Annotated in this window: 335 protein-coding genes, 3 tRNA genes, 2 pseudogenes and 1 riboswitch (2 of these 341 running past the window's edge); of the genes and pseudogenes, 177 read left to right on the plus strand and 163 right to left on the minus strand. The window is 36.3% G+C overall.

The features are described from left to right. The 9 genes from ACY0M5_RS06625 to ACY0M5_RS06665 all read left to right on the plus strand — a co-directional run. Window positions 1–843, plus strand: the 3' portion of a protein-coding gene (locus tag ACY0M5_RS06625; protein WP_461631208.1) for a cellulase family glycosylhydrolase. 840 nt of this gene lie to the left of the window's left edge; only the last 843 of its 1,683 coding nucleotides appear in the window; its start codon lies beyond the left edge, outside the window; the stop codon is at window positions 841–843. Between the two features lie 83 nt (window positions 844–926). After that, window positions 927–3,782: a TIM-barrel domain-containing protein gene (locus ACY0M5_RS06630; RefSeq protein WP_461631209.1), complete on the plus strand. Its 2,856-nt coding sequence runs from the start codon at window positions 927–929 to the stop codon at window positions 3,780–3,782. Between the two features lie 67 nt (window positions 3,783–3,849). After that, on the plus strand, window positions 3,850–4,017 hold the full coding sequence (locus ACY0M5_RS06635; RefSeq protein WP_154675806.1) for a hypothetical protein: 168 nt from the start codon (window positions 3,850–3,852) through the stop codon (window positions 4,015–4,017). A 92-nt stretch (window positions 4,018–4,109) separates the two neighbouring features. Beyond that, window positions 4,110–4,337: a hypothetical protein gene (locus ACY0M5_RS06640; protein WP_461631210.1), complete on the plus strand. Its 228-nt coding sequence runs from the start codon at window positions 4,110–4,112 to the stop codon at window positions 4,335–4,337. A 28-nt stretch (window positions 4,338–4,365) separates the two neighbouring features. Beyond that, window positions 4,366–6,543 (plus strand): beta-glucosidase family protein, encoded by a 2,178-nt coding sequence (locus ACY0M5_RS06645; protein WP_461631211.1) that lies wholly within the window; start codon window positions 4,366–4,368, stop codon window positions 6,541–6,543. A gap of 67 nt (window positions 6,544–6,610) precedes the next feature. Next, window positions 6,611–10,708, plus strand: a complete 4,098-nt coding sequence (locus ACY0M5_RS06650; protein WP_461631212.1) for a two-component regulator propeller domain-containing protein — start codon at window positions 6,611–6,613, stop codon at window positions 10,706–10,708. Window positions 10,709–10,815: 107 nt separating this feature from the next. Further along, entirely contained in the window at window positions 10,816–12,207 is a 1,392-nt protein-coding gene (locus tag ACY0M5_RS06655; protein WP_461631213.1) for a sialate O-acetylesterase, read from the plus strand. Between the two features lie 19 nt (window positions 12,208–12,226). Continuing rightward, window positions 12,227–13,312, plus strand: coding sequence for an SGNH/GDSL hydrolase family protein (locus tag ACY0M5_RS06660; RefSeq protein ID WP_461631214.1), 1,086 nt, complete (start codon window positions 12,227–12,229; stop codon window positions 13,310–13,312). Between the two features lie 221 nt (window positions 13,313–13,533). Continuing rightward, on the plus strand, window positions 13,534–15,612 hold the full coding sequence (locus ACY0M5_RS06665; protein ID WP_461631215.1) for a beta-galactosidase: 2,079 nt from the start codon (window positions 13,534–13,536) through the stop codon (window positions 15,610–15,612). Window positions 15,613–15,860: 248 nt separating this feature from the next. On the opposite strand, the gene ACY0M5_RS06670 is transcribed toward ACY0M5_RS06665, so the two are convergent. Beyond that, on the minus strand, window positions 15,861–16,133 hold the full coding sequence (locus ACY0M5_RS06670; protein ID WP_461631216.1) for a transposase: 273 nt from the start codon (window positions 16,131–16,133) through the stop codon (window positions 15,861–15,863). A gap of 576 nt (window positions 16,134–16,709) precedes the next feature. Here ACY0M5_RS06670 and ACY0M5_RS06675 point away from each other — a divergent pair. The 4 genes from ACY0M5_RS06675 to ACY0M5_RS06690 all read left to right on the plus strand — a co-directional run bounded on the left by ACY0M5_RS06675 (window position 16,710) and on the right by ACY0M5_RS06690 (window position 29,803). Continuing rightward, on the plus strand, window positions 16,710–26,213 hold the full coding sequence (locus ACY0M5_RS06675; protein WP_461631217.1) for a T9SS type B sorting domain-containing protein: 9,504 nt from the start codon (window positions 16,710–16,712) through the stop codon (window positions 26,211–26,213). A 32-nt stretch (window positions 26,214–26,245) separates the two neighbouring features. Next, entirely contained in the window at window positions 26,246–27,301 is a 1,056-nt protein-coding gene (locus ACY0M5_RS06680) for a PorP/SprF family type IX secretion system membrane protein (RefSeq protein ID WP_461631218.1), read from the plus strand. An 86-nt stretch (window positions 27,302–27,387) separates the two neighbouring features. Next, a complete protein-coding gene (locus ACY0M5_RS06685; RefSeq protein WP_461631219.1) occupies window positions 27,388–28,746 on the plus strand; it encodes a choice-of-anchor Q domain-containing protein in 1,359 nt (452 codons plus the stop codon). 1 nt (window position 28,747) lies between these two features. Continuing rightward, a complete protein-coding gene (locus ACY0M5_RS06690) occupies window positions 28,748–29,803 on the plus strand; it encodes an endonuclease/exonuclease/phosphatase family protein (protein ID WP_461631220.1) in 1,056 nt (351 codons plus the stop codon). A gap of 48 nt (window positions 29,804–29,851) precedes the next feature. On the opposite strand, the gene ACY0M5_RS06695 is transcribed toward ACY0M5_RS06690, so the two are convergent. Continuing rightward, complete coding sequence (locus tag ACY0M5_RS06695; protein ID WP_156196408.1) at window positions 29,852–31,300, minus strand: monomeric [FeFe] hydrogenase; 1,449 nt, start codon at window positions 31,298–31,300, stop codon at window positions 29,852–29,854. Between the two features lie 123 nt (window positions 31,301–31,423). Continuing rightward, on the minus strand, window positions 31,424–32,872 hold the full coding sequence (locus ACY0M5_RS06700; protein ID WP_461631221.1) for a CCA tRNA nucleotidyltransferase: 1,449 nt from the start codon (window positions 32,870–32,872) through the stop codon (window positions 31,424–31,426). A gap of 193 nt (window positions 32,873–33,065) precedes the next feature. Here ACY0M5_RS06700 and trxA (ACY0M5_RS06705) point away from each other — a divergent pair, with 193 nt between their 5' ends. The 6 genes from trxA (ACY0M5_RS06705) (at window position 33,066) to ACY0M5_RS06730 (ending at window position 39,562) form a co-directional block, all read left to right on the plus strand. Further along, window positions 33,066–33,425, plus strand: a complete 360-nt coding sequence (gene trxA / locus ACY0M5_RS06705) for a thioredoxin (RefSeq protein WP_461631222.1) — start codon at window positions 33,066–33,068, stop codon at window positions 33,423–33,425. A 259-nt stretch (window positions 33,426–33,684) separates the two neighbouring features. Next, entirely contained in the window at window positions 33,685–34,128 is a 444-nt protein-coding gene (gene trxA, locus ACY0M5_RS06710) for a thioredoxin (RefSeq protein ID WP_124992299.1), read from the plus strand. 88 nt (window positions 34,129–34,216) lie between these two features. Next, window positions 34,217–34,313: riboswitch (TPP riboswitch) on the plus strand. 63 nt (window positions 34,314–34,376) lie between these two features. Further along, complete coding sequence (locus ACY0M5_RS06715; protein WP_461631223.1) at window positions 34,377–36,842, plus strand: TonB-dependent receptor; 2,466 nt, start codon at window positions 34,377–34,379, stop codon at window positions 36,840–36,842. 54 nt (window positions 36,843–36,896) lie between these two features. Continuing rightward, complete coding sequence (gene pnuC, locus ACY0M5_RS06720) at window positions 36,897–37,487, plus strand: nicotinamide riboside transporter PnuC (RefSeq protein ID WP_461631224.1); 591 nt, start codon at window positions 36,897–36,899, stop codon at window positions 37,485–37,487. A gap of 53 nt (window positions 37,488–37,540) precedes the next feature. Then, window positions 37,541–38,158: a thiamine diphosphokinase gene (locus ACY0M5_RS06725; RefSeq protein WP_461631225.1), complete on the plus strand. Its 618-nt coding sequence runs from the start codon at window positions 37,541–37,543 to the stop codon at window positions 38,156–38,158. 144 nt (window positions 38,159–38,302) lie between these two features. Further along, window positions 38,303–39,562, plus strand: a complete 1,260-nt coding sequence (locus ACY0M5_RS06730) for a hypothetical protein (RefSeq protein ID WP_461631226.1) — start codon at window positions 38,303–38,305, stop codon at window positions 39,560–39,562. Window positions 39,563–39,614: 52 nt separating this feature from the next. On the opposite strand, the gene ACY0M5_RS06735 is transcribed toward ACY0M5_RS06730, so the two are convergent. The 5 genes from ACY0M5_RS06735 to ACY0M5_RS06755 are packed head-to-tail and all read right to left on the minus strand — an operon-like array spanning window position 39,615 to window position 45,401. Continuing rightward, the gene (locus tag ACY0M5_RS06735; protein ID WP_461631227.1) at window positions 39,615–41,480 is read right to left on the minus strand and encodes a sensor histidine kinase; all 1,866 of its coding nucleotides are present in this window, start codon (window positions 41,478–41,480) and stop codon (window positions 39,615–39,617) included. Window positions 41,481–41,519: 39 nt separating this feature from the next. Then, window positions 41,520–42,944 carry a D-alanyl-D-alanine carboxypeptidase/D-alanyl-D-alanine endopeptidase gene (dacB, locus tag ACY0M5_RS06740; protein ID WP_461631228.1) on the minus strand — a complete coding sequence of 475 codons (1,425 nt, stop codon included), beginning with the start codon at window positions 42,942–42,944 and terminating at the stop codon, window positions 41,520–41,522. Further along, window positions 42,937–43,137 (minus strand): exodeoxyribonuclease VII small subunit, encoded by a 201-nt coding sequence (xseB, locus tag ACY0M5_RS06745; RefSeq protein WP_124992293.1) that lies wholly within the window; start codon window positions 43,135–43,137, stop codon window positions 42,937–42,939. The genes dacB and xseB overlap by 8 nt, the downstream gene beginning before the upstream one ends. Window positions 43,138–43,147: 10 nt before the next feature. Beyond that, window positions 43,148–44,548 (minus strand): exodeoxyribonuclease VII large subunit, encoded by a 1,401-nt coding sequence (xseA, locus tag ACY0M5_RS06750; RefSeq protein WP_461631229.1) that lies wholly within the window; start codon window positions 44,546–44,548, stop codon window positions 43,148–43,150. A gap of 52 nt (window positions 44,549–44,600) precedes the next feature. Then, complete coding sequence (locus tag ACY0M5_RS06755; protein ID WP_461631230.1) at window positions 44,601–45,401, minus strand: toxin-antitoxin system YwqK family antitoxin; 801 nt, start codon at window positions 45,399–45,401, stop codon at window positions 44,601–44,603. Between the two features lie 328 nt (window positions 45,402–45,729). Between ACY0M5_RS06755 and ACY0M5_RS06760 the strand changes: the two genes are divergently transcribed. Beyond that, window positions 45,730–46,416, plus strand: a complete 687-nt coding sequence (locus ACY0M5_RS06760; protein ID WP_461631231.1) for a hypothetical protein — start codon at window positions 45,730–45,732, stop codon at window positions 46,414–46,416. Window positions 46,417–46,582: 166 nt separating this feature from the next. Continuing rightward, on the plus strand, window positions 46,583–47,338 hold the full coding sequence (locus ACY0M5_RS06765) for a hypothetical protein (RefSeq protein ID WP_461631232.1): 756 nt from the start codon (window positions 46,583–46,585) through the stop codon (window positions 47,336–47,338). Here ACY0M5_RS06765 and dcm read toward each other — a convergent pair. Continuing rightward, window positions 47,335–48,315 (minus strand): DNA (cytosine-5-)-methyltransferase, encoded by a 981-nt coding sequence (dcm, locus tag ACY0M5_RS06770; RefSeq protein WP_461631233.1) that lies wholly within the window; start codon window positions 48,313–48,315, stop codon window positions 47,335–47,337. The two genes, ACY0M5_RS06765 and dcm, sit on opposite strands and share 4 nt — an antisense overlap. A gap of 193 nt (window positions 48,316–48,508) precedes the next feature. After that, window positions 48,509–50,410: a molecular chaperone DnaK gene (dnaK, locus tag ACY0M5_RS06775; RefSeq protein ID WP_124992287.1), complete on the minus strand. Its 1,902-nt coding sequence runs from the start codon at window positions 50,408–50,410 to the stop codon at window positions 48,509–48,511. A gap of 357 nt (window positions 50,411–50,767) precedes the next feature. Between dnaK and panB the strand changes: the two genes are divergently transcribed. Together panB and ACY0M5_RS06785 are read left to right on the plus strand one after the other, a co-directional pair. Beyond that, on the plus strand, window positions 50,768–51,586 hold the full coding sequence (gene panB, locus ACY0M5_RS06780; RefSeq protein WP_461631234.1) for a 3-methyl-2-oxobutanoate hydroxymethyltransferase: 819 nt from the start codon (window positions 50,768–50,770) through the stop codon (window positions 51,584–51,586). 120 nt (window positions 51,587–51,706) lie between these two features. Continuing rightward, window positions 51,707–52,405: an RluA family pseudouridine synthase gene (locus ACY0M5_RS06785; RefSeq protein ID WP_191991597.1), complete on the plus strand. Its 699-nt coding sequence runs from the start codon at window positions 51,707–51,709 to the stop codon at window positions 52,403–52,405. A 71-nt stretch (window positions 52,406–52,476) separates the two neighbouring features. Here the strand turns inward: ACY0M5_RS06785 and cdd are convergent, their stop codons facing one another. Continuing rightward, a complete protein-coding gene (cdd, locus tag ACY0M5_RS06790; protein ID WP_461631235.1) occupies window positions 52,477–52,962 on the minus strand; it encodes a cytidine deaminase in 486 nt (161 codons plus the stop codon). A 320-nt stretch (window positions 52,963–53,282) separates the two neighbouring features. Here cdd and ACY0M5_RS06795 point away from each other — a divergent pair, with 320 nt between their 5' ends. Together ACY0M5_RS06795 and ACY0M5_RS06800 are read left to right on the plus strand one after the other, a co-directional pair. Then, a complete protein-coding gene (locus ACY0M5_RS06795; protein WP_461631236.1) occupies window positions 53,283–54,218 on the plus strand; it encodes a glucosaminidase domain-containing protein in 936 nt (311 codons plus the stop codon). Between the two features lie 313 nt (window positions 54,219–54,531). After that, complete coding sequence (locus tag ACY0M5_RS06800; protein ID WP_461631237.1) at window positions 54,532–54,867, plus strand: hypothetical protein; 336 nt, start codon at window positions 54,532–54,534, stop codon at window positions 54,865–54,867. Between the two features lie 260 nt (window positions 54,868–55,127). Here ACY0M5_RS06800 and ACY0M5_RS06805 read toward each other — a convergent pair whose 3' ends face one another. From ACY0M5_RS06805 to ACY0M5_RS06815, 3 genes are all read right to left on the minus strand, one after another. Next, window positions 55,128–55,508 carry a hypothetical protein gene (locus ACY0M5_RS06805; protein WP_461631238.1) on the minus strand — a complete coding sequence of 127 codons (381 nt, stop codon included), beginning with the start codon at window positions 55,506–55,508 and terminating at the stop codon, window positions 55,128–55,130. A gap of 21 nt (window positions 55,509–55,529) precedes the next feature. Continuing rightward, the gene (locus ACY0M5_RS06810) at window positions 55,530–56,111 is read right to left on the minus strand and encodes an RNA polymerase sigma factor (RefSeq protein WP_461631239.1); all 582 of its coding nucleotides are present in this window, start codon (window positions 56,109–56,111) and stop codon (window positions 55,530–55,532) included. Between the two features lie 446 nt (window positions 56,112–56,557). Then, window positions 56,558–57,541: an NAD-dependent epimerase/dehydratase family protein gene (locus ACY0M5_RS06815; RefSeq protein ID WP_461631240.1), complete on the minus strand. Its 984-nt coding sequence runs from the start codon at window positions 57,539–57,541 to the stop codon at window positions 56,558–56,560. A gap of 334 nt (window positions 57,542–57,875) precedes the next feature. Between ACY0M5_RS06815 and ACY0M5_RS06820 the strand changes: the two genes are divergently transcribed. Next, on the plus strand, window positions 57,876–58,247 hold the full coding sequence (locus tag ACY0M5_RS06820; protein WP_124992279.1) for a hypothetical protein: 372 nt from the start codon (window positions 57,876–57,878) through the stop codon (window positions 58,245–58,247). A gap of 356 nt (window positions 58,248–58,603) precedes the next feature. Here the strand turns inward: ACY0M5_RS06820 and ACY0M5_RS06825 are convergent, their stop codons facing one another. The 9 genes from ACY0M5_RS06825 to ACY0M5_RS06865 all read right to left on the minus strand — a co-directional run bounded on the left by ACY0M5_RS06825 (window position 58,604) and on the right by ACY0M5_RS06865 (window position 69,819). After that, entirely contained in the window at window positions 58,604–60,388 is a 1,785-nt protein-coding gene (locus ACY0M5_RS06825; RefSeq protein ID WP_461631241.1) for an acyl-CoA dehydrogenase family protein, read from the minus strand. Between the two features lie 118 nt (window positions 60,389–60,506). Beyond that, entirely contained in the window at window positions 60,507–61,682 is a 1,176-nt protein-coding gene (locus ACY0M5_RS06830; protein ID WP_461631242.1) for an acetyl-CoA C-acyltransferase, read from the minus strand. Window positions 61,683–61,713: 31 nt separating this feature from the next. Continuing rightward, window positions 61,714–64,116 carry a 3-hydroxyacyl-CoA dehydrogenase/enoyl-CoA hydratase family protein gene (locus ACY0M5_RS06835; RefSeq protein WP_461631243.1) on the minus strand — a complete coding sequence of 801 codons (2,403 nt, stop codon included), beginning with the start codon at window positions 64,114–64,116 and terminating at the stop codon, window positions 61,714–61,716. 21 nt (window positions 64,117–64,137) lie between these two features. Next, entirely contained in the window at window positions 64,138–65,907 is a 1,770-nt protein-coding gene (locus tag ACY0M5_RS06840; protein WP_461631244.1) for an AMP-dependent synthetase/ligase, read from the minus strand. A 287-nt stretch (window positions 65,908–66,194) separates the two neighbouring features. Further along, a complete protein-coding gene (gene fmt / locus ACY0M5_RS06845; RefSeq protein ID WP_124992274.1) occupies window positions 66,195–67,160 on the minus strand; it encodes a methionyl-tRNA formyltransferase in 966 nt (321 codons plus the stop codon). Between the two features lie 6 nt (window positions 67,161–67,166). Then, entirely contained in the window at window positions 67,167–67,334 is a 168-nt protein-coding gene (locus tag ACY0M5_RS06850) for a DUF5522 domain-containing protein (RefSeq protein WP_160463433.1), read from the minus strand. A gap of 1 nt (window position 67,335) precedes the next feature. Continuing rightward, on the minus strand, window positions 67,336–67,806 hold the full coding sequence (locus ACY0M5_RS06855; protein WP_124992273.1) for a nuclear transport factor 2 family protein: 471 nt from the start codon (window positions 67,804–67,806) through the stop codon (window positions 67,336–67,338). Continuing rightward, window positions 67,799–69,259, minus strand: a complete 1,461-nt coding sequence (locus ACY0M5_RS06860; protein ID WP_461631245.1) for an LptF/LptG family permease — start codon at window positions 69,257–69,259, stop codon at window positions 67,799–67,801. Before ACY0M5_RS06860 ends, ACY0M5_RS06855 begins: the two co-directional genes overlap by 8 nt. Window positions 69,260–69,444: 185 nt before the next feature. Then, window positions 69,445–69,819, minus strand: a complete 375-nt coding sequence (locus ACY0M5_RS06865; RefSeq protein ID WP_124992271.1) for an START-like domain-containing protein — start codon at window positions 69,817–69,819, stop codon at window positions 69,445–69,447. 367 nt (window positions 69,820–70,186) lie between these two features. On the opposite strand from ACY0M5_RS06865, the gene ACY0M5_RS06870 reads away from it, so the two are divergent. From ACY0M5_RS06870 to tsaA, 4 genes are all read left to right on the plus strand, one after another. After that, window positions 70,187–70,260, plus strand: a tRNA-Met gene (locus ACY0M5_RS06870). Window positions 70,261–70,650: 390 nt separating this feature from the next. Further along, window positions 70,651–70,724 (plus strand) — tRNA-Met (locus ACY0M5_RS06875). Window positions 70,725–70,827: 103 nt separating this feature from the next. After that, window positions 70,828–71,340 (plus strand): DUF4494 domain-containing protein, encoded by a 513-nt coding sequence (locus ACY0M5_RS06880; RefSeq protein WP_225441361.1) that lies wholly within the window; start codon window positions 70,828–70,830, stop codon window positions 71,338–71,340. Window positions 71,341–71,491: 151 nt separating this feature from the next. After that, the gene (gene tsaA, locus ACY0M5_RS06885) at window positions 71,492–71,989 is read left to right on the plus strand and encodes a tRNA (N6-threonylcarbamoyladenosine(37)-N6)-methyltransferase TrmO (RefSeq protein WP_321318281.1); all 498 of its coding nucleotides are present in this window, start codon (window positions 71,492–71,494) and stop codon (window positions 71,987–71,989) included. A 141-nt stretch (window positions 71,990–72,130) separates the two neighbouring features. On the opposite strand, the gene ACY0M5_RS06890 is transcribed toward tsaA, so the two are convergent. The 10 genes and pseudogenes from ACY0M5_RS06890 to nifH form a co-directional block, all read right to left on the minus strand. Beyond that, window positions 72,131–73,249: a homocitrate synthase/isopropylmalate synthase family protein gene (locus ACY0M5_RS06890; protein ID WP_461631246.1), complete on the minus strand. Its 1,119-nt coding sequence runs from the start codon at window positions 73,247–73,249 to the stop codon at window positions 72,131–72,133. 32 nt (window positions 73,250–73,281) lie between these two features. Further along, a complete protein-coding gene (locus ACY0M5_RS06895) occupies window positions 73,282–73,587 on the minus strand; it encodes a (2Fe-2S) ferredoxin domain-containing protein (protein ID WP_156195217.1) in 306 nt (101 codons plus the stop codon). 57 nt (window positions 73,588–73,644) lie between these two features. Then, entirely contained in the window at window positions 73,645–74,904 is a 1,260-nt protein-coding gene (locus ACY0M5_RS06900; protein ID WP_461631247.1) for a radical SAM protein, read from the minus strand. 54 nt (window positions 74,905–74,958) lie between these two features. Continuing rightward, window positions 74,959–76,356 carry a nitrogenase component 1 gene (locus tag ACY0M5_RS06905; RefSeq protein ID WP_156195219.1) on the minus strand — a complete coding sequence of 466 codons (1,398 nt, stop codon included), beginning with the start codon at window positions 76,354–76,356 and terminating at the stop codon, window positions 74,959–74,961. Between the two features lie 5 nt (window positions 76,357–76,361). Then, a complete protein-coding gene (nifE, locus tag ACY0M5_RS06910; RefSeq protein ID WP_461631248.1) occupies window positions 76,362–77,693 on the minus strand; it encodes a nitrogenase iron-molybdenum cofactor biosynthesis protein NifE in 1,332 nt (443 codons plus the stop codon). Between the two features lie 183 nt (window positions 77,694–77,876). Further along, window positions 77,877–79,258: pseudogene (nifK, locus tag ACY0M5_RS06915) on the minus strand (nitrogenase molybdenum-iron protein subunit beta). A gap of 14 nt (window positions 79,259–79,272) precedes the next feature. Next, a complete protein-coding gene (gene nifD / locus ACY0M5_RS06920) occupies window positions 79,273–80,904 on the minus strand; it encodes a nitrogenase molybdenum-iron protein alpha chain (protein ID WP_321318272.1) in 1,632 nt (543 codons plus the stop codon). 10 nt (window positions 80,905–80,914) lie between these two features. Next, the gene (locus tag ACY0M5_RS06925; protein ID WP_101310081.1) at window positions 80,915–81,295 is read right to left on the minus strand and encodes a P-II family nitrogen regulator; all 381 of its coding nucleotides are present in this window, start codon (window positions 81,293–81,295) and stop codon (window positions 80,915–80,917) included. Window positions 81,296–81,313: 18 nt separating this feature from the next. Further along, window positions 81,314–81,640: a P-II family nitrogen regulator gene (locus tag ACY0M5_RS06930; protein ID WP_101310082.1), complete on the minus strand. Its 327-nt coding sequence runs from the start codon at window positions 81,638–81,640 to the stop codon at window positions 81,314–81,316. Window positions 81,641–81,697: 57 nt separating this feature from the next. After that, window positions 81,698–82,522: a nitrogenase iron protein gene (gene nifH, locus ACY0M5_RS06935; RefSeq protein ID WP_101310083.1), complete on the minus strand. Its 825-nt coding sequence runs from the start codon at window positions 82,520–82,522 to the stop codon at window positions 81,698–81,700. A 519-nt stretch (window positions 82,523–83,041) separates the two neighbouring features. Here nifH and ACY0M5_RS06940 point away from each other — a divergent pair. Together ACY0M5_RS06940 and ACY0M5_RS06945 are read left to right on the plus strand one after the other, a co-directional pair. Further along, window positions 83,042–84,598, plus strand: coding sequence for a sigma-54 interaction domain-containing protein (locus ACY0M5_RS06940; RefSeq protein ID WP_461631249.1), 1,557 nt, complete (start codon window positions 83,042–83,044; stop codon window positions 84,596–84,598). 47 nt (window positions 84,599–84,645) lie between these two features. Then, entirely contained in the window at window positions 84,646–85,131 is a 486-nt protein-coding gene (locus ACY0M5_RS06945) for a GNAT family N-acetyltransferase (RefSeq protein ID WP_461631250.1), read from the plus strand. Between the two features lie 444 nt (window positions 85,132–85,575). Here ACY0M5_RS06945 and hemH read toward each other — a convergent pair whose 3' ends face one another. From hemH to ACY0M5_RS06965, 4 genes are all read right to left on the minus strand, one after another. Further along, window positions 85,576–86,589 (minus strand): ferrochelatase, encoded by a 1,014-nt coding sequence (gene hemH / locus ACY0M5_RS06950; protein WP_461631251.1) that lies wholly within the window; start codon window positions 86,587–86,589, stop codon window positions 85,576–85,578. Window positions 86,590–86,715: 126 nt separating this feature from the next. Further along, window positions 86,716–87,609 (minus strand): oxygen-dependent coproporphyrinogen oxidase, encoded by an 894-nt coding sequence (gene hemF, locus ACY0M5_RS06955; RefSeq protein WP_461631252.1) that lies wholly within the window; start codon window positions 87,607–87,609, stop codon window positions 86,716–86,718. A gap of 37 nt (window positions 87,610–87,646) precedes the next feature. Beyond that, window positions 87,647–87,958 (minus strand): DUF6787 family protein, encoded by a 312-nt coding sequence (locus tag ACY0M5_RS06960; protein WP_461631253.1) that lies wholly within the window; start codon window positions 87,956–87,958, stop codon window positions 87,647–87,649. A 186-nt stretch (window positions 87,959–88,144) separates the two neighbouring features. Then, on the minus strand, window positions 88,145–89,788 hold the full coding sequence (locus tag ACY0M5_RS06965) for a peptide MFS transporter (RefSeq protein WP_461631254.1): 1,644 nt from the start codon (window positions 89,786–89,788) through the stop codon (window positions 88,145–88,147). A 307-nt stretch (window positions 89,789–90,095) separates the two neighbouring features. On the opposite strand from ACY0M5_RS06965, the gene ACY0M5_RS06970 reads away from it, so the two are divergent. Together ACY0M5_RS06970 and ACY0M5_RS06975 are read left to right on the plus strand one after the other, a co-directional pair. Then, entirely contained in the window at window positions 90,096–91,607 is a 1,512-nt protein-coding gene (locus ACY0M5_RS06970) for an NAD(P)H-hydrate dehydratase (RefSeq protein ID WP_461631255.1), read from the plus strand. 76 nt (window positions 91,608–91,683) lie between these two features. Then, the gene (locus ACY0M5_RS06975; RefSeq protein WP_461631256.1) at window positions 91,684–92,826 is read left to right on the plus strand and encodes a DUF4831 family protein; all 1,143 of its coding nucleotides are present in this window, start codon (window positions 91,684–91,686) and stop codon (window positions 92,824–92,826) included. 86 nt (window positions 92,827–92,912) lie between these two features. Here the strand turns inward: ACY0M5_RS06975 and ACY0M5_RS06980 are convergent, their stop codons facing one another. From ACY0M5_RS06980 to ACY0M5_RS07005, 6 genes are all read right to left on the minus strand, one after another. Then, complete coding sequence (locus ACY0M5_RS06980) at window positions 92,913–94,184, minus strand: adenylosuccinate synthase (protein ID WP_124992253.1); 1,272 nt, start codon at window positions 94,182–94,184, stop codon at window positions 92,913–92,915. Between the two features lie 245 nt (window positions 94,185–94,429). Next, window positions 94,430–94,888 carry a Fur family transcriptional regulator gene (locus tag ACY0M5_RS06985; protein ID WP_101259429.1) on the minus strand — a complete coding sequence of 153 codons (459 nt, stop codon included), beginning with the start codon at window positions 94,886–94,888 and terminating at the stop codon, window positions 94,430–94,432. A gap of 101 nt (window positions 94,889–94,989) precedes the next feature. Continuing rightward, entirely contained in the window at window positions 94,990–97,236 is a 2,247-nt protein-coding gene (locus ACY0M5_RS06990; protein WP_124992252.1) for a RelA/SpoT family protein, read from the minus strand. 182 nt (window positions 97,237–97,418) lie between these two features. Further along, a complete protein-coding gene (locus ACY0M5_RS06995) occupies window positions 97,419–98,735 on the minus strand; it encodes a M16 family metallopeptidase (RefSeq protein ID WP_461631257.1) in 1,317 nt (438 codons plus the stop codon). 2 nt (window positions 98,736–98,737) lie between these two features. Then, window positions 98,738–99,976: a M16 family metallopeptidase gene (locus tag ACY0M5_RS07000; protein ID WP_461631258.1), complete on the minus strand. Its 1,239-nt coding sequence runs from the start codon at window positions 99,974–99,976 to the stop codon at window positions 98,738–98,740. A gap of 34 nt (window positions 99,977–100,010) precedes the next feature. Continuing rightward, entirely contained in the window at window positions 100,011–100,964 is a 954-nt protein-coding gene (locus ACY0M5_RS07005; RefSeq protein WP_461631259.1) for an NAD(P)H-dependent flavin oxidoreductase, read from the minus strand. Window positions 100,965–101,336: 372 nt separating this feature from the next. Here ACY0M5_RS07005 and ACY0M5_RS07010 point away from each other — a divergent pair, with 372 nt between their 5' ends. The 3 genes from ACY0M5_RS07010 (at window position 101,337) to ACY0M5_RS07020 (ending at window position 107,131) form a co-directional block, all read left to right on the plus strand. Beyond that, window positions 101,337–103,112 carry a chloride channel protein gene (locus ACY0M5_RS07010; RefSeq protein ID WP_317163318.1) on the plus strand — a complete coding sequence of 592 codons (1,776 nt, stop codon included), beginning with the start codon at window positions 101,337–101,339 and terminating at the stop codon, window positions 103,110–103,112. A 306-nt stretch (window positions 103,113–103,418) separates the two neighbouring features. Beyond that, window positions 103,419–105,227 (plus strand): chloride channel protein, encoded by a 1,809-nt coding sequence (locus ACY0M5_RS07015; RefSeq protein WP_124992248.1) that lies wholly within the window; start codon window positions 103,419–103,421, stop codon window positions 105,225–105,227. A gap of 128 nt (window positions 105,228–105,355) precedes the next feature. Then, on the plus strand, window positions 105,356–107,131 hold the full coding sequence (locus ACY0M5_RS07020; protein WP_124992247.1) for a chloride channel protein: 1,776 nt from the start codon (window positions 105,356–105,358) through the stop codon (window positions 107,129–107,131). A 37-nt stretch (window positions 107,132–107,168) separates the two neighbouring features. Here ACY0M5_RS07020 and ACY0M5_RS07025 read toward each other — a convergent pair whose 3' ends face one another. From ACY0M5_RS07025 to ACY0M5_RS07035, 3 genes are all read right to left on the minus strand, one after another. After that, window positions 107,169–107,729: a hypothetical protein gene (locus tag ACY0M5_RS07025; RefSeq protein WP_461631260.1), complete on the minus strand. Its 561-nt coding sequence runs from the start codon at window positions 107,727–107,729 to the stop codon at window positions 107,169–107,171. Window positions 107,730–107,865: 136 nt separating this feature from the next. Further along, window positions 107,866–108,372: a hypothetical protein gene (locus tag ACY0M5_RS07030; protein ID WP_461631261.1), complete on the minus strand. Its 507-nt coding sequence runs from the start codon at window positions 108,370–108,372 to the stop codon at window positions 107,866–107,868. A 34-nt stretch (window positions 108,373–108,406) separates the two neighbouring features. Next, window positions 108,407–108,889, minus strand: a complete 483-nt coding sequence (locus ACY0M5_RS07035) for a hypothetical protein (protein ID WP_461631262.1) — start codon at window positions 108,887–108,889, stop codon at window positions 108,407–108,409. Window positions 108,890–109,310: 421 nt separating this feature from the next. Between ACY0M5_RS07035 and glyA the strand changes: the two genes are divergently transcribed. Together glyA and ACY0M5_RS07045 are read left to right on the plus strand one after the other, a co-directional pair. Next, window positions 109,311–110,591, plus strand: a complete 1,281-nt coding sequence (glyA, locus tag ACY0M5_RS07040) for a serine hydroxymethyltransferase (RefSeq protein WP_124992243.1) — start codon at window positions 109,311–109,313, stop codon at window positions 110,589–110,591. A gap of 204 nt (window positions 110,592–110,795) precedes the next feature. Continuing rightward, window positions 110,796–111,566, plus strand: coding sequence for a sulfite exporter TauE/SafE family protein (locus ACY0M5_RS07045; RefSeq protein WP_156195239.1), 771 nt, complete (start codon window positions 110,796–110,798; stop codon window positions 111,564–111,566). 1 nt (window position 111,567) lies between these two features. On the opposite strand, the gene tolA is transcribed toward ACY0M5_RS07045, so the two are convergent. The 5 genes from tolA to ACY0M5_RS07070 all read right to left on the minus strand — a co-directional run bounded on the left by tolA (window position 111,568) and on the right by ACY0M5_RS07070 (window position 119,706). Next, window positions 111,568–112,515, minus strand: a complete 948-nt coding sequence (tolA, locus tag ACY0M5_RS07050; RefSeq protein ID WP_461631263.1) for a cell envelope integrity protein TolA — start codon at window positions 112,513–112,515, stop codon at window positions 111,568–111,570. A gap of 9 nt (window positions 112,516–112,524) precedes the next feature. After that, window positions 112,525–112,917 (minus strand): ExbD/TolR family protein, encoded by a 393-nt coding sequence (locus ACY0M5_RS07055; protein WP_461631264.1) that lies wholly within the window; start codon window positions 112,915–112,917, stop codon window positions 112,525–112,527. Between the two features lie 7 nt (window positions 112,918–112,924). Further along, window positions 112,925–113,635 carry a MotA/TolQ/ExbB proton channel family protein gene (locus tag ACY0M5_RS07060; RefSeq protein WP_156195242.1) on the minus strand — a complete coding sequence of 237 codons (711 nt, stop codon included), beginning with the start codon at window positions 113,633–113,635 and terminating at the stop codon, window positions 112,925–112,927. 121 nt (window positions 113,636–113,756) lie between these two features. Then, window positions 113,757–115,145, minus strand: coding sequence for a sodium:proton antiporter NhaD (nhaD, locus tag ACY0M5_RS07065; protein WP_461631265.1), 1,389 nt, complete (start codon window positions 115,143–115,145; stop codon window positions 113,757–113,759). 163 nt (window positions 115,146–115,308) lie between these two features. Beyond that, window positions 115,309–119,706 carry a translocation/assembly module TamB domain-containing protein gene (locus ACY0M5_RS07070; protein WP_461631266.1) on the minus strand — a complete coding sequence of 1,466 codons (4,398 nt, stop codon included), beginning with the start codon at window positions 119,704–119,706 and terminating at the stop codon, window positions 115,309–115,311. Between the two features lie 191 nt (window positions 119,707–119,897). Between ACY0M5_RS07070 and tsaD the strand changes: the two genes are divergently transcribed. Further along, window positions 119,898–120,920 (plus strand): tRNA (adenosine(37)-N6)-threonylcarbamoyltransferase complex transferase subunit TsaD, encoded by a 1,023-nt coding sequence (gene tsaD, locus ACY0M5_RS07075; RefSeq protein ID WP_461631267.1) that lies wholly within the window; start codon window positions 119,898–119,900, stop codon window positions 120,918–120,920. 34 nt (window positions 120,921–120,954) lie between these two features. Here the strand turns inward: tsaD and ACY0M5_RS07080 are convergent, their stop codons facing one another. The 6 genes from ACY0M5_RS07080 to ACY0M5_RS07105 all read right to left on the minus strand — a co-directional run bounded on the left by ACY0M5_RS07080 (window position 120,955) and on the right by ACY0M5_RS07105 (window position 128,980). Beyond that, complete coding sequence (locus tag ACY0M5_RS07080; protein WP_124992235.1) at window positions 120,955–121,392, minus strand: hypothetical protein; 438 nt, start codon at window positions 121,390–121,392, stop codon at window positions 120,955–120,957. Between the two features lie 85 nt (window positions 121,393–121,477). Continuing rightward, window positions 121,478–122,020 (minus strand): class IV adenylate cyclase, encoded by a 543-nt coding sequence (locus ACY0M5_RS07085; RefSeq protein WP_461631268.1) that lies wholly within the window; start codon window positions 122,018–122,020, stop codon window positions 121,478–121,480. 124 nt (window positions 122,021–122,144) lie between these two features. Beyond that, window positions 122,145–122,711 carry a chemotaxis protein CheB gene (locus ACY0M5_RS07090; protein ID WP_461631269.1) on the minus strand — a complete coding sequence of 189 codons (567 nt, stop codon included), beginning with the start codon at window positions 122,709–122,711 and terminating at the stop codon, window positions 122,145–122,147. Further along, window positions 122,711–123,553 carry a CheR family methyltransferase gene (locus ACY0M5_RS07095; RefSeq protein ID WP_461631270.1) on the minus strand — a complete coding sequence of 281 codons (843 nt, stop codon included), beginning with the start codon at window positions 123,551–123,553 and terminating at the stop codon, window positions 122,711–122,713. The genes ACY0M5_RS07090 and ACY0M5_RS07095 overlap by 1 nt, the downstream gene beginning before the upstream one ends. 3 nt (window positions 123,554–123,556) lie before the next feature. After that, entirely contained in the window at window positions 123,557–125,152 is a 1,596-nt protein-coding gene (locus ACY0M5_RS07100) for a response regulator (protein ID WP_461631271.1), read from the minus strand. Window positions 125,153–125,233: 81 nt separating this feature from the next. Beyond that, window positions 125,234–128,980 carry a response regulator gene (locus tag ACY0M5_RS07105; protein ID WP_461631272.1) on the minus strand — a complete coding sequence of 1,249 codons (3,747 nt, stop codon included), beginning with the start codon at window positions 128,978–128,980 and terminating at the stop codon, window positions 125,234–125,236. Window positions 128,981–129,291: 311 nt separating this feature from the next. Between ACY0M5_RS07105 and ACY0M5_RS07110 the strand changes: the two genes are divergently transcribed. From ACY0M5_RS07110 to ACY0M5_RS07120, 3 genes are all read left to right on the plus strand, one after another. Beyond that, complete coding sequence (locus ACY0M5_RS07110; RefSeq protein WP_461631273.1) at window positions 129,292–129,828, plus strand: hypothetical protein; 537 nt, start codon at window positions 129,292–129,294, stop codon at window positions 129,826–129,828. Beyond that, complete coding sequence (locus ACY0M5_RS07115) at window positions 129,812–130,357, plus strand: PepSY-associated TM helix domain-containing protein (RefSeq protein ID WP_461631274.1); 546 nt, start codon at window positions 129,812–129,814, stop codon at window positions 130,355–130,357. Before ACY0M5_RS07110 ends, ACY0M5_RS07115 begins: the two co-directional genes overlap by 17 nt. A gap of 191 nt (window positions 130,358–130,548) precedes the next feature. Continuing rightward, a complete protein-coding gene (locus ACY0M5_RS07120) occupies window positions 130,549–131,592 on the plus strand; it encodes a tetratricopeptide repeat protein (protein WP_461631275.1) in 1,044 nt (347 codons plus the stop codon). A gap of 64 nt (window positions 131,593–131,656) precedes the next feature. Here ACY0M5_RS07120 and ACY0M5_RS07125 read toward each other — a convergent pair whose 3' ends face one another. Next, the gene (locus tag ACY0M5_RS07125) at window positions 131,657–132,163 is read right to left on the minus strand and encodes a LytTR family DNA-binding domain-containing protein (protein ID WP_124992226.1); all 507 of its coding nucleotides are present in this window, start codon (window positions 132,161–132,163) and stop codon (window positions 131,657–131,659) included. A 522-nt stretch (window positions 132,164–132,685) separates the two neighbouring features. On the opposite strand from ACY0M5_RS07125, the gene ACY0M5_RS07130 reads away from it, so the two are divergent. Further along, complete coding sequence (locus ACY0M5_RS07130; protein ID WP_461631276.1) at window positions 132,686–133,768, plus strand: sensor histidine kinase; 1,083 nt, start codon at window positions 132,686–132,688, stop codon at window positions 133,766–133,768. A gap of 31 nt (window positions 133,769–133,799) precedes the next feature. Here the strand turns inward: ACY0M5_RS07130 and ACY0M5_RS07135 are convergent, their stop codons facing one another. After that, a complete protein-coding gene (locus ACY0M5_RS07135) occupies window positions 133,800–136,145 on the minus strand; it encodes an ABC transporter permease (RefSeq protein WP_461631277.1) in 2,346 nt (781 codons plus the stop codon). Window positions 136,146–136,177: 32 nt separating this feature from the next. Then, window positions 136,178–136,891, minus strand: a complete 714-nt coding sequence (locus ACY0M5_RS07140) for an ABC transporter ATP-binding protein (protein ID WP_461631278.1) — start codon at window positions 136,889–136,891, stop codon at window positions 136,178–136,180. 225 nt (window positions 136,892–137,116) lie between these two features. Here ACY0M5_RS07140 and ACY0M5_RS07145 point away from each other — a divergent pair, with 225 nt between their 5' ends. The 9 genes from ACY0M5_RS07145 (at window position 137,117) to ACY0M5_RS07185 (ending at window position 147,601) form a co-directional block, all read left to right on the plus strand. Further along, the gene (locus ACY0M5_RS07145; protein ID WP_461631279.1) at window positions 137,117–138,490 is read left to right on the plus strand and encodes a sigma-54-dependent transcriptional regulator; all 1,374 of its coding nucleotides are present in this window, start codon (window positions 137,117–137,119) and stop codon (window positions 138,488–138,490) included. Window positions 138,491–138,500: 10 nt separating this feature from the next. Further along, window positions 138,501–139,859 (plus strand): sensor histidine kinase, encoded by a 1,359-nt coding sequence (locus ACY0M5_RS07150; protein WP_461631280.1) that lies wholly within the window; start codon window positions 138,501–138,503, stop codon window positions 139,857–139,859. Between the two features lie 83 nt (window positions 139,860–139,942). Next, window positions 139,943–140,521 carry a TetR/AcrR family transcriptional regulator gene (locus tag ACY0M5_RS07155; RefSeq protein WP_124992220.1) on the plus strand — a complete coding sequence of 193 codons (579 nt, stop codon included), beginning with the start codon at window positions 139,943–139,945 and terminating at the stop codon, window positions 140,519–140,521. Between the two features lie 129 nt (window positions 140,522–140,650). Then, entirely contained in the window at window positions 140,651–141,328 is a 678-nt protein-coding gene (locus ACY0M5_RS07160) for an efflux RND transporter periplasmic adaptor subunit (protein WP_461631281.1), read from the plus strand. Window positions 141,329–141,375: 47 nt separating this feature from the next. After that, window positions 141,376–141,723 (plus strand): hypothetical protein, encoded by a 348-nt coding sequence (locus ACY0M5_RS07165; protein WP_461631282.1) that lies wholly within the window; start codon window positions 141,376–141,378, stop codon window positions 141,721–141,723. Continuing rightward, a complete protein-coding gene (locus ACY0M5_RS07170) occupies window positions 141,720–144,776 on the plus strand; it encodes an efflux RND transporter permease subunit (RefSeq protein WP_461631283.1) in 3,057 nt (1,018 codons plus the stop codon). The genes ACY0M5_RS07165 and ACY0M5_RS07170 overlap by 4 nt, the downstream gene beginning before the upstream one ends. Window positions 144,777–144,883: 107 nt before the next feature. After that, window positions 144,884–146,248: a TolC family protein gene (locus tag ACY0M5_RS07175; RefSeq protein ID WP_461631284.1), complete on the plus strand. Its 1,365-nt coding sequence runs from the start codon at window positions 144,884–144,886 to the stop codon at window positions 146,246–146,248. 92 nt (window positions 146,249–146,340) lie between these two features. Then, on the plus strand, window positions 146,341–146,529 hold the full coding sequence (locus ACY0M5_RS07180) for a hypothetical protein (protein WP_101310128.1): 189 nt from the start codon (window positions 146,341–146,343) through the stop codon (window positions 146,527–146,529). Then, on the plus strand, window positions 146,522–147,601 hold the full coding sequence (locus ACY0M5_RS07185; protein ID WP_124992216.1) for an adenylate/guanylate cyclase domain-containing protein: 1,080 nt from the start codon (window positions 146,522–146,524) through the stop codon (window positions 147,599–147,601). Before ACY0M5_RS07180 ends, ACY0M5_RS07185 begins: the two co-directional genes overlap by 8 nt. Here the strand turns inward: ACY0M5_RS07185 and ACY0M5_RS07190 are convergent. From ACY0M5_RS07190 to ACY0M5_RS07225, 8 genes are all read right to left on the minus strand, one after another. After that, on the minus strand, window positions 147,578–150,415 hold the full coding sequence (locus ACY0M5_RS07190; protein WP_461631285.1) for an ATP-binding protein: 2,838 nt from the start codon (window positions 150,413–150,415) through the stop codon (window positions 147,578–147,580). The genes ACY0M5_RS07185 and ACY0M5_RS07190 overlap by 24 nt on opposite strands. A gap of 201 nt (window positions 150,416–150,616) precedes the next feature. Further along, window positions 150,617–151,189 (minus strand): electron transport complex subunit RsxA, encoded by a 573-nt coding sequence (gene rsxA / locus ACY0M5_RS07195; RefSeq protein ID WP_101310131.1) that lies wholly within the window; start codon window positions 151,187–151,189, stop codon window positions 150,617–150,619. 12 nt (window positions 151,190–151,201) lie between these two features. Further along, the gene (locus tag ACY0M5_RS07200) at window positions 151,202–151,786 is read right to left on the minus strand and encodes an RnfABCDGE type electron transport complex subunit E (RefSeq protein WP_101310132.1); all 585 of its coding nucleotides are present in this window, start codon (window positions 151,784–151,786) and stop codon (window positions 151,202–151,204) included. Continuing rightward, window positions 151,779–152,399 (minus strand): RnfABCDGE type electron transport complex subunit G, encoded by a 621-nt coding sequence (locus ACY0M5_RS07205; protein ID WP_124992214.1) that lies wholly within the window; start codon window positions 152,397–152,399, stop codon window positions 151,779–151,781. Before ACY0M5_RS07205 ends, ACY0M5_RS07200 begins: the two co-directional genes overlap by 8 nt. 2 nt (window positions 152,400–152,401) lie before the next feature. Beyond that, a complete protein-coding gene (locus ACY0M5_RS07210) occupies window positions 152,402–153,397 on the minus strand; it encodes an RnfABCDGE type electron transport complex subunit D (RefSeq protein WP_461631286.1) in 996 nt (331 codons plus the stop codon). A 77-nt stretch (window positions 153,398–153,474) separates the two neighbouring features. Further along, on the minus strand, window positions 153,475–154,803 hold the full coding sequence (rsxC, locus tag ACY0M5_RS07215) for an electron transport complex subunit RsxC (RefSeq protein ID WP_461631287.1): 1,329 nt from the start codon (window positions 154,801–154,803) through the stop codon (window positions 153,475–153,477). 15 nt (window positions 154,804–154,818) lie between these two features. Beyond that, the gene (locus ACY0M5_RS07220; RefSeq protein WP_461631288.1) at window positions 154,819–155,769 is read right to left on the minus strand and encodes a Fe-S cluster domain-containing protein; all 951 of its coding nucleotides are present in this window, start codon (window positions 155,767–155,769) and stop codon (window positions 154,819–154,821) included. A 3-nt stretch (window positions 155,770–155,772) separates the two neighbouring features. Further along, entirely contained in the window at window positions 155,773–156,201 is a 429-nt protein-coding gene (locus ACY0M5_RS07225; RefSeq protein WP_124992210.1) for a SoxR reducing system RseC family protein, read from the minus strand. A gap of 666 nt (window positions 156,202–156,867) precedes the next feature. Here ACY0M5_RS07225 and ACY0M5_RS07230 point away from each other — a divergent pair. Continuing rightward, window positions 156,868–157,293 (plus strand): HIT family protein, encoded by a 426-nt coding sequence (locus ACY0M5_RS07230; protein ID WP_461631289.1) that lies wholly within the window; start codon window positions 156,868–156,870, stop codon window positions 157,291–157,293. Between the two features lie 142 nt (window positions 157,294–157,435). Here ACY0M5_RS07230 and recG read toward each other — a convergent pair whose 3' ends face one another. Further along, window positions 157,436–159,541 carry an ATP-dependent DNA helicase RecG gene (gene recG / locus ACY0M5_RS07235; RefSeq protein WP_461631290.1) on the minus strand — a complete coding sequence of 702 codons (2,106 nt, stop codon included), beginning with the start codon at window positions 159,539–159,541 and terminating at the stop codon, window positions 157,436–157,438. Window positions 159,542–159,793: 252 nt separating this feature from the next. Here recG and ACY0M5_RS07240 point away from each other — a divergent pair, with 252 nt between their 5' ends. The 3 genes from ACY0M5_RS07240 to ACY0M5_RS07250 all read left to right on the plus strand — a co-directional run bounded on the left by ACY0M5_RS07240 (window position 159,794) and on the right by ACY0M5_RS07250 (window position 161,499). After that, entirely contained in the window at window positions 159,794–160,561 is a 768-nt protein-coding gene (locus tag ACY0M5_RS07240; protein WP_461631291.1) for a hypothetical protein, read from the plus strand. A gap of 95 nt (window positions 160,562–160,656) precedes the next feature. Next, entirely contained in the window at window positions 160,657–161,217 is a 561-nt protein-coding gene (locus ACY0M5_RS07245) for a cob(I)yrinic acid a,c-diamide adenosyltransferase (RefSeq protein WP_124992206.1), read from the plus strand. 60 nt (window positions 161,218–161,277) lie between these two features. Further along, window positions 161,278–161,499 carry a DUF2795 domain-containing protein gene (locus tag ACY0M5_RS07250; RefSeq protein WP_054714819.1) on the plus strand — a complete coding sequence of 74 codons (222 nt, stop codon included), beginning with the start codon at window positions 161,278–161,280 and terminating at the stop codon, window positions 161,497–161,499. A 19-nt stretch (window positions 161,500–161,518) separates the two neighbouring features. On the opposite strand, the gene ACY0M5_RS07255 is transcribed toward ACY0M5_RS07250, so the two are convergent. The 6 genes from ACY0M5_RS07255 to guaB form a co-directional block, all read right to left on the minus strand. Then, on the minus strand, window positions 161,519–163,099 hold the full coding sequence (locus ACY0M5_RS07255) for an OstA-like protein (RefSeq protein WP_461631292.1): 1,581 nt from the start codon (window positions 163,097–163,099) through the stop codon (window positions 161,519–161,521). Between the two features lie 6 nt (window positions 163,100–163,105). Then, complete coding sequence (locus ACY0M5_RS07260) at window positions 163,106–164,071, minus strand: AAA family ATPase (RefSeq protein WP_124992204.1); 966 nt, start codon at window positions 164,069–164,071, stop codon at window positions 163,106–163,108. Window positions 164,072–164,149: 78 nt separating this feature from the next. Further along, window positions 164,150–165,502, minus strand: a complete 1,353-nt coding sequence (locus ACY0M5_RS07265; protein WP_124992203.1) for a peptidylprolyl isomerase — start codon at window positions 165,500–165,502, stop codon at window positions 164,150–164,152. Between the two features lie 10 nt (window positions 165,503–165,512). After that, window positions 165,513–166,355 (minus strand): peptidyl-prolyl cis-trans isomerase, encoded by an 843-nt coding sequence (locus tag ACY0M5_RS07270; RefSeq protein ID WP_124992202.1) that lies wholly within the window; start codon window positions 166,353–166,355, stop codon window positions 165,513–165,515. Continuing rightward, the gene (locus ACY0M5_RS07275) at window positions 166,348–167,967 is read right to left on the minus strand and encodes a peptidylprolyl isomerase (RefSeq protein WP_461631293.1); all 1,620 of its coding nucleotides are present in this window, start codon (window positions 167,965–167,967) and stop codon (window positions 166,348–166,350) included. Before ACY0M5_RS07275 ends, ACY0M5_RS07270 begins: the two co-directional genes overlap by 8 nt. Before the next feature lie 83 nt (window positions 167,968–168,050). Further along, window positions 168,051–169,520: an IMP dehydrogenase gene (gene guaB, locus ACY0M5_RS07280; RefSeq protein WP_461631294.1), complete on the minus strand. Its 1,470-nt coding sequence runs from the start codon at window positions 169,518–169,520 to the stop codon at window positions 168,051–168,053. Between the two features lie 179 nt (window positions 169,521–169,699). Here guaB and ACY0M5_RS07285 point away from each other — a divergent pair, with 179 nt between their 5' ends. The 8 genes from ACY0M5_RS07285 to ACY0M5_RS07320 all read left to right on the plus strand — a co-directional run bounded on the left by ACY0M5_RS07285 (window position 169,700) and on the right by ACY0M5_RS07320 (window position 179,317). After that, window positions 169,700–171,607: a RecQ family ATP-dependent DNA helicase gene (locus tag ACY0M5_RS07285; protein WP_461631295.1), complete on the plus strand. Its 1,908-nt coding sequence runs from the start codon at window positions 169,700–169,702 to the stop codon at window positions 171,605–171,607. A gap of 99 nt (window positions 171,608–171,706) precedes the next feature. Continuing rightward, window positions 171,707–172,336 (plus strand): DUF5063 domain-containing protein, encoded by a 630-nt coding sequence (locus ACY0M5_RS07290; RefSeq protein ID WP_124992198.1) that lies wholly within the window; start codon window positions 171,707–171,709, stop codon window positions 172,334–172,336. 43 nt (window positions 172,337–172,379) lie between these two features. Next, window positions 172,380–172,964: a 3'-5' exonuclease gene (locus ACY0M5_RS07295; protein ID WP_461631296.1), complete on the plus strand. Its 585-nt coding sequence runs from the start codon at window positions 172,380–172,382 to the stop codon at window positions 172,962–172,964. Window positions 172,965–173,114: 150 nt separating this feature from the next. Then, window positions 173,115–174,302 (plus strand): class I SAM-dependent rRNA methyltransferase, encoded by a 1,188-nt coding sequence (locus ACY0M5_RS07300; RefSeq protein WP_124992196.1) that lies wholly within the window; start codon window positions 173,115–173,117, stop codon window positions 174,300–174,302. Window positions 174,303–174,426: 124 nt separating this feature from the next. Then, window positions 174,427–175,635: a DEAD/DEAH box helicase gene (locus tag ACY0M5_RS07305; protein ID WP_461631297.1), complete on the plus strand. Its 1,209-nt coding sequence runs from the start codon at window positions 174,427–174,429 to the stop codon at window positions 175,633–175,635. A 19-nt stretch (window positions 175,636–175,654) separates the two neighbouring features. Further along, a complete protein-coding gene (locus ACY0M5_RS07310; RefSeq protein WP_461631298.1) occupies window positions 175,655–176,860 on the plus strand; it encodes a protoporphyrinogen/coproporphyrinogen oxidase in 1,206 nt (401 codons plus the stop codon). Between the two features lie 51 nt (window positions 176,861–176,911). Further along, window positions 176,912–179,041 carry a Tex family protein gene (locus ACY0M5_RS07315; RefSeq protein WP_461631299.1) on the plus strand — a complete coding sequence of 710 codons (2,130 nt, stop codon included), beginning with the start codon at window positions 176,912–176,914 and terminating at the stop codon, window positions 179,039–179,041. 39 nt (window positions 179,042–179,080) lie between these two features. Further along, window positions 179,081–179,317, plus strand: a complete 237-nt coding sequence (locus ACY0M5_RS07320; protein ID WP_124992192.1) for a hypothetical protein — start codon at window positions 179,081–179,083, stop codon at window positions 179,315–179,317. A gap of 142 nt (window positions 179,318–179,459) precedes the next feature. Here the strand turns inward: ACY0M5_RS07320 and ACY0M5_RS07325 are convergent, their stop codons facing one another. From ACY0M5_RS07325 to ACY0M5_RS07350, 6 genes are all read right to left on the minus strand, one after another. Continuing rightward, complete coding sequence (locus ACY0M5_RS07325; RefSeq protein WP_461631300.1) at window positions 179,460–180,185, minus strand: head GIN domain-containing protein; 726 nt, start codon at window positions 180,183–180,185, stop codon at window positions 179,460–179,462. A 194-nt stretch (window positions 180,186–180,379) separates the two neighbouring features. Beyond that, window positions 180,380–181,198: a uroporphyrinogen-III C-methyltransferase gene (gene cobA / locus ACY0M5_RS07330; protein ID WP_461631301.1), complete on the minus strand. Its 819-nt coding sequence runs from the start codon at window positions 181,196–181,198 to the stop codon at window positions 180,380–180,382. A gap of 113 nt (window positions 181,199–181,311) precedes the next feature. Continuing rightward, entirely contained in the window at window positions 181,312–183,015 is a 1,704-nt protein-coding gene (locus ACY0M5_RS07335) for an NADPH-dependent assimilatory sulfite reductase hemoprotein subunit (protein WP_461631302.1), read from the minus strand. 81 nt (window positions 183,016–183,096) lie between these two features. Further along, complete coding sequence (locus ACY0M5_RS07340) at window positions 183,097–184,872, minus strand: assimilatory sulfite reductase (NADPH) flavoprotein subunit (RefSeq protein WP_461631303.1); 1,776 nt, start codon at window positions 184,870–184,872, stop codon at window positions 183,097–183,099. A gap of 33 nt (window positions 184,873–184,905) precedes the next feature. Beyond that, window positions 184,906–185,388, minus strand: a complete 483-nt coding sequence (locus ACY0M5_RS07345) for a precorrin-2 dehydrogenase/sirohydrochlorin ferrochelatase family protein (protein ID WP_101310162.1) — start codon at window positions 185,386–185,388, stop codon at window positions 184,906–184,908. A gap of 11 nt (window positions 185,389–185,399) precedes the next feature. After that, window positions 185,400–185,630, minus strand: coding sequence for a DUF2061 domain-containing protein (locus tag ACY0M5_RS07350; RefSeq protein ID WP_101310171.1), 231 nt, complete (start codon window positions 185,628–185,630; stop codon window positions 185,400–185,402). A 754-nt stretch (window positions 185,631–186,384) separates the two neighbouring features. Here ACY0M5_RS07350 and ACY0M5_RS07355 point away from each other — a divergent pair. The 7 genes from ACY0M5_RS07355 (at window position 186,385) to ACY0M5_RS07385 (ending at window position 190,069) form a co-directional block, all read left to right on the plus strand. Then, window positions 186,385–186,603, plus strand: coding sequence for a hypothetical protein (locus ACY0M5_RS07355; RefSeq protein WP_461631304.1), 219 nt, complete (start codon window positions 186,385–186,387; stop codon window positions 186,601–186,603). 107 nt (window positions 186,604–186,710) lie between these two features. Beyond that, a complete protein-coding gene (locus tag ACY0M5_RS07360; RefSeq protein WP_101310164.1) occupies window positions 186,711–186,965 on the plus strand; it encodes a hypothetical protein in 255 nt (84 codons plus the stop codon). Between the two features lie 21 nt (window positions 186,966–186,986). Then, a complete protein-coding gene (locus ACY0M5_RS07365) occupies window positions 186,987–187,175 on the plus strand; it encodes a PspC domain-containing protein (protein WP_101310165.1) in 189 nt (62 codons plus the stop codon). A gap of 278 nt (window positions 187,176–187,453) precedes the next feature. Beyond that, window positions 187,454–188,167, plus strand: coding sequence for a hypothetical protein (locus ACY0M5_RS07370; protein ID WP_461631305.1), 714 nt, complete (start codon window positions 187,454–187,456; stop codon window positions 188,165–188,167). Between the two features lie 129 nt (window positions 188,168–188,296). After that, window positions 188,297–188,677, plus strand: coding sequence for a pyrophosphohydrolase domain-containing protein (locus ACY0M5_RS07375; RefSeq protein ID WP_124992183.1), 381 nt, complete (start codon window positions 188,297–188,299; stop codon window positions 188,675–188,677). 16 nt (window positions 188,678–188,693) lie between these two features. Next, window positions 188,694–189,479: a PhzF family phenazine biosynthesis protein gene (locus ACY0M5_RS07380; protein WP_461631306.1), complete on the plus strand. Its 786-nt coding sequence runs from the start codon at window positions 188,694–188,696 to the stop codon at window positions 189,477–189,479. Window positions 189,480–189,496: 17 nt separating this feature from the next. After that, window positions 189,497–190,069 carry a pentapeptide repeat-containing protein gene (locus ACY0M5_RS07385; protein WP_461631307.1) on the plus strand — a complete coding sequence of 191 codons (573 nt, stop codon included), beginning with the start codon at window positions 189,497–189,499 and terminating at the stop codon, window positions 190,067–190,069. Between the two features lie 60 nt (window positions 190,070–190,129). Here the strand turns inward: ACY0M5_RS07385 and ACY0M5_RS07390 are convergent, their stop codons facing one another. After that, window positions 190,130–191,800 (minus strand): alanine/glycine:cation symporter family protein, encoded by a 1,671-nt coding sequence (locus ACY0M5_RS07390; protein WP_461631308.1) that lies wholly within the window; start codon window positions 191,798–191,800, stop codon window positions 190,130–190,132. Between the two features lie 265 nt (window positions 191,801–192,065). On the opposite strand from ACY0M5_RS07390, the gene ACY0M5_RS07395 reads away from it, so the two are divergent. The 3 genes from ACY0M5_RS07395 (at window position 192,066) to ACY0M5_RS07405 (ending at window position 196,079) form a co-directional block, all read left to right on the plus strand. Continuing rightward, entirely contained in the window at window positions 192,066–192,692 is a 627-nt protein-coding gene (locus tag ACY0M5_RS07395; RefSeq protein WP_461631309.1) for a hypothetical protein, read from the plus strand. Window positions 192,693–192,810: 118 nt separating this feature from the next. Beyond that, window positions 192,811–193,488, plus strand: a complete 678-nt coding sequence (locus ACY0M5_RS07400) for a tetratricopeptide repeat protein (RefSeq protein WP_461631310.1) — start codon at window positions 192,811–192,813, stop codon at window positions 193,486–193,488. A gap of 98 nt (window positions 193,489–193,586) precedes the next feature. After that, window positions 193,587–196,079 carry an endonuclease MutS2 gene (locus ACY0M5_RS07405; RefSeq protein WP_461631311.1) on the plus strand — a complete coding sequence of 831 codons (2,493 nt, stop codon included), beginning with the start codon at window positions 193,587–193,589 and terminating at the stop codon, window positions 196,077–196,079. A gap of 555 nt (window positions 196,080–196,634) precedes the next feature. Here ACY0M5_RS07405 and ACY0M5_RS07410 read toward each other — a convergent pair. Then, window positions 196,635–197,813, minus strand: coding sequence for a CD0519/CD1768 family membrane protein (locus tag ACY0M5_RS07410; RefSeq protein ID WP_124992176.1), 1,179 nt, complete (start codon window positions 197,811–197,813; stop codon window positions 196,635–196,637). 243 nt (window positions 197,814–198,056) lie between these two features. On the opposite strand from ACY0M5_RS07410, the gene recQ reads away from it, so the two are divergent. From recQ to ACY0M5_RS07445, 7 genes are all read left to right on the plus strand, one after another. Then, window positions 198,057–200,171 carry a DNA helicase RecQ gene (gene recQ / locus ACY0M5_RS07415; protein ID WP_461631312.1) on the plus strand — a complete coding sequence of 705 codons (2,115 nt, stop codon included), beginning with the start codon at window positions 198,057–198,059 and terminating at the stop codon, window positions 200,169–200,171. A gap of 262 nt (window positions 200,172–200,433) precedes the next feature. After that, window positions 200,434–202,551: a S9 family peptidase gene (locus ACY0M5_RS07420; RefSeq protein ID WP_461631313.1), complete on the plus strand. Its 2,118-nt coding sequence runs from the start codon at window positions 200,434–200,436 to the stop codon at window positions 202,549–202,551. An 81-nt stretch (window positions 202,552–202,632) separates the two neighbouring features. Then, complete coding sequence (locus ACY0M5_RS07425) at window positions 202,633–203,400, plus strand: LytR/AlgR family response regulator transcription factor (protein ID WP_461631314.1); 768 nt, start codon at window positions 202,633–202,635, stop codon at window positions 203,398–203,400. A 472-nt stretch (window positions 203,401–203,872) separates the two neighbouring features. Continuing rightward, on the plus strand, window positions 203,873–206,422 hold the full coding sequence (locus tag ACY0M5_RS07430; RefSeq protein ID WP_461631315.1) for a hypothetical protein: 2,550 nt from the start codon (window positions 203,873–203,875) through the stop codon (window positions 206,420–206,422). Between the two features lie 183 nt (window positions 206,423–206,605). Continuing rightward, window positions 206,606–210,610 (plus strand): tetratricopeptide repeat protein, encoded by a 4,005-nt coding sequence (locus tag ACY0M5_RS07435; RefSeq protein WP_461631316.1) that lies wholly within the window; start codon window positions 206,606–206,608, stop codon window positions 210,608–210,610. A gap of 36 nt (window positions 210,611–210,646) precedes the next feature. Then, a complete protein-coding gene (locus ACY0M5_RS07440; RefSeq protein WP_461631317.1) occupies window positions 210,647–211,879 on the plus strand; it encodes a nucleoside recognition domain-containing protein in 1,233 nt (410 codons plus the stop codon). 44 nt (window positions 211,880–211,923) lie between these two features. Then, window positions 211,924–212,130, plus strand: a complete 207-nt coding sequence (locus ACY0M5_RS07445; protein WP_156196232.1) for an RNA-binding S4 domain-containing protein — start codon at window positions 211,924–211,926, stop codon at window positions 212,128–212,130. Window positions 212,131–212,213: 83 nt separating this feature from the next. Here ACY0M5_RS07445 and ACY0M5_RS07450 read toward each other — a convergent pair whose 3' ends face one another. Then, complete coding sequence (locus tag ACY0M5_RS07450; protein ID WP_124992166.1) at window positions 212,214–212,597, minus strand: SRPBCC domain-containing protein; 384 nt, start codon at window positions 212,595–212,597, stop codon at window positions 212,214–212,216. 219 nt (window positions 212,598–212,816) lie between these two features. On the opposite strand from ACY0M5_RS07450, the gene ACY0M5_RS07455 reads away from it, so the two are divergent. The 26 genes from ACY0M5_RS07455 to ilvA all read left to right on the plus strand — a co-directional run bounded on the left by ACY0M5_RS07455 (window position 212,817) and on the right by ilvA (window position 248,668). Then, window positions 212,817–214,115: a dihydrolipoamide acetyltransferase family protein gene (locus tag ACY0M5_RS07455; RefSeq protein ID WP_461631318.1), complete on the plus strand. Its 1,299-nt coding sequence runs from the start codon at window positions 212,817–212,819 to the stop codon at window positions 214,113–214,115. A 3-nt stretch (window positions 214,116–214,118) separates the two neighbouring features. Beyond that, a complete protein-coding gene (locus tag ACY0M5_RS07460; RefSeq protein WP_461631319.1) occupies window positions 214,119–216,215 on the plus strand; it encodes an alpha-ketoacid dehydrogenase subunit alpha/beta in 2,097 nt (698 codons plus the stop codon). A 100-nt stretch (window positions 216,216–216,315) separates the two neighbouring features. After that, window positions 216,316–216,825 (plus strand): flavodoxin, encoded by a 510-nt coding sequence (locus ACY0M5_RS07465; RefSeq protein ID WP_124992164.1) that lies wholly within the window; start codon window positions 216,316–216,318, stop codon window positions 216,823–216,825. Between the two features lie 160 nt (window positions 216,826–216,985). After that, on the plus strand, window positions 216,986–218,515 hold the full coding sequence (locus ACY0M5_RS07470) for a hypothetical protein (protein WP_461631320.1): 1,530 nt from the start codon (window positions 216,986–216,988) through the stop codon (window positions 218,513–218,515). Further along, entirely contained in the window at window positions 218,515–219,000 is a 486-nt protein-coding gene (locus ACY0M5_RS07475; protein WP_461631321.1) for a GNAT family N-acetyltransferase, read from the plus strand. Before ACY0M5_RS07470 ends, ACY0M5_RS07475 begins: the two co-directional genes overlap by 1 nt. A gap of 365 nt (window positions 219,001–219,365) precedes the next feature. Further along, window positions 219,366–221,546, plus strand: coding sequence for a S9 family peptidase (locus tag ACY0M5_RS07480; protein WP_461631322.1), 2,181 nt, complete (start codon window positions 219,366–219,368; stop codon window positions 221,544–221,546). 344 nt (window positions 221,547–221,890) lie between these two features. Next, the gene (locus ACY0M5_RS07485) at window positions 221,891–224,689 is read left to right on the plus strand and encodes a hypothetical protein (RefSeq protein WP_461631323.1); all 2,799 of its coding nucleotides are present in this window, start codon (window positions 221,891–221,893) and stop codon (window positions 224,687–224,689) included. Between the two features lie 1,092 nt (window positions 224,690–225,781). Then, window positions 225,782–226,687 carry a hypothetical protein gene (locus ACY0M5_RS07490; RefSeq protein WP_461631324.1) on the plus strand — a complete coding sequence of 302 codons (906 nt, stop codon included), beginning with the start codon at window positions 225,782–225,784 and terminating at the stop codon, window positions 226,685–226,687. A gap of 196 nt (window positions 226,688–226,883) precedes the next feature. Further along, window positions 226,884–227,813, plus strand: coding sequence for a restriction endonuclease (locus ACY0M5_RS07495; RefSeq protein ID WP_461631325.1), 930 nt, complete (start codon window positions 226,884–226,886; stop codon window positions 227,811–227,813). Between the two features lie 893 nt (window positions 227,814–228,706). Further along, the gene (locus ACY0M5_RS07500; protein WP_101311442.1) at window positions 228,707–229,084 is read left to right on the plus strand and encodes a NifB/NifX family molybdenum-iron cluster-binding protein; all 378 of its coding nucleotides are present in this window, start codon (window positions 228,707–228,709) and stop codon (window positions 229,082–229,084) included. A 362-nt stretch (window positions 229,085–229,446) separates the two neighbouring features. Next, on the plus strand, window positions 229,447–231,408 hold the full coding sequence (locus tag ACY0M5_RS07505; protein WP_461631326.1) for a GNAT family N-acetyltransferase: 1,962 nt from the start codon (window positions 229,447–229,449) through the stop codon (window positions 231,406–231,408). A 120-nt stretch (window positions 231,409–231,528) separates the two neighbouring features. Further along, a complete protein-coding gene (locus tag ACY0M5_RS07510) occupies window positions 231,529–232,068 on the plus strand; it encodes a hypothetical protein (RefSeq protein ID WP_461631327.1) in 540 nt (179 codons plus the stop codon). An 87-nt stretch (window positions 232,069–232,155) separates the two neighbouring features. After that, window positions 232,156–232,755 (plus strand): hypothetical protein, encoded by a 600-nt coding sequence (locus ACY0M5_RS07515; RefSeq protein WP_461631328.1) that lies wholly within the window; start codon window positions 232,156–232,158, stop codon window positions 232,753–232,755. Between the two features lie 354 nt (window positions 232,756–233,109). Further along, a complete protein-coding gene (locus ACY0M5_RS07520) occupies window positions 233,110–233,376 on the plus strand; it encodes a YtxH domain-containing protein (RefSeq protein ID WP_124992155.1) in 267 nt (88 codons plus the stop codon). A 69-nt stretch (window positions 233,377–233,445) separates the two neighbouring features. Continuing rightward, entirely contained in the window at window positions 233,446–233,814 is a 369-nt protein-coding gene (locus ACY0M5_RS07525) for a hypothetical protein (protein WP_461631329.1), read from the plus strand. Window positions 233,815–233,905: 91 nt separating this feature from the next. Next, on the plus strand, window positions 233,906–234,109 hold the full coding sequence (locus ACY0M5_RS07530; protein ID WP_124992153.1) for a hypothetical protein: 204 nt from the start codon (window positions 233,906–233,908) through the stop codon (window positions 234,107–234,109). 858 nt (window positions 234,110–234,967) lie between these two features. Beyond that, complete coding sequence (gene ilvD, locus ACY0M5_RS07535) at window positions 234,968–236,803, plus strand: dihydroxy-acid dehydratase (protein WP_124992152.1); 1,836 nt, start codon at window positions 234,968–234,970, stop codon at window positions 236,801–236,803. A gap of 92 nt (window positions 236,804–236,895) precedes the next feature. After that, entirely contained in the window at window positions 236,896–238,632 is a 1,737-nt protein-coding gene (gene ilvB / locus ACY0M5_RS07540; RefSeq protein WP_156196243.1) for a biosynthetic-type acetolactate synthase large subunit, read from the plus strand. A gap of 97 nt (window positions 238,633–238,729) precedes the next feature. After that, complete coding sequence (gene ilvN, locus ACY0M5_RS07545; RefSeq protein WP_101311018.1) at window positions 238,730–239,245, plus strand: acetolactate synthase small subunit; 516 nt, start codon at window positions 238,730–238,732, stop codon at window positions 239,243–239,245. A gap of 104 nt (window positions 239,246–239,349) precedes the next feature. Then, window positions 239,350–240,396 (plus strand): ketol-acid reductoisomerase, encoded by a 1,047-nt coding sequence (gene ilvC / locus ACY0M5_RS07550; RefSeq protein ID WP_101311017.1) that lies wholly within the window; start codon window positions 239,350–239,352, stop codon window positions 240,394–240,396. Window positions 240,397–240,851: 455 nt separating this feature from the next. Continuing rightward, window positions 240,852–242,345 (plus strand): 2-isopropylmalate synthase, encoded by a 1,494-nt coding sequence (locus ACY0M5_RS07555; protein ID WP_124992151.1) that lies wholly within the window; start codon window positions 240,852–240,854, stop codon window positions 242,343–242,345. Between the two features lie 178 nt (window positions 242,346–242,523). Beyond that, a complete protein-coding gene (gene leuC / locus ACY0M5_RS07560; protein ID WP_461631330.1) occupies window positions 242,524–243,924 on the plus strand; it encodes a 3-isopropylmalate dehydratase large subunit in 1,401 nt (466 codons plus the stop codon). Window positions 243,925–244,012: 88 nt separating this feature from the next. Then, window positions 244,013–244,597, plus strand: coding sequence for a 3-isopropylmalate dehydratase small subunit (gene leuD, locus ACY0M5_RS07565; RefSeq protein ID WP_101311014.1), 585 nt, complete (start codon window positions 244,013–244,015; stop codon window positions 244,595–244,597). Window positions 244,598–244,611: 14 nt separating this feature from the next. Then, window positions 244,612–246,177 (plus strand): alpha-isopropylmalate synthase regulatory domain-containing protein, encoded by a 1,566-nt coding sequence (locus tag ACY0M5_RS07570; protein ID WP_225441360.1) that lies wholly within the window; start codon window positions 244,612–244,614, stop codon window positions 246,175–246,177. Window positions 246,178–246,252: 75 nt separating this feature from the next. Beyond that, a complete protein-coding gene (gene leuB / locus ACY0M5_RS07575; protein ID WP_124992149.1) occupies window positions 246,253–247,323 on the plus strand; it encodes a 3-isopropylmalate dehydrogenase in 1,071 nt (356 codons plus the stop codon). Window positions 247,324–247,408: 85 nt separating this feature from the next. Then, window positions 247,409–248,668 (plus strand): threonine ammonia-lyase IlvA, encoded by a 1,260-nt coding sequence (ilvA, locus tag ACY0M5_RS07580; protein WP_461631331.1) that lies wholly within the window; start codon window positions 247,409–247,411, stop codon window positions 248,666–248,668. A gap of 290 nt (window positions 248,669–248,958) precedes the next feature. On the opposite strand, the gene ACY0M5_RS07585 is transcribed toward ilvA, so the two are convergent. Then, window positions 248,959–250,446 carry a TIR domain-containing protein gene (locus tag ACY0M5_RS07585; protein ID WP_461631332.1) on the minus strand — a complete coding sequence of 496 codons (1,488 nt, stop codon included), beginning with the start codon at window positions 250,444–250,446 and terminating at the stop codon, window positions 248,959–248,961. Between the two features lie 212 nt (window positions 250,447–250,658). Next, on the minus strand, window positions 250,659–251,498 hold the full coding sequence (locus tag ACY0M5_RS07590) for a hypothetical protein (protein WP_461631333.1): 840 nt from the start codon (window positions 251,496–251,498) through the stop codon (window positions 250,659–250,661). 708 nt (window positions 251,499–252,206) lie between these two features. Here ACY0M5_RS07590 and ACY0M5_RS07595 point away from each other — a divergent pair. The 3 genes from ACY0M5_RS07595 (at window position 252,207) to ACY0M5_RS07605 (ending at window position 256,822) form a co-directional block, all read left to right on the plus strand. After that, window positions 252,207–253,742 (plus strand): TldD/PmbA family protein, encoded by a 1,536-nt coding sequence (locus tag ACY0M5_RS07595; RefSeq protein ID WP_156196249.1) that lies wholly within the window; start codon window positions 252,207–252,209, stop codon window positions 253,740–253,742. Window positions 253,743–253,786: 44 nt separating this feature from the next. Further along, the gene (locus ACY0M5_RS07600) at window positions 253,787–255,103 is read left to right on the plus strand and encodes a TldD/PmbA family protein (protein ID WP_461631334.1); all 1,317 of its coding nucleotides are present in this window, start codon (window positions 253,787–253,789) and stop codon (window positions 255,101–255,103) included. 111 nt (window positions 255,104–255,214) lie between these two features. After that, entirely contained in the window at window positions 255,215–256,822 is a 1,608-nt protein-coding gene (locus tag ACY0M5_RS07605; protein ID WP_461631335.1) for a DUF6377 domain-containing protein, read from the plus strand. Window positions 256,823–256,942: 120 nt separating this feature from the next. Here the strand turns inward: ACY0M5_RS07605 and ACY0M5_RS07610 are convergent, their stop codons facing one another. Then, the gene (locus ACY0M5_RS07610; protein WP_124992141.1) at window positions 256,943–257,545 is read right to left on the minus strand and encodes a hypothetical protein; all 603 of its coding nucleotides are present in this window, start codon (window positions 257,543–257,545) and stop codon (window positions 256,943–256,945) included. A 392-nt stretch (window positions 257,546–257,937) separates the two neighbouring features. On the opposite strand from ACY0M5_RS07610, the gene ACY0M5_RS07615 reads away from it, so the two are divergent. The 6 genes from ACY0M5_RS07615 to ACY0M5_RS07640 all read left to right on the plus strand — a co-directional run bounded on the left by ACY0M5_RS07615 (window position 257,938) and on the right by ACY0M5_RS07640 (window position 270,920). Further along, window positions 257,938–260,013: a glycoside hydrolase family 97 protein gene (locus ACY0M5_RS07615; protein ID WP_461631336.1), complete on the plus strand. Its 2,076-nt coding sequence runs from the start codon at window positions 257,938–257,940 to the stop codon at window positions 260,011–260,013. Window positions 260,014–260,197: 184 nt separating this feature from the next. Further along, window positions 260,198–263,473: a S41 family peptidase gene (locus ACY0M5_RS07620; RefSeq protein WP_461631337.1), complete on the plus strand. Its 3,276-nt coding sequence runs from the start codon at window positions 260,198–260,200 to the stop codon at window positions 263,471–263,473. A gap of 421 nt (window positions 263,474–263,894) precedes the next feature. Further along, on the plus strand, window positions 263,895–264,482 hold the full coding sequence (locus ACY0M5_RS07625; RefSeq protein WP_461631338.1) for a hypothetical protein: 588 nt from the start codon (window positions 263,895–263,897) through the stop codon (window positions 264,480–264,482). Window positions 264,483–264,506: 24 nt separating this feature from the next. Next, window positions 264,507–265,925 (plus strand): flotillin family protein, encoded by a 1,419-nt coding sequence (locus tag ACY0M5_RS07630; RefSeq protein ID WP_191991596.1) that lies wholly within the window; start codon window positions 264,507–264,509, stop codon window positions 265,923–265,925. Window positions 265,926–266,245: 320 nt separating this feature from the next. Then, the gene (locus ACY0M5_RS07635; protein WP_461631339.1) at window positions 266,246–269,077 is read left to right on the plus strand and encodes a M16 family metallopeptidase; all 2,832 of its coding nucleotides are present in this window, start codon (window positions 266,246–266,248) and stop codon (window positions 269,075–269,077) included. Window positions 269,078–269,219: 142 nt separating this feature from the next. Further along, window positions 269,220–270,920: an SWIM zinc finger family protein gene (locus ACY0M5_RS07640; RefSeq protein ID WP_461631340.1), complete on the plus strand. Its 1,701-nt coding sequence runs from the start codon at window positions 269,220–269,222 to the stop codon at window positions 270,918–270,920. 84 nt (window positions 270,921–271,004) lie between these two features. Here ACY0M5_RS07640 and ACY0M5_RS07645 read toward each other — a convergent pair whose 3' ends face one another. From ACY0M5_RS07645 to ACY0M5_RS07670, 6 genes are all read right to left on the minus strand, one after another. Beyond that, window positions 271,005–272,306: a S28 family serine protease gene (locus ACY0M5_RS07645; protein ID WP_461631341.1), complete on the minus strand. Its 1,302-nt coding sequence runs from the start codon at window positions 272,304–272,306 to the stop codon at window positions 271,005–271,007. A gap of 44 nt (window positions 272,307–272,350) precedes the next feature. Further along, entirely contained in the window at window positions 272,351–273,733 is a 1,383-nt protein-coding gene (locus ACY0M5_RS07650; RefSeq protein ID WP_461631342.1) for an aminopeptidase P family protein, read from the minus strand. Window positions 273,734–274,128: 395 nt separating this feature from the next. After that, window positions 274,129–274,734, minus strand: coding sequence for a LysO family transporter (locus tag ACY0M5_RS07655; protein WP_461631343.1), 606 nt, complete (start codon window positions 274,732–274,734; stop codon window positions 274,129–274,131). A gap of 115 nt (window positions 274,735–274,849) precedes the next feature. Further along, on the minus strand, window positions 274,850–275,134 hold the full coding sequence (locus ACY0M5_RS07660; RefSeq protein ID WP_156197158.1) for a LysO family transporter: 285 nt from the start codon (window positions 275,132–275,134) through the stop codon (window positions 274,850–274,852). Window positions 275,135–275,315: 181 nt separating this feature from the next. Beyond that, window positions 275,316–276,326 (minus strand): aldose epimerase family protein, encoded by a 1,011-nt coding sequence (locus ACY0M5_RS07665; protein ID WP_156197159.1) that lies wholly within the window; start codon window positions 276,324–276,326, stop codon window positions 275,316–275,318. Between the two features lie 177 nt (window positions 276,327–276,503). Beyond that, on the minus strand, window positions 276,504–276,776 hold the full coding sequence (locus tag ACY0M5_RS07670) for a DUF493 family protein (RefSeq protein WP_124992132.1): 273 nt from the start codon (window positions 276,774–276,776) through the stop codon (window positions 276,504–276,506). Between the two features lie 262 nt (window positions 276,777–277,038). Between ACY0M5_RS07670 and ACY0M5_RS07675 the strand changes: the two genes are divergently transcribed. The 4 genes from ACY0M5_RS07675 to ACY0M5_RS07690 all read left to right on the plus strand — a co-directional run bounded on the left by ACY0M5_RS07675 (window position 277,039) and on the right by ACY0M5_RS07690 (window position 284,751). After that, entirely contained in the window at window positions 277,039–278,160 is a 1,122-nt protein-coding gene (locus ACY0M5_RS07675) for an efflux RND transporter periplasmic adaptor subunit (protein WP_461631344.1), read from the plus strand. A 6-nt stretch (window positions 278,161–278,166) separates the two neighbouring features. After that, window positions 278,167–281,331 carry an efflux RND transporter permease subunit gene (locus tag ACY0M5_RS07680; RefSeq protein WP_461631345.1) on the plus strand — a complete coding sequence of 1,055 codons (3,165 nt, stop codon included), beginning with the start codon at window positions 278,167–278,169 and terminating at the stop codon, window positions 281,329–281,331. A 75-nt stretch (window positions 281,332–281,406) separates the two neighbouring features. Then, window positions 281,407–282,705, plus strand: a complete 1,299-nt coding sequence (locus ACY0M5_RS07685) for a TolC family protein (protein ID WP_461631346.1) — start codon at window positions 281,407–281,409, stop codon at window positions 282,703–282,705. A gap of 474 nt (window positions 282,706–283,179) precedes the next feature. Continuing rightward, window positions 283,180–284,751, plus strand: coding sequence for an ArnT family glycosyltransferase (locus tag ACY0M5_RS07690; protein ID WP_461631347.1), 1,572 nt, complete (start codon window positions 283,180–283,182; stop codon window positions 284,749–284,751). Between the two features lie 194 nt (window positions 284,752–284,945). On the opposite strand, the gene ACY0M5_RS07695 is transcribed toward ACY0M5_RS07690, so the two are convergent. From ACY0M5_RS07695 to ACY0M5_RS07715, 5 genes are all read right to left on the minus strand, one after another. Further along, entirely contained in the window at window positions 284,946–285,407 is a 462-nt protein-coding gene (locus tag ACY0M5_RS07695; RefSeq protein WP_321317994.1) for a PaaI family thioesterase, read from the minus strand. Between the two features lie 189 nt (window positions 285,408–285,596). Next, a complete protein-coding gene (locus ACY0M5_RS07700) occupies window positions 285,597–286,067 on the minus strand; it encodes a PPC domain-containing DNA-binding protein (protein WP_461631348.1) in 471 nt (156 codons plus the stop codon). A 234-nt stretch (window positions 286,068–286,301) separates the two neighbouring features. After that, on the minus strand, window positions 286,302–287,255 hold the full coding sequence (locus ACY0M5_RS07705) for a glycosyltransferase family 2 protein (RefSeq protein ID WP_461631349.1): 954 nt from the start codon (window positions 287,253–287,255) through the stop codon (window positions 286,302–286,304). 3 nt (window positions 287,256–287,258) lie between these two features. Next, a complete protein-coding gene (locus tag ACY0M5_RS07710; protein WP_461631350.1) occupies window positions 287,259–288,842 on the minus strand; it encodes an ArnT family glycosyltransferase in 1,584 nt (527 codons plus the stop codon). Then, window positions 288,805–289,536, minus strand: coding sequence for a phosphatase PAP2 family protein (locus ACY0M5_RS07715; protein WP_321317987.1), 732 nt, complete (start codon window positions 289,534–289,536; stop codon window positions 288,805–288,807). Before ACY0M5_RS07715 ends, ACY0M5_RS07710 begins: the two co-directional genes overlap by 38 nt. Window positions 289,537–289,924: 388 nt before the next feature. Here ACY0M5_RS07715 and ACY0M5_RS07720 point away from each other — a divergent pair, with 388 nt between their 5' ends. Then, complete coding sequence (locus tag ACY0M5_RS07720; RefSeq protein ID WP_461631351.1) at window positions 289,925–290,674, plus strand: phosphatase PAP2 family protein; 750 nt, start codon at window positions 289,925–289,927, stop codon at window positions 290,672–290,674. Between the two features lie 214 nt (window positions 290,675–290,888). Here the strand turns inward: ACY0M5_RS07720 and ACY0M5_RS07725 are convergent, their stop codons facing one another. From ACY0M5_RS07725 to ACY0M5_RS07755, 7 genes are all read right to left on the minus strand, one after another. Continuing rightward, a complete protein-coding gene (locus ACY0M5_RS07725; RefSeq protein WP_321317983.1) occupies window positions 290,889–291,158 on the minus strand; it encodes a sodium ion-translocating decarboxylase subunit beta in 270 nt (89 codons plus the stop codon). Window positions 291,159–291,383: 225 nt separating this feature from the next. Continuing rightward, window positions 291,384–292,721, minus strand: a complete 1,338-nt coding sequence (locus tag ACY0M5_RS07730; protein ID WP_461631352.1) for a DUF1593 domain-containing protein — start codon at window positions 292,719–292,721, stop codon at window positions 291,384–291,386. 555 nt (window positions 292,722–293,276) lie between these two features. Beyond that, window positions 293,277–295,328: a DNA replication/repair protein RecF gene (locus tag ACY0M5_RS07735; protein WP_461631353.1), complete on the minus strand. Its 2,052-nt coding sequence runs from the start codon at window positions 295,326–295,328 to the stop codon at window positions 293,277–293,279. Continuing rightward, a complete protein-coding gene (locus tag ACY0M5_RS07740) occupies window positions 295,321–295,797 on the minus strand; it encodes a hypothetical protein (RefSeq protein WP_461631354.1) in 477 nt (158 codons plus the stop codon). The genes ACY0M5_RS07735 and ACY0M5_RS07740 overlap by 8 nt, the downstream gene beginning before the upstream one ends. Before the next feature lies 1 nt (window position 295,798). After that, a complete protein-coding gene (locus tag ACY0M5_RS07745) occupies window positions 295,799–296,728 on the minus strand; it encodes a hypothetical protein (protein ID WP_461631355.1) in 930 nt (309 codons plus the stop codon). 283 nt (window positions 296,729–297,011) lie between these two features. Further along, on the minus strand, window positions 297,012–297,626 hold the full coding sequence (locus tag ACY0M5_RS07750; RefSeq protein ID WP_461631356.1) for a hypothetical protein: 615 nt from the start codon (window positions 297,624–297,626) through the stop codon (window positions 297,012–297,014). 2 nt (window positions 297,627–297,628) lie between these two features. Continuing rightward, the gene (locus tag ACY0M5_RS07755; protein WP_461631357.1) at window positions 297,629–297,979 is read right to left on the minus strand and encodes a hypothetical protein; all 351 of its coding nucleotides are present in this window, start codon (window positions 297,977–297,979) and stop codon (window positions 297,629–297,631) included. Between the two features lie 718 nt (window positions 297,980–298,697). Between ACY0M5_RS07755 and ACY0M5_RS07760 the strand changes: the two genes are divergently transcribed. Next, window positions 298,698–299,408: a DNA-binding domain-containing protein gene (locus tag ACY0M5_RS07760; RefSeq protein WP_461631358.1), complete on the plus strand. Its 711-nt coding sequence runs from the start codon at window positions 298,698–298,700 to the stop codon at window positions 299,406–299,408. A gap of 436 nt (window positions 299,409–299,844) precedes the next feature. Here the strand turns inward: ACY0M5_RS07760 and odhB are convergent, their stop codons facing one another. Together odhB and ACY0M5_RS07770 are read right to left on the minus strand one after the other, a co-directional pair. After that, window positions 299,845–301,092: a 2-oxoglutarate dehydrogenase complex dihydrolipoyllysine-residue succinyltransferase gene (gene odhB / locus ACY0M5_RS07765; protein ID WP_461631359.1), complete on the minus strand. Its 1,248-nt coding sequence runs from the start codon at window positions 301,090–301,092 to the stop codon at window positions 299,845–299,847. Between the two features lie 92 nt (window positions 301,093–301,184). Continuing rightward, window positions 301,185–304,040, minus strand: a complete 2,856-nt coding sequence (locus ACY0M5_RS07770; protein WP_461631360.1) for a 2-oxoglutarate dehydrogenase E1 component — start codon at window positions 304,038–304,040, stop codon at window positions 301,185–301,187. A 248-nt stretch (window positions 304,041–304,288) separates the two neighbouring features. On the opposite strand from ACY0M5_RS07770, the gene ACY0M5_RS07775 reads away from it, so the two are divergent. The 4 genes from ACY0M5_RS07775 to ACY0M5_RS07790 are packed head-to-tail and all read left to right on the plus strand — an operon-like array spanning window position 304,289 to window position 311,033. Beyond that, window positions 304,289–304,957, plus strand: coding sequence for a YiiX/YebB-like N1pC/P60 family cysteine hydrolase (locus tag ACY0M5_RS07775; RefSeq protein ID WP_461631361.1), 669 nt, complete (start codon window positions 304,289–304,291; stop codon window positions 304,955–304,957). Window positions 304,958–304,998: 41 nt separating this feature from the next. After that, window positions 304,999–307,869: a PD-(D/E)XK nuclease family protein gene (locus ACY0M5_RS07780; RefSeq protein WP_461631362.1), complete on the plus strand. Its 2,871-nt coding sequence runs from the start codon at window positions 304,999–305,001 to the stop codon at window positions 307,867–307,869. Between the two features lie 45 nt (window positions 307,870–307,914). Further along, window positions 307,915–309,861 carry an OmpA family protein gene (locus ACY0M5_RS07785; RefSeq protein WP_461631363.1) on the plus strand — a complete coding sequence of 649 codons (1,947 nt, stop codon included), beginning with the start codon at window positions 307,915–307,917 and terminating at the stop codon, window positions 309,859–309,861. 11 nt (window positions 309,862–309,872) lie between these two features. Continuing rightward, entirely contained in the window at window positions 309,873–311,033 is a 1,161-nt protein-coding gene (locus tag ACY0M5_RS07790; RefSeq protein ID WP_461631364.1) for a cysteine desulfurase family protein, read from the plus strand. A 114-nt stretch (window positions 311,034–311,147) separates the two neighbouring features. Here the strand turns inward: ACY0M5_RS07790 and ACY0M5_RS07795 are convergent, their stop codons facing one another. After that, entirely contained in the window at window positions 311,148–311,690 is a 543-nt protein-coding gene (locus tag ACY0M5_RS07795) for a hypothetical protein (protein WP_461631365.1), read from the minus strand. A 473-nt stretch (window positions 311,691–312,163) separates the two neighbouring features. Between ACY0M5_RS07795 and ACY0M5_RS07800 the strand changes: the two genes are divergently transcribed. Further along, window positions 312,164–315,274, plus strand: a complete 3,111-nt coding sequence (locus tag ACY0M5_RS07800; RefSeq protein WP_461631366.1) for a glycoside hydrolase family 3 N-terminal domain-containing protein — start codon at window positions 312,164–312,166, stop codon at window positions 315,272–315,274. Here the strand turns inward: ACY0M5_RS07800 and ACY0M5_RS07805 are convergent. The 3 genes from ACY0M5_RS07805 to ACY0M5_RS07815 all read right to left on the minus strand — a co-directional run bounded on the left by ACY0M5_RS07805 (window position 315,245) and on the right by ACY0M5_RS07815 (window position 317,504). Then, entirely contained in the window at window positions 315,245–315,703 is a 459-nt protein-coding gene (locus tag ACY0M5_RS07805) for a CYTH domain-containing protein (protein ID WP_461631367.1), read from the minus strand. The two genes, ACY0M5_RS07800 and ACY0M5_RS07805, sit on opposite strands and share 30 nt — an antisense overlap. A gap of 18 nt (window positions 315,704–315,721) precedes the next feature. After that, window positions 315,722–316,489 (minus strand): type III pantothenate kinase, encoded by a 768-nt coding sequence (locus ACY0M5_RS07810; protein WP_124992100.1) that lies wholly within the window; start codon window positions 316,487–316,489, stop codon window positions 315,722–315,724. A 64-nt stretch (window positions 316,490–316,553) separates the two neighbouring features. Continuing rightward, window positions 316,554–317,504 (minus strand): NAD(P)-dependent oxidoreductase, encoded by a 951-nt coding sequence (locus ACY0M5_RS07815; protein WP_461631368.1) that lies wholly within the window; start codon window positions 317,502–317,504, stop codon window positions 316,554–316,556. 199 nt (window positions 317,505–317,703) lie between these two features. Between ACY0M5_RS07815 and ACY0M5_RS07820 the strand changes: the two genes are divergently transcribed. Then, on the plus strand, window positions 317,704–318,873 hold the full coding sequence (locus ACY0M5_RS07820) for an ATP-grasp domain-containing protein (protein WP_461631369.1): 1,170 nt from the start codon (window positions 317,704–317,706) through the stop codon (window positions 318,871–318,873). Window positions 318,874–318,890: 17 nt separating this feature from the next. Beyond that, window positions 318,891–319,415 (plus strand): GNAT family N-acetyltransferase, encoded by a 525-nt coding sequence (locus tag ACY0M5_RS07825; RefSeq protein ID WP_461631370.1) that lies wholly within the window; start codon window positions 318,891–318,893, stop codon window positions 319,413–319,415. A gap of 14 nt (window positions 319,416–319,429) precedes the next feature. Here the strand turns inward: ACY0M5_RS07825 and ACY0M5_RS07830 are convergent, their stop codons facing one another. Then, window positions 319,430–319,981 (minus strand): GNAT family N-acetyltransferase, encoded by a 552-nt coding sequence (locus ACY0M5_RS07830; protein WP_461631371.1) that lies wholly within the window; start codon window positions 319,979–319,981, stop codon window positions 319,430–319,432. 289 nt (window positions 319,982–320,270) lie between these two features. On the opposite strand from ACY0M5_RS07830, the gene ACY0M5_RS07835 reads away from it, so the two are divergent. Further along, window positions 320,271–320,726, plus strand: coding sequence for a cold-shock protein (locus tag ACY0M5_RS07835; RefSeq protein ID WP_124992095.1), 456 nt, complete (start codon window positions 320,271–320,273; stop codon window positions 320,724–320,726). An 85-nt stretch (window positions 320,727–320,811) separates the two neighbouring features. Here ACY0M5_RS07835 and ACY0M5_RS07840 read toward each other — a convergent pair whose 3' ends face one another. Next, complete coding sequence (locus ACY0M5_RS07840) at window positions 320,812–321,003, minus strand: cold-shock protein (protein ID WP_101260024.1); 192 nt, start codon at window positions 321,001–321,003, stop codon at window positions 320,812–320,814. Between the two features lie 441 nt (window positions 321,004–321,444). On the opposite strand from ACY0M5_RS07840, the gene ACY0M5_RS07845 reads away from it, so the two are divergent. Continuing rightward, window positions 321,445–321,825: an ISAon1 family transposase N-terminal region protein gene (locus tag ACY0M5_RS07845; protein WP_156197417.1), complete on the plus strand. Its 381-nt coding sequence runs from the start codon at window positions 321,445–321,447 to the stop codon at window positions 321,823–321,825. Beyond that, window positions 321,800–322,783 (plus strand): ISAon1 family transposase, encoded by a 984-nt coding sequence (locus ACY0M5_RS07850; RefSeq protein ID WP_461631372.1) that lies wholly within the window; start codon window positions 321,800–321,802, stop codon window positions 322,781–322,783. The genes ACY0M5_RS07845 and ACY0M5_RS07850 overlap by 26 nt, the downstream gene beginning before the upstream one ends. Before the next feature lie 134 nt (window positions 322,784–322,917). Here the strand turns inward: ACY0M5_RS07850 and ACY0M5_RS07855 are convergent, their stop codons facing one another. From ACY0M5_RS07855 to ACY0M5_RS07865, 3 genes are all read right to left on the minus strand, one after another. Continuing rightward, window positions 322,918–323,109 (minus strand): cold-shock protein, encoded by a 192-nt coding sequence (locus ACY0M5_RS07855; RefSeq protein WP_101260022.1) that lies wholly within the window; start codon window positions 323,107–323,109, stop codon window positions 322,918–322,920. Window positions 323,110–323,463: 354 nt separating this feature from the next. Further along, window positions 323,464–324,219 carry a DUF4197 domain-containing protein gene (locus ACY0M5_RS07860; RefSeq protein WP_461631373.1) on the minus strand — a complete coding sequence of 252 codons (756 nt, stop codon included), beginning with the start codon at window positions 324,217–324,219 and terminating at the stop codon, window positions 323,464–323,466. Between the two features lie 120 nt (window positions 324,220–324,339). Further along, a complete protein-coding gene (locus ACY0M5_RS07865) occupies window positions 324,340–325,227 on the minus strand; it encodes a hypothetical protein (protein WP_461631374.1) in 888 nt (295 codons plus the stop codon). A 359-nt stretch (window positions 325,228–325,586) separates the two neighbouring features. Here ACY0M5_RS07865 and trhA point away from each other — a divergent pair, with 359 nt between their 5' ends. Next, complete coding sequence (gene trhA, locus ACY0M5_RS07870) at window positions 325,587–326,270, plus strand: PAQR family membrane homeostasis protein TrhA (protein WP_461631375.1); 684 nt, start codon at window positions 325,587–325,589, stop codon at window positions 326,268–326,270. A gap of 113 nt (window positions 326,271–326,383) precedes the next feature. On the opposite strand, the gene ACY0M5_RS07875 is transcribed toward trhA, so the two are convergent. After that, complete coding sequence (locus tag ACY0M5_RS07875) at window positions 326,384–326,710, minus strand: hypothetical protein (protein ID WP_101309332.1); 327 nt, start codon at window positions 326,708–326,710, stop codon at window positions 326,384–326,386. Window positions 326,711–326,930: 220 nt separating this feature from the next. Further along, a complete protein-coding gene (locus tag ACY0M5_RS07880) occupies window positions 326,931–328,310 on the minus strand; it encodes a tryptophanase (protein ID WP_461631376.1) in 1,380 nt (459 codons plus the stop codon). Window positions 328,311–328,794: 484 nt separating this feature from the next. Between ACY0M5_RS07880 and ACY0M5_RS07885 the strand changes: the two genes are divergently transcribed. The 3 genes from ACY0M5_RS07885 to ACY0M5_RS07895 all read left to right on the plus strand — a co-directional run bounded on the left by ACY0M5_RS07885 (window position 328,795) and on the right by ACY0M5_RS07895 (window position 331,537). Beyond that, window positions 328,795–330,426, plus strand: a complete 1,632-nt coding sequence (locus ACY0M5_RS07885; RefSeq protein WP_156197406.1) for a DUF3078 domain-containing protein — start codon at window positions 328,795–328,797, stop codon at window positions 330,424–330,426. Window positions 330,427–330,540: 114 nt separating this feature from the next. Further along, the gene (locus tag ACY0M5_RS07890) at window positions 330,541–331,008 is read left to right on the plus strand and encodes an HAD family hydrolase (protein ID WP_101309329.1); all 468 of its coding nucleotides are present in this window, start codon (window positions 330,541–330,543) and stop codon (window positions 331,006–331,008) included. Window positions 331,009–331,102: 94 nt separating this feature from the next. Next, a complete protein-coding gene (locus ACY0M5_RS07895) occupies window positions 331,103–331,537 on the plus strand; it encodes a rhodanese-like domain-containing protein (protein ID WP_461631377.1) in 435 nt (144 codons plus the stop codon). Here ACY0M5_RS07895 and ACY0M5_RS07900 read toward each other — a convergent pair. Next, window positions 331,534–332,031, minus strand: a complete 498-nt coding sequence (locus ACY0M5_RS07900) for an O-acetyl-ADP-ribose deacetylase (RefSeq protein WP_156197404.1) — start codon at window positions 332,029–332,031, stop codon at window positions 331,534–331,536. The two genes, ACY0M5_RS07895 and ACY0M5_RS07900, sit on opposite strands and share 4 nt — an antisense overlap. 239 nt (window positions 332,032–332,270) lie before the next feature. Between ACY0M5_RS07900 and ACY0M5_RS07905 the strand changes: the two genes are divergently transcribed. Next, the gene (locus tag ACY0M5_RS07905) at window positions 332,271–333,365 is read left to right on the plus strand and encodes a 6-phosphofructokinase (RefSeq protein WP_124992087.1); all 1,095 of its coding nucleotides are present in this window, start codon (window positions 332,271–332,273) and stop codon (window positions 333,363–333,365) included. 72 nt (window positions 333,366–333,437) lie between these two features. Here the strand turns inward: ACY0M5_RS07905 and ACY0M5_RS07910 are convergent, their stop codons facing one another. The 10 genes from ACY0M5_RS07910 to pheT form a co-directional block, all read right to left on the minus strand. Next, window positions 333,438–333,860 carry a thiol-disulfide oxidoreductase DCC family protein gene (locus ACY0M5_RS07910; protein ID WP_461631378.1) on the minus strand — a complete coding sequence of 141 codons (423 nt, stop codon included), beginning with the start codon at window positions 333,858–333,860 and terminating at the stop codon, window positions 333,438–333,440. 43 nt (window positions 333,861–333,903) lie between these two features. Continuing rightward, window positions 333,904–334,941, minus strand: coding sequence for a permease (locus ACY0M5_RS07915; RefSeq protein ID WP_156194991.1), 1,038 nt, complete (start codon window positions 334,939–334,941; stop codon window positions 333,904–333,906). A 15-nt stretch (window positions 334,942–334,956) separates the two neighbouring features. After that, complete coding sequence (locus ACY0M5_RS07920) at window positions 334,957–335,661, minus strand: aromatic aminobenezylarsenical efflux permease ArsG family transporter (protein ID WP_461631379.1); 705 nt, start codon at window positions 335,659–335,661, stop codon at window positions 334,957–334,959. A gap of 109 nt (window positions 335,662–335,770) precedes the next feature. Continuing rightward, a complete protein-coding gene (locus ACY0M5_RS07925) occupies window positions 335,771–336,238 on the minus strand; it encodes a nitrophenyl compound nitroreductase subunit ArsF family protein (protein WP_156194992.1) in 468 nt (155 codons plus the stop codon). A gap of 11 nt (window positions 336,239–336,249) precedes the next feature. Then, on the minus strand, window positions 336,250–336,486 hold the full coding sequence (locus tag ACY0M5_RS07930) for a thioredoxin family protein (RefSeq protein ID WP_101309321.1): 237 nt from the start codon (window positions 336,484–336,486) through the stop codon (window positions 336,250–336,252). Between the two features lie 93 nt (window positions 336,487–336,579). Further along, window positions 336,580–336,876 carry an ArsR/SmtB family transcription factor gene (locus ACY0M5_RS07935; protein WP_461631380.1) on the minus strand — a complete coding sequence of 99 codons (297 nt, stop codon included), beginning with the start codon at window positions 336,874–336,876 and terminating at the stop codon, window positions 336,580–336,582. Window positions 336,877–337,209: 333 nt separating this feature from the next. Continuing rightward, on the minus strand, window positions 337,210–337,953 hold the full coding sequence (locus tag ACY0M5_RS07940; RefSeq protein ID WP_461631381.1) for a hypothetical protein: 744 nt from the start codon (window positions 337,951–337,953) through the stop codon (window positions 337,210–337,212). Window positions 337,954–338,554: 601 nt separating this feature from the next. Continuing rightward, window positions 338,555–339,100: a DUF4395 domain-containing protein gene (locus ACY0M5_RS07945; protein WP_461631382.1), complete on the minus strand. Its 546-nt coding sequence runs from the start codon at window positions 339,098–339,100 to the stop codon at window positions 338,555–338,557. A 288-nt stretch (window positions 339,101–339,388) separates the two neighbouring features. Continuing rightward, on the minus strand, window positions 339,389–341,089 hold the full coding sequence (locus ACY0M5_RS07950) for a DUF5018 domain-containing protein (RefSeq protein ID WP_156194995.1): 1,701 nt from the start codon (window positions 341,087–341,089) through the stop codon (window positions 339,389–339,391). 225 nt (window positions 341,090–341,314) lie between these two features. Beyond that, complete coding sequence (gene pheT, locus ACY0M5_RS07955; protein WP_461631383.1) at window positions 341,315–343,765, minus strand: phenylalanine--tRNA ligase subunit beta; 2,451 nt, start codon at window positions 343,763–343,765, stop codon at window positions 341,315–341,317. Between the two features lie 345 nt (window positions 343,766–344,110). Here pheT and surE point away from each other — a divergent pair, with 345 nt between their 5' ends. The 3 genes from surE (at window position 344,111) to lpxB (ending at window position 346,400) form a co-directional block, all read left to right on the plus strand. Beyond that, window positions 344,111–344,893, plus strand: a complete 783-nt coding sequence (surE, locus tag ACY0M5_RS07960; RefSeq protein ID WP_124992077.1) for a 5'/3'-nucleotidase SurE — start codon at window positions 344,111–344,113, stop codon at window positions 344,891–344,893. Further along, window positions 344,877–345,176 (plus strand): hypothetical protein, encoded by a 300-nt coding sequence (locus ACY0M5_RS07965; RefSeq protein ID WP_461631384.1) that lies wholly within the window; start codon window positions 344,877–344,879, stop codon window positions 345,174–345,176. The genes surE and ACY0M5_RS07965 overlap by 17 nt, the downstream gene beginning before the upstream one ends. A gap of 96 nt (window positions 345,177–345,272) precedes the next feature. Continuing rightward, window positions 345,273–346,400 carry a lipid-A-disaccharide synthase gene (gene lpxB / locus ACY0M5_RS07970; protein WP_124992075.1) on the plus strand — a complete coding sequence of 376 codons (1,128 nt, stop codon included), beginning with the start codon at window positions 345,273–345,275 and terminating at the stop codon, window positions 346,398–346,400. Between the two features lie 23 nt (window positions 346,401–346,423). Here the strand turns inward: lpxB and ACY0M5_RS07975 are convergent, their stop codons facing one another. Next, on the minus strand, window positions 346,424–347,167 hold the full coding sequence (locus ACY0M5_RS07975; protein ID WP_461631385.1) for a GIN domain-containing protein: 744 nt from the start codon (window positions 347,165–347,167) through the stop codon (window positions 346,424–346,426). Then, window positions 347,157–348,266 carry an acyloxyacyl hydrolase gene (locus tag ACY0M5_RS07980; protein ID WP_461631386.1) on the minus strand — a complete coding sequence of 370 codons (1,110 nt, stop codon included), beginning with the start codon at window positions 348,264–348,266 and terminating at the stop codon, window positions 347,157–347,159. The genes ACY0M5_RS07975 and ACY0M5_RS07980 overlap by 11 nt, the downstream gene beginning before the upstream one ends. 196 nt (window positions 348,267–348,462) lie before the next feature. On the opposite strand from ACY0M5_RS07980, the gene gldF reads away from it, so the two are divergent. The 6 genes from gldF (at window position 348,463) to ACY0M5_RS08010 (ending at window position 355,869) form a co-directional block, all read left to right on the plus strand. Continuing rightward, window positions 348,463–349,194 carry a gliding motility-associated ABC transporter permease subunit GldF gene (gldF, locus tag ACY0M5_RS07985; RefSeq protein ID WP_461631387.1) on the plus strand — a complete coding sequence of 244 codons (732 nt, stop codon included), beginning with the start codon at window positions 348,463–348,465 and terminating at the stop codon, window positions 349,192–349,194. Between the two features lie 12 nt (window positions 349,195–349,206). Next, entirely contained in the window at window positions 349,207–350,919 is a 1,713-nt protein-coding gene (gldG, locus tag ACY0M5_RS07990) for a gliding motility-associated ABC transporter substrate-binding protein GldG (RefSeq protein ID WP_461631388.1), read from the plus strand. 297 nt (window positions 350,920–351,216) lie between these two features. Then, complete coding sequence (dnaN, locus tag ACY0M5_RS07995; RefSeq protein ID WP_461631389.1) at window positions 351,217–352,347, plus strand: DNA polymerase III subunit beta; 1,131 nt, start codon at window positions 351,217–351,219, stop codon at window positions 352,345–352,347. A gap of 101 nt (window positions 352,348–352,448) precedes the next feature. Then, on the plus strand, window positions 352,449–353,216 hold the full coding sequence (locus ACY0M5_RS08000; protein ID WP_124992069.1) for a 3'-5' exonuclease: 768 nt from the start codon (window positions 352,449–352,451) through the stop codon (window positions 353,214–353,216). 10 nt (window positions 353,217–353,226) lie between these two features. After that, window positions 353,227–353,838 carry a fumarylacetoacetate hydrolase family protein gene (locus ACY0M5_RS08005; protein WP_156195004.1) on the plus strand — a complete coding sequence of 204 codons (612 nt, stop codon included), beginning with the start codon at window positions 353,227–353,229 and terminating at the stop codon, window positions 353,836–353,838. A gap of 234 nt (window positions 353,839–354,072) precedes the next feature. Beyond that, window positions 354,073–355,869, plus strand: coding sequence for an AMP-dependent synthetase/ligase (locus tag ACY0M5_RS08010; RefSeq protein WP_124992067.1), 1,797 nt, complete (start codon window positions 354,073–354,075; stop codon window positions 355,867–355,869). A 71-nt stretch (window positions 355,870–355,940) separates the two neighbouring features. Here the strand turns inward: ACY0M5_RS08010 and ACY0M5_RS08015 are convergent, their stop codons facing one another. From ACY0M5_RS08015 to ACY0M5_RS08035, 5 genes and pseudogenes are all read right to left on the minus strand, one after another. After that, window positions 355,941–356,810: a class I SAM-dependent methyltransferase gene (locus ACY0M5_RS08015; RefSeq protein WP_461631390.1), complete on the minus strand. Its 870-nt coding sequence runs from the start codon at window positions 356,808–356,810 to the stop codon at window positions 355,941–355,943. 117 nt (window positions 356,811–356,927) lie between these two features. Next, on the minus strand, window positions 356,928–357,353 hold the full coding sequence (locus tag ACY0M5_RS08020) for a GNAT family N-acetyltransferase (protein WP_461631391.1): 426 nt from the start codon (window positions 357,351–357,353) through the stop codon (window positions 356,928–356,930). Then, window positions 357,334–358,320: an NfeD family protein gene (locus ACY0M5_RS08025; protein WP_461631694.1), complete on the minus strand. Its 987-nt coding sequence runs from the start codon at window positions 358,318–358,320 to the stop codon at window positions 357,334–357,336. Before ACY0M5_RS08025 ends, ACY0M5_RS08020 begins: the two co-directional genes overlap by 20 nt. After that, window positions 358,294–358,773, minus strand: a pseudogene (locus ACY0M5_RS08030) (NfeD family protein); the annotation flags it as partial. The pseudogene ACY0M5_RS08030 and the gene ACY0M5_RS08025, both read right to left, overlap by 27 nt. A 97-nt stretch (window positions 358,774–358,870) precedes the next feature. Then, window positions 358,871–359,677 carry an EI24 domain-containing protein gene (locus ACY0M5_RS08035; RefSeq protein WP_461631392.1) on the minus strand — a complete coding sequence of 269 codons (807 nt, stop codon included), beginning with the start codon at window positions 359,675–359,677 and terminating at the stop codon, window positions 358,871–358,873. Between the two features lie 169 nt (window positions 359,678–359,846). On the opposite strand from ACY0M5_RS08035, the gene purB reads away from it, so the two are divergent. The 3 genes from purB (at window position 359,847) to ACY0M5_RS08050 (ending at window position 363,402) form a co-directional block, all read left to right on the plus strand. Continuing rightward, on the plus strand, window positions 359,847–361,184 hold the full coding sequence (gene purB, locus ACY0M5_RS08040) for an adenylosuccinate lyase (RefSeq protein ID WP_461631393.1): 1,338 nt from the start codon (window positions 359,847–359,849) through the stop codon (window positions 361,182–361,184). Window positions 361,185–361,288: 104 nt separating this feature from the next. Then, window positions 361,289–363,115, plus strand: a complete 1,827-nt coding sequence (locus ACY0M5_RS08045) for an ABC transporter ATP-binding protein (RefSeq protein WP_461631394.1) — start codon at window positions 361,289–361,291, stop codon at window positions 363,113–363,115. 131 nt (window positions 363,116–363,246) lie between these two features. Beyond that, window positions 363,247–363,402: a hypothetical protein gene (locus ACY0M5_RS08050; RefSeq protein ID WP_154675800.1), complete on the plus strand. Its 156-nt coding sequence runs from the start codon at window positions 363,247–363,249 to the stop codon at window positions 363,400–363,402. 76 nt (window positions 363,403–363,478) lie between these two features. On the opposite strand, the gene ACY0M5_RS08055 is transcribed toward ACY0M5_RS08050, so the two are convergent. Beyond that, window positions 363,479–363,551 (minus strand) — tRNA-Trp (locus ACY0M5_RS08055). A gap of 256 nt (window positions 363,552–363,807) precedes the next feature. On the opposite strand from ACY0M5_RS08055, the gene ACY0M5_RS08060 reads away from it, so the two are divergent. Then, entirely contained in the window at window positions 363,808–364,251 is a 444-nt protein-coding gene (locus tag ACY0M5_RS08060; RefSeq protein ID WP_124992060.1) for a (4Fe-4S)-binding protein, read from the plus strand. A gap of 34 nt (window positions 364,252–364,285) precedes the next feature. Here the strand turns inward: ACY0M5_RS08060 and ACY0M5_RS08065 are convergent, their stop codons facing one another. From ACY0M5_RS08065 to ACY0M5_RS08130, 14 genes are all read right to left on the minus strand, one after another. Beyond that, a complete protein-coding gene (locus ACY0M5_RS08065) occupies window positions 364,286–365,152 on the minus strand; it encodes a DUF4249 domain-containing protein (protein WP_461631395.1) in 867 nt (288 codons plus the stop codon). A 4-nt stretch (window positions 365,153–365,156) separates the two neighbouring features. Next, window positions 365,157–367,739 (minus strand): TonB-dependent receptor, encoded by a 2,583-nt coding sequence (locus tag ACY0M5_RS08070; protein WP_461631396.1) that lies wholly within the window; start codon window positions 367,737–367,739, stop codon window positions 365,157–365,159. Window positions 367,740–367,747: 8 nt separating this feature from the next. After that, window positions 367,748–368,698 carry a FecR family protein gene (locus ACY0M5_RS08075; protein WP_461631397.1) on the minus strand — a complete coding sequence of 317 codons (951 nt, stop codon included), beginning with the start codon at window positions 368,696–368,698 and terminating at the stop codon, window positions 367,748–367,750. A gap of 143 nt (window positions 368,699–368,841) precedes the next feature. Continuing rightward, window positions 368,842–369,390, minus strand: coding sequence for an RNA polymerase sigma-70 factor (locus ACY0M5_RS08080; protein WP_461631398.1), 549 nt, complete (start codon window positions 369,388–369,390; stop codon window positions 368,842–368,844). A gap of 142 nt (window positions 369,391–369,532) precedes the next feature. Then, window positions 369,533–369,826 carry a ribosome hibernation-promoting factor, HPF/YfiA family gene (gene hpf / locus ACY0M5_RS08085; RefSeq protein ID WP_225441357.1) on the minus strand — a complete coding sequence of 98 codons (294 nt, stop codon included), beginning with the start codon at window positions 369,824–369,826 and terminating at the stop codon, window positions 369,533–369,535. Window positions 369,827–370,181: 355 nt separating this feature from the next. Further along, a complete protein-coding gene (gene bglX / locus ACY0M5_RS08090; protein ID WP_461631399.1) occupies window positions 370,182–372,455 on the minus strand; it encodes a beta-glucosidase BglX in 2,274 nt (757 codons plus the stop codon). A 32-nt stretch (window positions 372,456–372,487) separates the two neighbouring features. After that, on the minus strand, window positions 372,488–373,948 hold the full coding sequence (locus tag ACY0M5_RS08095; protein WP_461631400.1) for a glycoside hydrolase family 30 protein: 1,461 nt from the start codon (window positions 373,946–373,948) through the stop codon (window positions 372,488–372,490). 93 nt (window positions 373,949–374,041) lie between these two features. After that, window positions 374,042–375,577 carry a RagB/SusD family nutrient uptake outer membrane protein gene (locus ACY0M5_RS08100; RefSeq protein ID WP_461631401.1) on the minus strand — a complete coding sequence of 512 codons (1,536 nt, stop codon included), beginning with the start codon at window positions 375,575–375,577 and terminating at the stop codon, window positions 374,042–374,044. A 103-nt stretch (window positions 375,578–375,680) separates the two neighbouring features. Then, a complete protein-coding gene (locus ACY0M5_RS08105; RefSeq protein ID WP_461631402.1) occupies window positions 375,681–378,746 on the minus strand; it encodes a SusC/RagA family TonB-linked outer membrane protein in 3,066 nt (1,021 codons plus the stop codon). A 360-nt stretch (window positions 378,747–379,106) separates the two neighbouring features. Further along, a complete protein-coding gene (locus tag ACY0M5_RS08110) occupies window positions 379,107–380,840 on the minus strand; it encodes a glycoside hydrolase family 9 protein (RefSeq protein WP_461631403.1) in 1,734 nt (577 codons plus the stop codon). 13 nt (window positions 380,841–380,853) lie between these two features. After that, entirely contained in the window at window positions 380,854–383,286 is a 2,433-nt protein-coding gene (locus ACY0M5_RS08115; protein WP_461631404.1) for a GH36-type glycosyl hydrolase domain-containing protein, read from the minus strand. Window positions 383,287–383,349: 63 nt separating this feature from the next. Further along, the gene (locus ACY0M5_RS08120; protein WP_461631405.1) at window positions 383,350–384,954 is read right to left on the minus strand and encodes an MFS transporter; all 1,605 of its coding nucleotides are present in this window, start codon (window positions 384,952–384,954) and stop codon (window positions 383,350–383,352) included. 9 nt (window positions 384,955–384,963) lie between these two features. Next, window positions 384,964–385,704: an NUDIX hydrolase gene (locus ACY0M5_RS08125; RefSeq protein ID WP_124992048.1), complete on the minus strand. Its 741-nt coding sequence runs from the start codon at window positions 385,702–385,704 to the stop codon at window positions 384,964–384,966. A gap of 691 nt (window positions 385,705–386,395) precedes the next feature. After that, complete coding sequence (locus ACY0M5_RS08130) at window positions 386,396–388,792, minus strand: response regulator (RefSeq protein WP_461631406.1); 2,397 nt, start codon at window positions 388,790–388,792, stop codon at window positions 386,396–386,398. A 490-nt stretch (window positions 388,793–389,282) separates the two neighbouring features. On the opposite strand from ACY0M5_RS08130, the gene ACY0M5_RS08135 reads away from it, so the two are divergent. The 4 genes from ACY0M5_RS08135 to glpC all read left to right on the plus strand — a co-directional run bounded on the left by ACY0M5_RS08135 (window position 389,283) and on the right by glpC (window position 395,228). Next, window positions 389,283–390,746 carry a hypothetical protein gene (locus ACY0M5_RS08135; RefSeq protein WP_124992046.1) on the plus strand — a complete coding sequence of 488 codons (1,464 nt, stop codon included), beginning with the start codon at window positions 389,283–389,285 and terminating at the stop codon, window positions 390,744–390,746. 335 nt (window positions 390,747–391,081) lie between these two features. Then, entirely contained in the window at window positions 391,082–392,707 is a 1,626-nt protein-coding gene (glpA, locus tag ACY0M5_RS08140) for an anaerobic glycerol-3-phosphate dehydrogenase subunit A (protein ID WP_461631407.1), read from the plus strand. 12 nt (window positions 392,708–392,719) lie between these two features. Beyond that, window positions 392,720–393,961: a glycerol-3-phosphate dehydrogenase subunit GlpB gene (glpB, locus tag ACY0M5_RS08145; protein WP_461631408.1), complete on the plus strand. Its 1,242-nt coding sequence runs from the start codon at window positions 392,720–392,722 to the stop codon at window positions 393,959–393,961. A 7-nt stretch (window positions 393,962–393,968) separates the two neighbouring features. Further along, window positions 393,969–395,228, plus strand: a complete 1,260-nt coding sequence (glpC, locus tag ACY0M5_RS08150) for an anaerobic glycerol-3-phosphate dehydrogenase subunit GlpC (protein ID WP_461631409.1) — start codon at window positions 393,969–393,971, stop codon at window positions 395,226–395,228. Between the two features lie 353 nt (window positions 395,229–395,581). Here the strand turns inward: glpC and ACY0M5_RS08155 are convergent, their stop codons facing one another. From ACY0M5_RS08155 to ACY0M5_RS08165, 3 genes are all read right to left on the minus strand, one after another. Further along, window positions 395,582–395,785, minus strand: coding sequence for a hypothetical protein (locus ACY0M5_RS08155; RefSeq protein ID WP_124992043.1), 204 nt, complete (start codon window positions 395,783–395,785; stop codon window positions 395,582–395,584). A gap of 44 nt (window positions 395,786–395,829) precedes the next feature. Beyond that, a complete protein-coding gene (locus ACY0M5_RS08160; RefSeq protein WP_461631410.1) occupies window positions 395,830–397,344 on the minus strand; it encodes a Do family serine endopeptidase in 1,515 nt (504 codons plus the stop codon). A 117-nt stretch (window positions 397,345–397,461) separates the two neighbouring features. Then, window positions 397,462–397,905: an Hsp20/alpha crystallin family protein gene (locus ACY0M5_RS08165; RefSeq protein ID WP_124992041.1), complete on the minus strand. Its 444-nt coding sequence runs from the start codon at window positions 397,903–397,905 to the stop codon at window positions 397,462–397,464. A gap of 521 nt (window positions 397,906–398,426) precedes the next feature. Between ACY0M5_RS08165 and ACY0M5_RS08170 the strand changes: the two genes are divergently transcribed. Further along, window positions 398,427–399,323 carry a hypothetical protein gene (locus ACY0M5_RS08170; RefSeq protein ID WP_461631411.1) on the plus strand — a complete coding sequence of 299 codons (897 nt, stop codon included), beginning with the start codon at window positions 398,427–398,429 and terminating at the stop codon, window positions 399,321–399,323. Window positions 399,324–399,420: 97 nt separating this feature from the next. Here ACY0M5_RS08170 and ACY0M5_RS08175 read toward each other — a convergent pair whose 3' ends face one another. Together ACY0M5_RS08175 and ACY0M5_RS08180 are read right to left on the minus strand one after the other, a co-directional pair. Beyond that, window positions 399,421–400,116: a hypothetical protein gene (locus tag ACY0M5_RS08175; RefSeq protein ID WP_461631412.1), complete on the minus strand. Its 696-nt coding sequence runs from the start codon at window positions 400,114–400,116 to the stop codon at window positions 399,421–399,423. A 914-nt stretch (window positions 400,117–401,030) separates the two neighbouring features. Beyond that, the gene (locus tag ACY0M5_RS08180; protein ID WP_461631413.1) at window positions 401,031–403,421 is read right to left on the minus strand and encodes a hybrid sensor histidine kinase/response regulator; all 2,391 of its coding nucleotides are present in this window, start codon (window positions 403,419–403,421) and stop codon (window positions 401,031–401,033) included. Window positions 403,422–404,006: 585 nt separating this feature from the next. Between ACY0M5_RS08180 and ACY0M5_RS08185 the strand changes: the two genes are divergently transcribed. Further along, window positions 404,007–405,539 carry an alpha-N-arabinofuranosidase gene (locus ACY0M5_RS08185; protein WP_156195033.1) on the plus strand — a complete coding sequence of 511 codons (1,533 nt, stop codon included), beginning with the start codon at window positions 404,007–404,009 and terminating at the stop codon, window positions 405,537–405,539. A gap of 285 nt (window positions 405,540–405,824) precedes the next feature. On the opposite strand, the gene ACY0M5_RS08190 is transcribed toward ACY0M5_RS08185, so the two are convergent. The 6 genes from ACY0M5_RS08190 to ACY0M5_RS08215 form a co-directional block, all read right to left on the minus strand. Beyond that, on the minus strand, window positions 405,825–407,432 hold the full coding sequence (locus ACY0M5_RS08190) for an alpha-N-arabinofuranosidase (RefSeq protein ID WP_461631414.1): 1,608 nt from the start codon (window positions 407,430–407,432) through the stop codon (window positions 405,825–405,827). 27 nt (window positions 407,433–407,459) lie between these two features. Next, on the minus strand, window positions 407,460–408,494 hold the full coding sequence (locus tag ACY0M5_RS08195; RefSeq protein WP_461631415.1) for a family 43 glycosylhydrolase: 1,035 nt from the start codon (window positions 408,492–408,494) through the stop codon (window positions 407,460–407,462). Window positions 408,495–408,516: 22 nt separating this feature from the next. After that, entirely contained in the window at window positions 408,517–410,130 is a 1,614-nt protein-coding gene (locus ACY0M5_RS08200; RefSeq protein WP_461631416.1) for an arabinan endo-1,5-alpha-L-arabinosidase, read from the minus strand. A 233-nt stretch (window positions 410,131–410,363) separates the two neighbouring features. Then, a complete protein-coding gene (locus tag ACY0M5_RS08205) occupies window positions 410,364–411,941 on the minus strand; it encodes a RagB/SusD family nutrient uptake outer membrane protein (RefSeq protein ID WP_461631417.1) in 1,578 nt (525 codons plus the stop codon). A gap of 25 nt (window positions 411,942–411,966) precedes the next feature. Continuing rightward, window positions 411,967–414,981: a SusC/RagA family TonB-linked outer membrane protein gene (locus ACY0M5_RS08210; protein WP_461631418.1), complete on the minus strand. Its 3,015-nt coding sequence runs from the start codon at window positions 414,979–414,981 to the stop codon at window positions 411,967–411,969. A 137-nt stretch (window positions 414,982–415,118) separates the two neighbouring features. Beyond that, window positions 415,119–419,489 carry a two-component regulator propeller domain-containing protein gene (locus ACY0M5_RS08215; RefSeq protein WP_461631419.1) on the minus strand — a complete coding sequence of 1,457 codons (4,371 nt, stop codon included), beginning with the start codon at window positions 419,487–419,489 and terminating at the stop codon, window positions 415,119–415,121. Between the two features lie 293 nt (window positions 419,490–419,782). Here ACY0M5_RS08215 and ACY0M5_RS08220 point away from each other — a divergent pair, with 293 nt between their 5' ends. From ACY0M5_RS08220 to ACY0M5_RS08245, 6 genes are all read left to right on the plus strand, one after another. After that, window positions 419,783–420,463 carry an NUDIX hydrolase gene (locus ACY0M5_RS08220; protein ID WP_124992032.1) on the plus strand — a complete coding sequence of 227 codons (681 nt, stop codon included), beginning with the start codon at window positions 419,783–419,785 and terminating at the stop codon, window positions 420,461–420,463. A gap of 167 nt (window positions 420,464–420,630) precedes the next feature. Beyond that, entirely contained in the window at window positions 420,631–422,115 is a 1,485-nt protein-coding gene (gene araA / locus ACY0M5_RS08225; RefSeq protein ID WP_124992031.1) for an L-arabinose isomerase, read from the plus strand. Window positions 422,116–422,196: 81 nt separating this feature from the next. After that, window positions 422,197–424,053, plus strand: a complete 1,857-nt coding sequence (locus tag ACY0M5_RS08230; protein ID WP_160463425.1) for a sodium:solute symporter family transporter — start codon at window positions 422,197–422,199, stop codon at window positions 424,051–424,053. 91 nt (window positions 424,054–424,144) lie between these two features. After that, window positions 424,145–424,831: an L-ribulose-5-phosphate 4-epimerase gene (locus ACY0M5_RS08235; protein WP_156195039.1), complete on the plus strand. Its 687-nt coding sequence runs from the start codon at window positions 424,145–424,147 to the stop codon at window positions 424,829–424,831. Between the two features lie 38 nt (window positions 424,832–424,869). After that, window positions 424,870–426,582, plus strand: coding sequence for a ribulokinase (locus ACY0M5_RS08240; protein ID WP_461631420.1), 1,713 nt, complete (start codon window positions 424,870–424,872; stop codon window positions 426,580–426,582). 180 nt (window positions 426,583–426,762) lie between these two features. After that, window positions 426,763–427,884, plus strand: coding sequence for an aldose epimerase family protein (locus tag ACY0M5_RS08245; RefSeq protein ID WP_461631421.1), 1,122 nt, complete (start codon window positions 426,763–426,765; stop codon window positions 427,882–427,884). Window positions 427,885–427,963: 79 nt separating this feature from the next. Here the strand turns inward: ACY0M5_RS08245 and ACY0M5_RS08250 are convergent, their stop codons facing one another. After that, complete coding sequence (locus ACY0M5_RS08250) at window positions 427,964–429,022, minus strand: M24 family metallopeptidase (protein ID WP_461631422.1); 1,059 nt, start codon at window positions 429,020–429,022, stop codon at window positions 427,964–427,966. A gap of 271 nt (window positions 429,023–429,293) precedes the next feature. Here ACY0M5_RS08250 and ACY0M5_RS08255 point away from each other — a divergent pair, with 271 nt between their 5' ends. The 14 genes from ACY0M5_RS08255 to ACY0M5_RS08320 form a co-directional block, all read left to right on the plus strand. Further along, entirely contained in the window at window positions 429,294–433,331 is a 4,038-nt protein-coding gene (locus tag ACY0M5_RS08255; protein ID WP_461631423.1) for a hybrid sensor histidine kinase/response regulator transcription factor, read from the plus strand. A gap of 594 nt (window positions 433,332–433,925) precedes the next feature. Next, window positions 433,926–437,087, plus strand: a complete 3,162-nt coding sequence (locus ACY0M5_RS08260) for a SusC/RagA family TonB-linked outer membrane protein (protein ID WP_461631424.1) — start codon at window positions 433,926–433,928, stop codon at window positions 437,085–437,087. 18 nt (window positions 437,088–437,105) lie between these two features. Then, entirely contained in the window at window positions 437,106–438,878 is a 1,773-nt protein-coding gene (locus ACY0M5_RS08265; protein ID WP_461631425.1) for a RagB/SusD family nutrient uptake outer membrane protein, read from the plus strand. Between the two features lie 81 nt (window positions 438,879–438,959). Further along, on the plus strand, window positions 438,960–442,028 hold the full coding sequence (locus tag ACY0M5_RS08270; protein ID WP_461631426.1) for a SusC/RagA family TonB-linked outer membrane protein: 3,069 nt from the start codon (window positions 438,960–438,962) through the stop codon (window positions 442,026–442,028). 17 nt (window positions 442,029–442,045) lie between these two features. Next, a complete protein-coding gene (locus ACY0M5_RS08275; RefSeq protein ID WP_461631427.1) occupies window positions 442,046–444,220 on the plus strand; it encodes a RagB/SusD family nutrient uptake outer membrane protein in 2,175 nt (724 codons plus the stop codon). Between the two features lie 37 nt (window positions 444,221–444,257). Further along, window positions 444,258–445,691 (plus strand): DUF1735 domain-containing protein, encoded by a 1,434-nt coding sequence (locus ACY0M5_RS08280; protein ID WP_461631428.1) that lies wholly within the window; start codon window positions 444,258–444,260, stop codon window positions 445,689–445,691. Window positions 445,692–445,895: 204 nt separating this feature from the next. Then, window positions 445,896–447,797, plus strand: a complete 1,902-nt coding sequence (locus tag ACY0M5_RS08285; RefSeq protein ID WP_461631429.1) for a DUF6055 domain-containing protein — start codon at window positions 445,896–445,898, stop codon at window positions 447,795–447,797. 190 nt (window positions 447,798–447,987) lie between these two features. Then, window positions 447,988–450,126, plus strand: coding sequence for a family 43 glycosylhydrolase (locus ACY0M5_RS08290; RefSeq protein ID WP_461631430.1), 2,139 nt, complete (start codon window positions 447,988–447,990; stop codon window positions 450,124–450,126). A 256-nt stretch (window positions 450,127–450,382) separates the two neighbouring features. After that, window positions 450,383–452,794, plus strand: coding sequence for a glycoside hydrolase family 127 protein (locus ACY0M5_RS08295; protein ID WP_461631431.1), 2,412 nt, complete (start codon window positions 450,383–450,385; stop codon window positions 452,792–452,794). A 38-nt stretch (window positions 452,795–452,832) separates the two neighbouring features. Next, window positions 452,833–455,238 (plus strand): glycoside hydrolase family 127 protein, encoded by a 2,406-nt coding sequence (locus ACY0M5_RS08300; protein WP_461631432.1) that lies wholly within the window; start codon window positions 452,833–452,835, stop codon window positions 455,236–455,238. Window positions 455,239–455,279: 41 nt separating this feature from the next. Further along, window positions 455,280–457,643, plus strand: coding sequence for a beta-L-arabinofuranosidase domain-containing protein (locus tag ACY0M5_RS08305; RefSeq protein ID WP_461631433.1), 2,364 nt, complete (start codon window positions 455,280–455,282; stop codon window positions 457,641–457,643). Between the two features lie 167 nt (window positions 457,644–457,810). Next, entirely contained in the window at window positions 457,811–459,022 is a 1,212-nt protein-coding gene (locus ACY0M5_RS08310; RefSeq protein WP_461631434.1) for a glycoside hydrolase family 27 protein, read from the plus strand. Next, window positions 459,019–459,843 (plus strand): M90 metallopeptidase family protein, encoded by an 825-nt coding sequence (locus tag ACY0M5_RS08315; protein ID WP_461631435.1) that lies wholly within the window; start codon window positions 459,019–459,021, stop codon window positions 459,841–459,843. Before ACY0M5_RS08310 ends, ACY0M5_RS08315 begins: the two co-directional genes overlap by 4 nt. An 86-nt stretch (window positions 459,844–459,929) precedes the next feature. Beyond that, on the plus strand, window positions 459,930–461,373 hold the 5' portion of the coding sequence (locus ACY0M5_RS08320) for a S9 family peptidase (protein ID WP_461631436.1). The gene runs 827 nt beyond the window's last position; the window shows 1,444 of its 2,271 coding nt (coding positions 1–1,444); its start codon is at window positions 459,930–459,932; its stop codon lies off the right edge, out of view.

Genomic DNA, 461,373 nt, shown 5'->3' on the forward strand with positions numbered 1-461,373 from the left:
ATTTCAGATGCTTGGTTCGCCAGAGTAAAAGAAGTAGTAGATTATTGTTACGAAAATGAAATGTATGCCATCTTAAACATTCATTGGGATGGGGGATGGTTAGAGAACAATCCAACTTTCGATAAACAAGACGAAATAAATAAAGAACAATATGCCCTTTGGCAGCAAATTGCTGTGTATTTCAGAGAATATGATGAGCACTTACTATTTGCAGGAACCAATGAAGTACATGCTGATTATGGCACACCTTCAACCGAAAATATTACTGTTCAGCAATCATTTAATCAAAAATTTGTTGATGCTGTTCGATCTACAGGAGGAAAGAATGCCTACCGAAACTTAGTGGTTCAAACTTATAATACCAATATTGCTCATGGAGTTAATTTTCATGAAATGCCTACGGATGAAGTTGCAAATCGGTTAATGCTTGAAGTACACTATTACGATCCTTGGGATTTTTGCGGACAGGAAGAAAGTGGTTTCAAAACCCAATGGGGAGATGGATATACAGATGTTTCCAGTTACGGTCAGGAAGACTATTTAGATGAACAATTTGGAGCCATGAAAACCAACTATGTGGATAAAGGTGTTCCTGTAATCTTAGGCGAATACGGAGCCATGTTACGTGCTGATCTTACAGGAGATGCATTAGCAATCCATATCGAATCAAGGAATAATTATTTGAAAACAGTAACAAGCGCAGCTAAAGCAAATGGGATGATTCCTTTTATTTGGGATAATGGAGGTACTGGTAATAATAGTTTTGGATTGTTCGATCGTAATACCGGTAATGAAGTACATTCTGATGCTATTGACGCTATAATTGAAGGTGCGATAAATTAAGAATACTTGATATATAGAAATTATTAATCTCAGTTTTTTCGATGTGAAAGAGTAATATAATAGGTTATTTAAAATAAGATTTTATGATTTTTAAAAATAAGAAATTAACTATATTTTTCGCAGGTCTGGGGATGTTGGGAGTTCTTGCTTCCTGTTCGCAGCCAAAATATGAAAAGTTAGAGAATGGAGTAGTTGTTTCCCTTAATAAGAAGGAAAATACAGAAGCCACATTGGTGAAACTGGAAGTAGTTTCTGATGACATTATTCGCGTTAGTTCCACTCCTGAAAAATCGTTTCCTACTAGGGAGAGTTTGGTTGTATTGTCTCAATCAATCACACCAGATTATACTGTAGAAGAGAATCAAGACCAAGTAACACTTTCCACAGCAAGTATTAAAGCAAAAGTATCTCTTTCAACAGGAGAGGTGTCATTTTATGATTTAAACGGGCACTTGTTACTGAAAGAAGCAACAGGAGAGTCAAAAGGATTTACGCCAATTGAAGCCGATGGTTTTAAAGGATATTCTTTTCAACAGGTTTTTGATTCACCTGATAATGAGGCTTTTTATGGTTTAGGACAACACCAAAGCGATGAATGGAACTACAAAGGTAAAAATGAGGAGTTGTATCAGTACAATACCAAAGTATCTATTCCTTTTGTAGTCTCGAATAAAAATTACGGTATTTTATGGGATAACTATTCGTTAACACGTTTTGGCAACCCTAATGATTACGGTCAATTGTCACAATTTAAGTTGTACAATAAGGAAGGAAAAGAAGGTGCTTTAACTGCAACATATACAACAGGAAAGGGTGAAGAATTTACAAAAAGGGATGAAGCAGATATTGATTATGAAAATTTGGAAACGGTGAAGAAGTTTCCTGCAGATTTTCCCTTTAATAATTCCAAAATTGTTTGGGAAGGAGAGATTGAAGCCAAGGAATCAGGTATTTATCATTTTAAATTGTATTATGCCGGATATACCCGTGTTTCGATTGGTGGTAAAGAAGTAGTTGGGGAACGTTGGAGAACAGCATGGAATCCGAATACTTATAAGTTTACTGTTGAGCTTAAAAAAGGAGAACGTGTGCCTGTTAAATTGGATTGGAAACCGGATGGTGGTATTTCTTATGTCAGTTTGAAAGCATTAAGTCCTCGTCCGGCTGAAGATCAAAATAAATTGGCTCTTTGGTCAGAAATGGGACAAGAGCTTGATTATTACTTTATTCATGGCGATAATATGGACAAGGTGATTAGCGGATACCGTCAATTAACTGGGAAAGCAACTATTTTGCCTCGTTGGGCATATGGTTTTTGGCAAAGCCGCGAACGCTATAAAACCCAGAAAGAAGTAGTAGGTACTTTAGCCGAATTTCGGAAACGTAAAATTCCTATCGATAATATTGTAATAGACTGGTCGTACTGGGAAGAGGATCAGTGGGGAAGTCATAAATTTGATGCTTCACGTTTTCCCGATCCGCAAAAAATGATGGATGATATTCATGCTATGAATGGACATGCTATGATTTCTGTTTGGCCTAAGTTTTATACAAACACAGATAACTATAAGGAACTCGATGCAAAAGGATTCATGTATCAGCAAGCGGTAAAAGATAGTGTACGCGACTGGATTGGGAAAGGACACATTGGCTCATTCTACGATCCATATTGTAAAGAGGCACGCCAGCTTTTCTGGAATCAGATGAAAAGTAACATTTATAATTTTGGAATGGATGCCTGGTGGATGGATGCTTCTGAACCTGATATTGTATCTAATTCGAGCATGGAATATCGTAAGAAGCTAATGACACCAACTGCTATTGGTTCATCAACAGAGTTTTTTAATACCTATGCGTTAATGAATGCAAAGGCCATTTATAACGGACAGCGTAGTGTAGATCCAAATAAAAGGGTCTTCTTATTAACCCGTTCAGGTTTTGCCGGATTGCAGCGATACAGTACAGCAACCTGGAGTGGTGATATTGGAACACGATGGGAAGATATGAAAGCGCAGATTACAGCAGGAATGAATTTTGCTATTTCGGGTATTCCTTATTGGACGATGGATATTGGTGGCTTTTGTGTTGAAAAACGTTACGAAAAAGCTAAAGAAGGAAGTGAAGATTTAAAAGAATGGCGCGAATTAAATACCCGTTGGTATCAGTTTGGATCTTTTGTTCCATTATTCCGTGCTCATGGACAGTACCCATACCGCGAGATTTATAATATTGCACCCAAATCTCATAAAGCATATCAAAGTATATTATACTACAACAAGTTAAGATATCGATTAATGCCATATATCTATTCTTTGGCAGGACATGTATATTTTGACGATTACACCATTATGCGTGCACTGGTAATGGATTTTACCAAGGATACCAAGGTAAATGATATTGATGATCAATACATGTTTGGGCCTTCAATAATGGTGTGTCCGGTTTCTAAATTTAAAGCACGTGAACGTCAGGTTTATTTACCTGAGGGAAGCGATTGGTATGATGCATACAATGGCTCACTTTTAAAAGGCGGACAAACAATTAATGCTGATGCTCCTTATGAAAAGATGCCTCTTTTTGTAAAAGCAGGATCTATTTTGCCTGTAGGACCAGAGATTGAGTACACCAGCCAAAAGTTAAATGCACCGATAAAGTTGGTTGTTTATACTGGTGCTGATGCTCAGTTTGAATTGTATGAAGATGAAGGACTAAACTTTAATTACGAAAAAGGCAAGTACAGTACAATCTCAATTAAATGGTCTGAAAATGACCAAAAGCTGACTATTGGAGAGCGGAAAGGTGAGTTTGATGGAATGCCGCAGGAACGAATATTTACTATTGTGTTTGCCTCTGAAACCAAAAAAGTAGATTTTAATTTTGATGACTACAAAGGCAAAGAAGTTAAGTACAATGGAAAATCAGTTCAAGTTGAATTGTAATAAGCCATAGCAAGTAATATAATCCCGGCAGGCAATTGTTTGCCGGGATTATTTTAAGGTAAGTATAATGAATATCAGAATAATATTTTTGTTATTGTTGGCAATACTAATTCAAGTGTCAACTTATGCACAAAAGGAAAGTGTACCCGAAAAAGGATTTGTAAGTTGGCTGCCTGCAACCAAATGGGAAGATGCCTCTTTAATATGGATATTAGTGGGGGTTTTCCTTCATTAATCACACTTATGATTGTGAATAGCAGGCCGGGATATATGACAGTATTTTCTACTTTGCTTAATGATTGAGAAAATGGCGAGATTACAGGTGTTTTGGCATGGGGGAACATTAAAATAAAGCGCATTAAATGGGATGACCGACAAGTTAAAATCCAATTGTCATCAAAAAACAAACAGAAGGTAACATTGGAAATTGGAAATGGTATTCAATTAACAAATAGTAAAGTAAATGGAGCAAAATATAAAATTAAAGATGGTAAATTAATGCTCTATTTAAGTAATGATAAAATTGTCGAAATTGTGGTTTCCCGTTTAAAGTAAACGAAAGAAGAAAATTAAAGGAACGAATATGAAAAAAATACTATTATATGTAGGATTAACACTTGGAGTGATGACCAATGTAAATGCACAAAGTAATGCAAAAACAGAAAAGAAAATTGATGAAATAATCAATCAATTGACTCTTAAAGAGAAAATAGCGATGTGTCATGCGCAATCAAAATTTAGTTCTCCGGGTATTCCTCGTTTGGGTATTCCAGAGTTGTGGATGTCTGACGGACCTCATGGAGTTAGAGGTGAAATAAACTGGGATGATTGGGGCTATGCTAATTGGACAAACGATTCGATAACTGCATTTCCTGCACTAACTTGTTTGGCGGCAACATTTAATCCTGAACTTTCGCATGAATATGGTGTAGCCATTGGAGAGGAGGCGCGATTTAGAAAAAAGGATGTTTTATTGGGACCTGGCGTTAATATTTACCGGACACCACTTAATGGACGTAACTTCGAATACATGGGAGAAGATCCTTATTTGGCATCGGTTATGGTTGTTCCTTACATAAAAGGAGTTCAGGAGAATGGCGTTGCTGCTTGCGTTAAACATTACGCACTTAATAATCAGGAAGAATGGCGCGGACATATCAATGTAAACCTTAGCGACAGAGCTCTTTATGAGATTTATCTGCCGGCATTTAAAGCGGCAGTTGAAAAAGGTCATGTATGGTCCATAATGGGAGCTTATAATCAGGTTCGGGGCGAGCATTGTTGTCATAGCAATTTGCTGCTTAATAAAATATTGAAAGGAAAATGGAATTTCGATGGAACTGTAATTACGGATTGGGGTGGAACTCATGACACCAAACAAGCCGCTTTTAATGGATTGGATATTGAAATGGGAACATGGACCAACGGATTAACAGCTTCTGCTAAGTTTGCTTACGACAACTATTTTTTAGCGGATCCATTTTTGAAAATGATTCAAGATGGTGAAATTGACGAATCGGTTGTTGATGACAAAGTACGACGAATCCTGCGGTTGATGTACAGAACCAATATGAACTTAAATCGTTCGCTTGGCCGGATGAATAATGTTGAACATACTCAGGCAGCACGAAAAGTTGCCGCAGATGGTATTGTATTATTGAAAAACAAGAATGGGTTTTTTCCAATTAATCCGGACACGAATATCAAGATTGCTGTAATTGGTGAAAATGCTACTCGTTCAATGACTGTTGGTGGCGGTTCATCAGAATTGAAAGCTAAATATGAAATATCACCATTGGAAGGCATTAAAAACCGCTTCAAAAATGCGACCATTCTTCATTCAATAGGTTATGCTTCCGGACCATCAGCTTATGGACGTGAAATACCTTCCAAATTGAATGCCGATTCATTGGTAAAAGCAGCCGTTAACGTGGCTTCAAAAGCAGATGTTGTTTTATTTATTGGAGGACTCAATAAAAATCATTTTCAGGATTGTGAAGGTGGTGACCGCAAGCATTTCGAATTGCCGTTTGGGCAAAATGAGTTGATTGATAAATTATTAAAAGTAAATAATAATCTGGGACTTGTATTGGTTAGTGGAAATGCAGTTGAGATGCCATGGTTATCGCAGGTTAAAGGATTAATGCAGTCGTGGTACAATGGTAGTGAGGCCGGAAACGCTTTGGCTGATGTTATTTCGGGAGATGTGAATCCTTCAGGAAAACTTCCCTTCTCATATCCGGTTAAATTAAATGATAATGCAGCTCATTATTTTGGGGAGCTTTCATATCCGGGCGATAGTATTAATCAGTACTACAAAGAAGATATTTTAGTTGGTTACCGTTGGCACGATACAAAAAAAATTAAGCCTTTGTTTGCCTTTGGTTATGGTTTGTCCTATACGGATTTTAAGATATCCGATCTTAATACAGACAAGCAGATTTACTCTAAAGGTGATAAGATAAAAGTTAGCTGTATGCTGGCAAATACAGGAAAAATAAAAGGATCAGAAGTTGTTCAGGTTTATATCGGTAAGCCAAAATCAAAAGTTGATCGGGCTTTAAAAGAACTCAAAGGTTTTAGTAAAGTATATTTGAATCCCGGGCAAGAACAACAGGTAAAGATTGAAATTTCTGTTGATGATTTAGATTTCTACGATGAATCAATATCCGGTTGGAATTTGGAAAAAGGCACTTATATTATTTATATTGGTAATTCCTCCGACCATATTATTCAAAAGCAGAAAATAAATATAAAATAGAGAATTAGGGATGGGTTTTACTGTCCCTTTTGTATTTAACTTTAAAATAAATTCACAAAACTTATTTATGTATCGACTAATTGGCATAATCCTGCTTTTTGTTTTATCAAGTTTTTCAATTCATGCAGAAAGACAATATTCTTTTCTGAAGGTTAACAATGTTGATGGATTAGTTAATAATCAGGTAACCTGCATACACAAAGATGCAAGAGGGTTTATTTGGATCGGAACAACAGCAGGTTTAAGTCGGTATGATGGTTCAAGCTTCGTCAATTATAAACACAAATCTTCCGATTCAACATCAATTATTGATAATTATATTGTAGGTATTCAGGAAGATGCGAATGGAAATTTATGGATTAAAACAGGGTGGGGTAATATTGTTTATGATATCAATAAAGAGAAATTTCATAGTGATTTGTCATTATTTTTAGGACAAAAGGGTTCTGAATATAATATTGAGAATATCTACATTGATAAGAATAAGAAAATTTGGGTAAAGGAATTTGAGAAACTGTATTATCAAGCTATTGATTCAGTTACAGGTAGGCTTAGGAGTAATTTTCCAGAGTTAAAAGAGGAATCTTATATGGTTGTAAATTTCGTGCATGCCAATGGCGATTATTATTACCTGTTGAGCAATGGCTGTGTCGAATGTTTTGATGGGCAGGACTATAAACTTAAGTTTAAAAATGATTTCCTTGCAGGAAAATTAGGAGCCGATAGCTTAAATACAGCCATTTTTATTGATGCAGAGAATGATATTTGGTTTTATGGAAACAATGATGGACTTTATCAGTACCAAATAAAAAATAACAAGTGGAATCATTATACCGTTCATTCAGATAAAATACGTTTAACAAGTAACATCGTAAAAAAAGTTATTCAAGATGACAAAGGATTAATTTGGGTAGGTACTGACCATGGAGGTATTGATGTGATTAATAAATTCTCAGGAGAAACCACTAAGATTTATCACCAGTCAGATAATGATAAAAGCTTGTCTCAGAACTCGATAACGGAATTGTATATGGATAATAATAACGTTATCTGGATTGGGACATTTAAGAATGGAGTAAGTTATTACCATGAAAGTATTCATAAATTTCCACAGTATAGGAATTTTCTGTCCGACGAATCGAGTTTGCCGTATAATGATGTTAACTGTTTTGTTGAAGATAAAAAGGGAAATTTATGGATTGGTACGAATGGTGGTGGTCTCATTTATTTTAACCGCAGGAATAATACTTTCAAAAGCTATAAGGTTGATGAAGCCAATTCTAATTCCTTAATTAATAATGTTGTTGTAAGTTTATTTATTGATAGTAATGATGAATTGTGGGTAGGAACATTTACGGGAGGATTAAATCGTTTTAATGGAAAAACCTTTAAAAGATATCAATATTCACCAAATGGAAATAATGGTCTTACGAGCAACAATATATGGTCAATTAATGAAGATGATCAGCAAAATTTATGGATCGGTACCCTTGGCGGAGGTATCGTAATATTCGATCGTAACAATGAAATTTTTAAACCTGTTCCAAATAAAGGCAATGTGAAATTGCCTACGGAATATGTGAATCAAATCTGTAAATTGGATAACGGTAACATGTTTATTGCAACAGCTAATGGAGTGACATTTTATGATGTTAAAGAGCAGCGGTATAAAAATTACCCCTTAGTTACAAGATCAGGAGCACCGCCTTTAAATAGTAAAAATGTGAATGGAGTATTTGAAGATTCAAGAGGTCTTTTATGGATTGCTACAAGAGAAGGATTAATTATGTTTGATCCAAATGCAAGTTTCTCGAAACATTTTACCAGCGAAGATGGATTACCTGAAGATGTATTTAACTGTATACAAGAAGATGAATTTCAGTCAATTTGGGTCAGTAAATCAACAGGATTAAGTCAGATTATTGTATCGAAAACAGCTCCTGATAAGGAGTATTCTTTTCAGATTTATGATTTTACAGAAGAGGATGGATTGCAAGATAAAGAATTCAATCCCAATGCAAGTTATAAAACAACAAATAATGAATTGATTTTTGGCGGGCGCAATGGTTTTAATCTGTTTGAATCAAAGAATATAAAATACAATCAGATTTTACCCAAAGTAGTATTTACTGATTTTCAGGTTTACAACCAAAGTGTATCTCCTGGGTCAAAAGTGAAAAATGTTAAATTACTGGAATCTTCAATAGTATCAACAAAAAGTATTGAGATTAAACATTCTATGAATGTTTTTTCCATTGGATTTACGGCACTTAACTTTTTTATTCCGAGTAAAATTAAATATCAATATAAATTGGAGGGATTCGATGATGATTGGGTGTCGCTGGATGCGAATCGAAATCGGGTAACCTACACCAATCTTAATCCGGGAGATTATTATTTTAAAGTGAAGGCATCCAACAATGATGGAATTTGGAATGAGGATTATGCAGAATTACGTATTATTGTATTACCACCTTTGTATGCAACGCCATTGGCTTATTTTATATATATCCTTTTAGTTGTTGGAATTCTTGTGTATTTCAGATATTCAATGTTGCGTAAGGAACGTGTAAAATTCCAAAAAGAGCAAGAACAAATACAGGCCAACCGTAATCATGAGATGGATGAGATGAAACTGAGGTTTTTAACGAATGTTAGTCATGAATTTCGTACGCCATTAACGCTGATTTTAACGCCTTTGGATAAATTGTTAAAGCAAACCAGATCCGAATCGGATAAAAGATTGCTTGATACCATTGAGCGAAATGCCAAACAACTCCTTAATCTGGTAAATCAATTGCTGGATTTTCGTAAGTTGGAGTTGCATGGATTGCGATATAATCCATCTTACGTTGATATTGTTACTTTTTTAAATGAAGTGACTCATAATTTTGAGGATGCCTTTAACAAGAAGCGAATCAAATTCACATTTGAGCATTCAACAGAACTTTTTATATTCAATTTCGATAAAGAAAAACTGGAGAAGGTAATGATGAACCTACTATCCAATGCTTTAAAATTTACTCACGAAAAAGGGAATGTAAAATTAAAGTTGGAGATAAAAGATGAAGATGGACTTGTTAATATTATTATTCAGGATAATGGTGTTGGAATAGATGAAGAGGATATCGACAAAATATTTGTTCGTTTTTATCAGTCCGAAAAAAATAAGAAATTGGGACTGTCCGGAAGTGGAATTGGATTGAATCTCGCCCGTGAGATGATTCAGCTGCACAATGGCATTATTGAAGTGGAAAGCGAACGAGGTAAAGGAGCCAAATTTAAAGTGAGTTTGCCAATTGATAAGACAGTTGTAGTAGATAATGAAGATTTGGAAAGAGTAGATGAAGATTTTGCCAGACCTCAGCAAGAGTCTGAAAGTAGCGAGAAAATCAAAAAGCCAATTATTTTATTGGTTGAAGATAATATTGATTTCAGATCGTTTATGAAAGAAACACTGCAGGAACAGTTTAAGATCTACGAGGCTCAGGATGGTCAAAAAGGATACGATACAGTTCATAAGGTACTTCCTGATTTAATTATTAGCGATGTGATGATGCCCAATGTGGATGGCCTTGAATTGTGTACAATGCTTCGTAAAGATATCCGGACATCCCACATTCCGTTTATCCTTTTAACTGCGCGAACTGCTGATGAGGATAAAATTAAAGGGCTGGAAATTGGTGCCGACGATTACATAACAAAACCCTTTAATATGGATTTACTTCTTTTGCGGGTTCGTAAATTATTGGAAAAAAGAAGTCAGTTCCAAAAGCAATTTCAAAAAACGGTTGATATAAGTCCAAGCGAAGTTCAAATTACTTCAATGGATGAAAAATTGATTAAAAAAGCCGTTGCAACAGTTGAAAAAAACATTTCAGAATCTAAATTTTCAGTTGAAGATTTAAGCCGTGAACTGGGTATGAGTCGTGTCTATCTTTATAAAAAATTAATTTCGATTACGGGTAAATCTCCTATTGAGTTTATTAGAATTATCAGATTAAAAAGAGGACTGCAGCTTTTGGAAAAAAGCCAGATGAATATTGCAGAAATTGCCTACGAAGTTGGTTTTAACAGCCCGCGTTATTTTAGTAAGTATTTTAAAGAAGAGTATGGTATTTTACCAACGGCTTATGCGAAAAGGTATAAGGAAGATGGAGAATAACTGCATTTAATTCGGAATAAATACATTTAGTTACCCTTTTGGAAACATTTGGTAAGTAAAAATATTGCATTTGTAATTATTTTTAGCCTCTAAATTGAAATAGAGTTATGAGTTCAAAATTTTTAGCTAAAGTAAGCCTTGTGCTTTTTTATTTATTTCCTAATACTGCTTATTCCAATGTTTCATTGCCTGCTATTTTTGGCAAACACATGGTGATGCAGCAAAATTCTGAGGTGAAACTATGGGGTTGGGGCAAGCCGATGGAAAAAATTAGAGTAACTACCTCTTGGGACAATGATACCCTAAATACTGTGACCACTAACAATGCAAAATGGTCGGTAATGTTAAAAACTCCTGAAGCAGGAGGTCCATATTCAATAAAAATAGAGGGATACAATTCTGTAGTTATCGATGACATATTAATGGGTGAGGTGTGGTTACTTTCGGGACAGTCGAATATGGAATGGAAAACCAGCTTTGGAATTAATAATATAGGAGAAGAGGTTGAAAATGCTGACAATAATGAAATTCGTTTTTTTTCAGTAACGCTTAAAACATCACCAACTAAATGTATTGATGTTTCAGGTCAGTGGATGAAATGTACGCCCGAAAGCATGAATGATTTTAGTGCTATAGGTTACTTTTTTGGAAAGGAACTGAATAAGGAACTTAAGATTCCTGTTGGGTTAATCAGCTCTAATTGGGGTGGAACGCCAATTGAAACATGGGTTCCGGAGCAAGAAATTTTGGCTTCGAATGAGTTAACAGAATCTGCTCAAAAGGTACCTTATTTTCCTTGGGCACCCAATATGCCTGGTTGTGTTTACAATGCAATGATAGCACCGATTATGCCTTTCCCAATGAAAGGAGTTTTGTGGTATCAGGGAGAAGCTAATGTCGATAATTCAGCAACATATACCAAAACCCTTGAGACTTTAGTGAGAAGTTGGAGGAAAGGTTTTAAAACTGATCTTGCTTTTTATTATGCACAAATAGCTCCTTTTATTCACTATGCTAAAGATGCAGGAGTAAAAGTCCGCGAAGCTCAACGCCGTGCTTTAGAATCTATTCCAAATTCGGGAATGGTTGTAATGAGTGATATTGGTGATACTCTTGATATTCATCCACGTAATAAAATTGACGCAGGGAAGCGGTTTGCACATCTGGCACTTAATAAAACCTATAAGTTGAGTGATTTTCCAGCATCAGGGCCTCTTTTTAAGACTTTTTTGATTAAAGGATCAGAAGTCGAAGTAATTTTTGATTGTGCAGAAGGATTGCATTGTGAGAAAGCTGATTTGCCCTATTTTGAATTAGCAGGAGAGGATGGAATCTGGTTTTCTGCTCAGGCTTTTATTAAGAACGACAAAGTACTTGTGAAATCAGAGGAAGTTAGGAATCCCGTTAATGTGAGATTTGCCTGGGCCAATTCAGCCACACCAAAACTTTTTAACAAGGATAATTTACCGGCTTCCTGTTTTACTACAATTGATTTTTGAAAACCATATAATTTTATAAATGAGAACTATAGTAAAGAATATCATTTTATTGTCCTGCGTGTTTGTTTTTGGATTTTGTAATGTTCAAAATCAGGATATTTCATTCGATCAGCCAAATTTAACTTATGAAGGCCGAATTAGGTTTCGACCCGATGCTGCGGAGCTTTCATGGTCGGGTTCTTCGGTAAGTATCCAATTTAAGGGAAGCAGTATTTCAGCTACTCTTCAGGATTTGGATACGGCAAATTATTACAATGTGATTGTGGATCGTAAGGTGATTTCGAAATTGCATACCGATACACTGAAAACAAAATACATACTAGCCTCAGGCTTATCCGAAGGAATACATCAAGTACAATTGTATAAACGTACCGAATGGGATAAAGGGAAAACATTGTTTTATGGTTTTGAATTACCCGGTGATGCAAAACTTCTGCCGGCGGAAACACCAAAAAAGAGAAAAATAGAGTTCTACGGAAACTCCATTACCTCTGCGTATGGAAATGAAGATACTAGTGGAAAAGATCGTCCGTATGGTTATTTTCAAAATAACTATGAATCATACGCAGCTATTACAGCAAGACATTTTAATGCTCAATACCATTGTATTTCTAAAAGTGGTATCGGAGTATTGGTTAGTTGGTTTCCATTGATTATGTCCGAAATGTATGATCGAATCGACCCAAATGACTCAGTTTTAAAATGGGATTTTTCCAAATATACACCTGATGTAGTAGTAATTAATCTTTTTCAGAACGATTCATGGATCGTAAATATCCCCAAAAATGAGCAGTTTAAAAATAGATTTGGTAAGGATGCACCCGATTCAACAACTATTATTGCAGCTTACAAAGATTTCGTCACTTCCATTCGCGGTAAGTATCCACATTCGTCTATTATCTGTACCCTTGGCAGTATGGATGCAACCCAAAAAGGATCTCAGTGGCCTGGATATGTACAAACAGCAGTAAGTCAATTAAAGGATGATAAGATATTCTCTTGTTTTTTCCCGTTTAAAAATTCAGGCGGACATCCAAACATTAAGGAACATCATGCAATGGCTGACCAATTAATTGAGTTCATTGAAGAAAATATTGAATGGTGATTTAGAGCCTAATATAAAAAACTGCACTTAAATTGATATCATTAGCGTATTATTAAGGACCAAATGCAGTTGAGAGGTAGTGTTAGGAAACTAGTACTACCTCTCTTTACAAAAAATATCCTGTTAATACTCGATTTTTGATCTCTTCAGAAGGCATTGAAAAAAATAGCTTACGGTTTGGGCAGGACACCAAAATTGAGAAGATCTAATAAAGAAAAAATATGGCAAAGAAAATTAGCTTATTGGCATTACTAATAAGCAGTTGGATTGGTGTTTTATCTGCACAGGATTTTTTTCCTAAAAAGGATTTGATGTCTGTTGGTGTGTATTACTATCCTGAGCAATGGTCGGAAGATCAATGGGAAAGGGATATTGAGAATATTGCCGGTCATGGATTCGAATTTATTCATATGTCTGAATTTGCCTGGGCTCAGATGGAACCATCTGAGGGCAAGTATGATTTTACCTGGCTTGATAAAGTAATTGAGTTGGCTGATAAAAATAAGCTGAAAGTGATTTTGGGAACACCTACGCCATGTCCTCCGGTATGGCTCGGAATTAAGTATCCCGAAATATACATACAAGATGGTAACTATCAATCTAAAGAACATGGCACCCGTGCAAACATGTCATTATCCAACCCGATTGTTTTGGAGTATACACAAAAAATTGTTGATGAAATGGCTAAGCATTATGCACACAACAAAGCTGTAATGGGATGGCAAATTGACAATGAGCCAGAGGCTAAAGAAGATTACAGTCCGTCTGCGCAATTGGCATTTCGGGAATGGTTACAAAATGAATATGCAGATATTACAGAACTGAATAAGGCATGGGGAACGGCATTTTGGAGTCAGTTGTATTCGGCTTTTGATGAAGTTAGAATTCATAATGCTCAGAATGTTGGTTGGTGGGGTGCAAATCCTATTGCTTTATTGGATTTTAAGCGTTTTACAGCGGATACGCAAGCATCTTTTTTAGATTTTCAGGCAGAAGAATTGCGGAAATATATTGATGAGTCACAGTTTATAACTACAAACTATGTGGCAAAAGGCAGCCAGACGGATCCGAAAAGAAGTAAAAAACTTGATTTTGCTTCATTTACAGCTTATCCCAATTATGGGAGCAATAATCTGGGAGACTTGGGTTTTCGTTTAGGTGATCACACCGTTTTAATGTATGCCAATGATTATTATAAGTCGGTAAATGGCATTGCAGGAGTTATGGAACTGCAGCCCGGACAGGTAAATTGGGCCAATTACAATTCATTGTTACAGCCCGGAACCGTTCGTATGTGGCTGTGGCATTGTTTTGCAGGAGGTAGTTCTTTTGCATGTACCTATCGTTACCGACAAGTACTTTATGGTGCCGAGCAATATCATAATGGTGTGGTTCGAACCGATGGTGTTACTTTGAGTCAGGGAGGAGAGGAGTATGTACAGGTGATCAAAGAGATGAATGAATTGAGGAAAAAGTACAGCAAGAATACTCAAATGCCTGAAGCTGTTCAGAAGAGAAAAACTGCCATCATGTGGTCGTTTGACAACCTTTGGAATCTGGAAAGACAGAAGCAAACCAACCAATGGAATACATGGAAGCACATGCAGCGTTATCAGCAGATATTGCATTCATTTGGTGCTCCGGTGAGTTTCATTTCAGAGGAAGATGATTTTGATGATTATGAATTTATTATAGTTCCTGCTTACGAAATGGTAGACGAGGCGTTGGTTCAGAAATGGAAAAAGTTCGTTTCAAAAGGAGGTAAGCTTATTGTTTCACCAAGAACCGGAGCTAAAGATAAAAATGCTCATTTATGGGAAAATAATTTATCGGGCATTATGAATGAACTAATTGGAGGAAAGATTTATTCATTTGATATGCTTCCATCCGGGAAACAAGGTAATATTTTAATGGATGGGAAAAATTACAAATGGAGTTCATGGGGAGATTTAATTACCCCGGAAGATAAAACTGAGGTCGTAGCTAGTTATACCGATCAATTTTACAAAGGAACTGCCTGCATTTTAAAAAATGAAATTGGTAAAGGGCAAGTTTGGTATATTGGAACAGAATCTGTTGATGGGGATTTGGAACGCAATCTTCTGAAAAACATATACCAACAAAATAATGTTGGGGTAGAAAATTATCCTGAAGGTGTTTTTGTTCAGTATCGCGATGGTTTTATGGTGGCTGTTAATTATTCTTCCGATGAGTATATTTTAAATTATAATGGAGATTACCTGATAGGAGATAAAGTGTTAAAACCAGCAGATGTTGCCGTGTGGCGGATTGAGAAATAGCTTGGTGATTTCTAGTAACTGTTCTTATAAAATTTCAACCATGTAAAATATTTACGTGGTTTTTTTATAGTTTGTTGAGGATCGAGGAATAACTTTTTATATTTCTGTTGCTGAGATGGGGTAAATTGGCTCTATTTCTTCTTTTCGGATAATTATGAAAACGCTGGTCTATCATCAGCCGCTTTAAAGTTATGGTGTGAGTTTGACGCAATATTATTCCTTCTTGTTTTGCTGTTTTGTTAATCCACTCAATTATAAGTTTGTGTAGTTTTGTTTGCATCTGTTGGGTAAGTGATATTCTTTTCTTGTACGGTACTGTCAATTAACACTTCTTTTTCCTGAGCCTCTTTGCCAAATAATTGGATTGATACTTTCAATAATTTTTCTACCTCGTCTTTACCGATACGCTTTCTAAAATGTATAAATTCTGTTGGATTAAAGGGTTTTTGTGTTTGAAAAACATTCTCTCTGCTAAAATATTGCCAGTAGGGATTCTTAATCCATCTGTCAACTTGCCACATCACTTAAATTATAAATGTGTTTTAGCAATAGCAAACCTACCATTCTACGGAACGGATAGGAACTGACGGGCATTCTATCTCTGAATAATAAACAGAGAACCCTTTCTCTATCTAGTCCCAATCTATTTTTCAGGATAAAATACATAACTCATGCTTTAAATTGATGAACCTTTCCATGGGTGTGTCAAAAATACTTAACTGAGATGTTTTATCTTGTTTTCCAACCTTATCAGCAAGCTTTATGTCTAAAATAAATATTTACTTGCAAATTTAGAAACCTAAACAAAAAGTTTATCTATTGGTTATCAGAATTATAATGCTTTTTTAAAGTCCGATTAGTTATGCTTATTAGTGTCTAAAATTATTTAAACGAAACTCTCACGAATATAATGTGTTAAAATAAGATTTTGGCTGAAAGAAATATTCTAGGGTAATAAATAATATGTTGAAATTTTTTGCCAAATTTGAAACTTATTTATTTTTCTTTCGTCAAAGCAAAAGATTCTTTAACGCAAAGGAATATATGTTTCTACCTAAGGTCAATTAAGATGTCGATTCATAGGAAAACCGATTATTATGAAAAGAAATGGAGCAAGTCTACTACTAATATTATTTTTACAATTAACATATTTATCTGTAAAAGCAAGTGATTTCTACTGGATTGGCGGTTCGGGTAATTTTAATGATATAGAGCATTGGAGTGATCAGCCAGGTGGAAAGGTAAACCCTGGTGCCCTCTTGCCGGATAAAGATGATAATGTGTATTTTGATGAATTTTCTTTTCCAGATCCGGGAGCAGAAGTGGTAATTACTAGTGTAGCGCGTTGTTTGAATATGTATTGGGGCAATGTACAAAACACGCCTGCTCTGAAAACGGATAATAATATTGCGCATTATTTGGTAATTTACGGAGGAGTGAAATTTAATACCCAGATGATCATTGACCTTGATCGTCCTCTTTATTTTAGAGCGAATACTCTTGGCAATGTTATTGATTTTGGAGGAAATTCATTTAATGGAGATTTCTATTTTGACAACAATGGAGGTTGGAGAATTACCAGTGAAATGAATCTGCTTGATAATACGGTTTATTTTAATCAGGGAACCTTAAGTATTGAAGCAGAATTAACCTGTGGAAGTCTTGTTGCTGAAAACCCGGTATCCAGAGAGCTCTATTTAAATTCTTCAATAATTAATCTTCAAAAAAGCGGAACATCCGTTTTGTCTGTCCAAACAGATAATTTAAATCTGTATCCGGGAAATTCAAAAATAATTGTTAGTTCAGCAAATTCAACAATTGAAACAACCGGAACTAAACGAGTTGATTTTTATGATGTTCTTTTTCAAGGGAACAATGGAGCAATAGAAAGTAATGTTACTCTTACCTCTTTTAACGATATAACATTTGAGCTGGATGGAAGTTTAAAAGGGGAAAACGATATTCAGAATTTGATTTTTACTGCTGGTCACAGTTATTCCATTTACGATGGCACTCAAAATATAAAAACTAAGTTTGAGGCTCTGGGAGAATGTTATGCCTATATTTATATTACAGGAGATGTTCTTGGTGGAAATATTTCGGCCGAATTGGTTAATCTAAATTATTTAAAGGTTAAAAATATCAACGCAAGTGGAAATGCGGTTACATTTTTGGCTAATAACTCCTATAACTTAGGCGGGAATAATGCGAGTTGGAATTTTGTTGCACCATCTTCCGCAGATTATACCTGGACAGGAGGAGCAGGTGATGGTATGTGGGGAACACCAGGCAACTGGGATTCGGGTTGTGTGCCATCCAGAAATAATAGTGTAATAATACCAGCCACCTTTGTAGTAGCTATTGATATTCCAGCAGAATGTAAAAGCCTTACTATTGATGATAATGCGACTTTAGAAGGATCAAATAATTTAGCAATTTTTGGATCTCTGGCAGCAGGAAACTGTACCTGGGTTTTTGATGGAGAAACACAGTTTGATGGAGGTAACATAACAAACACAATAACAATAAATTCGGTTCTTACAGGATCTGTATCTTTTATTGGCGATGGAGAATGGACTCTTAATACAAACATTACTGTTGCAAATAATCTGGAGTTGTTTAAAGGTAAATTGCATGTTAATGGAAATCGATTAATCGTAGGACAATTCGTTTCTACAAGTACTTATAACCGGGAATTGGATTTACTTAATTCAAATGTGGATATTACCGATGGGGTTTCACGTTCATGGAATATTTCGGGCAGCAATTTTACACTTATCAGTAACAACTCTGAAATTCGATTCCTATCGGACGGAGCAGAACTCTACAATAATTCTTCCGATTTTATTATTTATGGAAGAGTAGTTTTTAATTTTCCTGATGGTCAGACATTTTTAACGAATGAAGGATTTGAGCCGACTTTTGAGTCTCTTGAGTTTAAAGGGAATGCTAAATTATTTGGTAATCATCAGTTTGATCAACTAATTTTCACCAAGGGTAAATCTTATCTTTTTAATGTTGGCAGTAAACAGAAAATTACAAAAGCGGATGGTTTGATTGCTCACGGTACATGTTCCGAATACATTTCTTTTAAAGGAGAAAATGGTGTTGCTTATTTTGATTGTGACGTGTCGTCATCTGATCTTTTTAGACTAAGAATTGAGGATATAAACGTTATTGGAGGAATTGGTTCGTTAACAGCAAATGAATCGATAAGTATTTCTGGATATGATGGATGGGTTTTCCCTGACGATTTAACCGGAGGCACTGTTTATTGGACGGGAAATGTTGATAATGACTGGTTTAAGGCTGGAAACTGGTTGGGAGGATGTTTACCAAACCGAAAAGATGTGGTTATTTTCGAAGATGCGAAAGTCTTAAACAGTTATGAAGTAAATATATCTAAAAAAGGGAGTTCAGCAGAGTGTTTGGATATGATCTGGACGAATGCCAGTTTAATGAGTTTCACAGGAGATCAGCCAATATGTATTTTTGGAAGTCTGGATTTTTCGGGCATGGTAAATGCCAATTATTCATATTCAGGTGATTTTTATTTTAAATCAGAGAATCCTTCCAATATTAATGCGGGGACAGTAGATTTACTTAGCGATCTCGTTTTTGAAGGAACTAAACAAGATGATGATTCCTGGCTTGCAGGAAGCTGGACTTTGAATAGCGGATTGAAGACATCAGGTACAATTCTTTTAGAGAATGGAGATCTGAACTCTAATAACCAGGATATTGAGGCTGTTGGTTTTATTTCTAATTTTGGTGTAGCTAATACAAGATCATTAACATTAGGATCTTCGACATTTAAATTGGAACAATTTGAAATTTCTCCTGACGGATTTACTTTTGATGCTGGTACTTCGGAGATAATATTTACTACAGGAGGCGATTTGATTGTTTCAAAAGGAGCTGTTCCGGTAACATTCTATAATGTTACTTTCGATGATGCTGATGGAAATGCCTACATAGATACTTACTCAGACGACATTTATTTTAACAATATAGTATTAAATGGAAATACTTATTTTAGAAAAAAGAATGTTTCTGAAATAAGTTTTGTTGCCGAAAGTATTCAATTGGCTGTTGGGAAAACCTATGTGTTTGAAAGTAGTCAGACCTTTGTGCTTGGTAATGTAATTGCTAACGGAGCCTGCGAAGGAACTATTGATATAACAGGCTCGCGTGCCGATCCTGCAATTTTTAAAGCGAAGACTGGTGCAACTAATATAACAGTAAATTCGGTTAATATTTTAAATGTAAATGCTGAGCCTGCAGATACATTTGTTGCAAATGCTTCAATAAACCTGGGGGGCGCTGACGGTTGGAAATTTGAAAATGAACCATCAGGAACCAATTTGTATTGGGTTGGCGGAACAGGAAATTGGGATGATCCAAATCATTGGTCAACGGTTTCCGGTATTAAATCGGGAGGTTGTGTGCCAACAGCAAAAGATAATGTATTTTTTGATGACGGTTCATTTACAGATACAGAACAAACAGTATATACAGGAGCCAGTGATATTCGTTGCCGAACAATGGATTGGACTGGATCTGAAGCTGCGAGACCGAATTTTGAAATGGGCGCAACTGATATTTCAGGTGTTTATATTTATGGTTCTCTTATTTTCAATTCGGCTGTAGATATTAATCTATCTGCAGTGGTTAATTTTTACTTTAGAGCAACCGAACTTCAGGAGATAAATACATTTGGATATGTGTTTCCAAATATTGTTGAGTTTGATGGTAATGGCGGAGAGTGGAAATTAAGGGACGATATGCTCATGGAAGGTGATTGTTTCATCCGTTACGGTAAATTAATAACCAATGGTTTCGATTTGGAATGCAAGAGTATCACATCTACAGATCCAACTGAGGGAGTTAATTCAAGGGGTTTAGATATTCAGAATTCTAGTGTAACCATTACCGGAAAGGAAGATGTATTGGGACGCTCGATTTATTTTAACCTTGCCGATGCATATTTGGATTTAGGATTTGAATTTTTATCTGCGAACAGTACAATTACATTTACAGATAATGCTGAAGTATTTATCGCAGGAGCCACAACACACAATATCTCATTTGAAAAATTAATATTTGAGAAGGATGGAGAATTGGATTCAGGCTTTTCTGGTATTACTCCTTATGTGAGTTATCTGCAGTTTAAAGAAAATGGTACCGTAAATGGAAAAAATAAATTTGGAACAGTCGAATTGGGTAGGGGGTTTGAATTCAAGTTTCAGAATGGCAAAACGTATGAAATGGATTACCTTCTTGCTGAAGGAAGTTGTTTCGCTCCAATATCGTTGCATTCTACGAAAGATACTAAACAAACTACCATACTTGCGGCAAATAATGTGACAGGTAATTTCCTTGAACTGAAAGATATTAATGGCGATGGCTCAAAAGGAGCAAATTATACTGCAGCAAATTCATTTGATTTAGGGAATGTTACAGGTTGGATAACTGATGGAGCAATTGCTCCAATCGCTTTATACTGGGTTGGAAAGGGAACCGACGATAGCTGGAACAATCACGAGAACTGGAGTCGTACCCAGGATGGCAGCGAAGAAGGTTGTGTGCCTACCTTAAACGATGATGTTTTCTTTACTGCGAATTCATTTTTAGGAAGCAAATTTGTAGAGCTAAGCGTTGCCGGAAAATGCCACAGCATGACCTGGAATGATGATGTAGATCCTGGTGCAAGCTTTACTGTTGACGCGACTCTTCAAATTGGCGGATTCATGGATTTAACAGAGACGATGTCATTGAGTATGCGAGGTGTTTTTGACTTTGTTGGAGATGGATTGGCAGGTGATAAATTTGTTGATTTTGCCAATAAATCGATGAATGGTGATGTAATCTTCAATGGAGATGCACAGTCATGGGTTTGGAATTCGAGTTTGATCACTTCCGGTGATTTGTATTTGGAGAGTGGTTCTGTTACAACAAAAGGTAATGATTTTACTGTCGGACGATTCAGCTCATTGTCTTTGGGTGATCCTGATGCGGTTCGTAAGTTTGATATGAGCGGTTCTATCGTAACTGTTATTTCCGATCAGCCAACAGGCTGGAACATGAAGATGAATACTACAGGAGGATTGAATTTTATTGCAGCAAATACAAAAATTACATTTGCCAATGGAGGCGGAATTTATTGTGAAACCAATACTGATGTGACGTTTGGTTTTGTTGATTTTATGAATAATGGGATTATAAGAATAAAAGGAGCAGGACAAGGATATTTTGGTTCTGTGACTTTCTTTGAGCAAGGACAGATTTATGGTGATAATACTTTTACCAATTTGGAATTCACGCTTGGATATGAAAACAATACCATTGAATCAGGAAAAACGATTACCGTTATTTATGATTTAAAAATGGAAGGTGTACGTTGTTCTTATGCTTTCCTAAAAGCAAGTACTCCTGGGGTTAAGGCGTTTATATATAAACCATCAGGATTGTTTGGTAAAATTTACAATGCTGCCTTAACAGATATTGCGGGAACATCAGGTTCTGGGGGAGATCATCCTGTGAATTACCATTTTGATAATGATAACACTACAGGTTTCGTTTTGGTACCGAGTGCCCCCGGAGGAAGTGAGGATCCACCGTCTTTTGAAGGTAGCTTCGACCAGCCTCGTGAAGAGTGGTGCAGTGATGTTGCCGTTTTGGATCATGTAAAGGGTTTTCCTATTAACAGCAATACAACATTCCAATGGTATTATAGTGCAAATGGAACGGTTGGAACTTATACAGCCCTGTCAGGTGAAACCAATGCTGTAATTGAAGTTACTATTTCAGGATTCTACAAAGTTGAAGTGATTTATGGTTATAATACTGTAGCGAAAGATGGTTCTTTGTGTAAAATTGAATCTGTTATTGAGGTTCAGTTAGGAACCAAATCGAATGTTTCCCTGGAAATTACAGCCAATAATGTAAAATGTTTTGGGCAGGGAAATGGACGAGTTGTTGCCAAAGTCGCAAATATTCAGTATCCGGAATATAAATTTTTCTGGAAAGATGAGGCAGGAATTGATTTTTCAGCATCAACATCAACCAACAAAACAACTTGGGAAAGTACAGCATTAAACTTAACACCTGGTAAGTACAATATTACTGTAGCCGATGGAAAGAATTGTGAATTTGATACTATCGTAAATATATTTGATGCTTATGAATTGCTAATCGATAGTATTGCAACAAAGGATTTGACTTGTTTTACGATTCCAGAAGGAGAGATTTTAGTTGCAGCCTCCGGAGGTACCGGGAACCTATCTTACTTTTTAGATAATGTAGTTCAGGCAAATGAAAATATTACAGGATTGTATTCCGGTGACTACAAAGTTCATGTTTCGGATGAGAACCTATGTCTAACTCCTGAGCAGGATATTACTTTGAATTCAAATCCTGAGATTGTAATGGATCTGAACGGAACTGACTTGCTTTGTTATAACGATAATAATGGATTGTTTAATCCAATTGTTACCGGAGGTGTAGCTGATTATACTTACGCTTGGACGGGGCCGGCCGGATACACGGCAACAACAGCTAATATTTCAGGCTTGGCAGGAGGAACTTACGAATTAACAGTTACTGATGCAGTTAATTGTCCTTCGGTTTTGAGTCAGGAATTGATTGAACCAAAGGAATTAATTACGAACGAATTAACAATTGAAGCTGCAAATTGTAATGGAGAAAGTTCAGGTGAGATTTTTGTTGAAGCAGCTCAGGGGACTTCAAACTATCAATATTATTTAGATGGAGTTGAAAGTCCAACAGGTATTTTTTCTAACCTGGCTCCAAAAGATTATGCACTTCGAATTGTTGATGCAAACTCATGTGTGTTTGAACAAAATGTTACTGTTACTGAGCCGGGGGAAATAGGATTCTTAATTGAAGATATTGTATTGCCAACATGTAAGAATATCAATGATGGTATTGTTAGAATCACACCTTATGGTGGTAATAGTGGCTACAGGTACAGCTGGTCAGGACCAAGTGATTATCGGTCATATTCTCAAAATATTGAAGATGTTGTTGCCGGTGATTATAGTTTGCTGATTACTGATAAGAATAACTGCTCTTCTGAGAACGGTGTAGACTTAAATTTAGGTTTGAGCATCCAGTTGGGCTTAGTTGTAGAACAACACATTAAAGTTGCAGGAACCAAAAATGGTATTCTTTCTATTGAAACTTTGGAAGGTACAATTCCTTATAGTTTTACCGTTACAGGGCCAGGAGGATATTCATCTGTTAGTCCTGATAATTACGATGACAACAGTTTCTTGATTGAGAATCTGGCAGGAGGTGTTTATACCGTTGTCGCAACAGACGCTTCCGGATGTTCAACAGTGAAAAAATCGATAATAATTGAAGAACCGGAAATGGCCTTCGCTTATATTGAGGAAAGACAAGCTGTGGGTTGTGCAGGAAGTCCTGTGGGAGAATTAAGGGCACATGCCAAAGGAGGTAATGGAACATTTACTTATACTTGGTCTGGGCCTGCCGGATACAGTGGAACAGGAGAAACAATTTCGGGATTAGCCGCAGGCATTTATACTGTTACAGCAACTTCGGCTGGTCAATCGGCAACTAATACTTATGAATTATTAGCTCCGGATCCTTTGTTGGCCAGTGTGGCAAATGTTGAAAATGTAAGTTGTAACAATGCCGCTGATGGTGAGATTGAATTGGATGTGAATTTTGGATCGGCAGATTACACAATAGCATGGACTAATGGAGCTGGATTTTTATCGTCGGCAAAACATATTTTAGATCTGGAGCCTGGCACATATGATTATGCCATAACTTCAGAATATGGATGTCCTCCTGTTTTAGGAAGTCAGGCTATCACAGAACCAACTTCACTTGCATTGACTGTAACTCCGATTGATATTTCTGTCGTAGGTTTGCGTGATGGAGAGATTTCGGCAACAGTTACCGGAGGAACCCCTCCTTATATTTTCTTGATATCAGGACCAAATGGATATTCTTATGCTGAATCAAACGTATCTGAAAAAATTTCAGTTGATGGCTTGGAGATGGGCGTTTATGACGTTGTTGTATTAGATGCGAATGAGTGCAGAATTGAAGATTCTAAAAAGGTTCATGAACCGGAGAAATTGCTCTTGTTTGTAACTTCAAATACAGATATTACCTGTCCTGGAGGAAATGATGGTGCTGTAACCGTGGATGTTTTAGGGGAAAGTGATCCTAAAAATTTAACTTATTCATGGACAGGAGATAACTATTTTAGAAGTACAGATAAAGATGTTTCCGGTTTAAAAGCTGGTACTTATACTGTTACAGTATACGATTCGGCTGGCGATCCCGGCTATGAAAGTCAGAGTTTGCAGGTTGTGGTTAATGAACCAGACAAGCTTGTTGCTGAATTCTGGAAGAAAGATATTTCCTGTTTTGGAAGGACTGACGGTTACATTAACCTGCATCCGAAAGGAGGAACTCCGGGTTATACCTACTTATGGGGAGGAACGGGTGTTATCGGGACAAATGAAGATCAGCAAGGACTTTCGGAAGGAACATATTCGGTTCAGATAACAGACAGCAAGGGATGTAAATCAGAAATAACACCAATTAGTATTGTGGAGCCTAAGCAGGTTTTTGTTACAGTTTCAGATTTTTTAGAGCCAACATGCTATGGTTTGGAAGATGGCTGGATTAAATTGGATATTTCGGAGGGTACCGAACCCTATTTGGTTAACTGGGATAATTATGGTAGTATCACTAAGGATATTTTTGATGTTGAATCCGGAGATTATTCTTATGTGGTTGTTGATAATAATGGATGTGAAACTTCGGGATCTAAGTTGTTGAACCAGCCGGATACATTGATCGCTGAAATTAATGATTATCAAGATATATTGTGTTATGGAACAAATTCAGGAAGTGCAACCGTTGATATATCAGGAGGAACACCAAACTATATAATCGAATGGTCGGATGGTCAGGAAACAGATATTGCTTCTGATTTAATTATTGGGACTTACGATGTTAAGGTTGTTGATAAGCATGGATGTTCAGATGTCGCCAGTGTGGAGCTTGTTCAGCCAGAGGCTTTGAATTTGGAAGCCGAAGCCAGTCGCCCAACTACAGTTGATGCCAATGATGGTTCCATTCGAATTGATGTTACCGGAGGAGTTTTAGATTATACCATTAATTGGTCTGATCAGGATTTGAATCCATATTATGGAACAAGTATTGAGGATTTGGGAAGAGGTACTTATATAGTAAGTGTAATTGATAAAAATAATTGTCAGTTAGATTCAACAATTGTACTTGAATATTTATATGAAAACAGAATAACAATACCAAAAGCATTTACGCCAAATAATGACAGCTATAATGATTATTGGGATATTGACAGAATCGAGTTTGTACAAAACCTTAAGATTGTGATTTACGATCGATGGGGAAAAGCAGTTTATAAATTTAGTGGAACTGGTAATCAGTATCGCGGTACCCCATGGACTGGTGCCGATGGAAATACTAATTTACCAATAGGTTCATACTATTATGCTGTAGAACTTGATGATGAAAAGCCGATACTGGGAACTGTAACAATTCTCCGTTAATTAATAATATTAAACCTGACCCTTAGATTCTAATGAGAATAACAATAATTCTAGGAGTGTTACTATTTGCATTCACTCAAGGAAAAGCTCAACAATTGCCACTTTATAGTCAGTATGTGGAGAATGGATTTTTACTCAATCCTGCCATGGCAGGAAGCCGGATGTATTCACCTCTGCGATTAAGTTTGCGTCAGCAATGGTCGGGAGTAGAAGGGGCCCCGGAAACACAGGCATTGAGTTTTAATAAAAATATGAATAATAAATGTACCACTTGTAACGTAAAAGGAAATCCATTATCACGACGGAATAAACAAATGGGAGTTGGCTTGGGAGGATATTTTTTTAACGATAAAGCAGGTGAGGTTGCCAGAACAGGAATTGAGTTTTCTTATGCCTATCACTTGCAATTATCAAAAAGTAAACTGGGGCAAACAGGAACAAAGCTTTCATTCGGATTGGGGGGTGTTTTTTATCAGTTTAAGTTTGATAAAAGATACATCCCGGTTAATGATCCAAAAGCAGGGCCGGATGAAGTATCTTATGTGCCGGATGCAAACTTTGGTGTTTATTTGTATAATGATGATTATTTTGTAGGGGCATCAGCAGCGCATTTATTTGAATCTTCTGTTAAAATGGGAGATAACAATATCAATGATAATATTATGATGCGTCATTTTTATGCAACAGCAGGTTACACATTTCATTTAAAAGACCTTGTTGATTTGGAACCTTCGGTAATTGTTCGTAAAACAATGGATTCTGATATTTATTACGATCTGTCAGCAAAGTTGTTTATCAATCATTTTTGGATGGCTGCATCTTACAGAACAAACGATCAGATTGTGGGAATGGTAGGGGTAAATTACAATCAATATTACATTGGGTATTCATACGATTATTACACAAACAATTTAATTGCTGACAGCAGTGACGGAACTCATGAGATCACATTAGGAATCAATTTCGACATTCCAAATAAAATGAAGAGGGAAAGTAGATTGAGAGAAAGAAGAGCTGCCGATCGAAATTTCAGTAAAACAAAAACTTCCCGATACAAGAGAAACAGTAAAAGTTACATTTTCTTTTAAAAAAATTTAGAAGAACTTGAATCTGGTATTTTTACATAAAATACCGGATTTTTTATATCTTCAAGTTCGATTTAAACAAGTAAACCATGCAATTCTATCGTCTTCTGTTTTTTATTGTCATCTCATTTCTCATTATTTCTTGCGACCAAGATGAGAATTTTACGACCGATCCAAATTTTAGATTGACATTTTCAGCGGATACAATTGCATTTGATACATTATTCACTGGCTTTGGTTCAACAACCAAGCAGTTAAAGGTGAAGAATACTTCATCCAACGCAATTAATATCTCGCACTTATACCTTCAAAATTTAGAATCACCATATCGACTAAATGTGAATGGAATTCAGTCGAACAATTTGATGGATATTGAACTTGATGCCAAAGACAGCCTTTTTATTTTTGTTGAGGTAGGTCTTGAAGCAAAAGATGAGGATGCTCCCCGGTTATTAGAAGACCAATTGAAGTTTGAACTGAACGGGCAGGTGCAGGAAGTGATTTTAGAGACTTTTGCGCAGGATGTTTATATAGTTGATGGTGACATTACTGAAAATACGATTTGGACGGCAGATCGTCCTTATTTTGTTACGAAACCTGTTTGGATTGATGAAGGTATTGACCTGATTGTTTATGAGGGAACAAAGGTTTATTTCAAGAAGAATGCGGCACTTCATGTTAAGGGTAATTTTGAAGTAAAAGGAAGTTTTCAAAAACCTGTTTATTTTGGAAGTTCACGATTAGAGGAATTGTACAAAAATGTTCCCGGCCAATGGAATGGAATCTACTTTTACGATGAAAGTACGACTCACCTTCTCAGTCATTTTATTCTCGAAAACGGCATTAATGGATTAAGTTTTCCTAAAACCATATTGGATAACAATCCAATATTGATTGAGTATGGAATTATTCGGAATTTTACCGGGATTGGATTACTGGCATCAAATTCCATTATTGAAGCTCATGATATGCTGGTCAGTAATTGTGGCGGGGAATGTGTCCGATTAAAAGGGGAGGGTTCTTACCTGATATCACATTCCACATTTTACAACTCTTGGTTTTTCTCAGCCAGATCGGAACCTGTGATTTCATATAAAGGCATTGGTGAAAATGGCCTGACGATACGGAATTGTATTATTTATGGAAATAAAACTGATGAATTGGAATTAGATTCAGCAGAAAATGCTTCTGTTCAGAATTCTCTTTTAAAATTGAGCAATTCAGCCCATATTGATTATGCCTCAATATTCACTGAATGTTTGTTTAATGAAGATCCTGGTTTTCTTGATTTGGAAGAGCTTAACTTTAGCTTGAGTGAGAAATCGTCAGCCATAAATAAGGGAAGTATTGAATTCATATCGACCTATCTTTTTGATTTGGCAGGCAATCGCAGAGATAATGATGCAGCCCCGGATATGGGATGTTATGAATTTTCAGAAATTAAATAATATGAAGTTTTCTCTAATCCTAATCATTTGCCTGTTCTTGTGTGCGAGAATTAGTTTGGCGCAATCTGTCATCGATGGATCGGAGGAAGGAATACGAGGTGATTTTAGGTTGATGTTTTACAATGTGGAGAATCTTTTTGATTGTTTTGATGACAGCCTTACGCTGGATAATGAATTTCTTCCAAGGGGAGAGCGAAATTGGACATGGGAAAAATATCAGAAAAAATCACAAAAAGTGGCTAAGGTAATTTTAGCGGCAGGTGGCTGGGAGTTTCCCGATTTAATTGGACTCTGTGAGGTTGAGAACCGATTTGTTTTAGATGGTTTGTTTAAAATTGGATATCTGAACAAAGCAGGATATCAAATTATTCATCGCGAATCGCCGGACAGGAGAGGGATAGATGTGGCATTAATTTATCAGCCTGAAACGTTTCATCCCATCGATACGACATTTATTAAATTGATTTACGATGGAGATTCAATCTCAACTACCCGGGAAATCCTCTATGTAAAGGGGAAAACAAATACAGATGATACTTTGCATGTCTTTGTAAATCACTGGCCTTCGCGTTGGGGAGGCCAGCTGGAGTCCGAGAATAGAAGAATATCAGCATCACATTTGTTGAAAGGAAAAGTATCTGAAATTGTTAATCATAACGGCAATCCCTTGATTATAATAATGGGCGATTTTAATGATTATCCGGATAACAGATCTTTACAAACTGAGCTGAATGCTCTATCCCCGGAGAAAGAAATTTGCAATAATAAATTGTACAATTTGGCTTATTCATTTTTAAACAAAACAGGAATAGGGAGTCATAAATATCAAGGGAAATGGGGAATGCTCGATCAATTTATTGTATCAGGAGCTTTGCTTAATAAGTCTGGTTTTTTGTATTGTGATCCAGATAATATGAGTCTTTTTAAACCCGAATTCTTATTGGAAACAGACAATACTTATTTTGGAGAAAAACCTTTTCGAAGTTTTATTGGATATAAATTTAATGATGGTTTTAGTGACCATCTTCCTATTATTCTTGATTTGTGGAGGAAATAAAAATGGCTGTCAATTGATGTTGGCAGCCATTTTAATAATTTATTTATTTTATTCTGCAGAAATAATTTCAGCAAGGTTCTTTTCATATAATTTACTACCTGTTTTCGGATCGAAATTTGAACTTGGACCGGAAATACAACCACCTTCACAAGCCATTACCTCTATAAAATTACCGCTTGTTTTGCCTGTTTTAGCAAATGCTTTCAGCATATTAATCTTCTTTTTGTCAAGACCATTTACAATTACAGGTTTAATGTTTACGTAAGGCTTAAGTTCAAGTACCGATTGCGCCACACCACCACTTGCGGCGTAAGCTCTTCCGTGATTTAAAATACTTTTGTCAAGATTTATTGAATTTTCCATTTCCATCTCAACTTTCCAACCTTTAAAAAGAGCCGATAATTCTTCAAACGTCATTACGTAATCTACGTTCGGATCATTCATTCCTTCCCGGCGTTTGGCAATACATGGTCCAATAAATACAATTTTTGCCTTTGGATATTTTATTCGGGCAATCTCTGCTGCATAATACATCGGACTCTTGGTATGCGAAATGTATTTTTTCATTTCGGGTATATGCTTGTCTACAGCAGAAACATAAGCAGGACAGCAGGAAGTTGTCATAAAAGGGGCTTTTGCAGCCAGACGTTCCAGTAATTCGTCGGCCTCATTTTCAGTAGTTACATTTGCACCTTTAGCGACTTCTATTACATCTGTAAAACCCAATCTCTTGATAGCTCCTAATACATTTTCTATTTTAGAGTGGAATTGTCCAAGAACAGCAGGAGCAACTATGGCAACGGTTTCTTGCTCTTCCTCTTTTATGGATTTCATCACATCTATTATCTGAGAATTCTCCATGATTGAACCAAAAGGACAAGCCGTAATACATTTGCCGCAATCAATGCATTTATCTTCATCAATCCGTTCAATACCATACTCATCTTTGGTGATAGCGCCAACAGGACAAGCATTTTCGCAAGGTACAGGCATGTATATAATGGAATGATAAGGGCAAACACTCATGCAAATACCACAATTAATACAGGTTTTGGGATTGATTTGAGCTTGACCGTTTGCATTCCAGCTGATGGATTCCTTAGGACAGTTCATCATACACGGATGTGCAACACAACCTTTGCAAAGATTGGTTACGATGTAACTATTCTTTACACAAGAAGTACATGCCTCATCAACAACCGTCAATATTTTGTTGATTGGGTTTTTTCTTTCAAGTGCTTCTTCAGCATACGAAGCCAAAGTTTTAAGTTCGTCTGTGTATTCATCCAAATCGAAACCTAAAAGTGGAATCAATTTTTCTTTAATGATTACACGTTCCTTAAAAATACAGCAACGATCAGATTTAGGGCTTCTGCGTGGGGCCATTTCAAGAGGAATTCTATCAAGTCCTTCCATTAATTTCCCTTCATTAAAAAGATCTGCCATTCTTGCCAGAAGATCTCTTCTGATTATCATTGTATTGTCAACGTATGCCATTCCTGAATACTTTATTAGTGGGGTGTTTTCTTCTTTTTTTCAGGCCGCAAAAATAGATATTATTATTGTATTATATGATGCTGTTTAGCATGCAAAGGTTGTAAGTTTAAAAAAACCTTTGGACTAATCCAAAGGTTCTTTTTTGTTGCTTTTTTTTATGGGTTCAAGTCCCAGTTCTTTTCCTTTTTTCAGCATAAACTGATAGGCTGCATCATGTTCATTGGGAATTACTCCATCAAGAATAGCCTCTTTTATAGCCATTTTAATATCGCCAATTATTCTGCATGGCGATAAATTAAAAATATCAATAATTTCCTGTCCGTCAATTGGTGGCTGAAAGTTACGAACAGAATCCTTTTCCTCCACCTCTTTTAGTTTCCTTCGTACCAATTGAAAATTATCGAGAAACTTTTTCACTTTTTCTTCATTTTTAGAAGTGATATCGGCTTCGCATAATTTCATTAGTTGATCTACATCATCGCCGGCATCAAACAGCAATCTTCGGATTGCAGAATCGGTAACCACCTCTTGTGCCAATACGATGGGACGCATATGAAGAAGTACCATTTTCTGAACAAATTTCATTTTCTCGTTCAAGGGTAATTTCATTTTCTTAAAAATACCAGGCACCATTTTCTCGCCAATAAAATTATGAGCATGAAACGTCCATCCAATTCCATCCACAAATCTCTTGGTATTCGGTTTGGCAATATCGTGCAGTAAAGCCGACCATCGCAACCAAAGATTATTTGATTTTGGAGCTAATTGATCAAGAACCTCAAGTGTATGGTAGAAATTGTCTTTATGACTGATTCCTTTTCTGGTTTCCCGTCCTTTTAGTCTAACAAATTCAGGAAATATTAATTTTAACAAGCCTGTTTCATCCAGCAGCTTAAATCCGATAGAAGGTTTATCTGAAAGAATTATCTTATTTAATTCCTCGATAATTCTTTCTTTTGTGATGATATTAATTCGATCCTTATTGGTGCGAATAGCTTCAAGAGTTTCCTTCGATATTGTGAAATTAAGTTGGGTCGCAAAACGTATTGCCCTCATCATTCGCAAAGGATCATCAGAGAATGTTATTATTGGTTCCATTGGTGTTTTAATGATTTTATTATTTAAATCATTAATTCCATTAAATGGATCGAGCAACTCTCCAAAATTATTCTGATGCAGGCTAAGAGCTAAAGCATTAATGGTGAAGTCCCGTCTTTTTTGATCATCTTCGAGTGTGCCGTCTTCAACAATAGGGTTTCTGGAATCCCGATTGTAAGATTCTTTTCTGGCACCAACAAATTCAATTTCCAGATCTTTGTACTTTAGCATTGCCGTTCCATAGTTCTTAAAAACAGAAACTTTTGATATGCCGGCTTCTTTTGCTGCTTTTTGGGCTAGTTCAATACCGCTTCCAATAACTACAATATCAATATCTTTTGATTCCCGGTGTAAAAATAAATCTCTTACAAAACCTCCAATTACATAACTCTCGAGATTTTCACGGGTTACAATTTTGGAAATAATTGAAAATATAGGGTGTTTTAAATGTTCTTTCACTTTACTTTTTTTCAAACAGTTTACTCTAAATCATGTGCTTCAGGAGCCTAAAATCATAAATCCCTGATTCATTGCGCTGACAAAATTACAATTATTTAGATGGAATCTATAAAAACAAGCATTTTTTGAATCTGGCACACAAATTGTAAGATGTAAATATATATATTTATACATGTAAAATGATTGTGTTATTTTAATATTATAAGTTATGGTAGAACATTTGACAGTAGAGACATTTAAAGCGAAAGTATTTAATTTCGAAGAAAATAAAGATTGGAAGTTTGAAGGGAACCGACCTTGTTTGGTTGATTTTTATGCGGATTGGTGTGGTCCATGTAAAGCTGTTGCTCCTATTTTAGAGGAATTACAGGAAGAGTATGGTGATAATCTGGATATTTACAAGATTGACACTGAAAAAGAACGTGAGTTGGCATCAATGTTTGGAATTCAGAGTATTCCCTCTTTGTTGTTCATTCCTACAGATGGGCAGCCACAAATGTCACAGGGTGCTATGTCAAAAGAATCCTTTAAGCAGGCGTTTTCCGAAGTTCTTGGTGTAGGTGAATAATATTTGAGACTTAAAGTTTTGTTAAAGCTCCTGAATAATAATGATGGTTTTGAAAAAAGTATCATTTTTGTAAGAGAGTAATAATAAAAAAAGAAGTTGAACTAGGGGGTGTTCTTTTGTTGGGTTACCTTTGTAAAGAAACAAAGATGAAACGCGCCATGAGAAGACTTTTCTCACACATGAGGATGACTAAGTTGGCGAGTTCTCCCGAAACAAGTTCGGGACAGGCTATTTGGCAATAAAAAACAAATTTAGACACATGAAAAAAATATTTTTTGCATTTTTTGTAACAATGATAAACTTAAGTGCATTTTCCCAGGCAGCAAATGAAGTCATCCACTTGGATGATAATAGTTTTAAGGAGAAGGTATTTGATTTTACAAATAGTAAAGAATGGAATTTTAAGGGGGATAAACCTGTAATCGTTGATTTTTATGCAACATGGTGTGGTCCGTGTAAACGTGTTGCGCCTGTGCTTGAGGAGCTTCAAAAGGAATATGGCCAGGACATTCAGATTTACAAAGTTGACACCGATAAATCGCCAATGGTTTCCGGGGCATTTGGAATTAAAAGCATACCAAGTTTTTTGTTTATTCCTGTTAAAGGAAAGCCAACAATGGCACAGGGAGCTTTACCAAAAGAAACATTCGTAAAAGCTATAAAGGATGTTTTGGGTGTTAATGCACCTGAATCAATTAAATAGGGTTGAAAAAAGAAAGTTTAGGTTTTAGAAAGAGCCGGCATTTAGCCGGCTCTTTTGTTTTTGAACTATTTCCGATTACCTTTGTCGCAAAATCACAGTGGGGTGCCTTAAATAACAGGCTGAGATCATACCCTTTAAACCTGATCCGGATAATGCCGGCGTAGGGAAAATTGCGAATTAACTTTTCGCTAACCTGATCTTATTACAACCTCATTGCAATATATTATTAACGTTTTAACTTATAAACAATGTTTACAAGAAAGATGAACTGTGTTTTGCGCAGAGCTGCAGTGTTAATTTTATTGCAATTTGTATGTTTTATCGGATTCTCTCAACTTACCGTAACTGGTAAAGTTACCGATAAAGCAGGAAAAGCACTTCCGGGTGCCACAATAGCAGTAAAGGGAACTTATTTAGGAACCGTTGCCAGTTCGAATGGTACATACAGGTTTCAGAATTTAAAAGAAGGAAACTACAGTTTTGTGGTTTCATTTTTGGGTTATGAAAGTGCTCAAAAAGAAGTGAAGCTGGCTAAGTCAGAAGAAATTGACTTTAATTTGGAAGCATCTGCCATTATGGCCGATGAGGTTCTTGTTGCTGCTACCCGTGCAGATCGTAAAACACCAGTAGCTCTCACCAATGTGAAAAAGGACGAAATTGTTGCTCGAAATTTAGGGCAGGATATTCCCATGATTTTATCGTCTACACCTTCGTTTGTAACGACATCGGATGCCGGATCGGGAGTTGGTTATACTGGATTTAGAGTAAGAGGAACTGATGCGAATCGAATTAATGTAACCATTGATGGTATTCCTTTGAACGATTCTGAATCTCATGGTGTTTATTGGGTAAATATGCCTGATTTTGCATCTTCGGTAGAAGATATTCAAATTCAGCGTGGAGTGGGTACATCTACGAATGGAGCAGCTGCTTTTGGTGCAACAGTAAATCTTCAAACTTCGAAAGTTGCTTCGGAAGCATATGCTGAAATTGCAAGTTCTGCCGGATCATTTAATACGTTTAAAAATACGGTTAAAGTTGGAACAGGACTAGGAAAGAATGGATTTTCTTTCGATGCACGTTTATCTAAAATTACTTCTGATGGTTACATTGATAGAGCGAAAACTGATTTGCAATCTGTTTTTCTTTCAGGAGGATACTATGGCGAAAAAACAAGTATTAAAGCCAATTTTTTTGCAGGAAAAGAGCAAACTTATCAAGCATGGAATGGTGTTCCTAGTGTGAGATTAAACAATGATGAGGCTGGAATGCAGGAATATGCAGATAACTGGTTACTAAGTCAGGAGGCTGTTGATTTTATGAAAGCTTCAGATAGCAGAACTTACAATTTGTATACCTACAAGAATGAAACCGATAATTATTGGCAGAAACATTCGCAATTATTCTTAACTCATTTGTTATCAGAAAACACAAAACTGAATATTGGCTTGCATTATACGCATGGTGAAGGATACTATGAGCAGTTTAAACCAAACGATAAATTGAGTAAATATGGATTAGATCCAATTGTAATTGGAAGTGAAAGTATCACCAAAACAGATGTGATCAGAAGAAAATGGTTGAATAATGATTTTTATGGAACTGTTTTTTCTTTGAGTCATTCTTTCTCTACTGTTGATTTGGTTTGGGGTGGTGCTTTGAATAAATATGAGGGTGATCATTATGGTAAAATTCGTTGGATGAAAAATGCCGGTGATACTTTCCTTGATCATGAGTATTATTCAAGTACAGGAACCAAAACAGATTACAATACATATTTAAAAGCCAACATTGCAATCTCCGAACAGTTTAGCATTTATGCAGATATGCAGGTACGTGGTATTAATTATGAAATTGAAGGAATTGATGATGATTTTCGCGATCTGACTCAGAAGCATGATTTTGTGTTTTTTAATCCAAAATTGGGTTTAAATCTACAATTGAATAATTCTAACAGATTTTTTGCTTCTCTTGCAGTTGCAAACAGAGAGCCTAACAGAAGTAATTATACCGATGCTGAGCTAGGAAAGACACCAACAAGTGAACGTTTATTCGATTACGAATTTGGTTATAAATTTACTCGTTCAAATGTATTCTTTGAGGCAAACCTTTACTACATGGACTATAAGGATCAGTTGGTACTTACCGGACAAATTAATGATGTTGGAAGTGCCATTATGGTAAATGTTGCGGATAGTTACAGAATGGGAGCTGAGTTTAGTGGGGGAGTGAAGATTTCTAAAGAATTTGACTGGAGTGGAAATATCACTTTAAGCAGAAATAAGATTAAGAATTTTACAGAATATGTTGATGATTGGGATAACGGAGGTCAAATTGCAACAAGTTTAGGTACTACAAAGCTTGCTTTTTCTCCTGAAGTAACTGCTAATTCGATGTTTACATACCAAAAATCAGGATTTACCGCTCAGTTATCTTCTCAGTTTGTTGATGAGCAGTTTATCGATAATACATCAAGTAGTGATCGTAAATTGGATGCTTACTTTGTTTCAAACCTGAATTTATCATACGATATAAAAAGTAATATATTCAAAAGTATGAGAATACATCTTCAGGTAAATAATTTGTTCGATGAGGAGTATGAGTCGAATGCTTGGGTTTATAGTTACAATACAGGAGGTACACGTTATAAAATGGATGGGTATTTTCCACAAGCAGGAATTAACTTTCTTGCTGGCGTAACAGTAAGATTTTAAATAAATTTGCAGGGACACAGCATATTGTGTCCCTGCAAAATATATTCTAACAGCATGAATTGGATTGTTGATAATATCATTGAAATAATTGGAACCGTTGCCGGTTTAATCTTTCTTTTTTTAGAAATCAAACAGAATAAATGGTTGTGGCCGGTTGGGCTTTTAACCTCGGTGATGTACATTTATGTGTTTTTTATTGCCAAGTTGTATGCCGACATGTCTCTTCAATTCTACTATGTTTTTATTAGTATTTACGGTTGGATTGTTTGGTCGAAAGGAACTAGTCAGAAAGAACTTCCAGTAAGCAAATTATCGAAGGAATTGTTTTTAATTCTTTTCGGAGCCAGTATGTTAATTTATGTGGTAATCTCATATATATTGGTAACTTTTACCGATGGTTCTATTCCATATTGGGATGCTTTCACAACAGCCTTGAGTATTGTTGCTACCTGGATGCTGGCGCGGAAAATTCTAGAGCAATGGCTGGTTTGGGTAATTGTAAATGCGGTTTCTTTGGGGCTGTATATCTATAAAGGATTGTATCCAACCTCTGTTCTTTTCTTTTTTTATACTGTTTTGGCAGTGGTAGGATATATTCAATGGAAAAAAGATATGCTTAATACTGAAGCAATTTCCCGCGAATAATTACTTTTGTGTTTGATAAAATTCAAATTCTGAAAGATTTAGATTAAGTAAGCATGCAAAAGAAAGCGGTAATTCTGGCTAATGGTTCATTCCCTACACACAAAATTCCTTTAAACGAATTAAAATCCTCAAAATATATTGTTTGCTGCGATGGAGCAATTAATAAATTGGATGAAGCGGGAATTGAGCCTTTCGCAATTGTAGGCGATCTGGATTCTTTAAATCCGGAAATGAAATGGAAATACCGCGATATCATTCACCATTTTGCCAATCAGGACAGTAATGATTTAACCAAAGCCATTAATTGGTGTCTGGAAAATAAATTTTCTCAGGTTACTATTGTTGGAGCAACCGGACAGCGTGACGATCATATGATTGGAAATGTGTTTCTACTGCCACAATATGCAAAAAAAATTCGTGTAAAAATGCTTACCGATTATGGTTGTTTTACACCTATTCTCCGCTCAAAAAACTTCGACAGTTACACCCGTCAGCAAGTTTCAATATTTTCTCCAAACACGGAGACTCTAATTTCTACAGCCAACTTACGATATGCATTAACAGAGCAAAAACTGGAACTGATGAATCAGGGAACCCTAAATGAATCGATGGGGGACAGTTTCCGAATTGAATTTGAAGGCGGTCCGTTAATAGTTTATCAGGAATATTAATATATCTAACTGATTAGTAGTTGTTTTTTTGATTTTATTTTGAAGTCCTTTTGTTCTGGATACAGGAATGAAAAGCTGTTTTATAATATTCTTATAAACTAATATTCCTGTATATCTTTGTGGCGCAAAAAACTAATAAGATCTATGAAAAAAATTAACTACCTACTACTTTTAATGCTTTTCTTTGTTGGCATTCCTACCGGTAAAGCACAAGAGAAAAAACAAGACATTTCAGTTAAATTTGGAGGCTATGTGCACTCTTTATTTACCTACGATACCCGTCAGACGGTTAGTGCCCGTGAGGGATTTATCTTGCTATATCCAAAAGATGAACTTTTAGATGGAAGCGGAAAAGACATGAACAAAGGCGGCGTTTATAATATGGCTGTTATTCAGTCGCGTGTAAATGCAAAAATTGCAGGGCCTGAAATTTTAGGAGCGAAGACCAATGGTTTATTGGAAGCAGAGTTTATCGGCAATGCAGAATCGGATGTGAATGGATTGCGTTTGCGTCACGCTTTTGTAAATTTGGATTGGGGAAAGACTTCTTTGTTAATAGGACAAACATGGTCACCATTATTTGATGCTGAAATCTTTCCAACGACAGTTGGTGCCAATGCCGGATTGCCATTCAAAGCTTTTGCCCGTAATCCTCAGTTGCGTTTCACTTACAAAACGGAGCATTGGAAATTACTGGCCGCTATTGCATCGGAGCGTGATTATACAAGTACCGGACCCGATGGAGCGAGTAACAAATATTTAAGAAATTCAGGATTGCCTATTCTTCAGGGACTGGTTCATTACTATGCAGGAAAGCATGTGTTTGGACTAAGTGGAGAGTTTAAAAACATCAAACCATCTTTAACAAGTACAACCGGATCGTTAGAAGATGGTAATTTAACTAAATGGAAGAATGATGAAACTCTTTCGTCGTGGGCGGTGGTTGCATCTTATAAATTGAATTTAAAACCAATTACTTTTAAGACTCAAGCTACTTATGGAACCAACTTAACTGATGTGTTAATGTTAGGTGGATATGCAGCGAAAAGTTTAAATCCTATGACTAATGAGGCCAGTTATACTGGAATAAAGGTTTTAGGTACATGGACTGATATTTCTTACCTTAGAAATAATTTTGAGTTGGCTTTACATGCCGGTTATTCCAAAAATATGGGTGCCGATGATAAGGTTATTTCAGGTATGATTTATAGCCGGGGAAAAGATATTGGAGAATTGTATCGTATTGCGCCACGGGTTGCGAAACGTTTCGAGAATTTAAAGATGGAATTGGAAGTAGAATATACAGCCGCCTCTTACGGCGACGTTACTGAGAAAGCAGAAGTTGAGAATACCCATTGGGTAGGAAATACAAGAATTTCGGTAGGCTTGTACTATTTCTTTTAAATTAGGAATTGAATTAGATACAGAAGGCGGGCAGAAATGTCTGCCTTTATTTTTAAAACGGAATGGTAAAGTAGAAAGTGGTTCCCTCATTAAGTTTCGAGGTAAACCATATTTCGCCTCCTAAAAGTTCAACCAGACTTTTACTGATTGCCAATCCCAATCCGGTACCTCCGTATGTTCTTGTATCTGCATTTAAATCAGCCTGACGGAAACGGTCGAAAATAATTTTTTGTTTGTCTTCAGATATTCCGATTCCTGTGTCTTTTACAAAAAACCGGAGGAAGTCTCCTTTAATATCATATCCAATTTCAATTGTTCCGATGTTGGTAAATTTTATAGAATTTTCGATTAAGTTATTGAAAATCTGAACCAAGCGCATTGTATCAGTATTGAATTCAGAAATGCTTTTATCGTCAGGAACTGTAGTTATGATGGAAAGATTTTTATTATCATGCAAGTCAAGTATGGCTTCGTAAATTTCATTCAGATTTACGAATAGATTATCCAGAACACATTTGTTTTTCACAATTTTTAATTGATTGGTCTCAATTTTCGAGATATCCAATATATCACTGATTAAGCGAAGCAAGTGTTTTGTGTTTCTTTGAATAATTGAGATAAAGCGGGTACGTTTTTCTTTTTCTACATCATCCCCGGCCAATAGATCGGTAAAACCCAAAATGGCATTCATTGGAGTTCGGATTTCGTGCGACATATTGGCTAAAAATGCCGATTTCAATCTACTTGATTCCTCAGCTGCTTCTTTAGCAATTTTTAGTTCTTCGTGATTGGCTTTTATTTCCAGCAAATGAGCTTTTTCTTTTTGAGCACGAACCTTCCGTAAATGCATATTAATAGTCATCACAATGATAATAATTGTAAGAAGAATCAATACTGTTAGGGTTAGAATAACAATTTCTTTGTTTTCGCGGACAAAACTGTATGGTTCATTTATAATACGGGAATCTTTAGGGAGTTTCGATCTGTCAATATTGAATTGAGTAAGTTGTTTGTAGTCAAAACAATTCTCGTATTTTGCCTTTTGCGAAGGAATATCATCTATACTAGTACCTGATAGGACTCTTTTTGCCATTTCAGCAACTTGTTTTCCTTGATTTCTACCGGTAATTAATGTGCCTCCTACAGCCCCGTGACCCATGTAAAAATCCCAAACACAGTAAATTGGCACCTTGCAATAAGGTATTACTTCTCTAAAACTATCTTCGTAAGTATAATACTTCCCTTCAGAGTCTCTATTGTAAAGCAGATATAAAACAATCGAATTTTTATCCAGCGAGGAGAGTTCTTTTTGAAGATTCGGCATATTATCCGGTTGAATGATTCTGTAAGGAATCAATTCTTCCATGTTTTTGATATCATCTTCAACAAATTGTGCCATGACTTTTCCTGTGGTGGTTTTGTCGCTGACGATAACAAGTTCTGAAAATTTAGGATGATTTTCCTTAATGAGATGAATGGTAGAACAAAAATTCATATTTTCGAAAACTCCGCTGTATCCTTTCGGAACGTCAATAGTTGAGTTCAAACCGCAAAACAATACAGGTACAGATCCAAAAATCTGATTCTTATATTCTAATAAGAAATCATAAGCATTGTTGTCTGTAGATATAATTAAGTCGAATTTTTTATTCTTATATTTTTCCTGATAAAATTTGGCAAGCAAATTCAAATAATTTTGCGGGAAATATCTTTTTGTATCCATATCCTCTATGTAAATAGAATAGGATAATTTGGTTGAAAATTCCCGCTTGATACTTGATACGATGGAGTCGGTCCAACTTAAACCATTGTGGTAGGAATTTAAGACTAAAATATCTTTCTGATTAGCGGAAAAACCTTTAAAACAGAAGATGAAAAGAAGGAGTACAATTGAAAAATATTGCTTTGTAATTCTCATAAACATCAAATTAAATCAGTAAACAGATGCAATCTGAAGTTAGGAATTATAAAGCTGATTTAAAAGAGTTAAAAGTTTAATATTTACAGCAGATAATGAGCAGGAATAATTATTAATTAAAATTGTTACTCCATATTCTTTCCCTGATTTTGTTGTCAGATAGCCGCAATAGGTTCTTACGCCGGTCATCGAGCCGGTTTTAGCCTTCCAGTTCCCTTGCAGATCGCTATTCCGGCCAAATGATTTTAAAGTCCCTGATATCCCGGAAACAGGCAATGAAGAGCTAAACTCATTTGAATACCTGCTCCGATACATGATTCTTAAAACCTGATCGAAAAAGTCTGCAGAAACAGCGTTGAAGTGGGAGAGTCCGCACCCATCATACAGCGACAGGTATTTTGTGGGAAGACCTTTTTGATTCCAGAAATTTTTAACAGCTTCAATCCCGTTTTCCCAGCTTGCCTTTCCTGATTCTTTTGCTCCAATCTCGAAAAGCAGATGATCGGCAAAAAGGTTGATGCTTTTTTGATTGGTAAGGGTTATAATATCTTTCAGCTTCGGAGAATTCAAATTAAGAAGCAAACTTCTTTCTTTAGCCGGAAAAACCTTGTTTTCGATTGAGATTCCTACTTTCAGAAATGATTGATTCAGAGATTCGATTAAACAGTTTTTTGGCTGCAAAAGGGCACCTTTCACTTTAAACTGGGCTCTGTTTTGTGGAATGCTGCCTTCAATTCTTCGCTGATTACTGGTATTTCCTCCAAAAATATAGGCCAAATCGCGATTAACAGCTGAGCTGATTACCTGATTGTCGAAAAACAATCCTGTGTTTTGCGGTTCTGTTTTTGTCAATTGTGTTGCAGTGCCGGCTTTTCCCGATGAAAAAAACAGGCTGTACATATTATCATGAAAGCTAAGTCCGTTGGGAATTGCACCGTAGTAATTTCCAATATCTTCCCAGATCCATGTTGCTGGTATTTTGGCTTCAATATAAGAGTCGTCAGCCAGTATTTTTCCTTGAATTTTTCGGATGCCAAGAGCTTTTATCTTTTCCACAATAAGTTGCTCAATTGGTTTTTCGTTCTCAAAATATTTCGATCCCAGTGTTGGATCTCCAAAACCTTTTACAATCAGGTTTCCGGCAAGAGTTCCGTTTTTAAGAAGTTCTCCGTTGGTTTCAATTTGCGTTGTAAACTGATAATTGCTTCCTAAAATCTCCAGGGCAGCAGCTGTTGTAATTAATTTTTGTGTTGATGCGGGAGTCAAGGCCAAATGAGCTTGGTTCGATGCTAAATTTTTACCTGTTTTCACATCCGAGACTACAATTCCTATTCCGGCCGAATAAAAACAGCTGTCCGATACAAACTCATTCACGTAAGTCTGTAATTTATTAGACCCGGGTTTTTGAGCTTCACAAGAAATTTCCAATAAGGAAACAATGAAAACAAGCAGTAATTTATTCATCCATCTCATTTAAAATTTTCTCAACTTCTTTTTCTGTATTGTGAAGCTTCTCTTTGCAAATTACAAGAAGTTCCGAAACCCGTTTCACCTTTTCCGATAAATCATCCACATCCAGCTCGTCATTTTCGATGGAAGCAATGGTTTCTTCAATTTCGGTAATTGCATCGCGGTAGCTTGTCTTTTTTTTAGCCATTTGTATTTAATTAAGTCGTTTTAGTTTTCTTTTTCCGATTGATTTTTTGAACCTGACTTTCAACGCTTCCGTTGGCAAACCGGGTTTCAATAATGTCGTGGGGCGATAGCTGATCAATATCCTTTATTATTTTTCCTTCTTTCAAACTCAAGGTATATCCTTTTTTCAGAATATGATCAGGATTAAGATATTTTACCGATTGCCCGAATAATGACAGATGGTGTTTCTGCTGCTCAATCTGTCTTTTAATCTTGGTTTTAAGTTTTATCTGCAACTGACTGATAAGTGTTTTTTGATTTTCAATTCTTCGTTCTGTAGAATACTGAAATTGTGAATTCAGTCTTTGCTGATAATGAAATTGATCACCCAGCAAATGAGTACCGGCAGTTTTTAGTCTCTGTTTGGCTGCACTCAGCTGATTCGATTTCCGTTCCAGTATCTGACTCACCATGGGCGAGAATTTGTTGGTTAAGTGCACCAGTTTTTCCGATGAGGATAAAAGAACTTCATTCACCTCTTCTAAAAACTGCTCGCGTAAACCATTCTGATATTCTCTGCATTCGTCAAAACAATCAATTAAGAATTCGGCTGCTGCAGTTGGTGTTTTTACTTTGGTATGAGCCACCAAATCAACAATCGTTTCATCTCTTTCGTGTCCGATACCCGAAATTACCGGCATTGGAAATTGAGCAATGTTAAAAGCCAGCCAATAGCTGTCAAAACAATTCAAATCTGCCTGCGAGCCGCCACCACGAATAATCACGGCAGTATCAAATACATCTTCGTACTCATTTATTTTATCGAGAGCAGCAATTATCGATTCTTCGGCATTATTTCCCTGCATAACAGCCGGAAACAATTTGTAGTGGAATTTGTAGCCGAATGAGTTGCTGTCAAGCTGATTTGTGAAGTCGTCGTAGCCTGCAGCCGTAGGCGAGGAGATGATGGCAATGCATTTTGGAATCTCAGGAAAAACCAGTTCCTTATTCATTTCCAACACACCTTCTTCATCCAGCCGCGCAATAATTTCTTTTCTCCGCCGGGCCATGTCACCCAAAGTGTAGGTAGGGTCAATGTCTTTGATATTTAAGGAGAAACCATAAATTTCCTGAAACTCAACACTTACATTTACCAATACTTTTATTCCTGATGAAAAAGGCTGACCTGTTGTTGTTTCGAAGTAAGGTTTCAGCATTCGAAAGGTGTAGGACCAAATGGTAGCTTTTGCTTTCGCAATAATCTGATCGCTGTTTTCATCTTTTTCAACCAGTTCCAGATAACAATGTCCGTTTTGATTGTAACGCAGTTCACTAATTTCAGCCACAATCCAAACACCCGAAGTAAATGTTTCGGAAAGGATATTTTTTATTTGCTGATTCAGCTGAAAAAGACTGATTCCTTTTTGGCTCATCTACTTGTAATTAATGAAGTTGTGTTTCGGAGAATGGTAAATATGCAGGTGTTTATCTCATTTGCAGGCGAAGATAAGAATCCGGATCATCAACAAACTTTTCCGGATCAACCAAATGATCCTTTTGTTTTTCCATATCCTCTAATTTTTTCTGTTGGATACTATCCAGTTCATCCTGATTGGCGGCGATGCCGTTTTTGTATTCTATATTGAAAAGAAGCTCCCCTTTTTCAGAATAAAAATCCCATTTCCCGTCGCGTCTGTTATTTTTGTAAGTGCCGCTAAATTCAATCACTCCATTTGGGAAGTACGATTGAGTGATGCCATCTAAATTTCCGGAGCTGTAATTTGCCTCCAAATATGTTTTTCCATTTTCAAAATAACGTTTCCAGATCCCATGTCGTTTGCCATTTAGGAAGCTAAGAGTCTCGGCAGGTTTGCCGTTTTTAAAGTAGTACACACTTTCACCATTTTTTATTCCCCCGGTAAATGTTTCGCTGGCGCGGATGTTTTTATTCTTATCGAAATACACCCAAATGCTATCTTTTTTCGATTGTATGAAATTTCCTTTTGCAATTAGCCCTGCAGATTCATTGTAAAGAATGGCTTTCGCTTTTTGTCCTTCACTGGTGAAAAATAATTCAGCTTTTAAATTGCCGTTGTCGTGATAACGTTTCATTTCACCAATCGGGTAATTATCTTTAAAAGTACCGGAGTATTTAAGTCTGCCATTGGTGTGTGATTTTTCCCATACACCTTGTTTGTTCCCCAGCTCATCGGTTTTGTTAATTTGCTGAGCAAAGTTTAGCAGTGGCAAAAGGATAAAGGCGAATAATAGTATTTTTTTTGTCATCTTATTTTTATTGGGTCTATACAAAACTAATAAAAGATTGATTGATGCTAAAAAAAACAGATGGCTTTTCCCGTTAAAATCAAGACCTTTTACTGAGCGACTCTAAAAACATGTTGTACATCATTTTTAATATTTTTACGATCGTGCTGATTTTTTGTATTTTATGAGTCGGAAATGATCGAATATTGTGTAATTATGTTATGAATTACAGAAAGATTATTTCTTTAATTTTCGATGCTGTTTTATAAAAGATTCTGTAAGTGGTGAGATAGAATAACAGCAAAGAAAGAGAGTGTAAAATGTATGCATAACTAACAAAAATGGTGGTATGGAAACAATAGATTTTCCTTTTAGTTTTGATGAAATGCCGGTGGCGGCAAAATTCTTGCTGGATAGTTACACCCGGGATATGGCAGATTTCAACAGAATGTATCCTATATTCGATGAGACTTTTAAAGCCCGTGTAAGTGAACAAATTCAGCGGGCAAAAGAATATGTGAATTGTGGTCCCGAGGGAGTACAGATTCAAAACCTTCGTTCTGGAATTTATAAACGGATAGAATCTCTGAACAACATGATACTTGAGGTTCAGGATAACTTCCCGGTATCCCGGATAAAAGAATTTGATCAAATTGTAGAAATCATTGAAAAGAAGGATTTGAAAGCCATTCTCACAGTGATTCCAAAATTTATAGTGCAGTTGGAAGCGAATATTCCCCGCGAAAATGCCGAGGTAACCCAAACGATTATAGAGAAAATTTTGACACTTTTTCAGGTGCTCAAATTAAATAGAATAGAACTCAATCGTTTGCTTAACTCCAGAGGTTTGCTTAAAGAAGAAGTATTTCGCTGTTTGAATCATTTGTGGGCAACCATGCAGGATATTATGGAGATAGGACAGGATTTGTATAGAAAATCAGATCCTATGAAATGCGTGGAGTACGAATCGAACTACTTAAAAATGAAAGTGAAGAGTTTTTGGTTGCATACCAGTCAGGATTTGGTAACAAAGTAACACTTCACGATTCGTTAAACTCTAAATAAAATACAAAGCCCGTTTTATCATTCAAAACGGGCTTTTTGCTTAAATACAAATTTGATTTAGCCTGTTTATTGCGGGTAGTGCATCAGTTACTTTTACCACTGCGATTACAATTTGTCTTTATCATCAATCTAAAACAATGAAATTAGAGCTTAAGAATTCCTGTGAATATTTTATTACTGCTAAAAGAGAATTTAAAGCAGTTGCAATTGATCGCACTACAATTGTCGATTGCTGTGATTTTGCGTGGCGCATGGTTTTTGGGGAAGGTCATCATCGAAAGCATCGCTCAGGAGGAAAGCAGGAAAGGAATAAGGGCGAATTGTTTGCGAATACTTTTCAGGGGAAATTGGCCGAATTTGTTACCTACAGGGAGCTGTTGAAAAGAGGTTTTACAGACATTAATAAACCTGACACCGGTATTTACGGCAAAGGCATTTGGGACGATGCAGATTTAGAATGCCGGGGCAAAAGAATCAATATTAAATCGGCGGCATTTTTTTCCAATTTGTTACTGCTCGAAGCAAAAGACTGGAATAGGAAAGGGGAGTACATTCCTAATTTGGAGAACGGCACCAACCAACACTACGATTTCTTTTTACTGGTGAGGAGTAAGCCGGATATTAAAAAACTGTTGAAACGTCATCTGTTTTTTTACACGAACGAATTCGATTCTGAGCAGTTGAAAGAGATAATATTGGGTGAGAAATGGACTTTCGATTTTGCGGGTGTTTGCACTCAGCAAACCATCAGGTACATTATTGGTGAAGGTTATTTGTTGCCTCAAAATTCTTTGTTGAACGGCAAAATAAAAATGGATGCAGCCAATTACTACATCCAGTGCGGTGATTTAAAAGAATTTGATTTCCTGTCCGGTGAATTGAAAAAGCTCTAGTTAGGGCTCATTTTGCAGTCTATTCCCTTAATTGCTTTCAATATGTTTTCGGCAATTTTCTCGATAACGGGGACACTCACCGAGTTGCCAGCTTGTTTGTAGAGGTGTGAGTTGGCAATTTCGGGCAAAATGTAAGTTTCGGGAAAGCCCTGAAACTTAAAACACTCTTTGGGCGTTAATTTTCTGATTCCGAACTCTGTTTTTATTAAGGGTACATTGTGTCCGCCAGTGCCCATATTGGCCGTTAAAGTGGGGCAGACATCCGATTTGTTCTCTCTTACATATTGTCTTCGGAACTGATATACGGTATCTTCTCTTGTGATATCGTTCTGCAGCATTTCAAACATGTACTTGTCTTCGCGGTAATAAAATTTCTCATCTACTTTACCTTTCAGGAATACACTTTTTACCTTTCGGGTTAATGTTTCTTTGGCCGGAAAATCGAAGTATTTATAGTTTTCGGGGTACACATTTTTATCGAATCCGATGATGAAAATCCGTTCCCTGTTGTGTGGAATGTTGCCGTAATCTTTTGTGTTCAGTACTTTGGAGTGAAAAGAATAGTTTCTCTTTTCGATTTCGTTCTGAATTACTTTAAAGGTATTCCCCTTATCGTGCCCAACCAGATTTTTCACATTTTCGAAGAACAAAACTTTGGGTCTCATTTCGTCTACAAAATCGAGCATTCTAAAAAAATGATTTCCCCGGTTATCGCCGAATCCTTTTCTGTAGCCTGCCACCGAAAAAGGCTGACAAGGAAAACCTCCGGCAAGCACATCTACTTTATTCAGGCTGCTGATATCAATTTCCATGATATCGCCTTCAATCAGTTTGTGAGTGAAATTTTCACGATAGGTAACACAGGCGTTTTTGTCATATTCATTGGCCCAGGAAACAGCAAAACCTGAGTTTTTAAATCCCAGACAAATTCCGCCAACACCCGCATATAAACTCCCAACCGTAAATTTGTTCTTCATAATTCTGATAATTGTAGTTTGCGAAAATAGGGGTTTTTATTGAAAAATGAGAACAGAAACAGGATAAAGGAGAGTGGAAAATAAGAATGAGTAACCGGCCTGCAGGTGAAAGTAAGAATCAGTTACAATCTGTACAAATAAAAAATGGCGGTCAAATTAATTTGACCGCCATTTGCTTTTATCTGAAGTTGAATTATTTCACTTCTTCGAAGTCTACATCAGTAACTTCGTCATTTTTGGCTGCACCTTCAGCTTGTGGTTCGCCTTGTGGCTGACCAGCCTGAGCATCTTGTGCCTGAGCGTTGTACATCTCCTGAGAAGCGGCCTGGAAAACAGTGTTCAATTCTTCAACAGCAGCATTACATGCATCAACATCCTGAGCTGCGTGAGCAGTTTTCAATTTAGCCAAAGCATCTTCGATAGGTTGCTTTTTGTCAGCAGGAAGTTTATCGCCGATTTCTTTCAATTGCTTTTCAGTCTGGAAAATCATACTGTCAGCTTTATTCAGAGCATCAACTTTTTCTTTTGCAGCAGTATCTGCAGCTTCGTTTTCTTTAGCTTCCTGTCTCATTCTTTCGATTTCAGCATCAGATAATCCCGATGAAGCTTCGATACGAATACTTTGCTCTTTTCCAGTTCCTTTGTCTTTTGCAGAAACATGAAGAATACCATTCGCGTCAATATCAAAAGTAACTTCGATTTGAGGAATTCCACGAGGTGCTGGTGGAATGCTGTCTAAATGGAAACGGCCAATTGTTTTGTTGCCGTTAGCCATCGGACGCTCACCCTGAAGAATATGAATTTCTACAGAAGGCTGGTTGTCAGCAGCAGTAGTAAAAGTTTCAGTTTTCTTTGTAGGAATTGTTGTATTCGACTCAATTAATCTTGTCATTACACTTCCCATTGTTTCGATTCCCAATGAAAGGGGAGTAACATCTAAAAGAAGTACATCTGTTACATCACCGGAAAGAACACCACCTTGAATTGCTGCACCAACTGCAACCACCTCATCAGGATTAACACCTTTTGAAGGAACTTTTCCAAAGTAATCCTCAACCAGTTTCTGAATAGCAGGAATACGGGTAGATCCACCCACTAAAATTACTTCGTTAATGTCGGATGTTGAAATACCAGCATCTTTAAGTGCCAATTTACATGGTGCAAGAACAGCTTGAATCAATTTATCTGACAATTGCTCGAATTGTGAACGTGATAATGATTTAACAAGGTGTTTTGGAATACCGTCAACCGGCATAATATATGGCAAATTGATTTCAGTACTTGTAGAACTTGAAAGCTCAACCTTAGCTTTTTCAGCAGCTTCTTTCAAACGCTGAAGAGCCATTGGATCTTTACGTAAGTCAATTCTTTCATCAGCAAGGAAACTTTCAGCCAACCAGTCAATAATCACCTGATCGAAATCATCACCACCAAGGTGAGTATCACCGTTAGTTGATTTTACTTCGAATACACCGTCACCTAATTCAAGAATAGAGATATCGAAAGTACCACCACCAAGGTCAAATACAGCGATTTTCATATCCTGAGCTTTCTTATCAAGACCATATGCCAATGCAGCTGCAGTAGGCTCATTGATAATACGTTTTACTGTAAGACCGGCAATTTCACCAGCTTCTTTAGTAGCCTGACGTTGTGAATCGTTGAAATAAGCAGGAACAGTAATTACTGCTTCGGTTACTTCTTGTCCTAAATAGTCTTCAGCAGTTTTCTTCATTTTTTGAAGAACCATTGCTGAAATTTCCTGTGCAGAATATTTACGGTCATCAATTTCAACACGTGGAGTGTTGTTATCACCTTTGATTACTTTATAAGGAACGCGACTAATTTCTTTAGTCACTTTATCGTAACTTTCTCCCATGAATCTCTTGATAGAAGAAATTGTTTTTGTTGGATTTGTAATAGCCTGACGTTTTGCAGGATCTCCAACTTTTCTTTCACCGTTTTCTATAAAAGCAACAATAGATGGTGTTGTTCTTTTACCTTCGCTATTAGGAATAACAACAGGCTCGTTACCCTCCATTACAGAAACACAAGAGTTGGTTGTTCCTAAGTCAATTCCAATTATTTTACCCATTTTTAGTATTTATTTAATGTTTTAATTCTATTACTTGTTTGGGATGTTTGTTTCATCCGATATCAATTTATCAAAGCCTGTGCCATTAGTTATTTTGCCAAAAGAAATGTTATTCTGGCATCGGCGGCCGAAATTTTACTCATTCGTCTGACATGTTTTCTGCCAAAAAGACAGAACAGTCTGATTATGCATTAAGAATTATTAATGACGAATTGAGGGCTGTCCGGAAATAATTTTTACGCTTTTGCCTTTCTTCTTTTATCTTGTTGCTTTTGCCTTATTTTATAACTTTGCAATTCAATATTCATTATTGTTGGTTAGATTTGATTAACCAAACTAATATCAAAAAATTTAAAAATGTCAATCCATAAAGAATCCGCAAAGAGAGTAACTACACATGTACTTTCTGAAATGAAGTTAAAGGGCGAGAAGATCTCCATGCTTACTTCGTATGATTATTCCATGGCACTAATTGTTGACAGAGCAGGTGTAGATGTAATTCTGGTTGGCGATTCGGCTTCAAATGTAATGGCCGGACACGAAACTACTTTGCCAATTACCTTGGATCAGATGATTTATCATGGTGCATCGGTTGTAAAAGCTGTGCAAAGAGCATTGGTTGTTGTCGATCTTCCGTTTGGAACTTATCAGGGAAATTCAAAGGAAGCTTTGAACTCATCCATCCGAATTATGAAAGAGGCCAGTGCCGATGCCGTGAAGCTGGAAGGTGGCCGCGAAGTTTTGGAATCGGTGAACCGGATTCTTTCTGCAGGAATTCCGGTAATGGGGCATTTGGGCTTAACCCCGCAGTCTATTCATAAATTTGGAACCTATGCGGTTCGCGCCAAAGAGGACGAAGAAGCCGAAAAATTGGTTGAAGATGCTAAACTGTTGGAGGATGCAGGATGTTTTGCCATTGTTTTAGAAAAAATTCCCGCCGCCTTAGCTGCTAAGGTCGCTCAGAGTGTTGCAATTCCAATAATTGGAATTGGTGCCGGTGGCGGTGTTGATGGTCAGGTTTTGGTGATTCATGATATGTTGGGAATTACTCAGGAGTTTTCTCCACGTTTCTTACGAAGATATCACAACTTATTTGCTGAAATACAAGGAGCTGTAGAGACTTATATTGGTGATGTAAAATCAAGGGATTTCCCGAATGAGAGAGAGCAGTACTAAAAGCAGAAGGAACGGGAATAAAGTACAAGGCATCAAGTATCAGATCCGATGATAAGTATCAAGTCTTTTTTCTTATCTTTGCGCGCTTTCATTTGAAAATTAAATAAATAAGGAGTACCAATGGCGAAAGAACAATTGGATATATTATTCGAAGACAATCATATAATTGCTGTAAATAAAAAGTGTGGTGATATTGTGCAGGGTGATAAATCGGGCGACGAACCTTTAAGCGAAAAGGTAAAAGCCTATATAAAGGAGAAGTACAACAAGCCCGGAGATGTTTTTTTAGGTGTTCCGCATCGTATCGACAGACCCGTTAGTGGTGTTATTGTGTTTGCCAAAACCAGCAAGGCTTTAACCCGTTTAAGTCTGATGTTTCAGCAAAAGGATAAGGAGATCAGTAAAATATATTGGGCAATTGTTCAAAACTGTCCAAGACTCGAGGAAGAAACATTAACTCATTACTTGTTGAAAAACGAGGAGAAGAACAAAACCAATGTTTTCGATAAATTGAAACACGGAGCTAAGGAAGCAACTTTAGAATATAAGTTACTGACTCGTTCTCAGAAATATTTTATGCTCGAAGTTAAATTGCACACCGGTCGTCATCATCAGATTCGTGCGCAGCTGGCTAAAATTGGTATTCCAATCCGAGGTGATTTAAAGTACGGAGCTCCACGGTCTAAAACCGGTGGTGGAATTGGTTTGCACGCCAGGGAAATATCATTTATTCATCCTGTAAAACAAGAGCCGATTCGAATTGTTGCTCCTGTTCCCAAGAATGATAATCTTTGGAAAGATCTGGCGAATCAGCTATAAGCAAAAGACCAGTTGAAAAAAAAATAAATGGCTAAATCGTCAGCAAGTGCAGATGATTTAGCCATTTTTTATTATTCATCCAGCATTTCTTTTTCAAAATACAAGGGAAGCATTTCTTTTATGGTTTCAACAATTCTGATCTTTTTCTCACCATACAAAATCAATTTGATAGGCTGATTGAATCTTTCTTCTGTTTCCAATAATACCTGTCGGCAAGAGCCACATGGAGGAATCGGATTTCCTGAAAATGAGCCATTGGTGCGTGCAGTAACTGCAATTGCTTTAACGGCTGAATCGGGAAATTTTGAATTGGCATAGAACATGGCAACACGCTCGGCACACAGGCCGGAAGGATAAGCTGAATTCTCCTGATTGTTACCTTGGATAATTTCATCGTTTTCGAGGAGAATGGCAGCACCGACACTAAATTTTGAATAGGGTGAATAGGAGCGGAGAGCTGCTTCTTTGGCATTTTTAACCAATTCTTGTTCTTTCAGAGGTAATTCATCTACCGAATCGTATTCGAATACAGTTGTAATTATTTGGGTTTTCTTCATTTGTTATTCTGTTTGCTCAGATTGTTTTTACGAATTGTTGGTATTCCCGCTTAAAGAAATGGAAGCTTGTATCCATTATCAAACGGCAATTAAATCAATACTTTCTGAAATTTAAACATTTTTTTAATAATTATAATAAACAAGCAAGAATAGGCGTTTCCATACATCAGAAACAGATTGTTAATTAAATTAATTGTTTAAAGTAACGGAGGATAACAGGATTGTTATATTTTTATGGTTGTTTTGGAAATCGCGACTAATATATACATAAATAGATTGATTTCCCATTTTTCACACACGATTCAAAAAACCTAAAGCGAATGAAGAGAGTTTTCCTATATATCGTACTGAGTTTTGTTCTTGGTACATCTGTATTTGCAAAAGACTTAACCCGAAAACAATACATCGAAAAATATAAGGATTTAGCTGTTCGCGAAATGCTGCGAACAGGAATTCCGGCTAGTATTACTTTGGCTCAGGGTTTACTTGAATCCGGAAACGGCAACTCAATACTGGCAAAAAAAGGCAATAATCATTTCGGAATTAAGTGTCACGACTGGACCGGTCCGAGTATGAAAATGGACGATGACCGCAGAAATGAGTGTTTTAGAAAGTATGATCATGCCTATGATTCTTATAAAGATCATTCTCAGTTTTTAACCACCCGCTCGCGTTATGCATTTCTGTTTAAATATGGTTCCAATGATTACAAACGTTGGGCTCATGGCTTAAAAAAAGCAGGATACGCTACCGATCCTCAATATGCTCATCGATTGATAAAAATTATTGATGAGGAGAATTTGCATCAGCTTGATCAAAAAGGGAAAGGGGAAGATCTGATTATTGAAAAACCTACAGGAACCGATCTGGCAGATATTGATTCCTATTTGGAAATTGATCCGTTTGGAGCACGCTTGGAAATTGCGAATGGAGTACATTATATAATCACCAAAAAAGGCGATACATTCTATAGTATTGAGAAAAATTTAGGGGTAAGCCGAAAGAAACTTCTGAAGTATAATGATCTTCCCAGAAATTATATTCTGCAGCTCAATCAACGTTTGTATTTGCACAACAAGCGCGGAAGAGCAGCCAGAGGTTACAATTTCCACAGGGTGAAAGAAGGGGAAAGCTTGTATAGTATTGCGCAGGAATACGGAGTTCGGTTGAAGAGAATCCGAAGATTTAATGGAGTAGATAAGAATTACAAGCCCGAGCCTGGAGAAAGAATCTGGTTAAGAAATAAAAAGAGATAGGCAATACCAAATTAAGATCAAAATTGATCTTATAAAATAGTGCTTATAGAATCAAGTCATAGCCTGACAAGAACGGCTTGTATATAGTCATAGCCTGACAAGCTGATATTTTAAGCAGGCTGTTGATATTAAATTGGTACAATTAAATCCGGTTCGAAAGAATCGGATTTTTAATTGATTAGGTTTTTCCTTATGTTTTACATAAATTTAAAATGCGAAAGAAAGGTAATGGAGTACCCATCGACCTAAGGGAAACCGTGGATATTTGCATCAGTATTTTGCATTTTTAATTTTTTAACTAAATCGAAAACAAATGAGACAGCTTTTTTTTATTGTTCTTTTAGCAATTTTTGCCGGTAGTTGTGCAATAACTCAAACTACTGTTACGCCGCCACCTAATGCAAATGTGCCCAAGCATGCTGTTTTTATTTCGCAATCGGGAACTCAGAATTATTTAATGCAAACAGTGCTGGATTTGAAGAACAATGAAATGGTGGTGTTGAGTTATAATTATCTGTCAACTGTAATTAGAACAGGTATTTATTTAAATCCTGATGATTACAAAGGGGGGCAGCTTATAGGAACAGATGCACCCTTTAAAGAAGAAGTGGAAGAAAACAAAACAGAAACTTCAGAGAAAAATAAATAAATTAAAAATGGGGCAATCCAATAGCAGATTGCCCCATTTTATTTTGAACTATTTTAAGTTTGAAATTCTCAACACTCAAAGCTTAGATTGCAAACTTGGATTTTCAAATTTCATCTATTAGCTCATCCTATCCTTCTCTTGAAGTAGAAGAGAACGCATCTTCGATTTTAATTGTGAGTATAAACAAGATTTTGTTGATCCAGTATTTATTTGGAATGTTGCTCCCCTTCACATTTAGAAAAAGGGATTGTGGGATGGTTTTATTCTTCCAATTGATCCTTTGTGCGGCTCAGCAGCAGTACATCGGCTAACTGAATCGAAAGAATACAAAGCACACCAAACAGAAGAGGATATTTGTACGTGAAAACCAGTTCGAGAATGACATCCACTTTCGCCGATTTTAAATAGTAAAGCAGGCCAAAAGCGATTCCGGGAATGCCAAGATATCCTAAAGTCATCATTAACATACGCAGCAATGCCTCTTTAACCGATTTTTGTTTTTCCACCTTTTCGGTCACTAAATCGGCAAAATCATCAGGAATCGAAACCGAAAAATCCTGCTCAAGACTTTCGGTAAGCAGTTCATCAATCAGTTTTAATTCATCTAAATTCCAGTTTTCTTCAGCATTTTCGAAATTCATATTCATATCTGTATTAAAATATCAAAGTTCTTTCCTCTCATATCTTGAATCTCTTTTCAATTCGCTTTTCACCAACATTTCTTTCAGCATTTTCCGGGCTCTAAAAATATAGTTCTTCACCGTACCTTCCGGCAACTCTGTAATTTCAACAATCTCATTGTATCCATATTCCTCCAAATGATACAAACTCAAAACCGTTTTGTATTGAGCCGGCAGTCTGTCAACCATTTGCCGAACCATCTCCTTTAACTCTTTTTTCTGCGTCAATTGCTCCGGATTTTCATCTGAAACTCTGCTGTGTTGAAGCGATTCGTATTGCGATTCTCCAATATCTACATCGGGCTTTCGCTTTTTTAAATGATTCACCGATACCCGGTAAGCGATGGTTGCAATCCAGGTCGAAAGTTTCGAATCACCTCTAAATTCAGGCAGTTTTTGATGCACTTTTATAAAAACTTCCTGCGCTACATCCTCCAAATCTTCCTGCTGATTCAACAATCTTCCAGCTACATGAAACACCAATCGCTCGTACTGCTTCACCAAGTATCGGAAAGCTTGAGGATTGCCATTACATATTTGTTGTATCAGCTCGGTTTCGTTCATCTTTGATGGAGTAGACAAGCACTCTCATTTATTTGTTGCATGATATCGCAATTAAATTTCATTTTCTTTTGGGCGTTCCCCTTCGGGTCGGGTCATCCGCTATTACTCCTCGTTCGTACCTCACTGCGGGGTATGCGCTTCTACCCCTAACGCACCCCACACACGAAAGCAATTAGTTATAAATATAAAACAATTCCGGTCCTGATCTGTTGAAATGCCTCATCCTATCCTTCTCCTGAAGGAGAAGAGAACACATCTTTAATTTTATTGGTGAGAATAAGAAGATTTTGTTGATCCAATCTTTATTTGGAGTGAGACTCCCCTTCACCTTTAGGAGAAGAGGCCGGGGGATGAGGTCTTTTTGACGAATTTTAAATCCTAAATCCCAGATTGCAAATTCGGGACAGTTGATTTCCTCATCCTATCCTTCTCCTTTAGGAAAAGGATTATAAGGCCTTATAGGCATTTAAAATATTATCAATCTTGGCATTGGTTTCAGGATTAATAAATTTCATATCCGGATTTTGATTCAGCCATTTTAAGGTTCTTTTTATTCCGGTGGAAAAAGGGATTGAAGCCTTAAATTCCGGCACAAAAGTTTTGATCTTTGTATTATCAAAAATGACACTTTCACTTTTATCGGCGAGCAGCGTTCCTGTAAAAGAAGGTTCTGTTTTACAAATAAAATCAGAAGCAATATGCACCACCTTTGCTTCACAGCCCAAACTGTCAGCTAAAATTTTATAAATCATGTTCCAACTTAAAATTTCGTCGGAAGTAATATGAAAAGCATGTCCTATGGCTTGAGTTAAACCTAATAAGCCAACCAATCCTTTTGCAAAATCATCAGAATGGGTTACAGTCCATAATGAAGTTCCGTCGCCGTGAATAATAATACTTTTTCCTTTTAAAATTCGGTCAGCAGTTGTATATTCTTTAAATCCCCCAATGGCAATAGGAATCACAGTATCATATGTTAATGAAGGGCGCACAATTGTAACAGGGAAATTTTCTTCCTGATAAGCTTTCATTAATCGCTCTTCACATTTAATTTTGTTATTAGCGTAATCCCATAAATTATTACTTAAAGGAGTCGATTCAGTAATTACAGGGTAACTTAGAGGTGTTTGATAGCACGAAGCAGAACTTATAAAAATGTATTGTTTGGTTTTTCCTTTAAAAAAGGCAATATCACGTTCAATATCATCTGGTGTAAAGGCAATCCAGTTTACAACAGTATCCCAGTTGTGTTTTTTCAGGTCGGTTACCTCATTAATTTTATTAATATCACCTACCAGAACTCTAGCGCCTGATATTTTCCGGATTGTATTCCCTCTGTTCAGGTGATAAATTTCAATTCCTTTTTCAATGGCTAATTGGGTGGATGAAGTACTTATGTTTCCTGAACCTCCTATAAATAATACTTTCATTTTTGGCTGTTGAAAGGTTAATAAAATCTTGATTAGCAAGATAAAAATAAATTAATAGTAAAAGTCACACCTTTAATCTTTCTTATTTCTGTAATTTAAATTAGGTCTTTTATTTTCTTCTGCGTTGAGGTTGGTAATGATGTGGGTTTTGCTTCGGGTTCCCGTTAGCATTTATAAATAATAAATACACTCAATAGGTAGTTTTTGAGTGAAGATTTATTTTTCGGACAAGTCCTGGGGAATGAGGTGTAAAAAACAAAAACTTTTTGCAACATTCTTTTAAGCACCATGGTCTAATAGAGCAAACACATTCAGAAACTTAAAAATTTTAAATATGAATTTAGGAGAATTGTTAATGGCGGCAGTGGTGTTCTTTAGTATCATCACCTTTGTGAAAATTTTATCGGCACACTTTTTAAAGCGTAAAATTATTAAAACAGGACACTTCGAGAGAGCAGGTATTTTGGAGCAAGATGCTGAAATAGAAGTAAAAAAACAAGTAAAATATGATTTGTATCCAGCTTTAAAATGGGGCCTGGTTGCATTTTTTGGCGGACTTGGATTCATTGTTATGGAATTGTTGGCGGCTTCAAATCCAATGTTTAAGCAATATGATAGCGCAATGCCTTACGGAATCTTTTTTGTTTCGATATCAATTGGTTTCTTGTTGTATTATTTAATTATGAGCAAAAAAGTAAAAGAGTAAACTTCTTTATCTATCATAGTCAAAGTAAAACCTCCGGGGGCAAGATGATTTGCTGGCGGAGGTTTTTTTAATATGCTAATATTATTTGAGAGGATTAAAACTCGTCTGTTTCAGGTGACGAATTTAGTTTGGGACTATAAGGTTTACCCTTCTGTCAAAAAGCAAGTCCCGGCATTAAAATTCCCGGTACTTAAAAGTGAACTCCCTATGCTTAAAAGTGCTTTCCCAGTACTAAAAAGTTCCTCTACATTTAAAAGAGTGTTTTTCTCAATGGATATTTCGGTGTAAAGGTTAAGAAGAGGCATATTGCAAATCCATCCAATATCTCATTCCTAACATCTAACGATCTACTGTTATCAGAAACAATATTTGTTTTCTTCAATCAATTTACCCGCGATTAACCGGCGCTTTTCTTTGCTGTTGAGTCCGGAGTGTTTTGTGAATCGTTTCAAACCCAAAAGCATCATTCTTAATTCATCGCCCTGAGTTATCGAATTTGCTGCATCTTTGGCATTTTTATGAATGCGATCGGCAGCATCATAAAAAAAGACCTCACACATGGCTACTTGTTCAGTACATGCTTCTTCGCCTTTTAACTCAATCAGCTTTTTCACGCGCAATAAAAGTGATTCTGCCTGATAGCAATCGGTAATGATATCAGAAATATTCATTAGTATTTCCTGTTCACTGCTTAGTTTTTGCATGAATTTTTGCGTCGCAGCTCCTGCAATTAACAGGGCACTTTTCTTAAAACCGACTATTAATTTGCTTTCTCTGGCCAACAGAGATGTATCTTCTTCGCCAAATTCAGGAATTGCCATTAATTCTTTCACAACGTTTTGGGCTGCCGATAAAAGAGGCAATTCATTTTTGAATGCTTTGCGCAATAAAAAGTCAACAATCAGCATTCGGTTTATCTCATTGGTTCCTTCAAAAATCCGATTGATACGCGAATCGCGGTAAGCGCGCTCCATTGGTGCTTCGGAAGAGTAGCCCATTCCGCCATAAATCTGAACACCTTCATCGGTTACATAGTCCAAAGCTTCGGATGCTGCCACTTTTAGAATGGCAGCTTCGGCAGCAAATTCTTTTTGAGCCTGAATAACAGCTTTTTCTTTCGGTATTCCTTCTTCAAGTAAATGAAGCATTGCATTTTGTATGTCGTTGCTACAGCGGTAAATGGCCGATTCAACCGTATAAGTTCGGATTGCCTGTTCTGCAATTTTGTATTGTATGGCACCAAAATTAGCAATGGCCTGTCCGAATTGTATGCGCTCATTGGCATAGGTAATTGAATGGGTAATTATTTTTTTGCCTGCACCTAAAACGGCGGCAGCCAATTTTATTCTGCCGTTGTTCAGAATATTTAAGGCGATTTTAAAACCTTCGCCACGTTCGCCAAGCAGATTTTCTGCCGGAACTTTACAATCTTCAAAAAACATCATGCAGGTCGATGAGCCTTTAATCCCCATCTTTTTTTCTTCCAGTCCGAGCTTGATACCGTTAAAAGTTTTCTCAACAATAAACGCACTAAGGTTTTTATCATCATCGATCTTGGCAAAAACGGTGTAGATGTCCGCAAAGCCGGCATTGGTGATCCACATTTTTTGCCCGTTTAAAACATAGTGAGATCCGTCAGCCGAAAGTATGGCTTTACTTTTTCCTGAATTGGCATCCGAACCCGCTCCGGGTTCAGTTAAACAATAGGCTCCTTTAGCTTCACCGCTTGCCAGCAGTGGTAAATACCTTTCTTTTTGTTCTTTGGTTCCGTAATACAAAATTGGAAGGGTGCCAATACCCACATGTGCGGCGTAGGCAACAGCAAAAGAGCTGTAGGTTCCCATAATTTCGGTACTCAGCATCGAGGTATTCAGATCCTGACCGAAACCACCGTATTCTTCCGGAACGGCAATGCCTAAAAGGCCTAACTCACCTGCTTTATCCATGAGGGAGGTCATTAATCCTTCTTTCTGACTGTCGATTTCATCCAATAGAGGAAGAATTTCTTTTTCTTGAAAATCATGACAAGTTTCCATGATCATTTTTTGCTCTTCCGAAATTTCTTCAGGAATAAAAATATCCTGAGGACAGGTTTCTTTCACTAAGAATTGTCCGCCTTTTACTGTTTTTATCTTTTCCATCTTTAATGAGTTTAGAGTTATTTTTCTCACTCCTAAATCCCCTAAAGGGGACTTTGAAAAAACAATGTCAATTATCTTTGAAGAAGAACTAGCCCCTTTTAGGGGGTTGGGGGTAGTTTTACATCATCTCAAAAATTCCCGCAGCTCCTTGTCCCGAACCAATACACATGGTAACCATGCCGTATTTTTGCCTGCGCTTTTTCATTTCGTGAAGCAGCTGCACGGATAATTTCGTGCCTGTGCAGCCAAGGGGATGGCCAAGAGCAATGGCACCACCATTTACATTGATGATTTCAGGATTCAGGCTCAATTCTTTTATCACGGCAAGTGCCTGTACTGCGAAAGCTTCGTTCAGCTCTATTTGCTCAATTTGATTCATTGCTAAACCAGATCGTTTCAAAACCTTTGGAATGGCCTCTACGGGACCAATCCCCATGTGTTTTGGTTCCACTCCGGCAACAGAATAGGAAACAAAGCGAGCTATTGGTTCCGCATTCAGCTGTTTCAGCATTTTTTCGGATACCACCAAAACAAATGCTGCACCATCCGAGGTCTGCGATGAGTTGCCTGCGGTAACACTTCCCCCTTGAGCAAAAACAGGTCTTAATTTATTTAAAGCCTCTTCTGTTGTTCCCAATCTAGGTCCTTCGTCCACATTAATAATGTGTTCTTTGGTTTGTGCTTTGTCCTGTCCATTTACAAAAGTCTCCAGCACGTGAATGGGAACAATTTCGTCCGAAAAACGATTATGAGCCTGTGCTTCCAGCGCTTTTCGGTGAGAGTGAAATGCAAATTCATCCTGCTCTTTTCGGGATATGTTGTATTTCACCTGAAGAGCTTCAGCAGTAATTCCCATGTTCCAGTACCAATCTGGATGAGATTTTGCAATTCCAAGATTGGGCACCAAGCGCCATCCGCCCATCGGCATTAAGGACATCATTTCAACACCACCGGCAAAGATGCAATCGGCCAGACCGGCCTCAATTTTCGAGGCCGCAATGGCTATGCTCTCCAATCCCGATGAGCAATACCGGTTCACGGTCATTCCTGGCACCTGCACATTGTCCAATCCCAATAGGGCAATCATACGGCCAACATTTAATCCCTGTTCTGCCTCAGGAGTTGCATTTCCAACAATCACATCATCTACCATTGCTGTATCCAAATTTGGCACCTCTTTCATGATGTGCTGAACTACCTGGGCTGCCATATCATCCGGACGAATAAATCTCAGATTTCCTTTTTTTGCTTTGCCTACAGGGCTTCGGTAGGCGGCTACTATATATGCGTTCATATTTTTGCTTTTTGTTGTGAGTACCGGGTACTTAGTTTCGAAGAATTTTGCCTTTTTGCAACAGACTTTGCATTCGCTCCAGGGTTTTCTTTTGCTGACATAGTTTCACAAAAGCAAGCCGTTCTAAATTCAGCATGTAGTTCTCCGAAACTTCTGCAGGTTCGCTCAGTTCTCCACCACTCAATACTTTCCCAAGTTCAATGGAGAGATATTTATCGTACTCCGAAATGTAATTGCCAACTTCCATTCCGTCGGCTCCCGAATAAACCAAGGCCAGTCCTTCTGCACCCAATACTCTAATGTCTTTGACAGGCAGAGGAGGAGTGTAGCCTTTTTCGCACATCAGCAGAGCTGCTTTTTTAGCGTAAAGCAACTGGTGCTTTCTGCTCACAATCACTTCATCTACATCTTTTCGCAGGTATCCTAATTCGAAGGCCTCGTACCCCGATGTAGATACTTTTGCTTGTCCGATAGTCAAAAATTTATCCCGGAAACGGTTGGTTCTAATGTCATCTGCAGCCATTTCTTTCGAAAGGCGATAGGCAAATTCTTTGGTACCTCCGCCCGCAGGAATTACGCCAACGCCCAATTCTACTAATCCCATATAGGTTTCGGCGTGAGCAATTACCTTATCGGAGTGCATGCAAACTTCGCATCCGCCGCCCAAAGTCATTCCATGAGGAGCGGCAATCACCGGAACTGATGTATATTTCAGTTTCAGCATGGTATTTTGAAAGGTTCTGACAACCATGTCCAGTTCTTCAAACTCCTGTTCGATGGCCAGCATAAATACCAGACCGATATTTGCCCCGGCAGAGAAGTTTTCCCCTTCGTTGGAGATGATCAGTGCTTTGTATTCCGTTTCGGCCAGTTCAATGGCTTTGTTAATTCCCTGAATAATCTCACTTCCAATGGTATTCATTTTGGTGTGGAATTCCAGATTAATAACGCCATCACCCAAATCGATAATACTGCAGCCTTCGTTGCTCCATATGCTGTGAGTAGGGCGAAGATTGTTGAGTACGACTAATTCTTCCGTTCCCGGGATGGTCATGTAATTTTCAGAATCAACATCAAAGTATTGTTTGTTTCCAGCTTTAAGCTGATAGAATTTCTGATCTTTTTCTGCCATTTTATAAATCCAGTCTGCAGGTTTATATCCCAGTTCTTCCATCATGGGAATGGTCTTTTTCAATCCCAGGGCATCCCATATTTCGAACGGCCCCATTTCCCATGCAAAACCTGTACATATGGCTTCATCAATCTTGTAAATTTCATCTGATATTTCTGGGATTCGATTTGATACGTAGGCGAATAAACCTAAAAATAATTTGCGGTAGAATTGACTGACTTTTCCGTCTCCTTTTAACAGCAGTTTAAATCTGTCGTTCAGATGAGGAATGGCCTTGGCAGCCTCAAATTCTGCAAATTTTATTTGTTGTTTGCTTTGATATTCAAAGTTGGATAAGTTCAGACTAAGGATTTCACTGATTCCCTCTTCATTCTTGATCTTTTTATAAAACCCTTGTCCGGTTTTTGCCCCCAACCATTGGTTTTCCATTAATTTTTGAATGAAATCAGGAATCTCAAAAACATCTTTTGATTCATCATGAGCAAGTGCTTTTTTTAGGTTTTGAGCCACGAGAACTAAAGTATCCAAACCAACAACATCGCAGGTGCGGAATGTGGCTGATTTTGGCCTTCCGATAATAGGGCCGGTCAATTTATCTGTTTCTTCCACCGAAAGGTCGAATTCTTTCATCAGATGAAATACCGACATCATGGAGTACACGCCGATTCTGTTGGCAATAAAGGCAGGTGTATCTTTACAAATCACTACTGTTTTTCCCAGATGCTTTTCTCCAAATTCGGTAAGGAAACCGATTACTTCCTGTGATGTGTGTGTTGAAGGAATGATCTCCAGAAGTTTGAGATATCTTGGAGGATTGAAAAAATGCGTACCGCAGAATGATTGTTTAAAATCATCCGATCTTCCCTCCAATAACATTTCAATTGGAATTCCTGAAGTATTGCTTGTAATTAAGGAGCCTGCTTTTCTAAATTCCTCAATGCGGGTATATAATTTTTGCTTGATTCCTAAATTTTCGATGATGACCTCTATCACCCAATCACAATCTTGAATTCTATGAAGATCGTTTTCAAAATTTCCGGTTAAAATCCGTTTTGCAAAACTCTTTAAATACAAAGGGGCTGGGTTCATTTTTAAGGTTTTCCCAAGCATTTGGTTTACAATTCGATTCCTTACTTTAGGATGTTCAAGAGAGTAACCTGCTTTTTCTTCTTCAGCATTTAATTCCTTTGGAGGCATATCCAACAAAAGAACTTCCAGACCAATATTTGCAAAATGACAGGCGATTTGGGCACCCATAACACCGGCTCCCAAAACGGCAACTTTCCTTATTTTACGATGCATATATAGTGTTTTAAGTGTGTGTTAGGAATAAATTTCTTCAATTATCAATTGATATTTAATTTTTAAAACGGTACGCTTTAGCTTTAGAGTAGGCGAGAGTTCTCCTGTTTCAGGAGTCCAAACATGAGGAACCAATCTGAAACTTTTAATTTTTTTCGGACGATCCAGATTAACATTCATTTTTTGAATTTCTTTCCAGATACGAACTTGAATTTTCTGGTTGTAAATGATCTGATCAGCACTCTCAAATGGTATTTTCTTACGTCTGCAATATTCTTTTAGAAATACAAAGTCAGGTGAAATGATCACGGAAGGGAATCTTTTAAATTCACCACAAACAATACTTTGATCAATAAATGGAGATTCTTTAAGTCTGTTTTCAATTTCCTGCGGAGCAATATATATTCCTCCGGATGTTTTAAACATTTCTTTTTTTCGATCAGTAATTTTTAAAAAACGTTCATCCTCCCAACAACCAATATCTCCCGTATGAAACCAACCATCTTCTTCCAGAACTTCCTTTGTTAGTTCAGGATTTTTATAGTAGCCAAGCATTACGTTCGGTCCGCGGACCAAAATTTCACCATCCTCCGCAATTTTAACTTCTACACCTTTTAATACCGGTCCCACAGTACCAAACCTCACGTTAGGATAAGAATTCTGATTTGCCGAGATAATTGGTGATGTTTCTGTCAGTCCATATCCCTCTTGAACAGGAATTCCCGCAGCCCAAAAAAGCCGCTCTAAACGAACTTGCAAAGGGGCACCTCCAGAGCACATGAATTTGATATTTCCGCCTAAGGCTTCCTGCCATTTGCTGAAAACCAGTTTACGCACAATTTTCAATTTGAATTCATACCACCAGCCATTTGCCCGATTCAACTCATATTTTTGGCCGAGGTTAACAGCCCATAAGAAAATTGCTTTCTTTAAAAAAGGCTGACTTTTCCCCTTTGCCATGATTTTATCATATACTTTTTCGAGCAAACGAGGAACAGTAGCAAAACCATGAGGCTTTAGTTCGCGTAAATTGTCACCAATGGTATCCATGCTTTCGGCGTAGTAAATACTAATTCCTTTGTATTGATACTGGTAATTTACCATTCGTTCGTAAACATGGTTAATTGGCAGAAAACTCAAAGTTTTGTGAGATGAATCTAAATTTAAACTGGCAGCAGACGCCAAAACATTACTTATAAAATTGCTGTGAGAAAGCATAACACCTTTAGGATTTCCTGTAGTTCCGGATGTATAAATAATGGTCACTAAATCATCAGGCTGAATACTATCTTTTATCGCCAACAGCTCTTTTTGCATTTTGTTTTCAGCCTTTTCGCCAATTTCCAATAAGCTGCTCCAGTGAGCAACTGATTTTATTTTTTCAAATGAATACACAAATTTTACTGATGGATGATTGTTTAGCAGAGGTGCAATCTTTTCATATAAAACATGATTAGCTACAAAAATGGCAACTGGCTGGCATTGCAGAATAATGTAATCGTAACTTTTGGTATTTATTGTTGGATATAAGGGAACATGCACAGCACCAATTTGTGCCAGCCCCATATCAACAAAATTCCATTCAGGTCTGTTGTTGGTTATTGTAATAACGCAATCATTCTTTTTAATGCCATTTTCCAGCAGAGCATAGCTTATATAATCCGAATAAGTAAGGTATTGCTCAGTTGAAAACGGTATCCATCCGTCTTTTTCTTTTTTAGCAAAGGCATCTCTTTTGTCCGGAAAGTTTTTTCTGTAATTTTCCAGTAAATCAAAAATGCGCGTTATCATAAATTATAAGTTTATCTAGGTAAGATATTATAGCATATCAAAATGTAGAATTGGCACATGATGAAGCGCAAAAGAATATAGTCTCTATGGGGAAGAGGTGAGAGGATGAGAATATTATTCCGGCAGCTGTGTGAATATAATCTAATCGGGAATTTAACTTGTTGAAAACCAAACTAGAGCTATAGAGAATTTACGAAAATGTTTTCGAAAATAAAAGAATAATTGGGGAGTCTGCTTTTTTATTTGGTGAGCGTAAAAAAAGGAAGCTGAAAAAGCTTCCTTGTATTTTATAAATGATAGTTCTTTATTTGTTGAAATCCCCGGAGGAAATCCTCAGTTTTCATTCGTTTTTTACCTGCCTGCTGCAACATTTTAATGGAAATAAAACCTCCGTTTACTGCTACCTTTAAATAGGATTTGCCATCAGTAACGATACGGCCGATTTCTTCACTGTGATTTGTTTTTTCTTTTTCTGTTGTGAAAACTTTAAGTCCAATTGCTTTTCCTGTTTCATTAGGAATTAACTCGGTCCATGATGCCGGATAAGGGCTTAATCCGCGAATCAAGTTATGAATTGAGTCCAAATCTTTAGTCCAATCAATTTTACAATCTTCTTTGAAAATTTTTGGTGCCGATTTTAATGCAATTACTTCATCAGATAAATTTTCCTGAGGAATCTGAGGATATTCTCCTGCTTCTATGGCATGAACAGTTTTAACAACCAGTTCAGAACCAACAGTCATTAATTTATCATGAATAACTTCTACGTTATCATTATCTCCAATCGGAATTTTTTCCTGAAACAGGATATTGCCAGTATCAATTTTATGCTGAAGCAGGAAGGTTGAAACACCTGTTTCTTTGTCTCCGTTAATAATAGCCCAATTGATCGGTGCAGCGCCTCTGTACTGAGGAAGAAGTGATGCGTGAAGGTTTAACGTTCCGTATTTTGGCATATTCCATACCATTTCAGGAAGCATTTTAAATGCAACTACTACTTGAAGGTCAGCTTTTAATGCTTTTAATTCTTCCAGAAATTCTTCATTTCGAAATTTTTCGGGCTGAAGAATTTTTAGTCCTTTTTCTACTGCGAATTTTTTCACTGCAGCTTCCTGAATTTGTTGACCTCTGCCGGCAGGTTTGTCAGGGTTTGTAATTACACCGACAACATTGCATCCTGCATTTAGTAAGGCTTCAAGAGGAGCAACGGCAAATTCGGGTGTACCCATGTATACAATTCGAAGTTTATTCATAATTCCTTACTCTTTTAATATTCTGTTTCCTTTGTTGTGTTTTGGGAAATAGGGGCAGTTTTTGCATCCGTTTCCACAGCAATATCCTCTTTCCGTCAAATACTTTTTCGAAAGTATTCTATATCCGTCGGGACTCATCGTATAATCTATATCTGGTTTTAAGTCGTCGAACATGCTATTCCTGATTGATTAGTAAAAATTCGTTCATCTTTTCATTCTTAATAGTGACTGACAGATGATAATGTGAAATTTTAAGTTCTCCATTTTCAAGAACAATTACGCCTGATCCCCGACAAACGCCCATCCATGTATTTAGTAATTCATCAAACCAGATGGTTTTGTTATCGTCGGAGAAATATATTTGTCGGTCGAAAGGTTTAAAATCCCAGGTTTTTCCTTTTAAAAAGTGAGGTTCGCAGAATGCGAAAAATTCTTTTTTAGTCCAGCGTTCGCCTGCATCTGTGCCAATATAAATGGCATTTTCACTCATCATATCAAAATAGGATGTTAATTCTGCCTCAGCTGCAGCTTTGTGCCATTTATTAATGAATTCATCTACTTCCTTATTTTGCGGTGGCTCTGAAGTGCTGCAGGAACCTGATATAAGAATAAAAAGTAATCCTAAAATGAGGGATAGTTTATGCATCTTTTTTCTTAAAAAATTTAAGAGGATTAATTTTCTTAAAGAAATCAATATAATTCTCAATATTGAATACCGTGGAGTCGGTTGTTGCCTTATAAGTAAGAATTATTCCTAAAGGCAGAACGATTAGTGAAGACATCCACATGCCCCAAACCGGTTCAAGAACCAATTCTTTTGAAAAACGTTCTGCTGTCATCGAAATAATGTAGTATACAATAAAAAATAAAATCGAGATAATTACCGGCATACCCAATCCGCCTTTTCTGATGATTGCTCCAAGAGGCGCTCCAATAAAGAAAAAAATAAAGCAGGCAAAAGGCAATGTGAATTTGCGATGCCATTCGTTGGTGTATTTTCTAATCCATTTAATTTGACCTGAAAATTCGCCGTCTTTTCTGGAAATATTTTCACGGGCTTTTCTGCCTTTGTTTAAAGCATAACTAATTGTAGTAAGCTTTTTTGATAAGGAAAGTTTATTGAACAAGGAATCAGCATCTTGTATCTTTTCTGTAATCAAGACGGATTTTATTGAGTCCCTTAATAAGTTCTTAGGTTCTTTTTGAAAATAATGTCTGGCAAGCAAACTTTTAGTAAAATTATCTTTTTCCTTTTTTAGGTTGAGTTCAAGAGAGTCTTCCTGATTTACCAATTGTCCCAAATTCAGCATTCTGTAACTGTTTTTGTAAACATTTTCGTCAGTTCTCTTTAAATCTGTGCCCGGCAACGAAATATTTTGTTTAAATACTCTAAATTTTATTCTTCGGGAAGGATGATTTTTGTTTCTGTTTCGGGGTCTTTGTTTTACTTCCTGATAAATGTTACCACTGTAAAGCGTAAGATTCATGGTTAGCTTGTCAGCTGAAGTTACCATAGTTCCCGAATCAGCTACGGTTACATCTGTATTGCCTAGATTTTCACGATGATCATAGATCAAAAGATCATACATCATTCCTGTATTTTTATTTATTTTTCCAACCTTAACACTAAATTTTGGTAAGTCGTTAGTGAATATTCCCTCCTTAAGAATTAATTCAGGGTTTTGTCTTTTAATATCGCGCAGTAAGGTTGTTGTTTTAAGGGAAGCAATAGGCATTATATTGTTGGAGAAATAGAACGCACCTAAACTAATCAGGATAATTAGAATGGTTAATGGTTTCATGATCCTTTGTAAGGATATTCCAGCCGCTTTCATTGCTATAAGTTCGTAATTTTCACCCATATTGCCGAAGGTCATTATGGAGGCTAATAGAATAGCCAAAGGAAGTGCCATTGGCACTAAAGTCGCCGAAACATAAAATAGAAATTCTGCAATAACAGTCCAGTCCAGACCTTTTCCTACCAATTCATCTATGTAGCGCCATAAAAATTGCATGAGTAACACAAACATGCAGACGAAAAAGGTAAATGCCAGAGGCCCTAAAAAGCTTTTTAAAATAAATGAATGCAATCTTTTCATTCCTTGCCATTTTGGTTGATAAATGGAATCTAAAATATCTTTCAACCAGATTAGTAAATCATGTTTGTTGAAACTTCACGATTTGTTCCATACAAAACAAGACCAATAACACGATGAGACTGGTCTTGAGGAATACAAAAATAAGGTATTTTAATTAGGTTTCGTAAATGTGGAGTGTTAAAAAATCATATACCTAAAACTTGTTTTAGCTCTGAAATCTGAGAGTCCCATAATTCTATCCCTTCATCAACCTCATCTTCTTCAGCATAATCTGTAATGATTAGAGATAAATCGTTGGTTAAAGCATCTATTTCAATTTTGAATTCGAAGAAGCTATCATCATCATCACTGTCTAACCAATGAAAACGCACAAGGCGATTGTCTTTTTTCATTAGTAATTCTGCTTGTTGTTCGGAACCTTCCCAAATGAAAGTAAAAATTTTTCCTTTTTGATTAACATCATCAGCAAACCATTCTGATAAACCACTAGCACTGCTTAATCTATCGTAAATTACTTTCTGTGAGGCATGGAGCACATATTCGAGTTCAAATTGTTGCATTGGACGGGCTTTGATTTAGTAAAATAATTAGATGTAAATATGTAAAAACCATTTATACAAGTTTATAGCTTTTTCATATAACCCAAAATACTGGATTTTTTCTAACTAAAAACGTGAATTGTAAGTTACTACTGAAATTTTTCGCAAGATACTTAAGAATATGGAATAAAAAAAAACAGGATTAAAACTTGCCGGATTCTCATATTGCTCTGTGCTTTTTATTTTATCAATAGTTTAATTCTAGTAATATAAGGAAAATTTAAGAAATAAGTTTTAGAGATTGCAATTCTAAACTTTTTAGAAAAAAAAGGGTGAGGATTTTTTTTAAATGAAAAAGGATTTTATATTTGCACCTCGTTAGAAAAACGGCGAGGTAGCTCAGCTGGTTAGAGCGCGTGATTCATAATCACGAGGTCGGCGGTTCAAGCCCGCCTCTCGCTACAAAAAGGGAATGACTGAAGAGTTATTCCCTTTGTTTTTTTATTAAAATGCAGAACCAAACGGGATTTGATTCTGACATATTTCCAGTCTTCGAGAATTGATTTGAATCGGGATATTTCGATATTTAACGGGAGGAGGCTGTTTTACGATTAAATTGTGGCAGGCAGACTACTTTTAGATACGAAATTGGTTCATATTTTTGGCCTGTTTTTTTTAATTGAGTAAGGATTATTTGCTTTTTTGGAAAAAAATAAAATAAATTTTAAGTGTAATATTTCTGTTATTGAGATAGTTTGCCCTATTTAAACCGAAGCTTGATTCAATTTCCAATTAAAAGATTTTTTTTAGAACTAAAATGCAATTATATTTGCACCGCAATCCAGCAAAAACGGCGAGGTAGCTCAGCTGGTTAGAGCGCGTGATTCATAATCACGAGGTCGGCGGTTCAAGCCCGCCTCTCGCTACAAAAAGGGAATAACTGAAAAGTTATTCCCTTTGTTTTTTTTAATCAGACTAAAATTAGCGGATGATTATTTTATCTTTGTTAATCAAAAAAAATAATAGAATATGATGACAAATAATTGGTTCGAGTGCAAAGTAAAATATGTGAAAATTGATGAAGCATCTGGCAAGGAAAGAAAGGTGTCTGAGCCATATTTGGTTGATGCTGTATCTTTTACAGAGGCTGAAGCAAGAATTCACAAGGAATTGGAACAAATGATCAGCGGAGATTTTAACGTTACAAACATCAGTAAATCGAATGTAACAGAATTGTATCCAAACGAGAATGGCGATCGTTGGTTTAAGGCGAAGGTTTCCTTTGTAGATGTTGATGAAGCTTCTGGAAAAGAGAAAAAAGCGACTCAATATATGCTTACTCAGGCTAATAATGTAAAGCAGGCATATGAGTTTTTGGAAGAGTGCTTAAGTACAATGATTGTTCCTTATGAAATTCCTGCAATTTCAGAAAGTCCACTAATGGATGTATTCCCATATTTTAGCGATGAGCTTAATGAAGAGGTTCCTGCACATTTAAAACCAATTGCAGAAATGGAAGTAAATAGTGATGAATTTGAATAGACCGGAATTTTTACGGATAATGAGATTTTATTTAATCTGTAATAATTGAAACAGATTTAGCATACAATAGAGGTTGCTTCGTTTATCGGGGGCAACCTCTTTTATTTTGGTGAGAATTGTTAATTTTAGTGTTCATTTTAAAATTGTTACGATGTCAGAAATTAAATTTGAAACCATAGGAACTATCCGAACTTCATATAAAACCCTTGAAAATATGCCGATACAGCCAATGGGAGCGAAGGGGGTGAAGGCCAGTGTTGAATTAAAATCTGAATTTGTTGATGGATTAAAAGATTTGGAGGAGTTTTCTCATATTACTTTGCTTTACCATTTGCATAAAGTAACAGATTACAAATTAAGAGTAATCCCCTTTATGGATACAGAAGAGCATGGTGTTTTTGCAACCCGTTCGCCTCGCAGACCAAATGCAATTGGTATTTCAACTGTGAAATTGATAAGTATAGATGGGAATATTCTTCATGTTGAGGATGCGGATGTTTTGGATGGCACACCTTTGTTGGATATTAAACCATTTTTTGGACAGTTTGATAATCGCGAAAATATAAAATCCGGTTGGTTAGATCGGAAATGGGATGAAAAGCACAAAACATTGAAATCTGATGAACGTTTTAAAACATCAATGGACTAGATGGAGATTTTTTAATCAGAAATAAAAAAACTGCCAAACTTCCTTTTTGCAGGAAGCCTGGCAGTAACCTAATTTACCACATATTACCACAGAATTGACTTTTGAATGTTTGTTTTGTGATTTGGTCTTTTTGTGTTGAAATTAATTAGAGCAGCAAAATAAGTTATTGTATAATTGCTTTAATTCATTCCTGTTTAGGCCTGATTTTTTTCTGGCTGAGAGCTTTTTTACAGATTCAATAAATAATTGACTTTGCTTGTTGTTTAAATGAATTCCCATTTCTTTTAAGGTGTCTTTTAGAACAGCCAAACCGGAATGTTTACCTATAATAAATTGACTTTTTTGCCCGATTAACTGCGGGTCAAAAGCATGATAACTCATTGGATCCTTGAGAAGGCTGTTGCAATGAATTCCCGATTCATGACTGTAAACTTTTTCGCCTGAAATGGGTTTTGATTCTGAGTTTCTTCGTCCGGAAGCCATTTCTACAAATTCGCAAAGCTGAATACAGCTTTTTAAATTAATTCCACTGGATTCGGAAAGTGAAAATGCCATAGCCGCCACAACTTCTTCCAAGGCGGCATTGCCAGCTCGTTCTCCAAGACCGTTCACGGTTACAGAAACGGCATTGGCTCCTGCACTTAAAGCGGCAATGGTATTGGCTGTTGCCATTCCCAAATCGTTGTGAGCGTGAAATTCCAATTCTGTTCCGTCTAAACAATGTTGATATCTTTCAAACAGTTTTTGCACCGACATGGGGTTCATAATGCCTACCGTATCAGCCAGTCGAATTCGATTCACCTTTAGCATTTCAGCAGCAAAAACAAAATCATCAAGCAAATCAGTTTGGCAACGGGAAGCATCTTGTGCACCGACAGCAACGAATTCAAACATATTTTGAGCTTGTTTAACTATTGTTGATAAGGTGCCAAGCATCCAATTCCGGTCTTTTCCAATCGATGCCAGATGAATTGCTGAAACCGGGAAAGAGATATTGATTCTTGAAACACCCGTTCGGGCAGCGGCCTGCAGATCGTTGGTGCAGGCCCGCGCCCAACAGGTGGCATTGAAACGAAACCTTTGATCGTTGATGATTCTAATGTCTTCTTCATCCGCTAAGGAAATGGCGGGTGTTCCTATTTCCAATTCTTTTACACCAGCCTCATCCAACAGAGCTGCAATTTTCAGCTTTTCTTCAAGAGAGAAAACTACTCCGGGTGCTTGTTCTCCATCGCGAAGAGTGGTATCGATGATGTGCATGGTGTTTTTTATTAAAGTGTTATACGTAAATTTTATTCGGCAATTAAATATTCGGTAACAGCTTCGCCTTCTTCCAGAGCATCCAGAATTTCATCAATTCGATCCGGTGTTACGCCTCCATACCATAGGTTGTTTGGATGAACTACCATTACCGGACCTTGTGAGCAAACATTTAGGCAGCCGGTGGTTGAAACTGTCGCGTCTATACCTCTGTCTGCACATTCTTCCATAAGATATTGAACCATGTCTACTGATCCGTTTTTATTGCAATATCCTTGCGCTTCTCCTGCAATTCGAAATGAATTGCAAACTAAAATGTGAAATTCAGGTTTCTTCATGATGATAAAGATTTTATGTGTTTTTAATTGATCATTTGAATTTTGGCTGTTGTTTTATCAACCGCATCCGGTAGCAGAACCAGTACATCCTGTTCCACATTTTGTCATTTCGGTTTTGCATAGGGAACGAAGTTCGGTGCCTTTGTAAACAGAATCCAAGCCTTGGTCGATTAGTCCGCTCATCTCGATGATTTTAATTCCGCTTCGACCTAGAATACCTGCTGGTTTTTTGCCGATTCCTCCAACTAAAATTGCTCTGCAGTCAGCCAAAGTTTCCGCTAGTTTTTCCCAACGGGAATCGCCTTGACCCGTGTCGGGAGTTGCCCTAACATTTACCAGTTTGTATCCTTTGGGTGTTTCCCTGAAAACGTGAATTCGATCTGCTTCACCCAAATGTTGATTCACCAAAATTCCTTCCATAGAGGTGACTGCAACACAAGGTCTTTCTTCTCCTTTTTCAACTGTAAGAAGAGCTGTTTCGGAAAGTAACTTGGCGGCTTCTGCAGAATCTTTTCCGAGTAATCCTGCCGCGTCGGCTCTGCATCGTGCGCAATGAGACATCGGAGGAAGAAATACTTCTACTTTTTTACGTAAGGATTTCATAAAATCAGGAGTAGGTTCCTCCATGTGTTCCATGGCGGTATCTTTTACCGGAAACAATGGAATTGTATTCATTAAATCCACTCCAAGTGATGCAATTTTTTCTGCAATTTCTGCAATTTCATGATCGTTGATTCCCGGCATTATAATGGTATTTACCTTTACAGTAATGCCGGCTTCCTTTAGTTTGGCTATTGCTTCCAATTGTCTTTGAAGTAGATATTCTCCGGCTTGCGCTCCAAAATATCCTCTTTTGTCGTGTCGTACCCAACTGTAAACTTTTGCTAAAGTTTCGGGGCGTAAGCTGTTTAAAGTGATTGTAACATGAGATACGTCCAGCTCTTTTAATTCATCGATATAAGGAGCTACATTTAAGCCATTTGTAGATAGGCAAAGCAGCATATCCGGAAAGTTATCCCGAACCAAATGAAGCGTTTTCATGGTTTGGGTAGGATTGGCAAAAGGATCGCCAGGTCCTGCAATTCCAACCACTTTAAGCTCCGGCATTATTTTCACCAATTTAATAAGATAGCTTAATGCCTGATCGGGTGATAAAACGCTGCTGGTAACTCCGGGTCTGCTTTCGTTTACACAGTCGAATTTTCGATTGCAATAGTTGCATTTCACATTACAAGTTGGAGCTACGGGCAAATGTACCCGGGCATATTTATGATGTGCGTCTTTGTTGAAACAAGGATGAGTTGATAAATCTTTCATGATGCGACTTTTATGTGAGATTTCTTAACTTTTATTAATTGTAAATGCTCTCTTTTACATGTATTTATATCCGATAGGAGAATTGTTTTGTTTGTATTCAATCATGGCATTTACTACCTTGTCGAATAATTCCTGAGTCCCCTGATAACCAAGAAGAGTAATCCGTTGTCCTCCAATTCGATCGTGAATAGGAAAGCCAACTCTTATCAGCGGAATATTGAAATTGCCGGCAATGTAATTTCCCTTGCTGTTTCCGATTAGAAAGTCTGGTTTAATTGTATTGCACGCCTCATTGATTTGTTCAAAATCAGAATCACTAATTACTTTGATGGTTTTTCCATGTTCCGGACAATGTCTGATGATTTCTTTTTGAAGCTTTCCGCTGTTTGCTCCCGAGGCTGCCAAAACAACTTCGACTCCTATTTCATCAAGAAATGAACACAAGGCCAGAACTAAATCTTCTTCGCCGTAAACCACAGCCTTTTTTCCAAAAATGTATTTGTGTCCATCGGCATAAGAATCCAGTAAGCGACCTCTCTGCATTTGATATTTCACAGGAATGTCTTTCCCGCTTATTTTACTTAGAATATCAAATAAAGAATCACTATTGCTCATGCCAATTGGTAAAAGGCATTGGTGGTTTTTTACGCTGTGTTCACTTTCCAGCCACGATGCTCCGCTGACTTCAGTTCCTCCATTTTGCCCGCCTTGTTTTACTGCAGTAAAAACACCCAATTCAACCGATGCGTAGGCTTCTCCCATTTTTTCAAGCTCTGATATTGGAGTACCTCCTTTTGGTACGCGATAATATTGATCCCAAACGGGGTTGTCCAAAGTATCCGAGTAATCGGGTAAAATTGTTGTTGTAAGATCAAAGTCAGCTACTATTTCTTTGATATGCCGAATATCTGAAGGTGAAACAAAGCCTGGGAAAAAATTGATCTTGTCAGCAGATGGTAATTTTTTCGCATAGTTTTTGACAACAGCTAATACTGTTGCATGAAATCCATCCATGTGAGTTCCCTGATAACTTGGTGTTGAAACGGTAAACAAACTAGGTAAATTGGAACTGGTGCTGTCGTTTCTTATGTGACTTAGTTGTGATGCAACGTCTTCCCCAATGGTTTCGCTCAGGCATGTTGTAGCAACACCAATTGCCATTGGCTGATATTGATTGGTAACATTGGTTAGTGCAGTTTTTAAATTTGCCTCTCCTCCAAAAATGGTAGTTTCTTCGCTAAAATTGGAAGATGCAATATCTACAGGCTCCTTGTAATGACTAATCATGTAACGGCGAATGTAGGTGGCGCACCCTTGAGAACCGTGAATTACAGGAACGCAACCTTCAATGCCCTTTATCGCAATACAGGCACCCAAGGGTGAGCACAGTTTACACGCATTTCGTGTTGATACAAATGGTCTGATATATGATAAAGTTGGGATTTTTTCCATGTGAGTTAGCGTTTAAAGAATTTCCAAACAGGACTGGTTACCGAGGCGTAAACCTCGTTTGCAAAGTTTAGCATGCCTTCAAAGCCGGCTAATGCTTCTTTTCTTTCGTGATTGTGATCGCAGAACCCAATTCCTAATTTGTAGGCAATCGGACGTTCTTTTACGCCGCCAATAAAGAGGTCGACTCCTTTTTCTTTTACAAATTCTGAAAGTTCATTCGGATTCGAATCATCAACAATAATGGTTCCCTCATCGCACAATTTTTTAAGCAAATTGTAATCGTCTTTGTTTCCGGTTTGTGATCCTACCATTACGGTTTTCATTCCAATTAACCGAAGGGCTTTCACCAAGCTGATTGCCTTAAAGGCACCACCAACATAAATCGCGGCCTTTTTGCCTTGTAATTTTTCTTTGAATGGTGCCAAAGCAGGTAGTAGAGTTTTAATTTCAGATGAAACTAATTCTTTTGCTTTTTGAAGCATTTCATCGTTCTTAAAAAAGCCGGCTACTTCGTAAAGGGCATCAGCCATATCTTCTATTCCAAAATAGGATACTTTAATGAATGGAATGCCGTATTTTTCTTCCATTTCTTTGGCCAGATGCATCATGGAGCCGGAGCATTGAACCACATTAATAGAGGCTTTGTGTGCCTGACGAATTTCATTTATTCTGCCGTCGCCGGTAAGGCAGGTAATGATGTTTACGCCAATTTTTTCGTAATATTCCTTTAGCATCCACAGCTCCCCGGCCAAATTAAAATCTCCTAAAATGTTTATGCTAAAAGGAGGTGCCTGAAATTCATTATCTGTGCCGACAAGTTTGGCCAAAGCATCGCAGGCAGCTTTGTACCCGTCTTTTTTTGTGCCTTTAAAACCTTCCGCCATAACCGGCAGTACATCAATTTTTTGTTCTGCAGATACTTTTCGGCAGACTGCTTCAACGTCATCGCCAATAACACCTACAATACAGGTGGAGTAGACAAATGCTGCTTTCGGTTTGTAGGCTTCAATTAATTCAGTAAGTGCAGTATAGAGTTTTGGTTCTCCGCCAAAAACCACATCACGTTCGCGTAAATCGGTCGAAAAACTTAAGCGGTGCAATTGTGGTCCGGAGGATAATGCACCGCGGATATCCCAGGTGTAAGCGGCACAACCTATGGGGCCGTGAATCAGGTGCAGTGCATCGGCAATGGGATAAAGTACAACCCGAGAGCCGCAAAATACACAGGCGCGTTGGCTGACACTTCCGGCTAAGCTTTTCTTCTCACAATCTAAATCATGGGCTGATGTTCCTATTGTGTGTACCTGAGTGGATCGTTCTTTGATTATTCTCTCCATTGTCGTTAGTTATATATGTGTAATGCACAGGTTTATATTGAGAGGGAAGAAATTTTTCTTCGTATTGGTTTTTATTCAAAACGAGTGATAAAAATGAAGGAGGTGGGAGACGTTTTATCCTAGCTATGAGAAAAGGGTATGATTTGCAAATTAGCCAGTAACCTCCTTCATTTCATCGCATCACTACATTACCAACTCGAATGATTCTTCAGGGCAAGTTGCATCCTGCTGATCCATAAGTACTGAAAGAATTTTTTCAAGAATTCTCAATCCTCCCATATAACCTAGTGTTGGAAAATAACTGTGTCCAACGCGGTCGATAATAGGGAAGCCCATTCGTACAAATGGAATCTTTTCATCTCGCGAAATGTATTTTCCATAGGTGTTTCCAATTAACAGATCCACAGGATTTTCTTTGATCCATTGGTGCATTAAAAGCATATCGGCATTGGCACCATTTTTATATTTGGCCTCTGGTACACTTTTGCTTAGAATCTTTTCCATTCTTTTTTCGAATGTTTTACCGGGAGTTCCTGAAACAATGTAAACTGGTTCATATCCATGTCTACCAAAAACTCTGCTAATGGAATCAATTGATCGGGATCACCCCATAATGCTACACGTTTACCATACAGGTATTGGTGCATATCAGTAATCACATCAATTAAGCGTCCACGTTCATCGTTAATGGATTCAGGAACAGAAACAGATCCAAGTTTTGCCAGTGACTGAATAAAACGGTCAGTTGCCTGAATACCAATTGGCAGATCCTGTATGCTGAATTTTACTTTACACTGATTGTCGAGATTGATAGCTGCTTTTTCCGTTGCCCATTCACCCAAGGCAAGGGTATGAAGGCTGTCACCCATGCTTACCATTTCAGGAATTGTAGTTCCTCCTTTCGGATACATTTCAAATTTCCCGTTCATAGGCGAATCCAAAACATCTGAAGTGTCAGGAAGCAAAACATTTTTCACCTTCATTAGTTTTAAAATTCTTTTTAATTCTCTCATATCAGAAGGTTCTACCCAACCAGAGAGAATATTCAGCTGATTTTTAAGACTATCGCTTTTTTTAGCGAAATATTTTACAATACCTTCCAGCATATTGGCATAACCAGTTACATGACTACCTACGTAACTTGGAGTTGGAGCCTGTATCACGTGCTTTCCTTCCGGAATTTTACCATCCGATGCAGCCTTACTTACAATCTGACCTAAGTCATCGCCAATTGTTTCTGATAAACATGTGGAATGCACTGCAATTATATCCGGCTCGTATATGGTAAAAATATTTGTGATTGCCTGCAGTAAGTTTGCTTGTCCGCCAAAAACAGATGAACCTTCGGTAAATGAACTGGTTGCAGCCATTACGGGTTCTTTGTAGTGTCGGGTTAAAGTACTTCTGTGATAAGAACAGCAGCCTTGTGAGCCATGACTGTGAGGCAAACATCCGTGTATTCCTAATGCGGCATACATTGCACCAATAGGCTGACAGGTCTTCGCCGGATTTACCGTTAAGGCCTTTCTCTCTACTATTTTACTTGTTGTATGATTTAATAACATCTATTTGTCCTCCTTTATTCGTTAATGGCAAAACTTCCAACAATTTCAGGGTCGGTTTTCCAAGGTGTAGTCACCATTTTCCAGATTCTTGTGCAGAGCATGCGCTCCATTTCCAGATAGAAATTGATTGCTCCTTCAAAACCGGCATAGGGTCCACCGTAATCGTAGCTGTGTAATTGTTTCAATGGAACTCCAGACTTTTGTACCACATATTTTTCTTTAATACCGGCACAAAAAATATCAGGTTTATAGTACTCAATCAGCTTTTCAGTTTCCCAATGGTTGATGTCATCAATAACCAGTGAGTTCTTTTTCATTTCGGACATCATACCGTCATAGTTGCTGAATTCGTAACCATTTTTAAGAAGTTTTTCTTTTTTTACAGCTAAGTCTTCACGGTATAATTCAAGATCTTTCTCAACAGTCAGATCTTCAATGTTTCGGGTATCGGCATCAATTTTTATGCTTGGAATAACATCTCTGCCTTCGTAATCGTCACGGTGAGCAAATTCATATCCTGCCGATACTGTGGTTACACCTATTTCCGAGAATAAATCCTGATAATGATGAGCTCTTGAACCTCCAACAAACATCATGGCTAATTTGCCTTCTGTTTTTGCTTTTACAGCTTCTCTTACCACTTCCACTTTCTTCATCTCGCGTTCTATAATCTCTTCCACTTTTGCACTTAGCTCAGCATCATCAAAATACTCAGCGACTTTACGAAGAGCTTTTGCACTGCCTTCTGCACCAATGAAACTAACTTTCACCCAAGGAATACCATATTTCTCTTCCATCATCTCAGCAATGTAATTGATGGAGCGGTGACACATAATCAGATTAAGGTCAGCGGTATGAGCATATTCCATACTTTCGATCGTAGAGTTACCACTAAAAGTGGACAGCAAAGTGATTCCAGCTTCATCAAACAATCTTTCCAATTCAAAAGCGTCACCACCAATATTGTATTCGCCAAGCAGATTGATTTGGAATTTGCCAATACGGTCTCTGTTGTTGTTGCCGATTACATTTTTGAATACACCATTGTTTGCAATGTGGTGACCCGCCGATTGAGATACACCGCGGTATCCTTCGCAGCTAAAACCGAAAATATTAATTCCCAATTCCTCTTTCATCTCGCGGGATACTGAGTGCACATCATCTCCGATTAAACCAACAGGGCAGGTTGAGAAAATGCCAATTGCTTTGGGTTTAAAAATCTCGAATGCTTCGCGAACGGCATCTTTTAGCTTAGCTTCACCACCAAATACAATGTTAGAATCCTGTATGTCGGTAGAAAAACTGTAGGTAATAAAGTTATCTTCTCCTTCAGCAGGTCTGGTTTGGTTTCTTCTTGTAAGCCAGGCGTAAAAACTGCAGCCAATTGGCCCGTGAACCAAATTAATAATATCTCTTGTTGGGCCTAATACTACCCCTTTACATCCTGCGTAAGTACATCCTCGTTGAGTAATAATTCCCGGAATGGTTCTTACGTTGGCTTGAATTTCTTTTCCTTCGGCAGGATCATTAACCACCAATGATTTTTGACGTTTTTTAGCAATCTTTGTCGGGTATTTTGCCATGATCTCATCCATCACTTTCGATGGATCCGGCAAACCCTGTGTTATATCTAATTTTTTTACCATAGCTTTTCGTTTAATTATCCAGAACTTGATCACCGCTTTCTGCAGTTCTTACACGTATCGCTTCATTTACAGGCAAAACGAAAATTTTACCATCTCCTGGGCTTTTTGATTGATTGGCTTCGATTATTGTTTCGATACATTCTGATACCTTATGGTTCGGAACAACAACTTGAAGCAGGCGTTGAGGGCGAAGTCTGGGTTCTTTTCCTAAAAGCTCCAATGCTTCAGGCTGATCATTCTTTACACCTTCTAAAACTTTAGCATCCCAAAGGCCTTTGCCGCGTCCGAATACACTACCTGTTGCAGTCATCGAAGAAAATCCGGCATCACGCAAAGCCCGTTTGGTTTTGTTCATTTTATTAATCTTGATAATGGACATTATACACTTCATACCTTCGAGTTTTTAGGTTTATAATTCTTTGGTACCTCTGCTTATTGTATAGGCTTCATCAACTGGAGATACGAATATTTTTCCATCACCGAAGGCTCCTTTTGGAGTGGATCGGGCAGCATCCAAAATAGTATTGATGGCGAAGTCTTTGTCTTCATCTTTAATAACCATCATCAGCATTTCTTTAGGCAGTTCATCGTAAGTAACATCACCTATTTTGATTCCCCGCTGCTTACCGCGGCCAACCACCGGCATTTTTGTTACAGCGATGTATCCAGCTTCAAACAGAGCTTTTAAGACCTTATTGGTTTTTTCAGGGCGGATTATTGCTTTTATCATTAACATAGTCTGTATTGTTTTAAATGTTTGGAATAATGTGTTTTGTAATTTGGGTAGGATTTATTAGGCGTCAATACCAAAATCGATTAGAAGTTTTTCCAGTTCTTCCATTTCCAGAGGTGTAGGAATTACAAACATTTCATTATCATTGATCGCATTGGATAATTTACGGTATTCATCGGCCTGACCATGTTCCGGTTCATATTCAATTACTGTTTTACGATGAATTTCAGCTCTTTGAACAACATTGTCACGGGGAACAAAGTGAATCATTTGTGTGCCCAGTTTTCGTGCTAATTCTTCAATCATATCACTTTCGTGATCAACATTACGTGAATTGCAAATTAAGCCTCCCAAACGAACAACTCCGTTCTGTGCATATTTTTGAATTCCTTTACAGATATTGTTTGCAGCATACATGGCCATCATTTCACCAGAAACAACAATGTAAATTTCTTCCGCTTTACCTTCACGGATTGGCATTGCAAAACCTCCGCAAACCACATCACCAAGCACATCGTAGAATGTGTAGTCTATTTCGTATTTGTCATCCCAGGCACCTAACTGTTCCAACATATTAATCGAAGTAATAATTCCACGACCGGCGCAACCAACTCCTGGTTCAGGTCCTCCTGATTCAACGCATCTTACTCCACCGTAACCAGGACGAACAATATCATCCAAATCAACATCTTCTCCTTCTTCGCGCAGTGTGTCAAGAACTGTTTTTTGAGCTAATCCTCCTAATAATAATCTTGTGGAGTCGGCTTTGGGATCACATCCAACAACCATGATGTTTTTTCCAGCTTCAACTAGACCTGCTACAGTGTTTTGGGTTGTAGTTGATTTTCCAATTCCACCTTTTCCGTAAATGGCAATTTTTCTCATGTCTGTTATTTTTATTTGGGTTAATAGTTGCCAAGCCGTATTCATAAAGCGTACCATTTGCTTTTTTAGCTTTGTTGTTTTTGTTGTTTTGTGGTTCTTAAGTGTTTATTGCAGAGGTGTTTATTGTTGTTTTGTCCGTATTTGTTTTGCATTGCAGGCACTTCGATTTCCTACAAATTTGTAGGAAAGATGGTTTTGGAGTACATATTTGAATTTAAGTGTGTAATCGTTGGTTCAGTAAGGGATTTCGATCTGTTTGATTATTTGATTCATACAGAAATGTATTTTAAACAAAATTTGAATTTAGGATTCAAATTGTTCCAAAATGGTTTTGTAAGTGATGGGAATTGTTTAAATGGGGGTGTGTTGGTTTTTTATATATTTTTATTTGCGCCAGGCTGTATTTTTAATGGGGTGTGATTTGCAATATGTATAAATTACTAAATGATTTGTATATTTTGTAGGGGTGTTGTTGCTTTTTTTATAATTTTGCAGATGTACCCCCTTAAATATTCGCTTATGAGTTTAAAATGCAAAAAAGCAGGCGACGAATGTTATGGTTTTAATGAAATGTCTCTTCTTTTCGATATAAGCCAAAGACTTTTGAACAGTAATGAATTAAAAAAGGATTTATCTCCGATATTAGCTTGTTTGGTGAAACATTTGAATGCCGAAAGAAGTTTTATCACGATTTTTAATCGGCAAACAAACCGGATGATGATTGAGGCTGCCTATGGATTAAGTGCATCGCAGCAAGCAAGGGGAAAGTACAATTTGGGTGAAGGAATTATAGGTAAGGTTGTTGAATTGGCCAGGCCTGTTGTTATTTCTGAAATATCAAAATCGAAACTTTTTATCAACAAAATTAAAACGGAACTTACAAAAGACGGACACGAGTTAACTTTTATTTGTGTGCCGCTTTTGCTTGATAATGTTGTAACGGGTGCCTTAAGTGTTGTGAGAATTTACAATTCCAACATTTCTGTTAATGAGGATATTCAGCTATTGAGTATTGTTGGATCGATGATTGCAAAAACGGCCCGATATAAGCAAGCTAAGCTTGAAGAATTAGAAGCATTACGAGAACAAAACAGAGAATTGCAAAGTCAGCTCGATAGCCAAAAACCGCATAACATTATTGGTAACTCAGGCAAAATGTGTGATTTGTATGCATTGGTAAGTCGGGTGGCCCAAACAAACAGCACGGTTTTGTTGCGTGGCGAAAGCGGGATTGGAAAAGAACTATTTGCTGAGGAAATACATGCCAAAAGCAAACAAAAGGATCGTAAGCTCATTAAAGTAAATTGTTCTGCATTGCCGGAAAGCTTAATTGAAAGTGAACTTTTTGGACATGAAAAAGGAGCTTATACAGGTGCCGATCAAATGCGAAAGGGGAGATTTGAATTGGCCGATGGGGGAACAATATTTCTCGATGAAATTGGTGATTTGCCTTTATCTACGCAAGTAAAATTGTTACGGGTTTTGCAGGAAAGAGAGTTTGAACGTGTGGGGGGATCTAAAACCATTAAGGTTGATGTGCGAATAGTGGCAGCAACAAACCGTAATTTGGAGGAGCTAATTGAGAATGGTGATTTTAGAGAAGATTTCTATTACAGAATTAATGTTTTTCCAATATTTATTCCTCCTTTACGACACAGAAGAGATGATATTCCAATTTTGGTTGATCATTTTATCGATAAGTTTAATCGGAAGAATAATTTTCAAATTAAAAGAATTACAACATCTGCAGTAAATATGTTGATGGTTCATCGTTGGCCGGGAAATATTAGGGAACTGGAGAATGTGATTGAACGATCGTGCATAATGACGAAAGATAATGTTATTCATAGTTACGATTTACCTCCAACTCTTCAAACTGCCGATTCAACAAACAGTGTAATGGAAGGTGGAATGATGGTTGTGGTTGAGCAGCTTGAAAAACAATTGATTCGGGACGCACTCACGACTACGGCCGGGAATGTAACAAAAGCAGCTGAATTGCTTTGCATTACAGAGAGAATGCTGGGGACAAGAGTAAAAAAATATGAGATTGAAACCTGGCGTTTTAAAGTGTAATTTTAAAATAGATTTCCAAACTGTAAATGCTTTTACAAACCGAAAACATGACAACACTTCCTTTTTCCTTTGTAGAGCTGAATCTTGATGATTCGGATCATCAGACTGCATTGTTCAATTTAATGAATGCGTATATGTTGGATCGGATGGGCTGTGAAAAGCCATTACACCCCGATTCATTTCAAGAATTAGTACGTGGATTGCAAAAACAGGCTAATTATATTGGGGTTTTAGTGCAAAATGAGAATGAATATATTGCTTTGGCAAATTGCTTTGTGAATTTCTCAACTTTCAAGATGTCTTCCCTCATAAACATTCATGACTTAATAGTTTTACCTGATTATAGGGGGAAAGGTGTAGGGCGGTTCTTAATGCAATCTGTTAAAGCCATTGCCAGGAAGATAGATTGCTGCAAAATAACCTTAGAGGTTCGAAACGACAATCAAACAGCTCAAAACCTTTACCTTTCGGAAGGTTTCAAGGAGTGTAATCCTCCAATGTATTTTTGGGAAGCAACTATTGATCGGGCTTAAAATTAGAAACTGTTTAAAAATTTATCCTTTAGCTCTTTCATAAGCCAAAAACCTCATAATTGCGTTAAATAGAACCACTATCCGCATCAAATTTGCCTTATTCTGAGTCTTTTTTCTTCGATAAAAATTTCTAAAAATAAATTTAAACAGCTTCTAAAGATACTTTTGAAATTAAATTGGTATTAACAACTAATAATTGCCTGCCTAATGTATTGCCCTCGCTTTTATAAAATTATAATTGTGATTTTTTCATTTAACGAAGCCGTTAACATATTATAATGACTTGCCTAAGCCTTTGGTGGAGGTATTAACAAATAATAATGGACGTTTAAGCCTTTGGTGAAGGCATTAACAAATAATAACGACCTCCCTTATTTTTGATATTTCTCTGCAAATGCTATTAATAAATTTAAACAGCTTCTTAGGCGAATTAATAATTTGGGATTATGAATTAATTACCAAATCCTTCAAGGTCGCAATCCACTTTGGATGATCGTTTAGGCTCTCAACCAAGGCTAATTTTTCGCCCCCGTTTTCCTCGAAAATTTCTCGATATTCTATTCCAATTTCTACTGTTGTTTCTAAGCAATCAGCAACAAAAGCAGGGCTGAAAACCAAAATCTTTTTAGCTCCGTTTTTTGCTTTTTCTTCCACTACTTTATCAGAGAAAGGTTCCAGCCAGTTTTTGTCCAATCGGGATTGAAAGGAAACGGTATATTTTTCTTTAGGAATAGATAATTTTTCAGCCAATAAGCGACTGGTCTCAAAGCAGGTTGAACGGTAACAATAATAATCTGTTTCCGGAATAAATTTTTTGTGACAATCGCATTTAAAACAATTCCGGTTAGGATGAACTTTGTTTATTTGGCGGATTGGCAGTCCATGATAAGAGAATATAAAATGATCAAAATCGTTTAAATCATGCTTTTTGGCATTTTCAGCAATAGTATCCAGGTATCCTTCATGGTCGAAGAATTGGTTTACAAATTTCACTTCAGGAATTACTTCCCAGGATTTGATAATTTCCATTGCCTTCTGGAAGGTAGAACCTGTTGATGAGGAAGCATATTGCGGATACATTGGAAGAATAATCAACTTCTGAGGCATATCCTTTTGTATTTTATCCAAAACGTTCTTCATCGATGGTTGCTGATAGCGCATGGCCAGCTCTACAGTAAAATTGGAATCCAGTTCCTCTTGAAGCAAGCCTTTTACTTTTTCTCCGTAAATCATCAATGGAGAACCTTCTTTGGTCCACAATTTCTTGTAGATTTTTGATGAACCTTTTGCCCGAAAAGGAACGATAATAAGGTTTACTAATATTTTACGTAACAACCAGGGAATATCGATTACTCTCGGATCGTTTAGGAATTCGAAAAGATAGGTGCGAACATCTGATACATCAGGACTTTTTGGCGTTCCTAAATTGAGTAGTAAAACAGTCGTTTTTTTTGGCATAGTGTTCGTGTTGATTATTTAGATAAAAAGGGAGTGTTTAGCTGTTTCCCAGTTTAAAGTAATAAAAATTAATTCATTTTAATTAAAGTCTGTTTTGAAATAAAATTGGTATAAACAGGATTGTACTTATTCCACCCAGTTAATTCCTTTTTTTAGAAGAGAAAGTGTTAACTCTTCTTTGGAACCACTTTCAATCGGGTACTGATAAGTCCATTTTACTTCGGGTGGCATGCTGACCAGTATTGATTCAGTTCTTCCATTGGTATCCAGTCCAAATTTGGTTCCTTTATCAAGTACCAGGTTGAATTCTGCGTATCTTCCTCGTCGGTGCAATTGCCAGTCTTTTTCTTTCTCCGAATAGCTTTCCCCCTTGTTCTGACTCATTATTCGGCAGTAAAGAGGTGCAAATAAATTGCCTACATCCATTGTGAAATTAAAAATTTCCTCCTTGCTTAAACCATCTGTGCCATTTAAATGATCGAAGAATATTCCTCCAATACCACGGGTTTCTTCCCGAAAGGGAAGAAAGAAGTAATCATCAGCCCAAGTTTTAAATTTTGAATAATATTCCGGATGATGACGATCGCATACTTCTTTCAGTTCCTTGTGAAAATCTTTGGCTTGATCCACATTTATATAAATGGGAGTAAGATCAATTCCTCCACCGAACCAAAACGTACCATCCTCTAATTCGAAGTAACGAACATTCATGTGTACAATTGGCACATGAGGGTTTTCGGGATGCATGATTAGTGAGACTCCGGTTGCAAAGAAATTTGAATTGGAAAGATTTAATTTGTGTTTGATTTTTTCTGGTAATTTGCCGTGAACTGCTGAGAATTGAACTCCACCTTTTTCTATAATGTTACCATTCACTATTACTCTACTTCTACCGCCGCCACCTTCTTTGCGTTCCCAAGTATCTTCCATAAAATTTGCTTTTCCATCGGTTGTTTCAATGGCTTTGCATATTCTGTCTTGTAACAGGCGAAATTTTTCGGCGATTATTTCTTTATTCATGTAAGTGTGATTGTGTTCTTGGTCCATATCGCTTTTTCTAGGATAGAGGTTGTTTTTTCTTTTTAGGGATAAAACGGCTCAGCATTTTCTTCTCAAATTTCCAAAAGAATCGAAATTGGCCCAATAAACTACCAACAATGATTAAAAACACTTGGTAGGTTGGAGTGATTATTAAAATGCTCATGAAAATTTTAATCAGCAGGTTTGTGTCAGAACCCATTGACAAGTAGGAAAAAACAAGTTTGCGTACCATAACCGCTAGACTTCCGGTAACCGAAAAGGCAATAAAAATAAGTATCAATTGGATGTTAGAGGTGATCTCCCAACGCTTTTTAAGTTTCTCAAACATGAGATTTTATTTAGAATTATTTTGAATAAGAACAAATATAATATAAAATACCTTTATGTCTTAAATAGGATGCAAAAATTCTATTTGATTTTATTGATTGGTGCATCGAATATTTGACTGGTGAGTTGCGGGCATAAAAAAAACCGCCTCAAATTGAGGCGGTTTCTAATAGGTTATATCTTAGTGCTAGGAAACTTTTTCCAGTTTTTTCATGATAGAAAAAATAAAAGAAGCAGCAATAAAGCACAGAATAATGAAAATTGTCCATACTTGCCAGATTGCAACGCGTTCGTATAAATAGCTGCCAACGCTTAAGAACAAGTTTCCAACTGCGGTTGCTCCTAACCAACATCCTTGCATGATTCCCTGGTATTTTGGAGGGGAAACTTTTGATACAAAAGAAATTCCCATCGGACTCAAGAATAATTCAGCGATAGTTAAAGTAAAATAAGTACTAATTAACCAGCCTGTACCAACACGAAGATGGTTTGGGTCTGCCTGCATAGCATTAAAAGGATCTAAACCTAAAGATCCAATTAACAGGATTAAGAAACCTACTGATGTTATAATCATACCGATACCAATTTTTCTTGGTGCTGAAGGTTCTATGCCCCTTTTGTTTAACCAAGCAAATATTCCAACAATAATAGGAGTAAGTAATACAATCATAGTTGGATTAAAATGCTGGAATAACTCAGGAGAGAATGCATTTACTTCAGGGTTCTGAGTATAAAAATAATAGGTGGAAAACACTGAAACAGCAAGAACTCCAGCTCCAATTAATTTGTTTTTTGCTGATGCTCCTTTGTTAAATATAGAGCTTAAAGCAAGTATTCCAATTACAATTGAAAGTAAAGACCAAATATTGAAAACCAAATAGGTTGCAGGTCCTACACTTGTTACTGTGTAGTCACGGGCAAAGAAACTCATGGTTAAACCATTTTGGTGAAAAGCCATCCAAAAGAAGATAACTACCCCAAATACAAGAAACAATGCTGTAAGTCTTTGTTTCGTTTCTGCTTTAGACATTTCAACAACTTCGCCTTTTTCGTTATCGGCTTTTTGAACATCAGGAAGGAGCTTCTTATATATAGTATAGATTACAAGAGATAAAATCATTGTTAGTCCAGCTACACCAAATGCATAATTAAAACCGGAACCGTAAGCGGAAAGGTAATTTGTTGCAAAGTCAGATAAATCAGCAACATGAGCTCCGGACACTTTATCTGCAAGTGTTTGTAATTCAGAGATAACTCCAGTATCTGAAGGAGTGGCTTGAAATTTATGGATGATTGCAGGTAAGGCATCATCGCGTAAAAATCCTTTTGATTTTATAAACCAGTTAATGATTCCGGCAGCGGCACTAGGGGCAAAAAGAGCACCAACATTGATACCCATATAGAATACGCTAAACGCTGAATCTCTCAAATGAGAATATTTGGGATCATCGTAAAGTTGACCAACAACAGCTTGTAAATTTCCTTTGAACAAACCATTTCCGAATGCAATTACGAATAGAGCAAGAACAGTAAAAATGAGACCAAAGCCTGGAATAGCCATTAAAACATAGCCGGCCAGCATCGTAATAAGCCCGATGTAAATGATTCCTTTGTAGTTTTTAGTTCTATCAGCCAGAAAACCTCCAACAAGAGCTAAACCATAGATGGAGCCATAAAAAACACTGTAAATCATACCTGCTTTAGTTGCAGATAAACCATATTTTGCGGTAAGGTAATATACCAGAATTCCCATCATGGTGTAGAAGCCGAAACGCTCCCCCAAGTTGGCGAAAAATGCAACGTATAGTCCTTTAGGATGTCCTTTAAACATAAATGTTAGTTTTTAATTAAAAGTAAAGTTTTAGTTTTAAGATTGACAAATATATAGAAAAAAACAGAAGGTAGTGACGATTTGTTATCAGAATGAATCTATTTAAAACGTTTTCGTAAGCATATTCAATTATTGAAAGTTTAGTATCTTTGATAAAGGCATTCGATACATAAGGAATTAAAAAAAAAAAGATTACGATAGCAAGCCTAAATTAGATACTTGAACTGTTTAGGTATTATAAGATTGTGATGTTTTGTTTATTAACTTTTGTAGAGCCTATCATTTAACGATTCAAAACCCGATAACAATGAAAATATTTACTGCTAGACAAATTGCTGAGATTGATGCCTACACCATAGAGCATGAACCAATATCTTCCATCGATTTAATGGAACGAGCCGCGGGGCAAATTTTTAAGTGGATTATTTCACATTTTCCTGCTCCTCAAAGTTGCAAGGTTTTTGTTGGTCCGGGAAATAATGGAGGAGATGGATTAGCCTTGGCACGCATGTTGGCTGATAAGAATTATGCTGTTGAAGTGTTTGTGCTTCGAATAACCGATAAGATATCGGATGAAGCTGAGGCGAATCTGGAGCGGATAAGAAATTTGAATACATTGGATTTGTATGAAATGACTTCGATTGAATCGATGCCATGGCTTTTTAAGGATGATATAGTTGTTGATGCAATTTTTGGCTCGGGTTTGTCAAGGCCTCTGGAAGAATTGTCGTTGGATGTTGTGAAAGCAATAAATGCCAGTGATGCAAAAGTTATTGCCATTGATATTCCATCGGGTTTGATGGGAGAGGATAACTCTAAAAATAATTTGAGAGGAATTGTTCGGGCAGATTATACTTTAAGTTTGCAATTTCCCAAATTGGCATTTCTTTTTCCCGAAAATGCTGAATATGTTGGTGAATGGGAAGTTTTGCCAATTGGGTTGCATCCCGAAATAATTCAAACAGAGCCCACTGCCTACAAGTTATTAACTAGAGAGTTTGTGAAGTCTTTATTGATGCCCAGGAAAAAATTTGATCATAAGGGAACCTACGGTCATGGCTTGCTTATAAGCGGCAGTTATGGGAAAATGGGCGCTGCAATACTGGCTTCCCGTGCAAGTCTGCGTTCGGGAATTGGTCTGTTAACTACCCATATTCCGCGTTTGGGATATCAAATTATGCAAACAGCCGTACCTGAAGCTATGGTTAGTATCGATCGTTCAGATATTATTTTTACAGAATATCCCGATTTGAGCCAATTTAAGGCGGTTGCTATCGGTCCCGGAATAGATAAAAAGCAAAATTCTTTTAAGGCAATGATTGATCTTTTAAAGGAAGTAAAAGTTCCGATGGTAATAGATGCCGATGCAATTAATATCATTGGAGAGCATCCTGAACTAAAAGAAGAATTGCCGCTTGGAAGTATTTTTACTCCACATGTTAAGGAGTTTGAGCGTTTGGTTGGGAAAAGCGGTGATAGTTATACCCGCAATTGCATGCAGCGGGAGTTTGCAAAAAAACATGGACTAAGCCTGATGTTAAAAGGAGCATATACGGCTATTTGCTGCCCGGAAGGAACTTGTTATTTTAATCCTACTGGTAATCCGGGAATGGCAACAGCTGGCAGTGGTGATGTGTTAACTGGAATAATATTATCTTTGTTATCGCAGGGCTATTCATCACATATCGCGGCAATAATTGGAGCGTATCTGCATGGTTTAGCGGGCGATTTAGCTTCTGTAGATGTCGGTGTAGAAGCACTTACTGCCAGCGATATAATTGACTATTTACCGAAAGCATGGTTACATTTAAAAAAATAGTGAGCTTTGTATATTAGTTAGGTGATAATTACCGTTAGTTTTATTAGCCGATTTTAAACAAAAAATTCAGATTATAATGAACCGAATGATTCTAAGAACTTTATTGGTATTACTTGTTGTAACTTCTTGTCAGTGGTATGCCGGTGCTCAAAAGAGAAAAACGCTTGATACTCCTAATACAGTAGTGTATGCATTGCCTCAAACCGTTTTAAAACTTAATGTGATTGCAGAAAAAACGATTTTGAAAAGAGGTCCTTTTGCCGAATATGCAAAGAAATATCTGAATATTTCGGATGTTGTTTCTGCCGATGGAGTGGAGTGGGAACTAAAATCAATTGATGTTTCCTCTCATGGTGAGGTAGATCCGGAAGAATATCATAAAATTACCACTTCCGTGGATTATGAACCTAGTTTAATTTCGTTGACTCCTTCCGGATTAATCAGAGGTTTTAATTTGGAGAAGAAAATGATATTGAAAGAAGAAAAAGAATCGGTTTTCATTACCGATGATAAGATTGATATAGAATACGGGAAATTTTCAATCGATCCAATAATAAAATATAAAGAGGATACCATTTTTAAAGTGGTGGAAACGGATACAGCTTTTGTAAAAGTTCCGGTTCTGGAAAAGCAGGCCTTGGTAAAATCTTTGGAGGAGAAAGCGGAAGAAGCGGCTCATCAGATATTTAAGTTAAGAAAAAGAAGATTTAAAATATTAACTGCAAATTATGAGGTATTGCCTCCGGATGGAAAGGCTTATGAGATCATTATTAAAGAATTGGAAAAATTAGAAAATGATTACTTATCTCTGTTTGTTGGCAAAAGAGTTGGATTTACAGAGAATTTTCAGTTTTTATACACTCCTAAAAATGGTGAAAATGGCGGGGTAATTTTTCGAATGTCTCCGCAAGCTGGCCCGGTTGGAGTGAATGATTTGGGTGGAAAACCAATTCGTGTTGATTTTAAAAATTTAGAGATAACAAGAGAGTTGGCAATTATTCCAACAGTTGGACTTGTTCCTCAGAAGCAAATATTTTACAGAATTCCGGGAATGGCTGATGTATCTATTTCTAATGGGAGAGAAATTTTATTTCAGAATAGAATGCCGATTGCACAGTTTGGAAAAATTGCGAATATGCCTGCTGAAGTATTGCTGAATGAAAATTACAGCATTGAATTTTTTCCTGATTTAGGATCAATCAAAAATGTAAGTAAATAATGTTTTTACAGAATTAAAAAAACCTGTTTGATTTTCAAACAGGTTTTTTTTTGTGAGTCTTAACAGACTTTTATTGTTGTGCTTGATTAATCAAGCATTCTTTCAATAGTTTGAGCTCTGTTTGGACCAACAGAAACAATTTTAACAGGTACTCCGGTTTCTTCCTCAATAAAATTAATGTAAGCATTAAATTCTTCAGGGAACTCATTCTCATGAGTAACAGCAGTCATATCAGTTTTCCAACCTTTAAACTCTGTGTAAACAGGTTTGATATCGTCAGTCATTTCGTAAGGAACATGCTCAACTTCTTCACCATTTACAAGGTAAGATGTACAAATTTTAATGGTGTCAAAATCGTCCATTACATCCGATTTCATCATGGTTAATTCAGTAACGCCGTTAATCATGATCGAATACTTAAGAGCAACCAAATCTAACCAACCGCATCTTCGGGCACGACCGGTTGTCGATCCAAATTCATTTCCTTTAGCTCTTAGCAAATCTCCATCAGCATCAAAAAGCTCAGTTGGAAATGGTCCCATACCAACTCTTGTGCAATATGCTTTGAAGATACCAATAACTCTGCCAATTCGATTCGGTGCAATACCTAAACCAGTACAAGCTCCGGCACAAACAGTGTTCGATGAAGTTACAAATGGATAGGATCCAAAGTCAACATCCAGCATAGTTCCCTGTGCACCTTCAGCAAGAATTGATTTACCATCTTTAAGAGCATCATTAAGAAATTGTTCACTGTCGATTAACTGAAATTCAGCTAAAACTTTGATGCCTTCAAACCATTCGGTTTCATATTCAGAAATGTCGTAATCAAACTCATAAAGTTTGTCAAGCATTAAACGGTGCTTGTCAACTAACGAGTCGTATTTTTCTTTGAAGTTTAATTTGATATCTCCCACACGCAAACCGTTTCTTCCGGTTTTATCCATATAGGTTGGTCCAATTCCTTTAAGGGTTGATCCAATTTTTGATTTCCCTTTAGCCGCTTCGGATGCCGCATCAAGAATTCTGTGAGAAGGTAAAATTAAATGAGCCTTCTTCGAAATAAATAAGGTTTTGGATAGATTGATTCCAAGTTTTTTTATTCCTTCAATTTCTTTCTTGAAAATTACCGGGTCGATAACAACACCATTTCCAATAACGTTAATCTTATCATCGCGGAAGATACCGGAAGGAATTGTATGCAGAACGTGCTTTATTTCATTAAATTCCAAAGTGTGTCCTGCGTTGGGGCCACCCTGAAAACGGGTGATAAAATTGTACTTTGGGGTTAGTACATCCACAACTTTTCCTTTACCTTCATCTCCCCATTGGAGGCCTAAAAGTACATCAACTTTCATCTGTCTAATAATTTGATAGTAAATCTTAACAAGTAATTATCCAAACCAATTTTACGATTGGATTTATAAAATTGGTTCGGGTACGCTGTTAAATCTTGAAGAATGCTTGCAAGTTTTAACAGTCAAAGGTAATAAATATTTTTATTTCGGGCAGTTGAAAACAGGTCTTGTTGATAAGTCATTTTTGGGCATAAAAAAACCTCTTATTTAAAGAGGTTTTTGAAAGATATTGATTGTTGATAAACTTAGTTGTTTTCTAATTTTCGACATTCCTGGCAAATTCCGTAGATATATAAGGAATGATGAGAAACTTTGAAGTCCATATCATCAGAAACATTTTTACGAACATCTTCTAAACGGGTGTCGCAAAATTCAAGAACTTTTCCACAACGGGTACAAATCAAATGATCGTGTTTGTTGCTGTCATATGCTTTTTCGAACTGAGCGATATTTTTACCAAATTGATGCTTAACTACCAATTTACAATCTAAAAGAAGATCTATAGTATTGTAAAGTGTTGCTCTGCTGACACGATAGTTTTTATTTTTCATAAAGATATAAAGAGATTCAATATCGAAGTGACCTTCCCGGGAATATATCTCATCTAGTATTGCGTATCTTTCCGGAGTCTTTCGATGTCCCTTTTTCTGAAGATATTCTGTAAACATCTTCTTAACAATTTCTTTAGTGTCTTCGTTGCTCATATCAAAAAATAACCTAGGTGTTATCTAATCTAATTTAAAATAATGGGTCTAAAATAGTGATTTTTTTTAGAACTGGAAGCTTATTTAGAATAAATTTTAATTTAGCTGTATTCTTCAATATTTTCGATACGTTTCACATTATCAAGACCTTTGATCTTGATAAGTTTCATAATTAAATTGTTAAGATCTTCAGTATTGTGAACATAGAGGTGGATTAAGCCCTCAAACACACCATCATGGCTTTCAAAGTGCAGCGATCGCATATTTACATCATGATCTTTTGAGATAACATTGGTAACTTCATTAACAATGCCAATTTTATCAATTCCTGTCAATTCAATAATGGCGAGAAAAGACATTAATCTATGACTGGTCCAATCTGCAGCAAGAATCCGATCGCCCTGACTTGACATTAATTTTAATGCGTTGGGGCATTTCCTTTTGTGTATGGTTACATTATTAGCCATATCCAGATAGCCAAGAACTTCGTCTCCAGGTATTGGTTTGCAGCAGGCTGCAATTTTATAACTCTCATTAGCTGCCAATTCTGTAAGCATAAGAGTTTTCTTTTTATCAAGTTCAGGTTTTGCATTAGGAGTTTCAAGGATTTCTTCGTCCTCATTTTCCTCTGAATTGCCAAAAAACTGAAGTTTCCAGTACTTAATGAATTTACTTTTTGATTTTTTTCGAACAACACCATCAATTTCGTTGATGTTGATGTTTCCTATACCAACTTTATAAAATAATTCTTCTTTATTCGAAAGTTTGTAGTGCTCCAGCATTTTTCGAAATGCTTTTGCATTTAGGAGAAGACCGCTGTCAGATAATTGATCTTCTATCATTCTGGAACCTTTTAAAGTGTATTCTTTTCTTTCTTTTTTAAAGGCAGATTTAATTTTAGACTTTGCCCGGGCAGTGATGACAAATTCAATCCATTCATATTTGGGTACTTGTTTTTCAGAAGTTAGAATTTCCACTTGATCACCACTTTTTAATTCATGGCTTAGTGGCACCAGCCGATGATTTACTTTAGCTCCAATACAATGATTTCCGATATCTGTATGGATGTCGTAGGCAAAATCAAGAGTCGTGGCTTTTTTGGGTAAAGTGCGAATGTGTCCTTTAGGTGTAAAAACCTGAATTTCCTTTGAAAATAAATTCAATTTAAATTCGTCGAGGAATGCCATAGCGTCAGCTTCCGGATTATCTAAGATTTCACGAACATCGTTCAGCCACTTATCTAATTCAGACTCTCCACTTCCACTGGTATTGTATTTAGAATGAACTGCAAAACCTTTTTCTGCTATGTCATCCATTTTCTCTGTTCTTATCTGAAATTCGACCCACCTTCCCTGAGGTCCCATGGCTGTTACGTGCAGCGCCTGATAACCGTTGGCTTTCGGTGTACTAACCCAATCCCTGATACGTTCTGGTTTAGGTTTGTAAATATCAGTAATAAGAGAATAGATATTCCAACATTGGTTTTTCTCAGAAACACCTTCCTTGGGTGTAAAAACGACCCGGACGGAAATGAGATCGTAAATTTCTTCAATACTGGTATTTTGAGTTTCAATTTTATTCCAAATAGAGAAAATTGACCTTGGTCGGTTTTTAATGGAGCATTGAATATTTGCTTCTTTAAGTTTCTCCTTAATCGGAGCAATTATGCTCTGTATTATTTTTTGTTGTTTTTCTTCTTGTTCTATTATCTTTTTGGAAATGTTGTCAAAGTCATCCGGGTGTTCATATCTCAGACTTAAATCTTCCAATTCAGATTTAATAGCATACAATCCCATTCGATGTGCTAGGGGAGCAAAAAGAAAAAGTGTTTCGCCGGCAATTTTCATTTGCTTGCGCAATGGCATAGAGCTCAAGGTGCGCATGTTGTGCAGTCTGTCGGCCATTTTTATCAGAATCACCCTAAGATCATCGGATAGGGTTAACAGCATTTTTCTGAAATTCTCTGCCTGCATTGAAGTTTGTTGATCAAATACGTCCGAAATTTTAGTCAGACCATCAACAATTTGGGCAACTTTTTCACCAAAATGATTTTGGATATCTTCAAGGGTGTATTCGGTATCTTCAACAACATCATGCAGTAAGGAAGCTACAATAGATTTTGTTCCCAGCCCCATTTCTTTTGCTGCAATTTGAGCTACAGCAATTGGATGCAAAACATAAGGCTCTCCTGATTTGCGACGCACCTCTCTATGAGCTTCCCATGCAAAATGAAAAGCCTTGTCTATCATTTGTTTACTTTCCGGCTCACGACTCCTTTTGCAATGTTTCAAAAGTTCCTCGTAGGCGTCAAGTATTAGTTGTTTGTCTTTTTCGGTTTCACTACTCATAAAAACCCCTTTGTTCTGTATATATTGTTGCTACGATTAAAAGTAGCAAAATCTTATAATTTTAAGATACTAAATGTAGTACATGTTTACCTTTTTTTAACAGGTAATCATTAATATGCGAATTTTCACAACAAATTACCATACATTAAACTGAAATATCATCCAGTTTGGTAAAAAAGGAATTAATTTGAAAAGGCAACGGCTTCTTCGCATTCCTTCGGTCCACAGACTATAAGGTAAAGATCATCAAGCTGTAAATACTCATTCGCCAATTCCATTATTTTTTTTGCAGTAACAGCTTTTAAATCCTTAATAAATTGTGCAAAATAGGTATTGTCTAATCCAAAAGGTAGATTTCCTTTTAATCCATCCGACAAGGCAAAAGGACTGTCTAAATTTCGAAGCAATTCACCTGAAATATAATTTTTCACTAATGTCAACTCATCTTCGGGGACCAATTCTTCCCTTAACCGCTTAATTTCGATGAATATTTCTTGAACTGCAGCCTTACAAACCTCAGCACCAACTTCAGTAACAATCGTAAAATGGCCATCTTTTAGATGAGAGATCAGGATAGAGTTGATTCCATAGGTATACCCTTTTTCTTCTCTGATATTTTGCATCAGCCGTGATCCGAAATAGCCTCCTAATATTAAATTTAAAAGTTGCATTCCCGTATGATCGGGGTGAGTTTTTGTGAATAATTTGCGGCCAATTCGGATTGTCGATTGAACAGCATCATCTTTACATACGAAGGCTGACTTTTCTTTTGAACTTATTATTTTATGGTCGAAATCAATTGACGGACTTTGATTTGTCCATTTATTTTTACCAAATAAATCTTCAACCTCAGATAGCACATTATCATCCACCTTACCAGCTATTATAATATGGCAGTTGTTGGGCGTGTAATGTTCTTTGTAAAATTCTTTAACATCCTGCAGACTGCAATTGTCAAATTCACTGCTATCATAGATGTTTGCATAAGGATGATTTTTTCCATAAATCATCTCTGTGAATTTTTCTTTAGCTAAAACATTTGTTTTTTGATGATCAATTTGATATTGCTGTTTCTTATTGGTTAAAATTGTTTTGAATTCTTTCTCGGGAAAAATGGAATTCTTGATTAGATCTGCAATTAATGCAAGAGTCTCTGAAAAATGTTTTTTAAGGCTGTACAGCGTAACACTTGCATCATGTTTGCTCGCTGAAAACCCAATGTGAGCCCCAAGGAAATCAAATTTCTCTGCAATTTCAGATGCTGATAAAGAAGAGGTTCCCTCGTTAAGCATTGTGTTGGTTAAAGTAGCAATTAACGGTTTTTTCTGTTGCCAGATTCCAGCATTAAAAATAAATTCAATTTTTACAACATCCTGACTACCACCATTAATGATGTGAACGGGAATGTTGTTGCTCAACGAATGTTTTAGTGAGGGCAGAATTTCAACGCTATCTACTGTTTTGAATTCTGGAGCTGTGTTTCTGTATAAGTTTTCCATTCCTATTTTTTTGAGTAGTAATAAAGTGTAGAGCAATTTTCTTTTCTGAAAATTTTAGCGGAACTGTTTAAAATGTCAGCAACACTTACTTTCTGATATTTTTCCACTTCTTTATTAATGTCGTCGGCATCACCTAATAATTCATGGGTAGCCAGGTTCATAGCCTTGTTTAAATAGCTGATTTCTGAAAACACTAAGCTTGACTCCACCTTATTTTTCACTTTCTGAAGTTCGTACTCATCAACTTTTGTTATGGTCATTTTATTCAGTTCTTCCCAAATGGCAGCTTCTGCTGTTTCCATGGCTACACCTTCAACCAGTTTTCCTGTTATCAGAAACAATCCAGGTTCAAATTCACCTGTAATATAAGCGTCGATCGAAGAGAATAAATTCTTTTCTTTTACCAAAGATTGAAAAATACGTGACGATTGTCCGTTAGACAAAACATCCGAAACCAAATCTATAATATAAAAATCTTCGTCCATTCTTTTTCCCATATGAAAGGCCATATAGATTGCATCGAACGGTACGTTACTATCTATTCGTTTGCTCCGGAATTCATTTTGAGTTGGTTCAACAGGAAGATTTCTTTCTTGAATTTCTCTTCGTTCAATTGGTCCAAACCATTTTTCCGATAGTTCTTTAACTTGTTGAGTATCCACATTTCCTGCAACAACCATAATTGCATTATTGGGTGCATAATGGTGAAAAAAGAAATCTTTAACTTCTTCTAAAGTAGCTTTTTCAATGTGTTCGATAGATTTTCCAATTGTTGGCCATTGGTATGGATGTTCTTTATAGGCCAAAGGGCGAAGGTGTAACCAAACATCGCCGTAAGGCTGATTGAAATATCGTTGTTTAAATTCTTCAATGACTACACTTCGCTGTACTTCCAGACTTTTTTCGCTGAAAGCAAGACTCAGCATTCTGTCGGATTCCAACCAAAAAGCGGTTTCTAAATTTGCTTTTGGAACAGTAAGATAGTAATTAGTGATATCATTATTGGTCCATGCGTTGTTGTCGCCTCCGACCATTTGCAGGGGTTCGTCGTAATTTGGAATATTTATCGATCCTCCAAACATGAGGTGCTCAAAAAGGTGAGCAAATCCGGTTCGTTCAGGATTTTCATCTTTTGCTCCAATATTGTATAATATATTTACGGCAGCCATTGGAGTGGTCTCATCGCGATGCACAATTACCCGCAAGCCATTCTTAAGTGTAAATTTATCAAATTCAATCATAGTTTCTTCTGTGTAATTTAAGAATGGATACGCCTTAAAATTTATATTTTTCGGATTGTAATTGAGTCAGGCTCTCTTGATATTCCTGTTCTATTTGGGATATAATTTCAGAAACGGGTTGGATTTTATTGATTAGTGCAGAAATCTGACCAATCTCCAATTCTCCTTCATCCAAATTTCCTTCAAACATGCCGCTTTTTGCACGACCTTTTCCTAAAATTTCCTTCATTTCTTTTGGAGATGCACCTCTGCATTCAGCTTCATTCACTTGATTGAAAAAATTATTTTTAACCAAACGAGTAGGGGCTAACTTTTTCAAAGCCAGTTTTGTTCCGCCTTCACCTAGTTCCAGTACCGATTTTTTGAAATTTTCATGAGCCGATGATTCTTCAGAAATGGCAAAACGGGTTCCCATTTGAACGCCATCAGCTCCTAATATCATTGCAGATAACATGCTTTCTCCGGATCCAATTCCACCAGCCGCAATCAAAGGCAATTGAATGGCTTTTCGAACTGAAGGAATTAATGTCATTGTAGTTGTTTCCTCTCTTCCGTTATGTCCTCCCGCTTCAAAACCTTCAGCAACAACTGCATCAACACCAGCTTCTTCGCATTTTTTTGCAAAAAGAGCACTTGATACAACATGCACCACCGTAATATCATGTTCTTTTAAAAATGGAGTCCATTTTTTAGGGCTTCCTGCCGATGTAAATACAATTTTAACACCTTCTTTTACAATGATGTTCATGATTTTATCCATTTCAGGATAAAGTAATGGAACATTAACACCAAATGGTTTGTTGGTTGCAGTTTTTGCTTTTCGAATATGCTCCTGAAATGTATCAGGGTGCATCGATCCGGCGCCAATTAAACCTAATCCTCCGGCATTACTAACAGCCGTTGCCAACTTCCAACCTGAGCACCAAACCATTCCCCCTTGAATAATTGGGTATTTAATATTGAAAAGAGATGTTATTCGATTTGTCATTTTCTTTAGAATCTAATGTTATTCAATCAAAAAAAGACACAAGAACAAAGATTGTATGCTTGTGTCTGTTAATATGAATCGGTGATAATGCAAATTTAGAAAAATTCTTGATAAGAATAAGACGTGGAAGTATGATTTTAAGCATACCTATTCAACTTGTTACTCTTTTGAACGTAGTAATGTGATCTGACAGATGTTCTTTAGATCTATTATATATATCAGATTGCATTGGATTATTTTTTCGATTAGGGAGTTGCTTCTTGTATCTTAAGGAAGATATTCTTTATTTTAAGCTTCGAATGAAGGAATTTGGTGAATGATTGGCAATTGGTTGCGTTAGAATCATGAGATTGGTTTTATTTAAATTTTAGAGTGAAAAAAAAATCATTATTAGGTCGTTTTTTGGTTTGGCGTTTAAAGCACATAAATAATCGTCAGTTTATTTCAATGTTAGCCATTATTATTGGTGTAACATCGGGAATAGCAGCAGTAATTATTAAAAATTCTGTGCATTTTATTAGTTCTCTTCTTCACCGTAATTCTTCACCGGAATATGAAAATATTCTGTACGTTATTTATCCCACTATTGGAATTTTAATGGCCGTTTTATTTATAAAATATGTAATCAGACGTCCGGTTCGGCATGGTATACCTAATGTACTGTATGGCATTTCAAAATCCAATGCTCAAATTAGCCGCCACAATATGTTCTCATCAGTTGTAACATCGGCTCTAACAGTTGGATTTGGTGGTTCTGTTGGTTTGGAAGGACCAAGCGTGGCGACCGGAGCTGCTCTTGGTTCAAATATTGGTCGCTTATTCCACTTAAATTACAAGCATATTACATTGCTTTTGGGGTGTGCCTGTGCGGGAGCAATGGCTGCCATTTTTAAAGCGCCGATTGCCGCAATTGTTTTTGCTTTGGAAGTAATTATGCTTGATCTTACTATGTGGTCTTTAGTTCCGCTTTTGTTAGCATCTGCATCAGCTATTATTACCTCTTATTTCTTTCTGGGAATGGATGTTTTGTACCCTTTTAAGGTGCAAAACGGGTTCATTATGTCGGATTTACCTTACTACATTGTTTTGGGGATTTTCACCGGTCTGATTGCCACTTATTTTACAAAGTGTTACATGTTTATACATGGTATTTTTGAGAAGATTGATTCGATTTATAAGAGATTAATTTTTGGAGGATTATCACTTGGAGTTATTATCTTCTTTTTTCCTTCTTTATTTGGTGAAGGTTACGATGCGATAAATTCCTCTCTGTCTGGAAATTACTCTTATTTGTATAATAATTCATTTTTCTATTCTTTTCAGGATAGTTTTTGGATGATTATTGTTTTGTTGGTCATGGTGATATTTTTTAAAGTAATTGCCTCTTCAATTACTTTTGGAGCAGGTGGTATAGGTGGTATTTTCGCACCAACACTGTTCATGGGTGTTAATGCAGGAGTTTTGTTTGCTAAACTTGTGCAGCATCTGGGACTACGGAATTTAGAGGTTAATAATTTTGCTCTTATTGGTATGGCAGGAATGATTGCGGGAGTATTGCATGCGCCGTTAACCGGATTATTTTTGATTGCCGATATATCAGGAGGATATCAATTGTTTGTTCCTCTGATGATTACAGCTACGGTTTCATATGCTACCGTAAAAACCTTCGAAACACATTCTGTTTATACAATACAGTTAGCCAGACGCAAGGAGTTAATGACACATGATAAAGACCAAAATGTGCTGTCGTTGATGCGTGTTACCAGATTAATAGAGAAAGACTTTAGTACCGTAAATTCAGATGCCACATTAGGTGAATTGGTGAAAATTATTGCTAAAGCACATCGAAACATATTTATTGTAATTGATGAAGCTAATAATTTTCAAGGCATTGTAAAACTGGATGATATCCGGGAGATCATGTTTCAGCCGGAGAAGTATGATGACGTATTTGTTCGGGATTTGATGGTTGTTCCTGAGGTTGTTATTCAGCACGACGAGTCGATGGCTGATGTGGCCAGTAAGTATCAGTATTCCGATAAATTTAACTTAGTTGTTCTTAATGAAGGTAAGTATTGTGGATGCGTATCGAGGGCACAAATTTTTTCTACTTACCGTCGTATGTTAAAACATTTTTCAGAAGATTAATAAGATCGAAAATTAAGATTGTTTCTTATACTGTGATATAACAAACGTTTGCTTTGTTTGTGCTGATTGTCAGTGATTTAATTTGCATTGGGAAAAGTTTATAAAATTTCCTGTCAAAAGGTTTTCTCCTTACTAATTATCTGTTACTTTTGCACTCCATTTGAAGAGCTGTTATATAAATGTATAGTCTAATAAGTTCAGATAATCAATGGGATACATAAGATTAATAAAATCGCTGGATTTTTTTATGTAATTCTCTATAGGGTCGCCTGACTTCTTCAGCCATCCGACCAATACGTATTAATAATGTCGTTAGACATAAACGTTGATTTTTTAGAAATGAAGAATAAAAGCTTGCTTTCCCGGTTTTTAATTTGGAGAGTGAAGAACATCAAGGAACGACAGTTCGTTCTACTTTTAAGTTTTTTAGTGGGTCTTGTAAGTGGTTTGGCTGCGCTTCTGTTAAAGAATGCAATTCATTTTACACACCATTTTTTAACGCATCGATTGCATGTTGATTCTGCCAATCTACTGTATTTGGCTTATCCGGCAATTGGAATTTTATTGACAGTTTTGTTCGTGAAGTTCTTTGTTAAGGATAATATTGGTCATGGTGTGTCGCGGATACTGTACGCAATTTCGAAGAAGAATTCTCAGATAAAATCTCATAACAACTACTCTTCAATTATCGCCAGTACTTTAACAATTGGTTTTGGTGGATCGGTTGGAGCTGAGGCACCGGTAGTACTTACAGGAGCATCCATTGGTTCGAATCTGGCTCGCTTATTCCACATGAATTACAAAATTGTAACTTTAATGATTGGATGTGGTGCAGCAGGTGCAATTGGCGGTATTTTTAAAGCTCCTATGGCAGGAATGATTTTCACATTGGAAGTTCTCATGCTCGATTTAACCATGGCTTCTTTAATTCCTCTTTTAATTTCATCGATTACCGGAGCCAGTGTTACCTACTTTTTTATGGGAAAAGCTGTCTTGTTAAGCTACGATGTTACAACTCCTTTTGTGATTAATAATATTCCTTACTATATCATTTTAGGTGTTTTCGCAGGTTTGGTTTCTCTTTATTTTACCCGCTTTTCAATGTATCTGGAATCTATATTTGGAAAGATTACCAACTGTTATCGAAAAATGGTTGTTGGAGGTATTTTGCTGGGGATAATGATTTTCTTATTTCCTCCGCTTTATGGAGAAGGTTATAACACCATTCAATCGTTGCTGAATGGCAATCATACTGATTTAGTAAATAATAGTATATTCTATTTTCTGAAAGACAATTATTGGCTGTTGTTAGGATATGTGGTGCTGGTTATTGGTTTTAAGGTGATTGCCTCAACTGTTACTACTGGTAGTGGAGGGGTTGGAGGTATTTTTGCACCTTCTTTATTTTTGGGAGCTGTTGCCGGATTTTTTGTGGCCCGGGTAATTAACGGATTTAATTTTATTAAGCTTTCCGAAAGCAATTTTACCCTTATCGGGATGGCAGGGATGATGGCAGGTGTTATGCACGCGCCTCTTACAGCAATATTCCTTATTGTTGAAATCACCGGTGGCTACGCATTGTTTGTACCAATCATGATTACAGCAACCATAGCTTATCTTACAATCATGTATTTTGAGCCGCATTCAATTTACACCAAACGATTGGCAAAACGCGGCGAGCTGATTACTCATAATAAGGACAAAGCGGTTCTTACACTTATGAAAATGGGTAAAGTGATCGAGACGGATTTGAAACGAGTGAATCCGAACGCAACTTTAGGAGAATTAGTGAAGATTATTTCGCATTCACAACGAAATATTTTCCCTGTAGTTGATGAGGATGAGAAATTGTTGGGAATAGTGTTGTTGGATGATATCAGAGACATCATGTTTAGTCCTGAGATGTACGATGATACATACGTGTGGAGTTTAATGATTATGCCACCTGCAATTTTGGATGTTGATGCACCTATGGATAAGGTGATGCGAAAATTTGAAGAAACAGGAGCCTGGAACCTTCCGGTTGTACAGGATGAAAAATATTTGGGGTTTGTCTCAAAAGCGAAAATATTCAATGTCTACAGAAGAGTTTTGGTGCATTTCTCGGATGAATAGATATTTACGAATGGTTATTAGATTCGTTAAAGTCCATTTTGCAATTGCGAAATGGACTTTTCTTTTTTTTGTAAATAACTGATATTAAGATTCAATTTATTAAATTAGGACTAAACCAATTGAATTTCATGATCGGAAACACGCGATGGCGTCGATTTCTAATATGGAGACTGCGTCACATCAACAATCGGAGTTTTATTTTAATTCTGAGCGTACTTATCGGTATTGCTTCCGGAATGACTGCACTTGTATTGAAAACAGCAGTCTATCGCGGACGTGAGTTTTTGCTGGAAGGAATCAATTGGAGTTATCAGAATTATTTGTTTTTTCTGTACCCGATGATTGGAGTTGGCCTTACTTTGGTATTCAGGAAATACATTCTTCGCGATCTCGCAAAACACAATCTCACATCACTATTACATGCAATATCAAAAAGAAATAGTATTGTTAAATTGCACAAAACCTATTCATCCGTTATAGGAGCCATTATCACTGCAGGATTTGGAGGTAGTATCGGTCTCGAGTCTCCAATTATTTCTTCGGGAGCGGCTATCGGATCGAATATGGGGCGTAATTTTCATTTAGACTACAAAGAAATTACCCTGATGTTGGCTTGTGGTGCATCGGGAGCAATTGCTGCTATTTTTAATACTCCTATTGCAGCCATTGTATTTGCTTTGGAGGTATTGTTAATCGATTTGTCTCGGTTTTCCTTAATACCCTTACTAATGGCCTCGGTTAGCGGGGCAATAACAACAAAGCTTTTTTTGGATGAGGATATATTGATTGAGTTTGCTATCATTCATCCTTTTGTGATACGGGATATTCCCTTTTTTATTTTACTGGGCATTCTCTCAGGACTTGTTTCTGTTTATTTCACCAAAACATTTCTTTGGATTGAAAAACGATTTGAACAATTTAAGTTTCTGAGAAACAAAATGCTGATTGGAGGACTTTCTTTAGGAATACTCATATTTTATTTTCCCGCTTTATATGGAGAAGGTTATAACACAGTAAAAGCATTGGTGGGTGGAAATCTTGCAGAGGTTTTTCGTTCAAGTTTATTTGAAGATTATACTGATGTTTGGTATATGGTAGTCATTTTTATTGGAGCTTTGGTTTTTTTTAAAGTGATTGCTGCCTCAATTACTTTAGGTGCAGGTGGAATAGGCGGGATTTTTGCTCCTTCGGTGTTTACAGGAGCGATGCTGGGTTTTTTGTTTGTATTTGTATACAATCATTTCGAGTTGGGGGAGCCACTCTCAGAGAGTAATTTCACATTGGTTGGTATGGCAAGTGTTCTTGGCGGCGTTTTACATGCACCACTAACCGGAATCTTTTTGATAGCAGAAATAACGAGTGGATATGAGCTCATTGTTCCACTGATGTTGTCAACTACTATTTCTTTTATTACCGTAAAAAGTTTGCAAAAAGAGTCAATTATTACTGCTCAGTTGGCTAAAAGGGGAGAGTTGATTACTCACAATAAGGATCTGGCTGTTTTACGTTTTATGAAACTGTCAAAAGTGATTGAAACGGATTTAATAAGCATTTCGGAAGATGGGAATTTAGGTGATCTGGTGAAAGTTATATCTAAGTCGAAGAGGAATATATTTCCAGTGCTTACTGAAGAAGGTTATTTAATTGGGATCATTTTGCTCGATGAAGTTCGTGAAATCATGTTCAACAGCGAATTGTATTCTATGCCAATTAGTAATTTTATGATTATGCCACCCGCTTCAATTGCTTTTACAGACTCAATGGAAAAAGTGTTGGCCAAATTTAAGGAAACAGGAGTCTGGAATTTACCGGTTTTGGATCAGGGCAAATACGTAGGATTTGTTTCAAAATCCAAATTGTTTTCTGCTTATCGGCAGCACTTGTTAGATATTACTGCCGATTAAGCATTTTCCTGTAAAGGAACTGTTCTTGCTGCAAGGTTTACAAATCGATAGATTTACTTTTATCGTTCTGATGCTTCCAATATATAGAATCTCTTTGTTGAAAATATCTTTTTTGCTTTTTCATAAAATCATTGTGCAATGAGTCAAGATTTCGATGCATCTTTTCATTGTGTCCCTTAGAAAAATTCATGTGCTCTTCCATCATTTTCTCCATTTTTTGAAGAATATCATTGTGACTGGAATCACGGGAGAAAAAATCATCATTAAAGAAATCTTCGTTGAAAAATGGATGGAGAAACTGGTTGTTTCCCGAACTGTCCTGATTAAAAAAATGCTCCAATTGTTCCTGCATCTTTTTTCTCATCTCATGGATGTCCGAAAAATTATGAAAGGCAGAGTCGGGAGTAATCTGGTGGCAGCTATCCGATGACCAAGTATAAACATAGGTGGAATCATATCGAATCAGGTTTCCATCTTTATCAAATTCCTTATTGACTTTAATGTCCTCGTTGGGTTTTGTTTTTTTATTATTGTTTTGAGAAAATCCGGAAAGGGAAAACAGTAAGATCAAAACAAAAAATACATATTTAGTTCTCATTTTAAGTAAAGTTTAGTTTCCAATATCACTGTAAATTTACAAAAAGAGTGATTTTATTCCGAGTTAAATAATTTTAAAAAGTATTAAAAAAGCCACTCGAAATGAGTGGCTTGTCTATAAAACAGTAATGGATTTATTATTCCATATGTTTAAGGTTTACGGCGTACATAATTACAAATACGGCAGTTATAATTGCACCTATAATTGTCATAGATAACATTGCATCAAAATCAATTAAAGCAAGAGGAACTAATAGCCAGAAAAGATTAGCAATTAGGTACAGATAGAAACCGTTCTTTTTCAATTTAAACATCATGAATATTCCTACCAAACTTAGTATTGCAAATAAACAATTTACTCCAGTTATCAATTCCAGATTTTCAGACAATGCGTTTAGTTGTATAATACCATTTTCTGTCATACTGTAAAAAAATCCAGATTCCATTCCAGCTTCTTTCATTTTTTCAAGCCCTTCAGTTGCTTGTTCAATTTTAGCTGGGTAAGAACTTTCAAAAGTTACGTAGGTGTATAAAGAGTTTAATAAACCAAATCCACCACTACCAATAAATGAGAGTATACAAAGAACGGTTAAGAAAGTTGGTCTTTTTTTAGGGGCTTCCATAGTTGTTACATTTTCTTCCATAATAGTTTGGTTTTTTAGGGATAATAATTATTAATTAATTCATTTTATGAAGGTTGATAGCATAAAGGGCAATAAATAGTATGGTGAATATACTTCCAAATAAGATTCCAATATTAACAAATAAGTTAAATCCAATAAACACAGGAGCTACAAAGAGAAGCAACACCTGAGCTGCCGAATAGATGTAAAACCCTGTCTTTTTTAATTGAAACATTAGAATGGCACCTGTTAAGCTTGCCGCATACAATATGAATTGAGTCAGTGAAATTTCAAAAATATGTTGAAGTGCTTTTTGTCCCATTGCCACTGCCTGTTCTACAAATTTTCGGGCATACTCATCATGAACATTGTCCAATGCGTTTTCAAAGAACTCAGGATCGAGCAGATTTTGGAGAGGAGACATAATCATCCCAAGGATATTTTTTAAAACACCGAATCCACTTCCAATAAAGGTAAGAATGCACAAGGCAGTTAATAGTCCTGGTCTTTGTTTAGGGTTAATGTCTACGATTTCCATGATAGTTTGGGTTTGGGTTTGGGTTAATTGCAATGTTAAATTTACAATAAATGCCTTAAGTTGCGAAATGAAAATTTAGAATTTAGATTTTATGCGCTTATTGAAAGGTGAGTTGGGATTTTTACAAGATGATTATTGGTTTTTACAGCTTCATGAGTTTTGGGATTTTAATTGGTCAATTTTCTATATGCTTTATAAATATTCATTTAAGGATGAATTATGCAGGAAATAATTTTTTTAATATGCTGATTTGTCTAATTTTGAACCTGCACTTTCGGGAATCTGTAATTTTATTTTTTTTTGTGGTGCATCATCTTTTCAAGGGGGAGTAAATACTTTATCGACAAGGAATTATATTCCTTCTAAACGCTAACAAATCATTAATTCATTTCGATTAATTTCGGAAAAAAGACAAACAACAATGGAAAGAGATATTCAAATTTTCGACCTAATTGATCAGGAATACCTACGTCAAAAGAATGGTATTGAACTAATTGCTTCTGAGAACTTCGTGAGTCAGCAAGTAATGGACGCAATGGGCTCATGCCTGACAAATAAATATGCTGAAGGATATCCAGGAAAGAGATATTATGGTGGTTGTCAGATAGTAGATCAAACTGAACAATTGGCTATTGACAGAGCATGTGAATTGTTCGGAGCAGAATATGCTAATGTGCAGCCACACTCTGGAGCACAGGCAAATGCAGCGGTATTTTATGCATGTATGCAACCAGGAGATACATTCTTGGGATTGGATTTGTCACATGGAGGTCACTTATCACACGGTTCTCCGGTAAATCTTTCCGGTACTTTGTATAATCCTGTTGCTTATCATGTAAAAGAGGAAACAGGTACAGTAGATTACGATGAATTAGAGCAGTTGGCTTTGGAACACAAACCAAAAATGATTGTTGCCGGAGCATCTGCTTATTCCCGCGATTGGGATTTTGTTCGTTTGCGTGAAATTGCAGATAAGGTAGGTTGTTTGCTTATGGCGGATATCGCTCACCCTGCAGGATTAATTGCAAAAGGGTTACTTAGCAATCCAATTCCTTACTGTCACATTGTGACTACAACAACTCATAAAACTCTTCGCGGACCACGTGGAGGATTGATTTTGATGGGAAAAGATTTTGAGAATCCTTGGGGACAAACAACTCCAAAAGGGGAAGTGAAAATGATGTCTCAGGTAATAAATTTTGCTGTATTCCCAGGACAACAAGGCGGACCTCTTGAGCATGTTATTGCTGCTAAAGCGGTTGCTTTTGGTGAGGCTTTAACCGATTCATATAAAGAGTACGCTATTCAAATGCAGAAAAATGCAAAGGTAATGGCAGCAGAATTTATGAAATTAGGATATAAAGTTATTTCTGGTGGAACAGATAACCACTCAATGTTGGTTGATCTTCGTTCTAAATTCCCTGAAATTTCTGGTAAGAAAGTGGAAAATGTATTGGTGCAGGCTGATATTACAATTAATAAAAATATGGTTCCATTTGATACTCGTTCTCCATTTGCAACATCCGGTTTGCGTGTCGGAACTCCTGCAATTACAACTCGTGGTTTAAAGGAGGAGCACATGCCAATTATCGTTCAAATGATTGATGAGGTAATTAGTAATATCGAAAGTGAAGAGGTTATTGCTTCTGTTCGCGAGCGCGTAAACGAAATGATGTGTGAGCGACCAATGTTTGCTTGGTAGGCTTATGTCACAAATATAGTAGAAGAGGAGGATTTGATTCTCCTCTTTTTTTTGTTTAAGATTCTGAGAAATGTTTCGCAACTATTGGTTTTCTATTTATGATTAATATGTTTAATCAGATTAATTTCTAAAAAGTATTTTGTTTTTTAACATGTTTTGTTTCAATTTTTATATTTAGTTTAAACGCCTAAAAAAGATAAAATTATGGAGTGGTATTATTATATTTTAATTGTAATTGTCGGCGTTTTTTGTGGGTTTCTAAATACGTTAGCGGGTAGTGGATCAATTATAAGCCTGGCTATGTTGATGTTTATGGGACTTCCTGCAAATGTTGCCAACGGAACCAATAGAATTGCCATTTTAATGCAGAATATTGTTGGGGTCAGTAGTTTTAAAAAACAAAAAGTTTTTTCCTTTAAAGAAGGGATATGGCTGGCACTTCCTGCCATTGTCGGATCGGTAATTGGAGCAGGTCTGGCCGTTGAAATCAATGAGGATATGATGCAGAAGACCATTGGTGGCTTGCTAATTTTCCTCTTTTTTATTGTGCTTTACAAACCGGATGCGTGGGTGAAAGGACAAGCTGGTTTAATTCGATCTAAGCCTAGTATAATACAAATTGTAATTTTCTTTTTTATAGGATTGTATGGTGGATTTATACAAGCAGGGGTTGGATTTTTTCTTCTTTCAGGATTGGTGTTGGGAGCAGGTTTTGATCTTGTTAAGGCAAATGCAATTAAGGTATTTATTGTTCTTCTTTATACTCCATTTGCTTTGGGCGTTTTTGTTATGAACGGACAAGTTGACTACAAAATAGGTTTAATTCTTGCTGCAGGAAATATGATTGGTGCTTATATTGCGGCTAATTTTGCTGTTAGTTTAGGAGCTAAATTTGTCCGTTACATTCTTTTAGCGGTAATTATTTTCGCCTCTCTCAAGTTTCTTGGCGTTTATGAAATGCTTGGATTGATATAAATCAATCCAATTGAAAATGATAAGTGATTGATCCTTGCTGAAATGCAGCAGCTTTTGGATCAGAATTGAAAACGGCTTTCATTGCGGCCTTTCTGGCTGCTTCGAATAGAGTAGAATTACTGGTTGTAGAACCTGGCATCCCTGGTCGTGCATTAACAACTTTACCATTTCTGTCAACAGTTATTTCAACTACCACTTTTCCGCTTTCTTGCAGGTTGTATTGTGGTTTAGGGATAGACATAGAGTTTCTGCCTTTTAAATCGTACGAAACACCTTTATTTCCTAATCCGGAACCACTGTAATTATCGGAGTCAGGAGATCCGTTAGGATCACCTTGATTACCCGATGGAAATGTTTTGCCTTGCGATGAATTTGAGGAAGTTCCCTGACCAAAAACGTTTTTTGCCTTGTTGTTGATGTTGGCAATTTTTTCCTGTCTTTCCGCTTCTTCTTTTTTAAGTTTCTCTATTTCAGCCAAACGTTGTCTTTCAGCCTCGGCTTCTTGTTGTTGTTTAATCTCTTCCAGCCGTTTCTTTTCGGTTTCGATTTTTTTCAGTCGATCTTGTTCCGCTTTTATTTTTTTATTTTTTTCAACTTCAGCCTTTTTTTTCGCAATTTCCTTTGCCGAAGGAACAGAAGGAGCTTCTTCGCTGTCTTGAGTAAGAATTTTTTCGTTGGCTGAACTTGCTGATTTTTCCGGTTTCGATTGAGAAACATGTGGTTTTCGTGCAGGTTTTGAAACAGCAGTAACAGCTTGAGTCGACTGGGAAGGAGCCGGATCTTTTTTGCCTAATCCCTGATTCGTATTCCCAAAATTCACCAAAATACCTTCTTCTTCCGGTAGAGGAAGTGGCGTATGAAAGCCTAGATAAAATAGTATAGCAAGCAATCCAATGTGGAAAATTATTGTCCCAACAAATCCAATTCGTTTACCCTTAGAATTACTCATCTAATAAAATTATTTAGCTCTTGTTGCCAATATTAACTTGTACTTGTTGTTTTTCGCAATATTCATTACTCTAACAACTTGCTCCATAGGTACAGATTTATCAACATGTAATGAGATGGTTGGATCCTCTTCTCTGGCCAAACGTTTTTGCAAACGATTTTCAAGTTGAGAAAATGGAATAGGAGTGGTTTCAATAAAAAAGTTAAACTCCTTATCGATAGAAACTGTAGTTATTGGTTTTGCCGAAGTTTGATTCTTACTTTGCGGCAAGAGTAATTTTAGTGCGTTTGGTGCGATAAGGGTTGATGTTACCATAAAGAATATAAGCAACAAGAACACAATATCTGTCATTGATGACATACTAAAATTAGAATTTACCTTGTTTCTGGTTTTTAATGCCATGAGCTAATTACTTAATTGGTTCGTTCAATAAATCCATAAACTCGGTAGTGGTTGCCTCCATAGTGAAAACGACTTTTTCAACCTTTGCTACCAAAATATTATAAGCAAAATAAGCAATTATCCCTACAATAAGACCAGCAACCGTTGTTACCATTGCAGTATAAATACCGTGCGACAGAAGGGATACATCAATATTATTACCAGCAGTAGACATATCGTAAAAAGCTTGAATCATACCCATTACAGTACCTAAGAATCCAATCATAGGAGCTGCGCCGGCAACTGTAGCAAGAGTAGGCAGGTTTTTTTCAAGTTTAGAAACCTCAAGATTGCCGATGTTTTCAATGGCAGCATTAACATCATTTAGTGGCCGTCCAATTCGCTTAATTCCTTTTGAAATCATTTTTGATACAGGAGTGTCATTCGATTCACAAAGAGCTAATGCTGAATCCATTTTTCCTTCATGAATGTAATCTCTGATTCTGTTCATGAAATTTGAATCTACTTTTGTTGCTTTTCGTATGGCATAGAATCTCTCAAAAAAAATGTACATCGCAATACCCGAAAGTACTATGATTGGAACCATAATCCATCCTCCTTTAAAGGCCAGATCGATAAAATTAAGAGAAATTTCGGTGGCTTCCGTTCCTTGTCCTTCAAGTAAGGCTTCATTTTGTGCCGCAGTTTGAATCCCAGCTAAAATCAAAAGATAATTCATATTTACTATTTTCAAGTTAAATCTAACACATAAAAAAACGAGATATAATACAGAATATTATATCTCGCTAAATTAATATTATTGTTTTTGATTCTCGATACAAAAACAGGAAATTCTAATTTTAATGCAATAAGACCGCTTCGAGGTAGTAAACCCCGGCACCAGCAAGGTATCCGGCTAAAGCCAGAAGTGAAATCTTTTTCAAATACCAGATAAAATCTATTTTTTCCATTCCCATAGCAGCAACACCGGCGGCAGATCCAATAATCAAGATACTTCCTCCTGTACCAGCACAATAAGCTAAGAATTCCCAGAATAGACCATCCTGAACAAAGTTGGATAGATATCCTACAGCTCCTGCACCTTCAATAGAATACATTCCCATCGCTCCTGCTACCAATGGCACATTATCCACAACAGATGAAAGTACTCCAATAATTAGGTTGATAATGTAAATGTTATGAATATTTTCATCCATGTATCTGGCTAGAATATCTAAATGCCCTGCGGATTGTAAACTTGATACGGCTGACAATATACCTAAAAAGAAAAATACAGTAGGTACATCAACTTTTTTAAGAACCCCAATAACAGTTAGTTTTCTCTTATCTTCATGAGTCTTGTTTTTATGCATAATTTCAGTAACCACCCACATTGTACCTAATCCAAATAACATTCCAAGGTAGGGAGGTAAATGGGTTATGGTTTTAAATACAGGAACAAATAGTAAGGCTGACACACCCAGACAAAGAATGAAAACTCTTTCCTTATGTGTAGTGTATTCTTTTTCATCTCCATTTACATCAGTAGGACGCTTAATGATTCCTTTCATTGAGAAGGAAACGATGATTAGTGGTACAATCATTGTGAACAAAGAGGGAAGAAATACTCCGGTGACAATTTTAAGAGTTGTTACCTGTCCTCCAATCCAAAGCATAATTGTTGTGACATCACCGATGGGAGACCAAGCACCTCCTGCATTTGCGGCAAGTACGACCATAGAAGCAAAAAACCATCTGTTTTCTTTTGATGAAATTAATTTTCGGATCAAAGCTACCATTACGATAGTCGTTGTAAGATTATCCAAAGCCGCTGACATGAAAAAAGTTAAAATACTTAGTACCCAAAGCAGTTTAACTCTATTCGTGGTTTTTATTTTATCAGTAATGATTTTAAATCCTTGATGCTGATCTATGATTTCAACAATTGTCATTGCTCCTAAAAGGAAGAAGAGAATGGCTGATATTTCAGATAAATGATGAAGAACCTCATGATGCACAATAAAGTCAAGCATTCCTTCATGAGAATCAGCACTCGGGTTTATTGCAACATATTCATTCCAGGCTCTGCTAACGCCGGTGGAAAGAATATCTACTCCTCCAAATACGTAAAGAACCCAGGTTATAACTCCGATTAATAGAGCAGAAGCTGCTTTGTCAATTTTTAGGGGATGTTCCAGAGCGATAGCTGTATATCCGAGAACAAAAACCACAACCATTAGTGTAAACATAGTAATAGATTATTTTTGAGTGAATTAATTTTTATTCGATAAGATGCTAATATAGCAATATTTGCTATTTAATATCCGAGGTAATTAAAGAAAAAAACCTCTAACTAATTCTGCTGAAAAACATTGAACTTACAATTTAAAAACACATTTCCGCTGATAAAGGCTAGTTTTCTTTTTTGCCTTTGTTTGATTTGAGGAAATTGAGGTATTTTTTTACTAATCCGGAAAACGTGTTGAAGTCTTCTTTGTAAAAAATACCAATTCCTTGAGTATTTCTCGTTTCCTCGTATACCAAATATTCATTTGAACGGGTGAAAGCTTTGAGTTGTAATTTCCCTTTTTTGTCCAATCTGAAGTTTACATCAACATCACCAACAATATCATTATTGCTTGTCTGATTATTTCCCGTTCCAATATTTCCATTAATAGTTACCCTGTCGTCAAAAACCTGTGTGGACAGAGCCAGATCAATCTCATCACTGGTCAGATTGTCTCCGGGTCGGTAACTTACACCAATATCAAAATCGTTACTGATTTTACTAAGCCAGTTTGATAGTTGATTGGAAAGCATTTCGCTTGCGGTAACTCCAACGGCATAGCTGGAATTTTTATTTTCAAAATCAGGATCAGTGGATCTCAGGTATTCGGGAGTGAAAAACCGGTTTAAAACAAGTAAGGATAAAATCTGCTTATTCATTTCATCTTCAGTTGAAAACAGGCCTTCCAGAATACTTTGTGTTTGCTGATCCAAAGTAGGGAAATTAATATCAAAGCGAATAAGCGGATTTTCAAGATTCTGGCTTAAGTTCATATTACAATCAACAGGAATCTTCTTGGAATTATCAATGTAAGGAGTATTCAAAAGCAGATCGTACAATGTTGTTTTAACACTATATACTGCATCAATATTAAGTGTTGCGTTGTAAGGGTCACCGTCCCATTTGATGTTTCCTCCGCTTGCTAAATCAAACTTTTTATTGATGACATTTTGTAAGGTGAAAAGGTAACTACCTGTTTGAATTGTATAATCTCCAAAAATTTTAAAATCGCCCTTGGTGTCAATTTGCAGTTTTAAATTTCCCCCTCCTTTGGCTTTTAAAACATCACCAATTTTCGAATCAAATATAATTTGAACTTCAGTTTCCGGAGTAATTTCCAAATCGCAGTTTAATCGGATACCTGATAGATCAATTTTGTATTCTTCTTCCAAATTTGAATCAGCATTCAAATTTGAATTAACAAAGGTGATAAAATTACTTTCTTCGATATCTCCGCTGTTGTTAAGAGGAACATATAATTTGGTGTTTTTATTTGTTTTCACTCTCGCCTCAATATCCAAATCATTCACCGGACCGAACAGAGTTGTAATTCCGGTAACATTGGCTTGTCCGTAAAATAGTTCGTTATCTGTCGGTTTTGTATTCAGGACATTAAAATTAAGTGCATTTACAGCTAAGTCTAAATTGAAGTTGTTGAATTGCTCATGAGAAATCACTCCGTAAATAATAGCTGAGTTTTTATCTGAATCGATAAGTTTAAATTGATTAAACTGCAACTCTGACGGTGTTATTTTAATGCTGTCATTGCATGAATAAGTTGTTTGCAGCTCGTTTATTGTGAAATTTGCATCTTCCAATTTAAGAAAACCTGTCGATTTTGGTTTACTGGATGAACCTTCTATATGTACGTGACCAGAGGCATTACCCTTTATGTTGGAAATATTTTCCTGCAGGTAAGGATTTAATAACCCCAGACGTATTTTATCAATATTAATATCCATATTCAGGGAGTCCGACTCGGGGAAGTAACTACCGTGTAAATCAATCTCTTTATGAGTGTTGTAATCAGTAAATGAGGAAAATGAGAGTTTTTTGTCAAACTTATCCCAATCGCTGATCAAGTAGAAATTCCCTAAGGTATCATTATTAAGAACAAGATTCTCGAGCATGAGATTGGAGTTGGATAATCTGTCGCCATAAAAGTCGGAAATTTGCACGTAGCCGCGAACTGTCCCATCAATTCCAATGTTTTGTTCTCGGGTTAAATCATTTAAATTCTTTAAACTAATGTTCTGAATTTGAAAGTTGATACTGTCAGCAGGATTGGAGGAGATTTTTCCATCTAAGCCAAAGTATTGATTCTCTCTACTGATTCTGAAATTATCAATCGCAAAACTTGTGCTGTCAATAATCAGGTTGGATTGTTGAATAGACCAAATACTATCGGCCATAATGATGCTGCTGGGAAGTAAATTAATATTCCAGACAGGACGATCTGATTCTTTTGACTTTTTGACACTCCCTTTGGCGCTAACAAAACCACTGTAGGTAACAGCATCCCAGTTATTCCAAAGCAGATCCAAGTTGATATTGTTATTACTGGCTGTAATTTTTTCTGAAAGATTGTACAATTTAAATTGATCCGAAAAGTTAAATTTATTTGTGCGTCCCTTTATAACAAGCTCTTTATTATCGGTAGAGAGATCTAATTTGAGTTCTTCAAACGATTTATCTTGTATTGTAAGAATTGGTGAAGTAAAGTGCATTTCGATTAACTGTTCTTTTGCATTTAAACTTCCTGTTAAGTTGGTATTTGGAGCAAATTTAATATCTGGATAAAAAAGCTTTGTAATGGGCTCTGTTTTTTTTAAATCTATTTTGAATTTGAAATTATTTGTACTGTCAGTATTTACAAATTCTTTTTCCGGAGCATAGGCTGGAAAATAGACATAGGCCAGGTTCGCAACAGAAGAAATTAATTGATCAATTTCATAATTTCCTTCTATTTTGGCATCCGAAATATCCGAGTTCAGGATGATTCGTTTAAACGTTGGAGAGGAAAATGAGTTAATTGTAAATTTGTTGAGAACAAATTCCCCCAAACTGTTTTTGTATTCTGTATTTGTAAGTTCAATAATACCATTTGCGTTATCAAATTCGCTTCCGGAAAAATTTGCATCCAGAGATAAGCTAAGTTCTGATTTTGGATCTTTTGTATTTAAATGAAGGGGAAAAAGTTTAGCATTACGAAGATGAGAACTAAATTTCATGGTTGGAATTTCCTCTGAAAAATCAATGTTACCAGTAAAATTAAACCCTATATTCGGATCTTCAATAGAAATTTGACCATCAAAGCTTGAATTAGTGAAAAATCCATCTAAGGAAAGGTTTTTATATTCGTAATCGTAGAAATCCACTTTACTAATATTTCCTTTCATTTTACCTTGGGTTGTATTTGTTTCAGTAAAACCGTTTACCGAAACATTTAAGGAAACATTTCCAACTTTCTCCTGTTCAATTAAACCTCCGAGATAGAAGTTTGATGCTTTAATGTCTCCCGTAAAATTTAATCTGCTGCTTCCAGGGTTGGGTTTAAATAATATATCCGTTTCTATTTCTCCCAATTCAGTTTTAAAATCTCCATAGAAAACAAAGTCATTTAAAAAACCATTAAATTGACCGTTGTAATGGATTAAGCCTAAATTGTCGAAGTATTCAGGCAAATTAAAGAATTCTTTTTCATAACCAGGAATGTAAACTTTTTCAATATCAGAAATTGTAGTTGTGAGTTCTTCAAAATCGGCTTCTAAATAAGCATCTTTTAAGTAAGGAAGACCATTCATATAAAATCGTCCTTTAAGAACCGTATTTGCACCATATACAATATCAATATCACGACCTCTTAAATCGTAAACAGTGCCGTAAATATGCCCGGAAAGAAATCCTGTCTCCCGAAATCCCAAGAGCAAACTATTAAAATAAGCTACATCTAAAAAACTAACCCGAGAGGAGATTAATTGGAAATCCAGCTTCATTTTCTTAGTAAAATGCTGCCAATATTGTTTGCCCGGCTCGTAGTTGAAATATAAATGCTCTGCTTTAAGCTTACTGTTTGCTGATGTGATATTTACATCTTTTAATCCCCACTGATGACTTGTTATCCATGTTTTGGCTGTAAAATCTTTCAATTCGAATCCTGATTTTTCAATACAGCTTAAATGCTGCAGTTGAAAATCTACCGAATCGCCAATAATTTGAATGTTTCTGGCTTGAAGATTCAATCTTGAGACATAAATATTGTTATAATTCATGCCAAATTCCTGAGGTATAGTATCAGGTGCGCTATATCCAAACTGAGAATTGATAAGATCAACGTTGGTAACGGTAATTTCCCATGATTTCTGAATTGTATCAGTTGTATTTCCTTTTTTACCACTCGATAGTGAGTCCAGAAAAACATCATAGTTAAATAATCTGTTCTCATCTTCGCGAAGGTTTACATAGGCTTTGTCTAAAGTCAGTTTGTTGATGAAAATCTTTTGTTTTCTGATATTAAAAGAATCAATTTTAGCTGTCAGGTTACCCACATAAACCAAAGTGTCCTTCTGATAATCTTCAATATAAAGGCCTTTAAGTATTATGCTTTTAAAGGGAGAGATGTTAACTCCTTCAATTCTGACAGGAGTATTTGTTTGTTCTGAAATATAATTGGCAATTTTTTGGCTTGCGTAGGTTTGTACACGACTATTCAAGAATATCAAATAGGTTAAAATGGGTATCATAATGATAACCACAAGCGTCCAAATTGATATTTTGAGAAATTTTTTGATAATTTTGCTTTTTTATGAGATGCACAAAATTAGCTAAAAAGAAGAAGATTTTTACACCTTAATATAGTGTTTCAAGAGATTTTTGATTTTTTTAACCATTTAAGTGTGTAAAGCCATTTTTATTCTGATTTAAATAAAATTTAATGAGTATTACTATATTAGGAATTGAGTCGTCATGCGATGATACTTCTGCTTCAATATTAAAGGATGGAGTAATTTATTCAAATGTCACAGCCAACCAGGATGTACACATGGATTATGGCGGAGTGGTTCCGGAGTTAGCTTCCAGGGCACATCAGCAGAATATAATTCCGGTGGTTCATCAAGCCATGCAAAAAGCAGGAGTTACTGCCGATGAGATTGATGCAGTTGCTTTTACAAGAGGACCGGGTTTGCTGGGGTCATTAATGGTTGGAACTTCCTTTGCCAAAGGTTTTGCTCTTTCTAAAAATATTCCTCTAATCGAGGTGAATCATCTTCAGGCACATATCCTTGCACATTTTATTGATGATTTAAAGAACAAATACGAACATCCTGACTTTCCTTTTTTGGCTTTGCTTGTGTCCGGCGGTAATTCTCAAATTATTGTGGTCAAAGATCATCTAGAGATGGAAGTAATTGGGGAGACCATTGATGATGCAGCAGGAGAGGCTTTTGATAAATGTGCCAAAGTGATGGGATTGCCTTATCCGGGAGGTCCGATTATTGATCGTAATGCAAAATCAGGCAATCCTCTTGCGTTTGAATTTAGCCGGCCAAAAATTCAAGGCTTAAACTATAGTTTCAGTGGTCTTAAAACATCATTTTTGTACTTTGTTCGCGATCGGATAAAGGAAAATCCGAATTTTATAGAGGAAAATAAGAATGATTTGTGTGCATCGCTGCAATACACAATTGTTGATGTTTTAATGAACAAAGTTAAAAAAGCAGCAAAAGAAACCGGGATTAAGCAAGTGGCTATTGCCGGAGGAGTTTCAGCCAATTCCGGATTGCAAAAAGCATTGACAGAGGCAGCCGTAAAGTTCAAGTGGAAAGTTTTTATTCCTCAGCTTGGTTATTCTCTCGATAATGCTGCTATGATCGCAATTACCGGGTATTTTAAATTTCTTAAAAAGGAATTTGTGGAGCAGGACACCGCTCCTTTTGCCAGAATGACCATTAAATAACATAGAAAACGGAAGAAATTAAAGTTTTCCGTTTTTATACATTCAAATAGTTTTTTAGTACCGTAATTGCATTATCACTAAAATAGCAGAGATTGATTGGTATTTTTTCTTTGCTTTTTAGAACAATAATTAGTTTGTGATCTGTAATTGTAAAATCTTTAATATCCTTTAAGTAAATTTTCAGCTCTTTATTTCCCCACCCGGTTTTATAAGTTAATTTTCTGGCGTTAATAGTTAAATATTCTTTCGGGTAAAGAAATTTACAACCTAAAAGTAAACCAATAAAATAAAGCGAAGCAATTATCAAAACAAGTACAAGATATTCGCTAAAAGGAAAGAAATCAAGATAGTTGATAAATACAAAAAATAATGCGGTGCAAATCAAAAAGGAAATACCCAAGGCAAGTTGTATTCCTCTCGATTCGTTATTGTTAATTTTATGGTTCCGTATATCAAATTCAAATTGGAGCATCAATACGCAGCTTTAGATTCTATTTTAAAGTTACTAAATTGTTCTATGATATAAGTAAAAAAATACTACTGATTCGGTAGAAATATTATTCATCAACTAAAATCTGACTAAAAAGATTATTCTGTTGTAACAGATCGGAGTATGATTCTGATATTAAATGTTTTGCATTGATTTCTAGGGTTTTAATATATTGATTGCATTGTTCCTGCAATTTATCTATTGATATGCTGCCATCATTATCTTTGGCTATGATTTCAACAAAATCACCTAAACCTTTAACAGTGTCAATATGGCATGTCACATTATCTTTAGTATAAATTTCTCTTGTTTTTTCGACTACAGACCTTGTACCTAAAGTCTTTGCAAGAATTTCTTTTAAAGTAGAATCAGGATTTGTTGGATAAAGGTGAACCTGACTTTCAGTAGATCCTTTTTTGTCTTCCCTAATGTAATGGATTAGCATATTTTCGATAGATCCTTCTTTGAGCTTTAGTATGCCTGATTTGGAATGGAAGTAAGTGTCTGTTTGGGGATCAGTTCCGTTGCACCCGGCGCCAATTGACAAAAGTATTTTTCTAATTTTCTCCTTGTTTTCACAATAAGCTTTAATCTCTATATTAGTTGGCATTTTCTTCGAATTAGTTATTGCGGAAAGTTCGGGAAAAATAATGATTTATATCTTACTCCAATATAATCTGAAATATTTTGGAGCTTATTTATAAATAAATCCGGCTATAGGTTCTATTATCAGCTTAATATAGTTCACTTAATTCGATTATTTTTTTTGAAATCTGGTCTAAGGGTAAGATGTAGTCTGGTTTCATTATTTCAATGGCCGAAGCAGGCATTATTGTAGCAGTAGCTGTTTCTGGATCTTCAACGATAGTAATTCCAGCATATTTTTGAATTTCTTTTATTCCATGGGCACCATCCCTATTTAATCCGGTTAAGAGAATACCAATCAATTGATTTTTAAAGTGCCAGGCTGCCGATTCAAACAAAACATCAATTGATGGTCTCGAATGATGTATTTTAGGATCAGCAGATAAAGCAATGGTAGAATCATTTTCTATAAGTATATGATAGTTTGGGGGGGCAAAATAAACCGTTCCGGGTTTTATTTCTTCCTTTTCTTCGGCCTCTTTTATTTTTACTTTACTCTGTTTTTTTAGGTATCGAATGAAGGAATCGTTTTTATTATCACCAATATGAAGTACAATAAAAACAGCCAAAGGAAAATCTTTTGACAGATGGGGAATAATGGCTTTTAAAGCATCTAAACCTCCATAAGACGTACCTATAACAGCAGCTCTAAACATTAATTGATTCTCTTTTTATATATTTTTTGTGAGGAATCGATATTGGCAAAATTGCTTTCTAATTGCGTAAAACGAAGGCTCTCTTTTGTACCCAAACACAAAAATCCGCTTGATGATAAACTTTTGTAGAATAAGTCGATCACTTTATTTTGTAAATCTTTATTAAAGTAGATCAAGACATTTCTGCATAGGATTAAATTAACCTCAGCAAAAACATTGTCGGTTACTAAATTGTGATCAGCAAAAACGACTTTTTTTGAAAGAGATTGATCCAGTTTAAGAGAACCGTATTTAAGAGTATAATAGTCCGAAAGTTTCCCCTTACCGCCGGATTCGAGGTAATTTCGACTAAATTTTCCAAGATCTTGAGTTGGGTATATTCCTAATTTAGCAATATCCAAAACTCTTCGATTAAAATCTGTAGCATAAATCTGACATCTGTCAAGCAGATTTTCTTCTTTTAAAAGAATTGCAAGCGAGTAAACTTCTTCACCGGTTGCACATCCTGCATGCCAGATTTTAATAAACGGGTAGGTTCTTAAATTTGGCACAACATGCTCACGAAAGGAGGAATAGAATTCCGGATCGCGAAACATTTCGGTAACGTTTATGGATAGATCTTCCAGTAAGCTGATAAAAAAGCTTTTATCCCGAAGAATTTTATCCTGCATCTGAGAAATTGTTTCAAATCTTCCAATTGCCATACGATGCATTAAACGCCTTTTGATATGTGCGGTTGAATAATCTCTAAAGTCGTAACCATATTTCTGAAATATTGCCTCAAGAAACAAAGGAATTTCTATATCGATATTTTCGAGATTTTCAAGTAGGTTTGGATTCATATCTTATTGTGCGATGCTTTTCGAAGCCTGACTCAAAATTTTTCTAAGATCAGCTTCTTTAAATGGTTTAGTCAGGAAATCGTTCATGCCGGCTTCAGTACATTTTTGTTTGTCTTCGATAAAACTATTGGCTGTAAGAGCAACAATATATGTCGGTTCATCAATAGTTTCAGAAATTTCGAAGCTTCTAATTTTTTCGGTGGCGCTAATTCCATCAAGAACAGGCATCTGCATGTCCATAAGAATAATTTGATGTCGGTTTTTTTTATACAACTCAAGAGCTTCAACGCCATTTTTTGCAATGTCACAAGTTAATCCCATCATTCGAAGGGTGAGTGTAACCACTTTTTGGTTTATTGGATTGTCCTCAGCTACGAGTATCGATAAGTTAGAAGGGAGTGTAATGTTTTGATGAATGGGCATATTTTCTTTTCTTTCTTTGCATCCAAATTTCAATTCGAACATGAATTCTGAACCAACTCCCAGTTCGCTTTCTACAATAATTTTTCCGCCCATTAATTGAGTAATATTTTTTGAAATGGCAAGGCCAAGACCTGTTCCTCCATATTCCCTGGTGATTGAACTGTCTGATTGGGTGAATTCTCTAAATAGTTTTTTTTGTGCATCCTTTGATATTCCAATACCGGTATCTTTAATGGTGAAGAATAAAGATACATGCTCTTTCGATTTTTCAATGCATTTTATAGATAGGGTAACAGAACCGTTTTGTGTGAATTTGATTGCATTATTTGTCAAATTCATGAGTACTTGATTTAAACGAAATGAGTCTCCTATTAAATTTTCAGGAATGATTTCATCCACCTCAATTTTAAATTCAATTTCTCTTTCAATGGCTTTATAATTTAAAAGATGAAAAATTGTGTCGGTTACTTTTCGGATATCAAAATCAATCTCCTCAATTTCAATTTGTCCTGCTTCAATTTTCGAGTAATCTAATATATCATTAATAATTTGAATTAAATTTTCACCTGATCTAGCCATCACATCAAGCATGTCTTTTTGCTCAGAATTGAGTTCGGATTGCAGTAAAAGTTTTGAAAGACCTAAGATTCCATTCATCGGAGAACGAATTTCATGTGACATGTTTGCCAAAAATAATGATTTTGATCGGGTCGCTTCCTCAGCTTTATTTTTTTCAATGATAAGTTCCTCATTCTTTTTTTCTAAATACACCAGCAGCAAATCCAATTCTTTACGCTGACGATATAAATCCAGAAATACACTTACTTTTCCTTTCAAAACTTCAGGAATAATAGGTTTCGGAATAAAATCGACAGCTCCGGTTTCTATTCCTTTAATGATGTGTAAATCGCTTTGATGAATTGCAGAAACAAAGATCACCGGTAAATACTTGGTTTTCTTTCGTTGCCTCATTAATTCGAGGGTTTCATAGCCATCCATTTCTGGCATTTGCACATCAAGAACAGCCATTGCAAATTCATCTTTCAGAGTATATTTTAGGGCATCTTCTCCAGATGATGCACGAACAAATTCAACATCAAAATCGCTAAGAATTCTTTCAAGGCTTATCAAATTTTCTTCCTTGTCATCAACGATTAATATTTTGTCTTTTTTCATTTTCCTGTTATTGTTTGTTGTCCAATTGTATTTTTTTGGTACTGATTTTCTGCTTTAATTAAATCTATTTTAAAAGTATAGTTAGTTGTAAAGCCAAATTTTTAACATTGAAAACAATTTATTTTCATCTATTGGTTTTGATAAATAATCATTTGCTCCCGATGAAATTGCCTTTTCATAATCTTCTTTCATTGCCTTGGCAGTCAGGCAAATAATCGGAATATTTTTAATTCCCGGAGTTTTGCGAATTATAGTCATGGCTTCATAACCATCCATTTCCGGCATCATAATATCCATAAGTACTAAATCTACGTTTTTGTTTTCTTTTAAAACATCAACTGCAATTTTACCATTCTCAGCTTCAAAAACCTCTATTTCTTTATCTTCAAGTATTTTGCCCAGTGCAAAAATATTTCTGATTTCATCATCAACAACCAGTACTTTTTTTCCTTTAAAAATAGAATCATCTATTTCGGTAACCTTAATTTTAGGATTATCGGGAATTGTTGTTGCAACATGATGCAGAAAGAGGGTGACTTCGTCCATTAATCGTTCATCGGATTTTAATCCTTTTAAAATAATCGAATTGGTGTATTTGCTTAGTTGCCGGTGTTCTTCCCGTGATAATTCTTTACCTGTATAAATAATTGTGTTTGGTATAATTATATTGGCTTCGGACAGCTTGGTCAGCAGTTCATTCCCTGTGAAATCAGGCAGACCTAAATCTAATATTACGCAATCGTAACTATTTTCTCTAATTAGCTTAAAGGCTTCAATTCCAGTAGAAACTTCTTCTATTTCAGCATTTGTTGATTTTAAAAGTGTTCTAATAATTTTTCGGGTAAACGAATCATCTTCAACGATTAAGATTTTTTTAGATTCTGAAAATAGTTCTTTTTGAATTTTTTTAATGGCACTCGAGAAATCTGTAGCTTTAACAGTTGGCAGTACATTTTTTTCCCTTTCTCTGATTCCCTCTACAGGATTTACGATATGAATTGGCAAATTAGATGCGAACGGGTGTGATCTTAACCGATCCAATTCTGTTTCGCCATTTTTCATCAGTAATTCTACTCCTATGATTATTGCTGAAGGTTGATGAGCTTCAATGAGTAAAATTGCATCTTCAACATTTGAGGCAGCCAAAGCGTGAAAACTGCTTTCGTGAATTTGGTAGTACAATAAACTTGCTTCTTTTTTGTCGGGATGAATAATTACTACAGTAGAACCTGTATGTGGAATATCTCGATCATCATCAATGAAAAGAGGAAGAACAATATGTTTTTCTTCATCAGGCTGCAAGTCTTTCTCCTGCAACTCTAAAGCAGAGTTTTGAACGGTTTTAACGGATTGTTTCACCGGTAATAGTAAAGTGAAAGTAGATCCTTTTCCAGATTCACTTTCCACATGGATTTCGCCACCCAGCATTCTGGCCAATTCTTTTGAAATAGACAAGCCTAATCCTGTGCCGCCATATCTTCTGGAAGTACTCCCGTCGGCTTGTTGAAATGCTTCAAAAATAGCATCTTTCTTTTGGTCTGGTATTCCTACTCCGGTATCAGTAACAACAAAAGCACATGTTTCAATTTCTTTTAAATCATCTCGTCGCACTATTTCCTGATCAGCAAGCTTTCTCATAGTTACAGAAATAGTACCTTTCGAAGTGAACTTGAATGCATTCGATAAAAGATTTTTTAAGATTTGAGCTAAACGCAATTGGTCTGTTTCTATTGTTTTTGGGAAATCCTCTTCAATATCGATGGCGAAATTTATTTTTTTCTTTTCAGCCTGATGTTTAAAATTCATTAATATTTCCTGCGCGATACTGTCGGAACCCAGATTTTCGAAATGAACAGTCATTTTCCCTGCTTCAATTTTCGAAAGGTCCAGAATTTCATTAATAAGCTGAAGCAGATCCTTGCCGCTTTTGTTAATAATTTCGATTGATTCAATATCTTCATCATCTAAATTACCCTTTTTGTTTTTCGCGAGAAGATTTGATAAAATAAGTAAACTATTTAATGGGGTTCTCAATTCGTGAGACATATTTGCAAGGAAATCAGTCTTGTACTGACTTGTTTGCTCCAATTCGCGTGCTTTCGTTTCTAACTTTTCATGTGTTTGGGATAAGCTAATGTTCTTGCTTTGAATTTCGTCTTTTTGAATCTCCAATTGGTTGGTTCGTTCCTCCAATTCCTCGTTGGCAACTCTCAACTCTTCCTGCTGAACCTGAAGTTTTTTTTCGTTATCAATTAGTATTTTAGTTTGTTCAGCTAATTCTTCGTTGGCCACCCGAAGTTCTTCTTGCTGAACCTGTAATTCGCTTGCTTGCTTCTGAGTAGTATCTAATAAATTCTCCAGTCGGACGCGAGCTAATGTTGAGGCAATTTTCACAGTAATACTTTCACGAACAGCTTTAATGAATTCAATTTCCGATTCGCTGATCTTTTTAATCGATGCTAATTCCATTACACCCCAAAGGGTGCTGTTAAAAATTAATGGAACAATAACAATGTTGGTAGGTTTTATTTCCCCCGTTCCAGAGAAAATTGTAAAATAATCTTCAGGAACATCTTTAATGTGTTTTAGTTTTTTTGTTCGAGCTACCTGACCAAGTAAGCCATGCCCTAATCTAATATTTTTGTATTGATTTTTATTGGGTATACCAATGGAAGCAGTAAGTGATAAATTCTGATTTTCTTCCTGATAAACGTAAATTGCACCAAGCTCAGCACTTAAAAATTCAGTCATGAATATAAGAGAGTTGTCCGAAACTTCATTTAAATTTTGATCCCCTTGAAGAACTCCATTCAATTGATTCACACCAGATTTAAACCATGACGTTTCATCATTTATGGTTTTTGCATCCTTAAGGGTTTTCACCATCTGATTTAAAGAGGTTGATAATTCATCTTCTTTGGATTTAGGCGTAAGACTTACGCTTAAATCTCCATGTGCAACTTTTTGTGTGTAGTTAACAACATTCTGAAAATCTTGTTGAATAATGTCGAAAGAATTAGCTAAAGCACCAATTTCATCTTTTGAATTAATACTTAAAGGAGTGCGAAAGTTACCTTTGGCAATAAGTTTAAAATTGTTCACCATTTGTTGAACAGGAACAGAAATTGATTTGGAAATATATCTTGACAATAGCAGAATTGTAATTGCCAGGAGTAAAGCAATTCCGAGCATCACCCACATTAATGCAGAATTGGTTTTTTCCGCTAAATTACTAAGAACAGAACTAATTTCTGTATAGTGTTGTTTAATCTCGCTTAGCTGTATTTTTGTTGTATCAAGGTTTATATTTTCTCTTTTTGTAAGTAATTCATTTTTTATTTTTTCAACAAGATCAAGGGTTTTTTTTGCATAAATTCTCGTGTCTTTAATGTTGCTGTTGTTTAGTGTTTTCAGTATTTTTAAGCGATTCACTAAAAGTCTGGCATTATTAATCTCATTATTATAGATTTCAGGAAAATTCTTGAACAGATCGTTTGCTATTTCATCATCGCTTTTGAATGTGAAGTCATTGTTGATTTGTATAAAGTCTTCAGCTAAATGGTTTGCCCGGGTTAAATATTCGGCAGATCTTTCAAGATGTTCAACGTCTTTCGAAATTTTGAAATTATAAAGTTCCTCAGTGGCATTTTGGAGTAGAGTTTGATGAACACGTACACCATTAATTATTAAATCAAGAGTTTTGTTTGTGTTGAAAAAATAGTTTGAAGTCAAACTTAAGAAAAGGATACTTAAAAGTGTTAGAAGAGTCAGCAAAAGCAGCTTGGATTTAATCTTCCAGTCTTTAAATCGTGTAAATCTTGTGAGCATAGTGTTTGAACCGTATTAAATACTTTATGAACAATTTTGTTTGTGTGTTCTTGTTATCCGTAATATTACGGTATTGTGCGCGAATGGTTACTAAAGTAGTTCGAATGTTACTTTTTATTACTTCAATTTCTAAAGTAGTGATTTTTTCAATTACCGTCATCAAAACCAATGGATATTTAATTTCATTTTTTTCCATGTATTATGGAAAGAAATATTGTTAATGAATTGTTATTTTGTTAGGATTTATTCCTTGGTAATCATAAGTTTGTGTGAATCAAAACAAACAATTAATAATCCTAAAAAGTAACACAATGAAATACGTAAGCATCATTGCAATTTTTCTTTTTTGTATGTCTTGTAATTCAAAACAAAAAGAGGCAAAAGAAGGTAATATTGAAAAAAATCAGTTAGCACAAATCAAAACAGCTGTTGTAACCATTGATCAGTTAATGGTAAATGCTGAAGAATTGGTTGGTAAAGAAGTACATTTTACAGGATTGGTAAATCATGTTTGCGCACATTCGGGCAAACGCTGTATTTTAAAGAATTTGGAAGGTAACTTATCTATTCGTGTCGAAGCAAGTGGGAATTTGGAGGGATTTGATAAAGAAATGGCCGGACAGGATATTACGGTGTCTGGAATTTTAAGAAAGACACGACTAGAAGAAGCGGCGATAGATGAATGGGAGACAGAAATGAAGGCTAAGGATGCTTCGGAAGACGGCGGAAAACATTGTAGTTCGGAAATGGCAAATATTAAGGAAATGCGCAACTGGATGAAAGAGAACAACAAAAATTATTATGCAATTTATTATGTAGACGGAAATAGTTATGAAGTTGTGGAATAATGTAAAGATTAGAAAATGGCTCCGTTTTATACATCGTGATCTGGGATATTTTTTTGTTGGAATCACTATTATTTATTCCGTGTCAGGTATTATTTTAAATCATAAAAAGAATGGGGAAGATCCGGCTTACCATACTGAGTCTAAAACAATACAGTTGGCTTCAAATTTAACACCAAATCAGTTAAAGGTTTATTGGGACAAAAACATTACGAATTATCCTTTAAACCGAATAATTCCTGATGACAGTAAATACAATGTTTATTTAAAAGGGGGATTGGGAAATTACGATCCGGTAAACGGACGCTTGTCATTTGAGGTGTATGAGAAAAAAGAATGGGTCTATTTTATTAATAAACTTCATTACAATAGTAGAAAAGGATGGACACTAATGGCAGATATTTTTGCCGTTGTACTGATTGTGTTCGCTTTATCCGGGATGTTTATGGTTCCTGGTAAAAAAGGGCTTACCGGAAGAGGGAAGTGGTTGATTGTAATTGGAATAGTCATACCATTTTTGTTTTTTCTGTAAAAAATATAATTAAACAAAGAAGAGTTCATTGAGAAGGTTAAAAATACTTTTGAAATGAACTTTTTTTTTTGTAGTTGTTTTTATATGCAAGTTGTGGAACGATAATTGACTAATCAATAGAATTCTTTAAATACTCATTTTGTTAATCAATTTATTCCTGTAAATTGCTAGCTCTAAATCTGATTTATGCCATGAATAGAATATTTGTTACACTACTACTGATCATTTTCCATATTAGCTCAATGAGTCAAAATAAGGAGCTGAAAAAATTGTTCTCGAAAGGAAAATACGATCAGGTAATTGAGAAAGCTCATTCTATGTTGCAGGGAAATGCAGTAGATCCGGATTTAAATTCGATTTTAGGTCGGGCTTACACAGATTCCAAGCAGTTTACAATTGCAGTCCCTTATTTGGAAAAAACGATCGCATCGGCAACAGTTTCGAGTGATGTAAAAGAAATCAGTAAGGCGTATTTGGCAAAATGCTATTTTATAAATGGCGAAGAACAAAGAGCTGTAAAACTATTAAAAGAATGTCAGAATGACAGAAAATCAAAAGAGGCTGCTAATTATGCGGATAAATATTTGAATTTGTTTCAAACCGGGATTTATTATAAAGCATGGGAAGTTGTGGAATCAGAGAATATTCGATTTCATTTTCAGGATAAAAATAAATTGGAGAATGTGGGTGCATTCATGGCAAGAAACGATCTTAACTATAAAAGAATTACAGAAACCCTCGGTGCTGAACCAATTAAAAAAGTAGATTTTTTTGTATGGAGCGATAGAAATGAGGCATTTAGAAAGTTTAATCGTCCTCTTGGGTTCTCAAATTCGGATCTTCGTATAGTGAACGTACTATATAATGCTCCTAATGACTACGAACTTTGCCATATGCTTTGTCAGATGGCAGTGCAGACAAAGTTCAGGACAATGTTGATTAAGGAAGGTTTGGGAATGTATTTCGCCCAAATGGACCAGAATTTATTGAGAATTGCACGGCTTAGAGTTCCAAAGGATAAATTTTCATTACTGCAGTTGTGGGAAGAACCCACTAAATATGAAAGAGATCTAAGTTATCCTGTTGGAGCGGCTTTTATTGAATTTTTAATCAATAAAGGAGGAAAGCAAAAATTGAAAGAGTTCTTAAAAATACAAACCATAAAACATGCCGTGGAAGTTTATCCAGAGTTTCATAAATGGGTGAAAACTTTTGAAGCTATGTTGATGAGGTGAAATTGTCCTTTACTGGCTGATGGTATTTTACATAATAAAACTTGCTTCTGAATAGCGGCAAGAGCTATTCAATTCCTTCTGTAATTTCATTGAAATTAGGTATTTTTTTAATCCATTTATAAAACTCCCTCTCTTTACTGTTTGTAATAGAAACTATTTTGTCTTTAGGTATTTTTAATCTCACCGAAATTTTACCATTCGAAGAGGTAATTTTTTTGATATTGTTTTTGTTGACAATACATTGTCTATTGATTCTAAAGAAGCTATCGTTAAGTAATTCCTCGTAATGATTAAGAGAATGTGTTAACACAAAATTGTTTCCTGAAAAATTGATCAACGTAACTATTTTGCACTCAATATACATATAAGCAATAGTACTGCTGTTTATAGTTAAAGTTTCACCTCGTTTTTGAATTTGTATGTGTTCTTCAGTATTGATACTCGCTCTGTTTAAAATTTGCAATGTGTTCGACGAGGTATAATGAAAGGGAGTCCCTTCTATCGTGATTTTATATTCTTGTTGATCTTCTACAGCTTGTTGGTATTTCTTGCAATTCTCTTTACAATTCATGTTTGTTGTATATGTGTTTTAATTATTACCATAAAGGAGGGAACTGGATAATCAGCTTAAATCATGAAAATTATTAACATATAAATAAAATACTGAGTTGCTAATGTTTTGCTTGGAATTTCCGGTCTATTATTATTATAGATTAATTGAATTTTAATAATTATGTAGTATATGGATAATAGCTAGCAAATATATAGAATTGAGATGATGAATTTCAATGGAGGATTTAGATTTGTTGACGAATGGTTGTTTATTGTATGTTAATCTTGCTTTGTCAGGAGATATTTTCTGTCGATGGAGTAGAGTGATTGATAAACAAAGATTCGATTTCAATCATAATTTTATTTGTCATTTTATCATGTCGATGAAGATTGTGAGTAAAAGGTTGTGGATATTTATTTTTTTTAAGGGGGGATTAGTATAATAAGTGATTTTCAAGTTTGGAAGTTTAAGCGTAAGAAGGCATTTTTACTATGATATTGGGAAGAGGAATATTGCCAATAGTAAAATCTTGATATAATCATGAGAGAAAACAAAAAGAAAGCTTTGCTATTTTGTGTTGACAATAAAGAGCGGGAGATGCTATCCATAATATTAGATGCTTTTTCGGTTGAAGTATTTGAAGAAACATGTATGAATCGGGCAATAAATGTAGTTAATGAACACGGTATTGATTACATTCTTGGGAATGAGGAGGAAGAGAAATTTATTAGTGCAAAAAGCATTTTTACAAGACAAGCGAATACTTCTTTTCAATTTATTTGTTTTCATAAAAGTGCATTTTACTTTTATTTAAAAATTTTTAGGAATGAGGAGGATTTTTTTGATTTAAAAATCGATATAAATTATTTTTTTGGAAATCAAAAGTCACGTGAAATATCGAATGACAATCTTCTCTCTATTTTAAGTCATGAAATGTTCACACCTCTTAATTCGGTACTAGGATTTTCTAAGTTGCTTCAGGAATATAGTTATACAGAAAAAGATGTGAAAAAGTATTCAGGGTATATTTATAAATCTGGACAGAAAATACATAATAAATATCGATTACTATTAGATTTTATTGCATTAAAAGAAGGAGGAAGAGATTGTCATTTTTCTTATTTTTCCATTGTCTCTCTTTTTTGTGATCTTTTGGAGAAATATAAATTTAAGAAGGAATCTATTCTGCTTGAAGTTGAATATAATTATGATCTAAGTCAGGTTGAAGTTTTTACGGATAAAACCAAAGTAGAAAAAATACTTGAAAATCTTTTAGATAATGCAATAAAATTCACGGAAGAGGGAACAGTTGTTTTTGGCTTTGCAATTAATAAAAATAAGTCATTGGTTCTTTTTGTGAAAGATACTGGTATTGGAATTTCAAAAGAACATCTGAATTCTGTTTTTGATGCCTTTTGGCAAGTGGATAACTCTGATTCAAGAAGATATGGTGGTTTGGGGATTGGATTGTATTTGGTGAAGGAATTTCTAGATCAGTTGAATGGAAAAATAATATTGAATTCGGAGGAAAGTAAGGGCACTTGTATTCAAATAGAAATACCTCTTCCCGAATCAATTCAGTCTGAAACGATTCAATTGGAAGAGGCATGTTCTTTTAAATAATAACTGCTAAAACATTACAATTATAATATTGCTATTCATATTTTAAACTTTTAATAGGGTTTTGGGTGGCTGATTTCCAGCTTTGATATCCTACTGTAATAATGGAAATTGCAAAAACTAACATGGCAACCGATAAAAATACCCACCAAGGCATATTAATCCGGAAGGCAAATTTACTTAGGTAATTGTCCATAAAATACCAAGCCAAAGGCCAGGCGATAATATTTGCAAGAACTACCCATTTGGTAAATTCTCTGGAAAAGAGTGTTATTAAATTGCTGACAGTGGCTCCTAAAACTTTCCGAACGCCAATTTCTTTTGTTTTTTCTTCGGCCATAAATGAAGCTAGTCCGAAAAGTCCCAGACACGAAATTAAAATGGTTAAAATTGAAAAGTATTTTAGAATAGCAATTGTACTCTCTTCCTCTTTATATTGGGACGTGTAATTATCTTCTAAGAAGTTAATAATTGTAGGAAATCCAGGATTGTATTTTTGACATACTTTTTCGATATGTGCCAAGGCTCTGCTGTTACTATTTGTTTCGATTTTAACTGCCAAAAAATTATAATATTTATAAGGAATAAAAGCCATTGGACCAATTTTTTGCTGTAAACCTCTATAATTGAAATCTTTTATAACACCAATTATTCGTTTGTTTGATCCCCAATGCACAATGGTCTTATCAATAACTGAATTCTTATCAATCATTTTAGCAAATGTTTCGTTTATCACTAACGTAAGAGAATCGGCATCAAAGTTATCTTTGTTAAAAAAACGACCTTCAACTAATGGGGTTTTGTATACATCTATAAAATCAGGATCTGAAAAATACATGTGAACCAAAACATCTTTAGTTGATTCGTCATTATTCCATTCATATCCGCCACCATTACTGCCAAGATTTATTGGAAGATCAGAACCAAAAGTTGAGCTTAGAATACTAGGATCAATCATTAACTCTTCTTTTATGCTTTTAAGATTTTCATTCATATTTCCATTTAATACCACGAAAGCAACGTTCGATTTATCGATGCCAGTCAAAGCTGTTTTCAAATATTTTGTTTGAAGAGTAATGGTAAGAGTGCTGATAAGTAGAAAAACAGTTAATGTAAATTGGAGAACAACTAATACTTTTCGGAAAGCCGTAGCTTTTTTTCCAGAGCTTGTAACTCCTTTCAGAACTTCAATTGTTTTATACGAGGTAATGTAAAAGGCAGGATATGCTCCGGCAAATAGTCCTGTGAATAATACTACAGAAATCATGATGCTTAAAAATCTCCAATCTGTATAATTTAATTGCAGGTGCTGTCCCAGAATGTTATTGAATTCAGGAATAAATACCCGAACCAATATAATTGCAAAATTGATTGCGATCAATGAAACCAGTACAGACTCAAAAAGAAATTGCCAGATTAATTGTGGTTTAGAAGAACCTATAGCCTTTTTTAAACCTATTTCCTTCGCCCTTTTGGATGCTCTTGCAGTAGAGAGATTCATAAAGTTAAAACAAGCAATCAGCAATATAAATAAGGCAATAATTAAAAATATGCGGATGTTTTTTAAGTTGGTTTCTTTTCCTTCCAAAGAGTATAAATGTGTTTTACTTACCGGAAAAAGAGATATTCTTTCGGTAGATTCAGCCTCCACATTATCAACATAGAAAGTACTTAGTTTTTCACTTACTGCATCAGGGTCTGTACTTGCATCCAATTCTACAAATCCCGAATAGGAATGATTACCCCAGCTTTCCCAGCTGGTCCAGTCTTTCTTTTTAAATTCGAATGACATTAGCAAATCAAAATCAAAAATAGTATTGGATGGGAGGTTTTTTAATACGCCTGTAATAGTAATATCGTATTTTTCGTTTAATTTAATTACTTGCCCAATGGGATCATTATTACCAAAGTATTTTTTAGCGAATTTCTCTGAAATAACGATTGAATATGGATCTTCAAATACTTTCTCGGCTGTTCCTTTTAGTAACGGGAATGAAAACATCTGAAAGAAATCAGCGTCTGCATGAAAAATTCGCTCGTAATTCTTTTTCCCGTTTATACTCAATAAACTTTTCTCTCCCCAAGGATCGTAGTTTGTTGCATGTACAATCTCAGGTGTTTTTTCTTTCATTAAATCGACAAGTTTCCCCGGTATGTTAGGCCATCCGTATTCTTGTCCGCTATAGGTTTGCCAGTTTACAATCTGAAAAAGTTGTTTTTCTTTTTTGTGAAATTTATCGTAGCTAAATTCATGATTTACCCATAACAATAGAAGTAGAGTACAGGCCATACCAATAGCCAGCCCTGATATATTAATAAAACTATATCCTTTGTTGCGGATTAAATTTCTATAGGCAATTTTAAGGTTGTTGAAAAACATGATATGGGTTTTAATATTTTGAATTGTCTAAATTATAAAAAGGAAACGGCATTGGCAGGCGTTGCTATTTTGGATTTGTTGTTTTCACTCACAATTTGTCCGTCGAATAATTGAATTATTCTGCTTGCCCTTTCTGCATCGGAGCTCGAATGCGTAACCATCACAATGGTTGTATCTTCATCATTAAGCTGTGAAAGCAAGTTCATAACTTCATTGCCGTTAGCAGAATCAAGATTTCCTGTGGGTTCATCAGCTAAAATTAGATTCGGATCAGCAACTACAGCTCTTGCGATGGCAACTCTTTGCTGTTGTCCGCCAGATAATTGTTGAGGGAAATGCTTGCTTCTATTTTCGATCTGAACTCGTTTCAAAACTTCATTTACTTTTAATTTTCTCTCAACAGCAGGCACTTTTTGGTAAATCAATGGAAGTTCTACATTTTCATAAACGCTTAATTCATCGATTAAATTAAAACTTTGAAAAACGAATCCAATATTTTCTTTCCTTAGTTTCGTTCTTTGTTTTTCTGAGTAGTGAGATACTTCATTCTCAATGAATCTAAAATTGCCTTGGCTTGGGTTGTCCAATAATCCAATAATATTTAATAATGTTGATTTTCCGCAACCAGATGGCCCCATTATGGCAACAAATTCACCTTTTTTTATTTCTAAATTCACATTCGAAAGAGCCGAAGTTTCTACTTCTTCGGTTCTGAATGTTTTACATAGATTTTCAGTTTTTATCATGGTTTTGTGTTTTTAATAATTATTGATGCTGGAAGCTATTTTCATACCAATATTCATAATTATATAATAGTGAGACTTTTATGGTTATTTGTAGTCGTTGTTAAGGTTTCAAAGTGTCACAAAATCATCCAAGAGATGTATCAGAATGGAACAATTGGTTTTTTAGTTGATCAATTTGATTTACTTTTAAATTTGTAATAACGAAAGAGTAAATCTTTTTGAAAAATGAAAAAAGCAGGTAACGTATTAATTGTTGATGATAACAAGAGTGTTCTGGAATCTCTTCAATTGTTTTTGAAGCGCAAATTCGATGAGGTGATTATTTGCAGCAATCCGAATAGAATCCCCAATCTACTTTCCTGTCATAAATTTGATGTTGTACTTCTTGATATGAATTTTTCAACAGGTATTAACAATGGGAATGAAGGCTTGTTTTGGATGAAGGAGATATTGAAGATTGATTCGACTTTGGTAGTAATACTTTTTACAGCTTATGCCGAAGTTAATCTGGCAGTGAATGCAATGAAAGATGGAGCTGCTGATTTTATTTTGAAACCTTGGGATAATAAAAAACTATTTGCAACACTTAAAAGTGGTGTGGAATTGCATCAAACAAGACAAAAAGTTGAAAGTTTAGAAAATCAAAAACAGTTTTTGGAACAGGATTTAAATCAGAGTTTCGAGAAAATAATTGGTGATTCTGAAGCCATGAAACCTGTTTTTGAAACAATTAGAAAGGTAGCAAATACAGATGCTAATGTTCTTATTCTTGGTGAAAATGGTACAGGAAAAGAATTGGTTGCCAGAGAACTTCATTTGATGTCTGCCCGGAGAAATGAAATTTTTATGGGGGTAGATTTGGGATCTTTAAGTGAATCAATTTTTGAGAGTGAATTGTTTGGTCATTTAAAAGGTGCTTTTACCGATGCAAAAGAAGATCGGAAAGGACGTTTTCAATCTGCCTCCGGAGGAAGTCTCTTTTTGGATGAAATTGGTAATTTGTCGTTAGCCATGCAGGCAAAGTTGTTGACTGTATTGCAAAACAGAAAAGTTACCCCTTTAGGTTCAAACCGGGAAGAGCATGTAGATATTCGCCTGATTTGTGCAACCAATCAAAATGTTCAGGAAATGATAATTGCAGGAAATTTTAGAGAAGATTTGTTGTATCGTATTAATACCATACAGATTGAGCTGCCACCTCTTCGTAACCGGGGGAATGATATCATTACAATTGCAGAGCACTTTTTAAAACGCTATACTGATAAATATGGAAAATCAGAGTTAAAGCTAAGACCTGAAACGAAAGAAAAATTACTAAACTATTTGTGGCCGGGAAATATTCGTGAACTCCGGCATTGCATGGAACGGGCTGTTATTTTAAATGATAAGGGAGAACTGAACCCGGAAGATTTTCTTTTGGAAAAACAAAATTCAGGTATTGAGCTAGGAGACAGTCCTATAAGTTTGGATGAAGCTGAGAGGTTGATTATTGTAAATTCAATAAAAAGGAATCGTGGAAATATTAGCAGTGTCGCTAAAGAATTGAATATTGGCCGGCAGACATTGTATCGTAAAATTGAGAAATACAATATTTCTTAAAATCTAAAATATGATTTATCCAAAATTAACGATTGTAATAATTGTTCGGGTATTTGCTTTACTAGTTAACTGTATTTTTTTGGCTTTGGCTTGGGTGTACTATAAAGATGTACTTGTAATTGTGAATTTACTAATCATTTTAAGTATTCAGATTTACTTCTTTATCCGAAAGTTAAATGCTGTAAATCAGGATTTAGAAAATTTTTTTAAAGCAATTCGAAATAATGATACCAGTATTAAATTTCAAAACAGGAGATCAAACTTAGGTTATAATCAATTATTCACTCAATTCGATCTGATTAATAAAAGCATACAAAATATTAAAATTGAGAATGAAAACAGAAATCAATATTTCAAAGTATTGGTAGAGCATGTTGGAGTTGGATTGGTTTCTTTCAACGAAAAAGGAAAGGTGTTTTTATTTAATGGAGCAGCAAAGGAAATATTTAATAAGGCTAATTTATTTCATATCCAGCATTTGGATAGAATTCAGGAAGGAATTTCGGATTTGATATTAAATTTAGAGCCATCTGAACAAAAATTGATTTCTCTTTACCGAAATTATGAAATGATTCAGCTTTCTGTGAAAGCAACTAAATTGAAAATGTCCGGTCAAAACTTAACGCTCGTATCTTTTCAAGATATTAAAAATGAGTTGGATGATAAAGAGTTGGACTCATGGCAGAAATTAATTAGAATTCTAACTCATGAGATTATGAATTCTATCAGTCCGGTAAATTCATCTCTTTCTACTTTAATTGATTTCTATCGCGATGACGATACAAATAAGCTGATCTCCAATAAAGAGGTTGATGCAGAGATGATATCAGATACAGTTAGCGGACTGGAAATTATCGATGAACGAATTAAAGGTTTGTTGGATTTTGTTCATCGGTTTAGAGATATTGCCATAATTCCAAAACCAAATATTCAGCGAATTGATATTCTGGAACGAATCGTAAAGATTTCTAATTTATTTTCTGAAAAGTTTAAAAGTTCAGACATTAAATTCGATCTGATTTGCAGGGAAAAGAAAGTTGATTTAAATGTTGATCCTGTTTTATTAGATCAGGTTATTATCAATTTGCTGACGAATTCTACTCAGGCATTTCGAGGAATTGAGAATAGGAGGATAATTCTTCGCATTGGTAGAAATGAAGAAGACAGGAGTTTTATCGAAGTTGAAGATAATGGATGTGGAATCGAAAAAGATCTTCAAGAAGAGATTTTTGTTCCTTTTTTCACTACAAAAAAGGATGGATCAGGAGTAGGGTTAAGTCTTTCAAGACAGTTAATGAGACTTCATGGAGGTACGATATCTTTTAAATCAATACCAAACAAACAAACTCTGTTTAGATTGCAATTTTAAATAATCGTTAAAAATCAATAAAGTATATTGGATGAATATATTTTTATATATATTTGTACTCAAAATACTAAAATAGTTCACTTATGGCAAAATCAGATAAGGTTGAGATTCAAGAGAGAGTTACTAAGGTAGCGATGGATATGATGCTGAAATTTGGACTTAAAGGTTTGAATATGGTGGAGTTGGCTCGTGAATGCGGGCTGGCAAAAGCTACATTGTATAAGATTATTGGAACAAAAGAAGATTTGGTAAGAGAAATTGCTTTTGAAATATTCAATGTGAATATAATTAAAATTTTAGAGCCTTATAAATCTAATAATGATCCTGCAAAGGCAACACAGGAATTTTTAGATAACTATTTGAGTTATGCTATTGCAGGACAGAAGGTTCTAATACAACAGATTTATAAAGAATATCCTTTGATTGAGAAAGATGTTGATGAAAAATATGAAGATGAAATAAATATTGTTTATGGTAAATATACTGAATGGCAGGAACAGGGCTTAATTCGTCAGGATATTAATGTTGAGTATTGTATTGATGCATTACAAAGTCTGAATGATATTTATATTACAAGACATTACTCTGAAGAAGAAACGATTAATAGATTACGTGCAGCTTTTCGATGCATGATTATGGGAATGGGAATTCCTTTAAAGTAGAAAATAAAACAAATAGTCTTTTTGGAAATAGTATAGAGTGTGTAAAACTGTTGAGGTAGATATACTTCAATATTTTTTTGAGGAAAATGAACCTAGTGAACGAAAATAGTTCAAAGAAACAAAATGAAAATGATGAAACTAATGAAAATGGTGATTCTTACTACAATTTTGTCAGTAGGAATTTTTGCATGCAAGAAACAAGAGGAATCCAAAACGGAGATTATTCAGCCAGTTAAGGTGTATAAAGTAAGTGATAACCCCAATGGTACTTCAGTTAAGGTTTTTACGGGTTTGGTTAAAGAATCCAGAGAAGTGAAATTAGCCTTTCAAATTGCAGGACCACTGGTAGATTTAAAAGTGAATGAGGGGCAGTTTGTTAAAAAAGGAGAGCTTGTAGCGGTATTAAATGATCGTGATTATTTGGTGCAATTGGAATCTGCTAATGCAAATTTTGAAAATGCAAAATTACAAGCAGAAAGATATACTGCATTGTATGAGAAGAAAAGTACATCAAAAAGTACTTATGATCAAATTCAGGCAGTATATAAATTGGCAAAAGCACAAAAAGAAGCTGCAGAGAATGCTTTAAAAGATACTAAAATTTACGCGCCATTTTCAGGATACGTACAAGCTATGTATGTTGAAAATTTTGAAAAAATTGGTGCCGGTCAGCCTATTGTTTCTCTTTTGGATTTGAATAATTTAGAAGTTACAGCCGCTTTAAGTGAAAATGATTTTCTTCAGCATAAATTATTTACCGAATTCAGTGCGAATTTTGAAACTTTCCAAATATTGATTTTAATCTGAAATTAATTGAAATTGAAAGAAAGCCAAATGGTGATAATTTTTTTAGAATGAGATTGAAAATCGATACTCAGAATAAACAAATTGTTCCGGGAATGGTGGCAAGTATTACGGCAAAATTAAAATCGACAACTATTACAGGTTGTAAAGTGCCGGTAGAATCTGTTTTTAGTAAAGAAGGAAAATCGTATGTGTGGGTTTACAATGAGAGCACGAATTGCGTAAAAAGAAAAGAGGTGCAGATGAAAGGTTTTGATTCAATGGGAATGATTAACATCACTAAAGGTATTTCAAGTGGAGATTTGATTGTGTCGGCTGGTATTAATAGTCTTCGCGAAGGTCAAAAAGTAAAGCAATTACTTCAAAAGTCAAACTCTAATATCGGAGGTCAGTTATGAATTTTACAGAGGCTGTATTGAATCATCGGAAGGTATTGCTTTTTGTGCTGATTGCGATTGTGTTTGGCGGAGTTGTGGCCTTCACTAAAATGTCGAAGCTTGAAGATGCCGAAATTAGTGTGAAATCAGCATTAGTAATTACTAAGTATCCGGGAGCTTCTCCCCACGAAGTGGAATTGCGCGTTACAGATATTTTGGAGACAGCCATTCAATCTATGGATAATATAGATTTTATTGAATCCAGATCTATGGCAGGATACTCAGAGATTACTGTGGAAATTGCTTCATCTGTGCGAACTAAAGATCTTCCTCAAATATGGGATGTTCTGCGTCGAAAAGTGAATGATGTAAGTGTTTACTTGCCATCAGGAGTATCTCATCCAATGGTATTTGATGATTATGGAGATGTTTATGGGATTTTCCTTGCTTTAAGCGGAGATGGTTTTTCTGATGAGGAATTAAAGGATTATTCCCGATACATGAAGAGAGAGCTGCTGCTTGTGCCAGGAGTGAAACGAATTAACTTATTTGGAGAACAGCAATCTTGTGTTAATATTGAAATCTCTCAGGAAAAAATGGCTTTTTTGGGTATTCATCCTTACAAGGTGATTCAAATTCTTGATGCTCAAAATAAGATTGTTGATCCCGGAACTTTTAAAGTGGGAAGTAATAGGGTAAGAATTGCTTCCGATGGCAGTTTTCAGCAATTGGATGATTTAAAGAATTTATTGATTTCGGGCAGTGGTAAGAATTCGGTTTTTCTAAAAGATATTGCTGACATTAAGAAAGATTCCTATACGCCGTACACCAATAAAATGAAGTACAATCAAACTCCGGCAATTGGTTTGGCTATAGCCATGGATAAGGGCGGGAATGTGATTAAATTGGGAGAACTTGTTCAGGATAAGATCGATAAATTAATGACGAATGTTCCTGTTGGGATACAGATCAACCGTGTTTTTTATCAGCCGGATCGTGTAAGTATTGCTATAGAGCAATTCATGGTGAATTTAATTGAATCGGTTTTAATTGTGGTGATTGTATTGCTTCTGGTTATGGGATTCAGAACGGGTCTTTTGATTGGGAGTGGTCTGATATTTACCATATTAGGAACTTTTATTGTAATGCTTAGTTTTGACATTGCATTACAGCGGGTGAGTTTGGCTGCGATTATTGTTGCAATGGGAATGTTGGTAGATAATGCTATTGTTATTGCTGATGGTATTTTGGTTGATCTCAAAAAAGGGATTCCGCGAAAAGATGCTATGGTAAGGACATCTAAACAAACTGCCATGCCATTACTTGGAGCTACTTTAGTGGCAATACTAGCTTTTTTGCCAATTTATTTATCGCCAGACAGTACAGGTGAATTTTGTGCCAGTTTGTTTCAGGTAATTGCAATTTCTTTGTTTTTAAGTTGGTTGCTGGCATTAACTCAAACACCTTATTTCTGCGATTTATTTTTGAAAGGTAAGAAATACAGTAAAAAAGAAGGGGACAATACAGACCCATACAGTGGAAAATTCTATCAGTATTTCCGTGGTTTTGTTAAATATTCTTTGCGACACAAAACGTTAATTATTTCGCTTACCTTATTGGTATTTGTATCATCAATATTTGCTTTTAAAAATGTGAAGCAACTGTTTATGCCAAATTTGGAGTACAATCAGTTTATTGTAGAGTATTATTTACCTGTAGGTTCTGATATTGAAAATGTAGAAAAGGATCTTGGCGAGGTTGAGGAGTATTTACTTAAACAAAAAGATGTACTAAATGTAACAACTAGTTTAGGTGCAACTCCTGCCCGATATACATTGGTTCGTCCTTTTATAAATAATAATTCAAATTACGGTGAATTGATAATTGATACAAAGGATTATGAAGCAACAAAAAGATTAGGGAAAGAGGTTCAGGAATATTTAGATGCAAATTACTCCTCGGCAAGATGTCGTGTAAAATACTATTCTCCGATATTTGCAGAATATATGATTGAGGCTAAGTTTTCAGGACCGGATCCTAAGGTTTTAAGAGATTTGTCCGATCAGGCGGAAAAAATTATGGCGGCAGAACCTACAGCAGCTAAAGTAACCAATAACTGGAAAAATCCTGTTAAGGTTTGGAATCCTGTTTTTTCGCAGGCACAATCACGGGTAACTAATATTTCCCGCTCCGATGTGTCGAATGCATTGGCTTGCGCCACTGATGGTTTACCAATAGGACGTTTTTATCAGGGTGACGATATGATGCCGATTATTCTGAAAACAAAAGCGAAGGCGGACAATTACATCGAGGCTTTGGAGAATACGCCTGTTTGGGGGAATGTAGCGCATAGTATTCCTTTGCGTCAGGTAGTTTCGGATATTAAAATTGATTTTGAAGATCCAATAATTAAACGTTACGACCGTCGAAGAGCAATTAAGGCTCAATGTGATCCGGCATCAGGCTATAATGCACCAGATACATTTAAGAATCTCCATAAAAAGATTGAAGGAATTCCTTTGCCCGAAGGATACGATTTAGAATGGTTAGGAGAACATAAAGATAGCGTTGATGCAGAAGATAGTATTAATAAATTTATGCCTTTGGCATTTTTGTTAATGGTAATAATTATCATGATGCTGTTCAATAATTTCCGACAACCAATTATTATTTTAGCCATTCTTCCACTCGCTTTTATTGGTGTGAGTTATGGTTTATTATTTACCGGGAAACCTTTTGGCTTTGTGGCAATAATTGGTACGCTCGGACTGATGGGGATGATGATTAAAAATGCTGTGGTTTTACTGGATCAGATAAATCAGGATATAAGTGAGGGAAAAGAAATTTTAATGGCCATTATCGATTCAGCAGTTTCCAGACTGCGTCCGGTACTAATGGCGTCTTTTACAACCATACTTGGTATGATTCCTTTAATCAGTGATGAGTTATTTGGAGGAATGGCAGTAGCCATCATGTTTGGATTATTGATTGGTTCCCTTATTACATTGATTGTTGTACCTGTTTTGTACGCGATTTTTTACAGGGTTTCAACAAAATGCGTAATGGAATTATAAGTGTTAGCAGATATGAAACGTTCATGCCAAAGCGATTGCGACACACGAGGAGATGATTATCCGGGCAGGATAAGTTCCATATGGCAAGAACATACAACTATAATCATATGAAAAATAAAATATTTTGTCTTTTGATCTTTTCCCTGACAGCTTTTCAGGGAAAAGCTCAGGAGTTGTCACTGAGCGAGAGTCGCACATTGGCATTGGAATACAATCAGAAAATTAAAATTGCTGATGAAATGATTGCTGAAAATGAGTCGAATGTTCGATTTGTATTCACACAGTTTTTACCGAATTTAAAAGCAAGCGGTTCGTACAATTATTATCATGATATTGATGATATTAGTTTACCTGGTTCATTTTTGCCTACTGCGAACAGTTTGGCTGAAGCGCAACAGGGAATTTATAGTGGTACCAGTGATGTTTATTTTCCTGGCTTTAATTTAGAGTTAAGAAATATCGATTATTTTTCTTCTAATTTAACGCTTACTCAGCCAATATATATGGGAGGAAAAATAAGAAGCTCCTATCAAATGACTAAGATGGGAAGAGAGATTTCCATCTACAACAGGAAGTTGCAGTCATCGGATGTTTTGCTGGAAACTGATCAGGCATACTGGAATCTTGTTTCCATAAATGAGAAAGGTAAATTAGCTGAGAAATATGTGAAGATGCTTTCAGCTTTGGTTCAGGATCTGCAAAATGCATTTGATCTGGAGATAACCACTAAAAATGAATTATTAAAGGCTCAGGTACAATTGAATCAGGCAAAATTGGATTTGTTTAGGGTGCAAAACCTGATGGTGTTGTCTAAAATGTCTTTGTGTCAGGTAATTGGGAGGGATTTGATGAGTGATATTACCGCCACAGACACAACAATTACAATCACACAAAATGCAATTGATGCAGATTACATGCAAAAAGCATTAAATCAAAGACCTGAGCTATTGATGTTGGGTAAACAGGTTGAAATTTCACAGGAACAGATTAAAAACACTCAGGCTGATTATTTACCTCAGTTAGGAGTTGGTGCATCTTACTCCTATATAAGTAGAATTGAAAGTTTGATTGGGTCATCTAAAATTCTGGCTGTTCAAGCGAATTTGTCTGTTCCGGTTTTTCATTGGCAGGAACGCAAGCATAAAGTTGCATCTGTGCGGTTTAGAAGTAAACAAAAGGAGTTGGAAATGGATCGCACCAGAGATCTGATTAGTCTTGAAGTCCAGCAGTCTTACTTCAAATTACAGGAAGCATATCAGCAAATTGAATTAGCAAAAGTGTCAATGGATCAGGCAAATGAAAACGTTGAGCTTACTCAGAACAGTTTTTATGAAGGCTTGGCCAATACAACAGAATTGCTTGATGCACAGGCTTTTTGGCAAAGAGCACATGGTGAGTTGATTGATTCAAAGATAAATTACAAGCTAAGGGAAATTAGCTTCTTGAAATCAATAGGAGAATTGGCAATCTAATAGTGGGGTGGACGTGACCGAATTAACCAGTAGGATGGGATTGATGTGTAATCGTCAATTTTAATTCGGTCACTCCTTTTTTATATAAAGGTATGATTAGCAGGTATCAGGACAGAGAGAAATTATATCAGTTTGGAATTACCAGATTGGGTAACACATCTCAGGAAAATATTAAAATATTAGAGAACCATTTGTTTCATCTTAAGATGAATGAGGATTATGTAATAAATTCCTATAAAGAGGTGGAGGAGTTGGTTCAATTTATTAATAGTAATGAATAAAACTTTATTTAGAATTAATAGCAAATCAGTTGGTATTTATTTTCTCACAATAATACCAATTTGGGTACTTGCATTTTTCTTTTTAATGATTTTTCAGGTGGATGAAACAAGTCATCTGTCTGTTTATAAGGTGCAAAATCTTATAAATTTATTGTGGTTTGGTATCATGGCTGGAATAATCTGGGGCACGATATTCAAACTGGCAAAATCTCTTCGCAATCAAATTCCTACTTATCTATTTACGATTATAGTAAGTTTATTGGTAAATGTAAGCAGTGCTTATTTGCTGGTTTATTGTATGTATCACATGGGAGATTTTTTTCCAATAGATAATTTTCCGGCGACCTTTCCTCAATTGTTGTCTTTGTATCAATCCAAGTTGTTTTACGCCATATTGGCTTATTTTTTTATTGTTGGAGGTTTAATCGAAATTTTCCACGAAATAGATCGAAAATTGGGTAAAGGTATACTTGTTAAATTTTTGCTTGGGCGTTATTACAAACCAAAAGAAGAGAAACGAATTTTTCTGTTTATGGATCTGAAATCGTCCACCTATTATGCCGAAAAGTTAGGGCATTTTAAATACAGCAGATTAATTCAGGACTGTTTTAAGGATATTTCTGATGCAGTAAGGATAAATCATGCTCAGATCTACCAGTATGTTGGTGATGAGGTTGTATTGACCTGGAAAATAAACGATGGAATAGAAAATTTGAGATGTCTGCAGGTGTTTTATGACTTTTTGGATATTCTTGAGAAGAAAAAGGAGTATTACCAAAAGACTTATGGAATGATACCCATTTTTAAGGCTGGGGTGCATTCAGGTAAAGTAATGGTAGCAGAAGTTGGAGAGTTGAAATCTGAAATTGCTTATCATGGCGATGCAATAAACACGGCTTCAAGAATTCAGGGACTATGTAATTCTTATAAATCGAGACTGCTGATTTCCGGAGATTTGTTGGCAGAGCTGAAAAAGAAGAAAAAGGAGGTAGATGTGTATACTTCTTTGGGAGAAGTTTTGCTGACAGGAAAAAAAATACCAACAGAATTATATTCCTGTTTGGTTAAGTAACCGATTTCCTTTTTTAAGGTGTTTATTAATAGTAGCAAGTAACTTCTTTTCATCAAAAGGTTTGGCTATAAAATCATCACATCCGGCTTCAATACTTTTACTTCGGTCTTCTCTAAAGGCATTTGCAGTTTGAGCAATAATAGGTAGATTGTCTCTCATTTTTTTGATAGACTGAGTTGCTTCCAAACCGTTAATGTCAGGCAATCTTAAATCCATTAGTACCAAATTAATAGTTGGGTTTTTAAGACTTAACTCAATGGCTTTATTCCCTGATATAGTGTGTAATATTTTAACTTTTGTTGGTTTTAAAGCAGCTTCAATGTATTTAAAATTGGTTTCATCATCTTCTACAACGAGAATTAGTTTATCATCCCATTTGTAGTTTTTTTTATTCGTGCTTTTTATAATTTTCGCCTCTGAACCTACAGGTTTATAAGGAATGGTAAAGTAGAAGGTTGTTCCTTTATCTTCTTGAGTTTCCATTCTTATTTTACCGCCCATTAATTCAACAAAGCCTTTCGAAATTGCTAAGCCAAGCCCTGTACCTCCATATTTACGGGTAAAAGTTTCTTCTACCTGTCGAAAACGTTCAAATATAATTTCTTGTTTTTCCTTTTGAATTCCAATTCCGGAATCCTGAACATAGAATTCCAGAAAATTATTATCAATTAAATGGTATCCATATTCAATATAACCTGAAGAAGTGAATTTAAAAGCATTGTTAAGTAAGTTGGAAAGTATTTGACGCAGCTTTCGTTCTTCTGTTATCACCAATGTTTCTTCATCCGAAAGTGTTTTGTTAACTCTAAAATCAATTCCATCGTCCGCACTATTCTCTTTAGAGAACTGGGCATACAATTCGTCTAAGATAACATTAAGGAAGCATTTTGTTTCTTTAATAAAAGTTTGTCCGGAATCTAGTTTTGAGATATCAAGAATGTCATTAATTATTTTCAGCAACTGATTCGAACTTTTATAAATAATGTTGATGTAAGTATTACTCTGAGCTTCGGTTTTGTCTGGTCTGCGAAGCATATCTGCAAAACCAATAATGCCATTCATTGGTGTTCTTATTTCATGAGACATATTGGCCAAAAAGGCAGATTTTAAGTGATCACTTTCTTCGGCTTTTTCTTTGGCTTTCACCAATTCTTTTTGTGTAGATATAATTTTCGAAATGTCATTAATGATAATCATTGATGAGTTATCAAAAGGAACCATAAAGAATTCACAATGACGAACTTCACCATTTTTAATTGTCATATGAAATTCCTGTTTCCCTATGTCGGTATGCTCTTTTTTTGCTTTAGCGATAGCCTCTTTCCAAATGTTTTTAACTTCTTCCCGGTATTTTCGATCAGGGAAACACGATTTATACCAGTCATCCGAAGTTTTTATGTCATCTAAAGTGTATTCAAACAGCTCTATAAACTTATCGTTAAAGTATTCAATGTTTTGTCTTTCATCAGTAATAACAATAGGAAGGGGAGATTGATGAATCATTTTTTTCAACCTTTTCTCGCTCTGTACAATTGCCTGCTGAGCATGTTTACGTTCTGTAATATCTCTTGATGTTGATAAAATTACATGTTTTCCCTGCAGAGTCACAAGTTGGCTAACGGTTTCCATCGGAGTCTTTTTTCCATACTTGGAAACGAAGGTTTGTTCATGAGTGAATTGTTTCTCTCTTGTTAACCTTTTTATGGAGTTAATGATATAATCATCAGGAAGATCTTCAATGTAATCGGCTGGAGATAAAGTAAAAAGCTCATTTCTTGAATAACCCAGAACTACACAGGATGTATCATTTGCTTCTATTAATTTAGAACTGCCGTCACCAATATATTCATTTACCAGAATGATATCGGTACTGCCGTTAATCAGGTTGCGATATTTTTCTTCACTTTCGGCTAAAGCCATTGTTCGTTCAGTAACTCTTTCTTCCAATTTATCATTAAAGAGTCTTAATTTTTCCGAGTATTCGTGAATTTCCTGATACTGAACACGAATGGTATCTTCACCACGCTCCCGTTCTTTTATTTCATTCTGAAGTTTAGTATAGGTTTGAGTTAATTCGGTCATGGAATGATCCAGAAGCTGTTCTTCACTAATATGACGGACAGAGCCTTTTCCTTGATAGATTGCCTGCGCTTTGTAAATAAATTTTTTAATGGGTCTGGAAATACTCTCCGAAATAATATAGGTAATAAATAAACTTGCAAGAACAATTAATATGGCTATACCAATAAATATATATAATTTTTTTGTGTGTGCTAAAGTTGCTTCCTTATAAATACGATTTGCCTGCTCTTCGGCGAAATCAGTCATTACTTTCGTTTTTTCTTTTAATTTATTGAGGTGTTCAGCCGCAATTCCATCAACCATTTTTTTTGCACTCACCTCTTTGCCGCTAACTTTTAAATCGATGATTTGGTTTCGAAGTTCTTCCCATTCTATAAAGGTATGATAGGCAATTCCAACATCTCTCTTATCGCCTAAAAAGCGATTGAAAACAGTATCGAATTGAGTCATCACTTTTAGATGATATAAATTGATGGTATCAATAGCCTGATCGAATTCTTGTTGTGTTTTGGCAAGAAGAATATCCTTCATGGCGCTTTCCATGGTTTGGATATGAGTGTTGATATCCCTAACAGCGTTACTTACCGTATATGTGTGAGTATAAATGAATTCGGACTCGTTGCGAAGATTTTTTACCTGGAAAATAGAGAGGATAACAAATGATACCGTAAACAGTAATATTAAACCGAATCCGGCGATTACTCTGGTGCGGAATTTCATTTTATTTAACATGAAATCTCAACGGGTTTAAGTGTGTAACATAGTGGTAGTTGATTCCAATTAATCGCATTTGACACCAAGTTAATTATTATTACGGATTTACACAATAAATTTGATTAAAGGTAGATATTGACCCATGTAGAGGCGATAATATGCAATAAAAAAAGCAGCTCAAAATGAGCTGCCTGTAAAATATAATGATGTGTTTTTTAATTACACAATACCGGAAAATCCCATAAAAGCCATCGCTAGTAATCCTGCTACAATTAGTGCTGCGGGAGTGCCTTTTATTCCTTTTGGTAAGTCAACAAGGTCGAGATGCTCTCGAAGACCTGCGAAGATCACTAAAGCAAGACCGAAACCAATAGCTGTAGATCCTGAGAAAACAACTGCTTCTAACAGATCATAGTCTTTCTGAATTGTTAAAATAGCAACACCCAAAATTGCACAATTGGTTGTAATTAAAGGAAGGAATACTCCTAATGCCTGATACAATGCAGGACTAACCTTTTTGAGAATGATCTCAACCAATTGTACCAAAGCTGCAATGATCAGGATAAAGGTAATGGTTTGCATAAAGCCAATACCAAAAGGATCCAATACCAATTTTTGCAGCAGATAAGTTACAATAGTAGCCAGAATCATTACAAAAGTAACAGCACTTGACATACCTACTGCTGTAGATACTTTCTTCGATACTCCAAGGAAAGGACAAATTCCAAGGAATTGAGCCAAAACAACGTTGTTTACGAAAATGGCAGATATAATGATTATAATATAATTCATGATGATTTCTCTTTAGGCTTTTTTAATGCGGTTAATAATAGCAATAAGGTATCCTAATGCGATAAAAGCACCAGGAGCTAATACAAAAATCAGCATACCATAATTATCACTAAATATAGAAATGCCAAAAACTTTTCCACTTCCCAATAGTTCACGAACAGATCCCAAAAGTGTTAAGGCCATTGAAAAGCCTAAGCCCATTCCTGCTCCGTCCAATATTGAAGGTAAAATTTTATTTTTGGAAGCAAATGCTTCTGCACGCCCTAATACAATACAGTTTACAACGATAAGAGGAATAAATACACCCAATTGTGCATGTAAGGCAGGAGTGTATGCCTCCATTAAAAAACTAATGATCGTAACAAAAGCTGCTATGATTACGATGAAGGAAGGTATTTTTACTTTTTCAGGAATCTGAGAACTCACCATTGAAATAACCATGTTTGACATGATTAAAACGAAAGATGTAGCCAGACCCATTCCCAGGCCATTAATTGCCGAGGAAGTAACACCCAGAGTAGGGCACATTCCAAGCAGTAATACAAAAATGGGATTCTCTTTAATAAGTCCTTTGGTGAAATTTTGAATGTTACTCATTGCTTATCTCCTCCTTATTGTTGTTTTTTTTCATGTACTCGTCATAACCAGTTTTAATGGCATCCAGAAATGCTCTTGAACTAATAGTTGCTGCGGTAATTGCATCAATATCTCCACCATCTTTGCTTACCGTGAAATTTATAGAGCCAGGGTTTTTATTGATAACACTGGATTTTTCACGTGATGGTTCTGTTGGTTTAAACCAACTTACCATTTTTGTTCCTAAACCTGGTGTTTCCGTGTGTTCCAATACAGAATAATTGTGAATTGTTCCATCAGGTTCAAAACCAACCATAATCCAAACATTACCGCCAAATCCTTTAGTGGTTAGAGTTTTAACTGCCGTACCAACTAATATTCCATCTTTTTTAGCTGGATAAAATTCCAAAGTATCCTTTTCGTTCAATCCAACTTTGTACATCTCATCGCTGGGATTGTTATTAAATTCAGGAACAACTTCTTTAATGGCATTGAGTTTTTTTGCCAATTTTGCTTTAGCAATAGGTTCTTTGGTGATTTCGTATACCGCACCTAAAGCAGCAGAGGCTATAAGTGTTATTACAAACAACACCAAAACCATATTTGTAAATGTAGATTCTTTTTTCCCAGCCATGATTATTTCCTTTTTTCGCCGAAACGCTTTGGTTTAACATACACATTAATCAGTGGCACAAATGCATTCATAATAAGAATCGCAAAAGATACACCTTCCGGATAAGCTCCGAATACGCGAATTATAACAGTAAGTAAACCAATACCAATACCGTAAATAATCATTCCCTTATTCGACATGGGAGAGGTAACATAGTCGGTTGCCATAAAAATAGCACCAAGTAGTAATCCACCTGTTAAGATATGGAATAAAGGACCTGCATATGCTTCTGGATTAGACATGTGAAGAATACCTGAAAAAATGGCAACAGTTCCAAGTACAGCAACTGGAATATGCCAGGTAATGATCTTTTTAAATAACATGTAAGCCAAACCAAGAAGTAAAGCAATACCTGCTACTTCTCCCATAGATCCACCCGTATTACCCATAAGCAAATCCATATTGCCTGGTACATCATGCATTAACTGCGATAATGGCTCACCTTTCTTTAATCCTTCCTTGATAAGTGCTAAAGGAGTTGCTCCTGTTTGCGCATCAAAATAAGCAGTATCAAAACCTAAAGGTTTTGGCCAGCTGGTCATTTGTACTGGAAACGAGATTAAAAGAAATACACGACCAACTAAAGCCGGGTTGAAAACATTGTTTCCTAATCCGCCAAAGGTCATTTTGCCAATACCAATTGCAACCAAGGCTCCAATCAGAATAATCCAGATTGGAAGGTTGGCAGGAAGGTTAAAGGCCAAAAGAATACCTGTAATTAATGCAGAACCATCAGTTATGGTAGGAACTTTTTTAAGAAGGTATTTCGAAATTAGAAATTCGAAAAGATAACAGGATGCTACGGCGGTTAGGGTTACGATGATTGCACCCATGCCAAAGTAAACGAATGAAAAAACAAGCGCCGGAAGCATCGCAAATACCACTCCATACATGTTCTTTTGTATGGAATCTCCACTATGAACGTGTGGAGATGGGGCGACTAGTACTTTGGTGTTCATATGTTAAATTTATTAATTAATTTACTGGTTTATTGAAATTTGAAATACTTATAAGTTGTTGTGTACACTCTAAGTACTTACTTTCTAGATCTCATAATCTGACCAACTTTTCCTTTTCCCAATCGGATGTAATCCAATAAAGGACGGTTTGCCGGGCATGTAAAACTACAAGATCCACACTCAATACAATCCATAACGGCATCGTTTTCCAAACGGTCGTATTCTTTTTTATCAGCCAAAACCATTAATAGGAATGGTTCAAGTCCCATGGGGCAAACAGAAACACATTTACCGCAACGGATACAAGGTTTTGATTCTTTACGAACAGCTTCTTCGCGAGGCAACAGCAATAATCCAGAGCTGCCTTTGGTTAATGGAACATCAACAGTCGTTAAAGCTTTACCCATCATTGGGCCACCGCCTACAATCTTACCTGTATCTTCAGGTAAACCACCTGCGGCATCAATCAAATCTTTTACCGGAGTTCCAATTCTGAATTTCCAGTTCGAAGGATTTTTTAATGATTTACCTGTGATGGTTGCAACACGCTCGAAAAGAGGTTTGTTTTTCTGAACCGCCTCATAAACAGCAAGTGCAGTTCCAACATTTTGTACTACAGCGCCAACTTCAATAGGTAGTGCCCCCGACGGAATTTCACGTTTAATAGTTGCTGAAATTAATTGTTTTTCACCACCCTGAGGGTATTGAGTTTTCAGCGGGCAAATTTCAATTCCTTTATAGTTTCCTGCAAGCTTGGTTAAATGAGCTATAGCATCAGGTTTATTGTTTTCAATTCCAATAATGGCTCTGTCAACATCTAAAGCTTTCATTAAAATTTGAGTTCCAACCAATACTTCATCGCCTTTTTCGAGCATAACCCTGTGGTCAGAAGTCAGGTAAGGTTCACACTCCACAGCATTGATGATCAAAACTTCGGCAGTTTTTCCCGGAGGAACCGACAATTTCACATGAGCAGGAAAAGTTGCTCCACCCAAACCAACAATTCCGGCTTCGGCTATCTTTTTTATAATTTCTTCTTTGCCTGCGCTGATTTCTTTTACCAAATCTTCGCTTCGATCAATTGTTTCCATCCATTCGTCACCATCAACTTTAATGATAATAGATGTTTTACGGAAACCACTTGCATCCATAATATCATCCACTTTAAAAACGGTTCCTGAAACCGAAGAGTGAATGTTTGCGGATACAAATCCTGATGATTTCGCAATCAATTGTCCAACTTTAACTTCGTCGTTTTTTTTAACGACCGGAGTAGCAGGAGCGCCAATATGTTGAGAAATTGGAATACTTACTGTTTCGGGTATTGGCAATACCTGGATTGCGCTGCTTGCCGATAATTTGTTTTCGGCAGGATGAATACCTCCTAATGAGAATGTTTTTAACACTGATGATCCTCCTATTTATTTGTTCTCAGTTGTGTCGTCATTTGCTGTTGGCTCTATCTTTGGAGCCTCTTCCGCTTTCACCTCAGCTTTCGGTGCCGCAACAGGTTTTACGCTTGCTGCAGTAGGTTTTTCGGCTGGTTTTTCTTTTCGAGGCGGAAAATTTAATTCGTGAATTGCATTTGTAGGGCAAACAATTACACACTTTCTGCAAAGTTTACATTTATTGTAATCGATGTATGCAAGGTTGTTTTCCAAAGTGATTGCATCGAAAGGACACTCCTTAACGCATTTACCACAACCAATACAGGCAACGTTACATGCTTTTTTAGCAATTGCTCCTTTATCTTTATTTACACAAGACACAAAAACTCTTCGACTTTTTGGTCCTTTTTTACGAAGCTCGATAATATTGTTAGGACAAGCTTTTACGCAGGCACCACAAGAAACACATTTGTCTTCAATAATTACAGGAAGGCCGGTTTCCTTGTCCATATACATTGCATCAAAATTACATGCATCAACACACTCGCCTAATCCTAAGCAACCAAACTGACAGCCGGTTTCACCGCTGTAGAGTGAGGCTGCAATTGTACAAGATGGTGCGCCATCGTACTGATTGGTTTTAGGTCGGTTTTCGCAGGTTCCGTTGCATCGGACCACAGCTACGGTTGGTTCGGCAGCTTTAACTTCGTGTCCAAGAATGGCACCTACGTGCGACATTACAGGAGCTCCACCCACAGGGCAAAGAAAGTTGTCGATGTTGTCGGCCTTCACCAATGCTTCGGCAAAACCTCTACATCCGGGATAACCACAACCACCACAATTTGCGGCTGGTAATGCTTCTTCTACCTCGTCGATGCGAGGATCTTCATACACTTTGAATTTTTGCGCTACAAAAAACAGTATAATTGCTGCCGTTACTCCAATAGCACACAAAGCCAGAATAGTGATAACTATAATGCTCATAGTTTAAATGTTTACGATTTTCTCGATTGTAAATGAAAAAGTTTTCTTAAAATGACCTTTATAAAAGGACAGCACTATATAATAGGGAAGTAATATGGCTAATGCCGAAATCCCGCTTATTAATTCATTATTAGTAATTGCTGTGGCAATGATTAGTGTAAGTATTACCAATACAAACGGCAACACGTAGGCAAGGAACATTGCCAACCATCCTAAAGATTCCCGATAGCTTAGGATAACCTTTTCTCCAACTTTAAATTTGTTACTGTAATCAATAACATCAATTGATTTGTCTTTCATGTCAGACATGGTACAAGCACTTTTTGCATGACAACCTGCACAAGCAGAAATATTAACAATGCCCACCGTAATCTTACCATCCTCTATTTCAAGGATAGTCCCTTCGTGATCAATTTTTTTGTGATCCTGCATGTACTTTTCCCTATTAATTGTTGTTTCTAAGTGAAAACTCCTGCGAAAGCAAATGAGTTTCATTCATGTAACATTCATCTAGTCAATTTGGTAGTGAATGGATGCTGTTTAACACAACGCAACAAAAATAACACTTTCGGTTACATTCGATTCTGGCAAAAGTCAATTTATAGTGTGTTTAAATAGAGGCAGTTCCCTACTTTTGTAAAGTAGAGATTACAATTTTTTTTGTATCTCTATTGAATACAGTTAGTTTGGGCTATTCCTGAAAAAAATCAGTAATTTAAGTCTGTTTTGCAATCGAGTTAATTTAGATTCATTATGAATAAAATAAGGATTGCAGGATTCTATTCAAAGAATTAATTGATGCTAATCTGACTAACTTTAAATTTATGCGGTAATTCTTTGATAGTATGTGTGATTAGTGTTTTTTTTATAGTTTTCCTGTTAAATAAATTATTTTGTTAAAATTGTCTTATTTGTGATAATAGAATTGAGAATTTTAAAGAATGTTTTTTTGTTATTTAAGAGCAATAATTAAAAAAACTTCCAAAACAATAGTACTTCAATCCAGTCAATCTTGTGCTTTTTATATATTTGTTGCCTTACAAGTAGCATAAATATCAAATACATGAAAACCAATTATTTATATAAAATAAGCTTATTATGTTAACTTCTATTTCGGAATGTTTGTATTGCCAAGACAATGAATTGCTGCACAGTTTAATGATTAAGATTTGTGATTTGGAAGTATCGCAATTATTTTTGTTTAAAGAACAATCTTATTTGGGGCGCTGTAATGTTGTGTACAAGGATCATGGTGTAGAATTTCATGAGTTGAGTGACAAACAGCGAAATGCATTTATGAACGATGTGGCTAAAGTTGCAAAGGCAATAGATACTGCGTTTCAACCTGCAAAAATTAATTATGGTGCTTATGCCGATACTTTATCGCATTTGCACATGCATATTGTTCCAAAACACAAAGATGGATATGGATTTGGTGGTGTTTTTGAGATGAATCCACAAAAAACAACTCTTTCCGAGGCGGAATATATTGAGTTAATAGAAAAAATTAAAATGGGATTGTAGTTTTAGATCGAAGATCATTTAATTTGAAATTAATCAACAACTAACTTGCATCAAGTAATGAAACATGCAATATTTTCACTATAAAAAACAGCGAAATTCCAAAAAGGGTTTCGCTGTTTTTATGTCTCGATGTATTTGTTTTTTAGCTGATTACACTCCAGTTTATTTTGGTTTTGCTCAATCGTTTAACCTGTTTTGCAAGAGTGAAATTTTCTTCTTTGTCCAGTAGGGGATCATTGTCCAGTATTTCCTGAGCAACATCTCTTGCGTATTGAAGCAACTGTCCATCTTTACCAAGATTGGCAATTTTTAGGTTGTAAGAAATTCCGCTTTGCTGAGTTCCTTCAATATCTCCGGGACCACGAAGTTTTAAATCTACTTCGGCAATTTCAAAACCATCGTTGGTTCGAACCATTGTTTCAATTCGCTTTCGCGATTCGTTAGAGATTTTGTAGGAAGACATTAGTATGCAGTACGATTGTTCGGCTCCACGGCCAACCCGACCACGTAACTGATGAAGTTGGGACAAGCCAAACCGTTCTGTACTTTCAATTATCATTACTGATGCATTTGGAATGTTAACTCCAACTTCGATAACCGTTGTCGCTACCATTATTTGAGTTTCTCTTTTTGCAAAACGCTGCATTTCAGCTTCTTTTTCAGCTGGTTTCATTTTCCCATGAACCATACTTATTCCATATTTTTCGGGAGGGAAATATTGAGAAACACTTTCATATCCTTCTTCCAGATTTTTGAAATCCATTTTTTCAGATTCTTTAATCATTGGATAGACCAAATAAATTTGTCTTCCCAAATCAATCTGTTTTTTCATGAAATCGTAAACCTGTTTTCTTCTTTTCTCGAAGTAGTGAACTGTTTGTATTGGTTTTCTTCCGGGCGGTAACTCATCTATAACCGAAACTTCCAAATCACCATATAAAGTCATGGCAAGAGTTCTGGGAATAGGTGTAGCAGTCATCACTAAAATATGAGGGGGAATATTATTTTTTTTCCACAATCGGGCCCGTTGCGCAACACCAAACCGATGCTGTTCATCAATAATTACCAAGCCCAGATTATTGAATTGAACAATGTCTTCAAGAAGAGCGTGAGTGCCAATCAAAATTTGCAGCTCACCACTTAGTAATTGTTCATGAATAATTTTTCGGTCTTTCTGTTTTGTTGATCCGGTAAGCAAAGCCACTTTAATATTGAGCCCCTCGAGAAATTCAGTGATTGATTCCATGTGTTGTGTGGCTAAAATTTCCGTTGGAGCCATCAAACAAGACTGACAACCATTGTCAAGTCCCATTAGCATGCACATTAGTCCAACCATTGTTTTGCCACTGCCCACATCGCCCTGCAAAAGACGATTCATTTGTTTTCCCGAACCAACGTCTTTTCTAATTTCTTTGATAACTCTTTTTTGAGCATCCGTAAGTTCGAAAGGAAGATTGTTTTGAAAGAATTGGTTAAAGTTTTCCCCTATTTTAGTGAACTGATGACCACGATAAAGCACCCTGCGCTTCATCTTCATTTTAAGAATGTTTAGCTGAATGTAAAACAGTTCTTCAAATTTTAATCGGTAGGTGGCTTTTTTTAGTATTTCTGCATTACTTGGGAAATGAATCTGCGTAAGCGCTTCGTGAAGATTAATTAATCCTAATTTACTCGTCAAACTTGCCGGAAGCGTTTCCGGAATTTTCCCATTTAATGATTGTAAGGCATTTTCCTGAAGTTTGTGAATTGCTTTAGAGTTGATAAAACTGCTTTTCATCTTTTCGGTAGTTAGATAAAAAGCTTGAAGGGAGGCATTCAATTTCCCATTTTTGGCCTCACTCTCTTCCAATTCAGGATGAACTACATTTATTTTCCGGTTAAATTCGGAAGGTTTACCAAAAATGATATATTCAGTCTTGGGTTTAAGGCTTGCTTTAATGTATTTAATTCCCTTAAACCAAACCAATTCCATTACACCTTTTCCATCAGTAAAATATGCTACCAGTCTTTGTTGTCTTTTTTCTCCAATTACCTCAATACTGGTTATCTCACCTTTTACCTGTATGTATGGTAACTTAGAGTGAATTTCACTGATTTCGTAGAACTTAGTTCTGTCGATATATTTGTAGGGAAAATGATACAGTAAATCTTCGTAACTGTAAATTGATAATTCCTGATTAAGGATGGAAGCCCTTTTGGGGCCAACGCCTGCTAAAAATTTTATGTCGAGTCCAGCTAATTCTGACATTCTTACGGTTCTAATTCTATTTTATATGGAGGGGATAAAATTTCACCCTTTTGTGAAAATGCTTTAAAAATCTAAAAGTACAAACAAAAGTAAATTGAAAAACTTTTATTTTAAAGAAATGATTGCTTAATCTTATGCCATATTATCATTAATATTATCAGGATAATACCTGTGACAGGTGATATCTTGGCTTAAGAATTTGAAGAAATTCAAATTTACGATTAAATTCGCCAATTCTAGTTTATTGTAATTATGGGTCGAATCCGCTACAAATTAAAGAAACGTTTATATCGCTTAAAGGCCTTTCGCCGAAAAGGATTTGGGATTCATTCACCCTTTACTTTTCACCTGATTGTTAATGTAATTGAGGCAAAATTGTCTTACTATGCATTTGGTCAGTTATTTCCTTATCGGAAAATTATTGTGAATGCGTTAAAATCAAAATTGGAAGATGGTGAGATTAGTAAGGATTTGGCAAAGAAGTACAAAGAGGAAATTCAAATTATTAAATCGACAGAAGCATTGGATCGATTGCTGTTTCGCCTGATGAACTTTTGGCATGCTGAAAAATCAGCTTATTTTGGTGAAGGAATAGGATTTACTCTTGCTTATATGGCAAAGCTTGATTCCCGAAAAAGTGTTGCATGTCTGGATCGGGGAGGTGTTTTATCGGAATATTCGGATGATATTCTTCGGAACTATATGGGAATTCAGAATTATAAGAGTTTTAACTATAATGAGATTTTGAAGCAAAATCCAAAATATGATTTTCTTGTTTTTTCTGAAAATACCAGAAAAGAAATTCTGTCTGATTTTATCCTGAATTATGAATTGCTGCTCGCAGATAATTGCATGATTGTTATTCAAAATCCACATAAAAACGATACGATTAGCCTCTTTTGGAAACAGATGAAGAAATTGGAGAGAATTTCCGTGAGTCTGGATTTATTTCATTTGGGAATTCTTATTTCGAAAGACGGAATGCAGAAACAAGATTATGTAAGAAAGTATAGGTTCTAGCTATTGCATAGATTCTATGAAATTTTATCTTTGTAGTAGCTCTGCTGAAGGGAATAAAAAGATCCCAAATGTTGGAGCTAATTAAAACACACACAATGACTAAATTTAAAGTATATACAAAAACAGGAGATTCCGGCACAACAGGTTTGATTGGAGGAACAAGAGTTCCGAAGCATCACTTGCGATTGGAAGCCTATGGTACCGTCGATGAATTAAACTCTTATATTGGGTTGATTCGATCGCATGATATTGAGTCTAAATCAAAAGAGATTTTATTAGAGATTCAAAATAAATTGTTTATGATTGGTTCAAGGTTGGCAACCGATGAAGAAAAATCTGATTTAAAGGAGAAGTTACCTATTGTGGAAGCAGACATTCTTTTATTGGAAAAAGAGATGGATCGGATGGATGAAGAGTTGGCTGAACTTAATAATTTTGTATTACCGGGAGGTAGTTTGGCCAACGGGTTTTGTCATGTTGCAAGAACGGTATGCCGAAGGGCAGAACGCCGGGCAAATCAACTATCAAATGATGTAGATATAAATCCACTATTGTTGAAGTATTTAAATCGTCTTTCGGACTATTTATTCGTGCTTTCGCGTAAGGTTTTACATGATGCTGGAGCTGATGAAATTAAATGGAAGCCTGACTTGTAAATTCAAAAAAAAAAATTATATTCGCAGAATAATAAAAGAACCTAATAAAATATTAAATATATGTACTGGACACTTGAATTAGCCACTAAATTAGAAGATGCGCCTTGGCCTGCTTCCAAAGATGAATTAATTGATTATGCGATCCGTTCCGGAGCGCCATTGGAAGTGATTGAAAACTTGCAGGAAATTGAGGAAGAAGGTGAAATTTTCGAAAGTATTGAAGATATTTGGCCTGATTATCCAAGCAAAGGAGATTTTTTATTCAACGAAGATGAATATTAAGATATAAAAAAAGGGACTTTTATAAAGTCCCTTTTTTTATTGGTTTTTTTACGGATGAATTTAATTCTCGAATTGGCGTATACTCTTTCCAGATAAATATGTCTTCCTTTGATTTTGGTTGGTATTCTTCAAGCCATTGAAAGTCTTTAAGAAATTTCATTTCCTTTTCTACTTCGAAGAGAGGATACATATTGCCGTCAGGTTTTTTAAGAAAGATAATTTTATCAATTTTATTGTTTTCGATAAGAATACTGATATTGCTGCTCTTGGCAATATTCATTCCCATAATTATCTCCTTGTCAACAGGATAATATAAAGTTTCCCCATTTCCTTTAATGTCAAGTTTGTAAAGTTTGTTGTCTTTAACATGCCCGAGCATATTTCTACCTTTTATCTGATTGAAAAAAGTGGTGTCTTCTTTCGCCGTTAAAAAGGAAGATCCTCTAAAATGCAGATAACGAATTGCTTCATTTTGGGTTTCAATGCCAATTGTATCAGCTACCATTTGGTTTTGTTGTGCCCAAAGAACGGGATCATTGAATAATCTGATGGTCGAATCCTGCATGGTATAAACCAACGAATCGCAGATTCCCTGCAAATCTGTACGGTAAAATTTCACATGATGAAAAGCCTTAATCCGTTCAAATTTGGCACTGTCTTTTTCAATTTTCAGACTGTCTGAATGAAGAAACAGTGAATCACGGTCAGTAATCTGAATAAAGACTGCAGAATCGGTCATAAGAGCTTCCTCTGTATTCTTGAACGTTTCAAGATAATTGCCCATCAATATTAAATTATTCACCGTGTCCCGCAACTCAACATTTTTAAAAATCCGGGCCAGTTCATTGTTTCGATCCAAATAAATACTGTCACCTTTAATTTGATACGATTTACTGTCAAGAGTTGTGTTTTTAAAGAACTGAGAGATATTTGATTCTGTATTGTACCAACCATCTTCCGAATATAAGGTTTCTTTCTCCCCAACAATTTTAGTTGGTCCTAAAATAAAAGCAACCTTGCTAACTGTATTGTATTTTAAAGTATCTGAATACAGCGTGTAATCAGTAGTTACAGCTTTAACACTATCTTTAAAAAACAGCAGTTCTTGTTTTGTATAATACCTTCCAATATCACTGGTAAGAGTATTTTCTGCGTCAACAATTTTGCCGCCGTTAAAATAGTATCCTACGCTTTCGTTCATGTCAAAATCAAGAAATTGTGTGGTAACGGTAACCGATTTGTTTTTTAGTTTCACGTTATCTCTCATTTCAGCAAATTTTGTGTTGCCATAATATTTTAGGTAGTCTCCGTAAATATGAACGGTGTCGGCATTAATAATATGAACATTACCAAAAGCCTCTAAAGTGTTTAGCTTTTCGAATTGATAAGCACTGTCACAATACATCTTTATATCGCCATGTGTAATAAAAACATTGCCTAAAAATTTATTGAGTAGAGGATCTGAGTTTCTCACAAACTGTACCTCGTCTGAGTTTTTGATCAGTACTTTCGATTTCTTTTGAGCAGAAGACGAAAGATTTGTCAGACAGATAATGCCTGTAAGTAATATAAATATGTATTGATTAGCTTTGCTAAGCATTCTTTTTTACTTTAATAGTTCTTGTATGATGTTTTCAATACTGATTCCTTCAGCCTCAGCTTTGTAATTCTTCATGATTCTATGCCGAAGAATTGATACTGCAACCTCTTTCACGTCTTCAATATCCGGTGAATATTTCCCAGACAGCAAAGCGTTGGTTTTTGCGCCGACCACTAGATATTGTGATGCTCTAGGTCCTGCTCCCCAGTTAATATATTCTTTAGCCATTCTGTGAGAATGCTCTGTATTTGGTCTTGTTTTAGCGGCTAAATTAACAGCATATTCCAATACATTTCTGTTAATCGGGACTTTCTGAATTAATTTTTGATAATGTAGTATCTGATCTGCCGACATTATTTTATCAAGAGCAATTTCTTTGCCGGAAGTTGTGTTCTCAACAATTGCCAATTCGTCTTCAATTTTTGGATAGTCCAGATAAATGCTAAACATGAATCGATCCAACTGTGCTTCAGGAAGAGGATAGGTTCCTTCCTGTTCTATTGGATTCTGCGTAGCGAGAACAAAAAATGGTTTTTTAATTGGGTAAGTTTTACCGTTTACAGTAACCATTTGTTCCTGCATTGCTTCTAAAAGTGCCGACTGAGTCTTAGGAGGAGTCCGGTTTATTTCATCAGCAAGAAGAATGTTTGCAAACAATGGGCCTTGAATAAAGTTAAATTTTCTTTCATTGTTCAATATTTCAGTTCCAATGATATCCGAAGGCATTAAGTCAGGAGTAAACTGAATTCGCTGGTATTTTAAATCAAGAACCTGAGCTATTGTATTTACCAGAAGTGTTTTAGCTAAGCCGGGAACACCAACAAGTAAGCAGTGCCCATTGCTGAAAATGGAGATTAATACTTTTTTGATAATATCATCCTGTCCATATATTTTTTTCCTGATTTCAGCAGTTAATTTTTGGTAATCTGCTTGCAGGGCATTTGCAGCTTCAACTTCAGTTTTAAAATTCATAGGATTCCTTCTTGATTATTGCCGTTAATAAATCAGACACAGCTTAGGCTGTGTCTGAGAATTGTATCGGTATTTTATTTACTTTATCCAGCCTTTGAATCGGAATTTAGCATTTTTATAGGTGTCATCAACATGAACATAGGTCTTTTCTTGTTTTTCAGAAATCCATTTGTTCAGAATTTTTTGTTGCTTCTGGTTGGTCAGCATGTTTTCAAATATGCTCCAATCGTCAGATAGATTTGCTTTATGTGCTTTTGTTTCCGATTTTATTTTAATCACCTTATAAGCTTCCTTGCCGCCTGTAACATCCAGAAAAGCTGAGGATATTTCATTTAGTTTAAGATCGTTTACAGTTTTAGATACAGCCGGAGGTAAATTATCCCTTTCGAATTTAGAGGCTCCGGTATAAGGATTTACAAGTAATCCCCCGTTATTTCTGGTGTCTTTATCATCTGAGAAATAAAAAGCCGCCTCATCAAAATCCATTTTGTCCTCACGAATTAAATTGGCAATACTATCCAGCTTATTGATAGCGGCGGTTCTTTTTTCCTCTTCAATTTTAGGTTTTAGAAGAATATGACGAACATTAATACGTTCTCCTTTTCTGTCAATTAGTTGAATAATATGAAATCCATATTCAGTCTCAACAATTTTCGAAACTTTATCTGTTTTTAAGTTAAAAGCCACATTTGCAAATTCCGGAACTAATGAAGATCTGGGTGTATAACCAAGTTCTCCACCTTTTTGCGCACTTCCCGGATCTTCTGAATAAAGAACTGCAAGTGTTGCAAAGCTATCGCCGTTTAGCACTCTTTCCCGATATCCTCTTAACTTGGTTCTGATTCTGTCTTTTTCATTATCCGAAATCTGGGGGTATTTTACAAGTTGCTGAATTTGAAGTTCTCCTGGAATAGTTGGCAAACTATCCTGAGGAATTGAATTGTAAAATTCCCGAACTTCGGCAGGAGTAATATGTATGTCTTTTGTGATTTCAGCCTGCATTTTTTCTTTGATACGTTCGTCGCGGGTGTCATCACGAAGATCGTTTTTCATATCAACAATACTTTTGTTGAAATATTGTTCCAGTTTTTCTTTCGATCCAATGCGTTGAATATACATTTCCATCTTACGTTCCAACTGATCTTCAACTTCCTGGTCTGTTACCTCGATACTATCAACTTGCGCCTGGGCAATCATCAGTTGTTGAATCAAAAGATCTTCAAATATTTCAGTCTTTAAATCAACACTCCCGGAAGTGTATCCCTGAGCCTGCATGCTTAAAAATCTGTTTTCTACATCCGATTTTAGAACCACTTGATTCCCAACAACAGCAATTACTTTATCTACCACATTATCTTGAGCATTGGCAGAAAAAACGCCAATTAAAATCAAGGCTAAAAGAGTATTGAACTTCTTGAAAATGTTATGCATATTTTATGGATTAATAAATTTTGAATTTGTTTTTGGATTCAGCATCTCTGTAAATGTTCTCTTCCAAATTTTTAATAAACTGAATTTTACGTTTGTTTAATAATATTTTTTTAATGTCTTCCTTAACAAAAGGCAAAGGAGCAAGATTGTCTTTTAGTTCAAATTCCTGAATTTTCACAAAGTAATGATGTGTTGAATCGCTTGTTTCATAGTATTTTGTGCGCTTCAGAAATTTAACTTCATCATTTATATTACCTGGAAGTTTATCCAAAAGTTCTTGAGCATAAATCCAACGATCGCTAAAATTATCAAATTTTGTCGCATTCTGAAAACAGTAGTCCTCCAATTCAGCCCAATCGTCTTCTTTTTCCGATTTGTAAAGCTTTTGAATTTTTGAAAGATTAGGGACCGGAATAGGTATTTTTATATATAATGCTTTAAGAATGTTTCGGTTTAAAATGAAGTTAGCCGAATAACTTCTATAATAATTTTCGATTTCGAATTGACTAATCAGGGTGTCAATTTTCTGTTCTATTAATTGTTGTTGGTATTTGTGAATTATTAGTGACGATCTGTAGTCTTCAACCATTTTACTAACATCTTTGTCTTCCTCAGACAGATTGAGTTCTGCTTTTGATATGATAAGTTGTTTTTTTATCCACTGATGTGTGTAGTTTTGGGCAATAAGAAGGCTGTCATCCTTGCTGATGCCATTTGGAATTACCTCTTTAACTGTACTTAAATAAAGAATGTTGTCGTTTACTTTTGCTACTGGCTTATCGTTTTCACTTTTATTCGAGTTGCATGAATAAAGAATTACAAAAAGTAGTAACAGTAAGGAATATTTAGTCATTTTGTTGTTGAACAATTTTGTTTAATGTTGATTGTGAGATTTCAATTTTGTAATTGTTTCGCAATTGATCTTCCCAAACTTCTTTTAAATACATTTTGTAATCAGAAGTGACCTCTTGTTTAATACTTTCAAAATCAACATTGTTGTTGTACCTATTTATTTGGTTTTGATAGAATTCCATCAAACCTTTATTATTTTGTTTTGCCGGCAACCAAACTTTTTGTTTTGTAATGCCCAAAACCAACACTCTGTTTTCATAATTTTGAATCAGATTTATGAGATCGGTATTGCTCTCAAGTAACTGATTTTTGTAAAAGGCTAAGATACTATTGTTTGAGAAATTATCGTAAATTCGGTTGATGTATTCTATAAAATTTTCATAAATATCCTTAGATGCCTGCTGGCTAAGATAATTTGCAAAATCTTCCTGGGTATATTTCTTTCCGTCTATTGTGAAAAGTGGCTCCCATAAATCAGCATAGGCATAATCTAAAATGGAATAAAAATTAGAAAGAAGCTCTCTGTTTTCTTTAAATTGATAGTCTTTTTTGATTTTAGCAATCAATTCTTCAGTACTTAGTTTTGAACGACTATCTGATGCAATTAGTCGTTGAATTTCTTCTCTGCAATCGTCTAATGAAGAGTAGTTTTTTTTATCGGTTAATTGTAAAATATGATATCCGAAATTGGTTTTAACGGGTTTCGATATTTCTCCAATTTCTTTTAATTGAAATGCTGTTTTTTCAATTTTCGGGTGTGTTTCAAATAATCCGAACCAAGGAAGAATGCCTCCTGATGGAGCTGATCTTTTATCTTCGGAATAATCTTTTGCTAATTGTGCGAAATCAGCACCTTCCATAAGTATTGTATAAAGCGAATCAATTTTTTGTTTTATTTCCGATTCATTTTCAGGTTGATACTCGAGTAGTATGTGTCTGATTTTTACTTTTCCAGGATTTGGTATTTTTTCCAGAATTTGAATTATATGGTATCCAAATTGTGTTCTTACGGGTTTCGAAAATTCGCCGACCTTCAATTTGTAAGCAGCAGATTCAAACCGGTATTCCATGTCAAACGCGGTAAAATAACCTAATTCTCCATTGTTTTCTTTTACAGATTGATCATCCGAATTTTTTCGTGCTGTTTTTTTAAATGATTTTCCTTGTAGCAGATCCTGATAAACCTCCTGTGCTTTCTGATAAGCGACAAGTGTGTCGTTATCTAGTTTGCTGATTTTCACTAAAATATGTCTCGCTTTAAGAAAGTGTTGGATCCGGTTGAAAGCTTCCTGAATTTTTTCTTCGGTTATAACTGTAGGATAAAGAAACGAGTTAAGGGCAACGTCTCTGCTGATTTGTAACTCGTGTTTTACTTCGGGAAGTGTATCAATCCTTAACCTTTTTGCCTCGGCTAATTTAATTTGAAACAGGATGTAAAGATTCAGAGCTTCTTTTATAGATAACTGATGGTTTGCCTGGTATAATTCTTTAAACTCCTGAGAAGAGAAAGGAATATTGTTTATTGTAAAAAGAGTATCTGTTGGATGTGATTGTCCAAAGCTTGCCATTTGGCAACACAGCATTATTGATAGATAAAAGAATACTCTCTTCATTTAGCAGATTTAATGTGATCATTGAACCGCAAAAAAAAATGATAACCTGTACGCGACAGGCTATCATGAAATATCAGATATGACTATCTGCTGTAATTTGGAGCTTCACGGGTAATTGCAACATCATGAGGATGACTTTCTGCCATTCCCGAAGCAGTTATTTTTACAAATTTAGCATTGTGAAGTGCTTCGATATTAGGAGCACCACAATAACCCATTCCGGCTCTTAGTCCGCCTACCAATTGATAGATAACTTCATAAAGAGTTCCTTTATAAGGTACACGGGCTACAATTCCTTCCGGAACTAATTTTTTAATATCATCTTCAGCATCCTGAAAGTAACGGTCTTTTGATCCTTGCTGCATGGCTTCAATGGATCCCATACCTCGGTACGATTTAAATTTACGACCATTGTAAATGATCGTTTCTCCCGGAGATTCTTCAACACCTGCAAATAAAGAACCTGCCATAATTGAATCTGCACCGGCAGCAATTGCTTTTACAATATCACCGGAGTAACGTAAACCACCATCTGCAATAACAGGAACACCTGTTCCTTCAAGGGCTTTTGCAATTTCATAAATCGCGGTAAGCTGAGGAACACCAACACCTGCAATTACACGTGTGGTGCAAATAGAACCAGGACCAATCCCAACTTTTACAGCATCAGCACCTGCTTCAACTAAAAATAAAGCGGCTTCAGGAGTTGCAATGTTTCCAACAACAAACTGCATGTCGGGAAATCTTTTTTTCGCAATTTTAAGCAGATCGGCTACACCTTTTGTGTGTCCGTGAGCTGTATCGATAATAATTGCATCGGCATTTGCATGCACCAATGCTTCAATTCTGTCGAGAGTATCGCCGGAAACACCTACAGCAGCGGCTACTCTCAGTCTCCCTTTTTCATCTTTACATGCCAAAGGCTTGTCTTTTGCTTTGGTGATATCTTTATAAGTAACCAGACCAATTAATTTATTGTCGGAATCAATTACTGGTAATTTTTCAATTTTATAGGCCTGAAGAATTGCTGCTGCCTTTTCGAGGTCGGTTGAAACCGAAGTCGTCACCAGATTTTCTTTGGTCATTATTTCAGAAATAGGGCGATCCATATCCAACTCGAAACGAAGATCACGATTGGTTACAATACCTTTTAATGATTTGTCTGATTCAACAACAGGAATACCACCAATTTTAAATTCTTTCATTAATACCAATGCATCTTTAACTGTTTTGTAGGAAGCAATAGTAATAGGATCATAAATCATCCCATTTTCTGCTCTCTTTACAGTCATAACTTGTTTGGCCTGAGATTGAATACTCATGTTTTTGTGGATAACGCCAATCCCACCTTCACGGGCAATAGAGATGGCTAAAGCCGATTCGGTTACAGTATCCATTGCAGCTGATACAATTGGAGTGTTCAGAGTAATGTTACGGGTGAAACGGGTTTTTAGATTTACATCTCTAGGTAATACTTCCGAGTATGCAGGAACTAAAAGTACATCATCAAAAGTCAGGCCGTCAGAAATAATTTTATCAGAAACAAATGACATTATGCAATAATTTTAGATTTAAATTGCATGCGAAATTACAAAAAAATAGTGGAACAGAGATTGTTCTGAATTCTAAAAAGTGTTAATTAGTTGATTCATTTCAAAAGTTACTATTTTTAATTTGTTATTTATCTTTCAAAATCATGTTTTTTTAATCAAATTACTTGTAATTCAGTTCAATGGATCGTTTTAATGGGATTCTAAAAAAATATTGGGGCTATGTAGGTTTCCGACCTTTGCAGGATGAGATTATTAAATCTGTTGCAGAGGGGAAGGATACGCTTGGTTTAATGCCAACAGGAGGAGGGAAGTCATTAACTTTTCAGATTCCGGCATTGGCAATGGAAGGGATATGCCTTGTTGTTTCTCCTCTGGTAGCTCTAATGAAAGATCAGGTGCAAAACCTAAAAGACAAAGGCATTAAGGCTGAACTTCTGTATTCAGGATTGACACATAAAGAAATTGAAATTATTCTGGATAAATGTTTATTCGGAAATATTAAGTTTCTGTATATCTCGCCCGAGCGGATAGGTTCAGATTTATTTCAAATAAAATTAAGGCAGATGAATGTTTGCCTGATTGCTGTTGATGAATCGCATTGTATATCGCAATGGGGTTATGATTTTCGGCCTGCTTACTTAAAAATCACACACTTGCGGGAGTTGCTTCCCGAAGTGCCGGTTTTGGCTTTAACAGCCACGGCAACCCCTGATGTAGTTAATGATATTCAGGATAAACTGGGATTTAAGGAGAAGAACGTTTTTCGAAAGAGTTTTGAACGTAAGAATTTAATTTATCTGGTTAGGGAGGTTGAAGATAAAAAGAGATATCTGCTTAAAATATTCAGCAAGCAGAGGGGGAGTTCGGTTGTATATGTTCGAAGCAGAAAAAGGAGTAAGGAATTAGCCGATTTTTTAAAAACAAACAATATTAGGGCGGAATATTATCATGCCGGCTTATCAAATGAGGTGAAGGATTTCCGTCAGGACAGATGGAAAAGGGGCATTTTTCAGGTTATGGTTGCGACCAATGCTTTCGGAATGGGTATTGACAAAGCGGATGTGCGGACAGTGGTACATATGGATTTGCCTGATTCGCTGGAGGCTTATTTTCAGGAGGCGGGTCGTGCCGGTCGCGATGGGAAAAAAGCCTTTGCTGTATTGCTGTATTCGAAGCCTGACAGAGTACAATTGTTGAAACGGATTTCTACTTCTTTTCCTGAAAAAGATACGATCAAAAGAGTATATCAATCGGTGGGGAACTTTTTGCAGGTTGCCGAGGGGGCAGGAAAGGATGCAGTTTTCGATTTCGATTTAGCTTTGTTTTGCCATAATTTTAAATTTAATGTGCTTCAGGCTTTTAATAGTTTAAAGGTTTTGCAAAGAGCTGGATATTTAGAGCTTACAGATGATTTGGAACACGAATCGAGAATACATTTTCGAATTGAAAGAGATGATTTGTATAAATTTCAGGTGGCCAATAAAGATTTTGATGCGTTTATAAAAGTTCTTCTTCGGTCTTTTACCGGTTTATTTACCGATTTTGTTCCAGTTAATATAGATTTGCTGGCAAAACGGATAAAAACTTCCAAGGAGTTGATCATTTCTTATTTGAAAGAATTATCGAAATACAAGGTGATTCAATACATTCCCAGAAAAAAGACACCGTTCATTATTTATACACAGGAACGGTTACCGCTTAATTTTATAAAGTTTACGAAAGAAGTTTATCAGGATCGGAAGGAAAATTTATCTCAGAAAATTAATGCAGTAATTAATTACGCTGAAACAACAACCATTTGTCGGTCGAAATATTTGTTGGAGTATTTCGGACAAAAATATGCTCCTGAATGCGGGCAGTGTGATATTTGCAAAGAGGCGGAAGGAAATGACTTAAGCAAGGACGAGTTTGCTAAGATTTGTAATGAAATTTGCGCCACATTGGGCAAGGAAACTTTATGTGTTGATGAGATTATTAAAGTATCGAAATACTCGGAAGAATCTGTTTTGGAGGTGATTCGTTTTTTGAAAGACAATGAAGAGCTTGAGTCCTTAGATGGCAATCGTGTTCGTTATATCTCCTTTTAACTCTTGTTTTTATTCTTTTATAAGCAGTAGTATATTACTATTCTGCCAAATATTCGTAAAATCTTGTTATTTTTGCATGCTTATAGTATTAGATAGAAGATGAAAGATCAGTTTGACCATATTGTTTATTCAAAAAATGTTATCGAGTTTGTAGCAGTTGCCAATGAGTTTTGTTTGCTGTTGGAAAACTGTGCCAAGATATCAAAGATTGAATTTATTGAAACAGCTCAGAAGTTATTGCCTTTGCTTTACCTTAAGGCATGTTTGCTGCCTAAAAATGAAACAGACTTAGAGGAAGAGATTGAAAAATTTGTTTCTGAGTCGGATTGGGAATTTATTCATTCTTCGGTTCAGTCAAAAATGGGAGCTCACGATCAGTATCTTGAAGTGTTCGAAGAAGATATGGAATATAGTGAAACACCAGTTATTGCTTCTATATCAGAAAATTTTGCCGATATTTATCAGGATGTAAAAGATTTTCTTACCTCCTACAGAATTGGCACAATGGATGTGATGAACGAGGCATTGTGGGATCTAAATAATAGTTTCTATCAACATTGGGGACAGAATTTAGTAAATTCATTGCGGTCAATTCATAATTTGATGGCAAAAAACGAAAATCTTGATGAGGAGATTGAAGATTCTGATCGCTCCAAATTAGATAATATCGACTTAAGTAACTCAATCTTTTCGCAGAGGAAAAGAGAATGGGGAGAAGAGGATCAATAGATGGGAAAATAAATTCATGTTTTCCTTAGAAAAAGAGTAATAGATGTTACCATTTCAAAAATCAATTACAAAGGAAGAAGTAAACGAATTGCCATTGCAGGGCTTTGATGGTGAAATTGTTCTGGTCGATCAAGACTTGGAATTGGATAATGCTGTTCAGTATTTGAAAAAATTTCCAATTTTGGGATTCGATACAGAAACGCGACCGTCATTTAAAAAGGGAAGAGTCAACGATGTAGCTTTGCTGCAGTTGGCGGCTAATTCCAAGACTTTCCTTTTCAGGATAAATAAAATAGGATTGCCTGAGCAATTGCTTGATCTTCTTGCTGATCCAAAAATTATGAAAGTTGGGGCAGCAATAAAAGATGATATTCGGGGATTGCAAAAATTGAATGATTTTGATGCCAACGGTTTTCTTGAGTTGCAGGAATATGTCTCAAAATTTGGGATTGAAAGTTATTCTCTGAAAAAGCTGTCAGCTATTGTTCTTAATTTCAGAATCTCGAAGCGCCAGCAGGTTTCCAACTGGGAAGCTGAAGAGCTAAGTTCCGGACAATTAAAATATGCAGCTACCGATGCTTGGGTATCCCTTAAAATATTCGAAAAATTAAAGGCTTCAATAGCATAGTAAACAAAACTTTAATTAAGAGAATTCTTCATTTAGTATCTGTCCTGAATTATAAAAGTTTGAATTGTTATTTTTAAAGAGAGAATCGGCGGGGAAAATTATTTTTCCGATTAGATTTCTCTCTGTTCAAAAAGAAAAGAAATTTCCAAAATGATAAATTATCCAAAAGTTATCCTTAAGCAAGGGAAAGAACATTCTATTAAACGATTTCATCCCTGGATTTTTTCGGGAGCGGTAAGTAGAGTGGACGAAGGGCTGGAAGAAGGAGATTTGGTTGCTGTTTATTCGGCAAGAGAAGAGTTTTTAGGGATCGGGCATATTGCCATTGGATCAATTGTGGTGAGAATTATTTCCTTCGAAAAAGTAGAGATCAATCTTGATTTTTGGGTGGGAAAATTCGAATCGGCCTGCAAAATGAGAAAAGCAATTGGTTTGTATGGAACTGCAGATAATAATGTTTGTCGTTTGGTGCATGGCGAGGGAGATGGGTTATCTGGATTAATCATCGATTTTTATGCAGGAACTGCTGTAATTCAATGTCATTCGGTTGGGATGTATTTGCATCGCGAAGAAATTGCGAAAGCGTTATTAGCCGTTTTGGGTGATGATTTAAAAGCTGTTTACGATAAATCGGAAGGAACAATTCCTTTTAAATCAGGAATTGAACCAAAGAATGAATATTTGTATGGAAATACAGATTCGTTTGTTGCTTTAGAGAATGGATTAAAATTCAATGTTGATTGGTTAAAAGGACAAAAAACAGGATTCTTCATTGATCAGCGCGAGAATAGAAGTCTTTTGGAGCAATACTCGAAAGGACGATCGGTGCTGAATATGTTTTGCTATACCGGAGGGTTCTCCTTTTATGCAATGCGTGGTGGTGCAGACTTGGTGCATTCTGTAGACAGTTCGGCACGGGCTATTGAGATTACAAAAGAAAATGTTGAATTAAATTTCCCCGGAGATTCCCGTCATGAGGCATTTTCGGAGGATGCATTCAAATATTTGGATCGATCAGCAGGAAAATACGATTTAATTGTACTGGATCCGCCTGCTTTTGCCAAACACAAAAATGTGCTCGCGAATGCTTTAAAAGGATACAAACGATTAAATACAATAGGTTTCGAACAGATAAGGAGTGGTGGAATCCTATTTACTTTTTCTTGTTCGCAGGCGGTAAGTAAGGAGGATTTTAGAAAAGCCATTTTTGCTGCGGCTGCGAGTGCCGGAAGAACGGTTCGGATTCTTCATCAGTTAACACAACCGGCAGATCACCCTGTAAATATATACCATCCAGAGGGAGAGTACCTGAAAGGACTGGTTTTATATGTAGAGTAGTATAAATATTTTCACAGAGGAATTAGTAACAGAATTATCAGTTTTTTGTATCTTCCCTGTCGCTTGATATTTAGTTGGTTTTCAAATTTGAAAATCCAGTAATCAATAAGTAAATCGAAAAAAATTGAAGTTTTCAGAATTTAACTTTACACCTGAATTAATGGACGGGCTTGCAGCCATGGGGTTCGAAACTCCTTCTCCTGTTCAGGAACTTGCTATACCGCAAATCATCGACAATAAGGATTTAATTTGTTGTGCACAGACAGGTACCGGAAAAACCGCAGCCTATTTGCTGCCAATAATGGATAAAATACAAAAGAATAAAATTGATGGTTTTAGCACTTTAATTTTAGTGCCAACCCGTGAACTGGCGATGCAAATTGATCAGCAAATGGAAGGTTTTGGCTATTTCGTATCGATTACATCGCTTTCGGTTTATGGAGGTGGAGACTCTTCAGTTTGGGATCAGCAGAAAAAGGGATTAATGGAAGGCGCTGATATTGTAATCGCCACTCCCGGCCGAATGATTTCTCATTTGAGTCTGGGCTATGTAAACACATCTAAATTAAAGCATTTAATTTTAGATGAGGCGGATAGAATGCTCGATATGGGGTTCTTTGACGATTTAATGCAAATCATTGGTCATTTGCCGAAAGAGCGTCAGAATTTAATGTTTTCGGCTACTATGCCATCAAAAATTCGCGAATTGGCAGGAACTATGATGAATAATCCTGAGAGCATTAATATTGCGATTTCTAAACCGGCCGAAGGAGTTTTACAAGCGGCATACATGCTTTATCCTGAGCAAAAAATACCTTTGATAAATCATTTGTTGAGAGACAAGGATATTAAGAGTATTATTATTTTTTCTGCTACAAAGTTGAATGTAAAAGCAATTACCAAAGATCTAATAAAGCATAAATTTAAAGCCGCAGGGATTCAATCTGATTTGGAGCAAAAGGAACGGGAAGATGTTCTTCGTGATTTCAAAAACAGAAAGTATCAGATTTTGGTGGCCACAGATATAATTGCCCGGGGAATCGATATCGATTCAATCGACTTGGTGATTAATTTTGATGTGCCTCATGATGCGGAAGATTATGTGCATAGAGTTGGCCGGACAGCAAGAGCCGAAACCGAAGGTGTTGCAATTACATTAATTACTCCCAAAGATCAAAACGATTTTAAAAAGATTGAAGATTTGATTGAATCCTCAGTTTATAAAATTCCTGTGCCCGAAGAATTAGGAGAAGCTCCTGAGTACAATCCAAAGTCATATAGTGGAGGCGGGAAGAAGAAATTTTTCAAGAAAAAGAATTTCAAAAAGAAATAAACGTAAACGAACCCAAATCATGAACCATTCTAAAGTATACGACATGATTGTTGTGGGCGCCGGTATCAGCGGATTAAGCCTCGCCTGTCAAGTAGTTGCCCAAAAAGGAAAACAAGTTCTTGTATTAGAAGGTGATAATAGAATTGGCGGTTGTTTAAATACTCACTACCACGATAAAAATGATTTTTGGGTGGAAATGGGAGCGCATACTTTCTATGCTTCCTATACAAACTTGATTGCGTTGATTCAGTCTGCAGGATTGGAACCAAGTATTGAGCCAAGAGCCAAGGTGGGAATGAAAGTGTTTACCGACCGGCACGAGAAAATCATGTCGGGGGTAAGTAAATGGGAATTGTTAACATCCGGGCCAAAATTGTTTTTCTCGAAACGAGATGGCAAAACGGTGAAGGAATATTTTGGGAATATTGTTGGTAAAAAGAACTACGACAAGGTTTTTAACCGGATGTTTAGTGCAGTAATTGTTCAGAATGCTGATGACTTTTCTGCAGAATTTTTCCTAAAACGAAGGAAAACAAAAAGTAAAGGGCATCCTAAAAGCTTTATCCTTAAAAAGGGAATGCAGAGTTTTATGAATGCTTTGGCCGAAACAGAAAATATTACTTTGCTTACAGGGCAGAAAGTGGTTTCGGTTCAAAAAAAGAATGAGGTAAGTGTTACAACAGAATCAGGAGAGGAATTCAACGCGAAAGACATTGCTTTTGCTGTAACTCCATCGGTTGCCGGAGGTTTACTTGCTGAGATTAATTCCGATTTGGCTGCTAAGCTGAAAGAATATACAACCAAAAATATTTTATCGAGAACCGTTGTCCTGCCAAAGGAAAAATTGTCCTTCGATCCGGTTTCTTTTATTATTCCCTTGCAAGGGTCTTGTTTTTCGATGGTGACAAGAGATGTAATGGAGCACAAAGAATCAAGAGGATTTGCTTTTCATTTCGAAGAAAATAATATCCGAAAAGAAGAACAAGTGGCTTTAATGGCTGAAATGCTTGGTGTTGATGAATCTGATTTGGAAGAGACAATTGTGGCAAATCACAGGTTGCCGGTTTTGGATTTGGGACATAAAGAGCGAATTCAGGAAATTCAAAAATTGGCGGAACAAGCAGGAGTTTATCTAACCGGCAATTATTTTAACGGACTCTCGTTAGAAGATTGTGTAGAGCGTTCGGGGAACGAATGCAAAAGATACCTAAGAAATAATAGTTAACAGGCAGGAGTGCTCTCAAATCTCAGGTCTAATATCTCATATCTAAAATAGATGAAAAAATACATAGATCATATAAAGAAAAGCTTGCAGTTGCAGGCTTTTCAGGTTGAAAATACCTTGCAGCTATTGAGCGAAGGTGCCACTTTGCCATTTATTTCCCGTTATAGAAAAGAGATGACGGGTAGTTTGGATGAGGTGCAGATTGGCAATATAAAAGACGAAATTGCCCGTTTAACGGAGCTGGATAAACGTCGCGAAAGCATTCTTGATTCCATTGAGAAGCAGGATAAGCTCACCGATGAGTTGAGGCAACGCATTATGGCTTGTGGAGAGCTAAATCAGTTGGAAGATTTGTACCTGCCGTACAAGCAAAAGAGAAAAACCAAGGCGGTAAAGGCCAGGGAAAAGGGACTGGAACCCTTGGCAAAAATCTTAATGAAGCAGGAAGAACGTGATGTGGAAAGCAGAGCATCGCATTTTTTGACAGATGAAGTGCCAAACACCGATGAAGCTTTGCAGGGGGCACGGGATATAATTGCCGAGTGGGTAAACGAAAATGAGGTGGCCAGAAATTCGGTTCGCAGCATATTTCAGCGTCAGGCGGTAATTCGTTCTAAAGTAGTAAAAGGAAAAGAGGAAGAAGGAGAGAAATTCAAAGATTATTTTGAGTCGGAAGAGCCTTTAAAAAAAGTAGCCTCGCATAGAATACTGGCTTTGCGAAGAGGCGAGGCCGAAGGAGTTTTGCGTGTAAGTATTGCTCCCGATGAGGAGGAAGTATTGGATCGGTTGAACCGGCTTTTTGTGAAAGGAAATACTGCAGCTTCCCAGCAGGTAGAACTTGCAGTAAAAGATGCCTACAAAAGATTGTTGGGATCATCATTGGAAACAGAATTTGCAAATGCTTCGAAAGAAGCTGCCGATAAAGAAGCCATTCGGGTGTTTTCAGAGAATCTAAGACAGTTGCTTCTATCATCTCCACTGGGACAAAAACGTGTTTTGGCTTTAGATCCGGGTTACCGAAGTGGATGTAAAGTGGTTTGTTTGGATGCGCAGGGAAATTTACTGCACAACGAAACTATTTATCCGCATCCTCCGCAAAATCAGGGAAGTATGGCGGCTAAAAAGCTGACCAACATGGTCGAGACTTATAACATTCAGGCCATTGCTATTGGTAACGGAACAGCCAGCAGAGAAACAGAACGTTTTGTAACCAATCTTCATTACGATCGAAAAGTGCAGGTTTTTGTAGTGAGCGAGGCCGGAGCTTCTATTTATTCAGCATCGAAAGTAGCCCGCGAAGAGTTTCCCGAATATGATGTTACCGTGCGTGGTGCAGTTTCCATTGGCCGCCGGTTAATGGATCCATTGGCCGAGTTGGTGAAAATTGAAGCCAAATCGATAGGTGTTGGACAATATCAGCACGATGTAGACCAGAGTTTATTGCAGCAAAGTCTCGATCAGGTGGTAGAGTCTTGTGTAAATAAGGTGGGTGTTAATTTGAACACGGCCAGTAAGCATTTGCTCAACTACGTGTCGGGTTTGGGCCCGCAATTGGCTCAAAATATTGTTGATTACCGTGCCGAAAACGGAGCTTTCAATACCCGCAAAGAGATATCCAAAGTGAAACGAATGGGCGCGAAGGCATTCGAGCAATGCGCAGGTTTTCTTCGTATTCCCAATTCTGAAAATCCATTGGATAACTCAGCCGTACATCCCGAATCCTATGGCATTGTAAAACAAATGGCAAAAGACCTAAAGTGTTCGGTGGCCGATTTAATTGCCGATCAGGAATTGCGGAAGCAAATCGACTTGAATAAATATGTTAGCGGCGAGGTCGGATTGCCTACCCTGAAAGATATTATGGAGGAATTGGAAAAGCCGGGCCGCGATCCGCGAACCATTATTAAGGTATTCCAGTTTAAAGAAGGAATTTATAAAGTAGAGCAGTTGGAAGTGGGCATGGAGTTGCCGGGAATTGTAACCAATATCACCAATTTTGGCGCCTTTGTTGATGTTGGCGTAAAACAGGATGGTTTGGTTCATATCTCGCAGCTGGCAAACCGGTTCGTGTCCAATCCGGCCGATGTAGTTCAATTGCATCAGCACGTAAATGTAAAAGTTACCGAGGTTGATGTTGCCCGAAAAAGAATTCAATTATCAATGAAAGATTGCGAACAGTAAATTTCCTACCATTTTTACAAAATCAGAAAACGAGAAATTATGGAATTTAACGATCAGGAAGTAATTGTTGATTGCCCGCATTGCAAGGGTGAAATCATTGTGAATATTTTAGAAATCACAAATCATCATACAGTAAGTTGTCCAAAGTGTGGGAAGAAAGTAGATTTATCGGCAAATGATCCTTCTGCAAAATTAGGCATTCCTAAAACGTATATGCCTTTTGAAGGATTAGGTGATTATCTGAAACAGGTTGAGGAGAAGAAAAAGAAGAAATAATTCATAAACCTCTGTGTCCCTCAGTGCTCTCTGTGGTGGAAAAAATAAAAATAAATTTTGACCACAGAGTACACAAAGTATCGCAGAGAAAAAGGTGAGAATTGAAAGAGGCATTCCCGAAAAGAAATGCCTCTTTATTGCTCTAACGACGATTAACATCTCCACCGCTCGAGTCACTTACGTTTATTTTTGCAGGATTTCCATAGTAGTTAACATCACCACCGGAACTAGCACTGGCCTCAATTTCTTCTTCTGCATATACAGTAACATCGCCACCACTTGACGCTTTTGCTTTACAAACTTTTGCGATTAATTCTTTCGCTTTTAGATCGCTGCCACTGCTTGCTTTACCAGCAAAAAAATCAGCTTTTCCTCTTAGTGTGGCATCAGCACCAGAGCTAACACTGCAGCTTAATTCTTTAGCATTTAATTCCATTTTGGCATCGGCGCCGCTGCTTACCGAAATATCTAATTTCTCTGCGTTTATCATGTTTCTGGTTTTGAAATCTGCTCCGCTTGAAACGTGTATTTCGGTAACATTTACCAGAGTAAGGTAAATATCCATTTTAGTTGCCCTGCGGATATTACCATCTACTTTAAGAATCAGTTCGTTTCCTTTTACACGCGTAATAATGTATTCCATAAGATTTTCGTCAGCTTCAACACGTAAAGATTCTTTGTCGCCCTGAGTCACATATACGTTCAATCCACTACTTGCCGAAATTGCAGAGAATGATCCAATTTCACGATCTTGTGTTTGAACATTACCGTTCCCTTTTTCGCCCCAAAATTGGGCACTTGTATTTCCTGTAAGCAGAAAAGTAAGACCTACAATTAGAAGGGAGGCCTTTTGGATAATTTTTTTCATAGGTATTTGTGTTTTAAGTGAAAATGTTAATCAGTATATAAGACGCCGTGAACGTGAATTAAGTTACAGCTTAAATAAAAAAAGCAGAAATTCATAAGAAAGTCTGCTTTTGATATTTTGAAGAAAAGACGAGTAAATTGAGTGGAGTGTTGCACAGAATTTATTTGTTCAGCATTACATATTCATCTGAATTTTTAAAACAGGTTTAAAAATGGTTGTCTGATAAAGTTTTTAATTCTACTCGAAACGGCTGCTTTGCCTCTTAAACTGACTTCTCTGCTTCCAGGAATTTGAGTGTGATTTCCCAATACAATTACTGCTGGTGAAGCCGGCAATTCGCTGTTTTTTATTTGGCTGAAAAATTTTGTGTTCCCGCTTATCACATCACTGTCTGTATAGCTAACCTTCGATACCACATTGATATTGGTTTCCTTCGATAATTTTTTGTGAAGCTCATCAGCCATGTCTTTTAAATGTTCAAGCCCCATATAGATTACAACTGTATCATCGTTCTCAATTTCCCTGACAATTTCGTTTAAAGCACTTTTTTCACCACCAACTTTTACGGCAGAATGAAAATGAATGCCCGATGATTTCCCTCTTTCAGTAAGGGGAATCCAAAACTCACTGGAGGCGGCCATAGCAGCGCTGATTCCCGGAATCAGTTCAAACTCTAAACCCGCTTCCAGCAGGAAACGAATTTCCTCAACACCTCTGCCGTAAACCATTGGGTCGCCTGATTTCAATCTCACTACCTCACTGCCCAGCAAGTAATACATCAGCATCTGATCATGAATATATTCTTGTCTGCATACCGGATTTTTACCATCGCCTGATCGCTTCCCTACATCAATAAGAATCGCTTTGTTGGGAAACAGAGCACGAACTTCATCGGTAATTAAGGCATCGTATAAAATAACATCTGCATTCTGAATGCTTCGTAAAGCTTTTATTGTGAGCAGATCGGCAGCACCGGGTCCGGCACCAACAATCCATATTTTTCCTTTTTTCATATAATGATATTTTTAACCACAAAGGGAACACAAAGGACTTCTCAAAGTCCCCTTTAGGGGATTTAGGGGTTTCTAGACTTTCGACCTTTCAAGACCTTTTGACTTTCCTATGTTTAATGCTTAAAATCCTTGGGATTCACAATTTCTGCTATGTATTGTTTGCGGATCACAAAATCACCAAATTCTTCACCTTTTGTTCTGTTTTCGGAATAATCTTTAAGAATCGGACGAAGCTCATTCAGTATTTCTATCTCGTTCACATTTTCGCGATACAGGTTGTTCAGGCGTGTTCCCTTAAAATTTCCACCCAAATAGAAATTGTACCTTCCTGGAGCTTTTCCGATAAAGCCTATTTCGGCTACGTAAGGTCTTCCACAACCATTGGCACAGCCTGTCATTCGAATCACAATTTCATCCTTGGTTAAGCCAAATTCCTGAAGGCTGTCATCAATTTTATCGATCAAGAAAGGAAGATATCTTTCTGCTTCAGCAAAAGCCAGACTGCATGTGTTTAGAGCAACACAGGCAATAGAGTTGGCTCTTGTCCCGGAAATTGTCTGAGGCAAAAGCTGGTGTTTTTTCAGAATCTGACTGATTTTACCTTTGTTTTCTTCCTCAATCTTGCCTAGAATCAGGTTTTGATTCCCCGTTAACCTGAAATCTGAAATATTCAAACTTGCAATTTCCTGCAGAGCTGATTTTATGGTGATCTGCTCAACATCTTTTACTCGTCCGCCTTCAATAAAAAGACCCAAATACCAAAGGCCATCTTTGGCTTTTTGCCATCCGAATTTATCACCGTTGCGTACTAAAGCATAGCTTTTTTCAGGCTCTAATGAATAACCAAGCTTCTCATTCAGTAGTTCTTTAAATGCATCAACCCCAATTCTGTCGATGGTGTATTTTAAACGGGCATTCTTTCTCACTTTTCTATTTCCCAACTCCTTTTGCAAGAGTACTACTTTTTCAGCAACATCCACAGTATTCTCTGCCGAGGCAAAACCCAGAACATTTCCCAATCGGGGATAGGTTTCCGCATCGCCAAAAGTTGTTCCCATTCCGCCGCCAACAACAATGTTGAATCCTTCCAGAACACCATTGTTTTCAATGGCAATAAATCCCAAATCCTGAGTGAAAATATCTGTATCGTTAAAAGGAGGAGTGGTAAATCCAATTTTGAACTTTCGTGGCAGATAAACAGGTCCGTACAAAGGCTCTACTTCGCCGGCACTCCCTTCGGCCACTTTCTTTTGGTCTAGCCAGATTTCGTAGTAGGCCGGAGTTCTTGGGGTTAAATGATCGCTCACTTTGCCAGCCAATTCCTGTACCTGATCGAAAACTTCGGATGCATACGGATGAGGACTAGCCATTACATTTCGGTTTACATCACCACAGGCTGCAATGGTATCGAGCAATGCCTTGTTTATGGATTGGATACTTGGCTTTAGGTTTCCTTTTAAAACACCATGAAACTGAAATGCTTGTCTGGTGGTTAATTTGATGGTTCCGTTGGCATATTCATCTGATATTTGATCGATTTGCAGCCATTGCTTTGCATTTACAACACCGCCAGGCACTCTCACCCGAATTAAAAAGGAGTAATCTGGTTCCAGTTTGGTTTTCTTTCTTTCCCGTTCGTTATCCCGATCGAATTGTTGGTAAATGCCATGAAATTTAGAGACTTGTCTGTCATCAAGAGCAATGGCTCCTGTAATTGGATCGGCAAGACTTGCCTCCAGTGTTCCGCGCAAATAGTTGCTTTCGGTTTTTATTTTTTCGACTTCGGACAATTCTGCCCAGTTGATATTATCTGACATAGGTTTTTTAATTATGAGTTGAGTAAGATCGAAATTGAATGCTTTGTGTTGTAAAAATTCATAATTTTTAACTCAGAATGATTAATATACATCGAGCAGTAATCGCTTTTCTTTTTTCAGGTTTTTTAGATATTCTTCTGCTTTTTCAGAAGTTATTCCACCTTCCTTCTGAATAATTTCCAGCAAGCTTGTCTGAACATCTTTGGCCATGTATTTTTTGTCTCCGCAGATGTAAAAATGAGCACCGTTTTCGAGCCATTGAAATATTTCTTTCCCATTTTCCTTCAGTCGGTGCTGCACGTAAGCTTTTTCTTCCTGATCTCTTGAAAATGCAACATCTAATTTTTGAAGTATTCCTTTTTTAAGGAATTTCTGCCACTCAAGTTGATATAGAAAGTCTTTTTTGAACCGTTGATTTCCAAAGAATAACCAGCTTTTTCCTTTTGCCTTATTTTGTTCCCGTTCTTGCAAAAAGCTTCGGTAAGGAGCCACGCCGGTTCCTGCGCCAACCATAATCAGCGGTTTGTTTTCATCATCCGGCAAACGGAACGACTCGTTTTTATCAATGTAAATGGGCAAATGATCGCCTACATTAATTTCATCGGTGATGTAAGAGGAACAAGCACCGTTTCTGTCGCGTTTTTTACGATTGTATCTTACCGAAGCAATGGTGATGTGAACTTCCTCAGGATTTGCTTTCGGACCTGAAGAGATAGAGTAGAGGCGTGCATATAAAACCCGAAGAGTAGATAAAAATTGATCGCTGGTAATTTCTCCAGGGTAATCTTCCAATAAGTCATATGCATCAGCTCCGTGAAGATAGTTTTCCAATTCATCCTCATTATTCAATAGCAGTTCAAGATCCTTATTCTGAGTTATGGCTTTGTACTTTTCAAGAACCTCGCGGTTCAAAACAGTGATCTCCAGCTTGTTTTGTAAGGCCCGAAATAAACTGATTTCTTTCTCATCAATTGTAACTATTCGTTCCGGATCATCTTCCAATTTGTCAATTATCAAGTCCACCAAATCAATAGGATTATTGGGCAAAATACCAATGCTGTCTCCCGCTGTATATTCAATGCCCGAATTTTCTAATGAGATTTCAACATGGTAAATTTCTTTTTCAGAATCAGTCGTTGTGATTCTCACTTTTTCCAAAACTTCGGCATAGTATGGATTGGCGCGGTTAAATTTCTTCTTTGGCACAGAAGCGCTTGCAGATTGGGTTGAAGCAATAACTTCCGGCACCAAGCTCTTCAATTTACCAGTCACTTTTTCGATCCATTGTTCGGCGACTTCTTCGTAAGCAACATCACTGGTTTGAACCGGCAAAATTGCCTGCGCACCTAATTTTGTAAAAGCTAGATCGAAATCAATTCCTGTCTGGCAATACTTCTTGTAGGTTTTGTCACCCAAAGCAAGTACCGCATATTTGGTATCGGGTAGTTTTGGTGCTCTTTTGCCGTGCACATATTCGTACAAATCTTCAGCCTGAATAGGAGCTTCACCTTCACCATGTGTACTTACGATCAGGAAAAGGTATTTTTCCTTTTTTAAATCATTTTTCGTGTAAAAGTCAAGGCCTTGTATCTTCGCATCGAAGCCCAGTGCTAAAACTCTATCGTGAAGATCCATAGCTATTTCCTTGCTGTGTCCGGTATGCGTGCCAAATAAAATAGTGATACTTTCGGAAGATTTTTGATCGGAAATTATCGGAACATCAATTGCATTCTTTTTTCCATTAATAATCCCCGATAGGTATCCATTTACCCAAACCAATTGCTCGGCAGATAAATCTTGAATCAGCTTATTTAGCTGAGATAATTGTTCTTGATTGATTTGAAATTCTTTTCCCATGTTCTTTCAGTTATAGAAAATGTTATGCCACTATTAGTTAGCAATTAGTTGTTTTTGAAGCTGGTAATTTTCAAAGTAATCTTTCAGTTGATTTCTCATGCGAATCGATTCGTAAACATCTTCACCATTAGAACTTACAGCAACACTAATGTTTGAATGTTTGTAAATGGCGGGGGAAACGAACTCACAAAAATCTGGTTGATCGTGTACATTTAGTAATACCCCGGCTTCTTTTGTGTCTCGCATTAATTGTCTTACAAAAGCAGGATCTTCAACACAGCTGTAGATTAAAAAATAATCTTTTAGCACTTCCTTGCTGTATTGTTTCTCGTGATAAACAACACCTGAATTTTTAATCCAGCTAATGATTTGAGGAGCAATCACCTCAATTAGATTTGTGCTCCGTTGTAATATTTTAAGTTTTTTATAGGCATCTTCATCGCCTCCAATAATTAAGATTTTTTTATCTGTTATATCTAAGGCTATTGGTAAAAATTGTTTTTTCTGTTTCGACATGATTGCTCTTTTTAAATGTGATAATCAATGGGATGTTCTTTTTCTTTTCCTAATTGGATTTTATTCCATGTTCTTTCATGGATAAAATAGAGTCCCATTTTTGTAAACAACTCAACCCCTCCAATCGACATGGCCCATTTTAAATCTCCAATCACTAAATAGGAGATTAAGATGGTATCAATGGTTCCAATCGTTCTCCACGAAATGGTTTTTAGTACACTTCGGTATGTTTTTTCCTTCATTTTAATCGACTTACAAGAATAAAAAAAGTCCTTCTGCGCAGCAGAAAGACTCGATATGTAATGTTCATTTAGGTACATAACGAATTCTGCTAGGGTGGATTCCATAACATACACATACAACAACATGTTGCTGAATTGGTTCTGTTTGTTGTATGATTTGAATTTATATTCATCCTTGTGCGAAAAATATATTCTTGAATTGATTAAGTCTGTTGTTGAGATCATTTTGTCGAATAAAAAAAGCCTTTTTGCTGTTGCAAAAAGGCTCTTGAGAATATTCTGATATCTAATTCGTCAATTTAAGCTGTTCCTTTTTGCATAACAATACTTTCCATACACATACAACATGTTGTACACATACACAAAGACATTTTGTTATTTTGAAGAAATTGACTCATTGCTAAATAGGATATTTTGATCTGTTTATCGGATACAAGTTTAGGAAGATATATTGATGATTCCAACAAAGAGATAATAAAAAAGACTGTGTTGTCTTTTTATTATTTAAAAGAAACGTTTGCATGAAGAATGGCATCTATTGCTCAATTAGGCTTTTTATCAGTGTGTTACGCTTGTTTTTGTTGGGGAAGTAATTTAAACTGTATTTTTTAAGAAGACAACATCTTTGAGATCGGAAGAAAAAAATAAGATTTATTTTACATTAAATTATTCATTTAGTAGTTCTGTCACAGTAAACTTGTTATATGAATATTCAATTATGACGAGAAAAAACAGAATTATAAGCTTTCATAAGATGAAGCGGGAAGTTGTACATCTGATTCATGAAAAATATCCTTTTGGTTACGATGATGAGATTAAATTTCACAATTTAGGAGCCGGAAAAAGTTTTTATGCTTTTAATTTTATAACAGAAGAGTATAATTATTTGGTTAAAGTCGATATGAATGTTGATTTTTTGGTGGCTGAGATTGGGTTTGAAGAAGCTAAATATGAGGAGGCTTATTCATATTAAGTTTACTTGAGAAATAAAAAATCAGATTTTATAAATAGTTAAGTCTATTTTGTTGCTTGGAGTTCAATCTCTTCCTATATTTACATCACAAAATTAAATCAAAAATTATGCTCCCAAAGTTTTTATTAGCAGACAATTCACAAGAGTTACCAGACACTCTTTTTATCGTTCACACACGTTCACCAAAGTGTATTATCGAATGTGATGTTGAGGATTTCAACTCTAACCAAACTGTTTATTGGCTGGAGAAAACTCCGGAAGATCAAAATCTGATTGAAGATTTGATGGATGAGGCTGAAACCTTCTATAACGATGAGTTAGAGAATCAGGAAGATCTTTACGATGAAGAGTTTGATGATTAATTAATTTGTAAAACACAGATCATGAGTAAGAAATTAAAACGATCATCGGATAAGATGATTGCAGGTGTTTGCGCAGGTATTGCAGAATATTTAGGATGGGAAATTAGTCTTGTTCGGGTTGCTTATGTATTGCTATCAATATTTAGTGCAGGATTTCCAGGTTTGTTGGTTTACATTATTCTTTGGTTCGTATTGCCTGAAAATAATTAGAGAATACATTGTTAGTATATACAAGGGGAAGAGCGATAGCTTTTCCCTTTTTTTATGTGTAAATCCGCGCAGTTTATCGGAGATAATAGTGGACAATTTGCAGTGTTTAATAACAGTTGACATAGGAGATATTTATCATGATTTCCGTTTTCTATTTCTTCTATTTTTGCACCTATTTTAAACAAGCAGGAGGGAATGCTGACTAAAGTAAAATGGAATTTTATTTTAAAATGCAATCTCTTTTTATACTAACAACAACACCTTAATTTTTTTTACTGATGAAGTTTTTTAAATCTATCGTATTGATAGGATTAGTACTTATCTGCGGGGGAGTAAAAGCAGACAATTTACCATCTAAAACCAGAGTGAATAGTAGCATTGATTTGGTTAGCCGTCATTTGTGGCGGGGGTTTAACAGTGGCACGGCACCAACTATCGAACCTACTTTAGAATTCCAAACCGGCAAGTTCACTGCAGGCGCCTGGGGGGCATATTCTTTCGATGAGAGTTATCAGGAAATTGATTTGTATTTACAGTACAACACACCATTGTTTCAATTTAGTTTATTCGATTTTTATTGTCCTGCGCCTGACTTTTCAAATTCAAAGTTTTTCGATTTTGACAGTAACGAAAGTGTTCACTTATTTGATGTTTCGGCAAAGTATAAAGGCTGTGCTAAATTTCCAATTTCAATTATGACTTCCGTATTATTTTATGGAGAAATGGATCGTGATAAAAACAATGACCAACGTTATTCAACCTATTTTGAATTTGGATATTCAAATTTTATTGGAGGAAAGAAATTCTCATGGGCTTTGGGTCTTACACCTTTTAAAGGGATGTATGATGACAAAATGAATGTAGTTAATGTGAACATGACCATGTACGATAAAATTAAACTGAGCGACCAGTTTTCTTTACCTGTAAGGGGTGGTCTTACTTTGAATCCTGTTACTGAAAAACTATTTCTGACATTTGCTATCACATTATAATTACAATGAAATATATTTGAAAAGGCTGCCATGTGCAGCCTTTTTTTATGCAATCTGCCCGAAAATTATAAAAGAATTGGTGATATTTAAACTTTAAAGTCGTTTTAAGGAAAATTGAATGAAAAAAGTATGACAGCATTAGAAAAGGTGAATGAATTTCACGAAGCATTTGGTGTAAATGTTGAAAATACACCGGTAATTCCCGCCAAGGAAAGATGTGAATTAAGACAAAATATCATTCAGGAAGAAGTTGATGAACTGAAAGTTGCCTGGGAATCGGGGAATTTGGTTGAGGTGGCAGATGCTTTGGCAGATATTCACTACTTGATAATGGGCACTGTGCTCGAATTTGGTCTTCAGGACAAATATGCTGAGATTTTTAGCGAAGTTCATCGAAGTAACATGAGTAAGTTGGATGAAAATGGGAATCCGATCTATCGGGAAGATGGGAAAGTGATTAAGTCGGAACTGTACTCAAAACCAGAGATTGCAAAAATTTTAAACCGTTAGAACAAATTACTACACTATGAAACTTCAGAAATATCATGTAGATGCCTTTACAAATAAATTGTTTGGCGGAAATCCTGCTTGTGTTATCCCATTAAAAGATTGGTTGCCTGATGAAATCATGTTTTCCATAACCAAAGAGAATAATTTGGCTGAAACAGCTTTTTTTATTGAGACAAAAGATGAATTTCACATTCGTTGGTTTACTCCTGAAGTGGAAATGGATTTATGCGGGCACGCAACATTAGCAACGGCGCATGTGATTAAAAAGCATCTTAATTATAAAGGTGATGTAATTCGGTTTCAATCGGCAAGCGGAGAACTGCAAGTGAGTTTTGAGGCTGATAAATATGTGTTGGATTTTCCTTCCCGTATGCCTAGAATTGCTGAATTGCCCGAAATTATAAGTGCAAGTTTAAATATTCAGCCCAAAGAGGTTTATTTGGCCAGAGATTATGTATTGGTTTATGAATCGGAAGAGGAAGTAAAGGCATTAAATCCTGATAAAAATAAATTGGAACAAATTGATTTGGGACATGGAGGAATAATTTGCACTGCATTAGGTAATGAAGCCGATTTTGTGTCCCGATTTTTTACTCCGGGAGCAAGCATTTTTGAAGATCCTGTAACAGGATCAGCGCATTGCAGTCTGGTTCCATTTTGGAGCAACCGCCTGAATAAAAATGATTTGTTAGCTTATCAGATATCTGATCGACATGGTGTTTTGAATTGTACAAATATGAATCATCGTGTGATGCTTCGAGGAAATGCAATAACGTATAGTGTTGGTGAAATTTATTTATAGAAGAAAGAATTGTAATTATGCCAAAGGTGTATATAGAGGATCAGGTTTTTGAAAAGAAGAATTATTCCTTGGAAGCTTTGCCAAAAGGAGAGTATGAGAATTGTCGTTTTGTGAACTGCTCATTTGCCAACAGCGATTTGTCTGAGAATATATTTCTTGAATGTGAGTTTGATCAATGCGATTTAAGTCTGGCGAAACTAAATTACACGGCTCTGCGCGATGTAGTTTTTAAGACCTGTAAAATGCTTGGGCTTGGCTTTCAGGATTGCAATCAATTATTACTCTCGGTTCAGTTTAATGATTGCCAGTTAAAACTGGCATCGTTTTACAAGTTAAAACTAAAAGCAACAAAGTTTATTAATTGCAATTTACAAGAGGTCGATTTCTCTGAAACTGATCTTTCCGGATCAATCCTGGACAATTGCGATTTGAGTAGAGCCGTTTTCGAATATACAAATATTGAAAAAGCAGATTTACGAAGCTCCTTTAATTATTTGATTAATCCTGAAATCAATAAAATTAGAAAGGCAAGGTTTTCTTTACAGGGAGCGGTTGGTTTATTAAGTCAGTACGATATTGAGATTGAATGAAAGAAATTCATTACAGCAAAAAAAGAGACTCAGTTGAGTCTCTTTTTTTTAACTGCTTATCTAAATTTCTCCGGGATGTTCTTTTGAAAATTTATCAAGGTAATTGTTCATGGTTCCTTTCATATCTTTTCGCAATAGTAGAATACCAATAAGGTTGGGAAGTGCCATAAGTGCAATGGTAATTCCCGAAAGAGTCCAGATAACTGTTGTATCGGCAAACGAAGCGATAAAGAAGCCAATGCAATAGATGATTCGGTAGGGAAGAACACCTTTTGCACCAAACAGGTAGGTTACCGACCTACCGCCGTAGTAGGCCCAGGCAATAGCTGTTGAAAAGGCAAACAGAAGCAATCCAAGGGAGACAATCCATTTGCCCCATTCTCCAAAATAACTTCGGGTGAAGGCTTCTGCGGTTAAGGGAGCCGAATGCATTAACGAATTGCCTTGAAAATATTCCCCATTTTCATTTACGTACTTTCCGTTTTCAATGGGAAGTGTTCCGCTGTACAATTCTTCATCGTTTTTGTAAACTTTCACTTCTTCGGCAAGTGAGCGGGAGTTGATTATAGAAACTGGATTTTGAATAATTCCATTTTTCACTTGCAATTCACCAGAGAAAACGGGCAAATCTGTTTTCCCATTTAAAAAATTAAAAAGTTTATCCTGATCTTTCGTATTCGAATCGTTATACTGATCAGCCATAATCACCATATCAGTATTTTGAAATCGATTGGAAAGTTTTTCTTTCCAAACACCAGACGATAATATCACCAATCCGGTTAAAGAGCAAATGACAATGGTATCAATAAATGGTTCCAGAATAGCAACCATTCCTTCGGATACGGGTTCTTCGGTTCGGGCAGCAGCGTGAGCAATTGGCGCGGATCCCTGTCCGGCCTCGTTACTAAATAAACCACGGTTTACACCACGGTTAAATGCATAAGCAAAACCAGCTCCCAGGAAACCACCTGTGGCAGCTGTTCCTGTAAATACATTTGCGAATACCGAAACCAGCGAAGGGATGATATTTTCGTAGTTATAAAGAATTACAGATATTGCACCAACAAAATAGATGATAGCCATTGCAGGAACCAGTTTGTCAGTAACCTTTACAATTCTTTTTATTCCTCCCAAAATTACAAATGCGAGCAATACAGCCAGAACACCGCCGGTAATCATTTGATCGAAGCCAAAAGTAGAATAAAGTGAACTGGATATGGAATTAATTTGAGGCAAGCTACCTGTACCAAAAGAGGAAACAATTGTCATGGCAGCAAAAAATCCGGCAAGCCAAGGCATTTTTAGTTTGTTTTTCATGTAGTACATCGGTCCGCCGGATATAAAACCTTTTTCATCGGTTTCACGATATTTATGCGATAAGGTAACTTCAACAAATTTGGTGGTCATACCCAAAAATGCGGTTACCAACATCCAGAATAATGCAGCTGGACCTCCTAAATAAATAGCAAATGCAACTCCTGCAATATTACCGGTACCAACAGTGCCCGAAAGTGCAGTGGCTAAGGCTTGAAAATGAGAAGCATCTCCTTTTTCGCCGGGTTTGTCGTATTTTCCCCGAACTACTTTAAGAGCGTGTTTAAAAAATCGGATTTGTGGAAACTTAAGGTAAATGGTGAAAAATATACCAGTGAATAGGAGCAAAAGAGTAAACCAATTGCTTCCTCCTAAATAGATTTCAATTCCGGCTAAAAAGTCGTTTAATTTGTGCATAAAATAGGGGATTAGTAGTTTTTGGGTTAATAGATTTATTTTAAAATCTTTCTAAGATAAAGGTTTATTTTTAATAGTCTAAAATTGAAATTAAGAATATTCTCTATTGGGAAGTTACACGAGCAGTGTGGTAAGGAATAATGCGATGCTTTATTCATGATAAAATATATTCTTAATACTTTATATAGTTTGTTTTTAAATAATAGTTATATTAAATTCATTGAGTTTTTGATTTAAATTATTTATTAATTAAATATTAATTAAAATGAAAAAAGTACTTTTCACAACTTTGGCAGTTGCATTTTCCTTGTTGGTAATGGCACAGGAAAAAACGAAACAAAAAGAAGTCGGACTTTCCTTTAGTAATCTGGATGAATTTGGAATTACCTACAAAGTAGGTACACAAAAAGCGATGTGGAGATTTAATACTCTTCTTTTAACCGGAGGAAAGACTACCATGAAATATCCGGAGCAATATCGGCAGGTTCGAGATGAGTATTCAGATAAAGACTTTGGCTTAAACTTAATGGTAGGTAGAGAGTATAGAACATCGATTGATGATAACTTCGAGTTTAGATGCGGTTTCGATTTGTCTTTTAGCAACTATAAGCTAACGCATGAGGATAAAACGATGGAAGACTCACATGATTGGAGAAAAACGGTAAGTAAAGAGTCGAGCTATGGGTTTAATTTGGTTTTCGGGTTTAATTATGTGTTTAAAAATAAGCTTGTTGTTGGAGTGGAAGCACTTCCAAATGTAAGTATTATAGACGGTGAAATTAAGAAAAGTGCTTACTATGGAGATTTTGAGACGGAGAAATCGGATATTTCAGGTTCTAGATATGGATTGAAGAATAGTTCTGTTCTATTAACTCTCGCCTATCGATTTTAAGAAATAGAATAATTCTTATTTTTAATGCTGAATTGGACGGTTGTTCGATTCAGCATTTTAATTGATTCTTAACCTTTTGTTATAACATTACAAGTGGTTAATACCTAAATTTTAATTTATGAAATTAATAATACCTTTTCTCTTATTATTAGTTGCTCTTCAATTTACTGTGCAAGCACAAGTTTACGACGTTTCTCTTGCTGATAGAAACAAAGCGATCGAATTATACAATCTTGCAATTGAGAATAACAGGAATAGTAAGGTGAGCGAAGCATTTGAACAGTTTACTAAAGCAATTTCAACAGACTCAACTTTTCGCAATCCATATTTGCAATTATATACTGTCGCTATGAACGATTCTACTAAAATCGACACAGCTATATCCATTTTGCAGAAATCTAAAAAAATATTTCAGCAAGACGATGAGATCTGTTACTATTTGGGCGAAATGTACAAGGCTAAAGGAGAAGTAAAAAGAGCAATGGCAGAGTATAGTATGGCAATTGCTTACAGTAAAATGAATGGTGAGGATTTCTATCTGGTGCATAAGTATTATTTTAACCGGGCTAATATTTGCCTGGAAAAAAATATGATTAGTACTGCAGTTTTAGATTATACCTACGCACTTAGTTTAAAGCCCGATTATGGTGTCGCTTTTGCAAACCGAGGCATTTGTTTCTTTAAGATGGGAGAGATAGAAGCAGCATGTAAAGATTGGAAACAAGCCGTAAGCTTGGGAGTAAGTCAGTCTGAAGAATATGTCGGGAAAAATTGTAAAACAGAAGTTCCTCAATAATATCAAGGAATAGCACAAGTGTGTTGTTCCTTTCTTTTTGTGCATCCAAGTCTTTTATTAATTTTGCAGAAGAAATAATTAAGATTGTAGAGCAGCGCGTGATATATCCGGAAAATTTTGAAGCAAAAATACGGTTCGACAGAGTAAGAGAACTGGTTAAAAAACAATGTTTAAGTTCATTGGGACGCGATTTGGTGGATGCCATTCAGTTTTCCTCTTCTTTTAACATGGTAAATCGTTTGGTGAATGAAACCAACGAGTTTAAAACCATTTGTTTAGATGAGGATAGCTTTCCTTTAGGATATTTTATTGATGTTCGTCAAAGTCTCGAAAAAGCAAGAATTGAAGGAACTTATCTGGAATTGGAAGAACTCTACAATCTAAAAAGATCTCTGGAATCTATTTCTGCCATACTTCGCTTTTTTCAGAATACAGAAGAAAAAGAATATCCATATCTGAAAAAGTTGACAGGGAATGTGAAAATGTATCCCTTCATTTTTGATCGGATCAATGCGATTATCACTAAAAACGGCAGAATAAAAGACAATGCATCGCCGGCACTGCAGCAGATTCGCAGTAGTCTGATTCAAAAACAATCGACCATTTCGAAGCGGATGCAAACTTTGCTGCGTGCAGCACAAAAAGAGGGTTGGGTCGATCAGGATGTAGCCCTTTCTATTCGCGATGGAAGGGCAGTTATTCCTATTCCTTCGGCTCACAAACGAAAAATTAAAGGAATTGTTCACGATGAGTCAGCAACAGGTAAAACCAGTTATATCGAGCCATCGGAAATTGTTGAAACAAACAATGAAATTCGCGAGTTGGAATATGCCGAACGCCGTGAAATTATTAAAATACTCCAGGAATTTACAGCGCAGCTTCGACCTTATATAGGTGATTTATTTAAGGCATTCGAGTTTTTGGCAAAAATGGATTTTATTCGTGCCAAGGCCATGTTTGCCATACAGGTAAAAGCGGTACTGCCTAAAATGGTGAAGACGCCGACTGCCCTTTGGGAGAAAGCCGTTCATCCCTTGCTTTACCTTACTCTGCAAAAAGAAGGACGAAAAGTAGTTCCTCTTAGCATCGAGATTAGCGATGAGCAGAGAATGGTGCTGATTTCCGGACCAAATGCCGGAGGTAAATCGGTTTGTCTTCAATCCTTGGGGCTGATGCAGTATATGTTTCAGTGCGGTTTGTTGGTTTCTATGGGCGAGGAATCTAAAATTGGAATTTTCGACAACATTTTCATGGATATGGGTGACGAGCAGTCCATCGAAAATGATTTGAGTACCTATAGTTCTCATTTGATGAACATGAAGCATTTTCTTCGTCACTCGAATACCGATACAATGATTTTGATTGATGAATTTGGTTCAGGAACCGAGCCCGCATTGGGGGGAGCCATTGCCGAATCAATTTTAGATAAGCTAAACCGCAAGAAGGTACGAGGTGTAATCACAACTCACTATTCGGGCTTAAAGCATTTTGCATCAGAGGCCGATGGGATTGAAAACGGAGCCATGTTATACGATTCGCACCAAATGCGGCCTTTGTTCCAGTTGGCGGTGGGGAAACCGGGATCATCTTTTGCATTCGAAATTGCGCGTAAAATTGGTTTGCCCGAGGAGATTTTGAAAGATGCTACGGAAAAAATTGGTGAAGATCATATCAATTTCGACAAGCACTTGCGTGATATTGTCCGCGATAAACGATACTGGGAAAGCAAACGCGATAACATCCGTAAAAGTGATAAGAGACTGAATGCATTGGTAGAACAATACGACAAAGAGTTGAAAGAAGCCAGCAAGCTTCGAAAAGAGATTATAGAGAAGGCAAAAGAAGAAGCCGCTCAGTTATTGAACAGCGCAAACAAATCCATCGAAAAAACCATTCGGGAAATTAAGGAGAATAAGGCTGAAAAGGAGCGTACCCGCGAAATCAGAAAAGAATTTGAGCAGGTTAAAATTCAATTGACTGAGGGCGAATTGGAAGAAGAGGAGAGAATCAATAAGAAGATTCAGAAGCTGAAAGAGCGCTCAAATAAAACAAAAAAAGAGAAAGCAGGAGATGAATCCAAAGCTCCGGTTACAGCAAAAAGTAAAGCTCAGTTCAATCCTGATGTGATCGAAAAAGCCGATTTGGTGAAGCTTGACAATCAATCCGCCGTAGGCGAAGTAATCGAGATCAACAAAAAAACTGCGGTGGTGGCCTTTGGCAGTATTCTAACTTCGGTTAAAGTGAATCGATTGACGAAAGTGAGTCGGTCTCAGGTTAAAAAGGAGGAAAAGACTTATAACAGAACCTCTTCTTTAATTCAGGAAAAAATATCGAAACGCAAGTTAAGCTTTAAAGCCGATTTGGATGTAAGGGGAATGCGTGGCGAAGAGGCATTGCAGGTGGTGATTGATCACATTGATGATATCATCATGCTGGATGTGCACGAATTTCGTATTCTGCATGGAACAGGAGGAGGAATTCTTCGCCAAATGATTCGCGAGTACCTACAAACTGTAGATTTGGTGCAGCACTTTCGTGATGAAAAAATTCAGATGGGTGGTGCTGGAATCACTGTAGTTACCATGGAGTAAGCTTTCCGCAAGTATTTAAGACCTAAAATTTGTTCGTAGTTTGGTGTCCTGCACTAGCTTGGAGCCCCAAATTAAACAGTTGGTAGGTTCCATGCATAGCTTGGAGCCTCCAATTAAATAGTCTGAAGGTTCCCTGCAAAGCTGGGAACCCTGTTTCGGTATTGGAATTGTGCTCTCGCAAGCGTGTTTACCTGCACCGTAAATGTAATTTTGTGTCCTGCACTAATGAAATACTCAAAATAAGCGGTGATGGGGCCATCTGCAAGTGTGAAGGGCAGCATCCGACTATTTTTGGCGAGGCTCTCGGCTTTGCAGGGAGTGCTCATTCTGTCGCTGGCAAGGCTTTTAATACATGTATGATCATGTTTTTTCAGTTTTGCGGTGATTCCAACAAGGTTAAAAGATACAAAATACGAAGTCAAATAAGGCTTTCACCATTGTTAAAGGCCAAATCGAAAACAATTTGAGGGTAAACAGATTCGCAGATCAATCCCAATTATAAAAAAAATGCCATCTACAGGAGATGGCATTAATAAATATAGGTGTGAAATATATTTATTGAAATAAACTTACAAGTACATAGAGGTAATGGGCAAACGTACCCGCGATTATTCCTCCAATTGTGTGTGACAGTAGGGCTTTCGATGTTAATTCCCGATAGTTAAGTGTGTCAAGCATGGCCGTGTGAGTGCTTAAATAACCACTCCAGCACATTCCCATTGCAGTAAATACAGCAATAACATTTCCGTCAATAATTCCCTTGGCAATAAATGCTTTTACCAATGACATTGCCGCACCAACAGCACCCAATGATGTTACAGGGAATGCAATTAATTCAGGATGCTTGAACCCAAACAAACCTTCAAACAACCACCAGATGTGTCCTGCTAATTCAGGTAGTAATGGAACTCCTTCGTAAGCAATTCCCTGATAACCTAAAGCCGCATCTTTAGGGCCGAAGGTCAGCATCATTACCATGGTCGAAATAATAAGTACGCCAGGAATAATAGCCAATCCTAAATCAACACCCGATTTTCCTCCATCCAAAATAGAGTTCAGAAACCGCAGAAATACCCCACCTTCCGATTTAAAACTGATTTTTTCAGCGGCCCCTTCAAAATCTGTATCTTTTCTTACAGGAATGTGACCTTTTATTAAGCGCTGCATCAATCTGGTCGAAACAACTGCGCCAGCCAAAGCTCCTGCCAGTCCTATCAATGCTGGTACAAATAGGTTTTCTTCGCTTCCTGGTATTTTAAGAGTCGACATAAAAGTGATTACGATCAAACCCATTCCAAAAGCAGTACCAAAATTGGTTAAAGAAACCAGTTGATAATTTTTAAAATACTTGCTGAAATTTTTATCCTTTGCCAAACTGATAATAGCAGGGTTGTCGGATAGAAAAGTTAGAACTCCGGCCAAAGCAGCAACACCAGGAAGATTAAACAGCGGCTTCATTAAAGGGGCAAGAATTTTCTCGAGTAAACGAACCACACCAAATTCAATCAGCAGCTTGCCTAAAGCTCCCGAAAGTACTGTGATTCCCATAATGTAGAATACGGTATTCATTAATAGATCCCATGCCGTATTCATAATGGTGTTTAGCATATTGGCAACACCCATTTGGTGGCCAACATAACCAAAAATTCCGAAAAAAGTAAGCAGAAACATTGCTGCCTCATACCTTCGTTTCTTAAGGAAATCAGTTTCCCTAATCGACTTAATTGCGTTCATAGTTTTTGTTTGTGTGTTTGTTGTTTGTATTTCGCTGCAAAAGTAATTTTTTGGCTAATGATGATGTTTTTTTTGTGTATGATCTTTGTCAGGTTTAAGATATCATTGATATGTTTAAAAAAAGCCACCCGGAAATCTTGTTTTACTTGTATTATTAATGAATTGAGATCTGTTGTGTTGATAAAATCATTTTTTAGCTATGCACAATTGTAGTAGCTTTGTTGTCCCTTTCAAAATTGATCCATGACAACAGCCAAACGCGCATTAAAAAAATATTTTGGATACGACCATTTCCGGCCCTTACAGGAGGAAGTGATTAAATCAGTACTTCAGGGTGAAGATGCCTTGGTAATTATGCCAACAGGTGGTGGTAAATCCATCTGTTATCAGATCCCTGCTTTAATTATGGAAGGAGTTACTGTGGTAGTTTCTCCTTTGATTGCTCTAATGAAGGATCAGGTGGAAGGTTTGCATGCCAACGGAGTGGATGCAGCTTTTTTGAACAGCTCACAGTCCGCGAAGCAACAGGCAGATGTCATGGAAAGAATCACGGAAGGAAGTATAAAACTGCTGTATGTTTCTCCTGAGAAATTGCTTAGTCACGAATTTTATTACTTGCTTTTACAGCTTAAGGTAAATTTATTTGCCATTGATGAAGCTCATTGTATTTCTGTTTGGGGGCACGATTTTAGGCCGGAGTACGCTAAAATGGCCTATTTGAAAAAACAATTTCCTCATGTTCCGGTAATTGCTTTAACCGCTACTGCTGATAATCTAACGCAAAAAGACATTGTAAATCAATTGGGTCTGGTAAATCCAAAAAAATATAATTCTTCATTCGATCGTCCCAATTTAAGCTTGAATGTGGCACCGGGTAAGGATAAATTTAAAACCATCCTTGGATTTTTACGTCAACGGCCACATCAGGCAGGAATTATTTATTGTTTAAGCAGAAAAGCGACGGAAGGCCTGTCCGAAAAATTGAAAAATGCCGGGGTAAATGCTTCCTACTATCATGCTGGTTTATCAGCTGAGGAAAGAGCACGCCGGCAAGAGGATTTTATTAATGATGAAGTTCCTATAATCTGTGCTACCATTGCCTTCGGAATGGGAATTGACAAGTCAAATGTACGTTGGGTGATTCATTACAATCTACCGCGGAATATAGAATCTTACTATCAGGAGATTGGTCGTGCAGGCCGGGATGGATTAAAGGCTGATACGCTTTTATTTTATAGCTTTTCGGATGTAATCGTTCATCGGAAATTTATCGAGGAATCGGCACAGAAAGAAGTTTCACATGCCAAATTGGAGCGAATCCAGCAATTTTGTGATGCTCAAATATGCCGGAGAAAAATTTTACTGAATTATTTTGGTGAACATTTAGAGGAGAACTGCAACAATTGTGACGTATGTAAAAATCCTCCCCGCGTATTCGATGGAACAATAATAGCACAAAAGGCATTTTCAGCCATTGTTCGGTTAAAAGAAAAAGTCCCCGCAGGAATTTTAATTGATGTGATTCGGGGTTCATCACGTCAGGAAATTTTGAGTAAGGGATATCATAAAATAAAAACTTATGGGGTTGGTAAGGATATCGCGCATCAGGATTGGCAGCAATATATGCTTCAACTTTTAAATTTAGGTTTCATCTCGGTTGCCTATGATGAAGGGAATGCTTTAAAGTTAACAGCTCAGGGCCGGGAAGTTCTTTTCGGTGAGCGACTTGTAAATTTGGTTCATTTGGCTTCTATGAAGTCCGATCCGGAGGTAAAACCTATCCTGAAAACCGGGAAGCAAGAAGCCAGAGAGGGTTTGTTCGAAGCATTGCGAAAATTGCGTTTGCAAATTTCAAGAGAAGAGAACATTCCTCCGTATTTAGTATTCTCTGATGCCAGTTTGCAGGAAATGGCTCAGGAAGAACCTACAAGTGAATTTGAGATGAAACTGATATCGGGAGTTGGAGTTCGAAAATATCAGTTGTATGGTGACTTATTCATTAATGAAATTGTAGAGTTTAGCCAGAAGAAGAATCAGGAAGCCAAAAAGAGCGGCGAATCTTTTTATCAGACTTATGAATATTACAAGCAGGGTTTTTCGGTAGAAGAAATTGCAAGTATCCGTAAAATAAACCCGGTAACCATTTATTCTCATTTGGCGTCACTCTACGAAAAGGGTGCAGATATCGATTTAACAGAGTATCTGAATTCTTCAGAATTGGAACAAATAGAAGACGCTTACCGGTCTTTGAATGAGACTGGTAATGTTAAGGATCTCTATTTATTTATGAAAGAAGAGGTTGAGTATTATAAAATACGACTTGGAATCTCCTATCTGAAAGTTCTTTCGTCCAGTTAATTTTAGTCTTAATCGTCCATATATCCACTGCATCGAAAATATTCGTATACTATAGTTATTTTTGTTAAATTAGTTCTGGTTTATTAACAAAATACCTGCAATTATTTTTTTATAATTGCAGGTGAAGTTTACACCTTTAAATAACCTACTAATATGAAACGTCCATAATAGATAATTGTGACTCACAGAGGAATGATTCTTCCAGCATGGTAATCCCGAAAGATTTCGGGACCATATGACAAAAACTTAAAATTATAAACATATGAAATTTAAATTGTTTTTTAGCATTGCTGTAACTGCACTTTTAGCAATGTCTTGTGGTCCAAAGGCAACAACGCCGAAACCACCTGTTGCAAAAAAAATAGCGAAAGAACTTACAATCCATGGTGATACCCGGATTGATAATTATTATTGGATGAATCAGAGGGAAGATACAGCCGTAATTAATTATTTGAAGGCAGAAAACAGCTATACTGATGCTATGATGAAGCATACAGAAGAATTTCAAACAAAGTTGTTTGATGAAATGATTGCCCGTATTAAGAAAACAGATGAATCCGTTCCTGCTAAATCCAATGGATTTTATTACTACAGCAGAACAGAAGGTGATGCAGAATACCCTTTGTATTGCAGAAAAGAAGGGGATTTAGATGCAGAAGAACAAATCATGCTTAATGTTCCTGAAATGGCACAAGGCTATAGTTTCTTTAGTATAGGAGATTATTCGGTTAGTGAAAACAATAAAATTCTTGCCTATTCTGAAGATACTTTAAGTCGTAGAAGATATACCATAAAGTTTAAAAGCCTGGTTGATGACAAAGTTTATTCTGATGAAATTGTAAATACAACAGGAGGTATTACATGGGCAAGTGATAATAAAACAGTTTTTTACACGGTAAAACACCCTGAAACCTTATTGCCTTATAAAGTATTTAAGCATGTTTTGGGTACACCAGTTGAAAAAGATGAATTGGTTTACGAAGAAAAAGACAATACTTTCTATACATTTTGTTACAAAACAAAATCCAGAAAATATATTATAATTGGTTCAACCAGTACTCTTTCTGCTGAATACAGATATATCGATGCAAGCAAGCCTAATAGTGAATTCAGTATTTTTCAGGCCCGCGAAAAAGATTTAGAATATAGCATTGATCATTTTAAAGGAGATTTTTACATCAGAACTAATTATCAGGCAAAAAACTTTCGTTTGATGAAAACTCCGGTGACTAAAACAACGAAAGAGAATTGGATGGAAGTGATTCCGAATCGTGATGATGTGTATTTAAGTAATTTTGAGATTTTTGAAAATTACCTTGTTGTCGGCGAAAGAAAAAATGGTTTGAATCAGCTGCGAATCAGACGTTGGGCAGATAATGAGGAACATTACCTCGATTTTGGTGAAGAAACCTACGATGCCTGGATTTCGACAAATCCTGAATTTGAAACAGATGTTCTTCGTTACGGTTATACTTCTTTAACAACACCATCGTCTACTATAGATTACAACATGACTACGAAGGTGAAAACGGTAATGAAACAGCAGGAAGTTGTTGGTGATTTCGATAAGTCTAATTACGAGGCCAAAAGAATTTGGGCAACAGCTGAAGATGGAACAAAGGTGCCTGTTTCGTTGGTTTATCGTAAAGATAAATTCAAAAAAGGAACCAATCCGCTGTGGTTATCTGCTTATGGTTCTTACGGCAGTAGTTCCGATGTATATTTTAGTTCTGTTCGGTTGAGCTTATTGGATAGAGGATTTGTTGTAGCTACGGCACATGTACGCGGAGGTCAGGAAATGGGACGCTATTGGTATGAAGATGGAAAACTTTTAAAGAAGAAAAATACTTTTACTGATTTTAATACCTGTGCTGAGTACATGGTAGCCGAAGGATATGCTGCAAAAGATAAAGTTTTTGCGTGGGGTGGAAGTGCAGGGGGATTGCTGATGGGAGCAATTTGTAATATGCGGCCAGACCTTTATAAAGGAGTTATAGCTGCAGTTCCATTTGTTGATGTTGTAACAACAATGCTGGATGAATCGATTCCATTAACCACAGGGGAATTTGATGAATGGGGGAATCCAAAGAATAAGGAGTATTACGATTACATGCTTTCCTATTCACCTTACGATAATGTGGAAGCGAAAGATTATCCTGCTATGTTGGTTACAACAGGTTTGCACGACTCTCAGGTTCAATATTGGGAACCTGCAAAGTGGGTAGCTAAATTGCGCGATATGAAAACAGATCATAATCCTTTGCTGATAAAAATTAATATGGATTTTGGTCACGGTGGTGCTTCCGGGCGCTTTGAACGCTATCACGAAGTTGCATTAGAATACGCCTTTGTTCTTGATCTGGTAGGAATTACTAAATAATTAGACATAAATATAAAAAAAGCTCTCTATATAGAGAGCTTTTTTTATATATTTAGGTTCATATTAACCTAATAAAGGCTGATGATAAAGACGCTAATTGTTGATGATGAATTAAAAAGCCAATCAACTCTACATAAATTGTTGGAGATGTATTGTCCTGGAGTAGATGTTATTGGCTTTGCGCATAATGTTGAAACTGGGATAGAAGCAATCAATACTTTAAAGCCGGATTTGGTTTTTTTGGATATTTCAATGCCGGATGGAGATGGATTTGAAGTTCTGGAAAGAGTCGGAAATCGTAATTTTGAGGTGGTTTTCACAACTGCTTTTAATGATTATGCAATTAAAGCTTTTCAGTTTGCTGCATTGCATTATTTGTTAAAGCCTATTAATTATATTGAATTACAGAGTGCTGTTAAACGTTTTAAACAAAATCATCAGGATGTTGATCTAAATGAGAAAATAAAGATTTTGTGTGATAGTTTAAGTAATCATCATCAGAAAATAATTCTCCCCACATCAAATGGACTGCGAATTATAGAATTGAATCAGATTCTTCGATGTGAAGCAGATGGCAGTTATACCAATTTCTATTTGAGTGATAATACCGTATTGATGGTTTCTAAGGTATTATCCAATTTTGAGGATATATTGCCGGAAGAAATATTCTGCAGAGTTCACAGTAAGCATCTGGTAAACCTAAACTACATCAGCCAGTACATCAAAGGAAGAGGCGGACGTATTATTTTATCTTCCGGAAAGGAAGTTGAGGTTTCAGAAAGTAAGAAAAAAGACTTTTTAAAAAGACTGAAGCACTTGGCTCATTCATTAACTAATGTGAAGAAATAAAAATATCGGCTATTGTTGGTGATGGTGAAAAAAAATGGAAAAAGTTGATTGATTGAAAGGAGATAGAACCAGCTATTACTGATTCTTCAGAACATGAATTTAAGGATAAAATCAATATACAAACTCCAGGTATTTATTGTTTTGGTTGCAGATATAAACTCAAGTGATTTTTAATTTTTTAAAAGAATAAGTCCCATCGTTTCAAGATCTTTTCAAGTCCGGAAAATGATTTATAGATATAGGCTGTTTAATGTTTTTGGCTTATGATTCCTTTTTGAATAATAAACAGACCTGTTTTCCCCTTTTTAAGTGGTTGTTTTAATAGTTAGTTTTATAAACACCATTATAAGCTAAAACAACGCAGATATAAATTTATTGTCCCTGAAGATAAATTGGTGATTGCCTCCGTAATATTTCTTGCCTATTTTCACTCGAAATTTGATTAAGATCACTACAATATACTATTACGACAATGATTGAACGACTGAAATCGGAAGTTTTAAAGAAGTTTGGTTCAGAGCTATTGTATACTAAAGCGTGTCGTATTTTGGCTGATGAAATTTGCGAGGAAACCGGATACCGGATTAGTACTACCACTATTCGACGAATTTATGGATTCTTAAAAACAAGGACTACCCCAGCAAAATTTACATTGAGTACGCTTTCCATTTATGTTGGTTATGCAACTTGGGAGCAATTTTGTGCTTCACAGGGTGGTACTATAAAATCTACTTATAAGAAGAAAAGAAATTGGAATGATTTATATCAAAAATCACTCGAACTCAGTAAGGAAACGTATAAATTAGTTGCCGGACAATCAGGTATTCCATTTCATTCAGTTGTTAGTCGGTTTCATGCCGAAGAAAGAATTAGATGTTTTTTGAATTCATCGAAAATGGCAACTGGTTTTATTGCTCCTGGAGGTTTCGGTAAATCAAGTATGTTAGCCAAGTGGTTCGAGAAAAATTGGATTAGAAAACAAAGTGATGATGTCATTTTATATCTGAATGCATCATTCATGCTTAGTTTTTTAAATAAGGATTTCAGCTTGGATCGTTGGATTCAGGATCAATTAGATTTTACAGAGAAGGATACTTTGAAATATTTTCTTGAAAATCCTAAAGATTGTGACGCTCGAATAATATTTGCCATCGATGCGCTTGATGAAATCACATATGATAATATTAAACTGGAAAGGCTGTTTCTTCAGATAAAACAGTTTATATCAAATTATAAGGATTCTGATAAGATAAAACTAATAATAACTTCACGTTGCTCAACTTGGGAGAAATTTGCCTTACCATTTGTAATAAAAGGAAATGCTATTCAAAATAGTTGGTACGAGCTAGGTTTGAAATTAGATTCTCAGGATTATCAGAATCTATATCCTTTAACAAATGATGAAATTGAATATGTTATTGATCGAACAATCAATAATAGTTTTTCGACTAAATTTTCAGTTAAGGAATTGTCCTTCCAACAAAAGAAAATGATTTCTAATCCTTTTTATCTGGAATTATTCGTGAAATTATACAATCCGAATAAGCATTATGGCAATAATCAGGGGCAAGAGTTGTTAAATGAATTTTTAAGAAACAAAGTGTTTTATTCCAGATTTTCGGAAGAGAAGATGGATATTTTATATGGTATTTTGAAATTGATTGAACATGGGAAGAATGGAGTTGCTGCAAAAAAAATGGAATTGCGGGATGCTTTTCCAATCCATCTGAAAACTGCTGGGAATTATTTTTATGCCTATGAGGAATTAATTTCATATGGATTATTAACCGAATTTATCACCATAAATGAACACAATAGTTATTGTAAGTATGTGAAAATTACCAGTGAGTCCTTACGTGAGACTTTGATTGGTTTTAATCTTATTCAGCAAAACGGAGGGGTTGATTTTCAGCTGATTAAAGTTGTTGAAGATGAGTATTCTGGTTTTGACATTAAAAATAGACTAATTAGCTTTTTATACACGAATGCTTTCTATAATGGGAAACATCTGGAATTAAAAAACTTTTTTGAATTAAGTGACGAGACACTTTCAGATCGTGAGGTGATTGATACCGTTCTTAATTCAGCGATTTATTCAGATGATCGGAAAATAGAGTTAATGGAGCATTTTGCAACACAGAAACGAGCTGAAAAGTATCTGTTTAAGGATTTTCCAGATATCTATAATATTAGTAAGGGAGATAAGGCTATATTAGAAATATTTGCAAAAAACGGACAATCTAAAAGTGTACGAATAAAGTCATATTCATTGTTGTTGTTGAATTCTGTATTTACAATGGATATAGAGAACATAGAGCATCATTATCAGGAATTAAATGCAGAAGAGATTGATTTGTCATGCACAGGAATTGATATCTCAATGAGACTTAACAGTATTTTGATTTACAATCATTTCATCAGTAAGGAATCTAATGAAATTGAGATTTTAATGATGTTTTATCACAGGGAAATGGCTTATAATCATCTGGATGATAATTATTCACTTAATGGTGAATTTGAGCTTGTTATTTGTATGGTATTGATTTATATGAAATCCTTTCATAAGGTTCTTCAATTAATTGATGATGTTGAACATTTGTATAAAACAACAGAGTCGAAAAAATCAAATCTAAATTACAGAATTCTGCAATGCTATAAATTATCTGCGCAGCATAGTTTAGGTATGGAAATGACTAAAACTCAAATTGAGTTTTTAAAATCATGCGAAAGTGAAATATTAGCTTCAAAAAATTATTTCTTGCAAATATATTATCATTCGTTTCTTAGTTCTGTTCAGTTTTCAGAAGGGAATCGCGTTCAGGTGGAAAGACATTTTAATTCAGCTATGGAAATTTGTGATGAAGCTAATTACAGATTGTGTTCTTTAGGAATCCTAAAAAAAATGGTAATATATTATAATGAATGGGGTGAGAAAACAAAAGAAAGCATTTGTTTATCGGAAGAAAGGGATATTTTAAGAGATGTTAGCTCAATATTTGATATGGAAACTCTTTTTGTTTAGAAGTTTAGAGAAATATTTATAAAGCTATTTGCAAGTGCAAATAGCTTTATTTAGTTTATAATCCTCTGTTTTCATTTCAAAATTTTAACTTTACCATTATTGCATTAGATTTTATTAGTTTGCAAGAAGAAGTGGCTGATAAGCCTATTTTTTTTATGATAAAGTAAAAGCGTTTTTTTTGATATGAATAATTCTTCAAAATTTCACATATTAACAGTTTTTTCTATTTTTTTATTCTTTCTGTGTTGTTTTCCTGATTTCGCGGTTGCTCAGGATAAATATTCAATTTTCGGAAAAGTAAAGATTGAAAACGGAAGTATTGAGAATACTCGAATTACCATTTTAAAAAATGCAGAAAAGATGGAGTCGGGAATTGTTGATAATAGTGGTAAGTTTGAATACGAATTGGATTTTGGAAATGAATATATTTTCGAGTTTTCGAAAGAGGGATTTGTTACCAAGAAAGTAAGTATTTCCACTTTTGTGCCATTAGATATTCTTAGTAGGGACAATCAATTTCCACCCTTTAAATTTATGGTTTCCTTATTTCCAGCTTATGAGGGGCTTGACCTTTCTGTTTTTGATCAACCCATGGGAATGATCATGTACGATAAGGAGTTAGATGATTTCGATTATGATCGGGATTACGATGCGCAAATTAGAGATGCAATTAAAAAAGCTGAGGAAGAAGCCAAAAAAAGAGCGGCAGAGTTAGAGGCGCAAAGATTGGCGAAAGAAAGAGCTTATAAGGCTGCGATTCAAAGAGGTGATGTTAATTTTGATGCAAAAAAATATGATCTGTCGAAAGCAGGTTATAACGAGGCTTTGGCGATTATGCCTGATGAGGATTATCCAAAAGCACAATTGCAAAAAATTGATGAATTGATAGGGCAGGAGCTGGCCAATGCGGAGGAAAGAGCCCGTCTCGAAGCAGAACGAAAAGCATTGGAGGAAAGGTATTTAGCATTAATCACTAAAGCTGATAATCAATTTGAGACAAAGGATTATAAACTTTCTAAAGCGAACTATACAAGTGCTTTAGAAGTGAAGCCAAGCGAAGCATATCCTAAAAACCAGATTCAAAAAATTAGTGATTTGTTGGTGCAACAAGCACAGTTAGAGGCCAATAAAAAGGCTATGGAAGAGAAGTATGCATCAATAATTGCAATTGCAGATTCTCAGTTTTCATCGGGCGATTATCAGTCCTCGAAAAACAGTTATTCAGATGCTTTAAGTTTGAAATCTGAGGAGGAGTATCCCAAATTGCAAATTCAAAAGATTGATGGGATCTTGGCAGACCAGCAAGCTGAAGCTGATGAGGCTGCTCGTTTGGTTGCTGAAAAGAAAGCTTTGGATGAAAAATATGCATCGATCATTAATTTGGCTGATTCTCAATTTTCTTCTGGTGACTATCAGACTTCAAAGTCTACTTATTCAGATGCATTGAGTTTGAAATCTGAGGAGGAGTATCCAAAATCTCAAATACTGAAGATTGATGGGATCTTAGCAGACCAGCAAGCTGAAGCTGATGAGGCTGCTCGTTTGGTTGCTGAAAAGAAAGCTTTGGATGAAAAATATACATCGATCATTAATTTGGCTGATTCTCAATTTTCTTCTGGTGACTATCAGACTTCAAAGTCTACTTATTCAGATGCATTGAGTTTGAAAGCAAACGAAACATATCCAAAATCTCAAATTCAAAAAATTGATGGGATAATAGCAAAACAACTGGCTGAGGCTGATGAGGCCGCTCGCTTGCTTGCCGAAAAGAAAGCTTTGGATGAAAAATATGCATCGATCATTAATTTGGCTGATTCTCAATTTTCATCCGGTGACTATCAGACTTCAAAGTCAACTTATTCAGATGCATTGAGTTTGAAAGCAAACGAGACATATCCAAAATTTCAAATTCAGAAGATCGATGGAATATTGGCACAGCAATTAGCTGAAGCTGATGAAGCCGCAAGATTGGCATCTCAAAAGAAAGCCTTGGATGAGAAATATAAATCTGTTGTTGCGTTGGCCGATTCACAGTTTTCAGCCGGAGATTATGATTCTGCTAAAAACACATACAAGGATGCTTTAAATTTAAAGTTGGCAGAGGCTTATCCAAAAACTCAAATTCAAAAGATCAATGAGATATTGGATGCTAAGCAAGTGGAAGCTGATAAGGCTACTCGTTTACTTGCTGAAAAGAAAGCCTTGGACGAAAAATATGCATCTATAATCAAATTAGCCGATTCTCAATTGTCATCTGGTGATTATCAGGCTTCTAAAACAAGTTATACCGATGCTTTAAGTTTGAGGGTTGACGAAGTTTATCCTAAATCTCAAATTCAAAAGATTGATAACATATTGGCAAATCAGCAAGCCGAAGCGGAAAAAGCAAAGCGCTTGTTAGCTGAGAAAAAAGCCCTGGATGAAAAATATGCATCTGTCATCAAATTGGCTGATACCCAATTTTCATCAGAAGAATATCAATCAGCCAAAACCAATTATACGGAAGCTTTGCGTTTAAAAGCTGGCGAAGCGTATCCCAAAACTCAAATTCAAAAAATTGATGTGTTATTGGCGAATCAACAGGCAGAGGCTAATGAAGCAGCTCGATTGGCATCTCAAAAGAAAGCTTTAGATGATAAATATGCATCAATTATTGCATTGGCAGACTCTCAGTTTTCCAGCAGTGATTACCAATCGTCTCGAACAAGCTATAAAGATGCTTTAGAATTGAAGGGGAAGGAATCTTACCCAAAGGCACAAATCCAAAAAATTGATGATATTTTGTCTGAACAGAAACGTTTGGCCGAGGAAGAAGCTAGATTGGCTATAGAGAAAAAGGGACTGGATGAAAAATACAATTCATTTATTTCTTTAGCCGATTCTCAATTTTCTTCAGAAACTTATGAATCAGCGAGAAAAAACTATACTTTGGCTTTAGAAATCAGGAGTAATGAAAGTTATCCAAAAACTCAGATTCAGAAGATTGATGAAATAGTGAAACAGCTGAAAGCCAAGGCTGAAGAAGAAGCCAGAATTGCTGAGGCTTTGCGAGCCACTGAAAGAGAGTATAGTAATTGCATCGCTCTTGCTGATAAATATTATGAAGGAAAAAGATGGCAATCTGCAATTGGGGAGTATGAAAAGGCTCAAAAGCTGAAACCTAAGGATGTTTATCCTCCTAATCAAATAGAAGAAATTAAATTGATATTGAAAGAGCTGGAGAAGTTGGAAGAGGAAAAATCAACATTACTGTATCAGTACAAAGCTTTGCTTGAGGAAGCAGATCAGTTTTTTGGTCGGGAAGAGTACACATCAGCAATTGGAAAATATCAGGGAGCATTGGATTTAAAACCAGCCGAATCTTATCCTAAAAATCAGCTAAAGAGAATTGAAGTATTACTGGAGCAGCAAGCAAGAGAAGCTGAAAAATTGAAAGAGTTGAATCGTTTATATGGCGAGGAAATAAAATTAGGAGATAAATTTCTGAAAGAAGAGCAATTTAGTGTTGCACGTCATCATTTCAATTCTGCACTTAGTATGAAGCCGGAAGAGGAGTATCCTAAGCAGAAATTGGAAGAGATTGAGAAATTAGTGGAAGCTTTAAAGCTGGCTGACAAGGAGGTTGTTTCAAACAACCCAACTAATTTTGAGAAAAAACTATCTATTGCAAAGGAACGGGAATATGCATCAAAAATTGCAAAGGCTGATGATTCATTTAACGCATCGCATTTTACGGTAGCGAAGGTGATGTACGAAAGAGCTCTTGAATTATTCGATAGAGATTATCCTAAAAAGAAATTAAAGGAAATTGATAAATTGATAAGAGAAGGTAAGAATTCTGAACTAACAGAGGAATATCGTAAATTAATTGCCCGGGGTGATGAAGAGTTGACTAAAAAGAATTATTCCGTAGCAAAATTCTATTATCAGAAAGCCAAGGGCTTAGATACTTCTGAAAAGTATGCCAATAAGCAATTGGATAAAATTGAGGAGTTTATCAATTCGAAGAAAAATCAGAAGCTTGAGGCTGAGTATAAAAAAGTTGTTACCCAGGCAGATGAAGCATACGATAAGGGAAATTATTCTGTTGCCCGTTTCTATTACAGAAAGGCTAAGAATCTAAAATCGAATGAGTCTTATCCAAAAGAGAGATTGAAATTGATACAGGAAAACCAGAGCAACAAGTAGTATTTAACCACATTTTAATATATTAAAAATAAGTTTATGGCCTTAAATTACCTTTGGATTTTCTTTTTTGTTGTTGCTTTTGTTGTTGGATTGATCAAGTTGATCATTTTTGGTGATATGGAGGTATTCCCTAATATGGTAAACTCCACATTCGATATGGCAAAAACAGGTTTTGATATTTCTCTTGGCTTAACAGGTGTTCTAACCTTGTGGTTAGGAATAATGAAAATCGGAGAAAATGGAGGAATTGTAAAAGTTTTTTCCCGTTTGATTGGTCCGTTTTTCAACAAGTTGTTTCCTGAAATACCCAAAGGACATGCTGCACACGGTTCGATAATGATGAATTTAGCTGCAAATATGCTCGGTTTGGATAATGCAGCTACGCCATTAGGATTAAAGGCGATGAAGGAAATGCAGTCTGTTAATCCATCGGAGGACACCGCATCCAATGCACAAATTATGTTTTTGGTGCTGAATACTTCCGGATTAACGATTATTCCAATATCTATTATGGTTTACAGGGCACAATTAGGAGCTGTGAATCCTTCTGATATTTTTATCCCCATATTACTGGCAACTTATTTTTCTACACTGGCCGGTTTGATTAGTGTTGCAATTGTACAGAAAATAAAACTTTGGGATAAAGTTATTTTGGCTTATCTGGGAGGATTAACTGTCTTTATTATTGGGTTGATAACTTATTTCTCAAGCTTGGAAAAGGATCAGATAACTCAGATTTCTACTGTAGTTAGTAACGTATTTTTATTTTCAATTATCATTGCATTTATACTTTTGGCAGCACGAAAAAAGGTGAATGTTTATGAGAGTTTTATAGATGGAGCAAAAGAAGGATTTTCAATTGCCATTAAAATTATTCCTTATTTGATTGCTATTTTGGTTGCAATTGGTGTATTCAGAGCTTCCGGAACAATGGATTTAGTGATTGAAGGAGCGCGGCGGTTTTGTCTTTTTGTTGGTGTAAATTCCGATTTTGTAGAAGCCTTGCCTACCGCATTAATGAAACCATTGAGTGGTAGTGGTGCCAGAGGAATGATGGTGGATGCGATGCAAACGCACGGGGCAGATAGCTTTGTTGGCAAATTGGCATCAACGCTGCAAGGTGCCACAGATACAACTTTTTATATTATTGCCGTGTATTTTGGAGCTGTGGGAATTAAGAATACCCGATATGCTGTTACTTGTGGATTAATTGCTGATTTTGCCGGTATTGTTGCCGCCATAGCAATTGCTTATTTGTTCTTTCATTAAGAGGCGAAAAAGATTACTTTTGCGACTCAAATTACTAGATAACTATGATAAAATTTAAGATTGAAACTGAATATATTGAGTTGATTAAGTTGATTAAAGTAACTCGTATTAGTGAAAGTGGCGCTCAGGCTAAGATTTTTGTTGAAGATGGAATTGTATTTCGAAATGGAGAAGTGGAAACTCGTAAAAGAGCAAAAATTCGTCCCGGTGATAAAATTGAAATTTTCGATGAAGTGATTATCGTAGAATAATTCTTCTGAAAAAACAGAAAAAGCGCAGGCACTTTTAAAATGTCTGCGCTTTCTTTTGGATATAAGCTAATGGCTAAAATCTATTAATAAAACTCTAAAAAGTTTTTAACCGACCCTAAATAGTAATCTTTCCAACCTTCAACTATCTCATCGTAAGCTTCATCGGGTATGTTGGTGTGAGTCAGTTCAATTCGAGATCTTGAACCAGCTTTTTTTATCAGCAAGGTCACGATAGACGGACTTTCGGTTTCTCCAAAGAACCACTCCTGAACAATCTTATAATCTTTAACAATTTCCAGATTAACACCCGTAATATCTCCTTCCCAAAGAGAGAAAACAGTGCCGGGGTTTTCATCCATTACTGCAGGATAACCAGTCCAAAGTTCAATTTGAAAAGAATTGGTTAGGGCGTTATATACTTCTTCCTGCGAGGAAGTGATTTCTAGGCTAAATGTGAATTCTTTCATTTCATGTTATTTTTCTGTCTCAAAATTAATCTGAATAATAAGAATGTAGTACCTTTTATAAAATAATTTTATTCATATCAAGGAAATCTATACGATAATAAAAAATTGTAATGTGGAGATTGCAATTATTGTAAGCTTTAATAAATCTAAATAAGAATAATTTTTTATATTTGTATCGAAACATTTAAATATGATTATAAATATTAAACTATAAGTTATATGTCTAGCTTTGAAATCATAATGCCTAAGTTGGGCGAGAGCGTACAAGAAGCTACTATCACGAAAATGTTCGTGAAGTTGAATGATCAGGTGGAAGAGGATGATATGCTTTTTGAAATTGCAACTGATAAAGTGGATTCTGAAATACCTTGTCCGGTAGACGGAAAAGTAATTGAAATCCGATTTAAAGAAAATGATGTTGTTCCTGTTGGCGAGGTTGTTGCGATCATTGCCTTGGGTGATGCAGATGATGTGGAAGAGCCGGTTAAGGCAAGTGCTGGTACTTCTGTATCCGAAACAATACCTCAAGAAGCTGCAGGAAGTGTAAGTATCTCTGATATTCAATCTGCTTCAGGCCGATTTTATTCTCCGCTTGTGAAAAGCATTGCGAAAAGTGAAAATATTACTGTTCAAGAGCTGGAAACAATTACTGGACATGGTACCGAGGGAAGAGTTCAAAAACAAGATGTTTTGGATTACTTGTCCAGTCGCAATGGAACAACTGTTTCTGCTCCTGAAGTGAAAACAGTTTCTGCTCCCAGTCCGGCTCAGGCAGCTGAAAAACCAAAAGTATCCATGTCGATTGGAGCACAGGATCAGATTGTGGAAATGGACCGTATGAGAAGAATCATTGCCGATCATATGGTGATGTCGAAGCAAACATCTCCGCACGTCACCGCAATGGTAGAAGCTGATGTTACCGATATGGTTAATTGGAGAAATAAAGTAAAAGATGAGTTCTTTAAAAAAGAAGGAACCAAGATTACTTACATGCCAATTATTATTGAAGCCGTTTCTAAAGCTTTACGTGATTTTCCAGGTGTGAATGCTTCTGTTGACGGATACAATGTTATTCTGAGAAAGAATATTAATGTTGGTGTTGCAGTAGCTCTTCCTAGTGGAAACTTAATTGTTCCCGTTATTAAAAATTCAGATCAGAAAAACTTAATTGGTTTGGCAAATGATATGAATCGTTTGGCAACCGATGCACGAAATAATAAATTAAGTCCGGATGATATTCAGGGCGGGACATTTACAATATCAAATTTTGGGTCCTTCAAAAATGTAATGGGTACACCAATTATCAATCAGCCACAGGTTGCAATTTTAGCTGTTGGAACCATTGAAAAGAAACCTGCAGTAATCGAAACTCCGGCCGGAGATGCAATTGTTGTTCGTCAGAAAATGTTCCTGTCTCTTTCCTACGACCACCGGGTTGTTGATGGAGCTTTGGGGGGAGCTTTCTTACGGAAAATTGCAGACTATTTGGAAGAAATTGATAGTAACAGAGCATTTTAAATCATGGAAACACTGGAAATAACATCCGTAGAAAGTACTACGGACAAAACTAATAAGATGACTGAAAGTAAAAAGTTTAGCATTAAAAAAACCTCGAAGGAATTGCTTGGTCGTTGGTTTCATTTGATGACTTTGGGTAGAGCATTGGATGAGAAAGCACCCAATTACCTAAAGCAGGCAATTGGCTGGTCTTACCATGCTCCTTATGCCGGTCATGATGGAATTCAATTGGCTATTGGGCAGGTATTCGATCGTAAAACAGATCACTTATTCCCTTACTACAGAGATATGCTGACCTCTATTTCGGCGGGTTTAACTGCTGAAGAGATCATTTTTAACGGGATATCAAAAGATACAGATGTAGCAGGTGGCGGTCGTCACATGTCGAATCACTTTGCAAAGCCGGAATGGAATGTTCACAATGTATCTTCCTGTACAGGAAATCATACTTTGCATGCAGTAGGTTTAGGCCGCGCAGTAAAAAAATACAAGCACAAAGGAGTTGTAATTAGTTCTCAGGGAGAATCGTCGGTATCGGAAGGATATGTTTACGAGGCCATTAACGGAGCAACCAATGAGCAGCTTCCTGTAGTATTTGTATTTCAGGATAACGGATATGGAATTTCGGTTCCTAAGAAAGATCAGACGGCGAACAGAAAAGTTGCTGATAACTTCCGTGGAATGAAGTACCTGAAAATTATTCATTGTAACGGAAAAGATGTTTTTGATTCGATGAATGCAATGACTGAAGCAAAACAAATTGCATTGGAGACTTCAACTCCGGTAATTGTTCAGGCCAACTGTGTTCGTATGGGGTCGCATTCCAATTCCGATAAGCATGAATTGTACCGCGATAATGCTGAATTAAACTACGTTACAGAATACGATCCATTGGCGAAGTACCGAAGGTTATTGGTTCGTTACAAGCGTTTTACCGAAGAGGAACTGTTGGCTATTGAAGCAGAAGTGAAACTGGAAGTTAAAAAAGCGCATAAAGCAGGTTTAAGTGCACCGGATCCTGATCCGGCATCCATTCACGATTTTGTGATCCCGGAACCTTATGTTTCCGAGAAATATCCAGAAGGACTGCACAATTTCACCGGCAACAACAAAAAGTTGATTGAAGGATTGAATGAGACACTAAAGGCAGAATTCCGTCTTAATCCAGATACTTTTATTTGGGGACAGGATATTGCCAATAAAGATAAAGGCGGGATTTTCAACGTTTCCAAAGGGATGCAGCAGGAATTTGGTAAAGACAGGGTATTTAATGCTCCAATTGCCGAAGACTATATTATGGGAACAGCAAATGGAATGAGCCGTTTCAACGATAAAATCAGAATTGTTGTTGAAGGTGCTGAATTTGCTGACTATTTTTGGCCTGCAATGGAGCAGTTTGTAGAAACAACTCACGAATATTGGAGAACAAAAGGACAGTATTCGCCGAATATCACAGTGCGTTTAGCATCTGGTGGATATATTGGCGGCGGATTGTATCACTCGCAAAATATTGAAGGAGCCTTGGCAACTTTCCCAGGTGTTAGAATTGTTTACCCATCGTATGCCGATGATGCCGCAGGATTGTTGCGTACCAGCATCCGTTCGAAGGGAATGACTGTATTTATGGAGCCGAAAGCTTTGTATAACGATCCGAAAGCATCGGCGGCAGTACCAGAAGACTTTGAAGTTCCGTTTGGAAAAGCAAGAGTACGAAGAGAAGGTGCTGATTTAACGATTGTGACTTATGGAAATACAACTCATATGTGTGTTGAGGTTGCTGATAAGTTAGCCGAAGATACAGGCAAACAGGTTGAAGTTATTGATCTTCGTTCATTGGTTCCGATGGATATAGAAACAATACTAAAATCGGTAGCGAAGACCAATAAAGTAATGGTTGTTCATGAAGACAAAGTATTTTCTGGTTTTGGAGCTGAAATTTCGGCAACAATAACCGAACAGGCTTTCAATCAATTGGATGCTCCGGTAAAACGTGTTGGATCTGAATTTACACCGGTTGGTTTTAATCGTATATTGGAAAAAGCAGTACTTCCGAATAATGATAAAATTTATGCAGCAGCAAAAGAGCTGATAGAGTATTAATATCAGATTAGGAGATATAAGCTATGAGATTTAGGACATTTTTAAAGCGCTCAATTTTTTCCTCATTTCTCAGTTCTCACATCTAAAACCCAAAGATAAAATGAAAAAAATAGGTTTATTCTATAGTTTCAATACGAACAAAACAGCTAAGAATGCTGAAAAAATAAAAAAAGCTTTTGGATCTTCAGCAGAAGTGGAAAGTGTAAATGTTGAGGACGTTGACGAAGAAATGTTTCTTGCTTACGATAATTTAATATTAGGTGTTCCAACATGGTTCGATGGTGAATTACCAAACTACTGGGACGAGTTTATGCCTGCTATTGAGGATCTAAAGCTAAAAGGCAAAACAGTTGCTTTGTTTGGTTTAGGCGATCAGGTTGGATATCCTGAAAATTTTGTAGATGCAATTGGTCTTTTGGCAATTGCACTGGAAGAACGAGGAGCAAAAGTAATTGGATTGACTTCTCCGGAAGGCTATAAATTTGAAAAGTCTGTTGCTTTACGCGATAGCAAATTCTTAGGTTTGGCTCTCGATATCGAGAATCAGGCAGGTTTGTCAAACGAAAGAATTGAAGCTTGGGTAGAGCAATTAAAAAAAGAGTTTAAATAGATTCCTTTATTGTAATTAAATAGTTGACAGGCTTCTCCGAAAGGGGAAGCTTTTTTTGTGGATAGAATCACGGAATAATTTTTTCAAATTATTTTTTTGTGATATTATTATGTTTTTCTATTTTTAAAAGCTTCTAACTTTAATTTCAAGTATTGTCCCAATGAAAAATATTAATCAATGTCCTTCAGGATTAATTTATAATGGTTTATCCATTGTCTATTTACATTCCTTTTCGATAGGAAATAAAGTAAAATTTGATGATCAACATGTATTTGTTGAAACCCTTACTAATTCTATTGACCATCAGATTTTTAATTTGCAGGGACTTGGTGATGAGAAGTTAATTTGCAGGTATAAATTGAAAGGTTTCAGAACCATTATAAAACTTGAAGATAATGGCCCTGAGATCAATGGATATGTGCATGTTGAAGCATCTTTATTTTTTAATAATACAGTATGTATTTCTTATCGGTTGGTGATTGATTCAACCAAAGATTTAGACTGGGATCATGAAGGTTTTTGTGAATCAAGTACTTCATTAAATACTGATGAGCTAATTGCGCTTGCAGGAATCCCATTGGCTACTGAGCATTGGTCGCAAAATGGAGATTTGGATTGTTCTGATATAGATAACGATGTTGAAAGCATCAGTATCTCAGAATTGTATCTTGATGAATCGACCAACTGGTTAGATATTCCTGTTGAAAAAACGGGTAAGAAAGAGGTATTTTTAAAAGTTCTTGAGCAATACAAATTTTTGTTTACTAAGAGCGATTCTGAAAGTTCGATAGTTGATCCAATATATGTTTTTATTGATGTTTGGGAGAATGTTGGTCATCAGCAGGGAATAAGCTTTGCAAAAATGGCTGAAGATGAAATTATCGAACACATCGAAAATCATCATCAATCTGAAATGATAGGCTTGCTTACTCTTTATCCGTATGAATGGCCCTATCGGTTGAGTTCTGATTTTGAAGAGATATGTGGAAAGAATATTGCTATTGACACAGATGATCTTGTTTTAGCAAATCAAAATATTTGTATTGTATTTGGAACTTATGGTTTAAGAGGGAAGGATTCGCCAACCGATTGGAAAGAGCATTTGGCCGAAAGAGCAAAATATCATGTGTCTTGGCCTGAATATTTGTTGATTGTTGAAATGATAATCGCTAAGAAGCAAGCAATAAATAATGCTCTTTCTCATTTTATCAATAACACAATTAAGGTGTCCCGACAAAAAAACACACGCAAATTGATCGAAGAAAATGCCTTGCTGACACTTGAAATATCAAATACCTTATTAAAGCTTGATGCAGTAAGATTTTCCCGATTTGTTTCTCATAAAATTATGTATGAGCGTACGGAGAAAAGACTTGGTTTGGAGAGAGATTACAATCAGTTACAGAATGCAATTAGTCAAATTGACCAATCTTTAAATAATGTGACAAACAGCAGGGAGATAAAGCAAGCCAATTTATTAAATCTCATTTTAGGAATTATTTCGGTAGCCTCTCTTTTTAGTATTTTACTGACTCCGGCAGAATTGCCGTTTTTTAAGGCAATTGCTGCCGATGAAAGGCTTGCATTCAATGGAGGTGTAACAATTATCATCCTTACATTTTTATTAATATTTTTAAGTGTCGTGTTTGGTGCATTCAGACTGATTAGAACTATTTTTTATAGAAAATAATGATACGTAAAGCAACAGAGCACGATAAGGAACAGATTGTTAATCTGTTTTGTGAAAACATAAAGAAGCAAAAATCTTATATCTCTCATGGTGAAATACAAATGGGAATTGCTTTGGATACAGGAATATTGGCTGAAAATTATTCTTTGCTATGGAAAGAATATTTAGATGCCCAAATGAATGAGTTTAAGGATACGGTTTTAGTTTCGGAAGAAGACGGGACTGTAAATGGGTTTATTATAGGAGAAATTGCGAAGGATCGAAATGAATGTTTTGGTGTAATTTGTGATATTGTGGTTGATCAATCATGCCGGAATATGGGCGTTGGAGTCTTGTTGTTGGAGTCATTAATAAGCACTTATCAATCTAAAGGTGTTACCGATTACTATTTAGAATCTGGAATTAATAATCATGAGGCTCATCAGTTTTTCGAAAAGATGGGATTCGGGAAAGTTTCAGTTATTTATCGGAGGAAGGATACGTGAAATTGCAATCGGAATTGTAGTGAAATTTAATTAGAACCTTTTTAAATCAGTTGCATAAGCTGTCATCTCCAATTACAGGTCCGAAAAAAATTATAGATTTACCACGTCGAGAAAAACTTATGAATAGAATTATTCCCATACTACACAAACATTCCTACAAAGGCCTCTACGAATGCTGGATTTGTTGATCCAGCCTTTTCCATTTTTATTCAATCCGAAGTTTTCTTGTTTAGTCTAACTACCTAAAATTCATACTTGTTTGATGATATTCTGCACGGTATCAATTGATGTGACGTTTACTATTTTAATGTGGCATCAGTAAATTGCGGTATTTGACTCAAAACTCAACAAACACTAAAAAAAACATGAAAAAACTGACACTTATTTTATTTGCTCTGTTAAGCCTGACTCTGGTGCAGGCACAAAAGAGTTTCACACTTGAAGATATCACCAATAATGGAACCTTCCGCGCCCGTTCGGTTTACGGATTACGGTCTATGAACAGCGGAGAATCTTATACCGTTTTAAAACAGGGAATTAGAATTGAGAAATTTTCTTACGCTACAGGCGAATCTGAAGAAATAATTTTCGATTTAGCAGAAGTTGGCACTGATAAAATTAAAAGAATAGATTCTTACCAGTTCTCTTCCGATGAGCGTAAGATTTTGATTGCAAGTAATCGTCAGAATATTTACCGACATTCTTATTCAGCAGAATTTTATGTGTACGACCGCGATAAAAAGACTTTGGAAGCTTTGTCGGCAGGCAGACAGCAATTGGCTGATTTTTCACCTTCCGGCGATCAGATTTGTTTTTTTAGAGACAACAATCTCTTTATAAAAGATCTTCAGAAGAAGAAAGAGGTTCAGATTACCTTCGATGGAAAATACAATTACATTATTAACGGAGCGCCAGATTGGGTTTATGAGGAAGAGTTTTCCTTCAGTCAGGCATACCAATGGTCGCCCGACGGCAAACGAATTGCCTTTATGCGTTTCGATGAGAGCAAGGTGAAACAGTTCAATATGACTGTTTTTAAAGGAACCAATCCTGAGAAAACAGAGAATGCCTTGTATCCCGAAAATTATACGTTTAAATACCCAAAAGCAGGAGAAGACAATTCTATTGTGAGTGTTCATGTTTACGATTTGCAATCAGCAGTAACTAAAACAATGGATATTGGAGAAGAAACTGACCAATACATTCCGAGAATGCAATGGACACAAGATCCAAAAGTGTTGAGCATTGTCAGAATGAACCGCCATCAGAATCATTATGAGCTTTTGTTGGCTGATGCAGCAAGCGGAAAATCCAAATTATTGTACGAAGAGAAGAACAAAGCCTGGATTGATATTAACGATGACTTGAGCTTTTTGAAGGATGGAAAGCATTTTATTTTCACCAGTGAAAAGTCAGGATTTAATCACATTTATTTGTACGATTTGCAAGGAAATCCGGTTAGACAAATAACCAGTGGCGATTGGGAGGTCACCCGGTTTTTAGGTTACGATGAGTCAAGCAAACTATTTTATTATCAGGCGGCAGCAGTATTTCCTTTGCAACGCGAAATTTATGCTGCAGATATCAAAGGAAAGAAAACCACTTTGCTTAGCGCGGACAAAGGAAGTAATACTGCAAATTTTAGCAAAGGGTTCAAATATTACATCAATTATTATTCGAGTAATGAGCAACCTACTTTGGTGACTTTGCACAATGCAAAAGGAAAATTGATCCGTACGTTGGAAGAGAACCAGGATCTTCAGAAAAAAATGCAGGAGTATCAGTTGCCAAAACGTGAGTTTTTTAGCTTTACAACCTCCGAAGGTGTAGAGTTGAACGCCTGGATGATGAAGCCGGTTGGTTTTGATAGCAGCAAGGAATATCCTGCTTTACTAACCTTTTATGGTGGTCCGGGCTCTCAGGAAGTATTGGATCGCTATAGTTTCGATTGGTCGGATTATTTGGCACAAGAAGGATTTGTAGTAGTTTGTGTTGATAACCGGGGAACAGGTGGCAGAGGAGAAAAATTCAAGAAGTGCACCTATATGCAAATTCAGAATCTGGAAGCCATCGACCTGATTGAAACAGGAAAGTACATGGCAAAACAGCCTTTTATTGCTGCCGATAAAATTGGCGTGTATGGCTGGAGTTTTGGCGGACAAATGTCCTCTTTGTGCATGTTTCGCGGAGCAGATGTGTTTGCTGCAGGAATTGCTGTTGCGCCGGTAACTACCTATCGTTATTACGATAGTGTTTATTCGGAAAGATACTTGCGCACACCGCAGGAAAATCCGAAAGGATACGATGAGTATGCGCCCATACATTTTGCGGATCAGTTAAAAGGAAAATTCTTGTTGGTTCACGGCACCTCCGATGACAATGTGCACATGCAGAATACTCTGGAGCTGGCCGAAGAGCTGGTTCAACACAACAAAAAATTTCAGATGCATTTGTACACCAACCGAAATCATGGCATTTATGGCGGGAATACCCGTTTGCACCTGTTTGGCATGATGACCGATTTTTTAAAGGAGAATCTTAAGTAAGAACGAGAAAGTGTGATATGCAATCGTGTTTCTTACCACAAAGGAAAACGAAGTGCTGCACAAAGAAAGTGAGCCTGAATGGCTTAAATATTTATAGCCCGTGGCATCGCCACGGGTTAATTGCATCATATAAATCTGTCGCATGAAATTGTGTTGATTAATGAGTTTAAGATTCCTGCGACGGAATTGCACCGCAACCCGGCACGGGAACCAAAAGGAGAAAAGGAAAAGAATCGGTGGCGTAAAGGTATAAAAGCGACCAGCAACTAAGTTTTTTTTTATTTCGTTTGAATAGTAAGTAACTTACATATTGTGTAAGTGAGCTAGTTACTAATCAGTTCGATATGGATGATTTCTACCTCCCCAAAATGAAACGGTTTTTTGGAGTGCTTCTTTTATTGTTGGGCTTTCTCAGCAGCAACAGTCTTATTGCTCAGGAAGACGATGTTTGTATGATGTGCCACGACGATCCTTATCTTATAAAGGAAGTGAATGGTAAAACACAATCTGTATGGGTCGATTTACCTGTAATAACGAATTCTATTCACGGGAAAATAAGCTGTATCGAATGTCATCCTGAAGCTGCAGTAGAGGACTGGCCACATCCTGAAACAATGTTGCCTGTAAATTGTGGAAATTGTCACGAACAGGCAGCAGAAAAGTATAATATGGGTGTTCATGGCAAAGCACATCAAAAACAAGCCAGGTATGCGCCCGATTGTAAGGAGTGTCATGGAAAACACGATATTCTTTCTCACAACAATATTAGTTCGCGAACCTATAAAATGAATATTCCCGTGTTGTGTGGAAGATGTCATCGCGAAGGAGCACCTGTTGCACGAACCTATCAGATTACAGAACACAATATTTTAGAAAACTATAGTCAGAGTATCCACGGCAAAGGATTGTATAAAAGCGGTTTGATTGTTACAGCAACCTGTAACGATTGTCATGGAAACCATTTGATATTACCCCATGCCAACCGGCTTTCGAGCATTTCCCTTAAAAATATCGCAGCTACCTGCATGAAATGCCATGCCCGAATAGAGCAGGTTCATACGAAGGTGATCAATGAGCAGTTGTGGGAAAAAAAGCCGGGAGCTATTCCTGCCTGCACCGATTGCCATCCGCCTCATATTGTAAACATCCAGAATATTGTCGAGAGTATTTCTGATCGTTCTTGTCTGCTGTGTCACGAAAAAAGAGATATTCATAAAATTGTTAAAGGGGATACCATCTCACTTCAGGTTGATGTGAATGATCTTACAAATTGGGCTCATAACAACATTACCTGTGTAAAATGTCACTCTGATGTATCCGCAAAAAAATATCGCCCCTGCGAAACGGCGGGAAAAGTAGATTGTTCCGGTTGTCATGCTGAAGTTGACGAAATATATATGGCAAGCGGGCATGGTGCAGCCTATTTGGAGGGAAAAGAATCGGCGCCCTATTGCACCGATTGTCACGGTACTCATATTGTCAAACCTAAAAAGGATGAGACTTCGCCTGTTTACCGGCTCTCTATTCCAATACTTTGTGGAGGATGTCACCGGGAAAATGGCCGGGCAATTCAGCAAACAGAGCTCAAAGAAGTAGATGCATACCACGACTACTCCATGAGTGTTCATGGTCGAAGCATGATCCAAAAAGGATTGCTTTCGAGCGCTGTGTGTACCGATTGCCACACCACCCATTTTATGCTGAAAGACAGTGACGTGAGATCCTCGGTTTATCCGAAAAATATCCCCGCTACTTGTGGCAATTGTCACAAGGGAATTTACAATGAATACATACGGAGCGATCATGCAATTTCAAAAAACAATGAAGAACAAAAATTCCCGACCTGTACGGTTTGTCATTCGGCTCACCTTATTTCCGAGATCGACAAAGATGAATTTATGCATGAAATTACTCATCAATGTGGCCTTTGTCACAAACATTTGTCTGAAAGCTACATGGATACCTATCATGGGAAGGCCTATCAGCTGGGTTATTTAAAAGCAGCCCGATGTTCCGATTGTCACGGCGCTCATTCCAATATGAATGTGAAGGATCCAAATTCAGCCGTTGGCTACGACAATATTGTGGCAACCTGCCAGAAATGCCACGAAGATGCAAACATGCGGTTTACCGGATTTTTAACTCACGCAACACATCACAACCGCGATAAATACCCGGCTCTGTATTTCACCTTTTGGGGAATGTCCTCCTTACTGATTGCTGTGTTCGGCTTTTTTGGTTTGCATACCCTTTTATGGTTGCCCCGATCCTTGCGCGAACGAAGGCGGAAGAAACTGATGCCTCATTTTGGCAAGGCTGTTTATATCCGGCGATTTACCGAAAGCCAGCGGATTACCCATGTGTTTGTTATTTTAAGTTTTGTGATATTGGCCCTAACCGGTATGATGCTTAAGTTTGCAAATATGCAATGGGCCAGACATTTGGTTGATTTGTTGGGTGGTGTTGAAATGGCAGGTACATTGCACCGTTTGGGGGCCGTAGTTACTTTCGGATATTTTGTTTTTCATCTTTTTTCACTCATTAAAAACAAGAAAAAAATGGGTTTTGGATGGTCGCAATTTATATTTGGCAGGCATTCTCTGCTGTTCAACCGTCAGGATGCTAAAGATTTTTGGGCAAGCATGAAGTGGTTTGTAGGAAGGGGAGGACGACCAAATTACGGGCGATGGACTTATTGGGAGAAATTCGATTATTTAGCCGTATTTTGGGGAGTGGCCATTATCGGTTTTACCGGATTGGTCTTATGGTTTCCCGAGATGTTTACCAAGTTTATGCCTGGCTGGCTGATTAATGTGGCTCAAATCATTCATAGCGATGAAGCTTTGCTGGCAGTAGGTTTTATCTTCACCATTCATTTTTTCAATACGCATTTTCGTCCGGAATCCTTTCCCATGGATACTGTAATTTTTACAGGTCATGTGCTGTTGGAGGAATACAAGGCCGACAGGCCAAGAGATTATGAAGAATTGGAAAAATCGGGCAAGTTGAACGAATTAATCGTCGAAATGGAGATTCCTGAAGAGAAAAGGCGGATTGTGAAAGTATTTGGTTTCTTTTTCCTTTTCGTAGGATTTCTTTTGATTGCTTTAATCATCTATTCCTTGCTTTTTGGATCCAGTTAAATGCCTGATTTTGTAAGGGAATCTAATATAGAAAAGGAGTCAACGCTAAGGAGCACAAAGAATACAGAGTATTAAGGGCTCAAACATCAATAGACTGAGGTAAAACCCTAGGTCTAATGAATCATGAACATCCGTCGCAAAGGAAGTTGACAAACTAGAATTTCTGTTGGCAAAATGCTCCCGACGATCAAATTTGGCTAAAACCACGCGGCAAAATGCTCCCGACGATTAAATTTGGCTAAAACCACGCGGCAAACTGCTCCCGACGATCAGATTTGGGTAAACCCACGCGGCAAATTGCTCTCGACGATCAGATTTGGGTAAAACCACGCGGCAAACTGTAGCCTGTTAATTTATCCAATCCATAAGGTTTGTATAGTCAAGCTTAATGTGATTAATATCGTATTTTAGTAATGATTAATCGATCAATAAAGGTAAACTAGTATCCAATCAAGGAATATGTTGTTGGAGTGCACTTGCTTGAGGGCTCTTTTTTTATTGTTGGTTTTTACAGCAGGTAAGCTCTCGTTAATTGCCAAAGCTGTTTTTGGTGTTCAAATTATCTCTTCTTATAAAAGATCTGTTTGGCTGGCGGGATTTCTTCCTTTTCCCGGTCAGATCTTTCTGTTTGCAAAACAGGCTCATTTGTGCGCCAAATAGCTGTCACGGAAGGGGTGTTGGAGCATACGAAAAAGCAAACCTGTGTAAATGAACAGACAAAGAAGCGAAAGTTTGGTGTGTTTTTCCAGAAAGTAAATAATGTCTTAGCATCTGAAAAGTGCTTAATTTTTTCCTCTTAATTTTAAAAAGAAATAGGGACATAGTACTATTATTAAGTTTATCTTTAACACTTAATTATTTGGAACAAGGGAATCGTTTTGCATGATTCAAGTAAAACAATTGGGATTTACGATTGAAGAAGCGAAAGATCTCTTGCAAAAATAGAAAGTTTATAATATCTGATTTTGAGGGATAGAAGACACAATAACAACAACTTACACAAGACAGCAGATAGGTGATGTAAGACGCATAGCGTCTTATCCACTTGTTGTAGCCATTAAAGCCAACGTCCGAAAATAAAACTAACATTATATGATACCGAAAAAGATTCAAGCACTTTTTGATTTTATTGATTACTTAGACGGTAATAAAAAAGAGTACGTTGAGAAATATTTACCATTATGCGAAGAGTTAATTAAACTCGACACGCAGAGACATAAATTAAAACCTAAACAAAACTATAATGACAAACAAGAATATGACAAAATTAAAGAAATAATTGCGACTAAATTCTCTCCGATTACTGCAAAAATTTATAACCCGATTACTGCAAAATTACGAGAGCTTAATATTTGGACTGGTGATGACACCTTTAATAGTATTTGGAATTCAAACTCAGCAGCAATTATTGATTTTAAAGAAAATTTTAAGCAAGAAGATATACCCGTTGTAATGAAGTATAAGAATAAATATTTGAGTTTTAGAAATGATACAAATACCGATTTTCTTTGTTTGTCGTTTGCTTTTCATGTTTTAGATGAGACATTTAAAGAGTTGTTTGATTTCTTCAAAGACTCAGATAAAAATGAATTCGACAGTTTTGAAACTAAGACAATTGAGGTAGATAGTATTGAAGAAGCATTACATGGATTTTTGAAAGACAAAAAGAAAAATATTAAGTTTTCAATTCCGACAGAAAACATTCTTGCTAAACCAACTGACAAACCAACAAAAAACGAAGTCACAAATATCAAAAACGAGTTATACATGGGAAATAAATATGAAGTTGGAGATATCAAAAACAATAATGGACAAGTTATTATTGGAGATGCAAACGAGACAAAAATGAATAGTACTATAACTGACAAAGGCATTGATAATAATGAAAAAAGTGACTTACCACAAAAAACGTTTAAATGGCAAAGAACAGGAATAATTATTGCGACTATTTTAGCGATAACGACAATTATTCTAATGATTATATTTAACAGTTTATGATTAAAAATTCAATAATGGCTGCTAACATTTTATAAATTCCATGGCGGCCTCAGTGGTATGCAGCGACGGATTCCCGCATGTTTTCCTTGTCCGTATGCGGACAGGAAATCACCCGAAATCCGCCACGTAACTTATGATTTTTCGTTGTGAGTTATTAAAATGAACATTAATTGAGTTAAATAAATACTGGTTCTAGATGAAAATTACAAGAACAACCAACCCAATTCATTTTGAGGATTTAGAACCCATGAGATTTGAGGATTTGTCTTTTAACTTACTTTATCGTCAAAGTAAATGGCATTCCATTAATCATCTTGGACGATCTGGAAGTGATGGAGGAATAGACATTGAAGGAACAGAAATACTTTCAAACAATGATTTAAAAGATTGGATAGTTCAGTGTAAAAGATATAAGTCCTTCAGTCCAGGTGAAGCTGAAAAAATTATTAAAGACCTAAAAAATAAGTATCCAAAAAATAACAACTTCCTACTTATAATTTCTTGTCCTTTTAGTAAAACTGGACATGATAGATTGAAGTCACTTAAAGAAGAACTCAGAATTGAAGAATTAGAAATATGGACAAACTCTAATTTAGAAGCTGAACTGTATCATAATCATCCTGATCTCTTAAATATTTATTTCGGTATTTCCATTGGAACCTCATTTGATTTAAGACTTGAGTTGATTGAAAAAAGGAAAAAATTCAGGAATGATTTAAATAGAGAACTATTAAAGGAATTTGATCCTACCAAACCGATTATTGGAGCCCATAGATTTCAACACAGAAAATTCATTATTCGATCGGTAATGGATGATGATCATGAAACATATCAAGATAACTTCGGTTGGTACAGTTATTTCGGAGTACAGCCATATTACATTGGTGATTTTGGTATAACAGTGAATTTAGAATTAGATTATGGCTACTTAAATGACGATAATGAATTTATCAAAACATCAGATACTGGTAATCGAGAAAAAAGGACTATAATAAAGAAAGGTCATTTACCTTATGAAAACATTTTGACATATGATTTAGATAATGGAGAGTGTAGACCAATGTTTTATTGTGTATACAAAGGAGAAAATGGCCCTTTCGACAAAATAGAATGGGAAGTAGAATAAAAACAACTCACAACACGCGCTCATATAACATAGGCGGGGAGCTGGTTTTCGAAGGTTTAGTGCTTTTAATGAGCAACGGCAAGGTAGCCATTTTAGAATAGTTATAGTTAAATGTAATCCTAAAATAGCTACCTTGCCTTTTTATAAAATTTGAAACATAAATCAACTAAAGCGCCTACTTGCCATAGTGTGCCAAGAAGCAGTACATCGGCATAAAATAGTACTGCATGTTTTATTTGAGATGGTGGAATCGACCCACCAATGTCGCATTTCAGGATGAGGCATCAAACCACCTAAAGGTGCTGAGGTAAAGAGCCATGGTGCTGAGCGTTTAGGAGAATCTGTGCCATGAGCATAGCAGGTGTTAATAGAAGAGATGAACTAAAGTGAACCACTGATGAGGTGTCGGGAAGTGGCAATATTCTGTCAAAAGTAGCAAAGTATGTTATGCGATGAAGAGTACAACGGGAGCCTGTTTATTGGTTGTACGGCAGGCGGGTTATTCCCTTCGGTCATGATCTCCACTTCGTTACGGTACAGGTGGCATGACTTCTATTTAGGCTCAGATAAGGAACTTGGGAAGCTGTTTTATCATGTTAAGTGAAAGGCACAATAAGAACAACTTAGAGGTCAAATAACGATGGATAAAAGCAGTGGCGGATCTATCGTAGTTTCTGTAATGGAGATTGAGCAAAGGGATAGAGTCGTATGGTTTTAGAACAGAAATCAACTCGAATGAGGATGAATCTATGGAATGAAACAAACAGGAAGGTTTTATTCCTTATTTGGAACTAATCTGAGAATCAAAGCCCAATGTTCTAAATAATGTTTTGCTAATTTTAACAAACAAAAGGATAAAATACCTTTGTGTAAAATCAATCAATAAAAAAAAAATGAAAATAGCAGTACCAGTAACAAGCAGCAGAGAAATCGATGGTCATTTTGGTCATTGTGAATTTTACAATGTGTTTGCAATTTCAGAAAATAAGGAAATTGTTGATGTACAAAAGATGGAATCACCACAGGGTTGTGGCTGCAAATCGAACATTGCATCGGTTTTGGCTGAAGCAGGCGTAACAGTAATGCTTGCCGGAGGAATTGGCAACGGAGCAATTAATGTGTTGAACAATTCAGGAATTGAAGTGGTACGTGGCTGTTCGGGTAATGCCGAGGAAGTGGTTAAGCTGTATGTTGCAGGCCTGGTAAGTGATAGTGGCTCGAGTTGTCAGCATACTCATGGCGAAGGAGAAGATCATCAATGCAGTCACTAAAATTCTTTGTTTAAGAAGAAAATTACGGGAGTAGAAAGAACATATTTTGCAGTTTGGCCGGCAACATACTCAAAAATCAGTTTAACGATAAAGTAGCTGTATTTAAATAGCGGTCAATGCAACTGTTTTTTTTAATTAAAGAGGTTTATAGTCAGTGCTGTAAACCTCTTTTTTGTGATGGAACAAGTGCCGTTTATACAATGTCTTTTTAACAGATTATACAAGTGAAAATATTTGCAAAATTGCAAATCTTCAATCACTTTTATTATTTAATTTGTAGTAGTAAATGTGATTTGTATTTAAATTAAGAAGTAAGATTAGTCCATTATTAATCAGTGTTATAAACGACTGTAAGAAGTGTTATGAATGTTAAGATAAGAAAGTCCGACATCAATGATTTTAATTTTTTAGTAAAATTAGAAGAGGAGTCTTTTCCTGCTTTTCAACAAAGTACAAAGCAGAGTATCAAGCATGGTATTCAAAGTGATTTTCAGGAGATATTAATCGTTGAAACAAAGGATAAGAACAGAGCGCCGATTGGAGCTTTGGTTTTGTTTAAATACAGTAAATCATTACGCATATATTCTATTGCTATATTGCCCGAATACCAAAATCTGGGATATGGTGATTATTTACTTAAACATGTATTTGAATTTGCCAATCGTCAGAATTATGAAAAAATATTGATTGAAGTAAGTACCAGAGACACAAAACTAATAGACTGGTATAAGCAAAGAGGATTTAATTCTTTTGAAAGAATAGCTGACTATTACGGCGAAGGAGAGGATGCTGTGAAAATGGAATTTAAAACCAATATTGCTTCATGTTCTCATAAAACAACCAATATTATTGTAATTAACCAACCTTATAAATGGACATTCCCAGATATAAATGCGAAGATTATTACCGTTAAAGAATATATAAATAATCCAGTATATCAGACAAATACAGATTTCAGAATCTTTAACTTGTGCAGCAGTTATAAGTATCAAAGTTACGGTTATTATGTTTCTTTACTTGCTTCGGCCCGTGGGCAGCGGATTATACCAAGTACGATTACGATTCGTGATTTTCGTATCGTGAACGTGATTCATTCCATTGCTTATGATATTGAGGAATACACCAATAAATCACTGCATAAGGAGAAGGGAAATACTTTTTCCTTACATGTTTATTTTGGACAAACAAATACCAAAGGTTATAATGCGCTGGCGGCTAAGCTTCATCAATTGTTCGAAGCACCTTTGTTCAAAGTGGATTTTATTAAGCATGATGAAAAATGGATTATTAAAAAAGTACAGGTTTTAACCCTGAATAAGGTGGCAGAGCAGGATTTAAATTCGGTGTATGAATTTGCCAAAAAGTATTTCAATAAAAAAAGATTTCACAGCACTAAACTGGTTAATTACAAGTATGATATAGCTGTACTTGTAAATCCTAAGGAAGAGAATTCACCTTCTTGCCCTAAAGCATTGCAGAAATTTAAAAGTGCGGCCAATCGCCGAGGATTATATTTGGAGTTTATAACAAAGCAGGATATTGATAAAATAAATGAATTCGATGCTTTGTTCATTCGGGAAACAACAAGTGTAAATGATCATACTTATGAATTTTCGCGTACAGCTTATGCCGAAGGTTTGGTTGTTATTGATGATCCCTGGTCTATTTTAAGGTGTTCCAATAAGATTTATCAGAATGAAATATTTAAGAAGCATAAATTATTAACGCCTGAAACAGAGGTATTCACCAAGAATTTATTTGACCCTAAAGTTTTGAATCAAATGAATTATCCTTTGGTGTTAAAACAACCCGACAGTGCTTTTTCATTAGGGGTGATAAAGGTTGAAGATAAAGTTGAAGCCCGTGCCGAAATAAATAAGCTTTTTAAAATTTCGGATATGGTTGTTTGTCAGGAATTTCTTTACTCCGACTTCGATTGGCGAATTGGAATTATTGATAATATGCCACTGTTTGCTTGCAAATATTACATGTGTAAAGATCATTGGCAAATATACAATTGGAAAGGCGAAGAGGAAGATAAAACGGGTAATTCCGAAACTGTCAGCATCGAATCGGCTCCTGAAATTGTGGTGCAAACAGCCTTAAAAGCATCAGCTTTAATAGGAGATGGTTTGTATGGCGTAGATTTAAAAATGATAGATGGTAAAGTTTATGTTGTTGAGGTAAATGACAATCCAAATATCGATGATGGCATTGAGGATTTTGTGTTAAAGGATCAACTGTACGATACAATTATCGATTCGATATATCAGCGAATAGAGATTGCTAAAAATGTGCAGCGAATAGATTTCAGACGAAAATAAGCATCAAAAAAAACAGGTTATTGTGTTTGTATTGATATAAATTGGAGACTATGTTTTTCGCTTCTATCTTGATGTTTACAAATTCAATAAAAAATAATATGAATCAAAAAACAGATTAAAATGAAAACAAAATTTTTGCTGATCATTCTGTTCATTGTCTGTACTATATCAGGCAACTGTCAGCAATCGCCTAAAGGGTATTTTGAAATTTCGGTTGATGATTTGATTGCTAAGGCAGATCTATACGAAAGCAAAAATGTTGAGGTCATTGGACTTATTGTGCACATGTGCGGAGTTGATGGAAAGAAGATGAAATTGAAATCTCCAAGTGGTGCAATTTTAAAGATTGTGCCTAATGATTCTGAGGAAAGTTTCGATCCGGCATTTAAAAAGCAATTGGTTTGTGTGCAGGGAGTGGTTGAAATCACACGCATAGAAAAGGCTTATGTTGACAAAATGGAAAAAGAGGGAACATTGCTTTGTCATATTGATCATACTCCATGCAAAGACAAACCTTGGGTGAACAATAAAATTGAATCTGGTGAGGATATTGAGATAGTAAAAAAAGACATTGCTAATCTTAGAGAACAATTGCAGGAAAAGGATTATATCAATTTTGTTACTATTCGTTCCGTGAAAGTGAAATTGTTAGACGAATAACTTAATAAACCATTATTCCCGTTTAAAAGATATGAAGCGTCTATGACAAGGATATTTTGACACACAGGAAGATAATTCTATAATCATATGAAAAATAAGAAAGAGGATAGCATATTGCAAACGGTAATTAAAGGACCGTCCCACGGTTATACTGATAATTATTCAATCAGGGAAATGTGGAATGAGATTGCAAATGAGCATAACGGTGAATCTAGAATAAGTCATAATTCTGGATATGAATTAGAAATTCAGACTGTGAAGATTCCTTATAAAAAATGGATTTTTACGATCACTATCTCCGATACAAGACCACTTAAAATTAGTACCGCAGGATTTCCACTGCAAGAATTTGAATTGTTGATAAGCTGGGAGGATTTTATTGAGAGAATTATCAAGAAATTTGGAAAGCCGGAGATTGAATTGGGTAATCCAGACTTTGATAAAAAATATTTAATTAAAAGTGATCGGCCTGAATTGGTTGTCAATATTTTCACTCCTGAAGTCCAAAAAATATTCCTTAAAAACAACATTTATTCTTTTTCATATCAAACAAAAAGAGAATGCGAAAAAGCCGAAATTCTAAGTGTAATTAGTCGGAAAGTTGAGGATAAAGAATTGGTTAAAGAAATAATAAAAGCACATCAACTGATTATTGATAATCTGGAAGCATTAAAGGTTTTTAAGTAAGTATTGAATTATAAAGCGTTAATTAAAAGGTTCATTTTTGAAGAAGTGTTTTGAAATGCAGACTAATGAAGAAAGAGAGCCGGTTTCTTCTTTCAATAAATACTCAAAAGATTAAAAAAAAATACAGGAACTGTCTATATGCCAATATCATCGCGATATTGGCATATTTTATATGTAAAATCCAATGTGTAGATAGTTTTTAATAGTATGATCGGACAAAATATACTTATAAAAAAATTGCCTGATGCAGAATGAAAAAATTGACTACTGAAGTAAAAATCCTTAACTTGATATAAGGTGTTATACATCAAATCTTTATAATATATTTATTGTTTCATTTTAAAATTTTATGATATGTCAAGTACAGGAGGAATTGTTGCGGGCTTGCTAGTTGGCTGTGCAATTGGTGTTGGTTTAGGTGTTTTATATGCTCCCGATAAAGGGGAGGTAACCCGTAAAAAAGTGAAAGCGAAGGCAAAAGAAAAGGTTGAAGAATTAGATGCTGTTTTCGATAAAAGTGTAGAAAACATGCGTGTTAAAATGGACGAACTAATTGTGGCGTTAGAGAAGAAATTAGAAGACTTCAGAAGAAAAGAAAAGGAAGAAGAAGAATTAGCATAATTCTTTCTGACGTCTGTTTGTTATTGAAATCAAATTATTGAAGTTTCAGTTTGCTAAAACAAAAAGATATTGGGAAAAATCGCCGAACAGTTCACACAATTAAAGGAGCTGCTTATTGAGTATTTCGATTCTAATGTTGAATACTATAAGTTTGCTGGTTTCGAAAAATTAATGCGCTTCGTTGTTGCCATGACGTTTGCTGCTGTGTTTTTCATATTGCTTATGCTTGCATTGTTTCTTTTTGGATTTAGTGCTGCCATATGGCTGGGCGATTTGCTGGGAAATGAAGCTGCAGGTTACCTGGGCATAGGTTTCTTTTATCTCTTTTTGTTGTTATTGGTTTATCTTCTTAAAAAAAACCTGATTGAGCGCCCATTGATCAAATTCTTTCATCGATTCCTTTTCAAAAAGGAAAATAAAAATAATGAACCAAGCTGAATTCTATCGATTCTAACGCCAAAGCTATGGGTTTATTATTCCAGACATTTCACAAATTACGGTAACACTGTAAAAATAAAATAGATACTAAATGAAGCGCTTTCGGTCACTTAAGGATATTGAAAAAGAAAGATACCGCCTTTATCTGGAAAAGGAATTGGCTGGTTACAAGCTGGAATATTTTTTTCGAAATACCAGAAAAAATTTTAGTGCTGAAAATTTTTTGGAGAACAGTGTTGGAAATTGGTTTGGAAGAACGATTGGACGATTCATCAGGAAAAAAACCAATCCTTAAATTTCCATAGAGGGAATACTCTGGAAAGAAAGGAGTATTACTAAAAAAAACGCAGAAAAATCCGAAGTAAAAAGTGATTAAAATTGGAGGCTGTTGAGAAATTAAATATCAATAGTCTCTTTTTTTTTGCAGAATAGTAGATGGAAACTAAGAAAGAGGGATCGGATATTTTGTCTCGAATTAGGCTAAAAGCAAAGGGTGCAAAGCTTTGCATAAAATTATTTTCGGTTTATTTTATCTGTTTTTTGACAATTGAAAGTTACATTTAATCGCAATCGCTGTAAAAATTATAAGTATTGATAATCAGTGCTTAATGGCAGTTATTTAGATTATTATCAGATTAAAAAAAGCAATTGGGAATCGTAAGATTTGCAAATAAGGGATTTTTCCTCTTATATTTGTCGCATAGATTTGTCAACGTAATCAGATCGAAAGAGAGATTGTAGATGTTCGTTGACAAAATTAAAAACAAATTATGAATCTTTAGAGGTTCGAATCAACAAAAAGAATATGCAATTTAATTCAGTAATTATTATTAGCGTCATTATTCGCGTCCTTCTGGACACGATTCGAGGCTGAGCATATTTAAATTAAACGAATTTAATTTTACAAAATATCTAAGGCCTCTTCAAAACGAAGGGGCTTTTTTTTTGATCCGGTTATTGTATGTTATCATTTAAGGTAGTCATTATCGTCATTATTATTTCAATTGTCATTATTAGAATGACAAGGAAGGAAAGCGTGCACAGACAATAACTTTCGATAAAACGAAATTATTAGCGCTCTTTCCAACGAAAGGGCGCTTTTTTTGACGCAAACTGAAACAAACAAGAATAAACTATTAACGAATTAACCAAAATGTATAAAAATAAATTACGCAGTGATCAGACCACACAAGGCCGAAGAATGGCCGGAGCGAGAAGCTTGTGGCGGGCAAACGGAATGAAAGAAGAGATGTTCGGAAAGCCGGTTATTGCGGTGGTGAACTCTTTCAGCCAATTTGTACCGGGACATGTGCACTTGCAAAATGTAGGGCAAATGGTGAAGACGGAAATTGAAAAGGCCGGCTATTTTGCTGCTGAATTTAATACGATAGCTATCGACGATGGAATAGCAATGGGTCACGACGGAATGCTCTACTCTCTGCCTTCACGCGACGTAATTGCCGATAGTGTTGAATATGTTTGCAACGCTCACAAGGTTGATGCCATGATCTGTATTTCCAACTGTGATAAAATTACTCCTGGAATGATGATGGCTGCCATGCGATTAAATATCCCTACTGTTTTTGTTTCGGGTGGACCAATGGAAGCCGGTGAGTCGAAAGGCGAGAAGCTTGATTTGGTGGATGCCATGGTAAAAGCCGGTGACGATAGTGTCAGCGATGAGCGCATGCAGGAAATTGAAGAATCAGCTTGTCCTACTTGCGGCAGCTGTTCGGGAATGTTCACCGCCAATTCTATGAACTGTTTGAATGAAGCATTAGGTTTGGCTTTGGCAGGAAATGGAACTTTACTGGCTACTCATAAACTTCGTAAAGATTTGTTTACTGATGCGGCGCAATGCATTGTAGATATTACGAATAAATACTACAAAGAGGGTGACGACCGGGTTTTACCTAGATCAATTGCCACAGTGGATGCTTTTAGAAATGCAATGACATTGGATATTGCAATGGGAGGATCAACAAACACTGTGCTTCATTTGTTGGCAATTGCCCATGAAGCCGAAGTTGATTTCACCATGAAAGATATGGATGAACTGTCTCGTAAAACACCAAATTTGTGTAAAGTAGCTCCAAATTCGCCTAAATATTACATCGAAGATGTGAACAGGGCGGGAGGAATCATGAGTATACTTGCAGAATTGGATCGTGGAAATCTTTTAAATACTGATGTGTATCGTGTTGACTCTGCCAACCTAAAAGAAGCTTTGGAATTGAATGATCTTTTTTCTGAAAAGCTGACTGCTAAAGCGCTGGAAATATATCATGCTGCACCAGGTCAATCGGGTAGGAACTTAACGTTTGCTTCTCAAAATACTGCTTTTAAGGAGCTGGATAAAGACAGAGAAGCCGGTTGTATCCGAAGCATGGAAAATGCCTACACTCAAGATGGTGGATTGGCCGTTTTGTTTGGAAACATTGCTCCAAACGGGAGCATTGTAAAAACGGCAGGAGTAGATTCGTCAGTTTTCAATTTTACAGGTACGGCAAAAGTATATTATTCACAGAAAGATGCTTGCGAAGCCATTCTTACAAAACAGATTAATGCTGGCGATGTGGTTGTGATTCGTTACGAAGGACCAGCTGGCGGACCCGGAATGCAGGAAATGCTGTATCCAACCTCTTACCTGAAATCAATGGGATTGGGAGCAAAATGTGCTTTGATTACCGATGGACGTTTTTCTGGTGGAACTTCCGGATTATCAATCGGTCATGTGTCTCCTGAGGCAGGAGCCGGAGGAGCAATTGCTTTAATTCAGAATGGTGATAAAATTGAAATCAGTATCCCTAAAAGAAGCATTAATGTCTGTATTTCTGATGAAGAATTAGCACAGAGAAGAAAAGACGAAGAAGCATTTGGTCAGGAAGCATTTGTGCCCCGAGGACGTAACCGTCAGGTTTCAAAAGCTCTGCAAGCCTATTCAAGACTTGTGTCTTCGGCAGATAAAGGAGCAATTAGACAATTATAAATTATTAATTAAGAATTAATAATAGAGTCAAAGGAGTCAAAAAATTTTAAGGAATTCACTGCTTTCGACTTTTGGCTAAAACAACAAACACAATGGAAGTAGCAGCAAAAACAAAAAATACAAATGGAATGATTAAAACCATTGAAAGAATATCGGGAGCCGAGATTTTGGTTCGAACGCTTATTCAGGAAGATGTAGATACCATGTTTGGATACATTGGTGGTGCAATCATGCCTGTTTACGATGCTTTGTACGATTATCAGGATGAAATGAAACAGTACATGTCGAGGCATGAACAAGGAGCAATGCATTCTGCTCAGGCTTATGCACGAATCAGTAAAAAACCAGGTGTGTGTTTTACGACTTCGGGTCCTGGCGCAACAAATGTAATTACCGGATTGGCGGATGCATATCTGGATTCGACTCCTATGGTTGTAATTACCGGACAAGTAGCCAGTGGTTTATTGGGAACAGATGCTTTTCAGGAAACCAATATGGTTGGTCTGTCAATGCCTGTAACAAAATGGAATTATCAAATTACAAGTGCTGATGAAATTGCCAAGGTAATTGCTAAAGCATTCTATATTGCCCGTTCAGGTCGTCCGGGTCCGGTTTTAATTGATATCACTAAGGATGCTCAGATTGCCACAGCAGATTACGAATATAAAAAATGCGAAAGGGTACGTTCTTATCAGCCGGTTCCAAAAATAAATCAGTCGGAGATTGAAGCCGCCGCCGCATTAATCAATGGTGCAAAAAAACCATTGCTTTTGGCCGGACAAGGAATTTCTCTTTCGGGAGCTGAAAAAGAATTGATGGAATTTGTTGAGAAAACTCAGGTTCCTGTTGCTTGTACTTTGTTAGGATTGTCATCATTCCCTACCGATCATCCGTTGTATGTTGGAATGCTGGGAATGCATGGAAATTACGGACCGAATATGAACACCAACGAGTGCGATGTTTTGATTGCAGTTGGTATGCGTTTCGACGACAGAGTAACCGGAGATACAGCAAAATATGCCAAACAGGCAAAAATCATTCATATCGATATAGACAGATCAGAACACAACAAGAATATTATAGTTGATGTACCTGTATTTGCTGATGCCAAGCAAGCTTTAGCCGAACTGAATAAGTTGGTTAGTGGTGGAGAAAAAGCAGCATGGATGAAGACTTTTAAAGATTACTATCAGCTTGAATTTGATAAAGTAATTAGTAAGCAGGCTTATGCCAATAAGGAAAACATTAACATGGCCGAGGTAATTCGATTGCTGTCGGAGCAGACTAATGGCGAAGCTATTTTGTGTACCGATGTTGGACAGCACCAAATGACAAGTGCCAGGTATTATGAGTTTAAAAAACCAAATACTCAGATTACATCAGGAGGACTAGGAACCATGGGATTTGGTTTGCCTGCAGCCATTGGAGCTCAAATAGCTGATATGGATGCAACGGTTGTATCTGTTTCCGGAGATGGTGGATTCCAAATGACTTTACAGGAGCTTGCGGTAATCAAACAGTATAACCTGCCGGTTAAAACAATTGTATTAAACAACTCGTTTTTAGGAATGGTACGTCAGTGGCAGGATTTGTTTTTCGAACAACGATTTTCAAATACTCAGCTGGAGAATCCTGATTTTGTAAAGATTGTTGATGGATACGGAATCAAAGGAAAAAGAGTATCGAAGAGAGAAGATTTGGATGCTGCAATAAAAGAAATGCTGGAAACACCGGGAGCTTTCTTTTTAGAAGTGATTGTTGAAACGGAGTGTAATGTTTTGCCAATGATTGCACCGGGAGCTGCAGTATCGGATATGCGGTTGGAATAAGTTTAAAGTAAAAGGAGAAGGTTTAAAGTGAAGAGAATAAACCATTTTATTGAGTTTTATCTCGTATCTCATTTCTCACATCTAATATCTAAATAAAATGAAAGAATATACAATTACGGTTTTTTCTGAAAACGACATCGGTTTGTTGAATGAGGTAACCATTGTTTTCTCGAGAAGAAAAATTAACATAGAAAGCTTAACTGTTTCCGAATCGGAAGTAAAAGGGGTTTCACGATATACCATTGTTGCTTTTATGGATGAAATGAAAGTTGAGAATGTGGTTCGTCAAATCGAAAAGATCATTGGGGTATTTAAGGCCTTCTTTTTTGAGGCTGATGAGATTGTTCATCAGGAAGTGGCATTGTTTAAAATTGCAAATTCTCCCGATTTAAATGGAAATCTGGAAGCATTAATGAGAAGTCAGAATGCAAAAATTCTTACTGTTCATCCGGATTTTCTGGTGATTGAAAAAGTTGGGTATAAGGCTGATAACCAGGAATTGTTTAATGAGCTGGAACAGTTTGGTGTATTGCAGTTTGCCCGTTCGGGTCGGGTTGCAGTATCCTGTCAACAGAAAGAATTTACAAGTTATTTAAAAGAATTATCAAATTAAAAATAGATGTAAGATGATAGAAATGAGATGTGAGAAAATAGAATCGTTCACATTTCACTCTCAAAATCTAATATCTAAAATCTAATATCTAAAAAATAGAAAAAATGGCAACAATAAACTTTGGTGGCGTTGAAGAAAAAGTAGTTACACGTGAAGAATTTTCGTTGGAAAAAGCACGTGAGGTAATGAAAGATGAAACCATTGCGGTTATCGGATATGGTGTTCAGGGACCAGGTCAATCATTAAATTTAAAAGATAATGGTTTTAACGTAATCGTTGGTCAGCGTAAAGATTCTAAAACCTGGGATAAAGCTGTCGCTGATGGTTGGGTTCCAGGAGAAACTTTATTCGAAATTGAGGAAGCTCTTGACAAAGCTACCGTTATTCAATATTTGTTATCAGATGCCGGACAGATTGCTGTTTGGCCTACAGTACAGAAATACTTGAAGCCAGGTAAAGCACTTTACTTTTCTCATGGTTTTGGTATCACTTACAAAGAGCGTACGAATATTATTCCTCCGAAGGATGTTGATGTAATTTTGGTGGCTCCAAAAGGATCAGGAACCAGTTTGAGAAGAATGTTTTTGGAAGGACGTGGTTTGAATTCTTCGTATGCGATTTTTCAGGATGCAACTGGAAGAGCTTTCGACCGTGTTGTGGCATTGGGAATTGGTGTTGGTTCAGGTTACCTGTTCGAGACTACTTTTAAAAGAGAAGTTTACTCGGATTTAACTGGTGAGCGTGGAACATTGATGGGATGTATTCAAGGAATTTTTGCTGCACAGTATGAAGTTCTTCGTTCTAACGGACATTCTCCTTCTGAAGCGTTTAACGAAACTGTTGAAGAGTTAACTCAGAGTTTAATGCCATTGGTTGCTGAAAATGGAATGGATTGGATGTATGCAAATACTTCAACAACAGCACAACGTGGAGCATTAGATTGGTGGAAGCCTTTCCGTGATGCTACCAAACCGGTTTTCGAAAAATTGTATAAAGAGGTTGCTGCGGGTAACGAAGCACAACGTTCTATTGATTCCAATAGTCAAAGCGATTATCGTGTGAAATTAGATGCTGAATTAAAAGAACTTCGCGAAAGTGAAATGTGGCAGGCGGGTACTGCTGTTCGTAAATTAAGACCTGAAAATAACTAGAAATACATTCAAAACCTGACAGATTTTTAAAACCTGTCAGGTTTATTTCAAGCTTGGATATCCCATTAATTAGAAAACAAAGATTGGCTTAGTTTGCAGGTTAATAGGGTTTTGTGTTTTAGTTTGTGTTTCGGGAAATGTATTTGAATTAGTTTGAAGATCGTAGTTGCAATTGAATAATTGTTTTTCCCAAAGGCCATAAGTTTTTAGGTTTGTCAGGGATTGGGAGATTTCTCCCATTATTCTAAAATAGTCCAAAACTTTAGTAAGATGATTTATGATAGTATCCTTATTGGTTTTAACCTGATTATTGATCTCATTATTGGAGAATCAACAAGGAAGACTGTATAATATTCTAACTAATGTAAGGTTATCATGCAAGGTTCTTCCAAAGACAGGGAGAATTTTTTTTTGCAGCAAAAACGAGTAATAGCATACGTAAAAACACAAATACAATGAGTGATAAAATATTTATTTTCGACACCACACTTAGAGATGGTGAACAAGTTCCGGGATGTCAATTGAATACAATTGAAAAAATTGAAGTTGCCAGAACTTTAGAGGCTCTTGGAGTGGATGTTATAGAAGCAGGTTTTCCTGTTTCAAGTCCGGGAGATTTCAATTCAGTCGTCGAAATAGCCAAAGCGGTTAGTAATCCCATTATCTGCGCACTTACCCGCGCTGTTGAAAAGGATATCGATGTAGCTGCCGAGGCTCTTAAATTTGCAAAAAGAGGGAGGATTCATACCGGAATTGGTACTTCTCCTTATCACATAAAATCAAAATTAAATTCAACCCCCGAGGAAATACTCGATCGTGCTGTTCGCGCAGTAAAGTATGCCAAGCGTTATGTCGAGGATGTTGAGTTTTATGCTGAGGATGCCGGGCGTTCAGATAATGAATATTTGGCCCGCGTAGTTGAAGCGGTTATTAAAGCCGGAGCTACAGTTATTAATATTCCTGATACAACAGGATATTGCCTTCCCGGAGAATATGGTGCGAAAATTAAGTACCTGATGGAAAATGTCTCCAATGTTCACAAAGCAATTTTATCAACCCATTGCCATAATGATTTGGGTATGGCTACTGCGAACTCTTTAAGCGGCGTAATTAATGGAGCCCGTCAGGTAGAGGTTACCATAAACGGAATTGGAGAACGGGCAGGAAATACTTCATTGGAAGAGGTGGTGATGGCCATTAAAACGCATCATGCCTTGCCTTTCTATACCGATATCAAGAACAAGGAAATTTATGCTGCCAGTCGTTTGGTTTCGTCTTTAATGAACATGCCTGTTCAGGCAAATAAAGCCATTGTTGGAAGAAATGCATTTGCTCATTCATCAGGAATCCATCAGGATGGATTCTTGAAAAACAGAGAGAATTACGAAATTATCGATCCTGTTGATGTTGGGATTAAGGAATCAGCAATTGTTTTAACAGCCAGAAGTGGTCGTGCAGCATTAAATCATCACCTAAGTCAAATGGGCTATACATTAACCAAAGATCAGCTGGATGATGCCTATAATCGATTCTTGGTGATGGCTGATCAGAAAAAGAATTTGACAGAGAAAGATCTTTCGGAATTAATGGGTGATGCCAATGATTTGCAGAAATCAGTGGAATTGGAATTACTGCAGGTTGTTTCCGGTAAATCAACCATTCCGATGGCTACGGTACATCTGAAAATAAAAGGAGTCAGCTGTGCGGCAACCGCTGAAGGAAACGGGCCGATAGATGCTTGTTTCAATGCGGTTAAAAAACTGATAGAACAAAAATTCACTTTGGGTGAATTCCTTGTTCAGGCGCTTACCCGCGGAAGCAATGATTTGGGAAAAGTTCATGTTCAGGTTGAACACAAAGGTCGTACAGTCTACGGGTTTGCGGCGAATGTTGATATCATTACAGCTTCTGTTGAAGCATTGGTTGATGCGCTTTCCAAAATAGTATAAGACAGATTTAGATAAAAATATTCAGAAACTATTTGAATTTGTTTTTAGAATTTTTTTCGGTGAAAGATGAAGCGTAACAAGGCAAATTAAGGCAGTTAGGCTTTATTTATTCATATAAAAAAACTGAAGGATAAATTAAAACAGTTTCTCAAATACATAATCGTATTAAAAGAGTAATATGGAACCAAAAACACTATTTGATAAAGTATGGGATGCTCACGTGGTTGAGAAAATTGAGGGAGGCCCCAGTGTATTTTATATTGACAAGCATTTGATTCACGAGGTAACCAGTCCGCAGGCATTCTCCGGATTAGAGGCAAGAGGAATGAAAGTTTTTCGTCCTGAAAATACCATTGCAACTCCAGATCATAACATTCCGACAGAAAATCAGCATTTAACGATTAAGGATGAATTGTCGAGAAAGCAAGTTGAAACTTTAACGGCTAACTGCGAGAAAAATAACATTACACTTTATGGTTTAAATCATCCATATAATGGGATTGTTCATGTTGTTGGTCCGGAGCTTGGACATACACAACCGGGAATGACTCTGGTTTGTGGTGACAGTCATACTTCAACACACGGTGCTTTTGGAGCTGTAGCTTTTGGTATTGGTACTTCGGAGGTAGAAATGGTTTTGGCAACTCAGTGTATTTTGCAGCCGAAGCCTAAAAAAATGCGGATTACTATTGATGGCCAACTGCAAAAAGGCGTTACCGCAAAAGATCTTACACTTTATGTGATAGCACAGCTGGGAACCGGCGGTGCAACCGGATATTTTGTTGAATATGCAGGATCGGCAGTTTGTGCTTTGAGTATGGAAGGTCGAATGACTGTTTGTAACATGAGTATCGAAATGGGAGCCCGCGGAGGAATGATTGCTCCCGATCAAACTACTTTTGATTATGTGGAAGGTCGTGAATTCGCACCAAAAGGCGAGGACTGGACAAAAGCTTTGGCCAAATGGAAAGAGTTAAAAACTGATGAAGGAGCTAAGTTCGATAAAGAATATACATACAAAGCTTCGGACATTGAACCAATGCTGACTTATGGAACCAATCCAGGAATGGGAATTGGAGTTTCCGGAAGTATCCCAACTGCAAAAGATGTGGATCCAACCGAATTGCCAACTTTCAAAAAGTCATTGGATTATATGGGATTTGGTTTAGGAGACAAACTATTGGGTAAGAAAGTTGATTACGTTTTTGTGGGTAGTTGTACCAATGGTCGTATTGAAGATCTTCGAATTTTGGCTGCTGCGGTTAAAGGAAAGAAAAAGGCAGATTCAGTTACTGCATGGATTGTTCCCGGATCAAAACAAGTTGAAAAACAGGCTATAGAAGAAGGCTTGGTTGAAATTTTGGAAGAAGCAGGATTTAAAATGCGTCAGCCTGGCTGTTCTGCATGTTTAGCCATGAATGACGATAAAATTCCGGCAGGAAAATACAGCGTTTCTACATCAAATAGAAATTTTGAAGGAAGACAGGGACCCGGCGCAAGAACAATGTTGGCCAGTCCGCTTACGGCTGCAGCTGCTGCAATCACCGGAGTTGTTTCTGATCCTAGAGAATTGTTTTAATCAAATTCAGTTATCAGTAAATAGTAATTAAACAGTATTTGGTTAGCGTAACGATAGCTATCGGCTAACTGCTAAAAGTGAAATAATTATGCCAATAGATAAATTTACCACATTGGAATCGACATATGTACCGCTTCCCGTTGAAAATGTGGATACAGATCAAATTATTCCTGCACGTTTCCTAAAGGCGACAAGCCGTGAAGGATTTGGTGAAAATCTTTTCCGCGATTGGAGATATACTTCTGACGGAAAAGAAAACCCTGATTTTGTTTTGAATAAATCTGAATATTCAGGCGAAATTTTAGTGGGAGGAAAAAATTTCGGAAGTGGTTCATCAAGGGAACATGCAGCATGGGCAATTCACGATTATGGTTTTAAAGTTGTTGTGAGTAGTTTCTTTGCTGATATTTTCCAAAATAATGCGTTGAATAACGGAGTGCTTCCTGTTATGGTTTCGCCTGAATTTTTAGCGAAAATATTCGATGCCGTAGAGAAAAATAAGGAACAAAAAATCGTAGTTGATTTGGAGAAGCAAAGCATTAGTCTGAATGGAGAAAGCGAAAGTTTTGCAATTAATCCTTACAAGAAAAATTGTTTACTGAACGGATTCGACGATATCGATTTCCTTCTCGCAAGAAAAGAAAAGATAGAGGCTTTTGAAGCCAATAACTAATAGAACATGCAAAGATGAACGAACTGCGTAGCTTAGAAATAATGGACACCACTCTTCGGGATGGTGAGCAGACTTCTGGGGTAAGCTTTAATTCCGAGGAAAAGTTAGGCGTTGCAAAATTATTACTGCAATCCTTAAAAGTAGATCGGATAGAGGTAGCCTCAGCCAGAGTATCTGAAGGAGAATTTCAAGCAGTAAAGCGAATTACCAAATGGGCAGAAGAGAACGATTGTCTGGACAAAATTGAAGTTCTGGGTTTTATTGACGGAACTGCCTCTCTTGATTGGATTCATGCAAGTGGTGCAAGAGTAGTGAATTTGCTGTCGAAAGGTTCATTAAAGCATTTACAGGGACAGTTGAAAAAATCACCGGGACAGCATGTTCAGGATATAAAAGACGCCGTGGCCTATGCATCAAATCTGGGAATCAAGGTAAACCTATATCTTGAGGATTGGTCGAATGGGATGATTTCTTCAAGAGATTACGTTTGGTATCTGATGGATGAACTTCAACATGAAAACATTCAGCGTTTCATGTTGCCCGATACTTTAGGTGTATTAAATCAGGTGCAGGCTTTCGATTTTTGTTATGCTTGCCGCGAAAGATATCCAAAACTGCATTTCGATTTTCATGCTCATAATGATTACGATTTGGCAGTGGCTAATGTTTATTCTTCAATTTTAGCTGGTATTAATGGCATTCATACAACAGTGAATGGTTTAGGCGAACGAGCGGGAAATGCTCCTTTGGCTTCCGTAATAGGAGTAATAAACGATCATTTGGCTCGTAAAATAAATGTTGATGAGAACAAAATCAATATTGTTAGTCGAATTGTAGAGACTTTCTCAGGAATTCGGATACCCAGAAATAAGCCTTTGGTAGGAGAGAATGTTTTCACACAAACCTGCGGCGTTCATGCCGACGGCGATTCAAAGGATGATTTGTATTTTAACCGTTTAATGCCCGAAAGATTTGGACGTGAACGCAAATATGCCCTTGGCAAGACATCGGGTAAGGCGAACATTAAAAAAAATCTGGAAGAGCTGGGGATTACTTTGGAAGAAGAAACCATGAAACTGGTTACAAAGCGGGTCATCGAACTGGGAGATAAAAAAGAAGTAGTTACCATAGATGATTTGCCTTACATTGTTTCTGATGTTTTGAATCAGACAATGGATGAGATGCCAATTCAGATCAAACATTATTCTTTGTCTTTATCCAAAGGAATGCGTCCGTTTGTTTCTATTAATCTGGAAGTAAATGGGAAAATGTACGAAGGAACATCGTCTGGAGATGGTCAATTCGATGCTTTTATGAATGCCATTTGGAGCATTTATGACGAATTGGGCAGAGAACGGCCAATATTGACCGATTATCTGGTTCGAATTCCTCCGGGAGGAAAATCAGATGCTTTGGTGGAAGCTTTTATTGCATGGAATTATAAGGGGAAGGAATTTAAAACCCGGGGATTGGATCCTGATCAGATAGAAGCAGCAATAAAGGCTACTCTTAGAATGCTGAATTTAATTGAGCAGCATGACAATGTACTCGCAGGGCAATTATCAGATAACAATAAATAAAAACATAAAATGTGTAATTGGATTTTGATAAAGTTAAATCTTCTCAAATCTGATATCTAAAGATCTTACAACAAAATGAAGTACAAAATAGCAGTATTGGCCGGAGACGGAATCGGACCTGAAATAGTAGCACAGGCAAGAAAAGTTACCGATGCAGTTGTTCAAAAATTTGGACACGAATTTGAATATACAGAAGCTTTGGTAGGAGCTGTAGCCATTGATGAAGTTGGTAACCCTTATCCTGACGAAACACACGAATTGTGTATGAATTCGGATGCCGTTTTATTTGGCGCCATTGGTCATCCCCGGTTCGATAACGATCCAAGTGCAAAAGTTCGTCCTGAGCAAGGTTTGCTGGCCATGCGTAAGAAATTGGGCTTGTATGCTAATCTTCGTCCGGTAAATACGTTTAAGTCGCTGATTCATAAATCTCCTTTAAAAACCGAATTGGTTGACGGTGCCGATTTTATGTGTATTCGTGAGCTAACCGGAGGAATCTATTTTGGCCGTCCGCAGGGACGTACCGAAGATGGACAAACTGCTTACGATACATGCGTGTACTCCGCCGATGAAATTGAACGAATTGTTCGTTTGGGATTTGAATATGCAGGAAAACGCCGCAAAAAACTAACCATTGTTGATAAAGCAAATGTATTGGCTACATCAAGATTGTGGAGAGAAGTTTCTCAAAGAATTGAGCCTGAATTTCCTGAAATTGAAGTGGAATATATGTTTGTTGACAATGCCGCTATGCAGTTAATTACCTGGCCAAAACGTTTCGATGTAATGGTTACCGAAAATATGTTTGGAGATATCCTTACCGATGAGGCGAGTGTAATTTCCGGTTCAATGGGAATGCTGCCTTCAGCATCAATAGGTGTTCACACTTCGGTATTTGAGCCAATTCATGGTTCTTATCCACAAGCTGCGGGTAAAAATATTGCCAATCCTTGTGCTACGGTTCTTTCTGCAGCCATGATGTTCGAATACGCATTTGGCTTGATGAAAGAAGGAGCTTTAATTCGCGAAGCAGTTGACAAAGCATTGGAAGCAGGTATTGTTACTGAAGATATTGCTGATGGCAAAAAGGCTTACTCAACGAGTGAAGTTGGTGATTGGTTGGCAAATTACATTCAAAATGCATAATTAATACACATCATATGTAAGAATAAGCCTGAAGGAATTGGTTACTTTCAGGCTTATTTATTTTAACAAAAAAAAGGGGGACGAAATGTCAGAAGAAATTTATTATCCGCTAATGGCGGATATTGTTAAGGCAAACAGGCGGGTTCAGGAGGTGGTGTTGGAAACTCCTTTACTCAAAAACTTAAATCTATCATCAAAAAACGAAGCAAATATTTATTTGAAAAGGGAAGATCTGCAACAGGTTCGTTCCTATAAAATAAGAGGTGCATATAATAAAATATCCAGTTTGTCGAAAGAGGTGCTGGCAAAAGGAATTGTGTGTGCAAGCGCGGGCAATCACGCTCAGGGAGTTGCCTATTCCTGCAATAAACTGAAATGTTTCGGAAAAATCTACATGCCCGAAACAACCCCTCGTCAGAAGATTAAGCAGGTGAAAATGTTTGGCGGCAATCAGGTGGAAATCATTCTTACCGGTGATACTTTTGATGATGCCTCGGCCAAAGCAAATGCGGATGCCAAAGAACTCGGACAAACCATTATTCATCCGTTTGATGATCCAAAGATTATTGAAGGACAGGGAACCATTGGCTTGGAAATACTGCGGCAGCTTAAAGAGTGCATTGATTATCTGTTTCTGCCGATTGGCGGAGGCGGTTTGGCTTCCGGAGTAGGAGCATGGATCAAGGAATTTAGTCCGAATACAAAAATTATAGGTGTTGAGCCCGAAGGGGCTGCTTCCATGAAAATGGCATTTGAAAAAAAGGACAATGTGGCTTTGGAGACAATTGACCGCTTTGTAGATGGTGCTGCAGTAAGAAAAGTGGGAGATCTTACCTGGAAAATATGCGAAAAGGTTTTGGATGGAATCGTGGTTGTTCCGGAGGGACTCATCTGCTCAACCATTTTGCAGATGTACAACGAGGATGCAATTGTGGCAGAGCCTGCAGGAGCCTTATCCATTGCCGCTTTGCAATTAATGAAAGAAGAAATAAAAGGGAAGAATGTGGTTTGCGTACTAAGCGGAAGCAACAACGACATTACCCGAATGGAAGAAATCAAGGAGAGAAGTCTGTTATACGAAGGCTTAAAGCATTATTTCATGGTGCGTTTTCCGCAGCGTTCGGGAGCTTTAAAAGAATTTGTAAACGATGTGTTGGATGCGGGTGATGACATCACGCATTTTGAATATTACAAAAAGAGCAGCAGGGAAAAAGGCCCGGCAGTTATCGGAATCGAAGTACAGAATCCTTCCGATTTACAGCGCCTGCAGCAACGAATGACCGAGCGCAATTTTATTTTTGAATACCTGAACGATAAAACCGATTTGTTTCAGTTCATAGTTTAGCTTTATATGATTTTAGATGTAAAATTAAACACTCATATAATGCCGATAGATATCTAAAACTAAATCATAAGCCCGATTTATCGGGAGCAATGATTGAGTAAATTTAGATACTAATCGGTATTAGTTGATAACAATCAGAAAAGCGATAGCCAGTAATTGGTTATCGCTTTTTTGTAAGTATCTGTCTAACAGGCGCCGTATGAATTGAGAGGTCCGATTTTTTTCGGGATACTGTTCTGTGAGAAGTTAGGGGTGAAATTCCCCTAGCTTACTCGACTGTGTATAGGTTTTTATCCTTTTGCCTCATTCCTATGGTCAGATAGTTTTTGAATTATTATATCGACAATCTCTTTAGCTTGTTCGTCAAGGTCTTTTGAAGGGTCAAAATTTAGACCTCCTAGTTTTTGAGTTTCATCAAATAAACTTGGATAATTATCAGAATACCAAATTGGAATTATTGAATTAGTTCCAAATCGTTCTTTAAAATTATCAGATTCAAATTTGGTCCAAATCTTTTTTGGATAATCTTTGCTTAATAATACTACAACAAAATATGCCTCTGATTTATATATTGGAGCCAAATACTCTTCAACATTTTCCGCTAATATTCTGGATTGTTCATTTTTATCATAGAACACAGATATTTCTCTATCAAGTAGTAAATCATTAATTTTTGACGCGAGCTCTCTGTTTTCTCCCGCAAAAGATAGTGCAAAGTCGTATTTATTTGAGAACGTAAGACTAATGTAGCCGACTTTTTCAGCGAACTTAGACCAAAGAACATTTCTCAAATAAAACATAAATTTGGGGTCTTCTACTGCTAATACTCTTGAATTGGTGTCATAATGGACTACATCTTTTAATTCTTCATTATCTCGTATAATTGCTTCAAGGAATCCTTTATCGACAATTTGCGTTATACTGAGTTTGTTTTCAGGGTATTTTAAGTATAAGTCATCAATTTGGATTGCCCATTCTTCAGATAATGAAAGCCAGTACAAAAGGTGTAAATAAGGAGCTCTTCCTTCTCTTCGTAATCTGTTCCCAATTGCGAATTTTCTAGCTTTAGGGTAAAAAATTCTATCAAAATCCGATAATACTTTTTCTCTTATAACCTCAATACTTGATTTTATATCTTTTGTTTCTTCACAAGTTTCTAAAACTTCGGAGTCTATACAGGTTTCTTTTGACAATAACTGTGCTATGTGAAAACTACCTTTTGCCAATTGGGCAATGTCCTCTTTTGTATTTATTCGGATATTAAGTGCTTCTTCACCTAGTCCAATTAGTTCGGTTATTTTATTTGGAGGATTTTGTTCAAATTTGATTGTGTCAATTCTATTATTTAAGTCACCAGCTATTTGAACCAATGAATCACCAGCTTTATTTATTCCTATGAGAATCAATTTATCGTTCACTCTTTCTTCATCTGCTAAAACCTTCATATAGTCGGCAATTGATGATTTTAAATCAAACTCTAACAAATGAAAGTCATCAATAATCACAGTACCCATACCCTGAAAATCAGGTAGAAGTTTTATCATCTCAAGGTCATCCTTTTTTCTTGCAGTTAAAGCAGTAACGTTTTTATTAAGTCCCAATTCTTCGATAACTTTTATTACACAAGTGGTTTTACCAATACCTGATGGTCCCTCAACGACTAAGCACCTTCCTTTCGTTCTAAGCGAAACTAAAATTGTGTTGTACTCATCGGGTCTAACAAATGTATGTTTTGGAATTCCGGAAGTCTTAAATACATCTTCTAAATATGCTTTCATAGTTTAATTTCTAATTCTAACTAACGGTTTATATGAGTGGAGTTCGGGATTAAAAGTGATGAACTTTCAATTTCGCACTGATCCAATTTTTTTATTCGTATTTTCGTTTTATAGCTAAATCGACAAAGACGAATTGGCGGTGTTACAACGGAGAACTGTGGTTGGATTACCCACTAAAAACCGCATTGTATTTACCCTTTGTGTAAAGTATTTCATATTTTCATTTTATTCATTTTTATATTTTCAAGTATGTGTTGCATTTCAGAAATCATCTTATGTTCCAAATCTGAACCTACAGAACATTCCATTCTTGCAATTTCATAATATTTCAACATCTCCTCAAAATCTTTCATTTTATACGATTTCATGAATTGATCAAAGAACATTTCAATATTTGGTTTTCGTTCTAAAATCATTTTGTCTGACCTATATCTGCTAGAGTACGATTTTTCTTTATTTCTAAAAGATCGCAATTCAGAACTAATATCATCCATTTGCGAGGACATTTGAAACAACTGCATTTTAAATTGTTCATTAGGATCATCTATCGTTTTAATTTGTGCGCTTTGTGAAAGTGATAGAAGTTTTATTACAGAATTAAAACCTTCTCCAGTAACAAAAGCTTTTTCGGTTCCTTTTAACATTTTCGATATAGCTTCTTGATCATTAAGTACATCATTGTATCGTAGTTCTTTACAGTAATCATATGCTCTTAAAATTGAAACATCAAATATTCGTTCAGTCCCTTTTTCTTGTATTAATACAACTGGCTTATCAAAAGCCTGTCTTAGTCCAAGTTCAAACAGTACGTTTGGGTTTCTTGTAGACAAATCACAAATTGCCATTGGGGCTTCAATTAATTTTTTCAAGATACTTAAATGGATTATATCTGTTTCTTCCACTTCATCCGCTCTTACAGCTTTATAATCTGCTTTATCACAAGCTGGTGTTATAATGTCTTCATAAACTCTTTTAAAATGTCCTTTGTCATAATCTTTTGGATCAGAAATCGGCATTATAATGAAACATTCTTGTTGACTATTTTTTGCCATAATTATATTGGATTAGTTGTTTTTATATTTTGCTTTATTTCGTTTCTATTTTTAGTAAAGTGTATTTACCGATCCACATCGGACGATATTATGCGTACTAAAGTAGTAAATCGAAACAAAGATTTAGCCTGTCAAAGTTGCCAACTTGCAGGGATGTGAGTAATTGCACAAAAAACAGCTTTCCTATTTTGGAAAAGAGCCAAGAGGAGAGCCATTTTATCTATTGCAGTTTGGCTTTAGCCAACTGAAATTAAAATATTCTGAGTGTCTTTATTTAAAATTTAGTTCTCTGCTTTACCCATTTAGTTTTTTCGAAATGTCATTTTTTGCTTTATCTATTTGGGTATTGATCAAAAAAAGGAACATACCTATGAAATGGTATAAGACTACTATTAGTCCGACACATGGACTAGTAGTGGTCCGACACCCGGATAAGTAGTGGTCCGATACCCGGACTAGTAGTGGTCCGACACCCGGACTAGCAGTTGTCGGATCAGCACGACAGTAAAGAAGCAATAGCCAGTAATTGATAATCGCTTTTTTTAAAAGCTTGAAAGTATATGAAGCTTTCTTGCATTGTTCAGCTTCAGGATTTTGTCTGTTTATTTGTGATTTTCACCAATAAGGTTTTGTTATGATAATGAAAAGTCTTAACTTTTTGGTCACCAAAGAATTCAAAGAAAACCCAAACCCTAAAAAAACTTTTATATGAACAATGAATTTTCAAGAAGAGAGTTTATCCGAACAGGGTCTTTCTCTCTAGCGGGAATGGCAATTTTGCCCTCATTTTTAAGCATGGGATGTAATCGCCTTACCGAACAATCGGGCTTAGAGGAGTATTACTCTCATTTTAATGTGAACAGAGAAATGCTTCAAAAGGTAATTGCCGAAGCCTTATCAAGAGGAGGAGATTATTGTGATCTGTATTTTGAACATTCTCTTTCAAACTATGTTGGACTTCAAGACAAGCAAGTAAATCGAGCCGGATCTAACATTGACTATGGAGTAGGTGTACGCGTTTTAAAAGGCGATCAGACCGGTTATGCTTTTTCGGAAGAGATTTCTTTGGATGCTATGAAAAAAGTAGCCAAAACTGCAGCAAGTATTGCAAATGAAAGCAAAGACTATCCACCTATTAATTTGCAGGAAAGAGTACATCCTGAATTCTGTAAAATTAAAACTTCCTGGGAGGATGTATCTATCAAGCAAAAAATACCATATCTCCAAAAATTGAATGATAAGATTTTCGATTTGGATGGTAAAGTGGCTAAGGTTCAGGTGTATTTGGACGACAGTTCTTCTTATATTCTTTTTGCGAATTCCGAAGGCGTGGTAAGTTTTGATTATCGCCCTATGGTGAGTTTTATTGCTGTTTGTGTTATGGAGAAAGGAGATCGGAGAGAAGATTTCTTTGCATCCCGTTCCATGAGAATAGGATATGAATATTTGAATGAAGAGTTAATGGATGAAATCGCAAATGAAGTTGTTGTAGGCGCCAATAAACAATTTGAAGCTGTGAAACCGAAAGCAGGACAAATGGAGGTGGTTTTGGCTGCCGGCGGAGCTGGTATTCTATTGCATGAGGCAATGGGACACGCATTCGAAGCAGATTTTAATAGGAAGGAAACCTCAATCTTTAGTGATAAAATGGGGCAAAAGGTAGGAGAAGATTTTGTGACTATTATTGATGATGGAACCAACCCAAATTATAGGGGGACTCTGAATATTGATGATGAGGGAATCCTTACCCAGAAAACAAAAATGGTTGAAAATGGCGTGTTAACCAGTTATCTGCACGACAGAATTAGTGCAAAATATTACAATGTGGCACCAACAGGAAATGGCCGCCGGGAATCTTTCCGTTATGCCCCAATTCCGCGTATGAGAAATACATATATGGAAGCCGGACCTCATAGCAAAGAAGATATTATTGCCAGTGTTAAGGATGGAATTTATGTGGATACATTTACAAATGGAGAAGTGCAAATTGGAGCAGGGGATTTTACTTTCTATGTGAAATCGGGTTATTTAATTGAAAATGGTAAACTGACCCAACCAATAAAAGATGTAAATCTGATTGGTAATGGGCCGGAAGCTCTTCGTCAAATCTCAATGGTAGGTAAGGACCTTAAAATTGATTGTGGAACTGGAACTTGTGGTAAAGGCGGACAAGGAGTTCCTGTATCTATGGGATTGCCGACGGTTAAAGTAGCACAACTGACTGTTGGTGGGGTTAATGCTTAATCATGCATTAGAGTTTACTTGTAATCAATTAAAAAGAAGTTTCGATGAAAGACAATAAAAAAGTGGAATTGGCCCAATGGGCTTCCAAATATGCCACAGAAAATGGCGCAAAAGAAGTTTCAGTTTCAGTTTATGATTCTAAAGAATCAGAGGTTGAAGTGAGAAAGCAGAAAATTGAAAAAATACAGGAATCGATTCAAAGTGGATTAAGCCTTAAGCTTTATGTGAACGGTAAATACTCAACACATTCTACAAATCGATTGGACAGGAACGATCTTGAAAAATTTATCAAGGAGGCTATTCTGGGTACGAATTATTTAGCCGAAGATCAATATCGTTCTTTACCAGATCGTCATCTTTGTTATGATGGAACCGAAAAGGATCTGAAATTATTTGATTCAAATTACGACTCGATAGATCCTCGTCAGAAAATCGATTTGGCCATGCAGGTTGAGGCTGAAACGACAGGTATGGACGAAAGAATTATCAGCGTTACCGGATCTTATAGTGATGGATCGTACCGTAGTTATTTAGTGTTGAGTAATGGCGTTGAGGGGTTTAAAGAATCTACGTCTTATTCTATTGATGCAAGTGCGTCAATTAATGGAGGTGATAGTCGCCCAAGTGATTATCATTATAATGCCGCAAGATTTTGGGATCAGTTATCTGGAGAAGGTGTTGGGAAATATGCTGTTGAAAGAGCTTTAAGGAAAATTGGAGCCAAGACTATTCAATCGGGAAAAATGGAAATGCTGATTGAAAACAGATCAGTAGGCCGTGTATTTAATTCTCTGCTTCAACCCATGTTTGGTTATAACCTTCAGCAAAAAAGATCCTTTTTAGAAGGAAAAATTGGCAAAAAAATTGCTTCTGATTTATTGAGTATTACCGACAATCCATTTATTGAATCGGGACGTAATTCACGATTGTATGATGGTGATGGTTTGGCTTCCCGTAAAATGACGGTAATAGAGAATGGTATACTTCAGACCTACTATATTGATGATTATTACGGTAAAAAGTTAGATATGGAACCAACTACAGGCTCGTCATCTAATTTGATTTTTGAACTGGGAGATAAAGACTTATCAGCTTTGACCAAAGATATGAATGAAGGTATTTTGGTAACTGGTTTTAATGGAGGTAATTCCAATTCTGCAACGGGTGATTTTTCGGTTGGAGTAGAGGGCTTCTATGTTAAAAAAGGAGAAATACTTCATCCTGTATCAGGAATGAACATTACCGGAAATCATAAAGAGATTTGGAACAATTTAATTGCGATTGGTAACGATCCATTAACTGATCGTTCGTGGCAAACACCAAGTATGCTGTTTGAAGGTGTCGATTTTAGTGGATTATAATATTGCGAAAATAAGTTTAACTCAGCCCTGTCAATTTGATAGGGCTTTTTTGCTGCAGAAAATATTAATCTTACTTTTACCCCTTGTTCAGCAAACCCATATTCAATAAGCATGTACAGAAGTGTCATTCTAACATTTTTTGTTTTACTAAGTCTGAATTCTTTCGGACAAAATGATTCTCTTGCATTTCAGTTTGCCGAGGCGAATAAATATATTGAAGCGAAAGACAGCATTGTTCAGGTAAAAAAGAACAAAATCGCCTTGCTGACAGATTCCCTGCATCATTCAAATTTTGAGGACCGAAGAAACGAGGAGTACAATTTATTGGTGAGATTGACCAAAGAATACGAGTATTTTGTTTACGATTCGGCTTTTTATTATGGGAATTTGGCATTGAAAACGGCTTATCGGTTAAAGGATGCATCAAAAATTGCTGAAGCCAAATCAAATATTTCCCTGATTCTTCTGCTTCGGGGATTATACAAGGAAACCATCGACAGCATTCAGACCATCGATCCGATGGCTTTGGATCAAAAAAAGCGCATTGACTTTTATTCTGTAGCTTATCGTGCCTATTACGATTTATCCAATTCCCGTTGGGGATATTATGCGCCCAAATACCGCGAAAGCGGGAATTTATATGTGAAGAAAATTGCAGCAGAGGGTGATCCAGATTCTTTCGAATATATTCTGGCTTTGGCATTAAAAAGTCAGAATAATAACGCCAGTTACGATGTTAAAAAGTATTGCACATCCTTATTAAATAAAAAGGATTTAACCCCGCATCAGGCTGCGATAACCAATTGTATTTTGGGCATTTCGTATTTAAAACTGCAGGAGAAAGAAAAAGCAAAATATCATCTTTGTAAAGCTGTTGTAGGTGATATTCAGTCTATCACAAAAGAAACTTTGGCGGCGAAAGTATTGGCAGAACTACTTTTTCACGACGGAGATTTAGAGAAAGCAAACCGGTTTATCTCCGAAGCTCAGAGGGATGCGGTATTTTACGGCAGCAATGCGCGGCAATTGGAGATATCATTTATTCGGCCCGATATTGAAGCTGCTGTTTTGAATAAAGTAGAAAAGGAAAAAAAGATCATATCCAATATTTCTCTGATCGTGTCTCTTCTGGCCTTGCTGTTAATTTCTTTTTCCATCATTATCTACCGGCAGGTAAAGGAATTGAAAAAAGCCCGTAAAGAGATTTTGGAGAGCAATAGTAATCTTCGGCAATTGAATGAACAGCTTCGTGAGGTAAGTAAAATTAAGGAAGAGTATGTTGGTTACTATTTCAATTTCAGCTCGCAGTTTATCGAGAAACTGGAAGCGATGAAAAAAGCCGTTTCGCGCCAGCTAATCACGAAGCAATATGATGCCATCGAATCGGAATTAAAAAAATACAATTCGAAGAAAGAACGCGAGAATTTGTTTCAAGACTTCGATCGGATTTTCCTGAAATTGTTTCCTGATTTTGTGAATCGATTCAATCAATTGTTCGAAGAAAAAGATCGAATCAGTTTAAAAGATTCTCCATGTTTAAATACCGATTTACGGATTTTTGCATTGATCCGATTAGGCATAAACGACAATGAGAAAATAGCCGGTATTCTTAATTTTTCGGTGAATACCATCTACACTTATAAAACTAAAATTAGGAATCGTTCCATTTATCCAAATGAAGAATTTGATTTAAAAGTGATGGCGATAAAGTCGGTTTAACTGTAATTAATGCCTATTTTATAACAAAGCACTACAAATTTTCTTATACGAAAAACTCCCAACTTGCCATAAGCAGTTTGGGAGTTATTTCTCTTAAAAAATCAAAGTTGAATCAGAGAATTAAAAGCGATAAGCTAAGGATAATAAGACAGAAGAACTATCAAAACCATATCTAATATCGGAATGGTCTACTTTGTTACTATACTCTGGAATCCTTCTTTCTTCCGATGTTTGTCCAAATGTATATTTAAGGTAAGGCAGAACTTCTGCACCTAATATTAATTGATCACTAATTATATAATTTAAACCAAACACAAGATTAAGTCCAGGTGTAAATAAATTACTTTTTCTTTTACTTGGATCAGTGGTAGATCCATTGTTTTCTTTTGAGTGATTATATCCAAATGATAAATCGAGGCCATATCTGTATTCAAGATTTTCTGTAATAAGTTTTCTGTATTCTTTTCCAGCACTAAAACTTAATCCGAATTGTTGAGAATCACTATCATTAAATGCTTTGTCTGAATTTCTATCTTCATTCATCCCTGATAAAAAAATGGTATTGAATCTCCATAATGACTGTTCTGTACCAATTTTATAGCCGAAGCCAAATTCATCCAAATTTCTAAAAGTGAGACCAACCTCTTTTATTTTAGTTTTTTCTTGAGCCATTACAAAAGTTGATAGTGTAAGGGCGATTAATAAGATCACCGTTTTTTTCATGTTCTATAATTTTAGTAAATATTATTAATTATTTATAATTGTTGTTAATTAACAATATTTATGCCAATATATATTAATATGTTTTTTTTATTCAGGAAAATAAATTGTCAAAGTTCAATTATTCACTTTGCTGAAGATTCAAGTTCTCAAATTATTGTATGTGTAGCTTATAAAGGATATTGTATTTCATCTATATTTTCAAGAGTTTCGTATTTTATTAATGCATAGACTGTTAGGTTTTTAGGTGTTTTTGGGTGATGTTTTAATCTATATTTTCAATTAGTATTTAGTTATTGAGCTTATTCTCTGGTTACTTTGATAATTATTCAGAACTTATAGGAATTAACTATAGTTTGAACTTAATTAATACTAATCTTTTGATTCAATTAACTATGAATTTTAAATCAACACTGTGTTTTATTGCTGGTCTTGCAATGATATTGGCATCCTGTGCCAATGACAAATTAGTCCGGAATGTTGAATCGCCCGATGGAAAAATTGGCGTTCAATTCAGTATGGTCGAAGGACAGGCCACTTACGAGGTTTTGTTCAATGGTAAAAAAGTAATTGAGCCGTCAACTTTAGGCTTCGATTTTCAGAATATGCCATCTATCAAAAAAGGATGGAAGATTGTTGACTCACAACTTTCATCAAGTAACTCAACTTGGGAAATGCAGTGGGGCGAGAAAAGAGTGGTTGTGGATAATTTCAATCAATTAGTATTGAATTTAGAAGAAGAACAGTCTCCAAACCGAAAAATGAATTTGGTGTTTAAAGTATATAATGATGGTCTTGGATTTCGGTATGAATTTCCGGAACAGGAGGCTATGAAAGAGGTGATGATTACCGATGAAAATACACAGTTTAATCTCACCGGCGATCACAAAGTATGGTGGATTCCGGGCGATTGGGATATTTACGAACACTTATATCATACTACCTCACTTACCGGTATCGATGCAATTGCATTGCGTTCCAACGACAATCTGGCTCAAACTCATATACCGGAAAATGCGGTGAATACTCCGGTTACTATGAAAACAGCTGAAGGTGTTTACTTGAGTTTTCACGAAGCCAACCTGACGGATTATGCGGGGATGACTTTGAAAGTAAACAAAGAGAAATTGATGCTGGAAAGTGAATTGGTTGGATCGGACAGAACGGGTTACAAAGTAAAGAGAGCTGTACCTTTTAACACACCTTGGAGAACCATTCAGATTTCTGAAAATGCAGGCGGTTTAATTGAATCTGATTTGATTGTAAACTTGAATGAGCCCAATAAAATTGGATCGGTTGATTATTTTAAACCGATGAAATATGTAGGCATCTGGTGGGATATGCATTTGGGAACCAAATCATGGGATATGGCCAGTGGCAAGCACGGTGCTACAACCAAATATGCTAAGGAGCTAATCGATTTTGCTTCAGAAAATAAGATTGGTGGTATTTTGGTTGAAGGATGGAACACCGGTTGGGAACACTGGATTGGTTTTGAGGATCGCGAAGGTGTTTTCGATTTTGTTACTCCTTATAAAGATTACGATTTAAAGGAAGTGGTTCGGTACGGAAAAGAAAAAGGAGTAGAGTTGATCATGCATCATGAAACTTCGGCGGCTCCGAGAACTTACAATCAGCAAATGGATACAGCCTATCAATTGATGAATTCGCTGGGAATTCATTCGGTGAAAACAGGCTATGTTGGCAAAATTATCCCGAAAGGAGAATATCATCACGGACAATGGATGGTGAATAACTACAGAAGAGCTGTGGAAACAGGTGCGAAATACAAAGTGGCAGTTAATGCTCATGAACCAATAAAAGCAACGGGTTTGCGTCGAACTTATCCGAATGTAATTGCCCGTGAAGGATTGCGCGGACAGGAATTTAATGCCTGGGCAAGCGATGGAGGAAATCCTCCGGAACACCTTCCAATTGTAGCATTTACACGAATGTTGGCAGGGCCTATCGATTACACGCCGGGTATTTTCAATATCAAGTTAACACCTCACAAGCCAAACAATCAGGTAAATACTACTTTGGCGCAGCAATTGGCATTGTATGTGGTAATTAACAGTCCAATTCAGATGGTTCCCGATTTAATTGAGAATTACAAAGGAAACGATGCATTTCAGTTCATTCGGGATGTAGCCGTAACCTGGGAAACCAGCAAGGTGTTGAATGGTGAAGTAGGGGATTTTGTGACCATCGCACGTAAGGATCGTAATTCTGAAAATTGGTTTGTCGGATCAATTACGGATGAAAATGCCCGCGATATGAATATAGATTTGAACTTTCTTACTCCAGGAAAGAAATACAAAGCAACACTCTATTTGGATGGTAAAAATGCTCACTGGGATAAGAATCCAACTGAGTTTCAGATCCTAAATAAAGAGGTAGATAACACGTCGAAAATAGAATATCATTTGGCTGAAGGTGGCGGAGCAGCCATTAGTTTGATCGAATTATAAGGCTTAGAATTATTATTGTGTTAAAGTGGCATTCCTTTTTTTAGTAATGTCACTTTTTTTGTAGCTTCACGGAAAGTTTTTTATGAAAATAAATTGATATGCTACTTAAAGCCAATACTTTCTGTAATTAAGGAAGGATTTGTTTTACACCAAATAATATTCACACACTAACTTATAAATTGAAATGTTAAAATTCAATCTTAAAATTGTGGCATTTTGTCTTATTCTATTTGGGACAATGAAAAGTGCTCAGGCCGAAAAGGATGTTCGTTTAATGAGATATCCTGATATCAATAAAAATTTAATTGCCTTTGTTTATGCGGGCGACATTTGGACAGTAGATTCCGATGGAGGTGATGCCAAAAGATTGACTTCGCACAAAGGAATGGAATTGTTTCCTAAAATCTCTCCTGATGGGCAATGGATTGCTTTCTCGGCTGAGTATTCGGGGAGCCGTCAGGTTTATGTAATGCCTTCAACAGGAGGAACACCTAAGCAGTTAACTTATTACAATTCGGTTGGAATGATGCCCCCTCGTGGTGGATTTGATGATGCAATACTAGACTGGAATCCGGATAGCAAATCCATTTTGGTGCGTATGAATCGTACTCCTTTTGGAGAGCGAAACGGAACCTATTATCAGGTAAGTATTGATGGTGGCTTGGAACAGGCCTTACAAATTCCTGAAGGGGGATTTGGAGTGTTTTCACCGGATGCAAAAAAAATATGCTATGCCCCAATCAGTCGTGAGTTTCGTACCTGGAAGCGTTACAAAGGAGGTAGAGCTGCCGATTTATGGATTTATGATTTGGAAAAGGATCAATCGGAGAGAATTACAAAATTTGTAGGTTCCGATCAAATTCCTTCCTGGTATAAAAATGCCATTTATTTTGCATCAGATCGAGATTTAAAGTTGAACATCTATAAATATGATGTGGACAGCAAAGAGATTACTCAGATGACTCATCACAAAACATTTGATGTAATGTGGCCATCGGGTGAAAACGGACAGATTGCTTATGAGAATGGTGGTCAATTGTTCAAACTAAATCTGGAAACAGGGAAAGAGGAACGCGTTGTTGTGAACATCAATTTCGATAATCCGAATACATTACCTTATTATAAGAATGTAAAAGATTTTATACAAAGTGTTGCCGTTTCTCCTTCAGGGAAAAGAGCTCTTTTTGATGCTCGCGGCGATATTTTTTCGGTCCCTGCCAAGAACGGACCAAGTATCAACTTAACACAAACTCAGGGAGTTCGGGAAACTGCACCAAGCTGGTCACCAAACGGGAAATACATTTCTTACTATTCAGATGCTACAGGTGAATACGAAATTTATCTTTTGGAGAACAAAAAGGGAGCAAAAGCGAAACAAGTAACTTTTGGTTCTTCGGCCTGGATGTATGATGCCAAGTGGTCGCCGGATAGCAAATACATGCTGTTTTTCGATCGTACTTTAAAGCTGAAATGTTTAAATGTTGAAAGTGGAGAAGTTAAAATAGTTGATGTTGCCAGACGAAATGAAATTACTGATTTCTCATTTTCACCTGATTCGAAATGGATTGCCTATGTGAAAGACAGTAATAATGATCAGGGAGCAGTTTGGGTTTACAATATCACGACCGGAAAGAATTATCATTTAACGGATGATACTTTTGGTGATTCATCTCCGGTATTTTCGAAGGATGGAAACTTCATCTTCTTTTTATCAAACCGTGATTTCAATCTTGATTTTTCAAGCTTCGAGTTTGATTATTTGTACAACAATGCAACCCGGATTTTTGCCATGTCGTTAAAGGCAGACGGACCTAAATTGTTTGCTTTAAAAAATGATGTTGAAGAGGTGAAAGAAGATAAACCTGCTGTTGACGAAAAGAAAAAAGTGAAAAAGGATGATGCTAAACCTGAAGAGAAGGTCAAAGTTGAAATTGATTTTGAGGGCATCTCCAATCGCATTACAGCTTTTCCTTTATCATCAGGAGATTACGATAATCTGGAAGCTGTTGAAGGAGGAATCTTGTACACCAGCGATAGAGTTTTACATCATTATACCATAGAAAAAGAGAAGGATGAAGTGATTTTAGATAAGGTTTCCGGTTATTCTTTAGCCGGAAATGGTGATAAATTATTGTATTGGGCAGGTGCTGCATATGGAATTACCGATTTGTCTGCCGGTCAGTCGGCCGATGCCGGCAAACTCCAATTGGATGATTTGGATATGAAGATTGATCCTAAAAAGGAATGGAATCAGATTTACACCGATGGGTGGCGTATTTTTCGGGACTTCTACTATGTGGATAACATGAATGGTGTAGATTGGGCGCAAATTAGAGCCAACTACAGTCAGTTGATGCCATATGTAAGTCATCGTGCCGATTTGGATTACATCCTGGGTGAGATTATAGCGGAAACCAACACCGGACATTGCTACGTGAACTATGGCGATTTCGAAAAGGTGAAAGCTGTGGAAACAGGTTTGTTAGGAGCAAAATTAAAAGCTGATGCAAAAACCGGTAAATACATCATCTCAAAAATTTATCAGGGCGAAAACTGGACTCCTAACCGACGATCACCGTTAACCGAGCAAGGTGTTGATGTAAAGGAAGGTGATTACCTGTTAAGCATTAATGGTCATGCTTTAAGTACAGACGTGAATCCTTATCTTTATTTGGAAGATCAGGTGGATAAAATGGTGGAGATCACCGTGAACAGTCTGCCCGGTTTTGAGGGAGCAAAAACCTATACCATTAAACCAATTGAAAGCGAATTGGAATTGATGTATCTGAATTGGGTGAACGAGCGCCGCGAGATGACAGACAAATTATCCGGAGGAAAGATTGGATATATCCACGTTCCAAATACCGCAGTGGAAGGCAACAGGGAATTGAACCGTGGCATGTATGCCTATCACGATAAACAAGCCTTAATTATTGATGATCGTTACAATGGCGGTGGATTTATTCCTGATCAAATGGTCAGCCTTTTAGATCGTAATGTATTGTCTTATTGGCACCGCAGAGGTCTTGAGGCGAATCAAACACCTGCAGTTGCCCACGATGGACCAAAGGCAATGCTGATTAATTCTTACTCATCTTCAGGGGGAGATGCTTTCCCATATTATTTCAAGAAAAAAGGTCTTGGCAAATTGATAGGAACCCGCACCTGGGGTGGATTAGTGGGTATGTCGGGTAATGCCGGATTAGTCGACGGCGGCTACATTGCTGTTCCCCGCTTTGGTATTTTCGATGAAAATCAGAAATGGATCATCGAAGGAGTTGGCATGTATCCTGATGTAGAAGTGTACGATGAACCACATTTAGTAGCTAAAGGGATTGATCCTTCCCTGCAAAAAGCAATAGAAATACTGCTAAAAGAATTGGAGAATCAATCGGAAGAAAAAGTAGTAGCTCCGGCGGATCCAAACCGTTCCAATTGGATTGAAGTGGATGTGAAATAATAGATGAACAAAGTCTTAAACTATAAAAGGAGCATCATTTGGTGCTCCTTTTTGTCTGCATAAAATTTGGTAAGATAATTTCAGGAATCAACACCCTTTCGTATTATTTCAAATTGCTTTCACGATCTTCACTGCGTTGCGGTATCCTTCCTAGGGAAGATTCAATGTAAAAAACACATACAAAAGTTAAAAGTGGTGAATTCTCACATTTTAATGGGAAAATGTTCGAAGAACAGAGGGGCGCTTGTATTTACAAAGAATCCTTTTCTTTAGGAGAAGTGAAAAAGATTTTTCACCCCCCAAAAAACACTTAAAAACATGTAAAAATAAGAATACGGCAAAAAAGATAATAACTGGTAAGCATAATGGATAATAGGTCGATATTTATTATTATTTTCATCCTAAATAAAAAACAATAATTATGATACTACAAATTTCAGATTGGTGGAGTTCAATGGAAATGGTGGAAAAGATCTTCTGGAGCATTTCAGTCCCATTTTCTCTCCTGTTTCTAATTCAGATCGCACTTACTTTTGTTGGTGGTGATATTGATGATCTGAGTGCTGAAGGAGATGCAGATACTGCAGTGGAAGGCGATACTGGAATTGATTTTCAGTTTATAAGCTTAAAAAACCTGATTGCCTTTTTTGCTGTATTTGGTTGGACAGGTATAATTTGTTTGGATATGGGCTTAGGAGCCGGTGTCTCGACATTAATTGCTACTCTTGCTGGTTTAGCAATGATGTTAATTATGGCTTCTATTTTGTATTTCATGGGAAAGCTGGTAGAAGAAGGAACCTTAAATATAAATAATGCCAAGGGGAAAATCGGCAATGTTTATTTGTCTGTACCGGCCAATAGAAAAGGAATGGGAAAAGTACAAATTGAAGTGCAGGGGCTTCAAACTTTGGATGCGGTTACCGATAGTGATTCAGATATTCCTACCGGTGCAGTAATTCAGGTTGTAGATGTTTTAAATGATCAAATTTTAATTGTAAAACCTTATTAAATAAACTATTAATAATAAGTTATCATGGGAGAATATGTTGTTCTATTAATTGCGGTCATTGTAATTGCCGTTTTTTCTTTAATTGTATCGTTTTTTAAGAGATACAAAAGGTGTCCGTCCGACCGCGTTTTGGTTGTGTATGGAAAAGTTGGTAAAGGAGTAGATACCGAATCGCGTTCGGCCAAGTGTATTCATGGTGGTGCAGCCTTTATTTGGCCAATCATTCAGGATTATGCTTTCCTGGATTTAACACCGCTTTCGATTGAAATCAATTTGAAAAGTGCTTTGAGTAAGCAAAACATTCGTGTGGATGTACCTTCTCGTTTTACTGTAGGAGTTTCTACAGAAGGAGGAGTAATGACTAATGCTGCTGAGCGACTATTAGGATTGTCTCAGGCAGATATCAGTAATTTGGCTAAGGATATTATTTTCGGTCAGTTACGTTTGGTAGTTGCTACCATGGATATTGAGGAAATCAATAGCAACCGTGATAAATTCCTTGCAGCTGTATCAAATAATGTTGAGGCTGAATTGAAAAAGATTGGTTTGAAACTGATCAATGTGAATGTTACGGATATCAACGATGAATCGGGATATATTGAAGCATTAGGTAAGGAAGCTGCGGCTAAGGCAATAAATGATGCCAAGAAAAGCGTTGCTGAGAAAAACCGTGATGGTTCTATTGGTGAGGCAAACGCCCATCAGGCACAACGTGTGCAGGTTGCTGCTGCTGATGCATCGGCAGTTGAAGGAGAGAATACGGCAAAAATTACAATTGCCAATTCGGATGCGCGCAGAAGAGAGAGAGAAGCAGAAGCAGAACGTTTGGCTTCGGCTGCAGAGAAAGTAACTCAGGCGCGTGCTTTAGAGGAAGCTTATGCTGCTGAACAATTGGCTGAAAATGCCCGTGCAACCCGTGATAAAGCAACACAGACTGCTAATGTTGTGGTACCTGCCGAGATTGACAAGCAAAAAATTGAGATTGCCGCTGAGGCGATTGCAGAACAAACCCGTCGTCATGCGAAAGGGGAGGCTGATGCGATCTTCATGAAAATGGAAGCAGAAGGTAAGGGTATTTATGAAATTTTAAGCAAACAGGCTCAAGGTTTCGATAAACTTGTTCATGCAGCCGGAAGCGATGCTAAAGATGCAGTAATGTTAATGATTGCTGATAAGTTACCGGAATTGGTTAAAACCCAGGTTGATGCTATCAAGAACATCAAGATTGATAAGGTTACTGTTTGGGAGAATGGAAGCGGAAAAGATGGCAAAACATCTACCGCTAACTTTATGCAGGGCATGATGGGATCTATTCCTCCGATGGAAGAACTTTTCAAAATGGCTGGAATGGAACTGCCAAACTATTTGGGTAAAAAAGTAGAAGAAGGTGAAACCGTTGAATTCGACGATGTTTCGGATACCAAAGAAAAAGAAGAGAAATAAGCATATTTATTTTTAATATTGGAAAGGAGTACCGGTTGGTGCTCCTTTTTTATGCTTATCTCGTTGTTTTTATTCATAGGATTTGACCCTATGTGGATACTGTATTTCTTTTCATTGATTCTAAATCGATCAAGTTTTAGATTAACCACGGAAATGTTGACAGATAGGTAAATGATATCATTTTAAAGGTGAAAGAATAGTAAATATATTGTGTTAAAAATCATTAAGTAAATTGTTAAATAGCTAATTATTTCTTTAATTTATAAGAATTACACTTATGTTGTGTATTTTGTACTACAAATCACTAAAACAAATCACAAATGATTAAGAATTTATTTAGCAAAATGAGTCTTTGTACTGTTTTGGCACTGACCGGCACTGGAATGCTGTCCGCTCAAAACAATATGGATGCTAAACTTCCTATGGATCCGAATGTGAGAACCGGGAAATTAGACAATGGATTAACCTACTATGTTCGTCACAATGAAGAGCCTAAAGATCGGGCTAGTTTCTACATTGTTCAGAATGTAGGAGCAATTTTGGAAGATGATAATCAAAATGGATTGGCTCATTTTTTGGAGCATATGGCCTTTAATGGGACGGAACATTTTCCAGGAAAAGGTGTCCTTAATTATTTAGAGAAATACGGCGTAGCATTCGGTCGTAATATTAATGCTTATACCAATGTAGATGAAACGGTTTACAATCTAAGTAATGTCCCAACTACGAATGAGAATTTGTTGGATTCTACTCTTTTGGTTTTACACGATTGGTCGAATTATTTAAGTCTTACTGGTGAGGAAATCGACAGCGAACGTGGAGTAATTCATGAAGAATGGAGAACCCGCCGATCTGGAGGAATGCGTGTTTATTTAGAAAAAAACAAACTCGTTTATCAAGGCTCTAAATATGAAAAACGTGATGTTATTGGAGATCTTGATGTCATTGATAATTTTGACCATCAGGTAATCAGGGATTTTTATCACGATTGGTATCGTACCGATTTGCAGGCCATTATTGTAGTTGGAGATATTGATGCAGAGAAATTTGAACAAAAAATAAAGGACATGTTTGCACATATTCCTGCTGTTGAAAATCCGGAGGAAAGAGTGTATTTCGATGTTCCTGAAAATAAGGAACCAATTGTTGGTGTAATTACAGATCCTGAAACCAGCAGAATTAGTTTTGAAATTGTTTACAAACACAACGCAACTCCTTTTTCCGAAAAAAATCTAAACTATTATCGCAAGCTTTTAATCGAAGATCTTTATTCAAGTGTATTGGGAGATCGTTATAACGAACTGCTCCAAAAAGGGAATGCACCATTTATAGCCGGTTATGCCGCATATTATAATAAAGCCCGAAAAATGGATGTTTTTCAAAATGGAGTTACCCTTAAAGAGGATAATATTTTGGGCGGAATTGAAGTGCTTTTGAAAGAAACAGAAAGAGCCAAAAGATATGGTATAGTGGCTTCAGAATTGGAACGTGCTAAAACGGCTATGTTGAGTAAAATGGAAAGAGCTTATAAGGAAAGGAACAAACAGAACAATGATCGCTTGGTTCGTGGCTATCAGCAAAATTATTTAACCAATGAGCCTGTTCCTGGAATTGAGTTTGAGTTCGAAGCAATGAAACAATTATTGCCTGGTATTAGCGCAGAAGAAGTAAATGCGGTTTCAAAAGGATGGATTACGGATGAGAATGAGGTGATTACCTTATCGGCTCCTGAAAAAGAAGGATTACAATTGCCGACTAAAGAACAATTACTTGCAGTGGTTGCAAAAGTGAAACAAATGGAGTTGGCGCCTTATGAAGATAAAGTGATAACTGAACCTTTACTTTCAGAACAACCTGCGGCCGGAAAAGTTGTAAAAGAATCAAACTTGAAGAATTTAGATGCTGCAGAGTGGACATTGGCGAATGGTGCAACAGTTGTTGTGAAAAAAACAGATTTCAAAGAGAATGAAATTAGTATGCAAGCTTTTAGTAAAGGAGGAAATTCAATATACAGTGTTAAGGATCTGCCTTCGGCTGAACTGCTTGGAGGTTTTGTTTCAAATTTTGGATTGGGCAAATTTGACAAGATTAGCCTGCAAAAATTATTAACGGGTAAAGAGGTTAAGGTAGCACCATATGTAGGTGAATTATCAGAAGGACTTAACGGGAATTCATCCATAAAGGATTTTGAGACCTTATTGCAGTTGGTGCATATGTATTTTGAGCAACCACGTTTCGATCAGGAAGCTTTTAATGCATTGAAAGGAAGATATATGGCTTATGTGGCCAATATGGGAGCTGATATAAACAAAGCGTTTAGTGATTCCGTATCAATGACTTCTACCAATCACAATCCAAGAACAATTCTGTTTGATACAGATATGATTGACAAATTGGATTTTGAGACAATGAAACGCATTTATCAGGAGCGGTTTGTTGATGCCAGCGACTTTACATTTGTTTTTGTAGGCAATATAGATGCAGAGGAAGCAAAACCAATGATAGAAGAATACTTGGGAAGCATTAAGGATATAGACCGTGAGGATAACTGGAAAGACAATGGTGTGGATTATCCTGAAAAAGATACTTATACCCATTTTGACAGAGAGATGGAAACTCCTAAAACAACCATCGAAATTGATTTTCATGGTGATATTGAATATTCAAAAGAAAATTCAGTATTGATGGATGTTGTTGCCAAACTTTTAGATAAAAGATATCTTGAGGTGATTCGTGAAAAAGAAGGAGGATCTTATGGTGTGGGAGTTGGTGCTTCGGTTGATAAATTTCCTCGGGAAGAGTATAAATTAGTGATTCGTTTTGATACAGATCCTGCCAAGGCTGAAAAATTAAAAGGAATTGTTTATAGTGAGATTCAGGCTCTTTTCAACGAAGGTGTTAAAGAAGATGACTTGCACGAAGCGAAGGAAAATTTCATTAAGGTTCGTCAGGAGAATCTTCGTAAAAATGGTTATTGGTTAAATGCGATCAATCGTTACTATGTGTACGATGAGGACATGATGAGTACTGAAGATTTCGAAAGAATGATCAACTCAATTTCAAAAGAGAAGGTTGAGAATTTTGCTAAAAAGTATTTTTCAACACCAGCAAAAATTGAAGTGGTGATGTCTCCAACGCAGAAAGAGATTTAATTCCAATTCATTAGTATAATAAAAAGGATGCTCATAAATGGGCATCCTTTTTTGCGTTCTAAATCTCTTTCATAAGTGAGAGTGTTCTATTCAATTTCCTTGAATTTATATAAATTGCAGGGGTGTAAATAAAACAGAGATAATGGAAATATCATTTAATGAATTTGAGCAATACATAGATGACAAAATTTTAAAGCGCGGGTTGTCGTATTTTAAGAATAACAAAGTAAATCAGCCAATAGAAATAGGAATAGGGGAATATGAGGCTACAGTTGAAGGAACTGAGGATTACACGGTAAAATTGGTAATTAAGAACGATATGATTTTGGAACATGTTTGTAACTGTCCGTATGATATGGGACCTTTCTGCAAGCATGTTGTTGCTGTTATTTTTTATTTGCAACAAGATCAATTGAATTTGAAAAGAAATCCACTTACTAAGGCATCTGAAATACCTGCAGTGAAAAAGAAGCGCAAAACTTTGGCGGATAAAGTAATTGCAATGCTTGAAAATGCATCTCATGATGATCTGAAACAATTTGTCCGAATAAAGGCAGAGGAAGATAGAGGATTCCGAAATCAATTATTGGCTTACTTTGCTCAATACAATACTTCAGAATCGAAAAGTTTTTATGTAAATCAAGTGAAATCGATTGTGAGTTCAGCTTCGGATAGATATGGTTTTGTAAGTCATTCATCTTCACGAGATGTTTATTATGAAGTAAATAATCTTCTCGAATCGGCACAAAATCAATTTGATAGAGGCAACTATAAAAGCACTTTTTTTATATGTACAGCTATTATGGAGGAGATGGTAAAGGCTGTTAATTATGGTGATGACAGCAGTGGTTATTTAAGTTTTGGCATCGATTCATCTTTTGACTTATTAGTGCGTATTGGAACATTACAATTGGATGAATCGATTCGAAAATTGTTGTTGGATTATTGTTTGAAAGCATACGGAAACAATACTTTTGGGGGTTGGGACTGGCATTTAGGATGTCTCCATATAGCATCATTATTATTAAAAACAGAGGCCGAAATAGAAAGTTTTTTCGTGTTGACAGATCATTCAGAAGTGTCGGAATATTCGTTGGAGGAAATGCAGGCAATAAGATATAATGTGTTGCTGAAGTGTAAAGGAGAAAATCAGGCTGCCGAATATTTAGAAGCACACATATCCAATTCGAAATTACGAGGCATAGCAATTGAGAATGCTTTGAAAACGGAATCGTACGAAAAAGCAATTGGCATTGCTGTGGATGGTATTAAATACGATAAGAAAGACAGGCCTGGATTGATTCATGAATGGTATGATTGGTTATTGAGAATTGCGCAGAAGCAGAATGATACCGAGAAAATTATTGAATATGCCCGTTTTTTATTTGTAGATAATTTTAGATCAAAACAGGATTATTATCAGATATTAAAAGAAAATATAGCTCCTGAATCATGGTTTTCATTTGTGAATGAATTGGCAAAAGACTTAAGAAAATCAAGTAGGTGGGATCATAGCGGTTTGTTGGCAAAAATTTACATAAAAGAGGAATGGTGGGATAAACTTTTGGTTTATTTGCAGAAGAATCCGGACTTCCCAACCATTGATACTTACAGTGAATATTTAATAAGTAATTATTCTGGTGAAATCATTAATTTATACGCTGTTGCAGTTAAGAAATATATGGAAGATAACATAGGGAGAGGTCATTATCAGAGTATTTGCAGATACATAAGACGAATGATTAAGCTTGGCGGAAGAGATGAGTCGAACGATCTGATTGCATATTTAAGAAAAGAATATCCAAAACGGAAGGCTTTATTGGAAGAATTAAATATGATTTAAAAGATAAAGAGACCATCTGAATTCTCAGACAGTCTCTTTTACTGGTTTTGTTTTTCCTTTTACAGATGCTTGTCCCTCAAATAATTACTTTTCATTGTTAACGGTTAATTGTACATCCATCCATTTTTCCAAAGTGTTTAAAATTTCTTTCTTCATTTCAGGAGGAAAGCTGTTGATTCTTGATCTGTGAGATCCTTTGGGATTCACAAACTTTTTGCATTTGTCATTTCCTTTCAGATCAACTGAAGTTGCCGACCATGTATCGTTCTCACCATATATGAACAATATTTTTTCCGCATCAGTCTGCAGCCATTTGTTGATTTTAATCATCGATGAGGCATCAAATTTCCGGATAGGTTCATTGGGGAAAGTAAAATCGAAAGTGATATCCTTTTCATCGTTCAGGTATTGTTTGAAAGGAGCAATTTCGTAGCTATACATTCCAATCTCGGTTAATGCCTGATGATAAAATGCAAGAAGCGGTTTGATGTTGCTAACATCGAAAAAATCGATACTTGATACTTTAAACAAATGCTCGAAAAGCTCTTCAGAATTGGCATTTTTATCGGGAATGCTGTCAATTCCGCCCCATTGCCAATAGGCAAATGGATATTCCAGAATACTTAAATCAAGTGCCTTTTCCAGGCCCATTGAGAAAGAATAGTTCTTCTCTTTTGCATAGGCATCAGCAAGAGGAAGTAATTTTTCTCTGTTATTAAAGCAAGCCAGCTGAAATTGATAAATCTGATCTCTGGTTTCTTTGCTGCCAACACTGGCAAGGCGTTCGTGGATTCTTTTGTCTTCACGAGCCAGATTAAGTGGTGCAACATAAGGAACACTAACATCAACATCATCAGGATAAAAATACCTGTGAAAAATAGTTGTTTGCCCTCCTTTACTGATTCCGGTCGACAGCCATTTTTTAGGATATATTTTACGCAAAGCCTGAATGATTACATGCTGATCGGCAGCCGCTTGTTTGATGTTTAGGTATTGCCAATTCAAACTATCGGGCATTGAATTTTTAAAGTAACGGTGCTCAATGGTCAATTGATTTGCATTCAGTAATTTGCTCAACTCCGCAGCCTTTTCAGACCAAATCTGATAACCTTCCAGTTCCACAACCATAGGCTGATCGAAAGACTGATGACCCAATAAGACCCGTTGTTGAAATGTTCCAGCCTTGGGATTTTGATGATCGAGATCTTGTGTAAAATAGAGTTCGTAATACGCTGCAAAAGTAGAGTCTCCGGCAATCTTTTTTACACTTACTCCTGGGATTTCTTCAAGTTGGGTCAGCAGATCTTTTGGTTTTGTTTGTCCGCAGGAGATGCTGCCAACGAAAAGAAATCCAATCAGAAGGAATGTAATTTGTTTAAGTTTCATTGATTAGTAATTTTAGAAAATATAGGGCGTGTTAATGATAATTTTTAGATTCTTTCTCTTTCTACATCAGCAATGCTTTTAGGAATAGGTTTTCCTAACAAACGGGCACCATCAGGAGTAATTAAGAAATCTTCTTCATTCCTAATGCCTCCAAAGTCTTTGTATTGTTCTACTTTATCGTAATTAATGAATTCCTCGAATCGTTTTTCGGCTTTCCACATGTCTATTAATTCAGGAATAAAATAGATTCCCGGTTCAATGGTTAATACAAATCCCGGTTCAAGTTCTCTTCCCAGACGCAATGATTTTAGTCCAAACAGAGTACTTTTTGCTTCGCCGTTGTAACCAACACAAACCTCGCCTAAATTTTCCATATCATGAACATCCATTCCCATCATATGACCAGTACCGCATTGAAAGAATAAGGCGTGTGCTCCTTGTTGAACAGCATCTTCAACATTTCCTTTCATAAAACCCATTTGCTTCATTCCTTCGGCAACAGTTCGGCATGCAGTAAGATGAACATCTTTAAATTTAGTACCGGGCTTCAATTTTGCAATGGCCGCATTGTGAGCATTCAAAGCAATCTCATAAATTTCTTTTTGGCGGGTTGTAAATGTTTTATCTACAGGAAATGTACTCGACATATCACCCGAGTAATGCATTCCATTTTCAGCACCACAGTCAAGTAATACCATATCGCCGCTTTTTAATGTATTGCCATGATAATGGTTGTGAAGTGTTTGTCCGTTTATAGTTGCAATTGTTGGGAAAGATGGTTGTCCACCCATGCTGATTGCTATTTCCTGAACTTTGGCAGCAATTTCATATTCTTTCATTCCCGGGCGAGCCATACGCATGGCTGCAAGATGCATTTCTGCTGTAATGTTAACAGCCTCTTCAATTTGAATGATCTCTTCGGCTGATTTGTAATTTCTTTGATTTACAACCGCCTGAATGAATTCAGAAGATGCATTTTTTACTGAAATATTGGGATGAACATTCAATAGGGACTGTAATTTAATTTGATGTTCAGGACGGTAAGAGGGCAGGTGATGAACTCTTTGTCCTTTTGTTAAGGCTTTTTCAAGATATGTTTTTAATTCTGACTGGGGAGCTGTCTCTTTAATTCCAACAGTTTCGCTTTTTTCTTTTATGGTAGGCTGGGTACCCATCCAAACAATATCATCAATGGTTAATTCATCGCCGAAAATAATTTCACGATTTTCATCGATATCTATAATTGCATTTAGTCCGGCATAATCGGAACCAAAGAAATATAGAAAGGTACTGTCCTGACGGTAATGATAAGTGTTGTCAGCATAGTTCATTCCACTTTCGTCGTTGCCAAGAAAAAGCAGGATTCCTGATTTTACGTCAGATTTAAGTTTGTTTCTTCTGTTGATATAGGTTTCTTTTGAGAACATCATTATGGGTATTTGGTTAATTAATATATACTATTGAGTATTTGTTTAAGTACCTTAACAAATTGGTAAATTTAAACTGGATGTAATTTATTTGTTCAATGAGGAAACTATTAAATTATGCCTGCGGGATACAAGAATCTCACTAAAGGACATTATCAGTTAGAATGCACAGAACAAAATAAGTTGTGAAAAGTGATATTGGGGAGATTTAACAAATCCAACATTCGAACAAACCTTTGTACGAACAATTGTAAAGAAGTATAAATTCGTTAAAACAAAACATGATAAGCTTGTTGATTCGGAGTAAATTTATAAAAAACAAATTAGTTTATTGGTGTATTATTTTTAAAATGAGTTTAAACTGCAGTAAGTTCCTTTTTAAAGCCGAAAAAAAATTATACGAATTTTAGTATGATTGGAATAATTACAGGGACTAATATGGTAAGTACTATTCCACTAAAAACGGCAATGATAGCGTACTCTTTTCCTGAATAGCGTATAATAATCGGCAGGGTCGTATCCATTGCAGTTGCACCACCAGATGCAATCCCGGCTAATTTTCCAAAGTATTTTACAAATAAAGGAGTTGCTAAAAGAGTCAGTATTTCCCTGATGATGTTTGAAAGAAGAGCAATAACACCCAGCGTATCGCTATGAAATTCTGTAATAATAACGCTGGATAAACTATAATAGCCAAATCCGGCTCCCACAGCCATTGCTTCACCAATACCAATATTCGAAAGCAAGGCAGAAACAGCAGAAACACCAAGAAGAGATCCTACAATGACTGATAGAGGAACCAAAATAATCTTGATGTTCACCTCACGGATTACTTTCCACGAACCGCGATCGGTTCCAATTCCCATACCCACTAAAAACATCAACAAATAAAGAGCATATATACTGAAATCACCTTCTAAAAGAGAGGAAGGTAAAAAGCGTGTTAGTCCAAGGATTAAGCCCAGAATAAAGAAGCCAAGAATTATTAAACTGCCTTTCATGTGTCTAAATTTGTTTTTTATTGCCACATGTAACTTGCCATGCTGGAATAATAATCTTCCTATGTATTAAAATCTCTTTGGTTTGGATGTTCATAGTTATCGTTGAAATAGAGATTTATTTCTTTTTGAAAAATAGGATATAGGTAAAATAGGCACAAATTAAAGAACCTAAAACAGCTCCGATTGTAAGGATCAAAGCTTGAATTCCGATAGAATCAAGATTGTTTAGTATTTGTTTATTGGTTCCAACACCTATCCCCAAAAGAAAAAGCAATAGAAAAATAGAAAATGATGTTAAAACACCAATAACTTTTATGATTTTTGGGCGGTTGCCAATAAGAAGACCAATTCCGATTCCTAAAATCATTATGGATAAAACAATGATGATGTCCGTTAGCATAGTTGTGACAATCTTATTAAAATAAGTTTTGAAATCTGAGCCTGCAAGATTGGTTTTTTCTTTCAGATAATAAAATTGTAATATCAGATAGTTTGTTTTTTATTGCCGTGCTATTTCAGGAGGAGACATTTACAGTTAATAAAAAAGGCTGCATCTTTCGAAACAGCCTCTTATCTATTTTTTAGAAAATAAGTTTGTAGTTTGTCTGATGCTGGTACACTTCGCCAGGTTGTAACCACCCCTGTTTAAAGTTTGTATGATTGGGAGCATCGGGATAACCTTGAGCTTCTAAAGCAACACCTGAGAAAGAACCGAATTTCCCAGCTGCGATATATTTTCCTGTATAAACCTGTAAACCAGGGAATGTGGTTGCAATTTCCATTGTTACTTCACCATTTTTATCAGAAAGTTCAGCTATTTTTCTTGGTGTTTCAGTCGATTCTCCAAACGCAAAACAGTCGTCGTAGTTCTCAATATCTTCGATGTCTCTGTCTATTTGTTTTTTTGTTCTAAAGTCGAAAAGAGTGTTCTTGATATTGTATATTTTGCCGCTTGGAATCAACAAATCGTCTGTTTCTAAAATGAACTCAGTATCAATCTGAAGTTGATGGTCTAAGATACTCTCAAAATTGTTTGATAAGTTAAAATAGGCGTGTTGAGTTAGATTAACCGGGGTTGTTTTATCCGTTACAGCTTTGTAATGAATCTGCAATTCGTTATCATCAGTCAACTTATAAATTACCTCAGTATTTAAATTTCCGGGAAAATTTTCTTCTCCATCAGGACTCAGGTAAGTTAATTTTAAATCAGTATTGTTCCCGATTTCTGCTTTCCATACTTTTCTGTCAAACCCAATATCACCACCATGCAAATGGTGCATTCCATGGTTGCAGGGAAGCTGGATTTCTTTTTCATCAAGTGTAACTAATCCTTTGTTAATTCGATTTCCAAACCGACCGATTAAAGCTCCAAAGTAAGGATAGTTTTTAAGGTATTCCTCATTTGTATACTCTTCAAGCGAATCAAAACCCAGAACAATCTCTCTTTCCTCGTTGGGCAAAGGAAGAGTAAATGAGGTAAGAATACCACCATAATTGGTGATTTTTGCTGTCAGGCCATTTTTATTTCGGAGAGTGTATAGTTGTACTTTTTCTCCATCACGAGTCAATCCAAAATCAATTACATCTATCATTTAAAAAATTGTTAGTTTTATTCAGAAGCCCGAAAGTAAAACAAAATATCCATTTTTCATTTTAGAAAGGGAATTTTTAACAAATTAATTAACGTAAAGGCAATCAGAGGAATGGAGAGTTTAATTAGCTCTTTAGCATAATCAGTTTTTTAATAAGGATGTAAACAGTGGCTTTTGTTAAAGTATCATTATGCCTTCAATGCGCTGTGCTTTCATGTAAATATCGATTACGGCATCAGCTGATTCCATCTCTTTTTTCAAAGTAATTCCTATGAATTTTAAGTCTTTGGAAGTTTTAAAAGAAAATTCAGTATCTGCAGGGAAAAGTTCCTTAACAGCCTTTACTTTTTCATCTGAATTGGGAATGATAAATTTAAACATATATAATGAAGGCCAGGTTAATGACTCCATGAGCTGATATCTAAGTTTCGTATATTTTTCTTTTTCCATTTTGTGTTCAAATATAAATTGGAGGTCAAAAATCGGAATTTATTTTGAATTTATCGGTTTTTGAAAACTGAATGTTCAAATGGAAACGAATAAAACCCGCTATTTGTTTCACTGAAAGTTTAAATCGGGAGGTTTGTCGAAATCCAAATGAAAATTTTAAAATTGGTTAAGATTATCTCATAAATATCTATCTTTATGCGTTATAAATAAAAATTATTGATCGTAAAAATTCTTGTTAAGAAACTCCAAATAAATTTTATAGATGAATCGGAAAATAACCATCGTTTTACTGGTAATTGCAACATTGGCAATTTCTTTTGTTGCAATGAAAGGCTTAAGCAGTTTAAAAGAATCTCCTAAAAAGAATTTAGATAAAAAAAAGCTGCCATTTGTTAAAGTTGAGGCTGTAAAGTACAATGAAATATCTTCTCCAATAGTTGAGAAAGGACGATTGGCTTCTAATCTGGAAGTGAATTTGAGTTCGGAAGTTGCGGGCAGAATTGTTGAGACAGGAGTCCCTTTGAAAGTGGGACAGAAGTTTAAAAAAGGACAATTGCTGATTCGTATTTACGAGGAAGATGCAAAAATGGATTTACGCGCTCTTAAAAGCCGTTTTCTGAATAAACTGGCTGAGAATTTGCCGGATATTAAAGTTGATTATGCAGATAATTTTGAGGCGTGGATGAATTTTTTCAATGCGATCAATTTGGAGGAAAGTATTCCTGAATTGCCAAAGGTAAAATCCGATCAGGAAAAGGTGTTTATGGCAAGTAGAAATATTTTAGGCGATTATTATGCCATTAAGAGTGCTGAAGTTAAGTTAGATAAAAGAAAAATATATGCACCCTTTGATGGTTCTTATGCCGAGGTAAATACGCAGATCGGATCGGTTGCCGGAATGGGCACTAAGCTGGCCGGCATCATTGAATCAAATAATCTGGAACTTCAGGTTCCTATTGAATCGAAAGAAATTTCATGGTTGAGTTTAAATGAAAAGGTAGATATTTTGGATTCGGATGGAGAGGTTGTTTTTACCGGAAAATTGGTGAGGAAATCTGATTTTGTTGATGAGGGAACGCAGTCCATTTCAGTTTTTGTAAAGTTGGAGAAAACCAATGGGAATGAATTGTATCAGGGACAGTTTTTAACGGCTCGTTTTAATGGGAAAAAGATTGCCAATGCGATGGAAATTCCCAGAAACGCAGTTTTTAGCTCTAACAAAGTGTTTGTTGTTGAAGGCGGTACCTTAAAAGAAAAGGAAATTAAGGTGATCAAACGAAATGAGAACACCTTGGTTTTTAATGGTTTGAAAGAGGGAGAGATATTGGTTGTGGAACCTCCTGTTAAAGCAACTGAAAACATGCAGGTACAAATCAAGAAATAGCGTATAATGAGAAATATAATATCACAATTTGTAAGATATCCGTTTTACGGGAAAATGATTATTGCGGTGCTTGTTATTGCAGGATTTGTTTCTTTGGCTTTTATGAAGAAATCATTTTTCCCCGAGACCGAGTCTAAAACGATCACAGTTTCTATGGTGTTTCCGGGCGCTTCACCAAAGGAGGTTGAAGAGGGCATAACCTCTCGGATTGAGGATGCTGTTCGGGGAATTGTTGGAATCAAAGAAATGAATTCCGTATCATCGGAGGGCTTTTCCCGATTAACCATCACCACAACCGGCGATTACGATTTAGATGAAACATTAGCCGATGTAAAAAACTCGGTGGATGGAATTCCTACTTTTCCATCGGGAGCCGAAAAAGCCGTTATTGCCAAGCGCAGGGCTACATCACCTGCCGTGCGCATGGTGGTTACCGGCGATATCGATTTAATCAGCCTGAAAAAATATGCCGATCTGATTTACGACGATTTAATGCGTTCGAAAGTCATGTCGCAAATATCTCTGTCGGGTTTTCCAAATCTGGAATTATCAGTAGAGGTGAAGGAAGATGATTTGCGAAGATACAATCTGACATTTAGTGAGATCTCTGCAGCGATCGCCAATAATAATATCGATATTTCGGGAGGAACAATTAAGAATGAGGTGGAAGAAATTCTAATTCGTTCGCGCAACCGATCTGTTGATCCGGATCAAATCGGCGAAATTATTTTAAAAGCAAATCCTGACGGAAGCTACATCCGGATTCGTGATGTCGCGAATACTCATTTTCAGTTTCAGGATGTTCCGAATTCAACCTATGTTAATAAAAATCCGGCGATCTCAATTCAGGTGAACAAGCTGAATAATGAAGATTTGGACGATATATCGGTATACTGTAACAAATATGCCAAAGAGTTCAATGAAAAATATGATGATGCCCGACTGGAAATCAGTTTCGATTTCATTAGTCTGTTGCAGTCAAGATTGAATCTGCTGTTTAAAAATGGCGGGTATGGTTTGTTGCTGGTGATTATTTCATTGGCGCTTTTTCTGAGTTTCCGATTGTCTATATGGGTTGCGTGGGGAATTCCAGCGTCTTTTTTAGGGATGTTTATTGTTGCCAACTTAATGGGAATTACCATCAATATGATTTCTCTTTTTGGGATGATATTAATAATTGGTATTCTGGTGGATGACGGCATTGTGATCGGGGAGAATATTTATTCTCATTTTGAAAGTGGTAAAAGTCCCCGAAGAGCGGCAATAGATGGTACAATGGAAGTTGTTCCTGCAGTGCTTACTTCGGTAACTACAACCATGGTGGCTTTCTCACCGCTCTTGCTGGTTACCGGGAATATGGAATTTATGTACGAAATGGCATTTGTAGTGGTGGCTTGTTTAAGTCTGTCGCTTTTCGAAAGTCTTTTTGTATTGCCTGGTCATATTGGAAACGAAAAAGTATTGCATCGAAATCGGAAGGATAACTTTTTTAACCGGTTTAGAGGAAAAGTTGAAAAGGGAATTCTTTTTGTCAGAGACAACGTTTATGCAGGGACTCTGGATCGTGTAGTTCGTTGGAGATGGTTTGTTGTTTTTATTCCTGCAGCTCTGTTCTTTATTACTATAGGTTTATTTAGCGGCGGATTTATTCAAAGTACATTTTTCCCCAATGTGGCTTTCGACACCTTTGCTGTGAACATAGCTTACAAGCCTGGAAGCAATAAGGAAATCACAATAGCCAGATTAAAGCAGTTCGAAAAGTCAGTTTGGGAGGTGAATGATGAATTGATGAACGAATTTCAGGATACAGCAAATTTTATCAAATATACAAGACTTTCATCAGGTAATGCATTTGGCGGACAGGAAGTGGGGCCGCATGCAGGAAACCTGTCTGTTACTTTGCGTGATATGGAAGGAGCCCCGGTTTCAAGTTTTGATATATCAGACAGAGTAAAGAAGAAATTGGGAGATGTTTCCGATCTTGAGAAATTTACCATTGGAGCCAGCAACCGTTGGGGAGCTCCTGTTTCTATTAGTTTGCTTGGAAACGATTTGGAGCAGCTCAATCAGGCCAACGATTATTTTCAAGGGGAGTTACGCAAAATGTCCTCTTTATACAATATCAACGACAATAACCCATTGGGAAGCCGTGAGGTAAGGTTGCAATTAAAACCAAAAGCCTATTACCTGGGGATGAATTTAAGTTCCATTACATCGCAGATCCGGCAAGGCTTTTTCGGAGGACAAGCACAGCGCCTGCAGGAAGGAAAAGATGAAATAAAAGTGTGGGTTCGGTATCCGAAAACCGACCGGGTTTTTATCGGTCAAATGGAAGACATGAGAATCCGTACACCAAAAGGGGAATTTCCATTGTCGGAATTAATCGATTATGAAATTTTACGCGGGCCTGTTAGCATACAGCGTTACAATGGTGCACGGGAGATTCGTGTTGATGCGGAACTAATTGATCCGAGTGAACCGGTACCACCTATTTTAGACTACATTGAAACCACAATTTTACCCGATTTGGAAGCGAAATTTCCAAGTGTTCGTCCGGAATATCAGGGGCAGCAAAAACGCTCTGCCGAAGATATTCATGAATTGAAAATTTATTTTAGCATAGCATTTATGCTGATCGTTTTTATTGTGATGATTCATTTCCGAAGCTTTACACAAGGAATAATTATATTACTGATGATTCCTTTGGGCTGGATGGGATCTGCCTGGGGACATGGAATTGAAGGGTATCCTGTTTCCATGTTAAGTGTTTGGGGGATGGTTGCTCTTTCGGGGGTAATTATAAACGATGCTGTGGTCTTCCTGTCCAAGTACAATTCGCTGATTGTAGAGGGAATGGAACCTGAGCCTGCTGTTAAAGCTGCTGGCAGAGCCAGATTCAGGGCTATTATTCTAACCACAATAACAACCTCAGTTGGTTTGTATCCATTGATATTGGAGAATTCATTTCAAGCTCAATTCCTAATACCAATGGCTATTGCCCTGGTATACGGAGTTTTAATCGGCACCTTGTTTCTTCTGTTGTTCTTCCCGGTATTAATTTTAATCCTGAATGATATCAGAAAAATAACAAAGGGCATATGGGAAGGTGAAAAAATTTCACCCAGAGATGTTGAGCCTAAGGTGAAAGAATCAAAGGTAAGTTTGGATTAAAAAATATGAATTGCCCTGTATAAATTACCCCGGATTATGATCCGGGGCTCGGGGGTCAAATAAAGAACAAAACAAATGATCAGAAAAGTATCATTATTCATAGTCTTCATTTTGTGCAGTCAGTTTATTGTGCAGGCACAGAAAGAACTAAGTTTGTCCAAAGCCATCGAGGTGGGATTGGAAAACAATTATCAGTTAAAGATTTATCGAAAATCAGAAAAGGTATCTGAATTGAATAATACCTGGGGAAATGCCGGAGCTTATCCCAGCCTTGAATTTAATCTTGGGTATCGAAATACAAAAGATTATAACGAAGAAAAGGATTTCATGAGAAACAGTTTAATTCCTTCTTTGGATGTAAACTGGACTTTATTTGATGGGTTTGCGGTACAAATTCGAAAAGATAAATTCGATGATCTGGCTCAGTTATCAAAAGGAAACACCATAATTGCTGTCGAAAACAAAATAGAACTGATCATTCTTTCCTATTATAAGGTATTGTTAGAGAAAGAGCGCATGGAGGTTGCCCAAAAAGTGATGATTTTATCGTCGGATAGATACGAGAAGGTGAAAGTTGGAAAAGAGCTGGGAAGTTCGGTTACCTATGATGTTTTACAGGCGCAAAATGCATGGTTGCAGGATCGTTCCTCCTTCCTGATTCAGGAAGTGAATTTCAACAATTCTGTTCGGGATTTAAATTTTCTTCTGGGTGTTAAAGAGAGCGAAACCTATACTTTCGCAGATGAGTTCTTACCCGTAAGTGAAGAATTTCAGATGGCAGCATTGCTGGATAAAATGCTTTCGGGAAACAATACTCTTAAAAACAGATACATACAGGAAATGTTGCTGAAAAGGGATGTAGATATGGCACGAAGCAATTATTATCCCCGTGTTTCATTGGGTGCCGGTGTGCAGGGAAATTCAGTAAGAACGAAATTGGATGGTCTGCCTGCTTCAACTGCTGATTCGCATAATTTTTATGCCAATGTGAGCTTGAATTTCATGATTTTTAATGGAAATTCGAATCGAAGAGCCATGCAGATTGCAAAAATTCAGGAAGAAATAGGAAAGGTTGAAACGGAAGATGTAAAACATTCTTTGACGAATTTACTGGTTCAGCAATTTGAGTTGTATGAAGTGCGGAAAGAACTGTATCAGCTTGCCGAGGAGAATTTAGCGGCAGCAGAACTCAACCTCAGCATTTCAAAGGATAAATATGAGTCTGGCAGCATCAATTCGTTCAACTACCGGGACATTCAGATCACCTATCAGAATGTGGCTTTGTCAAGAGTGAATGCTATTTTTAATCTGATTCAATCGAGAACAGCATTGGTACGAATGACGGGTGGAATTTTAAGCGAACAGACGAAATAAATACTGCGGATGTAAACAGTCTTACAAAAACAGGGAATTGTCATTCTAAGCAAAGCCGAAGAATCCATTTTTTTAATGTGGTGTTTCGTGAAGCTCAACCTGCCATTTGTACCAAGGAATGATCCCGATTTTTCCGAAAAGATTTAAACGATTAAAAGCTTGCTGGTATTTGTGTTGCATCACAAATAGCAGCAAGCTTATTTTCTGTATATATAAGATTGCTTTTGATGTTAATTTGGTATTGCAAGCATAGGATAAAGTTTTGCAGAACTATACAATAGAAACATAAAAATTTCCCTCTAAAAGATAAAGTACTATTAGAACAATTGCATTTTCGACCTGCACCATTTTTTTTATGGAAACAGGTAAAAAATGTCTGTCTCACTTATATGGAATGTTGTATATTAGACTGATATACTGGATTTTTTGTAATAAATGTCCAGATCTTCATCGTTGAATTCATATTCTTAATTTATGGCTGGGCATTCACGATTTGGTATTTCTTTTTTATTTGAATTTATTGAGGAGAAATGCTCAATTTTACGTGATGCGGTATATTCCAGATTCACCATTCTGCTTGCCTTTCACCTTTTAATAGTCATAATCAGGATTTTATACGTGCAGTTGAGTTCTTTGGAAATTTATTCAGAAGAAGCACAATATTGGATCTGGTCTCGTCATCTGCAGCTGTCCTACTACTCCAAACCACCTTTAATAGCTTATTTAAACTGGTTCTCCACTTCACTTTTGGGGAATACTCCTTTAGGCATTCGGATCAATGCCATTCTTATTGGATTCGGCATTGCAATGACTTGCTATTATCTTACTTTGGAACTCTTTCACAATCGCAGGACAGCCGCAATCGCATCTTTTCTAAGTTATGTTCTGCCCTTTATTTGGCTTCCCTCATCTTTCTTTACAACCGATAGCCCTCTTCTGCTGTTTTGGCTTCTCTCTCTTTTTTTATTTTGGAGAGCTGTAAATAACAATTTCATGAAAAATTGGATTTATTTTGGCATCTGCCTTGGGTTGGGCATCATTTCAAAGTATTCCATTCTTTTAATACTGCCTTGTTTATTTGTATTTTTATTGCGAAGTCATTCTCATGTTTTTCGAAGCCGAAAGCTCTATGTTGGAGTGAGTATAGGCTTACTGTTTTTTTTGCCTGTTGTTATTTGGAATATAAAAAATGACTTTGTAGGTCTGCGTCACGTTCAATATCTTGCGGGAAATACGAAAGAAGCTGTCCAAATAGAGAAGCTGGCTTTTAATTTTTTGGAATATATTTTCGGGCAGATTGTCATTTTATCTCCATTCTTTATAGGTTTTTATATTAAAATCCTAAAATCATGGATCCATAAGCAGCTTTCAGATGAAATGGTATATCTTATCCTTCCGGGTATTATGGTATTCTTTGTTTTTATGCCCATTGCATTCGTCAGAAGATCGGGCGTTGAAGTAAACTGGCCCATGTTTGCCTACGCCACAATTCCGGTTGCTTTGGCTCATTGGGCTGTAACGGGAAAAAAAACCGGCAGATTAGCGGCGGGTGCTGCAGCAACTTTTATGCTGGTGTTACTCATTACCAATCTATCCGTTCTTGATAAAGTGGAAATTCAGAAAATTATCCCCGTTAAATTCGATCCGACAAGTAGGTTAGCAGGCTGGAAAAGCCTAGCCCAACATGTTGATTCATTGAAAAGAAGGATTCCTTCTACGAACTGTTTTGTATTTTCAAATAACTATCACATTAGCTCCGAGATGCAGTTTTATCTTGAAGAACAACCAGTAACTTATTTTTTAAATCACAACAACCGCATGAATCAATTCAGCCTTTGGCCGGGACTGGAACAGTTTGTCAACAAAAAATATTATGGAATTTTCATCAGTACAACACCAATAAAGGACAAATTGAAAGATAGTTTTGAGGAGATGGGCTCCTTTACTACCCGAAAAACTCTTTATCGCGGAACAGAAATCAATAATTTCAATATTTATGTTTTAAAGGATTTCAAGGGATTTGAGGAGAACAACAGTCACTACTAACTCTTTGGCTCAGTTTTATTAGGCGGATGAATCTATTAAACGCTCTTAAAAGCGTGATTTTATGCCTTGCAGTCATCCCTGCTTTTTCGAAAAAATTTAAACTGTAATCAGCTTGCTTATCAGCCTGTTCAAAATTTGTTTAGCAATACGATTTTAAACTCCCTGTTAAAAAGTTTCTTTTCGGACAGTATTTTTTACTGCCCAAAATGATCAGGAACTAAAACCGAAACAACTTCACCAACAACGCAAAGCACCCCGTTTGCAAACAGTTCCGCTTCCACAATTACTTTTCGAGCTCCAACTTCCTTAATTTTCCCTTTAATTACTATTTCGCCGCCAATGGGTGTGGGTTTTAAATATTTTACCTGTAGCGAGGCTGTAACGCAACGGGGAGCGTTGGTTTCCGAAAGCTCAATTCCCTGTGCTTTAGCCAAGGCCAATGCCGCCGAGCCGGTTCCGTGGCAATCTATCAGCGAGGCCAGCAGTCCGCCGTATACAAAACCGGGAATAGCCGTGTGATATTCTTTGGGCACAAAGCGGGTAATCGTTCCTTCACCCTCCCAAAAAGTTTTAATCTGATGTCCGTGTTCATTTAACCTGCCGCAACCGTAACAATGCGCAAAATGGTCCGGATAGTAATCCTGTATTCCTTTCATTGTAAATATTTTTAAAAACTTTTTTTGTTATCTGACATGAAGATACCAATAAGATCGGTATGCTGAAAAATTTGTTGGGAAATCCATGCCGTCACATGGAGATTAACACTGTATGCAAGCCGTTTTGGTCAGGGTATGACTTGATTCTAATCACTATTTTATAAGATGAGTTTTGATCTTAATTCGGTATTAGTTTCCCACAACTTCTAATTCGTAAAATGTTGTTTCAGGATCAACAACACGTGTAAAATTCAGGTCTTTATTATTGAGAAGCACGACTTCTGCAGTCGTGTAAATGATATTGCCATCTACCAGATGACCACCAATCGTATTGCCTGTGCTATCCGATACCGAGATATGAATATGATTGTTTTTACCATGGTCTGCAAATGTTCCGGTCAAAGAAACAATTTCGTAATGACCCTTTAAATGCAAAAGCTCTTTTTGATTCGCCGGCCGAATAATCAGTTCTCTCAAACTTCCCACACAGGTAGAAACCGATGCCGATTGCAGCTGATTGGTTTCAACAAATTGTGCCATTTCCTGTTTCAGATCCATCCCCGGTTTTAAGCGCAGGGCATACATTTCAACATTATTTTGCTGGCAGGAAACCAAACTGATAAAACCTGCAAGAAGCATAAAGGCATTTAATTTCAACATAGACATATTTTTAGGAAAATGTAAAATTAGAAAATATAAAAATGGTAAGAGCCAACAGGGAACTAAAAGTTTTCGCAAAAAAAGAGGGGGGCAATGCCAATTGAAGAGAAGAATTTGCCAATGGAAGGGGCACCTAGGCCAATTGGAGGGTGGTACATGCCTGGGGGATAGTGTTTATTACAGGCATTTTGGTGAGAGTGTTCATATAATGGTGTCATTTTTTTTGTTCTCTTTCTATTTCACAAGCGAATTTACTTTGCTCGAAACGATTCTTTTAATTTTAAAGGGACTTTTTTGCTGCGATTCGTAGTAGGTCCGCATTTGTATTTCGGATATAATACCAATGGTAATCAGTTGAATTCCCCCAAGCACCATAAGCAAGGCTAAAATAAGGATGGGTTTCCCCCAAATGTCTTCTCCCATTATTTTAAGGCTTAACAAATAAACATTTAGAATGGCTCCGACTGTAAATATCAGAATGCCCAAACCGCCGAAAATATGCATGGGTTTTTGCATGTATCGGGTAAGAAAAACCATTAAAATAAGATCGCTTGCAACTTTAAAGGTTCTTGATAAATTGTACTTTGTTTTTCCAAATTGCCGGGCATGATGTTTTACCGGTATTTGAGTAATGCTTGCCCCGTTCGAGCTGGCAAGAATAGGAATAAACCGGTGCAGTTCTCCATAAAGGCCAAGTTCTTTGGCAATTTCATTTCTGTAAACTTTAAGCGTACAGCCATAGTCCTTTATATTCACTTTAGTGAGCAAACGAATTAGGTAATTGGCAATTTTGCTGGGAATTAAACGCAAAAGCAAGCCATCTTTTCTATTGCTTCGAATTCCTGCTACCAAATCCCAGTCACCGTATTCGGCCAATTGCACCATCATGGGAATATCTGCCGGATCGTTTTGCAAATCCCCGTCAAGGGTGACAATGTATTCTCCCGTGGCCACCGAAATTCCGGCCGCCAATGCTGAGCTTTGTCCGTAATTTTTTCGAAGTTGAACCATTACAAAGCGTTCATCATTAATATTCAGAATGTTGTTTCGGGTTGCATCTGTTGAGCCGTCATCTACGAAAATAACTTCATATTCGTAATCGGTTAATGATTGAATAATTTTCTCGCTTAAGGGAGCAATATTTAGTTCCTCATTGTAAACACAGATAACAAGACTGAGTTTTTTCATGCTTTAGTTCTTTGTGAGTTTATTCTTTAAGAGTACAGTGGTTCTGTTCTCGAAAACATCTTTTTGTTCAAATATTTTTACGGCAAATTCAGAGTAGTTTGCATCCTGCAGACTTTTACTTGTACTGATAACACAGGCATCAGGATGATTCTGCAGGAAATCTTTAATGCTTTCAATACTTTCCAGTTTTATAATTTTTTGCTTTAGATAAAAAGGATAGGAAGGATTGAATTTTTTATAGCAGGCAATGGGTTCATCTTTATTGATGTATGGCAGCGACAGGGTGACCGGGTTTTGTTTGGCAATTTGAAAAAAAACAATCTCCGAAAGGAAAAAGGAGAGAAGAATAAAAGAATAGCTGATTAGATGAATCGTGAAATTTAACGCTCTTTTTTTATGGAGTTTCAAAGCAAATCCGGCTCCAATGATTCCGGGCAAAAGCAGTAATAGCTGTGGTTTTAAAAAAGTGTATTGTTTTTCAATATCCAGAGCGAAATAACCTGCTGTAACAATCAGAATGGCAACAATAAACAGCACAATGAGCTCCCACCTGTATGCAGGCTGTTTTTGTTTGGCGAGCAAAGAACCAATAAGAATCGCAAAAAACGGGTAGGCAGGTGCAGTATAGTTTGGCAATCGAGTTGACGACAGACTAAAAAACAGGGTGATTGTAAGTCCGGCAACAAGAGCAAACAGCAATACATCCTTCTTTTTATTTCGATAAGCATGCGATAGGGCACGAACCAGAAATATTGAAAAAGGGAACAAACCCATCAGTACAAAACCAGATGCCATTAAAAAGCTTCCTCCATGACCTTCCTTGGTGCTGGCAAAGCGTTCCAGATTGTGTTCAAAGAAAAATCCATACGTCCATTCTCCATGAGTTTCCCGATGGACCAAAAGGTACCAGGGTAAAGCTATTGCAGCAAAAATGAGAAGTCCGGATATGGGTTTTAATCCCCAAATAGTAGAGAATTGTAATTTTTTGCTGAGCAGTAAATAGAGGAGCATAATGAATCCGGGCAGTAAAACCGCAATAGGGCCTTTCGATAAAGCGCCCAGAGCCAGGCAAATATACATGCCCATTGCAGCAAATCTGTTTTTTTCCTGAAGAGATTCAAAAAACAGGAATAAGGAAGCGGTAAAGAAAAACAGGAGGTACGGATCGGGTACTGCCATGTGAAAGAAAACCCCAAAATGAAGGGAAGATATCAGAACCAATGAACTGAAGTAGGCTGATTTAATGCCCAGCCATTTTTTCACAAAAAAGTATGTGATTAGTAAGCTTAAGGCTCCAAAAACGATCGAAAAAAAACGTGCTGACCAGGATGAAACACCAAAAATTTTGTACGATAAAAGCATGAAAAAGTAGTGTAGCGGAGGTTTATCGGTGCGCAATTCATAATTGAACCCGGGAACAATATAATTTCCGCTTTCCATCATTTCGCGGGCACACTCAGCATTTTTGGCCTCGTCTAAAATATAAATTGAGCCGCTAATTCCAGCTGTTGCAACAATAACATACAAAAGCAGAATAAGAACAGGGATTTTAATTTTTGGGTGGATACTTATAAGGAAGCTTCTCATTACTTTTAGGGTTTATGGATGGCAATGGAATTTTAGTTTTTGTGATAAGAAATGAATATAAGGATGAATTTAATTTGCTGTTTTGAAGCCGGTTTAATTTGGTTTCTATTATCCAAATGAAAAGAGCCGATTCAAGAACACCCAGAATAGCCCCAAAATACACATCGATAAAAAAATGCTGCAAAAGATAGACTCGTGAGATACAAACCAGACTTGCTATGGTTAAGGACATGTAACTAAGAAGGAATTTCCGATAAATCCAGATGATTAGGGTGGTTGCAGCAAATACGGTCATTGCATGACCCGAAGGGAATGAATTTTTATAGTAAAAATGAATTCCTTCGGGGATGTGAATTTCACTTTTCGACAAGTAAAACAATGGCCGCATTGAATTTACAAATATCATTTTTTTAAACAGATAGGAAATCAGACCCGAGGATATCAATAGCAGCACACTAAGTATTGCGTAATAGTATTTTTTGAAAAGGAAAACAAAGGCAAGAACCAGAAGAAAGCTGCCATCTCCAAGCAGGGTGATCCAGAAAAAAAACTGATCGAGAAAAGGAGTATGGAGCGCATTAATAAATAAGGAGAATTCAATTTCGGAAAAGGCCAATAGAATATAGCCTCCGGATACAAGTAAGAGGCAGAAAATAAGCATGCTGTAAATTAGCTGTTTTGAAATAATCCTCATAAGACAAAGTGTTTTTCTACTTATGATATAAGTTGTTTGTTAGAGTTATTGAAGTAGCAATTGCACAAGTTTTTCGTTTTTATTCAAACGAACATGGCCTGAAATGCATTTATTTACATACAAGTTATTGTTTTTATTTGTTAAATAATCTAACTTGAAATTACTTTTTTCTATCTAATTTATTTTCTGTCATTTTGTTTGCTTCTAAATAAACAAGTAATTTCCAGATGTTTGGATGAAAAATACTTCTGTAGAAATAAGATAAGCTTCAAATTTTCTTTAGGGTTTTGGATTGCATTTAGTTCCTAAATTGAGCAATTGGAATCTGCTCTTTTAAAATAGTTGAGTTGGAGTAGAAGGATTCATTAACTTAAATTATAAAAGAATTATGCGATTCTATTTCCTTATTATTTTTCTTCTTCCTCTTCAGGTTCTGGCCAACTCTTCGGCAATAGATTCTTTGAATGCAAAGTCCGATGATAAATATGAGTACGGCTTGAACATAAAAAAAACAATTATCCCTATTTCCCTAATCTCTGTTGGTATAATTGGTTTTGAAAATAATGGTTTTGAGATCTTTAATGAGGAGATTCAGGAGGAAGTGGCCGAGAATATTGACAGGCGTTTTACGATTGATGATTTTATGCAGTATGCTCCGGCAGGTGTGGTTTATGCGAATAACTTACTGGGAGTAAAAGGAAAACACAGCTTTTCAAATCAGTTGCTAATACAAGGAACTTCTTTATTTATTATGGGAGCGGTAGTTAATACTTTAAAATATTCAGCCAAAGAGGAGAGGCCCGATCATTCCGGATTTACATCTTTTCCGTCGGGACATACTGCTATGGCTTTTGTGAATGCAGAACTCCTTTGGCAGGAATATAAAGATGTTTCAGTTTGGTATGGAATTGCGGGATATTCTATGGCAGCTTCAGTTGGGATATTTAGAGTTGTGAATAACAAACATTGGGTGACTGATATTGCTGCAGGAGCAGGAATTGGAATACTAAGCACAAAAATATCCTATCTGATTTATGAAAAAATACTTACCAGAAAAAAGAACAGAAAACAAACTTCTCTGATGATACCATTTTACAATACAAAGCAACTTGGTCTTAGCTGTTCAATTACATTTTAAGAATTTAAACAATGATTAAATTCTAAATTTCCTGTAAAATTTACAGATGTCCTCCTGGTGGCATCTCTGTCCATTGTACGATGTTCAAGTTTTTCTCTGCCCATTCTTTTGGGGGGTAATAATAAGTCTTCTTAAAGTTTAATTCCAAATCTTTCATAACTTTTCATTGATTGTAGTTGTAACCGGCAAGCTTGCCGCTGCTATTCAGCGGAGTTTATTTCTTCTTCAAATGAGTCAGTAACAAATATATTCCACATATTATCTCTAAAGCAACCAAAACAACTATATACCAATTAATTTGTGATGATATAAATATTGCGGTTGGTCCATCTATTCCTCCAATAATTCCAATTGCTCCTGCTTCTTGTTTTGTAAATAAATCAATCATATCTCGAAAAGGAAAAATATATGATATGATTAATAGCGAATTAATAATGAACAATATCCAAATAACATTTCCTATTTTAAAGTGTATTTTATTCATATTCTGTCTTGTTTCATATTTGTTTTTTGCTATTCTCAGAGTTTAATTCCAAATCCGTCATATGTAAACGTTCCGCTTCCGTGTTTTAATTTTCCGTTTTCGTACAATTACTCTTTCGGATAACTTAAATTCTTATCTAATTTAATAATGTAAATATAAAGGTGGTGTGAGAGGTGTATCCCGGCTATTCTAGTCGGGACCATCTACTCGATTGTGTGCTAGCATTTATTCTTCTTTATCTACATTTATTACAATTCGTCTATAACCAGCCAAAGCCGGAATACCTTTGTCTGTTATTTCTAAAATAAGATGAATTGTCTTTCCTGAAGCATCAGAAGGTACAAGTATTTTACATTTAGGGGAAGAATTCTCTTCTATAGTTATTGCACCTTTATATGTACTTGGTTCATTATAAACAAACCATTTATAATCTAATTGATTTCCATCAGGGTCTTTTGATTCAGTGGCATCAAAAATCAAAGCATTTCCAGCTTTAGCTCTTTTATATAAACATTTTAAAGAATTATCACCATCTACAATGGGTACAGGGTGATGGTTTACAGCAGAATAATCATCTGTAGTAGTCCATATCATACGAGCTGCAAAATTATTCCAGATATGTTGTTTCCATTTGTTTATGGCTTCAATTCCCTCTTCTGTACTGCCATACATGTAATAAGGGTCATATTGAGTTTCATCTTTACCACTTTTGACAATGAAATTCATGCCTCGAATTCCACTTTCTTTATTAGTGGAGAATCGTCCGCCCCAGCCACCATAGTCGATGTGGTCCGGAACGTTTAAACCATTGGCGTAAACATAAAGAAAAGAAGGAGAGTCGCCTTCTGTTGCCCAAATTCTATTTGGGTAATGCACACCAAAGGGCTTGATGTTCTGAATATTGTTCTTCGCCCAATCGTCAGATGGTGCCCATCCATAGATTTTTTTGTTGCGTATATATACAATGTCAGGAAAGTTTTTCGCAATCCAAGCACCCGCATCATCTTGCCCAAGCACGTCATAAAGTCGTATTTTCTTTACGAATGCGTTTAATGCTTTTTTGTTTCGAGTATTTTTTACTTTCCAGAGTGCTTGTGCAACAGTATTCATGCCACCCCATCCGGCAATCCATACCGGGCGGTTATCCCCTTTCTTGTCTACCGCTGAAATAATTAATTCTGACCCCTGAGAATCTTTACCCTCTCCCACGCCGGACATATTGGATTTTGCCTGCCCTTGCATTGTGATTGACCTTAAATAGTCGGCTTCCGGATAACCGGTTGCTTGTTTCTTCAAACAAGGTAACACTTCTTCATACCAATTGACAACTTCAATTATCTTTGCGGTTTTGTCTGGGTCGTCTACCCAAACCTGTGAACTTACAAGCCCTTCAATGTCAATCGCATTGGAACAGACCAAAAGGTGAATCATGGATTGGATATCATCGGGGTCACTACCACCAAGGTCTGTAGTGACAATGAGTCTTTGTTTGTCGCTCTTATTTACTTGCGCAGAAGAAAATTCTACGCATAAAAGAAATGTAAAAATTAGAATGTATTTCATTTTTTTAACTGTATAAAATTTTATTTACTCTCTTATTCGCTGTTGCTCTACTGACCATCTTGTGTAATGCTTGCACACAACGGCAGTCTGTCTAAAAACTCATCAAACTGCTCAATTAAGTGTTAAATATAGCGGTTTTAAGGATACATAAAAATTGAAAATGCTTTAAGCGTAGCAAGGTGAAAGCTGTGAGATGGTTAAGGCGTATCTGTAATTGTTATCGCAATCTATTTTATCATTGGACATTAGGCTGTCAGTTAACCTAAAATTGAATTGACTCATAATAAGAGCCGTATGAAACGAAGTTCGGCGAAGCCAATTGAGAGATTTATTGCCTGTCCCGATTTTTTTCGGGATACGGTTCTGTGAGAAGTTAGGGATGAATTGAAAATCGACGAAGTCAAATTCCCCTAGCTTACTCGACTAGGTTTTCGTGCATTATTCTATGCAATCTGTCCGTGTGTTAGGGCAAACATACTCTTTGCCAAGTTTTGGTTTGTGTGTCTGCCATTTTGAGCGACTTGGCAATGTGCATGATTGCCGTGCGTTAGGCTATCAATTGGTTAATGGTTTTATTAATTTTTTATCTATATAATTGATTTTAAAGTCCAAGCCTTCTGTTGCAGTTTTAAATGAGTCATCTGAGTTTTCAAATGAAGCAAACAACAATGTTTGAACATCCTTATAACCAGATAACTCAGTCAAGAAACTGCGAAAATGACTAATTGAGATATCTTGTTGCTTTGGCTCATCAAACATTAAAAGGTTTGGATGATTTCCACCAAACTTGTTTGAAGTTAAATGTAAACTACAAGTGTAAGCCCAAATACATCTAATAAAATCACTTGCTCCAGAATCAAAACGTAAATCGTAGCTTTTTAGGTCATCACCAAACTGAGTTTGCGCCACAGGAAGATAATTATCCATTGAAATATTAATTAAATCATTCGATTTACTAGTATATTCAAATTTCGCCAAGAGTCTCTTAAATTCTTGAAGTAAATACCCTAGTTTTTTTCTATCACTAGTCGAAAAGTAATCTTTAGGGAGATTTTCAGCATCTCTTAATAATTTTTCATGCTGTGCTGATAGATGTTCTATTTCATCTTTATAATCATTGAACTCTTCGAAATATTTAGAGTAGAATTCTATACGTTTCTTGATGTTTAGTTTACGCTCAATTTCAACTTCAGAGGGTAATCTATCATCAGAAATAAGCTCTTTCTTAATGTCTCTTAGTAATTGGCGTTTGTTTGATAAATTCATTTTTATGCGAACCAACCTATCTGTCTTTGATTTGATTTTAGATTCGAGTCCTTCAATGTACACTTTTATCATTTTGATTTGTGCATCAATAAATGCAATATTATCCTCAATCAACATCGGTGTCTGCGTTATTTCCGTAGGTAAGAGTGAGTCTTTTACTGGCTGTTCACAGGTTGGACATATATCTTGAGCTATTTTACTGTCAATTTCAGCTCCTAATTTCTTTACTTTTTGAGCTCCTTTATTTTTTCTTAAATCTTCATATAAAGATTGTAGTTGAATATTATAACGAGTTAATTTGTCCTTATCAAAACCCAACTCTTCTGATAACATTTCATAGTTTAAAGTATTAGCATTAATACTCTCGTTTAAAGAGTCAAGTTTTGCCTCATTTTGCTCAATTTTCTCGGAAACTTTTGGAATAATTATATTCTCAACTAATTCTAATTCTTCTGATTGTATTTCTATAAAATCAGGTATAGTATACTGCTCTTCATCCTTAGAAAGTAAAATAGAAATACTATTAATATCATTTATAATCGTTGGCTTTGCTGCGAAGCCAAATAATTTACCACCACCTTTCTCAGCAAAACGAGATAATTGCTTATAAAGATTAGACCACTTTTCCTCAAGTATCCGTTTAGAGGTTGTAAGCTGTTGTTTTATCTGCTTATTATCATATACATCAAGGGCTAACAAGAATTCAATAACCCTTGCTTCTTTATTTGTTAAGCCATAGAAAGGCATGGTTGCTAAAAAACCAGACCAACCAGATTTTTGCTCTATAATAAAAGAAGGGGCAATCTGCTGAAGATATATTTTCCTTTTATCTCCTGATTTATTAAATACACTTGGAAGATTCCAATCTAGAAATTTTTCTAGAAATAAATGATACCCGTAGGTATCATCTGATGCACCACCTTTGTCATGTATATACATTGGTTGAGAATCTAAAGCCTTATTGTTACCCGTTAATAATGGTCCTAAAAAAACATCTATTAATTGAGAAGCTCTCGTTGTATTTTTAACACTACGCTTAGCAGTAACAATTTCTTTATGTGAGTTTTCAAACTCCAAAAATATAAACGACTGCAATACTTGATGAAAAGAGTTTTTGGGATATTCAACTATATCTTTTAGGACAGATTGCATGGTTTTTTCATTCTTTCCTCCAATTAATTCTTCAAAACCTAAGCAATAAATTATTGATTGAAATAAACTACTCTTACCAGATGTGTTATTACCTCGAATAATATTAAATCCATTCGAAAATTCGTATTCTGCTCCGTATAGACCAGAACTAGTATTAATTTCTATTTTAACTGCTTTTATATTAATCATTGAATAGAGTCCATTGGTTAGCTAATTCTTTCAATCTAGTATCTGTAATTTTCTTCTTGCCTATTTGCTTTAATAAAGATATTTCTTCAGAGAGTATTTCTTCATCAGCTTCAATATTATCACAAAACAAAAATCCTTTTTCTTCAAGTTTATATGTGCCTTTAGAGTAAGAACAATATTTTTCAGCTGTGGCAATGTGCAAAGCTCTATTTAGTGTTGGCTCTATACTCCACACTGAAAATTCAGACTGAAAATTACTGTTAACATATTTAAGCAATTCATTTCGATTATCAATCCTTTTGAAAGCCCATGAAAAAAGATGTAATTTTAATAACCCTGATTTACTTCCTATACACGAGTATTTTAGTGTGAGGCAAATTTGAGCAATTTTATAGCTTGGTCGATAATCTGCAGGAACAGAAATAGGTCTTTTGGTAAACGATAAATGTTTTATATTTGATTCACTCATATTATTCGAAATCTATAGGACAACGTAAAATCCAATCAGCCATAACTTGATTACACAAATTTTGAATCATTGCTTGGTCTAAGTAAGGAAAACTCTCTTTAATTTTAGCTTCTACCATAGCAGAAAACTTTTGATGAAGAATATTATTGTCTGGATTTGGGAACATGCATTCTTCAACTACACGCTCTTCCACTTGGCTAATAATTTTTATAAATTTTTCGTAGTCTTCGGGGTAATCACTTTGCCATTTTTTTAGAATTTCGCTACCTTCTAAAAAATGGCTCACACTCTTTTCTGTTAAACTATCTACTTTTTTATCCAGATTATTTGTAGAAGATTCAAATCTAGCCTTATGCTTTCTTTGCGCATTTTGAACTAATGAAATTTCTTTCCCTTTCCACTTTAACTTTTCATCTTCAGTTGTTGGATTAGCAGGAGAAATATCAATCTTTTGCTCATCAATCTTTAAAATCTGATGGATTTCAGGTTTTAAGAAGTCTAAATCTACTGGAATTACTTCGAAGTTGACATTATCGATTATTGAAAGTCCCCAAGATTTAACTTCATCTCGTTTAACTGTACAATGATCAACGATATCATTTCTACTATAGCTAGGAGATACAAAATACCATTTATTGATAAGCGAATTACCTAATTTCTTATACAATTGCTTCTCATAAGTTTTTAGTTTTTTTAAATCCTTTGTTATTTTATCGCGTTGTTTTTCATATAATTCACTCTGAGTGTAATGTTCATTAGGACAATAGCATTGAAAAGCCTTACCTGCTCTTGTAAATCCTTCGATTCCATAATCGCCTGGGCTAGCAATGATTTCAAAATATGATTCAGCTTCGTATCTTCTTTTAAAGACTATTTGACAAACTTTTTCCCATCTGTCACCATCAAAATTTCCATATTCTGTTTTTATCATAGTCGAACGTTCTTTGTGTGTAGGCAAAAAATAGCTCTTTTGTAAGCTGAAGAATCGGCTTGTGAGTTGAAGCTTGCAAATGTGCTATTTGTGCGCTGGCTTTTCATTGGTTTAATCGATGTTACTTCTGTCTTTTTGCATGAAACCTAACGTTAAGTATAAGAATAGTAGCCGACTGCGTGGTACTTTCTTGTCAAGTTACAGGAAAGTTGAAGCGGGCTAAAACCCTTGAATTTACTACTATCCCGGCTATTATTTTTATACATTGTTAGCAAACGTAATTTTATATCAATCCGTTTATCATTTCTATTATAGTCGGGGCGATTGCATTTCCTACAACACCTTCAATTAAGTTTCTAATTGTCTTTAATGATTCCGTAATTATTATTTTTTTCGGCTTTGGAGATTTTGATTGTGATTTAATTGTAGCTAATTCAGACTCCAATTCCTCTGCATCTTCTTTCTCTAAATTCAAGTCATTTTTAATTCTGTCTATTTCTAAAATTAGCTTTTGTAAGTCATCAAATTTTGCTTGTTCAAATAAAATATTTTGAGTTGAGTTAGTATTTCCCTGCTGTATTGCTGAGTTATTCATATTCTCAACATGTATCACATTTATTGCTGGAAAATGATCAGTTGGCACATCTGGCGAATTATGTAATTCTTCAATTTCGAGGATACCTTCATGAGTTATTGAAATACCTCCACCAAGAGTTTTTGGTTCAATCAAATATTCTCCTTTTAAATAGTCAACAATATTTGAGATGTCTTTTCTTTCAATGTTTATTTCTTTTCCAAGCTCCCACATATTTACAATCAAAGAAGAATCCCCATCAGTGACCTTGTAAAGCTTATTTAAAAAATCATACCTTAGTTTTTTCTTTTCAGATATATTCATAATCAATCAAATTTATCACATTTAGGGCATTTCCATGAAGCTCCTTCAGGTCTGTCTGGATGGATTTTATTATCAAGACTATCCGTTCCTCCAAAGTCATGAAAGTTTTCACATTCCTTTTCAAAAGCAGCTTTTGGAGATGAAGCATAACTAAACTTAAATCGCTTATAACTACCAACCCACTTTTTAAGTCTACCGTTTACATCACTATCTGCTCTTCCAACATACTTTACGTAAAATGTACTTTCTTTCACATATCCAAGGGCGTAATTTCCCGCAGACTTTCTTGTAACAATCTCATCGATTTTTTCATTCGTAAGTTCATAGGAACCTTTCATGTTTAAACTTGCCATATCTTAAAATATTGGTTAATGTCGATAATGTTATGTTTGCTAACTTCTTAAATTGTGCACCATAGGTGCACTTATTTCTACTATATCAAATGAAAAGGTGCACAATACATACCCATATGGCGTGTATTGTGCACCTTTTGGTTAAGTTTTGTTCCATAGTTCATCAAGAGGATTCACATTTTGTAGTTTTTCACAGTCGCTTCTAAAAGTAAGCATAAAAAATAAACAGAAAAGTAGCTTCGCTTATTAATTATCAATATAAATAGTGAAGAAAGGATTCGCAGTCAGGGGTTTGTGTCTTGTGTTGCCTGCTTGGCTTTATTAAGGAAAATTGATTTATTGAGGATTTAGTGTTGTTAGTCAGGAATAAATGTCTGTTTATGTGCTGTGAGCTGTTGTGTTGTATTTTTGAGAATCTGATAAATTTAACATTTTTTACAGTTTTCCTCAAAAGCCCTGCAAACAGAAAGTGTGCCACGGGTTGAAATGTTTTTTTAGCATAAAAATGGATCTGTTTTACCAATTATGGTTTTGATATGTGGGGATAATTAAATAGTTTCAGTCTGTTTTTGTTACGTGGGGAGGGGGTTTGGCAACAAATAGCCGCCTTTTAACAATGCAAAAAAAACAGGCAACCCATTGGCCGAGCATCTTCAACTTTTGCGGGTAGGAAATGCAGCCAACGGGCCCTGTCCCTTTTATATAATTTTTTCAAATTATGACGTTAAGATACGGATTAATTCCCAATCATCTAACTGATGATCCTGATGATTACATGGGCATGGTAACCGATAACGAAACCATTGGCACAGAGCAAATTGTTGAGCAAATGATTGGCAAAGGCTCAACCGTAACCAAGGCTGAGGCCTTATCGGTAATCGAAGAATTTAATTACGCTGTGGTGCAGGCCGTGGCCAGTGGCAACAATGTAAACACCGAGCTGTTTAAGGTGTATCCGAGTATTTCGGGGGTGTTTGTTAACCAGAGCGATAGTTTCGATAAAACACGCCATTCTATTCGTTTGAAGCTGAATGCCGGCCATCGTTTGTCCGAAGCGATTGGGAATATCGAATTGCGTAAGGTGGAAATATCTGTAGTACAGCCAGTGATTCAACAGTTCACCGATTTAAAAACCAAAGCCGTAAACGAGACCTTTAGTCCGGGTCAGATTGCTTCCCTAAAAGGATCGCTTTTAAAATTTGATGAGGAAGATGCTGATCAGGGAATCTTTTTTATTGCCGGTGATGGTGTGGCAACCAAAGTAGTTAATGTGGTAAAAAACAAACCCTCTGAATTGTTGTTTTTTGTGCCTGAAGCCTTGAAAACAGGAAGTTTTCAGGTAGAGGTGAGAACAATTTTTAAGAACTATAAAAGTATGAGAGCAGGTCGTTTTTTAACAGATTTGGTTCCTGTAGGTTCGGGAGATTAAGTTGTACAATTTTACGGTGAAATTGTATTCAGGAGTCGATTCAAACGAATCGGCTCTTGTTTTTTCACGACTGTTGCAGTCGCAGCACCACGACCGTTGTAGTCGCAGCACCACGACTGTTGTAGTCGCAGCACCACGACCGTTGTGGTCGTAGTAGCACGACCGTTGTGGTCGTAGTAGCACGACCGTTGTGGTCGTGGATATGGAAAAAGAAATGTTGGTTTGCGATCCTGACCAGAGGTTAGGAACTGCACAATGTTTCGATGTTGAGTGGGGTGGCATTGTTCCTGCGATTCTTACATCGCAGGTATTCTTATAAAAGTGGAGAGTCCGACCTTAAAAATAAATTTGATTTCCGATCACATTCACATCTTATAAATTTTCACACAAAAAAGGACACGCCATGGCGTGTCCCTGCGGTAAGGTATATTGTATTTTATATCTCCAATAACAATGAATCCGGATCTTTGCCTCCGAACAGCATTTTCTGAGGATTCTCAATCATCTCTTTAATCTTCACCAAAAATCCAACTGAATCTTTTCCATCAATTACCCGGTGATCGTAAGATAGGGCGATGTACATCATCGGGCGGATTTCTACCTTGCCGTTTACAGCAACCGGTCGTTCCACAATATTGTGCATGCCCAAAATACCCGATTGCGGCGGATTGATAATTGGAGTACTCAACAGCGAACCAAACACACCGCCATTGGTAATGGTAAAAGTGCCGCCGGTCATTTCGTCCAGACTAATTTTACCCGAACGGGCTTTGTTGGCCAAATTCATCAGTTCCTTTTCTATTTCGGCTAAGCCCAAGGTTTCGATGTTTCGGATGACCGGAACCATCAAACCTTTTGGTGTTTGCACCGCAATGGCAATATCTGTGTATTCAGGACTTACAATTTCGTCACCATCCATCATCGAATTTACCGCAGGGTGCAGTTGTAAAGCCTCCGAAGCTGCTTTGGTAAAGAAGGACATAAAACCCAGTTTAATATCGTGGGTTTCTACAAATTTCTTTTGATATTTGCTGCGCAGTGCCATTACTGCACTCATGTCAACTTCATTAAAAGTAGTCAGCATGGCCGTTTCATTTTTTACGGAAACCAAACGGGTGGCCAGCTTTTTCCGAAGATTCGACATTTTTGTGCGTTTCACTTCTCTCGAAATGCTTTTGCTTTGCGCTGGAATTGCTGCCTGATTGCCCGGATTACTGACCACCGCCTGAATGTCTTTTTTCGACAAACGTTGAATGCCTGCAATTACATCATCAACCGAAAGGTGATTTTCTTCCATCAGTTTTTTAGCAATGGGCGAAATCTTAACATCCTTGTACGTTTCAGAATTTGTTGACTTGGATGCAGTAACAACTGCAGGAGCTGTTTTTTCAGCAGGAACTTCTTCTTTTTTAGCTTCTTTAGGAGCAGAGGAAGCAGATGCTTCTCCGGCAAAACTGGTGTCTATGCTGCAGGCAACCGATCCAACAGCAACTGTATCGCCTTCCTGCGCCATAATCTGAATTTTACCACCTTCATCAGCAATAAGAGTCAGAGTGGCTTTATCCGATTCAATTTCTGCAATTTCCTGATCCTTTTCAACAATATCACCATCTGCTACAAACCAGTTGGCTATTTCTACTTCGGAAATGGATTCTCCGGGACTAGGTATTTTTATTTCGATCATCTTTATTGTATTATTGTTTTTATCATCGGGTAAAAGCAACTAAACCTGTTGCATGTCTTGATATTTTGTACTTTTTACAAGGGTCTTTTGATTTACATCAGCAATTTACTTTTCTTCTCTTCGAAATATTCGTGCTGAACGAGGATGTCTGCATGAGAACTGCCTTCCACACATTGTAATCCGCAATATTTCAATTTTCGATCGCAATTGCATTTTCGAAATACTTTGTTAATGATTTCGTTTTGCCCTGCCAGATGAATTTTATTCAATCCGGTTGCCGGACTGCCACTGGCCTGGCGTGCTACAGGAACCAATTTAATATCTTTGTTTTTAAAGTTGTAGTTGATAAACTGCCAGGCTCCCATGTTTTCCGGTTCTTCCTGAACCCATAAATGAAGAAGGGCATTTGGATATCGATTCAAAATCTGATCAATCTGTTTATCAGGAAACGGATACAGCTGTTCCACCCGAACCAAGGCAATATCCTGAGCAAACAGTTCCTCTTTTCGGGCCAGTAAATCGTAATAGATCTTTCCGGAACAGAATACAACGCGGCGAACTTCTTCTGCAATTATATTGTTGTCGTCAATCACTTCCTGAAACTGACCTTTGGCCATGTCATCAATTTTCGAAACACATTTTGCATGACGAAGCAGACTTTTTGGCGTAAAGCAAATTAACGGAACCCGTATGTCACGTTTCACTTGTCTTCGTAACATGTGAAACAGGTTGGCAGGTGTAGTCGGGTTGGTAATCTGCATGTTGTTGTTGGCACATAGGGTAAGGAAACGCTCCATTCTTGCGCTCGAATGTTCTGCGCCTTGTCCTTCGTATCCATGAGGAAGATACATCACTAAGCCATTTTTTATGCCCCACTTGTCTTCGGCAGCACTGATGTACTGGTCGATAACTGCCTGAGCCACATTGTGAAAATCTCCAAACTGAGCCTCCCAAATGGTAAGGCCGGAAGGATGTGCCAAGGCATATCCGTATTCAAATGCAAGTACACCATATTCACTAAGCAATGAATTGTAGATATGGAAAGGGGCTTGCTTGCTGCTGATGTTTTTCAGCGGGAAATATTTCTCGTCTGAGTTCTCAATCACCAAAGCTGCATGCCGGTGCGAAAAAGTACCTCTTTCCGAATCCTGTCCGCTTACACGAACACTGTTTCCTTCTTCCAGCAGACTGGAATAGGCAAGCAGTTCTCCCATGGCCCAATCCAACTCATCATTCGCGATCATGTTTTTGCGATCGGTCATTAACTTCCCAATCTTTTTGAAGAAAGTAAAGTCACCGGGCAAATTGGTAATGTTTCCGGCGAGCTCAAGCAAAGTCTTTTTTGCAACTCCTGTTTTAGGAGAAGATTCAAAATCTTCCTGAGTTGAGTATCGGATGTCTTTATAGTAATCCTCCAGAAAAGGCTGTATAATTACCTTCTTAAATGTTTTAGATAATTCAAAATCTTTATCTAAAAGTTTGTTGTATTCGGAGTTAATCGCTGCAACTTCTTCTTTGGTATAAATTCCTTTTCCAATCAGGAATTCGGCATAAATATCCCGTGGATTTTTATGTTTGGCGATTTCTTTGTACAGAATTGGTTGGGTAAAACGGGGTTCATCCCCTTCGTTATGACCAAATTTCCGGTACGAAAGAATATCTATGAAAACATCAGAATTAAATTCCTGACGGTATTCCATAGCCAGCTTGATCGTGAAAATCAAAGCTTCCACATCATCACCATTTACATGAAACACAGGAGAACGGGTTACCTTTGCAACATCGGTACAATATGTACTCGACCGGGCATCCAGATAATTGGTTGTGAAACCTACCTGATTGTTGATGACCAAATGGATGGTTCCTCCTGTTTTATATCCTTTCAATTGCGACATTTGAATTGTTTCGTACACAATTCCCTGTCCGGCAACAGCAGCATCTCCATGAATGATAACAGGAACCAGTTTGTCCTGATCGCCGGTGTAGTCGTTATCAATTTTCGAGCGTGAAATTCCTTCAACAACAGCACCAACGGTCTCCAAATGTGAAGGGTTGGGTGCCAAATGAAGTTTTACTTTACTGCCATCATCTGTTTTTACCGTATTTCCATATCCCAGGTGGTATTTTACATCCCCCAAAGCAATGTCTTCTTCGAACTCTTCGCCCATAAATTCTTTGAAAATATTGGCGTAAGGTTTCTCTAAGATATTGGCCAGGACATTTAATCTTCCCCGGTGAGCCATCCCGAAAATAAATTCCTGAACACCAAGCTCAGCACCACGTTCAATCATGGCATCCAAAGCAGGAATTAAGGTTTCTGTTCCTTCGAGGGAAAAGCGTTTTTGACCGACAAATTTTTTGTGGATATAGTTTTCGAAACCAACGGCAAGCTTTAAATGATAGTAGATGTGTTTGCGTTGCTCATCGTTAAAGTCAGGAGTGTTTTTAGTGCCTTCCATCTTGTTCTGCAGCCATCGCATCATCTGAGGATGACGTACAAAAACATATTCTGCACCTATCGATTTGCAGTAGGTTTCCTGCAAATGGGAGACAATATCTTTTAATTTGGAAGCACCCAATCCTATTTCAGTGCCGGCATGGAAAACAGTTTCTAAATCTGATTCTGACAGATCAAAGTTTTCGACGTCGAGTGTAGGGAAATATTTCCGTCGGGTCCGAACCGGATTTGTCTTGGTAAAAAGATGTCCGCGCTGACGATAGGCATGAATCAGATTCATAACATTGAATTCTTTACTCGTCGGACTTGCGGCAGGAATATTTTCGTTGGCCGTTTGTTCCTTAATTGGAAATTTGGCTGTTGCAAAATCAAATCCCTGGAAAAATTGTCTCCAACTTTCTTCAATGGATTCAGGATCATTCTTATAGGATTGGTAAAGTTGGTCGATAGATTCGATTTCACTGTTACCTAAAAAGCTAAATTTATCCATATAATTGTTCGTTGTACTTAGTCTGATTATCGTTGTTACTTAAACAAATGTATTAATTTTTAAGCCTTATGGTGATATCAAAAACGAATAATAGATAAAAAGATCATTTTTTTTACAGATATAGATATAGAGTTTTTCTATAAGATGTTTTGGTTTAACATTACTAAAAATAAACAGCACAATTCTTTTATTTGATGCCTGTTCGAATTACTTTAGTTTTTTTAAGACAAACATGTAAAATCTCACAGATGTATTTTCTCCGTATTTTAATTGTTTTGGCACTTGGTGCTCAATTCACGGCCTGTCATAATTTACAAAAAAAACCTCGGTTTGCTCTCGAAAAAGGTGATCTTCTTTTTCAGGATCTGGATGCGGATTCTATTTCAGATGCGATAGAATCAGTAACAGGAGGAGATAAGAATTTGAGCTTTTCGCATGTTGGGATTGTTGATATTCATTCAAACGGGGATACCTTGGTTTTAGAAGCCATCTCAAAAGGAGTTACCTACACCAAACTCACTGATTTTTTGCAGCGAAGCACAACTGCTGACCAAAAGCCAAAAGTTGAGGTGGGAAGGCTAAAGCCTGAATTTACTGCTTTTATTGATAAGGCTCTGGAGTCGGGAGGGAAGCTGATTGGAAAACCATACGATGATATTTACATCATGGGAGATTCAACTTACTATTGCTCGGAGCTGATTTATGACCTATTTGCAAATGCCGGAGATTCTATTGAAATCTTCCGGTTAAACCCGATGACTTTTAAGGATGCTAAAACCGGTGATTTTCTTCCTTTTTGGATTGAATATTACAAAAACTTAGGGGTAGATATCCCGGAAGGAAAACCGGGTTTGAATCCCAATGGGATGCACGGGTCTCCGAATATCGAGATTGTATTTTCCTACTTGCGGCAATAATCTCACATCTTTCATCTCATATTTCAAATCATACTTAAACAATGAATTCATTCTTACGCGAATTAACCAGCGAGCTGTACGAAAAATACGGCAGTAATTTATCCAATTGCATGTTGGTGTTTCCAAATCGCCGTGCAGGTTTATTCTTTTCAAAATATTTAAATGAATTGATTGAAAAACCTGTTTGGGCGCCCAGAATTTTAACCATTAATGATTTTTTTAAAACTCATTCTCAGTTGCAGACCGAGGATAATCTGGGTTTGCTTTTCCGTTTGTATAAAATCTACATTCAAAAAATGGATGTCTCGGAAAGTTTCGATGAGTTTTACCATTGGGGAGAAATGCTTTTGGGCGATTTCGACGATTTGGACAAGTACCGGGTGAATGCAAAGCATTTGTTTCAGAATTTAGCGGAAGAAAAAGAGATTGATAATCTGTTCGATTACTTAACGGAAGAGCAGATTGCTGCTATACAATCATTTTGGAGTACATTCCGTCCCGAGAAATATTCGGAGCATCAAAAGGAGTTTGTGAAACTATGGGAAAATCTGTATCCTATTTATTCTGATTTTCGGGATGTATTACAATCTGAAGGATTGGCATACGAAGGAATGGCTTCCCGAAAATTGGTTGATGAGTTGGAATCGGGGAAGATTGAAATCAAAGAAGATCGGGTCATTTTTATAGGTTTTAATGCATTAAACCGTTGCGAACAGAATTTGTTTGATGAATTGAAGAAGCAGGATAAAGCCGATTTTTATTGGGATTACGATGAATCCTATCTTCAGAATCCTTTTCATGAGGCGGGTTTGTTTTTACGCGAAAATATCAAACGGTTTCCGTCGCCAAAAACGAATATCAGGTTCGATAATATCAAGAATAATCAAACCAAAGTTGAGTTTGTTTCACTTTCCTCGGAAGTGGGACAGGCGAAGTATGCCCACGCAGTGGTTGAAGAATTCTGCAGGAATTCGGAGGATGCCTTAGAGGAAACGGCTATTGTTTTGGCCGATGAGGAGTTGCTTCTTCCGGTATTGCATTCCATTCCTAAAATTGCAAAGAATGTGAATGTAACCATGGGATATCCAGCCAAAAATACGCCTGTGGCAAGTTTGCTGCGTTTGGTGATCGATCTCCAGAAAAGTGTGAAAAAATCCAATGGAGAGGTATCGTTTCATCACAAACAGGTATTGTCTCTTCTGAATCACCAATATTTGAATTCTGTGAATCCTGAATTGGCACATTCCATAACACAGGATATTCTAACAACCAATAGAATTGAAGTTCCACAACGTTTAATTAAGGGGGATCCCGTTTTGGAAAAACTTTTTTCTCCGGTGAGTAGTGTAGAGCAATTTTCAATATATCTGCTTGAATTGCTTCAGGGAATTTATCAGAAACTAGAAACTACTGATGAGGAAAAAACCTTGGTTGATAAAATTGAACAGGAATACATCTATCATTTATTTTTGGCAATAAAACGTCTCAATTCTTTATTAAATCAGCACAAAATTGAACTAAAGCAGGATACTTTTTATAAGATTCTGGATAAAATGATTCAGAGTTTGAGTATTCCATTCGAAGGAGAACCTTTGGCAGGTTTGCAGGTAATGGGAATTTTGGAAACACGATTGCTCGATTTCAAAAAGATTGTCGTGCTTTCGATGAACGAAGGGAAATTGCCTAAAACAGGAGCTGCAAATTCTTTTGTTCCCTATCATTTGCGTAAAGGCTTTGGAATGCCGACAATCGATCATCAGGATGCGATTTTCGCCTACTATTTTTACCGGTTGATTCAGCGTGTTGAAGATCTTAAATTGCTGTACAGCACTCAAAGTGACGGGATTCGCACTGGTGAAATGAGTCGTTTTTTGTATCAGCTGAAATACGAATCAGATTTTGAGATTGTTGAGAACAGTCCGTCCTACAATATTTCTTTGCAGGAAACCAAGTCAATTAGCGTGGCTAAAAATGAGCGGATTCAAACTCGGTTGAACGAATATTGTGGGGATGGGATAAAGAGTTTTTCGCCGTCAGCCTTAAATACCTATATGAATTGCAGTCTAAGCTTTTATTTTAAATATTTAGCTGGTTTAAAAGAACCCGATGTGGTTTTGGAAGAGATCGATCCGCCAACTTTCGGGAATTTATTTCACTCGGTTTTGGAAGAATTGTACAAGCCTTTTAGTGGCAATACAATTCGGAAAGAAGATTTGGAGGGATTGCGGAAAAACAAAGTTTTACTGGATCAGGTTTTAAAGGATGCTTTTCGGAGCATCTACTTTCAGCTGAAAAAGGAGCAGCCAATGGAAATTGGTGGAAGAAATCTTCTTGTTTTCGATATCCTGAAGAAGTTTATTGATCGGATATTGATTTTGGATCAGAAATATGCACCCTTTGAAATTGTTTCTTTGGAGGGTAAATATAAAATTCAAATGCCAATAGGAGAGAAAGCCGATCGAAAGGTAAACATTAGCGGGTTGATTGACAGAGTAGACAAATTGAATGATACCATTCGTATTTTAGATTACAAAACAGGCAAGGCCGATCTGATTTTTAAGGATATCGCTTCTCTTTTCGAAAAAGAAGGGAAGAATAAAAATAAAGCGGCATTTCAAACTTTGCTTTATTGCTTGTTTTACGATGAAAATTACAATCCAGGTGCAGCAATTTCCCCAGGAATATACAGTCTGAAAGAGTTTTTTAACGATGGGTTTGATTGCACCTTAGCTCAAAAAGAGGGGCGCGGAAATGCCGTTCGTGTTGATGATTACAGAATGTTTAAAGCTGAATTTGTTGAAGGCCTGCAAGAATTACTGGAAGAGATTTTTAATCAGGATATTCCTTTTTATCAGGTAGAAAATAAAGATATTTGCCGAACTTGTGTGTATGCCGAAATTTGCCATCGGTAAGTTGTGGCTCATTTTGTGCCTTAGAAATTGAATAATATCAATAAAATGTATCGATCAGTTATCTTATTCCTGTGTTGTTTATTGTTTGGATTTACTTCCAATGCACAAAAAAAATACCGTATCAAGTCGAAGAGAGCCATCAAAAATTATGAGTTGGCTTCAGAGGCTTATCGGCAGATGGATAATTCCAAAGCTCTGAAATATTTGGATGTCGCAATTGAGCAAAGCCCTGATTTTATTGAAGCATGGCTTTTTAAAGCTGATGTTTTGCACGAAAAGGGCAAGACTGAATCTGAAATTGAAGCTTATTTGGGGGCGATAAATATTGATGCCAATTTTTTTCCGAATGTGCATTTTAATCTCGGGAATGCTTACCTGAAAATAGGAGAATATCAAAAGGCATTAACGAAATATGAAGAGTTTCTATCCCTTTCAAATAGTTCCGACAGAAATAGAAGGTTGGCAGAAAAAAGACTGGAAAGTTGCCGGTTTGCGATCAAGTCGATGGCAAATCCTGTCGATTTTAAACCGGTAAACCTTGGTGATAATGTGAATTCCGAATTTGATGAGTATTGGCCGAGCCTTACGGCAGATGAGGAATTGCTTGTATTCACCAGATTGTTGACAGAGAAGAAAGAAGGAACTGAAGTGAAAATCAAAAGACAAGAGGATTTTTATGTGTCTCACCAAGAAGATAGTTTATGGATGCCGTCTGAACCATTATCCTTAGTTATCAATACGGAAAAGAACGAAGGAGCACAAAGTATTACGGCAGATGGCAAATACATGTATTTTACGGCTTGCAATCGTACCAACGGATATGGCCGGTGCGATATTTACTATTCAGTTCGGGAAGGAGATATTTGGTCGGCACCGATAAATGTTGGCAAACCAATTAATTCGAAAGCTTGGGAAGCTCAGCCAAGTATATCTGCTGACGGACGGGAACTGTATTTTGTGAGCAACCGAAAATCAGGAAAAGGGAAAATGGACATTTGGCATTCCAGATTAATTGAAACTTTGGAAGATGGAAAGCAACGATGGACGCAGCCAACTAATCTTGCTGTTAATACAGCAGACAATGAAATGTCACCATTTATTCATGCCGGAAACCGGTATCTGGTATTTTCCTCTGATGGTTTAACCGGAATGGGTGGATATGATTTGTTTAAGACAGAACGCGATAAAGATGGGAAATGGAGTGATCCTGAAAATTTGGGTTACCCAATTAATACATTTAACGACGAAATAGGATTGATTATCAATGCGAAAGGTGATAAAGCTTATTTTTCTTCGGATCGCCTAAAAGGCAAAGGAAAAGATATTTTTAGTTTTGAGATGCCTGTAGATTTGCAGCCACAGTCTGTGTCGTGGTTAAAAGGCAATGTGTTGGATGCTAAATCTAAAAGTCCCGTGCTAGCTTCGCTTTTATTAATTGATTTGATGAGCAATGATACAATTATTCAGATAAAATCAGATCGGACGGATGGCAGCTATTTGGTTTGTTTGCCTTCGGATAGAGAATATATTTTTTCTGCTGAGGCCGGTGACTATCTTTTTTATTCCAAACATTTCGAGATGTTGAATGATAAGAAGAAATCGAATCCTCAACAATTAGATATCTTTTTAGATAAAATTGAAAAAGGAAAAGAAATCGTACTTAGGAATGTGTTTTTTGATATCGACTCCTGGGATATTTTGTCGAAATCTGAAATTGAATTGACCCGCTTGTTTGATCTGTTGGCAGCTTATCCTAAATTAAAAATTGAAATTGCCGGTCATACCGATAATACCGGAACTGAAGATTACAATCTGAATCTTTCCAATAACCGGGCAAAGGCGGTTTGCGATTATTTAATTTCAAAAGGAATAGAAGCAAAACGGCTAAGCTTTAAAGGATATGGTGCTTCACATCCTATTGCAGCCAATGAAACCGAAGAGGGAAGAAGTTTAAATCGAAGAACAGAATTCAAAGTTGTTGAAAATCAATAATAACCAATAAAATGAAACCGATATATCTTGATTACAATGCGACTACACCTATCGCACCGGAAGTTGCTGATGCGATGATTCCTTACTTAAAAGGTTTTTTTGGCAATCCGTCAAGCTCACATTTTTATGGACGGCAATGCAAAGAGGCTGTGGATAAGGCAAGAAATCAGGTAGCTTCATTGCTGAATTGTGATGCTGAAGAATTGATATTTACCAGTGGCGGATCTGAATCAAATAATTATGCATTAAAGGGCTATGCTTTTGCAAATCAGGATAAAGGCAAACATATTATCACTTCTTCTATCGAGCATCCTGCGGTTACAGAGGTTTGTAAATTTTTGGAAACAGAGGGCTTCGAGGTTACCTATCTGCCTGTTGATGAAACAGGACGAGTACAATTGTCTGATGTGAAAAAGGCCGTTCGACCAGATACTATTTTAATTTCGATCATGTATGCGAATAACGAGGTTGGAACTTTACAGCCAATTTCTGAAATTTCGAAATTGGCGCAGCAGAATAATATTATTGTCCATACTGATTGTGCTCAGGCTGTGGGTAAAGTACCTGTTAATGTTCAGGAACTGGGTGTTGATTTACTGACTCTTGCAGGTCATAAATTCTATGGCCCGAAAGGAATTGGAGCCTTGTATATTCGCAAGGGAATTAAATTGCAGAAATTGATTCATGGTGCAGATCATGAAAGGAATTTACGGGCGGGAACCGAAAATGTATTGGAAATTGTTGGTTTGGGAAAAGCCGCCGAATTGGCCATGGAGGAGGAAGACAAACGAATGAGGCATGAAATGAATTTGATTCGGATTTTACGCAGGAACTTATCTAAACTTTCAGATGTTCAGTTTAATGGGAATAATGATTTTTGTTTGCCAAATACCTTAAGTGTTTCCTTTAAAAAAATTCCGGTAAACGAGATTCTAAGTCGGTTGAAACATGTGGCGGCATCAGCGGGTGCCGCATGTCACACTGATTGTGTAAGTGTTTCTGCAACCCTGGATGCTATGAAAGTTCCTTTGGAATATGCAATGGGCACAATTCGTTTTTCTGTAGGCAGATATACCACTAAAACTGAAATCGATTTAGCTTCAAATGAAATCATTGAGGTGATTAAAAGTTTACGCAGAGATGCCAATCAAAAGAAAAGTAAGTTGATGTAAAGTATTTGAAACGACCAATGACAAATATATTTTGATACACAAGAACAAGCTTATTGGTTCATGGTAATCCCGAAAGTTTTCGGGACCATACAGCAACTAAAAAATAAATTATAATCAGATGAAAAACTCATTTCCACCTGCCAGCAATTCTTCAGCTTTGGAAATGGTGTTTTCTTTAACCAAGCTGTTTAGCCAAGGCAGATTGCCTGTTTTTTTGCGCAATTTTGCTTTGGAGTACCAATCTTTAGGATAGGAAATTATGGCTGGAGTTCCTTGCTTCCCATATTCCGGATAGGATTGATAATAAATATCACCAATGGTAACAATTAATTGGTCTTTCGCACTGTGAATTGAAAGTGTGAAATGCATTTCAATCTGGAAAACGGAAGGTCTTTCGCTTAAAGAAATAGGAACCTGGCCTTTGTATCGAAATTCGCCTGAATTTGAATTAATATATTCAATCTTACCATTTACTTGATCCGGAAATGAGGAAATCCATTCTCGAATTTGCTGATCTGTTATTGCTGTTTGCAGATATTTTGTTTCCAAACTAATATTTCCGTCATCATCTAAAAACAAGTCGATGTTCTTTGTCTGTTGGGCAACTATGAATGAGCTAAAAGTAAAGGACAGTAGAACAATGAAGATTTTTTTCATAATGGGTAGCTTAAGAATTGAACATATGATTTGGCATCATCTCAATTTTTAATTTAATCCTTTTTATCGATTTTTCAAAAAGAATAGTTTTCCTTACAATTAAGTTGTAAGCCCTTTTTTGCGGGTAATCAGATAAATAAGGGTCTATCATTATGTTCAATGCGAAGAAAGTGGCACATTTGACACTTGTTTTATCATACCTATTGCAATATTTTTACTTGTGTAGTGAAGGTTTAAATTCCTTCAATTTTCATATTTGACTTGATAAGTTTCAGCTCTTTTTAAGTTTTAAGTATGGTTTTAGTTGTTAGTAATTAAAAGAGGGGCTTTGCCCCTTTTTTATATCACCATAAGTATTCTCTCCTAAATAATTTATTAATTCTTCATTTTAAGTGATGAATCATTCTGTTAATTGACAGGGTATTTATAATTTTGTTGCACTTCACTGTTTTTATAGCCAAAGAAAGATTTTCATGACACATATATATTCTCTGAACAGATTGTTTATTATTCTTATTTTTCTTGTAAGTCATTTTTTTGTATCTGCACAAGATATTGATTTAGAAGATGATAGGTTGGTTTGTAGATTGTCTCGACCCAATATCTGGGCAGATTCCATTCTGTCGACTTTAAGTGATGACGAGAGAATTGCTCAATTGTTTATGCTTGCAGCATATTCGAATAAAGGAGATGAAGAATCTGAGAGAATTGCCGGCTTAGTGAGTAAATATCAAATCGGAGGAATTATATTTTTTCAAGGAGAACCAGGGAAGCAAGCCGAGTTGACAAATAGGTATCAAGCTTTGGCAAAGGTTCCTCTTTGGATTGGAATGGATGCAGAAATTGGACTCGGATCCAGATTAAAACAAACGATAAGTTACCCAAGGCAAATTATGCTGGGTGCAATTCAGGATAATGAATTGATTTTTCAGTTGGGGAAACAGATTGGGAAAGAGTGTAACAGGCTTGGTGTTCATGTGAATTTCTCACCCGTAATGGATGTGAATAATAATCCGCGAAATCCGGTAATTAACAGCCGTTCCTTTGGCGAGGATCGTTACAATGTAACCAACAAATCGTACGCTTTTGCTTCAGGAATGCAGAAATCAGGAATTATTGCTGTAGGCAAACATTTTCCGGGTCACGGAGATACCGAAACCGATTCGCATTTTGACCTTCCTTTGGTAGATCATCCTATTGAAAGACTTGATTCTATTGAACTATTTCCTTTCCGTCGTTTAATAAATAATGGTTTGGGGGGGATTATGGTTTCTCATTTAAATGTACCGGCGCTTGATCCTTTGCAAAAAGTAGCGACACTTTCCCGTCCGATCGTTTCTCAATTGCTGAAAGAGGAAATGGGTTTTAAAGGTTTGGTATTTACGGATGCTTTAAATATGGAAGGCGTTCGTAAATTTTATCCGAAGGGTGTGGTTGATGCTAAAGCTTTGGTTGCGGGCAATGATGTTCTTCTTTTTACCGAAGACGTTGCAATAGCAATTAAAGAAATTAAATTGGCGCTAAAAAGCGGTGACCTTTCCTGGGATGATATCAACGAGAAGTGTTTGAAAATTTTGAAAGCAAAGTATTGGCTCAATTTGAATGAGTACAAGCCAATTGATCAGAATAGACTGTGGTCTGGATTAAATACACAGCAAGGATTTATTTTAAGACGAAAGTTGACCGAGAAGGCAATTACATTGGTGAAAAATGATGAGCAGTTGTTGCCGTTAAAAAGATTAGATACCCTGAAAATTGCTTCTGTTGCTATGGGTGTCCCTATCCGAAACAGATTTCAGGAATATCTTGGCAGGTATGCAGATATAGATTTTTTTCAGATCGGGAAAAGTGCTTCGATTGAAAGTTATTATCAATTATTGAAAAAACTTGATGAATACAATTTGGTGATTGTAAGTAAGCACGACAGTGATATGCGGGCATCAAAGAATTTTGGAATTACGAGTCAGACTATTGAGTTTCTTTCTGAGCTTTCAAAAAACAAGAAGGTGATTTTTGATCTGTTTGCAAACCCTTATGGTTTGGATTTATATGAAGGGACTGATCGGCTAAAAGGGATTTTGGTTTCGTATGAGGATAATATTGAAACTCAGATGGCTTCTGCTCAAATAATTTTTGGAGGTTTGGCTTCTCAAGGGCACTTACCGGTTACAGTTAATGGGCATTTTCCGGTTGGTACTGGTTTTGAAACCAAACACAACCGTCTGGGATTTTCTTTGCCCGAACAAGTTGAATTAAATACACTTAAATTGAATGTTATTGATTCGATAGTAAATGATGCCATTAAAAAAAAAGCAACCCCAGGATGTCAAATTCTGGTAGCTAGAAAAGGAAAGGTTGTATTTCATAAATCATACGGTCATTATACCTACAAAGGAAAAGTAGAAGTTCGTAATCCTGATATTTACGATTTAGCATCACTTACAAAGATTACAGCTGCACTTCCGGCAATAATGCAGTTAAGTGACGAAGGGTGGATTAATGTTGATCATACATTGGGTGAGTATTTTTCAAAAGCCAAAGGCACCAATAAGGATACTCTTATTTTAAAGAAAATTTTAGCTCATGAAGCGAGATTGTTGAGTTATAAACCATTTCAATGGGAGGCTGTTGATTCGGCGAGCTTCGATGGAGATTTATTCAGTGGGAATTATTCGAAACGTTATAGTCTAAAAGTGGCTGATAAATTGTATCTGGATCGAAATTATAAATTTAGAGAGGGGATTTTTTCCAATCAAAGCTCTGAAGAATACCCGGTTCAAATTGCGAATAACCTTTTTATACATAAAGGTTATCACGATACAATAATCAATCAGATATTGGCAACCGAATTTAGAGAATCAAATGGTTATAAATACAGCGATCTTGGTTTTATAATGATGGGAGAGATGATTAAGGATATTTCCGGCGAAAGTTTGGATGGCTATGTGAAAAGACATTTGTACGACATGTTGGGAGCCTCCAGTTTGGGGTATCATCCTTTGAAACGCTTTAGTGCCGATCGGATTGTACCAACACAGGATGATAAGTTTTTTCGAAAACAATGGCTTAAAGCTTATGTGCACGATCCAACTGCAGCAATGCTTGGCGGCGTTTCGGGACATGCAGGAATGTTTGGTAATGCTGGCGATCTGGCAAAATTAGCTCAGATGTATCTTCAGGAAGGAACTTATGGCGGTGAAACCTACATAAGTGCTGAAACGATGAATCGATTTACTGGACGTGCCTACCCAAATTCAGAAAACAGAAGAGGAATTGGCTTTGATAAACCTTTTTACGATCCCGAAGAAAAAGGTGGTCCAACATGCAGTGAGGCTTCCGAATTAAGTTATGGACACACTGGTTTTACCGGCACTATGATTTGGATTGATCCCAAATATGATTTGCTGTATATTTTTCTGTCGAACCGAATTTGTCCTGATGAGTCGAATACCAAATTGATAGAAATGGATGTACGAACTAAAATTCAGGAACAAATATATAAATCAATTATTAGAGAGGAAAAAGTTGATCCTGAATTCATAAGCCTTCCTTTTTCACCATTTGGAAAAGGGATGTTTTATTAGTTCCACATTTAAAAATTTACTTTCATTTGTGACTTCCCGATCAATCCATTGTGGCAGTTCAAAGTCTTCATTTTCAGAACTAAGCTCAATTTCGGCTACAATTAAACCCTTGTTGTCGCCTTCAAATACGTCTATTTCCCAGAATAAATTATTTTGAGGAATCACGAATCGTGTTTTTTCAATCTTCGAATCACAAAGAACTAAAAGATCCTGAGCATCTTTCAACGGAATCTCGTATTCAAATTCAGATCTGCTCAACGGATTATTTCCGGTTTTAATGGTTAAAAAAGATTGATCTCCCGCAATTCTAATTCGTAAACTTTTATCCGGATCACTCCAAATGTATCCTTGAATAAGTTTCTTTCCCTCTGGAGGAAGATCCAGTAAATTTGATTTTATGAGGAATTTTCTTTCTATTTCTAAAGGCATATGTTGCTGAGGCTTGTCTTATTTGTAAAATTTATTTCCAACGATTTTAAGTCCGTCGAGGGTTAACATTGGCTCATGATGATCGAAACTGTTAAGAATAGGAAGCATCACAGTGGCCAATCCACCAGTGGCAATTACAGTAGTTTTTCCTTCCATTTCCTTTTTCATTTCAGTCAGAAGTGATTCAACAAGACCTTTGTAACCGATTACAATACCAGCCTGCATTGCATGAACCGTATTTTTTCCAATGCAGGAGGGAGGAACAACCAAATCGACATTTGGTAATTGAGCTGTTTTTTGAGAAAGCGATGCCATGGCAGTTTTAAGCCCGGGAGCAATTGTCACACCTAACAAATTTCCATCTGCTTTTATCACAGTAAAAGTAAGAGCAGTACCAAAATCAACAACAATGCAATTGCCCGAATATTTGTTGTGAGCAGCAACGGCATTGGCAACCAAATCTGTTCCTATTTCATAAGGATTACTGATTCCAATATCTAAACGCGGATACAATTCCGGACCGAGAACTAAAGGCTCTTGGTTGAACAGTTTTCGAATCATCTCACGGATAGGAAGTATCAGCGAGGGAACTACACTACTCAGAACTACCCTGTTAATCTCTTTCAAATCGATATTCCGACTCGCAAGTAAAGTTCTGTAAATGACTTCGTATTCATCAGATGTTTTGTTGGCAACTGTATGAATTCTAAATTGTTCGGCCCAATGATTATTGCTGGATAAACCGCAGACCACATTTGAATTTCCTATGTCGATGGCTAAAAGCATATGTTGGCTTGTATTTATTGCTTAAACTAAAGATAAAGATCGGCAAAAGCTTTAAAAGAAAAGCCTAATTAACCCTGTTTTTTGTAATTCCATTTTTTAAATACTCAATAATATTCTGACAGGCTTCCCGGCTCATTTCAATTCTGGTTTCGATTGTTGCAGTGCCAATATGTGGTACTACAAGAGCTGTTTTCTGCGTTAATAATTTTGGATGAATAATGGGTTCGTTCTCAAAAACATCCAGTGCGGCACCGGCAATTTCACCTTGTTCCAAAGCTATGGCCAAGTCAGCTTCATTAATAACTGCACCCCGGGATGTATTAATTAAAAAGGCCGTTTTTTTCATTTTCAGGAACTCCTTTTCATTTAATAAATGATGCGTTTCAGGGGTTAAGGGGCAGTGCAGGGAAATTACATCCGATTTTTCAAGCAGATCCGGCAAATGCATATAAACTGCATCCTTCCATTTAATCTCAGAAATGGGTTTTCTATTGTGATAAGCGATATTCATACCAAAAACCATTGCCTTTTCGGCAACCGATTTACCAATATTGCCCATGCCTACAATTCCTAAGGTCTTTCCTCGCAGTGTGCTTCCTAAATTTTTCATTACTCCCCATTCAAATTCCGGATTTGTTTTTAATCCATAATTGCACAACGAAATTTGTCTGCTCAGCGATAATAAAAGTCCCATACACAATTCGGCAGTTGGTTCGCAAACAGCTTCAGGAGTATTGCATACAATAATTTCTTGCTCATTTGCAGCATTCATATCGATATTATTAAAACCAACTCCGTAATTGCTGATAATTTTCAGATTTTTTCCAGCTTTTATTATATCTGCAGAGACTTCTCGGTTAAAAATAGACAGCAAACCAATACAGTGCGGAATCAGTTCAATTAATTCTACTTTTGTGAAGAATTCCTTTTCGGGGTAAATCAAATCAAAATGAGTTTCCAATTCAGTAAGTCCCTCTTTTGGAATTGAATAGGTGATAAGTATTTTATTTTTCACAGAATTAACAGTATTAATTTTTATAGCCTAAAAGGTAGGGATTTAATAAAAATGAGCATTATTAAAAGCTTTGGAATTTAGCAAACTTTTTAATTGCTTATTTGATTTGTTGAGTTTCCTCCATTCTTTTATATTAATAGATTACTATAAACATATTTTGTAGCTTTGTACAAGATTTGATACTTAACATTACTATCGCATGATTTTATTAGACAAACCTTACGTTTCCAAGTTTCTTAAAGAGACAATTGAAAAATATAATTTTCCAACTCTGGATACGGGTAATGTTACCGAAAAGGGGGAGCTTGCATTGATTAGTTCAGAGCAGATTGTACAACATTTTCGTGATAATACAAATAGTCGAATTTATACTAATTCCGAGAATTCTATCAATTGGGTACTGAACCATTTAAGTTTCACCAAACTACCTGAATACATTAATGTGTTTAAAAATAAAATTGAGTTCCGAAAATTGATTCAGGGAATGTATCCTGATTTCTATTATAAGGAAGTGCTCCTTAAAGATTTGGATAAAATTCAATTGGACGAATTACCAATGCCGTTTATAATTAAGCCGGCAGTAGGTTTTTTAAGTCTTGGAGTTCATAAGGTTGTAGATGAGAATGATTGGTCAAGAGTGAAGCAATTAATTCGCAAGGAATTTACAAATGCTCAGGCTTTATTTCCTATTGAGGTAGTAAACGCATCTTCCTTTTTAATTGAGGAAGTAATTGCTGGAGAGGAGTTTGCTTTTGATGCTTATTTTGATGAGAATGGCGAAGCGGTTGTGTTGGGAGTATTGAAGCACCTTTTTGCTTCCGAAAAGGATGTCAGTGATCGGGTTTATTACACTTCAAAGGAATTGATTAAGGCATACCTTCCACAATTTAAGCAGTTTGTGCAGGATCTCGGAGAGCAGGTTGAATTGAAAAATTTTCCTGTTCACATCGAAGTTCGTGTGGATGAAGTGGGTAAGTTAGTCCCTATTGAAGTGAACCCAATGAGGTTTGGTGGCTGGTGTACTACGGCAGATTTAACTTATTTGGCCACTAAATTGAATCCGTATCATTGTTTTTTAAGCAATATTAAACCCGATTGGAATCAGATCTTAAAAGAAATGGATGATGAGATTTATTCTTTGATTATTTTGGACAATTCGACTAAAATACCATCTGGTAAAATTACACATTTTGATTATGAAAAATTATTGACGCAATTTTGTAATCCACTGGAATTACGTAAAATTGATTATAAAATGTATTCTATTTTTGGGATGCTGTTTACCAAAACTCCAAAAGATAAGTTCCATGAAATTGAAGAGATATTAGTTTCTGATTTATGTGATCTTGTCATTGAAGAGTCTCATTAAAATATCATTGCATCGATATGATTACCGATTTTATTATTCGTAGAGCCGAAACTTCAGATGCTCTTTGTATTGCGATGTTTAAAATTCAAGTTTGGCTTGATACCTATGCTGCGGGAGGAGTAAATAACGAATATGCGGAATATTTGGCTTCTGAAATTACCAAAGAAAAAACGGAAACTATACTTCGAAATCCGAATAAAAAAATATTTTTGGTCGAGAGGGATTCGTGCTTAATTGCGTGTTCTCAACTGGATTACGATACTTCTTGTCCTGTAAAAGATATTACAGATCCAGAACTATCCGTATTATACGTATCAAGACATTTTCATGGACAGGGAGTTGGTTATAAACTTTTGCTGCATGCTGAAAATGAGGTGAGAAAAAATAATGGTTCAGGTTTATGGCTCACTGCTTATTACAAAAACCAAAATGCTCTTGATTTTTATCATCGCCGGAATTATTTGGTGGCCGGCAAGTGCTTTTTCGAAATGGGTGAAAATCAATACGAAAATTGGGTGTTCTATAAAAAGATAGGAGCTTAGAAAAAGTGGAGAAATTAATCATTTTGGATTTTATTGATCCACTCGTCTTTAAGAATTGCATAAATTACATCATCAATCCATTCTCCATCTACAAAGATGCTTTTTATAAAATGAGCTTCTTTTCGAAAGTCTAAACGTTCAAGCATAGCTATCGATTTTATATTTGCCGGATCGACCGAAGCAGTAATACGATGTTTGTTTAAATCAGTAAAAAGAAATTTAATTACTTCTGATAAAGCTTCGTTAGCAAAGCCTTTTCCATGATAAGATTTTGCCAGGGTACAACCAAGTTCGACTTGTTTTTCGTCTGCATCTAAAAAATGAATTCCAATGTCACCAATCACTTTCTGATCTTCTCTGCAGATAATTACCAATTGATACCACGTGTCAATCTGGTCGATGCTTTTGGAAACTTTATTGTTGATGAAATCATAAACATCATCAATGTTTTTTGGGATCCAGCCTTGGTACTGATTGGTCTTAGCATCTGAACGATAATCGAATACTTCTTTAGCATGTTTATTTTGGATTGTTTGTAGGCATAATCTTTTAGAGTGTAATTCCATAATAAATCTATTTGTTTCGAATACAGGAAAGATATTTTTTCTGGGTGGATTTTACAAATATGAGTTTAAATCTTATAAATTTGTTTTTTTATATAAAATAGATGATTGGAATTACAGCTTAAATTTGTCATATTCAGGTGCATATTATACCCTTAAGGATAAATAATTAGCAATTTGTTGAGAATAATTCCGTACATTGCAGAACCTTTAAGAAATGATCAGATAGTAGTATTAATTATCGTGTTTATTTTTTGAAGGATTATAATGAATTTCGAATCTTAAAAAAGCTATGGCAAGACCAAAAGAAACTTACAACAAAAAAGAGAAAGAGAAGCAAAAACTCCAGAAAAGAAAAGAAAAAGAAGCGCGTAAAGAAGAACGTAAATCCAGTCCAGGTCGTACTTTCGAAGAAATGCTTGCCTATACAGATGAGTTTGGCAATTTGAGTGATACGCCACCAGATCCAACCAAAAAGAAGAAAGAGATTAACGAAGAAGACATTGTTCTTGGTGCACGAAATAGTGATGACGGTAATTTTGAACAACCTTTAAGAGAGGGGATTGTATCTTTTTTCAATACTAGTAAAGGATATGGATTTATTAAGGATTTAGAAACCAAGGAGAGTATTTTTGTGCATATCAATGGTCTTGTAGATTCAGTAAGTGAAAATGATAAAGTTAACTTTGAAACTGAGCGTGGTCCTAAAGGGATGAATGCTGTAAATGTTACTTTAGTTAAAAAATAAACAGCCTTTTCGGTTGTTACAATTTTAAGAAATAAAAAACCACCCCAAAAGGGTGGTTTTTTATTTTGTATGAAAGTAATATGAACTAGTCGATTACTCTTACATTTACTGCGTTCATACCTTTTCTTCCTTTTTCCATATCGTACTCAACTTTATCGTTTTCACGAATTTCGTCGATAAGACCCGATGAGTGTACGAAGATGTCTTCACTTGAATCTGCTGGTTTAATGAATCCAAAACCTTTAGATTCGTTAAAGAATTTTACTGTTCCTTCCATTGTAATGTTTTTTAAAATAATAAGATGTTTGTTTAAAGTCTGTATTCTCATTTAATTGCCAGTAACAGTTCTATTATTTTTTATTCCTAAATGGAATGAATAGTAATGAATGATATTGAAATTATTATTTAATAAGACTTTCGAACAAAACAAATATAAAAAAAACAATTTTTCAATCCAAAAATAACCGGCAAAGTTTTGAGTTCTGTAATGATACTTGTTGTGAGGTGATTATGGATTTAGTTTGGTTGGATTTTCACAGTTTGGTTTATGTAGATTATTCGGGAGAAGGAGTGAGTTGATATGGAAAAGAGATGGTATTTATTCTTGCTGAGTTAATTCTATAGCATAGAAATGCAAAGCTGATATTTATAAAGGATCAATTCAAAAAGTAGGTGGATCAAAAGGAATAATTTAATTTTGTTGTCTAAAATTTAGACGATGGATTCAACAAAAGATCACTACACCCTCTTACTTCAAGCAATTTTACCAGAAGAGATATTTTCCTACTTTGAGATCACTCAAGTTATTATTGATGAAAATCGATTGGATGTTCATCTGGATGAATTACATCAATTCCCAGAAGAATTTTCATCAGAAAAGCTGACTTCAAAAGGTTTTCAGTCAGCAGTGGTGATTCAAGATTACCCTATTCGGGAACGCATGGTTTACCTGCATGTTCGCAAAAGGAAGTGGCTCGTTTGTTCTACGGGTCAGATTGTAAGCAGAGATTGGGATTTGATAGCAAAGGGAGCTCGATATACAAAAGGGTTCGCTTCTTTTTTAAAAGAATTATTTGGACAAATACCCGATCAGCAGTAAAAGCCTTGAAAAACATTATCATATCAATGGGAATCAATTTTCTCAGCAATACAAAGAACACTTAAGTGATTTTAATCAATGGGATCAGAAATCTCATGCTCACAAGTGGATGGTTTTTCCTGAAAATATTGGTACTAAGCTAAGTATTGATGAAACAGCCTTAACCAATGGAGAGCTTTATACAATAATTACCAATAAGGCAGCAAAAGGCCGAAAAGGAGCATTGGCTGCCATGATTCAAGGGACTCGATCTGAAAATATCATCTCCATCTTAAAGAAGATTCCCAAGAGTATTAGAGGTTTAGTCGAAGAAGTAACTCTGGATATGGCGGGAAGCATGAATAAAATCGTACAAAGCAGTTTTCCCAAAGCAAGCAGGGTAATTGATCGTTTTCATGTTCAGAAATTGGCTTATGACGGTTTACAGCAAATGCGGATAGCTCATCGTTGGGATGCTCTAAATGAAGAATCTAAAGCGATCAGAGAAGCTAATTACAGGGAAGAGAAATATCAGCCGGCCGTATTTGATAATGGGGATTCTAAAAAGCAACTTTTGGCAAGAAGCAGGTATTTACTTTTTAAATCTGCAAACAATTGGACAAGAAGTCAGAAAAAACGTGCAAAAATTTTATTTGCCCAATATCCTGATATGAAAGAAGCATACATGTTAACTCATAACCTGAGATTGATATTTACACAAACCAAAGAAAAGGGTATTGCTTATACAAAATTAGCTCATTGGTTTAGAAAGGTTGAAGAGACTGGATTTAAATCATTCAGAAGTATTAAAAACACTATCCAAGATCATTATCAAGGTATTTTAAACTACTTTGATAATCGCAGTACGAATGCTTCGGCGGAATCTTTCAATGCAAAACTGAAAGCATTCAGGGCATCACTTAGAGGGGTGAGAGATATTAACTTCTTCCTTTTTAGGGTAGCTAAAATATATGCATAAAAAAAACTTACTCCACCTTATATTTGAATTGATCCTTTATAAATAAGAGCTATTTAGACGTATTTACCGATTTACAGACACAAAAAAAACCATCCTGTTGGATGGTTTTCTATTTTGTATAAAAGTAATACGAATTAGTCGATAACTCTTACGTTAACGGCATTCATACCTTTTTTTCCACGTTCTGAATCGTACTCAACTTTATCGTTTTCACGAATTTCGTCGATAAGACCTGTTGAATGTACAAAGATGTCTTCACTTGAATCGTCTGGTTTAATGAATCCAAAACCTTTAGATTCGTTAAAGAATTTTACTGTTCCTTCCATTGTAATGTTTTTTAAAAATAATAAATTAAACGTTTAAAGACTCTAATTTAGTAATTAACAGTAACAAACCTATTATTTTTATTCAAAAAGAAACAAATAGTAATGAATGATATTGAAATTATTGGTGGAGATAAATCTCCCTTAGTACTTTTAAACACTGCAAATTTATATAAAACTTTTATTCTATCCTAACTTCAGGCAAAATAGTTTTAGTTTGTGGCCTATAATTAACGAATATATCTTTTAAATAATCATATCCTTGTATAATGTGTCTGATTATTAGTTACATATGTGTTTGTTTAAAAAAAGATGTTTGTTAAATTAGTTGTGTTTAGATACGAGAAATCTGTATTATTATTTATCCAGTTCACCAAATACTCTTTTTAAGAGATCATTAACCCTCTTTAAAGGGTCTTTTCTGATTAGTTTTTCTTCATCTGCAACTTTGAGAAATAAAGCACTAAGCGCTTTTTCGGTCACATATGCATCAAGCTTGGTATTTATTGGCTCTAAACTGGCTAACTTTCCGGCAAAGCTTCCGGCCACCGCATTGTAATTTTTGGTTAATAAACTCCACGATTCATTCGTAGATAAATTTGCAACCAGTTTTTTATCTAAGGACGCCTTTACTTTGGGCATAAACAGCTCCTGTAGTTTATTTTGAGTTTTGTTTTGAAGATATATGGTTGCCGCATTATTCCCTCCTTTAAGAATACCGAATGCATCTGCAATTGTCATTTCTGTAATAGCAGAAACAAATATTGGTGTTGCTTCAGAAACCGCATCTTCAGCAGCACGGTTAAGTCTAAGAACTACTTTATCTACTAATTCTGCACCTCCTGGTATCAGATTGATGTTCTTTGTAATGCTTTGTGCCTCCGGAGGCAGCAATATTTTAATCAACTCGTCTTTGTAGAAACCATCCTTCTTGGATAGCAGGCTTGACGCATTCTTACTGCCAATTTTTAATGCCTCTTTTAATCCGGAACTTACTTCAGTGCTGGATAAAGGTTTTGGTTGTGAGAGTGCATACTGATCCATGAAAGGCTGCAGCTCAGCGCAAGAAGCAATTAGGAAACAGATTAATAGGATTGAGATCGTCTTATTCATAAATTGTTGCTTTAATGAAGCTGTTTGTTTTTAAACGCAACAAGGTATCAAAAAATGATAGGAAATTCAATAATAAAAGCCTGCAGAAAATTATGCAGGCTTTACAATTTATAGTTGTATTTACTCAGTTATTGCTTTCATAAAATCTTCCACATCCCCAGGGGTGCTCATTATTCTCATAAATGTTCCCATAGTTAGTTCCGGCCAATACAAGGCAAAACGATATTTACCATGCAGCATACTTGCCTCTTTTCCTTGCAGGATAATTTCATAAGGCATGGCAGCAATATGATCTTCTCCAATTATTGGAAGGAATTGTTTTTCCCCATCTTCAGGATCTAATAAACCAATTCCAAACACGGCTATGTTTTTGTCTTCAAATACTTGTTCGTAAATTAAATTGGCATTTCCTTTTTTTGCTTTTAAATTTTTACGGATAGTTGTTAGTCCTGCTTCGAATGATTCGAACTCACTTAAATCAACAGGATCACTGAAATATGGCATCATCATTTTGTAATGATACTTTTTTAGTGAACTTTCTTTTACTTCTCCGCCAAATGGAGAAAATTCATCACCTATTGCTGATAAGGATTTTTTCACATCAGAAGTAATCTTTGAAAGCAAAGGTTTGTCCGTTTCGTAGTTACTTAAATAGGCGCAAAAAACATAGTCTGGGTTAAGCATACTTACTATAGTGCTTTCTCCTTTTTTAACCAAACCTATTTTAAGCACACTGGCCAAAGTACCTCTGTCTGCTGACTTTAGACACAATTCCCTTAGATCATTTCGCGTGAAACAAATTACGTAGAGTTCTTGGCTGGCTTCAGGCTGGTATTCTCCTATTATTGAAAATTGATTTGTTTCAAGATTTTGTTTTATGCTTGAAATCAGTAAACTGATATCCGTTTGTGATGTTCCGGCTTTAATGAACGGAGACATTTTATTTTCTTGTGCATTGCTAATCTGGATCCAGGCAAAGCAAATCAGAATTAGGACTATTTTCTTCATAGTAATATTAGTTTGTAGTTATTAAGATGTTTAGAACTCCTAATATATAAATATGAAAATAGATAGACTATATTATAGGAATTGTTTTCTGTCTGAATTTTTTGGACTAAAGGCATTTGCGATCCAAAGCTTCAATCAATACAGCACTTTTTATTCTATTTTAAATGATTGTAAATTGTGGTATTATTAATTTTGTGGCGTCGAATCTTTTCCTGAAATTTGATTTTCTTTCCAAAAGGAAGTAGGAAGCGGATATTTAAACTGAATGATATGAAAAGACCATGTAAAAAGTGTTGCATACAGGAGAATGAGTGTAATTTGGGAGTTATATCTGACCTTAATCAAAAAATTATAAACAGATGAAATGGATTTTATTGCTGGCGAGTTGGACTAAAGAGGAGAAGAAAAGATTTTCATCCGATAAGGAAGCAATTCATGAGTTTACCAACTGGCTTTCTCATGGGCTGGGATTAATTTTTGGTATTCCGGCAGGATTGTGGTTGTTAAGTATAGCCTACGAAACGCAGAATATTTACGGATTTACAGCATGCTTACTCTTTGTGGCCGCATTTAATTTGCTCTATGCTTCATCAACTGTTTACCATTATATGGTAGGAAGTCCAAATCGTAAATTGTTTCGAAAGTTCGATCATATCAGCATTTTTTTTATGATTGCTGGAACCTACACGCCTTTTCTGGTTATTTATTTGAATAATCAGGTTGGCAGACTTTATTTGATGATTTTGTGGGGATTGGTAGTTGTTGGAATATTTTATAAAATATTTTTGCTGGGCAGATACCGCTGGATCTCTCTCATGTTATACATATTTATGGGCTGGATTCTGTTTTTTAATTTCTCTGCATTTAGTTCATCTCTGCCTGCTTTGTGTTTGCAGTGGATAATTGCAGGTGGCATCTTTTATATGTTGGGTGTGGTCTTTTACATGTGGAGAAAGTTGCCGTTCAATCATTTTATATGGCATTTATTTGTGTTTGCAGGTAGTATTTCTCACTTTATTGCAGTGTATTATTGCATTATATAGCAGAGGCTGACTCAAAATAAGAAGGGGCATCTTTGATATACAGATGTTTCTATTTTTTGAATCAAAAAATGGTTTGTGCTTGAGGCAGCCTCAGGATAATTTTATTTCTGTTGCTAACAAATTCTGCAGTTCTTAACATACCAGGAAACAGAATGCTCATTGTTGTCAACCAATTCTTTTATAATTTTTCGATCATCCCAAACAGCACAACAAGAGGTTGATTGATTTAGGGCCTTAGTCAATTTTGACCAACGATCCATGATTTCCATGGTTAGAAAACTTTCGTACTCTTTGAATACTTCGATAGCACATGAACCACAAAAATGTAATTGATCTTCAAGCGGTTTAAGATTTTCATTTTTTGTAAAAATGTGTTCGCCTACCTTAAAAAATTCATTCTCTTTTAATTGAAGAGTTAATTTTAAATCAATTGTAGTCATAGGTTTGGAGATTAGGGTTTGCTTCTTTTTTTCTCTATTTAAACATTTATGGTTTTTCTTTTATTGTCTGATAATCTGCTGATTCTAATGCACAATTAAAAATACGCAATTTTGAAGTCCCGAAAAAATAAAAAATCATTAAGGATAGAATTCTTTATTTAGATCAAAAAAAAAGCTCCCCGAAGGAAGCTTTACGTTCTGATGTTTTTTTGATTTTTTATTAGTCTATTTTTTGCAGTTGAACAGTGAAATGTCTCATAATTGGAGCTTCGTCAATAATTTTAAACCCATGTTTAATTTCATTTCTTCGATCATAAACATTTTTCAGAGCTACTGCAACAACATCCATATGGTTGTTGGTATAGGTTCTTCTGGGAATTGCCAAACGCAGTAGCTCTAAGGCAGGATAACGGTTTTCTCTGGTTTCAGGATCTCTATCCGCTAAAATTGTACCGATTTCAACCCCGCGAATTCCTGCTTCCAAGTACAATTCACAACCTAACGTTTGTGCCTGATACTCTTCTTTTGGTATGTGAGCTAAGATCTTTTTTGCGTCAACAAAAATTGCATGTCCTCCAATTGGTTTTTGGAACGGAACACCAAATTCCTCTAATCGGCTACCTAAATATTCTACTTGCTTAATGCGTGTTTCAAGATATTCAAATTCAGTTCCTTCATCAAGGCCTTGTGCCAGTGCATTCATATCACGTCCCGACATACCTCCGTAGGTAACATATCCTTCAAACATGATATTGTAGGTAGATGCTTGTTTCCAAAGGTTTGCATCTTTCATCCCAATGAATCCACCCATGTTTACAATTGCATCTTTTTTGGAACTCATCGTTGCCATATCGGCATAAGTATACATCTCTTTAACAATCTCTTTAATTGTTTTATCCTGATATCCTTCTTCACGAGTTTTAATGAAGTAAGCGTTTTCGGCAAAACGAGCGGAGTCAAAACACACAGGAATTTCATATTTTTCGGCCAATTTTTTAACTGCTTTCATATTAGCCATTGAAACAGGCTGACCACCCGAAGTATTGCAGGTAACAGTCACAATAATCATTGGAACTTGTTCTTTTGGATAAGTAGAAAGAACCGATTCAAGCTTAATAAGGTCAAGGTTTCCTTTAAAAGGATGATCGATTACTGTATCAAAAGCTTCATCAATTGTACAATCAACAGCTTTTGCTTTTCTAAATTCAATGTGTCCTTTTGTTGTGTCAAAATGTGAGTTTCCCGGAACAATATTGCCTTCTTTAACCAATACCGAGAACAATACATTTTCTGCAGCCCGGCCTTGGTGAGTAGGTAGAAAATGATCAAATCCCATGATGTTTTTAATAGCTTCCTTCATTTTGTAGTAGGAGCGTGCACCAGCATAACTTTCATCTCCCAGCATCATTGCCGACCATTGTTTATCACTCATTGCACCTGTACCGGAATCGGTAAGCAAGTCAATAAATACCTGATCGCTTTTTAGATTAAAAAGGTTGTAATTAGCCTCTTTAAGCCATTGTTCCCTTTCTTCGCGAGTACTTCTTTTGATGGTTTCAACCATCTTGATTTTATATGATTCTGCGAATGGTAATTTCATAATGTTTCGTTGTTTGTTTTATTGTGGTATATAGCTGTGTAATTATCTATAGGATATAATTCTCCCATATCAATTATGTGCTCTTTGATAAATGTATACGTAAAAATTTGAGGTAGGATGCCTCAGGCGAATCTAGAAGTGAAACTCGTCTCTGTTTTTAATATTAAGGTAGACCTTGTGTGTCAGTTTTGGAAGTTGATATTTTGTTTCCATAGTTTCTGATTTTCTACTTCTGCCAAAAATAGAATAAATTCTGCTGAATAAAAAGGGAGACCGGATATTTTATGCAAACGTTTGTTTTTGAGAGCAGTTTGTTAGAGCTCCAAAAACTCACAATTTTTAACCTAAATGAACAGCATTATTCTTTTTATAAAGAAATAATTTCAACAAATTTGCATGTGCCGTATTTAGTTGGCATTTTTCTTATTCAATAAGATTTTCCATTAGCCATTTAACTATTTAAAGAAGTAAAGATCATTGCCCTATGATTCGAGTTTTTTTTGTTTTGCTAATTTTGCTTCAGTCATTAATTTCTTTTTCTCAACGAAATGTTAAGAAAGATTTTGTTTTTCCTGACAAAATAAAATTGGATAAATCTGCTTATAGATTGAAGCAAAATAAGGCTGATTCAATCAAGTATTGTTCCAATGATACTGTTTTAAACGGACTCGTTGATCCATTGCACCATATAGATAATGTGGGTTTTCGATTTATCGTTCGTGAATTGGAAATGAATTATTCAAAAAAGAAACATCAGACTGATTCTGTGCAGGATGCAGTAAATACTTTATTACAATACGTAAAAAATGATAGTATTCGGGATATGGTTTACTACCTGAAGAAATACATTGAAACACGAAAGACTGAAGAAGCACTCCGAAAAGTAAAAAAACAAATGAAGTTGGAGAAGGTGTTGAGTTACCAGCCGGAATTATTAAAACCTGATGAGCTGGATACAGATGATTCTTGGAAGGCTCATGCATTGGAGGAGTTGTTTGAGTATGTTGAAAATGATCCGGTTCATCAATGGATCAGGGAAATCAGCAGAGATTCGGTTCTGTTAGGCGTGAAAAATTATCAGAACGATTCAATTAAATTCTGGATTAATAATGGAAAACAGGATTTTAAACGTTTTTGGTTGAAGAAAAACAAAAGGGATTCTATCGGGATATGGGTTCAGAATACCAAAGATCGATCGGTTCGTATTCTTGTTGATGACGATGTATACCAGCAGTCAGTTCAGAAATCAAAAATGAGAGGAACGAGGGTGAAACTGGAAGAGAAAATTTCAAGCGATCAGTATAGTTTAGCGAAACTAGGTAAGTACAAACGCTATTCTCAAAAATGGAAATTGGGTGCTACTATTGGATTCTATTTTAATCAAGGTCATGTAAGTGATAGTTGGGCCGGAGGAGGCGAAAGTTCAATTGCTACCATATCAACCATAGATGCATTCGCAAACTACAAAAACGGAAATCATACCTGGGACAATAAATTAGCTGTTAAGTATGGTCTTTTAAAGTCGGGAGACAATGGATTTCGAAAAAATGAGGATCGTATTGAATTTGAGACGAAGTATGGTCAAAAGGCTGTTAGGAAATGGTATTATTCAGCACTGTTTAATCTGAAAACCCAGGCTGTAAGAGGATATACATACCCAAATAATGCTGAAAAAATATTAAAATCATCCTTTTTTGCACCTGCTTACATTATTGCATCGATTGGTATGGACTATAAACCAAGTAAAAAATTGTCAGTCTTATTGTCTCCGGTAGCAGCAAAATATACAATTGTAAGAGACACAAGTAATATTGATCAAACGGCCTATGGAGTAGATGCCGATAAAAAAGTTAAAAAAGAAGTCGGATCATATGTTAATGTCTACCACAAGTTTGTATTTTGGGATGAAATGAGTGTTGAAAATAAACTGACCTTATATTCTAATTACTCGGATAAGCCTAAGAATATTGATGTGGACTGGGAGATGATTCTGGTAATGCCAATTAATCAATACATATCTACAAAATTATCAACTCATTTGATATCAGATGATGATACAGGTTCAAAAGTCCAGTTCAAAGAAAATCTTGAGGTGGGAATCAGCTATCGCTTTTAGGGAAGTAATGTACTGGCAATTAATTTTTTTTATTGATATAAAAGATGTTTTAAAACCTTTTTTACTTACTATAAAAAGTACTAATTTTCTGATCTAAATTTAAAGTATAAATCGATGAGTTTAATTTATAGAGTACCTGGTGTTGGAAAGATTGAGATTGACACATTAGTTGTTGATTCGAATGGAACATTAACGGTTAAAGGTGAAATTGTTTCTGGTGTGATTGAAAGAATACAGCGTTTGCAATCCTTTGGAGTAAATGTTGTGATGATTTCTTCTGATCAAAGAGGAAACGCACGTGAATTATCTGATTCTACCGGAATTACCTACTACGAAGCTAATAACTCGAGAGAAAAAGAAGATATATTGCTTTCATTAGGAAGTAACAAGGTTGCTGCAATTGGAAATGCTCGTATTGATATTGGGCTGTTTGTGCAGTCGGTTGTTTCTATTGCTACATTGCAAGGCGAAGGAATTCATAAAGATGTGATTGATCATGTGGATGTAATTGTTCCATCTATTAATGATGCCTTAGACTTCTTTTTGGATGAAGACACATTTATAGCAACAATGAAACGTTAATTGTTTTGTGCTAAAATATTTAGAATCTCCTTATGGGAGATTTTTTTTTGTTTTGCTGAAAATAAGGGGTGCTTTTTGCAAAAATGATATTTATATGGATATGTTTTTATTAATAGTTTCAATTGTTGCGATAGTTTTTGGAATCTATTGGTATTTTATTCATACTCCTGATTATACAGGATATATTTCGGTTGATGGCGGAGAATTAAAAAAATACAGCATAGCTGAAGAATTATTTGCTTTAACTCAAAGTCCTGTTGATGATATTTGGATAGTAGATACCCGGGAGGAAGAATATTTTCTATTGGGCCACATTCCCACTGCTCTTAATTATCCTTTTGATGAAATTGAAAATAGATATTCCGAAATGCCATTGGGAACCAAACTGATTTTTTACTGCGATTTAACATTGAAATCTCAAAATGTCATCAACTTTTTAGAGGAAAAGGGACATACCCAAATGCTGAATTGGGGCAAATACAAATACTGGACTTATCCTGAAATTGTAGAGGAAGATATATTTGTTTAAAGTAAATTTTGATAGATGTTAAGATTTTCATCATCGAAAATGCAAAAAATAATTTTGCGAATGGATTTTAGCTGTTTCGCTTCTTCCTTAATTGTTTTAATTGCTATCTCTGCGGCATCTTTTTTCGGGAAACCATAAACTCCAGTGCTGATGTTCGGAAATGCAATGCTTTCTAAATTTAAATTTTCGGCCAATCGAATGCTGTTTTTGTAGCAATTCTTGAGGAGTTGTTTTTCATTGCAATTTCCTCCTTTCCAAATTGGGCCAACAGTATGAATAACATGCTTTGCCGGAAGAAGGTATGCCTTTGTTATTTTTGCTTCTCCCGTTGGACAACCATTTAATTTTTTACATTCTTGTAACAATTCAGATCCTGCTGCCCGATGAATAGCTCCATCAACACCACCTCCGCCAAGTAGACTTTCATTAGCTGCATTCACAATTGCATCAACATGTAATTTGGTCAGATCTGATTTTTCAATTAAAATTTCCATTATTGCAGCGGCTTATCGTTTAAATCATGTTTTTTTAGCGTATAATTTCCAAAACAGGCTTTCAATTTTTAAATTTAGAGATTAGCTTAAAATTAATAATTCAAATTCATTATAAAAAATGACCCCGAAATCGATTGCAATTCATTGATTGTGAAATTGTTTGTTCGAGATTGAAAAAATATTTTTACTTTAGCCGAGCTAGCCAAGCAAATTGATTGAAATATATTAAATTGACAATTATGAAAAGAGTATTAGTTGCAACCGGAGGTGGTGATTGCCCAGGGTTGAATGCTGTAATTCGCGCCGTTGTGAAACGTGCAGCTCAGGAAAAAGATTGGGAAGTAGTAGGAAGTATTCAGTCTTTCGATGGAATATTGAAAGAACCAACTGAGATAAAAATATTAGATGATGCTGCTGTAAAAGGAATCCACTACCAAGGTGGTACAATAATTGGAACTACCACAAAGGGTGGTCCATTTGCTTGGCCGGTTAAAAATAAAGATGGCTCTTGGGGTTCTGCCGATCGTTCAGACGAAATGATTCGCAAATTACAATACTTGGGAATCGATGCTGTAATTAGTATTGGTGGCGATGGTTCTCAGAAAATTTCACAAGCTCTTTACGAAAAAGGATTGAACATTATTGGGGTACCTAAAACCATTGATAATGACCTTTCTGCAACAGATTTTACTTTCGGTTACCAAACTGCAGTACAGATTTGTACTGAAGCTGTTGATAAATTAAAAACTACTGCGGCATCTCATAACCGTGTTTTTATTTTGGAAGCTATGGGACGTGATGCGGGATGGATTGCTTTAAGTGCTGCTATTGCTGGTGGTGCAGAAGCTTGTTTGATTCCGGAGGTTCCTTACGATATTAAAAAAGTAAAGGAAAAATTAGATACTCGTTTCCTAAAAGGAAAGGGTTTTGGTATTATCGTTGTTGCTGAAGGTGCTATGCCTATAGGTGGTGCTGCTTTAGCTGCTGAAAGTACTGAAGTTGGAAATCCTAACCTGAAATTAAGCGGTGCTGCTGATCGTTTGTTGGTTGAATTGAAAGAAGCTGGTGTTGAGGCTGATATTCGTACCACAGTATTAGGTCACTTGCAACGTGGTGGTATTCCTTTGGCTTACGATCGTGTTTTAGCAACTCAATTTGGTGTTAAGGCATTCGAGATGGTGTTGGAAGGAAAATTTGGTCAAATGGTGGCTTATCGTCATCCTGAGGTTGTTGGTGTTCCTCTTCCGGAAGCTATCGGAAAACAAAATCTTGTTGATCCAAAAGCTAATTTGGTTAAAACTGCAAAAGGTGTTGGTATCTGTTTCGGAGACTAATTCTTTTGCTAAGATATATAACCGGAGTCCTTATGGATTCCGGTTTTTTTATGCTTTAAGAGTTTTAATTACTCAGAAAAACCGATGTTTCCACTTTGGTTTTGGAATCATACATTGGTTTTTTTTACCAAACCAATTGTATCGGTTTCTTGAAATTAGATTGTATACCCAATCGGTAATTATTCTTGGTACGAACTTAAAGAAGTACAATGCTCTCCAAGGATAAATTAAGTGTTTCGTTACTTCTAAAACGGCGGAGCTTTTTGTGTAAATCTGCTTGTTTTCGATGAAGATTATGGTGCTAAGTTCTTCATTGGTAAGTTTGTATTGAACCAGTAAATCTTTGGCAAAGTCAGACTGAAGTGATGCAAAATGAAGATTTTCTTTTCTGTTACAGGCAAGTAAAAATCGAACGGAAGTAGTACATAAATTGCAAACCCCATCGAAAAGTACGATAGGGTCTGAATAATTTTGATCTGATTTGATATGTTGCATATAACTATTCCTAAAACAGTTTGCAAGACAAATTGTTCATCCCTTAATAGATAAAATTAAAAATAAATCCAACACAAAGAATTCCTGCAGCAACTATTCCTACAAATGCCAATATCAAAGGCATTTTTAATACCTTTTTAAGGATAATAATTTCGGGCAAGGACAAACCAATTACCGACATCATAAAGGCAAGTGAAGTTCCCAGCGAAGCTCCTTTTTCGATTAAAACACTCACAATTGGAATGATGCCTGCTGCATTTGAATACATGGGAATCCCGATAAGAATAGATAAAGGAACAGAGTACCATGCTGATTTTCCCATTAGTGCAGCCATGTAATCTTCAGGAACGTAACCATGCGCCGCCGCGCCAATTGCAACACCAATAACTATGTAGAGCCAAATTTTACCGACAATTTCTTTAACTGTATCCAAACCAACCTTAATACGATGCGAAAAGTTCATTTTGGTTTCATCTGTTCCTGCTTGTCCGGTTTTTACATCAAAAACCCAGGCTTGTATATATTTTTCAAGCTTTAAAACTCCTATTAGATAGCCGGCAAAAACCGCGATCAATAAACCTGTTAGTGTGTAGATAATTGCAGTTTTCCATCCAAATAAACCAACCAGCATAATAAGTGCGATTTCATTTACCATTGGTGCGGCAATCAAGAAACTGAAGGTAACGCCTAAAGGTACGCCTGCCTCCACAAATCCCAGAAATAAAGGAATTGCAGAACAAGAGCAGAAAGGAGTCAAGATACCAAGCAATGCTGCCAGAATATTTCCCATGAAAGTGGATTTTCCAGCCAAAGCGTTTCTGGTTTTTTCAGGTGAGAAATAGCTGCGGATAATACCTACACCAAAAATAATGAGGACTAATAACAGGAGAACCTTAGGAACTTCGAAAATAAAGAAGCGCAAGGTTTCTGAAAGGTGCGTGCCTTTTTGCATCTGAAAAACGGTATCGATTAAAAAATCGGATATATTTTGCAGATTGGCATACAATAAATACCATACGGGAAGTAAAAGAAAAGCCAGAAGAAGTTGCTTTCTATTTGTGATTTGTATTGATTTAATCATAGTGATTGATAGCCTTTAAGCAATAAAAAAGATGTAAGTGAAATAGAGACCGGATAGAATGAAAATGACAGCAGCCACTTTTCTAAACCAATACTCGAAACTTTTAACCTTGTTGTAAAAACTGCCTACACCCGATAGTGTGAAAGCAAGCAGATAAGCAATTATTATAACCGGAAGACCGGTTGCAATGGCATAAACTATTGGGAGAAACAATCCATCGGGTTGAGAAATGCTTAAAGGAATTAACATTCCGAAGTACAAAATGCCGCTATAAGGGCAGAACGCCAGTGCAAAAACAATACCTAAGAACAATGCTCCCCAGTAGCTTCCTTTAATTTTCTCACCATTAATTTTATTCGTTAGTTTTCCAACTCCTGGAAAATTGATCGAAATTATATCGAGCATAAATATTCCAACCAGAATTAAAATCGGACCCAATAATCGTTCCCCATAGGCGTTGAAGAATGAGGATATGTTAAATTTACTGGCCCCAAAATACAAAATGATGCCCAAAACAGTATAGCTAACGGCTCTGCCCAGTGTGTAAATCAGACCACTGATAAAAATCTTTTTCCTGTTCCCCAAATTCTTACTGATATATGCAGTTGCAGTAATATTTGTGGCCAAAGGACATGGACTAATTGCAGTCATAAGGCCAAGCAGGAATGCTGAAAGAACAGGTAAGTTGCTTTGGGATAAAAGTTGATCTAAATATTCCATTTTGCAATTGTTTCTGAAAATAAAAACGGCAATATATCTTAATCACATCACAATTTATATTGCCGTGTGTCATCAATATTTCTTCAATCAAGTCAATATTGAATAGAAATTACATATCGGCTTTTAAGGTAGATTCCAGTTTTTCAACGTAAGCTTTGGTGTCGTTAATAGCAGTACGGAATGCAAAATTGGTTAAGTTTTCAATTTCACCTGATTTGCTGTGCTTAATGAAAAGGGAAGAGCCCGATGCCTGAAATTCTTTAGCCAAAGCTTCATTTCCTTCTTCATCCAGATTAATATCGAAGAATTTTGCATTCATTTTTTCTGCAATCTCCTTTGCTTTTTCGCCTACAGCTTTACACGTTTTGCATTTTCTGTCGCCATGAAAATAATAGATACCTGCGTTTTCAACGTTTTGCGTGGTTAATTTACTTTCTGCAGATTTTTCACATTTACTGCAATCATTAGTGCAGGCAACTTTGGTTTCTGCTTTTGCAGTTTCTTTTTTTGTATTCGATTGACAAGAAGCAAAGCTAATACCAATTGCCAGTAGACTATATAATGCCAGGTTTTTCATTTTATAAATGTTTATGCGTTTTGAATAAATTCTTTGATTTCAGATACTGAAGGGACTTTTCCGCTCACTACCACTTTTTCGTTGATAACAAGAGCAGGAGTTGACATCACACCATAAGATAGAATCTTTACCATATCATCCACTTTCGTGATGTTTGCATCAATTGCAAGTTCTTCTACTGCTTTTTTGGCTGCTTCGGCTAATGTGCCGCATTTTTTACAGCCCGGACCTAATACTTTAATTTCCATAATAATATTTTGTTTGTGTTAATAGTAATTTGCTTTGAAGAGAGCGGGAGAGGAGATTGAGTCTGAAATCTCATATCCGGTATCTCACATCTATTATTTGAAAAATTCTTTAAATAATTTTTGAGCCATAGCCCAATTTTCTTTGTTCAGGCAGTATTTAATTTTAGGAGGGGTAATTTCGCCCTGAATTAAACCTGCATTTTTTAGTTCTTTTAAATGCTGAGAAAGGGTTGATCTGGCAATGGGAACTTCCTCTGCCAAATCGCCGCTGTAGCAGCAGGTTTGTTTCGAAAGTAAATCGCAAATGTAAATGCGCACAGGATGCGACAAGGCTTTGGCAAATCGGGCCAATTGTTTTTCTTCAGTAGAATAAAACTCTTTTACTTCCATTTGTTTCGTATTTCGTAAAACTACGAAACGAAGGTAAAGGGAAATTTTAAAAGAGCAAAATTTTGATGGGAGAAATTAATGTTTATCTGTTTTTTTTTTGTCACAGTACTATAATATGTAGAAAATGATTCCCATTGGTTGAATTCATATTTCTGTTGGAGTTTTTGATATTCCTGATGTAAATTTTAAATATCTATCGGATTTTTTTATATCCCTGATGCTTAAATTGATTCTCCTGATTGTTAAAATTGACTACTGATTCGTATAAATGTGCTTCTGATATTTAAATTATATTCCTGATGCAAATTAGGCCAGCAGATTTAGGCTTTTTAGCTAGTTATTTATTTCAGTTAACTTGTTATTCCTTTTGTTTTTACTTCTTATATACTCACTCGAATATCTTTTTTGTTTTTCTTTGTCGTCCCAGAAAGCATATTTCCCGTAGGCACGAATTTCGTCAACCAATTGTTTCAGATAGGTGTAGGCTCTGTCGCGAAGCTGTTTTTCCGGTCTTTTTTTGCTGTTTTTCACCCCATTAACCCGGTTCATTAGTTCGTGCAGCTCATGCGACAGTTGTTTCGAGCGGTCAATTTTAGTCGTATCAAATAGAATCGCGGCCAAAGGTTCTGGATATTGTTTGGCAAATGCATAGTAGTCGCTCATGTCCTGAATCAAATTCATATGACCACGGCCTCTCAATATGTTTTGCAGTTTTTTCAGAATATCCGGGTGGTTTCTGTAGGCAAACTTAAAATCGAACTTTAATTCCCGATGCAATTGGCTGGCTTCATTAATTTTTGCTTCCCATTCTTTGTTGCTGGTTAAGGCTGATTGATAAACTGCAGTCCATATTGATTGCCGTTCTTGTAAAAATTTAGCTCTCAAAGGAAGCTCATTAATTGAATCTTCGCTTACCCCTTTTGCCAAAAGCTCTGCTTTGTCTTCTATTGCATTTTGGTGAAGTATTCCGGCCTCGCCAATGGTAATATCTACAGGAATAGTTGGTGAAATAATCTTGTTTTCAGAAATTTCAAGAACCAATTCATAAATTGTTTTTGTCGTTGTCACGTTTGCCATTTATTAAATTTTTTTCGGGTTGAATTATCAATTGGCTTGTTAAATAAAACATTTTGGTTTTTGAAATTAGAAAAGATATGTTAAAAACAAAAGCTTGTGCCAATAAATTATAGCTTTTTATGATCAGGCTTTAAGGCTTTGGTGTTCGCAGGAGGGAACAGGAGCGAAAAATTATGGGCAGCAAGTGTTTATTGCTCTTCTTTTGAACCCGATTGCAAGTGATTTGTTAAAATTATTGAAATGCACAAGTCTTACTTTGTTTACGTTCTACTGGCTTGATTGAACCTCTATGCACATCATATTAAATAGGTGCGATTTTTTGCACAAACTTAAATTTTGAGACGGATTTGCGTGAAGAATTGAGAGACACGCCCTTAAATAATTAGCAATAATAGAGGGGTAAGGCAAAATTAATCTGGAAATAAGCTTTTTAAAATGTTTTTGTTCTGTGATATCTTGGTTGAAAAAGATGCGAACTAACTGGTTCTGTTTTACTTTTCAGACTCGATCGTTCTAAAATTTAATTAAAGCGGATTTTGATAATAAACAAAGCCGGTCTCCCCAAAAGGAAACCGGCTTTCTATCGTCGTTTAATTTGTATTTATTCTGCAGTTTGCACTTCGCAGGAATTGCCCATGCAGTTCGGTTTTACATCCGGTTGTTTCATCAATTTTAGTTTAACGGCCAGAAAATAAAGCTGACAGCCAACACAAATACCAAATGCGGTTTCAACAAACATTAAAAGCATGCAGAGCAGACAAAGCATGCAAACCGATTCAAAAATTGTTGGGTCGCTTTGCAAAGGAATTGATAAAAAGAATACGACCGATGAAATGGCCAATCCTAAACTCCATGCAATTTTTTTTTGCACGGCTCCAATGTATATTGGTTCTTGTTTTAGCACAATTAATCGGGCTATAGCATTTGATGGAGCGTATTTAGGATTAATAAACACGCTTATCAGGAAGCTTAGCATCATAAATCCCGATACGTAAGGAATTGGCGTATAATTTTGAAAAAATACTCCGGCAACAACAGCAACCAATCCCATTATGAATAGGATACCTGCACTTGCCCGAACTTCCCTCTCGTTTAAAACTTTGTAGCCAATTCCGTCTACATGTTCTCCAAAACTCACTATTGACATCTTCTTGTATTTTTATTTATAATCGATCTGCAAAATAATAAAAATACCTGTAGGTATTAAATGTAAATAGTTAAGCAAATGTTAAAGTAGCTTTTTAATTGTTGTGGAATTTATCTTAGAAATAGGAATGAATGCTGCAGATTATAATTCATTTCAGGAATAAAAAAGCCGGCTCCCAAAAGGAAACCGGCTCTATAAATATTTGTGTGAGACTATCTAATCTGAGCTCCCAATTGTTTTTCGTAGCTCTTAATCAGTTTCTGCAATTTTTTTTTTTGAAATTATCGTTTAGTCTTCAATGCTTATATTGTATAGTACATTACTAAACTTAAGATCATAATCGATGTACATCTGCAATGAAATCTCATAGATTCCTGAGTTTAGGTCTTCTGGTATCACATACTCAACCTGAGTGTCTGATAGAACTTTTACATTTCTAACAATTGAACCATTGTTACCTATAATGCTGATCTGTATAGGATTTCCAGTTAAATTAGCTCCATCAACAATGAGCTTTTCACCTCTCTTAAGATGAGCCTTGTTTACAGCTGTAATAATTGGATTTGTTGTAGTTGGTGCAGTGATTTCAATAGTTTTGTTTGATGTAACTTCTTTATCATTAACTTTTACTTTCACATTGTAGCTTCCTGGAGTTAATAATGGATTAAGAATAACTTGTATACTATTGTCTCCATCCTTTTTTATATAAGCCTCATGTTCTTGGTTGTTCAATACAAAGTAGACCATATTGTTCCCTTTGCTAAAATTATCGCCAGCAATTGTAACAATCACATTATCGTCGGTATTACTTGTTGATAGACCTGTAATAATAGGAGCAGGAGGTAGAATGGTTATGTCCCCCAGGCTATATTTTACATCGCGTATATACATTGTTAATTCAGCCTCACCTAATTTGGTACTACTTGGAAGAGTGAAACTAACCTCTGATGTAGTTTGTTCATCTATGGTCATTATATAACTTCCCGAACTATAATTTAAAGAAACTTCACAATCACTAAAATTAGTTCCCTTAATGGTGATTTGCTCACCTGCCGAATAAGTTGTTTTCGTTAGAGCTTCAAGAGTAGGCTCAGGGGCTTCTTCTATACTTACGGTTGCGGTATATATTTTAGTACTGTTGTCTTCAGCAGTTACTGTGTAGGTTTGAGATACCTTAAAGTTGTTTTCTTTACCTGATTCCGGATTTACAGTTGCCAATTCTGAAACAACAATGCTTGGTTTCATTGAATAAATGTCAAATTTCTCTGCCCAAGGAACTGTTACTTTAATAGTGTTATTTTCATGATCAATAACGCCAATTAAAGTGGGAGTAAACTCTTCGAATTTGAATTCCAGTATTTTGTTTTCTGAACTTTTGGCAAAATTTACAGTAACAACATATTTCTGTTCTGTTTTGTCTTCTGCTGTTACAGTGTATGTTACAGGACTACTAAAATCCGTTTCTACATCGGTTTTTGGTGATATGCTTGCATCGTCAGAAATAACTATATTAGGAATGAGTTTTTTAAGGTCGGTACCAATTGGCACTGTTAATTCAATAGTGAAGTTCGAGATTAATCCAGTTACTATTGGGTCGAACTGTTTGAATAAAAACTCAGAAATTGTACAATTTTTTGATTTTTCAATTTCTACGCTAACAGTATAATCCTGTTTACTACCATCTTCAGCGGTTACAGTATAGGTAACAGGCTTTGTGAAATCTTGAACTTTATCTGCAAGAGGAAAAATTTGAGATTTAGCTGATATTTTTATTGTTGGTGTTAAAGACGATAGATTCACGTCTTTTGGGACAGTAATACTAATTTTAAACTCATTAATAACTGCTTTTAAATTACCTGCCGAAGTCGTTATTGAGAACTCAGTTATTTGTTTTAGTTTACTTTTTTGAACGATGTCTTCATCTTTATCGCAATTTGTAAATAAAAACATAGCGAGGATGAACGCTAAACTCTTGTAAAATTTAATCATTGTTTAATTAATTTAGTTTTATATTGTTTGATGTTAATATTAATTAAACTTAACACTAGTCAACTTATATTTGATTATGTTTTTAAACATGCAATAAAAACCTAATGATGTAAATTCCTATTGGTAAGCGTAATTGTTATCAAATAAAAATTTATTATTAAGATGTAAATCAATAAAAAAGCCGGTTCCCAAAAAGAAACCGGCTCTATAAATATTTGTGTGAGACTATCTAATCTGAGCTCCCAATTGTTTTTCGTAGCTCTTAATCAGTTTCTGCATAATCTTATCAATCTGCTTGTCTTCCAATGTTTTTACAGTGTCCTGAAGAATGAAACTCACTGCGTACGATTTTTTATCTGCGCCCAGTTTTTCACCTTCGTAAATATCAAACAGAGAAACAGATTTTAATAAGTTTTTCTCGCAGTTGAAAGCGATGGTTTTAATTTCAGCAAAGCTGGTTGATTTGTCAATGAGTAAAGCCAAATCGCGTTTTACGGCAGGATATTTTGGTATCTCGGTGTAAGCAATTTTGTTTTTAGTTGCTTCTCCAATTAAAGTTTCCCAATCGAAATCAGCATAGTAAACAGGAACATCAATGTTCATTTCTTTTAGAATTTTACCGCTTACCATTCCAACTTCAACCAATACCTTTTTCTTAACGCCGTAGCTTAAGCCTTCGGTAAACTGGTCGTTTTCAATCTCGTTAATTCTTAATTTGTCGATCTTAAATCCCAAACGTTTCAGAACATTTTCAGTAAATGCCTTTATGTGGAAGAAGTTAGTTGGCTCTTCTTTTAAATTCCAGTTTGCAGCAGTTTTATTTCCACACATGAAAACACTCAGGTGTTCTTTTTCGAAATAGTTGTCAACCGGATTTTCATTTTCTTCATTCTTAAAGTGTTGGTACGATTTACCAAACTCATAGAATTTTAGATCCATATTTCTACGGTTGATATTGTAAGCAATGCATTCCAGTCCACCAAAAAGGAGACTCTGACGCATCGCATTTAAATCGGAACTAAGTGGGTTGAAAATACGAACAGTATTCTCTGGTTTCAAGCTTTCCAAGTTCTCGTAGTAAGATGCTTTGGTCAGCGAGTTGTTCATGATCTCGTTGAAACCAGAATACGACAACAGATCTGCAATGGTATTTCTTAATTTGTGCTCGTCTGGTTTTGGAGCATAGCTTAATGATGCATTTACCTTACCGGGAACTTTAACATTGTTGAAACCATAAATACGCAATACTTCTTCTACAATATCGGCTTCACGTTTTACATCCACACGGTACGGAGGAACCAACAGGTTCAATGTATCATCATCTTCTTTTTCGATACCGATTTCAAGAGCTGTTAAAATGTTTTTGATCGTTTCCTTACCAATTTTCTTACCGATTAAACGCTCGATACGATCAACGCTTACCTCAACTTTAAAATCGGCAACCGGGTTCGGATAAATATCAATCACTTCCGATGAAATGCTTCCACCTGCAATCTCCTTAATTAAAAGAGCGGCACGTTTCATCGCATAAATGGTATTGTTGGGATCAGTTCCACGTTCAAAACGGAAAGAAGCATCAGTATTTAAACCATGGCGACGAGCCGTTTTACGAACAGATACTGAATCGAAATAAGCACTTTCAAGAAATACAGAAGTAGTTGATGCGCTAACACCCGATTCTAATCCTCCGAATACACCTGCAATACACATCGGCTCTTCAGCGTTGCAAATCATCAGGTCGTTTTCGTTCAATTCCCTTTTTGTTTCGTCAAGAGTTGTAAATTGCGCTCCACCAGCCAGTGTTTTTACAATTACTTTATTCCCTGCTATTTTCGAGTAATCGAAAGCATGCAATGGCTGACCGGTTTCAAACAATACAAAGTTGGTGATATCCACTATGTTGTTAATCGGTTTTAAGCCAATTGCTTTCAAACGGTTTTGCAGCCATTCCGGTGATTCTGCTATGGTAACACCACTTACACAAACACCTGAGTAACGGTGACAAGCTTCGGGGTTTTCAACAACAACCTCGATTGGAGTACTGTTGTTTTCAACTTTAAAAGCTTCAACCGAAGGCATTTTATATTCTATAGCTTTTTGCTGCTTTAAGTAAGCAGCCAAATCTCTGGCAACACCAATGTGAGATGCACCATCAATACGATTAGGAGTCAAGTCAATTTCAATGGCAATATCGTCTTCCACATTGAAATACTTAGCTGCAGGTGTTCCTACAACTGCGTCCAAAGGAAGTTCCATAATTCCCTCGTGACCTGTACCAACACCAATTTCGTCTTCGGCACAAATCATACCTAGTGAAACCTCGCCTCTAATCTTCGATTTCTTAATGGTAAAGCTTTCATCACCATCGTACAAAACAGTTCCAACTGTGGCTACTACCACTTTTTGTCCCGCTGCAACATTAGCTGCACCACAAACAATTGGTAATAATTCTTCGCCATTCACATCAACACTTGTTATGCTCAAATGATCCGAATTTGGATGGGGAATACAAGTTTTCACTTCACCAATAACCAAACCTTCCAAGCCACCTTTAATGGATTGGATTTTTTCGATTCCACCAACTTCCAAACCAATTTGAGTTAGAATGTCATCCATTTCAGCAGGTGTAAGATCAATATCAATGTAATCTTTAAGCCATTTGTACGATACCTTCATTATATGTGTATTTTATCAGATAGTTTTCAAATTTATGGATAAAGTGATGCATTTACTTCACCTTATTCTACAAGCTTACAAAAGTAGAAATTTTACCTCCAAGTAACAAGCGGGATAGAGGCTTTAAATTAGTAAGCTTTAAGAAAATGAATTAAGCACTAAGACATTCGTTTTACTCATTATACTCAAAGTAATGCATAGGGAATGTAAAGACATTAAGAGACCTTCTTTGTGTTCCTTTGTAAAATCCTTCGCGTTTCCTTTGTGGTTAAAATATTTATCGTTCCAGGAAATTGATTATTGCCCCTATTTCGAATATATTTGTAGAATTATCAAAACAAAACTATGAGCGAACTGAAAGAGAAACCAATCATACTTGTAACGAATGACGATGGCCTTAATGCCAAAGGAATAAAGGCTTTGGTGGCTATGGTTAAAGATTTTGGAGATATTTATGTGGTAGCTCCAAACCGAACAAATTCAGGCAAATCGAATTCCATAACTGTTGAGATTCCTATTCGAATTAAAAAAGTTCGGGATGAGGAGAACCTTCATATTTATAGTTGTAAAGGAACTCCTGTTGATTGTGTTAAGCTCGCATTGAATAAGATTTTGCCAAGAGTACCTGATTTTCTGGTTTCAGGGATTAATCATGGCGCAAATACATCGGTAAGTGTTTTGTATTCCGGTACAATGGGCGCTGCTATCGAAGGTTGCATCAATGGAATTCCATCCATCGGATTTTCCTTAAATGTATTTGATGCTGATGCTGATTTTACCCAATCAGTAAAGTATGGCCGTAAAATATTCGCTAATTTGTTGCAGCATGGGTTATCAACTGGTGTTTGTTTAAATGTGAATTTTCCTAAAGATGAGATCAAAGGCATTCGTGTGTGTCGGCAGGCTGCCGGCAGGTGGAATGAGGAATTTGACCACAGACAAGATCCTTTTGGAGGAGATTATTACTGGTTGACCGGACATTTTAAGAATGCAGAGCCTAATAATGAGGAAACCGATGAGTGGGCCATTAAAAATGGATATGCATCGGTGGTTCCAACTCAAATTGATATGACAGCACACGCTTTATTAGAGAATTTAAAAAAATGGAATTATGAAGTCCAGGATTAATTCAACCCCTTTGGGATTGATTATTGGGATTTTGGTTCCTATTCTCTCAATTCTTCTTGTCTTTGCTGTCAGATTTAAAGCCGAGATGAGCTTAGAGACGTTTATCGATAGCTTGTTAGTTCATAAAATTTACACAAAGGTAATGGCACTTGGAGTGTATTTTGGGAACATTGTTTTCTTCTTTCTTTTTATCAAAACGGATCTGCTAAAAGCGGCCAGAGGAGTATTGCTGGCAACTATTTTGTATTCATTCGCGATCATGATTTTCCGTTTTGGGATGTAATTTGTATAGATATAAGATGTTAGAAGTGAGATATGAGACAGTGACGTGTAAATTATTTCAGTTCTTAAATCTTACTTCTCAAATCTATTTAGAAAAATGAAATACTATATCATCACAGGGGAGGCATCGGGAGATCTTCACGCATCGAATTTAATGAAAGAATTGAAAATTCAGGATCCGGAAGCTGAATTTCGATTTTGGGGAGGTGATTTAATGTTGGCACAGGGTGGCGAACTGGTAAAGCATTATCGCGAAACAGCTTTTATGGGGTTTTTGACTGTGGTGAAAAACCTGGGAAAGATAAAAGCGAATTTTTCTCTTTGTGAAACAGATTTGCTGAGATTTAATCCGGATGTTTTGATTTTGGTTGATTACCCAGGATTTAATTTGCGTATGGCAAAATTTGCCAAAAAGCATGGGATTCGTGTTCATTATTACATTTCGCCTAAAATCTGGGCTTGGAAAGAATCCCGGGTGAAGAAGATTAAAGCCTATGTAGATCGGATGTTTACCATTTTTCCTTTCGAGACTGAATTTTATCAGAAGCACAATTTTGAGGTGAGTTTTGGTGGAAATCCACTATTAGACGCCATTGAGAATCGTCCGAACAAAGAGGAAGGTTTCCCTGATTTTATTAAAAGGAACAAACTGGGTGAAAAACCAATTATTGCTTTACTTGCCGGATCGCGTAAGCAGGAAATTGAGCGGGTGTTGCCTGTAATGTTGGAATGTGTAGATTCTTTTCCTGATCATCAGTTTGTAGTTGCAGCAGCTCCATCAATTGATGCGGAATTTTATGCTTCTGTGGTTGGCGATCAAAATGTGCAATTTGTTTATGGGCAAACCTATGATTTACTGCAGCAAGCGAAAGCCGCTGTTGTTACTTCGGGAACTGCAACTTTGGAGACGGCATTGCTTCGTATTCCTCAGGTAGTTTGTTATCTAACTGGAGGAGGGAAGTTGTTATTTACAATCGGGAAGCGGCTTTTAAAGGTGAAGTACATTTCGCTCGTTAATTTAATTATGGATCAATTGATTGTAAAAGAGCTGATTCAGCATACTTGCAATAAAGAGATGATAACACAGGAACTGAATCAAATCCTTTTCAATAAAGAGTATCGTATTCAGATGCTTTACAATTATCAGCTGTTAAACGAAAAATTAGGTGGCGCAGGAGCATCAGCACGTTTTGCTAAAATGATTTACGAAGATCTGCAGCGGTAGAAAGGCTGACAAATTGTAGCATGCTATTCCGGCAATACCTTAGCTGTAGGACTTTGGTTGTTAACTTGTATCCGACTGATTGTAACAGCAGGATTTCCTTTGTAATACATGTCTCCACTGCTGTAAATGGTCACGTTTAGTTCGTTTTCGGCCCAAACATGCGCTTCGCCAATTCCATTTTGTGCCAGATTTACTTTTTTGCTTTGTAACTCAGAAGCTTTAATGTTGATAATGCCGTTCAATACATAATTTGAAGTTGGGCAAATGCCTTTAAATTCATATCCTCCTGCTGCCGTTCCAAAAGAATGAAAATCGAGGAAATCATACTTTAAATCCAGCTTCATTTCTATCAGTTCACTTTTTGAAGTGATGTCGATATCCAATCGATTTCCACTTAATACTCCTTTGCTGGAAAAAGAAGCTGGAGCATTTGCTGTAATTAGTTTGAGTTCTTTTAAATGAATTTCAGCTTCGATTAAATCAAAAATTTTAAGATTGTTTTTATGAGAATGATCAATAGTAAGGTTTTGATCGCTTATAACAACAGACGCTTTCGAAATAATGTTCTTACCACCTTTTAACAGAAGAAATTCTTCTTCATCTTTCACTAATGTTATTTTGAATGTGTTGAGATTTTTAATACTGGAAATCTCAGGCAGATCAATCCTTTTTACCGTGTACTCTCCTTCATTCTCAAAGGGATTCAGGGTTTCACAAGATGTTAGTGTGAGAAGTAATAAAACGAATATGTAAATTTTATTTTTCACTTTTGTCTTTTTTGATTCGATACCCGATTCCCCATTCTATATAATCGGCTTTTCCCATATGTGCTTTTAAGCTCAAACTGGTTATTAAATGCTTATTGAGTATGTAACGAATGCCAAGTCGCGTATAAATAGGTTTCTCAGGCTCAGTTTTATAATAGGTGTAAACACCGATGTTGGCAATGATACTAAATTTCTCTATAACAAGATCATGAGAAATAAAAATTGCTTGACTAAAACGATTCTCAAAGTCTGTCTCAGGTTCAAAATCCCATTTTCCTCTGTTGGCTGCTTTATTGTAAAATAAATCAATTCCAAAGCCTATTTTTTGTTTTGCATTAATTCCGAAAGAATAATTCCCTGTTAAGCTGGATGTGTAATATTTGTGATGATCTTTCTCCGAAGCCTGCTTAATTCCATTGCCCCAAATCAATACAAATTCATTGGGCAATTTCTCTTCTATTACTGCCGGGGTGAATGATTTTCGGCTTTTTTCATTCCAATAGTACTTTACCCCAAAATTACTTGTTAAAATATTTAGTCCCTTGTTGGGAGCACTAATTGCACCATTTGAAATGTGATTGAATCCAAGTCCCGCATTAATTCCCCATTTAGAATTGATTGAATAGCTTCCCTGAGCAACTAATTTAAAAAAAGCATTGAATTTGGTGCCGATGGCCAGGTTTGTGTAGTTTTTAACCGGATCGAAGTGTTTTTTTGTATAACCAAGTCCAATTCCTAATTGTGTATTCACTTCCCATTTATTACCTCGCGATAGGGGGAAATTTATGTATGGAAAAATAGCGGTTACATTCCCCAATACCTTATTGTTACCCAAACTGCCATGATACAATCCAAGGCCAACTTCAGGTTGTTTGTACAACTTAGCCCAGTTCTTTTCATTTGATGGTATGTAACCCATATTTAATTCTACGGCAGAAATTTGATCATTTATTAAATAACTGATGGATTTATGATGAGGCATAACCACTCCGTAATGATATCGAATAGTAGTAGTGAATATGTCCTTATTGTTTTTTTCCTGGGTAAATGCAGTTTTACAGAAAAGAAAAAATATAAAAAGGAGAAAGTAGTTTTTCATTTTATGGTATTGATTTCATCAAAGCTCATTGTTAAAATGTTAACTTAGAATTTATCCGAAAAAGTATCGTTTTCAATTGAATTTTGTAATCACGGATCAAATTTATGTAAGTTAAATTGATTTCGCAAAGAGTTTTTTCAACTGGAATAATTTTGCAAATTTGTAGAATAAGAATTTTTAACCAGAACCTAAATATATGTTGCCACTGCTTAGCAAGGAAATCAGGACTTTTTTCAGTTCAATTTCCGGGTACTTAATTCTTTCCATATTTTTAATTGCAACAGGATTATTTGTTTGGGTTTTTCCGGGCAATTCAAATCCTTTGGATTCAGGATATGCGAATTTGGATGTTCTTTTTGAAATGGCACCCTGGATTTATTTGTTTTTGATACCGGCAGTATGCATGCGATTTTTTGCAGAAGAGAAAAAACAGGGTACAATTGAACTTTTAATGACTCGTCCAATATCCGATATGGGAGTAGTGTTGGCAAAATATTTTGCAGGTCTTGCTGTTGTTACATTTTCTCTATTGTTTTGTCTGGTTTACTACTACTCCATTTACTATTTGGGCAGTCCTGCTGGGAGTATTGATTCCGGAGCATTTTGGGGATCTTTTATTGGCCTGTTCTTATTGGCAGGAGTTTATGTTTCGATAGGTGTGTTTGCCAGTTCATTAACAGATAATCAGATTGTTGCTTTCTTATTGGCTTTGGTGTTTTGTTTCATTTTCTTTATTGGTTTCGATTATTTAGGTGAGATTAACAGCATGCAATATTTGCAAAACCAGATTGTTTCGATGGGAATTAATGAACATTACAGATCCATTTCAAGAGGAATTGTTGATTCCCGGGACCTGCTGTATTTTATAGGAATTATAGTGGCTTTTCTTTTGCTGACGCGGACAGTTCTTAAGAGTAGAAAATGGTAATTGAATTTAGATATGGTACGAAATAGAAAATTAAAAGACCTTTTTCAATTGCTGATATCACTGTTGGCTTTGGTAATTGTTATTCAAGTTTTACAAATGTATTTTTTTCGTTTGGATTTGACTTCCGAAAAACGATATTCTTTATCGGATAATACAAAAGAGTTGGTGTCTCATCTAGAGAAGGACTTATATTTTGAAGTGTACCTTTCTGGAGATTTACCTTATGGATTCACAAAACTGCAAAAGGCCTGCCTGGAAATGATTGATGAGTTTTCGTCTTACTCCAATGTTAATATATCGTATTCTTTGATCAATCCTAATGATGTTTCTAATCCGAAAAAACGAAAAGAATTTCTTGATCAATTGGTGAGTAGAGGCTTGAAACCAATTAATCTGCAGGAGAAAACCACTGACGGCAGCTTAAATCAGAAGTTGGTGGTTCCTGGAATTATTGTTCATGACAGAGAGAAGGAGACTAGTGTTCATTTGTTAAAAAGTGTGGCTGGTTTATCATCCGACCAAAATTTAAATCATTCCATTGAGGAGCTGGAGTTTGAACTGACCTCGGCCATTCGAATGTTACAGAATAATATTCCAAAAAAAATAGCATTTCTTACCGGACATGGTGAATTGGGAGAGTATGAAGTGGCTGATTTTACAGCTTCTCTTCTGCAGCGTTATGAAGTGAATAGAATTAATGCTAAGGATTTAAATATTAAAAAAAATAGGTATTCTGCCTTGGTAATTGCACAACCCCGTAAGGAGTTTTCCGAAGAAGATAAATATCAGATCGATCAGTACGTGATGAATGGCGGACGCGTGATGTGGCTGGTTGATGAGGTGATTGCTTCGATGGATAGTTTGGTGACTAAGGAGAGTACAATGGCCTTTTTTCAGCCATTAAATATGGAAGACCAATTGTTTAGATATGGTGTGAGAATTAATCCTGATTTGGTAATGGATGTTCAGAGTCAGCTGATTCCTGTGCAAACAGCTTTACCTGGTCAGCCAGTTAAGTTTACGCCGGCTCCTTGGTATTACTCACCGCTTTTGGCAGCTCCCGATTCTCATCCAATCACACGAAAATTAAATGTGATAAAAGCTGAGTTTGCAAATTCGATTGATTTTGTAGGTAATAACAAACAGATAAAAAAACAGGTTTTGTTGGCCAGTTCAGAATATACAAGACTTGAAAAAGTTCCTAAACCAATTAGTCTGAATATTGTAAATCAAAAAATGGAGGCATCCGACTTTCCTGCCGGACCAAAGAATATTGCGGTTTTATTAGAAGGGATATTTCCATCTGTTTTTCAGAATAGAATCTGGAAAGGAATCAATAAAAATGATTTTAAACCGGAAAGTGTTCCAACTAAAATGATTGTAATATCGGATGGTGATGTAATTAAGAACAGGGTAAGAGGAGTGGGGAATAATCGCCAGATTGAAGCTTTGGGATACGACAGATATAGTAAGTCAACATATGGCAATAGAAATTTTTTACTTAACTGTGTTGATTATTTGTGTGATGATAACGGATGGATGCAATTACGGTCAAGGGAAGTGAAATTAAGAATGCTGAACAAAACCAAAATTAGATCGGAAAGATTGTTTTGGCAGCTTGTGAATGTGTTACTACCTCTAATTCTACTTCTTGTTTTTGGGCTTGTTCGTTTCTATGTCAGAAAACGAAAATTTGCATCATCGGGTGATTCAAATATTGCTTAGAAATACTATTTTTGTCGCCTCTAAAATAAAGTTTAGGAAGGTCTTCTTTCATTCTGAGTTTTATTTTTATGATTTTTATTGTGATGAATAATGTGTTTTAATGGTAAATAACATCCATTCAATTAAATACTGGTTTTATTTACTGGAGCCAGCTTTGTTTTTTGAATGAAGATTGTCAGGATTCCTTAATAAATTTGTATATTCACCACTTGTTATTTGCCCTTTGCCGCAATTGAATATTTCTTGTGTAAGGGTTCCTGATTTTGAATTTTTGGTTAATTTTAAAATATTATGCAAATGAAATTTGTAGTATCAAGTACAGAATTGTTAAGTCATTTACAGGCAATTAGTCGTGTTATTAGTAGTAAGAATACCTTACCTATTCTCGACAATTTTTTGTTTGAATTAAAAAATGATCAATTGGTAGCTACTGCTTCGGATTTAGAATCTACCTTAATTACTACAATTCCATTAGAGACTTCGGTAGGCGAAGGGGTAATTGCTTTTCCAGCTAAAATTTTGACTGATACTTTAAAAGAATTTCCAGAGCAACCACTTACATTCGATATTGATCTGACTTCTTTGGCAGTGAAAATTACTTCCGAAAACGGGGTGTTTAGTATTGTTGGTCAGAACGGAGAAGATTTTCCAAAACTTCCTGCAAAACAGGAAACTAATTTGGTGAATATTTCGGTTGAAGGTTCAGTTCTATTAACTGGTATCAACAAAACATTGTTTGCAACGGCTGATGATGAACTTCGTCCGGTGATGAACGGGATTTTTGTAGAATTGGGAAATAGCGACCTTACTTTTGTGGCCTCTGATGCTCATAAATTAGTTCGTTACAAAAGACTGGACGGAAGATCAGAGGTTGAATCATCGTTTATTTTGCCAAAGAAACCAGCATCGCTATTGCGTAATATTCTTCCGAAAGAAACGAATCCTGTTCGCGTAGAGTTTGATGAGAAAAATGCCTTTTTTACTTTGTCGAATTACAAGTTGATTTGTCGTTTGGTTGAAGGAAACTATCCAAGTTACAACTCGGTTATTCCTAAAACCAATCCTAATAAATTAACGATCGACAGGGTTGAACTATATAATACATTAAGACGGGTTTCTGTATTTTCAAATCCGGCAAGTAACCTAATTAAATTTGAATTGAAAGCAAATGAATTGGTTGTTTCTGCTCAGGATATTGATTTTTCAATATCAGCAAGAGAAAGATTACAATGCCAGTATGAAGGACAGGATCTGGAAATCGGATTTAAATCGGTATTTTTGTTAGAGATTTTGTCTAATATTTCGTCCTCAAATGTTATGGTCGAACTATCTGATCCAACAAGAGCAGGTATTTTCCTGCCTTACGATAATGATAATGCCGACGAGGATGTGTTGATGTTGTTAATGCCAATGATGATTAATGCCTAAGCAAAAACTTATATGATTACGAAATAAAATAACCCAACAGAACGTAAAGCTCTGTTGGGTTTTATATTTTTGTTACACAAGCTAAATTTCATAAGAATCCCATGAATTTGAATTTAAAGAATCCAATTGCCTTTATCGACCTTGAAACCACAGGAATTAATGTTGCGAAAGATCGTATTGTAGAAATGTGTATTGTAAAAGTGAATCCCAATGGTGATGAAGAGGTGAAGACCTTTCGGGTAAATCCGGGAATGCCAATTCCGGCACAGTCAAGTGCTATTCATGGCATAACTGATGAGGATGTTAAAAACGAACCATTGTTTAAAGAAGTAGGTAAAACTATTGCAAAATATTTGGAAGGGTGCGATTTGGCTGGATACAATTCCAATCGATTTGATTTTCCGTTACTGGCAGAGGAGTTCTTACGTGCAGATATTGATTTTGATATGAAAAAAAGAAAGTTTGTGGATGTACAGACTATTTTTCATAAAATGGAACAACGCACACTTGTTGCAGCCTATAAATTTTATTGCAATAAAGAACTAGAAGGAGCACACGGTGCCGAGGCAGATACAAAAGCGACTTATGAGGTTTTAAAATCACAGTTAGACAAGTACGACAATCTTGAAAATGATATCGATTATTTGTCTAAATATTCATCTCAGAATAATAATGTTGATTTCGCCGGTTTTATTATCAAGGATGAAAATGGGATTGAAATGTTTAATTTTGGAAAAAATAAAGGTGTGGCAGTAGAAAAAGTATTGGCTGATCAACCTGGTTATTACGGTTGGGTGATGAATAGTGATTTCCCATTGTACACCAAAAAAGTACTTACAGAGATTAAATTGAGAGGGTTTAATAAGTAATAGATTATTGATGAAAATTTTAGCAATAGGAAGAAATTACGAAAATCATGCTAAGGAGCTTAATAATCCGGTTCCTGAAGAGCCTGTGGTGTTTTCGATGCCCGATTCTGCACTTTTAAAAAACAATAATGATTTTTATTACCCTGACTTTTCCAAAGACATTCACCATGAGGTGGAAGTGGTGGTGAAAATTTGTAGAGTAGGTAAGAATATACCTTTGGAATTTGCTCATCGGTATTATGATGAAATCGGTTTGGGCATTGATTTTACCGCCCGGGATATTCAAGCTGAATGTAAAAAGAAAGGCTTGCCATGGGAAAAAGCAAAGGCATTTGATGGTGCTGCGCCAATCAGTAAATTTATATCGAAAGATAAGTTCAGGGATGTTAATCAGTTGAATTTCCATTTGGATATCAATGGGAATAGGGTGCAGACAGGTAATACTTCAAATATGATTTTTTCAATTGATTATCTGATCTCGTATTTGTCACAATATTTCACGCTGAAAATCGGAGATCTGATATATACAGGAACACCGGAAGGTGTGGGCCCGGTTAAAATCGGCGATCATCTGATTGCTGAGCTGGAAGGGGAGAAAATGATGGATTTTAGCATTCGCTAAGTAAAATACTGTATTATTTCTTTATTTAAATATATGGAACGACCGGAACACTTATGTTTACGGTCGTTTTCTTATAACCTGTTGAGAGGTAACTACTTTGATGATGTTTTGTTTGAGGGATGTTCTATTTCTATGATATTTAACACTTTAGCTTATTGGCTTTGCTTTCGAAAACCTTTTAATAGTAAGGAAACATCACTATCTTTGCGCCAATATCACAACTAAATAACTTTTATGGAATATCAACATTGGGGCAAATTAATTCGAGATCGTATTGAAAAATATTCAGATCGAATTGCTATGCACTATAAGGATGAAAAAAGTGGGGAATGGGTTGGTGTAACCTGGACTGAATTTGGATTGGAAATTCGGCAAATATCAAAAGCGCTGATAAAAATGGGTGTTGAGGAAAAGCAAATGGTTGCTATATTCTCACAAAATATGCCGGAGTGGATTACGGCCGATTTGGCGATTATGTGTGTGCGGGGCGTAACTGTTCCAATCTATCCAACGAATTCAACAGCAGAAGCAAAATATATCATTGAAGATTCTGAAACGCAGGTTATTTTTGTTGGAGAACAAGAGCAGTATGATCGCGCAGTGGAATTAATTAAGACAGTTCCTCATGTTAAAATGATTGTTGCTTTTGATAAGGATATTGTATTGTCCGATTTTGAAAGATCAATGCATTGGGATGAGTTCTTGATTTATGGAAAGAATGCTATGAATGGTGCTGCTTTTGAAGAACGGTTTGGAAGAGCAGAATTAGATGATCTTGCTACTCTGATATATACTTCGGGAACAACAGGAGAACCAAAGGGAGTAATGATCGATCACAACAATATTTCAAGTGTACTGGTCTCACATGATAAGGAATTGAATGTATCTGATAAAGATGTTTCTCTTAGTTTTTTGCCTTTAAGCCATGTTTATGAACGAATTTGGTGTTTCTTCTGTTTTCATCGTGGAATAGAAATTTATTTCAATCTTGATCCTAAAAAGATTGGTGATGCGATGAAAGAAGTGAAACCTACTCTAATGTGTACGGTTCCCCGAATTTACGAGAAGATTTATGCGGCCATTCAGGAGAAAAGTAAAGGGGCCTCAGCTGTAAAGAGATCTTTAATGAATTGGGCGATTAAAATTGGCGGTAAATATTATAATGAATACCTCCTGTTTGAGAAGAAAGTTCCAGCTGGTTTGAATTTCAAGCATAAGCTTGCTGATCAATTAGTGCTGAGGAAACTTCGTGATATATTTGGTGGCAGAATAAATTTTATGCCTTGTGGCGGAGCTCCGTTAGATTCAAATATTATTGAATATTTTCATGCTGCAGGTTTAAATGTAAAGATGGGATATGGCTTAACCGAAACCATGGCAACTGTATGTTTGTATGGTGATAAGTACATAGATTTTAACACAACAGGACGTATAATTGTTGGAACTGAGATTAAAATTGGTGATAACGATGAAATTTTAGTGAAAGGACCTGGTGTTATGCGGGGATATTACAAGAAACCTGAAGCTACTGCTGAAGTAATAAAGGATGGTTGGTTTTGTACTGGTGATGCAGGTAGAATTGATGAAAATGGTGCTGTAACCATCACCGATCGGATTAAAGATTTGATGAAAACTTCGGGGGGAAAATATGTTGCTCCTCAAAAGCTGGAAAAAACCTTGGTTAACGATCAGTTTATTGAGCAAATAGCTGTAATTGGTGATTGCAGACAATATGTAACTGCTTTGGCAGTTCCGGCAATGGAACCTCTCCAAAAATATGCAATTCAGAATAATATTGGATTTGAAACTATTGAAGAGTTATTGGGTAATTCTCAAATAATAGAGTTTTTTGAAAAACGTTTTGAGGAAATGCAAAAAGAATTTTCGCGTTTCGAGAAGATAAAAAAATTTACATTATTACCGAAAGAGTTTTCAATCGAGGCAGGCGAGATAACTTCAACGCTGAAATTGAAACGAAAAGTAATTCAGGAGAAATACAAACATCTTATTGATAAGATGTATAAAGAATAATAAACCCACCAGTTTATTTAGTAAACTCCGGCAGAATTAATTTTCTGACGGAGTTTTTTTTGTTTTACTCATCACGTTTTTTGTGCAACAAATCCAATCCATGGACTGTTTTCCTCGAAAGGCACTCCTTGAAGATCCGACCAGTAATCTTTCACACTAAATCCACTTTCTTTTATCATAGAGATAGCTCGTTCCAGTGAAAAATAATGTTTCCATATGTTATGAGTCCGGATTTCGCCGTTTTTTAAAATCAGCGTGTACTTATCCAATCTAACCTTATCTTTCTTGTATTTGTAATGAGATTGTAACAAAAGGTGTTCTTCCTCACTCCAAAATCCATCTTCTTTGCTAATGTACCACGATTGGTCTGGTTCTTCATTCTCGAAATAATGCTTTGTGAATACATCAAAAATCAAGTAACCTCTTGGTTTTAATGCTTTTTTAACTTTTTGCAGGAGTAAGCTTCTGTCATCATGAGATAACACGCATAAATCGCCGTAAATGAGAGTGATTACATCGAATTCTTCTTTGTAATCCATTTCCATATAGTCCTTGCAGATGTATTTAATACGATAATTAAATTCCTCAGCTTGTTCTTTTGCATAATCAATAGAACTCTGCGAGAAATCAATTCCAGTTACAGCAAAACCCTGTCCATAGAAATTTTCGCTGTACAAACCGGGGCCACAGCCCAAATCAAGTAATTTACTATCTTCCGGAAGTTTTAGGTATTCGCTCAGCCAAAGTACAGATTGCAGTATGTCCTGATATTTTCTGGAACCCTGATCCGATTCATCGTCAAGATGAGCATTTAGCAGATGCTCCGAAACGTATGGGTCTTGCCAAAAATTCCCATCGTCTTTTGCAAACAGTTTAGGTTTCTTGGTAATCTTTTCAAGAAGGGAGAAATCGATTAACCCCTTAGGTGAAATTAAAGTCATAGTTTTCTAAAAAATATATTACTGATTTTGTTGCAATTTTACTCTTTTAATTCCTGAAATACTAAAAACAGAAGTCAAATCAGTTTATTTTACAGAGTGTTATGCATAATTTTGTTTTTAATGCCTTCGTTTAATCATTACTTCGTATCCTTCAAGGATATTAAATCCTAGTTTTTTATAAATATTTAGTGCCGTTTTGTTTGAATGATGAACCTCCAGTTTAATTTGCATGTTTAAGCTTTTAGCATGCGCCAATGCTGTTTCAGTAAGAAATTTTCCATATCCCCGGAGTTGATATTCAGGATGAATTCCCACATGATGCAGATACAATCGTCTGGAATCATTTGTGACCCAACAAGAACCAATCAGTTTTCGGGTTTTGGAATCTTCAAGAATCCAGAATTTGCCTCCGTGCAATAAGCTTGTCTCGATTGTTTCTGCATTGTCGCCACGTTCTTCACCTCCCAAACTGGTTATTTCCCATAACTTAAGAACGGACTGGTAATCGTCTGATTTATAATTTCTAAGCTTGATTGAGCTCATCATCTTCTTTTTTTATAACATATACCTGACCGGATTCAAAACGGATTACTTCTATAAGTGTGTCTTTGTCTATAAAACCGTCCTCCGATTTAGCATCGTAAATTTGATTTTCGATAAATACTTTGCCCGAAGGACGAAGAACGCTAAGAACGGTTCCTGTTTTCCCTATTAATGATTTGCCTTTCATATCAACACTAACGTAACCATCTTCTGATTTTTCTATTGTGCCAAGAGCTAAATGTCCTAAAAAGGAATTGGAGGCAAACAGCCTTTTGCTTGCATAAATTGATCCCAGTATGGAGGCTAGCATAGAAAAGACAACCAGCATAATTGCACCAAGCAAAGCTCTTACGTGACGGGGCTCAAAATCAAAAGCAACATTGTCAACCAAACTTAAAGCTAGGCCGGTAATAATGAGAATGATTCCGGAAATACCAGCAACACCAAAGCCTGGAATAACAAATATTTCCAGAGCGAGGAGGATGACACCGGCAACAAATAAAAGAATTTCCCAGTTTTCGGCCATTCCTTCCAAATAAAGGGGCGAGAAGTAGAGAACCGCTGCAATTGCGGATGCCAGTATCGGAAATCCGATTCCCGGAGTTTGTAACTCAAAATAAATTCCTCCAATAATAATCATGATTAAGATACCTTGTAAAATAGGATTAATCATGAAATCAATCATTTTTTCAATTCCAGTTGGTTCATATTTTTTAATCGTATATTCTTTTATTCCAGCCTTAGCAAGGACTTCTTCCACACTATTTGCAATTCCTTCGCAGTATCCGTTTTTAATTGCTTCAGCCGGAGTGAAAGTTAAAACTTTTCCGGTGTCAATCACATTTTCAATATAAGTTCGGGGATCAACCATCGCTTCAGCAATTAACGGATCTCTTCGCCATTTGTAGATTGTGTCACCTTTTTGAATTAATGTGTCTTTGCCATGCGATTCGGCTGTTGCACGCATTGTCGATCGCATGTACGATTGATATTTATCGGGCATTGCCGCACCTGTTTGATTTACAACAGTTGCCGCTCCAATATTGGCTCCGGTTCTCATGTAAATACTATCGCAGGCAATGGAAATAAGAGCTCCGGCAGATGCAGCATTGTTATCAATAAAAACATAAACAGGAATCTTGCTGTTTAAAATGGCTGTTCGAATTGAATCTGCATGAATCACCGTACCGCCGTAGGTATTCATATGAATAAGAATGATATCAGCATTCCATTCAACGGCTTCCTGAAGTGCATCTTTTGTCTGTCTCCAGGCGGCAGGCCCAATCTCCCGTTTAATATCAAACTTGTAAACCTGTGTTTTGTTAATTTCCGGAATACTGTCAGCAGGCTGATTTGCCATAAGCTGGAAAGTCAGCGATAAAGAAAAAATGATAAGAAGAAAGCGACGAATGTTATTCATGTTTGTATTTGTTTTTACTGTGTCTGATTGTATTCAAAACCTAAGCCTGACAATTAACAGGAGGAATTTGAACTTATATGTAAGATAGCAATTAAGTTTAAATTTTGTTTGATTTTCTATTTAGGTATTTGTCATCATCCCAAATTTCATTTACTGCTAAAGCTCCTGCAACAACTGAAATAATAGCTGCAAAACTTGAAAAAGAAACGCCGCAAAATGGAACGATCAGGCAGAGTGAAAAAATAAAACCATTGGCAATTACGATTCCTTTGTTTTCTCTCATGAACAGAACACTTTGTGTAATGCTCATTTTTTTGCGTTCAATTGCATAATCCAGAAATGAAAATCCGTAGAAATACGCTGAAATAAAAAACAGTAATATAGCGGCAATCCAACCTATTATCGGAATAAAACTTAAAATAAACATGAGTATCGTTAAAGCCAGTTCTATTAGCAAGTTTCGAACAGCAATAAAAACGCCGCGTACAATGTCTTTTAGAAATTGTTTTATTTCAAATGGATAGTCATTTCCTGTTTTTATTTTTTCTGTTCGTTCTGATAAATAGGAGAATACAGGTGACATAAGAATGATGATGATATAGCCTCCAAAATATGCGAATATCAAAAAGAATAATAATTTGAATATTACCCAAATAAATCCCCCAAGGGTCGCTTTTAAGAAACCGGAACCCCAAAATTCAGTATTTTTTAAATCCAACCATCCTTCAAGATAGGTTTGCGATTGTTGAGCCAAATCACCAATGTAATCCCAGCCAACCCAAAATAAAATGATATTGAGAAGAATTGGGAATATGAAAAACCAAGCCAATCGTTTTCTGAAAATATATTGAATGGCTTCGGTGTAAGTTCGTAAGCCAAAGCTGAAATCTGTAATGAATTTCATTGATTCTTTTTTAAGTTAAGTGACTTAACAAAAATAACATTTATCGATAAAATGCGAAATATAAGATTCATTGTTTCATCAGATCATTCTATGAAAACTTTCGCGACTCATCGCTTTTAATTACCTTTGGGCTTCTAAATAACCATTATTGACATTTAATTTTTTTGAAATGCAGAGTTTGACAGCAATTTCGCCGGTTGACGGACGTTACCGTGATAAGGTAGACGTTTTAGGAGAGTATTTTTCGGAATATGCTTTGGTGCGATACAGAGTTTTGGTAGAAGTAGAATATTTTATTGCTTTATGTGAGGTTCCTCTTCCGCAATTAAAAGATTTCGATAAGGATTTATTTGCAGATTTGCGTAGTTTATATCTCGATTTTACAGTTGAAGATGCGCAAAAAGTTAAAGATATTGAAAGCGTAACAAATCATGATGTTAAAGCTGTTGAGTACTTTATTAAGGAAAAATTTGATGCTTTAAATCTTCACAAATACAAAGAGTTTATTCACTTCGGATTAACTTCTCAGGATATTAATAATACAGCAACACCGTATTCATTGCGCGATGCTGTGCATGATGTATATTATCCTCTTTTAGACGAATTGATTAATAAACTGGACAGTCTTTCTGATGATTGGAAAGAAATTTCAATGTTGGCCCGTACTCATGGTCAGCCGGCATCTCCAACTCGTTTGGGAAAAGAAATTCAGGTATACGTATATCGTTTAAAGAAGCAGTTGGATCTCTTGAAAAGTGTTCCATGTTCGGCTAAATTTGGTGGGGCTACCGGTAACTTTAATGCTCATCATGTAGCATATCCTAAAACCGACTGGAAAGAATTTGGGAACCATTTTGTAAATGATATTTTGAAATTGGAACGTGAGGAATTCACTACGCAGATTTCCAATTATGACAATATGGGAGCTATTTTCGATAATCTAAAACGAATTAATACCGTTTTGATTGATTTGAATCGTGATTTTTGGACTTATGTATCCATGAATTATTTCAAACAAAAAATTAAAGAGGGTGAAGTAGGATCATCGGCTATGCCTCATAAGGTTAACCCAATCGATTTTGAAAATTCGGAAGGAAATCTTGGATTGGCAAATGCTACTTTTGAGCATTTATCGGCAAAATTACCAATATCCAGATTGCAACGCGATTTAACAGATTCTACTGTTTTAAGAAACATCGGAGTTCCTTTTGCACATACTATTATTGCTTTTAAATCTTTATTAAAAGGTTTGGATAAATTGATTATTTCGAAAGAAGCTTTTCAGGCCGATTTGGATGCGAACTGGGCGGTTGTTGCCGAGGCAGTTCAAACCATTCTTCGCCGCGAAGGATATCCAAATCCTTATGAAGCATTAAAAGCTTTAACCCGTACCAATAGTCATATAACAAAAGAAAGTATTGCTGAGTTTATCGATACTCTTGATGTTGACGACAGCTTAAAGGTTGAATTAAAGGCGATTAGTCCAGATAATTATACTGGAATCTAAAATATTAAATCTTGTTAATACTTTGTAAATAGGCTGTAAGAGTTGTACTTTTACAGCCTTGTTTTTTTACAGCTTATTGATAATTTTTACACACTAATTACTTGATGAAAAATTTTATTAAGGTTCTTAAACGATTCTTGCCTCCTTACCGATTGGATTTGGGAATGATGTTTTTTTATAACTTGCTATCTGCTTTGTTTGGTGCATTTTCATTTGGAGTAATGATTCCGGTACTGAATATCATATTTGGTATTTCAGGAGACCCTGTAACTGAAAAAGTTGCATGGGAGTTTACTACAGATGCCTTAACTAATAATTTTTACTATTATACTTATTTATTGACTCAGAATTATGGTGCCGATGCTTCCTTGATGTTTGTTGGGCTTGTTCTTTTGGTTATTGTTTTGTTTAAGGTTGCTTTTGCATTTTTAGGATCTTATCATAGTGTAAGCATTCGAAATGGCGTAGTGCGTGATATGCGTCAGATTATCTATAGTAAGATTGTGAATTTGCCATTGCCTTATTTTACAGATGAAAAGAAAGGTGATATTATGTCCCGTTCAACAGGTGATGTATCTGAGGTTGAAAACTCTATTATGAGTTCAATAGACATGTTTTTTAAGAACCCGGTTATTATTATGGTCTACCTTGTAGGAATGATTATTATGAGCCCTCAACTTACTCTTTTTGTTTTTATATTACTACCTATAGCTGGGTTTATAATAGGCAGAGTTGGCCGGAATTTGAAGAAAAGTTCACGGTCGGGACAGGATAAAATGGGTGATATTCTTTCTACGATTGAAGAAACTTTATCCGGCCTTCGGATCATCAAAGCATTCAATGCTGAGGATAAAATGAACGATCGGTTTATGGTTGAGAGTAATGATTACCGAAAGATCATGAATAGCATGATGAGACGTTACGTTCTGGCTCATCCTTTAAGTGAACTTTTGGGAACGATGGTGATTGTAATTGTTTTATGGTACGGAGGACGATTAATTCTTAATGGTACAGGTAATTTGAATGCGTCTGCCTTTATTGCCTATTTGGCTATGTTTTATTCTGTGATTAACCCTGCAAAGCAATTTTCAAAGGCTGCTTATAGTATTCAAAAGGGATTGGCAGCAATGGATCGTATCGATCAATTATTGGATGCCAAATCGACAATTACAGAAAAGGAGAACGCAAAAAGTGTTGGCGTTTTTCAGGAATTAATTGAATACAGGGATGTATCTTTTTCCTACAATGGAGAACGTAATGTTTTGAAAGAGGTTAGTGTTACTATACCAAAAGGGAAAACAGTAGCATTGGTCGGTCAATCAGGTTCAGGTAAAACTACATTTGCGGATTTATTACCACGGTTTTACGATGTAAACAAAGGTGGTATTTTTGTGGATGGTACTGATATTCGGGATTATAAAATGAAGGATTTGAGAAACTTGATGGGAAATGTGAATCAGGAATCCATTTTGTTTAATGATACTATTTTTAATAATATTGCTTTTGGTGTAGAAAATGCCACATTGGAAGAAGTTGAGGCCGCAGCTAAAATTGCTAATGCTCATGATTTTATCACAGCAACTGAAGATGGTTATTATACTAATATTGGAGATCGTGGCGGTAAACTTTCCGGTGGTCAGCGGCAGAGGTTGAGTATTGCCAGAGCTGTTCTTAAAAATCCTCCTATTATGATTTTGGATGAAGCTACTTCAGCTTTAGATACGGAATCAGAGCGATTGGTACAGGATGCTTTGGATAAATTGATGCAGAATCGTACTTCAGTTGTAATTGCTCACCGCTTGTCAACAGTTAAAAATGCCGATTTGATCTGTGTTTTTCATGAAGGAGAGATTGTTGAACGTGGCAAACATGAAGAGCTTATTGCAAAAAATGGTACGTATAAAAAATTGTATGATATGCAGCTTTTGTAGGTATTCAATTCTGAAAAAATAATAAGAAGGATGAATCAATTAAGTGGTTCATCTTTTTTTTGTCACTTATTTTATTTTTTTGCGTAGAAAACAAATAATAGTAAACACTTAGTTTTTTAAAATTTAAAGTTATGTCGAAAACTATTAGATCAATTCAGCCCCAAAAGGAGAAGAAAAAAAGGTTTCATTCAAAAAAATCAAAAAGAGAGATTCCAAACTATAAATTGAGAGAAGGAATTGTAGAGATGGATGCAAATGAAAAGTATTACTTAAAGGATAATTTATAAAAAGTGAAAAGCGATCAGAAATGGTCGCTTTTTTTATAAAATAAAAAACTTTCCTAAATAATTAGAAAGGTTTTTGCACGGGTGGAGAGACTCGAACTCCCGACACCTGGTTTTGGAGACCAGTGCTCTACCAACTGAGCTACACCCGTCTGTAATTAGTCTTTTCAAAAATGTTTTCCCGAAAAGTCTGCGACAAAAGTAGGATATTTTTTTTGATGTGCAAGCCCTTTTTTTATCTGGATTTATTTTTTCACAGATGAAACTTTCCTTTGGTTTTGCAGGGGTTTCAGAATGAGATGATTGCTGTTGAAAGAGTAATTTTATTTGTTGGAAAATAATTTAATAATATTCATGAAAATGTAGTAAATTAATAGGTGAAGTAAAAAACATCAAAATTAATGAGCCATGATAAAAACGAAAAAAGAATATTCCAATGGAGTGGTTACAGTAGTGTACGAATCTGATTTATGTATTCATTCCGGTGTTTGTTCTAAAGGATTGCCAGATGTTTTTCAGCCGGGGACAAGACCTTGGGTTAAAGCAAAAGGAGCTGGTACTGAAGAGATCATTAAACAGGTGCAAAAATGTCCGTCCAGAGCGTTGTCTTTTTATATGAATAGTCCCGATCGTGAAGACGGTGAAAAAGGTCCGGTTAAAGCAATTGAAGCCGGGCACAAAGTAGAAGTATTTAAAGATGGTCCTATTATGATGGAAGGACCAATAACTCTTGTTGGTTCAGATGGACAGAGAAAAGTAATGGCAAATGCTTGCTACTTTTGCCGTTGCGGTTCTTCTAAAAGTAAACCATTTTGCGATGGTTCCCATAAGGACATCGGGTTTAAAGAATAAAAAAAGAAAAGAGCACCTTTGGTGCTCTTTAAATTTATTGTTCAGTTTTAACCGTGATGGAATTGCGTGTGATGGAATAAACTGCAAAAAAGCCAACTGCATCATTCGAAATATTGCTTCTTATGTTGGCAGGCGGACCTGAAAACATGGGCGTTTGTTTTTGGTCCATAGTTTGAAATTCATTAACAAAGTCAAAATAGTCTTCAGTCATAGCATAAGTTTCTAAAGTAATTTTGTCATTATCATAAATTATTTCGTCGGGTTTTTCCTGATCGAAAAATCCAACGTCAACACCTTTTGAATCGCCTCCATTAAAGAAAGTGTCTTCGGCTATCACAACTTCAGTTATGGTATCTTTTACCAATATATTATTAATTTGGCAGGCAAAACCATAATAATTTTCTGTTTCGATATCATCTTGTAAATACAAGGAAAGAAGCCAATATGCTTTTCTATCACCATCGTCATTCATGTATCTTTTGTCGTAATTCATCTTAATTGAATCAACATCATATGGGAATGGCATCACGGATTGAGCTTGGTATATTTCCTTTTCACCATTCTGATCGATATCAATATTGGATATTGATAAAGAGTATGTTGTGCCTGGTATTCCCGAAAATTTGGTAACGCTTTCGTAATATCCCCGGCTTGTTTCTTCATAAAGATAATCGGATGTGCCATCGCTGACTTTTATATTCGCTTTAGTAACAGGTATTGCTTCTTTGTTAAAGAATACGTCGCTCGATTCACTTAATTTCACGAAATGCTTTTTGAAATCATTTGTGATTTTGGCTTCAACACATAAGCGGGTAGAAGTGCTGTCTAATTCTACATCCATCTTCTCGGTGCAAGAGCTTAGTATTAATATAGATGTGATAAGATATATTATTCGTTTCATTATTTTAAAATTTAAAATTATAGGTCACTGAAGGAACAAAAGTGAACAGATATGTTTTTTCTGCATAAATCTTTTTAGGATCATTTTCATCCTGAACGAAATTTACAACCCAAGGATTTTTTCTTCCGTAGGCATTGTATAAGGAAAAGTTCCATTCTCCTTCCCATTTTCTATTTGGTTTTTTCTTATTCTTAACGGTTAAAGCCAAATCCATTCGGTGATAATCCGGCAAACGGTAGGAATTTCTATCCGAATATATTTTTATAAATGCACCTTGATATTCTGCCCGCCCTGTTGGGAAGGTTATTGGTTTCCCTGTTGAATAGGTAAAATTAGCAGAGATGCTTGTTCTTTTCGTTAATTGATAACTTAGGGCAGCCTTAATATCATGAGGTACGTCGTAGGGTGAGCGATAGGTGTTGCCTTTATTAATACCTGCAACAGTTCGTTTGGTGCTTGCATAGGTATACCCAAGCCATCCATCCAGACGATTTAAATTAAGCTGTGCCATAAATTCTATACCGTAAGCTTCAGAGGAACCAAATCGTAATTCGCCTTCCAATTCTTTGTTTAAGAGCAGATTGGCAAAATCTTTAAAATCAACAGTGTTTTTCATTTTTTTATAGTACAGCTCCACTGATGTTTCTATTGCGTTGTCTTTGAAGTTTCGGAAATAACCTATGGCATATTGATCTGATTTTTGTGGTTTAACATTAGGCGAAGAGGGAAACCAAACATCCAAAGGCATTCCCCCTGAAGAATTCTGAGCAAGCTGCATGTATTGTGAGGTTCTGGAATAGCTTATTTTAACAGAAGAAACCTCATTTAAAGAATATTTTGCTCCAAGTCGTGGTTCCCAGTTGGTATATGTATTATATATATTTCCTGATTTGTAAATTGTAGAATCAGTAACTTCATAATTGTTATTAAAATCATAAACGGTACCTTTTCCAATATTATTAAACATCGAAAAACGTATTCCATATTTTAATGTTAATCGTTCTCCTATTTTTTGTTCGTTAGAAACGAACAGGGCTTCTTCCAACGCATTCGAATTATTAACCTTGTATTCTGATATAAAGGATTCCTCACCAATTCCGTGTGCATAACCAGGTTCAAATTTATGGTAGGTGAATATTCCTCCGAATTTGATTGTGTTGTTTGAATTTAAAAAGTAATTGAAATCTTGCTTTACGGACAAATCTTCAAGTTTAGAATCCCACATAAAGGCATTAGCTCCACTGCTATTAGACAATTCATAATTGTATTTGCTCCAAAGTAGAGACGTGTTTGAGAATAGTTTGTTTGAAAATAAATGATTCCACCTAAGAGTTAAGGTTTGATTTCCAAACGAAAGTTGGTTATCGTTGTTTTTAAACTTGTCTTTCCCAAAATAGGTCGAAATAAATATTCGATTCTTACTATTAATCCGATGATTAATTTTAGCGTTTAAATCGTAAAAATACACGATGTTGTCATTTACATCTTCATTTGAAGAAAGACGAAGAAATAGATCCAAATAACTTCTTCGGCCACTTAAAATGAATGAGGTTTTATCATTTTTTCCAATTGGTCCTTCCAAAGTTAAGCGCGACGAAATGGTTCCTATTCCACCGCTTCCAGAGAATTTTTTAGAATTTCCATTTTTCATTCTGATATCTAAAAAAGAGGATAACCGGCCTCCTATGTTTGCAGGAATATCTCCCTTGTAGAGTTTTAAATCGCTGATGGCATCGTTATTAAAAATGGAAAAGAAACCTAAAAGATGAGAAGCGTTGTAAACGGGAGCTTCATCCAAAAGAATCAAATTTTGATCCGGATTTCCTCCACGAACGCTAAATCCAGTTCCTCCTTCGGCCGCAGGTTTTACGCCGGGAAGCATTTGAATGGCTTTGATTAAATCAACTTCACCCATTAGTGCAGGAAGTTTTTTTACCGTTGAAACAGGAAGTTTTACAACGCTCATTTCATTGCGCTTGATGTTTTTGGCAGCACCTTCTCCCGTTATCACAACTTCATTTATTTGCTGACTTTCATTATCTAATTCAACAGTTAAAACTTTATCTTCTTCAATTTCGATAATCGATTCTTCTGTTTTGTTGCCTAAAAAGGAATAGCTAATCGTGTATTTCCCGGAAGGGATACTGAGCGAATAAAACCCGTACACATTACTAACTGTTCCACTTGCTAATTCCTTAATGTAACATGCGGCTCCAATTAAGTCTTCACCCGTTTTCTTATCACGAATATATCCACTAATGGTTACTGTTTTTTTTTGTATAGTTTTAAATGATATCTGCTTCTCAATTATCCTGTATTTAAGTTGCAATTGAAGAGATATTTTGTCTAACAGAAGATCCAGTGCATATTCCTTTTTACCCAGATTAATTGTTTTCTGACTGAGATCATTATCTGTTGGATACGTGTAATTGTATCCGGATTGAGTCTTTATCAGGTTCATTAATTCATTTAATGTATAGGAATTCTTTTCTGTTTTTATAATATTATTGATTCTATTTTGTGACAATAGATTTGTACTCCCCAACAACATTATTATGCAGCTAAGGGTAAGAATGATGTGCTTCATTTATTAATTTACTTTAGTAGGATTATATTTTCTTTTTGTTCGGATTCGAGATTAAGAGTGAAGCAAAGAGATTTTATTATGCTTTCCAGATTTTCATCCTCAAATACCGCAGAAAGCGAAAGTTGAGATTTTGGTATATTTTGGATCTGAATTGTGGTATTAAAAAGTTCGCTTAAATCTTTGCAAATAACTTCCAACCTCTCGTTATTATATTTTAATAGCTTTACAGTAAAATCAATTTCATTAGATTCAGAATCCTTTTTTAGAACCACTTTTTGATTGTTTACAAATTGCGCACAATCACCTTTCAGTAATCTGGTTTTATTTTTCGGATTTCCTTTTTCCATAAACTCCACAATTCCAGTCCGAACTTTTATCGTTGTTCTGTCAATTTCTTCTTTTATTCTAAAAGATGTGCCAACTACCATTGTTCGGGTTTGCCCAGATAAAATAATAAAAGGTTTTTCTTTGTTTTTGGCAACATTAAAAAAAGCTTCTCCCTTTAAAGTAATGAGTCTTTCATTCTTCGAAAAATGATTTGGATATTCAATTCTGGATCCTTCTGCAAGAATAATGGATGTACCATCAGGAAGTACCAAAGTTTTTTCAGTTTGTTCCATGTTCGAAACAATTAAGTTTGAATTTTCAGGAGCAATAAAAAGATATCCGAACAAACTGGTTGAAATAAAAGCAACTATAAGGGCAGCATACCGAAGTGTTCTTTTTAGATATTGTGATTTTATTTTTGATTTTTTTGCTAATAAATTTTGAAATCCTGCTTCAGAATCGAATTCGATTTTTGCAGTTATGGATTCTTTCGCATCCCAATATATCTTTAGTTCATTAAGATACTTCTGATTATCAGGATCTTTATTTAGCCATATTTCTAGCTTTTGTTTTGTTTTGTCGTCACATTTTTCATTTAAATAATCGGTTAATATTTCGGTGTTTACCTTCATGGTGCATGATATTATTGGCATTCGAAACAAAAAAATTGCAATTTTAGTTGTCAGAGTTTCTACAAAATGTAAGGTGTTTCTTTAAACTCTATTGGTAAGACAATGATTATGCATTTTACCCCTAGTTGAAAAGTGATTTTTTTTTATTTTTTTTCGAGAAAGAAAAAATAGATTAGAAAATCGGACTTGCTTAATTGAGTTCTCAACTTTTTAATTGCTGAATTCATATGATTTTCAATGGTCTTTTTCGAGATATTCAATTCAATTGATATTTCATTATAAGACATTTGAAAATTACGGCGAAGCAAGAAAATCTCTTTGCATTTTGGAGGGAGTGAATTGATCGCTTTTTCAACTTTTTTGTTTAAAGCTGTCAGGTCTTTTTCGCGGTTTAATTCATAAGGGGAATCAATAGGATCTTCAATTTCTTCAATTGGAATAATCGACTGCTTATAACTTTTTCTCATATGGTCAAAGCAGGAATTTTTAACAGCTTGGTATAGGTAAGACGATATGGAAGTGTTAATATCAGGAGACTTATCCCATATTTTCAGGAAAACATCTTGTACCAGATCTTCGCATAAATCATGGTCAGAAAGGAAGGAGTAGGCAAAATTGCACAATGGAGAATATAACTCTTTGAATGTTTTTTCAAAATCAAGATTCGTTTTTGTTTTAGAAAGCGCAAGCATAATATCTCCGTTTTAAAAATCAAAAATAGAAAAATAATTTTGTATTAAAGATTTTTTATGTTTTTGGGATGGGTTTTGACGACGGGATGAGTCTGGGGAAGGGGAAAAAGAAAACCCTCTGCGAATGCAGAGGGTTGATATTTTATTTGCTGGCTTTTACTTCTTTGTATTTTAATATTTGAGTTCGTAAAGCTTCTGAAACTAAGTCGGCAGCTTCTTCAAACGAGGTGCTTTTCTTTTTTGCAAAAAGCTCACTTCCCGGAACTTTAATTTTCACTTCAACTACTTTATTGTCTTTTGTACTTGATTTGTCAACATTAAGTATTATATCGTAACCAGTAATTGTACTTTCCAACTTTTCAAGTTTCTTAAATTTTTGGTTAATAAAAGCTTCTAATTTGCTATCTGCCTTAAAACCTACGGATTGCATTTTCATGTTCATCACAATTCCTCCTATATTTTAATATGCAACTTATTGCACAAGTTAATATTCTGTTAAATATAAACCGGTTCTTGTTATTCGCGCGTTAATGACTTTTAAAGCCATAAATGATTAATCTTTCTAGATTGAAAATACGCAAAAAAACTAAGGAAAAGAAATGAAAAAGATGAATTTAAATGTCTTTAACAATTTTAATTTCACAATAGCTTAAGGATAAGGTGTATAATTTTTATTGAAAATTTAACTTTTAAAATTCTATTGTTCCAATTTATCAAAAGGAGTTTGTTTTTTACAGAAAAAGGCGAAAAACAGGATTGTTTTCCGCCCTTTTAAAATCAACTAATATTAACTAATTTATAAGTGTAAAATTAACTTGCCTAACTTCTTGCGAATTTCCACCAACATAAATGTGATATTCTCCCGATTCTATCAGGAATTCTCCTTCCGGGGAATAATATCCCAGGTCTTCAGGTTTTAATGTGAATGATACCATTATATTTTCGTCTGGTTTTAACTTGATTTTTTTGAATTGTTTTAGTTCTTTAACCGGACGGGCATAGGTTGCTTTAGGATCCTGAATGTATAGCTGAACAACTTCTTCACCTTCATATTTTCCTGTATTGGCAAGCGAGATTTTAATCTCAATGGTTTCATCCTTTTTTATTTCACCGGAATTGATTGATGCTTCCCCGTAGGCAAATGTGGTGTAGCTTAAACCATAACCAAATGGATATAATGGTGTATTTGGTGCATCGGTATAGTGTGACCAAAATACATTATTCGTAGAAGTAGGTCTGCCTGTGTTCATGTGATTGTAGTAAATCGGACATTGGCCTACATTTCTTGGGAAAGACATGGTTAATTTACCTGATGGATTGTAATCTCCAAAAAGAACATCTGCAATTGCATTTCCTGCTTCGGAACCACCAAACCATGTTTCCAGAACAGCATCTGCATTTTCAGCTATTTCGGGAATGGCAAGAGGCCGGCCATTCATTAATACAACAACAATGTTCTTGTTTACTTTTTTTACAGCATTAAATAAGTCCTGTTGCAGTCCTTTTAAACGAATGTCTGTTTGACTCCTGCCTTCGCCGGATTGCCAGCAATCTTCTCCAAGAGCCATAATTACGACTTCTGAATTCTGTGCTGCTTTTATTGCATCCTGAAATCCTGATTTGTCATTTTGTTCATAAGAGAGCTCCTGAAGAAAATTTCTATCTCCAATCGTCAGATTACAGCCTTTACTGTAGTTTATTCTCGTTTTTGCAGACACGGCTGATTGAATTCCTTCCAGTAGGGATACTGCCGAGTTTTTAATAGCTTTTGCTCTCCAACTTCCCAGAGGGATATCCTTACTGTCGGCCAACGGGCCAATAAGGGCAATCGACTTTATTTGTTTCGATAAAGGAAGTAACTGAGCCTTATTTTTAAGAAGTACCATTGAGTGACGGGCTACGTTTCGGGAAGCATCCCTATTTTCTTTGCTGTAGATTTCTCTTTTTTCACGTTCAATATTAGAGTATTGATATGGATCATTGAACAAGCCTAGTTTGTACTTAATTTTTAAAATGCGTTTAACTGCATCATCAATCAACTTTTCATCTACTTTGCCTTCATCTACAAGTTCGTTAAGATATTTGCTGTAGGCATTGGACTCCATGTCCATATCCGAACCTGCTTTAATTGCAAGCAGGCCAGCCTCTTTTAGATTTTCGGCAGCTCCGTGATTTGATATTTCTTCAATGCTTCCCCAGTCGGAAACAACAAATCCTTTAAAATTCCATTTGTTTTTTAGTAAGTTGCGTTGAAGATATGGGTTTGCTGTAGAGGGCGTTCCATTTATAATATTGAATGAATTCATGAAAGTAGAAACACCGGCTTCAGCTACCGCTTTAAAGGGTGGTAAAACAATATTGTGAAGTGTATAGGATCCAATATCAACAGTATTGTAATCTCTTCCTGACTCGGAGAATCCATAACCGGCAAAGTGTTTTGCACAGGCAGCAATGGTATTGTTTGCCGATAAATCAGTTCCTTGAAATCCTTTAATACGAGCTACAGATAAAACACTTGCTAAATAAGGATCTTCTCCGCAACCTTCCATTACTCTTCCCCAACGTGCATCTCTACCCACATCCATCATGGGGGCAAAAGTCCATTGTAAACCGGCAGCAGAAGCTTCTTTCGCAGCAACTTGTGCTGATAGTTTAACGATTTCAGGATCCCAGGAAGAGGCTTCAGCTAAAGGAATTGGGAACATGGTTTGATAACCGTGAATTACATCGTATCCAAAAATCATAGGAATGCCTAAGCGGCTGTTTTCAACGGCTAATTTTTGGGCATTAAGAGTAGCATCTGCTCCTGTAACATTTAGCATGGCACCAACTTTACCGTTCTTTATTTGTTCCAGTTGATCCTGAGAGTTATTATTTTTTGGAGCAGGTCCTGTCATTTCCCATCGGCTTGTGTGTTGGTTTAATTGTCCTATTTTCTCAGAAAGAGTCATTTTACCAAGAAGGTCAGACACAAATTCATCTTCTTTAGATTGGGGGTTTTTCTCTTGATTACAGGATAAAAGCACAAGTAATAAGATGATGACCAGATTTACTTTTTTAATCATTATTGTAGTATTTTATATGGAATTTTATTTGATTAAAATATAATGGTTTGTATGGCTCTTGCCGGAATTTCAATTGATGTTGCAATATTGGTTCCAATATATAATTTGTAACTCATAGTTTTTTCAGTGCTGTTCATCACAATTGTTGCCATTTTACCATCTTCGTTTATAAATGACGTGCTTTGAAGAAAGCTGGAACTTGTAACAGTACTTACCCTTTTTGCTCCCGGGCGGATATATTTTGAGAAATGTCCCAAGTAGTAATACGATGGGGTGTAAATTAAGCTGTCTGTTCTAGTATCTGCATGAATAGGGGAGAAACATAAATTTCCAACATGATTTGGACCTCCGGTTTCATCCAATAGAATGTTCCAATCTGTCCAACCAACGGTTCCCCGATTAAAGTCATTAATTATTGAACGACCATATCGTTCTGCATTTGGCCAATACTGATATTTTGAAGAATCGAATGCTTCGTTACAACCTTCGGTAAAAAGTAGTTTTTTATCTGGATAGGCTTCTTGTATTTTCTGTACGTTGTCGAACATAGGTTCGCCACCTCTCCAGGTTTCATACCAATGAAAACCGGTTCCCCAGGCATACTTGGCTGCTTCAGGATCATCGAAAATGGTATTTGCCCTGTGTGTGATTAAATCTCTGTTGTGATCCCAAACTACAATATTTTTATCACCAAGTCCTTCTTGTTCTAATATTGGACCTAAATGGTTTTTTAGGAAATCTCTTTCTTCTTCTGCAGTGTAAATGCAAGATTCCCAGCGTTGAACCGCCATGGGTTCGTTTTGGATTGTTATTCCCCAAACAGGAATGCCTTCCTTTTCGTATGCATTAATGAATTTGGCGTAGTATCTGGCCCAGGTATCGTAATATTCAGGAAGCAATTTACCTCCCTGAAGCATGTTGTTATTGTCTTTCATGAATGCTGGCGGGCTCCATGGACTTGCATAAAATAGAATGGAACCTCCGGCTTTTGCAATTGCTTGTTTAATCATTGGCAAACGATATTGTCTGTCGTGATCAATTGAGAAGGTTTCTAAATTTTTGTCTCCTTCTTCGATATATGTGAAGCTGCCACTACTAAAATCGCAGCTGTGAATAGACGTACGAATTAAGGAATAAGCATTTCCTTTTTTGCCATAGTAGGCTGTAATCAGTTCTTTTTGTTTTTCTACTGAAAGTTTTGCAAATACTTCGGCAGATGCATCGGTAATGGCTCCACCTATTCCGATAAATGTTTGAAATGTATTGTTTGGATTAACAAAAACAGAATTTTCAGTTTCCTGAGCTTGTTTGGTTTTAATAAATTCTACTTGTCCTGTTTTAGTTAATCTAAGATCTGTATCCTTGGCAGTAGTAATTACAGTTGCCGTTTTTCCTTCAGCAATAAACCCTTTAGTAAAATTGGTTTTCTCGTTCTTGTTTGGTTGCGAGCATGCTGTTAAGGCAATTGCTATAATGGGGATAAATCTTTTCATAGTCTTTTTTTCTATGTTCTAATGAATTAGTAAAAGACTACCCTAAAAATAAGGGTAGTCTTCTCTATGATTCAAATTTGATATAATAATATATTAATATCCAGGGTTTTGATCTGTGTCGTCAATCGAATTATTTGCGATTATTTCACTTTGAGGTATAGGAAACAACTCGTGTTTGTTCGCTGTATATCCTAAACTACCCAATTCTTGAACTGCAAGATCCCAACGAACTAAATCCCAATATCTACTGCCTTCAAAAGCCAATTCCAATTGTCTTTCTTTAACAATTGCCTGAAAAATATCATCAGAAGCAGTAATGTCTGTTAAACCAGCACGATATCTAACTTTGTTTAATTCGATAAGAGCCTGAGGATCATTGGTTGAGAAATGATAGGCTTCGGCCGCCATAAGTAACACATCAGCATATCGCATTAAACGCCAGTTGATTGTGTAATTCAGCTCAGGAACACCATCAGTGCTGGTTTCAGAAGGTCTTGTAACATACTTTAAACGCATGTATCCTTCGTAGTCGTGTGCACTTGGGTTTTTGATAACACCACCGGTTGCTTGAAAATCAGCTGCTGATAATACGGTTGCATTTCCTCGTTCAGTATCTCCGGCATCAACAAATGCCTGACCAATTTTTGCTGACGGAGAGTTGAAACCCCAGCCATTAACAATATCAAGAGTAGAATTTGAAAAATCGAATACCGCATCTCTTGGACCTTGTAACTGGGCTTCGATGTTATTTTCGTTGCCCCCTCCCCAAGGGAAGTTGCCCCAATCGTAAGATTCTTGAGCAGTGTAGGATACTTCAAACAATGACTCCTGTCCGAATTCAGTTTCTTTTGTCCACACATCGGCAAAATCTGGTTCTAAATCGTATTCCAAACTGCTAATTACCAAAGCAAGTTGAGTTGCTGCATCACCATATTTCTTTTGGTAAAGAAGAGCTTTTCCATAGTAGGCTTGTGCAGTTCCTTTTGAAAAGCGATAACGATCTGCAGTGCTGTATTCACTCTTTAATGGAAGATCTGGAATTGCTTCGGTAAAATCTTTTTCTATTTGAGTATAAATATCAGCAACGGATGCTCTGGGCAAATGATAATCAACCTCGCTTACAGGATTTACCGTCATAAGAGGAACACTGCCAAACATGGTTACCAATTCGAAGTAGCAATAAGCTCTTAATGCTTTTGCTTCTGCAATCATCTCTTTTTTACCATCAGTATCTGGTTCTACCTGATTAATAATGGTATTGGTTGAACTAATGGTTTTGTAAAAGTTAGACCAGATTAATTTAATTTTATCATTATCTGTTTGAATGGCAAAGTCATCAATATTTTGGTAACCCGATTGGTCACCTTCCGAGGAACCTGCTAGACAGTCGTCTGCGGGTAGATTTTTTACAAAATAGACGCTAGCCCAACTACCGTTGGAGAAGTTGTTTTGTATTGCGTTGTATACTCCAACAATTGCCAGTTTAACTTCACTATCGGTATTTAAGAAATTGTCACTGGTTACACGACCTGTTGGATCTATCTCGAGAAATTTATCTTCGTTGCAGGAAGAACTGGAAATTGCAATGGCGATTCCCAAAATATATTTGAATATTTTTAAATATTTCATGTTTGTATGATTTATGTTACCCCGATAAAATGAACGGAATTAGACTTTTAGCCCAGACTGTTCGTTTTATTTAATCTCGGTACATTTTAAAACTAAATATTGATTAAAAATTAACAGATAAACCAAAAATCACTTTTCCAGAGATTGGATAGATTCCCCGGTCAACACCTTGTCTTGTAACTTCTGAACTACCAGCTTCAGGATCTAAACCTTCATAATCTGTGAAAGTGAAGAAATCATCCAAAGAAACAAACACACGGGCACGATCGATACCAGCTTTCTGAGTTGTCGATTTTGGAAGTGTATAACCCAATTGAATTTGTTTGATACGCATGTATGAACCATCAGATACCATTAAGTCACTACGATAAACATAGTCGCTTGTATTGTCAGCAGCCGGTCTGCTGGCATTGGTGTGAGTAGGAGTCCATCTGTTATCATACATGAACTTTGGTTTGTTAGAGAAAGGTCTGTCGGAACGGAACCAACCCATAAATACATCATTTCCTTCAGATCCCTGTATAAAAAGATTAAAGTCAAATCCTTTGTACTGAGCATTAAAAGTAGCACCATACAAAAAGTCTGCATGTGGATCGCCAATGTAAGTCTGATCGGCAGCAGAAATTTCACCATCCTTGTTTACATCAACTACAATAGGGGCTCCGGTAGTTTTATCGATACCATTGGTTTTGTATCCTTTGAAATACCAGATTGGGTACCCTTTTTCAAACCAGGTTAAATCATGACCTCTAAGATTATCCCCGACTATTGGAGATCCTGCTTGTTTGGTCACTTCGTTATCTTGTGTTGATAGATTTAAATTAACGCTGTACTTAAATTCATTATCGTTATTTCGATACCCTAATTCAAAATCGAATCCTTTATTGGTAACAGTTCCTGCATTTGCAAAAGGAAATTCGTTTCCGACAGATAATGGTCCTTGCTTAACAAAAATCAAATCTTTTGTTTTTTTATTGTAGTAATCCATTGAAAAGGAAAGTTTTCCATTCAAAGATCTCAAATCCAAACCAAGATCAAGTTGTTCTGTGGTCTCCCACTTTAAATTCGGGTTGGTTAATTTGTCGATTTCCGCACCGGGTTGGTAAACGTCATCAGTACCAGGGTATTGTATTCCTGAGAATACCCAGAATTCACGATCTTCATTTCCTGGAAGATTTGATCTGCTACCGTTTTGTCCCCAACTGCCTCTTAATTTCAAGTAATCAATACCTTTGATGTCAAAGAAATCTTCTTCAGACACAATCCATCCTACTGACGCTGCAGAGAAAACAGCAGATTTATCAGTCGTAGGAAAAGCATCAGCCGCATCACGGCGAAGTGATAATTCCATCATATATCTGTTGAGATAATTGTAGGATAAACGACCGAAATATGACGTCATTGTATGGTTTACGTATCCACCACCTGTTCTATCAAATTCATTAGATGTTGTATGTTCCTGATAGGCATACTGGTCACCTTCAGCAATTAGTGGTCCGGAGTGCATTGTGTAATTGGGTTCTTGGTTTTCTTCAGCAGAATAACCGGCTAAAAGAGTAAAGTCGTGATCACCTACTTTTTTATTGTACGTTGCGAAGTTCTCCCACAACCAGGTGTACCACTTGTTAATTTCGTCATCAACCGAAGTTGCTGAGTTTTGGCTTTCGCTTGAGAAATAATAAGTTGGAGCCCATGAATGTTGAGTTTGATAAGTTAAATCAAGTCCAATACGAGTAGTAAAAGACAATCCTTTTATAGGTTTAACTGTTGCATAGGCCATTCCCAAGACTTTATCCTGAGTAATGGTGTTGTGATAAGTTTGCAACATAGCAAGCGGATTAGCTGTTTCCCCAGTTACATATTGTGCCAGACCGAAATAACGCCCATTATTATTTTTTAGAATTGTATTACCACCATCTAATAAACTTTGAACGTTGGCAGGAGTGCCATCATATGTTACAGGAGTAAGAGGATCAATCAAAAGTGCATTGTTTACAACACTTCTGTATTCGTCATCTTCTCCAATATATTTTTGCTTGGAGTGAGAAAAGCTAAAGTTATTACCAACTTCTAACCATTCTTTAAGACTGCTTTTGGCATTAACACGAGCGGTGATACGTTCGTATTTTGCTTTGTCATCACCAACAATACCATTTTGTGAATAGTATGAACCAGAGACCATATAAGTCGATTTTTCGGTTCCGGCGGAGTAACTTAAGTGGTGTTTTTGCATAGGAGCAACTTCGAAAACTTCATCCAGCCAATCGGTATCGTTTCCATTTTGAGTAACGGTTCCTGCACCTGATTCCTGCATCCATTGTTGATACTCGCTGGAATTCATCAATTCCAGGTCACTTCTTGAACTTTGAAGACCATATTGAAAATCGTAAGAGATTTTAGCTTCACCTGCTTTACCCGACTTCGTTGTAATAATGATAACACCATTGGCACCTTCGGTACCGTAAATGGCAGCAGAAGCGGCATCTTTCAAAACATCAAAAGATTCAATATCACCCGGATCAATATTATTAATGTCTCCGGTTTTCATACCATCTACAATGAACAATGGATTTGAATTACCATTTGAGTTTACTCCGCGAATACGAATGTTTGTTCCTGCACCCGGAGAACCTGAATTTGATAAAACAGATACACCTGCAGTACGGCCTTGAATAGCCTGATCTGCTCTTGATGCCGGAGTATTCTGAAGCTCTTCGCCCTTAACACTGGAAATAGATCCTGTATTCAGAGCTTTCTTTTGAACACCGTAGCCAATAACTACAACTTCGTCTACACTTAGTGCATCTTCAGTCATAATAACATTAATTGTTGTTTGATCGCCTACCAAAATTTCCTGTGTTGTGTATCCAATGAAGCTGTATACAATAACGTTTTCGGGGTTGGCGGAAATAGAATAATTTCCATCAATATCGGAAACTGTTCCGATAGTTGTTGACTTTAAGGAAATATTAACACCAGGTATACCAAAACCGAAGGAGTCAGTTATTTTACCAATAATTTCCTTGTTAGTACTTTGACCAAACATGATGGATACATTGCAAAATACCATCAGTAGTAACATGGATGACTTCAAAAGCCATCTACGGTTGTTTAGCTTCCCTGTTTTAAGGCAATGTGTGGGAGCATTAAAATTCTCAGATTTTTTCATAAAATTAATTCATTAGCGTATTATGGTTACAATTTATTTCCCAAAAGGAGAGGACCAACACATCCTAATGGGTTTTTGATATAAACTTTTTTTTAATCTTTGTTTTTTATCATATGTGTATTTTTAGACTTTAAAATTTATGTGTAGTTACTGAAAATCAGATTTACATCGTTTTCGATATTCACAAAAAGAAAATACAAGTATTGTCTTTTATGAATAGTTGTTTTATTATTGTTTATCAGACAATTAGTGTTCTTCTAATTCCCTTTTTTTTCATAAATTTGCGCCGATTCATTAGCGTATTAATAAAATGAATTATTTGTCGGAAGGAGAGGACCAACTAATCTTTCCGGCATTTTTTTATTCTTCTTTACGACTTTTTCCATAAGCATCGATTCCTGAGGTTAAATAAACAAGCGGAGCATTCCAGTTAATGGCAATTTCATTAGTCGAATAACTACATTGCTCATCAGCATAGGATTTAGCAGGGTAAGTAGATCTGATAACATCAGAACCACAATCGTTGGGAACAATTAAATTGGGACCGCCAACCAAAAAGCCAGGCACAGGTTCTTGAACAGAATCGGCAGCAGAAGGTCGGTGGTGAATATTCATTGGGCTCAAAGAACCAAAACCTGTTACAAAGCAATAAGCAGTTGCATTTCGGCCAAGCAAATAGTCTAAACTCTCTCTTGCTGAGTTCAGGTATTTGGAATTCTTTGTTATCTGGTATGCAAGTAATTTCATCATTCCTTGATTCGCAAATTCTGAATTACTTCCCCATTCGTATTTCACAATGGCGATTCTATATGGTGAATTGTTTTCAATCTCAATTAGTTGATCGATGTTCTTTAAAAAAACATCTTTCAATTCGGTGTATTCACCCTTTATATCAGAAGTTAGTAATGAAATTATGCCTAAGGTATTTACATCCCGCCATCCCGGAGTTGTAATATTAATATCATCGTTTTTGTGATGTTTATTATACTTATTGTTGGCTGTTGCCACATATAATTCGGCAGATGCCCAGTACCATTCATCGTTTAAATCTGTATCATCATAAGCTCCGGTATTAATATCGGATGCCTGTTTGTATAAGATATTTGGATTTTTAACTGCCCATTTCCATGCTTTTTCTGATTGAATTAAACAAGAATCAGCCAAACCAGGTAAACTCGTATCAAAATCAGCAAAAAGGCGGGAAGCATAAGCCATTGTTGCAGCAAAATCTAGAGTTGCGGCTGTACTTTTTTGGACCAGATATCTTTTATTGGTAGCATCATGTGGCATTACAAAGCCTTCAAAGTTTTTGGTGGTTAGTTTGTGATAAACCCCACCATCAAAAGAATCCTGCATAGTCATCATCCACCTAAGGTTATACAATGCTTCGTCCAAAATATCAGGAATTTTGTTATTTGATTCCGGAATGTTCACGTTCAATTCACTGAAGTAAGTTGGGAATGATTTATATGCAAAAAGTAAAGTGTAGGTTGAAATACTGCTGTTAACGATGTATTTGTTGTAATCCCCGGCATCGTACCAGCCTTTTGGTGATGATACAATACTATTTTCAGAATGATTTTTATCTGCAGCAGAAGAGTGATAATATACAATTGTATCGGGGTGACCTTCCGGGCGAGCCCAAATCCCTCCATACATACTGTCAATTTTCATTCCTGAGCGATTCAGATAGAAAGACTTAAGCGAAGCTTTTGCAAGTTCCGCATAAGGTCTTTCTGTTATGATGATTTTATTTGAGATGATGCTGTCATTTACTATAATATAATACTCCCCCTTATCGGTTAATTCCGAAAAATCTATTGATTGGATCGTATCACCTGATAATGAACTATATTGTTTCGAACCAGCAGCTTTTTCAAGTATGGTTTTACCATTGCTGTTTTTAATTTGAAACAGATCGGCACTTGTTCTGATCATTGCTTTTTTAGGAGCATTATTTTCATATCCAACTTGATTGGTGAGTATGAGCTGTTCGTTTGCCGGAACAGGCTCATCCAATTTTTGGGTACAAGCGGATGCCGTAAACAGAACAGAAAGCAGGGATGCGTATATTTTATAGTTTTTGATCTTCATTTCTATGTATTTATTATCCTATTGTAACCGTTACTTTGTGAGCTCCTGATTTTAAAATTGGAATCATGTTACCGTTCACTGGTGCTCCATCAATTTCCATTGATTTTATTCCTTTGTTTTTCCCATCAGGATTCAAGATCTTAACTTCATAACTTACTCCACGAAATTGACGGGTTATGGTGTATTCTTTCCATTCTTTAGGAATACAAGGATCAATTCTTAATCCATCGTAATCTGGTTGAATACCTAAAATGTATTGAGAGATGGCATAGAAATTCCACGATGCAGTTCCAGTCAGCCAGCTGTTTTTTCCCTCGCCTGGTTTAAAAGCATCTTTTCCAGCTACCATTTGGCAGTATACGTAGGGTTCTACTTTGTGTAATTCACTGATTTCTTCTAAGTAAGATGGACAGATTTTGCGGAAATAATCCCAGGCCTGATCACCTCTTCCTAAAAGGGCTTCACCAATGATTATCCACGGATTGTTGTGGCAGAAAATACCTGCGTTTTCTTTGTATCCGGCAGGATAGGTGGAGATTTCACCATACTCAATTTTGTATTCGGTGAAGGCTGGATTATTTAAAACAATTCCATAAGGCGTATCCATACGTTCCTTAACACTGTCAAGAGCCTTTTCCATCAAACCTTCCTCACGGCCAATTTCGGCCATAGTGCACCAACCTTGAGATTCAATGAAAATCTTGCCTTCTTCGTTTTCTTCTGATCCCACTTTTTTGCCGTAGTAATCATATGCTCTCAAGAACCATTCGCCATCCCATGCATGATCCTTAATTGTTTGAGTCATTGCCTCAACATGCTTAGTGGCTTTATTGGCTTCTTCGGTGTTGCCGATTCGTTCGCAAAGCTTAATGAATTCTTTTCCATACACTACGAATAATCCTGCGATCATAACCGATTCAGCAGTTCTTCCTTTTTTATTTCCTGTTGTTTGGAACGATTCGTTTGGATTTGTTGAGAAGCAGTTCAGGTTCAAACAATCATTCCAATCGGCACGACCGATTAAAGGCAGTTGATGAGGGCCTAAATTATTGACAACGTGATTGAACGATACTTTTAAGTGATGAAATAAGGACTGCGCCTTCGACTCATCATTATCAAAAGGAACCATTTCATCCAGAATACTGAAATCACCTGTTTCTTTGATGTAACATGTTACTGATAAGATCAACCATAAAGGATCATCATTAAAATCCCCTCCCAGGGCATGATTTCCCATTTTTGTTAATGGTTGGTATTGGTGATAACATCCGCCGTCTTCAAATTGGGTGGCAGCAATGTCTAAAATTCGTTGTCTTGCCTCTGCAGGTATCTGATGAACGAAACCAATAATATCCTGATTGGAATCACGGAATCCCATGCCTCGGCCAATTCCACTTTCGAAGAAACTTGCGCTTCTTGACATGTTAAAGGTAACCATGCATTGGTATTGATTCCAGATGCTAACCATTCTGTTTAGCTCTGTCTCTTTACTTTTTAAATTGAATTTGTCAAGAAGTTTGGACCAGTAGTTTTTTAAATCAGCGAAAGCAGAATTTACTTTCTCAGTTGTATCGAACTGAGCCATCATCGCTTGGGCTTTCGTCTTATTGATAACTCCTTTAGATGCCCATTTGTCTTCGTCCTTGTTCTCTACGTATCCTAAAATGAAAACAAATTCCTTTTCTTCACCTGGTTGTAATTCTACTTCGATATAATGCGATGCAACTGGCGACCATCCGTGAGCAATGCTGTTGCTGGCTTTGCCATTTTCAATTGCCTGTGGCTTATCGAATCCGTTGTGCATTCCAATAAAGCTTTCTCGATCGGTATCGAAACCATTAATTTCGGAATTTACCGAAAAGAAAGCGTAATGATTTCTACGTTCCTTGTATTCTGTTTTGTGATAAAGAGCAGATCCTTCTACTTCTACTTCACCTGTTGACAGGTTGCGTTGAAAGTTGGTCATGTCATCTTCAGCATTCCACAAACACCATTCAGCAAATGAGAATAGTTTTACTTTTTTTACTTTGTCTGATTCGTTTTTCAGTTTCAAAAGGTGCACTTCTCCCATATAGTCGAGTGGGATGAAGCAAAGTAAATTTGAAGAAAGTCCATTTTTACTACTTAAAAAACGGGTATAACTAAGGCCATGACGGCATTCATATTTATCCAGTTCTGTTTGAGTTGGTTTAAAGCCGGGGTTCCATGTGCACTCCTCATCTTTTATATAGTAATAACGTCCGCCCATGTCTACAGGAACGTTATTGTAACGATATCTGGTTAATCTTCTAAATTTCGCGTCTTTATAAAAAGTATATCCTCCCGCTGTGTTTGATATTAACCCAAAAAAATCTTTATTCCCAAGGTAATTAATCCATGGAAATGGAGTTTTTGGTGAGGTAATAACATACTCCTTGTTGGCATCATCAAAGAAACCGTACTTCATAATACTAATATTAAATTGTTTACTCTTTTAGGTGTTGTTGGCACCTAATTATACTTATATATTCTAATTTTTTTCTCTTGTTCTTCTGTCTGTAAGTTCGAGAGTTATTTCATTCATTTTCGTTTGATTCAATGGATATATTGTCATGAAAATTGCACCTAAAATGGCAATGATCGCGGGTACCCAACTCATCAACATTGTAATTCCTGGAATTGCTCCCTGAATGGCAGAATAATCTTGTCCGTTGTAATGAAAAGCAGCCAAAATAAAACCGATTATTGCACCTGCTATACCACCACCAAATTTGGTGGCAAATGAACCTGCCGAATAGATTAGGCCAGTTGCTCTTCTGCCATTTTTGAATTCAGAATAATCAGCAGCATCGCCAAGCATAGCAAAAAATAGGGTTGGAAATATTGCTGCAGAAAACTCTGATACAATACCCAAAATAAAGATTGCAATGATGTCGCCCGGGCCGCAAAATATGATTGATGCATTCACTACTCCTGAGAAAATTAATGCGTAGATGAACAGCTTTTTCTTTCCTAATTTCTTGCTTAAGGGTGCAGTAATCATTGCGCCGGCAATAGAAGCAAACATTAATGCAACCATAAAAGATGCAGCTAAAATCTGATTGTGTAAATAATGAGTAAAGTAAATTACTACGATTCCCTGCTTAATTGAATTGTAGATGCTGAACAACAATCCGATTGTTAATAAGACTAACCAAGGTTTGTTACGGATCAAATCTCTTAAATCTCTCCAAAGATCGCTTTGCTGCTCTTTGGGGGGTTGAACTCTTTCTTTCGTAGTCCAGAAAGTGATAAACATGAAAAGGACTAAAAAGGCAGACATCACATAAATGGAATAACTATATCCACTTTTTTGGTCGATAATAACAATTTTTTCACTGCTTAGATTTTGTTCGCCTGAAACAATGAACGAATAAGTTTTGTTGGCTTCCATTGAGAAACTCTTTCCTGTAGTAGGAGAATTAGTCGGATTGTTATTGTTTTCCCAAATAAAGTTTGCAATGCCATCTTTTGTTTTAATGTTTACATTTTCTACATCAGAAGGAGCAGAGACAGTTACCTGAAATCTATCGGAAGCCAACTCGTTTACACTAATCGTTGGATTGATATTTCCAAAATGTGCAACCAAATAGAGTAAAGCTCCTTGTACGAGCATTCCGCCGGCAAAAGCACCCACCATTCTGTACGATCCAATACTTGTTCTCTCTTTGTCGTCACCTGTCATTACCGCCATTAATGCACCGTAAGGAATATTGTTGGCGGTATAAACTAATGTGAAAATAATATAAGTTGTATAGGCATATATTATTTTGCCTGTAGGACCTAGATTTGGAGCAGTGAAAAGAAGAGAAAGAATTACGCCTAATGGTATTGCTGTAAACAATATCCAAGGTCGAAACTTACCATACTTCGTATTTGTTCTATCGCCGGCAATTCCCATTAGAACATCGCTAATGCCATCTGAAAGACGGGCAATTAACATTAGTAAACCTACAGCAGCTGGATTTATCCCAAAAACATCAGTGTAGAATATGAATAGAAAAGTTGCTACACCTCTCCAGGCTATATTGGCAGCGCCATCGCCAAGAGCGTAACCAAGTTTTTCTTTAAAAGATATTTTAGTTGAATCTGACATTTTTATTTTTTAGACTGTGAAATCAAATAATTCCTTTTTTGTTTTTTCATAAACCTCTCTGCTGAATACATAGAGGCGTGCTGGTTTATGAGCAACTCCTGTTTGTTTTTCATCCGTAGGAATCAAATATTTCATGCGGGCAATTTTTTTTCTGAAATTTCTCTTGTCCAACTCAGTGCTTAATATCACCTCGTATATGTTTTGTAGCTGTGTCAGACTAAATTTTTCAGGAAGCAATTCAAAACCGATAGGTTCTTGCTTAATTTTATTTCGTAATGCAATTAAAGCTTCCTCCAGAATTTGATTGTGATCGAATGCCAGTTCTCCAACTTCTGATACAGGAACCCATTTCACATTTCTGCCTTTCCACTCTAAAGTAATATTCTGTGTTGCCAGAAGGGCAAAATATCCAATTGATACAATTCTTTTATCAGGGTCTCTGCCATCGTGAATTAACCATCTTCTGTCATTCTCTTTTTTTAATCTGTCGGGATGCGCAAATGTTTTGAATTGATCAAGGAATACATTTTTTAAACCTGTTAAGTCAAATAAAACACGATAAGCTGCCTGCTCAATGGTTTCATCTTCATAGATGTGATTTCCTGTTAATGTTAAATCAGTAAATTCGGGCTGTCCTGTAGAATTATTAGTAAGTGTTCTATCTACAAGTAGAACTTGAAGTTCTTGTCCATTGTATCCGAATATTACGCAATCTACAGATATGTAATCGTTAAGTGGTCTGCCTGGCATCTTTATAGTTGGGGTTTATATCTTATTTTTTTAATTAAGTGTTAAAACAACACTAACTATATTTGATGCTAATGTAAATCCTTTTTTAGAAAAATCAAAAAATGATTTATGTCTTTTTCGAAATCGTATGCGGAGTAGGTTGTATAAAGTAAACTAAGTTGGGCTGTTTTTCGGGATTTCAGGATGTTGATTCTCTTTTATTAGAAAATGTTATTTGTAATAATTATAAATAAAATTAATCTGAAATTGAGGAAGAAGGAAATGACTTGGAAAATTATGCATAGTTAATAACTGTGCATTAGGATGAAGTTGAGGAGGTGTGGGGGTATAGATTAAAGGAGATTTTAGATGTGTCTTTAGTTTGTCATATAAAAGCAGCAAAGGCTGTTCATTTGAAGAGCCTTTGCTGAAGTGTGTTATCTTTTTTTTGAAATTCTATTGAGAATTTCTTCATATTCTTTGAATCGATGTTCGCGAACAGGCCGTATTTTTGGTTCTGTTGAAAAATAAAGTAACAAACAAGGAGTAATGTTTTTGTATTTCTCAACGTATTCGTAACGTATCAATTCATTGTTATTAATCCGTTGTTTAATCTTGTTATGATAGGGATACATTATTTCAAATTTAAATCCACCGGCAAAAAATGAGAAACCGATGAATAGTAATAGTAAAAATAAAATTTATTTTTTCATTATTGGACTGTAGTTAGCTGGTTATTTTTGTTGAAACATTTATTGATTGCATCCAACAGTGTGTTTTTTCCTACCGGTTTTGAAAGATAGAGATCGCAGCCGGTGGATAATATCTTTTCCCGATCACCAGACATTGCATATGCTGTTTGTGCAATAATTGGAAGTTCCGGTTTTATATTTTTTATTTGTTTTGTCGCTTCATATCCATTCATTACAGGCATATTGATATCCATTAACAGTAAATCAACTTTTTCTATCGTTTTGCAATAATTGACTGCCTCCCTGCCATTTTTAGCACGAATGCATTGGGCACCTTCTCTACTAAGTATTTCTACCAAATATGAATAACTTGAAGTGTCATCTTCGGCAATAAGAATCGTTTTTCCTTTCAGACTAAGTTTTTGCTGACAAACTCCATTGGTATGGATTTGTTTTGCATCGTCTACATCAACGGGAATCGTAAAAAAGAAGGAAGCACCTTTTCCTATTTCAGATTCAACCCATATTTCACCACCTAATAAATTAATTAATCGTTTGCATATGGTTAACCCTAAGCCGGTTCCACCATATATTCTGGTTTTAGATTCATCAACCTGTCTAAATACTTCGAAAATTAGTTCCTGCTTATCAGGAGGAATACCAATTCCTGAATCAGTAACATAAAATTTCAGCATTGGAATTTGATTCTGGAAAGATTCAAGGCAGCCAAATTCAACGCTTCCCCATTGTGTAAATTTTAATGCATTTTTTAACAGGTTAAGTAAAACCTGTTTGATTCTATTTTGATCTGAATTTAAAATCGGATTTATGTTTCCAAAGTCAACATACATTTTCAGTTCTATTTCTTCTTTCCCCAAAATTAATTGCTCATTTTTAATGATGAACTGCACTTCGTCTAACATGGATTGTATTGAAAATGGTTCATTCTCAATTCTGATATCGCCTGTTTCTATTAAAGAGATATCAAAAAGATCTTCAATAAGAGCTAATAAATTATTACCACTCTTGTTTATTATGTCATTAAAACTGAGAATATCTTCCATGTTTGAGTTTTCATTAATAAGTTCTGAAAACCCTATTACAGCATTCAGTGGAGTTCTCAATTCATGCGACATACTTGCTAAAAAAGTCGATTTTATCCGGTCACTTTTTTCAGCATCTTCCTTGGCTGTAATTAAAGCTTCGGTAAGGTTTTTTCTTTGTGTAATGTCTTCTATCATGGCTAAATGGCATGAGTCTCCTTTGACCTGCACATCGACTTTCGCGACGGTTAAAGTGATCCATACGCAATCCCCGTTAGGCCGTGTCAGCCTTTTTTCCAATGTAAAATCGGTAATTTCTCCTGTATTTAACAATTTCATTTGATCCAAGTCTTGCTGTATATCATCAGGATGCGTTATCGATTGCCAATTGATTTTTTTTAAATGCTCTTTGGAGCATCCCGTTATTTCGCAATATTTGAAATTCATTTGAAGAAATTGGCCGTCAGCAGAATTGATCAGGGCAATGCCTAAAGGAGCTCCTTCAAAAATCTTTTGAAATTTTTCTTCGCTTTCTTTTCGTAAATGTTCGGCGTTTTTTTGTTTGGTAATATCTGTAATAAAACCTTCCAGAGATATCAAATGATCGCCGTCAAATACACCGCGGCCACGCTCCCAAATCCAGTGAATTTCACCATTTTTATTTCGAATGGGATATTCGCCTGCAAATACACTTTTTCGTCCTAATGCTTCCTGCCATTTATCCCATAAAAGGTCACGGTACTCAGGTAGAATAATTTGATTGAAATTAATTTTCTTTTGGTCTATGAAATCTTTAGGTGTGTATCCTGTTATATCCTTGCATCCCTCACTGATATACTCTATTTTCCAATCTCTGTTGTTTGCACATCGATATACAAAACCAGGAAGATTATTGAGTAAGGTTTCCATTTTACGGTTGCCTTCTTCCAGTTCGGTTATTTTAATTTCAATGTCCGCGCTTAGCTCCTTGTTTTCCTTTCTCAATTTATCCTCCGCATCTTTAATACGAAGCATAGCATTCAATTGAGCAATTAATTCTTCTTCCTCAATTGGTTTGGAAAGGAATGCATCTGCTCCTGTTTCTAATCCTTTAATCCTGCTTTTTTTATCGTCGCGCATGGCTGTAATCAGAATTATGGGAATGTGTTTGGTTTTTGCTTCTTGTTTTAATTTTTCAGAGGTTTCAAACCCATTCATTCCTGGCATAATAATGTCTAAAAGAATGGTGTCGGGTTGTTCTTTTATTGCTGTTTCGATTCCTTCTGAACCCGATTGGCAAGTTATAATTGTACAGTTAGGATAGTAGCTTTTAAGTATTGCTCTATAAACTACCAAATTATCGTTATTATCGTCAATTGCTAGAATTTTTCTCATAGAATTAAATAAAGAAGTTTTCAATTTTTGATAGAATTTTCAAATGCCCAACCGGCTTTGTTACATAGGCGTCGCAACCTGCTTGCAGTATTGCTTCTTTGTCTTCGATCATTGCTATCGCAGTCAATGCAATAACTGAAATGTGTTGTATTTTTATATCAGACTTACATTTATCTTACTGTTTCAATAATGTCTATTTTAGGAAAAACAGATACTTTCCCCGAGTATAGAAAAAATCTTTGCGTAAAATAAAGATTTCGGAAATGCTACTAAAAATATTTAATTTAACGCAAATAATCAATATAAATAGATTCTATCTTGTTAAATAAAATATTAATATGTGATGAATAAAAAATAGAGACGGTAAGTGTAGGTGATTTTAGAATAGACCCTTTAAAATTGGATATTTATCTTGAGAAAGATAAGTAGGAAATAAGTACCTTTGACTTTATTCATTACATTATTCTATAAAGACAAAATAAAAGCGCGTATGATAAATGAAACTGTAAAAGTTCATGATAAATTTTCTGTAGAGATTAAATTGGGCTATGAGCCTCGTAAAGATCGAAAGGTGAGTGAGTTTTCTATAAAAACCTGGCTTTTTATACCCAGTGGTTTGGATATTAATTCGTCAACCTATACAAAAGAGGACTTTTACAATGATTTTAATTCGAACATTCGTCTGATTACACCTACCTATCTATTAAGGGATATTGCTTTAGGTGATCATTCCGTTTTCCAGTATCTGGAGGAAGCCTTTCATAAACTGGCTAATGAATCTAATTCTAAAAATGAGGCCAATTATGAGTACCATATTCGAATGTTTCATATTATTACCAGATCGGCGCTTCGCAGGGAAATTCAGCATATTCTTCAAAACGAATTGCCTGAAGATCGACAGTACCTTATTGATGAATACATTTCGAATGTTCGGAAAATTGGACGACATTACCGCGATTTGCGTAGAATTGTGAATGTGCCGACAATTCAAAAGGAAATGTTCGATTACTATTTGTTCGGTGATGAGTTTATGAGCAATCAGTTTGAGCAGCATTCTTACTATTTGCACCGGGGATTACAAAAAATGCACCATTCCGATTTTGAGCTGAGCAAAGATGAGATTTTACGCTTGGTTAGGGAAGAAGTAGCCTACAAAAGAAGTAAGGGATACTTGGTAGTTGAAGACAAGGCACATGATAAGAATCGTTGGCTGGTGCACCGAAGAGGTGCCTTCAATAAATATTTTGAAGGTCAGTTGCTGCTCAACTCCCGTAAGAAAAAGGAGGGGGTTTTGGCCATGCAGATATTATACAGTTTAGCTGCTGGTTTGGCTATGATTTTTGGAGCCGCACTTACCTTTCTTTTTCAGAAAAGCTTAGGAACTTTTACCATGCCTTTGTTTGTGGCTCTGGTGATTATTTATATGCTTAAAGATAGAATTAAGGACCTTAGCCGGCTTTATTTGGTGGGGAAGATTAACAAACGCTTTTTCGATCATAAAACCGTTATTCGTGTAAAAGGAGATGAGGAAATTGGTTGGTGCAAGGAGAGTTTTGACTTTGTACGTGAAGATACTGTTCCTTTGCGGGTGATGAAACACCGCGACCGGTCTAGAATTGTTGATGTAGAAAGTCGTGGAGTTGGAGAGAAAATTATTTTCTATCGCAAACTGCTTCGTCTGGATAGGGTGGCACTGGATAATTCCTATGGAGATTACAACATTACAGGAGTGGTCGATATCATTCGATTTAATGTGTCGAAGTTTATTCAGAAAATGGATAATCCTGAAATACCGCTTTACTATTTAAAAGACGATGATTTTGAAAAAATATCCGGAGAGAAGGTATACTTCGTTAATATGATATTCCGCTTTAAACTCGACAATCAAACAAGTTACCGCCGTTACCGGATTATTTTTAACCGGCGAGGAATAAAAAAAGTAGAGAAAGTATAAGAAGCTATAAATCGCGAAGAGGCTTTATCAGATCTGATAAAGCCTCTTTTTTTTGAATATCCTCAAATTATTTTTAGTTGGAGATCGTTTTTTTTAGCGCTTGTTTTGGTAGTGTTATTAAGTATTTAGGATCAGAACTTTATAATACAGAATACATCTATATAGTAAGTACTTTGCAATACTAGGTAATTTATTTATATTTGCCATGTGGAAATCAGTAATTGTTGTTTGACTGAAATAAAAACAGAAAGAGTCTTATAAAAGGTTAGGAATAACAGCTTTTATTGAGATGTATACAATGAGTATAGGAAGATGTTAAAAATATAGAATTCATCATGAACAAGAATATATCCAAAGAGTACGATGTAATAATTATTGGAGGAGGAGCTACCGGTGCAGGAACAGCACGAGATTGTGCGATGCGCGGGCTAAGTGTTTTGCTTGTTGAACGTCATGATTTTGCTACCGGGGCTACCGGACGGAATCATGGTTTGCTGCATAGTGGTGCACGATATGCTGTGACCGATCATGAATCAGCGGCAGAATGTATTAAGGAGAATATGATTCTGCGTCGTATTGCGAACCATTGCGTGGAAGAAAATGATGGATTGTTTATTACTCTGCCGGAAGATGACATCTCTTTTCAGTCTCAGTTTGTGGATGCTTGTAAAAGTGCCGGTATCGGGACTGAAATTTTAGATCCTGATTTCGCCCGACGTATTGAGCCTTCGGTCAATCCTGATTTGATTGGTGCCGTAAAAGTTCCGGATGGATCTGTGGATCCTTTCCGCCTGACAATGTCGAATGCCTTGGATGCCAGAATTCATGGAGCGGTTCTTTTAACACAACATGAGGTAACTGGTGTTGTTAAAGAGCAGAATCGGGTGACTGGTGTTGAGTTGTTCAATCATGAAAGAAAAGAAAAAGTAAAATATTACGCTAAGATAATAGTGAATGCCGGGGGAATTTGGGGGCACCATATTGCTGATTTGGCTGGTGTCAATATCAATATGTTTCCAGCAAAAGGTTCTCTGCTTATTTTTGGTCACCGTGTTAATAAAATGGTATTGAACAGATGCAGAAAGCCGGCTAATGCTGATATTCTGGTGCCGGGAGATACTATTTGTCTGATTGGAACTACTTCGGAACGTATTCCTTATGACCAAATTGATAATATGTTTGTATCCAGAAAAGATGTGGATGTTCTGATCCGCGAGGGAGTGAAACTTTCTCCGGCATTGGCAGCTACTCGTATTTTACGTGCTTATGCTGGTGTACGCCCTTTGGTTGCAGCAGACAATGATCCAAGCGGACGAAGCATCAGTCGTGGAATTGTACTACTTGATCATCAGGAGCGGGACGGGCTTTCAGGTTTTATCACGATTACTGGCGGCAAGCTGATGACCTACCGTTTGATGGCTGAAGAAGCTACTGATTTAATCTGTAAAAAACTTTCTGTTGACAAGCAGTGCGAAACAGCCGAAAAATCATTGCCAGGAGCCGAAAAGAGTGAGCATCCGCTAAGTATTGCTACCGAAAAAGTTTACACAGGGGCTAATATCTCCCAAAAGTCGGCGAAGGATCGTCATGGTACACTTGCGAAGAATATTTCAAATGGAGACGACTACGAAGATTCATTGGTTTGTGAGTGCGAGGGAGTGTCGATTGCCGAAGTGAAATATGCGATTAATGAATTGCATGTTAATAATTTGATCGATTTACGTCGCCGTACCCGTGTAGGTATGGGCACATGTCAGGGAGAATTGTGTGCCTGCCGTGCGGCCGCTCTCCTTTGCGAATCTTCCGAAAAATCAGGCAAGGCAAAAGATGATTTGGCTAATTTTCTTCAGGAACGATGGAAAGGAATGCTCCCAATTACCTGGGGAGAGGGAATCAATGAGATTCAGTTTACTTCCTGGATTTACGAAGGCATATATGGTTTGAAACCGGATAACAATTAAGCAGGGATTACTATGAAATTCGATAACATTATTATAGGAGGTGGGTTGAGTGGACTCACCTGTGGAATTAAACTGGCAGAACAAGGAAAAAAATGTGCAATAGTTTCATCGGGACAGAGTGCAATCCATTTTTTTTCCGGTTCGTTCGATTTGCTGGGAAAGATAGATGGACAAGATGTGAAAAATCCGCTGGAAGCGATAAAAATATTGCCCGATACGCATCCTTACCAACGTGTTGGGATTGAAAATATATCCCGGTTGGTTGTTGAAGCTCCCCGGTTGTTGGATCGTGCCGGCTTAAATTTTTTTGGCAAGGCAGACGAGAATCATTTTGTGTTAACCCCAATGGGAATTATGAAACCGACGTGGTTGACTATTGATGATTTCACCCGTTTCGAACAAAATGATGCATTTCCCTGGAAAAAAGCAGTCATCCTAAATTTTAGTGGATTCCTCGATTTCCACACTTTATTTGTACAGGACGGACTGAAGAAATACAACGTGAATACGCAAATTAAAAACTTTGCCATGAAGGAATTTGAAGCAATCCGCCGCAATCCGAGTGAAATGAGATCTACAAATATTGCGAAGGTATTTGATAGTGGAGATGCTCTTGACGAATTTGCTAAAAAGGTAAATCAGCTTAGTGAAGGTTTTGAAGTAGTACTTTTACCGGCAGTATTCGGGTTGTTTACTAAAAATGTTGCTTTAAATCTTAAAGCAAAAGTAAATAAACCAGTGGTACTGCTTCCGGCCATACCACCATCAGTCCCTGGTATCCGAAGTCAGATATTGCTTCGTAAACGATTCGAAGAATTAGGAGGGACTTATTTCTTGGGTGATATTGTAGAACAAGGCACTTTCAAAAACAACCGACTGGTTGCTGTTCAAACCAATAATCATGGAGATATTAAACTGGAAGCTGATCAATTTGTTTTAGCCAGCGGAAGCTTCTACAGTAAAGGTATTGTGGCGACGCGTGAGAAGTTATACGAGCCTATTTTGGGGCTTGATATTGATGGAGATACCGATAGTGAAAAATGGCTCGATGAGAAGTTCTTTAACGATCAGCCGTATATGCATTATGGGGTTAAAACCGACAGTGGCTTTCATGCATTAAAAAACGGGAAACCAATTGAGAATTTATTTGCGGCAGGTTCTGTGCTTGGAGGGGCTAATGCCCTTAAAGAAGGCAGTGGGGCAGGCATCAGTTTACTGACTTCGCTGCATGTGGCTGAGCAAATTTTAAAATAACAGGACAATGAAAAAGGAAATGTTTGAACCATTCAATAGCAGCGATAATAATTTTGAACAGTGTGTGAAGTGTACAATTTGTACCGTTTATTGTCCCGTTCTGGAAGTGAATCCGGATTATCCGGGACCAAAGCAGTCAGGCCCTGATGGAGAACGGTTACGTTTAAAGGATCAAAATTTTTACGATGAATCATTGAAGTTGTGCCTCAACTGCAAACGTTGCGAGGTAGCTTGCCCGCACGGAGTGAAAATTGGAGATATTATTCAGCTGGCACGTATCAAATACAGTAAGAAAAAGCCAAAAGTCAGGGATATGATTCTTGCAAATACTGATATTGTAGGTACTATGGCGAGTACGTTTGCACCTATTGTGAATCCTATTGTTGCTCTAAAGCCTGTTCGGCTCATGATGGATGGTGTACTGAAAATAGATCATCACCGTATATTTCCTAAATATGCAGGGATGAGGTTCGAGACCTGGTACCGCAGATATGCTGCATCAAAGCAGAATGATTTTAAAAAGCATGTCAGCTACTTTCATGGCTGTTATGTAAATTATAATTTTCCTAAACAAGGCAAAGACCTGATCAAAATTATGAATGCGGCAGGTTATGGTGTTCATCTTCTCGAAAAGGAAAAATGTTGCGGGGTAGCTTTAATTTCAAATGGTCTTATTAAACAAGCCACAAAACAAGCACGTCACAATGTGGAAGCCTTTAAAAAATCGATAGTAGACAAAAATATGCCGGTAATATCCACATCCTCAACCTGTATATTCACTATTCGCGATGAGTATCCGCATTTATTGGGGGTGAAGAACGACGAAATTCGCAACGAAAGCGAGCTGGCTACCCGCTTCCTGTTCCGTTTAATCGATTCAGGAAAGCTTACATTGGTTTTTAAGAAGGATTATAAGAAACGTATTGCTTACCATACTCCTTGTCACATGGAGAAGCTTGGCTGGTCTATTTATTCCACCGCCTTACTGAAAATGATTCCGGGAATTGATTTTGTATCGCTTGAATCGCGGTGCTGTGGTATTGCGGGGACTTATGGCTTTAAAAAAGAAAATTACAAAACGTCGCAGGGAGTAGGGAAACCGCTCTTCGATCAGATAGAGAGCTCAGATGTCGATTTTGCAGCTACTGATTGTGAAACCTGTAAGTGGCAAATTGAGATGTCGACCACAAAAAAGGTAGAACATCCGATTTCTATTCTTGCCGAAGCTTTGGATGTGGAAGCAACTGTAAAATTGTGGCAAAAGTAAATTGATGAGAATCATGAGAAGGGTGGCTTAACAGAGTGCCCGGTTTTTATAAATGTTAGGGTGTAATGCCGCAATTATTGGATGAGAAGAATCCTTTTTTTGCGGCATTATTGTTGCTGGTTGATTTTGTTTTTTGTGCATAAAATATCTGATAAAAAAGCTTACTTCGCTCATGTAATAGTATGTTGTAAATCTGGCGATGAAATCAGCAACCGACCTAATTGGATGATTTTAACCTTCGTGGCAGTAGGAAAGTGGAAGTATAAATGAATTTGATGATACAGATAAAGAGGCTGCATTTAACGCAATGCAGCCTCTTTATCTTTTGCTTTTTCACAAGTTTTGTATTGTTATTAAGCTCCTTCTTTGATTAAAAAATGACTAAAAGCCTGCTTAATAAAATCTTTGTGAGAAAAATAAGAATTACTTTTTAACCAATTAAACAACTCATACAATTCCTTTTCGTTTAACCATTCAAACGATTTCAGAAGTTCTTTTCGAAATAAATGTTCCTGATCTGAAACCGATTTTAAAACAAATTTCTGATGTTCTAACATGACTGAAAATATTTTGATATTACTCAATCGCCAAGCATTGGAATTTAATCCAATCCAAAGGCATAGTAGTACCTACCGGGGTAATTTTCGTAAATACCCGATAGCATGATTCCTCCACCTTTACGGTTTAGGTAGTCCTCGAATTCTCTTAGGCTGTTAATGCTTTTACCATTAACCTGAAGAATAATGAAACCTTCTTTGAGTGAGGTTTGCCGTTCAATCAGCCCTGAATTTATCTTACGAACGCGCAATCCTCCTGATACATCAAGTTTTTTTGCCTCTTTTGCACTAAGTTCTTCCAATTCTATTCCCAACCGAACTAAAACCTGATCTGTCTCTTTTTTGCTAAGATCTGCGTCTCCTTTTGCATTTCTTAGTGTAACGGTAAAATCTTTTACTTTTCCGTTTCGGTTAACATGAAGATCCAGTTTATCGCCCGGACGGTGACGCCCAACTGTTTCGAGCAATTCTGCCGTTGTTTTCACATTGGCATTGTCAACTTTTACAATAACATCGCCTTTTTTAATGCCTGCATCGGCTGCAGCACTGTTGCCTGCAAGACTGTCAACATAAACACCCTCGCTAAGCTCCAAATCTTTTTCCTTTGCTAAATTACCATCAACATTTCTGATTACAATGCCCAAATAACCACGTTGCACAAATCCAAAGCTCATAAGGTCTTCAACCACTTTGCTAACAATGTTCGAAGGAATGGCAAAGCCATATCCGGAATAAGAACCTGTTGGGCTGGCAATGGCTGTGTTGATGCCAACCAAACCACCTTTAAGGTCGACAAGTGCGCCTCCACTGTTGCCCGGATTGATGGCAGCATCAGTCTGAATAAACGATTCGATGGCATTTGAACTTTGCAGGATGTTGATATTCCGGCCTTTGGCACTCACAATTCCGGCTGTAACGGTCGAATTCAAATTAAAGGGATTTCCTACGGCAAGTACCCATTCTCCAACTTCAATTTTGTCGGAATCAACAAAAGGAATATAAACCAAATTTTTCTCTTTAATTTGAATTAAGGCCAAATCGGTTGTAGGATCGGTACCAATTACTTTTGCCTTGTACACTCTGTTATCGTGAAGACCAACCTCAATATCGTCAGCACCTTGAACCATGTGGTTGTTGGTAACGATATAACCATCCGAATTGATAATTACACCCGAGCCGGAACCAATACGTGTCCATGGAGTATTTTGCCGTGGTTCCTGAGGATTGGAATGAAAGTAAGGACCGAAAAAATCTTTTAGCATATCATCACGAAAAAAATCACGGAAAGGAGAGGGAACTTCCTGCGAATGCTGAATGTTCAGCATGCGTGTCGATTTAATGTGAACAACCGCATCCATCACTTTTTTCGAAACCTCGGTGAACTGCAATGGGGTAAGCACGCCATCTTTAGTTACAGTATAACTTGCACCAACAACAGGAGTGCCGGTAATGTGTTCTATTTTAAGTGTTTTTTCATTACTGCGTAATAGTGAAAAGCTTCCTATTGTGAGTGCACTCCCAATGGCTGCAGATAATAATAGTAAGCCAAATTTTTTCATTTTTAGTTATTTTTATAAATTCCGATTTTTCGCTTGTTATTTTTCTCAATAAATATTATTTGTTTGCCAGATATAAAAATGTTTTTTATGGGCAGGGGTAACCTGCCCATCTGTTAATTAAGTAATGGAAATCATTCTTGAAGGTTTTGGTTTTGCTTCTTCCTTTTTGGGCAGATGGATGTTAAGAATTCCATCATTGTACTTGGCTGAAATTTTATCTCCGTTTACCAGATCGATAGGTAATTGAAATGATCTGTGAAACGACTGATAACAAAACTCTCTTCTTGAGAATTTTCCATCTTTGTTTTCCTTTTCTTCTTTTCGTTCCGAAGAAATAGAAAGTTGATTGTTGTCTAAATTGATTTTGAAATCACTTTTTTTCATTCCTGGAGCTGCTACTTCAATAATGTATTCATTATCGTTTTCGCGAACATTTACTGCAGGTAATGTTGTGTTGGTGTTCGAAAAGTTCGAATTGTTCCAATCCATCCAGTCTCTTGAAAAGAAGTTGTCGAACAAAGATGGAAAGAGATTGTCTGAATTTCTTTTTACTAGTGTCATGATAAATCCTCCTAATTTTACAGTTCTTTATTCAAAAATAAATAAGTACGTACTTGTAAAAGTATTCGAATTGCAATTCATTATAATTCGATCAAAACAGATGCCAAAATAGAAAATATTAGGAGCGCGATAGTTTTGTAAAAATAATAAAATCAGGTGCTTAAGGCAAAAACTTTTTGATGGTGCGGGCAGGATATTTGTTTGACATTTTGACGCTTTGGATTCTAAGTAAATGTCATTTTGACGTTTCAGATCAGAAATAAATGTCATCTTGACTTAATAAAGATAGGTATTGTAATATTTCTTTGTAAAAAGCCTTCGAACATAAGCAATATCAATTGTTAGGTGTCTGCTAATATTGAAATCAGCTTGCTGTTGGTGCGTTTTTTTGACCAATTTATTTTTTTGTTTTGCCAATGAATAAGATTTAATTTTACAAGGCTGTTGAGAATGGCTGCAGGTAGTTTTTTGCCCTCATCAGGAAAAAAAATATTGTAAAATTAAATACAAAGGAGATTGATATGAGTAAGTTGAAAATGATTTTACTGATGGGTTTTGTGTGCTTGTACAGCATTAAATTGCAGGCACAATACATCATCGAACAGATAGAATATGAGATTCCCATTAACTATGAATTAATTCCGGCGGATAAGGAGTTTGAAGATGCTGCTGATGAGGCCCGGTTTTTTCTTCAGCTTCCTGAAAGTAAATTAAAAGATGCGGCTCAGAAAGAGTATGGGGATATCGAGATTATTAAATCAACAATTTATATTGACGGCGATAACTTTGCGGTGGAATCTTCCTCACAGGAGGACGGAAAAACTACCGTGATTTTAAATCATAACAAAGGCTTAATTTACTACGTTTTATGGTCGCAGAAGAAGATCTACGAGATGTCGGCTGAGGACATGGCAGAAATTCAGAAAGATGCCGATGCAGTAATGCAAAAAATGATGGCAAACTTGCCACCCGAAATGAAGGAACAGTCGCAACCCGCGAAACAAATTACAGCAACCGGACGCAGGATGGTTAAATACGGACAGCGGTGCAGCGAATATTTATTGGAAGACGAGCAGGAGCTGATGGTAATCTGGGCCTCGGACGATAGTATGGGTTTGGCCAAAAAAGCAAAAAGCATGTCTGAAAAACTGGCTGAAATTTTTCCTTCGATGGATGAGGACGAACAGGACGAATGGGATTTAGCGGCAGGGAAAATACCCGTTGAAGTAAGAACCTTTCGCCTCGATGCAATGGATGGAGCCCAAATGGAGATCCAGGCAATTACCCGAATCAATCAAGTTAATCCTCCTGTCGAAAAATTCATTTTGCCTGCCGAGGCTGTTGGTTTCGAGAGAAGTTCTTTTAAAGACATGATGACCCAAATGCAGCAAATGATGCAGGGAATGGAAGAAGACTAAATAACTGCGTGAACGAATACCTTTCATAAAAAACTCCCCTTCAGTGCATTCAAGCTGAAGGGGAGTTTTTCTTTTAAATATAATTTGTATTCTCTGTTTAGGATTCGATTAAATCATCGGGTGCATTTTGCGACGATTTTGGTTTTGGCAATGTATATTTTGCCATGCGGGCAGCATCATCGCTAAAAATGATTTGCGCAATATCGCTTATTGGTTTAACCAACTGATACACTTCGTTAAGTATTTGAGTGCGTTGCTGAGTTATAACACCACGCTCTTTTTTAAATATTTCCTGTTCAATATTGGCTGTTTTCAATTGTTTGGCCTTGCTCATTAGCTGGCTGATTAATTCCTGCGAACATCCGGCAGCTACCAAATTGGTTTGATAACTTTCTGAGGTTTTCGCATGTTGTTCCATAAACAGAACCATTTTGGCTTGCGAATCTCTTACATTACTAATGTCGTTAAAACCAAATTGATTTTGAACCGCGGTATTGCCTTTAAAGGCTTTGCGGACAAAATAAGCTATTGTTTTGTAGGAATGGTTGCAGTCTGCCATGGCATCGAGTACAATTTGGGTGTGCTCGGCCATTTCATCAATAATTACCTGATCCGATTTTTGTGCCATTACCGCGGCCAGCGAATCTTTTATTTTTGTTCCGTATTCCGGAGTAAAAGTAGAGTCGAATGCAATAAATGCATCCGAATCGTTGAGGTACATTTCCGCAACTACCCCTGCATATTCAAGCAGACTTGCTTCCGGAATTTTAAATAATCTATCATTTAAAGCCATATGTAAATTGTTTTTTAGTGTTTTTAAAAATATGAATGCTTGTATGACCGGATTAATTGTCCGGTTATGAGAGGATGAAAAAAACGAACCAGAATCCTAATTTGGGTCGGTTTTAATCGGGATTAGCTGTATTTATTGAGCGGAGAAGTATCCGCATTTCGGGCGAATCTCACCCGAATTTGGGCGGACAATGCCCCACCTCGAAATGACTCTCCACAAATCGGGCGGGCAATGCCCCACTTCGGAATGACTCTCAGCAAATCGGGCGGGCAATGCCCAATCTCGGAATGACTCTCAGCAAATCGGGCGGGCAGTCCCGACAAAATTGCAAAGGCATTCCCGATTGTTTTGCTCTTTGCCTTAACTAAAAGCTCTTTTTGCACTTGTATTTGTACTGATTAAAATGTCAAAGAATCCATTTGTAATTTGAAAACACCTCTGTCGGCTAAAATTGCAATGTTTACTAGTTGTAAGCATTGCAAATCTTCTTGTTGGTTTGTTGTATGTGCTGTGTTTTTTACCGTTGTAAGTGGTTTTGTCACAATTGTAAACCGATGTGTAAATGTTTCTAATAACTAAAATCGACCGAACTTAAGTAAAATATATTATTTTACAGCCTGTCAAATGTGCCAAGTTATTTAAATTGCAGAATTTAACATTTTTTAAATGTTTTTGATAAGGGGAGAAGCGGAGATAAAAAGCTTCGTTTGGAGGCGAACCCCAAAAATTAGACACAACTTTTGGGGTGCAGTTCAGTTGGAGGCTTTTAATTGATAGTCGATGACGTTTGCATCATTGGCCTTAATTGATTTATTGTTATGCCCTGAAAGGGTGGCATATTAATCCTACACGTATCTTTCGTTATAACCGCCTTGTGCACGGTATTCATCTTTATTTTCGCCGGGGAACAGTCTTTATTGCATTAAATAACTACTTGTTAAAGCAAGTAATTTTTCTTTTTTTATTGGTTTTGAAATAAAATCGTTGCAGCCTGCGGCTATCGCTTCTTCTTTCTCCTGAGATGTTGTGTATGCTGTTTGTGCAATAATGGGTAGGTCGTACTTCAATTGTCTGATTTTTTTGGTGGCATCGATACCGTTCATTACAGGCATTTTAATGTCCATAAGAATTAAGTCAATCTGATTATTGGTTTTACAAATCTCTATGGCTTCTTTTCCATTTTTTGCGCGAAGGATTGTTAATTTGTCATCAAACTCAGAAAGAAGAATCTCTAAAAACAGGAAGTTAATGTTTTCGTCTTCGGCAACCAAAATGGTAAAGTTCCTTGTTTTGTCTGAATTGGGAACAGGACTGCTTGGTGTATGACTTATGGTTTGTTTTATTGAATTATAGGGCAGGCTCACATAAAATGTTGCCCCTTTCCCTTTTTCCGATTCCAAAGTGATTTTTCCACCCAGAAGTTCTGCGTTTTCTTTGGCTATTGATAAGCCTAAGCCTAAACCGCCAATATTTTGAGAGACTTCTTTATCTTCCTGCGAAAATCGTTCAAAAATAAGTTCTTGGTTTTCGGGATGTATTCCAATGCCTGTATCTTTCAAATATATTACGATCGTATCATCCTGCAAAGTATACCCCAGTTCTATGAATCCGTCTTGCGTAAATTTTAATGCATTTTCCAATAAATTACTAACGATCCGGTTCAGTTTATAGGGATCGGTGAGCAGGTTACTTTTGCTGTTGGGAAGCCCCATCTTTAGAGATAAGGGTGTCTGGTTTTTTTTTGCCTTTCTTTCGAATATTGTGAATAATTCCGATAAGAATTCATTTAGACACAATTCCTCTATTTGAGGTTTTACTTGTTTTGTTCCAAGTGCAGAAATTTCAAGAATATCATCTATAATGTGGAGTAACTGATTTCCGCTGCTTTGAATGATTTGGATGTAATATTGTCTTTTTGCATTTGTAATATTCGGTTCATTTAATAAATCTGAAAATCCGAGAATTCCATTCATCGGTGTTCGGATTTCATGTGACATATTGTTAATGAATTCAGTTTTTAGCCGGTCACTTTCTTCAGCCTTTTCTTTTGCGGTTTTAAGTTCGTATTCGGTTTTTTTCTGATCTGTAATGTCCCTAAATTCGACAACCCGAACATTTTTTCCCTCATATGGAATTTGGCGGGCTTCTAATCTTATCGGGTATTCATCTCCATTTTTCCGCAAGCCAATACTGTAATACGGGTTTTCGTATTCGTTTAAGATATGTCCCATAACAAGCTCACGTGCCTGCTCAGCGATCAGCAACAATCCATTCATTCCAATTAGCTCTTTAGTAGAGTAGCCGGACATGGCAGCAAGTCCATGATTGCAGTCTAGAATCATTCCTTTGTCGTGTATGGCAATTCCCCCAAAGGAAGCATTATGGAGCGTTTTAAACCGTTTTTCACTTTTTTCGGCTGTTTCTATAGCTGATAATAATTCTTCATTTTGTGCTTGATATTCTTCGTTAAGAACCAGGTATTCTTCATTTTGTTCCTGAAGAAGGGTTTCTGCAATTTTTTTATCGGTAATATCTTCGACACTCGACCATATAAGTTCCTGACCATCTTTTTTAATCATTTTCCCATACAATCGAATAGGAATTAGTTTTCCCGATTTGTGAATGCATTCCTTTTCGTAAGGTCCGTAACATCCGGTATTTCTTAGCGAAGCTAATTGCAGTTCTTCCTGCCAGGCATATTTCTCAGGAGTAATATCCCAATGCGTTAATTTTAGCGTTTCTTCTATTGAGCGGCCAATGATACTTGCATATGCTTTGTTAGCCTCTACCAATTCGCCGGTAAGTTTGGTAAGAACCAAACCAATTGGAGACTCGCTGAAAAGCATTTGAGTGAATTTTTCATTTTGGATGGCCTGCTCTTTCGCACGTGTAGTTTCCTCGTGTTTTTGGTGTAATTTTTTTGATTGGTCCACTATTATTTTTTGATTTTTTTGCTTCGAAGCAATCTCTGCTGACAGCCATTTTTTGATCAGAATAATTAAAATTACAATGGCAACAATAAGGTTTATCATTTTTGGAATAAACACAACTTTAGCCTGGGCTAAATAATGGAATATTTTAATTGGAATTATTTCGGAAAGTGATGTGTACCAGGCGCCAAAATAGATGCTTTCGAAAAGAGTACGGAAAGCATCAATCGACAAAACAATAAGAAGTAATTTCAATAATTTGTCTGAATTACCAACTAATTTTATTTTTCTGACATAAAATATAAGGATGTAAGACCAAATTAGTACCAATAGCGTATAGGTAATTGGTGTAGCAAAATTAAAGAAATCGTCCATATTATTGGTTTTGTGTTAATACCGCTGTTGATTGTCCTACCCAAGATATTCATTTTTTTTAAATATACTGTTGGTGGTGTTATTGAAAAACAGCAGTTGTTTGTTGTCGTTTATGTTTTATTGTGGTTGATGCGGGGGAGAAGAGTGTCTTTGTAATGGTTTAATATAATTCCGATATTTTTAATTTGCCTACTATTTTTTTTAGGCCGTATTTTAATTCTTGCGTGTATTGTGACCGATTTCTGATTTTTTGGAGTTTGAAATTAAATACTTATTTCTAATTTTCAGTGGATTGGATCAATTTAGGAACACGTAATTATTTCATGAAAAATAAAAAATATCTCTATGCCGGACGAAGGCAGAAAGATTTTTTTAAAGAGTTTGTAACCGGCTTTATTAATGAGTTGTAATACCTGCTTTTTTACAGTTTTTAATTAAAAAGTCTAAAATACTTTTATTATATTTATGAGCATTTTATGACTGATGAAAATGAGGTGGTAAGTGAAATATATGTCAACTAATTTATCTCATGCATGGAGTCCCGTTATTTAATTGAAAACCAATATCTAATTAAATATTTTTCGTATGAAAAAAAATACAATTTATTCAATTCTGCTTTTGTCCTTAATCAGCTTTAGTGCGATTGGGCAAAATACAATGACGGTTCATACCGATCTTGCAAAAACAAAAATTAACAAAGAAATCTACGGGCATTTTGCTGAACATTTGGGGCATTGCATTTATGGTGGAATTTATGTTGGTGAAGATTCTCAAATTCCGAATGTAAAAGGATTTCGGGAAGATGTAGTTGGTGCGCTTCTGGATATGAAGATTCCTTTGCTGCGTTGGCCGGGTGGTTGTTTTGCTGATACATATCATTGGAAAGACGGTATCGGACCCAGACAGCAAAGACCTTCAATGGTGAATATTCATTGGGGAGGAGTTACTGAGGATAATAGTTTCGGAACTCATGAATTTCTTGATTTTTGTAAATTGATTAAAGCGGAACCATATATTAATTTGAATGTTGGATCGGGAACGGTTCAGGAGGCTTCGGAGTGGGTTGAATATGTTACTTCGAAAAACATTAGTCCGATGACCGATTTACGAAAGAAAAACGGACAGGAAGAACCTTGGAATGTTAAGTTTTGGGGAATAGGCAACGAAAATTGGGGTTGTGGTGGTAACATGACACCTGAGTATTATGCTGATTTGTATAATCGATTTGCTTCGTACTGTGGTGGTGATTTGTATCGTATTGCCGGCGGACCAAATGTTGATGATTACAATTGGATGGATGTATTGATGAAGAAAACAACCCGCCACCGCCATTTGGTTCAAGGTGTTTCGCTTCATAGTTATACATTTACAACAAGCTGGGAAGATAAAGGATCAGCTACTGATTTTGACGAAAGCGGTTGGTTCGCTGATTTAAAAAATACCCTGAATATGGAAACTCTGATTCAGGAACATTCAAAAATAATGGACAAATACGATCCTGAGAAAAAAATTGGATTGATTGTAGATGAGTGGGGAAACTGGTTTAATGTTGAACCTGGTACAAATCCAGGATTTTTGTATCAGCAAAATACACTTCGTGATGCATTGGTTGCCGGGATTAATCTGAATCTTTTTAATAATCATGCCGATCGTGTTGCGATGGCTAATATTGCGCAGGCTGTTAATGTGCTGCAATCGGTTATTTTAACCAAAGAGGATGAAATGGTATTAACACCTACCTACTACGTATTTAAAATGTACAGTGTGCATCAGGATGCTACTTTGATTCCTACAGATTTGAAATGTGAAAACTACGAGTTTAACGGGAAGTCAATTCCGGCGGTAAATGCTTCGGCTTCGACTAAAGATGGTGTTGTGTCTGTTACTTTTTGTAATTTAAATCCAAACAAGAAGGAAAGTATCGATCTGACATTGGCCGGACAAGAATTTAAAAGTGCATCAGGACAGATTATTACGAGCAAAAATATGAATGATTGTAATGATTTTGGCAAAGATGAAATAGTGAAGATTAATTCGTTTGAGGTAAAAAAACCAAAAAATGGAAAACTTAGCATTGATTTGCCTGCTAAGTCAGTTGTTTTGATACAATTAAAATAGAATTAGTTCCATATCCAAAAGGGTGCTGTCACAATTGTGACAGCACCCTTTTTTGTTGAATGGATATTGTAGTGAATGAAAGATTAGGTGATTCTCATTATGTACGAAGTTGTGGAAATCACTTCTGTAAAATGGCTTATTGCTTTATCTCAATTTTATGGATAGTAGGGGATTACGATTGCCGAAAAGATAAAGGAATATGAATTCGTTACAGGGATTATAAAAAAAAGAGATGAGAATTAGTTCTAATTCTCATCTCTAACTATAAACATTGAGCAAATGTATTTACTTCACTATAGAGCCTTTTATCATGGTAAAAGAATGTGCCGGAAAATCGTAAGTGATTTTATCACTTTTCTTCACTTTTAAAGAAGACTTTTTCTTTGTCTCCACGCTTGTTTTTCCGAAGTCATTTTCAGATTTAATGTCGGGACCATTTATTTCGTACACCTCAAATTCGCCGTCAAAAATTCCTTCCTGACAAAGTAAATCTGTTGTAATTGCCTTGTCTTTATTACGGTTCATCACGCAAACAATTACTTCGCCGTTATTATAGGTGGCCGAAACATCCAAAAATGGAACGTCTTTTTGAATGGTTGTTGATTCACCCAATCCTATGAAAAATTTGCCCGTGTCATATGTCTCACAATCAACATGAACATCCAGAGAGGTTCCTTTTACATTGTTGGCAAATAACTGAATAGGATAGAAGATGGTTTGCTTAAACATTCCTTTTTCGGATGTGAATATAGGTGCAATAACGTTCACAAGTTGTGCCATATTCGCCATTTTCACGATATCAGCATTACGGATAAATGCATTTAAAAAGCCTGAAATTACCAGTGCATCTTCTAAATTGTAGCGTTCTTCGAGAGCTTTGGTACCTGCCATGGTTTCTTCTCCGCGGGCACGATACCAAATATTGTATTCATCCCAGGCAATATAAATTGGCGGGCGGTTTCCGCGGTCTGCATTTTGCATTTCGCGGTCAATCAAACCTTTTACAACACGGGTTCGTTCTTCCAGAACTAAAGGAGAGGAAACGAAATTGTAATAATTGTTTTCAACATTACCAACATACATATGCAAGGCTAAATAATCAATTACATCACGCAATTCGTGAAGTACTTTTTCGTTCCATTCGTTGGGATCTGCATTGGGACGGTAGTTTGACGAACCGGCTGCTATCAGCTTAATTTCCGGAGATGTTAGTTTCATCAATTTGGCTGCTTCTCTTGCTTTTTTGCTGTAATCTTCAGCATTTAGATGACCCATCTGCCAAAATCCATCCATTTCATTTCCCAGACTCCAGTATTTAATGTTGTATGGATCTTCGTGACCATTTTTTTTCCGGAGTTCGGCATAATAGGGACCGCTTTTAACGTTGCAATACTCTACCCATTCCTGGGCTTCCTTTATTGTTCCTGTTCCCATGTTTACAGAAAAATAGGGTTCTGTTCCCATTCTTTTGGCATAAGCCATAAATTCATCCGTTCCAAAGCGGTTGCTTTCCAAACGCGACCAAGCCAATTCCATTCTGGCAGGACGATCATCTTTTGGACCAATGCCATCTTTCCAATTGTAATTGGATACAAAGTTTCCTCCCGGGTAACGGGTAATCGAAACATTCAGCTCTTTTACAGCATCCAGTACATCCAAACGAATTCCGTTTTCATCGGAAAGAGGAGAATTTTCTTCGTAAATACCTCCGTATACACAACGACCCAAATGTTCTACGAAATTCCCGTAGATATTTTTGTCTACCTCACCAATAGTTCGGTCTACATCAATTTTGATGCGTGCATTTTGTGCTGATAATGTTTGCGTACCCACCAGAATTGTCAGCGAGCATAGAACAGCAATTGCATATTTTTTTGATTTTATAATCTTCATATTTACAGTTTTATTTTGTATTGTGTTTTATAATTTAACGGTTGGCCACTGATCTTTATCCCAGTTAATTTCTTTGATTAAGAGCTTCGGATTGCCATTATCAGAAGCATCGTAAGCATGGAAAATTAAATAGTCGGTTCCATCAAAACTTACAGTTGCATTGTGTCCAAGTCCGTACCAATCCTTATTTCCTGTTAAAAGAATGGTACCACCTCCTGTGTTCATTGGTTTGTTGTCTCTATCCAAATAGGGGCCATTTACATTCTTTGACCGGCCAACAATCATTTTATAGTTGCTGTTTACACCTTTGCAGCAATAATCAATAGATGCGAAAAGGTAGTAGTACCCGTCTTTTTTTAAAATAAAGGGAGCTTCTATGGCATTTCCTCCTGCATCGACAGGATTGTTGTCGATTGCCGGAGGATTGGGTAAACGGGAATCTTCTTTACGAGAGGCTATGGTTGGAATTTCCGTTAAATCATCATCTACCGACATTGCATCATCGGAAAGTTTCACCAATTTGATTCCATCCCAAAAAGAACCAAAACTTAGGAATGCCTGTCCTTGTTCATCTACAATTAAATTGGGATCAATGGCATTCCAATTTGTTTTGTTTGGAAAAGATTGGATGATTTTGCCATGATCAACCCACTTAAAATCAGGATCGTTTGCGTTTAGTGTTTTGTTGGTTGCCAAGCCAATGCATGAGGTGTTTTTACCAAATGCAGAAACGGAATAGTATAAGTAATACTGTCCTTTGTAAAATGAAATGTCCGGAGCCCAAATATGACCTTTAAAACCATCAACAGCTTCAACAGCCCATTTTGGAGGATTGTCAAATACAGGTTTCTCATCTGTCCAGTTTTTCATATCCGTTGAGGACCAAACATTGATTCCCCATCCGGTACTAAATAAATAGAACGTATCATTCTCACGGATCATCACCGGATCGTGAACGGAAATTTTATTTTGCCCAACAGATATTTGAGTGAACAATAATAAACTTGCAAAGAAGAACAATTTCACAAGCATCTCACTAATTTTTATAGATGATTTTTGCATTGTAATACAGATTTTGTAACTATTATTTTGTTGTTTTTTTACCCCAAACAGGTCTTCCTCCGGCTGTTAAGCCTGAGTAGGTAAAGGTTGTTGTTCGGGGTGATGCTTCCCAGTCCCAAGCTTTTTCCAGATTGAGATGTAACTCACCTATAGTAAGAATCTTTTTATCCTGATCGTAAGACCATGTACCACTAAATGCGCCGGATGCCGTCATGTTGGACGAGAGAATCAGTTGAGATGATTTTTGCTGAACCTTATATTCGTAATTCATTGATATGTTTTCCCACGTACCTGTTAAATCGCTTTCGCTGATGCTTGGTTGTGGCACACCTGCATAACGTTCAGGCATAACAACCGGCCAGCCGTCTTCTGTCCATGCAATTTTTCGAATATTCCCCATCATAATGGCATTGCTGTAGGTGTTTCCATTTGTATTGGCAGGCAAACGGGCCTGCGAACTGTAGAACCATTCGTTTGTTTCTTTGTTTTTGAAAACAGCACAGTGCGAAATTCCTACCCAGCCTGAATGATTGTTGAACTTGTACGGGTGTGTTAACATGGGCCAGCATTCGCCTCCTTCAGTAATATTTGTTCCATCAATGCCAAGATATGGACCTGTGATACTTGTTGATCGGCATACTCTGGTATTGTAGGCAACCGATAGCTCATCGTAAGCAAGAAACAGATAATAGAATCCTGTTTTTTCATTGTAAATAATTTCAGGACCTTCCTGTGCCTGCCAACGATTAAGTTCGCTGTTTTGACGGCGTGCAATAAGAGTTCCGTAGTCTTCAATTGATGACAGATTATCGGGTTTTCCTGTGTCTGGATTCACTTGTAATGCGACAATGCCTGAATGCCACGAACCGTAAATCAACCAGTGATTTCCTTCCGGGGTAATAATAAAAGTTGGATCTATTGCATTCCATTTAAAATAGGCATTCCAATCGCTTGTACTCGAACGCGACCAGTTGTTTTCTCTGTCTGAAACAGAACTAACTACCATTCCTTTATCCACCCAGGTGTTACTGCTTAAGTCATCCGATTCCATAAGACCGATAAAAGCATGTTCTGTCCAGGAACCATCAAAGTTTGCAGGAGTATTGGCTTTTCCTGATTCAATGTAATTGTCAATTACAATGCTGTAATACATTCGGTACTTGTTTCCAACTTTCCGAACAACCGGAGCCCAGTGTCCATAAACAGGAGAGTCTATAATATCAAGCCCTGCGTGAACCCTCATACTGTTGAGTGTGTCTTTTACCCACGAAGGAGTTTCGGTCATTGCCATTCCACGAAATTCCCAGTCAATCAAATCCTTTGATCTGCGATAAAGAAAATGTCCGTGACCCTCGTGTGCATTCCCATAGGAAGCATCCGTTCCGTACATATAATAATACTCTCCATCATATACTACAGAAGGGTCATGAACATTGGCTAAATTCCAGGAAGTCCGATTGTCCCAACCTGAGATGGCTGAATAATCATCAGCATATTCAGGACCGGAAAAATCATCCACGGGAGGATTTTCTACTACCGGATCCGGTTCTTCGGGATCAATAATATTGTCATTACTGGAACAGCCTGCAGTCATTAGAAAAATCACGAAGGCTGCTGAAGAAATAAATCTCATCATCTGTTTTTTATAAAATCAGAGTTACTTAGGATTATAATTTCTGTTCTAAATAACTCTATTAATGCTGCTTTTTGTCCTTTATTGTAGGGCTTGAATTTGATGATTTCATCACCAAAACAGATCTATAGGGTCAGAAATACCAAAGTATTCTTCGTGATCTGATTGTTTTAGATGATTAAATAAGGGGGATGTCCACAAGAAGCGGACATCCTCAAAATTAGGTCTGAATTGGCTTAGTAGCCATCATTCTGTACCATTCCCTTGTTTGTATCCATTTCGGATTGAGGGATTGGGAAATATTCGCGGCCAGGAGTGTAGGTGTTGAATTCAGCATCTCTTGATTTTAGCCAGGCTAATTTGGATGCATCTTTTAACCATCCCCAGCGGCGGATGTCATCAAAACGGTGTCCTTCCAAAGAAAGTTCTAAAAACCGTTCATGGGCAATTTGCTCTCTCATTTCAGCCTGTGTCATGTTTGGTTTAACGGTTGCTAAATCAGGCAGGTTTACACGATCCCTCACCATCTGTATGTACTGATAGGCATCATTGGTGGCTCCGGTCTCGTTTAAACATTCCGCATACATTAACAGCACATCTGCATAACGCATGATGCGTTCGTTAATTCCAGATCTCCAATCATACTCGTTTGCAAAATCACCATCAGAATTTTCATACTTTCTGCAGTATAAATCATTTAGATTGGATTCGTTAGCTGCATAAAATGTTGCAAAATCCTGACCGTATAATGACATTCCAACACCGTCGTATGCATTTTTATTGTAGAATATTGTTGCGTCTAACCGCGGATCAACTTCTCCATCAACAGTTAATTCTTCTCTGTATTCATTAAACAATGCCCAGGTAGGTTGTAAATCTGCATATCCAAAGCCCGCAGCACCATATGTAATTGCTCTTCCTGAGGTTCTTCCCCAACCAGGTGCCGGCGTTCCTCCCCAGCTTAGATCTACACCGCCAGCTTCTCTGCTAAATTGTACTTCAAATACAGATTCTGAATTGTTTTCGTTTGTTACGGTGAAATTATCACGGTAATCAGCAACTAAAGAGTACACTTTCAGATCAATAACTTTCTTAAATGTCACTTTTGCAGATTCGAAGTCTTTTGTAAATAATTGTGCTTTTCCTATATAGGCCAAAGCTGCACCTTTTGTTGCTCTTCCTATTTGTCCTGCGTCCAGTCCGGATACATCATCGTAGGAAACAGGCAATAAACCGGCAGCCATTTCTAAATCAGAAATTACCTGAGCCCAGCCCTCTTCATTTGTTTTTTGTTTGTGATATAATTCACTGTTGGATAATGGCAAAGGAACATTTTTAAACATGTTTACCATGTGGAAAAAATACAAGCCTCTTAGAAAATAAGCCTGCCCCAGAACACGGTCTTTTAAATTGCTATCTTCCATTTCAATGGACGGTACATTATCCAATACCTGATTTGCGCGGTAAATTCCCTGATAAAAATCACGATATGCCCAACTGTAAATATCTGGATTTGCAATACTCGAGTTGAATTTGCCGATAACGGACATTGCGGTCCAAGGGCTGTTACTTCTGGTTGCATCATCCTTTAAATCCAGCATCATAGGAGTGCTTCTCATGTAACTGCCGTCTATTAGCATACTGCCATACACCGAATTAATTCCTTTAAGTGCATCGTTATCTGTCTTCCAAAATGCTTCTTCCGTATCAACATTTGGATCTATCTGTACTAAATCGTCCTCACTAACACAACTTGAAACCAAACTGGTCAGCGCAAACAAAATAGCTATACTGTAAATATTTTTATATCTCATTTTATTTCTGTTTTATTTAAGCATTTTAAAAGTCAATCTCTACACCTAAAATAAAAGTTCTTGGATTTGGAAAAGACCCGTAATCGAAACCTCTGGAGAATAATCCATCACTCATAAAATCAGGATCATATCCTTTGTATTTACTAATGGTCAACAAATTTTGTCCTGAAACATAAACTTTTGCATGTTCCACTATATTATTTGCTTTTAATGGAATATTATAGGCCAACTGTGCATTTTGTAATTTGATATAGTTTCCGTTCTGGATAAATCGGTCAGATGCTCTTGCATTTTGATTGGTTTCCAATTGATCAGGACGTGGAATGTTTGTATCTGTATTGGTTGGAGTCCAGTAATTCAACATGTCTGTATGATGATTTACAAGTCCGCCAATCATCAAACTGTTGTAAGTTCCGTTGTAGATTTTATTACCTGCACTACCTTGCCAGAACATTGAGAATTCCCAGTTTTTGTAAGATCCGCTTAAGTTTAAACCATAGCTAATTTTAGGAATTGAAACGCCTTGGTAAGTTCTGTCTTCATCGGTAATTAAACCATCTTTATTTACATCTTTAAACTTAACATCACCTGCAACAGCACCCGGTTGAGTGGCATGTGAATCAACATCTGCCTGACTCTGAAAAAGACCTTCTGTTTCGTACACATAAAGTTCACCAATAGACCGTCCTACTTCGGTTCTTGAGTTGGTTCCATTAATTGGAGTATCATCTGTTCCTATTTTTAATACCCTGTTTTTTAGTGTTCCAACATTTGCCGAAATATTGTACTTAAACTCTTTTGAGGAGTTGGTATAACTCAATAAGAATTCAAAGCCTGTGTTTTTGACTGCCGCTGCATTTGTCATAACCGATGATGACCAATCGTTGCTTATTGTTCCGGTAGAAAGAGGTAGCGGAACTCTGGCTAACAGGTCTGTTGATTTTTTCTCGTAATATTCAGCAGTAAACTGTAGTTTGTTATCAAACATTCCTAATTCTACTGCTGCATTTACTGTTTCAGTATCTTCCCATTTAAGATTAGGATCCGTTGCATCAACAACAATTGTACCTGGAGCTAATGTATTTCCAAAAAGATAGCTTGCAAAACTATTGGTTGTAGGAGTGTAGGCATATACTCCTGCAGTATTGTTTCCCAAAGTACCATAACCTCCTCTTAACTTCGCAGTATTCATCCACTGTGGAAGAGTGATAAAACTTTCGTTGTGCAATTTCCAGGCTCCGGAAACAGAGAAGTAATCTCCTGTATTATTTTGCTTGGCAAAAAGAGAAGTTTTGTCTTGTCTGTAATTTGCTGTTAAAAAGTATTTGTTATCAAAATTGTAGTTAATTCTGCTTAAATAGGATATGCCTGTTATTGTACTTTCGTATTCACCTGTAGAGGTATCGTCAGCATATTCCAAATGACTGATTTCATTGTCTTCAAATCCAACTCCTCTTGACCAGTGATTGTAATAATTTGTTTTTTCCTGAACCCATCCTACAAGTGCATCCAACTTATGTTTGTTTATTTCAATGTTGTAAGTAAGCAGGTTGTCCAGCGAAGTAAAGGTTTTACGGCTATCGTTAATGTCAAGCGAAGATTCCGAATTTGTAGTAATATAATACCATCCTAAATCACTTGGAGGCACAAAATATCTTGTGTGAGTATCCAGTTGATCAGCACTGGCGCTAATTTTATATTTTAAGCCTTTTACAATTTCAATCTCACCCCAGATATTACCAATAAATCTGTTTCTTTCAGCTTCATTATCAATTAGGTTGTTGAATCCAATCACATTTAAAGTGATTGCTTTTTGAGTCAGGTTATCAGTACCTCCGTAACCACCTAGTCTGTTTTCGTCATAAACAGGCATTGTTGGGATCGATTGAAGCAGGTTTATTACCGATGAGGTGCCTATATTGTATTCGTTAAAACTTTCTTTATCTGATTTTGTATACCCAAGTTTAGCACCATATTTAAATTTGCCTTTTTTTCCATTCAAATTTAAGCTGGTTGAGATTCGTTCATAATCCTGAGGAGTATCTATATAACTTGAGTTTTTGTAATAATCTGTATTAAAATTGTAACCGAAATTTTCAGAACCTCCGTTGAATGATATTGTATGATTCTGGATGATACCTGTTTTGAAAGCGGCATCCTGCCAGTCGGTATTTACGTTGTCAATATAATACTCGCTGGTAGGATCGTTACCTGGAAGTATCGCTTGTCCTGAATTCAAGTAAGCAGCATTGGTAATTTTTTGGTATCCTTCTCTGTCGGTAAGTGAAATTTTCTTGGCAACATTCTGTATGCCGAAAAGAGATTTGAGTTTCACTTTTAAATCTCCATTTTGAACTCCTTTTTTTGTGGTGATGATTACAACACCATTCGCACCTCTCACACCATAAATGGCAGCGGAAGAAGCATCTTTTAGTACTTGCATTGATTCGATATCGCCGGGAGCGAAATCATTAGGATTGTCAACAATCATTCCATCAATTACAAATAATGGGTTGTTATTATTAAAAGAAGTAATGCCTCGGATTTTAATATTTACCGATCCTCCAGGCTCACCCGAAGATTGAACGGTAACTCCAGGAGCTTGCCCCTGCAGCATTTTGGCTACATCATAAGTCACTGTTTTTTTAGCATCATCGGTATCAATAACACTAACAGCACCTGTTAAATCCGATTTTTTTTGTGTGCCATATCCAATAACAACAACTTCATCAAGCTTTGATACATCTTCTTGTAAGGTAACATTGATTGATGTTTGATTATTTATTGGAATTTCCTGTGATAAATAACCAACAAAGGAATAAATTAAACTTGCATTTGGATCTTGAATGGTTAGGGAATAGTTTCCGTTAATATCCGTTATTGTTCCATTTGTTGTTCCTTTTTGAACAACATTAACTCCAGGGAGTGTTGTATTGCCGGTAGTTTCATAAACAACACCTTTAACGGTAATTTGAGCTTGACTTACTCCTGAAAGAATCAGGAAGCAGAACAAAAATCCGCCTAAAAATATTTTTTTCATAGAATAGAAATTAAATGTTACTTATCGTTTATAACGTTTGCAATGTAAGTCGATAGCTCTTCAAAGAGGTGGACAATTACACAATTGGGGTGGATGATTTCGGAAAATGAAGAAGTGTGTTTATTGGAAAATGTAGATTACTTTCTGTTTTTGAGAGAGTTATGTGTGAAGTCGGAGGGGCTCATTCCATAATGTTTGCGGAATACTCTGCTAAAATATTTAGGGTCATTGAATCCAACGGCAAATGCAATATCAGAAATTGGGAGTTTGTTTTCCTGTATCAACTCCATCGCTTTTTTTAATTTGAATGCGTTTATAAAATTGGTAATGTTTAAGTCTGTTATTGCTTTCAATTTTTTGTATAATAAACTGCTGCTTACAAACATTTCGCCGGCAAACTGATTGATTGTGAAGTCGGGATTGGTGTAGTTTTTTTCCAGTATTCGATATACTTTATTGATGAATTCTTCATCAACAGGGTTTGATGTAATGTTTTCCGCAGAAATGTTTTGCGACGAATTGAACATTCGTTTTAATTTCATTCTGCTTTCAATCAGATTTTTCATTCTAATCTGTAACAGTTGCAGATTGAAAGGTTTTGAAATGTAATCATCAGCACCGGTTTCAAGGCCTTCAACCCAGTTTTCAACCATATTCTTTGCTGTTAACAGGATAATGGGAATATGGCTTGTCTGAATCTCCTTTTTCATGCATTTACACAGCTCAATGCCACTAAGCACCGGCATCATCACATCAGAGATGACTAAATCTGGAGAATGCTTTTTAGCCATCGTAAAGCCAATGTTACCATTTTCGGCTCCCAGTATTCTATAGTCCTCTTTTAAGGTTTGCATTAGAAAGGTACGCAAATCAAAATTGTCTTCAACAATCAGTACCAATGGTTTTGATTTGTCCTGTTTTCCAGTGTTTTCATATCCTAAGTTTGATTCTGGATTAACCATGTTATGAACTAATGTATCAACACGGGCTTTTAATTTCACCTCAGCCAGAGTGTTGTTGCGGTCTAAATCTTTTTCGTTATAACGATCGGTTGTATATGGCAAATAGACTTGAAAACAACTTCCTTTTTTGATTTCACTTTGAACTTGAATTTTACCGTGTAATATTTTAATAATCTCAGAGGTTAAAGCTAAGCCAATACCAGAGTTATTCTTGTCTAATTCTCTTTCGGATTCTACATGGTAAAACCGTTCAAAAATAAATGGCAGATGTTCCTTTGCAATGCCTTTTCCGTTATCAGTAACTTCAATGTATGCATAAGGTGCAGGGAAAATATTATCAGCATCATTCTCTACAAATTTAACTTTCATTGTAATTTCACCATTTTCAGGTGTGTATTTAAAAGCATTGGATAGCAAATTGTAAAAAATATTTTCTAGTTTTTCTGCATCAAACCATGTTTCTGAATTTGTTTGCTGTGCTTCAAAATGGTACTTCATCTGCATGTGTTGAGCCAAATTTTCAAATGATTCAAAAATATCATGTAAGAACTCATTTAAATTGCCTTTACTCACAAGCAGATCCATTTTTTCGTTTTCGATTTGCCGGAAATAAATAAGTCGGTTGATCAGATGAAGCAGTCGTTTGGCATTTCGGTCAATAATTTTTAAAGTGCTGATTGTGTTTTGATCATCGTTTAATTTTTTCATTAATTGTTCCAGAGGATCAATAATTAGCGTAAGGGGAGTTCTAAATTCGTGTGAGATATTCGTGAAAAAACGCAATCGAAGTTGGTTGACCTGTTTCACTTCCTTGTTTAATTCAATCATCTTGTCGCGCTGTTGGGCAATCTTTTTATTTTGAATTTCAAGTTCAAGTTTTTGTCCGCCGATTAACAGCTGTCTGTCCGCTAATTCCTGATTTGTTTGCTGCAAATGCTCAGCCTGGTGTCTTAGTTTGTCTTTTTGTTCTTCAATTTTTTCAGTTCGTTCCAGTACCTGATTCTCTAACTTCCTTTTTTGCTCTTTTAAAAAACGTGTTCTGTATTGAATGTAGCTGATTATAATTAAAACGATTGCAATCAGGAGTGTAAATTGAAACCACATTGTTTGCCAAAAAGGTGGATGAACTTTTATTTTTAATTCCGCAATCTTGTCTGACCACATACCATCGCTGTTAGAGGCTTTAACCATGAATTTGTATTCTCCTCCCGAAAGATTTGTGTAATTGGCAAATCTTCTGCTCGATGGAACATTAACCCAATCCTTATCAACACCTTCCATTTGGTATGAATATTTTATTTTTTCAGGTAAAAAATAATCAAGAGCTGAGAATTCTATCGAGAAAACTGCGTCTTTGTAGGAGAGTTCAATTGAGTTTGTTTCAGATATGGATTTATTTAAAATTACATTGGAATGATATTCTTGTCCAATTTCAACAGGCCTGTTGAATACTGAAAATTCAGTAAAAACCGGTTTTGATGCTTCATGGTATGATTCAACATTTTCCGGCATAAAATAGTTTAATCCAGCTATTCCCCCAAAATAAAGTTTACCATTTTCATCAGCAGCTGATGCTGACCAATAAAATTGGTTACTTAAAAGTCCATCTTTTACAAAATAATTTTGAAAAGATTCAGTTTTCGGATTAAATTTTGAAAGACCATTGTCCGTGCTGATCCATAAATTGCCTTGTTTGTCCTCTTCTATGGCATAAGTTACATTATTGCACAAGCCATTTTGGTCATTATAAGTTATAAATTGAAACTTACCGTTATTATCAATAGTGTATTTACAGATTCCATTTCCGTAGGTACCAATCCATATGGTACCGTCTTTCGATTCAAACAAGGAAATGATGTAATTTCCAGGAAGAGAGAATGGGTTATCCTGCTGATTGAAAAAGGCGTCATATTTAATGCTTGTTTTTTTATCAAGTTGATTTAATTCATCTTTTGGAATGCGGAATAATCCATTACGGGTACCTATCCAAACCTGATTTTGCTGATCATTTAAAATACATCCAACTTCGAGATGTGCAGACAGTTTCATTTTCTCATCGAGATGGGTAAAGGTGTTCAGCTTGATATTAAATAAATCGAGTCCTTTTAATGTTCCAATCAGCAACTGGTCTTTATCCAATTCTGTTATTGAGGAAACGAAATTCGAACAAAGGCTGTTCGAAACTTCAGAATTGTTACGATAGGTATCAATGTTTTTGGTGATTACTGATTTTAGTCTTTTTAAACCGTCTCCCCATGTACCTAACCAAAGTTGTTTACTGCTGTTTCTATATATGGAAGTGATAAAGTTCGCGCCAATTTGTTCTTGAGGTGAATTGCTGAGATTAAAATGGTCTACATTCTCTCCATTATTAACTATTCTGTTTAAACCACCACCTGCGGTTCCTATCCAAAGAATGTTTTTTTCACTTAAAATAGAATTGATTGTATTGTGACTTATGCTTTTAGGGTTTAATGGAGTGTGAGTGATAGAATAAAAAGGTTTTTGATAAATGTTGTAAAAATTAACACCTCCTTTATCGGTACCTATCCATACATTTCCTTGTTTATCAGCTAGTAATGAATTAATGAAAGGGTTGTTTAATTTTTGATCTTCTTTGATATCATCACCTAAATGATAAAAAGAGTGCGAATTTGGATCAAAAAAGTTTAGTCCGGCCAAAGTACCAACGATAATTGTGCCTGAATTGTCTTCAACAATTTCTGTAATTGCTATGTGGTTTAAACCAGATGAATTCTGTGGCTGATGCGTGTAAAAATAGGTTTGTTTATTGTCTGGCTCATATTGATATAAGCCATTAGAGGTTCCGATCCAAACATTTTCTTTTGTATCAACAAAAATGCAATTTACAACTAGGTTTGCTACAGATTTAATTAGTTTGTTTAATGTGGTATCGTTTTGGAAATTTATCTTGTCAACAATTACCAAACCGTTCTCGGTTCCAATTAAAATATTTTCTTTATGAATTAAAATGTGACTGATGTGTTGGTTTGGCAAAACAATTTCAGTAATCTTCTTAGCTGAATATGAGTCTGTTTTATCTTCCTCAATAAGCCAAACTCCATCATCTTCTGTCGCTATCCAGATCTTATTTTGTTTATCAATTGATATATGAGGTATGGAGTGTCCGTTTAGATTCGACTTTATGTTTTCAGGCAACGAAAAGCGATTCTCATTAAAAAGGAATCTACTTAATCCATTTTTTGTTCCAATCCAGATATTTCCTTTGCTGTCTTCACTCATCGATTGAATAAAGTTGTCAGGAATACCGCTAAGATCCTTGGTTTTGTTATAGGTAGTAAAAGTGTAACCATCGTAACGGCAAAGTCCGTTCCATGTTCCAAACCACATAAATCCCCGGCTGTCTTGTAAGATACAATCTACTGTGTTTTGCGCTAACCCGTTGTTGTTATTTAGGTAATGGAAACGAATATGCGAAATTGGCGATTTTTGAGTTTCTCCAATAAGTGTATTGCTGCAAAAACAAAGAAGGATAAAGAAACTGAAAAAAATACATCGCCGCATGATATTCTGTATTTTTATAATTTTAAATTAAGAGTGTATCGAACTATCAAAATGTGGTATTTGTACAAGTATACTTACATTCTTTGAATGCGCAAAACCAATAATTCGTAATTTGTATCATTTATTGTTGACTCCGATAGGAATAAATTAACCTTAAAATAAATTAATGCTTGTTATTGCATAAGAGTTTAATATTATTTTTTTTGTAAATTTCGTCGGAAATTTATTTTTTTTTCACAAGAAAATAATAAAAGTCAAAAATACTTTATATATTTGAGGAGAAAATTAATATTATGAATCCACAATATAAACATCCTAAATATCATGTTGCTGTCGATTGTGTAATCTTTGGTTATCATGAAGGGGAACTGAAATTATTACTTTATCCAAGAGGATTTGAGCCTGCGATGGGAAGATGGTCTTTGTTAGGAGGATTTGTTCAGGAAAATGAGTCGGCTGATATGGCTGCCCGCAGAGTGCTTAAGAAAACAACAGGACTGAGTGATATTTACTTAGAGCAAGTGCAATCGTTCTCAGATCCGTCAAGAGATGAGGCTACGCGTGTTATTTCTTTAGCATACTATGCATTAATTCGAATTGATAAGTACGATACGGATTTGGTTCGCGAAAATGGAGCGCATTGGTGGCCAATAAGTAAGCTTCCTACTATGATTTTTGATCATGAAAATATGGTTCACGAAGCGTTGGACAGACTTCAGAAAAAAGCAAGTTTTGATTTAATAGGAGAGGAATTGCTTTCAGAGATGTTTACACTCTTGCAATTACGAAATTTATATCAGGCAATTTTTCAGAGGGAGTTTGATCCTGGAAATTTTAGGAAGAAGGTGCTTTCACTAGGACGTCTGGAAAAGTTGAATATTAAAAATACTACAGAATCCAAGAAAGGGGCATTTTATTATCGGGCGATTAAAGGAGATATTGAAAAGACATTTGATAGAGTTGTTAAATTTTAAAGCTTGATAATTTAAACTAAAGAAGCAATTTTTTGCTTTTTTTTACTTAGTATAAAAGTAGAAAGTACTGATAAAATACTTATTTGAATCTGCTGGTAAGTCTTATTGTTGTTAATGTGAAGATTAATTGTATTTAATAAAAAAGTATAAAATACTATAAGAATAAAATGAAAGAGCTAAAAGAAAAAGAGATTTGGTTTGTAACCGGAAGTCAACACTTGTATGGTCCCGAGACACTAAAACAAGTAAAAGATAATTCAGAAGAAATTGCTGAAGGGCTTAATGCATCAGACGCAATTCCTGTAAAAATTGTTTTTAAATCGGTATTAACAACTCCTGACGAAATTTATAATTGTTGTCTTGAGGCAAATACAGACAACAACTGTATTGGATTGATTACATGGATGCATACTTTTTCGCCATCTAAAATGTGGATTCAAGGTTTAAGTATATTGAGCAAGCCATTTGCACATTTACATACTCAGTACAACAGAGATATTCCCTGGAGTGAGATTGATATGGATTTCATGAATTTGAATCAATCAGCACATGGTGGCCGTGAGTTTGGATTTATCTGCACACGATTGCGATTAAATCGTAAGGTGATTGTAGGTCATTGGAAAGATGAAAAAGTTCGCAAAACCTTAGGAAGCTGGACAAGATCTGCTGTTGGATATAATGAATCTAAAAATTTAAAAATTTGTCGTTTTGGCGATAATATGCGTCATGTTGCCGTAACAGAAGGCGATAAGGTTGAAGCTCAGAAAATATTGGGCTGGCAAGTAAATTATCACGGAGTTGGTGATCTTGTTGTTAGTATGGATTCGATAACAGAGCAAGAAATTGATTCTTTAATGGATGTTTATGCTGCCGAATACAAATTAGAAGATAAAACAAATTCAAACATTCGTTATCAGGCTAAGATTGAATTGGGGATGAAGAAATTCCTGGATGCAAATGGATATAAGGCTTTCACGACCAATTTTGAAGACTTGCATGGTTTGAAACAACTTCCGGGATTGGCTTCTCAACGATTAATGGAACAAGGTTACGGCTTTGGAGCAGAAGGTGACTGGAAACAATCTGCTTTGGTACGAATCATGAAAGTAATGTCGGCTGGTATGAAAGGCGGATGTTCTTTTATGGAAGATTATACTTACCATCTTGATCCCGCTTGTCCTTCAGTGTTAAGTGCACACATGCTTGAGATTTGTCCTTCAATTGCTAAAGAAACTCCAAGTATCGAAGTTCATCCATTGGGAATTGGAGGAAAAGATGCTCCTGCCCGTTTTGTATTCGATGTGCCTGAAGGGGAAGGAATAAATGCAACTCTTGTTGATATGGGAGGACGTATGCGAATGATTGTTAATCCTGTGACAGTTATTACACCTAAAGCATTACCAAAACTTCCTGTTGCCCGTGCCCTATGGGTTCCACAACCAAATCTGGAAATTGGTGCTGCGGCATGGATTCTTGCCGGTGGTGCTCATCACACTAGTTTTAGCATGGCATTAAACAAAGAATGTCTTGAAGACTTTGCTGAAATGGTTGGTGTTGAATTCGTAACGATTGAAAATTCAACTACAATTTCAGATTTTAAAAAAGAGCTGAAATGGAATGATTTATATTACCATTTAGCGAAGGGATTGTAGCGAATATTAAATATCATTTAAACAATACTAATTCAAAATACTCTCGGCTTTTTGCTGAGAGTATTAATAAAACTAATCACTATGAATGCAGGTTTTACGGCCATTGATTATGCTGTTTTTATTGCTTATGCAATATTAATTGTAAGTCTAGGTTTATGGATTTCCCGAGGAAAAAAAGGTGTAGAGGAAAGTTCAAAAGATTATTTTTTAGCTGGAGGTACACTTTCCTGGTGGGCTATTGGAGCATCTTTAATTGCAGCAAATATTTCTGCTGAACAATTTATTGGTATGTCTGGTTCTGGCTTTGTTGTTGGTTTGGGAATTGCAGCTTATGAGTGGATTGCTGCGATTACTCTTATTTTGGTTGCAAAGTTTCTATTGCCGCAAATGATTGATAAGAAAATTTACACAATGCCTCAGTTTGCCAAAGAAAGATATGGCAGCGGAGTCAGTTTCTTTTTCTCATTTTTCTGGTTATTGGTTTATGTTTTTGTAAATCTTACTTCTGTTGCTTGGTTAGGAGCTATTGCAATGGATCAAATTCTTGGATTCCCAATGGAATATGGAGTACCGGCTTTACTTCTTTTTGCAGGTATATATTCTGTTTATGGTGGTCTTAAAGCTGTTGCCTGGACTGACGTTGTACAGGTTGTCTTCCTTGTTGGAGGTGGATTAATAACTGCATGGTTTGCTTTGGATGCAGTAGCAGGTGACGGTTCTGCAATAGATGGTTTTTTGCTGGTTCTTAGTAAAGTTAGAGAAGTTCCCGGAGATGTTCATTTCAATATGATTATTGATGAAAATATAGATGCGACAGTCTTCAAAGATTTACCTGGTCTTGCTGTTATTTTTGGAGCGATGTGGCTTACTAATATTGGGTACTGGGGTTTTAATCAGTACATTATTCAAAAAGGATTAGCGGCTAAAAATTTGAAAGAAGCAAAAAGAGGACTTCTTTTTGCAGGATATTTAAAAATTCTAATTCCGATTATTGTTATCGTACCAGGTATTACTGCTTACGTAATGTTTAATCATCCTGATTTAAGAGGTGCTATTGATGGATTATCAGGTGCTATTGACAGACCGGATCAGGCGTATCCTTGGTTGCTTCGTAATTTTGCACCTGAAGGGATTCGAGGTTTAGGGTTTGCAGCACTTGCCGCAGCAGTTGTATCGTCTTTAGCTTCGATGCTGAATTCAACAGCAACAATTTTCACTCTTGATATTTATAAAGAGCATATTAATAAAAATGCATCCGAAAGGAAATTGGTATTGGTGGGGCGTCTTACTGCCGTTTTTGCCTTAATAATCGCTATCATTTCTGCGAAACCATTGTTGGGAGGATTGGATCAGGCATTTCAGTACATTCAGGAATACACCGGATTTATTTATCCTGGGGTAGTTGTTGTATTTGGAATGGGAATTCTTTGGAAACGAGCAACCAACAGAGCAGCTCTTTGGACTACTATTGCGACTTTACCAATGGGGATTTTTATGAAAATGTTATTGCCGGAATTGCCATTCATTATTCGCATGGGATATGTTTGTATGGCTTTAATTTCTTTGGCAGTAATTCTGGTTCTTACTGATAGTCATAAAATAGAAGCTGAAAAAATTTCAGAAAAAAATCGTGAAAAATTGCTTTTGGGTGGTAAACTATTTACTGGATTAACAATTATTACTTTAGTTGCAGGTATTGTTTGGGGTACTGATTTGTTTGGTGTTAGTTTAGCTCATCTAGGTTTTCATTCAATATTCATGATGACATTTATGATGGCTTTTTTAGCCGTAATCATGTTTACGAATGCAAATTCCAAGAAACAGGATGGTAAGGCGTACTCTTTCGATCCTGAACTTTTCCAGACAGATAAAACATTCTTTATTAGTGCAATGGGTATTGTTGTGATTATTGTTGCATTATATGCTTATTTCTGGTAAAATAATATAATAGGTGTGAATTAAATTGCCTGGTAGTTGAGTTAAATATGGTAAGGTTAAAAACTATCAGGCAATTTTTAAAATTCGAATAATGGACTTAAATAAGTTAAAAGAAGAGGTTTTTAAAGCCAATCTTGAATTGGTGCAATATGGATTGGTACTTTTTACATGGGGAAATGTAAGCGCTATTGACCGGGAAAATGGTTTGGTTGTAATAAAACCAAGTGGTGTTTCCTATTCCGAAATGAAGAGTGAAGACATGGTTGTGGTTGATTTGGACGGGAATGTTGTAGAAGGCAAATTACGTCCTTCGTCAGATACGCCTACTCATCTTGAGCTGTATAAAAGTTTTAAAGAGATAGGCGGAATTGTTCATACTCATTCAACTTATGCAACCGGATGGTCACAAGCAGGAATTGGGATTCCAATACTAGGAACTACACATGCTGATTATTTTAACGGACAGATTCCTTGTACACGTGATATGAATGAAGCTGAGGTAAAGGGAGCTTATGAAAAAGAAACAGGCACCGTAATAATTGAAGCATTTAAAGAATTGAATCCGATGCATGTTCCTGGTGTGATTGTTAAAAATCATGGTCCGTTTACCTGGGGGAAAAATGCAAATGATGCTGTTCACAATAGTGTTGTTTTAGAGGAGCTGGCCAAAATGGCTTTCATTGCAAAAACCATTCAGCCAAATGCCTCAATGAATTCTCTTCTGACTGATAAGCATTTTAGTCGCAAACATGGTAAAGATTCATATTACGGTCAGTAGGTAAAACTGCTTTGATTTAATGATTAAAAATACAGTTTATGAGTGCAAAGAAATATGTAATAGGTCTTGATTATGGTTCAGATTCAGGAAGGGCTGTTGTTGTAGATGTTGCAACCGGAGAAGAAATTGCATCGTCGGTTATGAATTATCCCCGATGGATGGAAGGTAAGTATTGTGATCCTGTAAAGAATCAATATCGCCAGCATCCATTGGATTATATAGAAGTTATGGAGTATCTGATTAAAGATGCTCTGGAAAAATCGCCAAAAGGGGTTGCCGGAAGTCTGGTGGGGCTTTCATTTGATACTACAGGAAGTACTCCTGTGTTGACGGATGAGAATGGCACTCCTTTGGCTTTATTGCCTGAATATGCAGAAAATCCGAATGCAATGTTTGTATTGTGGAAGGATCATACTGCTGTTAAGGAAGCTGCCGAAATTAACGAATTGGTGAAAAAATGGGATATTGATTATTCTCAATATGAAGGTGGAATATATTCTTCGGAATGGGTGTGGGCAAAAATGCTGCACGTATTGCGTGATGATGAATCCATACGGGATAAAGCAGTTTCCTGGATAGAACATTGCGATTGGATGTCGGCGGTATTAACAGGAAAACAGAAGCCAACAGAAGTGGTGCGCAGCCGATGTTCTGCGGGTCATAAAGCGATGTGGCATGAGTCATGGAATGGATTGCCTTCAGAGGAATTTTTGACCAGTCTCGATCCTTTATTAAAAGGTTACCGCGATCAGTTATATGAAGAAACTTATACGAGTGATGTTTCGGTAGGGAAAATTTCTCCTGAATGGGCTGAACGTTTGGGAATAAGCTCTGATGTAGCTGTTGGAGTTGGAGCATTTGATTGTCATATGGGTGCTGTTGGGGGTGAGGTAACTCCAAACGTATTGGCACGGGCAATAGGAACTTCAACCTGCGATATCATGATCGCTTCTTACGATCAGATTGGTGATAAATTAATTCCTGGTATTTGCGGACAAGTAGATGGTTCGGTAATTCCCGGTTATGTTGGGTTGGAAGCAGGACAATCAGCTTTTGGTGATTTGTATGCATGGTTTAAAAATGTTGTTGCCTGGCCAATCGAAAATATCCTTTCAAAAACGACTTTGATTGATGAGGAAACCCGTGAAAAATTGATTGAGGAAGCTATCTCGAAGATTATTCCGGAGTTAAGTAAAGAAGCTGAAAAAATTTCAATTGAAGAATCTACAATTGTGGCAGTTGATTGGATGAACGGACGACGCACTCCAGATGCAAGTCAGGAGGTAACAGGTTCTATTGCTGGTTTAACTTTGGGTTCTTCGGCACCTCGTATTTTTAGAGCATTGGTGGAAGCAACTGCTTTTGGGTCAAAAGCTATTGTCGATCGATTTGTTCGTGAAGGTGTTGAGATTAAAGGAATTATTGGTTTAGGTGGAGTAGCCAAGAAGTCACCTTTTGTGATGCAGACTTTAGCAGATGTATTGAATATGCCGATAAAAATTGCGCGTACCGAGCAGACATGTGCTTGCGGTGCAGCAATGTTTGCTGCTGTTGCTGCCGGAGTATACAAAACAGTAGGAGAAGCTCAAAAAGCAATGGGGCAAGGTTTTGATATGGAATACATACCTAATCCGGATCACGCTAAAAAGTATCTGGAGATTTACGAAAAGTATGTAAAATTAGGAACTTTCACCGAGCAGGAATTGTTTGGAAAAGATAAAATAGTTGAAACAATAGGACAAATTAGTTAGATTAGTTAGCGGGAAACCGAGGGGGGAAATGTTAAGTTCCATTCTCTCGGTTTTTTTTGTAACATTTCGGAGTTTATGCAAGCTTCATTTAAAAATTAGTGGTGAATTTAGAATCGATTAATATTGATCTTTTCAGGATTTATGCAATGAGAAGAAATTGATAACAATAAACTAAATATTATGAAACTATTAAATGTGTTATGTGTTGTAATTATTCCTGTTATGATGAGTTGTCAGAAGCCGCAAAAAAAGGAATTGATTTCTGAAACAGATTTTTCTTGTGATTATAATGGAAAAAAGGTTGAACTTTTTACTTTAACTAATAAGAATGGTCTGGTTTGTCAGTTAACAAATTTTGGAGCAAGAGTTGTTAGTTTATGGGTGCCGGATAAAAACGGAAATTTTGCTGATGTTGCTGTTGGATATGGAACAGGAAAGGATTTTATAGATAAAAAAGAATATTTTTTTGGGGGAACAATAGGTCGTTATGGAAACCGAATTGGTCAGGCTAAATTCTCTCTGGATGGAATAGAATATCAGCTTGAAGCAAACAATGGAGAGAATCATTTGCATGGTGGATCAAATGGTTTTTACCGACAAATTTGGGATGTGAATCAAATTGATAAGCAAACTTTGGAGTTTAGCCTGCATTCAGCTGATATGGACGGAGGATACCCTGGTAATGTTGATGTAAAAGTAAAATATCAGTTCACAGATGATAACGAATTAAAAATCGAATACTTTGGAACAACAGATAAGCTTACGGTTCTAAATCTTACCAATCATACTTATTTTAATCTTAAAGGAGCAGGAGCAGGAACAATTAACGATCATCAGTTAATGATCAATGCTGATTCTTTCACTCCTGTGGATGCCGGTTTAATTCCAACAGGTGAAATTTTACCTGTAAAAGGGACAGCATTCGATTTTAACAATTTAACTGCTATTGGTGAACGGGTTGATAATGATGAAACGCAGTTAACCTATGGTAAAGGTTACGACCACAATTGGGTGTTGAATAAATCAGATGAAAAGCTGACTTTAGCGGCAAAAGTTGTTGAGCCGTTATCGGGAAGAATTCTTGAAGTTTATACCATTGAACCTGGAATTCAGTTTTACGGTGGTAATTTTTTAGATGGAGTTGTTGGTAAAGGGAATAAGAAATATGATTTCCGAACTGCATTTTGTTTGGAAACACAACATTTCCCAGACAGCCCAAATCAGGCAAACTTTCCTGATGTGACAGTTAAGCCTGGCGAAGAGTATTATTCAATTTGTATCTATAAATTTTCAAGTAAATAGTTTTTAGTTAGTATAGTGAAAATAGGCTGAATCTGTTACTGATTCAGCCTATTTTGTATACTTGTAAAAGTGAATTAGTTTACAATTCAATTAAATTTCGTTCGAATAAATTGAGAGGTTCGCATCCATCCTTTGTTACCAATAGAGAGTCTTCGATACGCAAGCCACCCCATTCGGGGATATAGATTCCAGGTTCCATTGTGATCACCATGCCCGATTGAAATGTAAATGATGCATCGTCTCTGATAAAAGGGGGTTCATGTATGTCTAATCCAACTCCATGACCAATTCCCGGATAATAATATTCTAAATATTTAGAAGGTATTTGTTTTCGGACCATCTCAGCAATTTCTTTTCCCTCAACGCCGTCTTTTATTGAATTGATGGCTAGTTTGCCGGCATTATTTATACAATCGTAAATTTCTCTTTGCTGATCGTTTGCTTGTCCCAGAACAAAACTTCGGCTTATATCTGCATGATAGCCATTGTATAAAGCACCAAAATCGAACAGGATTAAATCACCATTTCCGACACGTTTTTTACCTGGTTTCCCATGTAACAGGGAAGTTCTTTTTCCTGACAAAACCATTGTTTCAAAAGAAAGATTATCTGCGCCGCACTTTTTAAGGTTGTATTCAAGTTCAGCAACGATATCAATTTCCATAACTCCTTCTTTTATTGAAGAGAGTGTGTTTTCAAGTGCCTTATCGGAAATTTGGCTGGCTTTTCTCAGATTTTCAATTTCATCTTTGGATTTTATAATGCGAATCTGTTCTACTAAATTTTGAGTAGGAACTTTTTCACCATTAATTTCAGAATATTCCTGAAATGTGATATGATTACTTTCAAACCCAATTCTTTGAATGAGTAAGGATTTAATGAGAAAATCATAAGTCAAAGAATTGTATCTCTTGTCGTTAATCCATTCAAATACAGTTATATCCTTATGGCATTCATTTTTAGCCTGTTCAGTATATCTGGGGTCAGTTATCAGATAACAAGATTGTTTTCCTATGAGCAAGCGTGATGAATCTCCTGTGAAACCCGATAAATAGGTAACATTTGATTCGGAGGTAACCAGTAAAGCATCAATATCCTGTTCTTCTAATAGCTGAAGTGTTTTTTGTATTCTTTCCATGTTTATATTTTCAAATGAGCTTGATGTAGATTCTATGTAAAGTAAATAAAAATTCAAATTCACAACTACAACAAATGTGTACCAAACTTATATAGGTGTTTTATTTCCCGCTGTAGAAAGAATATATCTATATTAGAAACAGTGGGTAAAAGATTTAGGAAAATTACTATGTTTTAAAACGTATTTAGTACCTTTAAATTCTGATTTAAAGTCTTGTGTTTAAGTAGTTATGTGGGGTGTTAGGGCTTTTATTAAAATAATATTTATTTGTATGAATAGAATGATTTTAATTGTTTTTGCTTTCGTTTGCTCAACTTTGGGAAATTTAGCTCAAGCGGATAATGATTTCTTAAAATTTGTTCATTATACAAATGTGGATGGATTGCCATCATCATATGTGAAGAGTATAACACAAGATCAGGATGGTTTTATCTGGGCGGCAACAAGAAGTTCTGTATGTCGGTTTGATGGAAATAAATTTGAGAATTTTCAATGTGTTGATAATGGTAAGTGTTCAGATATACAGAGTGATAAGATCTTTATGTTGTGCGATACAATTTTAGTATGCAGAACAATTAAAGGAAAGTACTATCAATTTGATTTTAACAATGAATATTTTAAGCCCTATGAACCATTAAATGAAATAAAGGGACTGGAGATTATTGTTCCAACTGAAGGAGGTGCATGGTTATGTGTTCAGCAGCAATTAAAATATTTTGACGGTGAAAGAGGTCAATGTATAAATCTGGAAGATAAAATTAAATTTGCGGTCTTACCTAAGGATACGAAAATTGTTGATGTTAGGGAAAAAAACAATAAAATTGTTGCTTTAACAGAGAATTCGATCATATATGTTATTGATCGGAATAAGAAATTTGTGAAGGGGATAGACTTGCCCCGTGAGTTGCGGGAGGATTCATTTTTAGCTTTTTTTTTAGAGGATAATTGTAATATTTGGGTAGGAACTTCAAATGCTGGAATTTGCAGAATTAATGCTGAAAATGGGCAGTACATTCATTTTTCAGAAGAGCAAAAAGGTCCGCGTCATATATTACACAATATGGTTCATTGTTTGGCTGAAGATTCGATTGGAAGGGTTTGGATGGGGACCGAAAACGGATTGTGCGTATGGTCACCAGTCACAGAGAAATTCACCTATCAGCAATTTGATTTGACCAATCCTGATGGAATCAATACCAATCCGATATACAATGCGTTTAAGGACAGATGTGGAAATATTTGGTTTGGATCCTATTTTGGGGGGATAAATTTATGGTGTTCTAATTCAAGGTTTTTTAAGAAATGGAAGGCCGGAACCGGTAAAAGAGATTTATCAGGTAATGTAGTTAGTTGTTTGGTTGAAGATCAGAAAGGAGATTTATGGATTGGCCTTGAAGATATGGGGCTGAATAAAATGAATATTTCAACTGGAGAGATAACGGAATTCCAAAGTTGTGCAGAAGGAAATGGCTTGAATTTTAATAATCTGCATTGTCTGATTTTTGAATCCCCCGAAAGATTATGGATTGGAACCTATACCCATGGGATTAATATTTTAAATACCAAAACAGGTCGGTTTGAATACATAACAACAAAAAATCACCCATTATTACCCTCCGATAATATTTATCATTTTTTGAAAAAGGGAAATCTGATCTACATCTTAACTAGTAATGGTGCTGCAGTTTATAATACAATAAGCAAGTCGATATCTCCTTTTTTTAAAGACATACTTAAAGGGGTACAAATCGAATATATGTGTGATGCCGGTGAATACATCTGGCTTTCATCATTTACGGGTGTGTATCGTTACAAGGTGCAGGATCAAACGCTGTCAAAGTTTGATAAGATTCCTTTTCTGAAAGGAATAAATTTTGTGAAAATAGATTCAAAAAAAAGGGTTTGGATTGGCGACTCTTATGAGGCACTTTGCTATTACGATGAAGTGAATGATACTGTGGTTCGATTCAATAAAGATAACGGGTTTCCTGTTTCGTGGATTTTTAGTTTGGAAGAAGAAGAAAATGGTGATTTTTGGGCCAGTAGTGATAAGGGCTTGGTTAAATTTAATCCTGAAACAAAGAAATATATTTTATTTGATCTTGATTCAGGCATCCCTTTTGAACAATTCAATTACAGAGCTTCGTATAAGGATACTCGAGGGAATATATATTTTGGTGGAAATAATGGGATGGTTTCATTTAATGAATCGGGAGAAGAAGTTAAATCTAAACCTCTGGATGTAGTGTTTACCGAAATGCAGCTATTCAATAAGGTTGTAGTTCCTGGTGTTAATTCACCACTTAAAAAATCACTGAACAGATCATCTGAAATCAACTTAAAATATAAAGAAAATGTTTTTACGATAGGTTATACTGCACTAAACTATGAAAATCAAGGTAAGTGTCAGTATGCTTATTACCTTGAGAATTTCGATAAATCATGGAATTACGTTGGAAATAGGGGGTTTGCTACCTATACCAATCTTAGTCCGGGAAATTATACTCTTCATGTTAAGGCTTCTACCGATAAATCGGAATGGAGCGATCATCAACGATCCATCAATATCCATGTTAAACCGCCATTTTATTTGTCCATATGGGGTTATTTAATTTATTTTTTTATTGTTTGTCTCATATTTACCGGTATTTATCTTGTTGGTTCGCGAATTCAAAAATCTAAGGCTATTGCTAATTTGGAAAGACGCGAGAAAGAATATGCCGTAGAGTTGAATCAGGCAAAACTTGAATTTTTCACTAATATTTCGCATGAATTCAGAACTCCTTTATCACTAATTATTGGTCCTCTTTCAAACATGATTGAAAATGAGAATGTCAGTTTTTCGGTCAAACAGAAATTTATAGGAATTGAAAAAAATGTAAAAAGATTATTGCGGCTTGTAAATGAACTGCTTGATTTTAGAAAGGTAGAGCGGGGAAAAGAAACATTGCAGGTTAGCAAAAACAGTATTAATACTCTTTTACAAGACTTGAAGGAATCATTTTCGACTACAGCTGAAATGAAAGGTGTTGATCTTATCCTTGAGACAGAAGGTTCTGATTCTGAAGTGTGGTTTGATTATTCTAAAATGGAAAAGGTGCTTGTTAATTTATTATCCAATGCTTTCAACTTTACAGACAAGGGCGATTCAATCAGACTGACTGGAAAAGTGCAAAACGAAATTTGTTTAGATAAAGAATTGAAACAGACTCTTGTGTTGTCGGTGTTAGATACTGGACATGGGATAGAATCCGATAAGCTTGATAAAATTTTTGACAGGTATTTTCAAGCCGAAGATAAGGTCAAAGTTTATTCAGGATCGGGAATTGGATTGGCATTTGTAAAGGGATTGGTTACTCTTCATAAAGGAAGTATTGTTGTGGAAAGTAAACTTCAGGAGGGAACTAAATTTACGATTTCACTACCAGTATCTGAATCGGATTACTCTGATGATGAATTGACAGACTGTTGCGGCAGGAGAAGTATTCTAGAGGATATTGAAATGGAAAAAGATCATAAAAGCTATGTTTTGGCAGATAAATCGGAACAAATAAAAAATTCGCCGTCCATTTTGGTCATTGATGATAATCTGGAATTACTTGAATTTATTCGTGAAAGCCTTCAGGAGGAGTATAATGTAACAACGGCTTCAAGTGGTGAAGAGGGGCTGGCTCGAATTGCTGAATGTACTCCGGAACTTATTATTAGTGATGTTATGATGCCTGGGATTGACGGTTTGGAGCTAACGAAAAGGATAAAAACAAATATTGAAACATCGCATATTCCAGTAATTTTATTAACGGCAAAAGGAGGAATCAATAATAAATACATAGGCTTAAAAACAGGTGCTGATTTATTTATTGAGAAGCCTTTTTACCCGCATATATTAAGTCAGAATATTTGTAATATCCTAACTACCAGGAGGAATGTTATTGAACGATTTAAGAAAGATGCCTTTATTGCACCTGCTGATATAACGCATTCTGATTCTGACCGTGAGTTTGTAGAGAGTCTCACTTCTCTGATCATTGAAAATTTAGATCAATCATCAATGGATGTTTCTTTTATCACAAAGGAAATGGGTATTAGCAGATCTCTTTTGCATATTAAATTGAAAAGAATAACGGATTGTTCGGCAACTGAATTTGTTCGTACTGTTCGGTTAAGAGAGGCTGTGAAATTAATTTCTGATGGGAAATGTAATATCTCCGAGGCAGCTTATCGAACAGGATTTTCCAATCCTGCCTATTTTAGCCGAAGATTTAAAGAATTTTTCGGGAAATCTCCTCGGGATTATTTTGAGATATAGTTTTTGTATTTATTGAATAATTCAAAGTTGAGATATCTAAACTGCTATAGGCAATTGTAGTTGGAAGAGTCGAAATTAGATTTTTTTTTACCCTAAAAAAATAAATGTTTTAGGTATTTCTTTTACTAAACATCTTGAGGGTGTTTAAGTCTTATATTTGGCGGTAAGTAGCATTAAAATAGCTACTTACCGCCATTTGTTTTGTTGAATGTTTCAGTTTGTGTAACTCATTAATCAATTCAGAAGACATATGTGTTATTCTTATAGACAATGGTGAAAGCGAAATGGAGTAATGTTTTACAGATTTGGTGCTATTAATAATCTAATCCATTTGAAAAGTTAATTTAATTAAAAATTGTACCTATGAAAAAACGAAGTTCTCCTTTTCCATTCTTATGGAAATCCAATCCGGTTAAAATATTTCTTCCTGATTTTTGTTATCTGATTGCAGATATGTGATATCGGGATAGAATTTAGACTGATTCAGTCAATTTTATCTTACTATTTAAGAGAATATTAAAAATCCTAAATGGGCAGTCAGAAAACATATGTCAAAGTTTTCTGGTTGAATCTACAAATAAAAAGTAATATTAAATGAAAGCTATATCTATTGGAAAAATGCGATTGCTATTCTGTATGCTGCTTATTGCTTTCTTACCAATAACAGTCTTCGGGCAATCGAAGATAATAACAGGTAAGATTTACGATGAACAAGGACTCTCAATACCTGGAGCAACCATTGTTATTGTTGGCACAACAGATGGTACAAGTACTGATGTTGAAGGTAAATTCAGTATAAAAGCAAAACCAGGTGATGTTTTGCGATTTTCCTTTGTGGGATTCGAGACACAGGAGGTTGTTGTCAAGGATCAGACTGAATTAAAAATTGCTATGAGAGCAGACACTGAGACTATTGATGAAGTTATGATCGTAGCCTATGGTGTTCAAAAGAAGGAATCGGTTGTAGGAGCTATATCTCAGGTTTCAGGTGAAAAACTGAAGTCCATTAAAATGGGAGGTAGTGTTGAAAATACCCTTCAGGGGAGTTTGCCAGGTTTAACGGTAATTATGACCGATCCTACTCCTGGAGAAGAGGCATTAGGTGGATATTATGCGGCATCGCCTATACAAATGTCTATTCGAGGTGCATCATCAATGGGGAATAATAACCCATTAGTTATTGTTGATGGTGTCGAACGTAAGTTTTCAAATATTGACCCTAATGAAATTGCTTCTATTTCAATTTTGAAGGATGCCTCGGCAACAGCTGTTTATGGTGTTAAAGGGGCTAATGGTGTTATTATTGTGAATACCAAACGAGGCCGTTCAGGTGCGGTTGAACTTGATTTTACCGCTAGTGTTTCAATGAAAGAACCAGCTATTTTGCCAGAATATATGAATTCTTATCAAACCATGATGCTTCGAAATGAGGCTTATAAGAATGATGGGAAGTGGAATATGTTAATTTCGGACGAGGCTTTAGAGCATTATAAAAATCAGGATTTGCCTTATTTATATCCAGATTATGATTGGATGGAACACTTGTTTAAGCCTGGTTTCGATCAAAATTATAATTTGAACGCGCGTGGAGGAAATGATTTTGTACAGTATTTTGTTTCTCTGGGTTATTTGAATGAGGGAGATATTTTTTCTGTTGGAAATGATTTTCCTTACGATTACGATAAGAAAAATGCACATTACTGGCATAAACGCTATAATTTTAGAAATAATCTGGATTTTAATTTGACAAAGTCTACTCGATTATCAGTGAATTTGGGCGGTAATATCAAGGTCTGGAATAAGCCACAAGATACTTTTACTCAGGAACTTTGGTTTTCTGCTCCTTCGGTAATGCCATTTTATCCCGAAGATGCAATTAAGCAGTATCCTGACGATGTTATTCCTTACAATCAAACAGGTACACGTCCAATGATTAATCCTGCTCAAGGAGAAGTTCGTTTGAATTGGATGGGAGGACAAGGTTTTATCCGTAAAAAATCAAGTGAGATTAATGCTGACCTTCGTTTGGTTCAGCAGTTGGATTTTATAACTCCAGGATTATCTGCATCCGGTTTGTATTCTTACAATGGGGATGCTATATATAATAAAGACTATGTCTTACCTCAGTATTTTGGTTACTATCTTGATCCTGAAACGCAACAATGGTCTCGTTATACCAATTATGGTTCTGAAGATTTTGATACTCCTCAACCTCCTTTAACGGTGACAAATAATGATGATTTATGGGGAACTACCCGAACTCATTATTATGAGGGGCAGTTAGCTTATGCCAGAAAGTTTGGGGATCATAATGTTTCAGCAGTAGGAGTTTTTAGTCGGAGGGAATCCCGTGGAATTAAAGATTTCCCGCATTATGAAGAAAACTGGGTTGGTAGAGCTACTTACGATTATAAGGAGCGTTACTTTTTTGAAGCAAGTGTAGCACATACTGGTTCCGAAAAATTTGCACCAGGTTTGCGTTACGGTACATTTCCTGCCTTTGCCGGAGGTTGGTTACTGTCAAAAGAAGATTTTTTTCAGCCATATACCCACATAATTGATTTATTTAAACTTAAATATTCTTGGGGTAAGGTTGGTAGTGATGCTGGAATTGATCGATGGCTTTATCAATCGGAATTTTCTGAAGAAGGAGGTGCCGCATTTGGTTATCCATTGCATGGATATGGTGGTATTAAGGAAGGTAATATCCCTGTAACTGACGCAACATGGGAAGAAGCGGTGAAACAAAACCTTGGTTTGGAATTAGGCCTTTTTCAAAGTCAGGTTGTATTGAATGTTGACGTATTTACTGAACGTCGTACAAATATGCTTCAAAAAAGGATGTCTGTACCAAGTTATGTTGGGGTTAGTGAAATCAGAGGTAATCTTGGGGAAACAAAAAGTCATGGTATTGAGATTGAGCTATCTGTAAATAAACAAGTGAATAATAATTTGGCTTTATTTTTGGATGCTAATGTGTCCATGTCAGAAAATAGAGTTGTGTATTATGATGAGCCGGACAAGATGCCTTTTAATTTGAAAGCAGAAGGAAAGCCTGTAGATATAGCTAAACGTATTAGTAGTTATACTCCTGGTACTGGTCTGGTAGATGGAGGTTTCTATCAGGATTTTAATGAATTGTTTTTATGGCCGGTTGCAACAGGAGGTAATCCTATTGTAGGTGATATGAAATTCTTAGATTACAATGGAGACGGAACTGTTGACAAACAAGATTGGCTTGTTGCTGAAGATCCTATAACTCCAAATGTCACATGGAATGCCAAATTGGGAGCCATGTATAAAAGTTGGTTTTGTGATATAACATTTTATGGAATTAGTGCTGTAAGGCGACCTATGCGTCAGGGGGGGATGTTCTATTTATACCCATTCTCTCAAAATAAGGACAATGCTTATACAGCACACGCCAATCACTGGACTCCAAGCAATACAAATCCTGAATTTCCTTCTGTTCACTCCGAGGCAACTAATCAGTATAACTATCAGATTAGTAATTTCTCAATGATTGCCGGACAATATGTGCGTTTACGAAACGCCCGTATCGGTCGCAATTTTGAAATACCTGCCTTTAAAAAGATAGGAGTGAAAACAATGAGTCTTTCCTTAGTTGGAACCAATCTGTATACTTGGAAAAAGTTAGGATGGGGAGGAGATCCGGAAGGATTTAACTTTGGAGTTGATTTCGGTGCATATCCTCAGACTAGAAGATATACTCTGGAACTAAATGTGACATTTTAATTAGAAAAACATAATTGTATGAAAAAAATATTATTAGTTATATTTTCTGCTGTTGTCCTGTTTGGTTGTGAAAATTATCTGGACAAAGTTGAAGACTCTGCGGGTTTACAGGCCGATGATGTATATACTGATTATTTGAATTTTAGAAAATTTGAGGATCGTATGTATAAAGATATGAATGATTATTTGTCGGCGGGTGACTATACTTACATTGCAGCTTTATGTGACGAAGGTCATTTAGGGCCTGGTTGGGAAACGATGCCAATTGCACAAAATGGAGACTGGATTCGTTCGTATAATACAGGTCAGGCACTTCAGTTTTATGGTGTATGGGGTGCATGGGAGAGCATTCGAATTGCGAATTTGGTACTTGAAAATCTTCCTCAGTTAGAAGGAGCAGCTACTACTGATCAAATGAATCAGTTGAAAGGACAGGCTCATTTTATGCGTGCCTGGTATTATTATGAATTTTTGAAACGACAAGGCGGAATGCCATATATTCAAAAGGCATTTAAAGGAACTGACGATTTTGCAAGAACACGTTTGTCATATCACGAAACAGCATTGAAGATAGCTGCAGATTGTGATACAGCAGTTCTTTTATTACCTGCTAAATGGGATGATGCTAATATTGGTCGCCCAACAGCTGGAGCTGCGATGGCTCTTAAGTCCTCTACTTTTTTATTCGATGCAAGTCCAAGCAATAATCCAAGTGGTGATGCCAGCAAATGGGAAGCTGCAGCTTCTGCTGCCTGGGATGTTATTAAGTTGGCAGAATCCACTGGCCGTTATAAACTATTGCAAAGTAAAGGAACAGATCATGTAACCTATGCAACAGAATGGAAGATCAATGAAGAAGGGGAACGCGAAGTTACTAATACCGAATCGATTGAATATATAAGCGGATTTGACAGTATCTTTATGTACAGACCTTATAACGATGAAATTATTTGGGAGAATTATTCCGCAAGTTATTCAAGTGGTTATTCTGTGTTTACAGTTCCTAGCCTAAGTGCTGGTGGCGTAATTCAAGGATTTAGTCCTACGGCCAATATTGTTGATTTGTTTGAAACCAAGCAAGGTTTGTCCATTCAGGATGATCCTGATTTTGATGATCAAGATCCTTTTATTGACCGTGATCCTCGTTTTTATCAATCTATTCTATTTAATGGTGAAAGATGGACAAGTCAAACAGATCGATACATGGAGTTGTTTGAGGGAGGTAACGAGCGTAAAGGTGAAGAACATTATTCAACATCTGGATATTTGGCACGAAAGTTTTGGGCTAAAAATGTGGATCAATGGTCGGGAACACAGGCTCCTAATACCCATGTTATTTATTTTCGTTTAGCGGATATGTATCTGCAATATGCTGAAGCTGTAAATGAATTGGGAGGACCAAATCATAAAATATCTGGAGCAACTTTAAGTGCTGTTGAAGCATTAAATATTGTTAGGGCACGTGTTGGAATGCCGGGTGTAAATAGTATTTATCTGGGGAGTAAAGAAAGTTTTCGCGAAAGGATTAAAGCCGAAAGAGCTGTTGAACTTTACCTTGAAGGCAAACGCTTCTTCGATTTGTCAAGATGGGGGGATGCACATAAGCCAGAACATAGAGAGTTATACGGTATCGATTTTCAGGCTGATGCCGGAAGTCCTACTGGATATATTATTTCTCGTCCAACAACTCCATTCTTCACACTAACATTTGGTCAAAAGCATTATAAATGGCCTATACCTTTAGAGGATGCATTAATGTTTGAGGAATTTAAACAAAATCCAGGTTGGTAAAATAAGTAATCTGATAGATATGTCTAAGCCAAAATATAAAATGTTTTGAGGTGTAAGACTGTCAGTATAAAAGATATGATTATGGAAAAAAAATATATTAAAAACCTGTTGGTTCTGATTCTCACTGTTTTGGTTGGATATACATCCACCTATGCAGAAGACGAAAAGAAGTCAACGATCGCGGTAAGTGCGAAAATTTTGGACGTTGCCAATCAGCCTGTTTCCAATGTGCTTGTTTCTTCATTTATAGGCAAAGATAAGGTGGTTACAGACTCGGAAGGTAATTTTACAATACAGGTTTCTGAATTGAAAACGGATCATTTATATCTGGAGGAAACCGGGTATAAACCGATGGTTGTTGATGTGGAAAAAGGAGAATTAAAAGAAGATCACATTGTTCTGCATAAAGAATATCCAATAGATGGAAATAGAACATTATCATTTCCTTATCAGGATGTGCCTTCCAGCCGTTCAGTTTCTGCAACAACAGTAGTTACAGGAGAAGAATTAAGTACTTACCCTTCAAGTAATTTTTATGAAACTTTAAGTGGACGTGTTCCGGATTTAAAAGTGGCGACGATTAGTGCTGATTATTATGTTGTAAATGGAACTATACGTTCCACTATGGGAGTACCATTGAATATTCTTGTAATCAGAGGTGACGAAGCTGTTACATATATTGATGGTGTGTTGCGCGATGCTTCAGATTTATCAGCAGACGAAGTAGAAACAGTACATGTAATTCGCGATTTAGCCGGACGTGCTGTACTTGGTTTAACAGGAGTTGCTCCGGTAGTTTGGATCACAACTAAAAAAGGAGCGAGTTACAAAAACCAGATTAACGCAACAGCAAGTGTTGGCTTTAGTTCTCCAACAGCCTTACCCGAATATTTAGATGCTTACAATTATGCGACTCTTTATAATGAGGCTAGGGTTAATGATGGTTTAAATCCTATTTATTCACAAACAGCATTGGATGCTTATAAAAATAATTCGGATCCGGTAAAATTTCCTAACATAGATTATCAGAATGAATATGTTAAGAAAAGGGCGATGTTTCGGAAAGCAAATGTGAATTTTAGTGGTGGTGATGAAAAAGTGAACTACTTTTCGATGGTAGACTATGTTGGTACCGATGGTTTGGAAGCTGTTGGGCAGGATTCCAAATTAAACCGTTATAAAATTCGCGGGAATGTTCATATTAAGTTGAACGATTGGATGAAGATGAATGTGAATTTGTCAGCCGTGTATGGTAAGCGAAAGTTTGCTAATTCATCCGGAGGGGCACAACAATTCAACTTATTCAGTTATATCTCGCAGTATCCATCCAACGCACATCCAATTTCCTATGACGACAAATTAATTATTAGTAATGATTACCCTATGAATATAACAAACGAGTTGATGTATGGGGGATTTGCTGAAAATATAGATTTGAATAGTCAAAATAGTGCAGAGCTTATAATTGATTTAGGAAGTGTGCTTAAAGGATTATCTTTTAAGGGATCTGCGGCTTTTGATGTAAACAATTCCATCACAAATAATAAGGGAGGAACCGCAGCATTATATCGTCTTATTGATAATAATGGAGAAATAGGAACAGAGAGAATGGTTGAGGAAAGTATTATTCCTAATTTATCTCAGAGTTATGACAATTACAGGAGAAGAACTACTGCTTACGGACAATTCAATTATGACCGTACATTTGAAAAACATGCTATAATTGTAAATGCTTCCTATAATCAACTGTTGGAAGAAATTAGGAATACAAGTCGAGGTTATCAGCCATTGAAAAAGCAGGATGTTGGATTAAGAGCTAATTATGCTTACGATGGTAAGTATGTTGCAGAATTAAGTTTAAGCTATACTGGTAGTATGCTTTTGCCAAAAAATAATCGTTTTGATTTGTACTCAACACTGGGAGCTGCTTGGATAATGAGTAAGGAAGATTTTCTCGCGGATAGTAAAGTGATTGATTATTTAAAATTATATGGTTCTTATGGCTCTATGGGAGTTGATAATTCAGGTTTAGCTGGGTTTAATGCCTATTACCTGTATCAAACACTTTGGCAGGCAAATGGCTCCTGGCAGCCTGGTGTTGAGGGAAATAAAGCAGATCCAGTAAATGTTTACAACATCATGCAAGCTGGAAGTAATAATTACAAGCTTCCTCAAGTAACAGATTTGAATGTTGGTGTTCAAAGTGAATTGTTTGATCGCAGGTTGTCTCTGGAGTTAAATTACTTTACCAGAATAGGAAAGGATTTTTTAACACTTAAATTTTATGATACCCCTGCAATTTATGGAGGAACAGATTTCTTGCCAGCATCAAATTTTGGTGAGAATAAATCTTGGGGTTATGATGGAAATATTCAGTTCACCGATAAAATTGGAAAACTAAACTATTCGTTTGGGGTAAATGCTTCCTATAAAAGATCAAAGATTGTGAAGGCAAATGAGGCAGTTAATTTGGAAGACTATCAAAAGAGATCGGGTACGCAAGGTGATCATTTCTGGGGATATTCTGCTGAAGGTTTGTTTCAATCGGATAGCGAAATTCAGTCGAGAGGTATAACTCAAAGTTGGGGAGATGTTCAATCGGGAGATATTAAATATTCCGACTACAACAAGGATGGAGTTGTTGATGAAAATGACCGACATGACTTGGGAGAACATACACCGCGTATTTATTATGGGGTAAACCTAAGTTTAGAATACAAAGGAGTTGGACTTAAGTTGATTGGTACAGGTGTTGCTGATGGTAAAAGATCGAATTTATATTCCAATTACTTTTATAACAGAAATACAAATCAAAATTATTCAAAACCGATGTTGGATCGTTGGCCGGAAACCAATAATTATCCAAGGTTAACAACTACCCAATTGGAGAATAATTCTCAGAGTTCATCATTTTGGTTGACTAATGCAGCTTATTTTACACTTAAAAATGTGGAATTGAGCTACACTTTGCCACGCCAAATTTCTCGAAAATTTCTGATGAATAACTGCAAGATGTTTGCTCAGGCTACGAATCTTTTTACTGCTTCAAATCTTACAAAGTATGGTTTGAATCCTGAAAATATGGAAGCGGGGATATATTCTTATCCTATGTTGAAAACAATCACCTTTGGTGTAGCCTGTAAATTTTAACAATTAAAATCAGATGTATGAAACGATTTATATTTATAATAATATTGGCCTTGAGTTTGGGAGCATGTGAAGATTTCCTGGATCCAAGACCTATTCAGGATCAAACCAGTGAGGATCTTTGGAGTCATGCAACATACGGTGAGGGGATCCTTACAACGGCATATGATGATCTTGAAGGTAGTTATATTTCAGAGGATTATTTTACCGACAATGCTGTTCCTAATGTGCCAGGTTCAAATAGTTTAGCTATGGGGTCATGGAATGTTCAATCCAATCCTATTGGGAACTGGAGAAATAGCTATAAAAATATCAGATATTTAAATTTATTCATCGAGAACGCTAAAGATTTGGTTTATAAGGTTTCTGATTCATATAAAGATTCAACCTTAAAGGTACATAGAATGGGAGAAGCTTATTTTTTAAGGGCTTGGTATCAATGGCAATTGCTTCGCGATTATGGTGGTTATGCTTCCGGCGAAACGGAAGCATTGGGCTTTCCCATTGTAACCAGAGTACTGGAGCAAGGTGAGGATTTAGATCTTCCTCGGAATACCTATGAAGAATGTGTACAACAAATAGCAAGTGACTGCGATTCAGCAATCAAGGTTTTGCCAATTGATTATTTGAATGGAACCGATGAATTTACAGGTTTATCAAATAGAGGAAGGGGATCTGCTTCAGCAGCATTGGCTTTAAAAGCACGTATGTATGTGTATGCGGCCAGTCCGGCATTTTCTACTCCTGATCAGGCAAAATGGGTTCGTGCGGCTAAAGCTGCGGCAGAAGCTATTGAGGTTATCGGAGGATTAACTGAACTGGATGAATTTGGTAATTTTAACGATTTTTCAAGTCCGGATAATATTTGGATTAATCCTACCGAGTCAGGGAGTGGGCAAGCATATGGATGTTATCCTCCATCGTTGTATGGTTCAGGAAATTGTAACCCTTCGCAGGAACTTGTAAATTCATTTCCGGCAAAAGATGGTTATCCGATAAGCCAAAGTAGCTTATATAAGGCGAATACTCCTTACAGCAAACGTGATGGTCGTTTCGAGCGCTTCATCTTTTTTAATGAGGATTTGTATAACGGAACCTATATTAGAACTGTTGAAGGTGGAGCTGATGCTCCTGGTGGATTAAGTCAGCATGGAACCCGTACGGGGTATTATATGAAAAAACTTATAAGTAAAAAAGTTCGGTTAACCCCAGGGGATTATGCAAGCGATATTTATTTTTATGTGTATATGGCTAAAAATGAATTGTATTTGAATTTTGCAGAAGCGGCCAATGAGGCTTATGGGCCCACAGATGCATCTTTAGGTTTTTCGGCTCTTGAAGCTCTTCAAAAAATTCGTGAACGGGCTGGAATAGATTCGGATACTTCAAGAGAAGGTTATCAGGATCAGTATGTTGAAAATACAGCAGCCTTAGGTACTGATGCTTTTAGAGACCTTGTTAAAAATGAAAGACGTTTGGAATTGTGTTTTGAAGGACATCGTTTTTGGGATATCAGAAGATGGAATGATCCATTAAATCATATAATTTCCGGTGTAAATATTTCATACTCAGATCAACCTCTTGAGCAAGAGAAAGAAAATATAGGACTTCGCTCAGTACCATCAACAGATTATATTTCAAGTTGGGAAGATATCAATTCTATTAACAATGGTTTTGATAATCCAGCAGCTTCAAATGATAATAGTCGTGGAATTTATGGAAACTGGTACAGTGGTGGAGAGTGGAGATATATTCAATATGATTTTCCGCAATATCCAACATCTACCGGTGTGAGTAGAATTCATACAGTAGATCAGTCTGATGTATATTGGTTCAGCGATGGTGGAGGTATTTTAACCCCCGATAGTGTTTACGTAGAAGCTTGGGATGTAAATTTAAATCAATGGGTAGAAGTTTCTAACTGGGTTGGATATGGACGCGAGGCGGATGAATGGAATGTTACCACTTTTGATCCTGTGTCGACAGACAAGATTCGTTTGCACATGAAAAGTGATACAGAATCTACTGGTGTAATAGAATGGAGAGTATGGGGTACGAAAACCAATCCTGCAAGTTATAATTATCAATATCAGCAGGTAGAAGCTCATAGTTTTCAAGATTATATGCGTTATGTTCCTGTACCTTATACTGAAACGCTGATCATGCAAAATCTGAAACAAAATAAAGGTTGGTAACAGGTTGTTTTAATGTAAAAATGTAAATTCATATATTATGAGAAAGATAATTTTATTCCTGTTGTTGATCGGGTTTATGTCAAGTTGTTATGATGATTTCAGACTTGATTATCCGTATTCAACTGTGGCTTTTTCAAACGCAACCGGGGGGCTTGATATTCCTGGCGTGCTCGCACGTACTGTTGTAAAAGATGAGGGACTTAAGTTGGATGTAGGTATATATTTGAGTGGGAAACTTGAAAATACAAAGGAGAGATGGGCAGAATTTGAAATTGATGAAAGTTTGTTGACAGATACTGATTTTGAATTATTGCCTTCTAGTTATTATAGTTTAAGCAATAGTAACACTATTGTAATCCCATCTGGAGATTACATTGGAAGAGTTACGGTGACTCTTGATTCAACAGTCTTTTTGAATGATGCTAAAGCGAAGGATTATAAATATGCCCTTCCGCTTCGGTTAATTAAAACTTCTGAGGATTCAATTCTAGCAACGCAAAGTACTCAAATTTTGACTGTAAAGTATATAAACCATTATGAAGGGTTTTATTATAACAAGGGAACGTTTGTTACTTATAGTGCAGATGATGAAGAGCTTAATAGTGGGGCTTTTGATAATGAGATTAATGCAACCACTTTTGGTTTGGATACTATTTTGATAGATGGTCTGATAAACGGCATTGGTGAAGATTATATGGCTAAATTAGCTATTGATCCGACCAATTCTCTTTATTTGGAATATGTACCTAAAGTGCCTGAACCGCTTGTTCTTGAAAACGTGGCTTTGGCAAGTACTGCAACAACTTCATCAGTATCTTCATGGGAAAATGTTGATGCCGTAAGAGATGGACAGGAACCTACGAACTCAGAAACAAAATCTCCTGGAGGAGCGTATGGAAACTGGCCAAATCCAGAAACTTGGAACTGGGTGCAATACGATTTCCCTCAGTATTATGAAATCTCAAATTCTCAGGTTTATTGGTGGACAGATGGCGGTGGAATTCTAATTCCTTACAATACTTATATGGAATATTGGGATCCAGCTACTGAGGTATGGACTAAATTTGCCGATCCTGTAGTTAACGGTGTTAGTATTCCTGCCAGTGATTATGGAAATACAACTTTGTTTACAGCAGGGAATCCTAGTTCGGGTACCGATAAAGATAAATTTAATGAAACAACTTTTACTCCGGTAATCACTGATAAAATTAGATTGCATTTTATTGCGGTTGAATCACAAGGAATACATGAATGGAAGGTTATGGGAGTTAAAGCAAAATTATCGGGATATGAACAAGAACCAATACAGAAAATTACTTTAATTGGGGATAATAAATTCGATAGTACAACAAGCACCTATACATTAAATTATAGAGTTGATTATGATGGTAAAGATCATTATACAGAAGTATCATCAACTATGGTTTGGCGTAACAGAATAAGAGATGGTGTTAACGAATGGAGGCGTTAAGAATCTTCATTGTTGAGATGAGAGAAATTTAACTCTGGTGAATTTCGTTGTTGTTATTTAATTTTTAGGAAATTACAATCCGTAACAATAAAAGATAAGATTCGGGCGCAGGTAATAATTAATTTTACTTGCGCCCAATTTTTCTTAGCTGTGTTTTTTCAAAGCTTTCAATAAATTTATTTTGTCAATTAAAATTTAAAAATAATGAATCAAATACAGAATAAACATCTGATAATAGATCGGTTAAATCTTAGGATGCTTTTTACACTGATTATCTTTACTCTATTCTTTTTGGCCTGCAGTGGAAGTGATTTGGTTTCTGATGAGGATGAGAAAGGTAAGCCAGATTCAGAAACACCAAAAGCAGATACAACTTCATTCGATAAGAGTAAATTTTATGTTCCTCTGGAGTTTAAGGATAATGATTATACTTCTACATCCAGTACATGGTGTTACGAAAGAAGTAAGCAATCAGATCATTTTATATTATTTTGGGCTGCAGGATATGGAAAAAACGATCCAGGGGCTGCAGAGGTTCCAGATAACCTGCGTGTTGATATTGATGACTTATTAGAAAAGGCGGAGGTGTTTTATGATCTAAATGTAAATACACTGAAGTTTGCTGAAACTGGTGTTGGTAAATCAAATTTGGATCAATATAAAATGCAAATTTACCTGTTTTATCAGGAAGAATGGATGGCTTTTGGAGCCGGATATGATGATACTATTGGTGCCTTATGGGTTAATCCAGGTACAGTTCAGCCGGTTGGTGCTGTTATTGCTCATGAAATAGGGCATAGTTTTCAGTACCAAACATTTTGTGATTTAGGTGGCAAGGTTGGATTTCGTTATGGTTTTGGTGGAAATGGTGGGAATGCATTTTGGGAACAAACAGCGCAGTGGCAATCTTTCCAAGCTTATCCAGAGCAAGTATTTGAGAATAATAACTTCCCTGTTTATTGTGAGAATTGTTTTCGACATGTTTGTCACGAGGACTATAGGTATGCCAGCTATTTTATACATTATTATTGGGCAGAAAAACATGGAATTGATATTATTGGAAAAATTTGGAGAGAAGCTCAGGAGCCGGAAGATCCCATTGAAGCATATATGCGTATCACCAATATTACGGTTGATCAATTGAACGATGAGATATATGATGCCGCTGCAAAATGTGTGACATGGGATGTTGATGCTTTAAGAGAGTATGGAGCTAACCATATGGGACAACAGTCATTTAAATCAATAACACTTGATGACGGGAGCTATCAGGTAAGTTATGATCGTTGTCCGGGAACCACAGGATACAATACAATTCGTTTAAATGTTCCAGATGAAGGCACTGAAATATCTACTGAATTTACAGGACTTGTTAATGCTTCAGGGTTTAATCAGATAGCTGATGTGAATAGAGCTGGATGGCGTTATGGATATGTTGCACTCTTGGAAAATGGGGCGAGAGTATATAGTGCTGTAAATAAAGAGCCACATGGATATGCTGTATTTACAGTACCTTCCGGATGTGTTAAATTATGGTTAGTTGTAACTGGAGCTCCAAATTCGTATACTGCTCATCCTTGGGACGATGATGACACAAATGACGATCAATGGCCTTATAAAGTGAAATTTACTAATACTGATCTTTATGGAAATATTGTATTCGATGGAACGGAAGTACCTGAGGATTTAACTTTAACTTATGATGTGAAATTTTCACCAAGTTCTGCAGGATATACAGGAAGTACAGTAAGTATAGATCTAACAAAATTAGTGAAGGTACTTGTTTTACAAAGTTCTGAAATTAGTGATAAGATTGGAAATGAAATTACCTTTTATGGAGTAGAATCTAATGAAACTTTGAACATAACCACCACAGCTACCGGATTAGGGCATTGGTTTGATATCGATGGTAATATTTGTGCTTATGGTGACAATGCCAAAGTTTTTTCGGAGTTTGATAAAACAAACTTTACTTTCTCAATTGGTCAATATCCCGGGCATTGTTCTTCTGGTAATCAGTTTAAAGTTAAACAGGCCTTGGTTTACCAATATGCAGCAGGTAAAAAGGTACAAGTTACGTTTGTATTTAATATTACAATAAAGTAACACACTATCTTCGGCGTAGAATAAAAACTACGCCGAAATCATCTGAAGTAACATATGGGGCAGTGTGTTGCGGGATAATGAAGCTGCTGTGTTGAAAAGGCAATAGGAATCGTCTCTGTTTGATTTAAATTTAACGTAGGGAATGGTGAATTTAAAGGAGAAATTGTTAAACATGAATTCATAATATTACATGGAAAAATTTATTTGTATCGTATTATTAATCCTATTTGCTTTTTGTGCTAAGGGGCAAAAAGCAAATAGAGATTTGACAATTGAGAATAACCCATTACTACCAGGCTACTTTGCCGATCCAACCATTAAAAAATTTGGAGAAATCTTCTATCTGTATTCCACTACCGATGGAATTAAATTGGCTTCGGGAGAACCACAGGTTTGGGTAAGTAAAGATTTTGTGAATTGGTACAATACCGAAATGGATATTGAGTTACCGGATGGTTTAACCAATTGTTGGGCTCCTGATGTGATGAAAGGGAAGGATGGAAAGTATTACTATTTTATGGGTAATTGTGAACATGGCTGTAATATTTATGCCTATGTTTCTGATTCACCAATTGGTCCATGGAAAAGTCTGAAAAATGGACAGGCTGTTATTCCTGTGGGGACAGCGATTAAGGGGTTACCAGCTTTGGATGCCCAGTATTTTTTGGATGATGATGGATCAATCTATTCCTATTTCGGGACTTGGTGTTCTAGTTTCGGGGGACTTGGATGGGCTAAAATTGATCCCAAAGATCATTGTACGATATTGGAAAGCGGATCAATTCCAATCACTCAAATTCCTGAAGTATTTGAAGCTGCTTATTTACTAAAACACAATGGAAAGTATATTCTGATGTATTCGTCCGGTGATTGCAGGTTGAGCAGCTATGCAGTTCATTACTCTTATTCTGATTCTCCGGTAGGTCCCTTTAACTACGGAGATAATTCTCCAATACTGAAAACAAATCAGGACGGAAGTATTGATAGTCCGGGGCATCATTCGGTTTTAAAAGATGGCGACGATTATTATATCCTGTATCATCGTCATGATAATCCACATAGTACTGGTGGTGAGTTCAGACAAGTTTGCGCTGATAGACTTGATTTCCTGAATGACAGTACTATTCTTCCGGTAATTCCGTCGCATAAAGGAATTGGTTATTTGAGAAAAAACCAGATCCCTGAAAAGGATTTGGCCTTTAAAGCCAAAACAACAGCTACATCTTATTATCATTTGGAATCACCGGCAACAAAATATACAAATAGTCCAGTTGATTATAAATATCTGCCTGAATATGCCACAGATAATAATAACGGAACGATGTGGAAGGCTGCATCAAGTACATACCCTCAATCGTTGGTTGTTGATTTGGGTAAAAAAGTGAAAGTTGCCAGAGTAATGACTCAGTTTGAGTATTCAACTTTTTACTATCAGTATAGAATTGAATGTTCTTCTGACAGCATTAATTGGTTCTTGTTTTCAGACAGAACAAATAATAGGCAAAGTGGGTCACCAATGATTGATGATAACAATGTAAATACCCGCTATGTTAAATTGATGGTAACCGGAGCTGAAAAAGGAGGATTGTTTCCTGCAATATGGAATTTAAAAGTTTATCCTGATTTATTTGAAATTCCTGAATTGGCCTTGCTGTCGAAAACTTCTAAGGATAATCTTTTAACGGATGATCATTTATTAATGAATTTTGACGTCGAAAATTTCGTAATGGATTCTTTTGATTATTCCTTCAAAAATTCAGGAAGTTTAGGGGGATATTTTATGAAAGAAGGTGCTCCCGAAATAAAGTATATAGACAATGTAAAAACAATTTCTTTTGATGGAGAAAGCTTTTTTAAATTAAGTGAATCTGCTCCTAACAGTTTAAGTTGGAACTCACCGTATACTGTATCTTCGTGGGTATTTAATCCTGAAATTGGAGATGGAGAATGCCTGATAACCTGGAATAGTCGTGAAAACATGCTGCAAGGCTCCTATTCAGCATTAATGTATGGTAAAAGTAATTTTGGAGCTGTGGCTCATGGAGATGGATCTGTTGATTTAGCCTATAAAGAAATCCCTGAAGCATCAAAATGGCATCACATAGCACTGAGCTTTGATGGAATGGTTGAGTCGGTATATGTTGATGGTGTTCTAAATACTCAACAACCAATTAATCTATTTGTTAAAAATAGTGATATTCTGATTGGCGCAAGTGGTTTATACGCAGAGAATTATACTGGTTATATTTTAAATTCTCAGCTTTTTAACAGAGCATTAACCAAGCAGGAAATTATTGAATTAATGAAGATTACATCTCCGGATAAATAATATTCATTAATCAGTTTATTTTTCGGCAATTAGTTAAATCCAGTAAAATTAAAGGCGAAAATATTTACTCTATTTGAGTGCATTTAGAGAATGGAGTGAATAAAGCCTTGATAAATCGATGTAATTGAAGAATTAAAAACATTTGTACTATTATTTTGAACAAACCGACAACTTAATGTGAGCATTTCGATACAATTTTACATTTGAAGAGTAATTAATTTCTGAAATAGTAATATTAAAAAAATAGGATATAACAATGACAACAATTAAAAGAGTTTTAACACTTGCGCTTTGCATTTTGTGTTTTGCAGCAAATGCTCAGGAAAAAAATAAAACAGGTGGATATCCCATTTCTCCTGTTCCTTTTACTTCTGTAAAAGTTACAGATTCGTTTTGGGGACAAAGACTGAAAGCAAGTCGTGAAGTGACTATTCCATTGGCTTTTAGTAAGTGTGAAGAAACCGGTCGATATGAAAACTTTATTAAGGCAGCACATCCAAGTGATACGATTAAAGTGGAAGGCTTTTCATTTGATGATACCGATGTGTATAAAACCATTGAAGGAGCAAGCTATTCAATGCAGACTTTTCCTGATAAAAAATTAGACAAATATATTGACAGTGTTTTAACAATTGTGGCAGCTGCGCAAGAGGCAGATGGATACTTATATACTTCCCGCACAATGAATCCTGCACATCCGCATGAATGGGCAGGAACCAAACGTTGGGAAAAAGAGGAAGACCTTAGCCATGAGTTGTACAATCTGGGACATATGGTTGAAGGTGCTTTGGCACATTATCAGGCAACTGGGAAAACAAATTTTTTAGATATCGCGAAAAAGTATGCCGATTGTGCCGTAAGGGAAGTTGGCGATAAACCAGGACAGGTAACAGTAGTTCCAGGTCATCAGATAGCAGAAATGGCTTTGTCGAAATTGTATGTTGCAACTGGAGAACAGAAATATCTTGACTTTGCAAAGTTCCTATTAGATAAGCGGGGGTATACCACAATAAAAAGTGAATACAGTCAGTCGCACGAACCGGTTTTGGAACAGGACGAAGCTGTTGGGCATGCAGTTCGTGCTGCCTATATGTATACCGGCATGGCCGATGTGGCTGCGCTTACCGGTGATACTACCTATGTAAACGCTATCGATAGAATTTGGGAAAACATTGTGGGCAAAAAATTATACATCACAGGAGGTATTGGTGCTACAGGGCATGGTGAAGCTTTTGGTGAAAATTATCAGTTGCCTAATATGTCGGCGTATTGTGAAACCTGTGCTGCCATCGGAAATGTTTATCTCAATTACAGACTATTTCTGCTTCATGGCGAATCAAAATACTACGATGTACTGGAACGCACTCTTTATAATGGGTTGATTAGTGGTGTTTCATTGGAAGGCGATGGGTTTTTCTATCCAAACCCACTTGAATCGATCGGTCAGCACCAACGCCGGCCATGGTTTGGCTGTGCCTGTTGTCCGTCAAATATTTGCCGGTTTATTCCTTCTGTTCCAGGATATATTTACGCAGTGCATAAAAGTGATTTGTATGTAAATCTGTTCATGTCGAATAATTCGGAAATTAAGGTAGATGGAAAACCGGTAGTATTGAAACAAACAACCAATTATCCTTGGGTTGGTGATATTAATCTGGATGTAAATCCAAAGAAGAAACAAAACTTCAACCTTAAAATCCGTATTCCGGGATGGGTGTTAGGTCGGGTAGTACCAAGTGATTTATATACTTTCACTGATAATAAAAAATTATCATACTCAGTTAAAGTAAACGGGCAGTCTGTTACAAGTCAACTTAAAAATGGTTATTTCACTATCAGTCGTACTTGGCGTAAAGGCGACAAGGTTGAAGTTCATTTCGATATGGAAGCGCGCACTGTAAAAGCTCATCCATTGGTTGAGGCTGATCAGGGCAGAGTTGCTGTTGAGCGTGGTCCTGTAGTTTATTGCGCTGAGTGGCCTGATAATGATTATAGTGTATTGAGTGCTGTTATTCCACAAAAACCGGTATTTACTGTTGAAAACAAACAAGACTTACTGTATGGCATCAATATGATTCATACCGATGCTCAGGTACTTAATTACAACAAACAAGGTAAAATCGAAGTAAAAGATGTTCAATTGAACATGATTCCTTACTATGCCTGGGCTCATCGTGGAAGTGGTGAAATGACAGTTTGGCTTTCCAACGATTTAAGTACCAGTCGTCCCATGCAACAACCCACTCTTGCCTCGGAAAGTAAAGTTGATGCCTCGCATTTGGTGAAAGCAATTAGTGCGGTTAACGACCAACTCATCCCTAAAAATGGTAAGGCTCAAGCTGTACCTTATTACCATTGGTGGCCTAAAGAAGGAACAACAGAATGGATTTCATACGAATTTGACGGTGAGAAAACAGTAAGTGGTTCAACCATTTATTGGTATGATGATGCTCCCTGGGGTGGTTGTCGCATACCAAAAGAGTGGAAAATTTACTATAAAAATAAAGACAGTGAGTGGACGGCTGTTGAGAATAATGAACCCTACACCGCAACAAAAGGTGTTCCCAGCAAAGTTTCATTTAAAACAGTGAAGACCAATGCGATAAAACTTGAAGTGAAGTTGCCTGAAAAAAATGCGTCAGGAATTTTCGAATGGGAATTGGAATAGTTCCGATACCGAATTTTCATACTAAATATAGATATATAATGAGATTAAGATATTATAGTTTCCTGATATTGTTTGGTTTTCTTGCATTTTCTTGTGCTAAAAAGGAGAATGAAACTGTAGGACATTTAAATCCGGTTCCCTTTACCTCTGTTCATTTAAATGATCAGTTTTGGGCTCCTAAAATTGAAATTAACAGAACTGTGTCAATTCCATCAGCATTTAAAAAGTGTGAAGAGACCGGGCGTATGGATAATTTTGCTCTGGCTGGTGGTTTGATCAAAGGAGAACACCAAGGTGATTTTCCATTTGATGATACTGATGTTTATAAAGTGCTGGAAGGAGCTTCATATACGCTGGCGGTAGAGTATGATGCTAAATTGGATCATTATCTGGACAGTTTGATCACTTTAATTGGTGCCGGACAAGAAGAGGATGGTTACCTGTACACTTGCCTAACCAACAAATGTGAGCGTTTGAAGCGTTGGTACGGAGAGGGACGTTGGGATCGTTTGAACAGCCATGAACTTTATAATTGCGGTCATTTATACGAAGCTGCTGTTGCTCATTATCAGGCAACCGGAAAACGTTCTTTACTTACAATTGCGATCAAAAATGCTGATTTGGTGAATCAGGTTTTTGGTCCGGGCGAAGGACAAAAGAAAGTTCCTTCAGGTCATCCGATTGTGGAGATGGCATTGGTAAAATTGTATCGGGTTACAAATGATGAAAAATACCTTAAGCTGGCGCGTTTTTTTATTGATGAAACAGGGAAAGGTACTGATGGTCATGAATTGAATGAATACAGTCAGGATCACAAACCAATTGTTGAACAGGATGAAGCAGTTGGTCATGCTGTTCGTTTGGGATATCTCTACTCAGGTGTAACCGATGTTGCTTCCTTGATGCATGATAAGCAATTGATGGAAGCCACAAAATGTGTTTGGGAAAATGTGGTTTCTAAAAAATTATATATTACGGGTGGAATTGGTTCCCGTGCTCAAGGTGAAGGCTTTGGCCCGAATTACGAATTGCCTAATATGACAGATTATTGTGAGACTTGTGCTTCGATATCAAATGTTTACTGGAATTACCGTTTGTTTTTGAATGATGGAAATTCAAAATACTACGATGTACTTGAACGTGTGTTGTACAACGGAGTTATTTCGGGTGTATCCTTAAGCGGCGATAAATTTTTCTACGATAATCCTCTTGAATCTGTTCATAATCATGATCGCGCACCTTGGTTTGGATGTGCTTGTTGTCCGGGCAATATTACACGGTTTATGGCCTCGATACCGGGTTATATTTATACAACTGATGAACATTCTGTGTATGTAAATTTATTTTCTGAAGGTCACGCTGACGTTGCAGTAGGAAAGGATACCCTGAGTCTGACACAAAAGACACAATATCCTTGGAGTGGTAAGCTTACAATTTCAGTTGATAAAAAGACAAATGAACGTGTTGGTTTGAAAATTCGCATTCCGGGATGGGCACAAAATCAACCTGTACCATCTGATTTGTATCACTTTGTTGAAAATGTCACAGATACTTATACCATTAAAGTAAATGGAAAGAAGAAATCACCCGAAATGGTGAATGGTTATGCCATTTTGAGAGAAAAGTGGGATGCGGGAGATCAGATAGAAGTTGAATTTCCAATGCCTGTGCGTAAAATAAAAGCCAGCGAAAAGGTGATCAATGATCATAACAAATTGGCTTACCAACGTGGCCCAATAGTGTATTGCTTCGAGGATAAAGACAACAATAATGCGTATTTATTCGATGAGTTTGTATCGCCGGATGCAAAGGTGAGTTCTCAATTTGAAGAAAATCTTTTAGGTGGGGTGGTAACACTTACAATGAAAGCAAGCAGGGTAAGTCAATCGGGAGATGCAAAAACAATTGAACCTGCAACTCTTAAAGCCATTCCATATTATGCATGGAACAATCGGGGAACAGCAAATATGTTGGTTTGGCTGCCTTCAGCGGAAGAATCGGCTATCGTAAAACCCGCATATTCACCTGCAGATTCGGCCAAGGCATTTTCATCAACGGATTGGGCTCCAGGTTTGAATGATGGGTTTACTCCTAAAAATTCGGGTGATACTGATAAATCATATTTCTACTGGTGGCAGAAAGAAGGATCGGAAGAAACTGTTGATTATGAATTTAAAGAACCTATTGTATTGTCTCAGTCATCGGTTTATTGGCTTAATATGGATCACTACGACGGCAATTATAAGGTGCCCGAAAAATGGTCATTATTATACAAAGACAGCAAGGGGAAATGGGTTCCTGTTGAGACCAGTGATGAGTTTAAAGTGGAACTTGATAAATACAACACAGTGAATTTTAAGCCTGTAAAAACAAAAGCACTTCGAATTGCGGCTCAACTGCAAAAAGATGAGTCGGGTGGTATTTTGGAATGGAAGGTAAAATAATTGAGACTGTAATTTTCTGATAACTATATAATTATTAAAATATGAGATTCGATTTTTGTAGAGCTTTATTCTTTTCAATTTGTATTGGAGTTGGATTATCTTCCTGTTCAGGTATCGAAGATAATCGAATAAGCACGAACGGCCCTGAGATGGTTGAATTTAAAGTACTGCCATTTGATTTAAAGGATGTTAAATTGCTTGATGGACCTTTCGAAAAGGCCATGGAATTAAATGTGCAGAGCTTGTTGAATTATGAACCAGACAGATTGCTGGCAAAATTTCGGATCGAAGCAGGTCTTCAGCCTAAAGCAGAGCATTATGATGGTTGGGAGGCAAATACAATAGCAGGACATAGCTTAGGACATTATTTAAGTGCCTGTGCCTTAATGTATAATTCAACAAACGACAAGCGTTTTCTTGACCGGGTTAATTATATAGTTGATGAGCTGGAAGCTTGTCAGAATGCTGACGGTGAAGGATACATAGGTGCTTTCCCTGACGGAAAGCGGATTCTTGAAGAAGAAGTAGCAAAAGGAGATATACGTTCGAAAGGATTTGATTTGAATGGAATATGGGTACCCTATTATACCGAGCATAAAGTGATGGCTGGTTTGACTGACGCTTATAATTTATGCGGGAATAAGAAGGCTTTACAAATCAATATAAAATTTGCAGATTGGTTAACAACCATTGTAAAAGACTTAAATGATGAACAAATTCAGAACATGCTGGATTGTGAGCATGGAGGAATTAATGAGTCGTTGGCTGATCTTTATGGATTAACCAAGAATGAGAAATATCTGCAGCTGTCTAAGGTTTTTCATCACAAAAAGGTGCTTGATTCTTTGGCTCATCATGTTGATATCTTGCCGGGAATACACGCGAATACACAAATTCCCAAATTAGTTGGATGTGCCCGCCGTTATGAGCTTACCGGGGATTTGTCTGATAGAGAATCCGCTGAGTTTTTCTGGGATCGTGTTGTAAATTATCACTCCTATGTTACAGGCGGTAATTGCAATCATGAATATTTTGGGGAGTCGGATCATTTGCGCAACCGTCTTAGTCAAAATACGACTGAAACATGCAATGTGTACAATATGTTGAAGCTGTCCCGTCATCTTTTTGAATGGGATGCCGCTCCTGAGGTTGCCGATTTCTATGAAAGAGCATTATTCAATCATATTTTATCCTCTCAGCACCCTGTTGATGGTCGGGTGATCTATAATTTGTCATTGGAAATGGGAGGTCATAAGGTATATCAGGATCCATATTGGTTTACATGTTGTGTGGGAACAGGAATGGAGAATCATTCAAAATATGGAGCAAACATTTATTTTCACAACAATAATGAATTGTATGTAAGTCAATTTATTGGTTCTGAACTAAAATGGAAAAGCAAAGGTTTGATCGTAAAACAGACAACTGTTTACCCGGAAGAACAAGGGACAAAACTGGAGTTTAACTGCGAAAAACCCAGTAAATTTATGCTTAAACTGCGCTACCCAAAATGGGCTGAAAATGGTGTGGAGATTTATATCAATAATGAAAAGATATCTGTTGATCAAAAGCCGCAAAGTTTTATTTCTATTGAAAGAACCTGGAAAAATGGAGATGTATTGGAATATAAGATGCCTTTTACACTTCGTTTGGAAACCATGCCTGATGACAGCAACCGTGTTGCAGTTATGTATGGTCCGATGGTAATGGCTGGTGAATTAGGCCCGGAAGACGATCCAAAAGCAACTGATGCAATGTATGTGCCTGTTATTATGACAGAAGATAGAGATCCTTCGAATTGGTTGAGTTCTGTAGAAGGAGAAGTAAATACATTCAAAACAGAATCGGTTGGATATTTGCATGATTTTGTTTTGAAGCCATTCTATAAAGTGCATGATGTAAGGTATTCTGTATATTTTGATATTTTCAACCAAGAATCATGGGCGAAATACCAAAAGGAATATCAAGCTAAACAAGCACAGAAAAAGAAATTGGAAGAAATGACAGTTGACTTTTTCCAACCAGGAGAAATGCAGCCCGAACGTGATCATAATTTCACAAGCGAAAAATCATCCGTTGATGTGATAAAAAATAAAAGATCCCGTGTTGTTAACAGAGGTGGTGTAATGTCCTTTGAAATGGGATTGATGAAAGGAAATCGATTGGCTTTGGCTGTTGAATATTGGGGCGGAAGTACCGGAGCTAAAACATTTGATATCTTGATTGACGGAAAATTACTTGCGACAGAAAATATCGCAGATAAAAAGCCGGGTGAATTCGTGGATATCTTATACCAATTGTCCGATGATATTTGCATGACCAAAGATAAAGTGTTGGTTACATTTAAACCTCACGAAGGGCATAGAGCAGGACCAGTATTTGGTGTAAGAACTGTTAAGCAATAAATAAGGAAAGAATATTTTAGTTAGTTTTTAATGGTGGTAGTTCTGAAAACTGCAAATCTCAAAAGAGAGATTTGCAGTTTTCACATAGAAGGTTGGGAAGGTCATCTAAATAATAAATTCCTTTCATGATGATTGAAATTATTTATTTGAATTTAAAAGTATTGAAAATGATAAGAAAGTATTTTTTAATTTTGATTGTTTTTCAGGTATTTCAAGGATACAGTCAAAAATTTGAAGACTTAGCGCTTACGCCTCCAATGGGATGGAACAGCTGGAATAAATTTGGCTGTAATGTAAGCGAAAGCCTGATTATGGAAATGGCTGATGCAATGGCCGAAAGCGGAATGCGGAATGTTGGTTACGAATATTTGGTGATTGATGATTGCTGGCAGGTGGGCCGCGATAGTTTTGGAAATATTATTGCTGATCCGGAACGGTTTCCGTCAGGAATGAAAGCACTTGTTGATTATGTGCATAGCAAAGATTTAAAATTTGGCATTTACTCCTGCGCCGGATCAATGACCTGTCAGTCTCGTCCGGGCAGTCGAGGATATCAGTTTCAGGATGCCCGTACTTATGCATCGTGGGGCGTAGATTATTTGAAATACGACTGGTGTTTCGATGAGGGACAAAAAGCTGAAGCGGCTTATAAAACAATGAGTGATGCTCTTAAAGCCAGCGGAAGACCGATTGTATTTTCTATTTGCGAATGGGGCGAAAGTGAGCCTTGGAAGTGGGGGAAAGGAATCGGACATTTGTGGAGGACAACGGCCGATATTCGGGATTGTTACCAATGTACTTTTGATTGGGGCGGACTTGGAGTTCTCGATATCATCGATAAACAAGCTGATTTATATGAATTTGCAGGTCCCGGACATTGGAATGATCCTGATATGCTGGAAGTGGGAAATGGAGGCATGACACCGGATGAAAATAAAACACATTTTTCGATGTGGGCCATGTTGGCCGCACCATTGATGGCAGGAAACGATTTGCGAAATTTGGATAAGGCAACAGCTGAAATTCTTATGAATAAGGAGGTAATTGCAATTGATCAGGATTCTGATGGACACCAGGCCAGAAAATTTATGGACATGGGCGAATATGAAATCTGGGCAAAACCGCTTGCTGACGGAGAAGTGGCTGTATGTTTTTTAAACCGAACAAATGAACCCTGGAAATTGAATTACGACTGGAAAAAACAGACGATGTATTTTGCAAAAGATGTTAGTATCCATCGAAATGTATACAAGGTAAAAGATTTGTGGGAGCATAAAATCATTGGGAAAACAGATGAAAACCTTGTTAAAGAAATTCCTCCTCATGGAAGCTTGTTGGTTCGCTTGTCGAAGTTAAATAATAAAAAACATTATAAATGAAAAAAATTCTTATTCTAATCGCAGTTTTGATGCCTTTGTATGTGGCATCTGCAAAAATTAAAAAAACGGATCAGTCAGAGCAAAAAATATTTACAATTACATCTCCGCCTTCCGATTTTAAATTCGATTCATTCTATAAAAAGTATGTTAACGTGAATGGAATTCATATCATGAGCTCCAATAAGGTTCCTGATTCAGCTTTTTATGTGGCTTGTAATATTGTCGATTTTATGACTAAAAGTTTGCCGGGTGAAGTTTTGAGTCAGATGGTTAAAGAAAATGCCCGGCTTGCAATTATGGCTCGTTACGAAGGGACAACAGATATTCCGGAGCATGCTCATTTGGCTCAGGACACGACATTGAACTGGGATCTTAGAGCCCGTGGACTTGGCGGCGATATGGAATTGCCGTTAACATCTTGTGCTGAAGAGAACCTGCTTGCTTATCAGATTGATAAATATCATGCTGAGGATATTTTGGTTCATGAATTTGCACATGCCATTCATTTAATTGGAATTGCACCAATCGATTCTACATTCAACAATTTACTGCAGGAAAAATTGGATAATGCCATTGCTAAAGGGAAATACAAAAAAATGTATGCTGCTACCAATATATATGAATATTGGGCCGAAGGAGTTCAGAACTGGTTTAATGTGAATGCCGAAGTTAAGGTTCCTGATGGAAAACACAATTGGGTGAATACCCGGGAAGATATGAAAAAATACGATCCTGATTTGTATGAAATTGTTGCGCGGTATTTTCCTGAATTCGAAAAAAGTCCATCCCGCCATTCTACAGCCAATTTATACCGGGAATAGTAAAAGAATAAGAAATGGTTACCGAATAGGGGTGTGAAAGCCTTTAATAAATGAATAATGTACATCATACTATTAATTGAAAACAAATGAAAGTTCAGAAAATAACGATCATTATATTTTTACTGCTTTGTGCAGGAAATATATTTGCGCAGGGAGAGTTGAAAGACTATCAGGAAGCTGAAAAGTGGCTTTACTATAATTCACGGGCTAAAGTTTATAATTCGGGAATTCAACCCAACTGGATTGGTAAGGGGGATTCATTATGGTATTCAACCAAAACAAGAAAAGGGAATGAGTATTTTTTGGCAGACTTAAAAAAGAAACAAAAAACACCTTTGTTTGATCATGCGAAATTGGCAGAAAAAATTTCTGAGTTTTTGCATAAAGAATACAAAGCGTATGATTTAAAATTAACCGGACTTAGCTTAAAGGGCAGAGATACATTAAAGTTTACTGTAGACACTTCCTGCTTTACAATCAATTTGAAAAACTATCAATTAAAATCGGCAGCTAATCCCGAAAAAAGAAATATAACTGAGTTGCCTGCTCCAAACAACAAACAAATTGCATTTATAAAGGATTATAATATCTATCTGAAAGATAAAGATGGCAGCAATATTGTTCCCTTAAGTACAGATGGGTGCGAAACACTTAGTTATGGCAATTCCATTCCGTGGGAATTTGTGCGCAATGAAAGCAAAAAGCAAGATGTAGAATACGGAATAAGTGCGTATTGGTCTCCTGACTCAAAATATCTTATTTGCAGCAAATTTAACCGTAAAGAAGCTCAAAATTTATATATGTATCACAGTTCTCCTGAAAAAGGATTACGGGCCGAAGTATATTCTTACGAACGTGCACTTGCGGGAGATACATGTCTTGCTAAAACTTCGTATGTTATTTTTAATATCGAATCGGGTAAACAAATAGAATGCGACCTTCCTGAATATGCAAGCTTTTTAGAAGGTGGCTTTGAATGGAAATCCAATAAACATGCGTATATCATTCGTTACCAAAGAGGTTATCAAACAAGGGAATTAATCGATGTAAATGTTGAGACAGGAAAAACCAGAACTGTGATTTCTGAAACCGCCGACACCTATGTGGATGTAAATATGCTTTTGTACCGGATAAATAAAACCAGTAACAATATTATTTGGTCATCGGAGAAAGAAGGATGGAATCAGTTATATCTGTACGATTATGAAACCGGTAAGCAAATAAATAAAATCACCAAGGGAGAATATGTGGTTCGCGAAATATGTAAGGTGGATGATAAAAAGGGGAAAATATATTTCACCGCCTGTGGTATAGAAAAGGGTGATCCATATTACACGTATTTGTATTCGATCAACATTGATGGTTCGGGACTTAAATTGCTGAGTCCTGAAAATGCAACTCATACTTGTTCAATAAGTCCGAATGGAAAATATGTATTCGATGATTATTCGCGGGTTGATTTGCCCAACCATTTTCTAATTCGAAGTGTAAAAAACGGAACTAAGATTCTTGATCTTGCTCAACTTGATA

Source organism: Labilibaculum euxinicum, assembly GCF_963678175.1.
Taxonomy (GTDB): domain Bacteria; phylum Bacteroidota; class Bacteroidia; order Bacteroidales; family Marinifilaceae; genus Labilibaculum; species Labilibaculum euxinus.

What these genes read in the sequence shown, in the direction of transcription:
- ACY0M5_RS06850 (WP_160463433.1), bottom strand. Translation starts at nt 67,334, where the DNA reads ATGTTCGACGACTTAAAACCAGATATAGATTATACGATGAGTCCCGAC.
- ACY0M5_RS07475 (WP_461631321.1), top strand. Translation starts at nt 218,515, where the DNA reads ATGATACGTAAAGCAACAGAGCACGATAAGGAACAGATTGTTAATCTG.
- ACY0M5_RS06680 (WP_461631218.1), top strand. Translation starts at nt 26,246, where the DNA reads ATGAGAATAACAATAATTCTAGGAGTGTTACTATTTGCATTCACTCAA.
- ACY0M5_RS07715 (WP_321317987.1), bottom strand. Translation starts at nt 289,536, where the DNA reads ATGAGGATTATTTCAAAACAGCTAATTTACAGCATGCTTATTTTCTGC.
- ACY0M5_RS06895 (WP_156195217.1), bottom strand. Translation starts at nt 73,587, where the DNA reads ATGAAGAAACCTGAATTTCACATTTTAGTTTGCAATTCATTTCGAATT.
- leuD (WP_101311014.1), top strand. Translation starts at nt 244,013, where the DNA reads ATGCCAATAGATAAATTTACCACATTGGAATCGACATATGTACCGCTT.
- ACY0M5_RS06960 (WP_461631253.1), bottom strand. Translation starts at nt 87,958, where the DNA reads ATGTTTGAGAAACTTAAAAAGCGTTGGGAGATCACCTCTAACATCCAA.
- ACY0M5_RS07950 (WP_156194995.1), bottom strand. Translation starts at nt 341,089, where the DNA reads ATGATTAAATTTTACAAGAGTTTAGCGTTCATCCTCGCTATGTTTTTA.
- ACY0M5_RS07600 (WP_461631334.1), top strand. Translation starts at nt 253,787, where the DNA reads ATGAAAGACAATAAAAAAGTGGAATTGGCCCAATGGGCTTCCAAATAT.
- tolA (WP_461631263.1), bottom strand. Translation starts at nt 112,515, where the DNA reads ATGAGTAATTCTAAGGGTAAACGAATTGGATTTGTTGGGACAATAATT.
- ACY0M5_RS07190 (WP_461631285.1), bottom strand. Translation starts at nt 150,415, where the DNA reads ATGTTAAATAAAATGAAATTCCGCACCAGAGTAATCGCCGGATTCGGT.
- ACY0M5_RS07790 (WP_461631364.1), top strand. Translation starts at nt 309,873, where the DNA reads ATGAAACCGATATATCTTGATTACAATGCGACTACACCTATCGCACCG.
- ACY0M5_RS08075 (WP_461631397.1), bottom strand. Translation starts at nt 368,698, where the DNA reads ATGAAGGTAAACACCGAAATATTAACCGATTATTTAAATGAAAAATGT.
- ACY0M5_RS06860 (WP_461631245.1), bottom strand. Translation starts at nt 69,259, where the DNA reads ATGAAAAGATTGCATTCATTTATTTTAAAAAGCTTTTTAGGGCCTCTG.
- ACY0M5_RS06985 (WP_101259429.1), bottom strand. Translation starts at nt 94,888, where the DNA reads ATGAGCAACGAAGACACTAAAGAAATTGTTAAGAAGATGTTTACAGAA.
- ACY0M5_RS06735 (WP_461631227.1), bottom strand. Translation starts at nt 41,480, where the DNA reads ATGAGAATTACAAAGCAATATTTTTCAATTGTACTCCTTCTTTTCATC.
- ACY0M5_RS07025 (WP_461631260.1), bottom strand. Translation starts at nt 107,729, where the DNA reads ATGAGAACTAAATATGTATTTTTTGTTTTGATCTTACTGTTTTCCCTT.
- ACY0M5_RS07115 (WP_461631274.1), top strand. Translation starts at nt 129,812, where the DNA reads ATGAAGTTGTGGAATAATGTAAAGATTAGAAAATGGCTCCGTTTTATA.
- ACY0M5_RS08275 (WP_461631427.1), top strand. Translation starts at nt 442,046, where the DNA reads ATGAAACGATTTATATTTATAATAATATTGGCCTTGAGTTTGGGAGCA.
- ACY0M5_RS07125 (WP_124992226.1), bottom strand. Translation starts at nt 132,163, where the DNA reads ATGAATTGTAAAGAGAATTGCAAGAAATACCAACAAGCTGTAGAAGAT.
- ACY0M5_RS07515 (WP_461631328.1), top strand. Translation starts at nt 232,156, where the DNA reads ATGAAAAATAAGAAAGAGGATAGCATATTGCAAACGGTAATTAAAGGA.
- ACY0M5_RS06835 (WP_461631243.1), bottom strand. Translation starts at nt 64,116, where the DNA reads ATGCATCGTAAAATAAGGAAAGTTGCCGTTTTGGGAGCCGGTGTTATG.
- ACY0M5_RS07585 (WP_461631332.1), bottom strand. Translation starts at nt 250,446, where the DNA reads ATGAAAGCATATTTAGAAGATGTATTTAAGACTTCCGGAATTCCAAAA.
- cdd (WP_461631235.1), bottom strand. Translation starts at nt 52,962, where the DNA reads ATGAAGAAAACCCAAATAATTACAACTGTATTCGAATACGATTCGGTA.
- ACY0M5_RS07810 (WP_124992100.1), bottom strand. Translation starts at nt 316,489, where the DNA reads ATGCTTTTAGCCATCGACATAGGAAATTCAAATGTGGTCTGCGGTTTA.
- hemF (WP_461631252.1), bottom strand. Translation starts at nt 87,609, where the DNA reads ATGAATAAAGAAATAATCGCCGAAAAATTTCGCCTGTTACAAGACAGA.
- ACY0M5_RS08155 (WP_124992043.1), bottom strand. Translation starts at nt 395,785, where the DNA reads ATGTTAGAACATCAGAAATTTGTTTTAAAATCGGTTTCAGATCAGGAA.
- ACY0M5_RS07165 (WP_461631282.1), top strand. Translation starts at nt 141,376, where the DNA reads ATGAGATTGAAAATCGATACTCAGAATAAACAAATTGTTCCGGGAATG.
- ACY0M5_RS08060 (WP_124992060.1), top strand. Translation starts at nt 363,808, where the DNA reads ATGATAAAAACGAAAAAAGAATATTCCAATGGAGTGGTTACAGTAGTG.
- hemH (WP_461631251.1), bottom strand. Translation starts at nt 86,589, where the DNA reads ATGCCAAAAAAAACGACTGTTTTACTACTCAATTTAGGAACGCCAAAA.
- ACY0M5_RS07375 (WP_124992183.1), top strand. Translation starts at nt 188,297, where the DNA reads ATGACAGCATTAGAAAAGGTGAATGAATTTCACGAAGCATTTGGTGTA.
- ACY0M5_RS07930 (WP_101309321.1), bottom strand. Translation starts at nt 336,486, where the DNA reads ATGGAAATTAAAGTATTAGGTCCGGGCTGTAAAAAATGCGGCACATTA.
- ACY0M5_RS07690 (WP_461631347.1), top strand. Translation starts at nt 283,180, where the DNA reads ATGGCTGGGCATTCACGATTTGGTATTTCTTTTTTATTTGAATTTATT.
- cobA (WP_461631301.1), bottom strand. Translation starts at nt 181,198, where the DNA reads ATGAAAAAAGGAAAAATATGGATTGTTGGTGCCGGACCCGGTGCTGCC.
- gldF (WP_461631387.1), top strand. Translation starts at nt 348,463, where the DNA reads ATGTTGCCACTGCTTAGCAAGGAAATCAGGACTTTTTTCAGTTCAATT.
- ACY0M5_RS07120 (WP_461631275.1), top strand. Translation starts at nt 130,549, where the DNA reads ATGAATAGAATATTTGTTACACTACTACTGATCATTTTCCATATTAGC.
- ACY0M5_RS08285 (WP_461631429.1), top strand. Translation starts at nt 445,896, where the DNA reads ATGAATCAAATACAGAATAAACATCTGATAATAGATCGGTTAAATCTT.
- ACY0M5_RS07325 (WP_461631300.1), bottom strand. Translation starts at nt 180,185, where the DNA reads ATGAAAAAAATTATCCAAAAGGCCTCCCTTCTAATTGTAGGTCTTACT.
- ACY0M5_RS06900 (WP_461631247.1), bottom strand. Translation starts at nt 74,904, where the DNA reads ATGAAAGATTTATCAACTCATCCTTGTTTCAACAAAGACGCACATCAT.
- ACY0M5_RS07335 (WP_461631302.1), bottom strand. Translation starts at nt 183,015, where the DNA reads ATGTCAGATAATATCAACTGGGCAGAATTGTCCGAAGTCGAAAAAATA.
- ACY0M5_RS07655 (WP_461631343.1), bottom strand. Translation starts at nt 274,734, where the DNA reads ATGAAAGGCAGTTTAATAATTCTTGGCTTCTTTATTCTGGGCTTAATC.
- ACY0M5_RS07595 (WP_156196249.1), top strand. Translation starts at nt 252,207, where the DNA reads ATGAACAATGAATTTTCAAGAAGAGAGTTTATCCGAACAGGGTCTTTC.
- ACY0M5_RS07250 (WP_054714819.1), top strand. Translation starts at nt 161,278, where the DNA reads ATGTACTGGACACTTGAATTAGCCACTAAATTAGAAGATGCGCCTTGG.
- ACY0M5_RS07315 (WP_461631299.1), top strand. Translation starts at nt 176,912, where the DNA reads ATGAAAAAATACATAGATCATATAAAGAAAAGCTTGCAGTTGCAGGCT.
- ACY0M5_RS08260 (WP_461631424.1), top strand. Translation starts at nt 433,926, where the DNA reads ATGAAAGCTATATCTATTGGAAAAATGCGATTGCTATTCTGTATGCTG.
- ACY0M5_RS08190 (WP_461631414.1), bottom strand. Translation starts at nt 407,432, where the DNA reads ATGAAGATTATAAAATCAAAAAAATATGCAATTGCTGTTCTATGCTCG.
- ACY0M5_RS07355 (WP_461631304.1), top strand. Translation starts at nt 186,385, where the DNA reads ATGAAGCGGGAAGTTGTACATCTGATTCATGAAAAATATCCTTTTGGT.
- ACY0M5_RS07380 (WP_461631306.1), top strand. Translation starts at nt 188,694, where the DNA reads ATGAAACTTCAGAAATATCATGTAGATGCCTTTACAAATAAATTGTTT.
- ACY0M5_RS07440 (WP_461631317.1), top strand. Translation starts at nt 210,647, where the DNA reads ATGGCCTTAAATTACCTTTGGATTTTCTTTTTTGTTGTTGCTTTTGTT.
- rsxA (WP_101310131.1), bottom strand. Translation starts at nt 151,189, where the DNA reads ATGAATTATATTATAATCATTATATCTGCCATTTTCGTAAACAACGTT.
- ACY0M5_RS07255 (WP_461631292.1), bottom strand. Translation starts at nt 163,099, where the DNA reads ATGCTTAGCAAAGCTAATCAATACATATTTATATTACTTACAGGCATT.
- ACY0M5_RS07345 (WP_101310162.1), bottom strand. Translation starts at nt 185,388, where the DNA reads ATGTCGAAACAGAAAAAACAATTTTTACCAATAGCCTTAGATATAACA.
- ACY0M5_RS06880 (WP_225441361.1), top strand. Translation starts at nt 70,828, where the DNA reads ATGATGACAAATAATTGGTTCGAGTGCAAAGTAAAATATGTGAAAATT.
- ACY0M5_RS06815 (WP_461631240.1), bottom strand. Translation starts at nt 57,541, where the DNA reads ATGAAAGTATTATTTATAGGAGGTTCAGGAAACATAAGTACTTCATCC.
- ACY0M5_RS07520 (WP_124992155.1), top strand. Translation starts at nt 233,110, where the DNA reads ATGTCAAGTACAGGAGGAATTGTTGCGGGCTTGCTAGTTGGCTGTGCA.
- ACY0M5_RS07320 (WP_124992192.1), top strand. Translation starts at nt 179,081, where the DNA reads ATGGAATTTAACGATCAGGAAGTAATTGTTGATTGCCCGCATTGCAAG.
- ACY0M5_RS08220 (WP_124992032.1), top strand. Translation starts at nt 419,783, where the DNA reads ATGAATCCACAATATAAACATCCTAAATATCATGTTGCTGTCGATTGT.
- ACY0M5_RS07470 (WP_461631320.1), top strand. Translation starts at nt 216,986, where the DNA reads ATGAAAAATATTAATCAATGTCCTTCAGGATTAATTTATAATGGTTTA.
- hpf (WP_225441357.1), bottom strand. Translation starts at nt 369,826, where the DNA reads ATGAAAATGCAATCCGTAGGTTTTAAGGCAGATAGCAAATTAGAAGCT.
- ACY0M5_RS07935 (WP_461631380.1), bottom strand. Translation starts at nt 336,876, where the DNA reads ATGGAAGTAAAAGAGTTTTATTCTACTGAAGAAAAACAATTGGCCCGA.
- ACY0M5_RS07705 (WP_461631349.1), bottom strand. Translation starts at nt 287,255, where the DNA reads ATGAAAAAACTCAGTCTTGTTATCTGTGTTTACAATGAGGAACTAAAT.
- ACY0M5_RS08045 (WP_461631394.1), top strand. Translation starts at nt 361,289, where the DNA reads ATGAAAAATTTTATTAAGGTTCTTAAACGATTCTTGCCTCCTTACCGA.
- ACY0M5_RS07390 (WP_461631308.1), bottom strand. Translation starts at nt 191,800, where the DNA reads ATGCACAAATTAAACGACTTTTTAGCCGGAATTGAAATCTATTTAGGA.
- ACY0M5_RS07510 (WP_461631327.1), top strand. Translation starts at nt 231,529, where the DNA reads ATGAAAACAAAATTTTTGCTGATCATTCTGTTCATTGTCTGTACTATA.
- ACY0M5_RS07740 (WP_461631354.1), bottom strand. Translation starts at nt 295,797, where the DNA reads ATGAGTGAATCAAATATAAAACATTTATCGTTTACCAAAAGACCTATT.
- ACY0M5_RS08170 (WP_461631411.1), top strand. Translation starts at nt 398,427, where the DNA reads ATGAGTAAGTTGAAAATGATTTTACTGATGGGTTTTGTGTGCTTGTAC.
- ilvD (WP_124992152.1), top strand. Translation starts at nt 234,968, where the DNA reads ATGTATAAAAATAAATTACGCAGTGATCAGACCACACAAGGCCGAAGA.
- ACY0M5_RS07285 (WP_461631295.1), top strand. Translation starts at nt 169,700, where the DNA reads ATGGATCGTTTTAATGGGATTCTAAAAAAATATTGGGGCTATGTAGGT.
- ACY0M5_RS07905 (WP_124992087.1), top strand. Translation starts at nt 332,271, where the DNA reads ATGAAAAGAGTATTAGTTGCAACCGGAGGTGGTGATTGCCCAGGGTTG.
- ACY0M5_RS07450 (WP_124992166.1), bottom strand. Translation starts at nt 212,597, where the DNA reads ATGAAAGAATTCACATTTAGCCTAGAAATCACTTCCTCGCAGGAAGAA.
- ACY0M5_RS07180 (WP_101310128.1), top strand. Translation starts at nt 146,341, where the DNA reads ATGATTAGCAGGTATCAGGACAGAGAGAAATTATATCAGTTTGGAATT.
- ACY0M5_RS07940 (WP_461631381.1), bottom strand. Translation starts at nt 337,953, where the DNA reads ATGGCAAACGTGACAACGACAAAAACAATTTATGAATTGGTTCTTGAA.
- ACY0M5_RS07245 (WP_124992206.1), top strand. Translation starts at nt 160,657, where the DNA reads ATGACTAAATTTAAAGTATATACAAAAACAGGAGATTCCGGCACAACA.
- ACY0M5_RS07645 (WP_461631341.1), bottom strand. Translation starts at nt 272,306, where the DNA reads ATGAAACTTAAACAAATTACATTCCTTCTGATTGGATTTCTTTTCGTT.
- ACY0M5_RS07300 (WP_124992196.1), top strand. Translation starts at nt 173,115, where the DNA reads ATGATAAATTATCCAAAAGTTATCCTTAAGCAAGGGAAAGAACATTCT.
- ACY0M5_RS07865 (WP_461631374.1), bottom strand. Translation starts at nt 325,227, where the DNA reads ATGAAGAAAATAGTCCTAATTCTGATTTGCTTTGCCTGGATCCAGATT.
- gldG (WP_461631388.1), top strand. Translation starts at nt 349,207, where the DNA reads ATGGTACGAAATAGAAAATTAAAAGACCTTTTTCAATTGCTGATATCA.
- ACY0M5_RS07785 (WP_461631363.1), top strand. Translation starts at nt 307,915, where the DNA reads ATGTATCGATCAGTTATCTTATTCCTGTGTTGTTTATTGTTTGGATTT.
- ACY0M5_RS07735 (WP_461631353.1), bottom strand. Translation starts at nt 295,328, where the DNA reads ATGATTAATATAAAAGCAGTTAAAATAGAAATTAATACTAGTTCTGGT.
- ACY0M5_RS06635 (WP_154675806.1), top strand. Translation starts at nt 3,850, where the DNA reads ATGAATATCAGAATAATATTTTTGTTATTGTTGGCAATACTAATTCAA.
- ACY0M5_RS07170 (WP_461631283.1), top strand. Translation starts at nt 141,720, where the DNA reads ATGAATTTTACAGAGGCTGTATTGAATCATCGGAAGGTATTGCTTTTT.
- ACY0M5_RS08005 (WP_156195004.1), top strand. Translation starts at nt 353,227, where the DNA reads ATGAAAATTTTAGCAATAGGAAGAAATTACGAAAATCATGCTAAGGAG.
- ACY0M5_RS07660 (WP_156197158.1), bottom strand. Translation starts at nt 275,134, where the DNA reads ATGCTAACGGACATCATCATTGTTTTATCCATAATGATTTTAGGAATC.
- ACY0M5_RS07780 (WP_461631362.1), top strand. Translation starts at nt 304,999, where the DNA reads ATGAATTCATTCTTACGCGAATTAACCAGCGAGCTGTACGAAAAATAC.
- ACY0M5_RS07625 (WP_461631338.1), top strand. Translation starts at nt 263,895, where the DNA reads ATGATACTACAAATTTCAGATTGGTGGAGTTCAATGGAAATGGTGGAA.
- ACY0M5_RS07555 (WP_124992151.1), top strand. Translation starts at nt 240,852, where the DNA reads ATGAGTGATAAAATATTTATTTTCGACACCACACTTAGAGATGGTGAA.
- ACY0M5_RS07900 (WP_156197404.1), bottom strand. Translation starts at nt 332,031, where the DNA reads ATGGAAATTTTAATTGAAAAATCAGATCTGACCAAATTACATGTTGAT.
- ACY0M5_RS07915 (WP_156194991.1), bottom strand. Translation starts at nt 334,941, where the DNA reads ATGATTAAATCAATACAAATCACAAATAGAAAGCAACTTCTTCTGGCT.
- glpB (WP_461631408.1), top strand. Translation starts at nt 392,720, where the DNA reads ATGAAATTCGATAACATTATTATAGGAGGTGGGTTGAGTGGACTCACC.
- ACY0M5_RS07070 (WP_461631266.1), bottom strand. Translation starts at nt 119,706, where the DNA reads ATGATACCCATTTTAACCTATTTGATATTCTTGAATAGTCGTGTACAA.
- ACY0M5_RS07310 (WP_461631298.1), top strand. Translation starts at nt 175,655, where the DNA reads ATGAACCATTCTAAAGTATACGACATGATTGTTGTGGGCGCCGGTATC.
- ACY0M5_RS06940 (WP_461631249.1), top strand. Translation starts at nt 83,042, where the DNA reads ATGAGTTTAAAATGCAAAAAAGCAGGCGACGAATGTTATGGTTTTAAT.
- ACY0M5_RS06695 (WP_156196408.1), bottom strand. Translation starts at nt 31,300, where the DNA reads ATGGCATACGTTGACAATACAATGATAATCAGAAGAGATCTTCTGGCA.
- ACY0M5_RS06630 (WP_461631209.1), top strand. Translation starts at nt 927, where the DNA reads ATGATTTTTAAAAATAAGAAATTAACTATATTTTTCGCAGGTCTGGGG.
- leuB (WP_124992149.1), top strand. Translation starts at nt 246,253, where the DNA reads ATGAAGTACAAAATAGCAGTATTGGCCGGAGACGGAATCGGACCTGAA.
- ACY0M5_RS06725 (WP_461631225.1), top strand. Translation starts at nt 37,541, where the DNA reads ATGCAAAAGAAAGCGGTAATTCTGGCTAATGGTTCATTCCCTACACAC.
- ACY0M5_RS06785 (WP_191991597.1), top strand. Translation starts at nt 51,707, where the DNA reads ATGGCGAAAGAACAATTGGATATATTATTCGAAGACAATCATATAATT.
- ACY0M5_RS07350 (WP_101310171.1), bottom strand. Translation starts at nt 185,630, where the DNA reads ATGAAGGAAAAAACATACCGAAGTGTACTAAAAACCATTTCGTGGAGA.
- trhA (WP_461631375.1), top strand. Translation starts at nt 325,587, where the DNA reads ATGAAATGGATTTTATTGCTGGCGAGTTGGACTAAAGAGGAGAAGAAA.
- ACY0M5_RS07670 (WP_124992132.1), bottom strand. Translation starts at nt 276,776, where the DNA reads ATGGAAAAAGAAAAATATACGAAACTTAGATATCAGCTCATGGAGTCA.
- ACY0M5_RS07875 (WP_101309332.1), bottom strand. Translation starts at nt 326,710, where the DNA reads ATGACTACAATTGATTTAAAATTAACTCTTCAATTAAAAGAGAATGAA.
- ACY0M5_RS06650 (WP_461631212.1), top strand. Translation starts at nt 6,611, where the DNA reads ATGTATCGACTAATTGGCATAATCCTGCTTTTTGTTTTATCAAGTTTT.
- ACY0M5_RS07200 (WP_101310132.1), bottom strand. Translation starts at nt 151,786, where the DNA reads ATGAGTAACATTCAAAATTTCACCAAAGGACTTATTAAAGAGAATCCC.
- xseA (WP_461631229.1), bottom strand. Translation starts at nt 44,548, where the DNA reads ATGAGCCAAAAAGGAATCAGTCTTTTTCAGCTGAATCAGCAAATAAAA.
- ACY0M5_RS07480 (WP_461631322.1), top strand. Translation starts at nt 219,366, where the DNA reads ATGAAAAAACTGACACTTATTTTATTTGCTCTGTTAAGCCTGACTCTG.
- ACY0M5_RS07365 (WP_101310165.1), top strand. Translation starts at nt 186,987, where the DNA reads ATGAGTAAGAAATTAAAACGATCATCGGATAAGATGATTGCAGGTGTT.
- ACY0M5_RS07385 (WP_461631307.1), top strand. Translation starts at nt 189,497, where the DNA reads ATGCCAAAGGTGTATATAGAGGATCAGGTTTTTGAAAAGAAGAATTAT.
- dnaN (WP_461631389.1), top strand. Translation starts at nt 351,217, where the DNA reads ATGAAATTTGTAGTATCAAGTACAGAATTGTTAAGTCATTTACAGGCA.
- ACY0M5_RS07420 (WP_461631313.1), top strand. Translation starts at nt 200,434, where the DNA reads ATGAAATTTAAATTGTTTTTTAGCATTGCTGTAACTGCACTTTTAGCA.
- ACY0M5_RS07805 (WP_461631367.1), bottom strand. Translation starts at nt 315,703, where the DNA reads ATGCCTTTAGAAATAGAAAGAAAATTCCTCATAAAATCAAATTTACTG.
- ACY0M5_RS06810 (WP_461631239.1), bottom strand. Translation starts at nt 56,111, where the DNA reads ATGAACGAAACCGAGCTGATACAACAAATATGTAATGGCAATCCTCAA.
- ACY0M5_RS07100 (WP_461631271.1), bottom strand. Translation starts at nt 125,152, where the DNA reads ATGAAAAAAGACAAAATATTAATCGTTGATGACAAGGAAGAAAATTTG.
- ACY0M5_RS07225 (WP_124992210.1), bottom strand. Translation starts at nt 156,201, where the DNA reads ATGCAGGATCACAAAAAAATTGATCACGAAGGGACTATCCTTGAAATA.
- ACY0M5_RS07110 (WP_461631273.1), top strand. Translation starts at nt 129,292, where the DNA reads ATGAAATACGTAAGCATCATTGCAATTTTTCTTTTTTGTATGTCTTGT.
- ACY0M5_RS07615 (WP_461631336.1), top strand. Translation starts at nt 257,938, where the DNA reads ATGAATTTTAAATCAACACTGTGTTTTATTGCTGGTCTTGCAATGATA.
- ACY0M5_RS07080 (WP_124992235.1), bottom strand. Translation starts at nt 121,392, where the DNA reads ATGCTCCAATTTGAATTTGATATACGGAACCATAAAATTAACAATAAC.
- ACY0M5_RS07795 (WP_461631365.1), bottom strand. Translation starts at nt 311,690, where the DNA reads ATGAAAAAAATCTTCATTGTTCTACTGTCCTTTACTTTTAGCTCATTC.
- ACY0M5_RS07675 (WP_461631344.1), top strand. Translation starts at nt 277,039, where the DNA reads ATGAATCGGAAAATAACCATCGTTTTACTGGTAATTGCAACATTGGCA.
- ilvA (WP_461631331.1), top strand. Translation starts at nt 247,409, where the DNA reads ATGTCAGAAGAAATTTATTATCCGCTAATGGCGGATATTGTTAAGGCA.
- ACY0M5_RS06690 (WP_461631220.1), top strand. Translation starts at nt 28,748, where the DNA reads ATGAAGTTTTCTCTAATCCTAATCATTTGCCTGTTCTTGTGTGCGAGA.
- ACY0M5_RS07825 (WP_461631370.1), top strand. Translation starts at nt 318,891, where the DNA reads ATGATTACCGATTTTATTATTCGTAGAGCCGAAACTTCAGATGCTCTT.
- ACY0M5_RS06760 (WP_461631231.1), top strand. Translation starts at nt 45,730, where the DNA reads ATGGAAACAATAGATTTTCCTTTTAGTTTTGATGAAATGCCGGTGGCG.
- ACY0M5_RS06865 (WP_124992271.1), bottom strand. Translation starts at nt 69,819, where the DNA reads ATGCAACAATTTGAACTCGAATATGTGCTCCATGCCTCACAGAAAGTA.
- ACY0M5_RS08200 (WP_461631416.1), bottom strand. Translation starts at nt 410,130, where the DNA reads ATGATGAGATTTATTTCTTCAGCAGCCTTCGTGATTTTTCTAATGACT.
- ACY0M5_RS06665 (WP_461631215.1), top strand. Translation starts at nt 13,534, where the DNA reads ATGGCAAAGAAAATTAGCTTATTGGCATTACTAATAAGCAGTTGGATT.
- glpC (WP_461631409.1), top strand. Translation starts at nt 393,969, where the DNA reads ATGAAAAAGGAAATGTTTGAACCATTCAATAGCAGCGATAATAATTTT.
- ACY0M5_RS06970 (WP_461631255.1), top strand. Translation starts at nt 90,096, where the DNA reads ATGAAAATATTTACTGCTAGACAAATTGCTGAGATTGATGCCTACACC.
- ACY0M5_RS06685 (WP_461631219.1), top strand. Translation starts at nt 27,388, where the DNA reads ATGCAATTCTATCGTCTTCTGTTTTTTATTGTCATCTCATTTCTCATT.
- guaB (WP_461631294.1), bottom strand. Translation starts at nt 169,520, where the DNA reads ATGTCATTTGTTTCTGATAAAATTATTTCTGACGGCCTGACTTTTGAT.
- ACY0M5_RS07945 (WP_461631382.1), bottom strand. Translation starts at nt 339,100, where the DNA reads ATGTCAATAGTGAGTTTTGGAGAACATGTAGACGGAATTGGCTACAAA.
- ACY0M5_RS07570 (WP_225441360.1), top strand. Translation starts at nt 244,612, where the DNA reads ATGAACGAACTGCGTAGCTTAGAAATAATGGACACCACTCTTCGGGAT.
- ACY0M5_RS07830 (WP_461631371.1), bottom strand. Translation starts at nt 319,981, where the DNA reads ATGGAATTACACTCTAAAAGATTATGCCTACAAACAATCCAAAATAAA.
- ACY0M5_RS07430 (WP_461631315.1), top strand. Translation starts at nt 203,873, where the DNA reads ATGATTGAACGACTGAAATCGGAAGTTTTAAAGAAGTTTGGTTCAGAG.
- ACY0M5_RS07130 (WP_461631276.1), top strand. Translation starts at nt 132,686, where the DNA reads ATGAGAGAAAACAAAAAGAAAGCTTTGCTATTTTGTGTTGACAATAAA.
- ACY0M5_RS08135 (WP_124992046.1), top strand. Translation starts at nt 389,283, where the DNA reads ATGATAAATGAAACTGTAAAAGTTCATGATAAATTTTCTGTAGAGATT.
- ACY0M5_RS08240 (WP_461631420.1), top strand. Translation starts at nt 424,870, where the DNA reads ATGAGTGCAAAGAAATATGTAATAGGTCTTGATTATGGTTCAGATTCA.
- ACY0M5_RS06830 (WP_461631242.1), bottom strand. Translation starts at nt 61,682, where the DNA reads ATGAACGCATATATAGTAGCCGCCTACCGAAGCCCTGTAGGCAAAGCA.
- ACY0M5_RS06715 (WP_461631223.1), top strand. Translation starts at nt 34,377, where the DNA reads ATGTTTACAAGAAAGATGAACTGTGTTTTGCGCAGAGCTGCAGTGTTA.
- ACY0M5_RS08315 (WP_461631435.1), top strand. Translation starts at nt 459,019, where the DNA reads ATGAAAAAAATTCTTATTCTAATCGCAGTTTTGATGCCTTTGTATGTG.
- ACY0M5_RS07920 (WP_461631379.1), bottom strand. Translation starts at nt 335,661, where the DNA reads ATGGAATATTTAGATCAACTTTTATCCCAAAGCAACTTACCTGTTCTT.
- ACY0M5_RS08175 (WP_461631412.1), bottom strand. Translation starts at nt 400,116, where the DNA reads ATGGCTTTAAATGATAGATTATTTAAAATTCCGGAAGCAAGTCTGCTT.
- ACY0M5_RS07045 (WP_156195239.1), top strand. Translation starts at nt 110,796, where the DNA reads ATGGAGTGGTATTATTATATTTTAATTGTAATTGTCGGCGTTTTTTGT.
- ACY0M5_RS07750 (WP_461631356.1), bottom strand. Translation starts at nt 297,626, where the DNA reads ATGAATATATCTGAAAAGAAAAAACTAAGGTATGATTTTTTAAATAAG.
- ACY0M5_RS07840 (WP_101260024.1), bottom strand. Translation starts at nt 321,003, where the DNA reads ATGGAAGGAACAGTAAAATTCTTTAACGAATCTAAAGGTTTTGGATTC.
- glyA (WP_124992243.1), top strand. Translation starts at nt 109,311, where the DNA reads ATGGAAAGAGATATTCAAATTTTCGACCTAATTGATCAGGAATACCTA.
- ACY0M5_RS07505 (WP_461631326.1), top strand. Translation starts at nt 229,447, where the DNA reads ATGAATGTTAAGATAAGAAAGTCCGACATCAATGATTTTAATTTTTTA.
- ACY0M5_RS07620 (WP_461631337.1), top strand. Translation starts at nt 260,198, where the DNA reads ATGTTAAAATTCAATCTTAAAATTGTGGCATTTTGTCTTATTCTATTT.
- ACY0M5_RS06660 (WP_461631214.1), top strand. Translation starts at nt 12,227, where the DNA reads ATGAGAACTATAGTAAAGAATATCATTTTATTGTCCTGCGTGTTTGTT.
- ACY0M5_RS07175 (WP_461631284.1), top strand. Translation starts at nt 144,884, where the DNA reads ATGAAAAATAAAATATTTTGTCTTTTGATCTTTTCCCTGACAGCTTTT.
- ACY0M5_RS07465 (WP_124992164.1), top strand. Translation starts at nt 216,316, where the DNA reads ATGAAAAAAATAGGTTTATTCTATAGTTTCAATACGAACAAAACAGCT.
- ACY0M5_RS08310 (WP_461631434.1), top strand. Translation starts at nt 457,811, where the DNA reads ATGATAAGAAAGTATTTTTTAATTTTGATTGTTTTTCAGGTATTTCAA.
- ACY0M5_RS08115 (WP_461631404.1), bottom strand. Translation starts at nt 383,286, where the DNA reads ATGAAGTACGGTTTCTTTGATGATGCCAACAAGGAGTATGTTATTACC.
- ACY0M5_RS07800 (WP_461631366.1), top strand. Translation starts at nt 312,164, where the DNA reads ATGACACATATATATTCTCTGAACAGATTGTTTATTATTCTTATTTTT.
- ACY0M5_RS08025 (WP_461631694.1), bottom strand. Translation starts at nt 358,320, where the DNA reads ATGCGTGCAACAGCCGAATCGCATGGCAAAGACACATTAATTCAAAAA.
- ACY0M5_RS07270 (WP_124992202.1), bottom strand. Translation starts at nt 166,355, where the DNA reads ATGACTAAATATTCCTTACTGTTACTACTTTTTGTAATTCTTTATTCA.
- trxA (WP_461631222.1), top strand. Translation starts at nt 33,066, where the DNA reads ATGGTAGAACATTTGACAGTAGAGACATTTAAAGCGAAAGTATTTAAT.
- ACY0M5_RS08205 (WP_461631417.1), bottom strand. Translation starts at nt 411,941, where the DNA reads ATGAGATATAAAAATATTTACAGTATAGCTATTTTGTTTGCGCTGACC.
- ACY0M5_RS06755 (WP_461631230.1), bottom strand. Translation starts at nt 45,401, where the DNA reads ATGACAAAAAAAATACTATTATTCGCCTTTATCCTTTTGCCACTGCTA.
- ACY0M5_RS07720 (WP_461631351.1), top strand. Translation starts at nt 289,925, where the DNA reads ATGCGATTCTATTTCCTTATTATTTTTCTTCTTCCTCTTCAGGTTCTG.
- ACY0M5_RS07710 (WP_461631350.1), bottom strand. Translation starts at nt 288,842, where the DNA reads ATGAGAAGCTTCCTTATAAGTATCCACCCAAAAATTAAAATCCCTGTT.
- ACY0M5_RS06730 (WP_461631226.1), top strand. Translation starts at nt 38,303, where the DNA reads ATGAAAAAAATTAACTACCTACTACTTTTAATGCTTTTCTTTGTTGGC.
- ACY0M5_RS06825 (WP_461631241.1), bottom strand. Translation starts at nt 60,388, where the DNA reads ATGGAAAAGATAAAAACAGTAAAAGGCGGACAATTCTTAGTGAAAGAA.
- ACY0M5_RS08290 (WP_461631430.1), top strand. Translation starts at nt 447,988, where the DNA reads ATGGAAAAATTTATTTGTATCGTATTATTAATCCTATTTGCTTTTTGT.
- ACY0M5_RS06945 (WP_461631250.1), top strand. Translation starts at nt 84,646, where the DNA reads ATGACAACACTTCCTTTTTCCTTTGTAGAGCTGAATCTTGATGATTCG.
- nifD (WP_321318272.1), bottom strand. Translation starts at nt 80,904, where the DNA reads ATGGTAAAAAAATTAGATATAACACAGGGTTTGCCGGATCCATCGAAA.
- ACY0M5_RS07485 (WP_461631323.1), top strand. Translation starts at nt 221,891, where the DNA reads ATGGATGATTTCTACCTCCCCAAAATGAAACGGTTTTTTGGAGTGCTT.
- ACY0M5_RS08235 (WP_156195039.1), top strand. Translation starts at nt 424,145, where the DNA reads ATGGACTTAAATAAGTTAAAAGAAGAGGTTTTTAAAGCCAATCTTGAA.
- ACY0M5_RS08245 (WP_461631421.1), top strand. Translation starts at nt 426,763, where the DNA reads ATGAAACTATTAAATGTGTTATGTGTTGTAATTATTCCTGTTATGATG.
- ACY0M5_RS07395 (WP_461631309.1), top strand. Translation starts at nt 192,066, where the DNA reads ATGAAAAAAGTACTTTTCACAACTTTGGCAGTTGCATTTTCCTTGTTG.
- nifH (WP_101310083.1), bottom strand. Translation starts at nt 82,522, where the DNA reads ATGAGAAAAATTGCCATTTACGGAAAAGGTGGAATTGGAAAATCAACT.
- ACY0M5_RS07220 (WP_461631288.1), bottom strand. Translation starts at nt 155,769, where the DNA reads ATGAGCATTATAGTTATCACTATTCTGGCTTTGTGTGCTATTGGAGTA.
- ACY0M5_RS08280 (WP_461631428.1), top strand. Translation starts at nt 444,258, where the DNA reads ATGAGAAAGATAATTTTATTCCTGTTGTTGATCGGGTTTATGTCAAGT.
- ACY0M5_RS07725 (WP_321317983.1), bottom strand. Translation starts at nt 291,158, where the DNA reads ATGAATAAAATACACTTTAAAATAGGAAATGTTATTTGGATATTGTTC.
- ACY0M5_RS07090 (WP_461631269.1), bottom strand. Translation starts at nt 122,711, where the DNA reads ATGTTTAGAGCTGCTGTTATAGGTACGTCTTATGGAGGTTTAGATGCT.
- ACY0M5_RS07925 (WP_156194992.1), bottom strand. Translation starts at nt 336,238, where the DNA reads ATGAAAAACCTGGCATTATATAGTCTACTGGCAATTGGTATTAGCTTT.
- ACY0M5_RS07755 (WP_461631357.1), bottom strand. Translation starts at nt 297,979, where the DNA reads ATGGCAAGTTTAAACATGAAAGGTTCCTATGAACTTACGAATGAAAAA.
- ACY0M5_RS07055 (WP_461631264.1), bottom strand. Translation starts at nt 112,917, where the DNA reads ATGGCATTAAAAACCAGAAACAAGGTAAATTCTAATTTTAGTATGTCA.
- ACY0M5_RS07650 (WP_461631342.1), bottom strand. Translation starts at nt 273,733, where the DNA reads ATGTTCTCAAAAGAAACCTATATCAACAGAAGAAACAAACTTAAATCT.
- lpxB (WP_124992075.1), top strand. Translation starts at nt 345,273, where the DNA reads ATGAAATACTATATCATCACAGGGGAGGCATCGGGAGATCTTCACGCA.
- ACY0M5_RS08080 (WP_461631398.1), bottom strand. Translation starts at nt 369,390, where the DNA reads ATGCTTGCGCTTTCTAAAACAAAAACGAATCTTGATTTTGAAAAAACA.
- ACY0M5_RS08185 (WP_156195033.1), top strand. Translation starts at nt 404,007, where the DNA reads ATGAAAAAAAATACAATTTATTCAATTCTGCTTTTGTCCTTAATCAGC.
- ACY0M5_RS07880 (WP_461631376.1), bottom strand. Translation starts at nt 328,310, where the DNA reads ATGAAATTACCATTCGCAGAATCATATAAAATCAAGATGGTTGAAACC.
- ACY0M5_RS07005 (WP_461631259.1), bottom strand. Translation starts at nt 100,964, where the DNA reads ATGACAAATCGAATAACATCTCTTTTCAATATTAAATACCCAATTATT.
- ACY0M5_RS06820 (WP_124992279.1), top strand. Translation starts at nt 57,876, where the DNA reads ATGAATTTAGGAGAATTGTTAATGGCGGCAGTGGTGTTCTTTAGTATC.
- ACY0M5_RS08165 (WP_124992041.1), bottom strand. Translation starts at nt 397,905, where the DNA reads ATGACACTAGTAAAAAGAAATTCAGACAATCTCTTTCCATCTTTGTTC.
- ACY0M5_RS07155 (WP_124992220.1), top strand. Translation starts at nt 139,943, where the DNA reads ATGGCAAAATCAGATAAGGTTGAGATTCAAGAGAGAGTTACTAAGGTA.
- ACY0M5_RS06990 (WP_124992252.1), bottom strand. Translation starts at nt 97,236, where the DNA reads ATGAGTAGTGAAACCGAAAAAGACAAACAACTAATACTTGACGCCTAC.
- nifE (WP_461631248.1), bottom strand. Translation starts at nt 77,693, where the DNA reads ATGGAGAGAATAATCAAAGAACGATCCACTCAGGTACACACAATAGGA.
- ACY0M5_RS07370 (WP_461631305.1), top strand. Translation starts at nt 187,454, where the DNA reads ATGAAGTTTTTTAAATCTATCGTATTGATAGGATTAGTACTTATCTGC.
- ACY0M5_RS08120 (WP_461631405.1), bottom strand. Translation starts at nt 384,954, where the DNA reads ATGTCAGATTCAACTAAAATATCTTTTAAAGAAAAACTTGGTTACGCT.
- ACY0M5_RS08100 (WP_461631401.1), bottom strand. Translation starts at nt 375,577, where the DNA reads ATGAAATATTTAAAAATATTCAAATATATTTTGGGAATCGCCATTGCA.
- ACY0M5_RS06995 (WP_461631257.1), bottom strand. Translation starts at nt 98,735, where the DNA reads ATGGAAAACTTATACAGAAACACAGCTCCAGAATTCAAAACAGTAGAT.
- ACY0M5_RS08270 (WP_461631426.1), top strand. Translation starts at nt 438,960, where the DNA reads ATGGAAAAAAAATATATTAAAAACCTGTTGGTTCTGATTCTCACTGTT.
- ACY0M5_RS08265 (WP_461631425.1), top strand. Translation starts at nt 437,106, where the DNA reads ATGAAAAAAATATTATTAGTTATATTTTCTGCTGTTGTCCTGTTTGGT.
- leuC (WP_461631330.1), top strand. Translation starts at nt 242,524, where the DNA reads ATGGAACCAAAAACACTATTTGATAAAGTATGGGATGCTCACGTGGTT.
- ACY0M5_RS07445 (WP_156196232.1), top strand. Translation starts at nt 211,924, where the DNA reads ATGATAAAATTTAAGATTGAAACTGAATATATTGAGTTGATTAAGTTG.
- ACY0M5_RS06980 (WP_124992253.1), bottom strand. Translation starts at nt 94,184, where the DNA reads ATGAAAGTTGATGTACTTTTAGGCCTCCAATGGGGAGATGAAGGTAAA.
- fmt (WP_124992274.1), bottom strand. Translation starts at nt 67,160, where the DNA reads ATGAATAAACTTCGAATTGTATACATGGGTACACCCGAATTTGCCGTT.
- ACY0M5_RS06930 (WP_101310082.1), bottom strand. Translation starts at nt 81,640, where the DNA reads ATGTTAATGATAAAAGCAATAATCCGCCCTGAAAAAACCAATAAGGTC.
- ACY0M5_RS06795 (WP_461631236.1), top strand. Translation starts at nt 53,283, where the DNA reads ATGAAGAGAGTTTTCCTATATATCGTACTGAGTTTTGTTCTTGGTACA.
- ACY0M5_RS07455 (WP_461631318.1), top strand. Translation starts at nt 212,817, where the DNA reads ATGTCTAGCTTTGAAATCATAATGCCTAAGTTGGGCGAGAGCGTACAA.
- ACY0M5_RS07965 (WP_461631384.1), top strand. Translation starts at nt 344,877, where the DNA reads ATGAAGTCCAGGATTAATTCAACCCCTTTGGGATTGATTATTGGGATT.
- ACY0M5_RS08180 (WP_461631413.1), bottom strand. Translation starts at nt 403,421, where the DNA reads ATGGACGATTTCTTTAATTTTGCTACACCAATTACCTATACGCTATTG.
- ACY0M5_RS07820 (WP_461631369.1), top strand. Translation starts at nt 317,704, where the DNA reads ATGATTTTATTAGACAAACCTTACGTTTCCAAGTTTCTTAAAGAGACA.
- ACY0M5_RS07400 (WP_461631310.1), top strand. Translation starts at nt 192,811, where the DNA reads ATGAAATTAATAATACCTTTTCTCTTATTATTAGTTGCTCTTCAATTT.
- ACY0M5_RS07035 (WP_461631262.1), bottom strand. Translation starts at nt 108,889, where the DNA reads ATGGAAATCGTAGACATTAACCCTAAACAAAGACCAGGACTATTAACT.
- ACY0M5_RS07095 (WP_461631270.1), bottom strand. Translation starts at nt 123,553, where the DNA reads ATGAATCCAAACCTACTTGAAAATCTCGAAAATATCGATATAGAAATT.
- ACY0M5_RS06965 (WP_461631254.1), bottom strand. Translation starts at nt 89,788, where the DNA reads ATGTTTAAAGGACATCCTAAAGGACTATACGTTGCATTTTTCGCCAAC.
- bglX (WP_461631399.1), bottom strand. Translation starts at nt 372,455, where the DNA reads ATGATTAAAAAAGTAAATCTGGTCATCATCTTATTACTTGTGCTTTTA.
- pheT (WP_461631383.1), bottom strand. Translation starts at nt 343,765, where the DNA reads ATGAAGGTATCGTACAAATGGCTTAAAGATTACATTGATATTGATCTT.
- ACY0M5_RS07860 (WP_461631373.1), bottom strand. Translation starts at nt 324,219, where the DNA reads ATGAATAAGACGATCTCAATCCTATTAATCTGTTTCCTAATTGCTTCT.
- ACY0M5_RS07260 (WP_124992204.1), bottom strand. Translation starts at nt 164,071, where the DNA reads ATGAATTTTAAAACTGAAGTTGAAGCTGCAAATGCCCTGCAAGCAGAT.
- ACY0M5_RS06905 (WP_156195219.1), bottom strand. Translation starts at nt 76,356, where the DNA reads ATGGAAAAAATCCCAACTTTATCATATATCAGACCATTTGTATCAACA.
- ACY0M5_RS08215 (WP_461631419.1), bottom strand. Translation starts at nt 419,489, where the DNA reads ATGCGGCGATGTATTTTTTTCAGTTTCTTTATCCTTCTTTGTTTTTGC.
- ACY0M5_RS08000 (WP_124992069.1), top strand. Translation starts at nt 352,449, where the DNA reads ATGAATTTGAATTTAAAGAATCCAATTGCCTTTATCGACCTTGAAACC.
- ACY0M5_RS07630 (WP_191991596.1), top strand. Translation starts at nt 264,507, where the DNA reads ATGGGAGAATATGTTGTTCTATTAATTGCGGTCATTGTAATTGCCGTT.
- ACY0M5_RS07290 (WP_124992198.1), top strand. Translation starts at nt 171,707, where the DNA reads ATGAAAGATCAGTTTGACCATATTGTTTATTCAAAAAATGTTATCGAG.
- ACY0M5_RS07275 (WP_461631293.1), bottom strand. Translation starts at nt 167,967, where the DNA reads ATGAAGAGAGTATTCTTTTATCTATCAATAATGCTGTGTTGCCAAATG.
- ACY0M5_RS07230 (WP_461631289.1), top strand. Translation starts at nt 156,868, where the DNA reads ATGTTAACTTCTATTTCGGAATGTTTGTATTGCCAAGACAATGAATTG.
- ACY0M5_RS07665 (WP_156197159.1), bottom strand. Translation starts at nt 276,326, where the DNA reads ATGATAGATGTAATTGATTTTGGATTGACTCGTGATGGAGAAAAAGTA.
- ACY0M5_RS08105 (WP_461631402.1), bottom strand. Translation starts at nt 378,746, where the DNA reads ATGAAAAAATCTGAGAATTTTAATGCTCCCACACATTGCCTTAAAACA.
- ilvN (WP_101311018.1), top strand. Translation starts at nt 238,730, where the DNA reads ATGAAAGAATATACAATTACGGTTTTTTCTGAAAACGACATCGGTTTG.
- dnaK (WP_124992287.1), bottom strand. Translation starts at nt 50,410, where the DNA reads ATGGGTAAAATAATTGGAATTGACTTAGGAACAACCAACTCTTGTGTT.
- ACY0M5_RS07590 (WP_461631333.1), bottom strand. Translation starts at nt 251,498, where the DNA reads ATGGCAAAAAATAGTCAACAAGAATGTTTCATTATAATGCCGATTTCT.
- ACY0M5_RS08125 (WP_124992048.1), bottom strand. Translation starts at nt 385,704, where the DNA reads ATGCCAGGCAGACCACTTAACGATTACATATCTGTAGATTGCGTAATA.
- ACY0M5_RS08295 (WP_461631431.1), top strand. Translation starts at nt 450,383, where the DNA reads ATGACAACAATTAAAAGAGTTTTAACACTTGCGCTTTGCATTTTGTGT.
- panB (WP_461631234.1), top strand. Translation starts at nt 50,768, where the DNA reads ATGTCAATCCATAAAGAATCCGCAAAGAGAGTAACTACACATGTACTT.
- ACY0M5_RS07895 (WP_461631377.1), top strand. Translation starts at nt 331,103, where the DNA reads ATGGATATGTTTTTATTAATAGTTTCAATTGTTGCGATAGTTTTTGGA.
- ACY0M5_RS06645 (WP_461631211.1), top strand. Translation starts at nt 4,366, where the DNA reads ATGAAAAAAATACTATTATATGTAGGATTAACACTTGGAGTGATGACC.
- ACY0M5_RS08255 (WP_461631423.1), top strand. Translation starts at nt 429,294, where the DNA reads ATGAATAGAATGATTTTAATTGTTTTTGCTTTCGTTTGCTCAACTTTG.
- ACY0M5_RS07885 (WP_156197406.1), top strand. Translation starts at nt 328,795, where the DNA reads ATGATTCGAGTTTTTTTTGTTTTGCTAATTTTGCTTCAGTCATTAATT.
- ACY0M5_RS07105 (WP_461631272.1), bottom strand. Translation starts at nt 128,980, where the DNA reads ATGCTCACAAGATTTACACGATTTAAAGACTGGAAGATTAAATCCAAG.
- ilvB (WP_156196243.1), top strand. Translation starts at nt 236,896, where the DNA reads ATGGAAGTAGCAGCAAAAACAAAAAATACAAATGGAATGATTAAAACC.
- ACY0M5_RS07700 (WP_461631348.1), bottom strand. Translation starts at nt 286,067, where the DNA reads ATGTTGAAATTAAATGCCTTTATGCTTCTTGCAGGTTTTATCAGTTTG.
- ACY0M5_RS07730 (WP_461631352.1), bottom strand. Translation starts at nt 292,721, where the DNA reads ATGAAATACATTCTAATTTTTACATTTCTTTTATGCGTAGAATTTTCT.
- ACY0M5_RS07495 (WP_461631325.1), top strand. Translation starts at nt 226,884, where the DNA reads ATGAAAATTACAAGAACAACCAACCCAATTCATTTTGAGGATTTAGAA.
- ACY0M5_RS07770 (WP_461631360.1), bottom strand. Translation starts at nt 304,040, where the DNA reads ATGGATAAATTTAGCTTTTTAGGTAACAGTGAAATCGAATCTATCGAC.
- ACY0M5_RS07605 (WP_461631335.1), top strand. Translation starts at nt 255,215, where the DNA reads ATGTACAGAAGTGTCATTCTAACATTTTTTGTTTTACTAAGTCTGAAT.
- araA (WP_124992031.1), top strand. Translation starts at nt 420,631, where the DNA reads ATGAAAGAGCTAAAAGAAAAAGAGATTTGGTTTGTAACCGGAAGTCAA.
- surE (WP_124992077.1), top strand. Translation starts at nt 344,111, where the DNA reads ATGAGCGAACTGAAAGAGAAACCAATCATACTTGTAACGAATGACGAT.
- ACY0M5_RS07210 (WP_461631286.1), bottom strand. Translation starts at nt 153,397, where the DNA reads ATGAACACCAAAGTACTAGTCGCCCCATCTCCACACGTTCATAGTGGA.
- ACY0M5_RS06805 (WP_461631238.1), bottom strand. Translation starts at nt 55,508, where the DNA reads ATGAATTTCGAAAATGCTGAAGAAAACTGGAATTTAGATGAATTAAAA.
- ACY0M5_RS06925 (WP_101310081.1), bottom strand. Translation starts at nt 81,295, where the DNA reads ATGAAGTGTATAATGTCCATTATCAAGATTAATAAAATGAACAAAACC.
- ACY0M5_RS07085 (WP_461631268.1), bottom strand. Translation starts at nt 122,020, where the DNA reads ATGCCAACTAATATAGAGATTAAAGCTTATTGTGAAAACAAGGAGAAA.
- ACY0M5_RS06670 (WP_461631216.1), bottom strand. Translation starts at nt 16,133, where the DNA reads ATGTGGCAAGTTGACAGATGGATTAAGAATCCCTACTGGCAATATTTT.
- dacB (WP_461631228.1), bottom strand. Translation starts at nt 42,944, where the DNA reads ATGAATAAATTACTGCTTGTTTTCATTGTTTCCTTATTGGAAATTTCT.
- ACY0M5_RS07205 (WP_124992214.1), bottom strand. Translation starts at nt 152,399, where the DNA reads ATGGCTGGGAAAAAAGAATCTACATTTACAAATATGGTTTTGGTGTTG.
- nhaD (WP_461631265.1), bottom strand. Translation starts at nt 115,145, where the DNA reads ATGTTTACACTAATGGTTGTGGTTTTTGTTCTCGGATATACAGCTATC.
- ACY0M5_RS07140 (WP_461631278.1), bottom strand. Translation starts at nt 136,891, where the DNA reads ATGATAAAAACTGAAAATCTATGTAAAACATTCAGAACCGAAGAAGTA.
- ACY0M5_RS07060 (WP_156195242.1), bottom strand. Translation starts at nt 113,635, where the DNA reads ATGAATTATCTTTTGATTTTAGCTGGGATTCAAACTGCGGCACAAAAT.
- ACY0M5_RS07425 (WP_461631314.1), top strand. Translation starts at nt 202,633, where the DNA reads ATGATAAAGACGCTAATTGTTGATGATGAATTAAAAAGCCAATCAACT.
- ACY0M5_RS07240 (WP_461631291.1), top strand. Translation starts at nt 159,794, where the DNA reads ATGGGTCGAATCCGCTACAAATTAAAGAAACGTTTATATCGCTTAAAG.
- ACY0M5_RS07360 (WP_101310164.1), top strand. Translation starts at nt 186,711, where the DNA reads ATGCTCCCAAAGTTTTTATTAGCAGACAATTCACAAGAGTTACCAGAC.
- ACY0M5_RS07160 (WP_461631281.1), top strand. Translation starts at nt 140,651, where the DNA reads ATGATGAAACTAATGAAAATGGTGATTCTTACTACAATTTTGTCAGTA.
- recQ (WP_461631312.1), top strand. Translation starts at nt 198,057, where the DNA reads ATGACAACAGCCAAACGCGCATTAAAAAAATATTTTGGATACGACCAT.
- ACY0M5_RS07890 (WP_101309329.1), top strand. Translation starts at nt 330,541, where the DNA reads ATGAGTTTAATTTATAGAGTACCTGGTGTTGGAAAGATTGAGATTGAC.
- ACY0M5_RS07640 (WP_461631340.1), top strand. Translation starts at nt 269,220, where the DNA reads ATGGAAATATCATTTAATGAATTTGAGCAATACATAGATGACAAAATT.
- ACY0M5_RS07030 (WP_461631261.1), bottom strand. Translation starts at nt 108,372, where the DNA reads ATGGAAGAAAATGTAACAACTATGGAAGCCCCTAAAAAAAGACCAACT.
- ACY0M5_RS08065 (WP_461631395.1), bottom strand. Translation starts at nt 365,152, where the DNA reads ATGAAACGAATAATATATCTTATCACATCTATATTAATACTAAGCTCT.
- recG (WP_461631290.1), bottom strand. Translation starts at nt 159,541, where the DNA reads ATGTCAGAATTAGCTGGACTCGACATAAAATTTTTAGCAGGCGTTGGC.
- ACY0M5_RS07845 (WP_156197417.1), top strand. Translation starts at nt 321,445, where the DNA reads ATGGATTCAACAAAAGATCACTACACCCTCTTACTTCAAGCAATTTTA.
- ACY0M5_RS07490 (WP_461631324.1), top strand. Translation starts at nt 225,782, where the DNA reads ATGATACCGAAAAAGATTCAAGCACTTTTTGATTTTATTGATTACTTA.
- ACY0M5_RS07460 (WP_461631319.1), top strand. Translation starts at nt 214,119, where the DNA reads ATGGAAACACTGGAAATAACATCCGTAGAAAGTACTACGGACAAAACT.
- ACY0M5_RS07500 (WP_101311442.1), top strand. Translation starts at nt 228,707, where the DNA reads ATGAAAATAGCAGTACCAGTAACAAGCAGCAGAGAAATCGATGGTCAT.
- ACY0M5_RS06800 (WP_461631237.1), top strand. Translation starts at nt 54,532, where the DNA reads ATGAGACAGCTTTTTTTTATTGTTCTTTTAGCAATTTTTGCCGGTAGT.
- ACY0M5_RS07410 (WP_124992176.1), bottom strand. Translation starts at nt 197,813, where the DNA reads ATGAACGCAATTAAGTCGATTAGGGAAACTGATTTCCTTAAGAAACGA.
- ACY0M5_RS07435 (WP_461631316.1), top strand. Translation starts at nt 206,606, where the DNA reads ATGAATAATTCTTCAAAATTTCACATATTAACAGTTTTTTCTATTTTT.
- ACY0M5_RS07340 (WP_461631303.1), bottom strand. Translation starts at nt 184,872, where the DNA reads ATGGGAAAAGAATTTCAAATCAATCAAGAACAATTATCTCAGCTAAAT.
- ACY0M5_RS07910 (WP_461631378.1), bottom strand. Translation starts at nt 333,860, where the DNA reads ATGCAACATATCAAATCAGATCAAAATTATTCAGACCCTATCGTACTT.
- ACY0M5_RS07000 (WP_461631258.1), bottom strand. Translation starts at nt 99,976, where the DNA reads ATGATTGAATTTGATAAATTTACACTTAAGAATGGCTTGCGGGTAATT.
- ACY0M5_RS08250 (WP_461631422.1), bottom strand. Translation starts at nt 429,022, where the DNA reads ATGGAAAGAATACAAAAAACACTTCAGCTATTAGAAGAACAGGATATT.
- odhB (WP_461631359.1), bottom strand. Translation starts at nt 301,092, where the DNA reads ATGATCGAAATAAAAATACCTAGTCCCGGAGAATCCATTTCCGAAGTA.
- trxA (WP_124992299.1), top strand. Translation starts at nt 33,685, where the DNA reads ATGAAAAAAATATTTTTTGCATTTTTTGTAACAATGATAAACTTAAGT.
- ACY0M5_RS08070 (WP_461631396.1), bottom strand. Translation starts at nt 367,739, where the DNA reads ATGAAGCACATCATTCTTACCCTTAGCTGCATAATAATGTTGTTGGGG.
- ACY0M5_RS07020 (WP_124992247.1), top strand. Translation starts at nt 105,356, where the DNA reads ATGATCGGAAACACGCGATGGCGTCGATTTCTAATATGGAGACTGCGT.
- ilvC (WP_101311017.1), top strand. Translation starts at nt 239,350, where the DNA reads ATGGCAACAATAAACTTTGGTGGCGTTGAAGAAAAAGTAGTTACACGT.
- ACY0M5_RS08050 (WP_154675800.1), top strand. Translation starts at nt 363,247, where the DNA reads ATGTCGAAAACTATTAGATCAATTCAGCCCCAAAAGGAGAAGAAAAAA.
- ACY0M5_RS07855 (WP_101260022.1), bottom strand. Translation starts at nt 323,109, where the DNA reads ATGGAAGGAACAGTAAAATTCTTTAACGAATCTAAAGGTTTTGGATTC.
- ACY0M5_RS07135 (WP_461631277.1), bottom strand. Translation starts at nt 136,145, where the DNA reads ATGTTTTTCAACAACCTTAAAATTGCCTATAGAAATTTAATCCGCAAC.
- ACY0M5_RS07015 (WP_124992248.1), top strand. Translation starts at nt 103,419, where the DNA reads ATGTCGTTAGACATAAACGTTGATTTTTTAGAAATGAAGAATAAAAGC.
- ACY0M5_RS07685 (WP_461631346.1), top strand. Translation starts at nt 281,407, where the DNA reads ATGATCAGAAAAGTATCATTATTCATAGTCTTCATTTTGTGCAGTCAG.
- ACY0M5_RS08110 (WP_461631403.1), bottom strand. Translation starts at nt 380,840, where the DNA reads ATGAAGATCAAAAACTATAAAATATACGCATCCCTGCTTTCTGTTCTG.
- purB (WP_461631393.1), top strand. Translation starts at nt 359,847, where the DNA reads ATGCAGAGTTTGACAGCAATTTCGCCGGTTGACGGACGTTACCGTGAT.
- ACY0M5_RS08300 (WP_461631432.1), top strand. Translation starts at nt 452,833, where the DNA reads ATGAGATTAAGATATTATAGTTTCCTGATATTGTTTGGTTTTCTTGCA.
- ACY0M5_RS07680 (WP_461631345.1), top strand. Translation starts at nt 278,167, where the DNA reads ATGAGAAATATAATATCACAATTTGTAAGATATCCGTTTTACGGGAAA.
- ACY0M5_RS07530 (WP_124992153.1), top strand. Translation starts at nt 233,906, where the DNA reads ATGAAGCGCTTTCGGTCACTTAAGGATATTGAAAAAGAAAGATACCGC.
- ACY0M5_RS07265 (WP_124992203.1), bottom strand. Translation starts at nt 165,502, where the DNA reads ATGCATAACATTTTCAAGAAGTTCAATACTCTTTTAGCCTTGATTTTA.
- tsaA (WP_321318281.1), top strand. Translation starts at nt 71,492, where the DNA reads ATGTCAGAAATTAAATTTGAAACCATAGGAACTATCCGAACTTCATAT.
- ACY0M5_RS07185 (WP_124992216.1), top strand. Translation starts at nt 146,522, where the DNA reads ATGAATAAAACTTTATTTAGAATTAATAGCAAATCAGTTGGTATTTAT.
- ACY0M5_RS06655 (WP_461631213.1), top strand. Translation starts at nt 10,816, where the DNA reads ATGAGTTCAAAATTTTTAGCTAAAGTAAGCCTTGTGCTTTTTTATTTA.
- ACY0M5_RS07150 (WP_461631280.1), top strand. Translation starts at nt 138,501, where the DNA reads ATGATTTATCCAAAATTAACGATTGTAATAATTGTTCGGGTATTTGCT.
- ACY0M5_RS07835 (WP_124992095.1), top strand. Translation starts at nt 320,271, where the DNA reads ATGGCAAGACCAAAAGAAACTTACAACAAAAAAGAGAAAGAGAAGCAA.
- ACY0M5_RS06675 (WP_461631217.1), top strand. Translation starts at nt 16,710, where the DNA reads ATGAAAAGAAATGGAGCAAGTCTACTACTAATATTATTTTTACAATTA.
- ACY0M5_RS07295 (WP_461631296.1), top strand. Translation starts at nt 172,380, where the DNA reads ATGTTACCATTTCAAAAATCAATTACAAAGGAAGAAGTAAACGAATTG.
- ACY0M5_RS06765 (WP_461631232.1), top strand. Translation starts at nt 46,583, where the DNA reads ATGAAATTAGAGCTTAAGAATTCCTGTGAATATTTTATTACTGCTAAA.
- ACY0M5_RS07635 (WP_461631339.1), top strand. Translation starts at nt 266,246, where the DNA reads ATGATTAAGAATTTATTTAGCAAAATGAGTCTTTGTACTGTTTTGGCA.
- pnuC (WP_461631224.1), top strand. Translation starts at nt 36,897, where the DNA reads ATGAATTGGATTGTTGATAATATCATTGAAATAATTGGAACCGTTGCC.
- ACY0M5_RS07745 (WP_461631355.1), bottom strand. Translation starts at nt 296,728, where the DNA reads ATGATAAAAACAGAATATGGAAATTTTGATGGTGACAGATGGGAAAAA.
- ACY0M5_RS07980 (WP_461631386.1), bottom strand. Translation starts at nt 348,266, where the DNA reads ATGAAAAACTACTTTCTCCTTTTTATATTTTTTCTTTTCTGTAAAACT.
- ACY0M5_RS08095 (WP_461631400.1), bottom strand. Translation starts at nt 373,948, where the DNA reads ATGAAAAGATTTATCCCCATTATAGCAATTGCCTTAACAGCATGCTCG.
- ACY0M5_RS08035 (WP_461631392.1), bottom strand. Translation starts at nt 359,677, where the DNA reads ATGAAATTCATTACAGATTTCAGCTTTGGCTTACGAACTTACACCGAA.
- ACY0M5_RS08210 (WP_461631418.1), bottom strand. Translation starts at nt 414,981, where the DNA reads ATGAAAAAAATATTTTTAGGCGGATTTTTGTTCTGCTTCCTGATTCTT.
- ACY0M5_RS08160 (WP_461631410.1), bottom strand. Translation starts at nt 397,344, where the DNA reads ATGAAAAAATTTGGCTTACTATTATTATCTGCAGCCATTGGGAGTGCA.
- ACY0M5_RS07760 (WP_461631358.1), top strand. Translation starts at nt 298,698, where the DNA reads ATGACGTTAAGATACGGATTAATTCCCAATCATCTAACTGATGATCCT.
- xseB (WP_124992293.1), bottom strand. Translation starts at nt 43,137, where the DNA reads ATGGCTAAAAAAAAGACAAGCTACCGCGATGCAATTACCGAAATTGAA.
- ACY0M5_RS07610 (WP_124992141.1), bottom strand. Translation starts at nt 257,545, where the DNA reads ATGAAAAAAACGGTGATCTTATTAATCGCCCTTACACTATCAACTTTT.
- ACY0M5_RS06855 (WP_124992273.1), bottom strand. Translation starts at nt 67,806, where the DNA reads ATGCATAAACTATCCCTCATTTTAGGATTACTTTTTATTCTTATATCA.
- ACY0M5_RS06975 (WP_461631256.1), top strand. Translation starts at nt 91,684, where the DNA reads ATGAACCGAATGATTCTAAGAACTTTATTGGTATTACTTGTTGTAACT.
- ACY0M5_RS08195 (WP_461631415.1), bottom strand. Translation starts at nt 408,494, where the DNA reads ATGCAAAAATCATCTATAAAAATTAGTGAGATGCTTGTGAAATTGTTC.
- ACY0M5_RS08230 (WP_160463425.1), top strand. Translation starts at nt 422,197, where the DNA reads ATGAATGCAGGTTTTACGGCCATTGATTATGCTGTTTTTATTGCTTAT.
- ACY0M5_RS07145 (WP_461631279.1), top strand. Translation starts at nt 137,117, where the DNA reads ATGAAAAAAGCAGGTAACGTATTAATTGTTGATGATAACAAGAGTGTT.
- ACY0M5_RS07775 (WP_461631361.1), top strand. Translation starts at nt 304,289, where the DNA reads ATGTATTTTCTCCGTATTTTAATTGTTTTGGCACTTGGTGCTCAATTC.
- ACY0M5_RS08130 (WP_461631406.1), bottom strand. Translation starts at nt 388,792, where the DNA reads ATGAGAAAAATTCTAGCAATTGACGATAATAACGATAATTTGGTAGTT.
- ACY0M5_RS08010 (WP_124992067.1), top strand. Translation starts at nt 354,073, where the DNA reads ATGGAATATCAACATTGGGGCAAATTAATTCGAGATCGTATTGAAAAA.
- ACY0M5_RS08305 (WP_461631433.1), top strand. Translation starts at nt 455,280, where the DNA reads ATGAGATTCGATTTTTGTAGAGCTTTATTCTTTTCAATTTGTATTGGA.
- ACY0M5_RS08020 (WP_461631391.1), bottom strand. Translation starts at nt 357,353, where the DNA reads ATGAGCTCAATCAAGCTTAGAAATTATAAATCAGACGATTACCAGTCC.
- tsaD (WP_461631267.1), top strand. Translation starts at nt 119,898, where the DNA reads ATGAGTATTACTATATTAGGAATTGAGTCGTCATGCGATGATACTTCT.
- glpA (WP_461631407.1), top strand. Translation starts at nt 391,082, where the DNA reads ATGAACAAGAATATATCCAAAGAGTACGATGTAATAATTATTGGAGGA.
- ACY0M5_RS07695 (WP_321317994.1), bottom strand. Translation starts at nt 285,407, where the DNA reads ATGAAAGGAATACAGGATTACTATCCGGACCATTTTGCGCATTGTTAC.
- ACY0M5_RS08015 (WP_461631390.1), bottom strand. Translation starts at nt 356,810, where the DNA reads ATGACTTTAATTTCACCTAAGGGGTTAATCGATTTCTCCCTTCTTGAA.
- dcm (WP_461631233.1), bottom strand. Translation starts at nt 48,315, where the DNA reads ATGAAGAACAAATTTACGGTTGGGAGTTTATATGCGGGTGTTGGCGGA.
- ACY0M5_RS06890 (WP_461631246.1), bottom strand. Translation starts at nt 73,249, where the DNA reads ATGCACATCATCGATACCACTCTTCGCGATGGAGAACAAGCACCCGGA.
- ACY0M5_RS06840 (WP_461631244.1), bottom strand. Translation starts at nt 65,907, where the DNA reads ATGATAACGCGCATTTTTGATTTACTGGAAAATTACAGAAAAAACTTT.